The 334,740-nt window shown below is 68.5% G+C and carries 308 protein-coding genes, 2 pseudogenes and 1 riboswitch (1 of these 311 running past the window's edge); of the genes and pseudogenes, 144 read left to right on the forward strand and 166 right to left on the reverse strand.

The annotated features are described in order from the left end of the window. From AC1RVY_RS11695 to AC1RVY_RS11715, 5 genes are all read left to right on the forward strand, one after another. Nucleotides 1–98, forward strand: partial view of an MFS transporter gene (locus AC1RVY_RS11695; protein WP_218339409.1) — the 3' end only. It extends 1,081 nt beyond the left edge of the window; the window shows 98 of its 1,179 coding nt (coding positions 1,082–1,179); its start codon lies off the left edge, out of view; it ends in the stop codon at nt 96–98. A 152-nt stretch (nt 99–250) separates the two neighbouring features. Next, on the forward strand, nt 251–811 hold the full coding sequence (gene ssb / locus AC1RVY_RS11700) for a single-stranded DNA-binding protein (RefSeq protein WP_369643757.1): 561 nt from the start codon (nt 251–253) through the stop codon (nt 809–811). Nucleotides 812–1,099: 288 nt separating this feature from the next. Beyond that, nucleotides 1,100–1,675 (forward strand): hypothetical protein, encoded by a 576-nt coding sequence (locus AC1RVY_RS11705; protein ID WP_218297092.1) that lies wholly within the window; start codon nt 1,100–1,102, stop codon nt 1,673–1,675. A gap of 87 nt (nt 1,676–1,762) precedes the next feature. Then, nucleotides 1,763–2,476 (forward strand): Bax inhibitor-1/YccA family protein, encoded by a 714-nt coding sequence (locus AC1RVY_RS11710; RefSeq protein WP_492806667.1) that lies wholly within the window; start codon nt 1,763–1,765, stop codon nt 2,474–2,476. 435 nt (nt 2,477–2,911) lie between these two features. Next, the gene (locus AC1RVY_RS11715) at nt 2,912–4,552 is read left to right on the forward strand and encodes a hypothetical protein (RefSeq protein WP_255590975.1); all 1,641 of its coding nucleotides are present in this window, start codon (nt 2,912–2,914) and stop codon (nt 4,550–4,552) included. 278 nt (nt 4,553–4,830) lie between these two features. On the opposite strand, the gene AC1RVY_RS11720 is transcribed toward AC1RVY_RS11715, so the two are convergent. From AC1RVY_RS11720 to AC1RVY_RS11770, 11 genes are all read right to left on the reverse strand, one after another. Next, entirely contained in the window at nt 4,831–9,156 is a 4,326-nt protein-coding gene (locus AC1RVY_RS11720; protein WP_492806668.1) for a cellulose biosynthesis protein BcsC, read from the reverse strand. Between the two features lie 90 nt (nt 9,157–9,246). Continuing rightward, complete coding sequence (gene bcsB / locus AC1RVY_RS11725; protein WP_492806669.1) at nt 9,247–11,559, reverse strand: cellulose biosynthesis cyclic di-GMP-binding regulatory protein BcsB; 2,313 nt, start codon at nt 11,557–11,559, stop codon at nt 9,247–9,249. A gap of 49 nt (nt 11,560–11,608) precedes the next feature. After that, nucleotides 11,609–13,795 carry a UDP-forming cellulose synthase catalytic subunit gene (gene bcsA / locus AC1RVY_RS11730; RefSeq protein WP_218297089.1) on the reverse strand — a complete coding sequence of 729 codons (2,187 nt, stop codon included), beginning with the start codon at nt 13,793–13,795 and terminating at the stop codon, nt 11,609–11,611. Continuing rightward, nucleotides 13,792–14,574, reverse strand: coding sequence for a cellulose biosynthesis protein BcsQ (bcsQ, locus tag AC1RVY_RS11735; protein WP_492806670.1), 783 nt, complete (start codon nt 14,572–14,574; stop codon nt 13,792–13,794). The genes bcsA and bcsQ overlap by 4 nt, the downstream gene beginning before the upstream one ends. Next, nucleotides 14,571–15,110 (reverse strand): cellulose biosynthesis protein BcsP, encoded by a 540-nt coding sequence (gene bcsP / locus AC1RVY_RS11740; RefSeq protein WP_492806671.1) that lies wholly within the window; start codon nt 15,108–15,110, stop codon nt 14,571–14,573. Before bcsP ends, bcsQ begins: the two co-directional genes overlap by 4 nt. Nucleotides 15,111–15,156: 46 nt before the next feature. After that, nucleotides 15,157–15,633: a cellulose biosynthesis protein BcsD gene (gene bcsD / locus AC1RVY_RS11745; protein WP_255590973.1), complete on the reverse strand. Its 477-nt coding sequence runs from the start codon at nt 15,631–15,633 to the stop codon at nt 15,157–15,159. A 326-nt stretch (nt 15,634–15,959) separates the two neighbouring features. Continuing rightward, the gene (mnmA, locus tag AC1RVY_RS11750) at nt 15,960–17,081 is read right to left on the reverse strand and encodes a tRNA 2-thiouridine(34) synthase MnmA (RefSeq protein WP_218339404.1); all 1,122 of its coding nucleotides are present in this window, start codon (nt 17,079–17,081) and stop codon (nt 15,960–15,962) included. 102 nt (nt 17,082–17,183) lie between these two features. Then, nucleotides 17,184–18,014, reverse strand: a complete 831-nt coding sequence (locus AC1RVY_RS11755; RefSeq protein WP_218297085.1) for an SDR family NAD(P)-dependent oxidoreductase — start codon at nt 18,012–18,014, stop codon at nt 17,184–17,186. Beyond that, a complete protein-coding gene (locus AC1RVY_RS11760) occupies nt 18,011–18,802 on the reverse strand; it encodes a citryl-CoA lyase (protein WP_218297084.1) in 792 nt (263 codons plus the stop codon). Before AC1RVY_RS11760 ends, AC1RVY_RS11755 begins: the two co-directional genes overlap by 4 nt. A gap of 13 nt (nt 18,803–18,815) precedes the next feature. Then, entirely contained in the window at nt 18,816–20,303 is a 1,488-nt protein-coding gene (locus tag AC1RVY_RS11765; RefSeq protein ID WP_492806672.1) for a class I adenylate-forming enzyme family protein, read from the reverse strand. 34 nt (nt 20,304–20,337) lie between these two features. Then, the gene (locus AC1RVY_RS11770; RefSeq protein ID WP_492806673.1) at nt 20,338–21,360 is read right to left on the reverse strand and encodes a tripartite tricarboxylate transporter substrate binding protein; all 1,023 of its coding nucleotides are present in this window, start codon (nt 21,358–21,360) and stop codon (nt 20,338–20,340) included. Nucleotides 21,361–21,461: 101 nt separating this feature from the next. On the opposite strand from AC1RVY_RS11770, the gene AC1RVY_RS11775 reads away from it, so the two are divergent. The 5 genes from AC1RVY_RS11775 (at nt 21,462) to AC1RVY_RS11795 (ending at nt 27,256) form a co-directional block, all read left to right on the forward strand. Next, nucleotides 21,462–22,277 (forward strand): IclR family transcriptional regulator, encoded by an 816-nt coding sequence (locus AC1RVY_RS11775; RefSeq protein ID WP_369640873.1) that lies wholly within the window; start codon nt 21,462–21,464, stop codon nt 22,275–22,277. A gap of 152 nt (nt 22,278–22,429) precedes the next feature. Next, nucleotides 22,430–23,413: a LysR family transcriptional regulator gene (locus tag AC1RVY_RS11780; RefSeq protein ID WP_218297080.1), complete on the forward strand. Its 984-nt coding sequence runs from the start codon at nt 22,430–22,432 to the stop codon at nt 23,411–23,413. A 192-nt stretch (nt 23,414–23,605) separates the two neighbouring features. Beyond that, the gene (gene tcuA, locus AC1RVY_RS11785; protein ID WP_492806674.1) at nt 23,606–25,072 is read left to right on the forward strand and encodes an FAD-dependent tricarballylate dehydrogenase TcuA; all 1,467 of its coding nucleotides are present in this window, start codon (nt 23,606–23,608) and stop codon (nt 25,070–25,072) included. Beyond that, nucleotides 25,059–26,240, forward strand: coding sequence for a tricarballylate utilization 4Fe-4S protein TcuB (gene tcuB, locus AC1RVY_RS11790; RefSeq protein WP_369640875.1), 1,182 nt, complete (start codon nt 25,059–25,061; stop codon nt 26,238–26,240). The genes tcuA and tcuB overlap by 14 nt, the downstream gene beginning before the upstream one ends. 38 nt (nt 26,241–26,278) lie before the next feature. Further along, complete coding sequence (locus AC1RVY_RS11795; protein WP_218339397.1) at nt 26,279–27,256, forward strand: Bug family tripartite tricarboxylate transporter substrate binding protein; 978 nt, start codon at nt 26,279–26,281, stop codon at nt 27,254–27,256. A 59-nt stretch (nt 27,257–27,315) separates the two neighbouring features. On the opposite strand, the gene AC1RVY_RS11800 is transcribed toward AC1RVY_RS11795, so the two are convergent. Then, the gene (locus AC1RVY_RS11800; RefSeq protein ID WP_218339396.1) at nt 27,316–27,813 is read right to left on the reverse strand and encodes an NUDIX hydrolase; all 498 of its coding nucleotides are present in this window, start codon (nt 27,811–27,813) and stop codon (nt 27,316–27,318) included. A gap of 74 nt (nt 27,814–27,887) precedes the next feature. Next, entirely contained in the window at nt 27,888–28,787 is a 900-nt protein-coding gene (locus AC1RVY_RS11805; RefSeq protein WP_492806675.1) for a DMT family transporter, read from the reverse strand. A gap of 80 nt (nt 28,788–28,867) precedes the next feature. Between AC1RVY_RS11805 and gcvA the strand changes: the two genes are divergently transcribed. Continuing rightward, on the forward strand, nt 28,868–29,770 hold the full coding sequence (gene gcvA, locus AC1RVY_RS11810) for a transcriptional regulator GcvA (protein WP_492806676.1): 903 nt from the start codon (nt 28,868–28,870) through the stop codon (nt 29,768–29,770). Here the strand turns inward: gcvA and AC1RVY_RS11815 are convergent. The 3 genes from AC1RVY_RS11815 to AC1RVY_RS11825 form a co-directional block, all read right to left on the reverse strand. After that, nucleotides 29,743–30,246: a GNAT family N-acetyltransferase gene (locus AC1RVY_RS11815; protein ID WP_218339394.1), complete on the reverse strand. Its 504-nt coding sequence runs from the start codon at nt 30,244–30,246 to the stop codon at nt 29,743–29,745. The two genes, gcvA and AC1RVY_RS11815, sit on opposite strands and share 28 nt — an antisense overlap. Nucleotides 30,247–30,294: 48 nt before the next feature. Then, a complete protein-coding gene (locus AC1RVY_RS11820) occupies nt 30,295–30,999 on the reverse strand; it encodes a riboflavin synthase subunit alpha (protein ID WP_218297073.1) in 705 nt (234 codons plus the stop codon). Between the two features lie 88 nt (nt 31,000–31,087). Then, entirely contained in the window at nt 31,088–32,044 is a 957-nt protein-coding gene (locus AC1RVY_RS11825) for a LysR family transcriptional regulator (protein WP_218297072.1), read from the reverse strand. Nucleotides 32,045–32,147: 103 nt separating this feature from the next. On the opposite strand from AC1RVY_RS11825, the gene AC1RVY_RS11830 reads away from it, so the two are divergent. Continuing rightward, the gene (locus tag AC1RVY_RS11830) at nt 32,148–33,134 is read left to right on the forward strand and encodes a Bug family tripartite tricarboxylate transporter substrate binding protein (protein ID WP_492806677.1); all 987 of its coding nucleotides are present in this window, start codon (nt 32,148–32,150) and stop codon (nt 33,132–33,134) included. Between the two features lie 81 nt (nt 33,135–33,215). After that, nucleotides 33,216–34,847 (forward strand): gamma-glutamyltransferase, encoded by a 1,632-nt coding sequence (gene ggt / locus AC1RVY_RS11835; protein ID WP_492806678.1) that lies wholly within the window; start codon nt 33,216–33,218, stop codon nt 34,845–34,847. Nucleotides 34,848–35,052: 205 nt separating this feature from the next. Here the strand turns inward: ggt (AC1RVY_RS11835) and AC1RVY_RS11840 are convergent, their stop codons facing one another. Beyond that, the gene (locus AC1RVY_RS11840) at nt 35,053–36,408 is read right to left on the reverse strand and encodes an esterase-like activity of phytase family protein (RefSeq protein ID WP_492254215.1); all 1,356 of its coding nucleotides are present in this window, start codon (nt 36,406–36,408) and stop codon (nt 35,053–35,055) included. A 187-nt stretch (nt 36,409–36,595) separates the two neighbouring features. Here AC1RVY_RS11840 and AC1RVY_RS11845 point away from each other — a divergent pair, with 187 nt between their 5' ends. Both AC1RVY_RS11845 and AC1RVY_RS11850 read left to right on the forward strand, forming a co-directional pair. Next, nucleotides 36,596–37,195, forward strand: a complete 600-nt coding sequence (locus AC1RVY_RS11845) for a helix-turn-helix domain-containing protein (RefSeq protein WP_218339391.1) — start codon at nt 36,596–36,598, stop codon at nt 37,193–37,195. Between the two features lie 34 nt (nt 37,196–37,229). Beyond that, nucleotides 37,230–37,787, forward strand: coding sequence for a GNAT family N-acetyltransferase (locus AC1RVY_RS11850; protein WP_492806679.1), 558 nt, complete (start codon nt 37,230–37,232; stop codon nt 37,785–37,787). A gap of 61 nt (nt 37,788–37,848) precedes the next feature. On the opposite strand, the gene AC1RVY_RS11855 is transcribed toward AC1RVY_RS11850, so the two are convergent. The 6 genes from AC1RVY_RS11855 to AC1RVY_RS11880 all read right to left on the reverse strand — a co-directional run bounded on the left by AC1RVY_RS11855 (nt 37,849) and on the right by AC1RVY_RS11880 (nt 44,858). Next, on the reverse strand, nt 37,849–38,346 hold the full coding sequence (locus AC1RVY_RS11855; protein WP_218297067.1) for a L,D-transpeptidase: 498 nt from the start codon (nt 38,344–38,346) through the stop codon (nt 37,849–37,851). A gap of 5 nt (nt 38,347–38,351) precedes the next feature. Further along, entirely contained in the window at nt 38,352–40,058 is a 1,707-nt protein-coding gene (locus AC1RVY_RS11860; RefSeq protein WP_492806680.1) for an NAD(P)-binding protein, read from the reverse strand. A 195-nt stretch (nt 40,059–40,253) separates the two neighbouring features. Then, complete coding sequence (locus AC1RVY_RS11865) at nt 40,254–41,774, reverse strand: polyamine aminopropyltransferase (protein ID WP_218297212.1); 1,521 nt, start codon at nt 41,772–41,774, stop codon at nt 40,254–40,256. A 92-nt stretch (nt 41,775–41,866) separates the two neighbouring features. Further along, complete coding sequence (locus tag AC1RVY_RS11870) at nt 41,867–42,088, reverse strand: DUF350 domain-containing protein (RefSeq protein ID WP_370627755.1); 222 nt, start codon at nt 42,086–42,088, stop codon at nt 41,867–41,869. Between the two features lie 98 nt (nt 42,089–42,186). Beyond that, entirely contained in the window at nt 42,187–43,698 is a 1,512-nt protein-coding gene (locus AC1RVY_RS11875; RefSeq protein ID WP_492806681.1) for a DUF4178 domain-containing protein, read from the reverse strand. A 104-nt stretch (nt 43,699–43,802) separates the two neighbouring features. Continuing rightward, nucleotides 43,803–44,858: an SPFH domain-containing protein gene (locus AC1RVY_RS11880; RefSeq protein ID WP_218297064.1), complete on the reverse strand. Its 1,056-nt coding sequence runs from the start codon at nt 44,856–44,858 to the stop codon at nt 43,803–43,805. Nucleotides 44,859–45,123: 265 nt separating this feature from the next. On the opposite strand from AC1RVY_RS11880, the gene AC1RVY_RS11885 reads away from it, so the two are divergent. Beyond that, entirely contained in the window at nt 45,124–45,393 is a 270-nt protein-coding gene (locus AC1RVY_RS11885; protein WP_492806682.1) for a DUF2061 domain-containing protein, read from the forward strand. Between the two features lie 201 nt (nt 45,394–45,594). Here the strand turns inward: AC1RVY_RS11885 and AC1RVY_RS11890 are convergent, their stop codons facing one another. Continuing rightward, nucleotides 45,595–45,900, reverse strand: coding sequence for a flagellar basal body protein (locus AC1RVY_RS11890; protein WP_492806683.1), 306 nt, complete (start codon nt 45,898–45,900; stop codon nt 45,595–45,597). A 78-nt stretch (nt 45,901–45,978) separates the two neighbouring features. Continuing rightward, nucleotides 45,979–46,881 (reverse strand): LysR family transcriptional regulator, encoded by a 903-nt coding sequence (locus AC1RVY_RS11895; protein ID WP_218297210.1) that lies wholly within the window; start codon nt 46,879–46,881, stop codon nt 45,979–45,981. Nucleotides 46,882–47,090: 209 nt separating this feature from the next. On the opposite strand from AC1RVY_RS11895, the gene aptA reads away from it, so the two are divergent. The 5 genes from aptA to AC1RVY_RS11920 all read left to right on the forward strand — a co-directional run bounded on the left by aptA (nt 47,091) and on the right by AC1RVY_RS11920 (nt 53,771). Beyond that, entirely contained in the window at nt 47,091–48,455 is a 1,365-nt protein-coding gene (aptA, locus tag AC1RVY_RS11900; RefSeq protein ID WP_218339386.1) for an omega-aminotransferase AptA, read from the forward strand. 86 nt (nt 48,456–48,541) lie between these two features. After that, the gene (locus tag AC1RVY_RS11905; protein ID WP_218297060.1) at nt 48,542–50,062 is read left to right on the forward strand and encodes a CoA-acylating methylmalonate-semialdehyde dehydrogenase; all 1,521 of its coding nucleotides are present in this window, start codon (nt 48,542–48,544) and stop codon (nt 50,060–50,062) included. A gap of 235 nt (nt 50,063–50,297) precedes the next feature. Beyond that, nucleotides 50,298–52,643, forward strand: coding sequence for an NADP-dependent malic enzyme (locus tag AC1RVY_RS11910; RefSeq protein WP_218339385.1), 2,346 nt, complete (start codon nt 50,298–50,300; stop codon nt 52,641–52,643). Between the two features lie 154 nt (nt 52,644–52,797). Next, nucleotides 52,798–53,205: a guanyl-specific ribonuclease gene (locus tag AC1RVY_RS11915; protein ID WP_218297058.1), complete on the forward strand. Its 408-nt coding sequence runs from the start codon at nt 52,798–52,800 to the stop codon at nt 53,203–53,205. Nucleotides 53,206–53,345: 140 nt separating this feature from the next. Continuing rightward, the gene (locus AC1RVY_RS11920; RefSeq protein ID WP_010464776.1) at nt 53,346–53,771 is read left to right on the forward strand and encodes a barstar family protein; all 426 of its coding nucleotides are present in this window, start codon (nt 53,346–53,348) and stop codon (nt 53,769–53,771) included. A gap of 374 nt (nt 53,772–54,145) precedes the next feature. Here AC1RVY_RS11920 and rsmA read toward each other — a convergent pair whose 3' ends face one another. From rsmA to AC1RVY_RS11935, 3 genes are all read right to left on the reverse strand, one after another. Beyond that, on the reverse strand, nt 54,146–54,925 hold the full coding sequence (gene rsmA / locus AC1RVY_RS11925) for a 16S rRNA (adenine(1518)-N(6)/adenine(1519)-N(6))-dimethyltransferase RsmA (protein ID WP_492806684.1): 780 nt from the start codon (nt 54,923–54,925) through the stop codon (nt 54,146–54,148). Between the two features lie 187 nt (nt 54,926–55,112). Then, nucleotides 55,113–56,531 carry a peptidylprolyl isomerase gene (locus AC1RVY_RS11930; protein ID WP_492806685.1) on the reverse strand — a complete coding sequence of 473 codons (1,419 nt, stop codon included), beginning with the start codon at nt 56,529–56,531 and terminating at the stop codon, nt 55,113–55,115. 11 nt (nt 56,532–56,542) lie between these two features. Beyond that, complete coding sequence (locus AC1RVY_RS11935) at nt 56,543–58,963, reverse strand: LPS-assembly protein LptD (RefSeq protein ID WP_492806686.1); 2,421 nt, start codon at nt 58,961–58,963, stop codon at nt 56,543–56,545. 106 nt (nt 58,964–59,069) lie between these two features. Between AC1RVY_RS11935 and AC1RVY_RS11940 the strand changes: the two genes are divergently transcribed. The 3 genes from AC1RVY_RS11940 to AC1RVY_RS11950 all read left to right on the forward strand — a co-directional run bounded on the left by AC1RVY_RS11940 (nt 59,070) and on the right by AC1RVY_RS11950 (nt 62,352). Then, complete coding sequence (locus AC1RVY_RS11940) at nt 59,070–60,212, forward strand: aminoglycoside phosphotransferase family protein (protein WP_492806687.1); 1,143 nt, start codon at nt 59,070–59,072, stop codon at nt 60,210–60,212. Between the two features lie 92 nt (nt 60,213–60,304). Beyond that, nucleotides 60,305–61,066, forward strand: coding sequence for a 16S rRNA (uracil(1498)-N(3))-methyltransferase (locus AC1RVY_RS11945; RefSeq protein ID WP_492806688.1), 762 nt, complete (start codon nt 60,305–60,307; stop codon nt 61,064–61,066). A 131-nt stretch (nt 61,067–61,197) separates the two neighbouring features. Next, nucleotides 61,198–62,352 carry a diguanylate cyclase gene (locus AC1RVY_RS11950; RefSeq protein WP_255590965.1) on the forward strand — a complete coding sequence of 385 codons (1,155 nt, stop codon included), beginning with the start codon at nt 61,198–61,200 and terminating at the stop codon, nt 62,350–62,352. 83 nt (nt 62,353–62,435) lie between these two features. Here the strand turns inward: AC1RVY_RS11950 and AC1RVY_RS11955 are convergent, their stop codons facing one another. After that, entirely contained in the window at nt 62,436–63,737 is a 1,302-nt protein-coding gene (locus tag AC1RVY_RS11955; RefSeq protein WP_492806689.1) for an acyl-CoA dehydrogenase family protein, read from the reverse strand. A 196-nt stretch (nt 63,738–63,933) separates the two neighbouring features. On the opposite strand from AC1RVY_RS11955, the pseudogene AC1RVY_RS11960 reads away from it, so the two are divergent. Beyond that, nucleotides 63,934–64,675 (forward strand): annotated as a pseudogene (locus AC1RVY_RS11960) (SOS response-associated peptidase). Between the two features lie 218 nt (nt 64,676–64,893). After that, complete coding sequence (locus tag AC1RVY_RS11965; protein ID WP_492806690.1) at nt 64,894–65,664, forward strand: right-handed parallel beta-helix repeat-containing protein; 771 nt, start codon at nt 64,894–64,896, stop codon at nt 65,662–65,664. 218 nt (nt 65,665–65,882) lie between these two features. On the opposite strand, the gene AC1RVY_RS11970 is transcribed toward AC1RVY_RS11965, so the two are convergent. Genes AC1RVY_RS11970 through AC1RVY_RS12000 form a run of 7 tightly spaced genes read right to left on the reverse strand, consistent with a single transcriptional unit; the run spans nt 65,883 to nt 73,667 of the window. Beyond that, on the reverse strand, nt 65,883–66,494 hold the full coding sequence (locus AC1RVY_RS11970) for an alkylhydroperoxidase domain protein (protein WP_492806691.1): 612 nt from the start codon (nt 66,492–66,494) through the stop codon (nt 65,883–65,885). Further along, the gene (locus tag AC1RVY_RS11975; protein ID WP_492806692.1) at nt 66,491–67,189 is read right to left on the reverse strand and encodes a CMD domain protein; all 699 of its coding nucleotides are present in this window, start codon (nt 67,187–67,189) and stop codon (nt 66,491–66,493) included. The genes AC1RVY_RS11970 and AC1RVY_RS11975 overlap by 4 nt, the downstream gene beginning before the upstream one ends. Next, a complete protein-coding gene (locus AC1RVY_RS11980) occupies nt 67,186–68,319 on the reverse strand; it encodes a putative FMN-dependent luciferase-like monooxygenase (RefSeq protein WP_492806693.1) in 1,134 nt (377 codons plus the stop codon). The genes AC1RVY_RS11975 and AC1RVY_RS11980 overlap by 4 nt, the downstream gene beginning before the upstream one ends. Beyond that, nucleotides 68,261–69,970, reverse strand: a complete 1,710-nt coding sequence (locus tag AC1RVY_RS11985; RefSeq protein ID WP_492806694.1) for a dipeptide ABC transporter ATP-binding protein — start codon at nt 69,968–69,970, stop codon at nt 68,261–68,263. Before AC1RVY_RS11985 ends, AC1RVY_RS11980 begins: the two co-directional genes overlap by 59 nt. Further along, a complete protein-coding gene (locus AC1RVY_RS11990; protein ID WP_492806695.1) occupies nt 69,967–70,947 on the reverse strand; it encodes an ABC transporter permease in 981 nt (326 codons plus the stop codon). The genes AC1RVY_RS11985 and AC1RVY_RS11990 overlap by 4 nt, the downstream gene beginning before the upstream one ends. A gap of 11 nt (nt 70,948–70,958) precedes the next feature. After that, nucleotides 70,959–71,897, reverse strand: coding sequence for an ABC transporter permease (locus AC1RVY_RS11995; RefSeq protein ID WP_492806696.1), 939 nt, complete (start codon nt 71,895–71,897; stop codon nt 70,959–70,961). A gap of 60 nt (nt 71,898–71,957) precedes the next feature. Continuing rightward, a complete protein-coding gene (locus tag AC1RVY_RS12000; protein WP_492806697.1) occupies nt 71,958–73,667 on the reverse strand; it encodes a TIGR04028 family ABC transporter substrate-binding protein in 1,710 nt (569 codons plus the stop codon). A 300-nt stretch (nt 73,668–73,967) separates the two neighbouring features. Between AC1RVY_RS12000 and AC1RVY_RS12005 the strand changes: the two genes are divergently transcribed. After that, on the forward strand, nt 73,968–74,567 hold the full coding sequence (locus AC1RVY_RS12005; protein WP_218297045.1) for an OsmC family protein: 600 nt from the start codon (nt 73,968–73,970) through the stop codon (nt 74,565–74,567). Between the two features lie 34 nt (nt 74,568–74,601). Further along, on the forward strand, nt 74,602–75,408 hold the full coding sequence (locus AC1RVY_RS12010) for a VOC family protein (RefSeq protein WP_492806698.1): 807 nt from the start codon (nt 74,602–74,604) through the stop codon (nt 75,406–75,408). A gap of 33 nt (nt 75,409–75,441) precedes the next feature. Here AC1RVY_RS12010 and ubiD read toward each other — a convergent pair whose 3' ends face one another. The 7 genes from ubiD to ubiU form a co-directional block, all read right to left on the reverse strand. Continuing rightward, a complete protein-coding gene (gene ubiD / locus AC1RVY_RS12015; protein ID WP_492806699.1) occupies nt 75,442–76,929 on the reverse strand; it encodes a 4-hydroxy-3-polyprenylbenzoate decarboxylase in 1,488 nt (495 codons plus the stop codon). A gap of 78 nt (nt 76,930–77,007) precedes the next feature. Next, on the reverse strand, nt 77,008–77,604 hold the full coding sequence (locus AC1RVY_RS12020; protein ID WP_492806700.1) for a UbiX family flavin prenyltransferase: 597 nt from the start codon (nt 77,602–77,604) through the stop codon (nt 77,008–77,010). Next, nucleotides 77,597–78,007, reverse strand: coding sequence for a putative zinc-binding protein (locus AC1RVY_RS12025; protein ID WP_218339368.1), 411 nt, complete (start codon nt 78,005–78,007; stop codon nt 77,597–77,599). The genes AC1RVY_RS12020 and AC1RVY_RS12025 overlap by 8 nt, the downstream gene beginning before the upstream one ends. Nucleotides 78,008–78,010: 3 nt before the next feature. Further along, complete coding sequence (gene ubiT / locus AC1RVY_RS12030; RefSeq protein WP_369640892.1) at nt 78,011–78,538, reverse strand: ubiquinone anaerobic biosynthesis accessory factor UbiT; 528 nt, start codon at nt 78,536–78,538, stop codon at nt 78,011–78,013. A gap of 18 nt (nt 78,539–78,556) precedes the next feature. Then, nucleotides 78,557–79,177 (reverse strand): PAQR family membrane homeostasis protein TrhA, encoded by a 621-nt coding sequence (trhA, locus tag AC1RVY_RS12035; protein WP_369640893.1) that lies wholly within the window; start codon nt 79,175–79,177, stop codon nt 78,557–78,559. An 18-nt stretch (nt 79,178–79,195) separates the two neighbouring features. After that, complete coding sequence (locus tag AC1RVY_RS12040) at nt 79,196–80,125, reverse strand: U32 family peptidase (protein WP_492806701.1); 930 nt, start codon at nt 80,123–80,125, stop codon at nt 79,196–79,198. Nucleotides 80,126–80,318: 193 nt separating this feature from the next. Continuing rightward, nucleotides 80,319–81,353 (reverse strand): ubiquinone anaerobic biosynthesis protein UbiU, encoded by a 1,035-nt coding sequence (gene ubiU / locus AC1RVY_RS12045; protein ID WP_492806702.1) that lies wholly within the window; start codon nt 81,351–81,353, stop codon nt 80,319–80,321. A gap of 196 nt (nt 81,354–81,549) precedes the next feature. Here ubiU and AC1RVY_RS12050 point away from each other — a divergent pair, with 196 nt between their 5' ends. After that, nucleotides 81,550–82,725 carry an MFS transporter gene (locus tag AC1RVY_RS12050; RefSeq protein ID WP_369640895.1) on the forward strand — a complete coding sequence of 392 codons (1,176 nt, stop codon included), beginning with the start codon at nt 81,550–81,552 and terminating at the stop codon, nt 82,723–82,725. Here the strand turns inward: AC1RVY_RS12050 and AC1RVY_RS12055 are convergent. Further along, a complete protein-coding gene (locus AC1RVY_RS12055; RefSeq protein WP_492806703.1) occupies nt 82,722–83,645 on the reverse strand; it encodes a LysR family transcriptional regulator in 924 nt (307 codons plus the stop codon). The genes AC1RVY_RS12050 and AC1RVY_RS12055 overlap by 4 nt on opposite strands. Nucleotides 83,646–83,813: 168 nt before the next feature. Between AC1RVY_RS12055 and AC1RVY_RS12060 the strand changes: the two genes are divergently transcribed. Beyond that, nucleotides 83,814–85,172: a M20/M25/M40 family metallo-hydrolase gene (locus tag AC1RVY_RS12060; protein WP_492806704.1), complete on the forward strand. Its 1,359-nt coding sequence runs from the start codon at nt 83,814–83,816 to the stop codon at nt 85,170–85,172. A 224-nt stretch (nt 85,173–85,396) separates the two neighbouring features. Continuing rightward, the gene (locus tag AC1RVY_RS12065) at nt 85,397–85,882 is read left to right on the forward strand and encodes a YidB family protein (RefSeq protein WP_218297033.1); all 486 of its coding nucleotides are present in this window, start codon (nt 85,397–85,399) and stop codon (nt 85,880–85,882) included. A 65-nt stretch (nt 85,883–85,947) separates the two neighbouring features. On the opposite strand, the gene AC1RVY_RS12070 is transcribed toward AC1RVY_RS12065, so the two are convergent. The 5 genes from AC1RVY_RS12070 to otnI form a co-directional block, all read right to left on the reverse strand. Then, on the reverse strand, nt 85,948–86,829 hold the full coding sequence (locus AC1RVY_RS12070) for an alpha/beta hydrolase (protein WP_492254226.1): 882 nt from the start codon (nt 86,827–86,829) through the stop codon (nt 85,948–85,950). Between the two features lie 153 nt (nt 86,830–86,982). After that, on the reverse strand, nt 86,983–88,470 hold the full coding sequence (locus tag AC1RVY_RS12075; protein ID WP_218339363.1) for a M20 family metallopeptidase: 1,488 nt from the start codon (nt 88,468–88,470) through the stop codon (nt 86,983–86,985). 173 nt (nt 88,471–88,643) lie between these two features. After that, complete coding sequence (locus AC1RVY_RS12080; RefSeq protein ID WP_218297205.1) at nt 88,644–89,888, reverse strand: GGDEF domain-containing protein; 1,245 nt, start codon at nt 89,886–89,888, stop codon at nt 88,644–88,646. Between the two features lie 131 nt (nt 89,889–90,019). Beyond that, nucleotides 90,020–92,020, reverse strand: a complete 2,001-nt coding sequence (locus AC1RVY_RS12085) for a methyl-accepting chemotaxis protein (protein WP_218339362.1) — start codon at nt 92,018–92,020, stop codon at nt 90,020–90,022. Between the two features lie 218 nt (nt 92,021–92,238). Further along, nucleotides 92,239–93,051 (reverse strand): 2-oxo-tetronate isomerase, encoded by an 813-nt coding sequence (gene otnI / locus AC1RVY_RS12090; RefSeq protein ID WP_492246439.1) that lies wholly within the window; start codon nt 93,049–93,051, stop codon nt 92,239–92,241. Between the two features lie 165 nt (nt 93,052–93,216). On the opposite strand from otnI, the gene AC1RVY_RS12095 reads away from it, so the two are divergent. Together AC1RVY_RS12095 and AC1RVY_RS12100 are read left to right on the forward strand one after the other, a co-directional pair. Beyond that, the gene (locus AC1RVY_RS12095) at nt 93,217–93,681 is read left to right on the forward strand and encodes a MerR family transcriptional regulator (RefSeq protein ID WP_218297028.1); all 465 of its coding nucleotides are present in this window, start codon (nt 93,217–93,219) and stop codon (nt 93,679–93,681) included. A gap of 76 nt (nt 93,682–93,757) precedes the next feature. Then, nucleotides 93,758–94,393 (forward strand): NAD(P)H-dependent oxidoreductase, encoded by a 636-nt coding sequence (locus AC1RVY_RS12100; RefSeq protein ID WP_218297027.1) that lies wholly within the window; start codon nt 93,758–93,760, stop codon nt 94,391–94,393. 15 nt (nt 94,394–94,408) lie between these two features. Here the strand turns inward: AC1RVY_RS12100 and AC1RVY_RS12105 are convergent, their stop codons facing one another. Then, nucleotides 94,409–95,014 carry a DJ-1/PfpI family protein gene (locus tag AC1RVY_RS12105; RefSeq protein WP_218297026.1) on the reverse strand — a complete coding sequence of 202 codons (606 nt, stop codon included), beginning with the start codon at nt 95,012–95,014 and terminating at the stop codon, nt 94,409–94,411. 117 nt (nt 95,015–95,131) lie between these two features. Between AC1RVY_RS12105 and AC1RVY_RS12110 the strand changes: the two genes are divergently transcribed. After that, the gene (locus AC1RVY_RS12110) at nt 95,132–96,466 is read left to right on the forward strand and encodes an aminotransferase-like domain-containing protein (protein ID WP_492806705.1); all 1,335 of its coding nucleotides are present in this window, start codon (nt 95,132–95,134) and stop codon (nt 96,464–96,466) included. Nucleotides 96,467–96,518: 52 nt separating this feature from the next. Here AC1RVY_RS12110 and AC1RVY_RS12115 read toward each other — a convergent pair whose 3' ends face one another. The 4 genes from AC1RVY_RS12115 to AC1RVY_RS12130 form a co-directional block, all read right to left on the reverse strand. Beyond that, entirely contained in the window at nt 96,519–97,649 is a 1,131-nt protein-coding gene (locus tag AC1RVY_RS12115; RefSeq protein ID WP_492806706.1) for a glycerophosphodiester phosphodiesterase, read from the reverse strand. An 83-nt stretch (nt 97,650–97,732) separates the two neighbouring features. Then, complete coding sequence (gene metW, locus AC1RVY_RS12120; protein ID WP_492246444.1) at nt 97,733–98,317, reverse strand: methionine biosynthesis protein MetW; 585 nt, start codon at nt 98,315–98,317, stop codon at nt 97,733–97,735. Next, the gene (metX, locus tag AC1RVY_RS12125) at nt 98,314–99,444 is read right to left on the reverse strand and encodes a homoserine O-succinyltransferase MetX (protein WP_492806707.1); all 1,131 of its coding nucleotides are present in this window, start codon (nt 99,442–99,444) and stop codon (nt 98,314–98,316) included. The genes metW and metX overlap by 4 nt, the downstream gene beginning before the upstream one ends. A 251-nt stretch (nt 99,445–99,695) precedes the next feature. Beyond that, nucleotides 99,696–100,262 (reverse strand): TMEM165/GDT1 family protein, encoded by a 567-nt coding sequence (locus tag AC1RVY_RS12130; protein WP_218297022.1) that lies wholly within the window; start codon nt 100,260–100,262, stop codon nt 99,696–99,698. A 23-nt stretch (nt 100,263–100,285) separates the two neighbouring features. After that, a riboswitch (yybP-ykoY riboswitch) is annotated at nt 100,286–100,459 on the reverse strand. A gap of 296 nt (nt 100,460–100,755) precedes the next feature. On the opposite strand from AC1RVY_RS12130, the gene rbp (AC1RVY_RS12135) reads away from it, so the two are divergent. Further along, on the forward strand, nt 100,756–101,148 hold the full coding sequence (rbp, locus tag AC1RVY_RS12135; RefSeq protein WP_218297021.1) for an RNA-binding regulator: 393 nt from the start codon (nt 100,756–100,758) through the stop codon (nt 101,146–101,148). Between the two features lie 271 nt (nt 101,149–101,419). After that, complete coding sequence (gene rbp / locus AC1RVY_RS12140; protein WP_492806708.1) at nt 101,420–101,956, forward strand: RNA-binding regulator; 537 nt, start codon at nt 101,420–101,422, stop codon at nt 101,954–101,956. 121 nt (nt 101,957–102,077) lie between these two features. On the opposite strand, the gene AC1RVY_RS12145 is transcribed toward rbp (AC1RVY_RS12140), so the two are convergent. The 4 genes from AC1RVY_RS12145 to AC1RVY_RS12160 form a co-directional block, all read right to left on the reverse strand. Continuing rightward, nucleotides 102,078–102,860, reverse strand: a complete 783-nt coding sequence (locus AC1RVY_RS12145; RefSeq protein ID WP_218339359.1) for an SDR family oxidoreductase — start codon at nt 102,858–102,860, stop codon at nt 102,078–102,080. A gap of 37 nt (nt 102,861–102,897) precedes the next feature. Then, a complete protein-coding gene (lptC, locus tag AC1RVY_RS12150) occupies nt 102,898–103,524 on the reverse strand; it encodes an LPS export ABC transporter periplasmic protein LptC (RefSeq protein ID WP_218297018.1) in 627 nt (208 codons plus the stop codon). Between the two features lie 64 nt (nt 103,525–103,588). After that, on the reverse strand, nt 103,589–104,176 hold the full coding sequence (locus tag AC1RVY_RS12155) for a KdsC family phosphatase (protein ID WP_255590959.1): 588 nt from the start codon (nt 104,174–104,176) through the stop codon (nt 103,589–103,591). Beyond that, nucleotides 104,176–105,177: a KpsF/GutQ family sugar-phosphate isomerase gene (locus AC1RVY_RS12160; RefSeq protein ID WP_218297017.1), complete on the reverse strand. Its 1,002-nt coding sequence runs from the start codon at nt 105,175–105,177 to the stop codon at nt 104,176–104,178. Before AC1RVY_RS12160 ends, AC1RVY_RS12155 begins: the two co-directional genes overlap by 1 nt. A gap of 124 nt (nt 105,178–105,301) precedes the next feature. Here AC1RVY_RS12160 and AC1RVY_RS12165 point away from each other — a divergent pair, with 124 nt between their 5' ends. Then, nucleotides 105,302–107,287 (forward strand): monovalent cation:proton antiporter family protein, encoded by a 1,986-nt coding sequence (locus AC1RVY_RS12165; protein WP_492806709.1) that lies wholly within the window; start codon nt 105,302–105,304, stop codon nt 107,285–107,287. A 216-nt stretch (nt 107,288–107,503) separates the two neighbouring features. Here the strand turns inward: AC1RVY_RS12165 and AC1RVY_RS12170 are convergent, their stop codons facing one another. After that, complete coding sequence (locus AC1RVY_RS12170) at nt 107,504–110,557, reverse strand: EAL domain-containing protein (protein WP_218297015.1); 3,054 nt, start codon at nt 110,555–110,557, stop codon at nt 107,504–107,506. 176 nt (nt 110,558–110,733) lie between these two features. On the opposite strand from AC1RVY_RS12170, the gene AC1RVY_RS12175 reads away from it, so the two are divergent. Further along, complete coding sequence (locus AC1RVY_RS12175) at nt 110,734–111,288, forward strand: adenine phosphoribosyltransferase (RefSeq protein ID WP_218297014.1); 555 nt, start codon at nt 110,734–110,736, stop codon at nt 111,286–111,288. 107 nt (nt 111,289–111,395) lie between these two features. On the opposite strand, the gene AC1RVY_RS12180 is transcribed toward AC1RVY_RS12175, so the two are convergent. The 7 genes from AC1RVY_RS12180 to rpmH form a co-directional block, all read right to left on the reverse strand. Continuing rightward, nucleotides 111,396–112,331 (reverse strand): hypothetical protein, encoded by a 936-nt coding sequence (locus AC1RVY_RS12180; RefSeq protein ID WP_492806710.1) that lies wholly within the window; start codon nt 112,329–112,331, stop codon nt 111,396–111,398. A 110-nt stretch (nt 112,332–112,441) separates the two neighbouring features. After that, on the reverse strand, nt 112,442–112,933 hold the full coding sequence (locus AC1RVY_RS12185; protein ID WP_492806711.1) for a Crp/Fnr family transcriptional regulator: 492 nt from the start codon (nt 112,931–112,933) through the stop codon (nt 112,442–112,444). A 123-nt stretch (nt 112,934–113,056) separates the two neighbouring features. Beyond that, a complete protein-coding gene (mnmE, locus tag AC1RVY_RS12190; RefSeq protein ID WP_492806712.1) occupies nt 113,057–114,487 on the reverse strand; it encodes a tRNA uridine-5-carboxymethylaminomethyl(34) synthesis GTPase MnmE in 1,431 nt (476 codons plus the stop codon). A gap of 95 nt (nt 114,488–114,582) precedes the next feature. Further along, nucleotides 114,583–116,289 (reverse strand): membrane protein insertase YidC, encoded by a 1,707-nt coding sequence (gene yidC / locus AC1RVY_RS12195; protein WP_218296333.1) that lies wholly within the window; start codon nt 116,287–116,289, stop codon nt 114,583–114,585. Beyond that, on the reverse strand, nt 116,286–116,579 hold the full coding sequence (gene yidD / locus AC1RVY_RS12200) for a membrane protein insertion efficiency factor YidD (protein ID WP_218296334.1): 294 nt from the start codon (nt 116,577–116,579) through the stop codon (nt 116,286–116,288). The genes yidC and yidD overlap by 4 nt, the downstream gene beginning before the upstream one ends. Further along, nucleotides 116,579–117,091 carry a ribonuclease P protein component gene (locus AC1RVY_RS12205; RefSeq protein WP_369640908.1) on the reverse strand — a complete coding sequence of 171 codons (513 nt, stop codon included), beginning with the start codon at nt 117,089–117,091 and terminating at the stop codon, nt 116,579–116,581. Before AC1RVY_RS12205 ends, yidD begins: the two co-directional genes overlap by 1 nt. A gap of 73 nt (nt 117,092–117,164) precedes the next feature. Further along, nucleotides 117,165–117,299, reverse strand: a complete 135-nt coding sequence (gene rpmH / locus AC1RVY_RS12210; protein ID WP_005798102.1) for a 50S ribosomal protein L34 — start codon at nt 117,297–117,299, stop codon at nt 117,165–117,167. Between the two features lie 421 nt (nt 117,300–117,720). Between rpmH and dnaA the strand changes: the two genes are divergently transcribed. From dnaA to AC1RVY_RS12245, 7 genes are all read left to right on the forward strand, one after another. Beyond that, nucleotides 117,721–119,145 carry a chromosomal replication initiator protein DnaA gene (gene dnaA / locus AC1RVY_RS12215; RefSeq protein WP_218296336.1) on the forward strand — a complete coding sequence of 475 codons (1,425 nt, stop codon included), beginning with the start codon at nt 117,721–117,723 and terminating at the stop codon, nt 119,143–119,145. Nucleotides 119,146–119,275: 130 nt separating this feature from the next. Next, nucleotides 119,276–120,394: a DNA polymerase III subunit beta gene (gene dnaN / locus AC1RVY_RS12220; protein ID WP_218296337.1), complete on the forward strand. Its 1,119-nt coding sequence runs from the start codon at nt 119,276–119,278 to the stop codon at nt 120,392–120,394. A gap of 176 nt (nt 120,395–120,570) precedes the next feature. Beyond that, on the forward strand, nt 120,571–123,186 hold the full coding sequence (gyrB, locus tag AC1RVY_RS12225; protein WP_492806713.1) for a DNA topoisomerase (ATP-hydrolyzing) subunit B: 2,616 nt from the start codon (nt 120,571–120,573) through the stop codon (nt 123,184–123,186). Nucleotides 123,187–123,383: 197 nt separating this feature from the next. Next, nucleotides 123,384–124,934 (forward strand): class I SAM-dependent DNA methyltransferase, encoded by a 1,551-nt coding sequence (locus AC1RVY_RS12230; RefSeq protein WP_492806714.1) that lies wholly within the window; start codon nt 123,384–123,386, stop codon nt 124,932–124,934. After that, nucleotides 124,924–126,174 (forward strand): restriction endonuclease subunit S, encoded by a 1,251-nt coding sequence (locus AC1RVY_RS12235; protein WP_492806715.1) that lies wholly within the window; start codon nt 124,924–124,926, stop codon nt 126,172–126,174. Before AC1RVY_RS12230 ends, AC1RVY_RS12235 begins: the two co-directional genes overlap by 11 nt. Before the next feature lie 170 nt (nt 126,175–126,344). Next, entirely contained in the window at nt 126,345–126,989 is a 645-nt protein-coding gene (locus AC1RVY_RS12240) for a hypothetical protein (RefSeq protein ID WP_492806716.1), read from the forward strand. Then, entirely contained in the window at nt 126,986–130,090 is a 3,105-nt protein-coding gene (locus tag AC1RVY_RS12245) for a type I restriction endonuclease subunit R (protein WP_492806717.1), read from the forward strand. Before AC1RVY_RS12240 ends, AC1RVY_RS12245 begins: the two co-directional genes overlap by 4 nt. A 224-nt stretch (nt 130,091–130,314) precedes the next feature. On the opposite strand, the pseudogene AC1RVY_RS12250 reads toward AC1RVY_RS12245, so the two are convergent. After that, a pseudogene (locus tag AC1RVY_RS12250) lies at nt 130,315–130,639 on the reverse strand (hypothetical protein); the annotation flags it as partial. A 217-nt stretch (nt 130,640–130,856) separates the two neighbouring features. On the opposite strand from AC1RVY_RS12250, the gene AC1RVY_RS12255 reads away from it, so the two are divergent. Next, nucleotides 130,857–131,270: a YkgJ family cysteine cluster protein gene (locus AC1RVY_RS12255; RefSeq protein WP_218296343.1), complete on the forward strand. Its 414-nt coding sequence runs from the start codon at nt 130,857–130,859 to the stop codon at nt 131,268–131,270. Between the two features lie 92 nt (nt 131,271–131,362). Here the strand turns inward: AC1RVY_RS12255 and AC1RVY_RS12260 are convergent, their stop codons facing one another. Then, complete coding sequence (locus AC1RVY_RS12260; RefSeq protein ID WP_218339348.1) at nt 131,363–131,689, reverse strand: acylphosphatase; 327 nt, start codon at nt 131,687–131,689, stop codon at nt 131,363–131,365. A 146-nt stretch (nt 131,690–131,835) separates the two neighbouring features. Between AC1RVY_RS12260 and AC1RVY_RS12265 the strand changes: the two genes are divergently transcribed. Together AC1RVY_RS12265 and AC1RVY_RS12270 are read left to right on the forward strand one after the other, a co-directional pair. Continuing rightward, nucleotides 131,836–132,126: an ATP-binding protein gene (locus AC1RVY_RS12265; protein WP_255594799.1), complete on the forward strand. Its 291-nt coding sequence runs from the start codon at nt 131,836–131,838 to the stop codon at nt 132,124–132,126. A 67-nt stretch (nt 132,127–132,193) separates the two neighbouring features. Continuing rightward, nucleotides 132,194–132,631 carry an OsmC family protein gene (locus AC1RVY_RS12270; RefSeq protein ID WP_492806718.1) on the forward strand — a complete coding sequence of 146 codons (438 nt, stop codon included), beginning with the start codon at nt 132,194–132,196 and terminating at the stop codon, nt 132,629–132,631. A gap of 68 nt (nt 132,632–132,699) precedes the next feature. Here AC1RVY_RS12270 and AC1RVY_RS12275 read toward each other — a convergent pair whose 3' ends face one another. The 4 genes from AC1RVY_RS12275 to AC1RVY_RS12290 all read right to left on the reverse strand — a co-directional run bounded on the left by AC1RVY_RS12275 (nt 132,700) and on the right by AC1RVY_RS12290 (nt 135,896). Continuing rightward, the gene (locus AC1RVY_RS12275; protein ID WP_492806719.1) at nt 132,700–134,022 is read right to left on the reverse strand and encodes a serine hydrolase domain-containing protein; all 1,323 of its coding nucleotides are present in this window, start codon (nt 134,020–134,022) and stop codon (nt 132,700–132,702) included. 70 nt (nt 134,023–134,092) lie between these two features. Beyond that, a complete protein-coding gene (locus tag AC1RVY_RS12280; RefSeq protein ID WP_492806720.1) occupies nt 134,093–134,674 on the reverse strand; it encodes a thioredoxin family protein in 582 nt (193 codons plus the stop codon). A gap of 26 nt (nt 134,675–134,700) precedes the next feature. Further along, entirely contained in the window at nt 134,701–135,420 is a 720-nt protein-coding gene (locus AC1RVY_RS12285) for a cytochrome c biogenesis CcdA family protein (RefSeq protein ID WP_492806721.1), read from the reverse strand. Beyond that, nucleotides 135,417–135,896, reverse strand: coding sequence for a DUF2147 domain-containing protein (locus tag AC1RVY_RS12290; protein WP_492806722.1), 480 nt, complete (start codon nt 135,894–135,896; stop codon nt 135,417–135,419). Before AC1RVY_RS12290 ends, AC1RVY_RS12285 begins: the two co-directional genes overlap by 4 nt. 179 nt (nt 135,897–136,075) lie before the next feature. Here AC1RVY_RS12290 and AC1RVY_RS12295 point away from each other — a divergent pair, with 179 nt between their 5' ends. The 5 genes from AC1RVY_RS12295 to AC1RVY_RS12315 all read left to right on the forward strand — a co-directional run bounded on the left by AC1RVY_RS12295 (nt 136,076) and on the right by AC1RVY_RS12315 (nt 140,927). After that, entirely contained in the window at nt 136,076–136,834 is a 759-nt protein-coding gene (locus AC1RVY_RS12295; protein ID WP_492806723.1) for a response regulator, read from the forward strand. Continuing rightward, complete coding sequence (locus AC1RVY_RS12300; RefSeq protein WP_492806724.1) at nt 136,831–138,153, forward strand: ATP-binding protein; 1,323 nt, start codon at nt 136,831–136,833, stop codon at nt 138,151–138,153. The genes AC1RVY_RS12295 and AC1RVY_RS12300 overlap by 4 nt, the downstream gene beginning before the upstream one ends. Nucleotides 138,154–138,261: 108 nt before the next feature. After that, nucleotides 138,262–139,110, forward strand: coding sequence for a DUF72 domain-containing protein (locus AC1RVY_RS12305; RefSeq protein WP_492806725.1), 849 nt, complete (start codon nt 138,262–138,264; stop codon nt 139,108–139,110). Between the two features lie 127 nt (nt 139,111–139,237). Next, nucleotides 139,238–139,366 (forward strand): hypothetical protein, encoded by a 129-nt coding sequence (locus AC1RVY_RS12310; protein WP_255590954.1) that lies wholly within the window; start codon nt 139,238–139,240, stop codon nt 139,364–139,366. Between the two features lie 133 nt (nt 139,367–139,499). Then, the gene (locus AC1RVY_RS12315) at nt 139,500–140,927 is read left to right on the forward strand and encodes a homoserine dehydrogenase (RefSeq protein ID WP_492806726.1); all 1,428 of its coding nucleotides are present in this window, start codon (nt 139,500–139,502) and stop codon (nt 140,925–140,927) included. 225 nt (nt 140,928–141,152) lie between these two features. On the opposite strand, the gene AC1RVY_RS12320 is transcribed toward AC1RVY_RS12315, so the two are convergent. Continuing rightward, nucleotides 141,153–141,791 carry an FMN-binding negative transcriptional regulator gene (locus AC1RVY_RS12320; RefSeq protein ID WP_218339339.1) on the reverse strand — a complete coding sequence of 213 codons (639 nt, stop codon included), beginning with the start codon at nt 141,789–141,791 and terminating at the stop codon, nt 141,153–141,155. Further along, nucleotides 141,788–142,273: an OsmC family protein gene (locus AC1RVY_RS12325; RefSeq protein ID WP_218339338.1), complete on the reverse strand. Its 486-nt coding sequence runs from the start codon at nt 142,271–142,273 to the stop codon at nt 141,788–141,790. Before AC1RVY_RS12325 ends, AC1RVY_RS12320 begins: the two co-directional genes overlap by 4 nt. Before the next feature lie 100 nt (nt 142,274–142,373). On the opposite strand from AC1RVY_RS12325, the gene pdxR reads away from it, so the two are divergent. Beyond that, nucleotides 142,374–143,870 carry a MocR-like pyridoxine biosynthesis transcription factor PdxR gene (pdxR, locus tag AC1RVY_RS12330; protein WP_492806727.1) on the forward strand — a complete coding sequence of 499 codons (1,497 nt, stop codon included), beginning with the start codon at nt 142,374–142,376 and terminating at the stop codon, nt 143,868–143,870. A 33-nt stretch (nt 143,871–143,903) separates the two neighbouring features. Here the strand turns inward: pdxR and AC1RVY_RS12335 are convergent, their stop codons facing one another. Further along, entirely contained in the window at nt 143,904–144,932 is a 1,029-nt protein-coding gene (locus AC1RVY_RS12335; protein ID WP_492255442.1) for an MBL fold metallo-hydrolase, read from the reverse strand. Nucleotides 144,933–145,061: 129 nt separating this feature from the next. Between AC1RVY_RS12335 and AC1RVY_RS12340 the strand changes: the two genes are divergently transcribed. The 5 genes from AC1RVY_RS12340 to AC1RVY_RS12360 all read left to right on the forward strand — a co-directional run bounded on the left by AC1RVY_RS12340 (nt 145,062) and on the right by AC1RVY_RS12360 (nt 150,535). After that, nucleotides 145,062–145,700 carry a TetR/AcrR family transcriptional regulator gene (locus AC1RVY_RS12340; protein ID WP_218296357.1) on the forward strand — a complete coding sequence of 213 codons (639 nt, stop codon included), beginning with the start codon at nt 145,062–145,064 and terminating at the stop codon, nt 145,698–145,700. A 69-nt stretch (nt 145,701–145,769) separates the two neighbouring features. Then, nucleotides 145,770–146,762 carry a glycerophosphodiester phosphodiesterase family protein gene (locus tag AC1RVY_RS12345; RefSeq protein ID WP_492806728.1) on the forward strand — a complete coding sequence of 331 codons (993 nt, stop codon included), beginning with the start codon at nt 145,770–145,772 and terminating at the stop codon, nt 146,760–146,762. Between the two features lie 90 nt (nt 146,763–146,852). Beyond that, a complete protein-coding gene (locus AC1RVY_RS12350; RefSeq protein ID WP_218296359.1) occupies nt 146,853–147,404 on the forward strand; it encodes a gamma carbonic anhydrase family protein in 552 nt (183 codons plus the stop codon). A gap of 76 nt (nt 147,405–147,480) precedes the next feature. Continuing rightward, nucleotides 147,481–148,536, forward strand: a complete 1,056-nt coding sequence (locus AC1RVY_RS12355) for a sensor domain-containing diguanylate cyclase (protein ID WP_218339333.1) — start codon at nt 147,481–147,483, stop codon at nt 148,534–148,536. A gap of 88 nt (nt 148,537–148,624) precedes the next feature. After that, nucleotides 148,625–150,535, forward strand: a complete 1,911-nt coding sequence (locus AC1RVY_RS12360) for a B12-binding domain-containing radical SAM protein (RefSeq protein ID WP_492246107.1) — start codon at nt 148,625–148,627, stop codon at nt 150,533–150,535. Between the two features lie 80 nt (nt 150,536–150,615). On the opposite strand, the gene AC1RVY_RS12365 is transcribed toward AC1RVY_RS12360, so the two are convergent. Beyond that, entirely contained in the window at nt 150,616–150,912 is a 297-nt protein-coding gene (locus AC1RVY_RS12365; protein ID WP_218296367.1) for a hypothetical protein, read from the reverse strand. Between the two features lie 138 nt (nt 150,913–151,050). Between AC1RVY_RS12365 and dinG the strand changes: the two genes are divergently transcribed. From dinG to AC1RVY_RS12415, 10 genes are all read left to right on the forward strand, one after another. Continuing rightward, nucleotides 151,051–153,225 carry an ATP-dependent DNA helicase DinG gene (gene dinG / locus AC1RVY_RS12370; RefSeq protein ID WP_492255443.1) on the forward strand — a complete coding sequence of 725 codons (2,175 nt, stop codon included), beginning with the start codon at nt 151,051–151,053 and terminating at the stop codon, nt 153,223–153,225. Nucleotides 153,226–153,367: 142 nt separating this feature from the next. Beyond that, on the forward strand, nt 153,368–153,724 hold the full coding sequence (locus AC1RVY_RS12375; protein WP_492246108.1) for a zinc ribbon domain-containing protein YjdM: 357 nt from the start codon (nt 153,368–153,370) through the stop codon (nt 153,722–153,724). Nucleotides 153,725–153,894: 170 nt separating this feature from the next. Further along, on the forward strand, nt 153,895–154,398 hold the full coding sequence (locus AC1RVY_RS12380; protein ID WP_218296369.1) for a pyridoxamine 5'-phosphate oxidase family protein: 504 nt from the start codon (nt 153,895–153,897) through the stop codon (nt 154,396–154,398). A gap of 46 nt (nt 154,399–154,444) precedes the next feature. Next, on the forward strand, nt 154,445–154,693 hold the full coding sequence (locus AC1RVY_RS12385) for a hypothetical protein (protein WP_218296370.1): 249 nt from the start codon (nt 154,445–154,447) through the stop codon (nt 154,691–154,693). 161 nt (nt 154,694–154,854) lie between these two features. Next, nucleotides 154,855–155,283, forward strand: coding sequence for a CopG family transcriptional regulator (locus AC1RVY_RS12390; RefSeq protein ID WP_218296371.1), 429 nt, complete (start codon nt 154,855–154,857; stop codon nt 155,281–155,283). A 34-nt stretch (nt 155,284–155,317) separates the two neighbouring features. Next, the gene (locus AC1RVY_RS12395) at nt 155,318–156,565 is read left to right on the forward strand and encodes an extracellular catalytic domain type 1 short-chain-length polyhydroxyalkanoate depolymerase (RefSeq protein WP_492806729.1); all 1,248 of its coding nucleotides are present in this window, start codon (nt 155,318–155,320) and stop codon (nt 156,563–156,565) included. Nucleotides 156,566–156,642: 77 nt separating this feature from the next. After that, nucleotides 156,643–157,410, forward strand: coding sequence for a hypothetical protein (locus AC1RVY_RS12400; protein ID WP_492806730.1), 768 nt, complete (start codon nt 156,643–156,645; stop codon nt 157,408–157,410). 131 nt (nt 157,411–157,541) lie between these two features. Beyond that, nucleotides 157,542–158,153, forward strand: a complete 612-nt coding sequence (locus AC1RVY_RS12405; protein WP_492246111.1) for a 3'-5' exonuclease — start codon at nt 157,542–157,544, stop codon at nt 158,151–158,153. Nucleotides 158,154–158,310: 157 nt separating this feature from the next. Next, on the forward strand, nt 158,311–158,577 hold the full coding sequence (locus AC1RVY_RS12410) for a DUF3297 family protein (protein ID WP_492806731.1): 267 nt from the start codon (nt 158,311–158,313) through the stop codon (nt 158,575–158,577). 48 nt (nt 158,578–158,625) lie between these two features. Next, nucleotides 158,626–159,108 carry a reverse transcriptase-like protein gene (locus AC1RVY_RS12415; RefSeq protein ID WP_370627749.1) on the forward strand — a complete coding sequence of 161 codons (483 nt, stop codon included), beginning with the start codon at nt 158,626–158,628 and terminating at the stop codon, nt 159,106–159,108. Between the two features lie 20 nt (nt 159,109–159,128). Here AC1RVY_RS12415 and AC1RVY_RS12420 read toward each other — a convergent pair whose 3' ends face one another. From AC1RVY_RS12420 to AC1RVY_RS12440, 5 genes are all read right to left on the reverse strand, one after another. Continuing rightward, nucleotides 159,129–159,650 carry a GFA family protein gene (locus AC1RVY_RS12420; protein ID WP_369640934.1) on the reverse strand — a complete coding sequence of 174 codons (522 nt, stop codon included), beginning with the start codon at nt 159,648–159,650 and terminating at the stop codon, nt 159,129–159,131. A gap of 109 nt (nt 159,651–159,759) precedes the next feature. Further along, nucleotides 159,760–161,064, reverse strand: coding sequence for an RNA polymerase sigma factor (locus tag AC1RVY_RS12425; protein ID WP_492806732.1), 1,305 nt, complete (start codon nt 161,062–161,064; stop codon nt 159,760–159,762). A 19-nt stretch (nt 161,065–161,083) separates the two neighbouring features. Next, entirely contained in the window at nt 161,084–161,491 is a 408-nt protein-coding gene (locus AC1RVY_RS12430) for a VOC family protein (RefSeq protein WP_218296378.1), read from the reverse strand. A 62-nt stretch (nt 161,492–161,553) separates the two neighbouring features. Beyond that, on the reverse strand, nt 161,554–162,090 hold the full coding sequence (locus AC1RVY_RS12435) for an SRPBCC family protein (RefSeq protein WP_218296379.1): 537 nt from the start codon (nt 162,088–162,090) through the stop codon (nt 161,554–161,556). A 29-nt stretch (nt 162,091–162,119) separates the two neighbouring features. Further along, a complete protein-coding gene (locus AC1RVY_RS12440) occupies nt 162,120–162,536 on the reverse strand; it encodes a YciI family protein (protein ID WP_218339320.1) in 417 nt (138 codons plus the stop codon). 260 nt (nt 162,537–162,796) lie between these two features. Between AC1RVY_RS12440 and AC1RVY_RS12445 the strand changes: the two genes are divergently transcribed. The 4 genes from AC1RVY_RS12445 (at nt 162,797) to AC1RVY_RS12460 (ending at nt 171,479) form a co-directional block, all read left to right on the forward strand. Next, a complete protein-coding gene (locus AC1RVY_RS12445) occupies nt 162,797–166,765 on the forward strand; it encodes a WG repeat-containing protein (protein WP_492806733.1) in 3,969 nt (1,322 codons plus the stop codon). 197 nt (nt 166,766–166,962) lie between these two features. Beyond that, a complete protein-coding gene (locus AC1RVY_RS12450; protein ID WP_492806734.1) occupies nt 166,963–168,978 on the forward strand; it encodes a TonB-dependent receptor plug domain-containing protein in 2,016 nt (671 codons plus the stop codon). Nucleotides 168,979–168,981: 3 nt separating this feature from the next. Continuing rightward, nucleotides 168,982–169,527 (forward strand): YfiR family protein, encoded by a 546-nt coding sequence (locus tag AC1RVY_RS12455; protein WP_492806735.1) that lies wholly within the window; start codon nt 168,982–168,984, stop codon nt 169,525–169,527. Between the two features lie 8 nt (nt 169,528–169,535). After that, complete coding sequence (locus AC1RVY_RS12460; RefSeq protein WP_255594802.1) at nt 169,536–171,479, forward strand: putative bifunctional diguanylate cyclase/phosphodiesterase; 1,944 nt, start codon at nt 169,536–169,538, stop codon at nt 171,477–171,479. 9 nt (nt 171,480–171,488) lie between these two features. Here AC1RVY_RS12460 and AC1RVY_RS12465 read toward each other — a convergent pair whose 3' ends face one another. Continuing rightward, nucleotides 171,489–171,851 (reverse strand): YciI family protein, encoded by a 363-nt coding sequence (locus AC1RVY_RS12465; RefSeq protein WP_218296384.1) that lies wholly within the window; start codon nt 171,849–171,851, stop codon nt 171,489–171,491. A 435-nt stretch (nt 171,852–172,286) separates the two neighbouring features. Here AC1RVY_RS12465 and leuA point away from each other — a divergent pair, with 435 nt between their 5' ends. From leuA to AC1RVY_RS12480, 3 genes are all read left to right on the forward strand, one after another. Beyond that, complete coding sequence (gene leuA, locus AC1RVY_RS12470; RefSeq protein ID WP_492806736.1) at nt 172,287–173,966, forward strand: 2-isopropylmalate synthase; 1,680 nt, start codon at nt 172,287–172,289, stop codon at nt 173,964–173,966. Between the two features lie 132 nt (nt 173,967–174,098). Next, on the forward strand, nt 174,099–174,602 hold the full coding sequence (locus AC1RVY_RS12475; protein ID WP_218296386.1) for a C40 family peptidase: 504 nt from the start codon (nt 174,099–174,101) through the stop codon (nt 174,600–174,602). 142 nt (nt 174,603–174,744) lie between these two features. Continuing rightward, entirely contained in the window at nt 174,745–175,845 is a 1,101-nt protein-coding gene (locus AC1RVY_RS12480) for a 3-deoxy-7-phosphoheptulonate synthase (RefSeq protein ID WP_218339316.1), read from the forward strand. Between the two features lie 44 nt (nt 175,846–175,889). Here AC1RVY_RS12480 and AC1RVY_RS12485 read toward each other — a convergent pair whose 3' ends face one another. Further along, nucleotides 175,890–176,348 (reverse strand): PaaI family thioesterase, encoded by a 459-nt coding sequence (locus tag AC1RVY_RS12485; protein WP_370627748.1) that lies wholly within the window; start codon nt 176,346–176,348, stop codon nt 175,890–175,892. After that, the gene (locus AC1RVY_RS12490; RefSeq protein ID WP_218296388.1) at nt 176,345–176,812 is read right to left on the reverse strand and encodes a MerR family DNA-binding transcriptional regulator; all 468 of its coding nucleotides are present in this window, start codon (nt 176,810–176,812) and stop codon (nt 176,345–176,347) included. The genes AC1RVY_RS12485 and AC1RVY_RS12490 overlap by 4 nt, the downstream gene beginning before the upstream one ends. 301 nt (nt 176,813–177,113) lie before the next feature. On the opposite strand from AC1RVY_RS12490, the gene AC1RVY_RS12495 reads away from it, so the two are divergent. Then, entirely contained in the window at nt 177,114–181,988 is a 4,875-nt protein-coding gene (locus AC1RVY_RS12495) for an EAL domain-containing protein (RefSeq protein WP_492806737.1), read from the forward strand. A 1,049-nt stretch (nt 181,989–183,037) separates the two neighbouring features. Here the strand turns inward: AC1RVY_RS12495 and AC1RVY_RS12500 are convergent. Then, the gene (locus AC1RVY_RS12500) at nt 183,038–183,586 is read right to left on the reverse strand and encodes a Spy/CpxP family protein refolding chaperone (RefSeq protein ID WP_492806738.1); all 549 of its coding nucleotides are present in this window, start codon (nt 183,584–183,586) and stop codon (nt 183,038–183,040) included. A gap of 324 nt (nt 183,587–183,910) precedes the next feature. Here AC1RVY_RS12500 and AC1RVY_RS12505 point away from each other — a divergent pair, with 324 nt between their 5' ends. After that, on the forward strand, nt 183,911–184,912 hold the full coding sequence (locus AC1RVY_RS12505) for a recombination-associated protein RdgC (protein WP_492806739.1): 1,002 nt from the start codon (nt 183,911–183,913) through the stop codon (nt 184,910–184,912). A gap of 134 nt (nt 184,913–185,046) precedes the next feature. After that, nucleotides 185,047–186,081 (forward strand): acyltransferase family protein, encoded by a 1,035-nt coding sequence (locus AC1RVY_RS12510; RefSeq protein ID WP_492806740.1) that lies wholly within the window; start codon nt 185,047–185,049, stop codon nt 186,079–186,081. Between the two features lie 104 nt (nt 186,082–186,185). On the opposite strand, the gene AC1RVY_RS12515 is transcribed toward AC1RVY_RS12510, so the two are convergent. The 16 genes from AC1RVY_RS12515 to AC1RVY_RS12590 all read right to left on the reverse strand — a co-directional run bounded on the left by AC1RVY_RS12515 (nt 186,186) and on the right by AC1RVY_RS12590 (nt 204,149). Then, nucleotides 186,186–187,736 carry a hypothetical protein gene (locus AC1RVY_RS12515; protein WP_492806741.1) on the reverse strand — a complete coding sequence of 517 codons (1,551 nt, stop codon included), beginning with the start codon at nt 187,734–187,736 and terminating at the stop codon, nt 186,186–186,188. Nucleotides 187,737–187,752: 16 nt separating this feature from the next. Further along, on the reverse strand, nt 187,753–188,565 hold the full coding sequence (locus AC1RVY_RS12520; protein WP_492806742.1) for a glycosyltransferase family 2 protein: 813 nt from the start codon (nt 188,563–188,565) through the stop codon (nt 187,753–187,755). Nucleotides 188,566–188,570: 5 nt separating this feature from the next. After that, nucleotides 188,571–188,927 carry a DMT family transporter gene (locus tag AC1RVY_RS12525; protein ID WP_218339307.1) on the reverse strand — a complete coding sequence of 119 codons (357 nt, stop codon included), beginning with the start codon at nt 188,925–188,927 and terminating at the stop codon, nt 188,571–188,573. After that, nucleotides 188,927–189,757, reverse strand: coding sequence for a sugar phosphate isomerase/epimerase family protein (locus AC1RVY_RS12530; protein WP_492806743.1), 831 nt, complete (start codon nt 189,755–189,757; stop codon nt 188,927–188,929). The genes AC1RVY_RS12525 and AC1RVY_RS12530 overlap by 1 nt, the downstream gene beginning before the upstream one ends. Then, complete coding sequence (locus AC1RVY_RS12535; protein WP_218339305.1) at nt 189,754–190,548, reverse strand: NAD-dependent epimerase/dehydratase family protein; 795 nt, start codon at nt 190,546–190,548, stop codon at nt 189,754–189,756. Before AC1RVY_RS12535 ends, AC1RVY_RS12530 begins: the two co-directional genes overlap by 4 nt. After that, on the reverse strand, nt 190,545–191,687 hold the full coding sequence (locus AC1RVY_RS12540; protein ID WP_218339304.1) for an FAD-dependent oxidoreductase: 1,143 nt from the start codon (nt 191,685–191,687) through the stop codon (nt 190,545–190,547). The genes AC1RVY_RS12535 and AC1RVY_RS12540 overlap by 4 nt, the downstream gene beginning before the upstream one ends. Then, nucleotides 191,687–192,715, reverse strand: a complete 1,029-nt coding sequence (locus tag AC1RVY_RS12545) for a glycosyltransferase (RefSeq protein ID WP_218339303.1) — start codon at nt 192,713–192,715, stop codon at nt 191,687–191,689. The genes AC1RVY_RS12540 and AC1RVY_RS12545 overlap by 1 nt, the downstream gene beginning before the upstream one ends. A gap of 306 nt (nt 192,716–193,021) precedes the next feature. After that, complete coding sequence (locus AC1RVY_RS12550) at nt 193,022–194,881, reverse strand: hypothetical protein (protein WP_218339302.1); 1,860 nt, start codon at nt 194,879–194,881, stop codon at nt 193,022–193,024. Nucleotides 194,882–195,156: 275 nt separating this feature from the next. Next, nucleotides 195,157–196,341, reverse strand: a complete 1,185-nt coding sequence (locus AC1RVY_RS12555; protein WP_492806744.1) for an acetyl-CoA C-acyltransferase family protein — start codon at nt 196,339–196,341, stop codon at nt 195,157–195,159. A 49-nt stretch (nt 196,342–196,390) separates the two neighbouring features. Continuing rightward, nucleotides 196,391–197,200 (reverse strand): enoyl-CoA hydratase/isomerase family protein, encoded by an 810-nt coding sequence (locus tag AC1RVY_RS12560; protein WP_492806745.1) that lies wholly within the window; start codon nt 197,198–197,200, stop codon nt 196,391–196,393. A gap of 125 nt (nt 197,201–197,325) precedes the next feature. Continuing rightward, entirely contained in the window at nt 197,326–199,125 is a 1,800-nt protein-coding gene (locus tag AC1RVY_RS12565) for an AMP-dependent synthetase/ligase (RefSeq protein ID WP_492806746.1), read from the reverse strand. Next, entirely contained in the window at nt 199,122–199,940 is an 819-nt protein-coding gene (locus AC1RVY_RS12570) for an ABC transporter ATP-binding protein (RefSeq protein WP_492806747.1), read from the reverse strand. The genes AC1RVY_RS12565 and AC1RVY_RS12570 overlap by 4 nt, the downstream gene beginning before the upstream one ends. A 178-nt stretch (nt 199,941–200,118) precedes the next feature. Beyond that, on the reverse strand, nt 200,119–201,309 hold the full coding sequence (locus AC1RVY_RS12575; RefSeq protein WP_492806748.1) for an ABC transporter substrate-binding protein: 1,191 nt from the start codon (nt 201,307–201,309) through the stop codon (nt 200,119–200,121). A 43-nt stretch (nt 201,310–201,352) separates the two neighbouring features. Next, nucleotides 201,353–202,390, reverse strand: a complete 1,038-nt coding sequence (locus AC1RVY_RS12580; RefSeq protein WP_492806749.1) for a branched-chain amino acid ABC transporter permease — start codon at nt 202,388–202,390, stop codon at nt 201,353–201,355. Between the two features lie 8 nt (nt 202,391–202,398). Continuing rightward, nucleotides 202,399–203,280, reverse strand: a complete 882-nt coding sequence (locus tag AC1RVY_RS12585) for a branched-chain amino acid ABC transporter permease (protein ID WP_492806750.1) — start codon at nt 203,278–203,280, stop codon at nt 202,399–202,401. Beyond that, nucleotides 203,277–204,149: an ABC transporter ATP-binding protein gene (locus tag AC1RVY_RS12590; protein WP_218296400.1), complete on the reverse strand. Its 873-nt coding sequence runs from the start codon at nt 204,147–204,149 to the stop codon at nt 203,277–203,279. The genes AC1RVY_RS12585 and AC1RVY_RS12590 overlap by 4 nt, the downstream gene beginning before the upstream one ends. 150 nt (nt 204,150–204,299) lie before the next feature. Here AC1RVY_RS12590 and AC1RVY_RS12595 point away from each other — a divergent pair, with 150 nt between their 5' ends. After that, nucleotides 204,300–205,058, forward strand: coding sequence for a TetR/AcrR family transcriptional regulator (locus AC1RVY_RS12595; RefSeq protein ID WP_218339295.1), 759 nt, complete (start codon nt 204,300–204,302; stop codon nt 205,056–205,058). Between the two features lie 28 nt (nt 205,059–205,086). Here AC1RVY_RS12595 and cueR read toward each other — a convergent pair whose 3' ends face one another. The 3 genes from cueR to AC1RVY_RS12610 all read right to left on the reverse strand — a co-directional run bounded on the left by cueR (nt 205,087) and on the right by AC1RVY_RS12610 (nt 207,135). Continuing rightward, nucleotides 205,087–205,578, reverse strand: coding sequence for a Cu(I)-responsive transcriptional regulator (gene cueR / locus AC1RVY_RS12600; protein WP_304505091.1), 492 nt, complete (start codon nt 205,576–205,578; stop codon nt 205,087–205,089). After that, nucleotides 205,575–205,748 carry a heavy-metal-associated domain-containing protein gene (locus AC1RVY_RS12605; RefSeq protein WP_492246188.1) on the reverse strand — a complete coding sequence of 58 codons (174 nt, stop codon included), beginning with the start codon at nt 205,746–205,748 and terminating at the stop codon, nt 205,575–205,577. Before AC1RVY_RS12605 ends, cueR begins: the two co-directional genes overlap by 4 nt. Before the next feature lie 259 nt (nt 205,749–206,007). Beyond that, the gene (locus AC1RVY_RS12610; protein WP_492806751.1) at nt 206,008–207,135 is read right to left on the reverse strand and encodes a flavodoxin family protein; all 1,128 of its coding nucleotides are present in this window, start codon (nt 207,133–207,135) and stop codon (nt 206,008–206,010) included. Nucleotides 207,136–207,329: 194 nt separating this feature from the next. On the opposite strand from AC1RVY_RS12610, the gene AC1RVY_RS12615 reads away from it, so the two are divergent. The 3 genes from AC1RVY_RS12615 to AC1RVY_RS12625 all read left to right on the forward strand — a co-directional run bounded on the left by AC1RVY_RS12615 (nt 207,330) and on the right by AC1RVY_RS12625 (nt 212,171). Beyond that, a complete protein-coding gene (locus tag AC1RVY_RS12615; protein ID WP_218296404.1) occupies nt 207,330–209,606 on the forward strand; it encodes a heavy metal translocating P-type ATPase in 2,277 nt (758 codons plus the stop codon). 112 nt (nt 209,607–209,718) lie between these two features. Further along, nucleotides 209,719–211,374 (forward strand): methyl-accepting chemotaxis protein, encoded by a 1,656-nt coding sequence (locus AC1RVY_RS12620; protein WP_492806752.1) that lies wholly within the window; start codon nt 209,719–209,721, stop codon nt 211,372–211,374. Between the two features lie 218 nt (nt 211,375–211,592). After that, nucleotides 211,593–212,171 (forward strand): hemerythrin domain-containing protein, encoded by a 579-nt coding sequence (locus AC1RVY_RS12625; RefSeq protein WP_218296406.1) that lies wholly within the window; start codon nt 211,593–211,595, stop codon nt 212,169–212,171. A gap of 13 nt (nt 212,172–212,184) precedes the next feature. Here AC1RVY_RS12625 and AC1RVY_RS12630 read toward each other — a convergent pair whose 3' ends face one another. Further along, nucleotides 212,185–213,288, reverse strand: a complete 1,104-nt coding sequence (locus AC1RVY_RS12630) for an alkene reductase (protein ID WP_218296407.1) — start codon at nt 213,286–213,288, stop codon at nt 212,185–212,187. 169 nt (nt 213,289–213,457) lie between these two features. On the opposite strand from AC1RVY_RS12630, the gene AC1RVY_RS12635 reads away from it, so the two are divergent. After that, on the forward strand, nt 213,458–214,669 hold the full coding sequence (locus tag AC1RVY_RS12635) for a YbfB/YjiJ family MFS transporter (protein ID WP_369640962.1): 1,212 nt from the start codon (nt 213,458–213,460) through the stop codon (nt 214,667–214,669). A 165-nt stretch (nt 214,670–214,834) separates the two neighbouring features. Here the strand turns inward: AC1RVY_RS12635 and gstA are convergent, their stop codons facing one another. The 7 genes from gstA to AC1RVY_RS12670 all read right to left on the reverse strand — a co-directional run bounded on the left by gstA (nt 214,835) and on the right by AC1RVY_RS12670 (nt 222,255). Then, entirely contained in the window at nt 214,835–215,443 is a 609-nt protein-coding gene (gene gstA, locus AC1RVY_RS12640; protein ID WP_369640963.1) for a glutathione transferase GstA, read from the reverse strand. A 103-nt stretch (nt 215,444–215,546) separates the two neighbouring features. After that, entirely contained in the window at nt 215,547–216,317 is a 771-nt protein-coding gene (locus tag AC1RVY_RS12645) for a class II aldolase/adducin family protein (protein WP_218296410.1), read from the reverse strand. Between the two features lie 167 nt (nt 216,318–216,484). Then, nucleotides 216,485–217,204 (reverse strand): Ig domain-containing protein, encoded by a 720-nt coding sequence (locus tag AC1RVY_RS12650; RefSeq protein ID WP_492806753.1) that lies wholly within the window; start codon nt 217,202–217,204, stop codon nt 216,485–216,487. Continuing rightward, the gene (locus tag AC1RVY_RS12655; protein WP_492806754.1) at nt 217,201–218,928 is read right to left on the reverse strand and encodes a tail fiber domain-containing protein; all 1,728 of its coding nucleotides are present in this window, start codon (nt 218,926–218,928) and stop codon (nt 217,201–217,203) included. Before AC1RVY_RS12655 ends, AC1RVY_RS12650 begins: the two co-directional genes overlap by 4 nt. A gap of 13 nt (nt 218,929–218,941) precedes the next feature. After that, nucleotides 218,942–220,525, reverse strand: coding sequence for a tail fiber domain-containing protein (locus AC1RVY_RS12660; protein ID WP_492806755.1), 1,584 nt, complete (start codon nt 220,523–220,525; stop codon nt 218,942–218,944). A 201-nt stretch (nt 220,526–220,726) separates the two neighbouring features. Next, complete coding sequence (locus tag AC1RVY_RS12665) at nt 220,727–221,191, reverse strand: carboxymuconolactone decarboxylase family protein (RefSeq protein WP_218296414.1); 465 nt, start codon at nt 221,189–221,191, stop codon at nt 220,727–220,729. A gap of 152 nt (nt 221,192–221,343) precedes the next feature. Further along, nucleotides 221,344–222,255 carry an RNA polymerase sigma-70 factor gene (locus AC1RVY_RS12670; RefSeq protein WP_492806756.1) on the reverse strand — a complete coding sequence of 304 codons (912 nt, stop codon included), beginning with the start codon at nt 222,253–222,255 and terminating at the stop codon, nt 221,344–221,346. A 355-nt stretch (nt 222,256–222,610) separates the two neighbouring features. On the opposite strand from AC1RVY_RS12670, the gene AC1RVY_RS12675 reads away from it, so the two are divergent. Next, nucleotides 222,611–222,979 carry a VOC family protein gene (locus AC1RVY_RS12675; protein ID WP_492806757.1) on the forward strand — a complete coding sequence of 123 codons (369 nt, stop codon included), beginning with the start codon at nt 222,611–222,613 and terminating at the stop codon, nt 222,977–222,979. A gap of 30 nt (nt 222,980–223,009) precedes the next feature. Here AC1RVY_RS12675 and AC1RVY_RS12680 read toward each other — a convergent pair whose 3' ends face one another. From AC1RVY_RS12680 to AC1RVY_RS12695, 4 genes are all read right to left on the reverse strand, one after another. Next, on the reverse strand, nt 223,010–223,288 hold the full coding sequence (locus AC1RVY_RS12680) for a YkgJ family cysteine cluster protein (RefSeq protein WP_218296417.1): 279 nt from the start codon (nt 223,286–223,288) through the stop codon (nt 223,010–223,012). A gap of 79 nt (nt 223,289–223,367) precedes the next feature. After that, complete coding sequence (locus tag AC1RVY_RS12685; RefSeq protein WP_492806758.1) at nt 223,368–223,976, reverse strand: NADPH-dependent FMN reductase; 609 nt, start codon at nt 223,974–223,976, stop codon at nt 223,368–223,370. A gap of 88 nt (nt 223,977–224,064) precedes the next feature. Further along, on the reverse strand, nt 224,065–224,589 hold the full coding sequence (locus AC1RVY_RS12690; RefSeq protein WP_492806759.1) for an anthrone oxygenase family protein: 525 nt from the start codon (nt 224,587–224,589) through the stop codon (nt 224,065–224,067). A 143-nt stretch (nt 224,590–224,732) separates the two neighbouring features. After that, on the reverse strand, nt 224,733–225,359 hold the full coding sequence (locus AC1RVY_RS12695; protein WP_492806760.1) for a Crp/Fnr family transcriptional regulator: 627 nt from the start codon (nt 225,357–225,359) through the stop codon (nt 224,733–224,735). Nucleotides 225,360–225,511: 152 nt separating this feature from the next. Here AC1RVY_RS12695 and mnmG point away from each other — a divergent pair, with 152 nt between their 5' ends. From mnmG to AC1RVY_RS12770, 15 genes are all read left to right on the forward strand, one after another. Further along, complete coding sequence (gene mnmG, locus AC1RVY_RS12700; RefSeq protein WP_492806761.1) at nt 225,512–227,488, forward strand: tRNA uridine-5-carboxymethylaminomethyl(34) synthesis enzyme MnmG; 1,977 nt, start codon at nt 225,512–225,514, stop codon at nt 227,486–227,488. A 2-nt stretch (nt 227,489–227,490) separates the two neighbouring features. Then, on the forward strand, nt 227,491–228,171 hold the full coding sequence (gene rsmG, locus AC1RVY_RS12705; protein ID WP_492806816.1) for a 16S rRNA (guanine(527)-N(7))-methyltransferase RsmG: 681 nt from the start codon (nt 227,491–227,493) through the stop codon (nt 228,169–228,171). 139 nt (nt 228,172–228,310) lie between these two features. Next, nucleotides 228,311–228,925 carry a LysE family transporter gene (locus tag AC1RVY_RS12710; RefSeq protein WP_492806762.1) on the forward strand — a complete coding sequence of 205 codons (615 nt, stop codon included), beginning with the start codon at nt 228,311–228,313 and terminating at the stop codon, nt 228,923–228,925. Between the two features lie 33 nt (nt 228,926–228,958). After that, a complete protein-coding gene (locus AC1RVY_RS12715) occupies nt 228,959–229,771 on the forward strand; it encodes a ParA family protein (RefSeq protein WP_492806763.1) in 813 nt (270 codons plus the stop codon). Between the two features lie 34 nt (nt 229,772–229,805). Continuing rightward, nucleotides 229,806–230,348 (forward strand): RBBP9/YdeN family alpha/beta hydrolase, encoded by a 543-nt coding sequence (locus AC1RVY_RS12720; RefSeq protein WP_492806764.1) that lies wholly within the window; start codon nt 229,806–229,808, stop codon nt 230,346–230,348. A 70-nt stretch (nt 230,349–230,418) separates the two neighbouring features. Further along, the gene (locus AC1RVY_RS12725; protein WP_218296424.1) at nt 230,419–230,715 is read left to right on the forward strand and encodes a cupin domain-containing protein; all 297 of its coding nucleotides are present in this window, start codon (nt 230,419–230,421) and stop codon (nt 230,713–230,715) included. Nucleotides 230,716–230,753: 38 nt separating this feature from the next. Continuing rightward, nucleotides 230,754–231,677 (forward strand): ParB/RepB/Spo0J family partition protein, encoded by a 924-nt coding sequence (locus tag AC1RVY_RS12730; RefSeq protein ID WP_492806765.1) that lies wholly within the window; start codon nt 230,754–230,756, stop codon nt 231,675–231,677. A 212-nt stretch (nt 231,678–231,889) separates the two neighbouring features. Beyond that, a complete protein-coding gene (locus AC1RVY_RS12735) occupies nt 231,890–233,230 on the forward strand; it encodes a hypothetical protein (protein WP_492806766.1) in 1,341 nt (446 codons plus the stop codon). 10 nt (nt 233,231–233,240) lie between these two features. Beyond that, a complete protein-coding gene (locus AC1RVY_RS12740; RefSeq protein WP_218296427.1) occupies nt 233,241–233,984 on the forward strand; it encodes a class I SAM-dependent methyltransferase in 744 nt (247 codons plus the stop codon). A 327-nt stretch (nt 233,985–234,311) separates the two neighbouring features. Continuing rightward, nucleotides 234,312–235,847 carry a COG3014 family protein gene (locus AC1RVY_RS12745; RefSeq protein ID WP_218296428.1) on the forward strand — a complete coding sequence of 512 codons (1,536 nt, stop codon included), beginning with the start codon at nt 234,312–234,314 and terminating at the stop codon, nt 235,845–235,847. A gap of 35 nt (nt 235,848–235,882) precedes the next feature. Continuing rightward, complete coding sequence (locus AC1RVY_RS12750) at nt 235,883–236,296, forward strand: YcfL family putative periplasmic lipoprotein (RefSeq protein WP_218296429.1); 414 nt, start codon at nt 235,883–235,885, stop codon at nt 236,294–236,296. Between the two features lie 29 nt (nt 236,297–236,325). Next, nucleotides 236,326–236,940 (forward strand): penicillin-binding protein activator LpoB, encoded by a 615-nt coding sequence (gene lpoB / locus AC1RVY_RS12755; protein ID WP_218296430.1) that lies wholly within the window; start codon nt 236,326–236,328, stop codon nt 236,938–236,940. 204 nt (nt 236,941–237,144) lie between these two features. Beyond that, the gene (locus AC1RVY_RS12760) at nt 237,145–238,107 is read left to right on the forward strand and encodes a hypothetical protein (RefSeq protein WP_218296431.1); all 963 of its coding nucleotides are present in this window, start codon (nt 237,145–237,147) and stop codon (nt 238,105–238,107) included. Between the two features lie 174 nt (nt 238,108–238,281). After that, complete coding sequence (locus AC1RVY_RS12765) at nt 238,282–239,397, forward strand: alpha/beta fold hydrolase (protein ID WP_492806767.1); 1,116 nt, start codon at nt 238,282–238,284, stop codon at nt 239,395–239,397. A gap of 6 nt (nt 239,398–239,403) precedes the next feature. Further along, entirely contained in the window at nt 239,404–239,940 is a 537-nt protein-coding gene (locus AC1RVY_RS12770; protein ID WP_492806768.1) for a DUF4952 domain-containing protein, read from the forward strand. 15 nt (nt 239,941–239,955) lie between these two features. Here AC1RVY_RS12770 and AC1RVY_RS12775 read toward each other — a convergent pair whose 3' ends face one another. Further along, on the reverse strand, nt 239,956–240,612 hold the full coding sequence (locus AC1RVY_RS12775; RefSeq protein ID WP_370627745.1) for a flavin reductase family protein: 657 nt from the start codon (nt 240,610–240,612) through the stop codon (nt 239,956–239,958). A 12-nt stretch (nt 240,613–240,624) separates the two neighbouring features. Further along, nucleotides 240,625–241,545: a LysR substrate-binding domain-containing protein gene (locus AC1RVY_RS12780; RefSeq protein WP_492246153.1), complete on the reverse strand. Its 921-nt coding sequence runs from the start codon at nt 241,543–241,545 to the stop codon at nt 240,625–240,627. 168 nt (nt 241,546–241,713) lie between these two features. Between AC1RVY_RS12780 and AC1RVY_RS12785 the strand changes: the two genes are divergently transcribed. Further along, on the forward strand, nt 241,714–242,121 hold the full coding sequence (locus tag AC1RVY_RS12785) for a tautomerase family protein (protein WP_492246154.1): 408 nt from the start codon (nt 241,714–241,716) through the stop codon (nt 242,119–242,121). 71 nt (nt 242,122–242,192) lie between these two features. On the opposite strand, the gene AC1RVY_RS12790 is transcribed toward AC1RVY_RS12785, so the two are convergent. Then, complete coding sequence (locus AC1RVY_RS12790) at nt 242,193–243,014, reverse strand: AraC family transcriptional regulator (RefSeq protein ID WP_218339269.1); 822 nt, start codon at nt 243,012–243,014, stop codon at nt 242,193–242,195. A gap of 129 nt (nt 243,015–243,143) precedes the next feature. Here AC1RVY_RS12790 and AC1RVY_RS12795 point away from each other — a divergent pair, with 129 nt between their 5' ends. The 3 genes from AC1RVY_RS12795 (at nt 243,144) to AC1RVY_RS12805 (ending at nt 245,566) form a co-directional block, all read left to right on the forward strand. After that, nucleotides 243,144–244,406: an MFS transporter gene (locus tag AC1RVY_RS12795; protein WP_369640980.1), complete on the forward strand. Its 1,263-nt coding sequence runs from the start codon at nt 243,144–243,146 to the stop codon at nt 244,404–244,406. Nucleotides 244,407–244,522: 116 nt separating this feature from the next. Further along, entirely contained in the window at nt 244,523–244,906 is a 384-nt protein-coding gene (locus tag AC1RVY_RS12800; RefSeq protein ID WP_492806817.1) for a VOC family protein, read from the forward strand. A 147-nt stretch (nt 244,907–245,053) separates the two neighbouring features. Next, nucleotides 245,054–245,566: a DUF1993 domain-containing protein gene (locus AC1RVY_RS12805; protein WP_492806769.1), complete on the forward strand. Its 513-nt coding sequence runs from the start codon at nt 245,054–245,056 to the stop codon at nt 245,564–245,566. Between the two features lie 238 nt (nt 245,567–245,804). Here the strand turns inward: AC1RVY_RS12805 and AC1RVY_RS12810 are convergent, their stop codons facing one another. The 7 genes from AC1RVY_RS12810 to AC1RVY_RS12840 all read right to left on the reverse strand — a co-directional run bounded on the left by AC1RVY_RS12810 (nt 245,805) and on the right by AC1RVY_RS12840 (nt 252,858). Further along, on the reverse strand, nt 245,805–246,143 hold the full coding sequence (locus AC1RVY_RS12810) for a DUF3325 domain-containing protein (protein WP_218296440.1): 339 nt from the start codon (nt 246,141–246,143) through the stop codon (nt 245,805–245,807). Beyond that, the gene (locus AC1RVY_RS12815; RefSeq protein WP_492806770.1) at nt 246,136–247,824 is read right to left on the reverse strand and encodes a PepSY-associated TM helix domain-containing protein; all 1,689 of its coding nucleotides are present in this window, start codon (nt 247,822–247,824) and stop codon (nt 246,136–246,138) included. The genes AC1RVY_RS12810 and AC1RVY_RS12815 overlap by 8 nt, the downstream gene beginning before the upstream one ends. 35 nt (nt 247,825–247,859) lie before the next feature. After that, on the reverse strand, nt 247,860–248,156 hold the full coding sequence (locus AC1RVY_RS12820; RefSeq protein ID WP_492806771.1) for an iron uptake protein: 297 nt from the start codon (nt 248,154–248,156) through the stop codon (nt 247,860–247,862). A 260-nt stretch (nt 248,157–248,416) separates the two neighbouring features. Further along, nucleotides 248,417–249,295, reverse strand: coding sequence for a sugar phosphate isomerase/epimerase family protein (locus AC1RVY_RS12825; protein ID WP_492806772.1), 879 nt, complete (start codon nt 249,293–249,295; stop codon nt 248,417–248,419). A gap of 5 nt (nt 249,296–249,300) precedes the next feature. Next, nucleotides 249,301–250,512 (reverse strand): dihydrodipicolinate synthase family protein, encoded by a 1,212-nt coding sequence (locus tag AC1RVY_RS12830; RefSeq protein ID WP_492806773.1) that lies wholly within the window; start codon nt 250,510–250,512, stop codon nt 249,301–249,303. An 84-nt stretch (nt 250,513–250,596) separates the two neighbouring features. Continuing rightward, nucleotides 250,597–251,760: a Gfo/Idh/MocA family protein gene (locus AC1RVY_RS12835; protein WP_492806774.1), complete on the reverse strand. Its 1,164-nt coding sequence runs from the start codon at nt 251,758–251,760 to the stop codon at nt 250,597–250,599. 105 nt (nt 251,761–251,865) lie between these two features. Continuing rightward, entirely contained in the window at nt 251,866–252,858 is a 993-nt protein-coding gene (locus tag AC1RVY_RS12840) for a tripartite tricarboxylate transporter substrate binding protein (RefSeq protein ID WP_218296445.1), read from the reverse strand. A gap of 232 nt (nt 252,859–253,090) precedes the next feature. Between AC1RVY_RS12840 and AC1RVY_RS12845 the strand changes: the two genes are divergently transcribed. Beyond that, the gene (locus AC1RVY_RS12845; protein ID WP_218339261.1) at nt 253,091–253,519 is read left to right on the forward strand and encodes a GNAT family N-acetyltransferase; all 429 of its coding nucleotides are present in this window, start codon (nt 253,091–253,093) and stop codon (nt 253,517–253,519) included. Nucleotides 253,520–253,547: 28 nt separating this feature from the next. On the opposite strand, the gene AC1RVY_RS12850 is transcribed toward AC1RVY_RS12845, so the two are convergent. Further along, the gene (locus tag AC1RVY_RS12850; protein WP_218339260.1) at nt 253,548–254,198 is read right to left on the reverse strand and encodes a TetR/AcrR family transcriptional regulator; all 651 of its coding nucleotides are present in this window, start codon (nt 254,196–254,198) and stop codon (nt 253,548–253,550) included. A 163-nt stretch (nt 254,199–254,361) separates the two neighbouring features. Then, nucleotides 254,362–254,823 (reverse strand): Lrp/AsnC family transcriptional regulator, encoded by a 462-nt coding sequence (locus AC1RVY_RS12855; protein WP_218296717.1) that lies wholly within the window; start codon nt 254,821–254,823, stop codon nt 254,362–254,364. A 181-nt stretch (nt 254,824–255,004) separates the two neighbouring features. Between AC1RVY_RS12855 and ggt (AC1RVY_RS12860) the strand changes: the two genes are divergently transcribed. Further along, complete coding sequence (ggt, locus tag AC1RVY_RS12860; protein WP_492806775.1) at nt 255,005–256,882, forward strand: gamma-glutamyltransferase; 1,878 nt, start codon at nt 255,005–255,007, stop codon at nt 256,880–256,882. A gap of 177 nt (nt 256,883–257,059) precedes the next feature. Here the strand turns inward: ggt (AC1RVY_RS12860) and AC1RVY_RS12865 are convergent, their stop codons facing one another. Together AC1RVY_RS12865 and AC1RVY_RS12870 are read right to left on the reverse strand one after the other, a co-directional pair. Further along, on the reverse strand, nt 257,060–258,091 hold the full coding sequence (locus AC1RVY_RS12865; RefSeq protein WP_218296449.1) for an SEL1-like repeat protein: 1,032 nt from the start codon (nt 258,089–258,091) through the stop codon (nt 257,060–257,062). 272 nt (nt 258,092–258,363) lie between these two features. Next, nucleotides 258,364–259,284, reverse strand: a complete 921-nt coding sequence (locus AC1RVY_RS12870; protein ID WP_218339257.1) for a LysR family transcriptional regulator — start codon at nt 259,282–259,284, stop codon at nt 258,364–258,366. A 145-nt stretch (nt 259,285–259,429) separates the two neighbouring features. Here AC1RVY_RS12870 and AC1RVY_RS12875 point away from each other — a divergent pair, with 145 nt between their 5' ends. Further along, nucleotides 259,430–260,815 (forward strand): hypothetical protein, encoded by a 1,386-nt coding sequence (locus AC1RVY_RS12875; protein WP_492806776.1) that lies wholly within the window; start codon nt 259,430–259,432, stop codon nt 260,813–260,815. A 158-nt stretch (nt 260,816–260,973) separates the two neighbouring features. On the opposite strand, the gene AC1RVY_RS12880 is transcribed toward AC1RVY_RS12875, so the two are convergent. From AC1RVY_RS12880 to AC1RVY_RS12900, 5 genes are all read right to left on the reverse strand, one after another. Next, nucleotides 260,974–263,211: an NADP-dependent isocitrate dehydrogenase gene (locus tag AC1RVY_RS12880; RefSeq protein WP_218339255.1), complete on the reverse strand. Its 2,238-nt coding sequence runs from the start codon at nt 263,209–263,211 to the stop codon at nt 260,974–260,976. Nucleotides 263,212–263,412: 201 nt separating this feature from the next. Continuing rightward, the gene (gene pdeM, locus AC1RVY_RS12885; protein ID WP_492806777.1) at nt 263,413–264,147 is read right to left on the reverse strand and encodes a ligase-associated DNA damage response endonuclease PdeM; all 735 of its coding nucleotides are present in this window, start codon (nt 264,145–264,147) and stop codon (nt 263,413–263,415) included. An 18-nt stretch (nt 264,148–264,165) separates the two neighbouring features. Beyond that, nucleotides 264,166–266,880 (reverse strand): ligase-associated DNA damage response DEXH box helicase, encoded by a 2,715-nt coding sequence (locus tag AC1RVY_RS12890; RefSeq protein WP_492806778.1) that lies wholly within the window; start codon nt 266,878–266,880, stop codon nt 264,166–264,168. Continuing rightward, nucleotides 266,877–268,586, reverse strand: coding sequence for an ATP-dependent DNA ligase (locus AC1RVY_RS12895; RefSeq protein ID WP_492806779.1), 1,710 nt, complete (start codon nt 268,584–268,586; stop codon nt 266,877–266,879). Before AC1RVY_RS12895 ends, AC1RVY_RS12890 begins: the two co-directional genes overlap by 4 nt. After that, complete coding sequence (locus AC1RVY_RS12900) at nt 268,583–269,683, reverse strand: ligase-associated DNA damage response exonuclease (protein ID WP_492806780.1); 1,101 nt, start codon at nt 269,681–269,683, stop codon at nt 268,583–268,585. Before AC1RVY_RS12900 ends, AC1RVY_RS12895 begins: the two co-directional genes overlap by 4 nt. Before the next feature lie 205 nt (nt 269,684–269,888). Here AC1RVY_RS12900 and AC1RVY_RS12905 point away from each other — a divergent pair, with 205 nt between their 5' ends. Further along, complete coding sequence (locus tag AC1RVY_RS12905; protein WP_492806781.1) at nt 269,889–270,371, forward strand: GNAT family N-acetyltransferase; 483 nt, start codon at nt 269,889–269,891, stop codon at nt 270,369–270,371. Nucleotides 270,372–270,408: 37 nt separating this feature from the next. After that, nucleotides 270,409–270,927: a BON domain-containing protein gene (locus tag AC1RVY_RS12910; RefSeq protein ID WP_218296458.1), complete on the forward strand. Its 519-nt coding sequence runs from the start codon at nt 270,409–270,411 to the stop codon at nt 270,925–270,927. 11 nt (nt 270,928–270,938) lie between these two features. Here the strand turns inward: AC1RVY_RS12910 and AC1RVY_RS12915 are convergent, their stop codons facing one another. After that, complete coding sequence (locus AC1RVY_RS12915; protein ID WP_492806782.1) at nt 270,939–272,396, reverse strand: amidase family protein; 1,458 nt, start codon at nt 272,394–272,396, stop codon at nt 270,939–270,941. 75 nt (nt 272,397–272,471) lie between these two features. Here AC1RVY_RS12915 and AC1RVY_RS12920 point away from each other — a divergent pair, with 75 nt between their 5' ends. Both AC1RVY_RS12920 and AC1RVY_RS12925 read left to right on the forward strand, forming a co-directional pair. Further along, nucleotides 272,472–273,383, forward strand: coding sequence for a helix-turn-helix transcriptional regulator (locus AC1RVY_RS12920; protein ID WP_492806783.1), 912 nt, complete (start codon nt 272,472–272,474; stop codon nt 273,381–273,383). A 216-nt stretch (nt 273,384–273,599) separates the two neighbouring features. Then, nucleotides 273,600–275,153: an ABC transporter substrate-binding protein gene (locus AC1RVY_RS12925; protein ID WP_492806818.1), complete on the forward strand. Its 1,554-nt coding sequence runs from the start codon at nt 273,600–273,602 to the stop codon at nt 275,151–275,153. A 20-nt stretch (nt 275,154–275,173) separates the two neighbouring features. On the opposite strand, the gene AC1RVY_RS12930 is transcribed toward AC1RVY_RS12925, so the two are convergent. The 7 genes from AC1RVY_RS12930 to AC1RVY_RS12960 form a co-directional block, all read right to left on the reverse strand. After that, nucleotides 275,174–276,643 (reverse strand): M81 family metallopeptidase, encoded by a 1,470-nt coding sequence (locus AC1RVY_RS12930; RefSeq protein WP_492806784.1) that lies wholly within the window; start codon nt 276,641–276,643, stop codon nt 275,174–275,176. Further along, nucleotides 276,640–277,899: a Zn-dependent hydrolase gene (locus tag AC1RVY_RS12935; RefSeq protein ID WP_492806785.1), complete on the reverse strand. Its 1,260-nt coding sequence runs from the start codon at nt 277,897–277,899 to the stop codon at nt 276,640–276,642. The genes AC1RVY_RS12930 and AC1RVY_RS12935 overlap by 4 nt, the downstream gene beginning before the upstream one ends. A gap of 25 nt (nt 277,900–277,924) precedes the next feature. Continuing rightward, on the reverse strand, nt 277,925–278,629 hold the full coding sequence (locus AC1RVY_RS12940) for an ABC transporter ATP-binding protein (RefSeq protein WP_218296463.1): 705 nt from the start codon (nt 278,627–278,629) through the stop codon (nt 277,925–277,927). Then, nucleotides 278,626–279,411 (reverse strand): ABC transporter ATP-binding protein, encoded by a 786-nt coding sequence (locus AC1RVY_RS12945; protein WP_218296464.1) that lies wholly within the window; start codon nt 279,409–279,411, stop codon nt 278,626–278,628. The genes AC1RVY_RS12940 and AC1RVY_RS12945 overlap by 4 nt, the downstream gene beginning before the upstream one ends. Further along, nucleotides 279,408–280,406, reverse strand: a complete 999-nt coding sequence (locus tag AC1RVY_RS12950; protein ID WP_492806786.1) for a branched-chain amino acid ABC transporter permease — start codon at nt 280,404–280,406, stop codon at nt 279,408–279,410. Before AC1RVY_RS12950 ends, AC1RVY_RS12945 begins: the two co-directional genes overlap by 4 nt. An 8-nt stretch (nt 280,407–280,414) precedes the next feature. Next, the gene (locus AC1RVY_RS12955; RefSeq protein WP_218296466.1) at nt 280,415–281,275 is read right to left on the reverse strand and encodes a branched-chain amino acid ABC transporter permease; all 861 of its coding nucleotides are present in this window, start codon (nt 281,273–281,275) and stop codon (nt 280,415–280,417) included. A 187-nt stretch (nt 281,276–281,462) separates the two neighbouring features. Further along, the gene (locus AC1RVY_RS12960; RefSeq protein ID WP_218296467.1) at nt 281,463–282,668 is read right to left on the reverse strand and encodes an ABC transporter substrate-binding protein; all 1,206 of its coding nucleotides are present in this window, start codon (nt 282,666–282,668) and stop codon (nt 281,463–281,465) included. 262 nt (nt 282,669–282,930) lie between these two features. On the opposite strand from AC1RVY_RS12960, the gene AC1RVY_RS12965 reads away from it, so the two are divergent. After that, nucleotides 282,931–283,776, forward strand: coding sequence for a FadR/GntR family transcriptional regulator (locus tag AC1RVY_RS12965; RefSeq protein ID WP_492806787.1), 846 nt, complete (start codon nt 282,931–282,933; stop codon nt 283,774–283,776). A 3-nt stretch (nt 283,777–283,779) separates the two neighbouring features. On the opposite strand, the gene AC1RVY_RS12970 is transcribed toward AC1RVY_RS12965, so the two are convergent. Together AC1RVY_RS12970 and AC1RVY_RS12975 are read right to left on the reverse strand one after the other, a co-directional pair. Beyond that, nucleotides 283,780–284,103 (reverse strand): YnfA family protein, encoded by a 324-nt coding sequence (locus AC1RVY_RS12970; RefSeq protein ID WP_492806819.1) that lies wholly within the window; start codon nt 284,101–284,103, stop codon nt 283,780–283,782. Continuing rightward, nucleotides 284,103–284,828 (reverse strand): ArsR/SmtB family transcription factor, encoded by a 726-nt coding sequence (locus AC1RVY_RS12975; RefSeq protein ID WP_492806788.1) that lies wholly within the window; start codon nt 284,826–284,828, stop codon nt 284,103–284,105. The genes AC1RVY_RS12970 and AC1RVY_RS12975 overlap by 1 nt, the downstream gene beginning before the upstream one ends. Nucleotides 284,829–284,905: 77 nt before the next feature. Here AC1RVY_RS12975 and AC1RVY_RS12980 point away from each other — a divergent pair, with 77 nt between their 5' ends. Together AC1RVY_RS12980 and AC1RVY_RS12985 are read left to right on the forward strand one after the other, a co-directional pair. Next, nucleotides 284,906–285,250, forward strand: coding sequence for an NIPSNAP family protein (locus tag AC1RVY_RS12980; RefSeq protein ID WP_492806789.1), 345 nt, complete (start codon nt 284,906–284,908; stop codon nt 285,248–285,250). After that, the gene (locus tag AC1RVY_RS12985; protein ID WP_492806790.1) at nt 285,247–285,591 is read left to right on the forward strand and encodes an antibiotic biosynthesis monooxygenase family protein; all 345 of its coding nucleotides are present in this window, start codon (nt 285,247–285,249) and stop codon (nt 285,589–285,591) included. Before AC1RVY_RS12980 ends, AC1RVY_RS12985 begins: the two co-directional genes overlap by 4 nt. 12 nt (nt 285,592–285,603) lie before the next feature. Here the strand turns inward: AC1RVY_RS12985 and AC1RVY_RS12990 are convergent, their stop codons facing one another. From AC1RVY_RS12990 to AC1RVY_RS13015, 6 genes are all read right to left on the reverse strand, one after another. After that, on the reverse strand, nt 285,604–286,185 hold the full coding sequence (locus AC1RVY_RS12990) for a metallophosphoesterase family protein (RefSeq protein WP_492806791.1): 582 nt from the start codon (nt 286,183–286,185) through the stop codon (nt 285,604–285,606). A 231-nt stretch (nt 286,186–286,416) separates the two neighbouring features. Then, nucleotides 286,417–286,608 (reverse strand): metallophosphoesterase family protein, encoded by a 192-nt coding sequence (locus AC1RVY_RS12995; RefSeq protein ID WP_492806792.1) that lies wholly within the window; start codon nt 286,606–286,608, stop codon nt 286,417–286,419. A gap of 12 nt (nt 286,609–286,620) precedes the next feature. Continuing rightward, nucleotides 286,621–287,370 carry a hypothetical protein gene (locus tag AC1RVY_RS13000; RefSeq protein WP_492806793.1) on the reverse strand — a complete coding sequence of 250 codons (750 nt, stop codon included), beginning with the start codon at nt 287,368–287,370 and terminating at the stop codon, nt 286,621–286,623. Nucleotides 287,371–287,388: 18 nt separating this feature from the next. Beyond that, nucleotides 287,389–287,946 (reverse strand): GNAT family N-acetyltransferase, encoded by a 558-nt coding sequence (locus AC1RVY_RS13005; RefSeq protein ID WP_492806794.1) that lies wholly within the window; start codon nt 287,944–287,946, stop codon nt 287,389–287,391. A 231-nt stretch (nt 287,947–288,177) separates the two neighbouring features. After that, entirely contained in the window at nt 288,178–289,062 is an 885-nt protein-coding gene (locus AC1RVY_RS13010) for a class I SAM-dependent methyltransferase (RefSeq protein ID WP_255594803.1), read from the reverse strand. A 163-nt stretch (nt 289,063–289,225) separates the two neighbouring features. Beyond that, on the reverse strand, nt 289,226–290,650 hold the full coding sequence (locus AC1RVY_RS13015; RefSeq protein ID WP_218339242.1) for an FAD-binding oxidoreductase: 1,425 nt from the start codon (nt 290,648–290,650) through the stop codon (nt 289,226–289,228). Between the two features lie 203 nt (nt 290,651–290,853). Here AC1RVY_RS13015 and AC1RVY_RS13020 point away from each other — a divergent pair, with 203 nt between their 5' ends. From AC1RVY_RS13020 to AC1RVY_RS13055, 8 genes are all read left to right on the forward strand, one after another. Then, complete coding sequence (locus AC1RVY_RS13020; protein WP_218296475.1) at nt 290,854–291,537, forward strand: TetR/AcrR family transcriptional regulator; 684 nt, start codon at nt 290,854–290,856, stop codon at nt 291,535–291,537. A gap of 116 nt (nt 291,538–291,653) precedes the next feature. Next, on the forward strand, nt 291,654–292,646 hold the full coding sequence (locus AC1RVY_RS13025) for a Bug family tripartite tricarboxylate transporter substrate binding protein (RefSeq protein ID WP_369641008.1): 993 nt from the start codon (nt 291,654–291,656) through the stop codon (nt 292,644–292,646). Beyond that, nucleotides 292,643–294,151, forward strand: coding sequence for a carboxylesterase/lipase family protein (locus tag AC1RVY_RS13030; protein WP_492806795.1), 1,509 nt, complete (start codon nt 292,643–292,645; stop codon nt 294,149–294,151). The genes AC1RVY_RS13025 and AC1RVY_RS13030 overlap by 4 nt, the downstream gene beginning before the upstream one ends. A gap of 113 nt (nt 294,152–294,264) precedes the next feature. Next, on the forward strand, nt 294,265–295,074 hold the full coding sequence (locus AC1RVY_RS13035) for a GntR family transcriptional regulator (RefSeq protein ID WP_218339239.1): 810 nt from the start codon (nt 294,265–294,267) through the stop codon (nt 295,072–295,074). Then, the gene (locus AC1RVY_RS13040) at nt 295,071–295,892 is read left to right on the forward strand and encodes a transporter substrate-binding domain-containing protein (protein WP_492806796.1); all 822 of its coding nucleotides are present in this window, start codon (nt 295,071–295,073) and stop codon (nt 295,890–295,892) included. Before AC1RVY_RS13035 ends, AC1RVY_RS13040 begins: the two co-directional genes overlap by 4 nt. 63 nt (nt 295,893–295,955) lie before the next feature. After that, the gene (locus tag AC1RVY_RS13045; RefSeq protein ID WP_218296480.1) at nt 295,956–296,630 is read left to right on the forward strand and encodes an amino acid ABC transporter permease; all 675 of its coding nucleotides are present in this window, start codon (nt 295,956–295,958) and stop codon (nt 296,628–296,630) included. Nucleotides 296,631–296,633: 3 nt separating this feature from the next. Next, a complete protein-coding gene (locus AC1RVY_RS13050; protein ID WP_057227970.1) occupies nt 296,634–297,287 on the forward strand; it encodes an amino acid ABC transporter permease in 654 nt (217 codons plus the stop codon). After that, complete coding sequence (locus AC1RVY_RS13055) at nt 297,271–298,065, forward strand: amino acid ABC transporter ATP-binding protein (RefSeq protein WP_255590935.1); 795 nt, start codon at nt 297,271–297,273, stop codon at nt 298,063–298,065. Before AC1RVY_RS13050 ends, AC1RVY_RS13055 begins: the two co-directional genes overlap by 17 nt. Nucleotides 298,066–298,216: 151 nt before the next feature. On the opposite strand, the gene AC1RVY_RS13060 is transcribed toward AC1RVY_RS13055, so the two are convergent. Then, on the reverse strand, nt 298,217–298,579 hold the full coding sequence (locus AC1RVY_RS13060; RefSeq protein WP_369641013.1) for a PLC family EF-hand domain-containing protein: 363 nt from the start codon (nt 298,577–298,579) through the stop codon (nt 298,217–298,219). Between the two features lie 321 nt (nt 298,580–298,900). Between AC1RVY_RS13060 and AC1RVY_RS13065 the strand changes: the two genes are divergently transcribed. Further along, nucleotides 298,901–299,341, forward strand: a complete 441-nt coding sequence (locus tag AC1RVY_RS13065) for a hypothetical protein (protein WP_492806797.1) — start codon at nt 298,901–298,903, stop codon at nt 299,339–299,341. A gap of 189 nt (nt 299,342–299,530) precedes the next feature. Continuing rightward, a complete protein-coding gene (locus AC1RVY_RS13070; RefSeq protein WP_218296483.1) occupies nt 299,531–300,100 on the forward strand; it encodes a cob(I)yrinic acid a,c-diamide adenosyltransferase in 570 nt (189 codons plus the stop codon). Nucleotides 300,101–300,296: 196 nt separating this feature from the next. On the opposite strand, the gene AC1RVY_RS13075 is transcribed toward AC1RVY_RS13070, so the two are convergent. From AC1RVY_RS13075 to AC1RVY_RS13090, 4 genes are all read right to left on the reverse strand, one after another. Beyond that, nucleotides 300,297–300,719, reverse strand: coding sequence for a hotdog fold thioesterase (locus tag AC1RVY_RS13075; RefSeq protein ID WP_218296484.1), 423 nt, complete (start codon nt 300,717–300,719; stop codon nt 300,297–300,299). A 161-nt stretch (nt 300,720–300,880) separates the two neighbouring features. Beyond that, a complete protein-coding gene (locus tag AC1RVY_RS13080) occupies nt 300,881–302,032 on the reverse strand; it encodes an ABC transporter substrate-binding protein (protein ID WP_492806798.1) in 1,152 nt (383 codons plus the stop codon). A gap of 182 nt (nt 302,033–302,214) precedes the next feature. After that, nucleotides 302,215–303,744 (reverse strand): succinyl-CoA:acetate CoA-transferase ScpC, encoded by a 1,530-nt coding sequence (gene scpC / locus AC1RVY_RS13085; RefSeq protein ID WP_218339235.1) that lies wholly within the window; start codon nt 303,742–303,744, stop codon nt 302,215–302,217. 144 nt (nt 303,745–303,888) lie between these two features. After that, a complete protein-coding gene (locus AC1RVY_RS13090; protein WP_218296487.1) occupies nt 303,889–305,178 on the reverse strand; it encodes a solute carrier family 23 protein in 1,290 nt (429 codons plus the stop codon). Nucleotides 305,179–305,334: 156 nt separating this feature from the next. Here AC1RVY_RS13090 and AC1RVY_RS13095 point away from each other — a divergent pair, with 156 nt between their 5' ends. Further along, nucleotides 305,335–306,099, forward strand: a complete 765-nt coding sequence (locus AC1RVY_RS13095; RefSeq protein WP_218296488.1) for a zf-TFIIB domain-containing protein — start codon at nt 305,335–305,337, stop codon at nt 306,097–306,099. Nucleotides 306,100–306,444: 345 nt separating this feature from the next. Next, a complete protein-coding gene (locus tag AC1RVY_RS13100; protein WP_370627743.1) occupies nt 306,445–307,257 on the forward strand; it encodes a class I SAM-dependent methyltransferase in 813 nt (270 codons plus the stop codon). A 102-nt stretch (nt 307,258–307,359) separates the two neighbouring features. Here the strand turns inward: AC1RVY_RS13100 and ubiM are convergent, their stop codons facing one another. From ubiM to AC1RVY_RS13120, 4 genes are all read right to left on the reverse strand, one after another. Then, on the reverse strand, nt 307,360–308,682 hold the full coding sequence (ubiM, locus tag AC1RVY_RS13105; protein ID WP_492806799.1) for a 5-demethoxyubiquinol-8 5-hydroxylase UbiM: 1,323 nt from the start codon (nt 308,680–308,682) through the stop codon (nt 307,360–307,362). Between the two features lie 196 nt (nt 308,683–308,878). Next, complete coding sequence (locus AC1RVY_RS13110; protein ID WP_218296491.1) at nt 308,879–309,310, reverse strand: hypothetical protein; 432 nt, start codon at nt 309,308–309,310, stop codon at nt 308,879–308,881. A gap of 231 nt (nt 309,311–309,541) precedes the next feature. After that, nucleotides 309,542–310,459: an alpha/beta fold hydrolase gene (locus AC1RVY_RS13115; RefSeq protein ID WP_492806800.1), complete on the reverse strand. Its 918-nt coding sequence runs from the start codon at nt 310,457–310,459 to the stop codon at nt 309,542–309,544. Between the two features lie 250 nt (nt 310,460–310,709). After that, nucleotides 310,710–311,315, reverse strand: a complete 606-nt coding sequence (locus AC1RVY_RS13120; RefSeq protein ID WP_218296493.1) for a TetR/AcrR family transcriptional regulator — start codon at nt 311,313–311,315, stop codon at nt 310,710–310,712. A 106-nt stretch (nt 311,316–311,421) separates the two neighbouring features. Between AC1RVY_RS13120 and AC1RVY_RS13125 the strand changes: the two genes are divergently transcribed. Then, nucleotides 311,422–313,497: an acetoacetate--CoA ligase gene (locus AC1RVY_RS13125; protein ID WP_492806801.1), complete on the forward strand. Its 2,076-nt coding sequence runs from the start codon at nt 311,422–311,424 to the stop codon at nt 313,495–313,497. A gap of 24 nt (nt 313,498–313,521) precedes the next feature. Here the strand turns inward: AC1RVY_RS13125 and AC1RVY_RS13130 are convergent, their stop codons facing one another. Beyond that, nucleotides 313,522–314,451 (reverse strand): LysR family transcriptional regulator, encoded by a 930-nt coding sequence (locus AC1RVY_RS13130; RefSeq protein WP_218339232.1) that lies wholly within the window; start codon nt 314,449–314,451, stop codon nt 313,522–313,524. Nucleotides 314,452–314,579: 128 nt separating this feature from the next. Between AC1RVY_RS13130 and AC1RVY_RS13135 the strand changes: the two genes are divergently transcribed. The 8 genes from AC1RVY_RS13135 to AC1RVY_RS13170 all read left to right on the forward strand — a co-directional run bounded on the left by AC1RVY_RS13135 (nt 314,580) and on the right by AC1RVY_RS13170 (nt 322,755). Further along, nucleotides 314,580–315,551: a Bug family tripartite tricarboxylate transporter substrate binding protein gene (locus tag AC1RVY_RS13135; protein WP_218296496.1), complete on the forward strand. Its 972-nt coding sequence runs from the start codon at nt 314,580–314,582 to the stop codon at nt 315,549–315,551. After that, on the forward strand, nt 315,548–316,795 hold the full coding sequence (locus AC1RVY_RS13140; protein ID WP_492806802.1) for a CaiB/BaiF CoA transferase family protein: 1,248 nt from the start codon (nt 315,548–315,550) through the stop codon (nt 316,793–316,795). Before AC1RVY_RS13135 ends, AC1RVY_RS13140 begins: the two co-directional genes overlap by 4 nt. Then, nucleotides 316,792–317,949, forward strand: a complete 1,158-nt coding sequence (locus AC1RVY_RS13145; RefSeq protein WP_492806803.1) for an acyl-CoA dehydrogenase family protein — start codon at nt 316,792–316,794, stop codon at nt 317,947–317,949. The genes AC1RVY_RS13140 and AC1RVY_RS13145 overlap by 4 nt, the downstream gene beginning before the upstream one ends. Nucleotides 317,950–318,084: 135 nt before the next feature. Then, complete coding sequence (locus tag AC1RVY_RS13150; RefSeq protein WP_492806820.1) at nt 318,085–319,116, forward strand: acyl-CoA dehydrogenase family protein; 1,032 nt, start codon at nt 318,085–318,087, stop codon at nt 319,114–319,116. A 30-nt stretch (nt 319,117–319,146) separates the two neighbouring features. After that, the gene (locus tag AC1RVY_RS13155) at nt 319,147–319,935 is read left to right on the forward strand and encodes a crotonase/enoyl-CoA hydratase family protein (RefSeq protein ID WP_218339229.1); all 789 of its coding nucleotides are present in this window, start codon (nt 319,147–319,149) and stop codon (nt 319,933–319,935) included. Between the two features lie 39 nt (nt 319,936–319,974). Further along, nucleotides 319,975–321,165, forward strand: coding sequence for a CaiB/BaiF CoA transferase family protein (locus AC1RVY_RS13160; RefSeq protein ID WP_218296500.1), 1,191 nt, complete (start codon nt 319,975–319,977; stop codon nt 321,163–321,165). Nucleotides 321,166–321,179: 14 nt separating this feature from the next. Further along, on the forward strand, nt 321,180–321,695 hold the full coding sequence (locus AC1RVY_RS13165; protein WP_255590934.1) for a MaoC family dehydratase: 516 nt from the start codon (nt 321,180–321,182) through the stop codon (nt 321,693–321,695). A gap of 40 nt (nt 321,696–321,735) precedes the next feature. Next, nucleotides 321,736–322,755, forward strand: a complete 1,020-nt coding sequence (locus AC1RVY_RS13170) for a Bug family tripartite tricarboxylate transporter substrate binding protein (RefSeq protein WP_218339228.1) — start codon at nt 321,736–321,738, stop codon at nt 322,753–322,755. Between the two features lie 283 nt (nt 322,756–323,038). On the opposite strand, the gene AC1RVY_RS13175 is transcribed toward AC1RVY_RS13170, so the two are convergent. Together AC1RVY_RS13175 and AC1RVY_RS13180 are read right to left on the reverse strand one after the other, a co-directional pair. Then, nucleotides 323,039–324,043: a Bug family tripartite tricarboxylate transporter substrate binding protein gene (locus AC1RVY_RS13175; protein ID WP_218296502.1), complete on the reverse strand. Its 1,005-nt coding sequence runs from the start codon at nt 324,041–324,043 to the stop codon at nt 323,039–323,041. A gap of 71 nt (nt 324,044–324,114) precedes the next feature. Further along, nucleotides 324,115–326,052 (reverse strand): acyl-CoA synthetase, encoded by a 1,938-nt coding sequence (locus tag AC1RVY_RS13180; protein ID WP_492806804.1) that lies wholly within the window; start codon nt 326,050–326,052, stop codon nt 324,115–324,117. A 113-nt stretch (nt 326,053–326,165) separates the two neighbouring features. Between AC1RVY_RS13180 and AC1RVY_RS13185 the strand changes: the two genes are divergently transcribed. Both AC1RVY_RS13185 and pssA read left to right on the forward strand, forming a co-directional pair. Next, on the forward strand, nt 326,166–327,089 hold the full coding sequence (locus tag AC1RVY_RS13185; protein ID WP_218296504.1) for a LysR family transcriptional regulator: 924 nt from the start codon (nt 326,166–326,168) through the stop codon (nt 327,087–327,089). Between the two features lie 42 nt (nt 327,090–327,131). Continuing rightward, the gene (pssA, locus tag AC1RVY_RS13190) at nt 327,132–327,758 is read left to right on the forward strand and encodes a CDP-diacylglycerol--serine O-phosphatidyltransferase (protein ID WP_492806805.1); all 627 of its coding nucleotides are present in this window, start codon (nt 327,132–327,134) and stop codon (nt 327,756–327,758) included. A 30-nt stretch (nt 327,759–327,788) separates the two neighbouring features. Here the strand turns inward: pssA and AC1RVY_RS13195 are convergent, their stop codons facing one another. Then, nucleotides 327,789–328,712, reverse strand: a complete 924-nt coding sequence (locus AC1RVY_RS13195; RefSeq protein WP_369641026.1) for a DMT family transporter — start codon at nt 328,710–328,712, stop codon at nt 327,789–327,791. A gap of 295 nt (nt 328,713–329,007) precedes the next feature. Between AC1RVY_RS13195 and minC the strand changes: the two genes are divergently transcribed. The 3 genes from minC to minE all read left to right on the forward strand — a co-directional run bounded on the left by minC (nt 329,008) and on the right by minE (nt 331,062). Then, entirely contained in the window at nt 329,008–329,775 is a 768-nt protein-coding gene (gene minC / locus AC1RVY_RS13200) for a septum site-determining protein MinC (protein WP_218296508.1), read from the forward strand. A gap of 198 nt (nt 329,776–329,973) precedes the next feature. Beyond that, on the forward strand, nt 329,974–330,792 hold the full coding sequence (gene minD, locus AC1RVY_RS13205; protein ID WP_218296509.1) for a septum site-determining protein MinD: 819 nt from the start codon (nt 329,974–329,976) through the stop codon (nt 330,790–330,792). 3 nt (nt 330,793–330,795) lie between these two features. Next, entirely contained in the window at nt 330,796–331,062 is a 267-nt protein-coding gene (gene minE / locus AC1RVY_RS13210; RefSeq protein ID WP_015011987.1) for a cell division topological specificity factor MinE, read from the forward strand. Nucleotides 331,063–331,149: 87 nt separating this feature from the next. Here the strand turns inward: minE and AC1RVY_RS13215 are convergent, their stop codons facing one another. Then, complete coding sequence (locus AC1RVY_RS13215; RefSeq protein ID WP_492806806.1) at nt 331,150–331,740, reverse strand: MOSC domain-containing protein; 591 nt, start codon at nt 331,738–331,740, stop codon at nt 331,150–331,152. Beyond that, complete coding sequence (locus tag AC1RVY_RS13220) at nt 331,737–332,258, reverse strand: flavin reductase family protein (RefSeq protein ID WP_029414219.1); 522 nt, start codon at nt 332,256–332,258, stop codon at nt 331,737–331,739. The genes AC1RVY_RS13215 and AC1RVY_RS13220 overlap by 4 nt, the downstream gene beginning before the upstream one ends. Nucleotides 332,259–332,446: 188 nt before the next feature. Here AC1RVY_RS13220 and AC1RVY_RS13225 point away from each other — a divergent pair, with 188 nt between their 5' ends. From AC1RVY_RS13225 to AC1RVY_RS13240, 4 genes are all read left to right on the forward strand, one after another. Further along, complete coding sequence (locus AC1RVY_RS13225; protein ID WP_492806807.1) at nt 332,447–333,235, forward strand: alpha/beta fold hydrolase; 789 nt, start codon at nt 332,447–332,449, stop codon at nt 333,233–333,235. A gap of 129 nt (nt 333,236–333,364) precedes the next feature. Then, complete coding sequence (locus AC1RVY_RS13230; protein WP_492806808.1) at nt 333,365–334,123, forward strand: YdcF family protein; 759 nt, start codon at nt 333,365–333,367, stop codon at nt 334,121–334,123. A 62-nt stretch (nt 334,124–334,185) separates the two neighbouring features. Further along, nucleotides 334,186–334,374, forward strand: a complete 189-nt coding sequence (locus tag AC1RVY_RS13235; RefSeq protein WP_492255469.1) for a hypothetical protein — start codon at nt 334,186–334,188, stop codon at nt 334,372–334,374. Nucleotide 334,375: 1 nt separating this feature from the next. Further along, the gene (locus tag AC1RVY_RS13240) at nt 334,376–334,615 is read left to right on the forward strand and encodes a helix-hairpin-helix domain-containing protein (RefSeq protein WP_369641037.1); all 240 of its coding nucleotides are present in this window, start codon (nt 334,376–334,378) and stop codon (nt 334,613–334,615) included. Nucleotides 334,616–334,740 lie beyond the last annotated feature (125 nt).

Here is a 334,740-nt window from a genome sequence, read left to right on the forward strand (position 1 = left end):
CCGGGGCTCCGGGCCTGTTCGCGGCGACCGCCGCACTCACGGCCCTGTGGCTGGCGCTGACCTGGCCGCTGCGGCCCGTGGGCCGCGGCGGCCATTGAGCACAACAAGCGGCGGCGGGCCTGGGCACGGCCGGGCGCTGCCGGGTGGGGGCTTCCATTGCCCCCCGCTTGCGGCACAATGGCGCGTTTGGCGCCCGGAAACTCTCTCCAAATCCGGCGCTTTGTTACTTCCTTAAGGCAAAGACAGCACCATGGCATCCGTAAACAAAGTCATCATCGTCGGCAACCTGGGCCGCGACCCTGAAATGCGCACTTTCCCCAGTGGCGACCAGGTGGCCAACGTGACGATCGCCACCACCGACAAGTGGAAAGACAAGCAGTCTGGCGAAATGCGGGAAGCCACGGAATGGCACCGCGTGGTCTTCAACGGCCGCCTCGCCGAGATCGCCGGCCAGTACCTGCGCAAGGGCTCGCAGGTGTACGTCGAAGGCTCCCTGCGCACGCGCAAGTGGACCGACCAGAGCGGCGTGGAAAAGTACAGCACCGAAATCCGCGCCGACCAGATGCAGATGCTGGGCAGCCGCCAGGGCATGGGCGGCCAGGGTGGTGGTGGCCAGCAGGGCGGCGGCTATGACGATGGCGGCTACGGCGGCGGCGACCAGGGCGGCGGCTATGACCAGGCCCCCCGCCGCGCCGCGCCCGCGCCGCGCCCCATGGCGGCACCCGCCCAGCGCCCCGCCCCCGCACCCGCGGCCCAGGCACCGCGCGCGGCCTCGGGCTTTGACGACATGGATGACGACATCCCGTTCTGATGGACCCACCCCTCTTGCAATGACCCGGCCAGGGGCCCGCAGCACGGACGCTGCGGGCCCTTTTTTTTGCCCCGGCGGGCGCCGCGCGGCGCTTTTACACCGGCCGCGGCGCCGCCCACCCCGCCACTTTGTCCAGTGCGGCACCGCCGCAACGGGGCCAACACTTTTTTACATCCGGCGCGCCCAACTCGAAGATCATCTCGTCCTTGCCGGCCGCGCATCCAGCAGCGGCGGCAATTTCAGCCTGTATCCACAACATTCAAGCAAGAACGAGAGAGAGGGAACGTCATGCCAGGATTCGTCCGCAAGATTCTGATTTTCATCACCGGCTACGCATGGCTGCTGCTGCTGGCCGGACCGGGCCTGATCGGCCTGTCGCTGTACAGCGGCTGGAAGGCCGAGGGCGACCATGCCTACGCGGCGCGCGAGAGCCTGCAGTCCGTGGCAGGCACCGTGACGCAGGCGTCCGAGGTGACGGTCAAGCGCAAGCGCCGCTCCACCAAGAAGTACTACGAAATCAGCGTGAAGCCCGATGCCGCGGGCGCCGAGGAGCGCAAGCTGCGCATCGACTACAGCACGCCCCAGCAGCTGGTTGGCAACCTCATTGACGAGAAGATCACCGCCCTGGTGGACAAGAGCGACAGCGACCTGGTGTACGAAGTGGCGGTCGATGGCAAGCCCGTGATCAGCTACGAGGCGACCCGGCAGCGCCTGCAGGCCGAGGCGGCCTCCTCCGCACGGTCCTTCAGCGGCGCGGGCACCTGGATCTTCGCGATTGTGCTCACCCTGCTGGGCGCCTTGGGCGTGTGGTGCAACCGCAAGCTGCGCGCTGCCGACCAGGAGCAGCAGCTCAGCGCTGCCTGAGAATTTTTCACAGAGAGGGAGGGAGGGAGGGGCGCTGTGGCCATGCCCTTCCCCTGTTTTCACAACGATCCAATGGAGGAATGCGCCATGAACCCCAATGCACTGACCCCTTCGACGCCCGAGGGCGCGCCGTTTGAACGGCGCGACTTCATCGTCTCCACCTACAAGCACCTGGGCGCCGCCATGCTGGCCTTCGTGGTGCTTTCCGCCGTGCTGATGGCGACCGGCTTTTCCGGCGCAACGGCCAAGATGCTGCTGGGCAGCGGCAACAAGTTCCTGTGGCTGGGCGTCATGGGCGCGTTCATGCTCGTGGGCTGGCTGGCCTCGTACATGGCCGACAACTCTGAAAACCCGCAAACACAGCTGATGGGCCTGGGCCTGTACGTGCTGGCCGAAGGCCTGATCTTCGCGCCGATGTTCGGCATCGCGCAGATCGCGGCCCCCGGCGCCATCGGGGCGGCGGCCTTCATCACGCTGCTGCTGGTGGGCGCGCTCACCTGGACGGCGTTCACCACCAAGACCGACTTCTCGTTCCTGGGCGGCATCCTGAAGGTGGGGGGCCTGGTGGCCCTGGGCACCATCATTGCCGGCGCCATCTTCGGCTTCAAGCTGGGCATCTGGTTCTCCGGGATCATGGTGCTGTTCGCGGGCGCCTGCGTGCTGTACGACACCTCGCGCATCATCCACGACTACCCCGCCGACCGCCCTGCGGGCGCCGCGCTGCACCTGTTCGCCTCGATCGCGCTGATGCTCTGGTACGTGCTGCGCATCCTGATCAGCCTGGCGACCAACGACGACTGAGCCGAGCCGCCCGCGCGGCCCGCAAGGCCGGACTCCCGCCCGGAGTCCGGCCTTTTTTGTTGAGTGGCCACAGATGGAGGCAAGAAAACCGCCTCACCCCTTGCTGGCAAAGCGCCAGAAGCTACAAAAACAATAGCAAACCAGTACACGCCACGCCGTGCGCCCTGCCGGCCGCGGGATGCGCCGGGCCGCCGCGCCCCGCCCAGCAAGCCCGCAGCCCCTTGCGGTGCCCCATTTCCCATCGTCCTTTGGGCCTGCTGCTGGCACAATTGGACACCGCCAGCCAGCCTGCATGCCGCGCATGCGCGCCGGCTGGCGCGCCGAGTGCGCCTTGCGCCATGCCCCGGTGCGGAGGTCTCCAGCACTGCGGCAGGTGCCGTGCTTGCGCACCCGCGCCACCCACCTGCCACCCACTGATCTTTCTTTCTGTCCATCATGCGCAAATCTCTTTGGCTTTCTTTGTCCTGTGCGGCCTTGCTCGCCAGTTGCGGCGGCGGCTCCTCCGATGGAGCGGATGTGGGCCCCGCCCCGGGGGTTCAGCAGTTCCCTGGCGGCGTGTGGGAAGGCACGGTGGGCACGGGCGCGGCGCAGCGCCAGGTCGTGGGCTACATCGATCCGGGTCCGATGGGTACCGGCGGGGAGTTCTACCTGGCGCGCGAAGCTCCTGGCGCGGCGGGCTTCGATGCGCTCTACGGGCGCCTGAATGTCAACGTCACCGCGGTGCTGGCCACCGGCGTGACGTATTTCTCGGTGCAGGACGGCAAATTCGCCACCGGCCTGACGCTGCGCGGAACGGCATCGAACAGCGGCAAGATCGGCCGCACCGACGGCATCAGCGGCAACTACAGCGATCCGGCGCAGACGGCGGCCGCCTCCGGCGCCGTGGTGCCGTTGAAGCTCTCGTACAGCAGCCTCAATTTCCACACCGCGACCGCCACGCTGATCGAGGGCACCTACCGGGGCACGGGCCTGTTTGGCGGCGGATGGGTGCTCACCGTCACTCCCCAGGGCCAGCTCTCGGGCCGCATTGGCGGCTGCCTGGTCACGGGCTCGGCAACGCCCCGCGCCGCGGGCTCGCCCCTGTACTCGCTCACGCTGAACCTCTCCGGCGACACGACCTCCTGCGGGGCCAGCGGCACCCAGCAGTCCGGCATCGCCGTGCTGCGCTTCGACGCGGCGGGCGTACCCAACGGCATCTGGGCGTTCACGCGCAACGCAACGGGCCCCGACAACACCTACACCCTCAACGGCATCGCCGACCCGCGCACCACGACGCCGCCCTCGGCCACGCCGCTGTCCGTGGCGGGCAACTGGCAGGGCGCCTTCACGCTGCCCACAGGCGTGATTGGCGACACGTCCGTCTGGGGCAGCGTGCTCCCGGATGGCGGCCTGTTCTTCTACACCAACAGCAGCCTGGACCACAATGCGCTGTACGGTCGGCTCATCCGCTACGCGAACAACGCGACGAACAACCGCTTCGTGACCGCGAACGACGGGGTGTTCTTCAACCGGCTGCTGGCCAACACGGGCGCCTACAACGAGTCCGTGCTGATCGACGGCACGCTGCAAAGCGCCACGGGCTCCAGCACCGCCAGCCTGTTCACCGGCACCTTCAGCTACCCCACCCAGCCCGGCGGCGCCCCGACCCGCTTCAGCGTCCAGCCCGACCCCCTGTATGCGCTGCCCGCCGGCAAGGTGCCCACCACGGCCCTGATCGTCGGCACCTACAAGATGGCAGGCACCGGCTTTGGCGGTGACACCACGACGCTCACGGTCTTCGCCGATGGCGCGATCACGGGCCTGACCACCAGCGGCTGCGAGGTCGCGGGCAAGCTCCTGGGCGAACTCGGCAGCGGCCTGAACCTGTACCGCGTGGAGGCGTTCGGCTACCTCAACAGCCCGAATGCCCCCATCACCTGCGGCCTGTCGTCCGGCCCGCCGCAGTCCGGTTCAGCGGCTGCGCAGTTCGACGCCAACGGCAACGTGGTCGGCCTGCGCATCCTGACCGCCGGGCTGTCCGTCGCGGGCTCGCGCGCCCACACGGTGTTTGTGGGCGCCAAGCAGGCCACGCCCTGAAGGTAAGGGGGTGGCGCCCTGCCGCAAGGCGGGGTGCCACCCGCCGGCCCCTCGCGGGATGGCCATGCAGCCCGGCCGATGGCCTGGCTCCGGCCTCTCGACGGCTTGTGCATGCGATACCTTGCGTGCGTGCAGGCAGGCTGAGGCACACAGGTAGGTAGGCTGGCAAGCAGGCCACACGCGTGGCCGCCAGCAAAAAGGCCCGCCGCACATGAAGTGCGGCGGGCCTTTTTGTTGCCTGCAGAAAGCTGGTGGGCCCTCTGGGAAGTTCTGTGGCCTCAGTAGCTATAGGGCGACCGCAGCGGGTTGACCGGGAAGGCCTGCAGGCCGCTGTAGGGCTGGAACGCGTACCGCACATACAGGCCCCCCGCGAATTCGCGGTAGTTGCGCGCGTTGTTGAGCGACAGGTGCCCGCCCAGGAACACCTGCGGGTGCATCTGGTACTCCATGGCGGCGCCCAGGTTGTAGCCCAGGCCCGTGCGGGACTGGCCGGGGTAGATGGCCGTGGCGCCGGTTTCGCCGAAGGCCAGCGCGTCGCTGGCCGCCTGGACGGCACTGGCCTGCCGCGACGGGCTGTTGGGGAAGTACGGTGCCGCGTCTTCCTTGAAGTACTGCACGCCCACCGAGCCCTTGAGCTGGTAGGACAGGCGGCCATTGCGCTGCGCCCATTCGACCGGAATGCCGAAGGACACGAATTGCTGCGGGCTGAAGTACCCGCCGTGGCCCACGGTGAAGTAGCGCAGGTTGCGCTGGTACGACAGGCCCGTGAAACTCAGGCCGGCCGTGAGGTCCTCGTTGGAGGTGCGGTGCACATGCCAGTACATGCCGCCGCCCAGTTCGGCCCGCGCATTGCTGCGCACACGGGTGCCGGTCAGGCCGTGCAGCGAGCCGTAGCCGTACACGCCCAGCTCGCCATCGTCCCAGGTGAGGTCCAGGCGCCCGCCCGTGGCCGACACCCCCCCCCAGCGGTCTCCCGTGCGCGCATCGCGGGCACCGGCGAACGACAGCAGGCTGTCGGTCACCGGGCGGCGCGACAGGTCTCCCGCCACGGTGAGGTTGTCGGTGAGGGCCGTGCGGTATCGCACGCCGGCCGTGACGTCCGACTGGCCGAAGCCCAGCGGCGTGCTGCCGATGTCGGCCCGGAAGCCGCCGTTTTCATAGCCCACGCTCAGCCCGATGCCGCTGTCGCTCTGCGACCCCGCCGCGCGCTCGGGCATGTCCAGCGCGGTGACCGGGCCGCCGCCAAAGCGGCTGACGGTGCCGTACGGAGACCCGGGCGATCCCGCGCTGGCGCCCGTGGGGGTCACGCCCAGGAGCAGGTGCCCGTCGCCCACGCTCATCTTCAGCTGGACGGGGGCTTCGATCTCGGAATGCTGGCTCATGCCCGCCTCGCCCTGCCGGGCACGCGCCGTGGCACCGACCGAGAAGCTGGATATCTGGCTTTGCTGGACTTCCCGCAGCTCGTCGCGGGCCGTACGGGGCCGCGCAGGGTCCGGCACGTTGCCCATCCCGGCCGTGGCCCAGGCCGAGGGAGCCGCCGCGGCAGGCGCACCACCGCGCTGCAGCGGCTGGGGTGCCGCCGCATACCCGCCATAGGCCTGCGCGGGCGTGAGGTAGCCCCCGCTGGCGGCGGGCTGCGCAGGCACCTGGGAGGCGGACGGAGCAGCGTACGCGGGCGCCACGGCCGGTGCCACGGGCGCGGCGGCGGACGACCGCTGGACGGGGGCCTGTGGCGCCGCGCCGCGTGTCGCCGTGGCGCGGCGCGCGGTGCCTGCGGATGCAGCCGCATCGGCCACCGCGGCCGGGCTGGCGGCCTCGGGGTAGTAGCTGGCGGGCGTCATGGGGGCGGCCGGGGCGTAGGCCTGTGGCGCCGTGCCAAAGCGGCTGGCCCCCGCCGGATCCGGAATGTACAGGCCTGCGGGCGCATTGCTGCGCGCCACGGGCTGCGGGGCGTACTGCTGGGGGGTGTAGCCCACCGGCGAGCGCACTGCCGTCGTGGCGGCGCCCGGCACCGACAGCCCACCGCCGGCACGCTGGAACTGCTGCCCGGCGCGCTGGGCGAATGGATTCCCGGAGCGCGCCGGACCCGCCGGCACGCCACTGGCGGCCAGCACGGCATCGCGCTGCGCGTTTTCGGCCGCAACGGCCGCCGTGAAGAACTCGGTGGCCTTGGAGTTCTTGCCTTGCGCGCGGTACAGCCGCCCGGTGGCGGTCAGCACCTCGGGATCGCGGGGTGCGCGCGCCAGCGCCACGGACAGCAGCGACTCCGCGTAGCCGTAGTCCTTGGCGCCGGTGGCCATGGCCGCGGTCTGCAGGAGCAGGGACACATCATTGGGCGACTTTTCCAGCAGCCGCGCATACAGCGCCTGCGCCTGGGCATAGTCGTTGTTGGCCGCGTACATGCGGGCCAGCGCCGCCATGGCCAGGGGTTCGTCGGGCTGCTCGGCCAGCAGGGGGGCGAGCGTGTCGTAGGCGGCGACCAGGTCGCCCGCTTCGCGCAGGCCCTCGGCCTGGCGCACGATGTAGGCCCGGCGGATGTCGCTGAAGCTCTTGCGCTCGCGGTCGTTCATGGGGGCGGTCTGCAACTGCCGCAGGATGCCCGCCAGTTCCACGTCCTGCTGGGTCTTGAGCAGGGTCGCCGCGTACTGCAGGCGCAGGCCCACGTCGGGCCGGGCGGTGCGTGCCAGCACCTGGCGCACCATGCCCAGGGCGCGCTGCGGCTCGCCCGCGTCCGCGTAGGCCAGGGCCATGGCCCCCAGCAGCTCGGGATCTTGCGTGGCAAAGGACTCCGCCTGCGCCAGGGCGGCCAGCGCCTCGGACTGCCGGCCTTGCGCCGCCAGCGCCGACGCCGCCGAGGCCTGCACATGCACCCACACGCGCTTTTGCAGCGCGGCGATGTCCCGGGTGCGGTGCTTTTCGGGAATGCGGTCCAGGAGGGCCAGCGCACCCGGCCAGTCACCGGCCTCGGAGGCCAGCAGGGCGCCCGCGTACAGCGCCTCGGGCATGTTGGGGTTGGACAGCAGCAGCCCGTCCATCACGCCGCGGGCCTCGGCCACCGCGCCCATGCGCAGGTACAGGCGCGCGAGGTCCAGCCGCACCCAGGGGCTGGCCGGGTCGTTCAGCAGCGCGTCTTCCAGCGCGGCGCGGGCAGCCGCGACATCGCCGCGCTCCGTGGCGGCGCGCGCCTGGCCCAGGGCCTGCGCGGCGCGCAGGCGCCCCAGGGCGCCCACTTTTTCCTGCTGCGAGGGGGACAGTTTCTCGACGAGCGCCAGCGCTTCGGCGGCCTTGTTGTTCTGCGCCAGCACGCCCACCAGGCCGCGCACCGCGTCGGGGTTGTCGGCCTGGCGCGCCAGCACGCGCCGGTAGGCCGCCTCCGCCGCGTCGTATTGGCCGTCTTCGACCAGCAGGTCCGCCAGATCGCTCTCCGCCGTCACCTCGGCGGGATTGAGCCGCACGGCCTGTTCCAGCGAACGCCGGGCCGCCGCCGTGTCGCCGCGTTCGCGTTCCGTGGTGGCCTGCTCCACCAGGCTCCAGTAGGTGGCGCTGTCCAGGGCCTGCTTCCAGCGGCTGGCCGATCCGGCGCGCGAGGCGCGCTCCAGCAGCCCCCGCGCCTCGGCAAACCGCTCCTGGCGCAGCCGCAGGATGCCCAGGCCGCCCAGGGCGTCGCCATCGCTGGGGCGCGATTCGAGCACGTTCAGGAAGGCGGCCTCCGCCGCGTCCAGTTCGCCGTCGTCCAGGGCCTGGAATCCTGCCGTGGTGCGCTGGCGCAGCGGATCGGCCGTGCGGCCGGGAGCGGCCTGGGACTGCTTTTGCAGGTTCTGCGCCTGCACCAGGCGTGTCTGCACCGCCGTGTCGCCAGGATTGGCGCGCAGGAACTCCTGGTACAGCGGGATGTCGGCCGAGCGATTGCCTGTCCAGGCCAGCGCCTTGCGCCAGCTTTCCGTGGCAGCCTTGCCCACGTCGGGACGCCCCGCCAGCCGCGCCAGCTGGGCGATGCCGTCGCGGCGCGTGGACTCGCGGTAGGTCAGGTGCTGCGCCAGGGCCAGCGCGATCTGCGGATCCTCGGGCGACTCCTGCGCCAGGCGGCCCAGGCCGCGGCGGGCTTCGTCCCAGCCGCCCGCCGTGGCGCCCAGGGTCTGGTAGTACTCCAGGGCCAGCGGCCCGGTGGGGGCGCGGTCTCCCAGCGCCGCCTGGTAGGTGCTCAGCGCCTGGCTGGCCTGGCCGCTGCGGGCCTGCTGGCGCGCGGTTTCGATCTGCGGCGCGCTGCGCCCCGTGCGGATGGACTCCTGCAGCCGGCTCACCAGGGGGCTGCGCGGGTGCGCCGCCTGCAGCTGGTTCAGGTAGCGCTGCGCGCCCTCGGGGCGCTGGGCATTGAGCTCCACCAGCGCCATCCCGTACAGCGCCTGGGCATTCTGCGGGTTGATGCGCAGCAGCTTCTGCCATGCCTCGCCCGCCCGCTCGGTGTCACCGCGCTCCTGCCAGTACTGTCCCTGGTCCAGCAGGGTCTGCTCCGCCCCGGTCTGCGCCCAGGCCGCGGCGGGCGCCATCAGCGAGGCCAGCAGCCCCATGGCCAGTGTGTGGTGACGACGACGTTTGGAGGACATGCCTTCCTTCTCCCTGCGAGGTTCCCGGCCACCGAGGTGCCGGGACTGTGTTGCGTGATTCAGAAAATACCGGGCGTGCTGCGCCTTGCCTCAACCTTTTTGCTTGAGCCGCGCCCGTGCGCGCGCTCTGAGCGACAGGTACATGATGATCGCAATCAGCACCGCCGCCGACACGCCCAGCAGGATCAGCAGCAGCGGGTTGCGCGAAAGAAACCACTGCGCGTACAGCAGGGGGCCCAGCTGGCCCACATGGTAGTTTTTCTCGGCGACCAGGCTGTCCACCTGCTTGCCGCGGATCACCGTGGTGCTGCCCTGCACGTGCTTGAGCAATTCGGCGTCCAGCAGGGCATCCATCACCTGCCCCAGCCCCGCGGGCTGGTTGCTGGCCACGAGCACCACGCTGCGGCCGCTGCGCAGGGGCGATTCAAAACCAGCCACCAGCGCATCGGTGCTGTTGCTGGAGAACGCGACCTGGTTGCGCCGCGCGTGCACGCTGGACTCCTGGCCAAAACCCCACCAGCGCTGCAGGCGGTTGGCGAAGTCCGACATCTGGAAGCTCTTCGCATCGCCCTGCAAGGCCGCGGGGATGGCGCTGGCCCACTGCTTGAGCAAAGGCTGGTTGCCGCCGGAGGCAATGACCAGCAGGTCCTTGTCGGCGAGCCTGTCCACCTGCTGGGCCTGCGCCACGGTCACGCCCAGGGCGGGGTACCCCGTCACGCGCCCCATGACGCCCATCAGCCCCAGGTAGGCCGTGTACTCCTGCACCCCCGGCTTGTCCGGCATGACCACGGCGGACTCCGAGAGATCGGCCATGCGGGTGAACGGGAACCCGGCATTGCCGAAGGCGGCCAGGTCGGGCATCGCGATGAAATGCGGGAAGCCGGAGATGTCGATGGTCGAATCGGCCTCCACCGAGCCGCGCACGTTGTCCAGCGGCACGTCCTTGCACGCGCCCTGCTTGACCACGTCGTAGTAGTAGTGCATCTGCAGCTGCGACTGGGCTGGCAGCTTGAACAGCGGGATGTGGAAGCTCTCGCGCTCCGGCGCCATCTCGCCCTTGGGCATCACCGTCGTCAACAGGCGGTCGAGCGCGCCCGGCTCCTCATGGTTCACCGCATGCAGCGGCAGGGACCGCAGGAACTGCTGGTTCACGTTGATATTGAGCGTGGACTTGTCCGCGTTGGGGCGCGGCGTATAGCGGTAGCGCAGGTCCACCGGGATGCCCTTCTGGCGCCACGCGAACAGGTCGGGCGGCAGGAAGAAGTTCACGCGGATCAGGTCGGGCGAATAACCGGACACGTTGAGCGCCTGGGCTTCGACCAGCTCGCCAAACTTCACCGGACGGTCGTTGGCCAGCCAGTTGGGCGCATCGTAGGGCTTGCGGGGCTTGAGTTCCGTGACCTCGGTGATCCGCGCCAGCGGGCCGGACAGGGCCGAGGAGCCGATGGCCAGCGCCTTGGCGGCCACGGCCAGCTCAGCCTCGTCACGCCCCATGACCAGCAGCAGCTTGCCGTTGCGGTCGGCCGGGTGGCTGACCACCGCCACCGTGGGGCCCTGGATTTCGGGCAGCGCCAGACCCGCCGGGGCCTGGCCCCGGCCGGCCACCATCACGACGGCATTGCCGCGCGGTGGCAGTTCGCCAATGAAGGAGGGGAACTTCGCGCCCCGGAAACCCGCCAGCGCGCCGAACCAGGAAGACATGGTTCCCGCAGCCTGCAGCATGCCCGCGTTGGGCGCCGCGTTGAACACGATGGGCAGGTCCAGCGGCCGCACGTCCCGGCGGTCGAAGAACGGCTGGGGCAGCAGCGCCAGATCGTTCGTCTGCGCCACCGGCGCGACGGTGAGCTCCAGCACGCTGTCGTTGCCGATGTTGGCCCACAGGCTGGAGTGCAGCGGGTCCTCGCACTCCATGGTGTAGTGGCCGATGAGCTGCAGGTTCAGGCGGTTGAACTCGGTGATGAGGCGCGGCGGGATGGTGATCTCGCGCTGCAGGTTCTCGCCCGCCTGCTGCGTGGTCACCGGAATCGTCGCGGCCACCTGCTCGTTCACCAGCACCTTGATGTGGGACAGGTTGGTGAGCAGGGCGGGCGAGTACGAATAGTTCAGCTTCAGCCGGGCGCCGGTGACCACCTCGTCGCCGCGCACGCTGAAGGCCACGCCGCTGGTGCCGTCCACGCCCCGCAGTTGCAGGGGAAAAAGGGCGCCCAGGTCCTTGAAGCTGGTGCGGTGCACGCGCACGCCGCCGTCGGACGGCGGTGCCGCGTCCACGCCGGCCGCCACGGGCGCGGGGGCCGCGGAGAGCTGCGAAACCGGCACGGCCGTCCCTGCCAGTACCAAGGCCAGCATGGCAGGCAGCATGCGCTTGCGCGGCAGCCGCGCTGTCGGATGTCTTTTGGAAATCATGGTGTGGAGTCTTTGGAAACAGGGAAAGGCTTGGAACGTGTCGGTGTTCTCAGCGGGGCTTCAGGGACTTGACGGCCGAGACGGTCAGCTGCCCCATGCCGCGCAGCCCGATCACGATCACGCTTCGGAGCGAGCGCAGTGGCTTGTCGCGCTGGCCGGTGCCCCAGCTGGTGATCCACGCATCGGCCCGCGCGAAGGTCAGCGACGCCAGCTCGGCCTGCTGGTGCAGGCTGAGGTTGTCGAACTTCACGCCCAGGCGGCCCTTGCCGCTGAACGTGACGACCGCGGGAAAGACACCTTCTTCGTCCGACCGGAACAGCGACACCGAAAGGCGGCTGCCCATGGGAATGTCGCTGTCCGGGGGCACGGACAGGCCCAGCCCGTGCTGGGAGAAGTCTTCGGTCTTGCACACCAGCGTGCGCCCGTTGTCGAAGCGGATCACGGCGGGCAGGGAGGCGGCCACGCGCGGCGTGCCCCGGATCTGGCGGGTCTCGCTGGCCACCGCGACGCTGGCGCCCAGCAGGATGACGTTGTAGGTGGTCCAGACCATGTTGATGACCAGCGTCGTGGTTTCATCGCCCGCCGACGAGAACAACTTCCAGATTCCCACCGCGAACCCGACGAGATTGATGAGGAGCAGCACCACGTAGGGCCGTGCGATGGTCCAGTCGAAATAGGCCTTCTCGATCACCCCGCCCTTGGCCGTCACGTTGAACTTGCCCAGCTTGGGGTTGATGAACGCCACCAGCACCGGGCGCATGATGTACCAGGCCAGCACCGACTCGTACACCTCGTTCCAGAACGAATGGCGAAAGCGCCCCTGGATGCGGGAGTTGGTCACGCTGGCGTGGGCCAGGTGGGGCAGCGCGTAGGCGGTGATCATCAGCGCGGTGGCCTGGAACACATGCGCGCCGAAGAACAGGTAGGCCAGCGGCGCCGTCAGGAAAACCAGGCGCGGCAGGCCGTAGAAGAAGTGCAGCATCGCGTTCAGGTAGCACAGGCGCTGCCCGAACTTGAGGCCCTTGCCGAACAGCGGATTGTCGGTGCGCGCGATCTGCGCCATGCCGCGTGCCCAGCGGATGCGCTGGCCCACGTGGCCGGACAGGCTCTCGGTGGCCAGGCCCGCGGCCTGGGGCACCTCGAGGTAGGCCGTGTTGTAGCCCAGGCGGCTGAGCTTGAGCGCGGTGTGCGCGTCCTCGGTCACGGTTTCCACCGCGATGCCACCCACTTCCAGCAGCTCCTTGCGGCGGATGATGGCGCAGGAACCGCAGAAGAACGAGGCATTCCACAGGTCATTGCCGTCCTGCACGATGCCGTAGAACAGTTCGCCCTCGTTGGGCATGCGGTGGAACGTGTCCAGGTTGCGCTCGAACGGGTCCGGCGAGAAGAACACGTGCGGCGTCTGCAGCATCACCAGGTTGGTGTCCTTGAAGAACCAGCCCATGCAGATCTGCAGGAACGAGCGCGTGGGAATGTGGTCGCAGTCGAAGATGGCGATGTATTCGGAGTGCGTGACCTTCAGCGCCGCGTTGATGTTGCCGGCCTTGGCATGGTGGTTGTTGTCGCGGATCAGGTAGCCCACGCCCAGCTCTTCGCAGAATTCGCGGAACTCGGGGCGGCGGCCGTCGTCGAGCACGTACACGTGGAGCCGGTCGGCCGGCCAGTCCAGGCTCATGGCCGAGAACACGGTCTGGCGCACCACTTCGAGCGGCTCGTTGTACGAAGGGATGAACACGTCCACGCTGGGCCAGGTGCTGATGTCCTGGGGCATGGGAACCGGGCGACGTTGCAGCGGCCACGCCGTCTGGAAGTAGCCGATGAGCAGCACCGCGAACGCATACAGCTCCGCCAGCACGAGGCCGTACCCGAAAGCCGCATCCAGCAGGTTGGTGAACCCGATGGTGTCCGTGAAGCGCCAGTAGATGTAGCGCGACGACGCCGAGATCGACAGCACGATCATGGCCAGCGTAGACAGGCGGCCGGGCGTCTTGCTCAGCAGCAGGGCGGCACCGAACGAGCCCACGGAAAAGAGGATCTGGCCCTGGAGGTCGAGCGGCACGCTGATGACCAGCCCCATCAGGAGGGCGCTGAACACCACCGCCGCGACACGCACCACGGGGTGCTGCCACAGGTTCCACCCGGTGATGGCATGCACCACGGTGCGCCAGCGGGCCTGGGGGCTGTGGGAGTCGGCGTCGGCGACTTCGTCGGCCCGGGGACGCTGGTCGACGCTCATCGCGCGGCCCCCGCCAGCGGCAGGCGCAGGCGCTGCGCCAGGACGCGCGCGCAGGTGCGCAGGTCATCGGCCGCCTGGCCCTGTGCGTCGTACTCCAGCACGCTCTGGTCGTAGGCCAGCGATTCGCGCACGGCCTGATCCTCGTGGATCACGCCCACCAGCCGCTCGCCCAGGTTGTCCTGCATGACGCGCGTGATGTCCTTGGACAGCTGGCGCGCGCCGTCGGCCTGGTTGAGCACATAGAGCGTCTCGGAAAAGTCGGGGCGCGGCGTGCAGTACGTGTGCACCAGGCGCTGCATCAGGGCGAGCGAGGCATACGATGCCGCGTCGGGCAGGCTGACCACGACGACCACCTGGGCCGCCGCCAGCGCCTGCTGCATGTAGACGGAGGGGCCGGGCGGCGTGTCGATCAGCACGACCGCGTCCTGCGGCAGTTCCAGGCTCTCCAGCTGCTGTGCCAGCCAGTGCGGATGCGCATCCAGATGCCGCTCGAAGGCCACGCGGTCGGCCTCGTTCACCACCCCATAGGGCAGCACATGCACCCCCGAGGGGCTTTCCACGCAGACGGAGGCCCAGCCTTCGCCCGCCAGGCTGGCCCGGGACACGCCCGCGAGGGAGCGGGGATCGGCCCCGAAGTGCAGGCCCAGCGCATTCTGGGGGTCCATGTCCACCACCAGCAAGGTCGCCACGCCCTGGCGCTCCAGCGCGGTGGCCAGGTTCGCGGTCAGTGTCGTCTTGCCCACGCCGCCCTTGGCAGAAACGATGGCAATCACTTTCATGGGTGGCCCTTGCGAGGCTGCCAGGCCGCTGCGGGCCGGGCCGGGGTGTCGCCCGCGCCCGCCAGGCGCGCAAACACCGACGGCAGATCGGCGGGCAGCGAACCGGGTTGCACCGCCGCCGCATCGGAAGGGGAAGGGGCCGCCGCGGTGCGCAGGCCGGCCAGGCCGGCCAGGGGCGAACGGGCGGCCAGCGCGGCCGAGGGTGGCACGCGGTCCGCCGGCATGGATGTGGGCGCCACCACGGGCGGAGGAACCTCGGCCGCAGGCCGCGCGGCGGGTTGCGCCCAGCCCGCGGGGACGGGCCGTGCCGAAGCCGGCGCGAGCGCGAAGGCCGCCTGGGGCGTCGGGGCGCCGGGGGCGCCGGCGCGGCGGTCTACGGAAGGAACGTCATCGGCGACGGCGTCGCGGACGGCCGACACCAGCGGCCAGCGCTCCCTGGAGAGCTTGTGCTCCTGCTGGCGGGCCAGCTCATGGTAGGGGTCCGCCTTGGCGCCGAACTGCTGAAAGAGGTTCACGATGTCGTCTGAATGCTTCATGGGTCACCGTCAATGCCGAAACGTAGAAATCCGAAATCCGCAGGGCTCAGCGTGCCAGCTGGAGGTGCACGCACCCCCAGGCATCCGCGGGCGCGCGCTGCACCACCTTGAGCTGGCCAGCGCCGGCCAGTTCGAACCAGCCCTGATAGACGCCCTCCAGGAAACCACCCGACCATGGTGCGTGGTCGGGCCCGAACGCAGCGGATACGGGCGACAGGCTGTGGTGGATGTCCAGTTGCGCCACGTCCTGCACCAGGCGGACCCAGCCCCAGTCGATGCGGGTCCACACGGCCGACATGGCCTGCTCCAGCTCCTGCAGGGTGGCGCACGCCGGCAGGGGATGCTCCGCCGCGAACCGTGCCCCCACCCGGAACATCAGCGCGCGCAGGTCTTCCGGCGCGAGTGCGGCGGCAAACTCCGACGCCAGGGCCTGAAAGAACCCCCTCCACTGGACCGTGCACTGCTGCTGGGCCAGGTGTTCGGCGATCTCGGGACTGGAGGGCATGGAAACGATGGAGGACATGGCGCGCACGCGAGCAAGCATCGGGCCGGTGATGGCCCTCGGCGGGGTGGACTAAGGGTTTACCACATGCATCGGTTGATACATGTGGTTTCAAACAGCGTTTGCAGGAATTTTAGGAGCCCTGCCCGCCGAAATGGCACTTGCCGCAGCGAACAGAAGGTCAACTTAGTTCAACTGGCGGTATCTACGTAGAGGGTTGTGGGTGCCACACCACATATCTCGCATCAATTGCTATTGAATCGTTAATTCGATAGTCAGTGACAATTGAAAAGCGCGCATTTCCGACCCGCCGCCACCTGGGCTGCGCTGGAAAAATCCCGAGTGTTTCAGTCTGTAGCCGACCCGATGACCCCGCCACCCAGGCACACCTCCCCGTCGTACAGGACCGCGCTCTGGCCGGGCGTGACCGCCCATTGCGCCTGGGAAAACCGCAGCTGGAAATCCGTGCCCGCCGCGCTGACGACCGAGCAGGCGGCGTCCTGCTGCCGATAGCGGGTCTTGGCGCCGTAGTGGCCGGGAACCGGTGGGTGGCCCGACGTCCAGCTGGCATCCTGGGCCTGCAGGGCGTGGGACAGGAGCCAGGGATGGTCATGCCCTTGCACCACGCGCAGCGTGTTTGTGGCGAGATCCTTGCGGGCGACAAACCAGGGCGCGTGATCGCCGCCGCCGCGCTGCACGCCTTTTTCCTTGATGCCGCCAATGCCCAGCCCCTGGCGCTGGCCCAGCGTGTAGAAGCTCAAGCCCACATGCTTGCCGATGGTGCGCCCCCGGTCGTCCTGGATGGGGCCCGGTGCGTGGCTGATGTAGCGGTTCAGGAACTCGCGGAACGGCCGCTCGCCGATGAAGCAGATGCCGGTGGAGTCCTTCTTCCTGGCGTTGGGCAGCCCGATCTCCTCGGCGATGCGGCGCACCTCGGTCTTGTGCAGCTCGCCCACAGGGAACAGGGTCTTGGACAACTGCGCCTGGTTCAGGCGGTGCAGGAAGTAGCTCTGGTCCTTGGACGGGTCGAGCCCCTTGAGCAGCTCGAACAGGCCCGAGGCCGGGTTCCGGCGCACCCGCGCGTAATGTCCCGTGGCGATCTTCTCGGCGCCCAGGCGCATGGCGTGGTCCAGGAAGGCCTTGAACTTGATCTCGGCGTTGCACAGCACGTCGGGGTTGGGCGTGCGGCCGGCCTGGTACTCGCGCAGGAACTCGGCGAACACGCGGTCCTTGTAGTCGGCCGCGAAGTTGACGTGCTCGATCTCGATGCCGATCACGTCGGCCACGGCGGCCGCGTCCACGAAGTCGATGTTGGACGAGCAGAACTCGCTGTCGTCGTCGTCTTCCCAGTTCTTCATGAAGATGCCGACCACCTCATGGCCCTGCTGTTTGAGCAGGTGGGCGGTCACGGCGGAGTCCACGCCGCCGGAGAGGCCGACGACGACGCGCTGCTTGGGGGATGCTGTCATCGCACCGATTGTATTTTTTGTAGCGGCAGGGCACGCGCGGGCGCCAGGAACGCCCTGTCCCCCGGCAGGCCATCCGGCGGCCGGGGACAGGGCTGGGCGGAACTACACGAACTTGCCCGTGATGCCGCCGTCCACCACCAGTTCGGTGCCGGTCACATAGGCCGCCGCATCGCTGGCCAGGAAGGCGCAGGCGTGCGCCACGTCCCAGGCGGTGCCCATGCGGCCCATGGGCACCTGGCGGGCGCGCGCGGCGCGGGCCTCGTCGAGGCTGGCGTCCGAGAACATCTTCGCCACCGTGGTCGCGATCCGCGGCGTGTCGATGAGCCCCGGCACCACGGTGTTGGCGCGCACGCCCTGGCCCGCGTACTGCTGCGCCACCAGACGCGTGAAGTGGGTGACCGCCGCCTTGGTGACGCCATACGCCAGGTGCGGGTAGCCCAGGTAGCGCATGCCCGCGATGGACGAGATCGTGATGATCGAGCCCCGGCCCCGCTCCACCATGCCGGGCAGCACCTCCTGGCAGGCCAGCAGCAGGCTGTTCACGTTCACGCCGTGGATGCGGTCGAAGTCCTCGGCGCTGGTCTCCAGCGGGCCGCCGGTCTTGCCGATGCCCACGTTGTGGTGCAGCACGTCGATGGCGCCGCCGAAGCGTTCGCGCGCCTCGGCGAACAGGCGCTTCACCTCCGCCGCCTCGGCCACATCGCCCACGAAGGTGGCGGCGGTGCCGCCTTCGGCATGGATCAACGCCGTGGTCTCTTCAGCGGAGGCCGCATCGCGGTCGGCCACGCAGACGCTGGCGCCCAGGCGGGCGTAGGTCACGCAGGCAGCGCGGCCAATGCTCCAGCCCGGTCCGGCAGACCCGCCCCCGGCCACGAAGACCACACGGCCCGACAGGTCCAGCGGCAGGGCGGGGGGATGCGGTACGGCGCTCACGCCGGGCCGCCCTGGCCCGCGCCGCCGACGAAGGGGATCGCATGCTCCACCGTGTCCCAGATGAAGCGGCCCGACGGGCTGTCTTGCTCCTCCACGATGTGCGCCACCAGGCCGGCCGCGCGCGAGATCACGGCAAAGCCGCGCATCACCGCCGTGGGCACGCCGATCTCGCCCAGCAGCGCCGCCACCGCGCCCGTGGCGTTGATGGTGATGGCGCGGCCTGCGACCTCATCGACGGCGCTGGACAGCATCTCCAGCGCGCGGATCTTGTCGCCTTTCAGCTCGGCCTCGGCGCGGCCCATCTCCAGCAGCTTGTAGGCGCGCGGGTCCACGGGCTTGTGCAGGTGGTGGCCAAAGCCGGGCACGGGGGATTTCAGGCCCTTGTAGTGGCGTGCAATGGCCAGCGCTTCGGCTTCGGGGTCCTCAGCCGCCGCGATGCGGTCGAGCAGACTGGAGCAGTTCTCCATGGTGCCCACGAAGGAGCTGCCCACGGCCAGCAGGCCCGCACTCACGGCACCCTGCAGGTTCTCGGGCGCGCTCATGTAGATCAGCCGCGTGGCGATCGCACTGGGCGTGAGGCCGTGCTCCATGAGCACGATGAGCACCACGTCGGTGATGCGCAGGTCCACGCCGCGCGGCGCGCGGCCCAGGATCTGCATGAGCATCACCTCGGTGAAGGTCTTCTTCCCCATCAAGTCCTCGACCAGGTTCGCATCTCGGTAATGCAGGCTGGTGAGGGTGTGGGTGCACAGGCTGGTGACGGGGGTCTTGGAGGCGTTGGTGGTCATATGGATGGTTCCTTCAGGCCGTAGCGGCCAGTGCCGCATCGCGCACGGCGGACTTGAGCACCTTGCCCACGGGCGACCGCGGCAGGCTCTCGTGGAAATGGACGTGCTTGGGCGTCTGCACCGGCCCCAGGCGTTCGCGCACGAAGGCGATCAGCTCGGCCTCGCTGGCCTGCGCGCCGGGGCGCAATTGCACGGCGGCCTGCACGGTCTCGCCCCACTTGTCGTCGGGCAGCCCGAACACGGCGCATTCGTGCACCGCGGGGTGCTGGCCCAGCGCGTTCTCCACATCCACGGGGTAGACGTTGAAGCCGCCCGTGATCACCATGTCCTTGAGCCGGTCCTTGAGGTAGAGATAACCGCGTTCGTCGATGAGCCCGCGGTCGCCCGTGTGCAGCCAGCCGTCGACCAGGGTCTCGGCGGTCTTCTCGGGCAGGCGCCAGTAGCCGGTCATCAGCAGGTCGCCGCGCGCCACCACCTCGCCCACCTCGCCCGTGGGCAGCAGGCGGCCGTCGGGCGCCATGATGGCCACGTCGCTGAACCAGGTGGTGCGGCCCACGGCCGCCCAGTTGGCCGGGTCCTCGAAGTCCCCGGGCTGCATCACGGTGAGGATCTGCGGCGCCTCGGTCTGGCCGTAGGTGGTGCCCAGCACGGGGCCGAAGAAGTCGCGCACCTGGCGGATCTTCTCGGGCGGCATGGGCGCACCGCCGTAGATGAGCCGGCGCAGGCGCGGAAAGTCCGCGCGCGATACGCCGGGCAGCGCCATCAGCATGTAGACCAGCGTGGGCGGCATGAAGCACACCGTGCCGCCGCGCTCGCGGAAGGCCGTGCGCACCGCCTCGGCGCCCGCGCCGGCCAGCACCACGTGGCAGCCGCCCTGCGCCAGGATGGGCAGCAGGTAGGTGGAGGTACCGTGCGTGATGGGCGCGGCGACGATGTAGCGCTCGTGCTCGTCGAAGCCCCAGGCGTGGATCTGGTTGGTGATGTTGGCCATCCACGCGCGGTAGGGCTGCATCACGCCCTTGGGCGCGCCCGTAGTGCCGCCCGTGAACTTGATGGCCTGGGTGGCGTCGTCCGGCAAGTCGATCACCGGGCGCTGCGCGCCCGCATGCACGGCGGCCAGGTCGGCAAGCCCTGCGGTCGGCACGCGGGCACCGGGTGCCCCTTCGACCAGATCGGCACAGGCCGTGTCGAGCACCAGGATGGAGGGCTCGGTCGCGTCGATGATGCGGCGGATTTCGGGCCGGGTGCTCTTGGGGTTGAGCGGCACCCAGACCTTGCCGCAGGCCAGCACCGCCAGCAGCGCGGCGATGTGGTCGGCGCTGTTGCCCGCGCAGATGCCCACGCGGCTTTGGGGTGTGGGGTCGATGGCGGTGAAGCCCGCCGCCAGCGCTGCCACGCGGGCGGCCAGCGCGTCGTAGCGGATGGCGCCCTCGGGCGCGTCGATGGCGATGCGGTCGGGCCAGCGCTGGGCGGCGCGCCAGAAGAAGTCGATGGGGAACATAGGGGCGGCAGGGGAGGTTGCGGGAGGTTGCGTATTACTCGGCCGATGCGCCCGATTCCTTGACGACCTCGCGCCAGCGCTTGATCTCGGCGGCGGCAAAGCTGCGCATCTTGTCGGGCGTGCCCCCATCGGGCGTGGCGGCCAGCTCCTGCAGGCGGTTGCGCACCTCGGGCTGGGCCAGCACCTTGTTCAGGGCCGCATTGACCTGCTCGACCACGGCGCGCGGCGTGCCCGCCGGTGCGGCCAGGCCAAACCACGACTGCACGTCGAAGCCCGCATAGCCCGACTCGGCCAGCGTGGGCACATCCGGCAGCAAGGGCGAGCGCTGGGCGCTGGTGATGGCAATGGCGCGCAGCTTGCCCGCCTGCACATGCGGCAGCGCCGAGGGCGTGTTGTCGAACATCGAATCCACCTGGCCGCCCAGCAAGTCGGTGACGGCGGGCGCGCTGCCCCGGTAAGGCACGTGCAGCATCTTGAGCCTGGACTGCATCTTGAACATCTCGCCCGAGAGATGGATGGACGAGCCGCTGCCCGAAGACGCGAAGGTGATGCCATCCTTGGACTCCTTGGCGTAGCGCACGTAGTCGGCCAGGTTCTTGATGGGCAGCCTGGGGTTGACCACCAGGATGTTCGGAATCCTGGCGATCATGCCGATGGGCTCGAAGTCCTTGACCGGGTCGTAGCCGAGCTTGGGGTACAGCGTGGCGTTGATGGTGTTGGCGATGGTGTAGACGTACAGCGTGTAGCCGTCGGCCGGCGAGCGCGCCACGGCCTCGGCGCCCACGTTGCTGTTGGCGCCCGCGCGGTTGTCCACCAACACGGGCTGGCCCAGCTGGTCGCCGAGCTTGACGGCCACCAGGCGCGCGATCACGTCGGTGGCGCCGCCGGCTGCATAGCCCACGACGAGCTTCACGGGCTTGGCGGGCCAGCCCGTGGCGCTGGCGGTCTGGGCCTGCAGGGGCAGGGCGGCGGTGCAGGCGATGGCGGCGGCCAGGGCCAGCAGGCGCCGGCGCGGAGCCGTGTAGGGCGTGGCAGAGGGGGTGGTGTGCGAGGTCATGTCTTGTCTCCTGGTGTGTCTGAAAATCCGTCTGGGCGCCCCGGCGGCGTGGCTCTGCGGCACACTGCGCGCTGGTTGCATCGACGGACAAATTCTTTCCCATGCCCTCCCGACCTGCGAATCGAAACGTCCGCCTGCCGGACGTTCCATCCCCGCCCGAAGCCCCCGACGACCCCGGCAGCCGCACGCTGCGCCGGGGCCTGCAGGTGCTGGACGCCGTGCTGGCCCAGGGTCGCGACGGCGCGCGCGTGGTCGACCTGTGCCGCGCGGCGGGGCTGGAGCGCGCCACCGTCTACCGCCTGCTGGCCACGCTGCTGGAGAGCGGCTATGTGGCGCAGCGCGGGCGCTTTCGCTACGTGGCGGGCCCGCGCCTTGCGGCCATGGCCGAGCCCGCGGGCCAGCCCAACATGGCCATGCGCCTGGCGCCCGTGCTGGAGCGCGTGAGCCGCGCCTGCGGCGATGCGGCCTTCGCCATCGTGCGCGAGGGGCCCACTTCGCACTGCATCGCCCGCCACGTGGGCACGCACCCGGTGCAGATCCTCGTGATCCAGGTGGGCACGCGCCAGCCGCTGGGCGTGGGCGCGGCGGGCCTGGCGCTGCTGGCCGCATTGCCCGATGCCGAGATGCAGGCCGCCATCGCCGCCAACGCGCAGGCGCTGCCGCGCTACGGCGGCATGACGCCCGAGCGCCTGGCCATCCTGGTGCGCGCCACGCGCGAGCGCGGCTGGTCGGTGGTGGGCAACCACGCCACCCAGGGCGTGCTGGCCGCCGGCATGGCCGTGCGCAACGCGGCCGGCGAGCCCGTGGCCGCGATCAGCGTGGCATCCACCGTGGACCGCATGCCGCGCGAGCGCCAGCAGCTCATCGCGCGCTGGATGCGCGAGGCGCTGGCGGCGCTGCTGCCGGGCGGGGTGTGAGCGGCCGGGCGCCAGATACTATCAAAACAGTAGCTGTCAGCGCTTATGGATAAAGCGCTACAGGCCTATTTCGACCAAAACCCCGGTCGCGGCGGAATGTGCGAACATCCGCCCCATCACGCGCCGTGATGGCCGCGGCCCCGAGGACCCCGATGGAACTGAGACAACTGCGCTACTTCGTGCGCGTGGTGGAGCGCGGCTCCATGAGCCGCGCCGCGCTGGACCTGGACGTGGTGCAGTCCGCGCTGAGCCAGCAGATCACCCGGCTGGAGGGCGAGCTGGCCACGCGCCTGCTGCACCGCACGCCGCGCGGCGTGGCGCCCACCGAGGCGGGGCTGGCCTTCTTCCGCGAGGCGCAGCTCACCCTGCGCCATGCCGACCAGGCCGTGCGCGCCGCGCAGCAGGCGCGGCTGTCGGGCACCGTCACCGTGGGCCTGGCGCCCACCACGTCGAGCGTGCTGGGCCTGCCGCTGATGCAGGCCATGCGCGCGCGCTACCCCGACGTGCGGCTGCACATGGTCGAGAGCATGTCGGGCCACCTCACGGCCATGCTCAACGCGCGCGAGCTGGACCTGGCCGTGCTGTTCGACACCCGCCTGCACCAGGCGCGCCAGGCCAGCGGCGCGCGCCGCTGGGAGATGGCGCCTTTGCTCGAGGAAGACCTGTTCCTCATCTGCGCGCGCAGCGGCCCCGGCAACCCCGGCGGCCGGCAGCTGCCCGAGACCCTGACGGTGGCCGAACTGGTCCATGAACCCCTGATCCTGCCCACCGGCCCGCACGGCCTGCGCAGCACGCTGGACACCGCCTTCGCGCGCGACCGCGTGGCGCCGCACGTGGTGCTGGAGGTGGACTCGCTCGCCATGGTGATGGCCGCCGTGGACGCGGGCCTGGGCTCCACCGTGCAGCCCTGGGCCGCCATGGGCCGCTACCCGGATGCCGCCCTGCGCTTCCAGTGCGCGCGCCTGACCGACGCGCCCGCACGCCGCGTCAACCTGCTGTGCAGCCTGCCGGACGAAGAGCTCTCGCCCGCCGCGCTGGCCACGCGCGTGGTGGTGGCCGACTGCGTGCGCCAACTCGTGGCCACCGGCCAGTGGTTCGGAACGACATGGATCGGTGGCGAGGGCGCGCCCGCTTGAACCTGCCACGCGCTGCCATCTCGATCCGTGATACCCCCATGACCTGAGCCTGCTGCACGGAGGGCCCACGTCTCCCTACAGTCGCCATCACCACGATGAACGACACGGCGACCTCGCCAGGAGACACCCCATGGGCCCCAAAACCCCTTCTTCATTCCCCCACGCACAGCGCATGGCCTGGAGCCACCGGCCATGAGCGGCGACGCTGTGGTTGATGTGCTCGTCATCGGCGGCGGCAATGCCGCCCTGTGCGCCGCCCTGATGGCGCGCGAGGCCGGCGCCAGCGTGCTGTTGCTCGAAGCCGCGCCGCGCGCCTGGCGCGGCGGCAACTCGGCCCACACCCGCAACCTGCGCTGCATGCACGACGCGCCGCAGGACGTGCTGGTCGGCGCCTACCCCGAAGAAGAGTTCTGGCAAGACCTGCTCAAGGTGACGGGCGGCCTCACCAACGAACACCTGGCGCGCCTGGTGATCCGCGAGTCGAGCACCTGCCGGCCCTGGATGCGCCGCCACGGCGTGCACTTTCAGCCCGCGTTGGCCGGCACGCTGCACGTGGCACGCACCAACGCGTTCTTCATGGGCGGGGGCAAGGCGCTGGTCAATGCCTACTACCGCAGCGCCGAGGCGCTGGGCGTGCGGGTGCGCTACGAAGCGCCGGTGGAGCGACTGGACATCGACAACGGCCGCTTCGTCGCGGCGCACCTGGCCGGCGGCGAGCGCATCACGGCCAAGAGCTGCGTGCTCGCGGCGGGCGGGTTCGAGTCCAACCGCGAATGGCTGCGCGAGGCCTGGGGCCAGAACGAACGCGGCGAGTGGCCGTCGGACAACTTCCTCATCCGCGGCACGGCCTACAACCGGGGCGTGCTGCTGCGCCACCTGCTCGACGACCACGGCGCCGACCGCATCGGCGACCCCACGCAGGCGCACATGGTGGCCATCGACGCGCGCGCGCCGCTGTACGACGGCGGCATCTGCACGCGCATCGACTGCGTGTCGCTGGGCGTGGTGGTCAACCGCGATGGCGAGCGTTTCTACGACGAGGGCGAGGACTTCTGGCCCAAGCGCTACGCGATCTGGGGCCGCCTGGTGGCGCAGCAGCCGGGGCAGATCGGCTACTCGGTCATCGACAGCCAGGCCATCGGCCGCTTCATGCCGCCCGTGTTCCCGGGCGTGAAGGCCGACACCCTGCCCGAGCTGGCGCAACAACTCGGCCTGCCCGTGGACCGCTTCATGCGCACGCTGGACAGCTACAACGCCGCCTGCCGCGTGGGCACCTTCGACCACACCACGCTGGACGACTGCCACACCGAGGGCATCGCGCCCGCCAAGACCCACTGGGCGCGGCCCATCGCCACCGGCCCGTTCTACGGCTACGCGCTCAGGCCCGGCGTGACCTTCACCTACCTGGGCCTGCGCACCGACGACACCGCCGCCGTGCGCTTCGGCGACGCGCCCAGCCCCAACCTGTTCGTGGCCGGCGAAATGATGGCCGGCAACGTGCTGGGCAAGGGCTACACGGCCGGGGTGGGCATGAGCATCGGCACGGCCTTCGGGCGCATCGCGGGAACACAGGCTGCCTTGGCATCCAAACAGGCTCCAGCGCTTATCCACAAAGCGCCAGCAGCTATGAAAACAGGAGTTAGTGATGCAAACGCTTGAAGCCCTGACGCGCGACGCCCGGGCGCTGGCGAACGGCAACATCGTGCTGTCGGCCCCCGAAACCGAAGTGGCGCGCCAGCTGCAGATCTGCAACGCCTGCCGCTACTGCGAGGGCTTTTGCGCCGTCTTCCCCGCCATGACGCGGCGGCTGGAGTTTGGCAAGGCCGACATCCACTTCATTGCCAACCTGTGCCACAACTGCGGTGCCTGCCTGCACGCCTGCCAATACGCGCCGCCGCATGAATTTGCGGTGAACGTACCGCAGGCCATGGCCCAGGTGCGGGGGCAGACCTACACCGACTACGCCTGGCCCCCGGCGCTCGGTGCGCTCTACCAGCGCAACGGGCTGACCCTGGCACTGGCCCTGGTGGCAGGCCTCACGCTGTTCATGGTCCTGGCCGTAGCGCTGCATGGCCAGGGCCTGGGTGCGCTGTGGCAGTCGCCCGTGGGTGGCTTCTACGGCATCTTTCCGCACAACCTGCTGGTGGGCCTGTTCGCACCGGTGTTCCTGTTCGCCACGCTGGCGCTGGGCCTGGGCGTGCGCCGCTTCTGGCGCGACGTGACGCCCGCCACCAGCGGCGCGCCGCTGAGCGCGCCCGCCACGGTCGAGGCCGCCGACGCGGTGCTGCGCCTGAAATACCTGGACGGCGGCCATGGCGACGGCTGCCACAACGAGGACGATGCCTACACCCTGTCGCGCCGGCGGTTTCACCACCTCACGTTCTACGGCTTCATGCTGTGCTTTGCCGCCACCAGCGTCGCCACGCTGTACCACTACCTGCTGGGCGCGCCCGCACCGTACGACCTGCCCAGCCTGCCCAAGCTGCTGGGCGGCGTGGGCGGCATCAGCCTTGCCATCGGCACGGCGGGCCTGTGGCGCTTGAACCTGCGCCGTCACCCACAGCATGGCGACGCCGCGCAAAAGCCCATGGACCGCGCCTTCATCGCGCTGCTGTTCCTCACCGCCACCAGCGGCCTGCTGCTCTGGGCCGCGCGCGGCACGCCCGCCCTGCCGCTGCTGCTGTGCCTGCACCTGGGCGCGGTGATGGCGCTGTTCGCCACCCTGCCCTACGGCAAGTTCGCGCACGGCATTTTCCGCACCGCATCGCTGCTGCGCCATGCGGTGGAAAAGCGCCAGCCCAACCCCATCGGGCTGGGCGCTGATTGATTCACTGACACCACACAACCCACGATGAAGGAGACCCCATGACCCCCAAACGAACCCTGCTGCAATGCGCCCTGGCGCTGGCAATCCTGCCCCTGGCCTTCGGCGCCGCCGCGCAAGACTTTCCGCCCAAGAAGCCCGTCACCCTGGTCGTGGGCTTTGCCGCGGGCGGCGCGGCCGATGCGGCCGCCCGCCTGATCGCCAAGAAACTCTCCGAGAACATCGGCCAGTCGGTGGTGGTGGACAACAAGGGCGGGGCGGGCGGCAACATCGCACACCAGTTCGTGGCCAATGCGGCGCCGGACGGCACGGTGCTGCTGCTGGGCTCGGTGGGGCCGCTCACCATCGCGCCGCACCTGATGAAGCTCACCTATGACCCGTTCAAGGACCTGGCGGCGGTGTCGGGGGGTGTGAACTTTCCGAACGTGCTGGTGGTGCACAAGGCTGCGGGCGCGAAGACGCTCGCAGAATTCGTGCAGCTGTCCAGGAAGAAGCCCGGCAGCGTGGACTTCGCCTCCACGGGCGCGGGCTCGGCATCCCACCTGGCGGGCGAATTGTTCAACCAGCGCGCGGGCATCGACATGACCCATGTGCCCTACAAGGGCGGGGCACCCGCCTTGCAGGATTTGCTGGGCGAACGCGTCACCTCGTACTTTGCCGCGCCCCCCACCGCGCTGCCGCATGTCGAAACGGGCAAGCTGATCCCGCTGGCCACCACGGGCCTCACGCGGCCGGCCTATCTGCCCAATATCCCCACCGTGGCGGAATCGGGCTTTCCCGGCTTCGAGGCGCTCAACTGGTACGCCTTCGTGGCGCCGGGCAAAACGCCGGTGCCGCTGCTGGAACGCTGGAACCAGGAGATCGTGAAGGTGCTGAACGACGCGGGCGTGAAAGAGGCGCTCAACAAGCATGGCCTCACGCCCCAGCCCACCACGCGCGCCGAACTCACGGCCTTCATGAAGAAGGAATCGACCCAGTGGGCCACCATCATCAAGGAGCGCAAGCTCACGGCGGAGTAGAGGGGGGAAGAATCACTCCCTTGAGGCACTACACGGCGTCCCGTGAGCACGCCGGTGCCTCAGGGCCGCGCCGTGTCCGGCATCTGCAGCACGCTGGGGTCGGTATGGATCAAGTCCAGCGGAAAGCGCTGCCCGGCCAGGTAGTCCTGGATGCACTGCAGCACCAGTGGCGTGCGGTGGCGGTCGGCGCAGGACCTGATCTCGTCCAGCGTCATCCAGACCGAACGCACGATGCCCGCGTCCAGCGGGCGCCACGCATGGTGCGTGCCCAGGGTGCCGGCGAACGCAAAGCGCATGTAGGTGATGTCGTCGCCCGTGCGCGTCTTGGTGAACCGGTTCATGTACACCCCCACGAGCGCCGTGGGCACGAAATCATGGGCCGTCTCTTCCAGCACCTCGCGCGCGCAGGCCTGGATGGGCGATTCGCCCGGGTCCAGGTGGCCGGCGGGGTTGTTGAGCTTGAGACCGTCGGTCGTCTCTTCCTCGACCAGCAAAAAACGGCCATCGCGCTCGATGAGGGCGGCCACGGTGACGTTGGGTTTCCAGCGGTGGGGCATGGCGCGCATTATGACCACGGGCCATGACGCGCGCTGCCGCGGCCGGCATCGCCCTTCGCAGCGCCGTCCCGCGCTCAGCGCTGCGGGGCCGGTGCGGGCCGCAGCACCAGCCACAGCGCCAGCGCGATCAGCACGCCGCCGGCGGCGTGCGCCAGCGTGGCCACCTCGCCCAGCACCAGCCAGCCCCAGGCCACGCCGAACAGCGGGATCAAGAAGGTCACGGTGAGCGCCTTGACGGGCCCCACGTCGGCGATGAGCCGGAAATACAGCACGTAGGCGGCCGAGGTGCACAGCAGGCCCAGCGCCAGCATCGCGCCCCAGACGGCGGGGCCGGCCGCGAGCCAGGTGGCCACCGGCTGGTGCGCCGCCTCCCACAGGGCGAACGGCGCCAGCGCGAGCACGGCCCCCCACTGGCTGCCCAGCGCCACCAGGCGGCTGTCGAGCCCGCCGCGCTGGGTGATCCAGCGCCGCGTGAGAAAGCCCGCCAGGCCGTAGCAGGCCGTGGCCACCAGGCAGGCGGCGATGCCGCCCAGCACCGGCGCGCTGAGCGCCACCGGCCCCGCCTGCGCGAGCACCGCCACGCCCGCCATGCCCAGCAGCACGCCGCCCACGCGGGCGGGCGTGAGGCGCTCGCCGAATGCCAGCGCACCGATCACCACGCCCATGAGCGGCGTGGTGGCATTGAGGATCGCGCTGTAGCCCGCTGGCAGCACGCGCGCGGCCAGCGCGAACATCAGGAACGGTATGCCCGAATTGATGGCGCCCAGCACCAGCGCTGCGCCCAGCTTGCCCCCGAACGCGGGCCGCAGCCGCACCACCGCCAGCAGCGCGAGCAGCCCCGCCGCGCCCAGCGCCACGCGGCCGAACGCGGTGGGCACCGCCCCCCACACCGGCGCGGCGATGCGCATGAAGAGAAAGCTGCCGCCCCACAGGGCGGCCAGGGCGAAAAGACGGAGCAGGCTGGGGAGGTTCATGCCCGGCATCTTCGGGGCATGGTGCCGTGGCGGCAAACCATTTATCCTGCACACCCGTTTAGCCACGCTATACAAGCACCATGCGCCTGCCGCCCCTGATCGCCGTCCGCTTCTTCGAGGCCACGGCCCGCCACGCCAGCGTGCGGCGCGCGGCCGAGGAGCTGCATGTCACGCCCGGCGCCGTCTCGCAGCAGGTGCGCAAGCTCGAGGAGTTCCTCGGCTGCGCGCTGTTCGAGCGCCAGCCGCGCGGCCTGGCGCTCACGGCGGCCGGGCGCGACTACCAGGTGGCCTGTGCCGAGGGCCTGGCCCTGATCGGGCATGCCACCTCGCGCATCGCGTCGACGAACCGGCGGCACGTGGTGCTGGTGAGCTGCACACCGGGTTTCGCCGTGCAGTGGCTGGTGCCGCGCCTGCATGGCTTCCTGCAGCAGCATCCGGACATGGACGTGCACGTGGGCACGACCAACCGCGCGGTGGACCTCGCGGCCGAAGGCGTGCACTTTGCCGTGCGCCATGGGCAGGGTGCATACACCGGCCTGCGCTCCGAGGTGCTGGTGGCCGACGACCTGGTGCCCGTGTGCAGCCCGCGCCTGCTCGCGCCGCGCCGGTCGGCGCGCGTGGCCGACATCACCAGCGCCCGGCTGCTGCACGACGAGCACCGTGGCGACTGGCGCCTGTGGTGCGAGGCGCACGGCGTGGCGGGCGTGGATTGCGACGGCGGCGTGGTGTTCGCGCATTCCAACGCGGCCATCGAAGCCGCCGTGGCGGGGCGGGGGTTTGCGCTGGCAAGGCGTGCGCTCGTGCAGCAGGAGCTGGCCGCGCGCGAGCTGGTCTGCGTGCACTGCAAGCCCCTTCCGGCGCCGCTGGCCTACCACCTGGTGTACCGGCCCGAAGCCCTGATCGACCCCGCGCTGCGCCGCTTTCGCGACTGGGTCATGGCGCAGGGGAGCGCCGGTCAGGGAGCGAGTGCACGTACCATGTAGACCGCGCCGTCTCCATAGCTCGCCAGCCGTTCGCGCTGCGCCGCATCGGCCAGGGGTTGCACGGCATAGCCTTGCCGCTCCCAGTACGCCTGCGAGCCCTGCACCGACACCAGCGCCGTGTGCCGCAGGCCCTGGCCCCGCGCCCCTTCCCACATCGGCTGCAGCAGCGCACGGGCCAGGCCCTGGCCCGCGCAGCCGGGCAGCACGGCCATGTCGTGCAGGTAGAGCGTATCGGGCTGCGGCACGGCCTCGAAGCCGCCATGCAGTGGCGTCACCTTGCCCATCACCGACCGGTAGGCCGCCAGATAGGCGCACACCACGCCCGCGCGCTCCAGCACCAGCGAGCAGTTGGCCGGGCTGGCCAGGCGGGCCGCGAAGACCTCGCCGCTCTCCACGAAGCCCGCGCCATAGCAGGCCAGCTGCACCGCGAGCAGGCCGGGCAGGTCGGCGACGGCCAGGGGGCGCACCCTCGTCATCGGATCATCGGAAGGGGCCACCACGCCAGGGGCCCGGACGTGTTCCATTCAATGCGGCAACACCGGCGGCTGCACGAAGTCGTCGAGCGACAGGCCCTTTTCCCTGAGCAGGGCTTCCAGCACCGGCTGCAGCCGGCCCAGGCTTTCCTGCACGGCCTCGCGCACAGTGTCCACCACCACCTGGGTGCTGCGCTCGATCTCGATGTTGAGCGGGTCGCCCACCTTCTTGTGTTCAAACACCGTCGCACGGCGCGTTTCGGGAATCATCCAGATCTCGAACCAGCCCTCCTGCCGGTTCACCTCGGCCACCGTGAGGCTCGCGCCGTGGATGGCGATGTAGCCCTTGGCAAAGATGTAGCGGCGAAACGCCTCGGGCACGGCCACGCGCCACACCAGGTTGTTGTCGAACTCGCGGCGCTCGATGAGCGTGCCGGTGAAGTCCACATGGCCCGACAGCGGGTGGCCGCCGATCTCGGCGCCGTCCTTGGCCGCGCGTTCCACGTTCACGCGGTCGCCCTGCTGGTAGCCGCCCAGCGTGGTGATGTTCAGGCTCTGCAGCATCACGTCGAAGCTGGCCTGCGTGGGCGAGAGGATTTCCGTCACCGTGAGGCACACGCCGTCGGTGGACACGCTGGCGCCGATGGCGAGGTCCTGGCAGAAGCCTTCCGGGAAGTCGAGCGTGAAGGTGCGCAGGCCTGCGCGATCGTGGATGGCGGCAATGCCTGCCGTGGCTTGGACGATGCCTGTGAACATGGCGCGGTTTCCGGGTAGGTGGCAGAGGGGAGGGCCTTCAATTTTGCCACCCGGCCCCGCGCGCCGGGGCGGCGCGGTCCCGCCGCGCCTACGGGCTGTGCGCCAGCGGGGGCGCACGCCGCGCGTGGCCCACCAGGCAGCCGACAAAGTCCATGAGCGTGGCCGAGACACGCTCGCGGTGCCAGACCACGGTGATGGGCCCGAAGCGGATGCTGGAGTCGATGGCGATCTTCCTGAACAGCCCCAGCGACGCCATGTAGTCGGCCATGGATTCCGAACACACGCCCACATAGTCGCCCTTGTGCAACAGCGCCTGCATCATGGCCAGCGACGCCGTCTCGGCCTTCGGCACCAGCCATGAGGCCTCCTGCGCGATCAGGTAGGCATCCATCTGGATGCGCGTCAGCGTGCCGCTGGGCGGCATGACCCAGTTTTCGTGCAGCACGTCCGCGAAGCCCAGCCCCGCGCTGCGCGACCAGTACTTGCTGCCGTGCCCGATGACGACGGCCACCTGGTCGTCAAACAGGACCTGGTGGTCCAGCCCCGGCCGGTGGGCCCGCGCATCGAGCACGCCGATCACGGCATCGAGCGCGCCCGTCTCCAGCCCCTTGAGCAGATGGTCGAACGGCCCGTCGTGGATCGACACGGCCACATCGGCATGGTCCTGCTGAAAGGCGCTCACGGCCTCGGGCAGGCCGCCGGCGATACCCGCCCAGACACTGCCCACGTTCAGGCGCGGCACGCGTCCCTCGGCCATGGCGTGCATCTCCCGGCCCGTGCGGGCAATGTCGCCCAGCACGTTGATGGCCAGCCGCTTGAGCAGGTGCCCGGCGGGCGTGAGCTGCACCTTGCGCCCACGCACCACGAGCGCCGAGCCCACCACGCCCTCCATCTCGGCCAGCCAGTGCGACATGGCCGACTGCGTCATGTGCAGCCGCGCCGCCGCCAGCGTGAGCGTGCCCGCCTCGTCCAGCACCAGGAACGACTCCAGGTGCCGGACCTTGATGCGCCGCGCCCAGGACGTGCCTTCCGAACGATCAATCATGAACAAATCCTCATGGCCCCATTCTGCCTTTTCACTAGGCAATCAGCAGTATTCGTCATGACAATGTGCTCATCTTTTCTGTAACTTCCCCGTCGAGGTCACCGTGTTCAACACAATCAACAACGTCTCCAGGCTACTGATAGGCGTCGCTGCCGCAGCCGTCACGGCCACCGCCGCGCATGCGCAAGGCGCCTACCCAAACCGTCCCGTGCGCCTGGTGGTCTCGCAGGCGGCGGGCGGCAGCTCCGACACGATCGCGCGCCTGTGGGCAGAACATGCCGGCAAGGCCCTGGGCGGCACCATCGTGGTGGAAAACAAGCCCGGCGCAGGGGGGCTCATTGCCGCACAGAACGCGCTGAGCGCCCCCACCGACGGCTACACCCTGCTGTACGGCAGCGTGTCGCTCATGGTGCTCAACCAGTTCACCTACAAACCCCTGCCCTACAACCCCGAGAAGGATTTCACGGGCGTGGCCATGCTGACCACCGTGCCGATCGTGCTGTCGGCCAATCCCGCCACGGGCATCAAGACGCTGAAAGACCTGACGGAGAAGGCCAAGGCGGCCCCCGGCAAGCTCAATTTCGCGTCCGCCGGACTGGGCAATTCCACCCACCTCGCCGTGGAACTGGTGAATGAAGCGCTGGGCATTTCGATGACCCACATCCCCTACAAGGGCGAAGCCGACGGCGTCATGGCCACCATGGGCGGGCAGACCGAACTGATGGGCGTGGTGTATGGCACAGCGTTGCCGCACATCAAGGCCAAGAAACTCAATGCGCTGGCCGTGCTGTCCCCCCAGCGCGCACCCGAGCTGCCCGATGTGCCCACCCTGGGCGAGCTGGGCGTGAAGGGTTTTGACTCCCTGGGATGGAGCGCCGTGGTGGCGCGCGCCGGCACGCCGGCCGACATCGTGGACAAGCTCAACAAGGCCACGGAAAGCTTCCACAAGAGCCCCGAAGTGCAGGCCAAGCTCAAGACCATGGGCGTGATCGCCGTGTCCGGGCCTGCGTCGCTGGTCATGGAAACCACGGTGCGCGACGCCAAGGCCTGGGGCCCCACGCTCGAAAAGCTGAACCTCAGCGCCAAGTAAGCCCGCGCCCCGCAAGCCCCTCTCTCTCAATCCACCCCGTGCCGTGTCACTGATGCCGCACGGGGTTCGCCCTTGAATGCTATGAAAAAAGAAGCCATGGTGGTCTGCCCGCAGCCCGAGGCCGCCGAATCCGGTATCGACATCCTGCGCGCCGGCGGCAATGCCGTGGATGCGGCGGTCGCCTGCGCCCTGGCCCAGACGGTGGTCGATCCGCTGATGTGCGGCATTGCGGGCTTTGGCACGGCCGCCGTGTACCTGCCCGGCGCCCAAGTGCATGAGTATTTCGACTTCCACTCGCCCGCGCCGCTGGCGGCCCGGGAGAACATGTGGGAGCACCTGCTCGAAGGCGAGACCAAGGACGGCTTCGGCTTCATCTTGACAGGCCGCGTCAACGACATCGGCCCCCAGTCGATTGGCACACCCGCCACGCTCAAGGGCCTGGAAGCCATGCACCAGGCGCACGGCCGCCTGCCGTGGAAGCAGGTGGTGGAGCCCGCGATCCGCTGGGCCTCGGACGGTTTCTTTGTGCGCCCCGGCATGCACGCCTTCTGGATCGACGAGCCCGCCATGGGCCGCGTCGGCAACCTGGAGCGCCTGCAGTACTGCGAGGACAGCCGACAGCTCTACTGCCGCCCCGATGGCCGCCCCAAGCCCATCGGCACGCCGCTGCGGAACGTTGGCATGGCCAGCGTGCTGCGCCAGATCGCCGAAGAAGGCTCGCAGCCGTTCTACCGGGGCGATCTGGCCCAGAAGATGATCGCGCACCTGCAGTCGCTGGGCGCGCTGATCACGCTCGAGGACCTGGCCCGGTACGAGGTCACGCGCAACCCGCCGCTGGTGGGCAGCTACCGCGACCGCACCGTCACCACCAACCAGCCCCCCGGCGGCGGCGCCATGCTGCTGGAGATGCTCAACATCCTGGAGCACTTCGAGCTGCGCGGCATGGAGCACAACAGCCCCGAATACCTCCGGCTGGTGTGCGAGGCGATGAAGAAGGCGACGGCCGACAAGGACCGCTGCATCGGCGATCCGAAATTCTTCGACGTGCCGCTCGACAAGCTCCTGTCCAAGGACATGGCCCGCGAGGCGGCCGAACAGATCCGCGCGGGCCAGCGCTTCAGCGTGGAGCGCGTGAACCCCGGCGCGCCCGTGCCACGCGACACCACGCACCTGAGCGTGGTCGATGCGGACGGCAACGCCGTGTCGATGACGCACTCGCTGGCCATGCCCTCGGGCATCATCACGCCGGGCATGGGCTTCCTGTACAACGGCTGCATGGGCGTGTTCGACCCGCGCCCGGGCCGTGCGGGCAGCATCCAGCCGGGCAAGAGCCGCTTCACGTCGTCCTGCCCCACCATGACGTTCAAGGACGGCAGGCTGGACATCGTGCTGGGCGCACCGGGTGGAACGCAGATCGCCATGGGCGTGCTGCAGGTGCTGCTCAACGTGATCGACCACGGCATGGAGATGCAGGCCGCCGTGTCGGCGCCGCGGTTTTCGTCCACCAGCAACGCCATCGACGTGTGCAACCGTATCCCGCGCCACACCACGCGCGCGCTCGAAGCCCAGGGCTACGCGGTCGGCCGCAACCCCTACAACTACACCATTGGCTGGGTGCACGGCGTGCAGGTGCAGCCCGACGGCCTGCACGGCGGCGCCGACCCCGGGCGCGATGGCGTGGCGTACAAGCTGCGCATGGACGCGGCGCACTGAGCGCCAGCGGGCGGGCAGGCGGGCCCGCGGCGAAGCCGCGTCACTCGCTCCTCTTTGGATAGCTGGTGGCGATTCATCGATCAGCGCACCCGCCTCGCCGGCCCCTGATCGGCCGCTCAACGTAACGCAGCGCAGGGCGGGGTGCGCGGGCCGGGGCGCCAAGGCATCATCAGCCCGCTCCCGGCATGCGCCGACCGGCTTGCCCCTACCTGGCCCGCAGCAGTTCGCCCACTTCCAGCAGCACCAGCTCGTTGTCATCGGCCTTGTTCGGCTCGCGGCTGCTGCTGAAGGGCAGGTTGTTGTCGTTGCCCACGACGATGTGTGTGCCGTCCACCACGTCCACGTTCTCGATGGTGAAGAACGGGAAGGTGAGCACGCCGTTGTTCAGCGGCTTCCGGGCCAGGCGCTGCGGGTCCTGGATGTTCATCAGGTCGATGTAGCCCACCTTGCGGATCTCGCCGCCCACGTTGGCGTCGCTCATCTCGACCTTGTAGACGCGCTTGAACTTGGCCAGGTCGTGGAAGCAGTCGGTGCGCTTGTGGCCTTCCGGGCAGGCCTTGTCGGCTGTGCCTTCGCCGTTGTCGCGTTCGATGATCAAACCCGTGGTGTTGTCGATCATGTTGAAGTCGCCGATCGCGTGGTGGTTGGCCTCCAGCACGTACTTCCAGTGGCGGCCCGTCCACTGCTCGGACTTCACATCGAACTCCAGCACGCGCAGGTACTGCCTGCCGCCCACGTTCTCATACGCCTTGGCCTCCTCGTTCCACAGCGCGCCTTCCAGCAGCGCATAGAGCTTGCTGCCGTCCCTGGACGCGGCCATGCCTTCGTAGCCCTTGGAACGCTTGACCTCGAACGGCGTGGGCTTGGCGTCCGGCGCGCCGGGCATCAGCACGCCGGGGGCGTCGGGCGAGCGCACCACCTTGCCGTCCACCTTGGTCTCGAACACACCCAGCACCTTGCCGTTCAGGTCGGCCTTGATGAGGGAGGGACCGAACTCGTCGCCGATCCACAGCGCGCCGCCCGCGAACTGGAAGCTCTCGGGGTCGAAGTCGGCACCGGTCAGGTAGCGCTGTTCCGTGCCTTCGTGCGTGATGCGAAACGGCACCTTCTTGTCCGGGTCGTGCAGGAACACGGTCTTGATCCGGTTGAACTGGCCGCTCTTGAAGTCCACGGCGTAGTGGTTGAGGTAGAGCATGAAATCCGGCGAATTGGCCTTGGCGCCCGCGCCGTTGTCGGTGAGGATCCAGAACGAGCCGTCGGCCATGCGCTTGATGCCCGAATGGCCCTGGATGGGCTGGCCCCTGAAGGGCACGGACACGCCGGTGTCGCGCCCGCCCGACTGGCCCATCACGGTGCCCACGGCCTCCACGCGGCGCGGGGTAGTGAACTTGCCGCTGGCCTGCAGGTCCTGCGGGGCGTCCTTGGGCGCGGCGATCAGCGTGAAGGCCGGCAGCACGGCGTGGCCCGCCAGCGTGGCGGGGTAGGCCTGCTGGGCGTGGGAAGGAACCAGGGCAGCGCAGGCCAAGGTGGCGCCAGCAGCAATGCGTGAGAGGTGAAACATGCGTCGACTTTGAAGAAACAAAAGGCGGACGATGCCGGGGCGGTGTGACAGGCAAGTGACGGAGGGCACACGCGCGTTCTTTTCTACGCACCGGAAAACCTGGACACCCCCCTTGCCGTGCGGGCGGGTGGTCCGATGCGGCTAGAAATCCAATATGATGGACAAAATCCCATTTGATGGAAATCCAATGCCCCTCTCCGCCGAGGACATCAGCGCCAGGATTGGCCGCCGCATCCATGGGCTGCGTGCGTCGCGCAACGACAGCCTCGACAGCCTGGCCGCCCGTTCCGGCGTGAGCCGCTCGATGATCTCCGTGATCGAACGGGGCCAGACCAACCCGACGGCGGTGGTGCTCGACCGCCTGGCATCGGCGCTGGGCGTGTCGCTGGGCGAACTGTTCGGCGAGGCGCCGCCCACCCCGGCGCGGGCCGCTCCGCTGGTGCGGCATGGCGACCAGGTGGAGTGGGTGGACCCGCAGTCCGGCTATGTGAGAAAGCAGGTGTCGCCCCCCGCGTGGCCCTCGCCGCTGCAGCTGGCGGAGGTGCGGTTTCCCGCCGGCGCGCGCGTGGCCTACGAGGGCGGCCGGCTGGACGGCTCGCTGCACCAGCAGGTGTGGGTGCTCAAAGGCCGCATGGAGATCTCGCAGGGAGACACGCTCCATGTGCTGCGCAAGGGCGACTGCCTGGCCGTGCGGCTCACGGAGCCCCTGGTCTTTTCCAATCCCGCCGACCAGGAGGCCCACTACCTGGTCGCCCTCTGCGATGTGGCCGCCCACGGCCACCGCTGACCGGATTCCCGCCACTTTGTCCATCTCCGCCACCATGAACTCCACCACCACCACCACGCCCTCTCCCGACGTTCATCTCATCGACTGCACCGAGCCAGCGCATGCCAGCGCCATTCTGGACATCCTCAACGATGCCATCGTGACCTCGACGGCGCTGTATGACTATGTGCCCCGCCCGCCGTCGGCCATGGCCAGCTGGTTCGCCGCCAAGCGGGCCGGCGGATTCCCGGTGCTGGGGGCCGCCGATGCCCAGGGCAGGCTGCTGGGCTTTGCCTCGTGGGGCACATTCCGCGCGTTTCCGGCCTACAAGTACACGGTCGAGCACAGTGTCTATGTCCACAAGGACTGCCGGGGCCGCGGACTGGGCGCCTGGCTGATGCGGGCCTTGATCGAGCGGGCGAAGGCCGCCGACATCCACGCCATCGTGGGGTGCATCGACGCGGCGAACGCAGGCAGCATCCGGCTGCACCAGCAGTTGGGGTTCGTGCACACGGGCACGATGCCCCAGGTGGGTTTCAAGTTTGGGCGGTGGCTGGATGCGGCGTTCTACCAGCTCACGCTGGACACCCCCCGCACCCCCATCGACGGCTGACACCGCGGAGGGCGCCGCCCCTGGCAAGGGTGGGGCCTGGTGTCATGGCGCCCGCACCCTGTCAGGAGGCGGCGCCCTCCTCGATGCGCACCAGCGTGCCGACGGCGACCCGGTCGAACAGGTCCATCACGTCGGCATTGGCCATGCGCACGCAGCCGTGCGAGGCGGGCACCCCGAGGGGCGATCCCTCCGGGCAGCCATGGATGTAGATGAAGCGGCGCAGCGTGTCCACCGCGCCGCCCCGGTTCACGCCGGGTTCGCAGCCGGCCAGCCAGAGGATGCGGCACAGGATCCAGTCGCGCCCCGGGTGCCGTGCCGCCAGCGCGGGCGAATAGATCTCGCCGGTGGCCCGCCGCCCGACGAACACCGTGCCCGGCGCGCAGCCCGCGCCCACCTTGGCGCGCACGCGGTGCTGGCCGCGCGGGGTGCAGCCGCTGCCCTTGCGTTCGCCCACGCCGTTCAGGGCGGTCGATACCGGGTAGCTGCGCTCGATGGCCCCGGCCACCACCAGGTGCAATCGCTGCTGCGCCACGTGGATGTGCAGTTCAGGCCCAGCCATCGGGGTCAGCCCGCCGCCACCAGCCCCGCGCCGTGCCCGCGCGTGAAGGCCTCTTCGAACACCGAGTAGCCCGACCAGTCGCTGTGCGCGAACGCCAGCCGCGCCGTGGCGGGGGTGGGAATCCAGGGCGTTTGCTCACCATTTGATAGCTGCCTGCGCTTTCCTGGTAAGCGCTGGAGGCCAATTTGACTTAAAAAGCCGAGCATCCCGGGCGTGGGGATGGCCATGGCGTGGCCGTAGCGCGTGATGTCCACGCGCGTGGCACGCTGGCGCAGGTCGGGGTGGGGCACCGCCAGTGCGGCCAGGATCGGATCGGCCCAGTGCTGCCAGGGCTGGGTGGCGAGTTGCTGGCGGCCGTCGGGAGCATCGCCCAGCGCCTGGTAGTAGGTCAGCACCGTGGGCCCCGCGAGCACGGCACGCGCGTCCAGGCGCTGGTGTCCGGCGTTCACGTAGCCCAGGCCGCCCGCCGTGGGGTCGGCGTACAGAACGTTGTCCCAGGCGGGGGCGGCGCCGGGCCTGTCGGTCAGGGCACTGTCGATGTGGATGTTGGCCACGAGCCAGGGCGCCCAGCCCAGGCGCCTTGCGGCGCCGGTGAGGAACGCGGGCGGGTTTTGCACCACGCGCGCCGCCATGAACACCGGCAGCGCCACGATGCAGCGCGGCGCCTGCCAGCGCTCCACGCTGTCGGTGGCGTGGTTGAAGGCATCCACCTCCACGCCGTGGCGGTTCTCGGTGATGCGCAATACGCTGGTGGCGGCGCGCAGCTGGCCGCCACCTTGGGCACTGTTCTGCAGCGGGGCCGCCAGGCGCTGGGTGATCCAGCCATTGCCCTGCGGCCAGGTGAGCACGCTTTCGCGTGCCTCGTCCGCGGCCTCGCCCGGGGCGTGAAAACCATGGCGGCTGGCAAAGTAGTGGATGCCCGCCCATGCCGACACACGCGCGGTGCCCGCGCCGTAGTCGTCGCGGCAGCAGTAGTCGAGGTACCAGCGCAGGTGCGGATCGTCCAGCTCCTGCTGCTGCAGCCAGGCGTCGAACGTCACCGCATCCAGCGCCTGGTGCGCGGGTGCCAGGGGCTTTCTGGCGTCCAGCGACTTGAGCACCGGCATGGTGAAGCGCGCGGCCTTGGACTGCTGCGCCACGGCCTGCGCGAAGCGGCGGTACTGGGCCAGGGTTGCATCGTCCACGCCCTGCACCGGCAGCAGGCCTTCCTGCCATGCGCCCTCGAAGAACAGGCGCTCCTGCGGGCTGTGGCACAGGTGGCGCTCGTCGTAGCGCCAGCGGCCGGCCACGCGCTGGCGCAGGCCCAGCTCTTCCAGCAGGTCCTGCACTTCGCGCGCATCGTCGCCGGGCACCGGCAGGTAGTGCGCGCCCAGCGGGCAGGCAATGCCCTGCACGGCCCCGCCCCGGCTGTTGCCGCCCGCGCTGTCCTCCAGCTCCAGCAGCGCGAAGTCCGCGATGCCCGCCAGCCGCAGCGACCGCGCCGCCGCCAGCCCCGCCACGCCGCCGCCCGCGATGATGACCTGCGCGCGCCGCACCACGGCCGGCGCGGGCCAGGAGCCGGTCTTGAGCCAGTCGCGCAGCTGGTGGCCGCGCGCCATGTCGATGCCGGTGAAGCCGCCTTCCAAGACGCGAGGGGCCTTGTCGCAACCCGGCAGGAGCACCGCGGCGGCAGTCGAGGCGGCGGCGGTGGCTAGGAAATGGCGACGTTGCATGGCGTCAGTGTCTCCGGGTGTACGCAACGCCTGCGCGGCTTGCGACCGGCGCGGCCCAGACCAGCGGCCCCCGCGCAAGGGCCGCAAAGCCGCATTGGCGGCGCTTCGCTGGCGTGCGCTGGGGGCGTCCCCCTGCCCGCTGCGCGCAGCGCTGCGAGAGCGGGGGGAAGACGCGAAGCGGCTCAGGGGGGCTTCTCAATGTTTTCCCCACTCGCGCTCGTACGTGTGCACCAGCGCCTGGTTGGACAGCCGATTCACCTCGGCGGGCACCCGCGCCATGTCGCGCGGAAAATCGAACAGCAGGGGCAGCGAGTCGGTGCCCAGAAACCGCAGGCCATCGGGCAAGGCCCCGGGCAGGCGCCAGGGCCTGCGGCTGGCGATGATGAAGCCCCATTCGCCAAAACTGGGCACATGGGCGTGGTACGGCGCGGCCTGCAGGCCCACGGACTCGATGGTCTGCACCACGGTCCAGAAGCTCTGGCGCGCCACCAGCGGCGACGTGGTCTGCACCACCGCGTAGCCGCTGGCCGCCAGGCGCTTGTCCAGCAGCGCATAGAAGCTGTTGGTGTAGAGCTTGCCGATGGAAAAATTGGTGGGGTCGGGAAAGTCCACCACGATGACATCAAACGTGTCCGACCCCTCCTGCAGCCAGCCAAAGGCATCGGTGTTGACGATCTTCACCTTGGGGTTCTGCAAGGCGTTGCCGTTCAGGCGCGCGAGCGTGGGGTTCTCGCTGAAGATTTTTGTCATGGCCGGGTCCAGTTCGACCAGCGTCACGGACTCGACCGACGGGTACTTGAGGATCTCGCGCACCGCCATGCCGTCGCCACCGCCCAGCACCGCCACGCGTTTGGGCGCACCGTGTGCCGACATGGCGGGGTGCACCAGGGCCTCGTGGTAGCGGTACTCGTCGGACTGCGCGAACTGCAGGTTGCCGTTGAGGTACAGCCGGTGCCCCACACGCCCGTGCGTGACCACGATGCGCTGGTAGGGCGATGCGGTGCTGAACACGATGCGGTCCTGGTAGAACTTGTCCTCGGCCACGCTGGTGATGTATTCGGCCCCCGCCAGGGCGGCCAGCAGGATGCCCAGCACCATCACGCAGGCCGCCAGGTGCGCCTTCAGGCGCCGCAATTCATGCCGGAACAGCCACACCGCCCACAGCGCCACGGCCGCGTTCATCAGGCCGAAGAGCAGCCCCGTGCGGATGAGCCCCAGGTGCGGCACCAGCAGCAGCGGGAACGCCAGCGAGACCGCCAGCGCGCCCAGGTAGTCGAACGTGAGCACCTGCGAGACCAGGTCCTTGAGCGCCACGTTGCGCTTGAGGATGCGCATGACCAGCGGGATCTCCAGCCCCACCAGCGTGCCCACCATGAGCACCATGCCGTACAGCAGGAAGCGGAACGCGCCCGGCGTGTAGGCGTTGGCCAGGAACAGGGTGGCCGGCAGCGCGCCGCCAACCAGCGCCACCAGCAGCTCGATGCGCAGGAAGTGCGCGGGCAGCTGCCGCTCGAAGTAGCGCGACAGCCACGAACCCACGCCCATGGCGAACAGGTAGGTGCCGATGATGGTGGAGAACTGCAGCACCGAGTCGCCCAGCACATAGGACGCGAGCGCGCCCGCGGCCAGCTCGTACAGCAGGCCGCAGGCGGCCACGACGAAGACGCTGGTGAGCAGGGCGATCTCGATGGGGCGGGGGCCGGAGCGGGCGCCCATGGCCTCGGGCGGGGAGGCGGGGGAATTCAGGTCGGATTGCAAGGCGGTCACCGGCGCGGCCCCGGGGGGAGCGCCGCTTCAGGCAAGGTGCGTCAGTGGATCGCCGCCGCCACGATGATGCTGATGCCCAGGCACATCGCCGCCACCACCAGGCCCAGCGCCTGGTTCTGCTTCTCGACGATTTCGCGCCACAGGTCATACGGCGTGATCTTGTCGACGATGACGAAGCACAGCCAGAAGATGACCACGCCAATCAGCGCATACAGGATGGACCCGAGGAACGCCGCGGGCCTGAGCCATTCGATTCCCATCATGATGTGATCTCCTTGAACGAAAAGGTTGCCGCCAGACAGGCTGGCGGGAAAGGTTGCAAAACTGCCGGCGCCCCCCGGGGGCTTGCGGCAACCCGGGGCTACTTGTGGCTGCCGCCGGACGAATACCCGCCATACGAGCCGCCCGAGCTGCGGTAGCTGGACGACGAGCAGTTCTCCACCCGCGGGTCGCAGCGGCTGCAGCGGCTGAGCAGCAACAGCAGGATGAGGATGACAATGGCGATGAGGATGACGGTGCCGCAGCCCAGCCCGGACTTGGCCACGAAGGGCCCCGGGTCGTCGCGCTGCAGCACGTCTTTCTTGTCGTCGAGCTTGAAGGCCTTGGCCACCGTGTCGCTGGCGAGCTTGTCGCCGGCCGACCAGGTGATCTCATTGGGGCTTTGCTCCATCGAGAGCAGGCCTTTGGCGCTGGCGAAGTCGCGGTTGGTGGTTTTCTGCCCGCGCGTGACCTGCCAGTAGAACTCGCCCAGCACATAGGTGGTTTCGGCCTCGTAGGTGTACTTGAGGTCGTACTTGGTGCCCATGTAGGTGGCCGAGCGCCCCGTGGCCGCCATCTGCGGCGCGCCCGTGGTGGGGCGCACCATGCTCCAGCCTTCTTCGGAATCGACCAGGAAGGCAAAACCGCGCTTCTGGTTGTAGAGCAGGTATTCGCTCCAGCCGAAGTGCTCGTCGTCGCCGGGCTCCACGCCCATGCGGTGCTGAAAGCCCACCACCTGCCAGTGCACGCCCTGCAGCTGGCCCTTGCTGCCCAGCGGAATGAGGGGCTGCACGGGCTCGTCCTGCTCGGCCGAGCGCAGCTCGCCGCCCACACCGCTGTCCAGGCTGATGATGCTGGCGCACGAGCCGCAGGTGACGCTCTTGGAGGTGGACAGCTGCACCTGCACGGGCGCGCCGCAGTGCGGGCAGTTGAACTGGCGGCCTTTTTCGTCCTTGGCCGATTCGTCCTTGAGGCCGGTGAGCTGCAGGTCTTCCAGCAGCACGGCCTTGCCGCGCTCGACGTTGGGCGGCGTGTGGCCGTAGTCGATGCTGACCACTTCGCCGTCGGCGCTGCGCAGTTCGACCATGCCGAACGGATGGCCCAGCGGCGGCAGCTTGGGCAGCTCGCCCTGGGCCGAGATGAGCGATGCCTGGCCCGTGTAGGCCACGCTGTAGGGCTTGCCGTTGATGGCGGTGGTGCTGCCGATGCGAAAGCGCGCGGCCTCGGGCATCTCGCGGCCTGGGTCGATGGGGCGGGTGAAGACGTAGGCGCCGTTGTCCTCGCCCAGCGTGGCCAGGGTGCCGTCCTGCAAAAAGGCGGTCCATTCGGTCCAGGTGCCCGCGTCGCCCTTGTACTGCAGGCGGCCGATGAGGGTGAAGGGCACATCCTTGCCATCGAGCTGGATGCGCCCGCTGGCCATGAGCTGCAGCGGGCTGTGGTCGTCGAACAGCTCGGCCATCTTGCCCAGGCGCTGCAGCACGTCGCCATTGCGCACCACGGTGCTCTGGCAGTAGCCGCAGACGGCGTGCGTGGACTGCGCGCTGCGGAATTCAACCGGCGCGCCGCAGCCCGGGCAGGGCGCGCGGTAGTAACGCTGTGTGGGGTCGGTGGCCATCGGGGGGCTGCTGCCTGCGCCGCGCTACGCGGTTTTGGGGCCTTTTTGGCCTCTGGCGCTGATCCCTCCAGCGCAAGCAGCTATATTTATGATAGCAACCGGAATCAGACCAGCTTCTTGAGCAGTTCGGCCTTCTTGGCGTCGAACTCTTCCTGGGTCAGGATGCCCTTGGACTTGAGCTCGCCCAGCTTCTCCAGCGTGGCCATCACGTCCTCGGGCTTGACACCCACTGCGGCAGCAGCAGCAGCCGCAGGCGCTGCCTGCGCGGCCGCACCGCCGCCTTGCAGGCCCTGTTGCAGGTTCTGCGCCAGCACCTGGCCCAACGCCACGCCCGCGCCCAGGCCCATGGCGTCGCCCGCGATGCCGCCACCGCCATTGCCCGCGCCTTCGGCGAACTTGGGGATGGCCTGCGCCGTCTGGTACTGCATGAACTTGCCCATGTCGTTGCCGACCATGCCCATGCCGATCTTCTGGTCGAGGATCTTTTGCAGCTCCTCGGGCAGCGAGACGTTCTGCACCGTGAGGTTCTCGATCAGGAGGCCCAGCTTGGCGAAGACGGGCGCGAGCTCCTTGGTCAGCGCATCGGCGAACATGACCTGGTTGGCCGCCAGGTCCAGGAACGGCAGGCCGCTGCCCGCGATGGCGTTGCTGATGTTCTGCAGCACCAGGCCGCGCAGCTGGCCTTCGAGGTCGGCCACGGGGTAGGACTCGCGCGTGCCGGAGATCTCGGTGTGGAACAGCTTGGGGTCGGCGATGCGGAACGCGTAGTTGCCGAACGCGCGCAGGCGCACGGCGCCGAAGTCCTTGTCGCGGATCGTGATGGGCTGGGGCGTGCCCCACTTCTGGTCGATCTGCTGGCGCGTGCTGAAGAAGTAGACGTCGCTCTTGAAGGGGGACTCGAAGAGCTTGTCCCAGTTCTTGAGGTAGGTGAGCACCGGCAGCGTCTGCGTGGTGAGCTTGTAGGTGCCGGGCGCGAACACGTCGGCCACCTGGCCCTCGTTCACGAACACCGCCATCTGCGACTCGCGCACCACCAGCGTGCCGCCGTTCTGGATTTCCATGCCCGCCATCGGGAAACGCCAGGCAAGGGTGCCGTCCCCCTCTTCAGTCCACTGGATGATGTCAATGAACTGTTTCTTGATGAAGTCCATGAGGGCCATGTGTGCTCCCGGCGGTTGTAAGAGGGGGTTGAAAAGAGCGGCCATCATAGCAACGGCACCGGTGCCGGCCGGCGCTTTTTTCAGCCCGCCGGCGTGAAGGGCTTCCCACCCGGGCGCGGCCCCGCCGCACCACCCGTCCGGCGCGGGCGTTTGATAGCGCCTATGTTTGTATTAGCCTGTACCAATTGGCTTTTGCTATTGAGAATGACTACCATTCCTTCATCCCTGCCGCCACGGCGGGGCTTGCAGATACCCGGAGTCCTCCATGTCCCACATCCGCCGCGCCGCCCGCCAGAACAAGACCATGCTGCTGAAGACGGGCAGCTACTACCTGATCCACATTGGCGTGGCCGCCCTGGTGGCCTACGCCGTGACCGGCAACCTGTGGGCCTCGCTCACCCTGAGCCTGCTCGAGCCCACGGTGCAGGCGGTGGCCTTCTTCTTCCATGAGAAGGCCTGGGACCGCGCCGCCCGGCGCCGCGCGCGCGATGCCGCCCTGGCCCACACGCCCAGCAGGGCGCTGCAGGCCGGCTGACCTCCGTCACCCCAAGGAGCCACCATGTACACAATCCCCCTGCGCAGCCGCACCGCCACGGGCCTGGCTTTTCAGCGCTGGCTGGTCCAGCGCCTGGCCGGGCTGGCCCCCGCCGGCCCCGGCTAGGCACCGGAAGGAAACAGGAAAAGAAAAAAGCCCCGGCTGGCGGGGCTTTGTTGGGGGCGTGGACCGCGATGGCCGTCAGGCCTTCACGTCCAGCAGCGAGCCCATCATCTCATCCTGTGTCTTGAGGGTCTGCAGGTTGGCCTTGAACGCATAGGTGGCCGACATCTGCTCGACGGCCTCCTTCTCCAGCGCCACCCCTTGCGCCTCCTGCTCGCGCTGCACCGTGGCGCGCACCCCCGCGCTGTCGGCGGCCTCTTCCTGCGCCACCACCTCGCGGCGGTAGCCCGGGGTGTTCATGTTGGCCACGTTGTTGGCCGACGCGTCCAGCCGCACCTGGGCGGCCTGCAGGCCGGAGCTGCCGATCGAAGAAATGCTTGCCATCACGTACCCCGCGCACAGCGCCCAGTCAAGGAACGGGGATTGTCCGCCCGCGCCGCTGCGCAGGCAAGGAAGGCGCCATCAACCATGCGCCTGCAGCAGGCATTGCGCGAAGGCCTGGGCCGCGCGCGGGGGCTGCGGCGACTTGCGCAGCACGCTCACGAACTGGCAGCGGTAGTGGAACCGCCCGGGCAATACCGCCTGCATGAGCCCCTGGCGCTCGAAGCCCTCGGCATAGTGGTCCGGCAGGAAGCCCAGGTAGCGGCCCGAGAGGATGAGCGTGGCGATCGACTCCTGGTCGAAGCCCGTGGCCTTGCGCGGCAGGCGCGTGCTGTGGCTCAGCTCCATGTTGGGCGAGTGGTAGCCCAGCCCCGCGAACTGGTAGGCGCGCAGCGATTCCCAGGTCAGCGCGGCATGGTCGGTGCCGTGCAGGGGGTGGCGCGCGCCGCAGTACAGCAGCATGGTTTCGGCGAACAGGTCGGCATAGACCAGGCTTTGCGATGTGCGGTGCGCCGGGATGATGCCCACGTGGAAGCTGCCATCGATCAGCCCGCGCTCGATGGCCGGGATCGAGGCCACGTGCATCTGCAGGCTCACTTCGGGCGCCTGGCTGGCGAACAGTGCGATCGCATCCCCAATGTGGGCGGCCGGGTTGCTGGCGGTCTTGTCGAACACCGCCACCTCCAGCCTGCCGCCCATGCGGCGGTGGATGTCATCGATGCTGCTGCGAAACGCGTCCACCGCGGACAGCAGCCGCAGGGTTTCGTCGTATACGCGCTGCCCCTCGGCCGTGAGCGCGAAACCGGCCCGCCCGCGCCGGCACAGGGTGAGGCCCAGGCGGGTCTCCAGGTCCTTCATGTGGCGGCTCACGGTGCTGGTGCCGATGTTCAGTTCCAGCTCGGCGGCCGACATGCCCCCGCACTCCGCCACGCTCTTGAACACCTGCAGCAGGCGCAGGTCCATGTCGCTGAGCTGCCCCAGCACGGCGCGGTGCCGGGCCGCACTGGCGGGCGGGGCAGCTGCTGGGGTGGCGGTGGCGTGCGGGGTGGCGGGCATTACTTGCATAAACCGTCAAGTAAACATTGATATTGGACTATTTTAGAGATTAACCGCCAGCGCAACAATGCCACGCACCCGCCCTGCATGGACGGGCCTGCCCCTGCTTTTGCCGCCGTCTTGCACTGGAGAATCCCATGAGCTTCGTCAACATCGAAAAAACCGCCGCTGGCGCCGAAGGCCCCCGCATGGACGCCGAATGGCTGGAGGCGCACTGGATGCCCTTCACCGGCAACCGCAACTTCAAGGCCAAGCCGCGCATGATCGTGAGCGGCCAGGGCGCCTACTACACCGACGCCGAGGGCCGCAAGATCTTCGACGGCCTGTCGGGCCTGTGGTGCTCGGGCCTGGGCCATGGCCGCAAGGAAGTGGCCGAAGCCATCGGCAAGGCCGCCGCGACGCTGGACTACTCCCCGGCCTTCCAGTTCGGCCACCCGGCTTCCTTCGAGCTGGCCAACCGCCTCAAGGCGCTGACCCCCGCCGGGCTCGACTATGTGTTCTTCACCGGCTCGGGCTCCGAGTCGGCCGACACCTCGCTCAAGATGGCCCGCGCCTACTGGCGCGCCAAGGGGCAGGCCAGCAAGACGCGCCTGATCGGCCGCGAGAAGGGCTACCACGGCGTGAACTACGGCGGCATCTCCGTGGGCGGCATCGTGGGCAACCGCAAGACCTTCGGCCAGGGCATCGAGGCCGACCACCTGCCCCACACCCAGCCGCCCGCCGGCACCTTCCAGAAGGGCATGGCCGAGGACGGCGGCCGTGCGCTGGCCGACAAGCTGCTGGACGTGATCGCGCTGCACGACGCATCGAACATCGCCGCGGTGATCGTGGAGCCGTTCTCGGGTTCGGCTGGCGTGGTGATCCCTCCCAAGGGCTACCTGGAACGCATCCGCGAGATCTGCACGCAGAACAACATCCTGCTGATCTTTGATGAAGTGATCACTGGCTTTGGCCGCTGCGGCGCCTGGACGGGGGCCGAGGCCTTCGGCGTGACGCCCGACATCCTGAACTTTGCAAAGCAGGTCACCAACGGCGCGCAGCCGCTGGGCGGCGTGATCGCCACCAAGGAGATCTACGACACCTTCATCGGCCAGGGCGGGCCCGAGTACATGCTGGAGTTCCCCCATGGCTACACCTACTCGGCCCACCCCGTGGCCTGTGCGGCGGGCAATGCAGTGCTCGACATCCTGCAAAAGGAGGACATGCCCGGCCGCGTCCAGGCGCTGGCACCGTATTTCGAGCAGGCCGTGCATGGCCTCAAGGGCACCAAGCACGTGGCGGACATCCGCAACTACGGCCTGGCCGCGGGCATCACCATCGCCGCGCTGCCGGGCGAGCCCGCCCGCCGGCCCTACGAGATCGCCATGAAGTGCTGGGACAAGGGCTTTTACGTGCGCTACGGCGGCGACACCATCCAGCTGGCCCCGCCCTTCATCAGCACCGAGGCTGAAATCGACCGCATGGTGAACGCCCTGGGCGACGCCCTGGCGGAAACCGCCTGACACGCGGCACGCCTTTTGCTCCTGAATTGATAGCTTCCAGCGCTTGTCACATGGGCGCTGGAAGCATTTTTTAATCATATCCAGACATGAACCACGACAAGAACGTCACCACCACCATCGGCCACCTGATCGACGGCCAGCCCGTTGCCGACACGGCGCGCACCCAGCCGGTGTTCGACCCCGCCACCGGCGAGTCCCACACGAGCGTGGCCCTGGCAAGCAAGGCCACGGTGGAACAGGCCATCGCCTCGGCCCAGGCCGCCTTCCCGGCCTGGCGCAACACCCCACCGCTCAAGCGCGCGCGCGTGATGGGCAAGCTGAAAGTCCTGCTCGAGGACAACGCCGACAAGATCGCCGCGCTGATCACCGCCGAGCACGGCAAGGTGCTGGCCGATGCGCATGGCGAGCTGCAGCGCGGCATCGAGAACGTGGAGTTCGCCAGCTACGCGCCCGAGCTGCTCAAGGGCGAGCACAGCCGCAACGTGGGCCCGTCCATCGACTCCTGGAGCGAATTCCAGGCGCTGGGCGTGTGCGCCGGCATCACCCCGTTCAACTTCCCGGCCATGGTGCCGCTGTGGATGTGGCCCATGGCCGTGGCCTGCGGCAACACCTTCGTGCTCAAGCCGTCGGAGCGCGACCCGTCCTCGACGCTGTTCGTGGCCCAGCTCGCGCTCGAAGCCGGCCTGCCGCCCGGCGTGCTCAACGTGGTCAATGGCGACAAGGAAGCGGTGGACACGCTGCTGGCCGACCCGCGCGTGAAGGCCGTGAGCTTCGTGGGCTCCACGCCCATCGCCGAGTACATCTACGCCGAAGGCTGCAAGCACGGCAAGCGCGTGCAGGCCCTGGGCGGCGCCAAGAACCACGCGGTGCTGATGCCCGATGCCGACGTGGGCAACGCCGTGAGCGCGCTGATGGGCGCGGCCTATGGCTCCTGCGGCGAGCGCTGCATGGCCATCCCCCTGCTCGTCGCCGTGGGTGACGAGGTGGGAGACGCCGTGGTCGCCGGGCTGAAGGCCGAGATCGCCAGGATGAAGGTCGGCCCCGGCACGGACAACGGCAACGACATGGGCCCGCTGGTCACCCGGCAGCACTTCGAGAAAGTGAAGTCCTATGTGGACAGCGGCGTGGCCGAAGGCGCGACCCTGGTGGTGGACGGCCGGGGCGTGCAGGTGGCCGCAGGCCATGAGAACGGCTACTTCCTGGGCGCGTGCCTGTTCGACAACGTCCGGCCCGGCATGAAGATCTACCAGGAAGAGATCTTCGGGCCCGTGCTGGGCGTGGTGCGCGTGAAGACGCTGCAAGAGGCGATGAACCTGATCGACGCCCACGAATACGGCAACGGCACCTGCATCTTCACGCGCGACGGCGAAGCCGCGCGCTACTTCACCGACCACATCCAGGTCGGCATGGTGGGCGTGAACGTGCCCCTGCCCGTGCCCGTGGCCTACCACTCGTTCGGCGGCTGGAAGCGCAGCCTGTTCGGCGACCTGCACGCCTACGGGCCCGATGCCGTGCGCTTTTACACCAAGCGCAAGACCATCACGCAGCGCTGGCCCTCGGCCGGCGTGCGCGAAGGCGCAGTGTTCAGCTTCCCCAGCAGCCGCTGACCGAGCCCCCGCGCCCAGGCCAAGACGCCCCGCAGCCGCCCCGGCTGCGGGGCGTCTTGCCTTGTGGGGGATTGCAGCCGATGGGGTCATGGCTGATCCACCCATATAAGCAGATTCGCTTACTAGGGTTTTCACGACCACCGCCCTACAATCGCAGACCCTTACAAAGCTGACAGCCACTGCAGCGCCTCTGCAGCCCGGTTTTTGCACCCACCCCCTGAGTTGGAGACACTGAATGCCCGAGAACACCACGGCCCAGAACAACAACAACGATTCCGACAAGCGCGCCCAGCTGCGCCGTGCCGCTCTCGAGTACCACGAATTTCCCAAGCCCGGCAAGATCGCCATCGCCGCCACCAAGCAGATGGTGAACCAGCACGACCTGGCCCTGGCCTACTCGCCCGGCGTGGCCGCGCCCTGCGAGGAGATCGTGAAGGACCCCGCCAACGCCTTCCGCTACACCGCGCGTGGCAACCTGGTGGCCGTCATCAGCAACGGCACCGCCGTGCTGGGCCTGGGCGACATCGGCGCGCTGGCCTCCAAGCCGGTGATGGAAGGCAAGGGCGTGCTGTTCAAGAAATTCGCCGGCGTGGACGTGTTCGACATCGAGATCGACGAGAAGGACCCGGCCAAGCTGGTGGAGGTGATCGCCGCGCTGGAGCCGACGTTCGGCGCGATCAACCTCGAAGACATCAAGGCACCCGACTGCTTCTACGTGGAGCGCGAACTGCGCAAGCGCATGAAGATCCCCGTCTTCCACGACGACCAGCACGGCACGGCCATCACCGTGGCGGCGGCCATCGTGAATGCGCTCAAGGTGGCGGGCAAGAAGATCGAGGACGTGAAACTGGTCACCAGCGGCGCGGGCGCGGCGGCGCTGGCCTGCCTGAACCTGCTGCTCAAGGTGGGCGTGCAGCGCAAGAACGTGTTCGTCACCGACCTGGCCGGCGTGGTCTATGAAGGCCGCGAAGAGCTGATGGACGACGACAAGCGCCAGTTCATGCAGAAGACCGAGGCCCGCAAGCTGGCCGAGGTGATGGTGGGCGCGGACGTGTTCCTGGGCCTGTCGGCGGGCAACGTGCTCAAGCCCGAGATGGTGGCCACGATGGCCGAGCGGCCGGTGATCTTCGCGCTGGCCAACCCCAATCCGGAGATCACGCCCGAGCTGGCGCACAGCGTGCGCGGCGACATCATCATGGCCACGGGGCGCTCGGACTACCCCAACCAGGTGAACAACGTCCTGTGCTTCCCCTACATCTTCCGGGGCGCGCTGGACTGCGGCGCGACCACCATCACCGATGAGATGGAGATCGCCGCCGTCCACGCCATCGCCGACCTGGCCCAGGCCGAGCAAAGCGAGGTGGTGGCCGCGGCCTACGTGGGCGAGAAGCTGACGTTCGGCCCCGAATACCTGATCCCCAAGCCGTTCGACCCGCGCCTGATGATGAAGATCGCGCCGGCCGTGGCCCAGGCCGCCGCGGACAGCGGCGTGGCGCAGCGCCCCATCGCCGACATGGACGCCTACCGCGACCGGCTGCAGACCTTCGTCTACGCCTCGGGCACGACGATGAAGCCCATCTTCGACGCCGCGCGCACCGCGGCCCGCAAGCGCGTGGCCTACGCCGAGGGCGAAGAGGAGCGCGTGCTGCGCGCCGCGCAGATCGTGGTGGACGAGAAGGTGGCCCGCCCCACGCTGATCGGCCGCCCGGCCATCATCGCCCAGCGCATCGAGAAATTCGGCCTGCGCCTGAAGGAAGGCGTGGACTACGACGTGGTCAACACCGATTTCGACCACCGCTACCGCGACTTCTGGCAGACCTACCACCGCATGACCGAGCGCAAGGGCATCACCCAGCAGGTCGCCAAGATCGAGATGCGCCGGCGCCTCACGCTCATCGGCTGCATGATGCTGCACAAGGGCGAGGTGGACGGCCTGATCTGCGGCACCTGGGGCACCACGGCCAACCACCTGCTCTACATCGACCAGGTGATCGGCAAGCACGCGGGCGGCGCCGACAGCACGGCGCAGGACGTGCCCGTGTATGCCTGCATGAACGGCCTCATGCTGCCAGGGCGCCAGGTCTTCCTGGTGGACACGCACGTCAACTACGACCCCACGCCCCAGGAGCTGGCCGAAATCACCGCGCTGGCCGCGGAGGAAATGATGCGCTTTGGCATCAAGCCCAAGGCCGCGCTCCTGTCGCACTCCAATTTCGGCACCAGCAACCACCCCAGCGCCGTGAAGATGCGCCAGACGCTGGAACTGCTGCGCCAGCAGGCGCCCTGGCTGGAAGTGGACGGCGAGATGCACGGCGACGTGGCCTTGGACGGCAAGGCCCGTGCGGCCCTCATGCCCAGCAGCGAACTGACGGGCGACGCCAACCTGCTGGTGTTCCCCAACATCGACGCGGCCAACATCGCCTACAACCTGCTCAAGACCGCCGCGGGCGGCGGCATCGCGATCGGCCCGGTGCTGCTGGGAGCGGCCAAACCGGTCCACATCCTGACGCCCAGCGCCACCGTGCGCCGCATCGTGAACATGACAGCCCTGACCGTGGCGGATGCCAACGTGTCGAGATAAGCCCAAAATAGATAGCAAGCACTAACTTAAAAAGCTGCTTGCCCCCTTCAGCGTCTGCCCAATCTTTGTGCAGACGCTTGCTTTTTGGGGGCCGTTGAGCGACACTAGCGGCTCGAAATTTCGGGTTAACCCGTAGTTTCTGAAAGGTTCGTTGATGCTGAAGGCTGTAGCCACCCGGGCGCGCAAAGCAGGGTTTTTGTGTGTTTTGGGTGTTGCGTTCGTGTTGTCCCCGGTGGCGGGGCATGCCCGGAAATCCCCGTCCACCGACGGTTCCCTCACCCCCATCGCACTGGCCGAGTTGCCGCCCCAAGGGCGTGCGACGTATGCGCTGATCCGTGAGGGGGGCCCCTTTCCGTATGACAAGGACGGATCGGTTTTTGGTAATCGCGAGCGGCTATTGCCCGCCCACAAGCGGGGCTATTACCGTGAGTACACCGTCAGAACGCCAGGATCGCGCGACCGGGGAGCCCGGCGCATCGTGTGCGGCGGCAAGCCCCGGGTTCCGGACGCCTGCTACTACACCGGCGACCACTACGCCAGTTTTCGCGAGATCGTCGAATGACCCCCGATGCGGTGCACGCAGACCAGAAGAACCCTGGCAGCGCACACCGCGCCACCTTGAATCCCCCACGCGCAGGCCGCATTCCGCAGCCTTGCGAGAAGCCAGAAGTTTGTGGACTTTATAAAGAAAGAGTAGCGGAGATGCAGACGCCACTTCGTAAAGACCTGGAAACGCCACTGCGTGGCGTGCGCACCAACATCGTGCAGTCCATTCGCGCCTTCCGCGTGCAGGACCTGCAGGATGCCGCCACCTCCATGGGTCATCATTTCTTGTACGCCAACCTGGCCCACGCGCAGTCCAAGCAGGATGTGCTGGACCTGATTGCCGGGCAATTCACCTTCCCGTCGCACTTCGGCAAGAATTTTGATGCGCTGTACGACTGCATGACGGATCCCTTGCACAAATCGGGCCCGCAGCCTGGTTTCATCGTGGTGCTGGAGCAGATCCCCGCCACCGGCAAGTTCGACAAGGAAGCGCGTGAACAGCTGCTCGATATCTTCCGCGACGCCGCCGACTATTGGGGCGACCGAAAAATCCCCTTCCGCTGTTTCTATTCTTTTCTGTAGCCCGTTCTGCATCCACCAGCCAAGCAGAACGGGCGAACGAGGCTACCGGCACCCAGGGTGTCGAGGGCATTGAGATCGCCGCGGAGCCCGCCGAGAAAATGCCGACCGACAAGCTCGTCGACGTGTCCCCGATGGCGCTGCGCATGAGCAGCCCTTTCAACGCCGGCTACTGGCTTTCGGCTGCCTGAGTCTGGCTCATCCCCCTGAGCGGCTGCGCGCCGTTTCCCCCTTCTCCCGGCGTCGCCGGAAAGGGGGGATGCCCTCACTATGGGGCGCCCCTTGCCTGGCATCCTCCGCTCGGGCCGCGCCAGTGGCTGTCATCTTAGTCAAATCAAACCCTAGCGCTTGTCCATCAAGCGCCAGCAGCTATTGATTCAAGAGCACTGCTGTGCCAAGGCCACAAACTCGCTCACCGGAACCTCCTCGGCGCGGCGCTGGGTGTCGAAGGTGCCGGCGAACTGGCGCGCTTCGAGCCAGCGGCCCAGCGTGTGGCGCAGCAGCTTGCGGCGCTGGCTGAAGGCGACCTGCACCAGCTCTTCCAGAAGGGGCATCGACAAGGGCGCGGGCTCTGCGTGCGGCACCATGCGCACCACGGCGCTGTCCACGCGCGGGGGCGGGTCGAAGCTCTCCGGGGGAACGAACAGCACGTTTTCCATCGCGTAGCGCCATTGCAGCATCACCGACAGGCGCCCGTAGTCGCTGGTGGCAGGCTGGGCCACCATGCGGTCGATCACTTCCTTTTGCAGCATGAAGTGCTGGTCTTCGATGACCTGCACATGGTCCAGCAGATGGAACAGGATGGGCGTGGAGATGTTGTAGGGCAGGTTGCCCACCACGCGCAGCCGCAGGCCAGGCTGCGCGGCCTTCTCGCGCATCGCTTGCGCCAGCGCGGTGAAGTCCACCTTGAGCACGTCGGACTCGATCACCTCCAGCTGGCCATGCAGCCGCAGGCGCAAGGCCAGGTCGCGGTCCAGCTCGATGACCGTGAGGCGCCCCAGGCGCTCCACCAGGGGCTGCGTGAGCGCCGCAAGGCCCGGTCCGATCTCGACCATGGGCTGGCCCGGCTGGGGCGCAATGGCCTGCACGATGTCTTCGATGATGCCCTTGTCGGACAGGAAATGCTGCCCGAAGCGCTTGCGGGGGATGTGCTTCATGCCATTTGCCCGCTGGTGCTGTCGATATGCCGGGAGACGGCATGCGAGCTGTGCAAGGGCGGCCAAGCCGCGCAGGCGGCGCTTCGCCGGGGGGCGCTGGCGGGGGCCCCTCCCTTCCCGCATCGCGCAGCGATACGGAAGAAGGAGGAGGAAGGTGCGCAGCGCCTCGGGGGAACGTACTCCATCTTCATTGCGGCGGGTCGCGGTATTCCACATACGCGCGCCCGCGCAGTTCCTGCGCCCAGGTGGCGTAGGCCTCGTCCAGCTTCTTCTCGCGCACCGTATCGCGCGCCATGTCGCGCTGCTCGCGCTGCGTGAGCTTGGCCTCGCGGCGCTCGAGCAGCTGGATCAGGTGCACACCGAAGCGCGACACCAGCGGCTCGCTGACATCGCCGGGCTTGAGGCTGTTCAAGGCCTGCTCGAATTCGGGCACGTAGCGGCCCGGATTGGCCCAGCCCAGGTCGCCGCCCTCCTTGGAGCTGCCGTCCTGGGAATGCTCGCGCGCCAGCGCCGCGAAGTCGGCCTGGCCCGCCAGCACGCGGCGCCGGTAGTCCGCTAGGCGCGCCGCCGCGGCGGACTCCGTCAGCTGCGGCCCGGTGCGCAGCAGGATGTGGCGGGCATGGTTCTGCACCACCGTGGTGGGCACGCCCGCCGTGACGCGCTCCACCACCTTGAGCACGTGAAAGCCCGCAGGCGACCGCACCGGCCCGACGATGCTGCCCACCGGCAGGCCCAGCGTGGAGTTCACGAACAGTTCGGGATACCGGTCCGCCGGGCGCAGGCCCAGCAGGCCTGCGGCGCGCTGCCCTTCGGGCGCGTCGGAGAACTCGCGCGCGACGGCCGCGAAGTCCTCACCCGCGCGCACCTTGTCCGCCGCGCGCTGGGCGCGTGCCTGGCGCTCGGCCACCTGCACGGGGCTGGCATTCTCGGGGACGAGGACGAGCACGTGCCCCAGGTTGATCTCCATCGAGGCCACGTCGGCGCCCCGTTGCTGCTCGCGCAGGTACTGGTCGATGTCCAGGTCAGACACCTTCACGCGCGCCTCCACTTCACGTTCGCGCAGGCGCTGCTGCAGCAGCTGGTTGCGCAGCTCTTCACGGAAGCGCTCCTTGCCCATGCCGTCCCGCGCGAGGCGGCGGTAGAGGTCGTCCACCGTCATGTTGTTCTGCCGGGCCACGCCCTGCTCGGCCTGCGACACGGCGAAGTCATCCACCTTGACGCCGGACTCCTTCGCCTGCTGCAGCTGCACGCGCTCCAGGATGATCCGTTCGAGCACTTCACGGGCGAGCAGGTCCCGCGGCGGCATGGCGCCCCCCTGCTGCGCCAGCTGTGCCTCGGCGCGCGCGAGCCGCGAGCGCACCTCGTTGTTGGTCACGGGTTCGGAATTGACCACGGCCACGATGAAATCCGCCTGACGGGGCGCCGAACTGCTGCCGCTGCCCGCAGCCGTCTCCGCGGGCAGCGTGATCGAAGTTGCGGCCGCCGGGCGCGCCGTCAGCCCCTTGCCTGCAGGCGCGCCGGAAGGGCGCAGGCCCTGGGCCAGGGTGCCCTGGGACATCAGGGAAGCCAGGGTGGCAATGGCCAGTGCGATGACACGGTGATTCATGGCGTTAAGCGTTAGTCATAGTTGCTGAAACGGCTGGGCGTTGTCACCTGCTCGCGCAGGTTCTGGTAGCGCGGCACATTTTGCTTGAAGGTATCCAGGGGGCTGGAGCCCAGGCTCAGGCGGGAGAAGCCCACGAATTCGATCTGGAACAGCAGGCGGGTGTTGGACGTGGTGACACTGCTTTGCAGGCGCTCGAGGACCACGCGGCCGATCCAGCAGCAGCTGTCGTACTCAAGGCCCACCACGGTGTCCACGAGTTTGCGGTCCTGCAGGCTGTAGTTCAGGCGCCCGACGCTGTACCAGCGCCCGCCGCCCTGGCCACGGCCGGCGCCAAGTTCCTTGCCCTTGTCGCCCCACAGATCATTGAGCGGCCATTGCCAGCCAATGTCGATCTGCTCGCTGGTGCCGCGCTGCAGGCGGTAGGCGGCGCTCACGGTGCGGTAGTTGCCCGGGCTGTAGCGCGCACCGATGGTCGAGCGGATGGAACGGCCGGTCTTGGGGTTGTACTGCACGGTGGAGTCAAAGCCCCACTGCGGCGTCCAGGTGATGCCCGCGCCCAGCAGCAGGTCCGACAGGCGCTCGCTCACGGGCGCGCCGCCCGGCAGCGTCACCTGCTGGTCGGAGAAACGAACGCGTTGCGCAACGCCGAAGCGCGCGGCCTCGGCGCCCGTGTTCGGGTCCAGCAGCCGCGTGGTGACGCCCAGGGTGAGCAGGTTGTTGTCGGCCAGCCGGTCGTTGCCCCCGAAGGCGTTCTCGGTGTAGATGGTGGCGAAATTGAAGTCGTTGGCCGCCGTGTCGTACACGGGCAGGCGGCTCTGGTCACGGTACGGCGTGTACGTGTAGAAAGCACGCGGCTCCAGCGTCTGCAGGAAGGCGCGGCCGAAGTACGCGGCGTCGCGCTCGAAGACCAGGCCGCTGTCCAGGCTGAAGGTGGGCAGCGCGCGGCTGGCCGAACGCTCGCCATTGGACAGCGGGGTATCGAACTGGTACTGCGTGGCGTGCAGCTGCAGGCGCGGCGTGACGAAGCCCCCGGGCGACAGGAACGGCCGGCTGATCTGCGCCATGGCATAGCTGCGGTGGGCATTGGGCTGGCCCGTCAGCTCGCGGGCCGCCTGGAAACGCGTGGTGTCCAGTTCCACGCTGGCATCCACCCCGCCACCGAGCTGCGAGGGGGCATAGCGCCATTGCAGCTGGGGCATGCGGTCGTAAGGCGGCACGATGGGAGAAGTCACGTCCTGCAGCGTCTGCCACTTGAGGGTGCGCACGCTCGCGGACATGTCATTGCGCGCCCAGGACAGCGTGGCATCGCCGGGCAGCAGGCGCTGGCGCAGAAGCTCGGAGGCGCGGCCGAAGTCGCGCCAGTAGTTGTCGTCGCTGACGCGGTTGAGGTTGAGGTTGAGCCCCACCCCGCCGATGCCGGTGTTGAAAGCACCCTGGTGCTGTCCCGAAAAGCTCCACCGCATGCGGTCGCGCAGGCGGTCGGTGGGCATGACGTCGGCGCTGATCTGGCCGGAATAGCTCGGCTCCAGGTAGCGGAACTCGCCCCCCAGGTTGGCGCCGCGCTTGGTCATGAGGGCGGCGCGCAGCGTGGCATCGCGGTTGGGCGCGATGTTCCAGTAGTACGGCTGCATGTAGGCCACCCCGTCGCGGCTGTCCAGGCCGATGGTCGGGGGCAGCAGGCCGGACTTGCGCTTGTCCGACAGCGGGAAGGTGATGTACGGAATCGGCAGCAGCGACACGCCCTTGAACTCCAGCACCGCGTCTTCCGCCGTACCCACCTCTTCCTCGTTGTCGATGCGGATGGTGGCGGCGCGCAGCACCCAGTCGGGCCGCCAGCTTTCTTCATTGCCGCGCTCGCACGTGGTGTATGTGGCGTTGTGCACCACGGCCCGGTCGCGGTCGATGAAATCCACGCGCGTGGCATCGCCGTGCGCCTGGGTGGCCAGAAACTTGTACCGCGCGTCGCTGAAGAAGCCCTCGAACGCATCCACCCGCAGCTCCAGCGCCGTGCCTTCGTACACATTGCCCGCGCGGTTGATGCGCACCTGCCCGCTGGCCTTGGCCAGGTCTTCAGGCACGTTGTAGTCCAGGCGGTCGGCGCGGATCACGGTGTCGCCCCGGCGCAATTCGGCATTGCCTTCGATGACGGCGTTCAGGTCGGTCTGGCCGCTGATGTGGTCACCCTTCACGAACACCGGCAGCTGGGGGCGCACGGCGTCCGGAATCTTTTCCTGCAGCAGCGGCGAGGTGCGCAGCGCGGGCGGTGCATCCCAGGCGCTGGGCGGGGGGGCCTCCGCCGCCTGCGCCAGCGCGGAGAGCGGCAGCCCGCACCAGGCCAGCGCCACGCCATAGGCCAGGGCCCGGGGCACGGGCGCGCGCAGCCGCACGGCCTTCGCCGTGGCGGGCCGGGTCCGGGGGGAAGGGGTCTGCACGGTAGGGGGCTTGCGGCGTGGCACGTGGGGCGATGGGCAGGGGCGGATGAAAGAAGGACCCGCTCACCACGGAGGCGGGGAGCGGGTTTGTAAAATCGGATTATCCATGAGCCACCCATCCTCCCCTTCTCCCGCCTGCCCGCCCCCGGGCATGGCCGTGGCAACCCCCGCAACTTGTACCGTGGCCTGGCCCGACGCGGCCCGCCAGACAGCCTTCGAAGCCTGGCTCGCCCCCCTGGTGGGCCCGCACCAGCTGCTGCCCGCCACGCTGCGCCCGGCGTCGGCCGATGCGAGCTTCCGCCGCTACCTGCGCATCGACAGCGCCACGGGCAGCAGCCGCATCGTGATGGATGCCCCGCCCCACCAGGAGAACTGCCGCCCCTTCGTGCAGGTGCAGGGCCTGATGGCGTCCGCGGGCCTGAACGTGCCGCAGATCCTGGCCTGGGACGAGCCCGGCGGATTCATGCTGCTGTCCGACCTGGGGCACCGGACGGTGATCGAGCTGCTGGACCCCGGGCAGCCCCAGGCCGCCTACGCCAGGTACCAGCAGGCCACCGATGTGCTGCTGGACTGGCAGAAGGCCTCCCAGCCCGGCGTGCTGCCAGCCTACGACGAGGCGCTGCTGCGCCGCGAGCTGGCGCTGTACCCCGACTGGTACCTGGGCCGACATCGCGGCGTCACGCTGGACGACCAGCAGCAGGCCACCCTGGGCAGCGCCTTCGATGCCATCGTGGCGCACAACCTCGCCGCGCCCCAGGTCTACGTGCACCGCGACTTCATGACGCGCAACCTGATGGCCCCCGTCGAAGAAGGCGCGCCCCTGGGCGTGCTGGACTTCCAGGACGCCGTCTACGGTCCCATCACCTATGACATCGCCAGCCTGCTGCGCGACGCGTTCATCAGCTGGGAAGAGGAGTTTGTCATCGACATTACCGTGCGTTACTGGGAAAAGGCGCGCAAGGCCGGGCTGCTGGGCGCCCGCAGCGCCAGCGGCTGGGGCGATGACTTCGGCGAGTTCTACCGCGCGGTGGAATGGATGGGCCTGCAGCGCCACCTCAAGGTCGCGGGCATCTTCGCGCGCCTGACCCTGCGCGACGGCAAGCCCAGGTACCTGGCCGACGCGCCGCGCTTCATGGCCTACATCCGCGCCACGGCCAACCGCTACCGCCAGCTGGGGCCCCTGCTCAAGATGCTCGACCAGATCGAGGGCACCGAGCCGGTCACGGGATTTGCCTACGGCCGGATGTAGGGGCGCCACCGGGCGCATGCCAGGAAAAATCGAGTCCAATCAGGCTGTAGCGCTTGTCCTTCAAGCGCAAACAGCTATAAATTAGGTAGCAAATGCCCCGTTTCCACTGCCCGGCCCTTCTGTCCACCGGCGCCGAGCTGGACCTGCCCCCGGGCGCCGCGCGCCATGTGCAGGTGCTGCGCCTGCAGCCGGGCGATGCCATCACGCTGTTCCACGGCGGCCAGGACGGGGGCGACCCGGGCGGCGAGTTCGACGCCACCGTGCTGCGCATGGGCCGCAGCGACGTGCGCGTGCTGGTGGGCGCGCACCATGCCACCGAACGCGAAGCCGCGCGCACGGTGCACCTGCTGGCGGGCATCACCGCCAACGAGCGCATGGACTGGCTCGTCGAGAAAGCCACCGAACTGGGCGTGGCCAGCATCACGCCCCTGGTGGCCGAGCGCAGCGTGCTCAAGCTCAAGGGCGAGCGGGCCGAGAAAAAAATCGCCCACTGGCAGGCCGTGGCCGTGGCCGCCTGCGAGCAGTGCGGCCGCAACCGCGTGCCCGTGGTGCACGGCGCCGTGGACATGGCCAGCTGGGTGCGTGCGCGGCAGGCGGGTGGCGCCGGGGCCGAAGCGGCGGCGCAGCGCCTGCTGCTGTCGCTGCGCGCGGGCACCGCGCCACTGCATGCGGCGGCGGCCCCCGCCGGGCCCGTGGTGTTTCTTTCCGGCCCGGAAGGCGGCCTCTCCGGCGCCGAGGAAGATCTGGCGCTGCTCCACGGCTTCGCCCCGGTCACGCTGGGGCCGCGCGTGCTGCGCGCCGAGACGGCGCCGCTCGCGGCCCTGGCGGCGCTCACGCTTCTCGCGGGCCCGTGAGGGGTTCACCCAGGCTGTACGCAGGGCGGCCCCCGCCCTAGAATGAACCGCAGAGCACCGGCAGCCGCCCGCCCGCGCGCCGCTGGCCCCGCGTTCCGCGCGATCCCACCACACTGGCAGGAGTTTCCATCTTGCGCACATCTTCCCGCCGGCGCCGCCTCAGGGATGTGGTTCTGTCGACCGATCCCCGGCGGCGCACGCTGGTGAGCATGGCGCTGCTCGCGCTGGCGCTCATGTCCAGCAGCGCGGGCGTGATGCTGCTGGTGTCGATGGCGAGCAGCGCGGTGAACGCCGCCGCCGTGCAGTGGTGGGCCGCCATTTCAGTGGGCGGGCTCGTGGTGATGACGGCGTTCATCCGCTCGGGCGAGACCGCCCGGCTCAACGACCCCTCGCTCACCGTGCCCCAGATGGTCTGGACCATCACCAGCGGCGCCGTGGCCTACGTGCTGGCAGGCGATGCGCGCGGCGTGGTGCCCAGCGTGCTGGCCATGATCCTGTTCTTCGGCACCTTCGGGCTGACCGTGGCCGAGGTCATCGGCATCGGCGTATATGCGCTGCTGGCCTTTGCCTGCGCCGTGGCCGCCACCACCCGTTTCAGCGCCAGCCCATTCGGCTACCTGGACACCGCCTATGCGCTCATGGTGCTCATCGTGCTGGGCGGCAGCATCGCGCTGAACCTGCGCATCCAGCGCATCCGCGCGCGGCTGCGCGAGCAGCGCGAGGCCTTGGCCCACGCCCTCGCCGTCAACCGCGAGCTGGCCACGCGCGACGAGCTCACGGGCCTGCCCAACCGCCGCGCGATGCTCGACCTGATGGACCTGGAGCATCGGCGCAGCCTGCGCAGCGGCCGCCCCATGCTGCTGGCGGAACTTGACATCGATCACTTCAAGCGTGTCAACGACAGCCACGGCCATGCCACCGGCGACCGCGCGCTGCAGGCCTTTGCCGGCGTGGTGCGCGCGAGCGTGCGCGACACCGACGTGCTGGCCCGCTGGGGCGGCGAAGAGTTCGTGCTGATGCTGTCGGACACCCATCTGGACGATGCGCGCGACCTGCTCGAGCGCGTGCGCCTGGCCGTGGCCGCGATGGAGATCCCGCACTCCACCGGCGTGCTGCGCCTGTCCGTGTCGGCCGGCCTGGCGCTGCACCTGCCGGGCGACACGGTGGAGCTCACGCTGGAGCGCGCGGACCAGGCGCTCTACACCGCCAAGTCGCTGGGCCGCAACCGCGTCGTGGTGGCGCCGTCCGGCCCACGGGGCGCGGTCTCGCTCGGCGCCCGGGCTTGACATGGGGCGGCATGCCGCGCGTGCCCACGACCGCGACCTGCGCCGCGAAGGACGCGGGCAAAGCCGCCACCCGGCGGGCGCTTTCAGGTCCGCAGGCGGGGCGGGGCGCGCATCTGCTCCGGCGTGGTGAAGTAGGCGGTCGACGCGCCCAGCTGGCCGCGCACCTGGGCCAGCTCGTGGCGCGCCACGCTGCGCAGGTGCACCTCGTCGGGCCCGTCCATCAGGCGCAGCGCGCGGCCCCAGGTCCAGAACGCGGCCAGCGGCGTGTCGGGCGACAGGCCCATGGCGCCAAAGATCTGCATGGCGCGGTCCACCACGCGCTGCTGCAGGCGCGCGGCCACCACCTTGATGGCCGCGACCTGGGCACGCACCTGGCGGACATCGGCGGCATCGCCCTGGTCCAGCAACCAGGCCGCATGCAGCACCAGCAGCCGCGCCTGGTCGATCTCGATGCGCGACTCGGCAATCCACTCCTGCACGTTGGCCTGCTCGGCCAGCGCCTTGCCGAAGGCCGTGCGTTCGAGCGCGCGCTCGGTGGCCAGGCGCAGCGCCAGCTCGCACTGCCCGATGGTGCGCATGCAATGGTGCACACGCCCCGGCCCCAGGCGCGCCTGTGCCATCGCAAACCCCGCGCCCCAGTCGCCCAGGAGGTGGTCGGCCGGCACCCGGACATCCTGCAGCAGGACCTCGCAATGCCCCTCGGGGGCGTGGTGGTGCAGCACGCTGATGTTGCGCACCACCCGCAGGCCCGGCGTGGCGGCGGGCACCAGCACCATGCTGTGGCGCGCGTGGCTCGGAGCCTCGCCGCCGCCACCGTCTGCGCCGGCATTGCGGCACAGCACGATGAACAGCCGGCACTGAGGATGCGCCGCCCCCGTGATGAACCACTTGCGGCCGCTGAGCACCAGCACATCCCCTTCGCGCCGTACCGTGGTCTGCAGGTTGGTGGGGTCGGACGAGGCCACATCCGGCTCGCTCATGGCGAAGGCCGAGCGCATCTGGCCACGCAGCAGCGGCTGCAGCCAGCATGCACGCTGCGCGGGCGTGGCAAAGCGGTGCAGCAGCTCGATGTTGCCGGTGTCCGGCGCCTGGCAGTTGAACACCTCGGCGGCCCAGGGCAGGCGGCCCATCGCCTCGGCCAGCGGCGCGTAGTCGAGGTTGGACAGGCGGGTGCCGGGCTCGTCGGGCCCCAGCGTGGGCAGGAACAGGTTCCACAACCCCTCCTCGCGGGCCAGGGCCTTGAGGTCTTCCACGAAGGGCGGCGGGTAGTCGCCCGCCAGCGCGGCCGCATGCCAGGCGGCGTTGTAGGGCAGCAGATAGCGGTCCATGAACGCCACGAGGCGGTCATGCAGTTCACGGGCCAGGGGCGAAGGTGCGAAGTCCATGCGGCCATTGTGAAAACCGCACGGGCACGCGTCACAACGCAGGCGACACCGGGCTTGACGCAGGTCACGCACACCGCGGCCCCAGCCCGCTGCCTGCTCTGGAACGCTCCTCATTTCATAGCTGCCAGCGCTTGCCAATCCGGCGATAGCGGGCATTTTTTCCATGGATCGCGCAGCAGGCCGGTACCATCGCACGATGAGCACGCACTACGAAACCCTGCACCCCGCCGACGTCTACCGCGAGGCATTCGCGGTGGAACCTCCGCCGGCACCCGACGAGCGCCACCTGTGGCCGCGCAAGCCGGGCGGCTTCATCGTGCATGCAGCCGCCGCGGCGGCCATGGCCACCCCGCGGGGCGAACAGGCCCCAGCACCGGCTGTGGACGACAAGGCAGCCGCCGCCCGCGTGCTGGTGCCCGCGCAGTGGGGGCTGGTGCCGCACTGGGTCAAGTCGGCGTCCGACGCGAAGCTGCGCGCCCCCAAGCTGGTCAACGCCAAGTCCGACCTGGCCTCCACCGGCACGGCATTCCGCGATGCCTGGCTGAACGGCCAGCGCTGCATCGTGCCGATGATGGCGTTCTATGAAGACGACTTCCGCTCCGGCAAGGCCGTGCCCACGCGCATCTCCCGCGTGGACGGCAAGCCCATGGGCGTGGCCGGGCTGTGGGCCCGCTGGCAGGGAGCCGGTGGCGAGGTGATCGTGAGCTACTGCCTGCTCACCGTGAACGCCAACAACCACGCGCTGCTGCACCGCTACCAGCAACCGGGCAGCGAAAAGAGCATGCCCGCCATCCTGAACGAAGGCGCCTACGACGCCTGGCTCACGGCCCGCCCCGACAAGGCCAAGGAATTCATGCGCCAGTACGCGGCCAACTGGCTCCTGGCCAACCCCGTAGAAAAGTAGGGGGGACAGAAGGCCGCCAGGATTCCTGAACTGAAATCTTCAACTCCAATACTGCAAGAGCCTGGTTACGACTTCCATCGACCACCCGTCTGCGCCAGCACCTCGGGTGCAATTCGTTGTACATGGAGGATACAAATCAATACACTCGTTTGTGTGCGGGTTTGCCAGCCCCCGCGCGGGAACGTGGTGCCAGTCAATCAACACGATCTATAGGCGGTTGGTTCATGTTTAGACTAAACGAAAGAGATCAACATGAAAAATTCTTTCTCAAAATGGGGAATGTTGCTGTCGGTCGCGCTCTTGCTGGGATTGAGTTCCTCGGTCTACGCGCAAGCAACACGAACCTGGGTGTCAGGCGTTGGAGATGACGCCAACCCCTGCAGCCGGACAGCCCCCTGCAAAACATTTGCCGGAGCAATTAGTAAAACGGCGCCAGGCGGCGAGATAGACGTCATGGATGATGGGGGCTATGGAGGAGTCACCATTACAAAATCCATCACCATCAATGGAGGTGGTCATGTCGCGGGCGTATTGACCGGGAGTGGCACCACGGGCATCCTGATCAATGCAGGGGCGACCGATGTTGTTGTGTTGCGCGGGCTTACATTCACGGGCACGTCTGGTGCAGTGAGCGCAGTACGGTACCTTGCGGGCAAATATGTTGTAGTAGAAGACAGCACCATCGACGGTTATCTGTACGGCGTTAATATGGCTGTGGGTGCCGTCAATGGGCGTATGGATGTCCGTAACGTTCAAATGACGAATGCGACGACGGCCGGCAGCTACGGTATCCACATTGGCCCCGCCAATTCCATCACTACCGTCAGCAACGTATCTGTAAGAGGTTTCACCTACGGTATCACCACCCGTGGCGGCGTGACTTATCTGCGGGGGTCCACCATAGTGGCCAACGATACGGCCTATAACAACCTAGGCGGAAGCCTCTTGTCTTATGGAGACAATATGGTCGTTGGCAACTTGAGCGACGGTGCGCCTCCCACCGGATCTATACCGCACTACTGAAAATGCGCTGAGTTCCATCCAGGTATTCCCCCCGACCCATTTCGGGTGGGATATGCCTGCACTTTTTTAACCCATGATCAATCACAAGAAGTGGAACAGCGGCAACTCTCCACTATTTGAAACGCCAGCGCATTCCCTACCGTCAGCGCCGGGCGTAAAGATTGCACGCCATACCATCCAGACCTCATCGCCCACAACACCACTCGCGATGGACTGGTCTATCCGCCCAACGGAAGCTGAGGCTCCCCCAGCGACAGCATCAGCCGGTTCGCCCAGTTGAAGAACGCCGCGCCGTGCAGCGCGTCGGAGATTGCGAAGTCATCAAGCCCTGCAGCGCGCAGGCCCTCGATGTGGGTGCCGTCCAGCGCCGTCGGCGTGGCGGTGAGGGCCACCGAGGCCGCGACGATGGCGTTCCAGCGCGGGTCGAGATCGGCCCCAACACCCTCGTCCAGCAGCCGCTGCACATCGGCCTGGCGGTGCGAGAAGTGCGCGGCAAAACGCGCATGCACCGACGCACAGTAGATGCAGCCGTTGGCGCGCGAGGTGGCCGTGGCCGACAGCTCGCGCTCTGCCCGGGGCAGCCCTGCATCGGGGTTGTAGAAGATGTCCTTGTCGGTGCGGGTGCGCGCGCCCAGCGTGTCCGGGTCGCGCGCCAGCAGGCGAAAGTAGGGCGACTTGGCGCGTGCCGCGTCCACCAGGCCGGCGTAGTGGCGCTCGGTCAACTCGTCCTCGGGCAGCGGCGGCAGCCAGGGCAGCCATTCGAGCTGCGCCTGCGTGAAGGCCGTGGGCTCATGGTTGCCGGGGTGGGTGATGACAGCGGTATCGCTCATGGCTGGGCCTCTGCGGTGCGGTGTGTGGATGACGAAGCGGCAGGTGCCGGGTGCGCTGCGAGCAGGCGCAAACCCACGACCACGCGGATCTGGAACGACAGGAACGCCACCAGCTGCGACAGGATCACGATGTCGGTGGCCGGCCAGCCTGCGTCCAGCAGCGCCTGCAAGGCCTCGGGGCTCGCGTCGCGCGGGTGGAAGGTGAGCAGGTGCGCATGCGCCAGGCCCGCCGACAGCCGCAGGCCCAACACGGCGCGCTGCGCATCGCCCACGGTGTAGGCCGGGCCGTCGGTGTTTTCGCGGCTCAGCAGACCGGCGGGGTAGTGGCCGTACGGGCCCTGCGCCGCGCCCCGGCTGACCTCGGCTGCGATGGCGGAGGCCAGCCCCCCAACCGCGTCCTGCGCCACCAGCGCCGCGGCATAGAACACCGCGGCGTCCGGCTGCTGGTGCAGGCCTGCGACGAAAGCCGCAACCGCCAGGCGCTCGGCCAGCGTGACGGTGCCCGGCGCCGGGGCGGTGGGCGCGAACAACGCGCGGTAGCTCTCCTGCGCATGGGTGCGCGCCTCCAGGCGGTGGCGGCGGATGGTGTCCAGGTGGTCGCCGGGCTCGATGCCGGCGAGCAGGTCGATCACGTCGGGCAATGCCGCAGCGAGCGGCGTAGCGCCGGGGGAGGGAATGGGGGCAGGGGTGCTCATGCAATGGCCTCGGTGCGGGTGGAGGATGCTGTTGGTGTGGGTGCCGTGGTGGCTGCGGCTGCAGTGATGGGAGTGGTGGTGGCAGCGCCGGTGTGCTTGCGCACCCAGCCCAGCGCCGGCGCGACGCGCGTGGCCGTGAGTTCGATGGAGCGCAGGATGTGCGCATGCGGCGGGTCCACCGAATGCACCTGGAACACGATGTCGGTGGCGCGCGCCAGCGCCGTGTCGGCCTGCAGCGAGGCGATCACGTCGTCGGGCGTGCCCACATGCACGTCGTACGCGGCGATCAATGCCTCCAGGGACGCGTCGGTCCCGGGGCGCGGCGCCTGGCCGGGTTGCAGCGCGGCCGCGGCAAAACGCGCGGCGGCACGGCGCAGGCCGGTGTCTGCCAGGCGCAAAGCCTCCTTGCGGTCGTCGGCCACGAACAGGCTGCGCGAGCCGACGATGCGCGGCGTGGCGCCGCCGGGCAGTGCGGCCAGGTAGGCATCGATGATGGGGTGCTGCAGGTCGGACAGCGAGGCGCCGGGCGCCTCGACCGTGCGCGGCTGGGTACGCGACAGCATGAGCCCGTCGCCTGCCTGCCCCGCGCGCTCGCCGCCCGCCACCGAGAACGTGGCCTGCCAGATGCGGCCCAGCAGCTGCTCGGCCGCCGGGTACAGCCGGTCGCCACCGGGCAGGGGGCGACCAGCCCAGGCCTCACGCACCAAGGCCAGGTGGCGCGCATACACCGCGCTGCGGTCATCGCTGGTGATGCCGAAGGCCGCGAACGACTCGGGCGTGCCGCCCGTGCCCACGCCCAGCTCCAGGCGTCCGCCCGAAAGCAGGTCGAGCACGATGGCGTCCTCGGCCACGCGCACCGCGTTTTCCATGGGCAGGGTCACGATGCCGGTGCCCAGGCGGATGCGCCGCGTGCGCGCCGCCACGTGGGCCAGGAAGACGAAAGGCGAGGGCAGGCCACCTTCGTGCTCGTGAAAGTGGTGCTGCGCCACCCAGGCGGAGTCGAAGCCGAAGGCCTCGGCATGGGCGATCTGCTCGGTCACCAGCCGGTAGCGTTCGCCGGCCGGGGCATCGTCAAGCAGCCTGCTGAAGAACCCGAGGCGTTTCGTTGGGGAGGTCAGGGAGAGGGTCATGGTGCTGGTTTTTCTTTCCGGGAATGGCTTCGATGAGTTCACGCGTGTAATCGCTGCCGGGGCGCAGGAAAACGTCTTCCACGCGGCCCGCATCCACCTGGCGGCCGCCCTGCAGCACCGAGACGGTGTCCGCGATCTGGCGCACCACGGCAAGGTCGTGCGAGATGAAGAGGTAGGTCAGGCCCAGGTCGCGCTGCAGCGTCTCCAGCAGCGCCAGGATCTGCGCCTGCACCGTCACGTCCAGGGCCGACACCGCCTCGTCGAGCACCAGCACGCGCGGCTGCAGCACCAGCGCGCGCGCAATGGCCACGCGCTGGCGTTGGCCGCCCGACAGGGCGCGCGAGCGGCGCTCCAGCACGGCGGGCGGCAGGCCCACGCGGGCCAAGATGTCGTGCACGCGCTGCGCGCGCTCGGCGGCGGGCAGCGGGTCGAAATTGAGCAGGGGCTCTTCGATGATCTGGAAGATGGTCTGGCGCGGGTCCAGCGAGCTGAACGGGTTTTGGTAGACCAGCTGCACCGTGCGGCGGAACTGCCGCAGCGCCTCCCCGCGCAGGGTGGTGAGGTCCGTGCCCTCGATGACGATGCGGCCCGCCGTTGGCTGGCGAAAGCCCACCACGTCGCGGATGGTGGTGGTCTTGCCCGAACCGGACTCGCCCACAATGGCATGCGTGGTGCCACGTCGCACACGGAACGACACGCCGTCCACCGCGCGGAAAAGCTGCTTGTGCCCAGCCACGTCGAAGTCGTGCACCAGGCCCTCGACCACGATGGCGAAGTCCTCGGGCCGCTCGGGCGCGTCGTTGGCGGCTACCGTCCGGGCCGGGCGAAATGCCCCCTGCGCAAGCGACGGCGCATCGGCCAGCAGCTTGCGCGTGTAGGCGCTGTGCGGGTTGCGCAGCACGCTGGCCGTGTCGCCCTGCTCCTGGATGCGCCCGCCCTGCAGCACCACCAGCCGGTTGGCGCGGTCGGCCGCCACGCCCAGGTCGTGCGTGACCAGCAGCACGGCGGTGCCGAACTCGCTGCGCAGTTCGTCGATGAGGTCGAGGATGCGCCGCTGCACCGTCACGTCGAGCGCGCTGGTGGGCTCGTCGGCAATGATGAGCGCGGGCTGCAGCGCAATGGCAATGGCGATCAGCACGCGCTGCTTCATGCCGCCCGACAGCTCGTGCGGGTACTGCCGCGCACGCAGCTCGGGCTGCGACAGGCCCACCTTAGCCAGCAGCTCGACCACGCGCTGTGCGATGGCCTGGCGGTCGCCGTAGCGGTGGATCTTCAAAATTTCGCCCACCTGCTCGCCCACCGTGCGCACGGGGTTGAGCGAGCTGGTCGGGTCTTGCGGGATGAGGCTCACCACGCGGCCGCGCACGGTGTCGAAGCGGTCGGGCGACCAGCCCGCAATGTCCGTCCCGTTGAGCCGGATCGCCCCTTGTTCCACCCGGCCGTTGTCGGCCAGCAAGCCGATGAGAGCTTGTGCGGTGGTGGTCTTGCCCGAGCCGGACTCGCCCACCAGCGCCACGACCTCGCCGGGCGCGATGGCGAACGACACGCCGTGCACGACACGCTGTTCATGGTCCTTGTCGCGGTAGGCGATGGAGAGGTTCTCCACCTCCAGCACCAGCGGCAGCGCCACGGCCTGGTCGATGGTGGTCATGCGCGCCCCTTCGTCAACGCCGCGCTGATGCGGTTGGCCGCCAGCACCACGGCCACCACCACCAGCCCGGGCACGGTGGTGAGCCACCAGGCCGTGGAAATGTAGTTGCGCCCTTCCGCGATGAGCAGGCCCCATTCGGGGGTGGGCGGCGGTGCGCCGTAGCCCAGGAACCCCAGCGTCGAGATCGACAAGATGGCCGAGCCGAACTGCAGCGCCGCCATGGCGATCACCGAGGTCAACGAGTTGGGCAGCACATGGCGCCACAGCACGGCACCAAAGCGCCCGCCGCTGCCAAAGGCCGCCTCCACGTAGTCGGAGCGGCGCACGCGCACCACCTCGGACCGGGTAAGCCGCGCAAAGCTGGCCACAGACGCCACGCCCACGGCCACCGCCGCATTCAGCGTGCCAAAACCCAGGATGATGATGATCGACAGCGACAGCAGCAGCGACGGCACCGACAGCAGCACATCGACGGTGCGCATGATCACGTCCTCGACCCAGCCGCCAATGGAGCCGGCCAGCACGCCCAGCAGCGTGCCCAGCACCAGCCCCACCGCCACCGCCAGGAACGCGCCTGACAGCGAATGCACCGCACCGAACACCAGCCGCGCATAGCCGTCGCGCCCCAGCGCATCCGTGCCCAGCCAGTGCGCGGCCGACGGCGCCTGCAGTTGCTGGCCGGCCACGCCCACCGTGGCGCTGTAGCTGGTAAAGACACCGGGCGCGACGGCCCACAGCGCCACCAGCGCAAGAACGCCCCAGGCCAGCCACAGGCTGAGGGGTGCGCTGCGCGCGCGCTGCAGCAAGCGGTGGACCCACGTGCCACCGTGCGCGCGCGGCGGCGGGGCGGCCGGAATGGGCACCGTGGGCACCACGACAGCAGCAGGCGCCGCCACGGCACGCTCAAAGCGGTGTGGGGCCGGCTGCGCGGTGCCCGTGAAAGCGCCCAGGTGGGCGGTCGAAGACGTGGTGGTCATGCGGGATCTCCTCAGGTGCCCAGGCGCGAACGCAAGCGGGGGTCGAACACGGGGTAGAGCAGGTCCACCACCAGGTTGATGAAGACAAAGGCCGTGGCCGAGACCACCACCACGGCCTGCAGCACGGCGGTGTCCTGGTTGCCCACGGCCTGCTGCGTGAGGCTGCCCAGGCCGTTGAGGCCGAACACTGCCTCGGTGACCACGGCCCCAGCCAGTAGCTCGCCAAACAGCACGCCCGCAATCGTCAGCGTGGGCAGCACCGCGTTGCGCGCCACGTGCTTCCACAGCACCCACTGGCGCGTCGCGCCCTTGGCCCGCGCCACGGCCACGAAGGGCTGCGTGAGCACCTCGTCGATGTTGCGGATCAAGATCTGCGCCAGCGGCGCGGCAATGGGAATGGCGAGCGTGAGCGTGGGCAGCACCAGGCCCTGCCACTTGCCCGGGTTGATCACCGGAATCCACCCCAGGCGGAACGACACCACCTGGATCAGCACGATCCCCAGCCAGAACACCGGCACCGAGATGAACAGCGAAGGCAGCGACTGCAGCGCCGAACGCAGCCAGCCCCAGCGCGTGAGCTGCGAGGCAAAGGCCAGCACCACCGCCAGCAGCAGCGCCGCCGCAAAACCCAGCCCCGCCAGTCGCAGCGTGGGCGGCAGGTTGGTGGCCAGCCCCTGACTCACCGGCACCCCCGCCTGCACCGAGTACCCGAAGTTGCCGCTGACGAAGCCCAGCAGTGTGTGCTGATACTGCTGCCACACGGACGTGTCCGCACCGTAGGCTGCGCGAATGTCCGCGATCTCCTGCGGCCCCAGGCCCAGCTCGGGGTTCAGGAATTTGATCAGGATGGCATCGCCGGGCAGCAGCTGCAGCAACACGAACGATGCCGTGAACGCCGCCCACAGCACCAGCAGGGCCTGCCCCGCGCGGTTGGCAAGGTACTTGAACATGTCGGACTTTCCTTGTGTGGCAAAGGACATCCAGCCTGCGAGGTGGGTGCCCTCAAGAGCTCAGTGCTTTGCCGCAATCCATGTGCCGTAGAAGCTGGGGCGGCCGACGGCCTCGAACTCCACGCCCTTGACCGAAGGTGCGCCTGCGAAGGCCTGCGGCTCCTCGAACACCGGGATCACATAGGCCTGGTCGATCAGGTAGTTCTGCACATCGGCCGTGAACGCCAGGCGCCTGGCCGGGTCGGTCTCGGCGGCGATGGCTTCGAGCAAACCGTTCAGCTTCGTGTCTTCGAACGACTTGACCTTGCTGCTCACGCCACCCTTTTGCAGCAGCACGTTGCGGTTGGTCGGGTAGTAGTTGCTCTTGATCACGTCGGGGTCGGCGCGGCCCACCATGCCGGGTGCCACGGGGGTCTTCTCGGGGTCGAGGCTGTCCACCGTGCGGCTGCCCGAGTCGCCCGCCAGCACGTTGAGCTTGACGCCCACCTTGGCCCACTGCTGCGCCACGAGCTGCAGGGTTTCCTTGTTCTGCGGCTGCGGCGGCGACTCGTACGCAGCCAGCACCAGCTCCTTGCCATCCTTCTCGCGCAGGCCGTTGGCATTGATCTTCCAGCCGGCGTCGTCGAGCAGCTGTTGGGCCTTGGCCTCGTCGTAGCCCAGCTTGGCCGACAGGTTCACGTAGCCCAAGGCCGTGGACGCGATGACCGAGGTGGCCTGCGGGTAGTTGGCCGAGAACAGGGTCTGCACGATCTCCTTGGTGTTGGTGGCGTGCAGCAGCGCCTGGCGCACCTTCACATCGGCCACCAGCGCGTTGTCGGGGCGAAAGACCACGCTGTTGTTCACGCCGCGCGTGGAGGGCGCGTAGATCTCGAACTTCTGGTCCAACACGCGCTTTTCGTCATAGGCCTGCACCTGGCGGATGAAGCCCGCCTGGCCCGACAGCAGCGCGCCGATGCGCACGCTGTCTTCGGGCGTGACGATGAGCTTGATCTCGTCGAGCCGCGCCCTGCCCTGGTGGGCGTGCTGGGCCGGGCCCCAGGCGTAGTCCTTGCGGGCGGTGAGCGTGAGCTCCTTGCCCAGCGTCTCGGCCGTCACCACGAAGGGGCCCGAGCCGACGATCTTGGTCGCGTCGCCCAGCTCTTCGAAAGGCCGCGCCAGCGTGGCCAGCGACACCAGGCCCGAGCCGATGACGGACGTGCCCTGCAGAAAGCCCGGCGAGGGCTTCTTGAAGTAGAACTTGACGGTGAGCGGGTCCACGACCTCGCTCTTGTCGTAGTTGTTGATCACCTCGGACACCGGCAACTTGAGCTCTTTGTTACCCAGGCCGTAGGTGTCGTAGTTCCTGGCCACGGCGGCGGCATCGAGCGGTGTGCCGTCCGAGAAGGTCACGCCTTTTTTCAGCTTGAAGGTGTACTCGGTGGCCGTGTCGTTCACGGTCCAGGACTCGGCGATCCAGGGCTGGATCTGCAGCGTCTTCGGGTCCTGGTAGGTGAGCTTGTCGGTGATCTGGTTGAGGATGCCGCCGTTCGGGTAGAAGCCCCCCGCCGGCGGGTACAGGTTGGTGTGCGCCTGCTGCTCCAGGTACACCAGCGTGCCGCCCTGCACGGGCTGGTCGGCAACCACGCTGGTGGAGGCGGCTGGCTCGCTGGCCTGTCTGGAGCAGCCCGCCACCAGCACGCCCAGGGCCACGGCCGATACGCCCACTGCCCACCATCCCACCGATTTTTTCTTTGCAAGAAACACGTTTTGACCTCGTCGCCGCGCAGGCATTGAAATGACACATCCGGCCCCCTTCGTCGCAGGCATCGGCACGGTGTGCACACTGCGGCGGAGCCAGTTCATGTGTATTCATGCTATCGGTGCGCAGGCCCGGGCATGCATGTATTAAGTAGCATCGATATGCGGAAAACGATGCAGCAAACCGCCCTCCGCGCTTATCTGGAACCTGCATATGCGAGCACGGTTTTCTTTGTTGGCTTCACGGGTGCGGCTCCCAACAATCTCCCCACGACGCTGCTTGTTCCGTGCCCGATGTCCGAGGCCGCAAGCGGTTGGAAAGAACACCGCCACATGTCCCACTCCCCCGCCCCCCTCAACGACTACCTGGCCGAGAAGCGCGCCGCCGTGCTCGCGCGCGACGCGGCCATCGAGCGCGGCACGGCGCAGCCCGCGGCCCTGAAAGCCCGCGTGAGCGCCGAAGGCCGCAGCGGCGTGCGCCGCATCCGCATCCGCGACCACCAGGTGATCAGCGACAGCCCGCCCGATTTCGCGGGCTACAACCTGGGCCCCAGCTCGCCGGAGCTGCAGCTGGGTGTGCTGGGCAGCTGCGTGACGCACATCTTCCTGATCCAGGCCGCCTCGCGCCAGGTGCCGCTGACCAGCCTGGAGGTGGAAGTGAGCGGCGTGATCGACCCGCGCGGCGGCAAGCCCGGGCACGAACAGACGCCCATCTGGCCGCACGACATCGCCTACACGGTGCACATCGACTCGCCCGCGAGCCGGGCCGACATCGACGCACTGTTCGAGGCGGTGGAACGCACCTGCCCCATCCTGAACCTGCTGCGCAACCCGCAGCAGGTGCGCGCCAGCGTGGCGCTCACCAACTCCGGCGCCGCCGCACCGCTGCCTGCCGCACAGCCCTCCGCAGCCGCCGAAGCCGTGCCCGCCTGACCCGCCGATTGACCACGCAAGGAACCCAGCCACCATGGCATTGACACTCGACCACATCGTGATCGCGGTGAAGGATCTGGACCAGACCATCGCCGACTACCGCGCCCTCGGATTCAACGTGCTGCAGGGCGGGGAGCACCCCGGCCGACCCACCTACAACGCGCTGGTCGTCTTCGCGGACGGCGCTTACTTCGAGCTGATCGCCTGGCGCTCGCCATCGCCCGGCGAGCGCTGGTGGGAGCTCTTGAATGCGCACGGCGACGGCATCGTGGACTTCGCGCTGCTGCCACCCGACACCGCCACCACGGTGGCCGGCGCCAAGGACCGGGGCCTGGCCTACAGCGGCCCCCACGACGGCGGCCGCGTGCGGCCCGATGGCGAGCGCCTGCGGTGGCAGACGGCGCGCCCCCCGTCGCACGACCTGCCCTTCCTGTGCGGCGACAAGACCCCGCGCGCTCTGCGCGTGCCCGAAGGCAACGCCCGCGTGCACCCCAACGGCGCCCGCGGCGTGGCCAGCCTGGCCCTGGCCGTGAAGGACCTGGATGCGAGCCTGGCCCACTACCGCGCCCTGCTGGGCGAGGCCCAGGCCGCCAACGTGAGCGCGCCCTTCCTGCAGCCCGGCACGGGCGCGCGGGTGGGCACGGTCACCCTCGGGCGCAGCACCCTGGTGCTGACGCAGGCAGGGCCCCTACCGGGCACGGCAGACCATGCAGCCAGCACACAACTGGGCACGCGGGGCGAGGGCCCATACGCACTGGTACTGGCCACCGACGGTGCCACGCCGGCGCCTCCCACGGCAGACCGCACCCATGGCGCGGCCATCGAATTCGCGGCGGCGTAAGAGTCCTCCCGAGTGGCTGCGCGGCTGGCGGTCCTAGAGCCCCAGCGCCGTGAACAACTGCTCCGCACGGGCCGTGGCCGCGTCGGCCATGCGCATGGGCCGGCCCCACTCGCGCTGGGTTTCGCCGGGCCATTTGTTCGTGGCGTCCATCCCCATCTTGCTGCCCAGGCCGCTCACGGGGGAGGCGAAGTCCAGATAGTCGATGGGCGTGTGCTCCACCAGCAGCGTGTCGCGCGCCGGGTCCATGCGGGTGGTGATGGCCCAGACGACATCCTTCCATTCGCGCACGTCCACATCGTCGTCCACCACCACGATGAACTTGGTGTACATGAACTGGCGCAGGTGGCTCCACACGCCCATCATCACGCGCCGCGCGTGGCCCGCGTAGGCCTTGCGGATGCTCACCACGGCCATGCGGTAGCTGCAGCCCTCGGGCGGCAGGTAGAAGTCCACGATCTCGGGGAACTGCTTTTGCAGGAGCGGGATGAACAGCTCGTTCATCGCCAGGCCCAGCACGGCGGGCTCGTCGGGCGGCTTGCCGGTGTAGGTGCTGTGGTAGATCGCGTCCTTGCGCATCGTGATGCGGTCCACGGTGAGCACGGGGAACTCGGCGCATTCGTTGTAGTAGCCGGTGTGGTCGCCGTAGGGCCCCTCCAGCGCATGCTGCCAGCCGCTCGCGTGGCTCGCGTCCGGCGCTATGTGGCCTTCGAGCACGATCTCGGCGGTGGCGGGCACCGAGAGGGGCACGCCCAGCGCGGGCGTGACCTCGGTGCGTGCGCCGCGCAGCAGGCCGGCGAACTGGTATTCGCTCAAGGAGTCGGGCACGGGCGTGACCGCGCCGAGCAGCGTGGCCGGGTCCGCACCCAGCGCCACGGCCACGGGGTAGGGCTGGCCGGGGTGCGCGGCGCAGTGGTCGGCGAAGTCGAGCGCGCCGCCCCGATGGACCAGCCAGCGCACGATGACCTGGTTGCGCGAGAGCACCTGCTGGCGGTAGATGCCCAGGTTCTGCCGCGCCTTGCGCGGCCCGCGCGTGATGGTCAGGCCCCAGGTGATGAGCGGGGCCACGTCGCCCGGCCAGCAGTGCTGCACGGGCAGGCGGGCCAGGTCCACGTCCGGCCCTTCCCACACCACCTGCTGGCAGGGCGCGCCCCGGGCCACGGTGTGCGGCGCCATGTGCCACAGCGTCTTGAGGAAGGGGCCCATGGCCAGCATGTCCTTGACGCTGCGGGGTGCCTCGGGCTCCTTGAGGGTGGCCAGCAGTTCGCCCAGGGCGCGCACGCCGTGCAGGTCGGCCACGCCCATGGCGCGGGCCACGCGGCCGGGCGTGCCGAACAGGTTGGTGAGCACGGGCAGCGCGTGGCCCGTGGGCTGCGTGAACAGCAGCGCGGGGCCGCCCGCGCGCAGCACGCGGTCGCTCAGCGCCGTCATCTCCAGGCGCGGCGACACGGGCTCGCGCACGCGGCGCAGGTCGCCCGTGGCTTCGAGCTGGGCCATGAAGTCGCGCAGGTCGCGGTAGGCCATATCAGTACCAGATTTTGATTTTGACTTTGAATGAAATCAGCCTGTAGCGCTTATAAATTCTGCGCCAATAGCTATCAATTAAGGAGCATTCAGTTCCAGCCCCGACCAGCGTGGCGCCAGGTCGTGGGGCACGTCGATGAGGTCGAGCGCGCGCGCCACGCTGTAGTCCACCACCTCGCCCACGGTCTGCGGGCGCAGGTAGAAGGCCGGCAGCGGCGGGCAGACGATGCCGCCCATCTCGGTCACGGCGACCATGTTGCGCAGGTGCGTGAGGTGCAGCGGCGATTCGCGCACCATCAGCACCAGGCGGCGGCGTTCCTTGAGCGCCACGTCGGCCGCGCGCGTGAGCAGGTTGTCGGCCAGCCCATGCGCGATGGCGGCCAGCGTGCGCATGGAACAGGGTGCGACCACCATCGCATGGCACTGGAACGAGCCACTGGCAATGGCCGCGCCCACGTTGTGCACGTCATGCACGCGGTGCGCCAGGGCCTCGACGGCGGGGCGGTCCAGGTCGAGCTCGTGCTGCAGGTTGCGCCAGCCCGCGTCGGAGACGACCAGGTGCGTCTCGATGCCGCCCTGACCCTGCAGCACCTGCAGGAGGCGCGCGCCGTACACGGCGCCGCTGGCGCCCGAGATGGCGACGATGATGCGGCGGGTGGGCACGGGCTCAGCCATGGGGCGCGCCCTCGGCCGCCCGGGCGCGCAGGGGTTGCGCCTGCTGGTCGGCCTCGACCTGCTCCAGCACGAGCGCCGCCTGCACGGGGTCGAAGTCTTCGTGCGCGCGCTTCTTCACGCCGTAGTGCTGCAGCTGGTAGTGCCGGTCGGCGGTGATGCCGTGGCGCGCGAGCGTGCTTTTCACGCAGACCAGCGGGCAGCCGTCGAGCGCGATGATGGGCCGGCCCGAGCGCACGGTTTTCAGCAGGTGCGGCACATCGCCGCCCACGCCGGCGATGCACGACATCTCGGCGACGCCGTGCCGGTCCAGACGCAGCGCCACATGGTTGGCCAGCTGCGCGGCGCTGGAGCAGCCCGAGCAGGAGTAGACGAGGGGGTGGTTCAGGGCCTGGTGGGGGGTCATCGCTCACCCTCCGTGGCGTGGCGCAGGGCCCCGGCGGCGCCGCAGGTGGTCCAGCACCTGGCGCGGTGCCAGCCTCTGCGCCCACTGGCGCGGGTCCAGCACCGGCAGCTCGATGGCGTCGAGCGCGTTCTTCACCACCAGGCCCAGTTCGGTGTCGCCCTCCATCGACAGGCGGCGGCTGAAGAACAGCGTGTCGGGGTCCTGCTGGCGCTGGGCGAGCAGCAGGAAGTCGTGGGCCGTGGCGCTGAGCGTCAGGTCCGCCACGGCGGGCGCCGCGAGCGGGGCATGGGGCGCGAAACGCTGACCGGTCCAGGCAAAGTCGAACGCCAGGCGCGCATCGCGCACCTGCACCCGCATCTTCTTGTCGAACAGCAGGCGTCCCACGTCGGGGGGCAGGTGCCGGGCCAACGCGAGGTTGAGCGCCGTCACCAGCAGCACCGAGCCCGGGTAGGCGGGCAGGCGCGACAGCACGGCCCCCACGGGAGGGGGAACCACCCGCGGGTTCGAAGGCGAAGAGGAGAAAGCAGCCATAGGGTAGGAATCGGGCGCTCAGGCCACGTAGAAGAACACGGTGAAGAAATGGCAGGCACTGCCGCCCAGCACGAACAGGTGCCACAGCCCGTGGCCATGGCGCACGCGGTGGTCCAGCGCGTAAAAGACGATGCCCAGCGTGTAGCAGGCCCCGCCCGCCAGCAGCCAGCCAAAGCCCCCGGGCGTGAGCGCCCGCCACAGCGGCACCACGGCCACCAGCGCCAGCCAGCCCATGAGCACGTAGATGGCCAGCGACAGCGCCCGCGCGCCGCGCGCCCACCAGATCTCCTGCGCGATGCCCAGCAGCGCCAGGCCCCACACCACGCCCAGCAGCGACCAGCCCCAGGGGCCGCGCAGCGACACGAGCGCGAACGGGGTGTAGCTGCCGGCGATCAGCAGGTAGATGCTGCAGTGGTCGAGCTTTTGCAGCACGGCCTTGACGGCGCGCCGGCGCACGCTGTGGTACGCGGTGGACGCGGCGTACAGCGCCACCAGCATGGCGCCGTAGATGCTGAAGGCGACCACCTTCCACGGGTCGCCCAGGCGCGCCGCGAGCGTGATGAGCACGGCCGCGCCCGCCGTGGCGAGCACGGCCCCGGCCAGGTGGCTGATGCTGTTGAAGCGTTCTCCGGCGTACATGCGATGGGGGCCCGCGGGTCAGGACTGCGCCACGGCGCTCCGCACGCGCCCCTGCTCCAGGCCCGGGCGGCCGAACCAGTAGCCGTCGCAGGGGAGGTCGGGCATCAGCGGCTGCATGCGCTCCACCAGGTCGCAGGCCGCCTCGGGGGCGCGCGCGTGGCGGGCTTCGTCAAACGCGGCCACCACCTGCGGCATGTGCTGCGCCTGCGGGCTCAGGCGCAGCACGTCCACGCCGCAGGCGCGCAGGCCCGCCAGTTCGTTGGCCAGGTTGTAGACGCGGGCCGATTGCGTCTGCGTGCCGTTGAGCACGAGAAAGCCCTCGTTCTCGCGCGTGCGCAGCGGCAGCCCGTCGGCATGCTGCAGGCAGCTGAACTGGCAGTCGTCCTTGGGCAGGTTGCGGTGGCGCGCGGTGAAGCAGCGCGCCGAGTACGCCAGCGGCATGCGCCCGTAGGCGAAGACCTCGGTCTCCAGGCCCTGCGGGCGCCGCGCCAGCACGGCCGACAGCGCGTCCCGCGACATCTCCACCGGCATCACCCAGCGGGTGGCGCCGAACTGCGCCATCCACTGCAGCGAGTGCGCGTTGTACAGGTTCAGGTGCGGCCCGGCCACGAAGGCCCGCGGCCCGGTGGGTGGCCGCGAGAGGCAGTGCACGGCGCCCATGTCGTTGGCCTCCACGGTGAACTCGCCGTTGGCCGTGATCTTGTGCAGCAGGCCCACGTCCGCACTGGATTCGATGAGCACCTGGGTGGACAGCACGGCCTCCTTGCCCGCGTCCCGCAGCATGCGCGCCAGCGCCAGCCAGTCGGCCAGGCGCAGCTCATGGCGGCGCGAGCACACTGTCTCGCCCAGGTACACCACGTCGACGGGCGTGGCGGCCATGGCTTCGTAAAACGCGAACACGGTGTCGCGCGGCCAGTAGTACAGCAGGGGGCCGAGAGAGAGTTTCATGGGGCGGGCTTCAGGGGTTTGATCGTGGGATCCAGATGCTGGGAGCGGCGCATGGAGTTCGAATCTGGCGCGGCCCAAGCCAGCGACCGCCGCGCAAGGGCCGCCCCGCCGCGCTGGCGGTGTCCCCCTTCCCGCATCGCGCAAGCGAGGCGAGAGAAGGGGGAAGGCGCGAAGCGCATCAGGGGGTTGTTCTTCATTTCCAGGGGCGGTGGTAGGCGCCCAGCGTGTGCTGCTGCCCTTCGGCCACCTGGTCCAGGCTGGCCATCCAGCGCGTCTTGGGCGCGTAGCGGTGGGGGTGGGCCAGGCACTGGTCGATGGCCTCGCGCCAGACCTGCGTGACCTGGGCCACGTAGGCCGGGCTGCGCTGGCGCCCTTCGATCTTGATGGCGCGCACGCCCATCTTCACGAGCTGGGGCAACAGCTCCAGGGTGTTGAGGCTGGTGGGCTCCTCGATGGCGTAGTAGTTCTCGTCGCCGCCCACGTCGAAGCGGCCCTTGCACAGCGTGGGGTAGCCGGCGCTCTCGCCGGGCGCATAGCGGTCGATCAGCACGCCGTTCAGGCGCGACTCGCGGCCCTGCGGCGTTTCCACCCAGCGCACGGCCTTCGGGGGCGAGCACACGCCGTGCGTGTTGGGCGATTCGCCCGTCGCATACGACGACAGCGCGCAGCGCCCCTCGACCATCACGCACAGGCTGCCAAAGCCGAACACCTCGATCTCCACGGGCGTGCGGTCGATGACCTGGCGCACCTGCTCCATCGACAGCACGCGCGGCAGCACGGCGCGCACGATGCCGAACTGCTCGCGGTAGAAGTTGATGGCCTCGTAGTTGGTGGCCGAGCCCTGCACCGACAGGTGCAGCCGCAGCCGGGGGTGGCGCCGCACCGCGTATTGCATGAGGCCCGGGTCGGCCAGGATGACCGCGTCCACGCCCAGGTCCACCGCCTTGTCCAGGGCGCTGCGCCACGGCCCCGGGTTGGCGGCCTGCGGGTAGGTGTTGAGCGCCATGAAGACCTTGCAGCCACGCGCATGCGCATGGGCGATGCCGCTGGCGATGGCCGCCTCGTCAAAGTTCAGGCCCGCGAAGTTGCGCGCGTTGGTCGCGTCGCGCAGGCCCAGGTAGACGCAGCTGGCACCATGGTCCACCGCCGCCTTGAGCGCGGGCAGGCTGCCGGCGGGGCAGACGAGTTCGAGGGCGGGCGCGGCCTCTGCAGGGTTGTGGGGTTCCATGGCTCTGGTTCAAACGCAGGCCCCCGGTGGGAGCCCAAGCACTGGGTGGCACCATACCGAGGCCGCTGCGCGCGCCGGCTGATCTTCATCAACCGGAGTGCACAATGCCAGAGCAATGCAGTCGGACTTTGACGCGGCCCGGCCGCCCATGCCCGCCTCGACCCGTTCCTTCCCCATTCCAACAACACCCTTCGCCGTGAACAAGAACCTGTGGCTGCTGGCCCTGTGCCAGGGCCTTTTCCTGACCAACAACGTGGTCTTCATCGCCATCAACGGACTGGTGGGCCTGCAGCTCGCCCCCTTTGGCTGGATGGCCACGCTGCCCGTGATGGGCTATGTGGTGGGCGGGGCCCTGTCCACCGCGCTCGTGGCCCGCAGCCAGGCCCGGTGGGGCCGCAAGGTGTCGTTCCAGATCGGGCTGGCCGTGGCGGTCGCGTCGTGCGGCCTGTGCGCGTGGGCGGCCTTCAGCGCCAGTTTCTGGCTGCTGTGCGCCGCCACCGTGGTGGCGGGCTACTACAGCGCCAATGGCCAGCTCTACCGCTTTGCCGCCGCCGAGCTGGCCCCCGCGGCCTACCGCGAAAAGGCCGTGTCGCTGGTGCTGGCGGGCGGCCTGCTGGGCGCCGTGGCCGGGCCGAACCTGGCCAGCGCCACGCGCACGCTGTTTCCGGTGCCTTTCGCGGGCGCCTACGTGGTGCTCATGGGCGTGGCCCTGCTGTCCATGCTGTGCATGGCGGCGATCCGCTTCGAGGCGCAGCCCGCGCGGCGCGACGCCGCGGGGCAGCCCGTCGCGGGCCGCCCCCTGTCCGAGCTGATGCGCCAGCCCGCGTTCGTGGTGGCCATCCTGGGCGCCGCGCTGGGCTATGGCGTGATGAACCTGCTGATGGCCGCCACGCCGCTGGCGATGCAGGTGTGCGGCTTCAACTTCGATGCGGCCGCGCTGGTGCTGGAGTGGCACGTGATCGGCATGTTCGCGCCCGGCTTCGTCACCGGCCACCTCATCAAGCGCTTTGGCGTGCTGTCCATCATGGGCGCCGGCGTGCTGCTGAACCTGGCCTGCGTGGCCGTGGCGCTCATGGGCGTGGAGCTGCACCACTTCGGCATCGCGCTGTTCATGCTCGGCGTGGGCTGGAACTTCCTGTTCACGGGGGCCACCACGCTGTCCATGACCGCCTACCGCCCCGAGGAAAAGGACCGCGCCCAGGCCGCCATCAACTTCTGCGTGTTCGCCACGCTGGCGCTCAGCTCGTTCTCGTCCGGCGTGCTGGTCACCACGCAGGGCTGGACGCTGCTCAATGCCGGGTCCCTGGTGCCCATCGTGGTCACGGGCCTGGCGCTCGCCTGGCTCGCGGCCCGGCGGCGGCGCGCCGTCTAGGCCCGCGTGGCTCCGGCGCCGGCACCGCCCGGCACCGCGACCGCGTGGGCGAGCCACCGGGCAAACGCGGCCACGGCGGGGTCTTCCTGCCGCCCGTGCGCCACGAAGAGACTGTAGCCACGCAGGCCGCTGTCATGGTGCGGATGCGCCAGCGCCAGTTCGCCGGACAGCAGCTCGCGCTCCACGAAGTAGTGCGGCACCAGGCCGATGCCCAGGTCCGCGCGCACCGCCTCGACCAGCATGGAAAACAGGTCGAACCGGTGGCCGCCCAGGCTGTGCGCCGGCACGCGCGTGATGCCCGCGCGGGTGAACCACGCATCCCACGCGCCCAGCCGCGAGCTCAGCTGCAGCAGCGGCACCGCGCGGAAGTCACCGCGCTCCATCGCACGCCGGTGGCGCGAGCCGGGAGCGCACACGGCCACGCACACCTCGCTCATCAGCGGCACGGGCTGCACCCCGGGCCAGGCGGCGTCGTTGTACTGCACGGCCACGTCGAAAGGGATCTCCTGCATGTAGGTGTGCGTGGGGTACACCTGCAGGTGCAGGCTGCAGCCCTTGTGCGTGGCCAGGAAGGCCGGCAGGCGCGGCAGCAGCCAGCGCTCGGCGAACACGGGCACGCAGCCCACCAGCAGCCGCGCGCCGTCGGGCCGCTGGGCCATGGCTTCGAGCGTGTGGTTCTGCAGGCGCAGCAGGTCGCCCACCACCTGCGCGTGGTAGCGGCGGCCCGCCTCGGTGAGCGTGGAGCCGCGCGCGCCGCGCTGCACGAGCTGCAGGCCCAGCTGGCCTTCGAGCAGGCGCAGCTGCTGGCTCACGGCGCTGTGCGTGAGGCACAGCTCTTCGGCGGCCTTGCTCACGCCGTGGTGGCGCGCCACGGCATCGAAAACGAGCAGGGCGCGGGTGCTGGGAATGTGCTGGCGCATGTAAGAAAAACTATCGGCCCGGCAGATTAAAGCAGAACCGCGCCCCTCCAATCGGTCCAACAATTGCAGGGCGCTTGCGTGCCAGGCGCCGCGCGCACCGGATGCCGCGGCCCGCGTCTGGCCGGGCCCCCCTTCCTTCGCAACTCCGCACTCTCCATCATCCCGACCATGAAGAACCCTGCCTCCATCTTCCGCTTCACTCCCGGCGCCGTGGCGCTGGCCGCCGCGCTGCTGGGCCCTGCCGCCCACGCGCAAGGCGCCGTCGCCGCCACGCCCACCACGCTGCGCCCGGCCGTGGACCAGGCCTACACGCAGCTCATGGCGGCGCCCCAGATCCTGAAGCTGCTCGACGCGGTGAAGGCCGACCACGACCGCGCGGCGCAAGACCTCCGCATGCTCACCGAGATCGAGGCGCCACCGTTCAAGGAGCAAAGGCGCGCCGAGGCCTTCCTCGCACGCCTGAAGGCCCTGGGCCTGGCCAGCGCCGCCATCGACGCCGAAGGCAACGTGGTCGGCATCCGCAAGGGCACGGGCAGCGGGCCCAAGCTCGTGATCTCGGCCCACCTGGACACCGTCTTCCCCGCCGGCACCGACGTGAAGGTGAAGGAGCGCGACGGCAAGCTCTACGCGCCCGGCATCTCGGACAACACGCGCGGCCTGGCCGTGCTGCTGTCGTGGCTCAAGGTGCTCAACGACCAGCAGATCGCCACGGTGGGCGACCTGGTGTTCGTGGGCAATGTGGGCGAGGAAGAGCTGGGCAACCTGCGCGGCATGAAGCACCTGTTCAAGGAGCACCTGGACATTGACGGCCTGGTGGCGCTGGAGCCCGCGCCCGACGGCACGGTGCTGGTGCTGGGCACGGGCAGCCACCGCCACGAGGTGACCTTCAAGGGCCCGGGCGGCCACAGCTACGCGGCCTTCGGCCAGGTGCCCAGCGCGATCCACGGCATGGGCCGCGCGATCGCCAGGATCGCCGAGATCCGCACGCCCGCCACCCCCAAGACCACCTTCACCGTGGGCACGGTGGGCGGCGGCACCTCGGTGAACACCATCGCGCCCGATGCGCGCATGGCGGTGGACATCCGCTCCGACGAGATGGCCCCGCTGCTGGCCACCGAAAAGCAGGTGCTCTCGGCCATCGATACCGCCGTGGCCGAGGAGAATGCACGCTGGAATGTGAACACGCTCTCCGCCTCCACCAGGCTCATCGGTGACCGCCCCGGCGGCCGCACGGCGGCGGACTCGCTGATCGTGGAAGCCGCCGTGCGCGCCAACATCGCGTTCGGCCGCAAGACGGTGCTGGGCGGCGCGAGCACCGATGCCAACGTGCCCATGTCGCTGGGCATCCCGGCCATCGTGATCGGGGGCGGGGGCAAGACCGGTGGTTTTCATGCGCTGTCGGAGTGGATCGACCTGACCGATGCCTGGCAGGGGGCGCAGACCTCGCTGGTCACGGTGCTGGGCCTGGTGGGCGTGCAGGGCGTAAGCGAACCCCTGCTGGAGAAACGCCCGGCGCGCAGCCAGTGAACGGCGGGCGGCGGGCCCTCCCGCCACGCCCTGGCCGGCGGCCCGGCACCTGCCAGCCTTGCCGGCCCAGCCCGTCGCCCACGCACGGGCGGTAGGGGAATTCACGATTGTTGACACTGGGGCCAGGGCGCGGATGCGTACCATCGCTGGTACCGGGCCCAGGGCCGTGAGCGGCCCCGGGCCGGCGCTCGGCCGTTTTTTACCCCCTTCTGCAGGAGATCACCATGGGTTTGCTCGATTCCGTATTGGGTGCCGTCATCAATAGCGCATCACAGGGCGGCCCCCAGGGCTCCGCCGGCGGCGGCGGTGCCGCAGGCGGGCTGGGTGGCCTGCTGAGCCTGGCCGCGCAGAACCCCCAGCTGGTGCAGGCCGTGATGTCCCTCATCAGCAACGATGGCCCGGTGGGCGGGCTGCCGGGCCTGATGGCCCGGTTCCAGCAGGCCGGGCTGGGCAACGTGATCGCCTCCTGGCTCAGCGCGGGGCCCAACCAGGCCATCTCGGGCGAGCAGCTTTCGGACGTGCTGGGCAGCGGCCCGCTGTCGCAGATCGCCGCGCAGCTGGGCGTGGGCTCCGGCGCGGCGGCAGGCCAGCTGGCCCAGGTGCTGCCGGGCCTGATCGACCAGCTCAGCCCGCGCGGCGAGGCGCCGCAGGGCGGGTTTGGAACGTCCAGCGACCTGTTTGGAATGCTGGGCGGTTTGCTACAAAAATAGTAGCTTTCAGCGCTTGGGGGACAAGCGCTACCGGCCATTCTGGCCCGAAACCACTGCGGCGGCGCTCACCCCGCCGCCGGGCAGCGCCGCTCCAGCCACTGCCGCAGCATGTCGAACACCGGCGCGGCCAGTTCGGGGCTTTCATTGAACAGCTCGTGGAACAAGGGCTCGAAGCCGTGCGACTGCACCAGCGCCCGGGGCGCGGCGGCCGCGAAGGCACGGCTGCCGGCGGGATTGACCAGCTTGTCGCTACCCGCCCACAGGAGCAGCGTGGGCACGCTCCAGTGCGCGGCGCGGGCCACCGTGGCGGGGCCGCCCGTGGCGATGAAGCGCGCCAGGCGCGCGCTGATGCGGTCGTGGCACAGCGGGTCGGCCAGGTAGGCCGCGGGCACGGCCGGGTCGTGGGAGAGGTACTGCGTATCCAGCCCGTTGCCCACGCGCAGGTTCGGTGCGATGCGCGGCAGCGTGGCCAGCAGCAGTTTTTGCACGGCGCCCAGGCCCGCGTCGAGCGCGGGGGATGAGAGCACCAGCGCATCCACCGGCCGCAGGTTCAGGGACACAAAACGCGAGGCGACCAGCCCGCCCATGCTGTGGCCCAGCAGCACCAGGGGCTGGCCGGCCGGCATGCGGGCACGGGTGGCGTCCACCATGTCGGCCAGGTCGTCCAGCAGCCGCATGTCCGAGGTGAGGCCGCCGCGCGGGCCGCTCGACTCGCCGTGGCCGTACTGGTCGTAGCCGCGCGCGGCGAATCCCCAGGCATTCAGGCGCCGCGCCAGGGCGTCGTAGCGGCCCACGTGTTCACCCAGGCCGTGCACCAGCAGCACGGTGCCCCGTGCCGGCACGCCGCGCCCCACCAGGGGCCAGTCCTGCACCGCCAGGTTTTCCCCATCCCCCGCGGTGAAGGTGGTCAAGGTGCTCAGGGTGGACGCAATGGAGTCAGAGGACATGGTGGAACGGGCTCAAGGCAACGCGGCCGGCCGGGCCAGCGCCCTGGCGGTGCGCGTTGCGGTGCGGGGGAAGGGCGGCGGCTGCATCCACACACCGGGGGAGAAGGCAGCGCCAGGGCACATGCGCGGGGGCGGCGATGCGCGCGGTGGGGTTCAGGCCGCCACGGCGGTGGCCTGCTGCGCCGCCATGGCCGCGATCACCTGCGCCACGGCGGCGGTGAGCTTCTTGGCGTAGGGCACGTGCAGGAACTCGTTGGGGCCGTGCGCGTTGCTCTTGGGGCCCAGCACGCCGCAGACCATCATCTGCGCGGTGGGAAAGCCTTCGCTGAGCATGTTCATGAGCGGGATGGTGCCGCCCTGTCCGATATGGCCGCACGGCGCGCCGAAGTGGGCCTGCGAGGCCTCGTTCAGCGCCTGCTCGAACCAGGGCGTGGCGCTGGGCGCGTTCCAGCCCGTGGCGCCGCTCGTGCCCTGGAAGGTGACCTTGGCCTGGTAGGGCGCGTTGTCTTCGAGCAGGGCCTTGAGCTCCTGCACGGCCTGGCCGGCATCCACCAGGGGCGGCAGGCGCAGGCTGAGCTTGAACGCGGTGTAGGGGCGCAGCACGTTGCCGGCGTCCTGCAGCGCCGGGAAGCCCTCGGCGCCGGTGACGCTGAGCGTGGGCTCCCAGGTGCGCTTGAGCAGGGCCTGCACCGGGTCGGTGGTGGTGGGCAGGGCGAAGGTGGTGGCGCCGCCGCAGTCGTAGTGGGCCCAGGGGAAGCGCTTGTACACCTCTTCGCCCAGGATGGCGGCCGTGGCGCGGGCCTGGGCCAGGCGGTCGGCGGGCACCTCGCAGTGGAAGCTCTGGGGCAGCAGGCGGCCGGTGGCACTGTCTTCCAGCCGGTCGAGCACCTGGCGCATGATGCGGAACGACGAGGGCACCAGGCCCGAGGCGTCGCCCGAGTGGATGCCTTCGGTCAGGATCTCGACCTTGAGCGTGCCGGTGGCCATGCCGCGCAGGCTGGTGGTGAGCCACAGCTGGTCGTAGTTGCCCGCGCCCGAATCCAGGCACACCACCAGCGCCACGTTGCCCATGCGGGGCTTCAGGGCATCGATGTAGGGCAGCAGGTCGCGCGAGCCGCTTTCCTCGCAGGTCTCGATCAGGCCCACGATGCGCGGGTGGGGCACGTTCTGGCGCTTCAATTCCTGCACGGCCGCAATGCTGGCATAGACCGCGTAGCCGTCGTCGGCGCCGCCCCGGCCATAGAGCTTGCCGTCCTCGTACTTGGGCGTCCAGGGGCCCAGGTCGCCGCGCCAGCCCGAGAACTCGGGCTGCTTGTCGAGGTGGCCGTACATGAGCACGGTGTCCGTCGCGCCGGGCTGCGTGGATGCGATCTCGAAGAACAGCACGGGGGTGCGGCCTTCCAGGCGCACGACGTCGAGCGTGAGGCCTTCGACTTTCTGCGATTCGACCCACGCGGCGGCGTTGCGCACCACGGTGTCGAGCAGGCCCTGCTCGGCCCAGTCGGGCGAGAACATGGGCGACTTGGCGGGGATGGCGATGTAGTCGGTCAACTGGCGAACAATGTCGTCGTCCCACGCCTGGCTCACCCGCTCGAGCGCGAGTGCAGGTTGCAGGATCTGGTGGGGGACACGGGCATTCATGGGGCTCTCCTGAAAAAGTCTCTGGGGGACCAAAAACAGCATTCCAACACAACCCCCGCGCGGACGCCACGGTGGGCGCGCAGAGACCTTCACGGCGGGCGCGGACGCCGCACGTGCCCCAGCCCCCGCGCAGCGGGCGCCGCCCCCTGAGGGAGGGCGCGCGGGGAGGCATTTCAATACCTGGAAGCCGGGTGGGTCTCGGGGTTGTCCCGCGCCGCCATCTGGGAGGCGGGGCGCCGCAGGGCCGTGGCCACCTCCACGCGGTTGCGCCCGTTCTCCTTGGCCTGGTAGAGCGCGCGGTCGGCGGCGGCGATCAGCATGTCCCAGCTGTCGCCGGGTTCCAGCCGGCCGCCGAAGACGCCGATGCTCGCGGTGACGGCGATGCCCACGCCCGCATCGGCATCGGCGGCGCCGGCGGGGCGAACGCGGCAGCGCGATTCCTCCACCGCCTTGCACAGCTCGCGCGCCAGCTGCTCGGCCCCCAGCAGGGTGGTGTCGGGCAGCACCACCATGAATTCCTCGCCGCCGTAGCGGCCCACGAGGTCCTGCGCCCGCACGCGCTCCTTCAGCACGCTGACCACGCTGCACAGCACCTGGTCGCCCGCGGGGTGGCCGTGGCGGTCATTCACGCGCTTGAAATGGTCGATGTCCACCATCATCAGCGCGATGGACTCGCGCGTGCGCACGGCGCGCGCCACGTCGCGGTCCAGCGCGGCGATCAGCGCGCGGCGGTTGGCCACGCCCGTGAGCGGATCGAGCGCCGCCATGATGCGGTTGTTTTCGTCCGCGCGGTCGCGCGACATGAACACGAAGCCCATGGAGCTGATGAGCACCACCGACACGGTGCCCATGAAGGTCAGGGTCTGCAGGGCGCTGCCCTGCAGGATGCCGGTGGCCGCCTCGCTGGCGCTGAGGGCCAGCAGCGCGCGGCCGCCCAGGACCAGCGCCTCCAGCCCGAGCCCCGCCACCAGCAGCCATTGGCCGCGCCCCACGGTGGCATGGCGGCGCTCCAGCGCCGCGGCCAGGGCCCACACGGCCTGCAGGCCGATGGCCAGGCCCACGAAGCTCACGCGCGCCGGAAAGTTGTCGATGAATGCGATGACGAACCCCGTGACCAGCGCGGACGGCGTGAGCAAGAGCAGCCACCGCACCGGACGGCCCTGGAACTGGTAGATCGCCGCGATCATCCCCACGAAGACGCAGGACAGCAGCAGGTTGCCCACCACCACGGACAGCGCGTCCGGCACCTGCCCGCGCAGCATGATCAGCAGGTGCCCCATGGCATTGACCAGCAGGGCGGCGGCCCACCGCCCCAGGCCGTCGCGCCGGCGCCCCCAGCCCACCACGGCCATGGAGGCCGCCATCATCAGCGAGCTGACAATGATCATTGCCAGCATGGTGGGAACATGGGCGGCCATGGCGGGCAGGTGGGGTTGTGCGGACAAGGAAGTTCAGCCCAGCATAAACCATGGAATCGGGCGCGAGAACCGATCAATTGCCAAGCCGCCCGCGCCGGGGCCCGCCGCCGGCCCCCGCAGGCCCGCGCCCGTCAGCGCAGCCGGGCGGGGGCGGGGGACGCTGCCAAGGCCGGCCGGTCCGCGGGCGCAGGCTCGCCGCCGGGGCCGCGCGAGAGCTTGAAGACCTGCACCGCCCCGGCCAGCCGCTGCGCCTGGTCGCGCAGGCTCTGGGCGGCGGCGGCGGACTGCTCCACCAGCGCGGCGTTCTGCTGGGTCATCTGGTCGAGCTGGTTCACCGCCGTGTTCACCTGGCCGATGCCATCGGACTGCTCGCCCGAGGCCGCCGTGATCTCGCCAATGATGTCGCCCACGCGTTGGACAGAGCCCACGATCTCGTCCATGGTGCTGCCCGCGTTCTGCACCAGGCGCGCGCCCGACTCCACGCGCTCCACCGAGGCGCCGATGAGCGCCTTGATCTCGCGCGCCGCCTCGGCGCTGCGCCCCGCCAGCGACCGCACCTCGCTGGCCACCACCGCGAAGCCCCGGCCCTGTTCGCCCGCGCGCGCCGCCTCCACCGCCGCGTTGAGCGCGAGGATGTTGGTCTGGAAGGCGATGGAGTCGATCACGCTGATGATGTCGGCGATCTTGCGCGAGCTCTGGTTGATGTCGCCCATGGTGGTGACGACCTCGCCCACCACCTGGCCGCCGCGCGCGGCCACGGCGGCGGCGGTGCTGGCCAGCTGGTTGGCCTGGCGCGCGGCATCGGCCGACTGGCGCACCGTGGACGTGAGCTGCTCCATGCTCTGTGCCGTCTGGGCCAGACTGCTGGCCGTGGCCTCGGTGCGGGCCGACAGGTCCTGGTTGCCGCTGGCGATCTCGGCGCTGGCGGTGGTGATGCTGTCCACCGCCGTGCGCACCTGCTGCAGCATCTGCGTGTAGCGCTGGCGCATGCCTTCGACCTCCTGCACCAGCGCGCCGATCTCGTCGCGCCGCGTGGTGCGGAATTCCTCGGTGAGGTCGCCCTGCGCCACCAGCGTGATGGCCTGCGTGAGGTCCTGCAGCGGGCGGCTCACGCCCCGGCGCAGCATGAGGAACAGGCCGATGGCCAGCAGCACCACGGCCAGGGCCATCAGGCCCCACACCGCCAGCGTGACGCGGCGCTGGCTGGCCATGGCTTCGCCGTCGGCCACCTCGGCCACCACCCACCAGCCCCCGCCCGTCTTGCGCACCAGCGCCCAGGGGTCGGTGGCGCCCGCGCCCAGCACGGGCGCGGCCTCGCGCACGAAGCCGTCGCCGGAGGCGGCCAGCGCCTCGAAGAAGGGACGCGCCTCGGGGTAGGCCTCCAGCACGCGCTTGCCGCGCGCCGTGGGGTGGTACACGAACACGGCCTTGTCGAGCGAGGCGCCGGGGTTGACCACGTAGGTGCCGCCGTGCTCGAAGAATTTTGTCTGCGCCACCTGCTTTTGCAGCATGGCGTGGAACACGCTGATGTCGTTGCCGATAAAGAGCAGCGCGATCACCTTGCCCGAGGCGTCCTTGGACGGCAGGTAGTGGCCCATGTAGGGCTTGCCCCCCACCACGGTGACGCCGGTGTAGGGCTCGCCCCTGGCCACCGTGGCGTAGGCCGGGTCGTCGCGGGACAGGGGCGTGCCCTGCTGGCGCTCGCCCTTGTCATTCTTGACCGACGTGGTCACGCGCATGAAGTCCTCGCCCTTGCGCGCGAACACCGTGGCGATGCCGCCCGTCTCGCTGGCGAACTTGTCGACCGAGCCGTAGTCCTCGTTGACCAGCGCGCCGTAGCTGCGCAGCTCGCCCGTGGCCTCGTCCAGGTGCATCACGCCCTCGAAGTAGCGCTGAAAGCCCCGCATGGTGAGCTGCACCAGTTCGCGGTTGGTGTTGTCGGCCGCGTCCAGCGACTGGGCCACGCTCTGCGCCGTGTCGCCGACGCTGGCCACCACCTGGGCGCGCGTGCTGCGCTCGGTCAGCACGGCGATGGCCAGCCCCACGAACACCAGCACCAGGGCCACCAGCGCAATGGCCGCCAGCGTGACCTGCCGGGCGACGGAACGGTTGTTGGCAAGGGAAGCGGCCATGCGGTATGTCTCCTGGAGATTGAAAGCCCAAAGCCGGCTGGGCCGGTCTCAGAAAGGGTTCTCAAACGCCTGAGAACACGCTGCTTCACTCTAAGTCCGGAGGCTTGTTACATTTATTCACGCATTCCCTTACGCAAAGCTGCGTACCTCGACGCGGCCCCTGCATGGACCATAGCGTGCGAAACGGGGCGCCCCCCGGGGGGACGGCCCAACGCGGATCAGGGGGTCTTCCCCCTCATCCAGCCCAGGCCCTGGGAGGTGCCGGCCGCCGGCCGGTATTCGCAGCCGACCCAGCCGCGGTAGCCCAGGGCATCGATGGTGTCGAAGAGGTAGGGGTAATTCAGCTCGCCGGTGTCGGGCTCGTGGCGGCCGGGCACGCCGGCGATCTGGATGTGCGAGACGCGGCCCGTGGGCAGGTAGCGCCGCAGCTTGGCCGCCAGGTCCCCTTCCACGATCTGGCAGTGGTACAGGTCCATCTGCACCTTGAGGTTGTCGGCCTGCACCGCATCCAGCAGCTCGTGGGCATGGTCCTGCCGGTTCAGGAAGTAGCGCGGCATGTCGCGCAGGTTGATGGGCTCGATGAGGATCTCGCGCCCGGCCCGCGCGGCCTGCGCTGCCGCCCAGCGCAGGTTGCCCGCGCACAGGTCCTTGAGCGATTCGCGCTCGACGCCCGGCGGCACGGTGCCCGAGAGCACATGGATGCGCGGGCAGCCCAGCACCTCGGCATGGCGCAGGGCTTCCTCGACTCCCGCGCGGAACTCTGCCTCGCGCCCCGGCAGCGCGGCCGTGCCGCGTGCGCCGTGTTCCCAGGCGGCGGCCATGCCGGCGCGGTCGGTGCCGCCCGCCGGGGCGTTGAACAGCACCAGCTGCAGGCCGCTGTCCTGCAGCCGCGCGGCCACCTCGGCGGGCGCGAACGCGTACGGAAACTGGAACTCCACGGCGGTGAACCGGTCGCGCGCGGCGGCCTCGAAGCGCTGCAGGAACGGCAGCTCGGTGTACATCAGGCTCAGGTTGGCGGCAAACTGGGGCATGGCAGGCGGTGGAGGGCGTCGGGACCCGGCAGCTTATCGCGCGGCATGGGGGCCTGGGCGCACCGCTGCGAAGCAATAGGCTCAAAACAGCCCCTGGCGCTACATGGACAAGCGCGAACAGCTATATATTCAATAGCAGCCTGACGATACACCAAGGACACACGCATGCGCATTGGAGAACTCGCCCGACGCACCGGCACCACCCCCAAGGCCATCCGCCTGTACGAGGGGCGAGGCCTGCTGGGCACCGTGGCGCGCAACGGCAGCTACCGCCAGTACGGCGAGGCCGATGTGGCCCAGGTGCGGCTGATCCGCCAGGCCCAGGCCCTGGGCTTTCGGCTGTCGGAACTCGATGGCCTGGACCAGATGCACACCGCCGAGGGCGGGGACCGCATGGCGCAGCGGGTGGCGGCCCGGCGGGTGGCGGTGGCGCAGGAGCTGCTGCGGCTGCAGGCGCTCGATGCCGAACTGGCGCAGCTGCAGGCGCAACTGCATGCCTGCGACGGCATGGCCGTGCCCGCCACGGCGCAGGCCTGCGCCGTGGCCGCGCCGGTTCCGCCCGCGGCCCGCGACGCCCGGCAATTCACCGCCCCGGTGGCGCGGGGCGCGCCGCATCGCGCGCCGGCTTGATCCAGCTGCTTGACTCTGCCCCGTGGGGCAAGGTGACCATGGCGCCATCGACAACAACGTGTGTGATGGAGGTTCTGTGGCACAACAACGCATTCTGGTCATCCTGGGCCACCCGGCGCCCGCCAGCCTGTGCGCGGGCATGGCCCGCGCCTATGCCGAAGGGGCGCTGGACGCGGGCGCCGAGGTGCGGTTCCTGGACGTGGGGCAGCTGGCGTTCGATCCGCTGTTCCTGGGCTACGGCGCCGCGCAGCCCCTGGAGCCCGATCTGGCCGCCGCACAGGCCGACATCCGCTGGGCCGGACACCTCGTGTGGGTCTACCCCATCTGGTGGGGCGCGATGCCCGCGCTGCTCAAGGGTTTCATCGACCGCACCTTCCTGCCCGGCTACGCGTTCAAGTACCGCGCCGGCTCGCCGCTGTGGGACAGGCTGCTGGCAGGGCGCTCCGGCGAACTGCTGGTGACCATGGATTCACCGCCCTGGTACTTCCGCTGGGTCACGCGCATGCCGGGGCATCACCAGATGAAGAAGGCCATCCTGGAGTATTGCGGCATCCGGCCCGTGCGGGTGCACAGCTTCGGGCCGGTGCGCACCGCCAGCAAGGAGCGGCTGGCGGGCTGGGTGGCGCACGCGCGGGACCTGGGGCGGCGCAGGGGCGCGAAACCCGGCACCGCGAGCGCCAGCCCCGCGCCGCAGGCCCCCGCATCGCCCTGACGCCGCGGCGCCCGTTCAGGCCAGGGCCAGGTACTTTTCAAGGTGGCCCATGGCGCGGGCCACGTACGCCTCCTTCTCGCCAACCGGGGCCACGTAGTGAAGCGCGCTTTCCGCGGCCTCCACGCCTTCCAGCCGGGCGATCACCCACGCGGCCAGGTACGGCGCGGCCAGGCAGCCACCGGCCGTGGCGATGTTGCCGTGCGCGACCAGGGGCTGGTTCAGCACCGTGACCCCGGCCTCTTGCACCCAGGGCCTCGTGGTCAGGTCGGTGCAGGCGGGCACGCCGCCGAGCAGGCCCAGGCGGGCCAGCACCAGCGTGCCCGAACACTGGGCGCCCAGCAACTGGCGGGCGGGGTCGAAGTCCATCTGCGCCATCAGGGATGCGTCGTTCACCACCTCGCGCGTCTGCATGCCGCTGCCCACCAGCACGGCATCGGCCGTGCGGGCCCAGGACAGCGGCGCCTGCGCCTCCACCACCACGCCGTTCATGGACCGCACCCGGGGCGCGGGGCAGGCCAGGCACACCTGCCAGCCCGGCTTCTTCACCCGGTTGAGAACACCCAGGGCGATGAGCGAGTCCAGCTCGTTGAAACCTTCGAACGTCAGTATGGCAATGCGCATGGCGCTTCTCCTGGCGGGAAAACGGCCCCCGCCGGCGGTGGATGAACAGTGGAACCCATGGTATCGGCGGTGTTCAATACAATCAAAAAATTGTCATGAATACACTGCGGAGGCGCCATGGGCCAGGTCCGGTACAAGCAGGTGGTGGATGCGCTGGCCACCGACATCCGCGCGGGCCGGCTGCGGCCCGGCACCCGCCTGCCCACGCACCGCGCCCTGGCGCAGCGCCACGGCCTGGCGCTGGCCACCGCCAGCCGCGTGTACGCCGAGCTGGAGGCCATTGGCCTGGTGGTGGGCGAAACCGGGCGCGGCACCTTCGTGCGCGATGGCTCCTGCCCGCGCGGCCTGGGCGCCGACCTGGCCACGCCCGCACCCGGCTCGGCGGACTTGTCGTTCAACAGCCCCGGCGTGCCGGGGCAGGCGGACCTGCTGCGCGACGCGCTGCGCAGGCTGGCGGCATCGGGCGACCTGGAATCCCTGCTGCACTACCACCCCTACGGCGGGCGGCCGCACGAGCGCGCCATCGTCGCCCGGCACCTGGCCACCCGCCAGCTGTGGGTGACCGGCGAGCAGGTGCTCATCGTCAACGGCGCGCAGCACGGCATGGCGGTGGCGGCGCTGGGGCTGCTCAGCCCCGGCGACGTGGTGGCGGTGGATGCCCTCACCTACCCCGGTTTTCGCGTGCTGGCCGAGCGCATGCGGCTGGACCTGGCGCCCGTGCCCGTCGGGCCGGGCGGCACGGACCTGGACGCCCTGCAGCGCCTGTGCCAGGCCCGGCCCGTGCGCGCCATCTACACCATGCCCACGCTGCACAACCCGCTGGGCTGCGTGATGGATGCGGGGGCCCGCAAGCGCCTGGTGGCGTTGGCGCGCGCCCACGATCTGCTGGTGCTGGAGGACGCCCCCTACGCCTACCTGGCGGCCGACACGCCGCCGCCCGTGGCCGCGCTGGCGCCCGAGCGCACGGTCTACCTGTCGAGCCTGTCGAAGAACGTGGCCACGGGCCTGCGCTTTGGTTTTGTCGCGGCCGCGCCGGCGCTGATCGCCCCCATCGAGCGCGCCGTGCGTGCCACCGCCTGGAACACGGCGGGCGTGATCACTGCCATCGCCTGCGGCTGGATCGAGGACGGCACCGTAGCGCGCCTGGAGGCCGAAAAGCGCACCGACGCGGCCCGCCGCCAGGCCATCGCCAGCGAGGCCCTGGCCGGGCTGCCGCTGGTGCGGCACCCGCATTCGTACTTTGCCTGGCTGCCGCTGGGCGACGACCAGCGTGCGGACCGCGTGGCCGGGGCGCTCGCGCGGCGCGGCGTTGCGGTGTCCACCGCCGAAGGGTTTGCCACCACGGCGCACGTGCCGCATGCGCTGCGCCTGGCGCTGGGCTCCATCCCCTGCGAGGACCTGCCACGGGCCCTGGCCGCCGTGAAGGCGGTCGTGGAAAGCGACTCTTCCTGAGCGGCATGGCCGCGCCGCGACACGCCGCGCCTTCCGGGGCCGCCGCCCGGCTTCACTGCTTGCCGGCGAACGCCCGCACCGCGGCGCGGCCCACGGCGGGGTCATCGGTAAAGAAGCCGTCGATGCCCGCGCGCAGATACGCCGTGATCTCGGCCGCGCTGTCGCCGCGCGCCGTGCCATCCGCCGCCGGAGCCTTCTTCAGGCCGGCGGGCAGGAAGGCGTTCTCGGGCCGCAGCGTCCAGATGTGCACGGCCAGGCCTTCGGCGCGGGCACGCGCGACCAGCGGCGTGGGTTCGCCGGGCAGGCCGTCCTTCACCGGCACGACCAGGGTCTTGAAAGGGCCGATGGCATTGGCATACGTGGCCACCTGCTTCAGGCCTTCGGGCGTGATCAGGTCGGCATAACCGCGCGCATTGGCCGCGCCCTGGGCCACAAAGTCATACGGCCGGCCCGAGGGAGCCACCAGCTGCACCAGGCGCACGCTGCTGAGCCTGCGGATCGCCTGCAGGTTGGCCACCTCGAACGACTGCACGAACACGGGGGCTTCCTTGTGGTTCCAGCCGTTCTTCTCCAGCACGGCGAGCAGCGGCGCCTCCAGCGGCTGGCCGATGGACTGGAAATAGGTGGGGTGCTTGGTCTCGGGGTAGATGCCGACCACGCGGCCGGTTTTGGCGCTCGCCGCCTTGGCCAGGTCGATCACCTCCTGCAGCGTGGGCACCTCGAACTGGCCGTTGTAGGCCACGTTGGCGGGGCGTTGCGCGGGGATGCGCTCGCGGGCGCGCAGGGTTTTGAGCTCAGCCAGCGTGAAGTCTTCGGTGAACCAGCCGGTGATGGACTGGCCGTCGATGGTCTTGGTGGCCTTGCGGCCCGCGAACTCGGGGCGGTCCACCACGTCGGTGGTGGCTTCCTTCACCGAGCCATCGGCGCCCAGGATGGCAATGGCGTTCTCGTGCCGGGCCACCAGCACGCCGTCCCTGGTGATGACCAGGTCGGGCTCGATGATGTCGGCGCCATCGTCAATGGCCTGCTGGTACGCCGCCAGCGTGTGCTCGGGCCGCAGCGCCGAGGCGCCCCGGTGGGCGATCACAGTGGGAGTGGGCGGCCAGGCCTGGGCCATGGCGCCCAGCGCCCAGGTGGCGAGCAACGCGGCAGCAGTCGTGGCGCGCAGTGCAATGCGTTTCATGCGGGTCTCCTACAAACAGAGCCCGCACCTTAGCCGATGCGCTTGACAGCGGCGTGTCGCCGGGGCGCACACACCCACAAGCGCTACGCGTGTTCGAAGTGGAAGACCGCCGTGCCCGCGCGCGCATTCGGCAGCCAGCGCACCTCCTGCCCATCCTGCAGGCCGAAGGCATCCAGGATGCGCAGGCTGTTCTTGGTGGCCAGCACCTCGAAGTCCTTGTAGGTGCCCACGCGGATGTTGGGCGTGTCGTACCACTGGTAGGGCAGGCGCCGCGTGACGGGCATGCGACCGCGCAGGATGGACAGGCGGTTGGGCCAGTGCGCAAAGTTGGGGAAGGCCACCACGCCCGTGCGGCCCACCCGCGCGGTCTCGCGCAGCATGGTTTCGGCATTGCGCAGGTGCTGCAGCGTGTCGATCTGCAGCACCACGTCGAACGAGTTGTCGCCGAACATGGCCAGGCCCTCGTCGAGGTTGAGCTGGATCACATCCACGCCGCGCTGCACGCAGGCGAGCACGTTGGCATCGTCGATCTCCACGCCGTAGCCGCTGCAGCCGCGCTCGCGCTGCAGGTAGTCGAGCATGGCACCGTTGCCGCAGCCCAGGTCGAGCACGCGCGAGCCGGGGGGCACCAGGCGTGCCAGGGCTTGCATCGCCGCTTTTTCGGTCATGGCTGCAGCTCCTTTGCAATGCTATCGAAGTAAGAGCGCATCACGCCCATGTAGCGGGCGTCATCGAGCAAAAATGCATCATGCCCGTGGGGCGCGTCGATTTCGGCGTAGCTCACGCTGCGGCGGTTGTCGAGCAGCGCCTTGACGATCTCGCGGCTGCGCTTGGGTGAGAAGCGCCAGTCGGTGGTGAAGCTCACCAGCAGGAACCGCGCCGTGGCCCGCGCCAGCGCCCGCGTGAGGTTGCCGCCCTGGGTGCGCGCGGGGTCGAAGTAGTCCAGCGCGCGCGTGATCAGCAGGTAGGTGTTGGCATCGAAGTAGTCGCTGAACTTGTCGCCCTGGTAGCGCAGGTAGCTCTCGATCTGGAATTCGATGTCCTGCGTGCTGTACTTGAGTTCCAGGCCTTCCCGGAGCTGCCGCCCGAACTTCTCGTTCATCACGTCGTCGCTCAGGTACGTGATGTGGCCGATCATGCGGGCGATGCGCAGGCCACGCTTGGGGATCACGCCGTGCCGGTAGAAGTGGCCGCCGTGGAAGTCCGGGTCGGTCACGATGGCGCGGCGGGCGACCTCGTTGAAGGCGATGTTCTCGGCCGTGAGGTTGGGCGCGCTGGCCACCACCACCGCGTGGCGCATGCGCTCGGGGTACTGCAGTGTCCAGGAGAGCGCCTGCATGCCGCCCAGGCTGCCGCCCAGCACGGCGGCGAGCTGCTGGATGCCCAGGCGGTCGAGCAGGCGGGCCTGGGCGTTGACCCAGTCCTCCACCGTGACCACCGGGAAATCCGCGCCGTAGACCTCGCCCGTGTCGGGGTGGTTGTGCATGGGGCCGGTGGAGCCGAAGCATGAGCCCAGGTTGTTCACGCCGATGACGAAGAAGCGGTCGGTGTCCACGGGCTTGCCCGGGCCGATCATGTTGTCCCACCAGCCTTCGCTCTTGTCCTGGCCCGCGTAGACGCCGGCCACGTGGTGCGAGGCGTTGAGCGCGTGGCACACGAGCACGGCATTGGAGCGGTCGGCGTTGAGCGTGCCGTAGGTCTCGTAGGCCAGGTGGTAGTCGCGGATGGACGCACCGCTTTGCAGCGGCAGCACCTCCGGAAAGTGCATGGTCTGAGGTGTTGCGATGAACGACATAGTTGGAACTGGTGAGCCCTCATGTTCCACCGCTTGCGCGCACCGCTGCTCCACAAACAAGGAAGCCGCCCTGGCCTGGAGCGCCGCCCCAGGACAAAAAAAACCCGGCGTCGCTAAAAACGAGGCCGGGTACATAGGTCGGACGGGTCTTTAGCAGGATTTATAAAGCGCCCGCAAGCTGTGGCAAATCGGCGCGTCTGGCAAATATACCAAAAGCGCCTGCGGATGGCTCCTGCTTTTCGCAGCCTCCCTCAGCCGACCGGCGTGAAGATGGCCAGCAGCCCCAGCACCAGGAAGATCACGGCAGACACGATGTGCACCGCGCGGATCGGCACCCGGCGGGTGATGCGCTCGCCCAGCCACACCACGGGCGCGTTGGCGATCATCATGCCCAGCGTGGTGCCTGCCACCACCCACAGGTAGGCGTTGTACTGCGCGGCCAGCATGACGGTGGCGATCTGCGTCTTGTCGCCCATCTCGGCCAGGAAGAACGCGATCAGCGTGGTGCCGAACACCCCCCAGCGCGGCGAGCCGTCGGCCTCGCCTTCGTCAAGCTTGTCGGGGATCAGCATCCAGATGGCCATCGCGATGAACGATGCCCCCAGGATCCAGCGCAGGATCTGCGGCCCCACGAACGTCGTCACCCACGAGCCCACTGCGCCGGCCAGGCCATGGTTGACCAGCGTGGCCACCAGGATACCGAGGACGATGGGCCAGGGTTTGCGAAAGCGTGCGGCGAGCACGAGCGCCAGAAGCTGCGTCTTGTCGCCCATTTCGGCGAGCGCGACGATGGCGGTGGAGATGAAAAACGGTTCCATGTGGGGGTCCTGTCCGGCCGGATGTTGTTCGAAACGCATTGACTGCACCCCGACTCCGGCCATTTGGATCGGCATGCAGTCAATGGTCTCGCCCAGCTAGAAAACCGCATACGCCATAGGTCCACCGGACCCAAGTTTGTTGACGCATGCCCCCGGCGCATTGCGCACCGGGCGGGCTACTCCCCAAAGACCCGCGTATTTTACCCTGCGCCAGCCTGGCGGGGGTGCCCCGGCCGTGACCGCCTGTCTTTTTTCCTCGGGAAAACCCTTCCACGCACGCGTGAAAACCCCTGATTTGTGCACGACGGGCGGCTTTCCCCAGAAATAAAACCCCACGCGCCACATAAAGTGATTAATAATGGGTTCGCTTTTCTGCTTGCAGGAGAGCAGTTAGCTTAGCGGTGAATGGTCAGTTTCGCGTCTTTGAAGTCGTCACAGGTTTGTTGATTGCGTCGGGCTCCATCGCGTTTTCATGTTTTTTCAGGAGTCCTTCATGGGCAACAAACTTTACGTGGGCAACCTGCCCTACTCTTTCCGCGACGAAGATCTGCAGCAGACCTTCAGCCAGTACGGCTCGGTTGGCAGCGCCAAGGTCATGATGGAGCGCGACACCGGCCGCTCCAAGGGCTTCGGCTTTGTCGAAATGGGCAGCGATGCAGAAGCCCAAGCCGCCATCCAAGGCGTGCATGGCCAAAACTTCGGCGGCCGTGACCTCGTGGTCAATGAAGCCCGCCCCATGGAGCCCCGTGCTCCCCGTAGCGGCGGCTTCGGCGGCGGCAACGGTGGTGGTGGCGGCTACGGCGGTGGTGGCGGCGGCGGTTACGGCGGTGGCCGTAGCGGCGGCGGCGGTGGTGGTGGTTACGGCGGTGGCCGTAGCAGCTACTAAAAAGACCTCATCGGCAGACCTCGCGGCCTGCCGAAGGCAAGACAAAGGAGCCCCAGGGCTCCTTTTTTCATGGCCGCGCGGTATCGCCACCACAGTCGGCATCACCGCTTGCTTTTTCGGCAAAAGTGTGGCGCATAATGGGTTGGCGGGTGCAACCCGTTTCCAAGTTTGCGGTGATCCGTCAGTTTCGCGCTGAGAGCGTCATTGAGATTAGCTGGCTGCGTTTTCGGGACTCCATCGCTTTATCCATGTGTTTTTGAGGAGTCCCTCGATGGGCAACAAACTGTACGTCGGCAACCTGCCGTACTCGGTGCGCGACAGCGATCTGGAACAGGCCTTCGGCCAATTCGGCGCAGTGACCAGCGCCAAGGTCATGATGGAGCGCGACACGGGTCGATCCAAGGGCTTTGGCTTCGTGGAAATGGGCAGCGACGCAGAAGCCCAGGCCGCGATCAACGGCATGAATGGCCAGCCCCTGGGCGGCCGCAGCATCGTCGTGAATGAAGCACGCCCCATGGAGCCTCGCCCACCCCGCAGCGGTGGATTTGGCGGCGGTGGCGGCGGCGGCTACGGCGGCGGTGGTGGCCGCAGCGGTGGTGGTGGCGGCTACGGCGGTGGCCGTGAAGGCGGCGGTGGTGGCTATGGCGGCGGCCGCGAGGGTGGCGGCGGTGGTTACGGCGGTGGCGGCCGCAGCGAAGGTGGATTCCGCAGCCCCTACGGCTCCGGTTCCCGCAACGGCGGCGGTGGCGGTGGTGGCCGCAACGGCGGCGGTGGCGGCTATGGCGGTGGCGGCGGCAGCAGCTACTGAAGAAGCACCCTGCCGGGGAGTTTTCCTGGCAAGGCCAAAGCCCCTTCGGGGGCTTTTTTCATGGGCGGCCGCCCCAGCCGGCGGGCGGGCGGCGGCAGCGCCCCGGCGCGGGGCCGGCGCGCTATGTCTGCTCGTCCTGGCGCCGCTTGCGGGGGCGGCCTGACAGCAGCTTGTCGAAAAGCGCGTTCGGCAGGAGCCGCAGCACCTTGGCGACCACCCCCATCTGCCACGGGATGACCCGGTAGCTCACGCCCTGGGTGATGGCCCGGTAGGCATGGTCCGCGAAATCACCGGCCTGCATCAGAAACGGCATGCTGTAGCGGTTCTGGCGCGTGAGCGGCGTGTCGATGTAGCCCGGTGAAATGGTGACCACGCGCACGCCGTGCGGGCGCATTTCCCCGCGCAGGCTTTCGCAATAGCTGATGACGGCGGCCTTGCTGGCGCAGTAGGCGCCGTGGCCGGGCAGGCCCCGGATGCCCGCCACGCTGCCGATGCCCACCAGCGTGCCGCTGCCCCGCTGTGCCATGGCATCGACAAAGGGGTGGAACGTGGCCGCCACGCCGATGTTGTTGGTGGCAAAGGTGCGCGCCATCACTTCGAGGTCATCACGCACGGCCGTGTCCATGCCCACGCTGATGCCGGCATTGGCGATGACCACGTCCGGCACTCCCTGGCGCGCGACACAGTCGCGGCCCGCCGCAACGATGCTGTCGGTGACCGCCACGTCTGCGCTATAAATTTCGTAGCTATCCGCGCTTATCCCTTGTGCGTCAGCCCATGTTTTCACCTCGGATGTCCGGCGCGCCGCCAGCGCCAGGCGGTAGCCCGAGCGATGGAAACGCAGGGCCAGCGCCTGCCCAATGCCGCTGGACGCTCCGGTGATGAAGACAAGGGGAGTGGTCATGGGGGGCTCCGGGCAGGGACAGGGGTGGGCTCGGCGGCTAGGGCTTGGCCGTGCCGGGCTGGAGCACGCCGCGCACGCGCCCGCGCAGTTGCAGCACCTGGTCGAGGTTGTCGTAGTCCATGCCGTCGGCGGTGAAGCGATCGTTGCCGCGCGTGAGGGTGACGGGCTTGTCCGAACGCACACGCTCCGTGCTGGTATAGGCGTGCAGGAATTCGCTGCGGAACTCGAGCCGCGGCTGCGCCGGCGTCCCCGGCCTGGCGGCCAGGGGCTCGCGCGTGACGATGGCGTTGCCGAACAGCTGGACCTCCGAACCATCGGCGTTGGTCAGGGCGCGGTCCGCCGTGGCCACGGTGAGGCGCCCGGCGGGCGTGACCGAGCGCATGCGCGCCTTGTCGATCTCCAGCGTGTCGGTGTCGGGGTAGTGCCGCGCCTCCGCGCCCTGCACTTCGCTCTGCAGCCGCCCCGCGGCATCAAAGCTCTTCACCGAGAAGGATTTCATGAAGTAGTCTGGCTGGTGCCCCTGCTGGCGTTCGGCGGCGGGCAGCAGGGGCATGGGCGCGTTGCGCACCAGCCACCAGGTGCCCAGCGCCAGCAGGCCCATGAGCACGACGGGCAGGTACAGCGAGAACTGGTCCCAGCCCTGGCGGATCACGTTGCGCGTCATGGGGCCGCCTCCGGGCCGGGCGCGCCAGCCTGGCCCGTGGTCCATGGGTGCGGGGCGGGCCGGGTCATGCGGTGTATTCCGCCAGCAGCGCGGCGTAGCGGCCCGTGGCCACCAGCAGCAGGTCGCACAGCTCCCGCGCGGCGCCGTCGCCTCCCCGGGCCTGGGTCACGAAATGGGCCGCCTGGCGCACTTCGGCCTGGGCATTGGCCGGCGCGCACGCAAAGGCGCTGCGGCGCATGACGGGCAGGTCGGGCCAGTCGTCCCCCATCGCGGCGGCGTCGGACCAGCCCAGCCCCAGGGTGGCCAGGATCTGCTCGGCGGCCGGGCGTTTGTCCTCGGTGCCGAAGACGGCGTGCTCCACGCCCAGGGCCTTCAGGCGCACGCGCAGGGGCAGGGAGTCGCGCCCCGTGATCACCACGGGGGTGATGCCCGCCTTTTGCAGCAGCTTGAGCCCGTGCCCATCCAGGGTGTTGAAGCGCTTGAGGGTCTCGCCCGATTCGCTGATGTACAGGCCGCCGTCGGTCAGCACGCCGTCGACATCGAAGAAGGCGACGCGCACGCCCTGGGCCCGCAGCAGCAGCTCGGGATCGATCTGCAGCGCGGGCGCGGCATCGGGCAGGAAGGAGGAGGAGGAAGAGGGGCCCGCCACCATCAGATCACCTTGGCGCGCATGAGGTCGCCGATGTGCACGACCCCGGTGAGCACGCCCGCGGCATCCACCACCAGCACGCTGGTGATGGCATGGGCCTCCATCATTTCCGCGGCATCCACCGCCAGCGCATCCGGCGCGATGCGGCGCGGGCTGGGGTGCATCACCTGCTCGGCCGTGGCGGTGCGCAGATCGGCCCCCGCCTCGATGCGGCGGCGCAGGTCGCCGTCGGTGAAGATGCCCAGCACCTGCCCGGCCGCGTCCACGATGGCCGAGGCGCCCAGCCCCTTGGCGCTCATCTCGCGCATGAGGTCGCTGAAGGCGGCGCCGGGCGCCACTTTCGGGATTTCCGCCCCTGTCCGCATGACGTCGCTCACATGGGTGAGCAGCTTGCGCCCCAGCGCACCGCCAGGGTGCGAACGGGCAAAGTCTTCGGGGCGGAAGCCCCGGGCATCGAGCAGCGCCACGGCCAGGGCATCGCCCATGGCCAGCTGGGCGGTGGTGCTGGCGGTGGGGGCGAGCTGCAACGGGCAGGCTTCTCGTTCCACGCCGCTGTCGAGCACGATGTCCGCATGTTTGGCCAGGGTGGATTGTGGCCGCCCTGTCATCGCAATCAACATGGCTCCCAGGCGTTTGATCACGGGCAGCAGGGTGGTGACTTCATCCACCTCCCCGCTATTGGAGAGCGCCAGCACGATGTCGATGGACTTGATCATGCCAAGGTCGCCGTGACTGGCTTCGGCCGGGTGCACGAACATGGCGGGTGTCCCGGTGGAGGCGAGCGTGGCGGCAATCTTGCGCCCGACATGCCCACTCTTGCCGATGCCCATCACCACCACCCGCCCGCGCACAGTGAGGATCGCCTGCACGGCCTGCGTGAACGACGCGCCAACACGGGTCTTCAGCCCCAGGACGGCCGCAGCCTCGATGTCAAAAGTCTCACGTGCCAGACGCAGGGCCTGATCAGCATCAAAGGGGGGCAGTGCGGCAGGTGCGGGAGTCATCCCGGGATTCTATCGACCGGGCAGGCCCTGGGCGGGCCCTGGATTTATTGTCCCCCTCTGGCACGCCCCGTGCTTCGGACAAGAAGATCGTGAACAGGCTGCTGGCCTCGGATAGCATCGAACCATGTCCTCTCTCGCCCTCACCTTGCTCTACCTGCTGGCCGCGGTGCTGGGCGTGGTGGCCTGCCGCAGCCTCAAGCTGCCCCCCATGCTGGGCTACCTGGCGGCGGGCGTGCTGATCGGGCCGCATGCGCTGGCGCTGGCGCAGAACTCGGAAGGGGTGCGCCACCTGGGCGAATTCGGCGTGGTGTTCCTGATGTTCGCCATCGGGCTGGAGTTCAGCCTGCCCAAGCTGCGCGCCATGCGCCGCCAGGTGTTCGGCCTGGGCCTGATGCAGGTGGTGCTGACGATGGCCGTGGTGTCGGGCGCGGCGCTGCTGCTCGCGCGCGTGGCGGGCGGCGTCTGGGAGATGGGCTGGCAGACCGCGCTGGCGCTCTCGGGCGTGATGGCCATGAGCAGCACGGCCATCGTGGTCAAGCTCATGGCCGAACGGGCGGAGCTGGAAAGCGAGCACGGCCGCAGGGTGATGGGCATCCTGCTCTTCCAGGACCTGGCCGTGGTGCCGCTGCTGGTGCTGATTCCCGCGCTGAGCTCATCCCCGGACCAGCTCCTGACCGCGCTGGCGTGGGCCCTGGTCAAGGCCACGGTGCTGGTGGGCATCCTGCTCACGGGCGGGCAGCGGCTGATGCGCTCGTGGCTGACCCTGGTGGCGCGGCGCAAGAGCGACGAGCTGTTCATGCTCAACCTGCTGCTGATCACCCTGGGCCTGGCCTGGCTCACGGAGCTGGCGGGGCTGAGCCTGGCCCTCGGGGCCTTCATCGCGGGCGTGCTGGTGTCGGAAACCGAGTACCGCCACCAGGTGGGCACGGACATCCGGCCTTTCCACGACGTGCTGCTCGGCCTGTTCTTCATCACCATCGGCATGATGCTGGACTGGCACATCCTGGTGGACCGCTGGGCCCTGGTGCTGGCGCTGCTCACGGTGCCCCTGCTCCTCAAGCTGGTGATCATCCTGGTGCTCGCGCGCGGCATGGGCGCCACGACCGGCGTGGCCCTGCGCACCGGGCTGTACCTGGCCCAGGCGGGCGAATTCGGCTTCGTGCTGCTGTCGCTCACGCAGGCCAACGGGCTGGTGCAGCCGGCGCTGATGAACCCCATCCTCGCGGCCATGGTGCTGTCGATGCTGGCCACGCCGTTCCTCATCATGTACAGCAACCGCATCGTGATGAAGCTGGTGGCCAGCGACTGGCTGCAGCAGTCGCTGCAGATGACGAGCATCGCGCGCAAGTCCATCAACAGCAGCAAGCACGTGATCATCTGCGGCTACGGCCGCTGCGGACAGAACCTGGCGCGCATGCTGGAGCACGAAGGCATCCCCTACATGGCGCTCGACCTGGACCCGGACCGCGTGCGGCAAGCCGCCGCCGCCGGTGATTCGGTGGTGTACGGCGACGCCACCCGCCTGCAGGCGCTGATGGCGGCGGGCCTGGTGCGCGCGAGTGCCGTGGCCATCACCTACATCGACGTGCCCGCCGCGCTGAAGGTGCTGGCCAACGCGCGCTCCCACGCGCCGCAGGTGCCGGTGGTGGTGCGCACGCAGGACGACCTCTACCTGGACAAGCTGCAGGCCGCCGGCGCCACCGAGGTGGTGCCCGAGGCCATCGAGGGCTCGCTGATGCTGGCCAGCCATGCGCTGGCGCTGGTGGGCGTGCCCATGCGCCGCGTGCTGCGCCTGGTGCAGGACCAGCGCGACGCGCGCTACAACCTGCTGCGCGGCTACTTCCACGGCGCGGACGACGACACCGTCAATGAGCGCGACCAGGAACGCCTGTCCACCGTGAACCTGCCCCCCGGCTCCACCGCGCTGGGCAAGAGCCTGGGCCAGCTCGCGCTGTCGGCCATGGGGGTGCGGGTGGTGAACCTGCGCCGCGGCAGCGGCCACATGAGCTCGGCGGTGGACGATGCGCTGCTGGCGGCGGGCGACACGCTGGTGCTCTCGGGTCACCCGGCGGCGCTGATGCTGGCCGAGGACAAGCTGCTGCGCGGGTAGCAGGGTACATCCCCCTGAGGCACTGCGTGCCTTCCCCCTTCTCTCTACGCGCTACGCGCTCCGGGAAGGGGGACGATGCCCTCGCTGCGGGGCGGCCCTTGCTTCGCATCTCTCGCCCGATGCGTGCCAGTGGCTGAGGCTGACGCCAAAATTTGAATTAAATATGGCCCTGGCGCTTATCTATCAAGCGCCAATAGCTATATATTTAATAGCAAACTACAAAAGTTCGGCGGGCCCGGGCCGCCCGAACAGGTAGCCCTGGAAGCGCTTGCAGCCGTTGCGCAGCAGGAAGTCGCGCTGCCCCTCGGTCTCCACCCCTTCGGCCACCACGTCCAGCCCGAGGCTGTGGGCCAGCGCGATGATGGTGCAGGCGATGGTGGCATCGTTGGGGTCGGTGAGCACATCGCGCACAAAGCTCTGGTCGATCTTGAGCTGGTCCAGCGGCAGGCGCTTGAGGTAGGAGAGCGACGAGTAGCCCGTGCCGAAATCGTCCAGCGAGAACCCCACGCCCTGGGTGCGCAGCGCCTGCATCTTGTGGATGCTCTCCTCCACGTCCTGCAGCAGCAGGCTTTCCGTGAGCTCCAGCTTGAGGCGCGCGGGGTCGGCCCCGCAGTCGCGCAGCACGCTGAGGACTTCCTCCGCGAAGTCGGGCTGCCGGAACTCCTGCGCGCTCACATTCACAGCCACGCTCCAGCCCGCGGTCCCGGGCGCCGCGGTCCACCGCGCCAGCTGGCGGCACGCCATGGCCAGCACCTGGCGCCCCAGGGGCAGGATGAGGCCGGTCTGCTCCGCCAGGGGGATGAAGTCCCCGGGCGGCACCATGCCGCGCAACGGATGGTTCCAGCGCACCAGCGCCTCGGCGCCCAGCACCCGGCCCGTCTCGTCCACCACCGGCTGGTAGTGCAGCAGGAACTCGTTGCGCGCGAGCCCCTGCCGCAGATCCCCCTCCAGCGCCGACCGCGCGGAGGCCGCCGCCTGCATGGCCGGATCAAAGAAGCACAGCGTGTTGCGGCCCTGCGCCTTGGCCTGGTACATGGCCAGATCGGCGCGCTTGAGCAGCTCCTGCACGGGCAGCTGCACATCGCGGAACAGGGCAATGCCAATGCTGGGCGTGCTGTGCACTTCGCTGCCGTGCACCACATAGGGCTGGTTCAGCGCGGCCAGCACCTTCTGGGCCACGGCTTCCGCTTCGGCCGCGGCCGCCTGCGTCTCGGCATCCAGGCCCTGGACCACCACCACGAACTCGTCGCCCCCCAGGCGCGCCACGGTGTCCGTGGCCCGCACGCTGGCGCTGACGCGGCCGCCCACCTGCACCAGCAGCCGGTCGCCCCACTCGTGGCCCATGGTGTCGTTGACGCCCTTGAAGTTGTCCAGATCCAGGAACAGCAAGGCCCCATGGCTGCCCTCGCGGGCGCACATGTTCACCGCGCGCTCCAGCCGGTCCATCAGCAGCCGCCGGTTGGGCAGACCCGTGAGCTCGTCGTAGAACGCCAGGCGCTGGATCTCCGCCTCGGCCAGCTTGCGCTCGGTGATGTCGCGGGCCACGCCGCGGTAGCCCGTGAACTGGCCCTCTTCATCGAAGATGGGCTCGCCGCTGATCGATACCCAGACGGGTTTTCCGTCTTCGGTCAGGCGCTGCATCTCGAAGTCGTGAAAGACCTCGTGCGCCTCCAGCTGCCTGCGGTGCTCGCGCCACTGGCCATCGCCCACGAAGGTGTTGGGCAGCTCCCAGCGCGTGAGGCCGTAGTGCATCTCGTTGGGCACGCCGGCCTCGTGGTAAGGGTTGCCGTCCAGCCGCACGAAGCGGAACTGCGCGTCCTGCTCCCAGTACCAGTCGGAGGACAGGTGCGTGAGGCTGCGCCAGCGGGACTCGCTCAGGCGCAGGGCTTCCAGGGTGCTCAGGTAGTCGGTGACGTCCGTGAACGTGCGCACGCGGCCGCCCTGCTCCAGGGCGCGCGTGCGCACCTCGATGTAGCGGCCGCCGCGGGTGCGCCGCACGTAGGCGTCGGGCATGGTGAGCCGGCCACCGTGGGAGGAATACTCGGACGCCACGTAGTTGCGCGCCGCGGGCTCTATGAGCTGGAATTCTGCGCCGAAATCCCCCCGCTCGGTCTGGAAACGCACCACTTCCTCGACCTTGGGCTGCGTGGCCAGCAGTGCTTCCGGCAGATCCAGCAGCTCCAGATAGCGCCGGTTGTAGACGCGGATCCGCCCTTCGGCATCCACGTTGGTGATGCCCTGCGACACGCTGGCGAGCGTGCCTTCCAGGGCTCGTGTCTTGTCGGCCAGGAGGGCGCTGGTGCGTTCGAGCTCCGCCTCGACCGCGCTGCGCGCCAGCTCGGCGCGGCGGGCCATCTCCAGCTGGCCCACCGTGTTCAGCAGGGGCTGGAGGAACTGCACGTCCGACGCCGAATAGCCCTCGGGCCGGTTTGCCAGGCCGACCATGGCCACCAGTTCCCCCGCCGCGTGGATGGGAAGCCCCAGGTAGGTGCGCAGCGGCGGGTGGCCCCGGGGCGTGCCCACGCCGCGCGTGTCGTGGCTGGCGTCGTTGGAGAGCACCGGCTCGCCGGACACCAGCGCCGCCCCGACCAGGGAGTGCAGGTTGTCGAACACCATGCCTTCCTCGGAATGCTGGGCATAGCGTGCCCTGGAGGCCTCGTCCCAGCTGATGTCGGTCATGGCGTGCACGCGCAGGTAGGGGTGCCCATCCTCGGCGCGCTGCACCTGGCCCACGAGGCCGAAGGCGCTCTGCGTGAGCGACATCAGCTCCTTGAGCAGGGCCTCGAAGGCGGCCCGGGGTCCCGAACTGGCGATGAACATCGCCTGGGCGAGGGAGATGGCCTGCAGCAAGCGGTGCTGGCGGGCCAGCATGGCCTCGGCCGCCAGCCGCGCGCGGGCGCTGGAATTGCGCTCGAGCACCGAGTCGATCTGCGCGGGCAGCGTCAGCAGATAGTCCAGCGCGGGGTCCTGCACCGCGAAGTCGTCGAAGCCATGGCGCATGGCCTGGGCCGCATGGGTTTCCGCCCCCATGCGCACGACGATCATGGCCGGCACGCCGTCGAGCAGCCGCAGCAGGTCGAAGGCCGAGCCATCGACCGTGCGCTGCGCCGCCAATACGATGTCCGGCCGGCTGTGCCCCAGATGTTCCCGCGCATCCGCCAGCGACGCGGCCACGTCCACCCGCCAGCCGGACCACGGGTCCGCGAGCGCGTCGACCACCGCCTGTGCATGGTGGTGATCGCTTTCGATCAGCAGGATGGAGATGGGCATGGCCGATCTGCGGTGTGAAGGGGTGTTCCAGCGTGGCGGTACAGCGGATGTAACAGCGCTGAAACATTATGAGGGTTCGCGGCGCAGGGCGCGGTCCCGATCAACCCTGCTGGATACACTTGCCACGCCTTTCGCCTTCGGGCGCCCCGCGCAATCCTTCATTTCCCCCCGCAGCCATGCAGCCACTCAGCGTCAACGAATACCTCCGCCAACACATCCGCACCGTGCCCGACTGGCCGGCGCCCGGTGTGCAGTTCCGGGACATCACCCCGCTGCTGCAGGACCCCAAGGTGTTCCGGGTGCTGATCGATGCCTTCGTGCACCGCTACATGGACAAGGCGCTGCGCCCGGATGTGGTCGCCGGGCTGGATGCGCGCGGATTCATCCTGGGCGCCGTGGTGGCCTATGAACTGAACGTGGGCTTCGTGCCCATCCGCAAGAAGGGCAAGCTGCCCTTCACCACGGTCGAGGAAACCTACGAGCTCGAATACGGCAGCGCCACCGTGGAGCTGCACACCGACGCCGTGAAGGCCGGGGACCGCGTGCTGCTCATCGATGACCTCATCGCCACGGGCGGCACGATGATGGCGGGCAGGAAACTGCTGGAGAAGCTGGGCGCCACGGTGACCGAGGGCGCCGCCATCGTGGACCTGCCGGAACTGGGCGGTTCACGGCGCCTGCGCGAGTCCGGGCTGCCGCTGTACACGCTGGTGGACTTCGAGGGCCATTGAGGCGGAGGCGACAACGCCCGCGCCGCCCTGCGCCACGGCACCACCTTCGGCCCCCCTTTCGACGACCCGGGGGAATGCAGGACCTTCGGGTTCCGCCCCGGGGGTGTTCAGTTCAGCTCGCCGTACTGGGTGCTGCTCAGGTCGGGTGCGGGGCTGTCGGCACCCGGCATTTCCGTGTCTTCAAAGCCCGTGGGCTGGGCAGGGGGCAGCAGTGGCCCCGAGCGCACCGGCACGCCGGGCTTGGCGGCCGCGGCGGGCACGGCCACGGCGGAAGCCCCTGCCGCCGTGGCCAGGGCGCGTTTGAACGCCGCCACTTCGTCCGCCTCGATGGGCTCGTAGCGCGGGGCGGGGCGGGGCGCCGCGGCCGGCGCGGCCGCCGCAACGACCGGTGGCGGCACCTGCGGAGCCGCCGCCGCAGGGCGCAGTGCTGCGGCCGCCGGGGCCGCGGCGGCGCCAGCCGGGGGCACGACAGGCGCCGCCGGGCGCACCGGCGCAGCCCCCACGGGGGCGGGTGCCGCCGCAGCCGGCAACGGCCGCCGGGCCAGGGGGGGCGCCGCCTGCAGGGACGCGCCCTGGGGCGCCACGCCCTTCTGGGGAATCCCCACCGCCACATGGTCGTTGATGCGCCAGTAGACGGCCGTCACCAGGATGTCGTAGCGGGTCTTGGCGGTCTGTGCGATCAGCGCCTCGATCTCGGACAGGCGCACGGTCTCGCCGCCGTATTCGCGGGCCAGATCCATCATCACCAGGAACTGGCGGCCGCGCTGGTCCAGCGAGAGCACCTTGAACTTGTAGCTGGCCGACAGCACGCCGGCACGCACCATCGCATCGCGCACCACGGTGTAGAGCAGCTCGCGGCGCTCCATGCGCTCGTTCTTGCGGTTGGCGGCGTGTTCGGGCGGCAGCGGCTCCACCAGGGGCTTGCCCTGTCGGCCTGGAGAGAGTGGCACCGTGGCATCGGCATTCAGCAAGCCCGACGGTTCGGCCATGGACCGGGGCTTGGGGGGGGCGGGTTTGCGGCTAAACCAACTGAACAGGGACATGGCTTGCTTTCTACGGGACGGCGCCAGAAAAATCCAAATCGAGTGTAACTTGCTGTACACCCGTTCGCGCCCCACGAAAGCCCGCAGGAGCTGACAGTCCGGGGGGTCTGTCAGGTGGCCGCAACGCGGCGGCGGCGGTTGCCCAGCCGCTTGGCCAGCACGGCCCCCGCGGCCATCACCAGGCCGAGCGCGATGGCGGGCTGGCGGATCGACAATTCGGTGAAACGGATCGCCGGCAGGCTCCACAGCTTGCAGGGCGCGCTGGCCTGCACGGTGGCGCTGCGGGCGCGGTGCGAAAAGAACGCGCCTTCGCCGACCACCGAGCCCGCGCCCACGATGGCCAGGCGCAAACGTTCCTTCTCGTCCTGATAGTGCACGCTCAGGCTGCCGCCTTCCACCAGGTACAGGGTGCGGTCCGTGGCGCCCTGGGTGAACAGCACCTGCCCGGCGGGCATGACCACGGGCAGGAGGTACGACGACAGCACATCCCACTGCGCGGGGGTCAGCGGGTTGGTCATGCTGTCGTCTGCACTGGCCTGTGCAATGGCATCGATCAGACCTTGCAGGTCCACCTTGGAAACAACCGGCGTGGGAACATTCATGGTGCGCCGAAAGTACCCTTGTTACAGATGGGACACAAGCGTTGTTAACGTCCGTTTACAACATTCGCGACAAGCGGCGGCGTGGGCTCCTTGGCCGGATGCCGCCGGCCGCCTCGCGCCCCTTCATTTGCCGATGCAGAAGCTGGAAAAGATGACGCCCAGCAGGTCGTCCGAACTGAATTCGCCCGTGATGGCGCTCAGAGCGTTCTGGGCCAGGCGCAGCTCCTCGGCCAGCAGGTCCAGCGCGGGGCCCTGCGCCTGCAGCTGGTCGGCCGCCTCCTGCAGATGGGCCCCCACGGCCTGCAACGCCTGCACGTGCCGGGCCCGGGCGATGTAGATGCCCTCCGGTGCGGACTGCCACCCCGCCACCTCCAGCAGCAGGCGCCGCAGGCTGTCGAGCCCCTCGCCCGTGCGGGCCGACAGGCGCACCCCCGGCCGGACGCCCGCTCCCGCAGGAGCCCCCGGCACGCCCCGGGGAGCCCGGTCCAGCTTGTTCCAGACATCGATGACGGGGATGCTTCCAGGCAGTTTCTGGGCCAGTGCGCTTTCTATACCTGCGTCGGCAGCTATGTAATCAATAGCATCCGCGCGCTCCAGGTCGTGCAGGAACAGCACCGCGTCGGCCCCCGCGATCTCGTCCCAGGCGCGCGCGATGCCGATGCGCTCCACCTCGTCGCTGCTGTCCCGCAGGCCCGCGGTGTCGATGATGTGCAGTGGCACGCCTTCGATCTGGATGGTCTGCTGCACCTTGTCGCGCGTGGTGCCCGCAATGGGCGTGACGATCGCCAGCTCGGCCCCGGCCAGCGCGTTGAGCAGCGAGCTCTTGCCCGCGTTGGGCTGGCCCGCGATGACGACCTTGATGCCCTCGCGCAGCAGCGCGCCCTGGCGCGCGCGCTGCATCACGGAGGCCAACGTTTGCTGCAATTTCGATAGCTGCCCGTGCGCATCCGCCTTGCGCAGGAAATCGATTTCTTCTTCAGGAAAATCGAGCGTGGCCTCCACCAGCATGCGCAGGTGGATGAGCGCATCGCGCAAGGCGTGGATCTCGGCCGAGAACGCGCCCGTGAGCGAGCGGCTGGCGCTGCGCGCGGCGGCCTCGGTGCTGGCGTCGATCAGGTCGGCGATCGCCTCGGCCTGGGCGAGGTCGATCTTGTCGTTCAGGAACGCGCGTTCGGTGAACTCGCCCGGCTGCGCCACGCGCAGGCCGGGCAGGCAGGGCTGGCCCGTGGCCGGGTCGGTGGCCGCCCCCGCCTCCAGGCAGCGCGCCAGCAGCAGCTGCAGCACCACGGGGCCGCCGTGGGCCTGCAGTTCCAGCACGTCTTCGCCGGTGTAGCTGTGCGGGCCAGGGAAATACAGCGCCAGCCCCTGGTCGATGGCCTGCCCCTGCACATCCCGGAAGGGCAGGTAGGTGGCCTCGCGGGCTTTCAGCGCCCGGCCGCACAGCGCCTGCACCAGCGCGCCGATGGCGCGGCCGGACACCCGCACGATGCCGACGGCCCCGCGCCCCGGAGCGGTGGCGATGGCGACGATGGGGTCATGGTGGCGGGCAAGCATGGTGGCGACTGTACAAGGTTGATGGACAAGAAAAAGGCCGCTTGCGCGGCCTTTCGGGGGGTCAGTTCATGGATGTCAGCGTTGCCGCTGTGGCATCACTTGAAACTGGGAAGGTTGAACTGCGGTGGCACGCCCATGCGGGTGTTGATGAGCCACTGCTGCGCAATCGACAAGATGTTGTTGGTCAGCCAGTACAGCACCAGGCCGGCCGGGAAGAAGAAGAACATCACGCTGAAGATCAGCGGCATGAACCACATCATCTTGGCCTGCATCGGGTCGGGTGGCGCGGGGTTCAGGGCCGTCTGCAGCAGCGAGCTGGCCGTCATCAGCAGGGGCAGGATGAAGAACGGGTCGGGCGTGGACAGGTCGCGGATCCAGCCGATCCAGGGCGCGTTGCGCATTTCCACGCTGGACAGCAGCACCCAGTACAGCGCGATGAACACGGGGATCTGGATCATGATGGGGAAGCAGCCGCCCATGGGGTTGACCTTTTCCTCGCGGTAGATGCGCATCATCTCCTGCTGCATCTGCTGCGGCTTGTCCTTCAGGCGCTCGCGCATCTCCATGATCTTGGGGTTGATGGCCTTCATCTTGGCCATGCTGGCGTAGGCCTTGGCGTTGAGCCAGTAGAACGCGATCTTGAGCAGCAGCACCAGGGCCACGATGGACCAGCCCCAGTTGTTCAGGAGCTTGTGCAGCTGGTCGAGCAGCCAGTACAGCGGCTTGGACAGGATGGTGAGCCAGCCGTAGTCCTTGACCAGCTCCAGCCCGGGGTAGAGCTTTTCCATCATGGTCTCCACCTGCGGGCCGGCGAACAGGCGCGCGTCCACGGTCTTGCTCGCACCCGGCTCGATGGCGCCCAGCGAGGTGAGCATGCCCACGGAGTACAGGTTGGTGTCCACCTTGCGGGTGAAGGGCTCGCGCTGCACGCCGTCGGCCAGCAGCCAGGCCGTGGCGAAGTAATGCTGCACCATGGCGACGTAGCCGTTGGGCGCATCCTTGGGGATGTCGACCTTGCCGTTCTCGATGTCCTTGAACTCGATCTTCTGGTACTTCTTGGCCTCGGTGAAGACCGCGGGGCCGGTGAAGGTGGAGTAGAACGAAGACTCTCCGGGCGGCTTGTTGCCGTCGCGCACCAGTTGCAGGTACAGCTGGGGCGACACGGCGGCGCTGCCGGTGTTCACGACCTCGTGCTTGACGGCAATGTCGTAGGCGCCGCGCTTGATGGTCCAGGTCTTGGCCAGCTTCACGCCACCTTGCACGGGCGATTCGAAGCGGATGCTGATTTCGTCTTCGCCGTCCTTGAGCTCGCGGGGGCCGGGCACCACGGTCATCGCGGTCTTGTGGGTGGGGAAGGTGCCGCCGATCAGGCCCGTCTGCGCCACGTAGACACGCTGCGCGCTCTCGTCCAGCAACAGGAAATTGCGGGTCTTGTCCGCCATGTCGGCGTGCTGCAGCAGCTCGGCATGCGTGAGCGATCCGCCCTCGCTGTCAAACGTCAGCCGGTACAGGTCGGTCTTGACCTCCACGCGTTCGCGCGCGGCCGGAGCAGCCGCGGGCGCCAGCTGGCCAGGCACCGCCGAGGCACCCTGCGCCGCAGCCGCCACCGGCGCGCTGGAGGCGGGGACGCTGGCCGCGCCAGTGGCGCTGGACGCGGCGCCCTGGGCGGCAGGCGCCGTCACCGTCGGCGTGGAGGGGAAAAAGGTGGCCTTGTTGCCATTGTGCAGCTGCCACTTGTCCCACAGCAGAACCATGGAAAAGCCAAAAATCACCCACAGGATGGTGCGGCGAATGTCGTTCATGAAGACTTCTTTGGTGAGGATGGTTGGGTGTTGGAATCAGAAAGCCGCGAGAACAGCCGCATGCTGCGCGGCAATTGTTGCGGGACCGGGTCATGGCCCCCGTCACACCAGGGGTGGCAGCGTACCAGCCTGCGCACCGTGAGATAGCTGCCTGCCGCGGCGCCGTGCCGTTCCAGCGCCTGCAGCGAATAGGCCGAACAGGTGGGCTCGAAGCGGCAGGCAGACCCCAGCCAGGGGCTAAGGAACAGCCGATAGCCCTTGACCACGCCCATCAGCAGGCGCTGCATCATCATGGCGCAACCACCTCTGCCACCACGGGCGAAGCGGGGGCCGAGGCCGCCGCAGCACCGCCCGACCGCCGGGCGGCATGGCCAAACAGCTGCAGCAACTCTGCACGCACCGCCTGCTTGAGCTGGTCGGACGTGGCGCTCACGAACTGCTTGCGGTCAAACGCCGTGCGCAGACGCACCACATGGGCCGCCTGCGGAAGCCGCGCCTCGAACGTGGCGCCCACGGTGTAGATCTGTCGCTTGATGGTATTGCGCGTCACGGCGCGGCGCGCCCAGCGCTTGGGCACCATGGCACCCAGCCAGACGCCCTGCACGGCAAACAGGGCCTGCGGCCCTTGCGTTGGCGGCAAGGAACCGGGCCCTGTGGGTGCGGCAGCACTGGCGGCCCCGCTGGCAGGGTTGCTGCCAGCGGCGTCCAGCACCAGGCGGTGCAGCGCAAAATGCGCCGTGCGGGAGACAGTGCCCCCCGCCATCGCGGCCTGGAACTGCGGACGGGTTTTCAGCCTGTGCATGCAAGCGCCCCGTTTGGAACCTGGCGGTACAAGCCGGGAACAGGCGGGGAGCAGGCCGTAGACCGTAGCGGCCTTAGACGGCCAGGCGCTTGCGGCCCTTGGCGCGGCGTGCGTTGATAACGGCACGGCCGCCGCGGGTCTTCATGCGGACGAGGAAACCGTGGGTGCGCGCGCGGCGGGTCTTGGAGGGCTGGTAAGTACGTTTCATGATGCTATTCCTTGAGGTTCAGTTCCGGACTGCTGCTCTTGAACCCCCTGCGGCCTGCAACCCGCGCCATATGAAACAGCACTCTGGAGGCAGACCCACGGGGGCAGAAATAACGGCGCGCCGGGTCAAATCACCCTGAACACATTCAGGGAAACCCAAAATTATCGCAGGCTTGGCCGCTGCTGGCAATGCCTTTTGGCTGGCGGGCCTTTCCAGCAGGCCCCGCAACAGCCCCGCGCGCGGCGGCCGGCCTGTGCCGCGCGGCCGCCATCCGCAGCCAGCGCGCACCACAGCCCGGGCAGAAATTCAACCCCAGGAAACACCCGGATGCGGTGCCCGCCAAATTGTGGATAACTCCTTGACAAGCTACAATCCCCCGCCCAGTACCGTTCCTCCTATCCACAACAAGAATCTCCCTGAAATGACCGAGGAACCCTCCCGCAGCCCCCTTCCATCACCCGGCGCAGACGCCGGCCAGGGCCTGTGGCAAGCCTGCGTAGAGCAACTGGCGCAAGACCTGCCCGAACAACAGTTCAACACCTGGATCAAGCCCCTGGTGGCCCAGGTTGCCGAGGACTTCTCCAAGGTGACCGTGCTGGTGGGCAACCGCTTCAAGCTCGACTGGATCCGTGCCCAGTATGCGGGCCGCATCGCCGCCCTGCTCGAGGGCCTGTACGGCCAGCCCGTCACCCTGGAGTTAGCGCTTGCTCAGCGCGAATCCGTTGCCCGTACCTATGTGCGCCCTGCGGCATCGGAGCCATCGAACACCGCCGCCCCCGCTGAATCGCCGGCCAGCAGCAGCGATGACGCCTCGGCCGGCGCGTTCCGCAACCGGCTCAATGCCGCCCTGACGTTCGAGACCCTGGTGGAGGGCACGGCCAACCGCATGGCACGCTCGGCGGCCATGCACGTGGCCGGCATGCCGGGCCATCTGTACAACCCGCTGTTCATCTATGGCGGCGTCGGCCTGGGCAAGACCCACCTGGTGCACGCTGTGGGTAACCGCCTGCTGCAGGACAGACCCGACGCCAAAGTTCTCTACATCCATGCCGAGCAGTTCGTGTCGGATGTGGTTAAGGCGTACCAGCGCCGCACCTTCGACGAGTTCAAGGAGCGCTACCACTCGCTCGACCTGCTGCTCATCGATGACGTGCAGTTCTTCGCCAACAAGGACCGCACGCAGGAAGAATTCTTCAATGCGTTCGAGGCCCTGCTGGCCAAGAAGTCGCACATCGTGATGACCTCGGACACGTATCCGAAGGGCCTGGCCAACATCCACGAGCGGCTGGTCTCGCGCTTCGACTCGGGCCTCACGGTCGCCATCGAGCCGCCCGAGCTCGAGATGCGCGTGGCCATCTTGATCAACAAGGCCCGCGTCGAAGGCACCGAGATGCCCGAGGAAGTCGCCTTCTTCGTGGCCAAGAACGTGCGCTCCAACGTGCGCGAGCTCGAAGGCGCGCTGCGCAAGATCCTCGCGTACTCGCGCTTCAACCAGAAGGAAATCTCCATCCAGCTGGCCCGCGAGGCGCTGCGCGACCTGCTGTCGATCCAGAACCGGCAGATCAGTGTGGAAAACATCCAGAAGACGGTGGCCGACTACTACAAGATCAAGGTCGCCGACATGTACAGCAAGAAGCGCCCGGCCAGCATTGCCCGGCCGCGCCAGATCGCGATGTACCTGGCCAAGGAACTGACGCAAAAGAGTCTTCCCGAGATCGGAGAATTGTTTGGCGGGCGCGACCACACCACGGTTTTGCACGCCGTGCGCAAGATTTCCGGAGAGCGCCAGCAGCTCACGGAACTGAACCAGCAATTGCACGTGCTGGAGCAGACGCTGAAAGGCTAAAAAGGCGTGATCGAGGCCCCCCAGAGAAACGGCTCCGTTAAGGGGCAAAATGACGGGTTGTGCAGCAGGGGGAGGCACGACCCGTGCCGCTGTCCAAGCTCCGTTCCAAAAACCACAAGAGGTTGATGACATGATCGTCCTGAAGGCAACACAAGACAAGGTTCTCGCGGTACTGCAGTCCGTGGCTGGCATCGTCGAGCGCCGGCACACCCTGCCCATCCTGGCCAACGTGCTGATCCGCAAGACGGGCAACGCCCTGCAGCTGACGACCAGCGACCTCGAAATCCAGATCCGCACCACGGCAGAACTGGGCGGCGACACCGGCGACTTCACCACCACGGTGGGCGCGCGCAAGCTCATCGACATCCTGCGCACCATGCCCGGCGATCAGACGGTGAGCCTGGAGTCGGCCCAGTCCAAGCTCATCCTCAAGGGCGGCAAGAGCCGCTTCACGCTCCAGAGCCTGCCGGCCGAGGACTTCCCGCTGGTGCAGGAATCTGCCGCCTTCGGCCCCGTGTTCGCCGTGCCGCAAAAAACGCTGAAGGACCTGCTGGGCCAGGTGTCGTTTGCCATGGCGGTGCAGGACATCCGCTACTACCTCAACGGCATCCTGTTCGTGGCCGAGGGCAAGCAGCTGTCCCTGGTGGCCACCGACGGCCACCGCCTGGCGTTTGCCAGCGCCACGCTGGATGTGGAGGTGCCCAAGCAGGAAGTCATCCTGCCGCGCAAGACCGTGATCGAGCTGCAGCGCCTGCTGTCCGACGCGGGTGGCGAGAACCAGCCCCACATCGAGATGCAGTTCGCCAACAACCAGGCCAAGTTCACCTTCGGCGGCATGGAGTTCGTCACCAAGCTGGTCGAGGGCAAGTTCCCCGACTACAACCGCGTGATCCCCAAGAACCACAAGAACAGCATCACCCTGGGCCGCGCGCCGCTGCTGGCCAGCCTGCAGCGCACCGCCATCATGACCAGCGACAAGTTCAAGGGCGTGCGCCTGAACCTGGAGCCCGGCACCCTGCGCGTGGCGTCGAACAACGCCGAGCAGGAAGAGGCCGTGGACGAACTCGACATCGACTACGGTGGCGACACCATCGAGATCGGCTTCAACGTGACCTACCTCATCGACGCCCTGGCCAACATGGGCCAGGACATGGTGAAGGTGGAGCTCTCGGACGGCAACAGCTCCGCGCTGATGACCATCCCCGAGAACGACAGCTTCAAGTATGTGGTGATGCCGATGCGCATCTAGCCCTGCGCCCGCCACCGGTGGGCGTGAGGTTGCGATGCCCCGCACCCCGCCCCAGGCAGCCCACCGAAGAAGCTACATTTTTGATAGCTGCTAGCGCTTATTGAATAAGCGCTAGAGCCCAGTTTGACCATTGAACACATTGGAAACCCCGGTTTCCACGGATCCCAAGGCCCACAATGACCGCTGACAACATCCCCTCCGAGCCCGAAGCCACCGGCGTCTCCGGCCATGTTGAGCCCACCCTCGCCAAGATCGACACCAACCAGGCTGGCGCGAGCGAAAGTTACGGCGAAGGCGCCATCACCATCCTGGAAGGCCTGGAGGCCGTGCGCAAGCGCCCCGGCATGTACATCGGCGACACGAGCGACGGCACCGGCCTGCACCACCTGGTGTTCGAGGTGGTGGACAACTCCATCGACGAAGCCCTGGCCGGGCACTGCGACGACATCGTCGTCACCATCCATTCCGACAACTCCATCAGCGTGACCGACAACGGCCGGGGCATTCCGACCGGCGTGAAGATGGACGACAAGCACGAGCCCAAGCGCTCGGCCGCCGAGATCGCGCTGACCGAACTGCACGCGGGCGGCAAGTTCAACCAGAACAGCTACAAGGTCTCCGGGGGCCTGCACGGCGTGGGCGTGAGCTGCGTGAACGCGCTCAGCAAGATGCTGCGCCTGACCGTGCGCCGCGAAGGCAAGGTGCACGCGCTGGAATTCAGCAAGGGCTTCGTGCAGAACCGCATCGTGCAGACGGTGGACGGCGTGGAAGTCTCGCCCATGCAGGTGCTGGACGACACCGACAAGCGCGGCACCGAAGTGCACTTCTTGCCCGACACCGAGATCTTCAAGGAGAACAACGAGTTCCACTACGAGATCCTGGCCAAGCGCCTGCGCGAACTCTCGTTCCTGAACAACGGCGTGCGCATTCGCCTCAAAGACGAGCGCAGCGGCAAGGAAGACGACTTCTCGGGCGCCGGTGGCGTGCGCGGCTTCGTGGAGTTCATCAACAAGGGCAAGACCGTCCTGCACCCCACCTCGTTCTACGCAGCCGGTGAACGCCCGGCCGAGACGTATGGCGGCATCCCCGGCACGCACATTGGCGTTGAAGTGGCCATGCAGTGGAACAGCGCGTACAGCGAGCAAGTGCTGTGCTTCACCAACAACATCCCCCAGCGTGACGGCGGCACCCACCTCACCGGCCTGCGCGCCGCGATGACCCGCGTCATCAACAAGTACATCGAAGAAAACGAGTTCGCCAAGAAGGCCAAGGTCGAAGTCACCGGCGACGACATGCGCGAAGGCCTGTGCTGCGTGCTGAGCGTGAAGGTGCCCGAGCCCAAGTTCAGCAGCCAGACCAAGGACAAGCTGGTATCGAGCGAAGTGCGCGCCCCCGTGGAAGACATCGTGGGCAAGCTGCTCACCGACTACCTGCAGGAGCGCCCGGCCGACGCCAAGATCATCTGCGGCAAGATCGTGGAAGCCGCCCGCGCCCGCGAAGCCGCCCGCAAGGCCCGCGAAATGACCCGCCGCAAGGGCGTGCTCGACGGCATGGGCCTGCCCGGCAAACTGGCCGACTGCCAGGAAAAAGACCCCGCGCTGTGCGAGATCTACATCGTGGAGGGTGACTCCGCCGGCGGCTCTGCCAAGCAAGGCCGCGACCGCAAGTTCCAGGCCATCCTGCCCCTGCGCGGCAAGATCCTGAACGTGGAAAAAGCCCGCTACGAAAAGCTGCTGACCAGCAACGAAATCCTGACGCTGATCACCGCCCTGGGCACCGGCATCGGCAAGGCCGGCGGCACGACGGGTGGCGACGACTTCGACGTGGCCAAGCTGCGCTACCACCGCATCATCATCATGACCGACGCCGACGTGGACGGCGCCCACATCCGCACCCTGCTGCTGACCTTCTTCTACCGCCAGATGCCCGAACTGGTGGAGCGCGGCCACATCTACATCGCCCAGCCGCCGCTGTACAAGGTGAAGGCCGGCAAGGAAGAGCTGTACCTGAAGGACGCGCCCGCGCTCGACGGTTTTTTGCTGCGCATCGCGCTGAACCACGCCAGCGTGACCACCGGCGGCGCCAACCCGCAAACGCTGGCTGGCGACACCCTGGCCGAACTGGCGCGCAAGCACCAGATCGCTGAAAGCGTGATTGCCCGCCTGGGCAACTTCATGGACGCCGAGGCCCTGCGCGCGATTGCCGACGGCGTGAGCCTCAAGCTCGACACCGTGGCCGACGCCGAAGCCAGCGCCGTGGCCCTGCAGGCCAAGCTGCGCGAACTGAACACCACCGGCGCCCCCGCCGAAGTGGCCGGTGAATTCGACGTGCGCACCGACAAGCCCCTGCTGCGCATCAGCCGCCGCCACCACGGCAACATCAAGAGCAGCGTCATTACGCAAGACTTCGTGCACGGCGCCGACTACGCCGCCCTGGCCGAAGCCGCTGAAACCTTCCGTGGCCTGCTGGCCGAAGGCGCCAAGGCCCTGCGCGGCGAGGGAGAGAAGCAGAAGGAAGAAAAAGTGGGCGACTTCCGCCAGGCCATGAAGTGGCTCATCACCGAAGCCGAACGCACCACCAGCCGCCAGCGCTACAAGGGCCTGGGCGAGATGAATCCCGAGCAGCTGTGGGAAACCACGATGGACCCCAACGTGCGCCGCCTGCTGCGCGTGCAGATCGACGATGCGATCGAGGCGGACCGCGTGTTCACGATGCTGATGGGGGATGAGGTGGAGCCACGGCGGGACTTCATTGAGACGAATGCGCTGCGGGCGGGGAATATTGACGTGTGATCCGGCACCCCCTGGCCACCCGCACGCCTCACCCCCACAAAAGGCGCTCCCCAGGGAGTGCCTTTTTTCTTTTCTGCATCGGCCACATCATCCAAAGAAGGCGCCTGCCCAAGCTACCGCTTCCGTACCGCTAAGATTTCGCAAGTAACAAAATTTAACGCTCACTGACCAGCCACGCAGGCACGACTCACTGCCCCATGCTCGACGACATCAAAAAAACCCTCTGGGCCACCGCTGACAAGCTGCGCGCCAACATGGACGCCGCCGAATACAAGCACCTCGTGCTCGGCCTCATCTTCGTCAAATACATCTCTGACACCTTTGCCGCCCGCCGTGCCGAGCTGACGGCCCGCCTCACCAACCCCGACGACGAATACTTCTACGGCGACGCCGACCCCGCCGACATCGAGGTAGAGCTGGAAGACCGCGACTATTACAAAGAGGTCAACGTCTTCTGGGTGCCCGAAGGCGCGCGCTGGGAGGCATTGCGCAACGCCGCCAAGCAGCCCGACATTGGCAAGCGCATTGATGAGGCTTTGACGCTGATCGAGGCCGAGAACCCCAAGCTCAAAGGCATCCTAGACAAACGCTACGCCCGTGCGCAGTTGCCCGATGGCAAGCTGGGCGAGCTGGTGGATCTGGTGTCCACCATCGGCTTTGGTGAAGACGCGGCCATTGCGCGTGACGTGCTGGGCCAGGTGTACGAATACTTTCTGGGCATGTTCGCCAGTGCCGAGGGCAAGCGAGGCGGGCAGTTCTACACGCCCGCCAGCATCGTCAAAACCCTGGTCGCCATCCTCAGCCCCCATGAAGGAAAGGTGTACGACCCGTGCTGCGGCTCGGGCGGCATGTTTGTACAGTCGGAAAAGTTCATTGAAGCCCACGGCGGCAAGCTGGGCGATGTGAGCATCTATGGCCAAGAGGCCAACCCCACCACCTGGCGCCTGGCCGCCATGAACCTGGCCATTCGCGGCATTGACTACAACCTGGGCCGCGAACCTGCCGACACCTTCACCCGCAATCAGCACCCGGACCTGCGGGCCGACTACATCCTGGCCAACCCCCCCTTCAACATCAGCGACTGGTGGCACGGCAGCCTGGAAGGCGACCCGCGCTGGGAATACGGCGACCCACCCCACGGCAACGCCAACTACGCCTGGCTGCAGCACATGCTGCACCACTTGAAGTCCACGGGCCGCGCAGGCATTGTGCTGGCCAACGGCAGCATGAGTTCCAGCCAGAACAACGAAGGTGTGATTCGCGCCGCCATGGTTGATGCCGACGTGGTCGAAGTCATGGTAGCCCTGCCCGGTCAGCTGTTCTTTAACACCCAGATCCCCGCCTGCCTGTGGTTCCTGACCAAGCAGAAAACGCGCAAGGGCGAGGTGCTGTTCATCGACGCTCGCAAGCTGGGCCGCATGATCAGCCGCGTGCAGGCCGAGCTGACCGACGAGACCATCGCCCGCATCGAAGCCGTGGTGGCCGCCTGGCGCGGTGAGCCGGACGCTGGTAGCTATGAAGACGTAAAAGGCTTTTGCCGCAGCGTGCCCCTGGCCGAAATCGCGCAGCACGGCCATGTGCTCACCCCCGGCCGCTACGTGGGCGCGGAAGAGGTGGAAGACGACGACGAAGCCTTTGCCGAGAAGATGCAAAAGCTCACCGAGAAGCTGGGCGAGCAGATGGCCAAGGGCGCGGAGCTGGATACGGTGATTCGGGCGAAGCTGGGGGGGCTGGGGTATGAGTTTTGATTTGCCAGCTCTGCCTGGGGGGTGGAGTTATGCGCCGCTGGAAACTTGCAGCCAGAAGAATTCGATAACTTATGGAGTTGTGCAACCAGGTGCAGCACTCGATGCAGGCAAGCCGCTGATCCGCGTAAACAACTTCAAAGACGGTCGTTTGGATCTGTCGGATGTGATGTACATCGCGCCCGAAATTGAGTCGAAGTACAGCCGTACACGCCTTGTTGGTGGCGAGGTTCTGTTGACGGTGGTTGGTTCCGTGGGCCAAGTCGCAACCGTTCCGAGCAAGTTGGCGGGCTTCAACGTCGCAAGGGCCGTTGCTGTCATCCACCCGCTGCCGCACATCGAACCGCGATGGATTGCCATATGTCTTCGATCGCCACTGTCCCAACATCTGCTTGGCAGTCGAGCGAATACGACCGTCCAGACGACGATCAATCTGAAGGACTTGCGAGCTCTGCCAATACCTCTCCCGCCCATCGACGAGCGTCAAGCTATTGTCGAGTTCATTAGCGCGCTCGACGACCGCATCACCCTCCTGCGCGAAACCAACGCCACCCTTGAAGCCATCGCCCAGGCCCTGTTCAAGTCCTGGTTCGTCGATTTCGACCCCGTGCGCGCCAAGATGGAAGGCCGCACGCCCGAAGGCATGGATGAGGCCACCGCAGCGCTGTTTCCCGATGGGTTTGAAACGTCGGAGTTGGGGGACGTGCCGAGGGGGTGGCGATCCATTCGCTTGGACTCTTTCTTGGAGCTTGCTTACGGAAAAGCCCTCAAGGCAGAAAACCGCAAGCCCGGTCAGGTGCCCGTCTATGGATCTGGCGGAGTCACGGGATGGCACGACACACCACTGATTGATAGCCCTTCGATCATCGTTGGGCGTAAGGGCACAGTTGGCAGCCTGTATTGGGAAAGCCGCCCGTTCTATCCAATCGATACGGTCTTTTATGTAAAGGCCAAGCGTCCACTCACGTACTGCCACCACCTATTGAAGACTTTGGGCTTGGATGACATGAATACCGATGCGGCGGTACCTGGGCTGAACAGAGAGAACGTGTATCGCTTGCTCGTTCCTGATGTACCAGCAGAAATACTTGCTGCGTTCGATACCTCAGCCAGTGCATTGCGCGACAGCATCGACCATAACGAAGCACAAACCCAAACCCTCGCCACCCTCCGCGACACCCTGCTCCCCCGCCTGATCTCCGGCCAGATTAGTTTGCCTGAGGCGCAAAGGGCAATCGGATGACTCACATTAGTTGCGATGACAAGGCTGATGCAGTTCGGTCTCTGGCGAGAATTTATCGGGTAGACGTTGGGGGGGTCGCAAGGATTGCCGAGGGGAATTGGCCAACGTTCATTTCGGAATCAACTGATTCGTGCAATGACCTATTTCAATCTCCGTACATCCCGTCACTGATGGCGCAACATCTGAGTGCGAGACCTGACTGGGAATTCGGTGAGGTGGCGTACTACCATCGCACAGCGTATGACGGCTCCGCAGACTGGTTTGAAGATGGGTTACTGGCTTCGCATGAAGGAGCTAAAGCCTTTTTACACAAGATTTCCGGGATAGTTTCGCTTGATAGCGATGATCGCGCCATCGCGTTGGCAAACATCAGGGATAGAGAGCGCTGCGAAGGGCCTGGTGCCGGTGGCCCTTATGCTTTTGATGTGTTTGACAACGCGAGGGATGCCGAACAAGCGGGCATGGACTATTCGTTGCCAGAGTTTTTTGTGGGGAATGCTTGGGCCGGCAAGTATGGCGTGCGCAAGGCGGCTCCCATCTTGGAGCTATTGCGTAGAAAACTGAAGCCCGTGGTGGTGAAATTTGCCGGGAAGCCGTCCGATCCAGATGTCTACATCACCAACCTCTGGCATTACATCTTTAGGGCCTGGAAAGGCTATCCCATGAGCACAACGTCCCACTACCCGCCGACATTTTTCGGTGAAGGAAAGCCCGTCTCTGCCGATCGAATCATTCAAATAATTGATCTGGGTGGTTTTGCTGTGGACTCAATGAGTGAGTCTTCGCAGCAAACAAGCAAGAGCTTGAAGCCATGACCGAAGACCAGCTCGAACAAGATACCCTGGCCTGGCTGCAAGACGTGGGCTACACCCACCGCTACGGCCCTGACATCGCTTTCGACGGATCTTCCCCCGAGCGTGCTGACTACCGCCAAGTCGTCCTGCCATTCCGGCTGCGCGAGGCCGTCAACCGTCTCAACCCCAGCATTCCAGTTGCTGCTCGTGAAGATGCCATCAAGCAAGTCACGGACTTGGGCATCCCATCCCTCCTGTCGGCCAACCGCGCGTTCCACAAGATGCTGGTTGGCGGCGTGCCCGTGCAGTACCAGAAGGATGGGGAGACACGCGGCGACTTCGTTCGCTTGATCGACTGGGCACACCCCGAGAAGAACGAATGGTGGGCCATTAATCAGTTCACCATCAAAGGCCCGCACAAAACCCGCCGCCCGGACATCATCCTGTTCGTCAATGGCCTGCCGTTGGTTCTGCTGGAACTCAAGAACCCCGCCGACGAGAACGCCAACATTTGGAAAGCCTTCGACCAGATCGAGACGTACAAGGAGCAGATCCCAGATGTGTTCCAGTACAACGAGGTGCTGGTGATCTCGGATGGCACCGATGCACTGATGGGGTCTCTGTCTGCCAATGCCGAGCGCTTCATGGCATGGCGCACGATTGATGGGGTGAACATCGACCCGCTGGGGCAGTTTCAGGAGTTGCAAACCCTGGTGCGTGGCGTGCTGGCCCCCCAGTATCTGCTGGACTACATCCGTTACTTTGTTCTGTTCGAGGACGACGGCCAACTGGTCAAAAAGATTGCGGGCTACCACCAGTTCCATGCCGTGCGGGCGGCCATCGAAGAAGTAGTGGCAGCATCTCGCCCCGGTGCTTCGCGCAAGGGCGGTGTGGTGTGGCACACCCAGGGCAGTGGCAAGAGCATCACCATGACCTGCTTTGCCGCCCGTGTGATGCAAGAAGCCGCGATGGAAAACCCCACCATCGTGGTGATTACCGACCGCAACGACCTCGATGGTCAGTTGTTTGGCGTGTTCAGCCTGGCACAAGACTTGTTGCGCGAGCAGCCTACCCAGGCGCTGACCCGCCCAGACCTGCGCGCCAAGCTGGGCAATCGCCCCTCGGGCGGCATCATCTTCGCCACCATTCAGAAGTTCATGCCCGGGGAGGATGAAGACACCTTCCCGGTGCTGTCCGAGCGCAGCAACATCGTGGTGATCGCGGACGAAGCCCACCGTACCCAATATGGCTTCAAAGCCACGCTCAAAGGGAAGCCCGGCGAAGAGAAGTACCAGGCGGGCTACGCCCAGCACCTGCGCGATGCCTTGCCCAATGCCACGTTTGTGGGCTTTACCGGCACCCCGGTCAGCAGCTCCGACCATGACACCCGCGCGGTGTTTGGAGAGTACATCCACGTCTACGACATGCAGCAGGCCAAGGAAGATGGCGCCACTGTGGCCATCTACTACGAGTCTCGCCTGGCCAAGCTGCGCCTCAAGGACGAAGACCTGCCCGCCATTGACGACGAAGTGGACGAGCTGGCCGAGGACGAAGAAGAAAGCCAGCAGGCCAAACTCAAAAGCCGCTGGGCCGCCCTGGAAAAGATCGTCGGGGCCGAACCCCGTGTCGCCAGCGTGGCCGCCGACCTGGTGGCGCACTTTGAAGAGCGCAACAAGGCCCAGACCGGCAAAGCCATGGTGGTGGCCATGAGCCGTGACATCTGCGTGCATCTGTACGACGAGATCGTCAAGCTGCGCCCCGACTGGCACGACCCCGACCCTGAAAAAGGCGCCATCAAGATCGTGATGACCGGATCGGCCAGCGACAAGGCCCTGCTGCGCCCGCACATCTACGACGGCAAGGTGAAAAAGCGCCTGGAAAAGCGCTTCAAAGACCCGGTGGACCCGCTGCGCCTGGTGATCGTGCGCGACATGTGGCTCACGGGCTTTGATGCCCCCTGCGTTCACACCCTGTATGTGGACAAGCCTATGAAGGGCCACAATCTGATGCAGGCCATTGCGCGTGTGAACCGCGTCTTCAAGGGTAAGCAAGGTGGCCTGGTGGTGGACTACATCGGCATTGGTAACGAACTCAAAGCCGCCATGAAGGAGTACACCGCCAGCAAAGGCCGGGGCACTCCCACTGTGGATGCCCGCGAGGCGTACAGCGTGCTAATGGAGAAGCTCGATGTTCTGCAATCCATGCTGCATGGCTGCGATTACAGCGACTTCCTCAACGGAGGGCACCAAACCCTGGCCCGAGCTGCAAACCACATCCTGGGCCTGCGCGAAGAAGGCGGCCAGGACGGCAAACGCCGGTTCGCCGATACCACCCTGGCACTGACCCAAGCTTTCTCCCTGTGCTGCACCCTGGACGAAGCCAAGGCCGTGCGCGAAGAGGTCGCCTTCATGCAGGCGGTGAAGGTCATCCTCACCAAACGGGACATCACCGCCAAGAAGCGCACCGACGAACAGCGTGACGAAGCCATCCGGCAGATCATCAGCAATGCCGTGGTGTCTGACCAGGTGGTGGACATCTTTGACGCCGTGGGCTTGGACAAACCCAATATCGGCCTGCTGGACGATGAATTCCTGGCCCAGGTGAAGAACCTGCCCGAGAAGAACCTGGCCGTCGAACTGCTCGAACGCCTGCTCGAAGGCGAAATCAAGAGTCGCTTTGGCAGCAACGTTGTGCAGGAAAAGAAGTTCTCCGACCTGCTGGGCAACGTGATCAAGCGCTACCAGAACCGCTCAATTGAAACCGCCCAGGTGATGGAGGAACTGGTCGAGATGGCCAAGAAGTTCCGCGAGGCCGCCAGCCGTGGCGAGATGCTCGGTCTGAGCGAAGACGAGGTGCGCTTTTACGACGCGCTGGTCACCAACGAATCAGCGGTGCGGGAGCTGAGCGACGAAACCCTCAAGAAGATTGCCCACGAACTAACCGAGAACCTGCGCCATAGTTTGACGGTGGATTGGTCAGAGCGTGAAAGCGTGCGGGCCAAGCTGCGCTTGATGGTCAAACGGGTCTTGCGCAAGTACAAGTATCCGCCGGACTTGCAGGAAGAGGCGGTGGACTTGGTGCTTCGGCAGGCCCAGGCCCTAGGACAGGAGTGGGCTGGGTAGCTGCGTCTTGTTCTAACGGAGCTTCACAGTCGCGGGATCCTTACTTCGCCCTCACTCCTGCTTCGTTTGCTTCCAAATCCGATCCGCCCTTTCCCAAGCCGCCTTGGCCGCAGGTTCCGCATCCTTCCAGTTCAAACGGCTGCTCTCGCGTTCGGTATCCCAGCGCGTTTGCAAATGGTCGCGGGCGTCGTTCCAGTCGCGGTGGCGTCCGTCGATCACGCTTCGATAGCCGTGGCGGTACGCAGGCGCATAGTCGTCGTAGGTATAGGCATCCGAGTAGTACGGCTCCCGGCCATACGCGTCGCGCCAGTAGGCGTCTTCATCCGTGGGGTTGACCGCTTCGGCCGCGCCCTTGCCGGCCAGGCCGCCGACGACGGCGCCGACCACTGCGCCCACGGCGGAGCCGATGGGGCCGCCGATGGAGCCAGCGGCTGCGCCCGTGACGGCGCCGCCTGCGGCACCGATGCCCGTGCCGATGGGGTGGGCGCCCGGCTCCTTGGTGATGGGGTCCAGGTTCATGTCGCGGGTGGGGTCTTGGGGATGGGTCATGGTGGTCTCCTGTAGGTAGAGGTAGGGGTGGATACGTCCAGAACCCCATGGTCTTCGCCGCCGCGCCACACAGGCGTAGGCCAAGCGCCACATGCGGCGACAGCTTTTGGGGACCATGGCCATGGGCGTCATTGCGCCCAGCGCCAGCGGGTGGCCGCGATGACTGCGTGGGCAGCGCCACATGGGCGGCCGGCCACCCAGGCACAATCGCAACCCCATGCGCTCCCCCATTTCCATCGTCGACGTTGACCGCCTCGACACCTGGACCCGCTATCGCCCAGGCCTGTGCGACACCTGCGCGGCCAACTGCTGCACGATGCCGCTCGAAGTGCAGCTGGCAGACCTGGTGCGGCTGGAGCTGGTGGACCCGTTCGAGGCCGAGCATGAAGAGCTGCGGCACATTGCCAGGCGGCTGCTCAAGGCACGGCTGATCGACCACTTCAACCACAAGAACGCGATCTTCACGATGGCGCGGCGGGCCAGTGGGGACTGTAACTTTCTCGACCCCAAAACACGCCTGTGCACGGTGTACGACAAGCGGCCCGAGACGTGCCGGCTGCATCCGCAGAAGAAGAGCCCCAAGCCGGGGTACTGCGCCTACGGGGCGCGGGATCTGCAGCGCAGGGGTTGAGCGGCGGGCACCCGGGGCTGCCTGCCGCCAGGCCACGCTATTTGCCGGAGGGCGCACGGCGGGCCGCCGCAGCGCCAGCCCGCGCGCTACCGCTACACCGTCTCCCTTTGGACAAAGCCCGCCACGGGCTCGGCGGGCTCGGCCACGGTGCCCACGTCCACCGCGTCCACCCGCGCCTGCGGTGGGCCGTGGCGGGCCCAGTCGATGAGGGACTGCACGGCATCGGCGGGGCCGGTGGCCAGGGCTTCCACGCTGCCGTCGCGGCGGTTGCGCACCCAGCCCTGCACACCGCGCTGCAGGGCGGCCTGCACCAGGGACCAGCGGTAGCCCACGCCCTGCACATGCCCCCGGATCAGAAGGTGCCGGGTGACGGTGGTGGTGTTGCCGCTGTTGTTGTAGGTACCGCCGTTGTGGTGCATGGGCGCACTGTATCGCCAGCGCGGGGCGTTGACCACATGCGCGCCATGGCGGTGCTCGACCGGCCGGATGCGGCGCGCTAAGCTGTGCCATGGTAGCCGCGGGCTTCGTCCAGCCTGCCATCCCCTCGCACTGTCCAGGCCACCGCATGAACGCCCCCCGCAAGGCCTTGCCCGCCATCGACACTGCCCGCTGCACGGGCTGCGGCTGGTGTGTGGCCGTGTGCGCGCCGCATGTGCTGTCGCTGCAGGTGCAGGGCCCGCAAGCCTGGGGCCCCAAGCGGTCCCGGCTGCATGATGCGGCGGCCTGCACCGGGTGTGCCTTGTGCGCGGTGCGGTGCCCGTTCGATGCGATCCGCATGGTGCGTGCGGGCTCCTTGCATGCGGTGCGGGACGATGCGGCGTTGTCCCACACCAGCGGCGGCGCGGCTGTGGTGTGATTCCAGGCCCGGGTTTCACCCGGGTGTTCACCACCCCACCATTGCATGCCAGAAAAGGAGCCACGCCATGCCTGAAAAGAAAGCCAGCGTTCACTGGGAAGGGGCCGGCAAGGCCGGCCAGGGCCAGATCAGCACCGAGACCGGCGCGCTGGACAAGTACCCCTATGGCTTTGCCAGCCGCTTTGGCGACGACCGCAAGGGCACCAACCCCGAGGAGATCCTGGGGGCGGCGCATGCGGCCTGCTTCACCATGGCGTTTTCGTTCGCCGCCGACAAGGCGGGCATCGCCACCGAAGCGGTGGACACCACCGCCAGCGTGCGCCTGTCCAAGGAGGGCGAAGGTTTTGTGATCGACCGCATCGCGCTCACGCTCACCGCCAAGGTGCCCGGGCTGCACGATGCGGCCTTCCAGCAACTGGCGGCCGATGCCAAGGCCCATTGCCCGCTGTCGAAGGCACTGGCCGCGGTGCCCGAGATCACGCTGACCGCCACGCTGGTGAAGTAGCCAACGGGACGGGCCGGGGCGCCGGGGCACCGCGCCCCGGCACGGTCTTCTTTTTGTCCGCCGGCCCCTCAGCGCCCCCGCGCCGCCGCGGCCAGCGCGGCAAACGCCTGCCGGTCCGCCGCATGCGTGAAGGCGGTGTTGGGCACCGGGTGTGTCGACAGTTTCACCACCACCAGCTCCGCCGCCGGGTTGATGTGGATGTGCTGGCCCATCAGGCCCTTGGCCTCCAGCGTGCCGTCCGCATCGTGCGGCACCCACCACTGGTTGTGGTACGAGTAGCCCGCGCGCATGGCGGTGCCGGGGGCCTTGCTGAATTTCGCGGGGTCGGCGCCCTTGCGCAGCTCGGCGATGGTGGCGGGCGAGATGATCTGCTGGCCGTTGTAGCGGCCGTTGGCGCGCAGCATTTCGCCCAGGCGGCCCAGGTCGCGCAGCGTGGCGTTCACGCCCACGCTGGTGGACTGGCCGCCGTTGGCGTCGGCAAACACATAGGCATCCTCCTGCGCGCCCAGGCGCGACCAGATGCGCTCGGACAGCAGCGTGGCGTAGCTCTTGCCCGTCACGCGCTGCAGCAGCCAGCCCAGCACTTCCGTGTCCACCGACTTGTACGCGAACGCGGCGCCGTGCTCGCCCTCCTTCTTCAGCGTGGGCAGGAACTCGGCCATGCTTTTGGCGGCGCTGCTGCCGGGCGGCGCGGGCTGCAGGCCTGCGGCGGCCAGGTACTGGAAGACGCCGGACGCAGGGTCGGCAAAGTTCTCGGCGTATTGCACGCCGGTGGTCATGTCCAGCGTCTGCTGCACGGTGGCATCGGCCCAGGCGCTGGTGGCCAGCTCGGGCAGGTAGCGGGGGATCAGCGCTTTCGGGTCGATCACGCCTTCCTGGATGAGCTCGGTCACCAGCAGGCCGGTGAGCGATTTGCTCATGGACCACAGCACATGCGGCTGGTGCGGCTGCATGCCGGTGTGGTGGCGCTCGTACACCACCTGGCCCCGGTGCAGCACCAGCAGGCCGTCGGTGTAGGTGGCCTTTTGCCAGTCGGCCAGCGTGGTGGTGCCGCCCTTGCCGTCGGGCACGGGCAGCGCGTCGTCCAGCGCGCGGGCTGCGGCGGGCACCGCGCTGGACGCCCCGGCGCCGCGCCACACGGCCGCCGTGGGCCCCAGCTCGCGCAGGTGGTGCGCGGCCCAGCGCACGTTGGGGTACTTGAGGATGTTGGCCAGGCGCACGATCTTGTCGGGCGGCGGCGGAAAGCCCTGCATCAGTTGTTGCGTGGCGGGGTGGGTCGCGTCGGGTGGCGGCAGCTGGGGTGCCTGCGCATGGGTGGCGGAGGCCATGCACAGGGCTGCTGCGGCAGCGGCGAGCGTGACCAGGGCAAATTGGAGGCGGGGGAACGGCATGGTGCGAAAGTCCTGCAAAAGGTGGGTGGGATCGGGCAGAGAAACGACGGAACAGGAAGGGGCGGGCGGGCTATCCCCGCGCCGCCAGCAGCGCGCGGATCACGGCCTCGGTGCGGTCGTACTCACCTTCGCCAAAGTGCTTGTAGCGAATGTGTCCCTGCGCATCGATGAGGTAGGCCGCGGGCCAGTACTGGTTGCTGTAGGCCTTCCAGGTGCCGTAGCGGTTGTCTTGCGCCACGGGGTGCTTCACGCCGTGGCGGCGCATGGCCACCTCGACGTTGCTGGTGGTGCGCTCGAACGGAAACTCCGGCGTGTGCACGCCCACCACCGTGAGGCCCTGGGGCGTGTACAGCTCGGCCCAGCGGTTCACGTGGGGGAGGGTGCGGATGCAGTTGATGCAGGCATACGTCCAGAAGTCCACCAGCACCACGCGGCCGCGCAGCTGGGCCAGGGTGAGCGGCTCGGAGTTGAGCCAGCGCTCGATGCCGGTGAACTCGGGTGCCGCGCCAAAGTCGGGCAGCGCGGCGGCCTGGATGGCGGGCCCCGCTGCGTGGGTGAGAGCGGGTGCCGCCACCGCTGCGGCTACAGAAGCTGCGGACGCCAGGAATGTGCGGCGCTGAAAAGAGAATGGTGAAGAAAGGCGCGATGTCATGGTGAAAACTCCTTGCTGCGGGCCGCTTACAGCCCGCCAGAACCCGAGGGATAGAACTGCGACAGCCAGGCGGTGACCTGCCCATCCACCTCCAGCAGCATGGCCAGCGCCACGGCGATGACCACCACGCCAAAGGCCTGCTGAACGCGGTGCGCATGGCGCGAGATGCGGCGCACATGGCTGGCCGCTGCCTGGCCACCGTAGGCAATGGCCAGCATGGGCACTGCGGCGCCGGTGGAATAAGCGAGCAGCAGCACCGCCGTGCTGACCCCGGGCGGCTCGGTGGCGATGAGGGTGAGGATGGAGGCCAGCACCGGCCCGGCGCAGGGCGTCCACACCGCGCCCAGGCTCAGGCCCAGCAGCAGCCCGCCCCAGTTGCCGGCCGATGAGCCCAGCCCCAGGCTGGCCACGCGGCCGAGCACGCCACCCGCCTGTTGGCTGAGCCACTGGAAGGGCCGGGGCCACACCGTGAGCACGCCAAACACCAGCAGCATCACGGCGGCGAACCGGCGCAAGCCCCCGGGCGACACGCCCAGCACCTGCGCGAAGCTGCTGAACAGCAGCGCCACGGCCGCGAACGAGAGCGCAAAGCCCAGCGCGATGAACAGCGGACGCGTGCGCCGCGCCGTGCCACCCGCGACCGACGCGCCCAGCACCACCGGCAGCATGGGCAGCACGCAGGGCGCGCCCACGGTGAGCATGCCGGCGGCCACGGCCAGCCAGGGCGAGGTGGCGGCCATGGTCATTGCACGCCCCCGTGCTCTGCGCCCGGGCGGCGCCACACCTGCGTCTTGCCAAAGAGCGGGATGCCCACGTAGGCGCGCACCAGCAGCTGGTCCGGCTCGGCGGGGGTGAGGATGGCGCGGTAGGTCTTGGCGTTCTCGCGGTTGTAGATCTCGCCCTGGTATTCGGTGTTGCCGCCATCGCTGGGGCGCAGGCCCGACAGCAGGGTCATGCCCAGCGCGGGCCGCGCGTCGGCCGCCGCCATCTCGGTGCCCGGCGCGCTCATGGAGCGGTTGCCCAGCACGCGCACCACCTTGCCGCACAGGGTCTCGCCGGCGCAGGGCGCAATGTCCACCTCCAGGTTGCCGCTTTCGGTGATCCAGCGGCCCAGCGGGGCCTTGGCAGGCGCGGCGGCCAGGGATTGCTGGGCGCCAGCGGATTGGGCCAGGCACAGGGCCAGCAGCCCGGCCGTGGTGGTTGTCCAGGGGTTCATCTTCATGGCACGGTCCTCGTGAAGTTCAGGAAGACTGCATTGAAGCCAGCGGACGTATCGGTGATATTTCCTGGCAAGGCCTTTTGGTATGCGTGCGTGTCCGCAGCGCCGCCCGACAAGTTCAGATACATACGGCCCGCCGCGCCGCCGCCACACCCAGTGCAAACCCCGGAGAATCACGGCCCATGAGCACGCCCACCGAAGACCACGTCCTGATCGTCGATGACGACGCCGGCATCCGCGAGCTGGCGGCCGAATACCTGCAACGCCAGGGCCTGCAGGTGAGCGTGGCGGCCGATGGGCGGCAGATGCGCGAGGTGCTGGCCACGCAGCGCATCGACCTCTTGGTGCTGGACCTGATGCTGCCCGGCACCGACGGCATCACGCTGTGCCGCGAGCTGCGCAGCCCCGGCGCGCCGCCGCTGCCCATCATCATGCTCACCGCGCGCAGCGACGAGGCGGACCGCATCCTGGGCCTGGAGCTGGGCGCGGACGACTACCTGACCAAGCCCTTCGCCGCGCGCGAGCTGCTGGCGCGCATCCACGCCGTGCTGCGGCGCACGCGCATGCTGCCGCCCAACCTGGCGGCGGCCGAGCCCGCGCGGCAGCTGGCGTTCGGCGACTGGCGGCTGGACACCACGGCGCGCCACCTGCTCGATGCCACGGGCGCGGTGGTGGCGCTGTCGGGCGCCGAATACCGGCTGCTGCGCGTGCTGCTGGACCACCCGCAGCGCATCCTCACGCGCGACCAGCTGCTGCAGCTCACGCAGGGGCGCGACGCCGATGTGTTCGACCGCTCCATCGACCTGCTGGTCAGCCGCGTGCGCCAGCGGCTGGGCGATGGCGCGCGCGGCTCGCGCTACATCAAGACAGTGCGCAACGAGGGCTATGTGTTCTGCGCCGACGTGTTGCCCACGGCAACCTCCAACGAGGCCGCCGCATGACGCTGCGCGGGTGGCCCCGCTCGCTGTTCGGGCGCATCCTGCTGGTGCTGGCGCTGGGCCTGGCGCTGGCGCATGCGCTGACCTTCGTGCTCGCGCTCACCGAGCGCGGCATGACCATGCGCCGCGCCATGGTGTCGTACCTGGCGAGCGACGTGGCCAGCTCCGTGGCCATGCTGGAGCGCCTGCCCGCCGCAGAGCGCGCGCAGTGGGTGGACCGGCTGGCGCGCCGCAATTACCGGTTTGCGCTGACCGCGCCGCTGGATGCGCCCGAGGACCCGTCCGACCTGGCCCGCCTGATCGCGGGCGCCGTGGGCGCCACGCTGCCCCCCGGCCAGACAGTGCGGGTGATCGACCCCCGCGTGCCCGGCACCGAGCTGCGCCTGCAGCTCCAGTTGAGCGACGGCACGCCGCTGGCCGTGGACATGGACGAGCCCCGGCTGCAGGTCTCGCCCTGGGTGCTGGGCGCGCTGGCGCTGCAGCTGGCGCTGCTGGCGGGCCTGTGCGCCTGGGCCGTGCGCGCGGCCACGCGGCCCCTGCGCACGCTGGCCGACGCGGCCGACGCGCTGGGTGCCGACCGCCCCGCCGTGCCCCTGGCCGAGGACGGCCCGCGCGAAGTGCAGCGCGCCGCCCAGGCCTTCAACCGCATGCAGCAGCGCATCCAGGCGCACCTGGAGGAGCGTATGCGCATCCTGGCCGCCGTCTCGCACGACCTGCAGACGCCCATCACCCGCCTGCGCCTGCGCGCCGACCTGCTGGACGATACCGCGCTGCAGGGCAAGCTGCACGCGGACCTGGCCGAGATGCAGTCGCTGGTGGAAGAAGGCATTGCCTACGCGCGCTCGTCCCAGGCCGCCCGGGAGCCCCTGCAGCGCGTGGACCTGCGCGCGCTGCTGCAGAGCATTGCATTCGACTACGCCGATGCGGGCCTGCCCGTGACGCTGCTGCACGCCGCAGAGGGCACCTGCGACACGCGCCCGCAGGCCCTGCGCCGGCTGGTATGCAACCTGGTGGACAACGCGCTCAAGTTCGCCGGCGCGGCCGAGCTGAGCCTGGAGGCCGGGCACCAGGGCCCATGGCTGGTGCGGGTGCTGGACCGGGGGCCGGGCATCCCGGCCGCCGAACTGGCCGCCGTGCTGCAGCCCTACGTGCGGCTGGAAGACTCGCGCAACCGCGGCACCGGCGGCACGGGGCTGGGCCTGGCCATTGCGAACGAACTGGCCCAGGCGCTGGGCGGCCGGCTGGTGCTGGGGCCGCGCGAGGATGGTGCGGGGCTGGAGGCGCGCGTGGAAGTGCCGGGGTCGCGGGAAACCTCCGCATAAGTCAGGCGCACCGTATGCCCCTGCGGCGTCGGGCGGTCCGGGGCGTTGCCGCAGCCTCGGTCGCGCTGCTAAAGTGGCCACCCCGTGGACTGTCAGACAGGGAACGCCGTGGAAACCACCGCAAACAGCAGTAGCACCCGCAGCCAGCACATCCGCATCGGCATCGGCGGCTGGACCTTCGAGCCCTGGTGCGACAACTTCTACCCCGCGGGCCTCGCGCACAGCAAGGAGCTGCAGTACGCCAGCCGCCAGCTCAGCGCCATCGAGGTCAACGGCACCTACTACAGCACCTTCAAGCCGCCCACGTTTGCCAAGTGGCACGGCGAGACGCCCGAGGGCTTCATGTTCTCGCTCAAGGCCAACCGCTTCGCGACGAACCGCCGCGTGCTGGCGCAGGCGGGCGACTCGGTCATGCGGTTTGTGGAAAGCGGCATCTCGGAACTGAAGGACAAGCTCGGCCCCATCGTCTGGCAGTTCATGCCCACCAAGGTGTTCGAGCCGGGGGACTTCGAGGCCTTCCTCGCGCTGCTGCCCCAACAGGTCGATGGCCGCCGCCTGCGCCATGTGCTCGACGTGCGGCACGAGAGCTTTGCCACCCCGGCCTTCATCGCGCTGGCCCGCCGGTACGGCTGCGTGCCGGTGCACACCGATTCCGAGAAATTCCCGGCCATCGCCGATGCCGAGGCGGACTTCGCCTACCTGCGGCTGATGCGCAGCCAGGCCGACGTGCCCACCGGCTACACGCCCGAGGCGATTGCGCAATGGGCCGAGGGCGTGCGCGCCTGGACCCGCGGCGAACGGCCGCGCGATGTGTTCGTGTATTTCATCAACGGCGCGAAGGAGCGGGCCCCGGCCGGCGCGATGGAGCTGATGGCGCAGCTGGGACTGCGGGCGCAGGCCGCAGGTGCTGGCGAGATGGCGATGAGAAAGAAATCGGCGCCTGGCGCTTATCCATGAAGCGCCAAAAGCTATTGATTCAATAGCAAAATCACCCTGTCGCGGGCTGCCCGGACGCCTGCCCGCGGCACCAGGCGCGGCATGGGCTTGACGGCGGCCCAAGGGCCTCGGGTACACTGCATCCTTCATGTCGTACACCGCCATCCCCTTCACCGCACGCGCCACGGCCTTCCAGGGCATGTGCATGATGCTGTCCGCATTCACGCGGGCGATGGGTGCACGAATGATTACCACCATTACCACCGCGGCCACCTGAGCACGCGCAGGTGGCCGTTTCGGCAGCCACCTGGTGATCGCTCTCTCTTCTCCCCCAAGACGAATTGACTGAAACCCAGCTCTGGCAGCTGGGTTTTTTTGTTTGTTTGTTTTGCAGTCGTTTGGAGAAGCCCATGTTCCGCGATCCCGTCCAGTCCCTAGAAGCCCCGTCGTTCGAGCCTTCCGCCGCGGCCATGCGCCCCCTGCGCGTGGGCATGATCGGCATTGGCACCGTGGGCGCGGGCACCTTCCGCGTGCTGGCGCGCAACCAGGCGCTCATCGCGGGCCGCGCGGGGCGGGGCATCAAGATGGTGGTGGTCTGCGCCCGCAGCCTGGCCCGCGCCATGAGCGTGGTGGGCAAGGACGTGGCCCTGACCAACGACCCCATGCAGGTCGCCACGCACCCCGATGTGGACGTGCTGGTGGAGGCCGCCGGCGGCACCGGCCCGGCGCGTGAATGGGTGCTGGCCGCCATCCGCGCGGGCAAGCATGTGGTCACGGCCAACAAGGCGCTGCTGGCCGAGCATGGCAACGAGATCTTCGCCGCCGCGCGCCAGCACGGCGTGGCCGTGGCGTACGAAGGCGCGGTGGCCGTGAGCATCCCCATCGTGAAAGCGCTGCGCGAGGGCCTCACGGCCAACCGTATCGAATGGGTGGCCGGCATCATCAACGGCACCACCAACTTCATCCTGAGCAAGATGCGCGACGAGGGCGTGGGCTTTGCCGAGGCGCTCGCCCAGGCGCAGGCGCTGGGCTACGCCGAAGCGGACCCGACCTTCGACATCGAGGGCATCGACGCCGCGCACAAGATCACGCTGCTGGCCGCCAATGCGTTCGGCATGCCGCTGCGGTTCGCCGACGCGCAGGTGGAGGGCATCACCGCGCTGCAGGGCCTGGACGTGGCCTGCGCGGAGCAGCTGGGCTTTCGCATCAAGCTGCTGGGGGTGGCGCGGCGCCGCGAGCACGGCAATGGAGTCAACGGCGATGGTGCCGACGGCGTGGAGCTGCGCGTGCAGCCCGCGCTGGTGCCCGCCACGCACCTGCTGGCGCATGTCAATGGCTCGATGAACGGCATCATGGTCAAGGGCGATGCGTCGGGCGTGACGATGTACTACGGCGCGGGCGCGGGCTCCGAGCAGACCGCGTCGGCCGTGATCGCCGACCTGGTGGACGTGGCGCGGCTTCATGGCACCCACGCGGCGCAGCGGGTGCCGCACCTGGGCTTTCATGCCAGCGCCATCAGCAACGACCAGGCCGTGCTGCCGCGCGCCGCCGTGCGCACGCGCCACTACCTGCGGGTGCCCGTGCACACGGCCCAGCAGATCGAGGCCGTGGGCGCCTGGCTGGCGGCGCAGCACGTGCCGGTGCTGCGCGTGGAGCTGGCGGCCGAAAAAACACTGCAGGCCGACAAGGCGGCATCCAGCGCCGGCCATCCCCAGGTGCTGGTGCTCACCGACGTGGCGGCCCAGTCCACGGTGGACCTGGCCATGCACGCGCTGGCCGCGCACCCCGCCGTGGCCGGGCCGGTGGTGTCGCTGCGCGTGGAGATGCTGGAGGGCTGATGCTGAAGGGTTGCCATGGGCGGTGTCTGGCCGCACGCCACGTCGTGCCACCACCACTCGGCACTCACCAGCACCGTTCACGCTGAGCCTGTCGAAACGCGGCGCATGGCTGCGACAGGCGCAGCCCGACCGGTACGGGTTGATGCTGCGGTTTTAAAGGTCCAAACAGGCTCTGTCGTCCTACTATCAAGCGCTTCAAGCTATGAATATCGCAGCAATCACTGGCTAGATGCCCGGCCCTCGTTCCACCAGCGCCGCCATGGCCAGCGCTTGCGGCGTGCCTTGCGCCGTCAGCCCCTCGACGACGCCGGCGCGGTCCGTGTCCGTGCGGTTCTGGCTCACCTTCCAGACGCCTTCCCAGCGTTCCACCGCCAGCTCCACGCCCACGATGGCGCCCAGCAGCTTGTGCAGGTAGTCGGCGGGCGCATCGTCCACGTGCCAGGGGTGCGGGCGGTGCGCCTCGTGGGCCTCGGTCAGCGTGTGCAGGATCGCGCGCAGGCGCTCGGGGTCGCCGTCCACCGCGCTGAGCGTGCCGTGGGCGTGCACCGTGGCGTAGTTCCAGGTGGGCACCTGTTTGCCATCGACGGCCTTGGACGGGTACCACGACGGCGACACGTAGGCCTGCGGGCCATGGAACACGGCCACCGCCTGCTGCGGCAGCAGCGGCCACACGCCGTTGCCGCGGCCCACGTGGCCCACCAGCGTGCCGTGTGGGCCGCGCGTGGGGTCCAGGTACAGCGGCACGTGGTTGACGTGCAGGGCGCCCTCGTGCGAGACGACCAGGGTGGCCAGGGGCTGGTCCCGCACCAGGCCGTGCAGAACGGCTCGGTCGGTCACCTGGAACTGGCGGTTGGCAATGGTCATGTCAGTGGTCCTTCCACGTCCAGCACGGGCGCGCAGTCGATCTGCGTCTTGACCGAGTTGGCCAAAAAGCACGCCGCGTGCGCCTGGTGGTGCAGGTCGGCCAGCACCGCGCTGCTGGGCGCGTGCGCCGCGTCGAAGCGCGTCACGGGCCGCAGCTGCACGTGCGCAACCACCAGGCGGCCTTCGGCATCCTTGGCCATGGTGCCCACGGCGGCATCGGTGTAGCTGTCCACGCGCCATCCGGCGCGGCAGGCGAAGTCCAGGAACCACAGCATGTGGCAGCTCGACAGCGCGGCCACGTAGGCTTCTTCGGGGTCCACGGCCGAAGCGTCGGAGTAGGGCAGCGGCACCACATGCGGCGACGACGACCCGGCCACCACGGCGCCGCCATCGAATTGCCAGGTGTGCGCGCGGTGGTAGCGCTTGTCCAGAAAGTCGTCGCTGCCACGGGACCAGGCGATGGTGGCGGTGTGCTCGGCCATAGGATCTTTCTTGGGGGACCGGGCCTCGCAGGCGACCCGGATGGTTTCTAAAATGGTTCTTCAGTTTATGGCTGCATTGCCACAACGAAGGGGCCAATTCATGCCGGTTGCCAGAGCCAATTCGAAGACCGTCGCCGCCGCCACGGGTGCTCCGGGCCCGCGCCAGGGCCTGCTGCGCCAGCAGGTCTATGAGCAGTTGCGCGGCGCCATCGAGCACGGCCGCCTGCCCGCGGGCACGCGCCTGCCGCCGTCGCGCGAGCACGCGGCGGGCCTGGGCGTGTCGCGCAACACGGTGCTCTGGGCCGTGCAGCGCCTGCAGGCCGAAGGGTATGTGGAGGCGCGCGTGGGCGACGGCACCTACGTGTCGCAGGCCGCGGGCGTGGCGCCCGCGCAGGGCCTGGTGGCGCCGCCGCGCGGGCTGTCGAAGCGCGGGCAGCTCATTGCCGAGACGGCGGCGCGCTGGCGGCCGCCGCATGTGGCGGCGCGGGCATTTCGCATCGGCGCGCCCGAGGTGGACACCTTTCCGTTCGCGCTGTGGGACCGCCTGGCGCGCCAGGCCAGCCCCGGCCAGCGCAGCGCCCGCGCGCAGTACCTGGACCCTGCGGGCGACCCCCAGCTGCGCCAGGCCATCGCGCTGTGGCTGTGGGCGTCGCGCGGCATCCGCTGCGATGCGGCGCAGGTGGTGGTGTGCTCGGGCTCGCAGCAGGGCATCGATCTGATCGCGCGGCTGCTGCTGGACGCGGGCGACGAGGTGCTGGTGGAAGACCCGGGCTACCCCGGCATCCGCGCCAGCCTGCTGGGCCACGGCGTGCTGGCGCGGCCCGTGGCGCTGGATGCGCAGGGCCTGCGCATCGCCGAAGGCGCCGCGCAGTGGCCCGGTGCGCGCATGGCCGTGGTCACGCCCACGCACCAGTTCCCCACCGGCGTGTGCATGCCACTGGCGCGGCGCCAGGCCCTGCTGCAGTGGGCGCGCACGCACGACGCCTGGGTGGTGGAGGACGACTACGACGGCGAATTCCAGTACGGCAAGCACGACGGCAAGGCCCAGCGCGTGCCCGCCCTGTGCAGCCTGCCGGGCTCTGAGCGCGTGCTGTACGTGGGCACGTTCTCCAAGACCCTGCACCCCGGCCTGCGCCTGGGCTTCGTGGTCGTGCCACCCGCGCTGGTGGAACCCTTTGCCATGGCCCGCGCCATCACCGACCGGCATGCGCCCGGCGACGCACAGGCGGTGCTGGCGCGCTTCATCGCCGAAGGCCACCTGCTGCGCCACCTGCGGCAGATGCGCGAGCTGTACCAGGAGCGCCAGCAGGTGCTGATCGACGCGCTGGCCCAGGCCAGCGGCGGCGCGCTGCAGCTGGCGCCCAGCGACCGGGGCATGCACCTGCTGCTGGAATGCGCGCCCGGCAGCAACGACGAGGCCTTGAGCCGCAGCGCACTCGCCGCCGGGGTGATGCTGGCACCCTTGTCGCGCTATGCGATGGAATCGAACCGTAGAGGCTGGCTGTTTGGCTACGCGGGCTACGGCGAGCCCGAGATCGTGGCCGCCGCGCGGGTAGTGGCGCGGTTAGCTTCCAGAAGTCACCGCAAGGGGCTCTGACCGGCGAGCGACCGCCGCGCTGGCGGTATCCCCCTACCTTTTCCACCATTGCTGCGAGAGCGCGGGCTGCCGGATGTCCAGCCGCTCGCCCATCACCGGCGCCACCAGCGGCACGCCGGCTTTCCCGGCCAGGGCGGTGATGCGGTCGAACGGGTCCGTCCACGCGTGCAGCGCCAGGTCGAACGTACCGTTGTGGATGGGCATCAGGTGGCGGCCCTTCACGTCCAGGTGGGCCTGCAGGCTTTCCTCGGGCTGCATGTGCACGTCGGGCCACTGGGCGTCGTAGGCGCCGGTTTCCACCATCGTCAGGTCGAACGGGCCGAAGCGCTCGCCGATGGCCTTGAAGCCGTCGAAGTAGCCCGTGTCGCCGCTGAAGAAGATGCGCGTGTCCCCCGCCACCAGCACCCACGACGCCCACAGCGTGCGGTTGCCGTCCGACAGGCTGCGGCCCGAGAAGTGCTGCGCGGGCGTGGCCACCAGTTTCACGCCGGCGATGGTGGTGCCCTGCCACCAGTCGAACTGCTGCACCTTGGCGGCGGGCACGCCCCAGGCGACAAGGCGGTCGCCCACGCCCAGCGGCGTGACGAAATGCGCCACCTTGGGGGCGAGCTGCCGGATGGCATCGAAGTCCAGGTGGTCGTAGTGGTCGTGCGAGAGCACCACGCCGGTGATGGGCGGCAGCTCGTCGATGGCGATGGGCGGCGCATGGAAGCGCTTGGGGCCCATGAAGGAAAACGGCGAGGCGCGTTCGGAGAACACCGGATCGGTCAGCCAGAACTGGCCCTGCAGCTTGAGCAGCATGGTCGAGTGGCCCAGGCGCCACAGGCTCAGGTCGGGGGCGCCCAGCAGGTCGGCCTGCGTGAGCGGCAGCACCTGGGGCGGCCGGGCCGGCACCGCGTCGGCGGGCTTGTCCGTCATGAAGCGCCACATGATGCCCAGGGTCTTGGCAAAACCCGGGGCCTGGCGCGGCGCCGCATTGCGGAACTTGCCATCGACGTACTGGGGCGACTGCTCATGGGAGCTTGCCGGCAAGGAGGTGCAGGAAAGGATGCTGTAGGCCATGGCGGTGACAACGGTGAGGATGAGAAGGATTCGGGGCGTGCGGCGGAGCATGGATGCTTTTCCGAAAAGTGCACTGCACAGTGTAGTTCACTTTTCCAAAAAGTAAACTACCCGGTGTAAAATAGGGGAATGACCGAGCCCGCCACCGTGATCGCCCCCACCCGCCTGACCGACCGCAAGCGCGAGGCCATCGTGCAGGCCGCCATCGGCGAATTCCGCGAACATGGCTTCAACGGCACCAGCATGGACCGCGTGGCCGCGGCGGCCGAGGTGTCCAAGCGCACGGTGTACAACCACTTTCCCAGCAAGGACGAGCTGTTCGGCGCCATCCTGGACCACCTGTGGGAGCGCAGCCATTCATTGCCCGACGTGGCCTACGACGCGGGGCGACCGCTGCGCGCGCAGCTGCTCGCGGTGCTGGAGCAGAAGATGGAGCTGCTGAACGACGCGAGCTTCATCGACCTCTCGCGCGTGGCGATGGCCGAGATGATGCACACGCCCGAGCGCGCCCAGGCCATGGTGGCGCGCCTGTCCGAAAAGGAAGAAGGCCTGCCGCGCTGGATCCGCGCGGCCCAGCAGGACGGCGCCCTGCGCGCGGGGGTGGACCCGCAGTACGCGGCCCACCAGCTGCACGGCATGGTCAAGTCCTTTGCCTTCTGGCCCCAGCTGGCCATGGGCCAGCCGCCGCTGGCGCCTGCCGTGCAGCAGCAGGTGCTGGCCGATGCGGTGGAGATGTTCCTCGGGTTCTACGCGGTCGGCGCGCCGTAGGCCGGGGAACCCCGGCCCGGGCAAAATGCTCGCCGCACGACCGCCAGCCCCTCCCCGGGCACGCCTCCCATGCGCAAACGCCACTCCCTCCTCATCGGCCTGGGCATCGCCACCGCGGCGGTCTGGGTTTTCAACGCCTCCTGGCGCGCAGCGCCGCCCGAAGGCGCCAAAGCGCGCCTGATCGCGCACCGGGGCGTGCACCAGACCTACCACCGCGAGGGGCTGGAGCGGGACACCTGCACCGCCCGGCGCATCGAGCCGCCCACGCACGACTACATCGAGAACACGGTGCGCTCCATGCAGGCGGCATTCGCCCATGGCGCGGACATCGTGGAGCTGGACGTGCACCCCACCACCGACGGCCGCCTGGCCGTGCTGCACGACTGGACGCTGGACTGCCGCACCGAAGGCCGGGGCACCACGCGCAGCCACGCGATGTCCTACCTGCGCACGCTGGATGTGGGCTACGGCTACACCGCCGACGGGGGCCGGACCTACCCCCTGCGCGGCAAGGGCGTGGGGCTGATGCCCGAGCTCTCCGAGGTCTTCACGGCCATGCCCGGCCAGCGCTTTCTCGTCAATTTCAAGAGCCGGGAGGCGCGCGAGGGCGACATGCTCGCCGCGCTGGTGGCCGGACAGCCCGCCTGGCGGCAGGCCATCTGGGGCGCGTACGGGGGCGACGAGCCCACCCTGCGCGCCGCCGGGGCGCTCGCGGCCCAGGGCGGGGCACCCGTCAGGACCTGGTCGCGCCAGGGGCTGGCGCAGTGCCTGGGCCGCTACATCGCCCTGGGCTGGGCCGGCATCGTGCCCGAGGCCTGCCGCCAGACCACCGTGATGGTGCCCCTGAACGTCGCGCCCTGGCTCTGGGGCTGGCCGAACCTGCTGCAGCGGCGGCTTCAGCAGGCGGGCAGCGAGATCATCCTGCTGGGCCCCTACGGCGCGGGCGACGCCGGCACCTCGGGCATCGACACGCCCGCGCAGCTGGCCCAGGTGCCCCGGGGCTTCGCGGGCTATGTCTGGACCAACAAGATCGAGGTCATCGGGCCGGCCTTCCGGCGCTGAGCCCGGCTTGGCGCTACGCTTGGCGGCTGCGTGCACCCCGGCACATTCCGGCTTCTTTCTCTTCACCACCACCTCATCCCTTCCCACCCCATGCCCCTTGCCCCCTACCTCGATACCGCCCCGTGCCTGGGCAGCGGCGTCTTCATCCACGACTCCGCCCAGGTGATCGGCGACGTGACCCTGGGCCGCGACGCCTCGGTGTGGTGCAACGCCGTGCTGCGCGGCGACGTGAACCGCATCGTGGTGGGGGAGTGCAGCAACGTGCAGGACCTGGCCATGGGCCATGTCTCGCACCGCAACGCCAGCAAGCCCGAGGGCTCGCCGCTCCTCATCGGCAGCCATGTGACCATCGGCCACTCGGTGATCCTGCACGGCTGCCGCATCGGCGACGAATGCCTGATCGGCATGGGCTCGATCGTGATGGACGACGCCGTGGTGGGCGACCGCGTGATGCTGGGCGCGGGCAGCCTGGTCTCGCCCGGCAAGGTGCTGGAAAGCGGCTACCTCTACATGGGCCGCCCGGCGGTGCGCCAGCGCGCGTTGACGGACGCGGAGATGGCGTACCTGCGCTACTCGGCCGAACACTACGTGCGGGTGAAGAACAACTACCAGGCCCCGCCGCTGACGGAGCCTGCAGCCTGATCCGGTCCGGAAGTCCGGCACGCCCCAGGGCGCGCGGGCGGCGCGTATCGCATCACTATTCGAGCCATGTTTGTCTATGAGTGAACTTCTTGAGCAACTGTCCCAGTCGGTCTCCACGGCCCACTCCGTCGAAGAGCTGACGCGGCCGCTTCTGGAAATGCTGGAGGCGGTGACGGGGCTGGAGTCCACCTACCTCACCGCCATCGACGAGGCACAGGGCGTGCAGCACGTGCTGTACGCGCGCAACTCCAGCGCCATGCAGATCCCCGAGGGCCTGGTCGTGCCCTGGAACGACACGCTGTGCAAGCGCGCGCTGGAAGAGGGCCGCACCTTCACCGACAACGTGCCCGCCTGCTGGGGCGATTCGCAGGCCGCGCGCGGCCTGGGCATCCGCACCTACGCGAGCCAGCCCGTGCGCGTCGGCAACGGCGCGCTGTACGGCACGCTGTGCGCGGCCAGCACCCACGCCCGCCCGCGCACGCCCGAGGCCGAACGCATCCTCACGCTGTTCGCCTACCTCATCGGCCAGCAGGTGGAACGCGAGCAGCTCATCCACAAACTGCTGGCCGCCAACGAACAGCTGGCCGCCGTGGCCGCCACCGACCAGCTCACGGGGCTGCCCAACCGCCGCGCGCTCATGGAGGCGCTGGAACGGATGCTGGCGCAGGGCCGGCGCCGGCAGATGGGCGTGCAGATCGCGTTCATCGACCTCGACGGCTTCAAGGCGATCAACGACACCCACGGCCACGAGGTGGGCGACCAGTTCCTCGTGGCCGTCGCGCAGCGCCTGCGGGGCGTGCTGCGCGCCGAGGACCTGGCCGCGCGCCTGGGCGGCGACGAGTTCGTGGTGATCAGCCTGAGCGCACACGCCGGCGACGCCCTGCACACCGCGCAGGATGCGCTGAGCCTGCGCATCGCCCAGGCCACGCAGGGCCGCTTCGACCTGCCGGGCGCATCGCTGGACTACGCCGGCGCCAGCGTGGGCGCGGTCACCATGGCGCCGGACCAGACCTGCAGGGCCGAGGACGCCCTGCGCGTGGCCGACCAGATGATGTACCAGGTCAAGCGCGCGCGCCGGCAGGCCCAGGACGCGCTGGCACAGGCGCGCGGCGGGCTGCCCACCCGCCGCTGAGCCGGCCCGCGCCGCCGCCGCAGTAGCCACACCGCCAGGGACACCATCGCGGTGCCGGGATAATCGGCGGTCACCACCCCCACGCTCCATGGCCTCTTCCCCGTGCCGCGTGCTCGCCGTCATCCCCCCGATGACGCAGCTGAACACGCCCTATCCGTCCACCGCCTACCTCACGGGCTTCCTGCGCTCGCGCGGCGTCCTCGCGTTCCAGGAGGACCTGGCGCTGGCGCTCGTGCTGCGGCTGCTCTCGCCCGAGGGCCTGAGGGCCGTGGCCGCCAAGGTGGACGCGCTGCCCGCCAAGAAACAAAGCCCCGCCGTGCAGTCCTTTGCCGCGCAGCAGGACCGCTACCTGGCCACCATCGGCCCGGCCATTGCCTTCCTGCAGGGGCGCGACAGCACGCTGGCCCACCGCATCGCGGGCCGCAACTACCTGCCCGAGGGCCCACGCTTCGCCACGCTGGATGTGTATGTGGACGACGAAGGCGGCGACCCGCTGGGCTGGGCGTTCGGCGCCCTGGGCCTGCACGACAAGGCCAAGCACCTGGCCACGCTGTACCTGAACGACCTGGCCGATGTGCTGCGCGACGCGGTGGACGAGCGCTTCGAATTCGTGCGCTATGCCGAATCGCTGGCGGGCAGCCAGCCCACGTTCGACCCGCTGGCCACGGCGCTTGCCGCACCGCCCACGCTGGTGGACGACCTGCTGGCGCAGCTCACGCACGAGGCCATCGAACGCCACCAGCCCACGGTGGTGCTGCTGTCGGTGCCTTTCCCGGGCTCCGTGTACGCGGCGTTCCGCATCGCGCAGGCCATCAAGGCGCGCCATCCGCAGGTGGTGACGGTGCTGGGCGGCGGCTTCGTGAACACCGAACTGCGCGAGCTGGCCGACCCGCGCGTGTTCGACCATGTCGACTACGTGACGCTGGACGCCGGCGAGCGCCCGCTGCTGGCGCTGCTCGAACATGTGCGCGGCGAACGCGGCCGCCAGCGGCTGGTGCGCACCTTCGTGCGCAACGACGAGGGCACCGTCCAGTACATCAACATGATGGAAGCCGACGTGGCCTTCGCCGAGGTGGGCACGCCCACCTGGGACGGCCTGCCGCTGGACCGCTACCTGTCGCTGCTGGACATGCTCAACCCCATGCACCGGCTGTGGAGCGACGGGCGCTGGAACAAGCTCACGGTGGCGCACGGCTGCTACTGGAAGAAGTGCAGCTTCTGCGACGTGAGCCTGGACTACATCAGCCGCTACGAGGGCGCGAGCGCCGAGGTGCTGGCCGACCGCATCGAGGCCATCGTGCGCGAGACGGGGCAGACGGGCTTTCACTTCGTGGACGAAGCCGCGCCCCCCAAGGCGCTGAAAGCACTGGCCACCGAGCTGATCGCGCGCAACGCGGGCATCAGCTGGTGGGGCAATGTGCGGTTCGAGAAAACCTTCACGCCCGACCTGGCCGGGCTGATGGCCGACAGCGGCTGCATCGCCATCTCGGGCGGGCTCGAAGTCGCGTCCGACCGGCTGCTCACCCTCATGAAAAAAGGCGTGTCGGTGGACCAGGTGGCGCGCGTGACGCGGGCCTTCACCGACGCGGGCATCCTGGTGCATGCGTACCTGATGTACGGCTTTCCCACCCAGACCGTGCAGGACACGGTGGACGCGCTCGAATACGTGCGCCAGCTGTTCGCCAACGGCTGCATCCAGAGCGGGTTCTTCCACCGCTTTGCCTGCACCGTGCACTCGCCCGTGGGCAAGAACCCCGAGGAGTACGGCGTGACCCTCGCGCCGCTGCCGCCGGGCGACTTCGCCAAGAACGACGTGGCCTTCATCGACCCCACGGGCGTGGACCACGATGCGCTGGGCGGCGCGCTCAAGAAGGCCATCTACAACTACATGCACGGCATCGGCCTGGAAGAGGACGTGCGCACGTGGTTCCCGTTCAAGGTGCCCAAGACCACGGTGCGGCGCGACCGCATCGAGCGGGCGCTGCGCGAGCGAGGATGAGGGCCGGGGACTGGAATTTGAATGAAAATGCCGCTCAGCGCTTATTCAACAAGCGCTGGCAGCTATCAATAGCAGAGCGCCTACTGCTTTTGCTTCTGATAGGCCTTGTCCGCTGGCGGGCCCCGGTCCGTGTCCTGCAGGCCCCGCTGCACGTCCCGGTAGGCCTGCTCCACCTGGGCATCGGGCTGGCCGTGGGTCATGTCCACCGATTCATCGCGCTCGTGCGGCAGCTTGGGCTTGTCGGCGCTTTCGGGCGGCGGCGCGGCCTGTGGGGTACGCCGGCCGGCGGTGGCGGGCGACTGGGGCGTGGTGGTGTTGACGCTGGGCTGGCCGGTGGGGGCGGCGCTGGGGTGGTCCGGGGTGCTGGCGGTGGGCATGTGATCTCTCCTGCGGTACAGGGCTTCATCGTAGGAAAGCCCCTGGAGCCGCCGTGTAGTCCCCGGCGCCATCTGTCCGCCGGGTGAAGCGGCCGCTGGCCGCGAAGGCGCAGGCGCCAACCCATGCGACACTACTGTATGTCTCAACAGGTGTGGGCCGCGCAGGCCCTTGAATCTTTCGATGCGGTGGTGCAGGCCACGCCCGGGTTTCGCAGCCGCGACGGCCAGCGGCGCATGGCCGAGCAGGTGGCGCACACGTTCAGCAGCGCCACGCTGGGCAAGGTGGACGAGGAGGGCGGCGAGGCGGCGCCCACGCGCTCCATCGCCGTCATCCAGGCCGGCACGGGCGTGGGCAAGTCGCTGGCCTACTGCGCGCCCGCCATCGCGCTGGCGCTGTCGCGCGGCACGCGGGTGCTGATCTCCACCGCCACCGTGGCGCTGCAGGAGCAGCTGGTCAACAAGGACCTGCCGGCGCTGGCCGCGCTGATGCCCCAGCCCTTCAAGTTCGCGCTGGCCAAGGGGCGCGGGCGCTATGTGTGCAAGCTCAAGCTCGACCGGCTGGCGGGCACGGGCGAGGCCGAGGCGTCCGATGAAGACGACCTGTTCGCCGAGGAGGAGGCCGCCGCCCGCGCCAAGCGCCCCCGGCAGGAAACCGAGGCGCGCATCCAGTTCTACGGCGCCATGGCGCAGACGCTGGCCAAGGGCGCCTGGGACGGCGACCGCGACAGCCTGGAGACCCCGCCCGAGCCCGAGGTGTGGAGCCCCGTGGCGGCCGAGGGCGCGTCGTGCACGGGCAAACACTGCCCCGCCTTCAGCCAATGCACCTACTACGACAAGCGCAAGGAGCTGGTGGGCGCGCAGGTGATCGTGGCCAACCATGACCTGCTGCTGTCGTCGCTGGGCGCGCGCGTGCTGCCCGAGCTGGACAACTGCCTCCTGGTGCTGGACGAGGCCCACCACCTGCCCGCCACGGCGCTCGACCAGTTCGCCTGCAGCATGGACCTGTCGCGCCTGGCGTGGATCGACCGGCTCTCCAGCCGGGGCCTGCGCATCGGCGCACTGCTGGAGGTGGAGGAGATCGCCGACATCCCGCGCCACGCGGCCCAGCTGCGGCAGACACTGCAGGACCTCGCGCGCATCGTGATGGACGTGTACGGCCCCGCGCTCAAGAGCCAGAAGGACACCTGGGGCCCGGCCCGGGTGCGGGTGCCGCGCGGCGAGCTGCCCGAGCCGCTCACCGCGCCGCTGGGGCTGCTGGCCGCCAGCGCCGATGGCTTCCTCGAAGCCCTGCGCGCCATCAGCAAGGCCCTGCGCGCCGAGATGCGCGACAAGCCCGAGGAGGCCAAGCGCCTGTCCACCCTGTATGCGCAGATCGGCATGCTGGCGCCGCGCCTGGAAGAGCTGCACGCCACCGCGCAGCTGCTGCTGCAGGAGGCCCCCCAGGGCGCAGACCGCAGCTTCGTGCCTGCGGCCAAGTGGTTCACGCTGGAGGTCGATGGCGATTTCATCGTGGTCAAGGCACACGCCAGCCCCATCCTGCCGGGCACCACGCTGCGCAACCACCTGTGGAACGCGGTGCGCGGCGCGGTGCTCACGTCGGCCACGCTCAACAGCTGCGGCAATTTCGATTTCTTCCTGCGCGAGGCCGGGCTGCACGGCGACGAGGCCGCGACCACGCTGGAGGTGCCCAGCCCCTTCAACTACGCCGCCCAGGGCACGCTGATCGCCGCCGAGACGCGCGCCGACCCCAAGAACGCCGCGCAGTTCACGGCCGAGATGGTGGATGCGCTGCTGCACGACATCGCGCGCGTGGAGTACGGCGCGCTGGTGCTGTTCACCTCGCGCGAGCAGATGCGCCAGGCCGTGGACGCCTTGCCCACCGCCATGCGCGGCGTGGTGCTGGTGCAGAACGCGCTGCCGCGCACGCAGCTGCTCAAGCGCCACCGCGAACGGGTGGAGAACGGCGAGCCCTCGGTCATCTTCGGCATGCAGTCGTTCGGCGAAGGGCTGGATCTGCCCGGGCGGCTGTGCGAGTCGGTGTTCATCACCAAGCTGCCCTTTGCCCCGCCCGACGACCCCGTGGGCGAGGCCCGCGCCGAATGGCTGCGCGCCGTGGGCCGCGACCCGTTCAGCGAACTGGTGGTGCCCGCCACCGCCATCCGCCTGGCGCAGTGGGTGGGCCGCGCCATCCGCACCGAGGACGACCAGGCGCATGTCTACTGCTACGACAAGCGCCTCATGCGCACGAGCTACGGCCAGCGCCTGCTCAAGGGCCTGCCGCCCTTTGCGCTGGAGCAACGCGCGCCCCTGTAGGATGCCCCCCGAGTCGCCTGCGGCGCCGTCCCCACCAGCGGGCGCCACGGCGGCACGGGCCGGGGGCTGCACCCGTCCCACGCGCCGTGCTGCCCCTCCTTCCCTCCCTTCCTCCCCATTTGCCATCCCCAGCGAGAACCCCATGACGAACGCCATCCCCGCCTGCCCCCAATGCGGCCTGGAGAACACCTACCCCGACGGCAACCACTACATCTGCCCTGACTGCGCCTTCGAATGGCCCCAGGCAGCCGAATCCGCCGAGGTCGACGCGCCCGAGGGCGGCGGCGCCGTGCTGGACGCCCACGGCAACCCGCTGGCCGATGGCGACGCGGTGATCCTGGTGAAGGACCTCAAGGTCAAGGGGTCCTCATCCACGCTCAAGAAGGGCACCAAGATCAAGGGCATCCGCCTCGTCGATGGCGCCGACGGCCACAACGTGGACTGCAAGACGGAGCTGGGCAGCATGCTGCTCAAGTCAGAGTTCCTGAAAAAGGCCTGATCGGGCCCGGCCCCGGGCCCCCGCCCGCGATACAGGGCACGGGGCGCGGCGGTGTCAGATAAACACCCACGCCCCGGCGGGCGGCGGGCCGACACGGTGCGCGCGCCACCCTGCCTAGAGTGAATGGAAGCACCGACCCCTTCCCCCATTCACCACCGCACGGAGAGCCCATGCCCCACGACACCCCCGCCCACGACACCTTGTGGAAGCTCATCAAGGACATCCGCTTCGGGATGCTGACCCACCGCACCGCCAGCGGCATGCTGCATGCCCACCCGCTGACCACGCAGAACCGCCGCATGGACGAACAGGCGGAGCTTTATTTCTTCATCCCCAAGTCCGGCGAACTGTACGAGCGCCTCCTCACCGATGGCGAGGTGAACGTCTCGTACGCCGACCCCGGCGCGGACAGCTATGTCTCGCTCTCGGGCCAGGCGCGTTTCGTGGACGATCTGGCGCAAAAGGAAGCCTTGTGGTCGACCGCGGCCCAGGCATGGTTTCCGGGCGGCCACACCGATCCGGAGCTGGCCCTGCTGGCCGTGCGCATCCGCCATGCCGAGTACTGGGACGTGGACGAAAGCAAGATGGTGCAGCTGTTCAAGATGGCCAAGGCGGCCGTCACCGGCCAGCCCCCGCGCCAGCTGGGCGAGCACAAGGAACTGACGCTGCCGTGAACGGCACCGCCACGCCTTTTCTTCACCATCCATTCCAGGAGGTTCCATGAGCAGCAAGGAAAACCGCCGCGAGGAAGACCCATCGGGCGGCAATGACAACACCGAGGGCTCGGGCAAAGTCGCCCAGGCCCACAACAGCACGGGCGACAAGCCCACCACCCAGATCAACCAGGGCCGCCGCACCCCCGAAAGCCGGGGCGACCGCGACACGCACCTGGGCAGCAGCAACCAGGCGCAATCGCGCCGGGGCGCCGCCGGCAGCAGCGGCCCGGCGGGCAGCCGCGGGGCGGGCTGAGCGCCGCCGGGCACCGGCACCGCTCGCACCCATGCGCAAAGAGCCTTCGGGCTCTTTTCTTTTGCGCGTGGCCCTTGAAGCAAAGGATTTTCCATTCATATACCATCCACAAACCATCCATATGGATGGAAATCATCCATACCACCGGCCACGGAGGGCCCATGACCCCAGCTCCCGCTTCGTCCCTGGCCGTGCGCGGCAAGATTCCCGATTCCGAAAAGATCACGATCAACCTGGGCTTTGTCGACCTGGGCCACATCGACCTGCTGGTGTCGGAAGGGTTTTATGCCAACCGCACCGACTTCATCCGCACGGCCATCCGCCAGCAGCTGGCCGCCCAGGGCGACGCCGTGCGGCAGGTGGTGGCCCGCAAGATGCTTGTGCTGGGCCTGCAGCGGTTTGGCCGCGCCGAGCTGCAAGCCGTGCAGGCAGCGGGCCAGGTGCTCGAGATCCGCGTGCTCGGCCTGGTCAGCATCGACGACGACGTGCCGCCCACCCTGGCGCAGGCCACGATTGCCTCCATCACGGTGCTGGGCGCGTTTCACGCCAGCGCCCCGGTCAAGGCCGCCCTGGCAGGGCGCATTGGCTGAGCGCGGCGCACCACCACCACCACGAAAGAACCCCATGGACTGGAACCTCAAACTCAAGCAGCTGATGGGTCAGGCCACCCACCTGGTGCGCCGCGGCCAGCTGGCGGATGCCACGCGGGCCATCCAGCAGGCGCTGGGCAGCGCTTCGGCCACGGCGCCGGGGCCCGCCGCGCCGCCGCCGGAACGCGCGGGCCCCGCCCCGGTGCAGGCACCGGCAGCCCCCTTCGCCTTTCGCACGGGAACCCCGTGGCGCAGCAGCGCGGCGCAGGACGTGGAGGATGCGGTGGTGGTCGAGCGCGGCACCGTGCAAGCCCCCCCGGGCGCGGCCCGGACCGCCCCACCGTCCGGGCCGGGTGCCCGCCCGGCGGCGGCCGCGCCGCACGCCGCCGAGCCCCCGGACAGCTTCACCGCGGTCGCCTTCAGCCACCCTGGCGCCCCGCACAACCCGCACCACTACCACCTGTACGTGCCGCCCGGCGCGGGGGCCGGCACGCCCATGCCCCTGGTGCTGATGCTGCACGGCTGCACGCAGAACCCCGTGGACTTCGCCACCGGCACCGGGATGAACGCCGCCGCCGCCCCGGCCAACGCGCTGGTGCTGTACCCCGCACAGCCCCACAGCGCCAACCCCAACGGCTGCTGGAACTGGTTCCGCCCCGAAGACCAGCGCCGGGGCGGCGGCGAACCCGCTCTGCTGGTGGCGATGGTGCAGGACGTGATGGCGCGCCACCCCGTGGATGCGCGGCGCGTCTACGTGGCGGGCCTGTCGGCCGGCGGCGCCATGGCCGCGCTGCTGGGCCGCGAGTACCCCGACGTGTTTGCGGCCGTGGGCGTGCACTCGGGCCTGCAGGCCGGCGCGGCACACAACGTGATGGGGGCGCTGTCGGCCATGAAGCATGGCGCCAGGCCGGCGGCGGGCACCCCGGCTCCGGGGGCTGTTGCGGCGGCACCCCTGATCGTCTTCCACGGCGATGCCGACACCACCGTGCACGCCCGCAACGGCGAGCAGCTGGTGCAGGCGGCGCGGGCCAGCGCCCCGGGCACCGTGGAGCTGGGCACGCACCAGGGCCAGTCGGCCGGTGGCCAGGGCTACACGCGCACGGTGTATGGCCTCGCAGGCGCGCCGGTGGCGGAGCACTGGGTGCTGCATGGCGGCGGCCATGCCTGGGCGGGCGGGCATGCGCAGGGCAGCCACACCGACCCCCGGGGGGTATCGGCCACGCGGGAGATGCTGCGGTTCTTCCTGGAGCATCCCCGGGGACTGGCCGGCACCCCGCCATAATTTGCCCGGGAGCGCAGCGCCACCTTCATCCCGCACAACAACACGGTGCGAAAGCCATCCAGGGAGAGGAATCCGTCATGGAGAACGTCTACATCACCGTCGCGGGGCTGGTGGCCATCGGGCTGGTCTTCTACGCCCTGCGGCGTTCGGGGCGCCAGGACAACACCCGCACCGACCTGCGCATCACCGCGGTCTCCATCGCGCCCCCCTCGGGCAGCGTGCTGCAGGCCAACACGCCGATCACCGTGACCCTGGACTACCGCTACGGCGCGCCGCGCGAGCCGCTGTATGCGTGGGTGAAGATCCTGGACACCACCTACGACTCCCTCTACGAAGGCTCGCACGACATGCTGAACCCGGGCTCCGGGCGTGTGAGCCGTTCGGTGCACCTCACGCAGGCGGGGACCGTGCGCGAGTTGTTCATCGTGGTCAAGAACCGGGACTTCGTGGAGGTGTTCAACCAGGCCATCGCCGTGGACTTCACCTACGAGGAAGCGGTGCTGGACGAGGCGCAAAGGAACGATGGCAAGGGATCGCGGATCACCGACATCCGTCTGTCCATTGCGTCCCCCGCCACGGTCAAGGCCGGCACCCGCATCGATGTCGAGGTCGAATACGACATCCAGGCGGAGGAAGGCCTGGACATCTGGGTCATTCCCGACACGCAGGCCAACATGACCTACGAGGGCACCACGGGCCGGCTGGACGGCGCGGGGACCGTGCACAGGCACTTCACCCTCATCGACCCCTGCGCGCTCACGGGCCTGCGGCTGCTGATGAAGAATGCGTCGAGCCAGACGGTCTACGAACACCGCGTGCCGGTGGACTACACCTTCACGGCGTAGCCGTTCCCAGCCGACCACCCCCAGGGCCCCGCCCGGCACGGGGTTCGGTTTATCCTGCAGGCCCGCCGGCACAACCCGCTGCGGCCCGCAATGGGGGCCGCTGACGCACGGCCTTGCCCCTCGGAACACCCATGCCCCCCATCGCCGTCATCGACTTTGAAACCACCGGCGTCTCGCCCGGCCAGGGCGCGCGCGCGACCGAGATCGCCATCGTGCTGCTGGAAAAAGGCCAGGTGGTGGACCGCTTCCAGAGCCTCCTGAAAACCGGCGCGTGGATTCCGCCGTTCATCACCCAGCTCACCGGCATCACCAACGCCATGGTGAACGCGGCCCCAGAGGCCGCAGGCGTCATGGCCGATGCCGCGCGCTTCGTGGGCGATGCGCCCATGGTGGCGCACAACGCGTCGTTCGACAGCAAGTTCTGGCAGGCCGAACTGGCACGGGCCGGCGTGGCCGCGCCGCACCCCTTCGCCTGCACCGTGCTGCTGTCGCGCCGCCTGTACCCGCAGGCCCCCAGCCACAAGCTCGGTACGCTGGTGGACTACCACGGCCTGCCGCGCACGGGCCAGGCCCACCGGGCGCTGGCCGATGCCGAAATGGCCGCCGCGCTGCTCGCGCGCATCCAGCACGACCTGCGCACGCGCTGGCGGGTGGCCGAACCCAGCCACGCACTGCTGCAGCTGGTGCAGCGCTGCGCCAAACCCGCGGTGGGCGCGCTGCTCGCGCGGCACGCCACGCCCTGAATGCGTTTGCTACATATTTGATAGCTTGCTGCGCTTATCCACAGTGCGCCAGAAGGCATTTTCATTCATGTTCCAGCCGTGCCCCAGGGGCACCTGATCCGGGCCCCCGGCCAAATCCCGGAAAATCCGCGCTTTCGCTTTTCAACCAGACCACCGCATGACCGACAACACTCCAGCCGCCAACGCCACCGACCGCCCCGCACTCCCCGACCACCTGAGCGTGGACCCGCGCAGCCCGCACCATGTGGCCGCGGTGTTCCAGCACGACATCGGCATCCGCTTCAACGGCAAGGACCGCACGGATGTCGAGGAATACTGCGTCAGCGAAGGCTGGGTGAAGGTGCCCGCGGGCAAGACGGTGGACCGCAAGGGCCACCCGCTGATGATCAAGCTCAAGGGCAAGGTCGAGGCTTTCTACAAGTGACATCGCCCCGCGCGGCCGCGCCGCGCCGGTATCTGCCGCGCGTTTTCCGTGCCTGACGACAACGCCGCCCCCTGGGTGATCCATTGCGACGGCAGCGCCGTGCCCAACCCGGGGCGCATGGGGCTGGGCGCGGTGGTGCACGCGCCCGATGGCACGGTGGCGCAGCAGCTGTCCGAGGCCACCACCTTCACCGGCTGCAACAACGAGGCCGAGCTGAGGGCGCTGGCCCTGGCGCTGCGCTGGCTGCAGGCCCAGGGCACCGCTGCAACCGCTGGCGTGCGGGTGTACAGCGACAACAGCGTGCTGGTGGAGCAGCTCGCCCCCGGTGGTGCGCGCGCCGCGCCCATCGCGCGGCTGGCCTTGCTGTTCGACGAGGTGCGCGGGCTGATGCAGGCCGTGGGCGATGTGGCGGTGCGCTGGATTCCACGCCACCGCAATGGCCAGGCCGACACCCTCGCGCGCGGCGCGCTGGGCCTGGCGCCCAAGCCGTCCACGAAGCACCACACCCGCACAAGGAAAAAGCGGCGCTGACCGGCCGGCGCGCTGCGCGCTCAGTCCAGGCCCAGGGCCTCGCGGTAGGCGTTGATGCGGGGCAGCAGGGTCTGGCGGCGGGCCAGGCTGCCGGGGGGCCAGTGGGCGTCCCGGTCGTAATACTGCGCCACGGCGGGCGTGCCGGGCGCAAGCACCACCCAGGGCTGCTTCGACGCGGTGTAGATGTGGATGTCGGGCGGCAGGTGGTCCGGCGCGTCCAGCGTGCCCACGCGCACGAAGGCGACGAGCGGGCCCGCGCCGGAGTAGTGGCTCCACACCGCCACGCGGCAGTGCGGGCAGCGCGCGATCTTCTGGCCAAAGCCGCTTTCGGACGGGGTGTCCACCAGGTCGACCTCGCCCACCCGCAGTGCCAGCCTGTCGGCCTCGATCATGGCGTTCAAGGCGAACGACGCCCCGCTTTCCCGCTGGCACCAGCGGCAATGGCAGCAGTGCACGAAAAGCGGCGCGGTGAGCATGCGGTAGCGGACATGGCGGCAGGTACAGCCGCCGTCCAGCGGGAACACGGGGTCTGGGTGCGTCATGGCAGGGCGGTGGGCGGCAAAACGGAACGAGGCACCATTTTGGCGAAAGCGCGGGACAAAATCACGCGGCCGCCGCGCGCGGTGCCCGGCCCCGGGGTGCAAGCGCCGTTCAGCCGCCCGCGCGCGCCAGCAGCAGCGCCTTTTCCTGCGCGTTGCGCGTGAGGCCCGCCGCGCGCTCGAACTCGGCGCGCGCCTCGGCCACGCGGCCCAGCTTGGCCAGCAGGTCGCCGCGCACGCTGGGCAGCCAGTGGTACTGGGCCAGCACGGGGTCCGCCGCGATCTCGTCCACCAGCCGCAGCGCCGCCGCCGGGCCTTCGGCCATGCCCACCGCCACGGCGCGGTTCAGCGCCACGACGGGCGAGGGCGCCACCTGCGCAAGCGCGTCGTACAGCGCCACGATGTGGGCCCAGTCGGTGTCCTGGGCGCGCCGCGCGCGGGCATGGCAGGCGGCGATCGCGCCCTGCAGCGCGTAGGGGCCCCAGGCATGGCCCGCGCGCGCCAGCTCCTCGGCCTTGTCGAGCGCGGCCAGGCCCCGGCGCACCAGCAGCCGGTCCCACCGCGCGCGGTCCTGGTCCATGAGCAGCACGGGTTTGCCCTCGCCATCGGTGCGCGCGGGCAGGCGCGAGGCCTGGATTTCCAGCAGCGCCACCAGCCCCTGCACCTCGGGCTCGTCGGGCACCAGGCTGGCCAGCACGCGCACCAGGCGCTGGGCTTCGCCGCACAGGGCAGGGCGCATCCAGTCGTCGCCTGCCGTGGCCGCGTAGCCTTCGTTGAAGACGAGGTAGATGACTTCGAGCACCGACGCCAGGCGCGGCGCGCGCTCGGCCGCGCCCGGCACCTCGAAGGGCACGTGGGCGGCCGACAGGCTGCGCTTGGCCCGCACGATGCGCTGCGCGACGGTGGGCTCGGGCACCAGGAACGCCCGTGCGATCTCGGCCGTGGTGAGGCCGCCCAGCAGCCGCAGCGTGAGCGCCACGCGCGCCTCGGTGGGCAGCACGGGGTGGCAGGCGGTGAAGATCAGGCGCAGCAGGTCGTCGCCGATGTCGTCCTGCTGCGCAGCGACCAGGGCATCCACCACGTCGGGGGCGTACTGGGCTTCGAGCGCCTCCAGGTCCTTGCCCAGCGCCTCGTGCTCGCGCGCATGCACCGCCTGCTGGCGCAGGTGGTCGATGGCGCGGCGCTTGGCCGTGGTCATGAGCCATGCCCCCGGGTTCGCGGGCAGGCCGGTGGCGGGCCAGTGCTCCAGCGCGGCCACCAGCGCGTCCTGCGCCAGCTCCTCGGCCCGGCCCACGTCGCGCGTCATGCGCGCCACGCTGGCGATGATGCGCGCGGCCTCGATGCGCCACACCGAATCGATGGTGCGGTGCAGGGCATCGGCGCTGGCATCGGCATCGGGACTGCGGGGGTTGTGCATCGGTGGCCTCGGTGAAAGCTCAGCCCAGCGCCTTGCTGGCATCCACCATGTGCACGAACTCCCAGCTGTGGCCGTCCAGGTCGTCGAAGCTGCGCGAATACATGAAGCCCAGGTCCTGCACCGGGCGCGGCGAGGTGCCGCCGGCCGCCACGGCCTTGGCGACGAGGGCATCGACCTCCTCGCGGCTGTCGCACGAGAAGCACACCAGCACCTCCGAGGTGGTGCGTGCGTCGGCGATCGCCTTGCTGGTGAAGGTCTGGTAGAAGTCCCTGACCAGCAGCATCACGAACAGGTTCTCGCCCACCACCAGGCAGGCGCCCTGTTCGTTGGTGAACTCGGGGTTGAACTCGTAGCCCAGCGCGCGGAAGAACGCCTGCGAGCGGGCCATGTTCTCGATGGGCAGGTTCACGAAGATTTGCTTGTGCATGAAAGGCTCCTGAAGGGGTGGGAAGGTAAAGGGAAACAGAAGGTTTGGCAAAGGTGCGCGGTTCAGGTCGCTGGTTTTTGCGCCACGGCCTGCAGGTTGGCCAGGCCGTCCTCGAAGTCCTGGCCGACCATGCGGTCCATGTTGAAGAACAGGTGGGCGATCTTGGCGACGTACGGCACGGGGCCCTGCATGGCCCAGGTGACGCGGGTGGCGCCGGAGCCCTCGGGCTGGAGCGTGAATTCCACCTGGTTGTGGGCCTCGAACGGGGCCACAAAGTCGAGCTTCATCGCAACCCGCGCGGGGGCCGTGGCGTCGACGATCTCCATGCTGCCGGTGCCCACCTTGTCGCCCTGCCACGCATAGCGCGCGCCGGGGCCTGCGGTGGTGGCGCTGTACTGGCCCTTGGCGGCGGGGTCCTTGCGTTCATACGGGTTCCAGGTGTTGAACTGGCGCAGGTCGTGGATGAGCCCGTACACACGTTCTGGCGGCGCGGGGATCACGCGGCTGCGCTCCACGCGGAAGCTGTCGGGGCGGGTGGCGGCAAACGCCAGCAGCAGCGCCAGGGCGGCGAGCAGCACGAGGGCGATGGTCTTGATCATGGCGATGGTCTCCAGGCAGGGGCAGCGGTTCAGCGGCGGGCTTCCAGGTCGCGGAAGTGCTCGACGCCCTCCACGGCGGCGAAGTCCTCCATCTCGTAGAGCGGGCGCACCTCGATCTCGGCCTCCAGGCCCTCGCCGCGCGGGTTGGGGAAGCGGCGCGTCCATTCCAGCGCCTCGTCGCGGTCGCGCACCTGGATCAGCGTGTAGCCGGCGATGAGCTCCTTGGTCTCGGTGAAGGGACCGTCGGTGATGGTGGTGCGCGCCCCGGCCGCGCCGTAGCGCACGCGCCAGCCCTGCGCGCTGGGCTTGAGGCCGCTGCCGTCCAGCAGCACGCCCGCCCGGGCCAGCTCTTCGTGGTAGCGGGCCATGGCGGCCATCAGGGGTTCGGTGGGCATGTCGCCGCGCTCGGATTCTGCGGTGGCTTTCACGATGATCATGAATCGCATGGGGTTCTCCTCGGGGTGTCAGGGGGGCGGGCCATGGCGCGATCCGTGGCCTTCACCAGCACGACGGACGAACCCGTGGCAGATCGACAGCTTGGTGGCTGGTTCAGGGTTTTTACTTAGAAAAAGAGGGTGGGGCGCGGCGCGGCCTGCGCCACACGCCCGCAGCGCCGCCCGCTGTGGCGTATCCGCCAAGCCGTGCAAATGGTTACCGGCCATAGCGATCTGCCTCGGTAGGATGCCGCGCGAGGGACCCGACCGCAATGACCAGCCACAACGACACCGAACCAACACCCCCCTGGCTGGCCAGCATCCCGCTCATGCCCGGCCACCAGGCCCTCGCGCTGGTCATCGTCCACCCGGGCCGGGCCGTGGTCCCCGCCGAAGGCCTGGGCGAGGTGCTGCGCTTCTGGGCCGACGGGCGCGGCGGCTGGATCGGCGCAGCCCGCGCGGCCCACGGCCCGTGGGGCTACATCGACGGCGAGGGCCGGTGGCGCGTGCCGCCCACGCTGCAGAACGCGCGCAGTTTTTCCGAGGACGGGCTGGCCCGCTTCTGCGACGGCGGGCGCTGGGGGTTCATGGACCTGGCGGGGACGGTGGCCATCCCTCCCGCATTCGACAACGCCCAGCCGTTTCGCAACGGTTTGTGCGCGGTGCAGGTGGGCCAGGATGCCTGGCGCATCATCGACCGCACCGGCCACACCACCTGCGACGAGGTGTTCCATGAGCTGAGCCCCTTCGGCGCCAATGGCCTGGCGCGCGCCACGCTGTGGAAGAAGGCCAGCAACCAGCGCACCCAGGGCTTCGTGGACCGCACGGGGCGCTGGGTGATCGAGCCCCGCTTTCGCGACGCGCGGCCGTTTGGCGAATCCACCGCCACGGCCGCCTCGCTGGACGGCGACACCTACGGCCTCATCGACGCACAGGGCCGCTGGGTGCTGGAGCCCCGCTACCCGCGCATCGATGCCTTCAATGCCGAGGGCCTGGCCTTCTTCGACGAACCCCATGCCTGGGACAACGGCCATGGCTACCTCAACGCGCGCGGCAAGGTGGTCGTGAAAGGCGGGCGCCACCTCTCGCGGCGCATGGGCTGCGGCGTGGCCGCCAACAGCTATGACGGCACGGGCTTTCTCACGGCCGACGGCAAACCCCTTGCGGCCCCGCCGCTGAGCTACGGCACGGATTTCTCGGCGGAAAGCGGCTTTGCCGTCGTGCGCACCGCCGCCGCCGTGCGCAAGGGCGCGGCCGATGCCACCACAGCGGCCCCGGCGCACTGGGGCCTGCTGCACCCGGACGGCCGCTTCGTGCCCGCGCCCGACCACCTGCTGGAGCCGCTGACCGATGGCGATGGCTGGCTGGTGGGGCACCCGCCGGACACGCCGCTGGTGCCGTTTCTGACCCGCGACGGACAACTGGCCTTTATCGACGGCGAGGGCGCCGTCGCCTGGCGCGCGCACTACGACGGCCAGCAGGTGGCCTTGCTCGACGCCGGGGGCACGCCCCTGTGGCGCAGCGGCGTGCGCGAGAACTGCTGGCCCCCCGGGCCGTTCTTCCACGCGCCGCTCACCGACCACCTGGAAAACCTCAAGACGCTCGACGGCATCGTGCCGCTGGCCGTGGACCTGCTGGCCGACGCCGAGGCCCGGCTCCACCGCCTGGCGGCGGGCGATGAACTCGCGCCCGACAAACCCGTGGACGGCGACGATGAAGATGAAGATGACGACGGGGAGCAGGACCCCGGCCAGGTGCAGGCCGGCCGCACCGTGGTCGTGCGGCGGGTGATGCGCGCCTACCTGAGCGAATCGCACAACGGCCCCTACGAATTCCTGTGCACCGACCTCAACCGCGCGGTGGACGAAGCCCGCGTGGCGATGGTGCAGCAGCTGAGCGCGCGCTTTGGCGCCGCCGACCCGAACCCGGAGCACGCCGTCCCCTGGCGCCGCCAGGGCGACTACACGCAGGCCTGGCCCGTGGCAATGGCCAAGCCCCTGCCGGGCGACGGCGGCGCGCTGCACGAGGCGCGCGAACAGTGGCTCACGCTGTACAAGCATTCGGACTCGGGCGACGGCGATGTGTGGTGGGAACTGTGGCTCATGGCCGCGCCCAGCATCGACGCGCTGCAGCTGGCGCAGCGCGCGCGCGGCGCCGGCCCCGCCACGGAACCGCCCGGCCACGGCGGCGAGCCCGAAGGCCCGGACAGCGACGGCCCGGCGCTGGACAGCCGGCCCCCCGAGGGCGCGCCGGCCACGCAGCCGCCCCGGACACGTGATGAATGGCTGCACGCCGTGTGCAACGACCGCCATGCGATCGCCCATGTGCCCGCGCAGTGGCTGGACGATGCGGTGGTGGATGCCGCCCTGGATGCGAACGTGGCGGCGCTGGAATACGTGCCTGCGGCCTGGCGGACAACCGCACGGCTCGAATCGCTGGTGCGCCGGGGCCTGCGCGAGGCGGCCGGCATCCCGCCCGAATGCATGACCGCCGAAGCCCTGGCCCTGGCACGCAGCCTGTATGCCGGCCAGCCCGAATGGGACTGGCGCGACGAGCGCAACAGCCGCATCCCCGCCACCTGGGACCACAACAGCCTGTGCGACGTGTGGGGCTGCCTGCTCACGCCCGAGCTCGCGCTCAAGGCGGTGCGCGCCCAGGCGCCGCTCAAGGACCTGGCGCACTGGCTGCGCACCGATGCGGTGGAGCAGGCCGCCCTGCAGGCCGACATCTACAACATCAGCTACATCGACCCGCGCAAGATCACGCCCGCGCTGGCCGAGCGCGCCGTGCGGCACGACTACGGCTGCCTGATCGAGCACATTCCCGCCGACATGCTCACGCCCGCGCTGTGCCTGGCCTCGGCGCGCGCCAACGGCCTGTCGCTGGACAAGATTCCTGCGGCGCTGCGCACCACCGACGTGTGCATGGCCGCGCTGCAGGACCGCTGGGACATGTTCCTCGCCGTACCGCCCGCGCTGCGCGAGGACGTCACCACCCGGCTCATCGCGGACGACCTGGACCAGGCCCGCCGGGACGGCGAACCCCGCGAGGCCAGCCACTGGCACGTGCAGCGCGCCTGGGCTCGGCTGTGGGCGGGCGACCCTGAAGGCGCGATGGCCGACGCCCGCCTGGGCCTCGGCCGCGTGCGCCACGAAGAGCATGCGCGCTACATCCTGGCCAGCGCCTTGCGCGCCCTGGGCCGCACGCAGGAAGCGGCGCTCGAGGCCTCCACGGTGCTGTCGCTGCAGTCGCCCTACGCCGCGCAGTGGGATGCCGCCGAGGACACGCGCTGGCTGCAAGGCCTGGCGCAGGGCCAGGCCCAGGCGGCCGACGACGCCACGCTGATCGCACGGCTGCAGTCGCACCCGCGCACCCTGGCCGATGTGCCGCGCGAACGCATCACCCACGCCATGGTCGATGCCGCCCTGGCGGCCGACGAGGACACGGTGCGCTTCGTGCCCAAGCGCCTCATGACCCCCGCGCGCTATGCGGCGGCGCTGCGCCAGGGCGTGAAGGATTTCGGCCAGATCCCTCCCGACATGCTCAGCGAGGAAGCCTGCATCGCGCATGTGCAGGAGGGCGGCTGGCGGCTGGAGCAGATCCCGCCCGCGCTGCGCACCGTGGCGGTCTGCGCCCACGCGGTGCGCCGCAGCGCCAGCGCCATGGAACATGTGCCCCAGGCCCTGCACGACCAGGCCCGGGAAGCCGCCGCGCGCCTGCCCCGCGATGACGGGGATGCCGCAGACGGCACCCCCCGCGCCGGCGGCGTGGGCGGCTGGCTGGCACGCCACGTGGTCGATTCCGCGCTGAAGGGGCAGGGCACCGCCGCCCGCCGTCTGCAGCACCAGGGCGTGCTGGCCGCGTTCCTGGTGCAGGCCGCCGTGACCGCCCGGTCCGGCACGCCGCCCACCCTCACCGGACTGGCGGGCTGGTTCGAGCAGCGGCCGGTGCTGGCCTGGGCCACCCACCTGCTGCTGGGCCTGGCGGCCTGGGTGGGCCACGCGTTCGTCTCGGTGGCCGCCTGGCGGGCGGAAGGCGCGTGGATCGGGCTGGGGACGTTCGCGCTCATGGGCTTTTCCGAACTGTACTGGGCGTGGCGGTTTGTATTCGCCCCCCCCCAGAGCCCCTGGCTCGCGGTCGCGGCGGCCCTGGTGGTGGTCTACCTGTTCGGCTGGCGCCGCCTGTACCGCCGCGTGGGCCTGGCCTTCGCCCACCGCGGGGATTCGGCGGCGGGGGACTGAGCCCCAGCCGGCCCACCGGCTGCTGCGGCTGCTGCGGCCACCTTTTACATTTTTCCTAGGGTCATCACCGATCCCCCCGGGGGCCTGCCGGGCCTGCTGGTGGATACAATTTGTAAACACTCGCCCCACCGACCCACGGACCTCCGGAACGCTTGGTCTCGCACACAGGAGCCACCGCCACAGCGGGTGCAACGCCCATGACAAGAGGATCGGACCATCGCCCGGCACAGTGGCCACAGCGCATGGCGCTGGCCCTCCTTTGCAGCGGACTCTCCCAAGCCATCGCGCAGGCGGACATCGCCCATCTGCCGCTGGAACAGCTCGTGCAGATGGAAGTCCGGACCGCCAGCCGGTACACGCAGACCACCCTGGAAGCACCCGCCCTGGTGAGCGTGGTGACCGCCGACGACATCCGGCTCTTCGGCTACCGCACGCTGGCCGAGGTGCTGGGCAGCATGCGCGGGCTGTATGTGTCGTACGACCGCTCCTACCACTACCTGGGCACGCGCGGCTTCGCCACGCCGGGCGACTACAACACCCGCGTGCTGCTGCTGGTCAATGGCGTGCGCTTCAATGACAACCTCTACGACCAGGCCACCATCGGCACCGACTTCCCGCTGGACCTGGACCTGGTGGACCGCGTGGAGTTCGTGCCGGGGCCGGGCTCCGCCGTCTATGGACCCAATGCGTTCTTCGGCGTGGTCAACGTCATCACGCGCGACGGCCGCCAGCTGGCCGGCCCGCAGCTGAGCGTGGCGGCCGGCAGCCACGGCAGCGCCAAGGCCCGCTTCTCGGTGGGAACCGTGGACGCACAGGGCGGGGACTGGCTGATCGCGCTGACGCGCGCGAGCAGCCGGGGCGCGGACCAGTACTTCGCCGCGTTCGACACGCCGGCCAGCAACCAGGGCGTCGCGCAGCGCCTGGATTTCGACCGCAGCACCCAGCTGTTCGCGCGGATGCAGCGCGACGGCCTGAGCCTCACCCTGGCGCACGGCGAGCGCAGCAAGGGCACGCCCACCGCGGCGTTCTCGCAGACCTTCAATGACCCGCGCTCGCGGTCCATCGACACCACCACCCGCGTCGCGGCCGAGTATGCGAGCCAGCTGCAGCCCTCCCTCGCGTTCACCGGGCGCGTCCACGCCGGGCACTACCGCTTCGTGGGCGACTACGCGTACGACTATCCGCCGCCCACGCTCAACCGCGACGTGGGCACCGGCCAATGGTGGGGCACGGAATGGCAGTGGGTGAGCACGGCCCTTGCACGCCACAAGCTCGCGTGGGGCGTCGACTACCGGCGCGACACCCGCATCCGGCAGCTCAATGCCGACGTGGATCCGCCCGTGCAATACCTGGATACCCGCCGCGCGGGGAACGCGCTGGGCATCTATGTCCAGGACGAGTTCGCGCTGGCGCCCACGCTCACCCTGCACGCGGGCCTGCGGTGGGGCAAGCAGTCGGGCAGCGACGGCAGCTTCCACCCCCGGCTGGGCCTGGTGTACTGGTGGAACCCGGCCACGGCCGTCAAGCTGCTGCATGGCACGGCCTACCGGCCGCCCAACGCCTACGAGCGCGACTACCGGGTGGACCTGCCCGGCGGCATCGTCGATCTGGCGGGCCTGCGGCTCGAAAAGGTGCGCACCACGGAGCTGGCGCTGGAACACGCCCCCACTGGCACCACGCGCATGCTGCTGACGGCGTTCAGGTCCGAGGTGACCGACCTGATCTCGCTGGGGGACGCGGGCATCCCGGACAGGCTCAGGTTCGGCAACGCGCGGGGCGTGCGCGTGCATGGCATGGAGACCGAGGTGGAGCAGCGCTGGCAAGGAGGGTCGCGCCTGCGCGTGGCCTACGGGTGGCAGAAGGCGCGCGACGCGGGCGCACCCGAGACGCTGACCAACTCCCCCCGGCACCTGCTCAAGCTGCAGTGGTCGGACACGCTGGCGCTCGCGGCGCCGGGGCAGGGCAGGCCGGGGCAGTATGCCGTCGAGGCCATTGGCGTGGGCGCGCGCAGGACGCTCGCGAACGCGCGCCTGCCTGCGCACGTCCTGGCCAACCTCGTCTACACGAAGCGCCTGGGGGACGTGGATGTGTCGGTGGGCGTGTACAACGTCTTCAACCGCCGCCACGCGGACCCCGCCTCCTACGAAATCCGCGAAGACTCGATCCGGCAGGATGGACGGACCTACCGCGTCAAGCTCACCTACGGGTTCTGAGCCATGTCCCACGCCCTGCGCCTGCGCAACCTGCTGTGGGCCGGGCTGTGCGTGCTGTGCTGGGCGGGGGGCCTGGCGCATGCCACCAACCCCGTGGAGGAACCCGATCTCAAGGCCGCCTACATCTTCAACTTCATCCAGTTCATCGAATGGCCCGACAGCGACCTGGCCACCGACGGCGACTGGCCCCTGTGCATCTCTCCCTTCAGTCCGCTCAAGCGCGCCCTGACGGCCCTGGAGGGCAAGCCCGCCCGCAAGGGGCGGCCCATCCGTGTGAGGCTGCTGGAACTGGCCGAGCTGCGCCATTGCCGCGTGCTCATCCTGCACGGCGCCGACATCGAGCCGGTGCTGCGCGCGCTGCGGGCCCTGCCGCCCGCCCACGGCATCCTGACGGTGGCCGATGAGGACGCCGCAGGCAGCCCCGACATCATGATCACGCTCAGCCAGCAGAAGAACCGCATCGTGTTCGCCGTCAACACCGATGCCACCGCGCGCGCGGGCCTGTCCGTGAGCTCCCGACTGCTGCGGCTGGCCAGGGCGGCCAGATGATGACGATGATGACGAAGAAGAATCAGGAAAAAACGAAGGCGCCCGCCATGCCGCAGGCCCCCGCGCAGGAGCCGGGGGCCGCGCAGCCCCTGCCATCGTCGCGGCTCGTGGCCACCGGCCTCCTGGCCGCGGGCCTGGCGCTGCTGACGGTGGTGCTGGCACTCACGGGCGTGGACTACTGGAGCACGCGGCAGTCCATGCTGCAGGACAGCCGGGTGGAGGCGGCGATCGTGGCCGACAACATCTCGGCCGCGGTGATGTTCCAGGATGCGCACACGGCCAGCGAGATGCTGGGGGCGCTGAAGGCATCGCCGATGGTGCTGGGCGCGGACGTCTACGACCGGCAGGGCCTGCTGCTGGCCCACTACGCACGCGACGCGGACCAGGCTTTTCCCGCCACGCTGCCGGCCGCGGGCATGGCCGGTGTGGCCGAGCGCGCGGGGCTGCGCGTGCTGGAGATCGCACGGCCCGTGGAGATGGGCGGCGTGGTGTCGGGCACGCTGTACTTTCGCAAGTCCATGAGCGCGGTGTACGCCCGCCTGGCCATCCGCTTCGTCAGCGCGCTGCTGATCGCGGGGTGCGTGATGGCCCTGGCGGCCGCGATGGTGCTGCGCAGCCAGGCGGCCGTGCGCAACGCCGAAAACCGCCTGCACACGCTCGCCCACACCGACGCGGTCACCGGCACCGGAAACCGGCACGCGTTCAACGAACGCCTGGCCGCCGAGATCGAGCGCGCGCGTGGCCTGGGCTCCCGCGTCGCCCTGGTCTACATCGACCTGGACAACTTCAAGACCCTCAACGACACCTTCGGGCACGCGGCCGGGGACGGCCTCCTGCGCCAGGTGGCCCGGCGCCTGCAGTCCGTGGTGCGCGCCGCCGACGCGATCTCGCGCCTGGGCGGCGACGAGTTCGCCGTGATCCTGCGGCTGGACATGGACGACGCGGCGCTCAACACCTACGGCCAGCGCATCGTGGGCGTCTTTCGCCCCACCTTCACCGAAGTGGGCCAGCAGGTGACCATGACCTGCAGCGCCGGGATCGCCATCTTTCCAGACGATGCGGCGGACATGGACAGCCTCGTGAGCAACGCCGACACGGCCATGTACCGGGCCAAGGACATGGGCAAGAACCGGTGCGTGCGGTTTGACGCGTCGATGAACCTGGCGGTGGTCCGCCGCCAGGCCATCGAGCATGCGCTGCGCGCCGCGCTCGACCAGGGCGAGGGCATCGCGCTGCACTACCAGCCCCTGTTCGCCGCCGCCGGCAAGGCGCTGGTGGGCGCGGAGGCGCTGCTGCGCTGGTCGCACCCGGAGCTAGGCCATGTCCCGCCGCTGGAGGCCGTGATGGTGGCGGAGGACTGCGGCCTCATCGTCCCGCTGGGCTACTGGGTGATGCGCACCGCCTGCCGCGATGCCGCCCGGTGGCAGGCCGGCGGGCCCCTGCGGGTATCGGTCAACATCTCGGCGCGGCAGCTGGGCGATGCGCAGTTCCTCGAACGCGTGATGGACATCCTGCGCGAGGAAGGCCTGCCCGCCCACCTGCTGGAGATCGAGCTCACGGAAACCGTGCTCATGGACAACATGGAAGCGGGCGCGCACACCCTGCACCGCCTGAGCCAGCTGGGCATCCACCTGGCCATCGACGACTTCGGCACCGGCTATTCGTCGCTGGCCTACCTGCGGCAGCTGCCGATGCGCCGCCTCAAGATCGACCGCAGCTTCGTCAAGGACCTGCCCGGCCACGAACACAGCCGCACCATCGTCAACGCCATCGTGGCCCTGGCCCATGGCCTGGGGCTGCAGATCACGGCCGAAGGGGTGGAAACGCCAGAACAGGCCGACTACCTGGTGCACCAGGGCTGCGACGTGCTGCAGGGCTACCTGTTTGCGCGGCCGATGCCGGTGGAGCAGTTTCAGGCACTGCTGCAGGAAGGCACCACGCGCCGCGCCTAGCCGCCCCGGTCACGATGCCCCGTGGTAGCACGGCGCCACCTCGCGCACCTCGATGGTGGCCCATTCGGCGGCCGGGCATTCGCGGGCGATGGCCACGGCCTCGTCGCGCGTGGCGCAGTCGAGCAGGAAGAAGCCGCCCACCATTTCCTTCGTCTCGGCGAACGGCCCATCCACCAGCCGGGACTGCCCTTCGCGCACCTGCAGGCGCACGGCCTGGTCGGTGGACGCCAGCGACTCGGTGGCGCGCAGCAGGCCCCGGGCCTTCAGACCCTCGCCAAAGCGCAGCATGCGGGCATACGCCTCCTGGCCTCCCGCCAGCCCGCGCTCGGCCCGCTGGCCGTGGGGTTCCATGATGAGCAGCATGTAGGGCATGAGAGGGTCTCCTGGCGAAGCGAGAGGGGAGGGGGGCAAAGCGAAAGGCGCCATCCTACCAGCAGCCTTTACTACTGTTTTTATAGCTATCAGCGCTTATCCATCAAGCGCTGGCGGCACTTTTCATCAAAACCTTGCGCAGCGCAGCAAGCCTGTGCTATCTTCAAGCCTCTATGCAACGCAGCATGCTCCTACCCACCCTATCGCTAGGCCTACTAGTGCCTGGCCGGGGTCTGCCTGCGTTCGCCACCGTTGCCTGATCCGCTCAGCGCAACACCTGATCTCCCCCTGACCCCGGCCCGCGAACCAGCCTTTGCACACGCAAAGGGCTGCAGGGGATGTCACACGTTTTGTTTTCTTCATTCATTTCGTCTGACCCGTGCACCGCGCATTCTTCTTTTCAGCGCACCGCACACACCGTTCGTGGAGCCTCTCATGATTGCCAAGCCCGCCACCAAATACCAGCCCATCGCCCCGGTCGCGTTGACCGACCGCCAGTGGCCCACCCGCAGCATCACCCGCGCGCCCGTGTGGCTCTCCACCGACCTGCGCGACGGCAACCAGGCGCTGTTCGAGCCGATGAACGGCGAGCGCAAGATGAAGCTCTTTGAGGAGCTGGTGCGCATCGGCTTCAAGGAGATCGAGGTCGGCTTTCCGGCCGCGTCGCAGACCGACTTCGACTTCGTGCGCCGCCTCATCGACGAAAACCTCATCCCCGCTGACGTGACCATCATGGTCATGACCCAGTCGCGCGAGGACCTGATCGCGCGCACGGTGGAGGCCGTGAAGGGCGCACCCCGCGCCATCGTGCACCTGTACAACGCCACGGCGCCTGCCTGGCGGCGCATCGTGTTCGGCATGAACGTGACGCAGGTGATGCAGCTCATCGCGCACCACGTGGGCTACCTCAAGCAGCTCACCGACGCGCAGCCCGCCACAGCGTGGACGCTGCAGTACTCGCCCGAGACCTTCAGCGCCACCGAGCTCGACGTGTCGCTCAAGGCCTGCCAGACGGCCATCGCGGCCTGGAACGCGGGCCCCGGCCGCCCCATCATCATCAACCTGCCCACCACGGTGGAGAACGCCACGCCCAACGTGTTCGCCGACCAGATCGAGTGGATGGACCGGCGCCTCGCCCCCCGCGAGCACATCACGCTCTCGGTGCACCCGCACAACGACCGCGGCACCGGCGTGGCCGCGGCGGAACTCGCGATGATGGCCGGCGCCGACCGCGTGGAAGGCTGCCTCTTCGGCAACGGCGAGCGCTGCGGCAACGTGGACATCGTGACCTTGGCGCTCAACATGTACACGCAGGGCGTGCACCCGAACCTCGACTTCTCGGACATCACCTCGGTGGCGCGCATCGCCGAGGAATGCACCTCGCTGCCGGTGCACCCGCGCCACCCCTACGCGGGCGACCTGGTGTTCACCGCGTTCTCGGGCTCGCACCAGGATGCGATCAAGAAGGGCTTTGCGGCGCAGGACCCGAACGCGCTGTGGGAAGTGCCGTACTTGCCCATCGACCCCGCGGACCTGGGCCGCACGTACGACAGTGTGATCCGCGTGAACAGCCAGTCGGGCAAGGGCGGCATCGCGTTCTTGCTGGAGCGCGAACACGGCGTGGTGATGCCGCGCCGCATGCAGGTCGAATTCAGCGCCGTGGTGCAGCGCCAGACGGACGCGAGCGAAGGCGAGATGAGCGGCGAGGCACTGTGGGACCTGTTCCAGGCCACCTACCTGCGCGCCCCGGCCCAGGCGGCCATCATCTGCCACAGCCACCGGCTCGATGAAGACGGGCAGGGCATCGAGCTGGACGTGACCATCGACGGCATGCGCCAGCATTTGCGCGGCCAGGGCAACGGGCCGATCGCCGCCACGGTGGATGCGCTGGGCCTGCCGCTGCGCGTGGACCACTACGAAGAGCGCGCCACCGGCACGGGAGCCCACGCCCAGGCGCTGGCCATCGTGGAGGCCGCGATGGAGGGCGTGGCAGGCTCCACCTTCGGCGCGGGCATGAGCCACAACATCGTGACGGCGTCGGTGTTGGCCATCGTGAGCGTGGCCAACCGGCTGGCCGAGCGGCGCCAGGGCGTGGCCGCCACGGCGGCGGTGTGACCCCGCCGCTGTTGTAAAAAAGATAGCTGTCAGCGCTTTACCACCAAGCGCTGGCGGCATTTTTGGCCAATAGCCCCAGGCCATGGACGGAGTCCGCGCAGGCGCCAGGGCCTATCCGTTACCCTTCGGGCCATGCGCGTTGTTTTTCACAGACTGGCCTTGGCCGCCTGCACCGCCGCCCTGCTGGCGCTGGGCGGCTGCGGCACCTCGCGGCCCCCGTCGCCTTCTTCGTCAGCCCCGGTACGCACCACCCCACCCCTGACCGCGGAGCAGGCGCACGACATCGCCATCCACGCGCTCGGCCTGGTGGGCACGCCGTACCGCTACGGCGGCAACACGCCCGATGCGGGCTTTGATTGCAGCGGGCTGATCGGCTATGTGTACCGCAACCAGGTGGGCACCCCGCCGCCCCGCACGGTGGCGCAGCTCAACAGCTGGGGCTACCCCATCGACGGCAGCGAGCTGCGCGCCGGAGACCTCGTGGTGTTCGGCACGGGCCGCCAGCCCAACCATGCGGGCATCTACGTGGGGGAAGGGCGCTTCGTGCACGCGCCGTCCACCGGCGGCACGGTGCGGCTCGACCAGCTGCAGTCGCGGCACTGGTCGCGGCAGAATGCGGCGTTCCGGCGGCCGTAGCGGCTCCCCCTGAGGGGGACGACGCCCTTGCTGCGGGGCGGCCCTTGCTCGGCGTCCCTCGCCTGGGACGCGCCAGTTGCAGGCAGTGTGACCACATCGTCGGCCAGCCGATGGCCCCGCCCGCGCGACAATCAGGGCCACCATGACCCACGCACACCGCTCCGCCACCCCGATCTCCACCCACGACACGACGCGCATCGACGACACGCGCATCAAGGCCGTGCGCCCGCTCATCACGCCTGCGCTGCTGCAGGAGTGGCTGCCCACGCCCGACGCCGCGCAGACCCTGGTGGAAACCAGCCGTGCCGCCATCTCGCGCGTGCTGCACGGCCAGGACGACCGGCTCATCGTGGTGGTGGGCCCCTGCTCCATCCACGACCACGACCAGGCGATGGACTACGCGCGCCAGCTGAAGATCCAGGCCGACGCGCTGCAGGCCGACCTGCTGGTCGTGATGCGCGTCTACTTTGAAAAACCCCGCACCACCGTGGGCTGGAAGGGCTACATCAACGACCCCCGCCTGGATGGCAGCTTCGCCATCAACGAGGGGCTGGAGCTGGCGCGCCAGCTGCTGCTGGACGTGCTGGCCACGGGCCTGCCGGTGGGCACCGAGTTCCTGGACCTGCTCTCGCCGCAGTTCATCAGCGACCTGGTGAGCTGGGGCGCCATCGGCGCGCGCACCACCGAGAGCCAGAGCCACCGCCAGCTGGCCAGCGGCCTGTCGTGCCCCGTGGGCTTCAAGAACGGCACCGACGGCGGCGTGAAGGTGGCCAGCGACGCCATCCAGGCCGCGCAGGCGTCGCACGCCTTCATGGGCATGACCAAGATGGGCCAGGCCGCGATCTTCGAGACGCGCGGCAACCAGGACTGCCACGTGATCCTGCGCGGCGGCAAGCAGCCCAACTACAGCGCGGCCGATGTGGATGCCGCCTGCGCCATGCTCCAGGCGGCGGGCCTGCGCGAGCAGGTGATGATCGACGTGAGCCACGCCAACAGCAGCAAGCAGCACCAGCGCCAGATCACCGTGGCGGACGACGTCGCCCGGCAGATCGCCGCGGGCGACCGGCGCATCACCGGCCTCATGATCGAGAGCCACCTGCAGGAAGGCCGCCAGGACATCGTGCCCGGCCAGCCGCTCGCGCCCGGCGTGTCGGTGACCGATGCCTGCATCAGCTTCGCGCAGACGGTGCCGGTGCTGGAAGGCCTGGCCGCCGCCGTGCGCGCGCGGCGCGCACGCGCCTGACCGACCCGCCGGCCCGGCGCTCTCTCTGCAGCGGGCCACGGCAGCTACCGTGGCGCCACGGTGGCGTCGATGTTGCGGGCCGTGGCCAGCAGCGTGGCGCACAGCGTTTCCTTGCCATCCGCATCCACAGCGAACACATCGGACGCGCACACCGTGAGCAGCCGCGCCGCGTCGATGACGCGCCCGCGCGCCCGCAGGCACACGCCCCGTGCGGGGGCCACGAGTTTCACGGTGGCGTCCACCGTGGCATTCACCCAGCCCGGCGGCAGCACGCTGCCGGCCGCGCCCACGGCGGCGAAGTCGGCCACGGCAAACACGGCGGTGGCCTGCAGCTGGCCGGGGCGAAAGCAGAAGGCGTCGCTCACCGGAATCTCCACCTCCACCGCGCCCGGCTCGGCGCGCACGAAGCGCAGGCCCAGCGTGCGCGCCATGGGCATGGCCAGCACCAGGGACCGAAGATGGTCCATGGGCGCGGCGGCGGAATGTGCGGACAAAGAGGTCATGGTGCTTTCCTTGCGGAGGTGGTGGATGGACGGGTGCGGGCCGATGGGGGTGGCGTGGCGGGGGGCCGCACGCGCGGCCAGGGCGCCGGTGGCGCCGACACGGCGGTACGCGGCCTTGCCTGCTGCGCCTGCAGCCAGGCCTGGTGCTCCAGCACGCGCTGCTTCTGGGCCCGCAGCGCATCGATCTGCTCGTCCAGCGCCTGCGCGCGCTCCTGCAGGGCCTGCACCATGGTCTCGGTGCGCAGGGTGCCTGCCCGGTAGGCGCCCAGGCGCAGGGCGATCTGCGGCAGGGTGAAGCCAAGCTGGCGCGACATGGCGATGAACACGACCTCGCGCTGCATGCGCGGTGGATAGTCGCGGTAGCCATTGGCCCGCCGGCGCGGCTGCAGGAGCCCCAGCCGCTCATAGTGGCGCAGGGCGTGGACGGAAACCGAGGTGCGTTGCGCGAGTTCGGATATCTGCATGGCACGCAGCCTAGCAAGCATGGCGCTGCGCGAAGGTTGCCGGGGTGACTGGCGGCGTTCTGGGGCAAACCCGCATGGTGGTGACCGCTCGGTCCGGCGCTCTGCGGTGTAGGATTCACGTTTCAGGGGGCAGCGCGAGCGCGTGCTTCTTCTGCCCGCACCCCGTCCGGTTCTTTTCTTGCCGCCCGACCCCTTTGACGACGACGCTGTTCCAGTTCTTGCGCAACAAGCTCCAGGCCCCCCGGGCGCTGGAACTGGGGTGCGCGCCAGCGGGCACAGCCAACGCCACAGCGGCCTGACCATGCCGCCAGCCCACGCACCCGAAGAGGCAGCGCGGCTCACGGCACTGCAGTCCTACGCGATCCTCGACACCCCCGCGGAAGAAGGCTTCGACCAGCTGGCCACGCTGGCCGCACGGGTGTGCGGCTGCCCCATCGCCGTGGTCAATTTTCTCGACAGCGAGCGCCAGTGGTTCAAGGCGGCGGTCGGCATTCCCTTCCAGCAGACCGAGCGCGCCATCGCGTTCTGTGCCCAGGCACTGGACGGCGGCCGCGAACCGGTGGTGGTGCCCGACGTCACGCTCCACCCCGTGTTCGCCAGCAATCCCCTGGTGCTGGGCGAACCCCATGTCCGCTTCTACGCCTGCGTGCCGCTGGTGACGCCCGAGGGGTTCACCCTGGGCACCCTCGCGGTGGTGGACACCGTGCCCCGCACGCTGGAGGAAGGGCAGATCGAGGGCCTCACGATCCTCGCGGGCCAAGCCATGGTGCAGCTGGAGCTGCGCCGCCAGAAAAAGCTGCTGGCCCAGCTCGTGCGGGAGCGCGACCAGATGCATGCCGAGATGGTCGCGCAGGGCGAGGCACAGCGCGTGGCGGGGCGGATCGCCCGCGTAGGCGGCTGGACGGTAGAACTGCCCGGGATGCAGCTCGTGTGGTCGCAGGAGATCGCGGCCGCCTATGGGCTCCACCACCGCGTGGGCGAGCTGGCGCAGGTCCTGCAGCTGTACACGCCGCCCTACCGGCCGCAGATGCAAAAGGCGTTCGATGACTGCCGGCACCACGGCACGCCCTTTGACGTGGAAGCCGAGGTGGACATGCCGGGCGGCAGGCGCTTCTGGGTGCGCACCGCCGGGCAGGCGGCGCGCGATGCCGGGGGACGCATCGTCCGCATCCAAGGGGCCTTCCAGGACATCACGGCCCAGCACCTGGCCCAGGAGGCGCGCCGTGAAAGCGAGGAGCGCTTTCACCTCGTCTCGCGCGCCACGGCCGATGCCGTCTGGGACTGGAACCTGGACACCGACCTCATGTGGTGGAACGAAGGCATGCAGAACCTGTTCGGCGTGCCGCTCGACCAGCTGCCGCCCGACAGCACCTCGTGGACGCTGCGGCTGCATCCCGAAGACAGCGAGGAAATTCTCCGGGGCCTCCACGCGGCCATTGGCGGCACGGACAACCACTGGTCCGCCGAATACCGCTTCCGGCGCCAGGACGGCAGCTATGCCTGGGTGCTGGACCGGGGCTTCCTGATCCGCGACGCCGAAGGCAAGGCCGTGCGCATGGTGGGCGGCATGACCGACATCAGCGCGCAGAAGCTGACCGAACTCGATGCCCAGCGCGATGCGCAGAACCATGCGGAGCTGCTGCAGGTGCAGCAGCGCATCTCGTCGCTGGACATGCCCCTGCCCGAGGTGCTCCAGCTCGTGGCCGACACCGTGCTGCGCCAGACGCTGGCGCGCGGGGCGCTGGTGGAGCTGCTGCAGGGCCGCCAGCTGGTGGCGCAGGCATCGGCGGGCGACCACGTGCGGCCCGTGGGCCACATGCTGGCGGCCGACCAGAGCCTGCTGTGGCCCGCCCTGCGCGAAGGGCGCACCGTGGTGTGCAATGACACCGAGGCCGAGGGCTGGGACATGGTTTCGCTGCCCCACCGGCACGGCGTGCGCTCCGTGATGGCGGTGCCGCTGCGCACCGCCGAGGGCGTGGTGGGCTCGCTCAAGGTCGTTTCGGACAAGGCCCACGCATTTTCGCGGCGCGACGTCGCGCACCTGGAGATCCTCACCGAATCCCTGGGCGCGATGGTGCAGCTGCGGCATGTGGCGGGGCAGCTGCGGGCATCGGAGCAGCAGTACCGCATGCTGTTCGACGAGCACCCCCATCCGATGTGGGTGTACGACAGGGAAACGCTGCGCCTGCAGGCCGTGAACCAGTCGATGGAGACGCACTACGGCTATGCCGAAGCCGAGCTGCTGGGGATGGACATGACGGACCTGTGGCCGGCGGAGCGCCGCGCCAGCATCCGGGCCACCATCAACGCGATTGCGATGGACCAGCGCAACAAGCCGGTCATCAGCCGCCACGTCAAGAAGGACGGCACGTTCATGGACGTGGAAATCACGGCGGGCAGCATCAGCTTCAACGGCCGCCCCGCGCGCCAGGTGCTGGCCACCGACGTGACCGAGCGCCTGCGCACCGAACGCGAGCTGGCCCGCATGGGCCGCGCGCAGCGCCTCTTGAGCGCCTGCAACGAAACCCTCGTGCGCGCCACGTCCGAGACCGCGCTGCTGCAGGCGATCTGCCACATCGCCGTGGACATCGGCGGCTACCGCATGGGATGGGTGGGCTTCGCGCTGGACGACGAACGCAAGTCCATCCAGCCCGTGGCCCACGCGGGCCACAACCAGAACTACCTGGAGAACCTGCACCTGTCCTGGTCGGCCGACGACCGCTACGGCCGGGGTCCCGCGGGCATGGCCGTGCGCTCGGGCAAGCCGGTGATCGTGCAGGACATCCGCGCCGAGGGCGATTTTGCCGACTGGACCGAGCGCATGCTGGACAACGGCTTTCACGGCGTGATCTGCCTGCCGCTGCGCGACCGCGACCGCACCTTCGGCCTGCTGTACCTGTATGCGCCGGACATCCTGCAGATCAGCCCCGAAGAGGCGGCCCTGCTGCAGGAGCTCTCCAACGACCTGGCCTTTGGCATCACCAGCCTGCGCGCGCAGAAGGCGCAGCAGCGGCTGCAGGCCTCGGTGCTCAAGGTGGCGGCCGCCGTGTCGGCGAGCACGGGCACGGAGTTTTTCGTGCAGCTGGTGCGCAACATGGCCGATGCGCTGGGGGCCCAGGGCGGCTGCGTGGTGCGGCTGCTGCCACCGGTGGAGGGGCAGGCCCCGCGGGTGGTCACGCTCGCGGCGGTGCTCGATGGCCAGATGCTGCCCAACGACGAATACACCCTGGAAGGCACGCCCAGCCTCATGCTGCTGTCGCAGCGCGCGTATGTGGTGACCGAGAAGGTGCAGCAGCTGCACCCCGAGGCGCCCATGCTGCGCCATGTGGGCGCGCAGGGCTATGCGGGCCAGCAGCTGTGCAATGCCGATGGCGAGGTGGTGGGCATCGTGTTCGTGCTGTTCCGCCAGCCCATCGCCGAGACGGACTTCATCACCTCCACGCTGCAGATCTTTGCCGCGCGCGCCTCGTCCGAGATCGACCGGCAGCTGGCGGATGCCCGCATCCGCCACCAGGCCTCGCTGCTGGACAAGGCGCAGGACGCGATCCTGGTGCGCGACCTGGAGCACCGCATCATCTTCTGGAACAAAAGCGCCGAGCGCCTGTATGGCTGGTCGCAGCTGCAGGCGCTGGGCCAGTCCATCGAAACGCTGCTCTACGACGACCCCACCCATTTCCGCCACGCCACGCGCACGGTGCTGGAGCAGGGCGAGTGGACGGGCGAGATCGTGCAGCGCCACCGCGACGGCAGCACCATCGAGGTCGAGGGCCGCTGGACCCTGGTGCGCGGCGACAACGGCCAGCCGCAGTCCATCCTGGCCATCAACACCGACATCCGCCAGCGCAAGGCCAACGAGCGCGAGATCCAGCGCCTGGCGTTCTACGACGCGCTCACCGGCCTGCCCAACCGCATGCTGCTGATGGACCGCATGGGCCATGCGCTGGCCAACGCCCACCGGCGCCTGCAGGGCGGGGCGCTGCTGTTCATCGACCTGGACAACTTCAAGACCCTGAACGACACCCTGGGCCACGACCAGGGCGACCTGCTGCTGCAACAGGTGGCGCAGCGCCTGAACACCTGCGTGCGCAGCGTGGACACGGTGGCCCGGCTGGGCGGCGACGAGTTCGTGGTGATGCTCGAGGAGCTCAGCCCCAGGCCACACGAACTGGCCCTGCACGCGCGCAGCGTGGGCGAGAAGATCCTCACCATGCTGGCCGTGCCCTACGCGCTGGCAGGGTACCAGTACCGCAGCACGCCCAGCATCGGCATCGCGCCGTTCACGGGCGAGCAGACCAGCGTGGGCGAGCTGCTCAAGCAGGCGGACCTGGCCATGTACCAGGCCAAGACGGCGGGGCGCAACACGCTGCGCTTCTTCGACCCTGACATGCAGGCCGTGGTGACCGCCCGCGCCGGGCTGGAGACCGACCTGCGCGCCGCACTCGCGCAGGAGGAATTCCTGCTGCACTTCCAGCCGCAGATGCACCTGTCTGGCCGCTGCGTGGGGGTGGAGGCGCTCGTGCGCTGGGCCCACCCGCAGCGCGGCATGGTGCCGCCCGCGCAGTTCATCCCGCTGGCCGAGGAGACGGGCCTCATCCTGCCCCTGGGCCGCTGGGTGCTGCACACGGCCTGCAAGCTGCTGGCCAGCTGGCAGGACGACCCGGCCCTGGCCCACCTGACCATGGCGGTGAACGTGAGCTCGCGCCAGTTCCGCCACGCCAGCTTCGTGGACGACGTGGCCCGCGTGCTGGCCATCACCGGCGCGCCGGCGCATCTGCTCAAGCTGGAGCTGACCGAAAGCCTGCTGGTGGAAGACATGGAAACCACCATCGCCACGATGGCCGCGCTGCGCTCCTATGGCGTGGGCTTCTCGCTGGACGACTTCGGCACCGGCTATTCCAGCCTGAGCTACCTGAAGCGCATGCCGCTGGACCAGCTCAAGATCGACCAGAGCTTTGTGCGCGACCTGCTGACCGACCCCAACGACGCGGCCATCGTGGACACCATCATCGGCCTGTCGCGCAGCCTGGGCCTGGAAGTCATCGCCGAAGGGGTGGAAACCCCCGAGCAACGCGAGCTGCTGGCCCGCGCGGGCTGCCAGCACTACCAGGGCTACCTCTTTAGCCGACCCCTCTCCGCGGACGTTCTGGGGGCCTTCCTGCGGTCCTGCGCCGCGTAGCGAGCTTCCGCCGGCCCGTCTTCGGGGTTCAGTCCCCACCCGCGGCGGATCGCCGCGCCCGTGCCTTCGCCCTCCTTTGCGTGCACCGGTCCGTCCGCAAGGCCCCACAAGGTGTTGCCGCGGCACCGCGTGCCCGGCGCGGGAAGTTCTCCCCTGTCTTCTTCTTATGTTTTCTATAAATACATAGTCGTAGTAGTAGAAGGCGGCCCAGGATGTGGACAACCGCCTTTTCCCTCGCCGTGGCGCGCACTTGCACGCCGCCCAACCCTGTGCACCGATCCCTCTTTCCGCTGTCGCACGAAAGGGGACAAAACACGGCCAAGGCCTTTTTCTGTGGATAACCAGGCGGTTGTGCCAAAACTATCCCCAGTTTTACGCACTGGACATTCCCACAGAGAGGTTTGGCATTGAAATGGCACGAAGCGCTGATGGAGGAAGCGCCAACAGCTACTCTATTGATAGCAAATGGGAAATGTGAAGGCCCGTCAGGCGGTGGCGGTAAGGAACCTGCGGGCTGGCGCGGAGCCCTGTCCGCTCCGCATTGGCCTCTTCGGCGCCGGCCGCTTCATCGCGAGCCGCCGTGTGGAGCGGTGCCGGGGGCTCGGCCCCACGGACGTTGGGGGGCACGAAAAAGAGGTTCTGGTTATTCTTTTATGGTTCTATATATAAATAGCAGTAGTAGTAGAGCACCTCATTTTTTGTGGACAAGGGGTTTTTTTCCAATGCTGGCGCGGGGTTGCGTGGCCGCAAACTCTGTGCGGCGGGCGGCGCAAAGTCCGGGGCTCACAGACAACAACTTCGGCGCAGCGCCTTCTTCTGTGGATAACCAGCAAGTTGTGCCACAACTGCCCCCAGGGTTATCCACAAACGCCGTCCAAGGCGACCGCCTGCGTGGCCGCAAAGCACAAAGCCCGGGGTCCAGTCAGGACCCCGGGCTTGGGGAGCACGGGAAGAAAAAGTAAAAGGCAGCGCCGGCTGCACGCCGGAGACCCGTCCCCAGGCCGCCGCCCCGCAGGGCGTGCGGGGGGCGGCGGGGGTTGGATAGGGCGTTACTTCGCCGGTGCGGCGGGAGATGGATGGCCCTCGCCGCCGCGCATGCCGCCGCCGTGGTGGTGGTCGCGCATGCGCTGGTGGCCGCGGTGCGCCTGCGCATCGAAGGTCTTCTGCTGGTCTGGCGTCAGGGCGGCGTAGAAGGTCTTGGTGGCCTCGCCCCGGCGGTCGGCCTCGGCGGCGTGCTGGGCGCGCAGGGCCCGCATGCGGTCGATGCGTTCGGGCGTGGTGAGCTTGTCCATGTCCTTGCGGTCCAGGCGGGCGGTGCGTTCCCCGGGCTGCATCGCGGTGCTGAAGGCCGTCCAGGCGGGTTCCTGGGCGGCGCTCAGCTTGAGCTGGTCCTTCAGGGTGGCCATGCGCTTGGCCATGTGGGCCTGGTGGCGCGCATGGTGCTCGTGGCGGTCACCCCCTGCCTTGTGGCGGCCTTCGGTGGTTGCGGTGGCACCCGCTGCAGGCGGGGCGGCTGGAGGTTGCTGGGCCAGGACCGGCAGGGCCAGTGCAGCGAGAACAGCGGTGGCGGCCAGGCGGTGTTGGAATCTGAAAACCATGGTGTGAGTCCTTTCACAGGGTTGGGAACTCGCCAGGACGACCGTTCCGGCGATTGAGGGCCAGTGTCCGCCCCGCATGTATCGCCGCCATACCGGTTGGGTGAGGCTGTGTAAAGTTTCCAAAAGAAACACCCCGCGCATGTCTCGTGAAGGGGGACGGCGCCAGTGGCACGGCAAGGCCCCGTTCCACGGCGTCTGCCGGCTGTGATCGTGCCTGTTCATCCGCTCGCGGGTGCGCGGACCGCCAGGGATGGACGGCAGGAAAACTCTCCCGCAGAACCACCGACAATGGCGCATTCCGTCCCAGAAAAGAAAAGGTTTTCCGTGTTCAAGAACATGATCGTGTACCGCATTGCGCCGCAATGGCAGGTCGAATTGACACAAGTGGAAGAGGCCCTGGCCAAGGCGCCCTTCATCGAATGCGGCGCCACGCAGGAAAAGTCCCTGGGCTGGGTGCCGCCGCGTGGCGAACAGCACGGCCCGCTGGCCGAGTCGGTCGGGGGCCAATGGATCCTGCGCTTCATGGTCGAGTCCAAGGTGCTGCCCGGCAGCGTGCTGGCACGCCGCGTGAAGGAAAAGGCAGAACGCATCGAGCAGGAAACCGGCCGCAAGCCTGGCAAGAAGGAAAGCAAGGAACTCAAGGACGAGGCCAAGCTGGACCTGCTGCCCATGGCGTTCACCAAGCAGGGTTCCATGTGGGTGTGGATCGATACGGCATCGCGCCTGCTGGTGCTGGACACCTCCAGCCAGGGCCGTGCGGACGAAGTCGTCACGCTGCTGGTCGAATCGCTGCCCGGCCTGTCGGTGTCGCTCATCAACACCCAGACCAGCCCGCAAGCGGCCATGTCCCACTGGCTCAAGGAACAAGAGCCGCCCGTGGGCTTCACCGTGGACCGCGAATGCGAGCTCAAGAGCGCCACCGAGGAAAAGGCCGTGGTGCGCTATGCCCGCCACCCGCTGGACATCGAAGAGGTGCAGGCCCACATCGACGCCGGCAAGCTGCCCACCAAGCTCGCACTCACCTGGGACGACCGCGTGAGCTTCATGCTCACCGAGGGGCTGCAGATCAAGAAGGTCTCGTTCCTGGACACGGTGTTCGAAGGCACCAAGGCCGATGACGGTGGCTTTGACACCGACGTGGCGATCGCCACGGGCGAGCTGGTCAAGCTGATTCCGGACCTGATCGAGGCGCTGGGGGGCGAGGCGGAGAGTGGGGTGGCGGCAGCTAACGTGGCAACGCCCTCGCCCGCCGCCCGCACCGGTGCAGTTGTGACAGGGCCTGCGCAGGTGCCAGTGGACACGGATCCCGACTCTGCACCGTTTTGATGGCTGGGGCAGGCTGCAGGCGCCCACGGCCGGGGGAGTCCATGCTGGCCGGATTGCACCAAGTGCTGAATGGCAGGCAAGAGGCTCCTACCATTCTGGAGTTAATATTCAATTTTATCGATATAAAATAATAAATGAATAACAACATCCAAACCTCGAAAAATCATTCTGTAGAGACTTTAAGAGCAGCTGCGGTGATTCTGGTATTCATGAATCACCTCCATTCCTTGAATATTCTTACCATTCCCTACTTTGGGATAGTGGGGGGATGGATTGGGGTGCAGATTTTTTTTGTGATCAGTGGATACCTGATCATCCAGAGTGCGCTACGATATTCCGCTGTCGACTATATAAAGCACCGGGTGCTTAGAATATATCCTGCCTATCTGTTTTGGTTTTTTGTATTCTCCTTGGTTTTTAAGCAATTCCAAATTGATGCAATTGATTTCAAAAGTCTCTTGATCCATCTGCTTTTCCTGCAGCATTTTTTCCCGGCAGCTTATTTAAAATACAATGCCTTGAGCGTCAGCTGGACACTGACCATCGAGATGGTGTGGTATGTAGTTGCATTTTTCATCGCGACAAGGTTTTTCAAAAGCCCGTCGAAAATCACTGCGGTGTTTGTGTTGATTGCCTGTTTCTGGGTATATGGTGGCGCAAACTGGCATCCACTGGTGAAAAGTCTGGAGGGGATATATATATATTTCTTCGTGCACAACAATGCAATAGCACAAATGCCATTTTTCCTCTTTGGTGCATGGATTGCAGTCAAGCAACCAAAGTATGACAAAGCAGCATTGGCAGCTATTTTTATATCCACCATAGTTCTTTATAAATCGTGGGAGCCGGTATTCTCAACACCTATTTTCATCACGGGTCTGGGTATCTCCGCGCTCTTTTTGATTTTGAAGGACATTGAATATGAAAATTCTAAGCCAGTAAAAATCCTGTCGGATATATCCTATTCATTTTATCTTATTCATTATCCGATACTGGTTCTGTCATCGTATGTTGTTCAGAACAAATATCATCGGACGTTCTTGGCATTCTTGGCCACGGTGATCATTTCTTATATCAGCTACAAACTGATTGAACAGCCATTCATGAACATGGCGAAGAGGAAGAAAGAAAGATTGCCAAGAGCGCTATCGCCGGAAACTGGCCGTTGAGTCACTTCAAGGGCGTTCGCGGGTAGAAGGGGGGCTTTGTTGGGCGTTTGTGGAGCCGGGCAGCGCCAAGCCGGGAACCATGCACCACGACTCCGACTGCAATATCAACGCGCCCTGGAGTCAGGTCGCCCATCCAGAGGATCACTTCGGCTATTCCATACAGAAGGTATTTCTTCTGCTGAAATATCCTTTCTGATGTAATAGGGGCGACCGGGGACTTTGTTATATAAGTTGTCCATGAGATTCTGAATGCAGCCCGCATAGCTGCTCCATGGATACAGACCCCATACTGTCCACTGATCGATCAACATGACTTTAGGTCGGTAATCTGATATCTCTTGACAAGCATCGATTTTGATTCCTAGTATCGGATCTTCATTGTATTTTTCCTGCCAAGGGAGGTAGAAAAAATGTCCTGAGGCGGGAAGCCTTTCAGAGGCTAAGTATTGAAAGTTCTGAAACGAATAGACAATTATTTTTTCGTCTTTGTTAGTATATTTCTTGACGAGCCGGGAGAATTCGGTTTCAGTTGGTATTTTATTTTCATTGAGTTCTTGCCGGACTCCCGGAAGAAGCAACGACGATTTGGTTATGAAGAATAGGGATATGGCAAGAGTTGCGTATTTCAGGAGGAGTGCGTATCCCTGAATTTTTCCTAGAATTGGCAGGATTGAAAGGGCCACGAATACGTAGTAGTAAGCGAGCCCATGAAAATCAACGCCCCTGATGAGCAGGCTGCCTATACCCGCTGCCAGAAGCCCTGATCGCCATGGTATTTTCTTCTCGTACGCGGCGAGACTGAAAATTCCCACCGAAGCAATAACCAGGCTTAGGATGGTGAGGGGGTTCTTCGCCAGATTGTCCCACGCAGACTGAATAATCGATAGAAGTGAAGGGGTTCCTATATAAATCGGAAGTACTTCTGAATTTAAATAAAAATGAAATGCTATATACCCCTTCGCCGAACCGTAGACAGCAAGAAAAAGCAAATTTAGTGCGATGCCTATTAATAGTCCGACTGTTGATGCTTTGATGAATGGCCTTGCCAGAGAAGCAAAAAATAGGATGGCGGCAATGGGGATGTAGGTAACAGCCAGGAACGGAAGGCAAGAAAGAAGCAAAGACCCGACGAAGACCCTGTTCGTGGTCAACAGATTCCGATCAATGATTGAAGGAAATGTGTATAAGAACAGTATTATTAGAATGAGCGGTCCGACAATTGCTTGATACGTATACATGTGCCCCAGGAATAGGGGCATGAGAAAAATTATGAATGAAAACGCATAAATAACGGAAAATATGCGTGTCGTATTATTTTTTAATATGGGTGAATAGTATATTGCGCAGAGACTGATGAGTTGTAAAAGGGCGATGGGAACCCGATGGCCGCGCACTCCAAAATCCCCCATGGATTCCATGGCCACGCCGGATAGAAATGTAAGGGGGCCATGATGGTTAAATATCTCTGAATACAGATATTTTCCGGCTGCCATCATCTTGGCTGTTACAATGGTTTCTGATTCATCTCCCCATTCCTTCTGCCTGAGAAGAAAATACTGATACCTTGTCCCTAGTATCGTGCACAGCAGGAACAAGAAGCCGAGAATATAGTTAAATCCATTATTTCCGGACTCGGAATAAACTAATTTTTTCATCTATGCTCAATGCGCCTTATGCGTCATACTTTCCCAGGCAGGCGCGAAAAAGTGTTGAAAGTACCGAGATATTTCCTCTGAAGCTGCTTATTTTCGTGGGCACTTCACCTGCAGGGTATCTTCTTGTTGTGGGAATTTCCAAGCACTTGTAGCCTTCTTTTGGCGCTTTGTACGAGAGATAGGCCAAAAGCTCGTAAGCAGAAAAAATTTCTCTGAAGGGAGATATTTTTCTGTCCAGGAGCATTTGTCTGCTGTAGGCCCGGAAGCCCTGGGTTGTATCTGTCCAGTGAAAGCCAGAAGCAATGCTTAAAACAGGGGCATGGATAAATCGAATGGCAAAATATCGAGACGCCGGCGTGTTTTCCGCGATTCCGCCTGAAATGAAACGGGAAGCCTGGACAAAATCGACTCCCTTTTGAAGGGCTTGGATGAAGCGCGGAATGGCCTCTGGATCATCTTTGTCATTGCCGTCGATGGTGACGATTCCCTGATATCCGTGGTCGAGGGCAAAGGCATAGGCACAGCGTAGTTGCGCACTGAGCTTTCCAGGCCCTTTCTTGACAAGCAAACCACTGACATCAAGGTTCTTCAAGGTGGCGGGATTGGTGGATCCGTCGCTGCTTCCACCATCCACGATGATGATGTCAGCCAGCTTCGAAATGCCGCACGCCTGCATGCGCTGCAACAGCTTCTGAATGCGTTCCCCTTCATTGATGACGGGAACCACAACGCACCAAGGGTGCTCACGACCCAACCAGAGAGGCGCATCAAAGTCGGGAATTTGCCAAGAGGCTCTTGCTTCAGGAGCAATGTCGGACATGGTTGGCATGGTTGTCATGTAATGCGTGAGGAGATAAGGAATACGCCAGCAATCACCAAAAATATTCCCGCCACGGTCATCCAATGAAAAGGTTCCTTGAAAACTATGGCTGAGAGCACTGCCACGGTGGCGACGGCCCCGCTGGTTAATATGGGATGGGCAACATTCAGAGGAAATCTTGCAAGCGCCGCGGCATATAGTAGAAATGCTCCACCGTATAGACCAAGACCAAGCCAGAATGGCCAGTTGGTAAATGCTGCCATCGGGTCGGAAAGCGAAGGGAATTTTCGGGGAGGCAGCATTGCAAGTTTAATCAATACGCTCGCTGAGGCATTGGCCGCAATACCCATCAAAAGAATGACCCATTTCATCAAATAGAGCCTTGTTGAACTTGGTAAGTGCTTTTTGCAAAGGCCAATGCACGCTGGATAGCCGCTAGATGCGGCTCATTGCTGGTCGCAAGCATTTCTATCGTCAGGATGTGTTTGGGCAAGTAGTTCATCAGCGCTTCCCTGATGCCACGATGATCTGTTCCCTGGTCGCCCAAGGGTGACAATTGTGGTTCGCTTGCGTGAATGTGGCCAATCAAATGGGCGTTTTGCGCGATCACCTCGGGAGCGCATTCGCCGTTGATGAACATAGCCCCGGTATCCAGCTGCATGCGGATGGCAGGATGCGAAACAATATTGACGACGTGCGCTGTTTCAGTGCTGTCTATCATGAAGTTGGCCCCATAGGATGGAGGGTTCGGTTCGAGACAAATTTCAACGCCATGGGTCTGCGCAATATCTCCCAATGTGCGGAAGAAGGAAACGGCACGATCTGTTGCTTCATTGACTTCCAATCCTGATCGGTCTCTGTTCCGGGGAGAGCCGAAGACCAGTTTGGTGGCACCCAAGCAGCTTCCTATCCTGCATATGGAAGCGAGGTGGCTGAGCATCGCGCTCCGGGACTCATCGGCGCCAAACATGTTCAGCCCCGTAGTGCCAAACATGAGCGCCTGCATCCCTACGATGGTGATGCCGCGCGCACCCCACCAATCCCTGACGGTGGCGATCTCCTTGTCAGTCACTGTGTCATTGTGGGGAAAATATTTCGCTGGAGCTATGTCGATGGCATCCACGCCTTGCTCATGGAGGACCTGGGCCACCGCTTCGTCTTCGGCGGTGTCCCACGCAATATTGGAAAAAGATATTCTCATGAAGCCACGCGTGGATTGGAGATCGATGAAGAAGGCTCGGATTGTGCGTAGGAGCGAATCGCCTGAAGGGTCTCGCGGCAGCTGTATTGATAGCTACCATGGCTTCCGAAAAGGGACGCGTGGCAAGTCCTCATGTCATATTTAACGGGAATGCCCTCCAAATGATTCTGGAAGGGCATGCCGAAGCCTTGGCGTGCCACCTCTTCAACACGTACCGGTTCTGCCGTGAGATGAACCAATTTCAATTCAGCCGCCAGGGCGATTTCTATGTCGCTCCATAGGTTGACCATCGGATAAAACTGAAAAATATTCCGGCTATCAATGGATTTGAGGTTGTTACTGTTGTGAAAATCGTAAACGATGTTCTTTCGCAGTCCAGGGCCTACCAATCCCGGTAGTCTAACTATGAGATGCTCGGGAAACCGGGACTGGACGAATTTCTCGAGATAACGCCTATGCAATCCGTAGGCATGTAAACCTTCTTCATCGACCGTGGTCTCTTCGGTCACCTCCACAGGTTTTTTGAAAACATCCACGGTGCTGATCAAAATAAACTTCCCGCACTCAATTGCATTGAGATGATGGATGAGGGCATCTACTATTTTCTTGTCGGCTTCAGGCTCGCGATTGGCTATCCATTTTTGTGCAGGAGCCGCGGAACAAACGACCACGTCGAATCTTTTTCCTGGAATATCCTGAATATTTTTTGATCTATAGAGCTCATCAAATGAAAATTGCTTGAGCAATGTGCTGCCCACAAATCCAGAGAAGCCAATCAGTGCTGTTTTCATGAAATGCCTTGGGGTATCGAGAGATTTTCAGAGTCTAGTTTTTCCAGTGCGTCATAGATATTGTCTATTTTTCCGCCTAGTATGGAATAACATCCCGGCAATTCGGCGTATTTTTCAAAGAGAATGGGCCTGCCGTCATCATTTTCATTCTTCTTTAGTACGGTTTTAACTTCGAAGAATGATCTAACGTGCTTGGATTTCTGGACTATCGGAATATACCTGGCTACGTCTCGGATCATGCGGTCGAATCGCGTAGCACCATCATAGTTGGCAAGCTGTTGATAGGGATCTGAATCCTGCTTGTCTTCCCAGCTGAAATGCGGCGTGTATCGAACATGCGAGAGGGTGTGCAATCCTTGCGATGGAAAAGGCATCACCGAAAAGAAGGGGCCATCCATGACGGTAATCCCTATTTTTTTAATTTCTGAAGGCATTTCTATGAGCGCCAGTTCAGTTATTTCATGCTTCAGTTTGGTGTGGCTGCCGGGGTAATCACCTTTCAGTTGATTGAGGCCGCTGTAAGTGCAATTGAAAAGATACTTGCTGTAGATGGTCTGTTTTTTCTCATGAGTGCTCTCCAGAGATATTTTCATCCCACCGGTGGTTGATCTGTTTACGAGAGTGGCACTTGTTTCCAGGAGCACGTGGACGCCACATTCGCTCAGCTCGCGTTGAGCCCACCGAGCCAACTGCATGGCATCGAAAGCATATTCCTCGACCAGGAAAACATCCTCGATAAGTTTGGGATTGAAAAGATGTCTCAGCGGCCCGTCCACACGGGTTGTGGTCGCGCCAATCTCCTGGCAGAAGCGTTCAAATTGTTTTGAATTGACTTTGGAATTACTGCGAGCTATGGCGTATAACTTCGTGAAATCCCGCGTGATGGCCTGAGGCCAATCTTGCACGAAACGTGGAAAATTAACCCGGCTACGGAAGGCGGTCGTAAAACTTCGTGGATAGTGATAACCATTGTGAACCCGTGCCTGGTTGTGATAGGACGCACGTGTCAGGAGTTCAGTCTCCTTTTCAATCAGGACAATTCGCTTGAAGCCCCGCTGACGGGCCAGGTAGATGGCTATCGCCGAGCCGTAGAAACCGCCTCCGATGATCGCAGCATCGCAATTCTGGGTGAAATCCATCACCGCACCAGTTGTTTTTCAGTTGTGCGAGGGGATGGGGCTTGCGGGGAAGCGGCTTCCTCGATGTTTAGTTTTTCGCGGCGTGTCATGTGAGCGCTGGTGAATTCCTGTCCTACATGGTAGAGCGGACCTTCATTGGAAAGGCTTGCCATGTGCAATATGTACTCCCCCAGGACCAACAATACCAGTGAAATAAGGAAAAACATTCCCGATTGTTGTAAGGAAAGGCTCACCCAGCCGGGTGCAACATTGGTTTTGAAGATGCCGATCGCGACGACATATATCGAATAGATCAGATTCGCGATGGCACCAAATAGCGAGAGGAAAGTAACAAGCCGCATGGGCGCGCGCGTTGTGGAAACGAGCAGCCTGATTCCCCGATTAATGCTTTCACCTACTCTCTTTACTTGCGGGGTGTGTGGCTCGCTGCTGTATTCCATATTTGCGCGAGTAAATCCGCCCGTGGCAGGCAAATGTCGGTAGGTGATGGCCGGTTGTGGGTGCTGGTGAATGAAATTCACCACACGTCTGCTCAGCAGGCGATATTGGGGAGCTTCTTTTTCTAGGTGAATTCCATTGAAAATCTTGTAAAATCTATTGAAGGCCGCATAAGCTAGTTCATATAAAATCCCCTGCTTCGCCTTTTTTGCGTTGCTGGCAAAAACTACATCAGCGCCATTTACGGCCTTGTCCAGCATTTCTGGAAGAAAGGAAATATCATCCTTCAAGGGGTCAATAATAGCGATGAAATCTCCAAGGGCATTTTCCAAGCCGACCCAGGCAGCCGTATCGTTGTCAACCTCCTTGATGAGTGCATAAACCTGTAGATTAGGGAGACCGGACTGGCTTGTTAATTTTTTGAGTACCACAAGGCTCTGGTCATCAGATGCTTTGTCAATGACTATGATTTCGTAGTCGCTGACGAGGGATGACAATTGTGCTGTTGTGGACAGCAAAATTCCTTCAAGATGCTGTTCGTGGTTTCGTACTACGTACACAACTGAAAGGAAAATTGGAAAATGATTCATTGAATATTTCATACTTTTCAGTGCATGTGTATCGAGCCTGTGTGGATGTGCTCACCAGATACCACTGCCAGAAAAGATGTCTGAATAAGTTGATCTCAACCCATGAGAATACCCATGGGGGCGAACTGACCTTGATTCGAACCCTGTGCCTGAAACCTTTTACATGGCGCATGCAGATGCGCGGCACAGACTGATCGATGGAGGGACCTCGGGCTGTTCAGCTGCCTGCGCGGCAAGCCATCCGGCCTACTCTTAGTAAACGCGCCCTCTGTGCTTTTGGAAGACAAGGATCTTCCCCCGTCCCGCTCATTGCCGTTCGGCGGCTGCAGTCTTGCGAGACGGCAGTGTGTTCATGATCTCTTTCACGAACAACTTTCTCCACGCATCGCGAGTGTGGTCTTCGACAAGCTGGGGAAGAAAGCCGAACGCCAGGGTGCGTTCACCGCGGACCATGATGCCCTTGTCATTTCGCAGCAGCTCTGTAGCCAGTACCTTGAAGCCATTCTTGGGGGTAATGGCGGCATAGCTCGCATAGAGACGGCGCGAGGGCTTGAGGCGGTAGATGGCCCCATCAATCAAAAAAATGCCCCCGTTTTTCTTCCACTCTATATCGGCAATCCCAAACACCTCATGCATCCAGTCAAAGGTGGGCTTGCCGTTTTCGTCGAATTCACCCAGGCGCATGTCCTGGATGAGCGACCCGCCGTTTTTCCAGTAGGTGGTCAGCTTGGATTTGATGCTCTGTGGCAGGGCAGCCTGGTGCGGGACGAGGATGGCATCCAGGCGCTGGATGAGGGGATCGTCCTGCAGAAGGTTCTTTTCGCCGATGACATGCACATCCATCCCGGGCTCGCTGCTCAGGATCTTGTAGGACGCGAACAGCGCATCACGGTGGGTGTTTCTGCCTGCGCTTCTTTCCCCGTGCCAGACGTGAAAGTTGGTCGTGGAGCCCAGGATGCCAATCTTGATCCGGGGGGCCGTGCTGGTTGCCGCTATGTGGCCAGATGGGGCATTGAGCTTGTCCATGTCAAGGGCGGAGAGGGAGCCGCCGCCTGCCTGGTGCGCGAACCCTCCGATCTCGTAGCCCATCACATTGGCCTGCGTCAGCGATTGGGTGACGGAGCGTTGGATGACAGGCATCAGTTCCCGCGATCTTTTTTCGGCCTCCCATCGCTCACCGTAGGCACCCACCATGATTTTCCTGTAGCCCAGCGAGCCCATGTAGTTGGCAAGCGTGGGCAGGACGTCTGCATCCGGCACCAGGCTGTAGCCATCGTAGAAGTTGAAATCGATGACGGCTATGTCGATGCACCCAGCCAGTTTTTCAACGATGCCGGTGGCATAGATGGCGTCATGCGACGTGAATGTCTCGGCGAAATATCCGATCGCCTGCGCCCCCTTGTCCCGGATCACCTTGGTGTATGCGCAGGTGGCTTCCTGGAGCCGGTTTTCCCGAAACTCCTTGTGGGCATGCAAAAGAGGTTCCGCTTTGGGCACCCCTGCGGCAATGTTGTTGTTGTAGTTGATGACAGGCTGACGAGCGTTGTTGTGCTTCCTGGCGAAGTCATTCTGTGTGGACTCCTTGTAGTCCCGCCACTGGTAGCCCATCTGCCCATACTTTATTTCGTGTTCCTCCTGGAGGCCGAGGGCATAGCCGAGCACCTTTGCGGGGTAGCGCCTGGAAAAATGATCGACCGTTTGCGCGATGAAAGCGTGCGCGGGCTTTCTGATCCTGTCGTCCGTGAAATCCGGTTGCCAGCTCGGGTCGCCCGAGAAATTCCGCATGACGGCATCGGGATGTGCGGCAGTGATCCACTGCGGGACCGTGGACATGTTGGGCACCAGCTTGCCGCTCTCGTCCTTGTAGGGCCGTCCCCCCATGTCGATGACCAGCAGGAGCGACAGCCCGCCGTTGACAAGGGCATCCATGTGGCCATGGTAGTGGCTGAACTCGTACAGGCCTTTGCTGCGCTCGATGTCGGACCAGTTCAGGTACACCGTGGCGTGGCTGAATCCCTTGGACTTGAGTTCGCCGGGAAGATTCTTGTTCTGGCTGAGGTCCCAAGGCATCACGATGATGCTGGACACCGGGCGGGCCGCGACGGCGCTGCTGGCAAAAGGAATCAGGGAGAAAAGCAGTGCCGCAATGCGAAAGAGTTTTTTCATGGGGATCGCTGGAGAGTAACGCGGGGCGCTCCGGCTGGAGAGCGCTGTCCAGCGCGATCATACTGACGCGATCGGCACAGGCCTCGGAAGCCGAAGTGGCCCCCGGGACTGCGCCGGGCTCGCTCCTTGCCCAGGCGCCGCGCCACGCAAGGGCGAAGCGTATTCACAGGATCCACGGGACTCAGTTGCTATTTATTTGGTAGCAATCGATGTTGGATGGGAAAGCGCTGGAGGCAAAACTCCTGAATGGCGGCAGCGCGGGGACGGCGCCGCCCTCACACCCGCTCGAACACCGCCGCGATGCCCTGGCCGCCGCCGATGCACATGGTCACCAGCGCATAGCGTCCGCCGGTGCGGTGCAGCTCGGCGATGGCCTTGGTGGTGATGATGGCGCCCGTGGCGCCCACCGGGTGGCCCAGCGAAATGCCCGAGCCGTTGGGATTGACCTTGGACGGGTCCAGGCCCAGCTCCTGGATCACCGCACAGGCCTGGGCGGCGAAGGCCTCGTTGGCCTCGATCACGTCCATGTCCTGCACGGTGAGGCCGGTGCGCTGCAGGACCTTGCGCGTAGCCGGCACGGGGCCGATGCCCATGTAGGCCGGCTCCACGCCCGCATGGGCGTAGCCCACCAGGCGGGCCAGGGGTGTGAGGCCCAGGGCCGACACGCGTGCGCCCGAGGCCAGCACCACGGCGGCGGCGCCGTCGTTGATGCCCGAGGCATTGCCGGCGGTGACCAAACCGTCCTTCCTGAACGCGGGCTTCATGCCGGCCAGCACCTCCAGCGTGGTGTTGGCGCGCACATGCTCGTCGGTGTCGAAGACCACCGTGCCCTTGCGCGTGGCGATCTCCACCGGCACGATCTGCTCGCGGAAGTAGCCCGCCGCGATGGCATGCGCCGCGCGCTGCTGGCTCTGCACGGCGAGTTGGTCCTGCATCTCGCGGCCGATGCGGTAGCGCTCGGCCACGTTCTCGGCGGTGATGCCCATGTGCATCTTCTGCCACGGGTCGTGCAGGATGCCGAGCATGTAGTCGATGCTCTTGGCGTCGCCCATGCGCGCGCCGTAGCGCGCGGCGGTGTCGAAGTAGGGGCCGCGGCTCATGGATTCGCTGCCGCCGCCGATGGCGATGTCGCAATCCCCGTAACCGATGGCCTGGGCCGCCGAGATGATGGCCTGCAGCCCCGAGCCGCACAGGCGGTTGACGTTGAAGGCCGGCGTCTCGATGGGGCAGCCGGCGTCGATGGCGGCCACGCGGGCCAGGTAGGCGTCCTTGGTGTCGGTGGGGATCACGTTGCCCATCACCACATGGCCGATGGCATCGGCGGGCAGGCCACTGCGCGCGATGGCGGCCCTCACGGCAGTGGTGGCGAGATCGGTGTTGGGCACGTCCTTGAGGCTGCCGCCAAAGGTGCCGATGGCGGTGCGGGCGGTGGAGAGGACGTAGACGTCTTGAAGGCTCATGGGAAGTTTCGGCGAAGGGGAGGTGGAAGGCGGGATGGAAAAAGGAAGGTCAGCGGCCCGTGAACTGCGGTGCCTGGCGCGCGTGGAAGGCGTCCACCCCGGCCTGGAAGTCCTGCGTGCCCGCGCAGTGCACGAAGGCCCGCGCCTCGGCGGCCAGTTGCTCGGGCAGGGTACGGTCCATCGACTCGCGCATCAGGCGCTTCATGGCGCCGTAGGCCAGGGTGGGGCCTGCGGCCAGGCGCTCGGCGATGGCGGTGGTGGCGGCGTCGAGCTCTGCAGCCGGCACCACGCGGTTGACCAGGCCGAGGCGCAGCGCATCCTCGGCGGTGAAGGCCTCGCCCAGCAGCGCGATCTCCAGCGCCTGGCGCATGCCCACCAGGCGCGGCAGCGCCCAGGAGGCACCCACGTCGCAGCTGGTGCCCAGGTTGATGTAGGCCAGGTTGAAGCGCGTGCCCTCTGCCACGAGCACATAGTCGGCCATCAGCAGCAGGCTCAGGCCCGCGCCTGCGGCCACGCCGTGCACCTGGGCGATGACGGGGGCGTTCATCTGCGCCAGCAGCGGCAGGGCCTGGTTCAGCGGCGTGAGGATGTCGATGGCGCCCTGCACGGGCGTGGCCCGCAGCGTGGCCAGATCACCCCCGGCCATGAAGCCCTTGCCGTTGCCGCGCAGCACCACGGCGCGCACCGTGGGGTCGGCGGCAATGGCTTGCACGCTGGCGAGAAAGGCCTGCGCCATGGGCACATCGATGGCGTTGAGTGCCTCGGGGCGGTTGAAGCGCAGGGTGGCGATGGGGCCGTCCCGTTCGAGCAGCAGGGGGGGTTGTGCGGGCGGTGCTTGCACGGTGGTAGACGATTTCATGGTCAAAATACCTTCCAGCGCTTGCTGAATAAGCGCAAGACGCTTCTATATTGATAGCATTGCTGAGAGCAGGATGGCAAACGAAACCCACAACGGCCCTGCGCGACCTGCCTTTTTTCTTCTCTCTACCGGTACAGCGCCTCGATCTCGGCAGCGTAGGTCTTGTAGATGCTCGAGCGGCGCACCTTCATGGTGGCGGTGACCTCGCCGTCGTCGTGGTCCAGTTCCTTGGTGAGCAGGTGGAACTGGCGGATCTGCGAGACCTGGGCCAGGCGCTCGTTGCCCCGGCGGATCTCGGCGTCGATGAGCTCGCGCACCTCGGGCATTTCCACCAGCGAGCGGAAATGCGTGAACGCCAGGCGCCGGGCCTCGGCCCACTTGCCCACGGTCTCGTAGTCGATCATCACCAGCGCACCCACGAACTTGCGGCCCTCGGCGACGATGATGCATTCCTTGATGAAGGGGCTGCCCTTCATGGTGTTCTCGATCTCCGAGGGCGTGAGGTTCTTGCCGCCGGCGGTGATCATGATGTCCTTGAGCCGGTCCACGATCTTGATCTGGCCCTGCTCCTCGCGCACCACGTCGCCGGTGTGCAGCCAGCCATCGATGATGCTCGCGGCCGTGGCCTCGGGGTTCTTGTAGTAGCCCGCGAACACCATGTCGCCGCGCAGCTGCAGCTCGCCGTTGTCGGCCATGCGGTGCTCCACGCCCAGGATGGGCACGCCCACGGTGCCGACCACCACGTTGTCCAGCCGGTGGCCCGTGACCATGCCGGTGGATTCGGTCAGGCCGTAGACCTCCACCAGCGGCAGGCCGAGCACGCGAAAGAAGCGCACCACGTCGGGCGGTATGGGCGCGGCCCCGGTGAGGGCCACGCGCGCCTGGCGCAGGCCGACGAAGTTCTGCAGCGCGCGGAACACCAGCCAGTAGCTGGCGGCGAAGGCCAGGCGCTCGCCCAGGCTCCAGGCGCTGCGCGGCTTCTCGGCCAGCGGCTGGCAGGCGGCGACCGCACGGTGGAACAGCCGGCGGCGCAGGCCCCCGGTCTCTTGCAGCTTGATGTGGATGGCGGCGTGCATCTTCTCCCAGATGCGCGGCACGCCCAGGAACATGGTGGGCGCCACCTCGCGCAGGTCTTCCTGCACGGTGCGGATGGATTCACCGAAGTTCACCTGCGAGCCGATGTACACCGGAACGAAGCTGGTGAGCATCTGCTCGGCCACGTGGCACAGCGGCAGGTAGGACAGGTGCGTGGTGGCCGCGTCGAGCTGCAGCCGGTCGACGATGCCGGGCACCACGCCGCGGATGTTGCGGTAGCTGATCATCGCGCCCTTGGGCTTGCCGGTGGAGCCCGAGGTGTAGATCATGAGGCCCACGTCGTCGAGCGTCTGGCGCGCGAGCGCATCGTCCACCAGCGCTTGCGATCCCGCTGCGGCGCCCTGCGCCTCCACCTCGGCGAAGGTGGCGATGAGCGCGCGCACCTCGGGTGCGAAGCTGCGCAGGCCCTTGGTCTCCATGACGATGATCTTTTTCAGGCGCGGCAGCTCGGGCAGGGCGGCGAGCAGCTTGTCGGTCTGCTCCTGGTCTTCGCAGACCATGACCTCGATGTCGGCATGGCCGACCACGTAGGCCACCTCGTTGCTGGGGCTGGTGGGGTAGACGCCCACCGTGACCGCACCGACCAGGCCCGCGCCCATCTGCGCGAGCACCCATTCCGTGCGGTTCTCGGAGATCACGCCCACATGGCCGCCGGCCGGCAGGCCGAGCGCGCGCAGGCCCAGGCCGAAGTGGCAGGCGCGCTCGTGGTAGCGGGCCCAGGTGAAGGGCTTCCAGATGCCGAAGTCCTTTTGCCGCATGGCCACGCGCGCTGGCTCGGTGCGTGCGCGTTCGCGCAGCATCTGGGGCAGGGTGAGGTCGGGAAGGGTCATGAAAGCCATCTCTTGCGGCGCTTGTAGTGCTTGATGTCCTTGAAGCTTTTTGCTTCGCCACCGCCACCCATGCCCAGGTAGAACTCGCGCACATCGGGGTCGTTGGCCAGGCGCTCGGCCGTGCCGTCGATCACGATCTTGCCGTTCTCCATGATGTAGCCCTGGTGGGCGACCGCGAGCGCCACGGTGGCGTTCTGCTCCACCAGCAGCATGGAGGTGCCGCGCTCGGCGTTGATGCGCGCGATGATGGTGAAGATGTCTTCCACCAGCTTGGGCGACAGGCCCAGCGAGGGCTCGTCGAGCAGGATCAGCTGGGGCTGGGCGATGAGGGCGCGGCCGATGGCCAGCATCTGCTGCTCGCCGCCCGAGAGATACCCGGCCAGGCCCTTGCGGCGCTCGTGCAGGCGCGGGAAGTAGCTGTAGACGCTGTCGAAGTCGGGCTTCGCATCGGCGCGGCCCGTGAGCGCATAGGTCGCGGCCACCAGGTTCTCTTCGACCGTGAGGTCCTCGAACACGCGGCGCCCCTCCATCACGTGCGAGAGGCCGCTGCGCACCAGCTGCTGCGGTGCCAGGCCCGCGGTGGGCTGGCCGTTGAAGCGGATGCTGCCCGACTCCACCGTGCCGTCTTCGAGCGCGAGCAGGCCCGAGATGGCCTTGAGCGTGGTGGACTTGCCCGCGCCGTTGCTGCCCAGCAATGCCACGATCTGGCCGCGCGGCACGGCCAGCGACAGGCCGCGCAGGGCCTGCACGACCTTGTTGTAGATGACCTCGATGTTGTTGACTTCGAGGACGTTGGTTGGACCGGTGTCTGTCATGGGCATTGCCAAAACGTCGTTGCACGTGTTTGGCCGGCGGTGTGGGCGATCGCATGACCTGCGCGCGGGGCACCGAGCAAGGGCCGCCCCGCAGCGAGGGTGCCGTCCCCCTTCCCGCAACGCGCAGCGGTGCGAGAGAAGGGGGAAGCGGCGCAGCCGCTCAGGGGGATGTACCGCATCAGAGCTTGATCCAGTCGGAGGCCGCGACCATCTTCTGTGCCTTCATGTCCGCGCGGTACACGCGCCCCACGGGGATGGAGTTGCCGCTGATGGTGATCGGCACGCCGATCAGGCCACCAGTGTCGAAGTCCTTGATGGAATTGAGCGCGGCCTTGAGGTTCTTGCCGTCGAGGGGCTTGCCCGCGTCCAGGCAGCGCTTGGCCGATTCGGTGAACAGCATGGCGGCGAGAAAGCCCTGGATGTAGGCCGTGCTCTGGTACTCGGGGCGCAGCGCGCGGATCTTCTCCAGCATGGGCGCCTTCTCGGTGTCGTAGTAGTAGCGGTAGGGCATCACACCCATGAAGCCGTCGGCGGCCTCGCCCATCTTCATCACGGTGGAGCTGTCCATGGTCCAGAAGGTGCCCATCCACTTGCTGGTCATGCCTTGCTGCTTGCCCTGGGTGATGAACTCGGGGATGGGCGCGAGGATGTAGCCGTGGAAGATGGTGTAGTCGGGCGCTGCGCGGCGCAGCTTGATGACCTCGCCCGAGACGTCCACGCTGCCCGCGGGCGTCATGATCTTGACGGGCACCGACAGGCCGAGCGCCTTGGCGCTGGCCTCGCTCTTGTCGATCGGGTCGCGGCCGAATTCGGAGTCCGAGTACACGAAGGCCACCTTGGCACCGGGCTTTTCCTTGGCGATGTGCTTGAGCAGGATGCCGAACATCTCGGTGTAGTCCGGGCCCACGAGGAACTGGTTCGGGTACTTCTTCGGATCGTTGAGTTCGCTGGCGAACGAGGCACCGGCCATCAGCGTGGTGCCCGCGCGGTCGAGCTCGGGGTTGATGGTCTTGGCGAAGCCCGTGGAGTCGCCGTAGTAGAGGTTCACCTTGTTCTGGCTGGTGATCTTCTTGTAGGCGGCGACCGAGACGTCGACCTTGTAGCCCGTGTCCTCGGGCACGTACTTGAGCTTGCGGCCCTTGATGCCACCCGCGTCGTTGACCATCTTCACGTAGTCGCCGATGCCGGCGTTGATGCCCACGCCGGCGAAGGCGAACACTCCGGTGAGCGGGATGGATCCGCCGATCACGATGTCTTCCCCGCTGGCCTGCGCGGTGGCGGTGAGCGGTGCGGCCAGCGTGGCGCCCGCAGCGAGCAGCAGGGTGCGGCGGCGCTGTGACATGGGGGATGCGTTGGTGGTGGTGGGCATGGTGCTTGTCTCCTTCATGGTTTTATGGGCTGTGGCGGCTCTCTCAATTGCGGAACGGCCACAGATGGAAAAAGCGGCGAATGCGCCGCCACACTTCTGCGAGCCCCTGTGGCTCGAACACCAGAAATCCGATGATCAGCAGGCCAAAGATCACGGTGCGTACGGGCGAGAGGAACACCGTGAGCTCGTTGCCGCCGGGCAGCAGGGCGACCACCAGCTTGAGCAGCTCGGGCACCATGGTCATGAACACCGCGCCCAGGATGCCGCCCAGGATGGAGCCCATGCCGCCGACGATGATGGCCGCCAGGAAGAAGATGGACATGAGCAGCGGAAAGCTCTCGGGTGTGACCACGCGAAAGAAGTAGGCCCACAGGCCGCCTGCCACGCCCGCGTAGAACGAGGACAGCCCGAACGACAGCAGCTTGTAGCGCAGCAGCGGTATGCCCAGCACCTCGGCCGAGATGTCGCGGTCGCGGATGGCGATGAAGGCGCGGCCCACGCGCGTGCGAAACAGGTTGGCCGCGCCCAGCAGCATGAGCACGGTGACTGGCACGATCACCCAGTACAGGCGGAACGAGGTATCGAGCGGCAGGCCGAACAGCTTGGCCGGCGGCACGCTCAGGCCGCCGGTGCCGCCCGTGAACTTCCAGTTGGCGAAGATGAAGTGCGCGATGAACGACGCCGCGATGGTGGCGATGGCCAGGTACAGGCCCTTGACACGCAGCGAGGGGATGCCCACGACGATGCCGCCCAGCATGGCCACGCACCCGCCGGCCAGCAGGTTGAGCACGAAGGGCGTGCCCGCGCGCGTCTCCAGCACGGCCACGGTGTAGGCCCCCAGGCCCATGAAGGCGGCCTGCCCCAGGCTCACCAGTCCGGTGTAGCCGGTGAGGATGTTCAGCCCCGTGGCGCTGGCCACGTTGATGCTGACCAGGCAGGCCAGGTACAGCCAGTAGTCGCTGGCCATGAAGGGGAAGAGCAGCAGCAGTGCGGCGACCACGGCGAGCCACACCTTCTGCGTGCGCGAGTCGAACAGCGCCGCGTCGGCGATGTAGCTTTCCTTGAGGGTTCCGATGCGCATGGCGTGCCTTACAGACGTTCTATTTCGTGCGTGCCGAACAGGCCATAGGGTCGCACCAGCAGCACGGCCACGAGCACGATGAAGGTGGCCAGCAGCTTGTACTCGCCGCCCAGGTAGGCGCCAGCCAGCGCTTCGATGAGGCCGATGAGCAGGCCGCCGACGAGGGCGCCGAGCACGCTGTCGAGCCCGCCCACGATGACCACCACCAGCACCGACAGGCCGAACACGCCCATGCTCGACGAGATGCCGCCGATGGAGCCGACGATGATCCCGGAGACCGCGGCGATCATGGCCGAGGCCACCCAGGCCAGCGAGAACACGCGCGGCACGTTGATGCCCACCGAGTAGGCGGCGGCCTGGTCGCTGGCCGTGGCGCGCAGGGCCACGCCGCCGCGCCAGAAGCGGAACACCAGCAGCACCGCGGCGATGAAGGCCACGGCGATCATGGCGCCCCAGAACACCTTGGGTGCGAGGAAGGCCTCGCCGATCATGATCGGCTTGGTCGGCATGAACTCGGGCAGGCGGCGCTGATCGGCCGTCCAGATCATCTCCACCAGGCCCACGAGCACCGAGGCCAAACCCACGGTGACCATGAAGACGGAGATCGGCGGCTCGCCCAGCAGCGGGCGGATCATGGTGCGCTCGATCACCGCGCCCAAGAGGCCCGAGCCGAGCACCGCCGCCGGAATGGCCAGCCACAGCGGCAGCGCGAAGGTGGCGGCGAAGGTGAAGAACAGGTAGGCGCCGACCATGAGCATCTCGCCGATGGCGATGTTCACCACGCGCGTGGCCTTGTAGACCATCACGAAGGCCAGCGCCGCCAGCGCATAGAGGCCACCGCCGGAGATGCCGGTGAGGCTGATTTCGAAGAGGTAGGCCCAGTCCATCATGCCGGGGCCCCCTGCATTGGCGCGGCGGTGGCAGCGGCCTGGAACCGGGCACGCAGGTCGCCCACGTCGCCCGAGCCCAGGTAGGCGCGGATCACCTCGGGGTTGGCCTGCACCTCCCCCGGCGTGCCCTGGGCGATGACCTGGCCGAAGTTGAGCACCACCACGTGGTCCGACAGGTCCATCACCATGCCCATGTCGTGCTCGACCATGAGCACGGTGACACCCCACTCGGCGCGCACGTCGAGGATGAAGCGCGCCATGTCCTCGGTCTCCTCGCGGTTCATGCCGGCCACGGGCTCGTCGAGCATCAGTACCTCGGGCTGCATGGCCAGGGCACGGGCCATCTCCACGCGCTTTTGCAGGCCGTAGGGCAGGGCCGAGACGGGCGCATGGCGGATGTGGTCGATCTCCAGGAAGTCGATGATGCGCTCCTCGATGTCGGCACGCAGGGCGGCCTCTTCGCGGCGTGCGCGGCCCACGTAGAGCAGCGCGTCGAGCACATTGGTCTTGAGGTGCGCATGCCGCCCGAGCTTGATGTTGTCGAGCACCGTCATGCCGCGAAACAGCGCGATGTTCTGGAAGCTGCGCCCCAGGCCCAGCCGGGCGCGCTGCGGTGCCGGCACCCGCGTGATGTCCTGGCCCTTGAAACGGATGGCGCCGCTGCCCGGGCGGTAGAAGCCCGAGATGGTGTTGAACAGCGAGGTCTTGCCCGCACCGTTGGGCCCGATCACGGCGGTGATGGAGCCGGCCTGCACGCCAAAGCCCACGCCGGTGAGCGCCTTGACCCCGCCGAAGGCCAGCGTGACACCATCGACCTGCAGCAGGGGCGGCGCGCTGGCGGGGGGAATGCCGGGTGGGTGTGTCTCCATTGGCTTTCTAATGCGGGTTTGTGCTGACCAGAAAATTCCTGCGGGCCTGCAGAAATTTCCTACTTGTGCGTAAACTGTTTACTCGTGAGTAGATTCTGGAAGGCCCCGCGCCAAACCAGCATCCGTACTTTCCCGAGGAACCAGCCCGCCATGCCCAGCCCCACCGTGTCGCCCCCCCGCAGTGCCGACCGCCCGCCTGCGTCTCCCTGGGCGCCCGCGTCCCACCGCGAACAGCAGCGCGAGGCCAAGCGCAATGCCGTGCTGCAGGCGGCCGCGCAGCTGTTCAACGAACGCGGGTTTCATGCCACCTCGCTCGACGACATCGCCGCGCGGCTGAACGTGACCAAGCCCACGCTGTACTACTACGTGAAGAACAAGGACGAGATCCTGCTGCAGTGCGTGAGCAAGGGCCTCGAAATGATGCTCGAGGGCATCGATGCCTCGCGCGCGGCCGGGGGCAAGGCCATCGACCAGCTCATGACCTGCATGCAGGTGTATGCGCGCATCGTCACCATGGACTTCGGCAAGTGCCTGATCCGCGTGGGCGACGAGCAGCTGCCGCCGGAGAGCCGCAAGGAGCTGCGCCGCCTGAAGTCCGCCATCGACCAGGAATTCCGCCGCCTCGTGGCCGAGGGGGTGGAGGAAGGATCGCTGCAGCCTTGCGACCCGAAGATGACGGCCTTCGTGATCGCGGGCGCGCTCAGCTGGATCGGGCGCTGGTACCAGCCCGGCGGCGAGTACACGGCCGAGCAGGTGGCGGGGCAGTGCATCGAAACGCTGTGCCAGGGGGTGCTGCGCCGCGCGGACGTACCCCCGCCGCCGGCTGCGAAGCGTGCGGCGCGCAAGGCCGGCACCCCTGCCGTGGCCAAGGGCAGGGCTGCGCCCGCCGCCCGGGCGTCCAAGGCCTGAACGAGCGCCTCGCCGCGAGGGCTGTGCCTCAATCCGGGCGCGCGGGCCTGGGGGCGGGCGGTGTGCCGGGCGCTGCCGCCAGGTCGTCGAGGATCGGGCAGTCCGGCCGGTCATTGCCCTGGCAGCACGACACCAGCGTTTTCAGCGTGCGCTGCATGGCCTGCATGGCGGCAATGCGCTCGCTCAGGTCGTCGATGTGCGCCTGGGCGATGCGCTTGACCTGGCTGCTGGCGCGGCTGCGGTCGTGCCACAGGGCGAGCAGCTCGGCGATCTCCTCCATCGAGAAGCCCAGGTCGCGGCTGCGGCGGATGAAGTGCAGCGTGTGCACGTCCGCCTCGGTGTACTGGCGGTAGCCGCTGTCGGTGCGGGCCACGGCGGACAGCAGGCCCAGCGACTCGTAGTGGCGCACCATGCGGGCGGAGATGCCCGCGCTGCGCGCCGCTTCTCCGATGGACAGCGGCCGGCCCGGCAGCGCGGGCTCTGCGCGGTGGCGGGCCGGTGCGCCGGGGGTGGCCGTCATGGCGCGACCGCGTAGCCTTCTTCGGCGATGGCGCTGGCCAGGGCCGCGCGGTCCGCGTCGGTGTTGCCCACTTCCACGCGCCCCGTGCCGCGGTCGATGCGCACGGTGGCATCCGGGTCCACCCCTCGCACGGCCTGCGTGACGGCACGCTCGCAGTGGCCGCAGGTCATGCCCTGCACGGTGAAGAGCTGCGTGGAAGAAGAAGAAGGAGAAGGCGACGGGGAAGAGATCGGGGAAGTGGATGTCATGGCGGGCTCCTGTGCCGATAAAGTGCTTGAACACCTGCAGCGTAAACCTTCACATCATGGCAAGGTCAAGCCCCCCGGGGCATGGGCTTGGTGGGTGCGGGGAATTTTCCTCTGTTTGCTATTAAAAATATAGCTGCTTGCGCAATATGGACAAGCGCCACGGCGGAATTTTGACCGAATCCTATTTGGGCCGTGGCCTGCGCACGCCTGCGTCGGGCTGCACCAGGCGGCCGGCGCGCAGCGCGGTGATGGCCACGGCCAGCGCCTGGGCGGCGCCGCGCACCTCGTCCTGCACGGCGGTGTCCCGGTCCAGCGCGGCATGGCTGTCGGCGTAGCTTTCGTAGTAGCCGATGTAGCGGTCCAGCCGCGCGGCGGGGCCGGCGTCGATGAGGCCCATCCAGTCCAGCCAGTCCGACAGGCCCCGGCGCGTGCTCTCAATGCCGGCCACGTCGCCGTGCACCGCCAGCGCATAGGCGCGCCCGGCCAGGTGCTTGGGGTAGTCCCAGCCCGCCAGTTCCAGCGCCTTGGCTTCGGCGGCCTTCTTGCCGTGGGTGCTGGTGGGGTCGGGGTTGCCGCCGTCGGCGCACACCAGGCGGTCGATCATGAGCTTGAGGGGGCTCGGTGCCTGGTACCAGTACACGGGGGTGAGGATCATCACGCCGTGCGCGGCGGTCCAGCGCTCGTAGATCTCGTTCATCCAGTCGCCGGTCTGGCGCATGGCGTGGTTGGGGTAGCAGCTGCACGGAAAGTGGCACAGCGGCATGGCGGTGGAGACACAGCCCTTGCAGGGGTGGATGTGGCGCCCGTAGTCCGAGGTGACGCGGCTCAGGTCCAGCGTGTCCACCTCGACCCCGGCGTCCGCCAGGGCCTCGCGCGCCGCGTGCAGCAGGCGCCAGCTCTTGGAGATTTCGCCGGGGCAGGTGCCATCGTTGCGGGCCGAGCCGCACACGAGCAGGGCGCGCGGCGGCGAGGCCGGGTCGGCCCAGCGGGTGCGCGCGGCGTCGATGCGCTCCTTGGCCTCGATCCAGTCCACCGACAGGTCGTAGTCCGGGTCGGCATGGCCCGGGCCGGCCTTGCGGGTGCGCGGCGTCTTGCGGCCCTCGTCGTAGTTGCGCCAGGCGATGGCCTCGATGCGGTCGATGGCGTCGGCCGCCTCGCTGGCGAAGCGCGGGTCCTGGAAGTCCTGCAGGAACCGCTCGCGGAAGGCCGCGCGGTCCAGGGGCGCGGGGGCCTGGCCAGTGCGCGGCTGCGGCGCCGCAGCCGCGGCAGCGGCGGGGGGAGGAGCGTGGGGCGTGGAGCGTGTCGTCATGCGACCATTCGATCACCAGCCCGTGGGGCTGCGTATCGGACAAGGCGCCGTGTGGGCTGTCGGCGGCGGGTGATCGGCAGTGTGCCGGGCCGGGGCCTGCCGAGGTGCTTGACCTTGCCATCATGTCAAGGTGTACCGTGCTCCCCATGGCCATACAACACCTTCCCTCTCCCGCCGGTCCTTCCGCCACGCCCATGGCTTTCCCGCCCCTGGATCTGGGCATCGGCGGCATGACCTGTGCCAGCTGCGTGGCGCGCGTGGAGCGGGCGCTGCGCAAGGTGCCCGGCGTGCAGGATGCCACCGTGAACCTCGCCACCGAGTCGGCCCGCGTGGCCTGGGCACCGGGCGCGGCCACCGCAGACGCCGAGGCCATGGAGGCGCTGCTGCGCCGCGCCGTGCGCAATGCGGGCTATGAGCCGCGCGCCGCGGGGCCGGCCGAGGCGCCCGAGGATCTGTCGCCCTGGGCGGGCTTTCTGCCGGTGGGCATCGGCCTGCTGCTGTCGGCCCCGCTGGTGCTGCCCATGCTGGGGGAGCTGTTCGGCCTGCACTGGATGCTCCCGGCCTGGGTGCAGTTCGCGCTGGCCACGCCGGTGCAGTTCGTCCTGGGTGCGCGCTTCTATAAGGCGGGCTGGCATGCGGTGAAGGCCCTGGCGGGCAACATGGACCTGCTGGTGGCCCTGGGCACCAGCGCGGGCTGGGGCCTGTCGGTGTGGCTGTGGCTCACGGCCCATGAAGGCCATGCGCCGCACCTGTACTTCGAAGCCTCTGCCGTGGTGGTCACGCTGGTGCTGCTGGGCAAGTGGCTGGAGGCGCGCGCCAAGCGCCAGACCACGGCCGCCATCCGCGCGCTGCATGCCCTGCGGCCGGACCTGGTGCACCTCCTGGGCAGGGAGGGCGAGGTGGACGTGCCCGTGGCCGAGGTGCTGGTGGGCGACCAGCTGGTGGTGCGGCCGGGTGAGCGCATCCCGGTGGACGGCACTGTGCACGAGGGCCACACGCAGGTGGACGAATCCATGCTGACCGGCGAGCCCCTGCCGGTGGCCCGCGATGTGGGGGCGGCGCTGACGGGCGGCTCGATCAACGGCGACGGCCGCATCGTGATGGCCGTGACCGCGGTGGGGGCCGAGACGGTGCTGTCCCAGATCATCCGGCTGGTGGAAGACGCCCAGGCGGCCAAGGCGCCCATCCAGCGGCTGGTGGACCAGGTGTCGGCCGTGTTCGTGCCCGTGGTGCTGGTGGTGGCCCTGGCCACGCTGCTGGGCTGGCTGTGGATGGGCGTGGGCATCGAGGCCGCGCTGATCCACGCCGTGGCCGTGATGGTGATCGCCTGCCCCTGTGCGCTGGGCCTGGCCACGCCGGCGGCCATCATGGCGGGCACGGGGGTGGCGGCCAGGAACGGCATTTTGATCAAGGACGCGCAGGCGCTGGAGCTGGCCCACAAGGTGGACACGGTGGCCTTCGACAAGACGGGCACGCTGACCGTGGGCCAGCCCCGGCTGACGGCGTTCGAGGTGGTGCCCGGCCTGGACGACGCGGCCGTGATGGCCGCGGTGGTGGCGGTGCAAAGCGGCAGCGAACACCCGCTTGCACGCGCCGTGGTGGCGGCCGCGGGCGAGCGGCAGGTCCGCGTGGCGGCGGTGCAGGATGTGCGCGCCGTGCCCGGTCGCGGCACCGAGGGCGATGTGGCCGGGCAGCGCTACCTGGTGGGCAGCCTGCGCTGGATGCAGGAACTGGGCGTGGAGATGGGCCCCCTGGCGGCGCGCGCCCGGGCGCTGCAGGACGAGGGCGCCACCGTGTCGGCCGTGGCCCAGCGTGCGACCGAAGGGGCGAGCGGCGCACGCTATGTCTTGCGTGCCTTGATGGCCTTTGGCGACGAGCCCAAGCCCGGCGCGCGCGCGGCGCTGGCGGCGCTGAAGGCGCGTGGCATCCGCACCGTGATGATCTCGGGCGACAACCGGGGAGCGGCCGAGGCCATGGCCCGGCGCCTGGGGCTGGACCCCGACGCGGGTGAGGTGATGGCCGAGGTATTGCCGGGTGACAAGGCCGCCAGGGTGGCTGCGTTGCAACGGGGTAGCGAAGAAGTCCCTCCCGGAGGGCAGCGACCCGGCGCAGCGGCGCGGCGCGGGGGCCGTATTGTCGCGATGGTGGGCGACGGCGTGAACGACGCCCCGGCGCTGGCGGCGGCCGATGTGGGCATGGCCATGGGCAACGGCACGGACGTGGCCATGCATGCGGCGGGCATCACGCTGATGCGGGGCGACCCGATGCTGGTGGCCGCGGCGCTCGACATCTCCCACCGCACGGTGATGAAGATCCGCCAGAACCTGTTCTGGGCGTTCGCGTACAACGTGGCCGGGATTCCTCTGGCGGCGATGGGCTACCTGAGCCCCGTGGTGGCAGGGGCGGCCATGGCCTTGAGCTCGGTCAGCGTGATGGCGAATGCCCTCTTACTGAAGCGCTGGCGCATGTGATAAATACGTACAGTGCGGTCATCGATGTCTGGCAAACTGCAACGCTTTGTTGCAGGCCGGCGGCTTCGAATGCAGGCGCGGCCCCTCCATACCCATAAAAGGACGACACATCATGAATCTCTTCTCGTTCATGCGGCAGTTCACCATCCGAATGCGCATGCTGGGGGCCATCGCGGTGGTGCTGGGCCTGCTGGGCCTGCTGGGCGGCGCGGGCATGCTGGGCATGTTCCGCATCCATGACATGAGCCAGAACTTCATGGACAACTCCTTCGCCAAGGTGGGCTACATGGCGGAGCTGCGCGGCGAGATGGGCTCCGTCCGCCAGTACGAGAAGGACATGATCATTGGCTACGAGAAGCCGGAAGCCGTGAAGGCCGCGCACGACAAGTGGCTGGCCAGCCAGGACAAGGCCAAGAAGATCGCCGCGAAGTTCCTGGAGGGCGAGGACGACGCGGACAACGTGGTGGTGCGCAACATCATCGCCAGGCTGGACAGCTACCGCGAGCTGTTTGCCCATGTGGCCCGGCAGCTGGAAGCCAGCGGCTACGACACCGCCACGATTGCCAACCGCATGAGCGGCAAGGCCGTGGCCGAGTTCGACCAGGCCGACAAGCTGGTGGGAGAGCTCGACACCGTGCTGCGGGCCGAAGTGGCCAAGTCGGTCGAACAGCAGGGCCGGGTGTCCAGCGAGACCAAGTGGCTCTTCGTCCTGGCCGTGGTGATCACCGTGGTGGTGGTGGTGCCCACCACGCTGATGAACATGAACTCGATCTGCCACCCGCTTGAAGAGGCGCGCCGCATGGCGCAGGCCATTGCCGGGGGTGACCTGTCCCAGAACATTGCCGCCGAAGGCAAGGACGAAGTGGCCGACCTGCAGCGCGCGCTGCGCGACATGCAGCAGGGCCTGGGCGCGCTCGTGGCGCAGGTGCGGGACGCCAGCGGCAACATCGCCACGGCCAGCCAGGAGATCGCCATGGGCAACCAGGACCTCTCGCAACGCACGGAGCAGACGGCGAGCAATGCCCAGGAAGCGGTGGCTTCGCTCTCGCAGCTCACCTCGACGGTGCAGCAGACCGCGTCGTCGTCGCAGATGGCCAACCAGCTGGCGGCATCGGCCTCCAGCACCGCGACGCGCGGCGGCTCGGTGGTGCAGCAGGCCGTCTCCAGCATGCAGGAGATTTCGGCCTCCAGCCGCAAGATCGGCGACATCATCGGCCTGATCGATTCCATCGCCTTCCAGACCAACATCCTCGCGCTGAACGCCGCCGTGGAAGCCGCGCGCGCCGGTGAGCAGGGGCGGGGCTTTGCCGTGGTGGCCAGCGAGGTCCGCAGCCTGGCCCAGCGCTCGGCGGCGGCGGCCAGCGACATCAAGGGCCTGATCCACAGCAGCGTGACGGCCGTGGACGGGGGCGTGCGCCACGTGGAGGATGCGGGCACGGCCATGAAGGAAATCGTGGCCAGCGTGCAGCGCGTGGGCGACATCATCGGCGAGATCACGGCGGCGGCGTCGGAGCAGTCGGCCGGCATCGGCCAGGTGAACCAGTCGGTGGGCGAGATCGACCGCATGACGCAGCAGAACGCGGCGCTGGTGGAGGAGTCCGCGGCGGCGGCCGAGTCCATGCGCGAACAGGCCGCGCGCCTGTCGCAGGTGGTGCAGCAGTTCCGCCTGGCCGACGCCATGCTCCACGCCGCCCACCACGCACCCGTGGAGGCGCCGCAGCACCAGGCGCTCGCCGGGGAGTCTTCCAGGGCACTGCTCGCGCGCTGATGATGGATTGAACCGGTGGCGCCCGCGCGCCATCACACCCGGAATGGGCCCTGCGGGCGGGTGCGCATGCAGGGCTTTTTCATGCCCGGCGTGCGGCGGCCGCAGGCGCACCGGCCGCGCGATGCGCACCCGGTCCCCGACGGTTTGTTGACCTGCGTCATGCGCGGGCGGGCGCCTGCATGGCAATCTGGAGGCCTTGTGACCTGGGGAGCACTGCCATGCCGTCGATCAGCCTGCGGACCATCCACGAAGAGCATGCGTCGCTTGCGGCCGTGCTGCATTCCTTGCGCCTGATGCTGGACCAGGGGCCGGGCGACGAGCCCGCCGCGTTCTTCGACGTGATGCGGGCCATGCTGTTCTACATCGACGAATTCCCCGAACGCCAGCACCACCCGAAGGAATCGCAATGGCTGTTCCCGAAGGTGGCCGAGCGTTCGCCGGAGGCGGCCGGCGCCATCGCGCAACTGGAGCGCGAACACGCGGGCGGCGAGGCCGCCGTGCGCGAGCTGCAGCATCTGCTGCTGGGCTGGGAGCTGATGGGCGAGGCGCGCCGCGACACCTTTTCCGAGGCCCTGCGGCGCTATGTCGCTTTCTACCTGGAGCACATGCGCCTGGAGGAAACCGTGGTCTTGCCAGCGGCCCAGGCATGCCTGCAGCCTGGCGACTGGGCCGCAATCGATGCGGCGTTTGCCGGCAATACCAACCCGCTGGCGCCCGGCCAGGCGCGGGACCCCGCCTACGATCGCCTGTTCACGCGCATCGTGATGCGGGCGCCCAGCCCGATCGGGCTGGGCTGACGGCGCGCCCCCCTCAGGCCGACAGGGCGGGGTAGTCGGTGTAGCCCTCCGCGCCGCCGCCGTACAGCGTGGCGCGGTTGACCTCGTTCAGGGGCGCGCCGCGCTCCAGGCGCTGCACGAGGTCGGGGTTGGCGATGAACGGCCGGCCAAAGGCCACGATGTCCGCGCCGTTCGCGAGCGCGGTTTCCGCCAGCGCCTTGTCGTAGGCGTTGTTCACCATCCACGCGCCCTGGCCGCCGGCCGCGCGGTAGGCCGCCTTCAGGGCCGCGTAGTCGAAGGGGCGGTCGGGCAGTTCGCGCGGGCCGCCGGTCGCACCCTCGATCACGTGGATGTAGGAAAGGCCCAGCGGGCCGAGCTGGCGCACCACGTAGTCAAACAGGGGCTGCGGGTCCGCGTCCACCACGTCGTTGGCGGGCGTCACGGGCGACAGGCGGATGCCCGTGCGGCCGGCACCGATTTCCTGCGTGATGGCGGTGACCACTTCGACCAGCAGCCGGGCGCGGTTCTCGATGCTGCCGCCATAGGCGTCGGTGCGGTGGTTGGCGCTGGTCTTGAGGAACTGGTCGATCAGGTAGCCGTTGGCGGCGTGCACCTCCACGCCATCGAAGCCGGCCTCGATGGCAGCGCGGGCGGCACGGCGGTAGTCGGCCACGATGCCGGGGATCTCGGCGATCTCGAGCGCGCGGGGCTCCGAGGTCTGGGTGAACGTGGGCACGCCGTCCTTGATGAGCACGGTCTTGGTCTTGGCCTGGATCGCCGACGGGGCCACGGGCGCGGCATGGCCCGGCTGCAGGTCGGTGTGCGAGACACGGCCCACATGCCACAGCTGCACCACGATCTTGCCGCCCGCCGCGTGCACGGACGAAGTGACCTTCTTCCAGCCGGCGATCTGCTCGGGCGCATACAGGCCGGGCACGTCGGCGTAGCCCTGTCCCTGGTGGCTGATGGCGGTGGCCTCGGAAATCAGCAGGCCGGCGCTGGCGCGCTGCGTGTAGTAGGTGGCCACGAGGTCGGTGGGCACGGCGTTGGGCGAGCGGTTGCGCGTGAGCGGTGCCATGGCGATGCGGTTGGCCAGCTGCAGGTCACCGGCTTGGACGGGGTCGGACAGAAAAGGCATGCGGGGCTTTCAAAAACGGGTTGCACACAATCGATCAATCCCGGAAGGTTAATGCTGCAGCGCAAAACGTGCAGCGCACATGCGTCAACAAGGGCTCTGGTTTTGTGCTATCCGGGGCTGGCCGGCGGTGTGCGGGGCGCTGGCGCGGCCTGGGGCAGAATCAAACGCCATGCCGCCCCGCCATCCTTCCCCCCGCCCCGTGCCCGCGCTGTGGCTGGCCGTGGCGCTGTCGATGGGGGCGGCGGTGTCGCTCGGCATCACGCGCTTTGCGTACGCGCTGCTGCTGCCGCCCATGCGGGAGGACCTGGGCTGGTCCTACACCCTCGCGGGCGCGATGAACACCGTGAATGCGCTGGGCTATCTGGTCGGCGCGCTGGCCACGCCCTGGCTGCTGCGGCGTGCCGCACCGGGGGCCGTGCTGCTGGCCGGCGCGGTGCTGGCCACCGTGTTCATGGGGCTCAGCGGTTTTTTCACCGAGGCGGTGCCGCTCCTGCTGCAGCGCCTGCTGGCCGGCGGGGCGAGCGCGCTCGTGTTCATTGCCGGCGGCCTGCTCGCCGCGCGCCTGGGGGCGCAGGAGCCGGGGCGCAGCGGCCTGCTGCTGGGGCTGTACTACGGGGGCACGGGCTGGGGCATCAGCCTGTCGGCCGTGCTCGTGCCCGCCGTGCTGGCGGCGGCGCCGTCCCCGCATGCCTGGACGTGGGCCTGGTGGGCGCTGGCGCTGGCCTGCATGGCCGCGACGGCGGCCCTGTGGTGGCCCGCGCGTGTGCTGCGCGGGCTGGCGGTGCCCGCGGATGCCCCCCGGGCCTTCAATGTGGTGCCGCCGCCCGCCCGGGTGCGCTGGCGTGCGCTGGCGCCCGCGCTGCTGGGCTACGGCCTGTTCGGCGTGGGCTACATCGGCTACATGACCTTCGTCGTGGCGCTGCTGCGCGAGCAAGGCGCCAGCGGCACGGCGGTGACCTGGTTCTATGCGCTGCTGGGGCTGGCGGTGGTGCTGTCGTCGCGCATCTGGGCGGGGCTGCTGGACCGCAGCCGTGGCGGCCAGGCGCTGGGCCTGCTCAACGGGTTGCTGGGCGTGGCCACCGTGCTGCCCGCGCTGACGTCGGCCTGGCCGGTGGTGCTGGCCTCGGGCCTGCTGTTTGGCGGCGTGTTCCTGTCGGTGGTGGCATCGACCACCGCCCTGGTGCGGCACAACCTGCCACAGGTGCTGTGGGCCAGCGGCATCAGCGCCTTCACCATTGTGTTCGCCGCCGGGCAGATCGTGGGGCCCACGGTGGTGGGCTGGATCGCCGATGGCCCGGGAGGCCTCGCGCGCGGGCTGGTGTTCTCGGCCTGCGCGCTGTGGTTGGGGGCGCTGGTGGCGTGGCGGCAGAAGCCGCTCTAGCGCATCTGGAGTTTTGGCCGTGCGCCGCGCTAGGCGCTCCCAATCGATACTGGCGCGGCCTAGGCCAGGAACGCCGAGCAAGGGCCGCCCCGCAGCGAGGGCGTTGTCCCCCTGCCCGCGTAGCGAGAGCGGGGGGAAGGCGCGCAGCGCCTCAGGGGGGTGTCCCTATTTCAGCAGGCCTTCCACCTTCATGGCGGCCTGCACGGCGGGGCGGGCCGCCACGCGGGCGGCGTAGGCCTGCAGGTTGGCCAGGCTGGAGATATCGATGCCGGTGGGCTTGTGCCAGCCTTGCACGGTGAACAGGTAGCCGTCGGCCACGGTGAAGTGGTCGCCCATGACGTACTGCTTGCCGGCGAGCTGGCCGTCCACCCACTGCAGACGCTGCAGCAGCCTGTCGCGCGCCATCACCTTGTATTCCTCGGGCGTGGCGGGATTGAAGAGCGGGGTGAAGCCGCGGTGCAGTTCCATGCCGATGAAGGTGAGCCATTCCTGCAGGCGGTAGCGCTGCAGCGTGCCGTTCTGGGGGGCCAGCATCTTGAGGGGCACCTGGTCGGCGATGTATTGCACGATGGCGGGGCCTTCGCGCAGCCGCGTGCCGTCGTCCAGTTCCAGCATCGGCACATAGCCCAGCGGGTTGATGCCGTAGTAGTCGGAGCCGTCCTGCAGCTTGTGCGTCTTGGTGCTGGCCAGCACGGGCGTGTAGGCCAGGCCGGCCTCGTGCAGTGCGATGTGCGGGGAGAGCGAGCAGGCGCCGGGGGAGTAGTAGAGCTTCATGGACGGATCCTCGTGAAAAGTGGGAACCCTCCGATGCTATGCGCTGCACCGTCTTTCTGCTGGCACGGGGGCACGGCCCCGCGCCCCCTCGCGCCACGGCGCCTCAGACGTCGTGGCCGGGCATGTCGCGCTGCACCTTGCGCAGCAGCGCGGGCCATGCAAACGCACCGCCCAGCCCGCCTGTCTGCACCCGCATGGCCTGGGCCACGCCGCTCACGATCTGCGGGTTCACCGAGGTCAGCGCGCCGCCGGCCTGCGCGTCGATCTGGATGCGGCAGGTGTTCTCGAAGGTGTACATCGACAGGAAGGCATCGGCGATCGTCCTGCCCACGGTGAGCAGGCCGTGGTTGCGCAGCATGAGGAAGTTGGCCTCGCCCAGGTCGGCCTGCAGGCGCGGCTTTTCCTCGTCGCGAAAGGCCACGCCCTCGTACTCGTGGTACGCCAGCGAGCCCAGCACGAAGGTGCTCTGCTGGCTGATGGGCAGCACGCCGCCCTGTTGCGCGCTCACGGCCACGCCGGCGCGCGTGTGGGTGTGCAGCACGCACCCCGCCTCGGGCCGGGCCTCGTGCACGGCGCTGTGGATCACGAAGCCCGCCGGGTTCACGGGAAAGGGCGAGTCGTGCAGCTTGTTGCACTGCATGTCCACCTTGATGAGGCTCGACGCGGTGATCTCGTCGAACATGAGGCCGTAGGGGTTGATGAGGAAGTGGTGCTCCGGGCCGGACACCGACTCGGGCAGCTTGGCGCTGATGTGGGTAAAAACCAGGTCGCTCCAGCCGTACAGCGCCACGAGCCGGTAGCAGGCAGCCAGGTCGCAGCGCAGCTGCCATTCTTCGGGGCTGACGCTGTCTTGCAGGGAAGGGATGTTGAGCATGGGCTTGTCTCCGCGTTGGGGATGGTGGGAGACCCCAATGTAGAACGATGCGGGGCGCGGGACTGTCAGGCAGGCTACACACGGCCCCCATGGATCGCTTTGCGTGCGCGTTTTCCCTTCAGGAAGGCAAAGGCCCCGCATGCGGAGCCTTTTTCCGTGCAGCATCGTCAGCGCAGGTGTCGCTGCCGCCGGATCTGGCGCCGCCCCAGCCAACCGAGTCCCAGTGCCGCGATGGCCAGCGCCCAGGGGGCATCCACGGGAATCTGGGCCGCTCCGGCCACGGTGATGTTCAACGTGAGCGTCGACGACAGGCCGTTGGAATCCGTGACCACGACCACCAGCGAATAGCTGCCGGGGGTGGTGGGGGTTCCGCTCAGCACGCCGCTGGCGCTCAGGGACATGCCGGGCGGCAGGCTGCCGGAACTCACCGCGAACGTGTAGGGGCCGGTTCCACCCGCCACCGTGATCTGCCCGCTGTACGGCGTGCCAGGCACCAGCACGGGTGGCGGGGTGATGACCAGCGCACTGGCCACGGCGCCGGTGCCTGTCAGGTCCAGCTCGCGGCCCAGGAAGTCGGACACCGTGATGGTGAAGCTGTAGGCCGCCGCGGTGGTGGGGGTGCCCGTGAGGGCGCCCCCGGCCGACAGGCTCAGGCCGGCGGGCAGCATGCCGGTGCTGACCAGGAACTGGTACGGCGCCACACCATTGCTGCCCACGAAGGTCACGCTGTAGGGCACGCCCTGCACCGGCACGGGAATGGTGGAAGGTGTGACGTTGATGCTCTGGGCGCCTGCTGCTGCACCCCACAGCAGCAGGCCGGCGGCGCCCGCTCCCGCGAGGAGGTGCCGGCACCAGGTGGCTGCAGCCCGCGCTGCACGGGCCATCATCGCGCGCCTCCGCGCTTGCGCGCAAGCTGCTGCTCCAGGGCCGAAAGGCGTTCCGCCAGGGCCAGGAGTTCCTCATCCTTGGCGGCCAGCTTCTGGTGCAGGGCCTGGACCGTGGCGGCCGCGAGGCCGGCGACATCGCTGGGCGCGAGCGTACGGGGGCTTTCGCCCACCTTGAAGCGGTGGTGCACGTCTTCGGCCATGGGGCCCAGGTGCAGGCTGGCGTTGAGGTCGCTCAGGTAGCGCCACGCATACAGCGGCAGTTGCGCCACCTCGCCCAGGATCGCGTGGACCGGTGCAGCGGTGATGTCGTGCTTGAGCGTGCGGCTGGAGCCCTGGCTGAGCGTGCCGGCCACCATCAGGCCGCCATTCGACTGCACCGACAGCGCGTTGCTGCCGCTGCCGCTGGGGGCCAGGCCCACGGCGGTGGCGGTGGCATGCTGGGTCCAGTACGCCGTGCCGGTGCCGTGCGCAAGGCGCGCGGCGATGGCGCCGTTGTTCTGCAGTTCCATCTGCACGCGCGGGGCCAAGGCAGCGCCCGCCGTGTTGTCGACCAGCAGGCTGCCGGAGCCGTCGGCGCGCCGCAGGGTCAGGGATGCCATGGGACGCGGAGTCCCCATGCCGACGTTGCCATTGCCGGCGATGTCGAGGCTGGAGTGTGGAGCCCCGGGGCGGATGCGCAGAGGCAGGCGCGAGCCGCCCGTGACGTCGCGCACGAAGAAATTGGCCTCGTTGCCGGCAATGTCCCAGGTCTGGGCCGTGAAGCCGCTGACGTTGCTCTGCTCCTGCCGCAACCCCGGCGTGTCGGTGGACACCACATGCAGGTCCAGCACGGGCACGGCCGTGCGTATCCCCACGCGACCCTGCGGGCTCACGTACAGGCTGTTGGCCGGCGCTCCGGCCAGCCAGCGCACGGGGAACTTGGCACCCGTGACATCCTCGATGCCCATGAAGCTGGCCCCACCGCTGGCACTGTCATTGGCGACCAGCGTCCAGTCATTGCTGGGAAACGGTGCAACGCGGGTGTCCTGAAACCCGATACGCAGGTTGTTTTCCTTCAGCCGCAGGGTGTCGTCGCCAAAGCCCTCGTTGATGGCGCAGTCAAATCCCGCGCAGACGCTGCCCTGGATGATGTGGTCGTCGCTGACCAGCTGGTCCTTGGCCACCATGCGCGTGCTTGCGCTGGCCAGGGTGGAGCGGGTGGAGGGCGTAGTGGCGCTGTCGCTGCCGCTGTCTGCCGCGCCGACCTCGCCCCGGGGCGGCACCTGCGGTGGCAGCACGAAAGCGCCGCCCGCCACGGACACGCTGCCGCTGAGCATGGCACCGCCGGCGCCCGAGGGTGCGGACGGGACCAGGGCCGCCGTGGCGTCGTCGTGCCGCACGGCGCTGGTGGTGGGGGCGAGCGTCAGCTCGTAGGTGTAGTGCCCGTCGGGCAGGGGGGTGTCCTGCAGCGAGAACACCAGCGGGCTGCGCAGCGCGAAGTCCTGGGGCATGCCGCCGTCGCGCGCGATGCGCAGCACGGCGCGGCCATGGGGCGCGGCGGGGGTCCATTCCAGCCGCTGGGCCTGCAGGCGGGACGTGATCGCGGCGGCACCGGCGGCGTCGCCTGGTTGTTGTGCCTGCACGCTCTGGCACAGCAGCAACGCTGCGAGCGCGGTGGCCATCATCAGCAAGGCCGTGGCGCGCGGCTGCGGCCTGTCCAGGAAGGCGTTGGGGTGGTGTGGCATGGCTGGCACCCTCTTAGCGCGCGGGCTTGGCGGGGGCCGCCATCTGCGCTTCGAGCAGGGAGATGCGGGCCCTGATCGCGGCGATGTCGGCTTCGCGTTCGGTCACCTTGCGGGCCAGCGCCTGCACGGCGCCCAGGGTCACGCCCGCGAGGTCGCCGGGGGCTAGGCTCCTGTCGTCCTGCCCGAGCTGGAAGATCTTGCGGAAGTCCTCGGCCATGGGGCCGACGTGGCGCTCCTGCGCGGGGCTGGACTTGTAGCGCCAGTGGTAGAGCGGCAGGCTCAGCACTTTTTCCAGCAGGGTGGTGCCGTTGACGGGTTCGATGCCCGTCTTGAGCGTGCGGCTGGAGCCGGTGCTCAGCGTGCCGGTGATGGCCAGGTTGCCGTTGGCGGCCAGCGTGAACTGCGGTGTGCCCGCGCCCTGCGTGGCCAGGGTGAGGGCCGTGCCGGAGGTCATGTCCCAGCCGGTGGCCGGTGCCGTGGTGAAGCGCAGCGTGGCGGGGCCGTTGTTGGCCAGGTTCAGCAGGGTGCGCGGGGCGGCTGTGCTGTTGGTCTCCTGCACCAGGACCTGGGCGGTGCCGTCGTTGCGCAGCACATGCAGCGCGGCGGACGGCGATGCGGTGCCCAGGCCGACGTTGCCCGATGCGGCAATGTCCAGGCTGCTGGTGGGCGCTCCAGGGCGGATGCGCAGCGGCAGGCGCGAGCCGCCTGTGAGGTCGCGCACGAAGAAGTTGGCCTCGTTGGAAGCGATGTCCCAGGTCTGCGCCGTGAAGCCGCCCGCCGAGGTCTGTTCCAGGCGGACCCCGGGCGTGTCGCCCGTCAGGGCGTGCACGTCCAGCACCGGCGTGGCGGTGCGCAGGCCCAGGTCGCCGCCGGAGCTGACGTAGAGGCTGTTGGTGGGGGCCCCGGCACTGACGGTGAAGACCTGGTTGCCGGAGGTCGCATCCTCGATGGCGAGGTAGGAGGCGCCGCCCGAGGCGGTGTCGTTGGCCTTGATCCGCCAGTCGTTGGTGGGAAACGGGCTATTGCTCGTGTCCTGGAAATGGATGATGGGATTGGCTCCCTTGAGCCGCACCGTGTCAAAACCGAAGTTCTCGTTGTTGACGCAGTCGAGGCCCGCGCACACGCTGCCCTGCACGATCAGGTCGTCCGCAAGCAACTGGTCCTTGGTGGAGAACGTGGTGGCCGCCGACTTGGGGCGCGGTACGGGCGCGCTGGACTCGGCGCCGCCGACCACCAGCTGGCCCTGGGCCACGACAAAGGAGCCGGAAACGATGCGCTGGTGCAGGGTGGCCTGGGCCAGCGCGGGGTCCATGACGAGCGGGGGATCCAGGCTCAGCTCATAGAAATAGCGTCCGTCGGCCAGGCCCGCCCGCTGGGGCTCGAGCACGATCGGGGCGCGTGGGAACGCCATGTCGCTGACGGTGCCGTCGGGGCGTGCCAGCCGCAACTTGCCCGCGCCGTGGGGTTCGTTGGCGGTCCAGGTGATGCGCTCGCTCTGGCGTGTCGTGGTGATGGACGCAGCGGGAGCCTGCGCGGCGCAGGTGGCGCCGACGAGGCTCGCCATCAGGGCCATCGCGGTTCGGTGCAGGAAGTTCATGGCGGTGGTCTCAAAAGCGGGTGGAAGCGCACGGGAAGGCCGGTAAGGCATCTTTGCGACACCAGTTACCCATGGAAACACTTGAGTTTGAGCGACCGGGACTGCGGCGTCAATCCGCAGTTGCGCACGGGAGAGGGGTTGTGGGGGCCGAAACCCTCTCCCGCGCGCCAGGCCCGCCCCTGCGGCGCGTGGGAGGACGCTTCAGCCCGCTTCCGGGATCGGGGCGCGCATCCCGGCGTTCACCAGGTTCCAGGCGTTGATCACGGCAATCGCAAAGCCCAGTTCGGAGATTTCGGTCTCGTTGAACACCGCCTGCAGCTTCGCGAATTCCTCGTCGCTCGCATCGCTGTGGGGCGTGGCGGTGATGATCTCGGCCCAGCGCAGGGCGGCGCGTTCACGCTCGCCGAAGAACGGCGCCTCGCGCCAGCCGGCCACGGCGTTCAGGTGGCGCGGCTCCATGCCGTCCTTGACCAGGTAGGTCCAGTGCATGTCCATGCAGTACGCGCAGCCGTTGATCTGTGAGACGCGCAGGAAGACGAGTTCGGCCAGGCGCGCGCCCAGTGGTCCCTTCTTGAGGGTTTCCGACAGGCTCACCAGGCCCATGAAGGCCTTGGAAGACAGCTTGTGATAGGGCAGGCGGGCGGTGTGTTGGGTGGTCGATGGCATGGCGGGTCCTTGGATGTGAATGGCAATGGTCCGGGGTAAAAACGTCGGGCATGAAGGCTGCGGTGGTGTTGCTGCTGCTGCTGCCTTTCATACTGGTTAGACGTGGCCGGGTCTGCCGCTGTGACACGGTGCCCCGAAAAAACCTCAGCACGTCACCCCAGCGTGTCCGGGATGCCCGCCAACTTGTCCGGGTTGCGCACGGCATAGATGGCCACAATGCGCTCGCCGTCCGTCACGAACGCCTGCGCCGATTCGATGCGGCCGTCCACGTAGCGCAGCAGGCCGGGTTCGCCGTTGAGGAGCGCCATGCGGTAGACCACCAACGCGCCCAGGCGGCGGAACTGCGCCCAGTACAGGTTGGCGATGCGGAACGGCCCCACCAGCGGCTTGGGAAAGGATGGCACCTTGCCGCCGCCGTCGCCAATCAGCTGCGCGTCTTCGCTGAGCAGCGCCTCGATGGCGTTGCGGTCGCCGCTTTGGGCGGCCCGCATGAAGCGCTGCAGCAGCTGGTGGTGCACGGCCTGCGGCACCTCGAACCGGGTGCGCGCCTGCTGCACGCGCTCGCTGGCACGGTGCACCATCTGGCGGCAGCTGGCCTCGCTCTTGCCCAGCTGCGCGGCGATCTCGGGGTAGTCGTAGTCGAACACCTGGCGCAGCAAAAAGGCCGCGCGCTCCTCCGGCCCCAGGCGCTCCAGCACGTACATGAATGCCACCGACAGCTCGCCCGCCAGCTCGGCGGCCGCCTCGGGGGTGTCGTGGTGGTGCGGTGCGTCGCCGTGGTGCAGCTCCACCAGCGGCTCGGGGAGCCACCAGCCCACGTAGGCCTCGCGCTCGGCCTTCAGCGCGCGCAGCCGGTCGATGGCCAGCCGCGTGACCACCGTCACCAGCCAGGCCTCGGCCGATTGCAGCACGGCCACATCCTGGCGGCTCCAGCGCAGCCAGGCGTCCTGCAGTACGTCCTCGGCATCGGCGCGCACGCCCAGCATGCGGTAGGCAATGCCGAACAGGCGGGGGCGCAGGGTGGTGAAGGGGTCGGTGGCGGTGGGTGCGGGGTTCGTGGTCATGGCGGTGTCGGGTGGCGTGCGGCAGGCAGGAGCGTGTGGGAAGACTGTTCCGTGGTCCTGCACAGACGTTGGAGGCAGCGGTGGTGTGACAGGGCGGCCCTGGTTGCTTTTATTTTGATAGCTATTGGCGCTTGTCGGTAAAGCGCTGGAGGCATTTTTGAGCAGAGCCGAAGGCTGGGAGGAATGACCGTGTTGTACGCAACCGGGCGTGCGCAGGCAACCCCCGTGCGGGGCCCGTGACAGGGAAGGGACGGCCCGCGGAAAGGCCTGCGGCGGCCTGGCCGGGCCGTCATTGCGCCGGGCTGCGCGATGGTTCACAGTGCGGGTTTCCATCCCGCAACCCAAGGAGCGCAGCATGGCCCATGCATTGAACTGGTTCGAGATCCCCGTGACCGACTTCACCCGCGCCAAGACTTTCTACGAGACGGTGCTGGGCATCACCATTGCGCCCATGGAAATGGGCCCGACCAAAATGGGGATGTTGTCCTCCGACCCCGCCGCCGTGGGCGGTGCCCTCGTGCAGGCGGAGGGCAGCGTACCCTCGCAGAACGGGACGATGGTGTACCTCAATGGCGGCGAGGACCTGGCCCCCCTGCTGGCGCGCGTGGAGCCGGCGGGCGGGGCGGTGGTGGTGCCGAAGACGGAGATTGGCAACGACTTCGGCTTCTTTGCCCACTTCATGGACACCGAGGGCAACAAGGTCGGGCTGCACTCGATGAAGTAGCGGGCGCGGACCCATCGGGAGGACCGCCGGTCACCCCGCCGGTTCGCCCACGCTCCCGGGCTCCGTCAGCCGCTCCAGCCGCGCCAGGAAACCCATGGCCTGCTCCGTGCTGGTGCCACACATCTCGGCCGACGGCATCAGCCCCCCGCACACCGCCGGCCGCTCGGGTTGCCCAAAAATGAGGCAGCGCGCACCGTCCCCCAGCTGAATGCACCGCACCCCCGCCGGTTTGCCCTGGGGCATGCCCGGGATGGGCGAGCTGATGGAGGGGGCGGTGCAGCAGGCGCCGCAGCCGGGGCGGCAGTTCATGGGTGGATGCTATTATTTATATAGCTGCTAGCGCTTATGAATAAAGCGCTAGAGGCCAATTTGATTCAAATTTTGGCGTTCACTGGCCAGCGGCAGCATCGCCGTGCAGGCAGCTGGATGCCCACAGCACCTGGTCGACCACGGCGCGCACGCGGTCGCGGTGGGCTTGCTGGATGAGGGCGCCGCTGTCGTCGAATGCGCTGCCGGCCGAGCCCAGCGCAAACGCCTTGGGTGCCAGCCAGCATTCGGCGTTGATGAGCAGGGGCGCCAGGTGGCTTTGCGAGCGCAGGCCGCCCAGGGCGCCGGGCGAGGCGCTGAGCATGCCCACGACCTTGCCGCGAAAACTCTTGCCGCCGTCTTGCCAGTCCGGGTGGCCCTTGACGGGGCTGGAGGCCCAGTCGATGGTGTTCTTGAGCAGGGCGGTGTAGCTGCCGTTGTACTCGGGCGAGCAGATGACCCAGGCGGGGTGCTGCCACAGGATCTCCTTGAGCCGGATCACGTCCGCCGGTGTGCCCTGGGCTTCGAGGTCGGCGTTGTACAGCGGGATGTCGAAGTCCGACAGCTCCAGCAGCGTGACCGTGGCGCCCGCGTCGCGTGCGATGGTGGCGGTGGCGTGGGCCAGTTTGCGGTTGAAGGACTGCTGGCGCGTGCTGCCGGCGAAGATCAGGAGGGAAGGTGTGTGGGGCATGGTGCCTGCGATTGGAGCACAGGCGCGTGGCAGGATTCCTGCAAGCCGGGAAGCCGGGAAGCCGGTGCGTGGCGCTGCGCCAGTGCGGCTACGTGCGGCGACCCGCAATCCGCCCCACCAGCGACCCCAGCGCCGCCATGAAACAACCCAGGCTGAGCAGCGCGCGCCACAGGTTGGCGGCGTTCCACCGGTCGCGCACCTGGGCCCAGCCGGCGGGCAGGGCCTGGGGGTTCCAGGCTTCGGTGGTGTGGTTGAGCGGCAGGTTGACCTGCTGGGTGAAGAACACGATGCCCAGCAGGTAGGCCACGCCCACCCCGGCCAGCAGGCGCCACCATGGCGCGCGGTGGTCACGCCAGGCCGTGGCCAGGGCCAGCCCGCACCACAGCGGCGGGCCAAAGAACAGCACAAAGAACAGCGCGTGCCGCACGTTGCGATTGAAGGCCGATTGCACGGTGGCGTAGATGGCGCCGTCCATCTGCAGCAGGGCCAGGTTGATGTTGGCGCTGTAGGTGCCGAAGAACCCGGCCATGAGGCCGAGCCACAGCACGGCGAGGGCGTGGGGGATCAGGGAGAGCGGGGGCGGCGCGTTGCTGGGGTGTTGGGCGGTGGTCATGGGCGGGCTGGTGGGGGTGATGCCCGCACTCTGCCGGTAAGCCGCCCCCAGTGCCTTATCCTTTGATAAGAGCGGCTCACAAAACTCCCCTGGCGTCGTTGTTCCGTCTTGTCGTACCGCTTGTACTGCCTGCGACGGAACGCCTAGCCAGGGCCGCTACGCTGAGTTTTGTTAGCCGCTCTAAGCCCCATCTCGCTGCGCAGGCGCGACAGCGAGACATCGGTCACGCCCAGGTACGACGCCAGGTGCTTGAGGGCGATGCGCTCGGCCCATTGCGGATGCTGCTCCAGCAAACGGGCGTAGCGCTGGCGGGCGCTGAGCTGGAGAAATTCCTGCTCGCGCTGCATCTTGCCGTCGAGCAGGGCGCAGAGCACCCGGTGCTCCAGCGCGGCCCACGGTGCCCAGCCCGCGCCGGGCAGGGGGCGGCTGGAATCGGTGGGCAAGGGCAGCGCCCACACCACGCTGTCTTCCAATGGTTCCACGTGAAACATCACCGGCTGCTGGCGCAGTGTGGGGGTGATGGGCCAGCACAGGGCGCCGTCCAGAAAGAAGTTCTTGTTGGACTCTGCTCCGTCGCGGTCCAGGTAAAACAGCCGCAGGGCGCCGCGCTCCACCCACCACAGGTGCCGCCAGTATTCGCCTGCCCGCAGCAATGGCTGGCCACGCTCCAGCACGCGCCGTTCGGCGCGTGCCCACCAGGCTTCCACGGCCGGGGGCGGGGCGCCAAGCAACTCGGTCAGGAAGAGGGTGAGGGGGTTGGAAACAGACACGGCCTGCGCAAAGTGGGAAAATCGCGGGTTGCCTGCTGGGGCGCCGGGCGCGCCCACCACCAGCAGGGCCGGTGTGCGGCGCCTTGGGTAGGGTGCCCCTGTGCTACCGGGTGTTTTGATTATCGGGCCCGCCAGGCCCCGGAGTGTCCCCCATGTTGTATCCCCAGGAATTTGATGTGATCGTTGTCGGCGGTGGCCATGCGGGCACCGAGGCCGCGCTGGCCGCCGCGCGCATGGGCAGCAAGACGCTGCTGCTCACGCACAACATCGAGACGCTGGGGCAGATGAGCTGCAACCCCAGCATCGGCGGCATCGGCAAGGGCCACCTGGTGAAGGAGGTGGACGCGCTGGGCGGCGCCATGGCGCTGGCCACGGACGAGGGCGGCATCCAGTTCCGCATTCTCAACAGCAGCAAGGGCCCCGCCGTGCGGGCCACGCGCGCCCAGGCCGACCGCATCCTCTACAAGGCCGCCATCCGCCGCATGCTGGAGAACCAGCCCAATCTGTGGCTGTTCCAGCAGGCGGTGGACGATCTGATGGTGGAGGGCGACCGGGTGGTGGGCGCCGTCACGCAGGTGGGCATCCGCTTTCGCAGCCGGACGGTGGTGCTCACGGCCGGGACGTTCCTGGACGGCAAGATCCATGTGGGGCTGAACAACTACGCGGCCGGCCGGGCCGGGGACCCGCCCGCCGTGTCGCTGTCGGCGCGCCTCAAGGAGCTGAAGCTGCCCCAGGGGCGCCTGAAGACCGGCACGCCACCGCGCATCGACGGGCGCAGCATCGATTTTTCGAAGTGCACCGAGCAGCCCGGCGACGGCATGCCCGGTGGCGTGAACGAGGGCACCGTGCCCGTGTTCAGCTTCATGGGCAACGCGCAGATGCACCCCCAGCAGGTGCCCTGCTGGATCACCCACACCAACGAGCGCACGCACGAGATCATCCGCAGCGGCTTTGACCGCAGCCCCATGTTCACCGGCAAGATCGAGGGCGTGGGCCCGCGCTACTGCCCGAGCGTGGAGGACAAGATCAACCGCTTTGCCGACAAGGACAGCCACCAGATCTTCCTGGAACCCGAAGGCCTGACCACACACGAGTACTACCCCAACGGCATCAGCACCAGCCTGCCGTTCGACATCCAGTACGACCTGGTGCGCAGCATGCCCGGCCTGGAGAACGCGCACATCCTGCGCCCTGGCTATGCCATCGAATACGACTACTTCGACCCGCGCTCGCTCAAGAGCAGCTTCGAGACGCGGCAGATCCAGGGCCTGTTCTTCGCCGGGCAGATCAACGGCACCACGGGCTACGAAGAGGCGGCGGCGCAGGGCCTGTTCGCCGGCATCAACGCCGCGCTGCAGTGCCGGGGCGAAGCCGCCTGGCTGCCCGGCCGCGACGAGGCCTACCTGGGCGTGCTGGTGGACGACCTGATCACCAAGGGGGTGACCGAGCCCTACCGCATGTTCACCAGCCGGGCCGAGTTCCGTCTGCAGCTGCGCGAGGACAACGCCGACATGCGCCTGACCGAAGCAGGGCGCCGCATGGGCCTGGTGGACGATGCGCGCTGGGATGCGTTCAGCCGCAAGCGCGATGCGGTTTCACGTGAAACAGAGCGTCTGAAAGCCACCTGGGTGAACCCGCGCAACCTGCCCGCGGCCGAGTCGGAGCGCGTGCTGGGCAAGAGCATCGAGCACGAATACAACCTGTTCGAGCTGTTGCGCCGCCCGGATGTGAACTACGCCAGCCTGGTGTCCATGGACGGCGGCAAGTACGTTTCCAGCGAGGTTTCACGTGAAACGCTGGGGCCCTTGAGCGAGCCCGTGGTGGAGCAGGTGGAGATTGCGGCCAAGTATTCGGGCTACATCGACCGCCAGAAGGGCGAGGTGGAACGCGCCGCGCACTTCGAGAAACTGCGCCTGCCGCCCGACCTGGACTACATGCAGGTCACGGCCCTGAGCATCGAGGCGCGCCAGGTGCTCAGCCGCCACCGGCCCGAGACCCTGGGCCACGCATCGCGCATCACGGGCATCACGCCGGCGGCGATCTCGCTGTTGATGGTGCATCTGAAGAAGGGTGGCTTCAAGGAATTTGCCGTCGCCCCGTCCAAGGCTGAAGGCGAAGTGGCGGCATGACGATGACCGTACCCCACAACGACGCATTGCGCAGCCAGTTGCAGGCGGGTGCAGATGCCCTGGGCCTGGGCCTGGGCGATGACCAGGTCAGCCAGCTGATGGAATTTCTGGCCCTGCTGCAGAAGTGGAACAAGGTCTACAACCTGACCTCGGTGCGCGACCCGCACGAGATGATGACGCACCATTTGCTCGACAGCCTGGCGGCGGTGGCACCGCTGCGCCGGCACGTCGCCACCCTGGAGCAACAGGCCCTGGCAGCGGGCTCGGTGCGCCTGCTGGATGTCGGCTCGGGCGGCGGGCTGCCCGGTGTGGTGTTCGCCATCTGCTGCCCGGCGGTGGATGTGAGCTGCGTGGACACGGTGGGCAAGAAGGCGGCGTTCATCCAGCAAGCGGCGGTGTCCTTGAAGCTGCGCAACCTGCATGGGGTGCATGCGCGCGTGGAGACACTGACGACGCCGTTCGACATCATCAGCTGCCGTGCGTTTGCTTCGCTGCCCGACTTCGTGACCTGGTCGCAGGGTGCGCTGGCCGCGCCCCACGGCGTGTGGCTGGCCATGAAGGGCAAGCACCCAGAGGACGAGATCGCAGCCCTGCCCGCCGGTGCGTCGGTGTTTCACGTGGAACCACTGACCGTCCCGGGCCTGGAGGCCGAGCGCTGCATCATCTGGTTGAAGCCCGCCTGAGGTTTTTTGGGACGGGTTTGCCGGCTGCTGACATGCGGATGAGGGAGCAGGGAGGGGTGGTCGCTTAAACTCGGCTGCTCATCGTGGGTGCGCCGCATGTCGCGGCACCCCCTCCAGATCCAGCACACCGGGAGAGATCATGTTCGGCATCGCAGACTACGGCGCCTTTGTCGCCGCCATCGTGTTGTTCCTGCTCATTCCGGGCCCCGGGAATCTGGCGCTCATCACCTCCACCAGCAAGGGCGGCGTGCGCGGCGGCATGGCCGCCACCCTGGGCGTGATCGCGGGCGACCAGGTGCTGATGTGGGCGGCGGTGGCCGGGGTGGCGGCCTTGCTGGCCACGTACCCGACGGCGTTCCATGCGGTGCAGTGGCTGGGGGCCGCCTACCTGGCCTGGCTGGGCTTCAAGATGCTCACGGCCAAGCCGGGGGCACAACCCATCCTCAACATCCAGCCGCGCCACTATTTCAAGCAGGCGGGGCTGATCACCTTGCTCAACCCCAAGGCCATCGTGTTCTACATGGCGTTCTTCCCGCTGTTCGTGGATCCGGCGCGCCACCAGGGTTTTCTGACCTTCGGCGTGATGGCGGCCACCGTGGCGGTGCTGACGTTCCTCTACGGGCTGGTCGCCGTGCTGCTCACGCACCACCTGGCCGCGCGCATGCGCGCCAACCCGCGCATCGGCCGCGTGCTGGAAAAAGTGGCGGGTGTCTTTCTGATCGGCTTTGGCATCAAGCTGGCCATCTCCAAGTAAAACAACGACAACAACACGGACTGCAACACCCACATGGCCAAAATTTTCTGCGTTGCCAATCAGAAGGGTGGTGTTGGCAAGACCACCACCACCGTGAACCTTGCTGCCGGGCTGGCCAAGATCGGCCAGCGCGTGCTGATGGTGGACCTGGACCCGCAGGGCAATGCCACCATGGGCTCGGGCGTGGACAAGCGCAGCCTGGACCTCACGGTGTACGACGTGCTGCTCGAATCCGCCTCGGTCAAAGAGGCCGCCGTGCTGTCGGAAAAATGTGGCTACTGGGTGCTGGGCGCCAACCGCGAGCTGGCGGGCGCCGAGGTGGAACTGGTGGCGCTGGAGCACCGCGAAAAGCGCCTGAAGGCCGCGTTGGCAGAGGCCGATGGCGACTACGACTTCGTGCTCATCGACTGCCCGCCGTCGCTGTCCATGCTCACGCTCAACGGCCTGTGCAGCGCCCACGGCGTGATCGTGCCCATGCAGTGCGAATACTTCGCGCTCGAAGGCCTGACCGACCTGGTCAACACCATCAAGCAGGTGCACGCCAACCTCAATGCCGACCTGCAGATCATCGGCCTGCTGCGGGTGATGTTCGACCCGCGCATCACCCTGCAGCAGCAGGTGAGCGACCAGCTCAAGGGCCATTTCGGCGACAAGGTGTTCAACAGCGTGATCCCGCGCAACGTGCGCCTGGCCGAGGCGCCCAGCTACGGACTGCCCGGTGTGGTGTTCGACCCGGCCGCCAAGGGCAGCCAGGCCTTTGTGGAGTTTGCGCAGGAGATGGTCGAGCGCGTGCACACCATGCCGGCGGGAGCATCTTCCATGGCAAAAATGGCCCCTAGCGCTTGATGGACAAGCGCTGATAGCTATTGAATTGATAGTAATGAAGGCTTCCAACATCCTGCTGCTGCCCGGCTGGCAGAACTCGGGCCCCGGCCACTGGCAAAGCCTGTGGGAGGCCCGCCACGGCTACCACCGCGTGGAGCAGCACGACTGGATGCGCCCGCTGCGCGGCGACTGGTCGGCGCGGCTGGAGGAAACCGTGGTCGATGCCGATGGCCCCGTGGTGCTGGCGGCGCACAGCCTGGGCTGCATCCTTACCGCCTGGTGGGCTGCGCATTCGGCCAACGCGCACCGCGTGGTGGGCGCGCTGCTGGTGGCGCCGGGCGATGTGGAACGCCCCGACCTGGCCGCGCAGATCCACGGCTGGGCGCCCATTGCACGCAAACCCCTGCCGTTCCCGGCCGTGCTGGTGGGCAGCCGCAACGATCCGTATTGCAGCCTGGAGCGCGCCGAAGGTTTGGCGCAGGCCTGGGGCGCGCGCTTCATCGACTACGGCGAGCGCGGCCACATCAATGCCGAATCGGGCCTGGGCGATTGGGATGAGGGGCATGGCTGGCTGCTGCAGCTGGCCAACCCGGCATGAGCCGCTGGGCCTTGTGGCGCGTGGTGCGCCGTGTAGCTGTCAGCTACCGAATTTCTCAGTGATCCGATCCATGACCAAAATCAACCTGCCCGCCATCGCCGACCAACTTCCCCGCGCCTGGAGCTCCACGGTCGTGGGCCAGGCCGCAGGCGCCAACGTCAAGGTGCTGCGCATGGACGACGCCGCCTACTCCGACGAGTCGCACGACTTTGATGAGGCGCTGCTGGTGCTCGACGGCTGCATGCGCCTCGCCCTGCAGGGGCAGGTCACCGAGGTGAACGCGGGCGAGGTGTTCATCGTGCCAGCAGGTGTGCCCCACGCCGTCGCGCCCGGCAGCCATGGCACGCTGGTCATCATCGACCGCTGAAGAATCTTTCCCCCATTCCTTTTCGCGAGAAGCATTTCATGGTCACCAAAAAACCCAAGGGCCTCGGCCGAGGCCTCGAAGCCCTGCTGGGCCCCAAGGTCGAAGAAAAAGTGGAACAGGCCCAGGCGGCTGAAGCCGGGCTGCCCAGCAGCCTGCCGCTGTTTGAACTGGTGCCCGGCGTGTACCAGCCCCGCACGCGCATGGACGAAGGGGCGCTGTATGAGCTGGCCGAATCCATCAAGGCCCAGGGCATCATGCAACCCATCCTGGTGCGGCGTCTTGCGAGCGGAGACAACGCGGGCAAGTACGAAATCATCGCGGGCGAGCGGCGCTTTCGGGCCTCGCGCCTGGCGGGCCTGGCCGAGGTGCCGGTGCTGGTGCGCGACGTGCCCGACGAGTCGGCGGCCGCCATGGCGCTCATCGAGAACATCCAGCGCGAGGACCTCAACCCGCTGGAAGAAGCCCATGGCCTGCAGCGCCTGGTCAAGGAATTCGGCCTCACGCACGAGCTGGCCGCGCAGGCCGTGGGCCGCTCGCGCAGCGCCGCCAGCAACCTGCTGCGCCTGTTGAACCTGGCCGAGCCGGTGCAGACCATGCTGATGGCCGGCGACATCGACATGGGCCATGCGCGCGCGCTGCTGTCGCTGGACCGCGCCGCGCAGATCACGGCGGGCAACCAGATCGCGGCCAAGAAACTGTCGGTGCGCGAGGCCGAGGCGCTGGTCAAGAAGATCGGCGCCGAGTTCAGCCTGGTGCCGCAAAAGCCCCAGAAGGAAAAGTCGCGCGACTTGAAGCGCGTGGAGGAAGAACTCTCGGACCTGCTCATGGCCGAGGTCGAGGTGCGCGTGAAAAAACGCGTCAAGCGCCACGGCCGGGTGGAGGACATGGGCGAGCTGGCGATCCAGTTCGGCTCGCTGGAGGCCTTGAACGGGCTGATCGACCGCCTGCGGGGTCAGGCCTAGCCTTCTTGTGCCGGGGATGTGTGAAATAGCGCACACAAGCGGTTTCCACACGTAACTTGCGCAGGCAAAATGCGTCTGTGCGGGGCCTACACTGCGCTGCGTTCAACACACCCGGGTTGACCGCAAGGCCTCTTCACAGGGCGGCGATACAGCCGCCCTGCGGCCCACGATGGTTTGCCGGGTGATCCATGCATCTCCTGGAGCAGACCCCCATGACCCCTTTGCGCTTCGTCCTGACCCCCGCCTGCCTGGCCGTTGGCCTGTGCATCGCCAGCCTGGGCGCCCAGGCCCAAAACACCAAACCCCCCAAGGTCCAGCTGTGGATGGACGTGTCCACCGGCACCATGGCTGGCATGCCCGAGATGGACAGCCTGCCCGGCGGGGGCGGCATGCTCGGCGGCCTCATGGGCGGGGGCGCGCAGGGCAGGGCGGGCGGTGGCAACACGGCCTACGGCAACGCCCGCGCCATGTCCATCATGCCGCCGCGTGTCATCGACATCGCCTTGCACAACACCCTGCGCCCCGGCGTCGAGGCCAGCCAGGCCATTCCGGCGGGCATGCGCATGGGCGAATCCCTGCCGCTGGTCCCCCCGCGCGCACAGCCCACCCAGACCGAGCCGGGCGAGGTGCCTCAGGAATACCAGCAGCACCAGCCCAAGGGCCGCATCCTGCTGTACTGGGGCTGCGGGAGCGCGGTGCGCGCGGGCCAGCCGCGCGTGATCGACCTGGCGCGCGCCAAGCCGACCGACTATGCCCAGGCCTTCGCCGGCCGCGCCGTGCCCGACCGGGGGCCGCGCGTGGGCCCGGCCTATGCGCTATACCCCAACGAACGCAACCAGGTGAGCCTGTCGGCGGGCAGCTCCCTGGTGGGCGAACACCAGGTGCGCGGCGATGGCGTGCCTGCATCCATGAAGTTCACGCTCGGTGCCGCGCAGGACCTGATGCCCGCCATCGACCTGCGCACCACCGGCAAGCCGCAGGACAGCATGGGCACCAGCTGGCAGCCCGTGCGCAATGCGCGCGCCTACTACCTGCACGCCATGTCGCAGAACGGGGACGACCTCGTGATGTGGTCCAGCGCCGAAACGCCCGACACGGGCATGGGCCTGTTCGACTACCTGTCGCCCGCCACCATCGACCGCTGGCTCAAGGAGCGTGTGCTGCTCTCGCCCGAAACCACGCAGTGCGCCATCCCGCAGGGCATCTTCGCGGGCGGCGGGCGCGATGCCACGCCCATGCTGCGCATGATGGCCTACGGCGGCGAAAGCCACATCGTGCACCCCCCGCGCCCGGCCGACCCCAAGGCAGCCTGGGAGCCCGAGTGGGCCGTGCGCGTGCGCGTCAAGTCGCACACCATGGCCATGCTGGGCGAAGAGATGCAGGGGCGGCGCGGCGGCAGCATGGGCACGGCACCCGGCGCACCCTCGGGCGGCGCCTATTCCAGCGGCATGGGCGGCGCGCCGGCAGGCCAGCAGCCAGCGGGCGAGGGTGGCACGGATGCGGGCAACGTGGTCAACCCCGTCAACCTGCTGCGCGGCATTTTTGGCCGCTGAGCACGAACCCATGCTGGCCCTGCGCATGCCCTGGCCCCTGCCCGCGTTGCTGGCGTGGGCGTGCGCGTGGCTCATTTTTGTGGCCCTGCAGCGCGCGGTCCCACCGGTGGCGGCCTTGCTGGCCGCCTGCCTGATCGGGACGGCGGCCAGCGTGCTGGGCGGCAGCTGGTGGCGGCGCGGGCTGATCGCGGCGGGCTTTCCGCTGTCGCTGGCGCTGCTGGGCGCGGCCAGCCTGCCCACCTGGGCGTGGCTGGTGCCGCTGGCGTTGCTGCTGCTGGTCTACCCGCTCAACGCCTGGCGCGATGCGCCGCTGTTTCCCACGCCCCACCATGCGCTGCAGTCCCTGGCCTCGCAGGCCCCGCTGCCGCTGGGGGCGCGGGTGCTGGACGCGGGCAGCGGCGTGGGCGATGGCCTGAAGGCACTGCGCCACGCCTACCCGGCCGCGCAGCTGGAGGGCATCGAATGGAGCTGGCCCCTGCGCCTGCTGTGCGCCCTGCGGTGCCCCTGGGCCCGCGTGCGGCGCGCCGACATGTGGGCCGAGGACTGGAGCCCCTACCGCATGGTGTACCTGTTCCAGCGGCCCGAGAGCATGGCCCGCGCCGCCGCCAAGGCCCAGGCCGAGCTGGCGCCCGGCGCGTGGCTGGTGAGCCTGGAATTCGCGATCCCCGGCGTGCTGCCCAGCGTGCAGCTGCGCGCACCGGGGGGCCGCGTGGTGTGGCTCTACCGCATGCCGCTCAACCGCGTGGAGGCATGAGATGCCACTGTTCCATGGCGATTTGAGCCGTTCGGCGCGGTTACAGAAAAGATACAAGCTTTTGCTACATTGCGTCCCTGGCTACAACCCCATACAAAACTACCAAGAAACTCACAGCCAGAGGGGGCTGCCAGCAGCACGTGAAAGCGCCGGGAGGGGGCGCACGCGCAGCGAGCACCTTCCTTGTCCGGATCTCCCATCCTGCAGGCGCTTTCCGCCGTCGCGGCGCACCTCCCTGACCGGTGCGCGCCTGGCGTGGCGCGGCCTTGCGCGTGGGCAGTGCCGGGGTTTTCTGGTGCGCAACCGACCGATCTGCAAGGAGCATCCATGACCGCCCACCCATCCCGTTTCCGCCCGCGCCTTCTGTGGGTGCTGGCCCTGAGCGCCGCCCTCACGGGCTGCGCCACCATGCAGAGCCATGACAAGCTGGCGACCGACATGCAGAACGCCGGGCGCAGCGGCGGCATTCCCGCGGCCATCGCCCAGCTCGAGAGCACCGCCAAGACCGAGGAAGAAAAGACCGCGCTCCTGTTCAACATGGAACGCGGCGAGCTGCTGCGCATGGACCGCCGCTACCCCGACAGCACCAACGCCTTCCTGCTGGCCGACATCAAGGTCAAGGAATGGGAAGAAACCGCCAAGACCAACCCCAGCAAGCTCATGGGCACCGTGGGCGCCGCGCTGATCAGCGAACGCCTGAAGGTCTATGAAGGCCAGGACTATGAAAAGGTGTGGGTGACCACGCGCCTGGCGCTCAACCGCATGGCCGTGGGCGACTTCGAGAACGCCCGCGTGGACATCAAGCGCACCCACGAGCGCGAGGCCATCATTGCCGAGTTCCGTGCCAAGGAAACCCTGGCGGCGGAAGAAGAAGCCAAGTCCAAGGGCGCCACCTCGGGGGGCAAGGAACTCAACGGCTACCCCGTCGAGACGCTCAACGACCCCGAGGTGCTGGCCCTCAAGAACGGCTACCAGAACGCCCTTTCGCACTACCTCGCCGGCTTCCTGTACGAAATGCTCAACGAGCCCGGCCTGGCCGCGCCCGGCTACCGCAAGGCCATCGAGCTCAAGCCCGAAACCGGCGTGCTCGAAGAAGGCCTGCGCGGCCTGGACACCCGCACCGGCTTCACCTGGAAGCGCCGCCAGCGCATGACCGACGTGCTCTTCATCGTGGAAGCCGGTGACGCCCCCGCGCGCAAGCCCAAGGCCTTCACGCTTCCGGTGCCCACGGGCCGGGGCATGGTCACGGCCAGTATTTCCTACCCCGTGATCGAGCCGTCCAAGGACGCGCTGCTGACCACCATCTCCGCCGCGGGCACCGACCTCAAGCTCGAAAAGGTGGTGGATGTGAACGTGATGGCGCGCCGCGCGCTCAAGGACGAAATGCCCGGCATGGTGCTGCGCGGCTTCACCCGCGCCGTGGCCAAGGGCGTGCTGCAGAACGAGCTGCAAAAGCGCGGCGGCCTGATCGGCGGCATCATCGGCGCGGCGGCCTCGGTGGCCACCGAGCAGGCGGACGACCGCATGTGGCGCATGCTGCCCGGCCGCGTGTACGTGGCCCGTGGCTACCTGCCACCGGGCGAGCATGTGGTGAGCGTGAACGGCCGCCAGCTGCCCCAGCCCATCAAGATCGACGGCCAGTACGCCCTGGTGCCCCTGCGCATGTACGACAACAGCGTGCTGACCGGCGATGTGGCCATGCTGGGCCAGCTGCCCACCGTGGCCGCCGCGCCGCAGCCCGCCGCGGCAGAGCCTGCCACCACCGTGCGCACGACCACCACCACCACCAGCCGGACGCGCTCGGTGCCCAAGTCGGTGGTCAAGTCCACCTCGGCCACGCCCGCGCCCGCCGCCAAGAACTGAAACCGCACATGTCCCATTTCCAAGGAGCCTCTGGCATGAGAACCCGTTTTGCCCTTGCCGCCGCCGCACCCGCCATCGCGTGCGCGGCCCTCACCCTGACCCTGGCCACCGCGGCCCGCGCCCAGCTGCACGACCCGGCCACGCCGCTGGCCGTGGCCTCCAAGGTGGCGCTGCGCGGCGAGGCCAACAGCATCGCCGTGCGCGAGATGCGCATCGTGCGCAAGAACGACATCCTCGTCGTGCAGGCCGACATGGCCAACATGGGCCGCACCGACCGCACCGTGTTCTATCGCTTCAAGTGGCTGGACAACGTGGGCAACCAGGTGGGCGACGGCGAATCGTGGAAGCAGATGAGCGTGCTCGGCCTGGGCCAGCAGACCGTCAAGAGCGTGGCGCCGACCAGCGCCGCCGTCGACCTGCGCCTGGAAATGAACGTAGAACCGCGCTGAACACCACAGTGCCGACCGGAGAAAACAAGATGCAACGCAACACCATTCAGCGCACCACGCTCATCCTGGCCTTCGCGGCCAGCACCCTGGCCCTCTCGGCCTGCCAGAACCTGTCCTCGCCCACCGTGCGTTTTGACCGCCAGGTCAACTACGGCGACGCCAAGGCCGTCGAGCTGGTGACCAACGAGTTCGGCTCCACCGACCTGCAGATGATCGCCGAGAAGATGACCGGCGGCCTGCTGGAAACCGGCATCTTCCAGGGCCGCCCCACGGTGACGATCTCCACCGTGAAGAACAAGACCAGCGAGTACATCGACACCACCAACGTGATGAACTCGATCCAGACGGCGCTGGTCAAGTCGGGCAAGGTGCGCTTCGTGCGCTCCATCAACGAGATGCAGGCCGGTGTGGACGAGCTGCAGCGCCAGAACCAGAGCGGCCTGTACAAGCAGGGCACCACCGCCAAGGTCGGCCAGATGACGGCCGCCAAGTACAGCATGGAAGGCGAGCTCACCAGCATCGTCAAGCAGAACAACGCGACCAAGGACGTGTACTACAAGTTCACGCTCAAGCTGTTCGATGTGCAGGAAGGCACGATCGAGTGGCAGGATGAAAAAGAGATCCGCAAGACAAGCAAGCGATAAGAAGTAGGCAACCCCCTGAGCGGCTGCGCCGCTTCCCCTTTTCTCTCGCGCTGCGCGCGGGAAGGGGGACGCCGCCAGTGCGGCGGGGCGGCCCTTGCACGGCGGCTGCTGGCCTGGGCCGCGCCAGTTTCGAAGGATGAAGGTGCTCCGGCCCGCATCGCTCGACCCATTCATGAATTTCCGTCAGCTCACAAGGAGCACACCATGCAACGCAGAATCACCCTCCACACGGCCCTGGCCGTGATCGCCGCCACCACCATGGCGTGGGGCACCGCCGCCCAGGCGCAGCAGCCGGGCGCCGCGCCCAAGATCGCCGTGACGGACCTGGCCTACGCCCAGCGCGTGTCTGAATATTTCCTGGCCGGCACCTACCAGCGCAGCAGCCAGATGAGCGCGGGCGGCAGCCACAGCGGCGGCTACAGCGCCGGGCCCTACGGCGGGGGCGGCTCGCACTCGGGCAGCCACCACATGCAGGCGTCCGAGCAGGCCAGCGGCACCTACGTGGCCGGCCGCTACAGCTACATCGAGCAGCGCGAGCTCGGCGGCTACACCAACGACATCAAGGGTGCCATCCTGCAGGGCACCTACTTCCGCCTGATCCAGGGCAAGGGCTTCGACGCGGGCAAGCCCCAGCCCTCCAAGGCCGAGCAGGTGCTCAACCAGGTGCAGGGTGGCAAGATGGCCACGCCCCAGGTGCAGCCCCAGGTCAACGACGTGATCAGCCGGATCAAGAAGGGCGAGTTCAACGGCGCTGACTACGTGCTGTTCGGCGTGGTCTCCAGCATCGACTTCACCGATGCGCTCTCGCCCCTGCAGGGCACCACCAGCGCCACGCGCCAGTACGGCCTGCAGCTTCTGGCCGACTTCTCGCTCATCAACACCAAGACCTACGAGATCAAGGCCGCGTTCTCCGCCCAGGGCGAAGGCAACGACACCAAGATCCTGTCGATCCGTGGCGACATCGCCCCGCCCAACCGCGCCAAGGTGATCCGCGAGACCTCGCTGTCGCTCGCGCAGGACGTGTACCAGCAGATGGCCATGCAGCTGGGCTACACCGACGCCCACCTGGCGCGCGGCGTGCGCCCGCCGCCGGTGTACCAGCAGGGCGGCCAGCCCATGCCCGTGCCGCAGCCCCAGCAGCCCGAGCAGGTCCTCATCCTGAAATAAGGGCATCCCTGGGCTGGGGCGTGCCGGTTTTGACTGGATTGCCCCGTTCCGGTTGATGGATAAGCGCGATGTGCTATTGATTTGCTAGCGTTTTTTTGCGACCTCAGGCGCCTGGCGGCGCGCCAGTGGCAGGCGCAGCGTTCCGGGTCGCCGCAGTCGTGCCAGACTTCGGCTGTGCTCAACGTCCAACGCTTTTTTTCTTGTGCCGCACCTGGGCGGTCCCTGGCCAGCCCTGCGCTGGCCTTTTTCGTGGCCACGGCCGGGGCCGTGGTGCTCGGCGGCTGCGCCGCGTCGCCACCGCCGTTCTATGCGGCGGCCGTGTCCGGATCGCTGGTGAATGTGTACGGGCCCGAAGCGTCCGCGGGCGCGCCCCAGGCGCCCCCGCAGGCCCCGGCGGCGCCGACCCAGGCCCCGCCGCCGTCGGAGCCGTTTGCACCGCGGCCCCTGCCGGGCGCCGATGGCGCGACGCTCCAGGCCCTCGCGCGCAGCGAGCGCACGGCACCGCTGCGCTACCGCGTGATCGTCATCCCCGGCTCCGGCTGCGCGGGCATGGGCCCGATTGCCGACCGCTATTTCGCCGGCCTGCTGCACGCGCAGGTGCTGGTGCTGCACAAGCCCGGCGTGGACCCGCAGGCGCGCACGGCCCCCGGCGACTGCGCGCGCGAATTCGTGCAGCAGGACCGCCTCTCCACCTGGCTGGCCCACGCGCGTGCGGCCCTGGTCGCGGATGCGCGGCAGCGCGCGCGCGACGGCGCGCCCGCGCTGCCGCAGCTGCTGGTGGGCATCTCCGAAGGGGCCGAACTCTTGCCCGCCCTCGCCCCCGAGGTGCCGCAGCTGGCGGGCCTGGTGCTGCTGTCGGCCAGCGGGCTGGACCCGCAGGAGGCCGGCAGGCTGCAGGCGCAGCGCCTGGGTGCGCAGGAAGACTGGGAGGAACTGGCCCGCGTGGTGGCCGGGAGCCGGCCCGACACCGCCGTGGCGCAGGGCCGCAGCCTGGGTTACTGGCGCGACCTGTGGAGCTGGCCGCTGACCCTGCCGCTGGTGCAAAGCCCCTGGCCCGTGGTGCAGGTGTGGGGCGGCGAGGATGCCCTGGTGCCCCCCGCCGCATACGAACGGTTTGCCGAACTCGCCGCCTTGCGCACCGAGCCCTATTGCGCGCGCAGCCTGCCCGACGCGGACCATGGCCTGCAGCGCCGCGCCGCCGGGGCGGATGGCGTGCAGCAGGTGTGGGCCTGGGCAGAGCAATGGGCGCGGGACCCGGCCGCAGGCCTGTGCGCGCCCTTGTCGCGGTAACAGGCCATGGCGCAGCGCCACCTGCCGCCGCCTGCATGCCAGCCAGGGGCGCGGCGCATGGAGTGGTGGTGGTGGCGCCGGGGCTGCGCGCCCGTCGCGGTGCCGTGTCTGAGCCTTCTCTTCCTCTTCCTCCTCCTCCTCCTCGCGCCCGCCGCGTTCGGCCAGACGGCCTCGTGCGCTGACTTCCTGGCCGCGCAGCGGCGCAAGCCGCCGGGGCTTGAATGGACCGGCTGTGCCGAGGGCCACCTGCACCAGCTGCGCGCGCTGACCGCGACCTATCGGGTACCGGGCGCGCAGGCGGCGGCCGTGGAGCGCTACCTGGCACGCCACACCGGCATGGCGCGGCTGCACTTCGTGTGCTGTGGCTGGGAGCCCCGCAGCCGCCACCGGGGGCGCGAGGGCGCGGGCAGCCTGCCGGGGCCGCAGGGCTTGGCCTACCGCGTGTCCATGCACTCGGGCGAAACGCTGGTCACGCGCCGCGGCGGCTGGGGCGCCATCCCGTGGTTCGAGGTGAGCGTGGTCCTGCCGCTGGAGCCGCCATAGCGCAGGGGGCGCGGCCTACCGTGGCCGGTACATCTTGAACAACTGCTCCGGCCCCACCGTGAAGTAGTCGGCCGGGCCCCCCGCGCGCAGGATGTGGCCGGCGTTGGCGGTGTCGTACACGCCGTCCTTGAGCAGCCGCTGGTCGATGTGCACGGCCACCACCTCGCCCAGCACCAGCCAGGTGGGCACCTGCACGCCGTCTGCGCCCTGCAGCTGCAGGATCTGCGTGCTGCGGCATTCGAAGGTGACGGGGCTTTCGGCCACGCGGGGTGGGCGCACCTGCGTGGACGGTCGGGGCGTGAGGCCGGCGAGCGTGAACTCGCTGACCTCGGGCGGCGCGTTGGCGCAGCTCTGGTTCATGGCCTCGGCCAGGTCGCGCGTGGCCAGGTTCCACACGAACTCGCCGGTCTCCTGCACGTTGCGCACCGTGTCCTTGAAGCCGATGCTCGCGAAGCCCACGATGGGGGGCACGTAGTTGAACGCGTTGAAGAAGCTGTAGGGCGCGAGGTTGGTGGCTCCGGCCGCGCTCTGCGTGGAGATCCAGCCGATGGGGCGGGGGCCGACGATGGCATTGAACGGGTCGTGCGGCAGGCCGTGGCCCTGGCGGGGTTGGTAGCTGTGGATGGCGGAGTCGGGCATGGCGGCGGGGCGGCGAAGGCAAGGAATGCCCATCGTAGGGCGATCTCAGGGCGCCTGCGGGCCCGGGGGCATTGCGGTGGCCTCGGCCTGCGCCTGCAGCCAGGCGCAGAACACATCGATCCGGGGGTGGGCGCCGGCGCGGCGGCGCAGAACGTAGTCGTAGCCCGAGGCCGCGAAGCCCAGCGGCGCCACCAGCCGGCCGGCCCGCACGTCGTCCAGCACGAGGTGCCAGGGGGCCACCGCCACGCCCAGGCCGCGCACGGCGGCCTCCAGGGTGAAGTAATAGTGTTCGAACTCGGGGCCCGCGGGTGGGGCGGCAGGCACCGGCGCTCCCGTGGCGGCCGCCCACATGGCCCAGGCGTTGCGCCGCGTGCGCGTGTGGAGCATCAGGGGCTGCAGGGCGGGAGCGGCCATGTCGGCGGGCTGGCGCAGGGCCACGCGCCCGGCGAGCGCGGGGCTCAGCACCGGGCCCAGGTGTTCGGGGAACAGCCGCGTACAGGCCGGGGTGTCCCGCGCCGCGCCGGGCTCCTCGGCGGTGATGGACACGTCGCAGCGCGCGGCGCCTGCGTCGGCGGTGATGGTGGTGCGCAGGCGCACCTCGATGCCCGGGTGCCGCGCCTGGAAGTCGAACAGCCGGGGAATCAGCCATTTCACGGTGAAGGTGCTGAAGCAGGCCACGTCCAGCGGGCCTCGGCTGCCGTCGCCGATCTCGCGCACGGCTTCGGCGATGTGCGCGAACGCGGTGGTCAGCACGGGCTGCAGCACGCGCGCCGCCGGGGTGAGCGTGGGGCGGGCCTTGCTGCCGTCGAACAGGGGCACGCCCAGGTGCTGCTCGAGCTGGCGCACCTGCCGGCTGATGGCGCCGGGCGTGACCGACAGTTCGTCGGCCGCCGCGGTCATGCGGCCCAGGCGGGCGGCGGCCTCGAAGGCGCGCAGGGCGCCCAGTGGGGGCAGGCGGGGGCTCATCTTTGTGAGTTTAGTGCACAAGGCTGCGGAGAAATCATCGCTTTGCAGGCGGTAGAACGATAGCAACAATGGCCCATGCCATCAGCGGCAATGCGTGGATCGCCTGAGGGCTGCGCTGCCCGCTTCTGCCTATTTAATTGACTTCAGGGAACATACGAGAACACCACCATGCCTTTCATCCGCACCCATGTTCCGCAAGACACCCCCGCCGCCACGCGCACGGCCATCGTGCAAGGCGTCCACCAGGCGCTGGTGGACAGTATCGGCATGCCGCCGGACGAGCTGTTCAACCTGGTGGCCGGCTACGCGCCCGGGGAGTTCGCCTGCAGCCGCACCTTCAACGGCGTGGCCCGCTCCGACCGCGTGGTGGTGCTCGAGATCACGCTGCGGCGCGGGCGCAGCGATGCGATGAAGCGCGCCCTGTACGCCGCCATCGCGCACAACCTGCACACCCTGGCGGGCGTGGCGCCGGCCGATGTGTTCATCTTCCTGCACGAGAACGACTATTCCGACTGGTCCGTGGGCCACGGCCGCTTTGCGATGGACCTGGTGCAGCAGCGGGGCGCGCCGGGCTGAGGGGCGTGGTCCCATCCGGCGACGTCCGTTTGCTGCAAATTTGATAGCTTTTGGCGCTTTCCGGCCGTGCGCTAGGCCATGTTTTTGCCAATGAACCCGCTGGGCGGCTGCCCCATCGCCGCCTTGAACATCGCGGAGAACGCGCTTTCGCTCGCGTAGCCGCTGGCCGCCGCCACCTGGCCCACGGGCTCGCCGCGCGCCAGGCGGGGCAGGGCATGGGCCAGCACGGCCTGGCGGCGCCACTGTGCGAAGCCCATGCCGAACTGCGCGCGGAACAGGCGGGCCAGCGTGCGCTCGCTGGCGCCGCTGTCGGCCGCCCAGTGCCGCAGCGTGGCGTAGCGCCCGGGCTCGTGCAGCACGGCCTGGCACAGCGCGCGCAGGCGCTTGTCGCTGTGGGGGCCGGGCAGCGGCACGCCCAGGGCCAGGCTTTCGGCCTGGCCGATCTCATCGAGCACCAGCGCGGTCAGCGCGGCCTCGCGCGCGGGGCCGGGGTGCGGGCCGCCCACCGGGTCCAGCGCCGACACCAGCTCGCGCAGCAGGGGCGTCACGGCCATCACGCGGCAGTTCGCGCCGCCAGCCGGCACCACGCCGGGGTCGATGTAGAGCGTGCGGAAGGCGGCCGCCTCCAGCACCGCCACGGCGTGCAGCGCGCCGGGGGCGATCCACACCGCGCGCGAGGGTGGCACGATGTACGCGGTGGCGGTGCCCGGTGCGTGCACGCTCACCTGGACCACCCCGCTGGCGCAGTAGGCCAGCTGGCCCCAGGCGTGGCGGTGCGGCTCGAAATGCGTATCGGCCGGCATGTCGCGCGCCCGCACCCGCACGGGGCTGGCGGGCGTGGGGGTGAACGGGTCGGTGTCGCCCAGGGGAGCGGCTTGGCTGGTACGGGCCATGGCGGGTCGAAAAAAAGCAGAAAAGGGGGCGTGGCCGGCGTGCCCCGGATCAACGGTTTGGCGCAAATTCGCCGAAAGCTGTCGTTCCGTCGCATTCCAGAAACCCGGGGCCAATACTACGATGCCGCCATGACCACCGCAAATGTCCACGGCCTTCCGCCTGCCTCCACCCCGCTGCGCGCCGATGCCAGCGTCATCGGGCTGGTCGGCATCGCCCACCTCATCAGCCACTACAGCCAGCTCCTGCTGGCGCCGCTGTTCCCGTGGCTCAAGGACGCGTTCCAAGTCGGCTACACCGAGCTGGGTTTCCTGATGACCATCTTCTTCGTGGTCTCGTGCGCGGTGCAGGCGGGCTCGGGCTTCGTGGTGGACCGCTTCGGGCCCCGGCCCATCCTGTTCGGCGGCCTGGCGCTGCTGGGCCTGGCGGCCTTCGGCTTCGCGGCCAGCACCAGCTACGCCATGCTCGCGGCGTTCTCGGTGCTCGCGGGCATCGGCAACGGCGTGTTCCACCCGGTGGACTACACGCTGCTCAACCGCCGCGTGAGCGCGCCGCGCCTGGGCCACGCCTACAGCGTGCACGGCATCACCGGCAGCCTGGGCTGGGCGCTCGCCCCCGCCATGCTGGTGCCCATCGCCATCGCGACATCGTGGCGCGTGGCGCTGGTGTGCGCGGGCGTGCTGGCGTTCTCGGTGCTGCTGGTGCTGCTGGCCAGCCGCCGCCACCTGGCGCTGCCGCCCATGCCGGCGCCCACCGCTGCGGCCAGGTCCGCCGCCACCGGCGCGGCCGGGCAGGGCGGCAACTTCGCGTTCCTGCGCATCCCCGCTGTGTGGATGTGCTTTGCGTTTTTCTTCTTCTACGCCGTGGCGCTGAACGTGGTGCAGGCCTTTGCCCCCGAGGCCGCGCGCCAGCTGCATGCCGTGCCCGTGGCGCTGGCCGCGATGTGCCTCACGGTCTACATGGTGGCCAGCGCGGGCGGCATGGTGCTGGGCGGCTTCCTGGCGGCCGACCCCAGCCGCTGCGAGCGCATCGTGGGCATCGGTTTCGGCCTGGCGGCCTGCGTGGCCGTGGCGCTGGCCCTGGCGCACCCGCCCGGCGCCCTGGTGCCCGTGCTGTTCGGGGTGATGGGTTTTTGCGCCGGCATCGCCGGCCCCTCGCGCGACCTGCTGGTCAAGCGCTCCACGCCCGAGGGCTCCACGGGCCGCGTCTACGGCATCGTGTATTCGGGCCTCGATATCGGCCAGGCGCTGTCGCCGCTGCTGTTCGGCGTGCTGCTCGACCAGGGCCGCTTCACCGCCGTGCTGCTGGGGCTGGCCGTGGTGCAGGGCGTGCTGATCGCCAGCGCCTTCAACGTGCGCCGGGTGCGCAGGACGGTGGCGCCGGTGGCGGCCTGAACGCGGGCCGGGCGGCCTGCTGCCGGACCCCGTGGCCGCGTGAATCTCGGTGAGAATGGCGGCGGCTGCCCCTCATCGATCCATCCGTCCATTGCGGGAGATTCACCGTGTCCACCATGCCTTCGTCCGGCGCCGTCGTCTTCGCCAAGGACATGCAGCGGCTCGCCGCGTTCTATGAAGGGCTCTGCGGCCTGAACGTGGTCGACGCCGAAAGCGACCATATCGTGCTGGAGTCTGGCGCGGTGCAGATCGTGGTCCACGCCATCCCGCAGCGGATCGCCCGGGCCATCGCCATCACGCAGCCGCCCGTGGTGCGCGAGGAGACCCCCATCAAGCTCTTTTTCGCGGTGCCGGACCTGGCCCAGGCCCGGCTGCGGGCCGTGGCCCTGGGCGGGCAGCTCGCGCCCGCGGCCAGGGAATGGGAGGCCCGGGGCTTTCGGGCCTGCGATGGCTACGACCCCGAGGGCAATGTGATCCAGCTGCGCCAGCACCTGGCCTGACACTGCCGGGCACGAGCCCAAAAGGCGGGGCGCCAGCACGGAGTGCGCCGATGTGCTGCAATGCGCTCCGGTCCCGGCGGGCAAAAAAAGGCCGCCGGGCGCCGACCCTTCCTTCCCTGTGCTTCATCCCAAGACAAGAATTCCGCCATGACATCTCCCCTCTACAACGCCAGCGTTCCCGTTCTCCGCCAGATGCTGGGCTCGCTCAAAGACATCCTGGCCAAGACCGAGGCGCACGCCACGGCGCGAAAGCTCGACCCCGACGCGCTGCTGCAGGCCCGGCTGTTCCCCGACATGTTTCCCATGGCGCGCCAGGTGCTGATCGCCTGTGACTTCGCCAAGGGCGTGGCGGCGCGGCTGGCGGGGGCGGAGGTGCCTTCGTATCCGGATGCGGACCACCCCGGCTTTGCCGACCTGAACGAGCGCATCGACACCGTGCTGGCGTTCGTGGAAGGCCTGCCCGTGGAGGCGTTTGCCGATGCCGCCACGCGCACCATCACCATCCAGCCCGGCACCGCGCGCGAGCGGCAGTTTCCGGGCGAGCAGTACCTGCTGCACTACGGCCTGCCGCAGTTCTTCTTCCACGTGACCACGGCCTACGCGCTGGCCCGCCACAACGGCGTGGAGCTGGGCAAGCGGGACTACATGGGCAAGATTTGATGCCCCCCTGAGCCGCTGCGCGGCTTCCCCCGAGGGGGAAGCACCCGGTGGCCCGGCGAAGCCGGTTCCACGGGTGCACTGGCGTGGGGGCGCGCCAGTGGTTGAGGGTGTGGCGGAATCGGGTTCGGGGAGCGTCGCCTCCCGGTATTTCACAAGCCGTTCGGGCTGAGCCTGTCGAAGCCGGGGCGCAAACATCGCACCACCCAGCCTGGGCCCGCATGAACTGCGTGCGGCGGTTTTATCGGGCCACGCCAGCGCCGCTGCGCCGCACCCAGGCGATCAGCACGCCCAGCACGCGGGGCCGCCACGACAGTGTGAACGCGATGGTGAGCGCGGCACCCGCGAGCGCCATGAACCACACCAGCGACGCCATCGATGCGTGGTCCACGGCCAGGCACAGGGCCAGGGCCACGAGCAGGCCGGCGGCGCCCATCCAGCGCAGTGTGCGCACGGTGCTGCGCCGCAGGGGCTCGGTGCCGCGCACCTGCTCCCAGTGCGCATCCATCGACAGGGCCAGCCAGCCGAGGCCGACCACGTTGGCGGCCAGGGCCGCCACCAGCAGCAAGGCGTCAGGCACGGGCGGTCTCCAGCGAGGAGGCCGCGCCGCCGTCCACGGCAGGGGCGCCCAGCTGGCCCTGGGCGCGGTGCTTGAGCTTGCGCGCGGCCAGCACGGCGATGGCGCTGCTCGCCAGGATGGCCAGGTCCACGCCCGCCACGGGCCAGTAGCCGTTGCCAAGGGTGCGCAGCAGGTGGTCGCCCGTGGTCACCCAGTTGAGCAGCACGGCCGCCACGCCCAGCACGGCGATGGCCCAGCACTGCTCGGCCCAGGCGGGGGCCATGCGCGCGCTGGCCACGGGCTCGGTGCGCCAGATGCCGTGCACGAAGGCCAGTGCCCAGGCGCCCCAGAAGACATATTGCTCCCAGTCCCCGCGCGCGGGCAGGTCGGTGGGCAGCAGGCGGTTTCCGATCAGCATGGACAGCGCGGCGATCAGCATGCCCGTCACGGTGGAGACCGCGAACGCGTCCACCCAGCGCGCTCCGGTCACGCCCTGCCTGGCGTGCTGGCGCTTGCGTTTTTCCACGAAGAAGATGAAGCCCGTGGCGATGCACACGCAGCCCGAGAGGCCGCCCAGCACATACAGCCAGCGCAGCAGCCAGTGCCGGAAATGCTGCAGGTGCAGCCCGGTGAGGAAGGTGTTGACGCTGGCCACGGGGGTCAGCGGCGGGTCTTCGCGCAGCACCTCGCCGGTGCTGGCCTTGAAGTGGATGCCGTTGCCCACGAGCGCGATGCGGTCGGTGCCCGCGCGGTACACGCTCACGTACGCATTGGCATCGCCCACGTGCTGCACGGTCAGAAAGCCCACGTCGCCCGCCATGCCCTGCGCGGCCCAGCGGCGCTGGGCCTGCGCCACCATCGCGTCCACCGACGCCAGGGTGCCGGCGGTGCCCGCGCGCTCGTGCGGCAGGCCGGTTTCTGCGGCCTCGTGTTTTTCGTGCAGCTCGTGCAGCGGGTGCAGCTGCGTGTGGGTGATGGGGAAGTAGATGCCGCCAAAGATCACCAGCCCCGAGAACGCGAAGATGAAGTGGAACGGCAGGGCCACCACGCCCGTGAGGTTGTGCAGGTCGAGCGCGCTGCGCTGCGTGTGCTTTCGGGGGCGGAAGGTGAACAGCTCGCGGAAGATCTTGCGGTGCATCACCACGCCGCTGACCAGCGCCACCAGCATCATCAGCGCGGCGAAGCCCACGATCCAGGTGCCCAGGTCCTTCCATTTGAAGTTCAGGCTGTAGTGCAGCGGGTAGAAGAACTGGCTGCCGATCTTGAGGTGGTCGTCGGGCAGCGAGGCGCCCGAGCGCGGATCGATCGTGCGGTTGCCCCAGATGGTGTTGTCGTCGGGGTCCTTGGCATTGGGCAGCTCATAGCCCGCGAACAGGCCCAGCACCGGGTCGCGGTGGGTGGTGTACGCGCCCCAGGTCTTGATGACGGGGAAGCTTTGCGGCACAGGCCCGTTCACGCGGTCCCTGGCGGCCTCGATGTTTTCCGCGCTGGGCCTCATGTCCTGGAAGGCCGGCTGCAGGATCTTGTCGAACGAGGGCATGGGCTGCGGCTCGAAGCGGGTCTGGGGAATGGCCCACCGGTCGATCTCGCGGTCGAACACCGACAGCGAGCCGAAGAAGAAAACGACCATCAGCACGAAGCCCAGCACCAGGCCGAACCAGGTGTGCAGCCAGGCCATGGTGAGCCGGAAGTTCTGGAACATGATGGGTATCTACCTCTTGGGTCCGTGCGCGCGGTTTACAGGATGGCGCGCTGCACCAGCCAGGCGGCGCCGGTCATCAGCGCCCCGCCGCCGGCCAGCACCAGCCACACGCGCTTCACGCTTGCCGCCGAAAACGCCCACAGAAAGGCCACCAGAAAAACGATGAAGCCGACGATGTAGCCCAGGGCCTCCGCATCGTGGAACTCCATCTGCGCCGCGAACAGAAGGCCGATGCCCAGCGCGATGAAGCCCCACGTGAAGGCATAGCCGCCCAGGACGCCCGCGGCGATGCGCGAAACGATGTGCAAGCGGGAAACTGCGCTGGAGGCCATGGCGAAACGGATGCGAACGGGATTGGTGATGAGATTGATTCGTAATTATGCAGCCCTTTGCACCATTTCCCCATTGCGGCCAGGGTGATGGGGCAACGGCCGGCCCGCCCCGCGCGTCGCAGGCTGCGCCCTCGCACGGCCCGTGGCAGGCGAGGGCCCCGGGTGACGGCCCGCCGTGGCGCGGGCCCGGACGATGCTGTCCACGGCGCCACGCGCACCGGTGGCGCCGGGGTCCGCAGGGCGCGGAGCCGCCCCGGGGCTCAGACCACGCTGCGGTGCCGCGCGATGCAGGTGTCCAGCGTGTCCTCGCCCGTGCGCTGCCACCAGTCCAGGGCCGAGAAGATCTCCACCTCGGCATAGCCCGCAAAGCCTGCCGCCTCGACCCACTGGCGGATCTTCTTGAGCTCGATCACGCCATCGCCCATCATCCCCCGGTCGCTGAGCAGGTCGCGCGTGGGCAGGCGCCAGTCGCAGACATGGTAGGCCAGCAGGCGTTCCTTGCCGGCGCGCGCGATCTGCTGCTGCAGCTTGGGGTCCCACCACACGTGGTACACATCCAGGGCCACACCCAGTGCCCCCGTCCTTTGCGGATCCAGCACATCGCAGATGTCCAGCGCGTGCTCCAGCGTGTTGATGCAGGCGCGGTCGGCCGCCTGCATGGGGTGCAGCGGCTCAATGGCCAGGGGCATGCCCACCTGGCGCGCGTATTCCAGCGACGCGGCGATGCCGTCGAACACCTCGCTGCGCGCGCGCGATAGGTCGGTGTAGTGCGGCGTGCCTTCCAGCGCGCCGGGCAGGGCGCCTACCACCAGCACCAGGCAGGCAGCGTCGAGCGTCTTGGCCTCGTCGATGGCACGGCGGTTGTCGTCGAACGCGGCGCGCAGGCCGGCCGCATCCGCCGCCGGGAAGAAACCGCCGCGGCAGTAGCCCGACAGTTCCATGCCATGGGCGCGCAGCTGGCGCGCGGTAGCGTCCAGCCCCGCCGCGGCCACTTGGTCGCGCCAGGGGCTGATGGCGCGGATGCCGCGTGCGGCGCACTGGTCGATGATGCGCGCCAGCGGCACCTCGGCCCCCTGCTGCTTGCGCACGGTGGCCGTATTGATGGAGAGCCAGCGGTGGTCTTGGGTGAAATCACGCATGGCGGTCAGGCACTCACGCCGTGCAATGCCAGCAGGTGGCCCATGCGCTGCACGGCCAGTTCGGGCTGCTCCAGCAGGTCGGCCTGGTCGGCCAGTCGGAACAGTTCGGCGAAGTGCACCAGCGAGCGGGTGCTCTGTTGCCCGCCCACCATGGTGAAGTGGCTCTGGTGCCCGTTGAGCCAGGCCATGAAGACCACGCCGGTTTTGTAGAACCGCGTGGGCGCCGCGAAGATGTGGCGCGACAGCGGCACCGTGGGGCCCAGGATGGCGTGAAAGCGCGCCGTGTCGCCCGCCGCCAATGCAGCGAGCGCCGCGCTGGCAGCCGGCGCGATGGCGTCGAAGATGCCCAGCAGCGCATCGCTCTGGCCCTGGCGCTGCGTACTCCCCGCGCCGTCGCCCGCAATGAGCTCGGCGTAGTTGAAATCGTCGCCGGTGTACATGCGCACGCCCTGGCCGTCGGTGCCGCCGGTGGTGGGCAGGCGGCGGCGCATGGCGACTTCCTTGTCTTTGTCGAGCAGCGATATCTTGATGCCGTCCACCTTGTCCGGGTGGGCAGCGATCACCGCCAGCGCCGTGTCCATGGCCGCATCCACGTCGCGCGAGCCCCAGTAGCCTGCGAGCGCCGGGTCGAACATGTCGCCCAGCCAATGCAGCACCACGGGCTGCTTCGCCTGCGAGAGGATGCGGTCGTACACGCGTTCGTAGTCGGCGGGGCTTTGCGCCACGCGGGCCAGCGCCCGGCTGGCCATCACGATGAGCTTGCCGCCGAGCTTCTCGATGGCCTCCATCTGCTCCTCGTAGCCGCGAATCACGTCGTCCACCGACTTCACGTCCTCCAGCACCAGGTGGTCCGTGCCGCAGCCCGAGGCCAGGAGCGCGCCGGGGCCGAAGTCGCGCGCCGCGTCGAGCGAGCGGCGGATCAGCTCCAGCGAGGTGGGCCAGTCCAGCCCCATGCCGCGCTGCGCGGTGTCCATGGCCTCGGCCACGCCCAGGCCCAGCGACCACAGGCGCTGGCGGTAGGCGATGGTCGCGTCCCAGTCCACCGCGCACTGCAGCCAGGGGTCGATGGCCGCCAGCGGGTTGGCCACCACGTGGGCCGCCGAGTAGGCGATGCGGTTGAACGCCACGCCCCGCTGTGGCACGACCGGCGGGCGGCCTTGCAGGGTGTAGGGGCTGATGCGGCCATCGGCCGTGGGCAGGGGGAGGCTGAAGGCCATGGTGTACTCGCAGAAATTTGAATGAAATTGGCCTTTAGCGCTTATCCAGCAAGCGCTAGCAGCTATCAAAACAGTAATCGGTGGTTAAGCTTGCAGGGGGGCCACATCGACCCAGCGGCGTTCCTTCCAGCTTTCCAGCGCGGCTTCGACCAGCTGCACGCCCTTGGCGCCTTCAGGCAGGGTCCAGCGGTACGGCGCGTCTTCCACCACGTGGCGGATGAAGTGCTCCCACTGGATCTTGAAGCCGTTGTCGTAGACCTGCGAGTCCGGGATCTCCTGCCACTGGTCGAAGAAGTTCATGGTCTGCTTCTCGTCGGGGTTCCACACCGGGCGGGGCGTGGCCACGCGGCTTTGCGCGCGGCAGCTGGAGAGGCCCGCGACGGCCGAGCCGTCGGTGCCGTCCACATGGAAGGTCACCAGGTCGTCGCGCCGCACGCGCGTGGCCCAGCTCATGTTGAGTTGCGCGATCACGTCTTCGCCGTTGTGGCCCTTGAGCTCGCAGGTGGCGTAGGCCGCGTCGTCGGCCGTGGCCTTGTACGGTTGGCCGGCTTCGTCCCAGCGGGTGGGGATGTGCGTGGCGCCGATGCAAGACACCGACTTCACCTCGCCGAACAGGTTGTCCAGCACGTAGCGCCAGTGGCACATCATGTCCAGGATCATGCCGCCGCCGTCTTCGCTGCGATAGTTCCAGCTCGGGCGCTGGATGGGCTGCAGGTCGCCTTCGAAGACCCAGTAGCCGAACTCCAGGCGCACGCTCAGCATGCGGCCGAAGAAGCCCGCGCGGCGCAGCATGTCGAGCTTGCGCAGGCCGGGCAGGAAGAGCTTGTCCTGCACGGCACCGTGCTTGAGGCCCGAGCCCGAGGCCAGGCGAGCGATCTCCACCGCTTCGTTCAGGTTGGTGGCGATGGGCTTTTCGCAGTACACGTGCTTGCCCGCGCGGATCGCCTTGGCCAGCAGGGTGGGGCGCATCTGCGTGGTGCCGGCGTCGAAGAACACGGTGTCCTCGGGGTTGGCCAGGGCGGCATCCAGGTCCGTGCCCCAGCGTGCAATGCCGTGGGCCTTGGCTAGGGCCTCCATCTTCTCGGCATTGCGGCCGATGAGGATGGGGTCGGGCATCACGCGGTTGCCATTGGAGAGCACCACACCGCCCTGCGCGCGGATGGCGCAGATGGAGCGGATCAAGTGCTGGTTCATGCCCATGCGGCCGGTGACGCCGTGCATGATGAGTCCGAGTCGTTGGGTTGCCATGGCGGTGGTGCTTTCGTTCAGTTCAAGGTTGAAAAAAATTGGGCAAAGGCGCGGCCTGGCCACCCCCACGGCAGGGGCTGGCGGTGCGGTGCGGCGCGAAGGGAATTACTGTGTGGGCGAGAGTCCGGCGGCCTTGACCAGCGTGGCGTTGCTCTTGATCTCGTCCTTGATGTAGGCGTCGAACTGCTCGGGCTTGAGCGTCCAGGCATCGGCGCCGAGCTTCAGGAAGCGCTCCTTCACCTCGGGCGTGGCCAGCGCCTTCACCACCTCGTCGTGCAGGCGGTTGACGATGTCGCGCGGCGTCTTGGCCGGCACCATCATCCCGATCCAGAAGTTGAATTCCGAGCCCGGCACGCCGGCTTCGGCGGTGGTGGGCACGTCGGGCAGGGCGGCGGCGCGCTTGGGCGAGCCTACGGCCAGTGCGAGCAGCTGGCCATCCTTGATCTGGCCGATGACGGGGGCGATGGGCGAGAAGTAATAGTCCACACGCCCCGACAGCACCTCGGTCACGGCCTCGGCCGAGCCCTTGAAGGGGATGTTCTGCGCGTCGATCTTCGCAGCCAGCTTGAACTTCTCGGCGTTCAGGTGCGTGGCGCTGCCCTGGCCGGCCGAGGCGAAGTTCACCGTGCCGGGTTTGGCCTTGGCCGTGGCGACCAGGTCCTGCAGCGTCTTGATGCCCTTGGCGGGCGAGATCACAAGCGCGTTGGGCAGCGAGGAGATCGGCGTCACGCCCGCGAAGTCGCCCACGGTGTCGAACGGCAGCTTGGCAAACGTCGAGGGGCTCACCGTGTGCGACGACGAATGGATCATCACCGTGTAGCCGTCCGGCGCGGCCGTGGCCACGGCCTGCTGGCCGATGGTGCCGCTGGCACCGCCCCGGTTGTCCACCACCAGCGTCTGTCCCATGCTCTGGCCCATCTTGTCGGCAATGGCGCGCGCAATGATGTCGGTGGTGCTGCCCGCCGCAAACGGCACGATCACGCGGATCGGCTTGGTCGGGTAGCCGCCTTGCGCCAGGGCGCCGAAGGACAGGGTGGTGAGCGCGGCCGCCGCCAGGGCGGTGGCCGCAGCGCGGCGGGTGGTGCGGGTGATGGGCATGGATTTGTCTCCGTGGGCAGGCTTGGACTTGCTCTTTAATTCACTGAATGGTGAATAGAGTGCATTTTTCAGGAACGCGCCCTGCACGTCAACGCGGTTCCGCACGTTGAAATTAGGGGTTTACCCGCATCCGTGGGATGCGCGCGGCCCGGGGCCTGTCGCCGTGGAGGAGCCAACCGCCGCGCGGCCAGGCGTGCCGCGAGGTGCCCGGCTGGTCCCGTAGAGTCAGGCCATGGGCTATCAAATTTCGACCGACAAGACCGTGACGTGGCGGGAGTTTTCTGCGCTGATGGCGGCGGTGGGCTGGGGCGAGCACGACGAAGCCTTGTTCCTTCGCTCCTGCCGCGCGTACCCCCTGGTGGCCCATGCACGGATGGACGACGGCGCGGTGGTCGGCTACGTCTCCGCCTTCAGCGACGGGGCGTTCTCTACCATGCTGGGTGAACTGGTGGTCCACCCCGCCGTACAGGGCAGGGGCATCGGACGGGCGCTCATGCAGCGGATCGAGCTGGAGTTCCCTGGCGTGCCCATCTACGTGAAGGCGATGGGCGGGGCAAGGCACTTCTTTTCAGCGTGTGGCTACCGGGAGCCCCAGGCGCAGGTCACCGTGATGTTCAAGCGGCCGCCGCCCCCGGGTCATGACCGCGAAGGCGGGCTGTAGACGAAGCTTGGGGACCGGGCCGTCGGGCTCAGCCGAGCAGCACGTACCCGAGGATCACATCGCACATGTGCGAAAGCCGCTCGCTGCGCGCCTTCGGGGCCATGAGGTCGCGCCCGAAGATCGCCGACAGCGTGTGGTTGTTCGACAGGTAGAAGTACGACAGCCCGGCGATGGACACGTACAGCTGCAGCGGATCCACCCCGCCGCGGAAGCTGCCCTCGCGCCGCCCACGCTCCAGCACCTCGCCCAGCGTGGCGATCAACGGCGAGTTCATCTCGCGCGCGCGCTGCGACTCCTGCAGATGGCGCGCCCTGTGCAGGTTGGCGCTGTTGAGCAGCGTGAGGAACTGGGGGTTCTCCAGGTAGTAGGTCCAGGTGAACTCCACCAGCCGCCGGATGGCGGTCGCGGGCGGGAGGTCCAGCAGGTTGAGCTTGCGCTCTTCCTCGCGGATGTGCAGGTAGGCCTGCTCCAGCACGGCCTGGAAGAGCTTTTCCTTGTCCTCGAAGTAGTAGTAGATCAGCCGCTTGTTCAGGCCCGCCCGCTCGGCGATGCGGTCCATGCGCGCGCCGCCCAGGCCGTGTTCGGCGAACTCGTCGCGCGCGGCGCTGAAGATCACGCCCTGGGAGCGGTCGGCATCCCGCTGGCGCTCCTTGGCGGGGGTCTCGGTGTCTTTGGTCATGCCCGAATAGTTCACTATTTGGTTAACAAAATCCAGTGCATGCTGGATTCAGGGGGCCAGGGGCGGCGATGCGGGTGTGGCGGCATCAGGTGGCGCGGACTGGATTGTGCCGCGCAGCCGGCCTGCCGGCCGGACGCCGTGCTGCCCCTTGCCCGGCAGTGCGTCATTGCGCGTAGTCCAGCGGCAGCGCGGTGGTGAACTTGATTTCTTCCATCGCGAAGCTCGAGCTCACGTCCGACAGCGCCACGGCCTGCGTCAGCCGCCTGTAGACCGCATCGTAGGCGCGGATGTCGGGCACCACCACGCGCAGCAGGTAGTCCACGTCGCCGCTCATGCGGTAGAACTCCACGATCTCGGGAATGCCCATCACCACGTCGCGCAGGGTCTCGAACCACTGCTGGTGGTGCTGGTTGGTCTTGATGGCCACGAACACGGTCACGCCCACATTGACCTTGCGCGGGTCCACCAGCGCCACGTGGCGTGTGATGAACCCCTTCTCGCGCAGCCACTGGATGCGCCGCCAGCAGGGCGTGTTGGACAGGTGCACGGCATCGGCCAGCTCGGCCAGCGGCGTCTCGGCGTCGTGCTGCAGCAGGGCAAGCAATTGGCGGTCGATGGAATCCAGATTCTGTTTCACGGCAAATAAGGAAATCTGTTTCTCGCATTTGGCGTGAAATGGGGCATAAAAGCAAAATGATTTTCATCAAGTCGTCACATACTTGATGGGCGTTCCCGGCGCTCGGGCCGTCCGCCGTGCCCCACAGGGCGGCGGTTTCACCACCCTCCCTTTCCAAGGACCTTTCACCATGACGGCTTCTGTCTTTCGACGCCAACCCACCCGCTGGGGCCTGGGCATCGCCGCGCTGGCCCTGCTGGCCGCCTGCGGCGGCAATGACGGCCCCGGCACGCCGGTGGCCAACCCCGAGCCCGTCGAGCAGTACGTGCCGCCGGAGCCGCCCTCGGGCTACACGCCCAAGGCCATCAGCTACGCCAACAAGGACATGGTGTCCACCGCTAACCCGCTGGCCACCAAGGCCGGGGTCGACATCCTGGCCAAGGGCGGCACGGCGCTGGACGCGGCGATCGCCGTGCAGATGGTGCTGAACCTGGTGGAGCCGCAGTCGTCGGGCATCGGCGGGGGCGCGTTCATGCTGCACTTCGACAAGGGTGCCAACAAGCTGCTCGCCTATGACGGCCGCGAAACCGCGCCCAAGGCGGCCACGCCCAATCTCTTCATCGGCGCGGACGGCAAGCCGCTGGCGTTTCTGGCGGCGGTGGATGGCGGCCTCTCGGTGGGCACGCCCGGTGTGCTGCGCATGCTCGAAGCCGCGCACAAGGTGCACGGCAAGCTGCCCTGGAAGGACCTGTTCGAGCCCGCGATCCAGCTCAGTGAAAACGGCTTTGCGATCTCGCAGCGCATGAGCGTGTCCATCGCCGGCTCGGCCGCGCGCATCAAGGCGCAGGGCGAGCCCGGCGCCAGCTACTTCCTCAATGCCGACGGCACGGCCAAGGCGGCCGGCACGCTGCTCAAGAACCCCGACCTGGCCGCCACGCTCAGGGCCATTGCCGCGGGCGGCGCCAACGCGTTCTACCAGGGCGACATCGCCAAGGACATCGTGGCCAAGGTGGCGGGCCACCCCACCAACCCCGGCAAGCTGTCGCTGGACGATCTGAGCAGCTACACCCACAAGGTGCGCGAGCCCGTCTGCGGCGTCTACCGCACCCAGTACCGCGTGTGCGGCATGCCCGCGCCCAGCTCGGGCGGCATCGCCGTGCTGCAGACGCTGGGCCTGCTGCAGGGCTTCGACCTGGCGGCCATGAAGCCCAACACGCTGGATGCGGTGCACGTGGTGTCCGAGGCCTACCGCCTGGCCTATGCCGACCGCGCGCTGTATGTGGCCGACCCTGACTTCGTGAACGTGCCGCAGGCCGGCCTGGTCAACGCCGACTACCTGCGCGAGCGCGCCAAGCTCATCAGCCTGAGCAAGAGCATCGGCACCCCCGTGGCGGGCACACCGCCGGGCGTGAGCGGCGCCAAGGGGCAGGACAACTCGCTGGCCCTGCCATCGACCACCCACCTGTCCATCATCGACAACGCGGGCAACGCGGTGTCCATGACGACCACCATCGAGAACGGCTTCGGCAGCCTGCAGATGGTGCGCGGCTTCCTGCTGAACAACCAGCTCACCGACTTCTCGTTCACCGCCACCGACGCTGCAGGCTTGCCCATCGCCAACAGCGTTCAGCCCGGCAAGCGCCCGCGCAGCTCGATGGCGCCCACGATCATCTTCAACGCGGCCACCGGAGACCTGGAAGGCGCCATCGGCTCGCCCGGCGGCAGCGCCATCATCCAGTACACCGCCAAGAGCATCCTGGGCATGACGGACTGGGGGCTGAACGTGCAGCAGGCGATCAACCTGCCCAACTTCGGCGCGCAGACCAACGCGACCACGTCCATCGAAAAGGGTTCGGTCATCGACACGGCCGCCATCCGCGACGGCCTCAAGGCGCGGGGCCACACCGTGGCGCAGACCGACACCTTCACCAGCGGCCTGCACGGCGCGGTGTTCAACGGCCTGCGGTCCAATGGCAATGCCGGCCTGCTGGCGCGCAACCCCGGCGCGGGCACGTATGCGGGCGGCGCGGACCCGCGCCGTGAGGGCACGGCCCAGGGCAACAACTGAGGACACCGTGGCGGCCTGAGCCGCCACGGTGGCACCGCAGTGCGGTGTCCCTTGGGAAAATGCCCCTGGCGCAGGATGGATGGTGGGTTTTCGCTATTCAAAATATAGCAACTGCCGCCGCCATACCCTGGGGCTGCTCCGGTGAGGCTGCTCCAGGCGGCACCGCGTGCCAGGGCATCAATCCGGTGTGCCGTCGCGCGGCTCGGCCGCCTTGCGCGCCCATTCGCGCGCCAGGGCCGCGTTGCGCGGCACGCCTTCTCCGCGGGCGTACATCAGCGACAGGTTTCGCTGGGCCTTGGCATGTCCCTGCCCGGCCGCCTGCTGGTACCAGTGCACGGCCTGCTTCTTGTCCCGTGCCACGCCGTCGCCTTCGTCATAGGACACGGCCAGATTGAACTGGGCCTTGGCATGGTCCTGCCCGGCCGCCTGGCGGTACCAGTGCACGGCCTCCTTCTTGTCCTGGGCGATGCCCTCGCCCGCGTCGTAGGCGAGCCCCAGGTGGTACTGCGCGGATGCAAGGTCGTTCTCCGCCGCGCGCCGGTACCAGTGCACGGCCTGCGCCAGGTCCTTGGCCACCCCGTCACCGTGGTAGAACGCCATGCCGAGCTGGAACTGCGATTCGGGATGGTCCTTCTCGGCGGCCTTGCGGTACCACTGCACGGCCTGCCGGGGGTCTTTGTCGACCCCCTCGCCCTTGTCGTACGAAATGCCCAGGTTGTACTGCGCATCGAGGTGGCCCTGGGCCGCCGCCTTGCGGTACCACTCCACCGCCTTGCGGAAGTCCTGCGGCACCCCCTCGGCCTTGTCATAGGACACCGCCAGGTTGTATTGCGCCTGGGCGTGGCCGAGGTCCGCCGCCTTGCGGTACCACTGGGCGGCCTGCACCCGGTCCTGCGGCACGCCCAGCCCCTCGTCGTAGGACACGCCCAGCTCGTACATCGCATCCGTGTGGCCCTGCTGGGCGGCCTTGAGGTACCAGCCCACCGCCGTGGCTTCGTTCAGCGCCACGCCGCGGCCTGCGTCGTACATGCGGCCGAGGTGGTACTGGGCGTCTGCATGGCCGGCCTGCGCGGCGGGACGCAATTCCTTCAGGGCTGTGGCGTATTCCCCGCGCTCATAGGCGCGGACTCCCTCTTTCGGGCCCGCCGCGGCGGGCCCTGCGGCGCACAGCAGCGCACCCAGGCAGGCGGCGGACACGAGGGAGGACAAGGAGGGGGTCAGACGTGGCATAAAAAGTAAATGGGGCGATGGGCCTGGGGGCGGCCAGAAAAACGCGGATGCGGACAAGCAGGGGCCCGCCGTTCGGCGCCGCCCACTTGCCACGGGGGTGCGCGGCAGGGCACGGCGGGGACGGCGCGCGGCACCGGCGGCGGCGGCGGCGCCAGTGTGCCCGCACGCATCGGCCGTGTGGGGTTTGTTGCCGCCAGTTACACGTGGGCGCCGCAGCGCGAGATCGCCATGGCCTACCGGTCCCCCCGGCGTCAGGGCGTGCCCTGCCGCGCCAGCGTGTTGAGCAGCGCGGTGAAGGTGGCCGTGGGCCCCATGTTGTCCGCCGAGCGGTACACCAGGGTGAGCGGCACGTCCAGCCGCCCGCCGTCCACCAGCGGGCGGTACGCGATCGCGTGGCGGTGCACGCCCACCATCGACGACGGCACCACCGAGATGCCGGTGCCCGCCGCCACGAGGTTCAGGTTGGTCAGCATGCGCGCAACTTCCGCCACCACCCGGGGGCGCACGCCTTCCTCGTCGCACAGGGCCAGCAGGTTGGCGTACAGGCCCGGGGCACCAGGACGGCGCACCAGGATCATGGGCTCGCCCTCCAGGTCCGCGATGCGGATGGCCAGCGGCTTGCCGCGCCGCTGGCGCAGCGCCAGCGGGTGGTCGATGGGCAGGGCCACCATGGCGGGCTCGTGCTGCAGGGTGTCGAACGCCAGGCCCTCGGGGCGGGCCACCGGCACGCGCAGCAGGCCGCAATGCAGGCGGCCCCCGGCCACGGCCTCGGTGATCTCGGCGGCGTTGTTCTCGCCGATCTCCAGCACCAGACCGGGGTGCCGCGCGCGGCACTCGCGCAGGGCGAATGGCGTGAACTCGTGCGCGGCCGCCGAGCTGGTGAAGGCGATGGCCAAGCGCCCGGTCTTGCCCTCGGCCAGCAACTGCATGCGGCCTTGCAGCGCATCGAAGTCGTGCACCAGGCGCGTGGCGTCGGCCTGCAGCGCGCGGCCCGCTTCGGTCAGTGCCACGCCCTTGGCATGGCGTTTGAACAGGGCCATGCCCACGGTGCTTTCGAGCGCCTTGATCTGCTGGCTCAGCGGTGGCTGGGCCATGCCCAGCTGCTCGGCGGCGCGGGTCATGTGCCCGGCTTCTGCCACGGCGAGAAAGTAGCGGAGCTGGCGGATGTCCATGTCAGCAGTGCAATGGCTCAGGGAGCGGGTTCATATGCAAATCGTATCGGAGATTGGAGATTTGCCTATTTGACGTATCGGAGCCCCGTTTCTACGATGCGCAGCAGCTGCCCACCGCCACCATCATTTCAACGGAGACCTTCCCATGACTGCTTTGCCGCCGCTTCGCGCCTGGCCACGCCGGACCGTGGCCGTACCGGCCGCCCTGGCAGCCGCCGTCTTTTTGGCTGGCTGCGCGCCGGTTGTCACCCAACCCCAGGCGGTGGCGGAGGCCGCACCCGTCGCCACGCCCTGCCCCAAGGACCTGGCGCCCATTGCCCACTGCCTGTCGGGCCAGGATTCCGCAGGGGCTTACTACCTCATCGCCATGCCGCAGCAGTGGAACGGCCACCTGGTGCTGCACGCCCACGGCGGCCCGGCGCTGGGTGCGCCCAGGATGGAGCGCGCGGTGGAGGACCTGGAGCGCTGGTCCATCATGGTCCGTGCGGGCTACGCCTGGGCGGGCAGCACCTTCCGCCAGGGCGGCGTGGAGGTGCGCGCGGCGGCGGAAGATACCGAGCGCCTGCGCAAGATCTTCGTGCAGCAGGTGGCCCGGCCGCAGCGCACCATCCTGCACGGCCAGTCGTGGGGCGCCAGCGTGGCGGCCAAGGGGGCCGAGATGTTCCAGGCCACGGCCGGCGGCCAGCGCCCCTACGATGCCGTGCTGCTGACCAGCGGCGTGCTCGCGGGCGGCACCCGCTCGTACGACTTCCGCACCGATCTGCGCGTGGTCTACCAGTACCTGTGCAACAACCACCCCCGCCCCACCGAGGCGGCGTACCCGCTCAACATCGGCCTGCCGCGCGATGCGGCCATGACGCAGGCGGATCTGGCGGCGCGCGTGAACGAATGCCTGGCGCTGAACCGGCCCGCTGCAGAGCGCACGCCCGAGCAGCAGCGCAAGGTCAAGACCATCGTGGATGTGATCCGCATCCCCGCCAGCTCCATCCAGGGCCACATGAACTGGGCCACGTTCCACTACCGCGACGTGGTGCAGCACCGCACCGGTGGCGCGAGCCCGTTTGGCAACCGGGGCGTGCAGTACAAGGGCTCTCCCGACGATGCGGCCCTGAACGCCGCCGTGCTGCGCTACCGCGCGGACCCGGCCGCCGTGGCGCGGTTTGCGCAGGACACGGACCTCGGTGGCCGCATTCCCGTGCCCGTGCTCACCGTGAAAGGCGTGGAGGACCCCACGGCCTTTGTCGAGCTGGATGCGGCTTTCAAGGCCACCATGGAGCAGGGCGGCAGCGCGGCGCGCCTGGTGCAGACCTTCACCCAGCACAATACCCACAGCTACCTGAGCGATCCCACCTACCCGGCGCTGATGACCGCCCTGCTGCGCTGGGTGGACGAGGGCGTGAAGCCCACGCCCGAGGGCATCGCTGCGCAGTGCCCGGCCTTCGAGGCGCAGTTCGGCAAGGGCTGTGCGTTCCTGCCTGCTTACCTGCCCGCGGCGCTGAACACCCGCGTGGCCGACCGCGACCGGCCCTGATCCTGGGGCGGTAGCCACGCCACTTACTTGTCTCCACCGCCTGCGACATGAACGGTGGCTCCGCTGCGGGCCGTCTTGTCATCCTGGTGCGGCCGGGCAATGAAAAAAGGCCCCGACGGGCGGGGCCTTTTTAGGGGGCGGGCGGCTTGGCTGGTTGTTTACGCAGCCACGGTCTTCAGCGCCGCGTTCAGCGTCTTGCTGGGGCGCATCACGGCGTCCAGCTTGGCGGTGTCGGGCAGGTAGTAGCCGCCGATGTCGGCGGGCGCACCCTGCACCGCGGCCAGCTCGGCCACGATGGTCTGTTCGTCGGCGGCCAGTTGCTTGGCCAGCGGCGCGAACAGCTTGGCCAGGTCGGCATCGTCGGTCTGCGCGGCCAGTTCCTGCGCCCAGTACAGGGCCAGGTAGAACTGGCTGCCACGGTTGTCGAGCTGGCCGGTCTTGGGCGAAGGGTTCTTGTTGTTGTCCAGGAGCTTGCCGGTAGCGGCATCCAGCGTCCTGGCCAGCACCTTGGCCTTGGCGTTGCCGGTCTTCAGGCCCAGGTCTTCCAGCGACACGGCCAGCGCCAGGAATTCGCCCAGCGAATCCCAGCGCAGGTGGTTTTCTTCCACCAGCTGCTGCACGTGCTTGGGGGCCGAGCCGCCCGCGCCGGTTTCATACATGCCGCCACCGGCCATCAGGGGCACGATGGACAGCATCTTGGCCGAGGTGCCCAGTTCCATGATGGGGAACAGATCGGTCAGGTAGTCGCGCAGGATGTTGCCGGTGGCGCTGATGGTGTCCTGGCCGCGGATCACGCGCTCCAGCGTGTAGCGCATCGCACGCACCTGGCTCATGATCTGGATGTCCAGGCCCGCCGTGTTGTGCTCGTGCAGGTACATCTTGACCTTGGTGATCAGCTGCGCTTCGTGCGGGCGGTACGAGTCGAGCCAGAACACCACGGGCATGCCGGAGTTGCGGGCGCGGTTCACGGCCAGCTTGACCCAGTCGCGGATCGCGGCGTCCTTGACCTGGCACATGCGCCAGATGTCGCCGGCTTCCACGTTCTGGGAGAGCAGCACTTCGCCGGTGGCCAGATCGGTGATGTTGGCCACGCCGTCTTCGGTGATCTCAAATGTCTTGTCGTGCGAGCCGTACTCTTCGGCCTGCTGGGCCATCAGGCCCACGTTGGGCACCGTGCCCATGGTCTTGGGGTCGAACGCGCCGTGCCACTTGCAGAAGTTGATGATCTCCTGGTAGATGCGGGCAAAGGTCGATTCGGGCATCACGGCCTTCACGTCCTTCAGGCGGCCGTCGGCGCCCCACATCTTGCCGCCGTTGCGAATCATCGCGGGCATGGAGGCGTCCACGATGATGTCGTTGGGCGAGTGGAAATTGGTGATGCCCTTGGCCGAATCGACCATGGCCAGCTCGGGGCGGCCTTCGTGGCAGGCGTGAAGGTCTTTCAGGACTTCTTCTCGCTGGGCCGTGGGCAGCGTGGCGACCTTTTCGTACAGGTTGGCCATGCCGTTGTTCACGTTCACGCCCAGCTCTTCGAACAGCTTGCCGTGCTTGGCGAACGCGTCCTTGTAGAAGATCTTCACGCAGTGGCCGAACACGATGGGGTGGGACACCTTCATCATCGTGGCCTTCACGTGCAGCGAGAACATCACGCCGGTCTTGCGCGCGTCTTCGATTTCCTTTTCGTAGAACTCGACCAGCGCCTTCTTGCTCATGAACATGCTGTCGATGATTTCGCGGTCCAGCAGCGAGACCTTGGGTTTGAGCACCACGGTCTTGCCGCTCTTGGTGATCAGCTCCATCTTCACGTCGCGGGCGCGGTCCAGCGTCATGGACTTTTCGCCATGGTAGAAGTCGCCGGCGTGCATGTGCGACACATGCGAACGCGAGGCCTGGCTCCAGTCGGCCATGCTGTGCGGGTTCTTGCGCGCGTATTCCTTCACGGCCTTGGGGGCGCGGCGGTCGGAGTTGCCTTCGCGCAGCACGGGGTTCACGGCCGAGCCGATGCAGCGGGCATACCGCGCGCGGATCGCCTTTTCTTCTTCGGTCTTGGGATCTTCCGGGTAGTCAGGGATCGCATAGCCCTTGCCCTGCAGCTCCTTGATGCAGGCCTGCAACTGGCCCACCGAGGCGCTGATGTTGGGCAGCTTGATGATGTTGGCATCGGCCTGCAGGGTCTTCTTGCCCAGCTCTGCCAGGGTGTTGGGCACCTTCTGTTCGGCGGTCAGCGATTCGGGGAACTCGCCCAGCACGCGCGCGGCCACGGAGATGTCGCTCTCGGTCACGTTGATGCCCGCAGGCGCCGCAAAGGTGCGGATGATGGGCAGGAAGGAAGCCGTGGCCAGACGGGGTGCTTCGTCGGTCAGGGTGTAGATGATGGTCGGTTGCTGGGTCGTCATGGCTTGTCTCACGAAACAGAGTATGTAAATGTCCCCGGCCGGGTCGCAGCGGGGCCAAACGCGGATGCTCTCTGATTCTCCTTCCTTGCGGCGTTCCGTGCCCCCTGTTTTTGCAATCGAATCCCATAATGCAAAATTTACCGACGGGTAAAGCCTTTTTTTTCATGGCGGGCCCGGCCGAGGCGCCCCTGAAACGCGGGCTCAGGCGCTGGCCGGCCGGCGCGGCACTTCGCGGACCCGGTCTCCAGCCACCGCGAACCGCCGCGCGGACGGGGGCACCGGCTGGCTGGACATGCCCGTGAAAGCCCCGAACGCGGGCAGCACCAGAAGCCCCGGCTGCCACGCGAAGCACGGCAGGCGGACCGTGTCCCGCGCAGGACCCTGCAAGGTGGCCACCGGGTGCCAATGCCCTGCCAGCACCGTATCGCCCGGCCCCGCCTGCGGATGGTGGCAAGCCAGCAGCCCGGCCCCCTCCACGGGCCGCCAGGGCTCATCGGCCACATCGACGCCCAGCGGCGCGGGTGGGTCGCCCGCATGCAGGTCGTGGTTGCCGCGCACCAGGGTCATGCGGATGCAGGCGTGGCGCTCGCGCCAGGGCAGCAACTGGTTCCACAGCGGCGCGCCGGCGCCGCTGCGCGCGTGCAGAAAATCGCCCAGGAAGACCAGGTGTCCGGCGCCCGTGGCCGCCAGCACCGCGTCGAGCCGGGCCAGGTTGTCGGCCGTGGTGCCATGCGGCACGGGCTGGCCCGCGCGGCGGAAGGTGGCGGCCTTGCCGAAGTGCACGTCGGCCACGAAGGCCGTGCGCGCGGCGGGCCACCACACGGCGCGCTGGGGCAGCAGCCACAGGGCAGTGCCGCAGGGCAGGGTGATGGCCTGGGCGCCTGGGGGAGGTGCGGTGGGTGAAGGGGCGAAAGAAGGGTCTGCGTTCACGGGCAAGGTCGGTCGTCGAGGTGCTCAGAATCCATGGCGCCTTCTCGGTCGGCGGGGCGTGTCGCCGGCATCGCCTCGGCGCGCGCGCCGGGGCGACGCGGTGGCCCCGTCGGGCACGTCCCAGGCCATGTCGGCCGGGGCCACGGGATGGTCGGCGTGGTGGGTGCCGGTGGTGTCGTCGGCGGCCTTCTCCAGCGCCTGCACCATGCGCGCCAGGCGGTCGGCCAGCGTTTCGGTGCTCAGGCGCTCGCGAAAGCGCTCCACCATCAGCGGCAGAGCGAATGGGGTGGGGCGCGTGAGGGCATGGATGGACAGGGTCTGCGCCTGCATGCCGCGCAGGGTGCGGGCCAGGCGCTCCATGTCCAGCTCGTTGGCCAGCAGCTCGGCGCGGGCCTGGGCCAGCAGCAAGTTGTCCGGGTCGTACTGGGCGAACACGTCGTAGTACAGCGAGGACGATGCCTGCAGCTGGCGGCTGCTGCGCTGCTCGCCCGGGTGGCTCTGGAAGATGAGGCCGGCGATGCGCGCGATCTCGCGAAAGCGCCGGCGTGCCATCTCGGTCGCGTTCAGGCTGGCCAGCACTTCGTCCTCCAGCCCGCTGCCGATGGTGGTGTGCGTGCCCTCGCCGATCAGGCGCGGCAGCAGCGCGGCCCAGTCCACGGGCTTGGCGGACAGCAGCTCCAGCCCATAGTCGTTGACCGCGATGGAGAAGGTGTTGGGCACCTGCTGCGACGCGCGCCAGGCCAGCAGCCCCGCCAGGCCCAGGTGCACCAGGCGGCCGGCCAGCGGGTACAGGTACAGGTGCCAGCCCTCGCGGGTGTGCAGGGTTTCGGCCACCAGGCGGCCGGGCGTGGGCAGGGCCGACCAGGCGTGCTGCAGCGCGAGCAGCGGCTGGGCGCACAACATCTCGGGCGAGGCGTACACACCGCGCTCGGCCTGCTCCAGCATCTCCAGCATGGCGTCGGCCAGCGTGTTCGACAGCGGCATGCGCCCGCCGTTCCAGCGCGGCAACGCGGCGCTGCCCTTGGGCGCCACGCGCACGTAGGCGGTCATCTGCTGGGTGCGCACCAGCTCCAGCAGGCGGCCCGCGAACATGAACACGTCGCCCTTGCGCAACCGGGCGATGAAGCTCTCTTCCACCGAACCCAGGCGCCCGCCGCTCACGAACTGCACCTGCATGCTGGCGTCGCTGACGATGGTGCCGATGTTGCTGCGGTGGCGGCGCGCGAGCCGCGCATCGGGCACGCGCCAGATGCCCTCCTCGTCGGGCGCAGCGCGCTGGAAGTCGGGGTAGATGGCCAGCGAGGCGCCGCCCTGGCGCACGAACTGCAAGGCCCATTGCCAGTCGTTGTCGGCCAGTGCCGCATAGGCCGGCGCGCGGCGCACTTCGGCCAGCAGCTCGGCAGGCACGAAGCCGCCGCCCAGGGCAATGGTGACCAGGTGCTGCACCAGCGCGTCGAGTGGCGCGCGCGGCGTGTGCCGGTCTTCGATGCGGCCCAGCGCCAGCGCGTGGCGCGCGGCGGCGGCCTCCACCAGCTCCAGGCTGTGCGTGGGCACCAGCGTGATGCTCGACGTGCGCCCCGGCGCGTGGCCCGAGCGGCCCGCGCGCTGCACCAGTCGCCCCACGCCCTTGGCCGAGCCGATCTGCAGCACCTGCTCTACGGGCAGAAAGTCCACGCCCAGGTCCAGGCTCGACGTGCAGACCACGGCCTTGAGCAGGCCGGCCTTGAGCCCGTTCTCCACCCAGGCGCGCACCTCCTGGCCCAGCGATCCGTGGTGCAGCGCGATGGTGCCCGCCCAGTCGGGCCGCGCCTCCAGCAGCGCCTGGTACCAGCGCTCGGCCTGCGAACGGGAGTTGGTGAAGACCAGGGTGGACGTACAGGCCTCGATGGACTGCACCACCTGCGGCAGCAGCGCCAGGCCCATGTGGCCGGCCCAGGCAAAGCGGTCCACCTTGGCCGGCAGCATCACGTCGACCTGCAGCGCCTTGTCGATGCGGCCCTGTACCAGCACGGCGGGCGGCACTGCGGGGGCATCGTGGACCGGGCGGGGCAGCAGCGTATCCAGCGCCTCCTGCAGGTTGCCCAGCGTGGCCGACATGCCCCACACCTGCAGCGCAGGGTTCCAGCCCGACAGGCGCGCCAGCGCCAGCTGCGCCTGCACGCCGCGCTTGTTGCCCACCAGCTCGTGCCACTCGTCCACCACCACCAGCCGCACGTGGCGCAGGCGCTCGTGGGCATCTGCCCGCGCCAGCAGCAGCGAGACGCTCTCGGGCGTGGTCACCAGCAGCGTGGGCAGGCGGCGGTCCTGCGCGGCGCGCTCGCCACTGGCGGTGTCGCCGGTGCGCAGGCCGCTGGACCAGTCCGGCGCCAGGTCGGGCAGGGGCTCTACCAGCGCACGCAGCGTGTCGGCGGCCAGGGCGCGCATGGGGGTGATCCACAGCACCGTGAGCGGCGGCGCCGCCGCGCGGCGTGTGCGCAGGGCCGTGCGCGCACTGGCGTCCGCCGTGGGTGCCACGGGCGCGCCTGCCAGCGCCAGGTGCTGCAGCGCACCCAGCCACACGGCATAGGTCTTGCCCGCGCCGGTGGTGGCGTGCAGCAGGCCCGAGCGGCCCTCGCCCATGGCGCGCCACACCTCCTGCTGGAAGCCGAAGGGCTGCCAGCCGCGCGTGGCCATCCAGCCTGCGGCCGCGCTCGCGGCCACGGTGGGCAGCGGCTTGCGCGGACGGCGCGCCGTGCTCATGCGGCAGCGTCCTGCCCCGGCAGCAGGGCCATCAGGGTCTGCAGGGTATCGGCCTCGGCCACCGTCTTGTCCTGGCGCCAGCGCAGCATCCGTGGAAAGCGCACGGCGATGCCGCTCTTGTGCCGCGGGCTCCTGCCGATGCCCTCGAAGCCGAGCTCGAAGACCATGGTCGCATCCACGCTGCGCACGGGCCCGAAGCTCTCGCGCGTGGTCTTGCGGACGATGGCGTCCACCTGCGCGATCTCCGCATCCGTCAGGCCCGAATAGGCCTTGGCGAAGGGCACGAGCTGCCGGTCGGGGTCGTCCTGCGGCCCGGTCCACACGGCAAAGGTGTAGTCGGTGTACAGGCTGGCACGCCGGCCGTGGCCGCGCTGGGCGTAGATGAGCACGGCGTCCACGCTCATGGGGTCGATCTTCCACTTCCACCACACGCCCACGTCCTTGGTGCGGCCCACGCCGTAGTGCGCCTGGCGGTGTTTGAGCATGAAGCCCTCGGTGCCCATGCCGCGCGCGGCCTCGCGCTGGCGCGCGAGGTCCGGCCAGTCGGCGCCGTGCAGCAGGGCGCTCAGGCGCAGTGCGGGTGGGGCTGCGGGCTCTGCGATGGCGTCGGGTGGCTGCGGCACTGTCTCCAGCAGTGCGCGGCGGGCCTGCTGGGGCTGCTGGCGCAGGTCCTGGCCCGCATGTTCGAGCAGGTCGTAGGTCACCAGCACCACGGGCAGCTCGCGCAGCAGCTTGGGCGTCAGTGTCTTGCGGCCGAGGCGCTTTTGCAGGTCGGCAAAGGGGCGCGGCTGGGGCTCACGGGGCAGCCATACGAGGATTTCTCCATCGACCACCGTGCCGTCGGGCAGGGCCGCCATCGCGGCCTCGGCCAGTTCGGGAAAGCGGTCGGTCACCAGCTCCTCGCCGCGCGACCAGACCCACACCGCGCCGCCGCGGCGCACGATCTGCGCGCGGATGCCGTCCCACTTCCACTCCACCAGCCAGTCTTCGGGCGCGCCCAGCAGCGCGGGCATCTCGGCCAGGGGCTGGCTGAACGGGTGGGCCAGGAAGAAGGGGTAGGGCTGGCCTGCCATGGCCGTGTCGCTGCCCGTGCTGGCGGCGCCGTCTTTACCCTCGTCCACGGGGGCCACCAGCGCGCTGTAGTCGCCCGCCTGCGGCTGCCGGCCGATCTGTGTGTAGCCCATGAGCCGGTGCGCGATGCGCTTGGGGTCCAGCGCGCTCACCGTGGCGAGTGCCTGCGTGACCTGCAGGCGCGACACCCCCACGCGGAAGTTGCCGGTGATGAGCTTGAAGTACACGAAGCGCTGCTCCGGCGCCAGCATGTCCCACTGCGCGCGCAGCCGGGCATCGGCCTCCTCGGGGGGCAGGGCGCGCAGGGGCAGCAGCCGGGCCATCCACTCGGCCAGCGGCAGGTCCACCGGCTGCACGGGCGGTGGCAGCAGCAGGGCCAGGGTTTCGGCCAGGTCGCCCACGGCCTGGTAGCTTTCCTCGAACAGCCATTCGGGCAGGCCGGCGGCCTCCTGCGCCAGGGCCTTCAGGCGCTTGGTGGGCACCATCTGGCGCGGCTTGCCGCCCGCGAGGAAGTAGGTGGCCCAGGCCGCATCGGCCGCTGGTGCCGCGCGCAGGTAGGCCACCAGCGCGGCCAGCTTGGCCGACTGCCCGGTGGTGGAGTCCAGAGCATGGAACAGTGTGGCAAAGGCCTTCATGGTGCCGCGGCCTCCGGCGCCGGTGCATCGGCCTGCGGTGGCGGCGCTGCAGCCCCTGCGTCGTCCTCGTTGTCGTCGGCGCCGTACTCGGTGGCGAACACCTGCGCATTCAGCCCCTGCTCGCACAGCCAGCGCACCATGACCTCGGTGCTGCCATGGGTCACGATGATGCGCTCGGCCCCCGTGGCGGCTATGGCCTTCTGCAGGCTGGGCCAGTCCGCGTGGTCGCTCATCACGAAGCCCCGGTCCACGCCACGGCGCCGGCGCGCGCCGCGCACCAGCATCCAGCCGCTGGCAAAGGCATCGGAATGCTCGCCAAAGCGCTTGAGCCAGGGCGTGCCCGCCGCCGAGGGCGGTGCCAGCACCAGCGCGCGGCGCAGCTCGGCCTTGGTGGCGCCCGGGTCCGTCACGCGCAGGGTGGGCGGCAGCGCCACGCCCGCCGCGCGGTACACGGCGTTGAGCGGCTCCACCGCGCCGTGCACGATGATGGGGCCGATGCCCGCATCCACCCCGTGCAGCAGCCGCTGCGCCTTGCCGAAGGCATACGCATACAGCACGCTGGCCTTGCCCGCCGCCGCATTCGCGGCCCACCATGCGTTGATGTCCGCGAACAGCGCCGGCTGCGCCGGCCAGCGGTAGATGGGCAGGCCGAAGGTCGATTCGGTGATGAAAGTATGGCAGCGCACCGGCTCGAACGGCGGGCAGGTGCCATCGTCTTCGAGCTTGTAGTCGCCCGAGGCCACCCACACCTGGCCGCCATGTTCCACCCGCACCTGGGCCGATCCCAGCACATGCCCCGCCGGGTGCAGCGACAGGCGCACGCCGTGGTGGTCGATGGTGTCGCCATAGGCCAGCGTCTGCAGATCGATATCGGCTCCGAGTCGGTTGCGCAGCGTGCCTTCGCTGTCCTGGTGCGCCAGGTAGTGGGCCGAGCCCATGCGCGCATGGTCCGAATGCGCATGCGTGATCACGGCCCGGCTGACCGGCCGCCAGGGGTCGATGTAGAAATCCCCGGCCGGGCAGTACAGGCCTTCGGGGCGGTGGACGATGAGGTCGCTGGGGGGCACGGTCAGGGCATCGTAGGGGGCACGCCCCATCCGGGGGGCGGGCTGGGGATTGCAGAAAGAGGTTTTGTCCCTAAAATTTAGATAAAAATGACTTCCAGCGCTTATCCATCAAGCGCCAATAGCTATCAAAAAATGAGTAAACCGCAATCTGCCTGCTGTGCAGGCGGATAGTTCGTTGCGCCATCCCATCATCCTGCGTGCACCTCCCCTGTCTGCAGGCCAATACCGCTTTCGTATGCACACAGAAATCGCCCGCCCGTCAGACGCCGCCGCCATCGCGGCGGTGCTGCGCGAGGCCGCGCAGTGGCTGGTAGACCGCCAGATGCCGCTGTGGGCCGTGTCCGATTTCAGCGAGGAACGTGTGCAGCAGGATGTGGATACCGGCCACTTCCTGGTGGCCAGGGTGGGCGATGACGTGGCGGGCGTGGTGCGCTGGCAGCGCGAAGACCCCACTTTCTGGCCGGATGCGGAACCAGGCACCTCCGCGTTCCTGCACAAGCTGGCCGTGCGGCGGGCATGGGCGGGGCAGGGGGTGTCTGCCGCGCTGCTGGCGTTCGGGCGCGAGCACGCCCGCAGCCTGGGTGTGCGGTACCTGCGGCTGGACTGCGTGGCCGATCGGCAGCCGCTGCGCGCACTCTATGAGGACTTTGGTTTTACCCTGTACGACTGTGTGCTGAAAGGCCGCAGGGAATTTGCGCGATACCAGATCGCGTTGTAGGCAGCGTGGGTGCCTGCCGTCCACCAAGGAGCAATGCATGCGCCGTGTTTGTGTGTTCTTCCAGTTCTTCCTGCTGTGGTTGGGGGTGGCTGCCCTGGCCGTTGCCCAGGACGGCAGCCCAGCCCCCCGCACCAATGCCTTCAACGACCCCTTCGTCCAGGTCACCAGCGCCATCCCGCAATGCCCCGTGCCCGAGGGCCCGCTCTACACCGACGCCGAGGTGCGCGAGCTGGCGCACACGCGCTCGCAGCATGGCGGCAGCTGCCACCGCGTGGGGCGCTGCCGGCTGCCCAACTCCTACCTGTACGACGCGGAGCTCATCCCGCGCGTGCAGCGCTATATCCGCGAGGAGGGGCGCTTCGACGACACCAGCGTCTGGGTGCTGGGCGAGCGGCGGCTGGTCACGCTGATGGGCTGCGTGCAGTCCGAGGCGCAGTCGCAGGCGCTGGAGAAAGCCGTGGGGCTGGTGGATGACGTGATGGGTGTCATCAACCTGCTGCAGGTGGGCACGGCGCGCGCGGGCGCGCGCTACCCGCTCGCGCCCGCGCGCCCCTGACGGGGCTTCATTCACAGCGGTGGGACCCGGTGCGACCAGGGGTCGGCCTGTTCCAGTTCATAGGCCAGTGCGAACAGCGTCTGCTCGTCGCCGACCCGCGCCGCGAAATGGCTGCCGATGGGCAGGCCGCGCGCGCTCAGCCCCAGCGGGACCGACATCGCCGGCGTGCCCGCCACGTTGTGCAGCGGCGTGTACGACGCATAGCGCATCAGCCGGGCCCACAGCGTGGCGCCGGGCACGGTGGGGGCAAGCCACCCCAGCCGTGGCGGCTCGCTGGCGGCCACCGGGCTGAGCACGACATCCACGGCGTCGAACCAGGCATTCACCTGCGCGCCCACGGCGGCAAAGTGCGCGCCGGCGCGTGCCGCCGCGCCGGCGGGGAGCGCGCGCGCGTGCCGTGCCAGGTGCAGGGTCCAGGGCTCCAGCAGCGTGTCGGGCGGGCGGCCCGTGCCCTCGGCCTGCTGCAGCGCCCGCTCGGCGCCGCCGCTCCAGGCCACCATGAAGGCATCGAAGAACCGCTCGCCGTCGATGCCGTGCGCAAAGGGCTGCACCTGGTGCCCAAGCCGTTCGCACAGCCGCGCGACGCGGGTGACTTCCTGCAGCACCGCGGGGTCCGGCATCTCGCCAAAGAGGTTCTGCGGCGCGAAGCCAATGCGCAGGCGCCGGGCCGAGGGCCTGTGCACCGCGGGCATGGGCGGCAGCGGCGCGGCGCCATCGCCGCGCTGGTTCCACCAGAACAGCGTGGCGCTGTCGCGCACCGTGCGGCTCACCGCGTGGTCGACACCGGCATCGCGCGGGCCGGAGCCTTGCATGCGCGAGCGGCTGGGCTTGAGCCCGAACAGCCCGCAGCACGAGGCGGGGATGCGGATCGAGCCACCGCCATCCGTCGCGTGCGCCATGGGCAGCATGCCCGCGGCCACGGCCGCCGCGGCGCCGCCCGAGGAACCACCCGGGGAGTGCAGCGGGTTCCAGGGATTGCGGACCGGGCCGCCAAGCAGGGGTTCGGTGGTGGCGCTGAGCTGGAACTCGGGCGTTGCCGTCTTGCCGATGGCGATCAGCCCGCTGGCTTCGCAGCGCGCCACCAGCGGCGACGAGGCGCTGGAAAGTGCCGCGTCCGCCTGCAGGCGCGAGCCGCTGCGCCGGTGCGTGCCTTGCAGGTCGACCGCGTCCTTGTAGGCAAACGGCACGCCCCAGAAGGGCCCGGGGGAGGGCGGCCCCTGCCACTGGCCGCGGGCCCGGTCGGGGCAGAGTTCCACCAGCGCCTGCAGCCTGGGGTTGACGTTCGCCACGCGCGCCAGGCTGGCCTGCACCAGCTGCGCGGGTTGCAGATGGCCCGCCCGCACCAGCGCTGCCTGGGCCGTGGCATCGAGCGCCAGCAGGCCGTGGGTGGCGCCGCGGGCGAAAGCGGGGCGCAGGGGGGCGCCCAGTGCGGTCAGGCCCATCAGGCCCAGAAGATCTCGTCGTTGCATGGTGTGTTTGCACAGGGAATGAAGGAGAGGGCCATCGTCCCTGGGCCGGGCCGCGCCAGCTTGTATAAAAGCGCCATGGCCGCGCTTTTTTGCTACCACCTGCTGCCCGCCTGCCTGGGCGATATCGACGAACGCCCCCACGCGCTGCTGGCGCGGGCCGTGCGCACGCAGGTGCAGGGCTTCGTCACCCACCAGGCATATGTGGCGCAGGTGCTGCGCGGCGGCCCGCAGGCGCGCGGGCAAGAGGCCCGGCGGGAGGCGCGCCTTGCGCTGCTGTGTGCGCTGGACCTGAACCCGGTGCATGCGCTCCTGGCGCCCTCGGCCGCCGTGGGCCGTGGGCCCTCTGCGTTCGTGGACCGCTGGAACGCCTACAACCGGATGGCGCCCCTGGGCGTCAACACGCAGCTCGATGGCCAGGGCGCGCTGCGGCGGGAATCCCCCATGCTGCCGGACCGCGCCCTGCGTGCCGCGGCGCAGCGAAGTGCGGACATCCGCGCGAGCATTGCCGCCTCGTGCGTGAGCGTGCTGGCGCGCGGCGGCACCAGCGGCAGCCCGGCGGATGCGCCGCGCACGCTGCAGTCCCTGGCGCGGCGGCTGGGGTGCGCGAACGAGGTGCTGGACCTGCTGGCCTGGTGGCGCGAGGAGCCTGCCCTGGCCCTGCCCGACGCCGCCCGCCGCCTGGGTCGCAGCGCGCGCCAGCTGCAACGCGATCTGGCCCGGCACGGCCTGGGCTTTGCCACGCTGCGCCAGGCCGCCCGCATCGAGCACGCGCAGCAGGCCCTGCTTGGCGGCACGGCCAGCCTGACGGGCATCGCGCATGCCGCGGGGTTCTCCGACTCCGCGCACTTCGTGCATGGCTGGCAGCGTGCCTGTGGCGTCAGCCCCAGCCAGTACCGGCAACTGGCCGGTCGCCTGGACGCCCGGGGCTCCCTCTGCGCCCCGGGGACCGTGCGCAGAGGGGTGGATGTCGTGGAAAACGCGCAATAGGTTTGGCGGTCCGCTGCGGCATATTGCGGCTTCCATCCCTGCAAAGGAAAACATATGCCCCGTAGGTTCCAGAGCTTCCTTCCTCACCTGTCTCCGCGCACTGTTGTGTCCCGCGTTGCCGCAGTGGCGCGGCACCCTGCGCACCCGCAGCCCGCCGCGCCCCGCGGGGCCGGCACCGCAAGGCCAGGCCGCCGCTGGCTCGTGCCCGCGCTGGCCATGGCGGCGTGGGTGGCCGCGATGCCGGGCGCGCACGCCAAGACGTTCCGCTGGGCCGGGTCCACCGACATCCAGTCCATGGACATCCACTCGCAGAACAGTGCCCTGGGCAATGGCATCCATGCGGCGGTGTACGAGTCGCTGGTGATGTTCAACAGCCGCACGCTCAAGGTCGAGCCGCTCCTGGCGACCTCGTGGCAGCAGGTCAGCCCCACGCAGTTGCGCGTGAAGCTGCGCCAGGGCGTGAAGTTCAGCGACGGATCGCCCATGACGGCCGACGACGTGGTGTATTCGCTGCAGCGCGCGATGAGCAAGACCTCCACCTACGCCATCTACACCCAGGGCATGGAGCGCATCGCCAAGGTCGACGGCGAGACCATCGACATCTTCCTGAAGAACCCCAACCCGGTGCTGCTCAACCAGCTGACCGAGCTGCGCGTGATGAGCAAGGCCTGGGCCGAGAAGAACAATGCCGTGGAGCCCAAGGACATCAAGTCCAAGGACGAGACCTTCTCGCACCGCAATGCCATGGGCACCGGGCCCTTCGTGCTCAAGGAATGGGTGCCCGACCAGAAGCTGGTGTTTGCCGCCAACCCGCAGTGGTGGAACGCGGGCAAGACCGAGGGCAACGTCACCGAGATCGTCTACACGCCCATCAAGTCCGAGGCCACGCGCGTCGCGGCCCTGCTCTCGGGCGAGGTCGACATGGTGCGCGACACCAGCCTGCAGGACCTGGAGCGCCTCAAGGCCAACCCGAGCATCAAGGTGATGGAGATGGTCGAGAACCGCACCATCTACCTGGCCCTGGACCAGTTCCGCGACGAGCTGCCGGGCAGCAGCGTCAAGGGCAAGAACCCGCTCAAGGACCTGCGCGTGCGCAAGGCGCTGTACCAGGCCATCGACGTGGCCACGCTGCAGCGCGTGACCATGCGCGGCATGTCCAAGCCCACGGGCGCCATGGTCTCGCCCCTGGTCAACGGCTGGACCGAGGCGGTGGACAAGCGCCTGCCCTACGACGTCAATGCCGCCCGGGCGTTGCTGGCCGAGGCGGGCTACAAGGACGGTTTCGAGGTCGACTTTGCCTGCAGCAACAACTCCATCATCCAGGACGAGAACCTGTGCCAGGCCATCACCTCGATGTGGGCGCGCGTGGGCGTCAAGGCCAAGCTGCGCACCCTGCCGTCGGTGACCTACTACCCCATGGCCCAGCGGCACGAGGCCAGCATCACCCTGCTCAGCTGGGGCGTGCCGACCTTCGATGCGCTGTACACCCTGCAGTCGCTCACGCGCACCAAGACCACGGGCGGCGACGGCAACTACAACCTGGGCCGCTACAGCAACGAGCGCATGGACTACGTCGTGGACCGCGTGAAGACCGAGATCGACCAGCCCGTGCGCAACCGCCTGCTGACCGAAGGCCTGCAGCTGCAGAACGACACGGTGGCCAACATCCCCCTGCACAACCAGATGCTGGCCTGGGCGATGAAGAAGAACGTCGAACTCGTGCAGCGCCCCGACAACCGCATCGACTGGCGTTTAATCAAGGTGAACTGACCTTTGCCCCCGGTGTTCCATCAAACCGCGTCGAGCGGGAACACCGGCCGGCGCACGTTCTTGAAAGGGAACAGTGCGTAGTTGGAGCTGGTCACGCCCGTGGGGCTGTCGCATTCGACCAGCGCGTGCGACAGCGGCACGAACACCGGGCGGCAGTACATGCGCGACTTGAGCAGCATGAAGCGGTGCGCCGTGGGGTCCACGCCCACGCACGAGAACACGCCCAGGTCCCAGGGCTCGTGGGTCTTCTCGGTCACCACGATGAGGGCGCTGCCGGTGTCGAACAGCACGGTGCGCCCCATCGCGCAGCGCTGCCCGGTGTAGATGGGCCCGGTCACGGTGTACTCGCCGTCGCTGATGGCGAGCACCGTGCCGCTGAGCGCCACGGGCTCCTTGGACACCCCCAGTTGGGTGAGCGGCACCTTGTTGCCCAGGCGCACGGTGCACTGCGCGCCCACGCCGGCCGCCACGAGCTCGGCCACCGCCGCGGGGTCGCACAGCGGGCCCACGGCGATGTCCGACAAGCCGCCATCCAGGGCGGCTTGCAAGACGTCCATGGAGTCGCAGGTGCCGCCGGACATGCAGTTGTCGCTGTGGTCCAGCAGCAGCACCGGGCGCTCGGCGCCTTGCGCCAGGGTCTGCGCGCGCTGCAGGGAGTCGGCCAGGGGCTCGCTGTCGTAGACGAACTCGGCGCGCTCCTGCCAGATGGTGGCCGCGATGCGGTCGGCCACGGCCTGGGCTGCTTCGGGCGCATCGGCAAGGCCGGTGACCACCACGCTCATGAACGGCGCCTCGATGTCGGCCAGCGAGAACCCCGCGAACACCGAGACGGCGGGCACGCCATCGGCCTCGGCAGCGCGGGCGGCGTCCACCGCACGCAGCATGGCGCCCTCCAGCGTGGTGCTGCGCAGGGTGTGGCCCATCATGGGCAACTGGTGCCAGCGCACGCCGTAGCGCGCCTGGCCCTGCAGCATGGCCAGCAGCAGGCGCCCGGCATGCTCGCCGGTCTCGTACATGTCGATGTGCGGGTAGGTCTTGAAGCCCACCATGACGTCGGCGTTGGCGACCATCTTCGGTGTGATGTTGCCGTGCAGGTCCAGCGCCACGCCGATGGGCACGCCGGGCGCCGCGGCGCGCACGCGCGCGAGCAGGTCGCCCTCGCCATCGGGGCTGTTCTCGGCCACCATGGCGCCATGCAGGTCGAGCAGGATGGCATCGCAGCCGGGGGCGGCCTCCACGATGCGGCGGGTCAGCTCGTCGTAGGCCGCGGCATGCACCGGGCCGCTGGGGTTGGAGGTGGCCGACACCGGCGTCACCAGCGTGGCGCCCAGGCCCCGGGCCAGGTCGATGAAGGCCGCCATGGCCGTGCGCATGCCCAGGTTGTCGCGCAAGGCATCCTCGCCGTAGGTGGGCGCAAACGCCTCCAGGGGCGTGGGCACGGGCGAGAAGGTGTTGGTCTCGTGGTTCAGGCGGGCGATGAGGATCTTCATGCGGCGACCACCCGGGCGCTGCGCAGCATGGCCTGCAGCAAGACGTTGCACCCGGCCTCCAGGTGCTCGGGCTCGGCGTCCTCGATCTCGTTGTGGCTGATGCCGTCGGCGCAGGGCACGAAGACCATGGCCGTGGGCGCCAGGCGCGCCAGGTACACGGCGTCGTGCCCGGCACCGCTGACCACGTCCATGGCGCTGTAGCCCAGTGCCTGGGCATCGGCGCGCACGCCTTCGACCAGCGCGGGCGCAAACGGCTGTGGCGGGAAGTACACCACCTGCTCCACCGCGATGGGCGTGCGGCCGGCCGTGCCGATGCGCTCGCAGGCGGCGCGCAACGCGGCATCCATCTGCAGCAGCACGGCGTCGTCGGCGGCGCGCAGGTCCACCGTCATGCGCACGCTGCCCGGGATCACGTTGCGCGAACTCGGGAACACCCCCAGCACGCCCACCGTGCCGCGGGCATGCGGCGCATGGGCCAGGGCGATGCGGTTGACCTCGACCACCAGCGTGCTGGCGGCCAGCAGCGCATCGCGGCGCAGCTCCATGGGTGTGGGGCCGGCATGGGCCTCCATGCCCTGCACGCTCACGTCGTACCAGCGCTGGCCCAGGGCACCCTGCACCACGCCGATCACGCAGCCGTTGGCCTCCAGCACCGGGCCCTGCTCGATGTGCGCCTCGAAGTACGCGCCCACGGCCGGCGTGGGGCCGTCAGCGCCTGCATAGCCGATGGCAGTCAGTGCCTCGGCCACGCTGGTGCCCTGTGCATCGCGCTGGGCCAGGGCATGCTCCAGCGTGAAGGCGCCGGCGAAGACGCCCGAGCCCATCATCACCGGCACGAAGCGCGAACCTTCCTCATTGGTCCACACCGCCACCTCGATCGGGGCTTCGGTCACGATGCCGTGGTCGTTCAGCGTGCGCACCACCTCGATGCCGGCCAGCACGCCGTAGTTGCCGTCGAACTTGCCGCCCGTGGGCTGGGTGTCGATGTGGCTGCCGGTCATCACCGGGGGCAGGGCGTCGTTGCGCCCCGCGCGGCGCGCGAAGATGTTGCCGATGGCGTCGGTGCGCACGCTGCAGCCGGCCTCGCGCGCCCAGCGCACGAACAGGTCGCGGCCTTCGCCGTCCAGCGCGGTGAGGGCCAGGCGGCACACGCCGCCCTTGGGCGTGGCGCCTATCTGCGCCAGGTCCATCAGCGATTGCCACAGGCGCGCGCCGTTCACGCGCGGTTGCAGGGCAGGGGAGGGGGTCGTCGTCATGTCCACAGTCGAATTCCTGAAAAATCTATGCCAGGCCCACGCCCAGATAGCGGTCCTTGATGGCGTCGTCGGCGAGAAAGGCGGTGTTGTCCGCCTCGTGCACGATGGCGCCCTGCTCGATCACGTAATGCCGGTCGGCCAGCTGGGTGCAGACCTCCAGGTTCTGCTCCACCAGCAGGATGGCCACGCCCGCGGCCTTGATGGTCTTGAGCTGCGCCACGATCTCTTCCACGATCACCGGGGCAAGCCCTTCCACGGGCTCGTCCAGCATCAACAGGCGCGGCGCATTCATCAGCGCGCGGCCGATGGCCAGCATCTGCTGCTCGCCGCCCGAGAGCTGGCCGCCGCCATTGCCGCGCCGCTCCTTGAGGCGCGGAAAGATGCGGTAGATGTCCGGCAACTGCCAGGGCGAGCGCTTGCGCTGGCCCAGCAGCAGGTTCTCCTCCACCGTGAGCAGCTTGAAGATGCCGCGGTGCTCGGGCACCAGGCACACGCCGCGCTGGGCGATGGCATGCGTGGCCAGGCCCTGCACCTCGTCGCCCGCAAAGCGCACACGGCCCTGGGTGGGCGGAACCACGCCGCAGATGCTCTTGAGCGTGGTGGTCTTGCCCGCGCCGTTGCGCCCGAGCAGGGTGACCAGCTCGCCGTCGCCCACGCGCAGGTCCACGCCCTGCAGCACATGGCTCTTGCCGTAATGGGCGTGAAGCCCCTGGATGTCGAGGATCGTCATGCCGCCTTGCCCCCCGTGATCATGTTGCCCAGGTAGGCGCTGCGCACCCGGTCGTCGCTGCGGATCGCGTGCGGGTGCCCTTCGGCCAGCACGCGGCCCTGCTGCATCACCGTCACGGTGTCGGAGATGTCCATCACGATGTTCATGTTGTGCTCGATGAGTACCACGGTGTGCTCGTCCTTGAGTCCCTGGATCAGCCGCTTCATGTCATCCAGGTCGTCGATGCCCATGCCCGAGGTGGGCTCGTCCAGGAAGATCGCCTTGGGCCGCGCGGCCAGCGCCATGCCCACCTCCAGCCGGCGCTGCTGGCCGTGCGAGAGGTTGCCCACCGGCGTGTCGGCATGGCGCTCCAGCCCCAGGCGCGCCAGCACGCTGGCCACCACCTCGGCCTGCGAGCGCGCGCCCTGCGGCGCATGCCAGCAGTTGAGTGCATGGCGCGGCGCGGTGCCCTGGGCGGCCAGGCGCAGGTTCTCGCGCACGGGCAGCGTCAGGAACAGGCTCGTCACCTGGAAGGAGCGCGCCATGCCGCGCTGCACGCGGCGGTGGTCGGGCTCGTGCGTCACGTCGTGCCCGTCGAACACGATGCGCCCGCCGCTCACGTTCTTGGTGCCCGTGAGCATGTGGAACAGCGTGGTCTTGCCGGCGCCGTTGGGGCCGATGACCGAATGGACCGTGTTGGCGCGCACCTTGAGGTCCACGCCCGCCAGTGCGGCGAACTTGTCGTAGCGTTTTTCCACGCCCACGGCTTCGAGCAGGATGGGGGAGGGGGTGGCGGTGCTCATGCGTGGCCTCCTTGCGTGGCAGATGCGTCGGCCTTGCCGCCACGGCCCTTGCCGCGCAGCAGGTTCCAGGCCGACTCGCCCAGGCCCCACAGGCCGCGCTGCATGCCGAGGCTCACCACCATCAGCACCACACCCAGAATCAGCAGCCAGCGCGGCCACAGCGTGGACAGCCAGTCGCCCACCAGCAGGTAGAAGGCCGAGCCGAGCAGCGAGGCCAGCAGGTTACCCGTGCCGCCGATCACCGTCATGACGAGGATCATCTCGCTGGTGTGGTACTCGGCGCTCGCCAGCGGGGCGATGCCCGTCATCATGGCGTGCAGCGCGCCGGCCAGGCCCGTCACCGCGCCCGAGATCACGAAGGCCTGCAGCTTGAGCAGCTTGAGGTTGTAGCCGATGGCGCCCGCGCGCTCCTCGTTGTCGCGCACCGCCAGCAGCGTGCGCCCGAAGACCGAGGCCGACACCTTCTGCAGCAGCCAGAAGGCCACCAGGAACACCGTGGCCACGAAGCCGTAGTACTGCCAGGGCGAGGCCAGCGGCCACAGCGTGAAGCCGCCCACGGCCAGCGAGGGGCGCGGGATGTCCATCAGCCCGTTGTCGCCGCCCGTGATGCCAGGCATGGAGTAGGCGAGAAAGTAGAACATCTGCGCGAAGGCCAGGGTCAGCATCACGAAGTAGGTGCCGCGCTGGCGGATGGCCACCCAGCCCACGATGGCCGCGCCCAGCGCGCCCATCACCACGGCGAGCGCCAGGGCCAGCGGCATGGGCAGGGGCCAGCGCGTGAGCGTGAGGGCGATGGTGTAGCTGCCCAGGCCGAAGAAGATGCCCTGCCCGAAGGACAGCAGCCCGGTGTGGCCCAGCAGCAGGTTGCAGCCCATGGCGGCCAGGCCATAGATCAGCACCTCGCTGGCCAGCGAGCCCGATTGCATGGTCAACGGCATCACCAGCACCACGGCCAGGGCCAGCAGCAGGTGGGAATTCTTGTGAAAAATCGTCATGGCGGTGTTCATCCTTTGCGGCCCAGCAGGCCATGCGGGCGCAGCAGCAGCACGGCGGCCATGGCGATGTAGATCATCAGGCGCGCCCCCTCGGGCCACACGGTGCTCATCACGCTCTGCACGATGCCGATCAGCAGGCCGCCGATCAGCGCGCCGGCAAAGCTGCCCATGCCCCCGACCACCACCACGATGAAGGCCACGCCCAGCGCCTCGATGCCCATGAAGGGCTCGGCCCCGCGCATGGGGGCGGCCAGCACGCCGGCAATCGCCGCAGTGGCCGCACCCAGCGCGAACACCAGGCTGAAGATGCGGAACACGTTGATGCCGAGCAGCGAGACCATCTCCGTCGACTCGCTGCCCGCGCGCACCGCGCTGCCCAGGCGCGTGCCTTCGAGCACGTACCACAGGCCCACGGCCAGCACGGCGGTGAAACCGATCACGAACAGCCGGTACTTGGGGTAGACGATGCCGCCCCACATGACCACGCCCTGCAGCAGGTCGGGCACCGGCACGCTGTCGCCGAGCGGCCCCCATTGCAGGATCACCAGCTCCTGGATCGCCAGGGCCAGGCCCACGGTGACGAGGATGTGGAACTCGTGCGGCTTGGAATACACGTGGCGCAGCACCAGCTTTTCGGTGAGCCAGCCCAGGGCGCCCACGACCAGTGGCACCACGGCCAGCGCCAGCCAAAAGCTCAGGCCCCAGCGCGTCATCTGGAAGCAGAAGTAGGCGCCCAGCAGGTAGAACGCCCCGTGCGCGAAGTTCACGAAGCGCAGCAGGCCGAACACGATGGACAGGCCGACCGCCAGCAGGAAGTACAGCATGCCGATGCCGATCCCGTTGATGGCCTGTAGCAGGTAGATGTTCATGGGCGAGAGATGGAAGGAAAAATCCCAAGACGCGCGGCTGCGGGCCGTGGAGGAGGGCGATGCGGCAGAGCTTGCGAGCGTCACCGCGGGTTTGCATTCAGCCGGATGGCCAGGCGGGAAGCCGCAGACAGTGCGTTAGCACGGCAAGGCTTCCCAGCGACGCCAGCCGGTTGAAGGCCGATACGTGTCAGGTGAGCTTGCAGCCGGTCTGGTCCAGGGGCAGGAAGGACTTGCCCGAGCTGACCACGTCCACGTAGTCGTCCTTGTTGGCCATCTTCGCCTTGGCCTTGCCCTTGAGCAGGTAGTAGTTCTTGAGCACCTGGTGGTCGCCCTTGCGGATCTCTTCGTCGCCCGTCAGGCCCTGGTACTTCATGCCTTCCATGGCGGCGATCACGGCCTTGGGCTCCACCGTGCCGGCCTTGATGATGCCGTCGATCATGAGCTTGGTACAGATGTACGAGCCCGCCAGGCTGTAGTTGGGGTTGGACTTGAACTTGTCGTTGCTGCGCTTGACCAGGTCGAGGTTGAGCGGCGCATTGGCCGTGTGCCAGTACTGCGCGCCGAAGTAGATGCCTTCGCACAGGTCGGCACCCAGCGACTCGAACTGCTCCAGCCCCGAGGCCCAGGCCACCAGGATGGTCATGTTCTTGTGCATGCCGAAGCTCACGGCCTGGCGCAGCGCGTCGGACGACTGCGAGCCGAAGTTCAGCAGCAGCAGCACGTCGGGCTTGGCGGCCATGGCGTTGGTCAGGTAGCCGCTGAACTCCTTTTCGGTCAGCGAGTGGTAGCTGTTGCCCACATGCTCCAGGCCCTTTTCCTTGAAGATGTTCTTGGCGGCCGACAGCAGGCCGTCGCCGAACACGTACTGCGGCGTGATGGTGTACCAGCGCTTGGCCTTGGGCAGGGCCTCGGCCAGGGGGCGCACCGTCTGCTCGATGGCGCCGAAGGTGGGCACCGACCAGCGGAAGGTGGCGGCGTTGCAGTCCTTGCCCGTGATCTCGTCGGCGCCGGCGGTGGTGATGAAGATGCCGCCGGCCTTCTCGGCCTCCTTGCCCATGGCCAGCGATTCGGACGACAGGATGCCGCCCGCGAAGAAGCGCGTGCCCTGCTGCTGCGAGGACTCCTGCACCTTGCGCACGGCCGTGGCCGGCTTGCCTTCCGTGTCCAGCACCGTGTAGGCCAGGGGGCGCTTGAGGACCGTGCCGTACTGCTCGATGGCCAGCTTCATGCCCAGGTCGGCGAACTTGCCGTTGGCCGCGAACGCGCCCGACATGGGCACCGGGCAGCCGAACTGGATGGCACCGCTGGACTGCGCCCAGGCGCTCTGGGCCAGGCCCAGCGATGCGGGCAGTGCGCCCAGGGCGGAGAGTTGCAAGAGGTGGCGACGGTGCATGGGGGGCTCCTGTGGAGGGGTTGAGGCCGGCTGGCCGATAGCGGGGCACGGCTTGTGCAAAGCACACTGCGTGCCACCGCCGCAGAGCGTCGTTGGCGCTCATTTCTGCTATTTATAGTGATAAATAGAATAAACACCGTGCGTGGAAACCCTGCATCCCTTCCGCTGCCCCCTTGCGGTGCATACACTGCACCATGGGCGGTACTTCGCCGCGCGGAGGCACCGCCGTGGCTGCCGGCCGACCAACGACAATTCCCTGAACATGGCAACCAAAACGTCCACACAGAAGCCGCTCAAAGCCCTCAAGCGCCCCGACCTGGTGGCGCAGGAGATCAAGCGCCTCATCACCGAGAAGAACCTGAGCCCGGGCGACCGCCTGCCGCGCGAGAGCGAGCTGCAGGCGCAGTTCGAGGTGAGCAAGGGCACCATCCGCGAGGCGCTCAAGTCGCTGGAGGTGCAGGGGCTGGTGACCATCTCCACCGGCCCCTCGGGCGGGGGCACCATCGCCGAGGTGCCGCTGGACCGCACCTTGCAGTTCATGCAGAACTACCTGTTCTTCCAGGAAGTGACCATCGACAACATCTACGCCGTGCGCCAGTTCCTGGAGCCCGAGCTGGCCGCCGGCGCCGTGCCGCACCTGACCGAGGCCGATTTCGAGGCGCTGGAGCACTCCATCGCCTGCTGCGACCCGGCGTCGAGCAGTGAGGACATGCTCAGCCAGCGGCGCGAGGACGTGAACTTCCACGACATCCTGGCCGCGGCCAACCCGAATCCGTTCCTGCGCTTCAATTGCGAGCTGATCAACGAGATGCTGCGCCAGCTCATCGTCTACGGCAACCGCACGCCCAAGGCCGAGCACCGGCGCTTTGGCGAAGTGAATGCCAATTTTCACCGCGAGATCGTGCGGGCCGCACGCGCGCGCGACGTGGAGACCGTGCGCACGCTGATGGCGCGCCACATGCAGGACGCGGCCAGCAGCGTCAAGCGCATGAAGGGGCGCATCCAGGGCCGGCTGATCCTCGATGCCGACACCCTGCGCAGTCCGCGCTCGGCCCATGTGCGGCCCAAGGCCACCAAGGGCGTGAAGTTGCCGAAGGCCGGGGAATAGGTGTCAGCGCGCGGGTTGCAGCACGATAAGCGCCATGCCCGCCAGCGCGACCAGCACGCCCGCCACGTCCCACGGCGTGGGCCGGATGCCGTCCACCAACCACAGCCACGCCAGGGCCACGCCGATGTAGACCCCGCCATAGGCCGCGTAAACGCGCCCCGCGCCTGCCGTGTCGTGCAAGGTGAGCAACCATGCGAACAGACCAAGGCTCAGTGCCGCGGGCAGCAGCAGCCACATGGGCTTGCCCTGCTTGAGCCACAGCCAAGGCAGGTAGCAGCCCACGATTTCAGCCAGGGCGGTGGCGATGAAAAGCAGCAGGGTCTTCATCATGTCCCGGGGCCGAGGAGGGGGATGGATGGGGATGCGTTGGAGGTGGTGGCCAGCCACTGGCGCAACGCCAGCTCACCCTTGGGCGTGAAATGCACCACGCGCGAGCCCTGTGCGCGGTGTGCCCAGCCGCCCTCGAAGAGCCGCTGCAGCAGCGCAGCCCCCAGCGCGCCGCCCAGGTGGTGGCGGCGTTCGCTCCAGTCCAGGCAAGGGCGGCACAGCATGCGCCGCTGCTGGGCCAGGGCGGGGGTGTCGATCCCGACCTGGGCAAACCATTGCGCGCCGGCGGGCGTTACCGCCGCACCCTGGGGCGTGGTCTGCAGCAGCCCCTGGCGCACCAGGGCTTCATAAAACTGCACGCCCACTTCGCCGGCCAGGTGGTCGTAGCACATGCGTGCGCGGCGCAAGGCAGGCTCGCGCGGGCTGGAGCGCAGGCGCACCGCGCCCGCGCGGAAGGCCACGTTCATCAGCGATTCCAGCAGGTGTGCCACATCGCGGTCGGCCAGCCGGAAGTAGCGGTGGCGGCCCTGGTGCTCGACAGTCAGCAGGCCTGCATCGAGCAGCTTGGCCAGGTGGGCACTGATGGTCTGCTTGGTGACGCCGGCAACTTCGGCCAGCTCGGTGGCCGTGAGCGCGCGGTCGGACATCAGCGCGGTGAGGACTTCGGCGCGACCGGCGTCGCCGATGAGCGCGGCGATGCGCGCAATGTGGGGACCATCTTTCATGGTTCGATGTTGAGCGAACCATCACGGGCCGTCAAGCGCCTATCGTGAGGTCCTCACAACGCACTGGGCCACGTACCATGATCACCTGCTTCATCCGTTACGACATCGACCCCTTCCAGCGCGAGCTGTTCGCCGAATACGCACGCCGCTGGGGCCAGATCATCCCGCGCTGCGGCGGCCACCTGATCGGCTACTTCCTGCCGCACGAGGGCAGCAACTACGAGGCCTGGGGGCTCATCGGTTTCGAGTCGCTGGCCGCCTACGAGGCCTACCGCGCCCGCTTGCGCACCGACCCGGACGGCCGCGCCAACTTCGCCATGGCGCAGGAAAAGCGCTTCATCCTGCGCGAGGAGCGCAGTTTCACGCAGGGCGTGGAAGGCACGCTGGGCCTGCCCGCACGCCCGTTGGAGCTCAGGGCATGATCGCTGTCATTTTCGAGGTACAGCCCGCTCCGGGCCAGCAGGACGCTTATCTGGGCGCTGCCGCTGCGTTGCGGCCTTTGCTCGAGCAGATCGATGGGTTTGTCTCCATCGAACGGTTCGAGAGCCTCAGTGCTCCCGGCAAGCTGCTGTCGCTTTCGTTCTGGCGTGACGAGGAGGCAGTGGCGCAATGGCGCCAGATGGAAGCCCACCGCGCCACGCAGAAAGCCGGCCGCGAGCGGATCTTCGACAACTACCGCCTGCGCGTTGCCGCCGTGGTGCGCGACTACGGCATGCATGACCGTGACCAGACTCCCGCAGATTCGCGGTCAGTGCACGGCTGATGGGCGCGCGGGCTAAGCGGCGTAGCCAGTGAGCAGCGCGTGCTCCCAGTCCGGGCGGCCGCGTTGCCGGGCCAGCGCCGCCATGGCCGCGTAGTCATAGGGCACGCAAATGTGTTCGCGATGCCAGCCGTCTGCGCGCTGTTCGATGAAGGCATAGCGTGCGTCGGGTGTCCCGGTCTGCACCGCATGGGGCACGGGGTGGTCATCGCTGTAGGCCTGCAGTCCCACGCTGCCGGGGTTGACCAGCAGGCTTGCACACTGCCGCACGGCGCGGGGCACGTGGGTGTGGCCGCATGCGATGACGGGTGAATGCTCGCCGCCCAGCCGGTCGGATATCTCTGCTGGGGTGGCCAGGCGCAGTGTGCTGCCGTCCAATGTTTCCAGCAGATATTCGTGGTCGCTGCGCGGCGAGCCGTGGCACAGGTAAATGTCGTCGCTGAAGCGATGCCAGGCCTTGAGCGTGCGCAGCCAGGTGAACTCCGCCTCGGTGAGCTGTGCGTGCGCGTACTGGTCCGAAGGGCCGCCGCGCCCGGGGCGCAGTTCCAGAACCTGGCGCTCGTGGTTGCCCGCCAGTGATAGCCAGCCCGACGCCATCAGCCACTGCGCCGTCTCGCGCGGCAGCAGCGGGCCGAGAACCTGTTCAAGGTGTTTTCGGGAATCGCATTGAAGTGCAATCGGGATGAGTGGATGCCTCGGATGCGCTGCATGGGCTCGTGCCCATGCAAGCAGCCGGGGCATTCAATCGCCCGATTTCACTCCAACCCTTCGGGCAAGTGCCTTGCCGGGCGGTCTGCGGCGTTGCGGCGCTTGTTGATAGCCAAGCTATCAACTGCGCACTGCGTCTAGCATCCCATCCCGGCAAGGTACTTGTGCGACCCCGAAAACACCTTGAACAGGTTCTTGGAGGTTGTCGCCCAGGTTCACCACCTGGTCAGCGCCCCGGCGGCGGATGTCTGCGGCCACCGCTTCCAGTGCGGCGAGGTTGCCATGAATGTCGGAGACGAGGGCCATGCGCATGGGTGGTGGCTTTCAGCAGGGGGTCGCAGCGCCGCTCAGGCTGCCCTGGCACAGGTGCAGGCTGACGCGCGCCCGGTTGAACAAGAGATCGCACAGCCACGCGTACACCAGCGCGATGTAGGCCAGTTGCGCCCAGCCCACATAGCTGCCGAACACGATGGTCTGCAGCCAGTTCTGGCCCCAGAGGTAGACAGCGCTGCTCGCCAGCGTTGCCACGAGGAGCGTGGCGGTGGCCGGCACCAGCGATGCCCCAGTCGCGCCGTGGGGCCGCCGCCATGCGGCCAGGCCCAGCAGGGCGAACGCCAGGGCATTGGCACCGCTGAAGATGCGCAATTCGCGCAGCAGCTTCTCGGCCGTATCCATGTAGGCGCTGCGGATCAGCGCATCGAGCTGGGCCTGCATCTGCTGCGCGGTGCCGATCTGCAGCTCCAGCCGCTGCTGCCGCCGTTTGCGGCATTCGCAGGCCGGGATCCCCATCTCGGCCGCAATGGCGGCGACCCGGGCGGGTAGGCCGGCCGACAGCGCCTTGCGCGCGGCGTCGATCTCCTGTTCCTTGCCGCGCAAGAAGACCTGTGCTTGTGCGTTCAGGAAGCGTTCGTCCAGGGCCTGGAGCTTCTCGCCCGTCTTGTGCTCGATGTGCTGGCGGATGAGCTCGCGCGCGCCGCGTTCAATCCAGGTGGGTTGCAGCAGCGACACCAGCAGCAACCCGCCGAAGGCCGCGCCGCCCAGCAGGGCGAGCAGAAGGACGAAAGATCGAAACAAGGCGCAGGTCTCCGGTTTTCAGTTCAGTGCGGGCCCTGCGCCGGCACATCCACGGTCCTGGGCCAGCCGGCCCAGTGCGGGCGCAGTCAGCCGGTAGCTGAGCCGTTCGGCCACACGCTGGGCACCGAGGCTTTCGTAGAACAGGATTCCCCTGGCGTTCGACGCCTTCACAGGCCAGTCGATGCGGCGGCAGCCGTGGTCCAAGGCATATCGGGCGAGCCCGGACATGAGCGCCCGGCCAGTCCCCTGGCTTCTCTCGGCCGAACTCACGTACAGCTCTTTGAGCTGGCAATGCCTGCGCTGCTCCTCTGCAAATTCGACCAGCGAATACACCAGCGAGAACGCCGCCAGGCCCACCACAACGCCGTCGCTGCGCGAAGCCACCAGCAAACGCTGGGCGGAGCCGGGCGCCAGGAGGTTCTGGCGGAGGTGCTCCATCACCACCTGCCGAGAGGGCGTGGCGCCTTCGTTGTAGAAGGCGTGCAGCTCACACAGCAGGTTGGCCAGCGAGGCATGCTGGTGTTCGGCGACCAGGGCGACCTGAAGTGCGCGTTCTGCGGGGCTGGCGTTCTGCATGGGCTCTTTCGTCTTGGAGATTTCGGCGGGACAACGTGCGCTTTCTGACACGGCGCCGTGCGGCCTTTTGCCATGACACTGCCGCAAAGATGGGGGGCGGAGCGCGAGCCCCGCACGGAGGGCCGCCACCGGCCATCCCATCCGCGGCGTGTCAAGCGGCCACTGGACCAGAGCCGGCGCCCTCCCTCCAGCGGGCCGCAAGCCAAGGCCCCTCATCGGGATTTCCGTGGGTCATGGCAGTTGTGGCGGTGTGTGGTGTGCGCTGTCCGCCCCGACCTTCACGGCAATCACTTCCATGCACACGCGGTAGCGTTGGCTGATGCCATAGCGCACGGGCCGGAAGCCACATTCGGCCAGCAGCGCGTACAGCCGGTCGCGGTCAAAGTTGTGATAGTGCTCGATTTCACCCCAGTAGGGGTTCGCGTTGTTCGCATCCAGCGCCTTCCAGACCAAGGAGCCCAGGTTGGGCAGGGAGATCAGCAGCACCCCCCCGGGTTGCAGCAGCCGGTGGGCGGCATGCAGACCCACCTTGGGAAACGGCATGTGCTCCAGCACATCCGCCATGCTGACCACACTGGCCGGCCGCGGCAGCTCGAACCCTGTGACGTCCTGGCAATGGGCCGCCACCCCCCATCTGCGCAGCTCTTCCACCGATTGCGGACGCAGGTCCAGGCCCACGGGATCGAAGCCGTACTCCTGTGCGGTGAACAGAAGCGATGCATTCCCAAACCCCACGTCCAGCCACGTGCCTCCCGTCTGGTATGACAGCACCTTCTCGATCATCTGCGCAGACACATAGCGCTGCCGTTCCAGGTCATAGCCCACCACCTGGGATTCGTTGGTGCCACGGAAAACGACATTCAGCGCCGCTTCGGAGTAGTAGCCGCTGCGAAAAACATGCTGGCACGCCGTGCATTGGCTCCAATGCATGGTGCGGGAGAGTTCTTGGCTGTAGCGAGGGTGGTGGGAACAGTCCGCGCTGCGCAGCGGCCGAAAGGCCTTGCTCTCGCACAACGGGCACGCCTGGTAGTCGATCAACTCGCCGGCCATGGTGGCGGGGGGGCTGGCGGCGGGCCGGTACGTCACCGGCGCGGCTGGGAAGGAGTATTTGATCATTCCTTCATTCTAGAAGGCACCCGACGTCTTCCCGGGGGCATCAAGACCGCCGCCGCGGCGCTAGCGCGGGCCATGGGACTCGCCCGCGGCCCGTCTTGCGGATGCGCACAGCTTTCGAAGGGCAGCATGGGCCGCCCGGGACGGGGGCTGTGCCACGCGGCGGCTACAGCGCGAAGATTTTTCCCGGATTCAGGATGTTCTTCGGGTCCAGCGCCCGCTTGATGGCGCGCATCATGTCCACCGCGCCAGCCCCGGTTTCATCGAGCAGGAAGCCCATCTTGTGCAGGCCCACGCCGTGCTCGCCCGTGCAGGTGCCGCCCATGCTCAGCGCGCGGGCCACCAGCTTGTGGTTCAGGTCTTCCGCGGTCACGCGCTCTTCGGGGATGTTGGGGTCGAGCAGGTAGCCAAAGTGGAAGTTGCCGTCGCCCACATGGCCCACCAGGAAGTAAGGGATGCCGCTGTCCTCGGCTTCCTGCACCGAGTCGAGCAGGCAGTCGGCCAGGCGGCTGATGGGCACGCAGGTGTCGGTGCTGATGGCGCGGCAGCCGGGGCGGCTTTGCACGGCGGCGAAGTAGGCGTTGTGCCGCGCGGTCCACAGGCGCGTGCGTTCCTCGGGCGTGCTGGCCCATTCAAAGGCATTGCCGCCAAACTCGCTGGCGATGTCCTGCACCGTCTCGGCCTGCTCCTTCACGCTCGATGGCGAACCGTGGAACTCCATCAGTAGCATGGGTTCTTCGCGCAGGGTGAGCTTGCTGTGCGCGTTGACCATGCGCACCGTGTGGTGGTCGATGAGTTCCACGCGCGCGATCGGCACGCCGAGCTGGATGGTCTGGATCACGGTGTGCACGGCGGCCTCGATGCTCGGGAACGAGCAGATCGCGGCGCTCACGGCCTCGGGCAGCGGGTACAGGCGCACGGTGATCTCGGTCATGATGCCCAGCGTGCCCTCGCTGCCCACCATCAGGCGCGTGAGGTCGTAGCCCGCGCTGCTCTTCTTGGCGCGCGTGCCGGTGTGGATGACTTCGCCGCTGGCCGTGACCACCTGCAGCGCCAGCACGTTCTCGCGCATGGTGCCGTAGCGCACGGCGTTGGTGCCGCTGGCGCGCGTGGCGCTCATGCCGCCAATGCTGGCATCGGCGCCGGGGTCGATGGGGAAGAACAGGCCCGTGTCCTTGATCGCATCGTTGAGCTGCTTGCGCGTGATGCCGGGCTGCACGGTCACGGTGAGGTCTTCGGCATTGATGCTCAACACCTGGTTCATGCGGCTCACGTCAATGCTGATGCCGCCCTGCACGGCCAGCAGGTGGCCTTCGAGCGAGGAGCCGGCGCCGTAGGGAATCACCGGCACCTCGTACTGGCTGGCCAGCTTCACGGCGTCGGCCACGTCCTGCGTGCTCTCGGCGAACACGACAGCGGAAGGTGGCGGCGCCTGGAAGGAACCTTCGTCCCGGCCATGCTGCTCGCGCACGGCCTGGGCCAGCGAGCACCGCGCACCAAAGCGGGTCTGCAGCGCTTCGATGAGGGCCTGGGGCACTTCGCGCAGGTTGATTTCGGGGAGAAGGTGGGCGGCGGCGGTGGGGGCGTTCATGGGTTGTCTCCAGGGTGGTCGAAAAGAATACCACCGGCCTTTGCGTGGCGCCATGGCAGTGGTCAGGCAGGTGCAAGCTGGCCCGGACCCCGCGGGTGCACAAGGCGCGCGGGCACTGCGCGGCGTGGTGCGGGTATTCACGGGCTTGTTCGCGGGTGTTCGCTTAAATACATTACGTTTGAAATGTATATTGTGAAAGCGCCATGAACCACCGTGTTTCCCCCAAGGCGGGGGTGCGCCGCACGCATGCCGAGCGCAGCGCCGCCACCCGCCAGCACCTGATCGCCACGGCCATCGATGTGATCCAGAACCGCAGCCTGGAGGAGATGTCCATCCATGAGCTGGCCAAGTCGGCGGGCATGACGTCGGGGGCGGTGCAGCACCACTTCACGTCCAAGGCGGTGCTGATGATGAACGTGCTCAGCGAGCTGATCGAGTCCAGCGTGCTGTCGGGCGCACTCTGGCCCGACAGCACGCTGGCGCCCCGCGAGAGGGCGACCCTTTTCGTGCAGGCCGTCTGGGGCCTGGTCTATGCGCAGCCGCGCTTCATCGTGGCCTGGAACATCTATCTGGGCTGCCGCAACCAGCCGGAAGTGCTGGGCCACATTGCCGAGCTGCGCCAGAGCGTGCAGGCGCGCATGCGCGACGGGTTCTTCAAGGCATTTCCCGAACTGGCCCACGAGGCCGACCGCGATGGCCTGCTGGGCCTGGTGCTGTCCTCGCTGCGCGGGCTGGGGATGCTGCAGCTTTTTGCACCTGCGCGGCAGGACACGCCGGATGCTGCGCAACAAGCCCAGCTGGCCTGCCTGGCCGACCTGATCGCCACCCGCTGTGAAGCCGCAGCCGCCAGTGCCGCGCCCGCCAAGGCGCGAGCGCCTCGCCGCTAGGCCCTGGGTGCCGCCGCACCGGCGCGCACCTGCGCACGTTTGCGGGAGCCCCGCCAGGCGCCTGTGCAACGCCATTCCACTGCCACCCCCCCAAAAAACCCAGGAGACAACACACCATGGCCCTTTCCTTCCCCCGAGCGCCCCGCATTCCGCTGCTGGGCGCCCTCGTGCTGCTGGCAGGCACCGCAGTGGCACAGCCAGGCGCGTACCCGGCCAAGCCCATCCAGCTCATTGCGCAGCAGCCGCCCGGCAGCGGCTCGGACGCGATGACCCGCGTGTGGGCCGACTGCGCCGCGCGTGAACTGGGCCAGGCGGTGGTGGTGCAGAACAAGCCGGGGGCCAACGGCGTGCTGGCAATCAACTACCTCAAGGGCCAGCCCGCCGACGGCTACAGCCTGCTGAGCATCGGCATGTCGCAGATGACGATCACGCCGTATGTGTACAAGCAGCCGCCGTACGACCCGCTACGCGATTTCGATGGCGTGGCCGTGCTGGGCACGTCGCCGCTGGTGCTGGCCGTGCCTGCGGGGCAGGGCATCGCGAGCCTGGCCGATCTGCAAAAACTCGCGCGCGCCACGCCGGGTGGCGTCAACTTTGGGTCGCCGGGCAAGGGCAGCCCGGCGCACCTGCTGACTTCGGCGCTCATCGAGCGCCTGGGCGTGGCTGGCACCCATGTGCCCTTTGTGGGCGAAGGCGCGGGCCTCACCGCGCTGATGGGGCAGCAGATCCATGCGATGACCCTGGTCATCGGCACGGCCGCAGCCCAGGTCAAGGCGGGCAAGCTGGTGCCGCTGGCGCTGTTTGGCGCGCAGCGCTCGCCCCTGCTGCCGGAGGTGCCCACCATTGCCGAAGCGTTGCCCCCTGCTGCCGACCTGGCGCGGCCCGCGTGGATTGCGGTGGTGGCCAAGGCGGGCACGCCGCCCGAACTGCTGAGCAAGCTCAACGCCGTCACCGAAAAGTGCCGGGGCGATGCGCAGTACAAATCGCGGCTGGAGGCCATGAACGTCACGCTCACTTCCTCGGTGCCGGGCGACGTGCGCGCCTGGGCCTCGCGCGATGCGGCCGTGTGGCGGCCCTTGATCGACAAGCTGGGCCTGGCCACGGAATGACAGTGGGCACAGCGGCACCCCAGGTCACGCTGCCCCACGGCGGCCAGCTGCGGGGTCTGTGGGACCACGGCGTGCGTGTGTTCCGTGGCGTGCCGTACGCCCAGGCACCACGTGGCGCGCTGCGCTTTGCGGCACCGGCGCCTGCGTTGCCGTGGTCCGGCCTGCGCGACGCCACCACCTTCGCGCCCATGGCGCCGCAACTGGCCCGCACGGCAAAAGCCGATGCACCCATGCTGGGTGGCCAGGACTGCCTGGCCGTGAATGTGTGGGCACCGCCCGTAGCGCCGGGTGCGGGCCTGCCGGTGTTGGTGTGGGTGCATGGTGGCGGCTTCTTTCGCGGCTCGGCGAGCGAACCGCTGTACGACGGCGCTTCGTTCGCCCGGCAGGGGCTGGTTTTTGTGTCGCTGCAGTACCGGCTGGGCATGGACGGGTTCATGCACTTCGAGGGTGAGGACGACGGTGCACCCGCCAACCGGGGTTTGCTGGACCAGATCGCTGCGCTGCAGTGGGTGCAGGACCATGTCCAGGCCTGGGGTGGCGACCCGACGCAGGTCACGGTGTTTGGCCAGTCGGCGGGCGCGGGTGCGCTGGCGTGCCTGCTGGGCATGCCAGCGTCGCGCGGCTTGTTCCAGAGGGTCATCCTGCAAAGCCCGAGCGTGGCCTGCCAAACGCTGGACGAAGCCGCCGCCGTGCGCCGCGCAGTGGGTGCGTTGGTGGGCGTGGCGCCGAGCCGCACCACGCTGGCCTCGGCGCCCATCGGTTCGGTGCTTCATGCCGTCCACAGGCTGGCAGCAGATCCGTCGCTTCGGGTTCGGCATGGCATCGGGGGCCGCAACTTCTTTCCGCTGCGGCCTGTGGTGGATGGGCGGGTGCTGGCTGCGCCGCCGCTGCAGGCGATGCGCCAGCAATGGAGGGCCCGGCCACCGGACCTGCAGGTGCTGGTGGGCAGCAATGTGGACGAGATGCGCCTTTACCACGTGCCGGGTGGCGCCATCGACCGCGTGAGCGAGGCGCAGGTGCTGGCGTTTGCGCAGGATGTGGGTTTGCCCACGGAGGCGGTTCGCGCCTGCCGGGCGCTGTTGCCGGCTGCCCAGCAGACACCGGGCGAGCTGCTGTCAGCCTTGCAGTCCGATTTCTACTACCGCGTGCCCGCACAGCGCATCGCGGCGCTGGCCAGCGAATGGGCCCAAAGCGCCCACCGCTATGAGTTTGCCTGGGCATCCCCCCAGTGGCGGGGGCGGCTGGGCGCGGCGCACGCGGTGGAGCTGCCGTTTGTCTTTGGCAACCTTCACACTGCCCAGGGGCAAGAGTTCACGGGGGCCGCGCCGCCTGCCGCTCTGGCGCAGGCCATGCACCAAAGCTGGGCGAGTTTTGCGCGCCGGGGCGACCCCGGCTGGGCGCGCCATGAGGGCACCATGCCCTGGCTGCAGCATTTCAACAGCGCATCGCGCTGCGAAATCCATAGCGAACCCACCAGATTCAATCTGTGGCGAGGCATTCTTTGAGCAAGGAGGGCGAAGTCCGCTGAGCCCCCGTAGGGCGCCATAGGCTGGCGCGCCACACTGGTGCATCCATCTTGTATACCAGTTGGCACGGAACCTGCAATCAGCAGGCGGCAATGACCACCGCCACCGAGATCAGCAACCGCATCATCGAAGCCGTGATGGCGCAAAAGCTCGCCCCCGGCTCGCGCCTGGGCGAGCAGCAGCTGGCCATGCTGTTCGACTGCAGCCGCACCATCGTGCGCGAGGCGCTCACGCGGTTGTCCACGCGCGGCATCGTCACCGTGAGCGCGCGGCGTGGCTGGTATGTGATCGAACCCTCGGAAGACGAGGCGCGCGAGGCCTTCGAGGCGCGCCGCGTGATCGAACTGGGCCTGCTGCACCAGCTCAAGGCGGTGGACAAGGCGGCCGTGCGCCAGCTCAGGAGCCACCTGCAGCGCGAGAAGGCGGCGCTGGCGGGCAGCGACGTGGGCGCGCGCAGCTTCCTGCTGGGCGACTTCCATGTGTGCCTGGCCGAATGCCTGGGCAATTCACTGCTGGCCGACACGCTGCGCGACTTCACGGCGCGCACCACGCTGATCGCCATGCTCTACCAGTCGTCGCACGATGCCGCGCAGTCGTGCGCCGACCACGTGCGCATCGTCGAGGCGCTGGAGGCGGGCGACATCGCCCAGGCCGAGGCGCTCATGTCCGAGCACATCGGCTCGGTGCAATCCGCGCTGCGCCTGCAGGCCAGCACCGACCCGCTGGCCGGGCTGCGCGATGCGCTGGCCCCGGTGCGCAAGACCACCGCCGCCGCAGCGGACACCACCGCGCAGCCCCGGCAACGCAAGCCCCGCGCTGCGCCCAAGAGTTCCACCCCGAAAGCGTCCGACACGGACGCAGCACCCGCCGACGCATCCACCTACCTAGGAGCCCTGCTATGACCGCCCCACGTGCCTTTGTTTCCTCGACCCGCCGCCTGACACTGGGCGTGCTTGCCGCCACGGGCCTGTCGGCCGCGCTGATGGCCCCTGCCGCCCACGCGCAGAACGCGCTGGACAACATCCTCAAGGCCAAGGAAATCAAGATCGCCATCCCCACCGACTATCCGCCCTACGGCTTTGTCGGCACGGATCTCAAGCCCCAGGGCCTGGATGTGGAAATGGCCAACTACATCGCCACCAAGCTGGGCGTGAAGGTCGAACTGATCCCCGTGACCAGCGCCAACCGCATCCCCTACCTGCAGACGCAGAAGGCCGACCTCGTCATCTCCACGCTGGGCAAGAACCCCGAGCGCGAGAAGGTGATCGACTTCACCGCCGCCTATGCGCCGTTCTTCCAGGCCGTGTTCGCGGGCAAGAGCCTGTCGATCAAGAGTTTTGCGGACCTGGCCGGCAAGTCGGTGGCCGTGACGCGCGGCGCCATGGAGGACCAGGAACTGGCCAAGGTCGCGCCCGCCGGCGTGGACGTGAAGCGTTTTGAAGACCACGCGGCCAGCATCTCGGCCTTCGTGTCGGGCCAGACGCAGGCCATCGCCACCAGCGCGTCCACGGCCGGCACCATCATGATGAAGAACCCCAGCCTGCAGACCGAGTACAAGCTGCTGCTCAAGGACAGCCCCAACTTCATCGGCGTGGCCAAGGGCGAGGACAAGCTGCGCCTGCGCGTGAACGAGATCATCGCCGAGGCGAAGAAGTCGGGCGACATCGACAAGCTCTCCAGCAAGTGGCTGGGCCGTCCCGCCGGCGAACTGCCCCTGTGAACGCACACCACTGACCATTTGCTGAACAGGCCTGGGGCGTGACAAGCGCCGCAGGGCAACCGCATGCTGATCGCGCTGGATTTCTCTGCCGTGCTGTCCTCCTGGCCGCTGCTGGTGCGCGGTGTGGTCTGGACCATCGGGCTCACGGTGGTGGGCACCGTGCTGGGCCTGTTGCTGGGCACGGCCTGTGCCTGGGCGCGCGCCCGCAACCTGGGGCCGCGTGCGCTGCCGCTGCGCTGGGCCGTGGCCGCCTATGTGGAGCTGGTGCGCAACACGCCCTTCATCGTGCAGCTGTTCTTCCTGTTCTTCGGCCTGCCGGCGCTCGGGCTCAAGCTCTCGCCCGAGGTGGCCTCCGTGCTGGCCATGGTGATCAACCTGGGCGCGTATTCGGCCGAGATCATCCGCGCCGGCATCGAGGCCACGCCGCGCGGGCAGATCGAAGCCGCGCAGAGCCTGGCCCTGACGCCCGGCCAGACCTTCCGCCGTGTGGTGCTGCCGCCGGCGCTGCTCAAGGTGTGGCCGGCCATGGTGAGCCAGATCATCATCGTGATGCTGGGCTCGGCCGTGTGCGGGCAGATCTCCACGCCGGAACTGAGCTACGCGGCCAACCTGATCTCCAGCAACACCTTCCGCGCGTTCGAGGCGTTCATCCTGGCGACGGCCGTGTACCTGGCGCTGTCGATGCTGACCCGCCGCCTGCTCATCTGGGTGGGTGCCCGATTCTTGGTGGGGAGATAAGCCATGGTGGAATTTTCTCTGTGGGACATCCTGCGCAACCTGCTGATGGCCGCGCGCTGGACCGTCAGTCTCTCGCTCATTGCCTTCATCGGCGGCGGGCTGGTGGGCCTGTTGCTGCTGGTGTTGCGCCTGTCCAAGGTGCGGGGTACCGAGCGCCTGATCGGTGCCTACGTGCAGGTGTTCCAGGGCACGCCGCTGCTCATGCAGCTGTTCCTGGCGTACTTCGGCATTGCGCTCTTTGGCATCAAGACCTCGCCGTGGACGGCCGCCGCCGTGGCACTCACGCTCTACACCAGCGCCTATCTCACGGAGATCTGGCGCGGCTGCGTGGCCTCCATCCCCAAGGGCCAGTGGGAGGCGGCGCAGAGCCTGGCCCTGAACTTTGGCGAGCAGCTGCGCCATGTGGTGCTGCCGCAGGCACTGCGCATTGCGGTGCCGCCCACCGTGGGTTTTCTGGTGCAGGTGATCAAGGGCACGGCGCTGGCATCGGTGATCGGCTTTGTCGAGCTGACCAAGGCCGGCAGCATGATCTCCAACGCCACCTACCAGCCCTTCCTGGTCTACGCCTGCGTGGCCCTGCTGTACTTTGTTTTGTGCTTCCCGGTGAGCCTGGTGGCGCAGTCCCTTGAAAGGAAACTCCATGGCAACCGCAGTTGATACAACCCCGGCTCCCGCCCACGACGGCATCGTGGTGGGCGCGCCGCCCATCGTGGACATCACGGCCCTGCGCAAGTCCTACGGCACGAACGAGGTGCTCAAGGGCATCGACCTCAAGGTGCAAAAGGGCGAGGTGATCGCCATCATCGGCAAGAGCGGCTCGGGCAAGAGCACGCTGCTGCGCTGCGTGAACGGGCTGGAGGTCTTTCAGGAGGGTGCCCTCAGCGTCAACGGCAAGAAGCTCATGCACGACAGCCCCACGGCCATGCGTGAGCTGCGCCAGCAGGTGGGCATGATTTTTCAGAACTTCAACCTGTTCCCGCACCTTTCGGTGGGCCGCAACATCATGCTGGCCCCCACGCTGGTGAAGTCGCGCGACGCCGCCACGGCGGCCGCGCAGGCGCGCAAGCTCCTCGAGCGCGTGGGCCTGGCAGAAAAATTCGACGCCATGCCCGACCAGCTCTCGGGCGGGCAGCAGCAGCGCGTGGCCATTGCACGCGCCCTGGCCATGGAGCCGCAGGTGCTGCTGTGCGACGAGATCACCTCGGCGCTCGACCCTGAATTGGTGGGTGAGGTGCTGCGCGTGGTGGAGTCGCTCGCGCTGGAAGGCATGACACTGATGATGGTCACGCACGAGATGGCATTCGCGCGCAAGGTCAGCGACCGCGTGATCTTCATGCACCAGGGCCGTGTGCACGAGACGGGCACGCCCGCCGAGCTGTTCGGCCACCCGCGCACGCCTGAACTGCAGCAATTCCTGTCCTCGCTGCACGACTGACGGCGGCCCTCGGCGCGCAGGCGCAAAAGCCCGCCCACGGTCTGGAACGCTCCAGGGCGGGCGGGCTCGCGGACGCCAATGGTCCGCTACACGCGGTGGTCACCCCGGGTTTGGCTCCGTGGCCAAGAGCCAGGGCATCCGGGATGGAGGATCAGGAAAGAAGGCCCTTCTCGAATTCGGCTGGAGACAGGGAGCCGCTCTGGTCGGCATCCAGCTCCTTGAAGCGCTGGCTGATGGCCGGCAGCTTGGTGGCTTCCTTCTCGCTCAGCTTGCCGTCCTTGTCGGTGTCGGCGCGATTGAAAGCGTTGGTGGCGGCCATGGAGGGGTTTCCGGTGCCAGGGCCGTAGGAGTATTTGGGGTCTCCCGGGGCTGCGGCCTTGCTGGCCGGCGCAGGCTGGGGCGAAGTGGAAGTGGACTGTGCCTGCAATGCGCCCACGCCACCCAGGGAGAGGGCGGCGAAGAGCATCACGCTGCGCGTATCGAACGAATAGGTGCGTCGTTGCAGTGCTTTCATGGAAGCTAGGCTCCTTCGAAGTTGAACAGGGTTTCATTGCACCGCAGCAGGCCGGCCAAGGCCAGCACTCTTGCCTGCTGTTGCCCGGGCCAACATTTCCCAGCGCGGTGTAACCGGCAGCGGCTGCTTTGTAGGGCAATGCGGAGGGGATGTACCCAAACGTAGGGCGCCACAGGCGCCCGCCCGACGCCGCGGGCCGGTTGCCGGATGACTGGCAGGCCGGGGCATGTCCTACATCGGCGTTCCCGCCTGCCCAAAACAATGCACTTCAGCATCCCGCTGGATGGATGTTTTTTGTTGTTTTATCCCAAGGAGCCTCTCATGCAAAAGCAAACCGTTGTGGCCGCCCTCGCCGCCCTGGCCTGCACCGCCGCCCTCGCGCAGGCGCCCGCCGCCAACACCGCCCGCCCCCCTTCCGAGGTGAATCCCGCCGCTTCGGGCGGCCCCGCCGCCGCGAATGCGCAGAACAAGGCCGACAACCGTGCCAGCCAGAGCACGGCGGCGCCCGCCAACCCTGCCAAGGGCGATGGCCGTGGCGCCCCGGTGGCAGAAATCAACCCCAGCGCCTCCGGGGGCAAGGCCGCCGCCAAGGCGGAAACGCGGGTGAACGCCCGCCTCATGGACTCCAACGGCGACGGCATGGTGTCGCGCCAGGAGTGGGACACGTACCACGCCAATGCGTGGAACAACCTCAAGCCCTCGAACACGGGTGTTTCCACGGCGGACATCGACAAGCTCAACCGCTCGACGGCGACCCAGTGACCCTGGTGGCCGGCGGCAGCCGGTGGGCGGCAGCGCGATAGGGGCTGCCCGCCCCGCCCCTTGCACCGGGTGCGTGTGCAAGGGGTTTTTTTTGAATGCCAGCCCGGCGGGCGCGGTGGCGGAAAATCGCGGGTGCAGATTCCCCGCGCGGCCCTGCGCCGCATCCCCCACCGACCAAGCAAGGCACCCATGGGCAACCGACTCACACAGATCGCCACGCGCACCGGCGACGCCGGCACCACCGGCCTGGGCAACAACGAACGCGTCTCCAAGGACAGCCTGCGCATCCATGCGCTCGGTGACGTGGATGAGCTCAACTCCCACATCGGCCTGCTGCTGTGCGAGCGCGTGCCGGAGGACGTGCGCGGCCTGCTCGTCGAGGTGCAGCACCAGCTGTTCAACCTGGGGGGCGAGCTGTCGATCCCGGGCTTCGAACTGCTCAAGCCGCAAGCGGTGCTGGCACTGGATGACGCCCTGGCCCACCACAACGCGGCGCTGCCGCGCCTGCAGGAATTCATCCTGCCCGCCGGCACCCGCGCCGCCGCGCAAGCCCATGTCTGCCGCACCGTGGCGCGCCGCGCCGAACGCGCCGTGGTCGCCCTGGGCAACGAAGAGGCGCTGAACGACGCGCCGCGCCAGTACCTCAACCGCCTCTCCGACCTGATGTTCGTCCTGGCCCGCGTGCTCAACCGCATGGATGGCGGGGATGACGTGTACTGGAAAAGCGAGCGCCTGGCGCAGCAGAATGCTACTGAATAGATAGCTTTTGGCGCTTACCCAGTAAGCGCTGGAGAGTAATTTTCTATAAATTCAACCCTGCCCGCTGCGGGTGGCGCTGCCCACCAGGGCAGCCAAGCAAGGGCCGCCCCGCAGCGAGGGCTGCGTCCCCCTTCCCGAGTCGCGTTAGCGATTCGAGAGAAGGGGGAAGGCACGAAGTGCCTCAGGGGGATGCACCTTATCTCGGCGCCAGGATCGCCATGGTCAGCCGCGACACGCAGGTGAGCTCGCCCGCGTCGTTGACCATGTCGATGTGCCACACGTGCGTGGTGCGGCCCAGGTGGATGGGCCGGGCGGTGGCCGTCACCCAGCCGCTGGTGGCGGAGCGCAGGTGGTTGGCGTTGATGTCCAGGCCCACGGCGTTGTGGCCCTCGGGGCTGGCGTAGTAGGCGCCCACCGAGCCCAGCGACTCGGCCAGCACCACGCTCACGCCGCCGTGCAGCAGCCCGAAGGGCTGTTTGGTGCGCTGGTCCACCGGCACGCGGCCGCGCAGGAAGTCGTCACCCAGTTCGATGATCTCGATGCCCAGGTGCGAGGCAGCGGTGTTGTGGTGGTCGGCGTTGAGTCGAGCCAGGTCGACGGGCTTTTTCCAGATGGGCATGGTGGCTTCGGTCGGACAGAGGGATGAATCTTTTCGGACCGGCCATTGTGCCCATCTTGCTCTCATGGGCGCAGACCCGACCCGGCGCCACCGTGGATCCGGCCCTGCCGGTCCACCGGAGGCGTCCCCCCTTGAGGAATGGCGCGCAGCGCCTCAGGGGGTTACCCGATGAATTTGCCGTTGGCGCCCATCACGCCCAGGTCCAGGAAACGCGAGCCCACATAGGGGGCGCTGCCGGCGTAGTCGATCGTGAGGCCGCCCAGGTCGTTGCTGCGGATGCCGGCCAGCGCGTTGCGCAGCCTGGCGCGGGTCAGCTCGCGGCCGGCGCGCTCCAGGCCTTCGGCGAGCACGCGGGCGTTCACATAGCCCTCGAAGCTGCGGCTCGAGAATTCCTGAAAGCCCACCGCCTTCATGGCGCGCTGGTAGTCGCGCACCAGGGCAACGCTGGTGCGGCCCGCGTCGGGCAGCACCATCGACAGTGCGATGCCCGCCGCCTTGCCGCCGAGCTGGCGCAGATTGTCGCCGGACAGGGCCACGCTGGTCGCTGCCAGCGGGGTGCTGGGCGACACCTTCTTGAATTCGCTGACCAGCGCGGCCGACACGTCGCCCGCCGTCCCCAGCAGCACCGTCGTGGGCTTGGCCGCCACGGCCTGCCTGACCACGTCGGCCACCTGCGTGCCCTGTGCGTCGAGCTTGAACGCCTTGGGCGCGGGCTGCTGGGCCGCCTTCATGGCGTTGTTCACATCGGCCAGGAATTCGCGGCCGAAGGCGGTGTCCTGGTAGACGATGGCCAGGTCGGTGATGCCCATGGCCACCAGCTTCTGCGTGAGGCGCTGGGCCTCGTCGGAGTAGCTGGCGCGCACGTGGAACACCGAGCGGTACTCGGCCTTGCGCAGCGACGTGGCGCCGCTTTGCGGGGCCACGTAGGGGATCTGCGCTTCGTCCACCAGCGGCAGGATGCGCTGGTTGTTGGCCGTGCCCATGCACGACAGCAGCGCCACCACGCCGCCGTCGGCGATCAGCTTGCGCGCGTTCTCCTCCGAGCGGGCGGCGTCATAGCCGTCGTCCAGCGCCAGCAGCTTCAGCTCCCGGCCATGGATGCCGCGCACGTTCGCCTGGGCGATGCCCGCGTCCAGGCCCTGCTTGAGTTCCTTGCCCAGGCTGGCCAGGGCGCCGGTCAGGCCGACGGAGCAGCCAATGGCCACGCTCCTGGCGTCCATCGGGTCCTGCACGCCCACGGCGCGCGACGGGTTGGCAAAAAGCAGGCCGGCGCTGGCAGCGGCAAGGGACTGGGTGAACTGGCGACGTTGCATGGCAGGAAAACTCACGGACAAGAAGGCCACCAGCCCCGCGAAGGGCTGGTGGCCGGTGAAGAAAAAGGAAAACGGGGGGAGGCCTGGTGGTCCGACGACCAAGGGTTAACCCTGATTCTACCCAGGGCCTGTGACAAGACCATGTTCTCCCTGCCGGGCCGGGGGATTCGGCCGGGGCCTGGTCAGGCGGGCGCGCTCTGCCGCATGCTGCCCGTCTCCACGTAGCGCTGGTGCCAGGACAGTGCCTCGCCCAGCAGGTGCGGCGTGTGCTGGCCCACGGCGCCGCGCTTGGCGCGGGCCACATAGTCGTGCAGGGCCGGGCGGAAGTCGGGGTGCGCGCAGCGGTCGATGATGAGCTCGGCCCGCTGCGTGGGCGAGTGGCCGCGCAGGTCGGCCAGGCCCTGTTCGGTGACGAGGATCTGCACGTCGTGCTCGGTGTGGTCCACGTGCGAGGCCATGGGCACGATGCACGAGATCGAGCCGTTCTTGGCCAGCGAGGGGGTCATGAAGATCGACAGGTACGCATTGCGCGCGAAGTCGCCCGAGCCGCCGATGCCGTTCATGATGGCCGAGCCCATGATGTGGGTGGAGTTCACGTTGCCGTAGATGTCGGCCTCGATCATGCCGTTCATCGCGATCAGGCCCATGCGGCGGATCAGCTCCGGGTGGTTGCTGATCTCCTGCGGGCGCAGCACGATGCGCTGCTTGTAGTACTCGATGCGCTCGTTGAAGTCCTGCATCGCCGCCGGGCTGAGCGACAGGGCGGTGGCCGAGGCGCTGGCGAGCTTGCCCGAGCGCAGCATGTCCAGCATGCCGTCCTGCAGCACCTCGGTGTAGGCCGTGAGGTTTTCGAACGGGCCGTTGTTCAGCCCCGCCAGCACCGCGTTGGCGATGTTGCCCACGCCCGACTGCAGCGGCAGCAGGTCCCGGGGCAGCCGGCCCTTCTTCACCTCGTGCTGCAGGAACTCGATGATGTGGCCCGCGATGCGGTTCGAGGTGTCGTCGGGCGCGGCGTAGACGCTGTTGCGGTCGGGCTGGTCCGTCACCACCACCGCGATCACCTTGGACGGGTCGCAGCGCAGGTAGGGCTCGCCGATGCGCTCGTCGGGCCGCGTCATCGGGATGGGCCTGCGGTGTGGCGGCACGTCGGTGCCGTAGTAGATGTCGTGCATCCCTTCCAGGCCCGGGTTGTGCCAGGCATTCACTTCCAGGATGACCTTGTCGGCCTGGTCCAGCCAGGTCTTGTTGTTGCCCACCGAGGACGAGGGAATCAGCCGGCCGTCGGGCAGCACGCCCGCCACCTCGACCACGGCCACGTCGAGCTTGCCCAGGAAGCCGAACCACACGAACTGCGCCACGTGCGACAGGTGGATGTCCACGTACTGCATGTGGCCCGCATTGATCTGGCGGCGCACCGTGGGGTCGGACTGGTAGGGCAGTCGCATCTCGATGCCGTCCACCTGGGCCAGCGCGCCGTCCAGCTCAGGCGCGGTGCTGGCTCCCGTCCACAGCCCGATCTTGAAACCATGGCCTTGCGCGTTCAGGCTTTCGATGCGCCGCGCCAGCGCGCCGGGCACGGCCTTGGGGTAGCCCGCGCCGGTGAAGCCGCTCATGCCCACATGGGCACCGGCAGGGATCAGGGCGGCCGCCTCGTCGGCGGACATGGTGCGGGAGAGAAAGTCGGGGTACAGCACCCGATCGGCCAGGGACATGAACAAACTCCGCAAAAAAAGAAAAGAGGCCACCCGCCCGGTGAGCGGATGGCCCCGTGGACAAAACCCAGGATGCTAGCCGTCGTTCCTTACAAATTAAGGGTTAACCCTTACAAATGCGGTACGTCCGCTCACGTCCGCAGATTACGCCGCTTTGCGGTTGAGCAAGGCATACAGCAGGATGGCGCCGAACGTGGCCGTGCCGATGCCGCCCAGCGCGAACTGGCCGAACTTGAGCGTGAAGTCGCCCGTGCCCAGGATGAGCGTGATGGCCGCGACGATCAGGTTCTTGTTCTGCGAGAAGTCCACCTTGTTGTCCACCCAGATCTTGGCCCCGGCCACGGCGATCAGGCCGAACACCACGATGGAGACGCCCCCCATCACCGGCAGCGGAATGGTCTGGATCAGCGCGCCGAACTTGGGGGAAAAGCCCAGCACCAGCGCGAACACGCCCGCCAGCAGGAACACGGCGGTGGAATAGATCTTGGTCGCGGCCATCACGCCGATGTTCTCGGCATAGGTCGTCACGCCCGTGCCGCCCACGCCGCCGCTCACCATGGTGGCCACGCCGTCGCCGATGAACGCACGGCCCATGTAGCGGTCCAGGTCGCGGCCGGTCATGGCCGTCACGGCCTTGATGTGGCCCAGGTTCTCCGCCACCAGGATGATGGCCACCGGGGCGATCAGCAGCATCGCGTTGCCGTCGAACACCGGCGCGGCGAAGTTGGGCATGCCCACCCATGCCGCGTTCGCCAGGATCGACAGGTCGATGGGCTTGCCCAGGCCCAGGCCGTTGGTGAGCACCGCGTAGATGATGCTCGCCACGATCAGCCCCACCAGGATCAGGAGGCGCTGCACCATGCCGCGCGTGAGCACGGCCACCAGGCCCACGCTCACGAAGGTCACCACCTGCATCCAGCTGTCGAAATTGCTCGCCGCCATGTTCTTGATCGGAATGCCCGCCAGGTTCAGCCCGATCACCGCGACGACCGAGCCCGTGACCACGGGCGGCATGAAGCGCTCGATCCAGCCCGTGCCGATGGCCTGCACCAGCGCGCCGATCAGCGTGTAGAGCAGGCCGCAGGCGATGATGCCGCCCAGGGCGACGGCGATGTTGCCGTTGGCCCCCTTGCCCGCATAGCCCGTGGCCGCGATCACCACCCCGATGAAGGCAAAGCTCGAACCCAGGTAGCTGGGCACCCTGCCGCCCGTCACCAGGAAGAAGATCAGCGTGCCCACGCCGCTCATCAGGATGGCCACGTTGGGGTCGAACCCCATCAGGATGGGCGCCAGCACCGTGGCGCCGAACATCGCGATCACATGCTGCACGCCCATCGCCGCCGTCTGCGGCCAGGGCAGCCGTTCGTCGGGCGCGATCACTCCGCCCTGCTGCAGCACGGCCGCGCTTTTTTCTTGCCAGTTCATGAATCCCATGTGTGTTGTTCCTTGTAGTTCGAGGCGCGAATGCTAGTGGATGAATGCGCACGTGGACGATGAACTTCGCCAGGCGAAGGTGCGAGGCGGCGGGAACGGTAGGATGGCTGCCTCACAGCGGCGGGCAAGAGGGCCGGCCCTCACCCGACGTCCACCATGCCGCCATCCGCCCCATCCTGCCCGTCGTGCCGCCAGCCCATGGAGGCCCATTCGTTCACCAGCAACACCGGGCACACGCTGGAGCTGGACATCTGCTACGCCTGCCAGGGCCTCTGGCTGGACCGGCACGAGAACCTCAAGCTCTCGCCCCAGGCGGTGGTGGACCTGTTCCGCCTGCTGCACGAACACCGCACCCATGAACACCGCCCGCTGCAGGCGCGCATGGCCTGCCCGCGCTGCAGCTGCGCGCTGGACCAGGGCTTCGACGTTGTGCGCAGCGGCCGCTACATGACCTACCGCTGCGCGCGCCAGCACGGGCGGTTCAGCACCTTTTCCTCCTTCATGGTGGAAAAGGGCTTCGTGCGCCACATGACGCGCCCCGAGATCGACGACCTGGCCCGGCGCGTGGGCGCCATCTACTGCACCAGCTGCGGCGCGCCCGTGGACATCCGCAAGGACCACGCCTGCCCCTACTGCCGCGCGGCGTTCTCGCTCATCGACCCCGATGCCGTGGTGCGCGCGATGGAGGGCTACGCCCGGGCTGGCGCCCGCCCGGCCCAGGCCGCGCACGGCACGCCGGCGGCGACCGTGGACATTGGCGATGCCCTGGTGGCGCTGGAGCGCGACCGCAGCCGGGCCGAGCGCGAGCGGCAAAAGAGTGCCTTCAGCGGCGCGCGGGATGGCGATGGCGACTCCTTCACCGGCGACCTGCTGGCCGCGGGCGTCTCGCTGGTCTGGGAGGTGTTGACCAAGCGGGTGTAGCCGCGCCGGCCATTTCCCGCGTTTGCATATACCCTTGCGCGGCCCTGCGAAATGGGCACACCGGACCGGGTTCGGACCACAATGGCGTTCGCAGACTTCCCGGCGGCCCCAGTCCGTCGCCGCAGTCTCCCGTGGCGGCCAGCAGCCTGTGCGCGTGGCCGCCGTACTGCCTGCTCCCGTCCATCCATTCCGCCAAACGGGGCGTCCCTGCGACCACAGGAGGAGACGATCTTGCCGCTGCAGCCGCACCGAAGCCGACGCCGTCCCCGGGCATCCGCCGGGCGGGCGCCCGCGCCACGCAGCGCCGCGGCACCGGCCCCGCTGCGGCACGCGCCCTTGCCCGCCGTGCCCAGCACCCTGCTCATCCCGCTGGCGGCGCGGGCGCGGGGCAACCATTACTTTCCCTGGCTGGCCTGCGGCGATGCGGTGGCCGCCGGGCTGCTGGAGCGGCTGGGCACCGATGTGGAGCCCTACCTCAACGACCTGCCCACCGTGCTGAACGTGCTGTGGCGCACCCGGATCATCCGGGACACCGCGCAGGGCTTCTTCCTCAGGCACCCCGGGGGCCAGGGCGTGAACCTGGGCTGCGGCCTGTCGCACCATTTCCAGTGGCTGGACACCGGCGCTAACCACTGGCTCGACGCCGACCTGCCCGAGGTGATGGCGCTGCGACGGCAACTGCTGCCCGCGCGGTGCCCGCGCACGCGGCTGGCCGAGGCGGACATCACCCAGCCCGGCTGGTGGCACCGGCTGGGCCTGCCGCCGCGCGCGGCGGGGAGCGGGGCGGCAGCGGCGCCCGTGCTGGTGGTGTGCGAGGGCGTGCTCATGTACCTGGAGCCAGGCCAGGTGCAGGCCGTGCTGCACGAGTTCGCGCAGTGCGCGCCCCCGGGCTCGCGCCTGGTGCTGGACGTGCTCACCCACCGGGCCGTGGGCACGGCCGGCCGGCACGCGAGCGTGGGGCCCACGGGGGCCGAGTTCCGCTGGGGCCTGGCACGCCTGGCCGACCTGTCCGCCGCGCACCCGCGCCTGGCGCTGCGGCACGCGCACAGCGTGGCGGAATGCTATGGCTGGGCGGGCCTGGCGCTGGAGACCCTGTGGTGGCCCTGGCTGGGCGCGCCGCTGTACGGCATGGTGGAGCTGGAAGTCACCACCCCCTGAGCGCCCGTGGCGTGGGCGCGGGCGCTGCCACTTCTTCCCTTCCGCGCGTGGAAAGGGGGCGGCACCCGGTGGCGGCCGGCGGGCTGGCCGGGGGCGGACGTGTCACTGCCGTGCCAGGCGCCCCAGCAGCTCGGTCCACGCGGGCGGCTTGCCGGTGAGCTGCCCCACGATGGCCGCCTGCAGCGGTGGCAGGCGCCGGGCGCCCTGCAGCACCAGCTGGCGCAGCAGGCGGGGCAGGGGGCGGGCATCGGTGTACAGCCGCACGATGGCGTTCGTGCCTTCGTAGATCGGCCATGCGTGGTGGTGGTGCGCGCGTCCATAGCCGGACAGGATTGCGCTGTCTCCGATATCGCGGCCCTGGCCGCGCGCGGCCAGCAGGGCGGCGGTCAGGCGCTCCACGCCGGCCAGGCCCAGGTTGTAGCCGTGGGCCGTCACCGGGTGCATGCCCACGGCCGCGTCGCCCAGCAGCGCGCAGCGGTGGGCGGCAAAGCGTTCCGCGTACACGGCCACCAGCGGGTAGGCGTGGCGTTCTCCGTCGAGCTGCATGGGCCCCAGGCGGTTGTCGAACTGCGCTCGCACCTGGGCGGCAAAGGCGTCGGCGGGCAACGCCATCAGCGTGGCGGCATCCGCAGCGCCTGCGGTGACCACGACCGAGCACAGGTGCGGGCTGCCGGCCGTGCCGGCTGCATCTGCGGCATCCACCGCATCCGGCAGGGGCAGGATGGCCAGCGTGCGTTCGTAGCCGAAACACTCGTGCGCCACGCCGCCATGGGGCCGGGCATGGCGCATGCGGCAGACGATCACGGTGCGGCCGAAGTCCGCCATGCGCGCGCCAATGCCCAGCTGGCGCCGCGTGACCGAGAAGCGGCTGTCCGCCGCGACCAGCAAGGGCGCCTGCAGGCGCTGGGGTGAAGGGGCCTCCGCGTCCGGGGCCGTGTCTGTGGGGGCGAGCAGGCGGTACTCCAGCTCGGCATGCGTGGCCAGGGTGGCCACGCGCGTCACCTGGGCGCCGGTGACGATGCGCACGCCGGGCGTTTGCGCGGCCACCGCATAGGCGGTGCGGCGCAGCGCGTGGTTGGGGACGATGAAGCCCAGCGCCCCGTGGCCCGAGCGCTGGGCGTCGAGCTGCAGCGCGCTGCGCTGGCCGAGCGGCCCGTCATGCACCTGGGCCTCGCGGATGGCGCCGGTCTCGTGCGGCGCCAGTTGCGCCCAGGTGCCCAGCCGCTGGAGCGTGGCGCGGCTGGGGTGGGTCAGCGCGATCTCGCGGCCGTCGGGCGCGGGGGCGGCCAGCGCGGCCTGGGGCTGCTGCTCGACCACCGTGGCCGTGAAACCGGCGTGGGCCAGGGAAATGGCCAGCGACAGGCCCGCGGGCCCCGCGCCGACGATGAGGACATCGCTGTGGGAGGAGGAGAAGGAGGAAGTCATGGCAGGAAAAGGCAGGAGGTGGACAGCCTGGTACGCACCCCCGCGACCGGAGGGGATCGCCTGCCATTGTGGATGCGCTCCGCGCGCCGGGGGTTGCCCTGCGTCAAGTGTGCGCGCAGGATATGCTATTAAATATATAGCTGTCGGCGCTGATGTATCCAGCGCTAGGGGCCCCAAAGACCCCAAGGCCCGTGGATCAGGCCCGGGCCGGCTTGCGCGGCGGGCGCTTGGCCGCTTTCTTCTTTCCGGCGCCGCCGGCAGGCTTGCCGCGCAGGTGCAGGCCCCAGGTGACCAGCAGCCACAGGTACGACGCCAGCACGCTGTAGGCCGCCACGGCCGCCAGCGACAGGGGCGGGGCGGTGATGGAGCGCGGATTGGCCATGGTTTCCAGCAGCTGGCGGGTGCCGGCGCCCAGCACGGCCTCGCGGCTGCCCGAACGGGCCATGCGCGCCGCCATGAAGATGAAGAACTCCATCAGCAGCGCGCCGATCAGGAAACACGCCAGCAGGGCCAGCAGGTGCGAGAACGCGCGGCGGTCGCCCTTGGCCAGGAAATAGAAGGCCGACACCAGCACCAGCGCGGGCAACAGCAGGGCCAGGGCGGGCCAGGCGGACAGGAGAGCGTGCATCGGAGACAACAGGTAGCGGCGTGGGGCCACCGGTGGCAGGCAGCACACCGGTGAATCATCGGCAAGAGCGGCCCTGGGGGCACGCACGACTGCGGATGATAGGCGCTGGCCGCGTCCTGTTCGCCTTGCGGCTGTAACTGTTGGCGACACCGCGCGGCGGAGCGCCGAGCCACCCCGCACCGCCCGCTGCGCCGCGCGGCCCCCCGCCGGGCCCCCTGGCTCCCGGGCCCGTCAGCGTGGATGGCCCGGGCCCGCCACGAAATCGGCCACGGCCGCCAGCACGCCATCCTGCTGCAGGATCTTGCGGTGGCCCAGCCCTTCGGTGGCCAGCAGCGTGGCGCCCGGAATGTGGTCGCGGTAGGCCTCGCCATCGGCAAAGCGGTTGATGCGGTCGCCCCGGTCGTGCACCACCAGGGTGGGCAGCGCGATGCGCGGACCCACGGCCGGGGGCTCGAACTGGCGCATCAGGATGCCCTCGCGCGCCTCGATGCGCCGCTGCATGGAAGCGCGCGTGCGCTCCGACAGGCCGAACACCTGCGCGAACAGGCGCGTGTATTCGTGGGGCGACGCGGGCGGCGCCAGCAGCACCAGCCGCCCGGTGGCCAGGCCCCGGCTGGCCGCATGGGCCGCCGCGTTGGCCGCGAGCGAATGGGCCACCACGGCGCTGGGCGCCGAATCCTGCGCATGCAGGCGGGCGGTGGCGTATTCGATGGCGCGCGCGAACTGCGGCAGGTTGCTCACGCGGCCCCGGCTGCCGCCGTGCGCGGGCAGGTCCACCAGCACCGGGCGCAGGCCCCGCGCGGCCAGGGCGCCGGCCAGCGGCAGCATCTGGCGCGCGTGGCCGCCCCAGCCGTGCAGCAGCAGCACCGTGGGGCCGTGCGGCTGGGCCTGGGGCAGGTAAAGCGTGATCTCGGCGTCTTCGAACGGCCAGCGTTCCGGGCGCCAGTGGCCGGGCGGCACGGCGCTGCGGCCCGGTTTGCGCAGGGGCAGGGGCGTGCCGAAAAGGCGGTAGGCCGCGCGCACGGCCAGCGCGGGCCACAGGCGCTCGGTGGTGCCCAGCGCCACGCGCAGCAGGCGCATGCCGGGGTGTTCGCCGTAGAAGCTGGACGTGGCCTGCAGGGCGGTGGAGGAGGAAGGGGAGGCGTTCATGGGGGGCTCCGGAAAGGGAGGGAATGGGGGGCGGACGCGGTGGACGGTCAGTAGAAGATCCAGTCCCGGTTGCTGCGCGGAAGGCGGGCGAGTGTCTGGCGCAGCGCCCGGACGGCGCCCGCCGCGGCCACGATGGCGGCGATACCCAAGATGATCAGCATGGTGGTTCCTTTCTTCGCACGGTTGTGCGAAATTGGGGCAAAGAAAAACAAGAGGCATCCATCGCGCAAGAACAAGCGGAGGGGGAGGATCAGGCGGTCTGATAACTCTTGACGAGGCGCGCCCAGGACGCCTCGGTGCGCTGCACTGCCTGCGGATCGCGCAGGAAGCGAACGTCGTGCAACAGGCCCATGGCCATCGCATAGATCTCGCCCACCAGCTGGTCGGGCGGGGTGTCGGGGGGCAGGTGCCCGGCCTCGATGGACTGGATCACCGTGCGGCGCAGGGCCGCGCGCCAGCGGGTGATCTCGGCGTGCAGCAGGTCGCGCAGCTCGCCGTCGCGGTCGTCCAGCTCGAAGGCGCCCGCCGTATAGATGCAGCCGGTGAAGGCCTCCACGTCGCGCGTGCGGGCAATCCAGCGGCGCACGATCTCGTTGAGGCGTGGCAGGCCCTTGGGGTGCTGCATGGCGGGCACGAACACATCGGCCAGGAAGCGGCGGCCAAACTCCTCGATCACCGCCTTCTGCAGCGCCTCGCGCGAGCCGGCGCGCGAGAACACGCCGCTCTTGGACAGGCCCACGCGGTCGGCCACCGCCTGCAGGGTGATCGACTCCAGCCCCTCGGCCGCGGCCAGGTCCAGCGCCGCGCCCACGATGGCCGCGCGGGTGAGTTCCGATTTCTGGGTCTTTGCATCCATGGCGCTAATTTAGCACGATTGTGCGAAATTCGGAATTCCCCCTGCTGTCAAGCGGGTGACGGGGATGGCTGGCCTGCGCCCCGTGCCGCTGGTACGCTGCGTCGCCATGGAGACAACACACAACACCCCGCCTTTCATTCCCCAGATCCGCCTGTACCAGGACTGGCTGCGCGACCAGCGCGGGCTGCAGTTCGACAGCTACGACGCCCTGTGGCGCTGGTCCACCACCGAGCTCGATGCCTTCTGGCAAAGCGTGTGGGACTACTTCAAGCTGGAGTCGCCCACGCCGCACACCGCCGTGCTGGGCCAGAACACCATGCCCGGCGCGTTGTGGTTCCCGGGCGCCCAGGTCAACTACGCGCGGCAGGCGCTGCGCCATGTGGACGCCGCGCACGCGGCCGGTCTGCCGGCCATCATCAGCCGCAACGAAAAGGGCCACCACCGCGAAATGAGCTGGCCCGAGCTGCGCCGCCAGGTCGCGTCGCTGGCGTTGCACCTGAAGGCCCAGGGCGTGGAGCCGGGCGACCGCGTGGCCGCCTACCTGCCCAACGTGCCCGAGGCGATGGTGGCCTTCCTCGCCACGGTGAGCATCGGCGGCGTGTGGAGCATCTGCGCGCCCGACATGGGCACGCATGCGGTGCTCGACCGCTTCCGCCAGATCGAGCCCAAGGTGCTGATCGGCGTGGACGGCGTGACCTACGGCGGGCGCGACCACGACCGCACCGGCGTGCTGGCCGAGCTGCGCGCGGCGCTGCCCAGCGTGCGGCACGCGGTGTTGCTGGGCAATCTGGATGCTTCTGTTTCGATAGCTGGTTACGCAAGCTGGACAAGCGCTACAGCCCGAAATGATGCAGACACTGCAGCCTTCGAGCCGATGTGGCTGCCGTTCGACCACCCGCTGTGGATCGTGTATTCCAGCGGCACCACCGGCTTGCCCAAGCCCATCGTGCACGGCCACGGCGGCACGGTGCTGGTGGCGCTGCAGCTCAAGGTCCTGCACAACGACATCGGCTGCAGCTACGAGCCCAACAGCTTCGGCGAGCGCTACCACTGGTACAGCTCCACGGGCTGGGTGATGTGGAACGCACAGCTCTCGGGCCTGCTGTCGGGCACCACCTGCGTGATCTACGACGGCAACCCCGGCGGCAGCAAGGACCACCCCGACTGGGGCGTGCTGTGGCGCTTCGCGGCCGAGACGGGCGTGACCTTCTTCGGCGCGGGCGCGGCGTTTTTTGCCAACTGCATGAAGGCGGGCATCGCGCTGGCCGAATACGGCGACCTCACGCGCATCCGCGCGCTGGGCACCACGGGCTCGCCGCTGTCGCCCGAGGTGCAGGAATGGGGCACGGCGCAGTTCGAGGCCCTGGGCACGCACGACATCTGGTGGAACAACATCTCGGGCGGCACCGACTTTTGCGGCGCCTTCATCGGCGGCAACCGCGAGATGCCCCAGGTGCCCGGCGAGATGCAATGCCGCATGCTGGGCGCGGCCGTGGAGTCCTGGAATGCCGAGGGCGTGCCGGTGATGGACGAGGTGGGCGAGCTGGTGTGCGCGCAGCCCATCCCGTCGATGCCGCTGTACCTGTGGGGGGACAAGGACGGTTCACGCTACCTGTCGAGCTACTTCGACATGTACCCGCCTGGCCACGGCCGCCAGCCCGGCGGCGGCGATGGCCCCGCGCGCATGGGCGCGGTGTGGCGCCACGGCGACTGGCTCAGGATCGGCGCCAACGGCGGCTGTGTCATCTACGGCCGCAGCGACGCCACGATCAACCGCCACGGCCTGCGCATGGGCACGAGCGAGATCTACAGCGCGGTCGAATCCCTGCCCGAGGTGCTCGACAGCCTGGTGGTGGACCTGGAATACCTGGGCCGCGAAAGCTACATGCCCCTGTTCGTGGTGCTGCGCCCCGGCCACACGCTGGACGAGGCCCTGCGCGCCCGCATCAACGGCGCGGTGCGCACGGCGCTGAGCCCGCGTTTCGTGCCCGACGACATCTTCGCGGTGGCCGAGGTGCCGCGCACCTTGAGCGGCAAGAAACAGGAGCTGCCCATCAAGAAACTGCTGCTGGGCCAGCCCATCGAAAAGGTGGTGAACAAGGACGCCATGGCCAACCCGGGCTGTCTGGACTGGTATGTGGCGTTTGCCGCCGAGCGCGCGGCAGAAGTGCAAAATACATAGCTGCCCGCGCTTGCGGGCTGTACGCTACAGCCCGGTTTGATCCATATCCGGGCCGGGTCGGGGCACGCTGGAAAAGCCCATCGCATGCTCGATGAAGCGCTCCACGAGCCGGCTGGCCTCCCCCGCGCGCCGCGCGAGCGCGATGCCCACCTTGAAGCCCGGCGGGTTGTCGGTGAGCGCCAGGCACTTCACGCCGGGCGGCACCACCAGCCGCGCGACGCCCGCCACCAGTCCCACGCCCAGGCCCGCGGCCACCAGGCTCATGATGGTCTGCACCTGCATGGCCTCCTGTGCCACGCGGGGTGAAAAGCCCGACAGCTGGCAGCGCAGAAGCGCCAGGGCGGACAGCCCGGGCACTTTGTCCTGCGGGTACATGATGAAGGGCTCGCCCGCCGCTTCCGAGAGCGCGATCGCGTCGCGCTTCGCCAGCGGGCCGTGCGCGGACACGGCGAGCACGAAATCGTCGCGGTCCATGGGCAGGAGCTCGAACGGCTCGGGGTGCAGAACCGGGTAGCGCACGAATCCCACGTCGAAGCGGCGCGCCAGCAGCCCGTCGAGGATTTCGGTCGATGTGGCCTCCGACAGCTCCAGCTCGATCTGCGGGTAGCGCGCCCGCACGGACGGGATCAGCTCCGGCAGCAGGGCATAGGTGGCCGATCCGATGATGCCCAGGCGCAGCAGGCCGCCCAGCCCCTCGCGCGCGTCCGCCACGGCCTGGCGGCAGCGCTCCGCATGAAACAGCGCCAGGTGCGCCTCGGGCAGCATGGCCTGGCCCTCGGCCGTCAGGCGCACGCCAGTGCTGTGGCGCTCGAACAGGCGGCTGCCCAGTTCCTCCTCCAGTTTGCGCACGGACACCGACAGCGGCGGCTGGGCCATGTGCAGCAGCTCGGCGGTGCGGTGGAAGTTGCCGGTTTCCGCCAGGGTGACGAATTGGCGCAGCTGGCGCAGGTTCATGGGATACCAAACAAATATCGGTTTGTGAATTTTTAATATTAGACAGCATCGGTGCCCGCTGCCTACATTCGCCTGCAGGCCTGGGCAGGGCCTGACGATCAAAAAAATTCCATGAAGGAGACACCGTGATGCAATCCCGTAGAACCGTGGCCGGCGCGCTGCTGGCGCTTGCCGCCACGGCCCTGGCCCCCGCCGTGCAAGCCCAGGCATTCCCTGCCAAAACCATCAAGTTCGTCGTGCCCTTCGGCCCCGGCAGCGGCACCGACACCTCGGCGCGCTACTTCGCGCGCAAGCTGCAGGACCTCACGGGCCAGGCCGTGGTGGTGGAAAACAAGCCCGGCGCCAACGGCTTCATCGCCGTCAAGCAAGTGCTGTCGGCGCCGGCCGACGGCTACACCGTCTTCATCGGCAGCAACTCCACGCTGGCGGTGAACGCCGCGTTGTTCAAGGAGCTGCCGTACGACCCGGTGAAGGACTTCTCGCCGCTGACCATGATGATGCGTTCGCCCGCCATGATCGCGGCCATGCCCAAGGCGGCGTACAGCGACCTCAAGGGCCTGATCGCCTACGCCAAGGCCAGCCCGGGCAAGGTGAACTTCGGCGCGGGCTCGGCCGGCTACCAGCTCATGGGCGAGTTGCTCAACGACACGGCGGGCATCCACACCGTGCACGTGCCCTTCAAGGGCGCCGGCGAGACCATGACGGCCGTGGCCTCGGGCACCGTCGACTACACCTTCGCCGAGGTGACCGCCGTGCAGGAGCTAGCCAAGGGCGGCCGCGTGAAGGTGCTGGCCGTGGCGTCCGACAAGCGCGTGGCCGCGGCGCCGGACGTGCCCACCGCCACGGAAGCGGGCCTGCCGGGCTTCGAGGCCTACACGTGGGTGGGCGCCATGGTCAGCGCCCAGACCCCCGCCGCCGAAACCGCCCGGCTGGCCGAGCTGTTCACCGCCATCTCCAGGATGGACGAGACCCGTGCCTTCTACGAGCGCATCGGAGCCACCGCCATGACCGGTGGGCCCGCGCAGATGCACGAGTTCCAGAAAAACGAGATCGTGCTGTGGAAGCGCATCGTCACCCAGGCCAAGGTGCCGCTGCAATGAGCGGTGCTCCCGCCGCGCAGCCGGGTGCGCTGCAGCATGTGAAGGTGCTCGACCTGTCCCGCGTGCTGGCCGGCCCCTGGGCCGCGCAGACCCTGGGCGACCTGGGGGCCGAAGTGATCAAGGTCGAGCGCCCGGGCACCGGCGACGACACCCGCGCCTGGGGCCCTCCCCATGTGACGGACGCGGCGGGCCGGCCCACCGGCGAGTCGGCCTATTACATGTGCACCAACCGCAACAAGCAGTCGGTGACGGTGGACTTCACCCGGCCCGAGGGTCAGCGGATCGTGCGCGAGCTCGCGGCGCGGTGCGACGTGCTCATCGAGAATTTCAAGACCGGCGGCCTGGCGCAGTACGGGCTCGACCATGCGAGCCTGAGCGCGCTGAACCCGCGCCTGGTGTACTGCTCCGTGACCGGCTTTGGCCAGGACGGCCCCTACGCGCACCGCGCGGGCTACGACTTCCTGATCCAGGGCATGGGTGGGCTCATGAGCATCAGCGGCCACCCCGACGGGGCACCCGGCGGCGGTCCCATGAAGGTGGGCGTGGCGCTCACCGACATCCTCACCGGGCTGTATGCGAGCACGGCCATCCTCGCTGCGCTGCAGGCGCGCGAGCACACGGGCCGGGGTCAGCACATCGACCTGGCGCTGCTCGACGTGGGCGTGGCCTGCCTGGCCAACCAGGGCATGAATTACCTGTACGGCGACAAGGTGCCGCAGCGCATGGGCAATGCGCACCCGAACACCGTGCCCTACCAGGACTTCCCCACGCAGGACGGCCACATGATCCTGGCCATTGGCAACGACGGACAGTTTGCACGCTTTTGCCATGCCATCGGCGAACCGGACTGGGCGCAGGACGAACGCTTCGTGTGCAACGCCGGCCGCCTGGCCCACCGGGAGGAACTGGTCGGCCGCATCCGCGCCGCCACGGTGGCGCGCACCACGCGCGACTGGATCGCTCTGCTGGAGCGGCACGCCGTGCCCTGCGGCCCCATCAACACCGTGCGCGACGTGTTCGAGGACCCACAGGTCCAGGCCCGGGGCCTGCGGATCGCGATGCCGCACCCGCAGGCGGGCGAGGTGCCTCTGGTGGCCAGCCCCATCCGCCTGTCGGACACGCCCGTCACTTACCGCCACACGCCCCCGCAGCTGGGCCAGCACACCGACGAGGTGCTGGCCCGCTACCTGGGTTTTTCGCCCGCGCAATTGCAGGCCTACAAGGACGACGGAGTTTTGGGATGAGCACCCTGGATTCACTGGCGCTCACGCGCATTCCCGCTGAAGACGAGGCACTGCGCGCCGAGGTGCGCGCCTTCCTGCAGGAGGCCATTGCCGACCTGCCCGCGCACATCCGCGCGCGCTCCTGGGGCGGCTACAGCAGCGCTCTGAGCCGCCGGCTGGGAGACAAGGGCTGGATCGGCATCACGCTGCCCAGGGCGTACGGCGGGGGCGGGCGCAGCGCGTTCACGCGCTACGTGCTGGTGGAGGAATACCTGGCCTGCGGCGCCCCCGTGGGTTCGCACTGGATCGCCGACCGCCAGAGCGCGCCCCTGATCCTGAAGTACGGCACCGAGGCGCAAAAGCAGTTCTACATTCCGCGCGTGTGCAAGGGCGAGGCGTTCTTCTGCATCGGCATGAGCGAACCCAACGCGGGTTCGGACCTGGCCAGCGTGAAGACGCGCGCCGTGCCCAATGCGCAAGGCTTTGTGCTCAACGGCCAGAAGATCTGGACCACCAACGCCCACCACTGCCAGTACATGATCGCGCTGGTACGCACCTCGGGCACCTCCGAGGACCGCCACCAGGGCCTGTCGCAGGTCATCGTGGACCTGTCGCTGCCGGGGGTCACGGTGCGCCCCATCGAAGACCTCTCTGGCGACAGCCATTTTTGCGAGGTGTTCTTCGACAACGTGCGGCTGGGGCTGGATGCGCTCATTGGCGCCGAGGGCCAGGGCTGGGAGCAGGTCACCGCGGAGCTGGCGTTCGAGCGCAGCGGGCCCGAGCGCCTGTTCTCCTCCATCGTGCTGTTCGACCAGTGGCTCGGCTACGTGCGCACGCCCCAGGGACGCACCGACTCGGCCGTGCGGCTGGCGGGCAAGGTGCTCACGCAGCTGGCGCCGCTGCGCGCCATGTCCGTGTCGGTGCAGGAAAAACTCACGCAGGGCGCGAGCCCCATCGTCGAGGCGGCGCTGGTGAAGGAGCTTGGAACCACCCTCGAGCAGATGATTCCAGCGGCCATTGCCGAGGACCTGTTCGCGCGCGAGGCCGAGGACGTGCCCGTGGAGCTGCTGATGACGCTCAAGTACGTGACCGAGGCCTCGCCCTCCTTCTCGCTGCGCGGCGGCACGCGCGACATCCTGCGCGGAATGATCGCCCGCGGCCTGGGCTTGAGATGAGACAGCCCTGGGCTGCTGCGCGGCATCTCTCTCGCGCGCGCTGCGTGGGGACCGTGCCTGGCGCCTCCGACCGGGCCGCGCTTCGGCCAGGGGCCGGGGGCAGTGTGTGCAACGCAATGGATGACCGACATGAGCATGAATGACAACGACCTGTTCGCCGATGCCGCGCACGACGTGCTGGCGGACCGGTGCACCCCCGCCGTGGTGCGCGCCATCGAGTGCGGCGGGCGCGCGGCGGATGCCGCGCGGGGCCTGTGGGAGCAGCTGGAATCCACCGGCCTGGCCGACGCCCTGCTGGGCGAAGACGAGGGGGGGGCGGGCCTGGAACTGGACCAGGCCTTTGGCGTGCTGGAGCAATGCGGTGCCCACGCGCTGCCGCTGCCCCTGGCCGAGACCATGGTGGCGCGGGCCTTGCTGGCCCAGGCAGGGCTGGTGCGCCCGCAGGGCAGCATCGCCCTGGCCCGCGGCCAGCGTGGCGCCGGCGGCGGTCTGCACTGCGCGCTGGTGCGCGGCGGCCAGGTGGCCGATACGGTGCTGGTGCAGGCCGGCGGCGCCTGGCACCTGCTTCCCGTCGACGGCGCCCACGCCCGTGCGCATGCACTGGCGCTGGACGCGGCGCTGACCTGGTCGGCCGCGCAGTGCGATGCCGCCCCCACGGTGGCCGTGGATGCCGCGCTGGATGTGCGCACCCTGCAGGCCGCGGTGGTGGCCGCGCAGATGGCCGGCGCCCTCAGCAGCGTGTTCCAGCGCACCCTGCGGTACGCCAACGAACGCCAGCAATTCGGCCGCCCCATCGGCAAGTTCCAGGCCGTCCAGCACCAGCTGGCCGTGATGAGCGAACACGTGTTTGCCGCGCGCATGGCCGCGCAGCTCGGCTGCAGCGGCGGCGTGGGCATCCAGCCCCACCGCCTGCGCGTGGCGACCGCCAAGGCGCGCTGCAGCGAGGCCGCGCTGGCCGTGTCGGAAGCCGCCCACGCCATCCACGGCGCCATCGGCTTCACCGAGGAGCATGACCTGCAGCTCTTCACCCGGCGCCTGCATGCCTGGCGCCAGACGGCCGGCAGCGAGGGGTACTGGCACACCGTGGCCGGCGAGGCGCTGCTGCAGCACAGCGGCATCACGCTCGATCTGGTGCGCCGCATCACCGACGTCGAATTCCCGGCCTGAGTGCCACTTCGCTGACTGGAGACATTTGCCATGGCCTTTCTGACCATTGAACGCGACGGCGGCATCCTCACCGCCACCATGAACCAGCCCGAAACGCGCAACGCGCTCACCGGCAACACCGCGGTGGACGAGTTCGTGCAGCTGTGCGAGGACGTGCGCCGGGATGCCGGCGTCAAGGTGCTGATCCTCACGGGCGCGGGCCCCATCTTCAGCTCGGGCGGCAACGTCAAGGACATGAAGCGCTTCTTTGATGACGCGTTCACGCCCGACCTGATCCGCGAGGAGTACCGCCAGGGCATCCAGCGCATCCCCCAGGCGCTGTACCAGCTCGATGTTCCCGTGATCTGCGCCGTCAACGGCCCGGCCATCGGCGCGGGGCTGGACCTGGCCTGCATGTGCGACATCCGCATCGCCAGCGAGGCGGCCACCTTCGCCGAGAGTTTTGTGCGCGTGGGCATCGTGCCCGGCGACGGTGGTGCCTGGCTGCTGCCGCGCGCGGTCGGCAGGGCCAAGGCGTCCGAGATGGCGTTCACCGGCGAGGCCATCGGCGCGCAGGAGGCGTTGGCCTGCGGCCTGGTGAGTCGCGTGGTGGCGGCGGACCAGTTGCTGCCCGCCGCGCGGGCGCTGGCCGCCAGGATCGCGGCCAACCCCGGCGCCGTGATGCGGATGACAAAACGCCTGCTGCGCGAGGGCGAACACGCCTCGCTGGCCTCGCTGCTGGAGACTTCGGCGGGCTACCAGGCCATCGCGCACAAGACGGCAGACCACCGGGAAGCGGTGACCGCCTTCATTGAAAAACGCGCGCCGAAGTTCCAGTGAGGCACCGTGCCCGCCCACCCGCCTTCGGAAGGATGTGAGATGACGCCTTTGCAAGGCCTTCGCGTGCTGGATCTGTCCAGCGTGATTTTCGGCCCCCTGGCCAGCCAGGTCCTGGCCGACTACGGCGCCGAGGTGATCAAGATCGAACCGCCCGAGGGCGACTCGACGCGCCATACCGGCCCCGCCCGGGAGGCGGGCATGGCGGCGATGTTCCTGGGCGCCAACCGCAGCAAGAAGAGCGTGGCGCTGGACCTCAAGCAGGCCGGTGCGCAGGAGGCGCTGGGCGCACTGATCGCCACGGCCGATGTGCTGATGCACAGCATGCGGCCGCAGAAGCTGGCGGCCCTGGGCCTCGCGCCCGAGGCGCTGCGCGAGCGTTTTCCGCGCCTGGTGTACGCCAGCCTGGTGGGCTTCTTGCCTGGCCCCTATGCCGGCAAACCCGCGTATGACGACGTGATCCAGGGCATGTCGGGGCTTGCCGACCTGATGGAACGGCAGGGCGGGGAAATGCGCTACCTGCCCACCATCGCCGCCGACAAGACCTGCGCCCATGTGGCCGCGCATGCCATCCTGGCCGCGCTGTGGCAGCGCGAGCGCACGGGCCGGGGGGCCTTCGTGGAAATCCCCATGTTCGAGTCCATGGTGGGTTTCAACCTGGTCGAGCACTACTACGGCCAGCACTTCGAGCCGCCGCTGTCCCCACCGGGCTACCCGCGTGTGCTGGCCCCCTGGCGCCGGCCCTACCGAACGGCCGACGGGGCGGTGGCCATGATGCCGTACACCAACCTGCACTGGCAGCGCTTCTTCACCGAGGTGGGTGCCCCGGACCTGGCGCGCGATGCGCGCTTCGCCGACATCGCCAGCCGCACGCGGCACATCGCCGAACTGCTGGAGCTTGCGTCGGGCTTCACCGGGCGCCACACCACGGCCCACTGGATCGCGGTGTGCGAGCGGCTGGAAATCCCCGCCGCGCCCGTGGCCAGGCTGCAGGACCTGCCCCTGGATCCACACCTCGTGGCCACGGATTTCTTCGAAACCCTCTCCGACCCCGCCCTGGGCGAGGTGCGCTTTCCGGGCGTGCCGGTGCGCTTTGACGGGCAGCGCCCCGCCATCGCCATGCCCCCCCGGCTGGGCGAACACACCGAGACGCTGCTGGCCCAGGCCGGGCTCGGCGGCGCACGGATCCAGGCACTGCTGGGCACCCGCGCCGCCGTGGGCCCCTCTTCTTGACAAGGACGCCTTCCATGATCCCCCAGACGCCTTCTGCGGACACCCTCCGCCCTGCCGCCCCCGCTGGCGTGGACCGCCATTTGCCGCGCCTCGGACAGGGGTTCGTGTGGCAGGACCTGAGCGTGGGACAACGCTTTCGCACCTTCCGGCGCACGGTCACCGAGACGGACCTGGTCAGCTTCATCGGCGTGACCGGCATGCTGGAGGCGATCTTCATCGAAGACGGCTACGAGGGCGGCGCCATGGCGGGGCGGCCCGTGCCGGGGGCGCTGACCTATGCGCTCATCGAGGGCTTCATCCTGCAGACCATGATCCAGGGCACGGGCCTTGCGATGCTGGAGCTGCACCAGAAGATCCTCGCGCCCGTGCGGGTGGGCGACACCATCGAGGCGGTGGTGGAGGTGACGGAGATCCGGCCCACCTCCAGGAGTGGCCGCGCGGTCGTGACCTCGCGCATCGACGTCTTCAACCAGCAGGGGGTACCGGTCATGACCTACACGGCCACCCGCTTGCTCGCCGGGCGTTCGTGAACAGATTTCCCCAACTACAACCACCCAGGAGACAAGCACCATGAAAAAAAGCACTTCCCGCACGTCTTCGCGACCCAGCGGCGTCCGGCGTGTATGCCTGGCCATGCTCGGCTGCGCGGCCGGCGTGGCGGCCATCGCCCCCATGGGCTTGGCGCATGCGCAGGCCTACCCTTCCAAACCGATCACCCTGGTGGTGCCCTTTCCGCCAGGCGGGCCCACCGACCAGGTGGCGCGCGTGCTGGCGCAGAAGCTGACGGAGCAGATGGGGCAGTCCGTGATCGTGGACAACAAGCCCGGCGCCAACGGCAACATCGGCGGCACCCAGGTCAGCAAGGCGGCGGGTGACGGGTACACGCTGCTCTACAACACCTCGTCCATCACCCTGAGCCCGGCGCTCTACAAGAACCTGAGCTATGACGTGCAGAAAGACCTGGCGCCCGTGGCCCTCACCGCCGTGGTGCCGCTGGCCCTGGTCGTGCACCCGAGCCTTCCCGTCAACAATGTGCGCGAGTTCGTCGACTACGCCAAGGCCAACCCAGGCAAGCTCTCCTATGGCTCGGCCGGCAATGGCAATGTGACCCACCTGGCGGCTTTCCAGTTCACCAGGAGCCTGGGCATCGAGGCCACGCACGTGTCCTACCGGGGCAGCGCCCCCGCGGATGTCGACCTCGTGGCGGGGCAGATCCAGTTCATGACGGACACCATCAATTCCGTGATGCCTTTCGTGAAGGACAAGCGCCTGAAGCTGCTGGCGGTCACCACCGCCAGGCGCATGTCCCTGTACCCCGACGTGCCCACGCTGGGGGAAACCGTGATGCCCGGTTTTGAGGCGGGCGCCTGGCAGGGCGTGATGGTGCCCGCCAGGACGCCGGCGGCGCTGGTGCAGCGCCTCAACGCCGAGATCAACAAGGCGCTGCAAAGCGATGAGGTGCGTGCCAGGCTGGCGGTGCAGGGCGCCGAGCCGCTGGGCTCCACGCCCGAAGAGTACCGCGCCTATGTCGGCAAGGAACTCCAGCGCTGGGCCGGGGTGGTGAAATCGACCGGCGTGACCCTCGATTGAACGCGGCGGGGCCCCTGCACCGTGGTGCGGCGCCACATTGCTTCAAAAATGATAGCTGCTTGCGCTTGATGGACAGGCGCTGGGGCCCATTTTGGCCTCAAAGGCCCTCGCGGGCCTTTTTTTGCTTCCTGCCACCTGTTGTGACCGGCGCGGCGCCATGCCAGGGCCGCTCCGCCGCGCTGGCGACGGCCCCCTTCAGGGGCTGAGGGCTGCGGCTCCAAGCCTGCTTGCGCGGGCCTGGACATGACCGAAGAGCAGCTGCTTCTGGCAGCCGCTCAGGGGGTCAGTCAAGCTTCGCGCCCGAGGCCTTGATCAATCGCTCCCACACCGGCCGCTCCTTGGCGATCGCGGCCGTGAACAGCGCGGGTGAGCTGTTCTGCACATCGAACCCCATGGCCGCGATGCGCTGTGCCACGTCGGGCAACTGCGTGGCCTTGCGCACCTCGGCGGCAATGCGCTCCAGGATGGGAGCGGGCGTGCCGGCCGGTGCGCCAAAGGCCAGCCAGCCCGCCACGCGGTAGGCCTCGTCGTTCAGGCCCTGTTCGGCCAGCGTGGGCACGCCCGGCAGCGCGCCCATGCGGCGCTCGCCGCTCACGCCGATGGCCTTGAGCTTGCCCGCGTCGATGTGCGGCTTGGCCTGCAGCGCGCTGGCGAACGCGATCTGGATCTGGCCGCCCAGCAGGTCCTGCACCATGGGCGCCTCGCCGCGGTAGGCCACGTGGCTCATGTCGGCGTTCTGCGTGAGGCTCATGTAGGCGCCGGCCAGATGCGGGTAGGCGCCCGTGCCGTAGGAGCCGTAGGCCACCTTGCCCTTGTTCGCCACCACGTACTTGAGCAGTTCGGGGCCCGTGGCCACGGGTACGCCGGGGTGGGCCACCAGCACCAGCGGCGCGATGGCGATCTGGTAGATGGGCGCGATGTCGCGCTCGGGGCTGTAGGGCAGCTTGGTGTACAGGAACTGGTTGGTGAGCATGGAGTTGCTCAAGGCCAGCAGCAGCGTGTAGCCGTCGGGCGCGGCCTTGGCCACCGCGTCGGTGCCGATGATGCCGGCCGCGCCGGGCTTGTTGTCGATGACCATGGGCTGGCCCAGGCCCGCGGCCATCTTCTCGGCCAGCACGCGCGCGAGCACGTCGGTGGCGCCGCCTGCGGCAAAGGGCACGACCACCTTGATGGGCTTGCTGGGGTAGGCCTGCGCCAGGGCGGCGGGGCCGGTGCACGCGGCGGCGGCGGCCAGGGCGGCGGCGCCCAGCCAGTGGCGGCGGGTCATCGACGGGGGGTGGTGGGGCATGTGTCGTCTCCTGTCATGGGTATTGCAAATCAGGCTGGCCCGGCCCTGCGCGGTGGCGGGCGGGGGCTCGTTCAGGCGGGCTGGGGGCTTCCTGGCGCCGGGGCGATGGTGACGGCAAGCGGCAGGGGCGCGAGCACCTCGCGCAGCCGGGCCTGCAGCGCGGCCGCGCCCGGGCCGGGCTCCAGGGTCACGCGCACGGCGCTCTCGCCTTCGGGCTGCACCTGGGGGCGGGGGAGGCCGGGGGTCTCGGCCCACACGCCGTCGGCCAGCGCCTGCACCGTGTGGCAGGCGGCCTGCAGGCGCAGCGCGGGCTTGTAGATCTTGCCCACGTTGGTCACGGGCATGGTGCCCAGGACCCGCACCCAGCGCGGGCGGGCCACGGCCTCGTCCACGCGCTCTGCGGTGAAGGCGAGCAGCTCGGCCTCGGTCGCCTGCGCGCCCGGCACCAGCGTGGCAAAGGCCACGGGCAGCTCGCCCGCATAGGCGTCGGGCGCGCCCACGGCGGCGGCGAGCTGCACGGCGGGGTGGGCGCCCAGCGCGTCCTCGATCACCTTGGGATCGATGTTGTGGCCGCTGCGGATGATGAGGTCCTTGGAGCGGCCGCTCAGGTGCAGGCGCCCTTCGGCGTCCACGAAACCCAGGTCTCCGGTGGCCAGCCAGCCGTCGGCCGTGAAGGCCTTGGCCGTGTCCGCCGCATCCAGAAACCCTGAGAACAGGTTGGGCGACTGGAACAGCACCATGCCCGGCTGCCCAGGCGGCATGTCCTGGCCGGACGCGTTGCCGTGCGCGTCCAGCGCCACGATGCGCAGCCGCGCGTACGGCAGGCGCCAGCCCACGCAGCCGGCGGGCGCGTGCACGCCCGGTGGCGTGATGGTGGAGATGCCCGCCATCTCCGTCATGCCCAGGCTTTCGTGCACATGCAGGCCGAACAGGCGCTCAAAGCGCGCCGCCAGCTCCGGCGCGAGGATGGCCGCGCCCGTGCGGCAGTAGCGCAGCGACGAGATGTCCGCGCCATCGAGCGGCACGTTGGCCAGCGCGGCCAGCACCGTGGGCACGGCCGACAGGTAGGTGCAGCGGTGGCGCTCGACCAGCCGCCAGTAGCTGGCGATGACCTCGCGGTTGCGGAACAGGCCCGCCGTCGGGATGATGGTCTCCACCCCCGCCGAGAGCGCCGCGAGCGAACCGGGCAGCACGCCCGCCACATGGAACAGCGGGTAGCCGTTGATGCCCACGTCCTGGGGCGTGATGCCCTGCATCTGCACGCTGGCCCAGGCGGTGAACACCTGCGCGCCATGGCTGTGGCGCGCGATCTTGGGTGCGCCCGTGGTGCCGCCGGTGTGAAAGTACGCTGCGATGTCGCCGGGCGCGATGCGCCGGCCGCTCACCAGCTGGCCGGCGGGCTGGCGCAGGCGCGCCGCGAAGTCCACCACGCCCTCGGGCAGCGCGCCGGCGGCGCCGGGCGCCTCATCGTGTGGGGCCACGCGCAGCACGGTGGCGAGCGTGGGCACCTGGCTGCGCAGGCGCAGGGCCTTGCTCCAGTAGCCCACGTCGCCTTCCGCACCGTAGGCGATCAGCACCTTGGCGCCCGCCAGCGCCATCATGGCCGCGAGCTTCTCGTCAGTGAGCATGGGGTTCAGGGGCTGCACGATGCCCGCCGCCTCGCCGCCCCACAGGGCCAGGTGGTATTCCAGGCAGCCGGGCAGCAGCACGGCCACGGCGTCCCGGGGGCCCACGCCCAGTGTGTGCAGCAGGTTGGCCGTCTGGTGGATGCCGGCCAGCAGCTGCGCGTACGACCAGCGGATGGGCGCGTCCGCCGGATCGGCCGTGGGCAGGAAGGTCAGCGCGGTCTTGCCGCCGAACGCATGGGCGGCGTTGCGCAGGATTTCATAGGTGCTCCGCACCGGCAGCGCCTGGGCCAGGGGCGTGGCTTCCAGCTGTTCGACGTCCCGCAGGCCGCGGAGGGTGGTGGCGGTGCGGGCAAAGGGCGGATGGAGTGCGGGAGCGGTCATGGACGGAAGTGCGGGCAGATCCGGGATTGTTGTGCCGACAGGATTTCTTGACAATCACATGAAGGATTGACACTCTGTATGAATATTTTTGACAAACAAGCGGAGCGCGCCACGTGGACCTCTCGGCACTGACCCTGCTGGTGGAGATCCTGGACGCCGGCAACCTCAGCCTGGCCGCGCGCAAGCTCAAGATGAGCCGCGCCAACGTGAGCTACCACCTGCACCAGCTGGAGAAGTCGGTGGGCGTGCAGCTGGTGCGCCGCACCACGCGGCGCGTGGAGCCCACCGAGGTCGGGCTGCGCCTGTACGAGCACGGCCGCAGCATCATGAACGAGATGCTGGCGGCGCGCGAAACCATCGCCACGCTGGGCCAGAGCCTGCAGGGGCGCGTGGGGCTGAGCATGCCCCTGGGCTACGGCCAGATGGTCATGGCCGGCTGGCTCATCGAATTCAAGCGCCTGTACCCGGGGATCGTGCTCGAAGTGATGTTCGAGAACCGCGTGAGCGACCTCGTGCGCGAGGACGTGGACATCGCCATCCGCATCATGACCGAGCCGCCGCCGGCCCTGGTGTCGCGGGCCCTGGGGCCCGTGCGCTACGTGGTGTGCGCCGCCCGCGCGTACGCGCAGGAGCACGGCCTGCCCACGCGCCTGGAGCACCTGGCCACGGTGCCGCTCTTCACCTCGGGCTTTATCGGGCGCGAGCTGCGCGTGGCCGCCTACCGGCCCGACGGCCAGCGCGAGGAAGTGCTGCCCCGGCCCACCCTGCTGTCCGAGCATTTTCCCTTCCTGCGCGATGCGGTCCTGGCGGGCCTGGGCGTGGGCCTGCTGCCCGACTACGTGGTGGCGGACCCGGTGCGCGAGGGGCGCATCGTCACCGCGCTCGACGACTACCGCCTGAGCGTCTTTGGCACGCAGATGTTCCTCCTGTACATGCCCAACCGCTACCAGACCAGTTCGGTGCGCACGCTCATCGATTTCATCCTCGAGCGGGCGGGCGGTGTGCCTACAAGAAGCCCGGCACCTGGCCGCCCATAATGGGGCGTTCTCATCCACCATGGCGCGACCGGAGCTCCTGACATGAACACTCCCCGACATCCCAAGCGTTTCTCGATGATCCGCGAATTCCACCTGGCCGACTGGTTCACGCTGGGCAACGCGGTCTGCGGCGTGGGCGCATTGTTCTCGTCGATGACCTACCTGGAAACCGGCGCCGTGGTGCACGTCTATTTCGCCGCCGCCCTCGTGCTGGCCGCGCTCATCTTCGACGTGCTGGACGGCCGCATTGCGCGCTGGCGCCAGAAGAGTTCGGCCATGGGCCGGGAGCTCGATTCGCTGGCCGACGTGATCTCGTTCGGCGTGGCTCCGGCCATCATCGCCTATGGCTGTGGCATGCAGGGCCTGTACGACCGCATCGTGCTGGCCTACTTCGTGGCCTGCGGCGTCTCGCGCCTGGCGCGCTACAACGTCACGGCCGAAACCCTCTCGGGCGACGACGGCAAGGTGAAGTACTTCGAGGGCACGCCCATCCCCACCTCCATCGTGCTCGTGGGCCTGCTGGCCCTGGCGGCCTACCTGGGCGCGGTGCGCGAGAGCCTGTGGTTCGGCAAGGCGCTCATCGGCGGCTTCACGCTGCACCCGCTGGTGCTGCTGTTCGCGCTGTCGGGTTCGCTGATGATCAGCCGGATCCGGATCCCGAAGCTGTAGCCCCCCGGCGCGGGCCTATTGCCACCGCGCCTACTGCGCCGCAGGCCGGCGGTTCACCAGCACGATCCCCGCCGCCACCAGCACCAGCGCGGCCACGAGCCCGGCGGTGACGGGCTCGCCCAGCCACCAGGCGCCAAACAGCAGCGCGAACACGGGCGTGAGGAACACGAACACCGAGATCTTCGTGGCCGGGTAGTGCGCCAGCATCCACATCCAGGCCAGATAGCTCACGAATGCACCCACGAGCGCCTGCACCAGCAGCGAACCCCAGGCGAAGGTGCTGAACTGCAAGGTCCAGCTTTCGCCCAGGGCCAGCGACAGCCAGGGCAGTGCGGCGGCGCTCACGCCCACCTGGTAGAGCAGCTGCTTGGCGGGCGCCACGCGCGCGAGCGGCGTGGTGCGGATCACCACCGTGGTCAGCGCCCACATCAGGCCCGCGGCCAGGCCCAGCAGGTCGCCCAGCCAGGCACGGGGCAGGGCGGCGTTGGCGGGGCCCAGCAGACCGTCGCCCAGCGCCAGCCCCACGCCCACAAAGGCAGCGGCCAGTCCCAGCCACTGCCAGCCCTGCAGGCGCTCACCGGGGATGAAGCGCGGCAGCAGCAGGGCCACCCAGAACGGGGCGGCATAGAGGAACACCGTGAGGCGCGACGCCGTGGTGTACTGCAGCCCCAGGTAGATGCAGGCAAACTCTCCTGCGAACAGCGCCCCGGCGAGCAGGCCCGCGCGCGGTGCCCCGGCCGGCTCGGCCGCGCCCGACAGCGGCACGCCGCGCCACGCGCACCAGGCGGCGACCGCCACGGTGGCCAGCACGAAGCGCAGAAAGGCCTGGTACACGGGAGCCACCTCGCCCACGGTGGCTTTCACCAGCACCTGCTGGAAGCCCCAGAACATGCAGCAGGCCAGCAGCAGGGCGATGGCCAGGGAATCGATGTGGGTTTTGCGGGGAGAAGACATCGGTCGATTATCAAAGACCCTTGCCCGGCGGCCCGTCGCCCATGCATCCAGGCGCCCCGGAGCGCGGGCGGAAGGCTTCACGGCCCCTCGCGACCCTGGCGGCCATTGGCCCGGTTTCCGATGAAGGCACGGGCTCCCCAGGGAGGGGCACGGCGCCACGCGCGAGGCGCCGCGCGTTTCCCCTTGTGTTCCCGCGCAGGGCGCCCGGGGAGCGCGAACAGGTTCTTACACGGGCCCACGGTACACTTTGCGCCTTCTGAAACCCGTTCCCGAGCGTCTTTTCCACCCCTCATTCATGGCCCTTACGACGGCGGCGCAGTCCCGCACCAGCTTTGACCTCAAGAGCGCCTCTTTGCCCGTGGTGGCCGTGGTGCTCAAGACCACCGACGCCGCGCTGTTTGCCGCCGACCTGGCCGAGCGCGTGGCCGACGCCCCGGGCTTCTTCGACAATGACCCGGTGCTGATCGATCTGGCCCCTGTGCGCGAAGCGCAGGAACCCATCGATTTCGCGGCCATCACGGCCTTGCTGCGCAGCCACAGCACCCTGCCCGTGGCGGTCCGCGGCGGCAGCCCTGCCCAGATGGATGCCGCGCGCGCGGCCGGGCTGGCCGCGGCGCCCGATGCACCGCCCGTTCGCGCCGAGGCCCCTGCCACCCCGGTGCAGGAAGTGGTGCGCGAGGTGATCCGCGAGGTCGAGGTCGAAGTGGTGCGTGAGGTGCCCATGCCCGGCCCCGGCACCGTGGTGGTGGACAAGCCCCTGCGCTCGGGCCAGCAGGTCTATGCCCGCGGCGCCGACCTGGTGGTGATGGCTGTGGTGAGCTTTGGTGCCGAGGTGATTGCCGACGGCAACATCCACGTCTATGCCCCGTTGCGCGGTCGCGCGATTGCCGGTGCGCGCGGCAACACCGAAGCGCGCATCTTTTCGACCTGCCTGGAGCCCCAGCTGGTGTCCATCGCGGGCATCTACCGCACCACCGAGACCGAGTTGCCCGCCGATGTGCGCGGCAAGCCGGCCCAGGTCCGGCTCGATGGCGAGAAGCTCATCATCGAAGCTCTCAAGTGAAACACCCCCCTATGTCGCTTCGCTCCTTCCCCCCCACTCTCGCAGCGCTGCGCGCAGCGGGACGCTCCCAGCGCGGCGGGGCGGCCCTTGCGCGGGAGCCCTGGTGTGGGCCACGCCCGTGTCAAGCGTCGCCCCGGTGCATGCGCCACGAAAATTGATACTTCATTCATCATCCAACCCCTCAAGAGACCCCAACACATGGCCAAAATCGTCGTCGTGACCTCCGGCAAGGGTGGCGTGGGCAAGACCACCACCAGTGCCAGCTTTGCCACCGGCCTCGCCCTGCGCGGCCACAAGACCGCCGTGATCGACTTTGACGTCGGCCTGCGCAACCTCGATCTCATCATGGGCTGCGAACGCCGCGTGGTGTACGACCTCATCAACGTGATCCAGGGCGAGGCCAACCTGAACCAGGCCCTCATCAAGGACAAGCAGTGCGACAACCTGTTCGTGCTGGCCGCCAGCCAGACGCGCGACAAGGACGCGCTCACGCAGGACGGCGTCGAGAAAGTGCTCAAGGACCTGGCCGCGATGGACTTCGAGTACATCGTCTGCGACTCGCCCGCCGGCATTGAAAGCGGCGCGCTGATGGCCATGCACTTCGCCGACGAGGCGCTGCTGGTGACGAACCCCGAGGTGTCGTCGGTGCGCGACTCGGACCGCATCCTGGGCATGCTGGGCAGCAAGACCAAGCGCGCGATCGAAGGCGGCGAGCCGATCAAGGAGCACCTGCTCATCACGCGCTACAACCCCAGCCGCGTGCAGGACGGCCAGATGCTGAGCCTGGAAGACATCCAGGACATCCTGCGCATCAAGCTGATCGGCGTGATCCCCGAGTCGGAAGTGGTGCTGCAGTCGTCCAACCAGGGCACGCCCGCGATCCACGCCAAGGACTCGGATGTGTCCGAGGCCTACAAGGACGTGATCGACCGCTTCCTGGGCGCCACCGACAAGCCGCTGCGTTTCATCGACGCGGAAAAGCCAGGCTTCTTCAAACGCCTGTTCGGGAGCAAATAAGCCATGGCTTCTTTCCTGTCCTTCCTGCTCGGCGAGAAGAAGAAAACCGCCAGCGTCGCCAAGGAGCGGCTGCAGATCATCCTGGCGCACGAGCGCAACGGCCGCAACGCCTCGGAGCCCGACTACCTGCCCGCGCTGCAGCGCGAACTGGTGGCGGTGATCTCCAAGTACGTGAAGATCAACCCCGACGACCTCAAGGTGCACCTGGAGCGCCAGGACAACCTGGAGGTTCTGGAAGTCAAGATCGAGCTGCCCGACACGGTGCGTTGAAGGTTCGGTTTCGAGCCAAATTGGGTTCTGGCGCTTATCTGGTAAGCGCCAGTAGCTATCAAAATTGATGAATCCAGTGGGGCCTGGCTAGCGCGAGTGCTTTGCCCACTTGCCCGCCAGCGCCTGCGCAATGCTCAGCCCGCGCTGCCCGGGCACCAGCGTGGCGGTCTCTCCGGCAGCGATGGTGCCGGGCTGGTCCACCGCCAGGTAGTAGCCGCAGCACCCGGCCAGGGCCATGGTGCGGCCCGCCTGCGAAAAACCCATGACGGCGTTGAACTTGAAGCATGGCTCGCGCGGTGCACTCACCCGCAGCACGCAGTGGGGGAAATGCCATTCATCGCCCACAAACACATCCGCTTCCAGCGGCCCGTCGATGGTGAGGTTCTCCCCCATGAAACCCGGCGGCAAGGTTTCATCGAACAGGCTCACGCCGCGTTCGCGGCGCTGTGCCTGCCAGAACGCGTAGTGGGCGGCGGGGTAGGCGTATATGGCCTTGCCCAGGCCACCGTGCACGCTCGGGTCGGCCTGCTCGTCCCCCGCCAGGCCCAGCGGGCCCACGGCCACCGGGCCGGTGATGGGCGCCTTGCCGATGGCGGTGAGCACCGAGCGTTCGCCCACCTTCAGGCGCCGGGCCAGGCCGATGTTCACGTGGCGCACGGCCACGGTGGGGGTCGTCACAGCGGGTGCTCGGTGTAGAACTTGCCCCCGTGGTACAGCAGGGGCGAGATGCCTTCGCGGTGCTCGCAGCGCTCGACCTCGCCCACAAAGATGGTGTGGTCGCCCTCCTTGTACTGGCTGCGGTTGAAGCACTCGAACGTGGCGGCTGCCCCGGCCAGCAACGGGGCACCGCTGATGCCGGGCCGGTGTTCCAGGCCTGCCCAGCGGTCGATGCCGCGCGTGGCAAAACGCTCGGCCAGCGCCTTCTGGTCTGCGGCCAGCACGTGGATGGCGTAGTGCGAGCCATCGGCAAAGGTGGGCAGGGTGCTGGCGCCGTGCGAAAGGCTCCACAGCACCAGCGGGGGCGCCAGCGACACCGAATTGAACGAACTGGCCGTGAGGCCCACCAGGTCACCCGCTGCCGTGCGGGCCGTGACGATGGTCACGCCCGTGGCAAACATGCCCAGTGCATCGCGAAACTCGCGTGTGGAGAAGCTCGGTGGCAGGGCGAGGGCGGGGCGGGGGGGCGAAGGGTTCACAAAAGCGGTGCCAGCGGTGGCAGCAGGGGGGAACAACTATTATCAGGCGCCACCCACCACCGCGCTGTTGCGGGGTTTACTTCCGTAAGACTTGCGCAAATCGGGATGCAACCACCACCTGGCGTGGGGGGGAGCTATCTGCCTGAACCCTGTTTTGCGTAAGTCATTTCTGTTCCGTTTTCCACCGCATGGCCGTTCTTCCTACCTTCACCGCCCTGGGCTCCGGCCCCACCGTGCTCATGCTGCACGACGCCGATGGCGACCACCTCACCTTTGCCCCCCAGGTGGAAACGCTGGCCACGGTTGGCTACCGCGCCGTGGCCTGGAACATGCCGGGCTATGGCCGCAGCGCGCCCGTGGAGCCCTACACCTTCAAGGCGCTGGCGCAGAGCTGCCTGGCCCTGATCGACGCCCTGCGGGGTGGCCCGGTCACGCTGGTGGGGCACGGTATGGGCGCCATGGTGGCGCTGGAGGCCGCAGTGCGCGGCCCATCGCAGGTGCGGCGCCTCGTGCTGTGCGCGGGCGGGCCGGCGCTCGATGCGCAGGCGGTGGAAGACTGGGTGGCGCCCCGGCTGCGCGCCCTGAAAGCGCTGGATGGCGGTGGCGGCATGGAGGCGCTGGCGCAGACGCTGGTGCCCCAGTTCATCGGTACCGGCGCCCTGCCCGAAGGGGTGCGGCTGGCCAGCCATGCGCTGGCCCAGGTGTACCCGGGGGCCTACCGGCGCGCGCTGGAGGCCTTGCCCACGTTTGATCGCGGGGCTGCCGCGCTGGCCCACCTGGCCATGCCCACGCTGCTGGTGGGGGGCGCGCTGGACCGCTGCACACCCCCCGCGGCCCTGGAGGCGCTGGCCCAGGTGCTGCCCGATGCGCAGACCCTGATGCTGCCCCATGTCGGGCACTGGCCCCAGCTGGAGGACCCCGAGGGTTTCGATGCCGCGCTGCTGGACTTTCTGGCGCAGCGGCGGGTGCTGCACTGAGCTTGCCCCACCCCGCAGGGCCGATGGTTCGGCCGTCCAAGCGGTCCATTTTTTCCCCCGCCATGCCCTGGCGCCGCCGGGCGGGCTCATGCAGGCCTGATTGCTCCTTCCCTTTCTCCTTCTGTTGCCATGTGGTTTGCCCTGAAGAAAATACTGTCTGCGCTGCTGTTGCCCCCGGTGTCCAGCATCCTGCTGGCGCTGGTGGGGCTGTGGATCGCGCGCTACCACCGCCGCACGGGCATCACGGTGGTGGTGGTGTCGCTGCTGTCGGTGCTGGTGCTGTCCTGGCCACCGGTGTCGGATGTGCTGGTGCGCAGCCTGGAGCACCATCCCGTGGTGACCGCCCGGCAGTTGTCCCAAGCGCGCACCCAGGCCATCGTGGTGCTGGGGGGCGGGGCCGACACCGTGGCCCCCGAGTACGGTGTGGATGTGCTCAGCCGGGGCGCCCGCGAGCGGGTGCGCTACGCCGTGCACCTGCAGCAGCAGGCGGGCTTGCCCATCCTGGCGACGGGCGGCTCCACCGGCGGCATGCGGGCCGAGGCGCTGGTCATGAAGGACGTGGTGGAGCGCGAGTTCAAAGGGCGGGTGCGCTGGACGGAGGTGGAGTCGCTCGACACCCGCAGCAATGCCGAAAAATCCGCCATCCTGCTCAAGGCCGCCGGCATCGAGCGCATTGCCCTGGTCACCCACGGCTGGCACATGGTGCGCGCGGCCGGGGCCTTCGAGCGCGCGGGGCTGCAGGTGCTGCCCGCGCCCATGGGCTTCAAGGGCGGGCAGGCCCGCAAGCTGTACCGGGTGCTGCCGCGCGCCTCCGCGCTGGCCGACAGCAGCCTGGCGCTGCACGAATGGCTGGGGATTCTGGTGCAGAGGATGGGGCTGGGCTCCTGACACGACGTTGTCAGCAGCCCGGCAATAGCCTCGTGTGCATCATTCTTGAGAGGGAGCTACCCATGATGCAGGCCAATGCCGCCGGCACAGCGAAGTGGAAAGGCGCGCCGGGCGCCGGCGCCCCAGCCATGGGAGACGCCGCGCACGCCCCGGTGCCGGATGGATCTGCGGGCCGCCAGAGCCTGGCGAACCTGATGGCGCTCGGGCAGGCGGATACAGTCTCCCTCGTTGCAATGCCCACAGTGGAGTGACATGGGTTTTTCTGCCGCTGAAAAAGAGCAAATGCTGGCCCTGCACGGCGTGGGGGCCACCGTGATTGCGCGCCTGGAGCAGGTCGGGTTTTCGTCGCTGGCCGAACTGGTCGACGCGGATGTGGCCGCGGTGACCAGAACCATCTCGGAGATGATGAGGTCCACCTGCTGGCACAACAGCCCCCAGGCGCGCGGTGCCATTGGCGCCATCGTGGCGCTGGCCCGGAGCCGGCAGCCCTAGCTGTGATGTCTCAATAGGTTGTTCATCCGTCTCGGATTTGGGAAGCTGTGGTTACCAGGCCAAGCAACTCAAGTCAGGAGAGACGGATGAACAGTCATAAGCATGCCCGCTTGACGGCTGCGGGT

The organism is Acidovorax sp. GW821-FHT11A03 (assembly GCF_058809075.1).

What these genes read in the sequence shown, in the direction of transcription:
- ssb (WP_369643757.1), top strand. Translation starts at nt 251, where the DNA reads ATGGCATCCGTAAACAAAGTCATCATCGTCGGCAACCTGGGCCGCGAC.
- AC1RVY_RS11705 (WP_218297092.1), top strand. Translation starts at nt 1,100, where the DNA reads ATGCCAGGATTCGTCCGCAAGATTCTGATTTTCATCACCGGCTACGCA.
- AC1RVY_RS11710 (WP_492806667.1), top strand. Translation starts at nt 1,763, where the DNA reads ATGAACCCCAATGCACTGACCCCTTCGACGCCCGAGGGCGCGCCGTTT.
- AC1RVY_RS11715 (WP_255590975.1), top strand. Translation starts at nt 2,912, where the DNA reads ATGCGCAAATCTCTTTGGCTTTCTTTGTCCTGTGCGGCCTTGCTCGCC.
- AC1RVY_RS11720 (WP_492806668.1), bottom strand. Translation starts at nt 9,156, where the DNA reads ATGTCCTCCAAACGTCGTCGTCACCACACACTGGCCATGGGGCTGCTG.
- bcsB (WP_492806669.1), bottom strand. Translation starts at nt 11,559, where the DNA reads ATGATTTCCAAAAGACATCCGACAGCGCGGCTGCCGCGCAAGCGCATG.
- bcsA (WP_218297089.1), bottom strand. Translation starts at nt 13,795, where the DNA reads ATGAGCGTCGACCAGCGTCCCCGGGCCGACGAAGTCGCCGACGCCGAC.
- bcsQ (WP_492806670.1), bottom strand. Translation starts at nt 14,574, where the DNA reads ATGAAAGTGATTGCCATCGTTTCTGCCAAGGGCGGCGTGGGCAAGACG.
- bcsP (WP_492806671.1), bottom strand. Translation starts at nt 15,110, where the DNA reads ATGAAGCATTCAGACGACATCGTGAACCTCTTTCAGCAGTTCGGCGCC.
- bcsD (WP_255590973.1), bottom strand. Translation starts at nt 15,633, where the DNA reads ATGTCCTCCATCGTTTCCATGCCCTCCAGTCCCGAGATCGCCGAACAC.
- mnmA (WP_218339404.1), bottom strand. Translation starts at nt 17,081, where the DNA reads ATGACAGCATCCCCCAAGCAGCGCGTCGTCGTCGGCCTCTCCGGCGGC.
- AC1RVY_RS11760 (WP_218297084.1), bottom strand. Translation starts at nt 18,802, where the DNA reads ATGACCACCAACGCCTCCAAGACCCCCGTCACCAGCCTGTGCACCCAC.
- AC1RVY_RS11765 (WP_492806672.1), bottom strand. Translation starts at nt 20,303, where the DNA reads ATGTTCCCCATCGACTTCTTCTGGCGCGCCGCCCAGCGCTGGCCCGAC.
- AC1RVY_RS11770 (WP_492806673.1), bottom strand. Translation starts at nt 21,360, where the DNA reads ATGACCTCGCACACCACCCCCTCTGCCACGCCCTACACGGCTCCGCGC.
- AC1RVY_RS11775 (WP_369640873.1), top strand. Translation starts at nt 21,462, where the DNA reads ATGCCCTCCCGACCTGCGAATCGAAACGTCCGCCTGCCGGACGTTCCA.
- AC1RVY_RS11780 (WP_218297080.1), top strand. Translation starts at nt 22,430, where the DNA reads ATGGAACTGAGACAACTGCGCTACTTCGTGCGCGTGGTGGAGCGCGGC.
- tcuA (WP_492806674.1), top strand. Translation starts at nt 23,606, where the DNA reads ATGAGCGGCGACGCTGTGGTTGATGTGCTCGTCATCGGCGGCGGCAAT.
- tcuB (WP_369640875.1), top strand. Translation starts at nt 25,059, where the DNA reads ATGCAAACGCTTGAAGCCCTGACGCGCGACGCCCGGGCGCTGGCGAAC.
- AC1RVY_RS11795 (WP_218339397.1), top strand. Translation starts at nt 26,279, where the DNA reads ATGACCCCCAAACGAACCCTGCTGCAATGCGCCCTGGCGCTGGCAATC.
- AC1RVY_RS11800 (WP_218339396.1), bottom strand. Translation starts at nt 27,813, where the DNA reads ATGCCCCACCGCTGGAAACCCAACGTCACCGTGGCCGCCCTCATCGAG.
- AC1RVY_RS11805 (WP_492806675.1), bottom strand. Translation starts at nt 28,787, where the DNA reads ATGAACCTCCCCAGCCTGCTCCGTCTTTTCGCCCTGGCCGCCCTGTGG.
- gcvA (WP_492806676.1), top strand. Translation starts at nt 28,868, where the DNA reads ATGCGCCTGCCGCCCCTGATCGCCGTCCGCTTCTTCGAGGCCACGGCC.
- AC1RVY_RS11815 (WP_218339394.1), bottom strand. Translation starts at nt 30,246, where the DNA reads ATGACGAGGGTGCGCCCCCTGGCCGTCGCCGACCTGCCCGGCCTGCTC.
- AC1RVY_RS11820 (WP_218297073.1), bottom strand. Translation starts at nt 30,999, where the DNA reads ATGTTCACAGGCATCGTCCAAGCCACGGCAGGCATTGCCGCCATCCAC.
- AC1RVY_RS11825 (WP_218297072.1), bottom strand. Translation starts at nt 32,044, where the DNA reads ATGATTGATCGTTCGGAAGGCACGTCCTGGGCGCGGCGCATCAAGGTC.
- ggt (WP_492806678.1), top strand. Translation starts at nt 33,216, where the DNA reads ATGAAAAAAGAAGCCATGGTGGTCTGCCCGCAGCCCGAGGCCGCCGAA.
- AC1RVY_RS11840 (WP_492254215.1), bottom strand. Translation starts at nt 36,408, where the DNA reads ATGTTTCACCTCTCACGCATTGCTGCTGGCGCCACCTTGGCCTGCGCT.
- AC1RVY_RS11845 (WP_218339391.1), top strand. Translation starts at nt 36,596, where the DNA reads ATGCCCCTCTCCGCCGAGGACATCAGCGCCAGGATTGGCCGCCGCATC.
- AC1RVY_RS11850 (WP_492806679.1), top strand. Translation starts at nt 37,230, where the DNA reads ATGAACTCCACCACCACCACCACGCCCTCTCCCGACGTTCATCTCATC.
- AC1RVY_RS11855 (WP_218297067.1), bottom strand. Translation starts at nt 38,346, where the DNA reads ATGGCTGGGCCTGAACTGCACATCCACGTGGCGCAGCAGCGATTGCAC.
- AC1RVY_RS11860 (WP_492806680.1), bottom strand. Translation starts at nt 40,058, where the DNA reads ATGCAACGTCGCCATTTCCTAGCCACCGCCGCCGCCTCGACTGCCGCC.
- AC1RVY_RS11865 (WP_218297212.1), bottom strand. Translation starts at nt 41,774, where the DNA reads ATGGGCGCCCGCTCCGGCCCCCGCCCCATCGAGATCGCCCTGCTCACC.
- AC1RVY_RS11870 (WP_370627755.1), bottom strand. Translation starts at nt 42,088, where the DNA reads ATGATGGGAATCGAATGGCTCAGGCCCGCGGCGTTCCTCGGGTCCATC.
- AC1RVY_RS11875 (WP_492806681.1), bottom strand. Translation starts at nt 43,698, where the DNA reads ATGGCCACCGACCCCACACAGCGTTACTACCGCGCGCCCTGCCCGGGC.
- AC1RVY_RS11880 (WP_218297064.1), bottom strand. Translation starts at nt 44,858, where the DNA reads ATGGCCCTCATGGACTTCATCAAGAAACAGTTCATTGACATCATCCAG.
- AC1RVY_RS11885 (WP_492806682.1), top strand. Translation starts at nt 45,124, where the DNA reads ATGTCCCACATCCGCCGCGCCGCCCGCCAGAACAAGACCATGCTGCTG.
- AC1RVY_RS11890 (WP_492806683.1), bottom strand. Translation starts at nt 45,900, where the DNA reads ATGGCAAGCATTTCTTCGATCGGCAGCTCCGGCCTGCAGGCCGCCCAG.
- aptA (WP_218339386.1), top strand. Translation starts at nt 47,091, where the DNA reads ATGAGCTTCGTCAACATCGAAAAAACCGCCGCTGGCGCCGAAGGCCCC.
- AC1RVY_RS11905 (WP_218297060.1), top strand. Translation starts at nt 48,542, where the DNA reads ATGAACCACGACAAGAACGTCACCACCACCATCGGCCACCTGATCGAC.
- AC1RVY_RS11910 (WP_218339385.1), top strand. Translation starts at nt 50,298, where the DNA reads ATGCCCGAGAACACCACGGCCCAGAACAACAACAACGATTCCGACAAG.
- AC1RVY_RS11915 (WP_218297058.1), top strand. Translation starts at nt 52,798, where the DNA reads ATGCTGAAGGCTGTAGCCACCCGGGCGCGCAAAGCAGGGTTTTTGTGT.
- AC1RVY_RS11920 (WP_010464776.1), top strand. Translation starts at nt 53,346, where the DNA reads ATGCAGACGCCACTTCGTAAAGACCTGGAAACGCCACTGCGTGGCGTG.
- rsmA (WP_492806684.1), bottom strand. Translation starts at nt 54,925, where the DNA reads ATGAAGCACATCCCCCGCAAGCGCTTCGGGCAGCATTTCCTGTCCGAC.
- AC1RVY_RS11930 (WP_492806685.1), bottom strand. Translation starts at nt 56,531, where the DNA reads ATGAATCACCGTGTCATCGCACTGGCCATTGCCACCCTGGCTTCCCTG.
- AC1RVY_RS11940 (WP_492806687.1), top strand. Translation starts at nt 59,070, where the DNA reads ATGAGCCACCCATCCTCCCCTTCTCCCGCCTGCCCGCCCCCGGGCATG.
- AC1RVY_RS11945 (WP_492806688.1), top strand. Translation starts at nt 60,305, where the DNA reads ATGCCCCGTTTCCACTGCCCGGCCCTTCTGTCCACCGGCGCCGAGCTG.
- AC1RVY_RS11955 (WP_492806689.1), bottom strand. Translation starts at nt 63,737, where the DNA reads ATGGACTTCGCACCTTCGCCCCTGGCCCGTGAACTGCATGACCGCCTC.
- AC1RVY_RS11965 (WP_492806690.1), top strand. Translation starts at nt 64,894, where the DNA reads ATGAAAAATTCTTTCTCAAAATGGGGAATGTTGCTGTCGGTCGCGCTC.
- AC1RVY_RS11970 (WP_492806691.1), bottom strand. Translation starts at nt 66,494, where the DNA reads ATGAGCGATACCGCTGTCATCACCCACCCCGGCAACCATGAGCCCACG.
- AC1RVY_RS11975 (WP_492806692.1), bottom strand. Translation starts at nt 67,189, where the DNA reads ATGAGCACCCCTGCCCCCATTCCCTCCCCCGGCGCTACGCCGCTCGCT.
- AC1RVY_RS11980 (WP_492806693.1), bottom strand. Translation starts at nt 68,319, where the DNA reads ATGACCCTCTCCCTGACCTCCCCAACGAAACGCCTCGGGTTCTTCAGC.
- AC1RVY_RS11985 (WP_492806694.1), bottom strand. Translation starts at nt 69,970, where the DNA reads ATGACCACCATCGACCAGGCCGTGGCGCTGCCGCTGGTGCTGGAGGTG.
- AC1RVY_RS11990 (WP_492806695.1), bottom strand. Translation starts at nt 70,947, where the DNA reads ATGACCACCACGTCTTCGACCGCCCACCTGGGCGCTTTCACGGGCACC.
- AC1RVY_RS11995 (WP_492806696.1), bottom strand. Translation starts at nt 71,897, where the DNA reads ATGTTCAAGTACCTTGCCAACCGCGCGGGGCAGGCCCTGCTGGTGCTG.
- AC1RVY_RS12000 (WP_492806697.1), bottom strand. Translation starts at nt 73,667, where the DNA reads ATGCCTGCGCGGCGACGAGGTCAAAACGTGTTTCTTGCAAAGAAAAAA.
- AC1RVY_RS12005 (WP_218297045.1), top strand. Translation starts at nt 73,968, where the DNA reads ATGTCCCACTCCCCCGCCCCCCTCAACGACTACCTGGCCGAGAAGCGC.
- AC1RVY_RS12010 (WP_492806698.1), top strand. Translation starts at nt 74,602, where the DNA reads ATGGCATTGACACTCGACCACATCGTGATCGCGGTGAAGGATCTGGAC.
- ubiD (WP_492806699.1), bottom strand. Translation starts at nt 76,929, where the DNA reads ATGGCCTACCGCGACCTGCGCGACTTCATGGCCCAGCTCGAAGCCACG.
- AC1RVY_RS12020 (WP_492806700.1), bottom strand. Translation starts at nt 77,604, where the DNA reads ATGGCTGAGCCCGTGCCCACCCGCCGCATCATCGTCGCCATCTCGGGC.
- AC1RVY_RS12025 (WP_218339368.1), bottom strand. Translation starts at nt 78,007, where the DNA reads ATGACCCCCCACCAGGCCCTGAACCACCCCCTCGTCTACTCCTGCTCG.
- ubiT (WP_369640892.1), bottom strand. Translation starts at nt 78,538, where the DNA reads ATGGCTGCTTTCTCCTCTTCGCCTTCGAACCCGCGGGTGGTTCCCCCT.
- trhA (WP_369640893.1), bottom strand. Translation starts at nt 79,177, where the DNA reads ATGTACGCCGGAGAACGCTTCAACAGCATCAGCCACCTGGCCGGGGCC.
- AC1RVY_RS12040 (WP_492806701.1), bottom strand. Translation starts at nt 80,125, where the DNA reads ATGAAACTCTCTCTCGGCCCCCTGCTGTACTACTGGCCGCGCGACACC.
- ubiU (WP_492806702.1), bottom strand. Translation starts at nt 81,353, where the DNA reads ATGGAACCCCACAACCCTGCAGAGGCCGCGCCCGCCCTCGAACTCGTC.
- AC1RVY_RS12055 (WP_492806703.1), bottom strand. Translation starts at nt 83,645, where the DNA reads ATGCGCCAGCACATTCCCAGCACCCGCGCCCTGCTCGTTTTCGATGCC.
- AC1RVY_RS12060 (WP_492806704.1), top strand. Translation starts at nt 83,814, where the DNA reads ATGAAGAACCCTGCCTCCATCTTCCGCTTCACTCCCGGCGCCGTGGCG.
- AC1RVY_RS12065 (WP_218297033.1), top strand. Translation starts at nt 85,397, where the DNA reads ATGGGTTTGCTCGATTCCGTATTGGGTGCCGTCATCAATAGCGCATCA.
- AC1RVY_RS12070 (WP_492254226.1), bottom strand. Translation starts at nt 86,829, where the DNA reads ATGTCCTCTGACTCCATTGCGTCCACCCTGAGCACCTTGACCACCTTC.
- AC1RVY_RS12075 (WP_218339363.1), bottom strand. Translation starts at nt 88,470, where the DNA reads ATGAATGCCCGTGTCCCCCACCAGATCCTGCAACCTGCACTCGCGCTC.
- AC1RVY_RS12080 (WP_218297205.1), bottom strand. Translation starts at nt 89,888, where the DNA reads ATGGCCGCCCATGTTCCCACCATGCTGGCAATGATCATTGTCAGCTCG.
- AC1RVY_RS12085 (WP_218339362.1), bottom strand. Translation starts at nt 92,020, where the DNA reads ATGGCCGCTTCCCTTGCCAACAACCGTTCCGTCGCCCGGCAGGTCACG.
- otnI (WP_492246439.1), bottom strand. Translation starts at nt 93,051, where the DNA reads ATGCCCCAGTTTGCCGCCAACCTGAGCCTGATGTACACCGAGCTGCCG.
- AC1RVY_RS12095 (WP_218297028.1), top strand. Translation starts at nt 93,217, where the DNA reads ATGCGCATTGGAGAACTCGCCCGACGCACCGGCACCACCCCCAAGGCC.
- AC1RVY_RS12105 (WP_218297026.1), bottom strand. Translation starts at nt 95,014, where the DNA reads ATGCGCATTGCCATACTGACGTTCGAAGGTTTCAACGAGCTGGACTCG.
- AC1RVY_RS12110 (WP_492806705.1), top strand. Translation starts at nt 95,132, where the DNA reads ATGGGCCAGGTCCGGTACAAGCAGGTGGTGGATGCGCTGGCCACCGAC.
- AC1RVY_RS12115 (WP_492806706.1), bottom strand. Translation starts at nt 97,649, where the DNA reads ATGAAACGCATTGCACTGCGCGCCACGACTGCTGCCGCGTTGCTCGCC.
- metW (WP_492246444.1), bottom strand. Translation starts at nt 98,317, where the DNA reads ATGACCGAAAAAGCGGCGATGCAAGCCCTGGCACGCCTGGTGCCCCCC.
- metX (WP_492806707.1), bottom strand. Translation starts at nt 99,444, where the DNA reads ATGTCGTTCATCGCAACACCTCAGACCATGCACTTTCCGGAGGTGCTG.
- AC1RVY_RS12130 (WP_218297022.1), bottom strand. Translation starts at nt 100,262, where the DNA reads ATGGAACCGTTTTTCATCTCCACCGCCATCGTCGCGCTCGCCGAAATG.
- rbp (WP_218297021.1), top strand. Translation starts at nt 100,756, where the DNA reads ATGGGCAACAAACTTTACGTGGGCAACCTGCCCTACTCTTTCCGCGAC.
- rbp (WP_492806708.1), top strand. Translation starts at nt 101,420, where the DNA reads ATGGGCAACAAACTGTACGTCGGCAACCTGCCGTACTCGGTGCGCGAC.
- AC1RVY_RS12145 (WP_218339359.1), bottom strand. Translation starts at nt 102,860, where the DNA reads ATGACCACTCCCCTTGTCTTCATCACCGGAGCGTCCAGCGGCATTGGG.
- lptC (WP_218297018.1), bottom strand. Translation starts at nt 103,524, where the DNA reads ATGACGCGCAACGTGATCCGCCAGGGCTGGGACCAGTTCTCGCTGTAC.
- AC1RVY_RS12155 (WP_255590959.1), bottom strand. Translation starts at nt 104,176, where the DNA reads ATGGTGGCGGGCCCCTCTTCCTCCTCCTCCTTCCTGCCCGATGCCGCG.
- AC1RVY_RS12160 (WP_218297017.1), bottom strand. Translation starts at nt 105,177, where the DNA reads ATGACTCCCGCACCTGCCGCACTGCCCCCCTTTGATGCTGATCAGGCC.
- AC1RVY_RS12165 (WP_492806709.1), top strand. Translation starts at nt 105,302, where the DNA reads ATGTCCTCTCTCGCCCTCACCTTGCTCTACCTGCTGGCCGCGGTGCTG.
- AC1RVY_RS12170 (WP_218297015.1), bottom strand. Translation starts at nt 110,557, where the DNA reads ATGCCCATCTCCATCCTGCTGATCGAAAGCGATCACCACCATGCACAG.
- AC1RVY_RS12175 (WP_218297014.1), top strand. Translation starts at nt 110,734, where the DNA reads ATGCAGCCACTCAGCGTCAACGAATACCTCCGCCAACACATCCGCACC.
- AC1RVY_RS12180 (WP_492806710.1), bottom strand. Translation starts at nt 112,331, where the DNA reads ATGTCCCTGTTCAGTTGGTTTAGCCGCAAACCCGCCCCCCCCAAGCCC.
- AC1RVY_RS12185 (WP_492806711.1), bottom strand. Translation starts at nt 112,933, where the DNA reads ATGAATGTTCCCACGCCGGTTGTTTCCAAGGTGGACCTGCAAGGTCTG.
- mnmE (WP_492806712.1), bottom strand. Translation starts at nt 114,487, where the DNA reads ATGCTTGCCCGCCACCATGACCCCATCGTCGCCATCGCCACCGCTCCG.
- yidC (WP_218296333.1), bottom strand. Translation starts at nt 116,289, where the DNA reads ATGAACGACATTCGCCGCACCATCCTGTGGGTGATTTTTGGCTTTTCC.
- yidD (WP_218296334.1), bottom strand. Translation starts at nt 116,579, where the DNA reads ATGATGCAGCGCCTGCTGATGGGCGTGGTCAAGGGCTATCGGCTGTTC.
- AC1RVY_RS12205 (WP_369640908.1), bottom strand. Translation starts at nt 117,091, where the DNA reads ATGCACAGGCTGAAAACCCGTCCGCAGTTCCAGGCCGCGATGGCGGGG.
- rpmH (WP_005798102.1), bottom strand. Translation starts at nt 117,299, where the DNA reads ATGAAACGTACTTACCAGCCCTCCAAGACCCGCCGCGCGCGCACCCAC.
- dnaA (WP_218296336.1), top strand. Translation starts at nt 117,721, where the DNA reads ATGACCGAGGAACCCTCCCGCAGCCCCCTTCCATCACCCGGCGCAGAC.
- dnaN (WP_218296337.1), top strand. Translation starts at nt 119,276, where the DNA reads ATGATCGTCCTGAAGGCAACACAAGACAAGGTTCTCGCGGTACTGCAG.
- gyrB (WP_492806713.1), top strand. Translation starts at nt 120,571, where the DNA reads ATGACCGCTGACAACATCCCCTCCGAGCCCGAAGCCACCGGCGTCTCC.
- AC1RVY_RS12230 (WP_492806714.1), top strand. Translation starts at nt 123,384, where the DNA reads ATGCTCGACGACATCAAAAAAACCCTCTGGGCCACCGCTGACAAGCTG.
- AC1RVY_RS12235 (WP_492806715.1), top strand. Translation starts at nt 124,924, where the DNA reads ATGAGTTTTGATTTGCCAGCTCTGCCTGGGGGGTGGAGTTATGCGCCG.
- AC1RVY_RS12240 (WP_492806716.1), top strand. Translation starts at nt 126,345, where the DNA reads ATGGCGCAACATCTGAGTGCGAGACCTGACTGGGAATTCGGTGAGGTG.
- AC1RVY_RS12245 (WP_492806717.1), top strand. Translation starts at nt 126,986, where the DNA reads ATGACCGAAGACCAGCTCGAACAAGATACCCTGGCCTGGCTGCAAGAC.
- AC1RVY_RS12255 (WP_218296343.1), top strand. Translation starts at nt 130,857, where the DNA reads ATGCGCTCCCCCATTTCCATCGTCGACGTTGACCGCCTCGACACCTGG.
- AC1RVY_RS12260 (WP_218339348.1), bottom strand. Translation starts at nt 131,689, where the DNA reads ATGCACCACAACGGCGGTACCTACAACAACAGCGGCAACACCACCACC.
- AC1RVY_RS12265 (WP_255594799.1), top strand. Translation starts at nt 131,836, where the DNA reads ATGAACGCCCCCCGCAAGGCCTTGCCCGCCATCGACACTGCCCGCTGC.
- AC1RVY_RS12270 (WP_492806718.1), top strand. Translation starts at nt 132,194, where the DNA reads ATGCCTGAAAAGAAAGCCAGCGTTCACTGGGAAGGGGCCGGCAAGGCC.
- AC1RVY_RS12275 (WP_492806719.1), bottom strand. Translation starts at nt 134,022, where the DNA reads ATGCCGTTCCCCCGCCTCCAATTTGCCCTGGTCACGCTCGCCGCTGCC.
- AC1RVY_RS12280 (WP_492806720.1), bottom strand. Translation starts at nt 134,674, where the DNA reads ATGACATCGCGCCTTTCTTCACCATTCTCTTTTCAGCGCCGCACATTC.
- AC1RVY_RS12285 (WP_492806721.1), bottom strand. Translation starts at nt 135,420, where the DNA reads ATGACCATGGCCGCCACCTCGCCCTGGCTGGCCGTGGCCGCCGGCATG.
- AC1RVY_RS12290 (WP_492806722.1), bottom strand. Translation starts at nt 135,896, where the DNA reads ATGAAGATGAACCCCTGGACAACCACCACGGCCGGGCTGCTGGCCCTG.
- AC1RVY_RS12295 (WP_492806723.1), top strand. Translation starts at nt 136,076, where the DNA reads ATGAGCACGCCCACCGAAGACCACGTCCTGATCGTCGATGACGACGCC.
- AC1RVY_RS12300 (WP_492806724.1), top strand. Translation starts at nt 136,831, where the DNA reads ATGACGCTGCGCGGGTGGCCCCGCTCGCTGTTCGGGCGCATCCTGCTG.
- AC1RVY_RS12310 (WP_255590954.1), top strand. Translation starts at nt 139,238, where the DNA reads ATGTCGTACACCGCCATCCCCTTCACCGCACGCGCCACGGCCTTCCAG.
- AC1RVY_RS12315 (WP_492806726.1), top strand. Translation starts at nt 139,500, where the DNA reads ATGTTCCGCGATCCCGTCCAGTCCCTAGAAGCCCCGTCGTTCGAGCCT.
- AC1RVY_RS12320 (WP_218339339.1), bottom strand. Translation starts at nt 141,791, where the DNA reads ATGACCATTGCCAACCGCCAGTTCCAGGTGACCGACCGAGCCGTTCTG.
- AC1RVY_RS12325 (WP_218339338.1), bottom strand. Translation starts at nt 142,273, where the DNA reads ATGGCCGAGCACACCGCCACCATCGCCTGGTCCCGTGGCAGCGACGAC.
- pdxR (WP_492806727.1), top strand. Translation starts at nt 142,374, where the DNA reads ATGCCGGTTGCCAGAGCCAATTCGAAGACCGTCGCCGCCGCCACGGGT.
- AC1RVY_RS12335 (WP_492255442.1), bottom strand. Translation starts at nt 144,932, where the DNA reads ATGGCCTACAGCATCCTTTCCTGCACCTCCTTGCCGGCAAGCTCCCAT.
- AC1RVY_RS12340 (WP_218296357.1), top strand. Translation starts at nt 145,062, where the DNA reads ATGACCGAGCCCGCCACCGTGATCGCCCCCACCCGCCTGACCGACCGC.
- AC1RVY_RS12345 (WP_492806728.1), top strand. Translation starts at nt 145,770, where the DNA reads ATGCGCAAACGCCACTCCCTCCTCATCGGCCTGGGCATCGCCACCGCG.
- AC1RVY_RS12350 (WP_218296359.1), top strand. Translation starts at nt 146,853, where the DNA reads ATGCCCCTTGCCCCCTACCTCGATACCGCCCCGTGCCTGGGCAGCGGC.
- AC1RVY_RS12355 (WP_218339333.1), top strand. Translation starts at nt 147,481, where the DNA reads ATGAGTGAACTTCTTGAGCAACTGTCCCAGTCGGTCTCCACGGCCCAC.
- AC1RVY_RS12360 (WP_492246107.1), top strand. Translation starts at nt 148,625, where the DNA reads ATGGCCTCTTCCCCGTGCCGCGTGCTCGCCGTCATCCCCCCGATGACG.
- AC1RVY_RS12365 (WP_218296367.1), bottom strand. Translation starts at nt 150,912, where the DNA reads ATGCCCACCGCCAGCACCCCGGACCACCCCAGCGCCGCCCCCACCGGC.
- dinG (WP_492255443.1), top strand. Translation starts at nt 151,051, where the DNA reads ATGTCTCAACAGGTGTGGGCCGCGCAGGCCCTTGAATCTTTCGATGCG.
- AC1RVY_RS12375 (WP_492246108.1), top strand. Translation starts at nt 153,368, where the DNA reads ATGACGAACGCCATCCCCGCCTGCCCCCAATGCGGCCTGGAGAACACC.
- AC1RVY_RS12380 (WP_218296369.1), top strand. Translation starts at nt 153,895, where the DNA reads ATGCCCCACGACACCCCCGCCCACGACACCTTGTGGAAGCTCATCAAG.
- AC1RVY_RS12385 (WP_218296370.1), top strand. Translation starts at nt 154,445, where the DNA reads ATGAGCAGCAAGGAAAACCGCCGCGAGGAAGACCCATCGGGCGGCAAT.
- AC1RVY_RS12390 (WP_218296371.1), top strand. Translation starts at nt 154,855, where the DNA reads ATGACCCCAGCTCCCGCTTCGTCCCTGGCCGTGCGCGGCAAGATTCCC.
- AC1RVY_RS12395 (WP_492806729.1), top strand. Translation starts at nt 155,318, where the DNA reads ATGGACTGGAACCTCAAACTCAAGCAGCTGATGGGTCAGGCCACCCAC.
- AC1RVY_RS12400 (WP_492806730.1), top strand. Translation starts at nt 156,643, where the DNA reads ATGGAGAACGTCTACATCACCGTCGCGGGGCTGGTGGCCATCGGGCTG.
- AC1RVY_RS12405 (WP_492246111.1), top strand. Translation starts at nt 157,542, where the DNA reads ATGCCCCCCATCGCCGTCATCGACTTTGAAACCACCGGCGTCTCGCCC.
- AC1RVY_RS12410 (WP_492806731.1), top strand. Translation starts at nt 158,311, where the DNA reads ATGACCGACAACACTCCAGCCGCCAACGCCACCGACCGCCCCGCACTC.
- AC1RVY_RS12420 (WP_369640934.1), bottom strand. Translation starts at nt 159,650, where the DNA reads ATGACGCACCCAGACCCCGTGTTCCCGCTGGACGGCGGCTGTACCTGC.
- AC1RVY_RS12425 (WP_492806732.1), bottom strand. Translation starts at nt 161,064, where the DNA reads ATGCACAACCCCCGCAGTCCCGATGCCGATGCCAGCGCCGATGCCCTG.
- AC1RVY_RS12430 (WP_218296378.1), bottom strand. Translation starts at nt 161,491, where the DNA reads ATGCACAAGCAAATCTTCGTGAACCTGCCCATCGAGAACATGGCCCGC.
- AC1RVY_RS12435 (WP_218296379.1), bottom strand. Translation starts at nt 162,090, where the DNA reads ATGATCAAGACCATCGCCCTCGTGCTGCTCGCCGCCCTGGCGCTGCTG.
- AC1RVY_RS12440 (WP_218339320.1), bottom strand. Translation starts at nt 162,536, where the DNA reads ATGCGATTCATGATCATCGTGAAAGCCACCGCAGAATCCGAGCGCGGC.
- AC1RVY_RS12445 (WP_492806733.1), top strand. Translation starts at nt 162,797, where the DNA reads ATGACCAGCCACAACGACACCGAACCAACACCCCCCTGGCTGGCCAGC.
- AC1RVY_RS12450 (WP_492806734.1), top strand. Translation starts at nt 166,963, where the DNA reads ATGACAAGAGGATCGGACCATCGCCCGGCACAGTGGCCACAGCGCATG.
- AC1RVY_RS12455 (WP_492806735.1), top strand. Translation starts at nt 168,982, where the DNA reads ATGTCCCACGCCCTGCGCCTGCGCAACCTGCTGTGGGCCGGGCTGTGC.
- AC1RVY_RS12460 (WP_255594802.1), top strand. Translation starts at nt 169,536, where the DNA reads ATGACGAAGAAGAATCAGGAAAAAACGAAGGCGCCCGCCATGCCGCAG.
- AC1RVY_RS12465 (WP_218296384.1), bottom strand. Translation starts at nt 171,851, where the DNA reads ATGCCCTACATGCTGCTCATCATGGAACCCCACGGCCAGCGGGCCGAG.
- leuA (WP_492806736.1), top strand. Translation starts at nt 172,287, where the DNA reads ATGATTGCCAAGCCCGCCACCAAATACCAGCCCATCGCCCCGGTCGCG.
- AC1RVY_RS12475 (WP_218296386.1), top strand. Translation starts at nt 174,099, where the DNA reads ATGCGCGTTGTTTTTCACAGACTGGCCTTGGCCGCCTGCACCGCCGCC.
- AC1RVY_RS12480 (WP_218339316.1), top strand. Translation starts at nt 174,745, where the DNA reads ATGACCCACGCACACCGCTCCGCCACCCCGATCTCCACCCACGACACG.
- AC1RVY_RS12485 (WP_370627748.1), bottom strand. Translation starts at nt 176,348, where the DNA reads ATGACCTCTTTGTCCGCACATTCCGCCGCCGCGCCCATGGACCATCTT.
- AC1RVY_RS12490 (WP_218296388.1), bottom strand. Translation starts at nt 176,812, where the DNA reads ATGCAGATATCCGAACTCGCGCAACGCACCTCGGTTTCCGTCCACGCC.
- AC1RVY_RS12495 (WP_492806737.1), top strand. Translation starts at nt 177,114, where the DNA reads ATGCCGCCAGCCCACGCACCCGAAGAGGCAGCGCGGCTCACGGCACTG.
- AC1RVY_RS12500 (WP_492806738.1), bottom strand. Translation starts at nt 183,586, where the DNA reads ATGGTTTTCAGATTCCAACACCGCCTGGCCGCCACCGCTGTTCTCGCT.
- AC1RVY_RS12510 (WP_492806740.1), top strand. Translation starts at nt 185,047, where the DNA reads ATGAATAACAACATCCAAACCTCGAAAAATCATTCTGTAGAGACTTTA.
- AC1RVY_RS12515 (WP_492806741.1), bottom strand. Translation starts at nt 187,736, where the DNA reads ATGAAAAAATTAGTTTATTCCGAGTCCGGAAATAATGGATTTAACTAT.
- AC1RVY_RS12520 (WP_492806742.1), bottom strand. Translation starts at nt 188,565, where the DNA reads ATGCCAACCATGTCCGACATTGCTCCTGAAGCAAGAGCCTCTTGGCAA.
- AC1RVY_RS12525 (WP_218339307.1), bottom strand. Translation starts at nt 188,927, where the DNA reads ATGAAATGGGTCATTCTTTTGATGGGTATTGCGGCCAATGCCTCAGCG.
- AC1RVY_RS12530 (WP_492806743.1), bottom strand. Translation starts at nt 189,757, where the DNA reads ATGAGAATATCTTTTTCCAATATTGCGTGGGACACCGCCGAAGACGAA.
- AC1RVY_RS12535 (WP_218339305.1), bottom strand. Translation starts at nt 190,548, where the DNA reads ATGAAAACAGCACTGATTGGCTTCTCTGGATTTGTGGGCAGCACATTG.
- AC1RVY_RS12540 (WP_218339304.1), bottom strand. Translation starts at nt 191,687, where the DNA reads ATGGATTTCACCCAGAATTGCGATGCTGCGATCATCGGAGGCGGTTTC.
- AC1RVY_RS12545 (WP_218339303.1), bottom strand. Translation starts at nt 192,715, where the DNA reads ATGAATCATTTTCCAATTTTCCTTTCAGTTGTGTACGTAGTACGAAAC.
- AC1RVY_RS12550 (WP_218339302.1), bottom strand. Translation starts at nt 194,881, where the DNA reads ATGAAAAAACTCTTTCGCATTGCGGCACTGCTTTTCTCCCTGATTCCT.
- AC1RVY_RS12555 (WP_492806744.1), bottom strand. Translation starts at nt 196,341, where the DNA reads ATGAGCCTTCAAGACGTCTACGTCCTCTCCACCGCCCGCACCGCCATC.
- AC1RVY_RS12560 (WP_492806745.1), bottom strand. Translation starts at nt 197,200, where the DNA reads ATGAAATCGTCTACCACCGTGCAAGCACCGCCCGCACAACCCCCCCTG.
- AC1RVY_RS12565 (WP_492806746.1), bottom strand. Translation starts at nt 199,125, where the DNA reads ATGACCCTTCCCGACCTCACCCTGCCCCAGATGCTGCGCGAACGCGCA.
- AC1RVY_RS12570 (WP_492806747.1), bottom strand. Translation starts at nt 199,940, where the DNA reads ATGACAGACACCGGTCCAACCAACGTCCTCGAAGTCAACAACATCGAG.
- AC1RVY_RS12575 (WP_492806748.1), bottom strand. Translation starts at nt 201,309, where the DNA reads ATGCCCACCACCACCAACGCATCCCCCATGTCACAGCGCCGCCGCACC.
- AC1RVY_RS12580 (WP_492806749.1), bottom strand. Translation starts at nt 202,390, where the DNA reads ATGCGCATCGGAACCCTCAAGGAAAGCTACATCGCCGACGCGGCGCTG.
- AC1RVY_RS12585 (WP_492806750.1), bottom strand. Translation starts at nt 203,280, where the DNA reads ATGATGGACTGGGCCTACCTCTTCGAAATCAGCCTCACCGGCATCTCC.
- AC1RVY_RS12590 (WP_218296400.1), bottom strand. Translation starts at nt 204,149, where the DNA reads ATGGAGACACACCCACCCGGCATTCCCCCCGCCAGCGCGCCGCCCCTG.
- AC1RVY_RS12595 (WP_218339295.1), top strand. Translation starts at nt 204,300, where the DNA reads ATGCCCAGCCCCACCGTGTCGCCCCCCCGCAGTGCCGACCGCCCGCCT.
- cueR (WP_304505091.1), bottom strand. Translation starts at nt 205,578, where the DNA reads ATGACGGCCACCCCCGGCGCACCGGCCCGCCACCGCGCAGAGCCCGCG.
- AC1RVY_RS12605 (WP_492246188.1), bottom strand. Translation starts at nt 205,748, where the DNA reads ATGACCTGCGGCCACTGCGAGCGTGCCGTCACGCAGGCCGTGCGAGGG.
- AC1RVY_RS12610 (WP_492806751.1), bottom strand. Translation starts at nt 207,135, where the DNA reads ATGACGACACGCTCCACGCCCCACGCTCCTCCCCCCGCCGCTGCCGCG.
- AC1RVY_RS12615 (WP_218296404.1), top strand. Translation starts at nt 207,330, where the DNA reads ATGGCTTTCCCGCCCCTGGATCTGGGCATCGGCGGCATGACCTGTGCC.
- AC1RVY_RS12620 (WP_492806752.1), top strand. Translation starts at nt 209,719, where the DNA reads ATGAATCTCTTCTCGTTCATGCGGCAGTTCACCATCCGAATGCGCATG.
- AC1RVY_RS12625 (WP_218296406.1), top strand. Translation starts at nt 211,593, where the DNA reads ATGCCGTCGATCAGCCTGCGGACCATCCACGAAGAGCATGCGTCGCTT.
- AC1RVY_RS12630 (WP_218296407.1), bottom strand. Translation starts at nt 213,288, where the DNA reads ATGCCTTTTCTGTCCGACCCCGTCCAAGCCGGTGACCTGCAGCTGGCC.
- AC1RVY_RS12635 (WP_369640962.1), top strand. Translation starts at nt 213,458, where the DNA reads ATGCCGCCCCGCCATCCTTCCCCCCGCCCCGTGCCCGCGCTGTGGCTG.
- gstA (WP_369640963.1), bottom strand. Translation starts at nt 215,443, where the DNA reads ATGAAGCTCTACTACTCCCCCGGCGCCTGCTCGCTCTCCCCGCACATC.
- AC1RVY_RS12645 (WP_218296410.1), bottom strand. Translation starts at nt 216,317, where the DNA reads ATGCTCAACATCCCTTCCCTGCAAGACAGCGTCAGCCCCGAAGAATGG.
- AC1RVY_RS12650 (WP_492806753.1), bottom strand. Translation starts at nt 217,204, where the DNA reads ATGATGGCCCGTGCAGCGCGGGCTGCAGCCACCTGGTGCCGGCACCTC.
- AC1RVY_RS12655 (WP_492806754.1), bottom strand. Translation starts at nt 218,928, where the DNA reads ATGCCACACCACCCCAACGCCTTCCTGGACAGGCCGCAGCCGCGCGCC.
- AC1RVY_RS12660 (WP_492806755.1), bottom strand. Translation starts at nt 220,525, where the DNA reads ATGAACTTCCTGCACCGAACCGCGATGGCCCTGATGGCGAGCCTCGTC.
- AC1RVY_RS12665 (WP_218296414.1), bottom strand. Translation starts at nt 221,191, where the DNA reads ATGCCATCGACCACCCAACACACCGCCCGCCTGCCCTATCACAAGCTG.
- AC1RVY_RS12670 (WP_492806756.1), bottom strand. Translation starts at nt 222,255, where the DNA reads ATGACCACGAACCCCGCACCCACCGCCACCGACCCCTTCACCACCCTG.
- AC1RVY_RS12675 (WP_492806757.1), top strand. Translation starts at nt 222,611, where the DNA reads ATGGCCCATGCATTGAACTGGTTCGAGATCCCCGTGACCGACTTCACC.
- AC1RVY_RS12680 (WP_218296417.1), bottom strand. Translation starts at nt 223,288, where the DNA reads ATGAACTGCCGCCCCGGCTGCGGCGCCTGCTGCACCGCCCCCTCCATC.
- AC1RVY_RS12685 (WP_492806758.1), bottom strand. Translation starts at nt 223,976, where the DNA reads ATGCCCCACACACCTTCCCTCCTGATCTTCGCCGGCAGCACGCGCCAG.
- AC1RVY_RS12690 (WP_492806759.1), bottom strand. Translation starts at nt 224,589, where the DNA reads ATGACCACCGCCCAACACCCCAGCAACGCGCCGCCCCCGCTCTCCCTG.
- mnmG (WP_492806761.1), top strand. Translation starts at nt 225,512, where the DNA reads ATGTTGTATCCCCAGGAATTTGATGTGATCGTTGTCGGCGGTGGCCAT.
- rsmG (WP_492806816.1), top strand. Translation starts at nt 227,491, where the DNA reads ATGACCGTACCCCACAACGACGCATTGCGCAGCCAGTTGCAGGCGGGT.
- AC1RVY_RS12710 (WP_492806762.1), top strand. Translation starts at nt 228,311, where the DNA reads ATGTTCGGCATCGCAGACTACGGCGCCTTTGTCGCCGCCATCGTGTTG.
- AC1RVY_RS12715 (WP_492806763.1), top strand. Translation starts at nt 228,959, where the DNA reads ATGGCCAAAATTTTCTGCGTTGCCAATCAGAAGGGTGGTGTTGGCAAG.
- AC1RVY_RS12720 (WP_492806764.1), top strand. Translation starts at nt 229,806, where the DNA reads ATGAAGGCTTCCAACATCCTGCTGCTGCCCGGCTGGCAGAACTCGGGC.
- AC1RVY_RS12725 (WP_218296424.1), top strand. Translation starts at nt 230,419, where the DNA reads ATGACCAAAATCAACCTGCCCGCCATCGCCGACCAACTTCCCCGCGCC.
- AC1RVY_RS12730 (WP_492806765.1), top strand. Translation starts at nt 230,754, where the DNA reads ATGGTCACCAAAAAACCCAAGGGCCTCGGCCGAGGCCTCGAAGCCCTG.
- AC1RVY_RS12735 (WP_492806766.1), top strand. Translation starts at nt 231,890, where the DNA reads ATGACCCCTTTGCGCTTCGTCCTGACCCCCGCCTGCCTGGCCGTTGGC.
- AC1RVY_RS12740 (WP_218296427.1), top strand. Translation starts at nt 233,241, where the DNA reads ATGCTGGCCCTGCGCATGCCCTGGCCCCTGCCCGCGTTGCTGGCGTGG.
- AC1RVY_RS12745 (WP_218296428.1), top strand. Translation starts at nt 234,312, where the DNA reads ATGACCGCCCACCCATCCCGTTTCCGCCCGCGCCTTCTGTGGGTGCTG.
- AC1RVY_RS12750 (WP_218296429.1), top strand. Translation starts at nt 235,883, where the DNA reads ATGAGAACCCGTTTTGCCCTTGCCGCCGCCGCACCCGCCATCGCGTGC.
- lpoB (WP_218296430.1), top strand. Translation starts at nt 236,326, where the DNA reads ATGCAACGCAACACCATTCAGCGCACCACGCTCATCCTGGCCTTCGCG.
- AC1RVY_RS12760 (WP_218296431.1), top strand. Translation starts at nt 237,145, where the DNA reads ATGCAACGCAGAATCACCCTCCACACGGCCCTGGCCGTGATCGCCGCC.
- AC1RVY_RS12770 (WP_492806768.1), top strand. Translation starts at nt 239,404, where the DNA reads ATGGCGCAGCGCCACCTGCCGCCGCCTGCATGCCAGCCAGGGGCGCGG.
- AC1RVY_RS12775 (WP_370627745.1), bottom strand. Translation starts at nt 240,612, where the DNA reads ATGGGCATTCCTTGCCTTCGCCGCCCCGCCGCCATGCCCGACTCCGCC.
- AC1RVY_RS12780 (WP_492246153.1), bottom strand. Translation starts at nt 241,545, where the DNA reads ATGAGCCCCCGCCTGCCCCCACTGGGCGCCCTGCGCGCCTTCGAGGCC.
- AC1RVY_RS12785 (WP_492246154.1), top strand. Translation starts at nt 241,714, where the DNA reads ATGCCTTTCATCCGCACCCATGTTCCGCAAGACACCCCCGCCGCCACG.
- AC1RVY_RS12790 (WP_218339269.1), bottom strand. Translation starts at nt 243,014, where the DNA reads ATGGCCCGTACCAGCCAAGCCGCTCCCCTGGGCGACACCGACCCGTTC.
- AC1RVY_RS12795 (WP_369640980.1), top strand. Translation starts at nt 243,144, where the DNA reads ATGACCACCGCAAATGTCCACGGCCTTCCGCCTGCCTCCACCCCGCTG.
- AC1RVY_RS12800 (WP_492806817.1), top strand. Translation starts at nt 244,523, where the DNA reads ATGCCTTCGTCCGGCGCCGTCGTCTTCGCCAAGGACATGCAGCGGCTC.
- AC1RVY_RS12805 (WP_492806769.1), top strand. Translation starts at nt 245,054, where the DNA reads ATGACATCTCCCCTCTACAACGCCAGCGTTCCCGTTCTCCGCCAGATG.
- AC1RVY_RS12815 (WP_492806770.1), bottom strand. Translation starts at nt 247,824, where the DNA reads ATGTTCCAGAACTTCCGGCTCACCATGGCCTGGCTGCACACCTGGTTC.
- AC1RVY_RS12820 (WP_492806771.1), bottom strand. Translation starts at nt 248,156, where the DNA reads ATGGCCTCCAGCGCAGTTTCCCGCTTGCACATCGTTTCGCGCATCGCC.
- AC1RVY_RS12825 (WP_492806772.1), bottom strand. Translation starts at nt 249,295, where the DNA reads ATGCGTGATTTCACCCAAGACCACCGCTGGCTCTCCATCAATACGGCC.
- AC1RVY_RS12830 (WP_492806773.1), bottom strand. Translation starts at nt 250,512, where the DNA reads ATGGCCTTCAGCCTCCCCCTGCCCACGGCCGATGGCCGCATCAGCCCC.
- AC1RVY_RS12835 (WP_492806774.1), bottom strand. Translation starts at nt 251,760, where the DNA reads ATGGCAACCCAACGACTCGGACTCATCATGCACGGCGTCACCGGCCGC.
- AC1RVY_RS12840 (WP_218296445.1), bottom strand. Translation starts at nt 252,858, where the DNA reads ATGCCCATCACCCGCACCACCCGCCGCGCTGCGGCCACCGCCCTGGCG.
- AC1RVY_RS12845 (WP_218339261.1), top strand. Translation starts at nt 253,091, where the DNA reads ATGGGCTATCAAATTTCGACCGACAAGACCGTGACGTGGCGGGAGTTT.
- AC1RVY_RS12850 (WP_218339260.1), bottom strand. Translation starts at nt 254,198, where the DNA reads ATGACCAAAGACACCGAGACCCCCGCCAAGGAGCGCCAGCGGGATGCC.
- ggt (WP_492806775.1), top strand. Translation starts at nt 255,005, where the DNA reads ATGACGGCTTCTGTCTTTCGACGCCAACCCACCCGCTGGGGCCTGGGC.
- AC1RVY_RS12870 (WP_218339257.1), bottom strand. Translation starts at nt 259,284, where the DNA reads ATGGACATCCGCCAGCTCCGCTACTTTCTCGCCGTGGCAGAAGCCGGG.
- AC1RVY_RS12875 (WP_492806776.1), top strand. Translation starts at nt 259,430, where the DNA reads ATGACTGCTTTGCCGCCGCTTCGCGCCTGGCCACGCCGGACCGTGGCC.
- AC1RVY_RS12880 (WP_218339255.1), bottom strand. Translation starts at nt 263,211, where the DNA reads ATGACGACCCAGCAACCGACCATCATCTACACCCTGACCGACGAAGCA.
- AC1RVY_RS12890 (WP_492806778.1), bottom strand. Translation starts at nt 266,880, where the DNA reads ATGAGCACGGCGCGCCGTCCGCGCAAGCCGCTGCCCACCGTGGCCGCG.
- AC1RVY_RS12895 (WP_492806779.1), bottom strand. Translation starts at nt 268,586, where the DNA reads ATGAAGGCCTTTGCCACACTGTTCCATGCTCTGGACTCCACCACCGGG.
- AC1RVY_RS12900 (WP_492806780.1), bottom strand. Translation starts at nt 269,683, where the DNA reads ATGGGGCGTGCCCCCTACGATGCCCTGACCGTGCCCCCCAGCGACCTC.
- AC1RVY_RS12905 (WP_492806781.1), top strand. Translation starts at nt 269,889, where the DNA reads ATGCACACAGAAATCGCCCGCCCGTCAGACGCCGCCGCCATCGCGGCG.
- AC1RVY_RS12910 (WP_218296458.1), top strand. Translation starts at nt 270,409, where the DNA reads ATGCGCCGTGTTTGTGTGTTCTTCCAGTTCTTCCTGCTGTGGTTGGGG.
- AC1RVY_RS12915 (WP_492806782.1), bottom strand. Translation starts at nt 272,396, where the DNA reads ATGCAACGACGAGATCTTCTGGGCCTGATGGGCCTGACCGCACTGGGC.
- AC1RVY_RS12920 (WP_492806783.1), top strand. Translation starts at nt 272,472, where the DNA reads ATGGCCGCGCTTTTTTGCTACCACCTGCTGCCCGCCTGCCTGGGCGAT.
- AC1RVY_RS12925 (WP_492806818.1), top strand. Translation starts at nt 273,600, where the DNA reads ATGGCGGCGTGGGTGGCCGCGATGCCGGGCGCGCACGCCAAGACGTTC.
- AC1RVY_RS12930 (WP_492806784.1), bottom strand. Translation starts at nt 276,643, where the DNA reads ATGAAGATCCTCATCGCCCGCCTGAACCACGAGACCAACACCTTCTCG.
- AC1RVY_RS12935 (WP_492806785.1), bottom strand. Translation starts at nt 277,899, where the DNA reads ATGACGACGACCCCCTCCCCTGCCCTGCAACCGCGCGTGAACGGCGCG.
- AC1RVY_RS12940 (WP_218296463.1), bottom strand. Translation starts at nt 278,629, where the DNA reads ATGACGATCCTCGACATCCAGGGGCTTCACGCCCATTACGGCAAGAGC.
- AC1RVY_RS12945 (WP_218296464.1), bottom strand. Translation starts at nt 279,411, where the DNA reads ATGAGCACCGCCACCCCCTCCCCCATCCTGCTCGAAGCCGTGGGCGTG.
- AC1RVY_RS12950 (WP_492806786.1), bottom strand. Translation starts at nt 280,406, where the DNA reads ATGACGATTTTTCACAAGAATTCCCACCTGCTGCTGGCCCTGGCCGTG.
- AC1RVY_RS12955 (WP_218296466.1), bottom strand. Translation starts at nt 281,275, where the DNA reads ATGAACATCTACCTGCTACAGGCCATCAACGGGATCGGCATCGGCATG.
- AC1RVY_RS12960 (WP_218296467.1), bottom strand. Translation starts at nt 282,668, where the DNA reads ATGCACCGTCGCCACCTCTTGCAACTCTCCGCCCTGGGCGCACTGCCC.
- AC1RVY_RS12965 (WP_492806787.1), top strand. Translation starts at nt 282,931, where the DNA reads ATGGCAACCAAAACGTCCACACAGAAGCCGCTCAAAGCCCTCAAGCGC.
- AC1RVY_RS12970 (WP_492806819.1), bottom strand. Translation starts at nt 284,103, where the DNA reads ATGAAGACCCTGCTGCTTTTCATCGCCACCGCCCTGGCTGAAATCGTG.
- AC1RVY_RS12975 (WP_492806788.1), bottom strand. Translation starts at nt 284,828, where the DNA reads ATGAAAGATGGTCCCCACATTGCGCGCATCGCCGCGCTCATCGGCGAC.
- AC1RVY_RS12980 (WP_492806789.1), top strand. Translation starts at nt 284,906, where the DNA reads ATGATCACCTGCTTCATCCGTTACGACATCGACCCCTTCCAGCGCGAG.
- AC1RVY_RS12985 (WP_492806790.1), top strand. Translation starts at nt 285,247, where the DNA reads ATGATCGCTGTCATTTTCGAGGTACAGCCCGCTCCGGGCCAGCAGGAC.
- AC1RVY_RS12990 (WP_492806791.1), bottom strand. Translation starts at nt 286,185, where the DNA reads ATGGCGTCGGGCTGGCTATCACTGGCGGGCAACCACGAGCGCCAGGTT.
- AC1RVY_RS12995 (WP_492806792.1), bottom strand. Translation starts at nt 286,608, where the DNA reads ATGCGCATGGCCCTCGTCTCCGACATTCATGGCAACCTCGCCGCACTG.
- AC1RVY_RS13005 (WP_492806794.1), bottom strand. Translation starts at nt 287,946, where the DNA reads ATGCAGAACGCCAGCCCCGCAGAACGCGCACTTCAGGTCGCCCTGGTC.
- AC1RVY_RS13010 (WP_255594803.1), bottom strand. Translation starts at nt 289,062, where the DNA reads ATGATCAAATACTCCTTCCCAGCCGCGCCGGTGACGTACCGGCCCGCC.
- AC1RVY_RS13015 (WP_218339242.1), bottom strand. Translation starts at nt 290,650, where the DNA reads ATGAACGCCCCCACCGCCGCCGCCCACCTTCTCCCCGAAATCAACCTG.
- AC1RVY_RS13020 (WP_218296475.1), top strand. Translation starts at nt 290,854, where the DNA reads ATGAACCACCGTGTTTCCCCCAAGGCGGGGGTGCGCCGCACGCATGCC.
- AC1RVY_RS13025 (WP_369641008.1), top strand. Translation starts at nt 291,654, where the DNA reads ATGGCCCTTTCCTTCCCCCGAGCGCCCCGCATTCCGCTGCTGGGCGCC.
- AC1RVY_RS13030 (WP_492806795.1), top strand. Translation starts at nt 292,643, where the DNA reads ATGACAGTGGGCACAGCGGCACCCCAGGTCACGCTGCCCCACGGCGGC.
- AC1RVY_RS13035 (WP_218339239.1), top strand. Translation starts at nt 294,265, where the DNA reads ATGACCACCGCCACCGAGATCAGCAACCGCATCATCGAAGCCGTGATG.
- AC1RVY_RS13040 (WP_492806796.1), top strand. Translation starts at nt 295,071, where the DNA reads ATGACCGCCCCACGTGCCTTTGTTTCCTCGACCCGCCGCCTGACACTG.
- AC1RVY_RS13045 (WP_218296480.1), top strand. Translation starts at nt 295,956, where the DNA reads ATGCTGATCGCGCTGGATTTCTCTGCCGTGCTGTCCTCCTGGCCGCTG.
- AC1RVY_RS13050 (WP_057227970.1), top strand. Translation starts at nt 296,634, where the DNA reads ATGGTGGAATTTTCTCTGTGGGACATCCTGCGCAACCTGCTGATGGCC.
- AC1RVY_RS13055 (WP_255590935.1), top strand. Translation starts at nt 297,271, where the DNA reads ATGGCAACCGCAGTTGATACAACCCCGGCTCCCGCCCACGACGGCATC.
- AC1RVY_RS13060 (WP_369641013.1), bottom strand. Translation starts at nt 298,579, where the DNA reads ATGAAAGCACTGCAACGACGCACCTATTCGTTCGATACGCGCAGCGTG.
- AC1RVY_RS13065 (WP_492806797.1), top strand. Translation starts at nt 298,901, where the DNA reads ATGCAAAAGCAAACCGTTGTGGCCGCCCTCGCCGCCCTGGCCTGCACC.
- AC1RVY_RS13070 (WP_218296483.1), top strand. Translation starts at nt 299,531, where the DNA reads ATGGGCAACCGACTCACACAGATCGCCACGCGCACCGGCGACGCCGGC.
- AC1RVY_RS13075 (WP_218296484.1), bottom strand. Translation starts at nt 300,719, where the DNA reads ATGCCCATCTGGAAAAAGCCCGTCGACCTGGCTCGACTCAACGCCGAC.
- AC1RVY_RS13080 (WP_492806798.1), bottom strand. Translation starts at nt 302,032, where the DNA reads ATGCAACGTCGCCAGTTCACCCAGTCCCTTGCCGCTGCCAGCGCCGGC.
- scpC (WP_218339235.1), bottom strand. Translation starts at nt 303,744, where the DNA reads ATGTCCCTGGCCGATCGGGTGCTGTACCCCGACTTTCTCTCCCGCACC.
- AC1RVY_RS13090 (WP_218296487.1), bottom strand. Translation starts at nt 305,178, where the DNA reads ATGGGATTCATGAACTGGCAAGAAAAAAGCGCGGCCGTGCTGCAGCAG.
- AC1RVY_RS13095 (WP_218296488.1), top strand. Translation starts at nt 305,335, where the DNA reads ATGCCGCCATCCGCCCCATCCTGCCCGTCGTGCCGCCAGCCCATGGAG.
- ubiM (WP_492806799.1), bottom strand. Translation starts at nt 308,682, where the DNA reads ATGACTTCCTCCTTCTCCTCCTCCCACAGCGATGTCCTCATCGTCGGC.
- AC1RVY_RS13110 (WP_218296491.1), bottom strand. Translation starts at nt 309,310, where the DNA reads ATGCACGCTCTCCTGTCCGCCTGGCCCGCCCTGGCCCTGCTGTTGCCC.
- AC1RVY_RS13115 (WP_492806800.1), bottom strand. Translation starts at nt 310,459, where the DNA reads ATGAACGCCTCCCCTTCCTCCTCCACCGCCCTGCAGGCCACGTCCAGC.
- AC1RVY_RS13120 (WP_218296493.1), bottom strand. Translation starts at nt 311,315, where the DNA reads ATGGATGCAAAGACCCAGAAATCGGAACTCACCCGCGCGGCCATCGTG.
- AC1RVY_RS13125 (WP_492806801.1), top strand. Translation starts at nt 311,422, where the DNA reads ATGGAGACAACACACAACACCCCGCCTTTCATTCCCCAGATCCGCCTG.
- AC1RVY_RS13130 (WP_218339232.1), bottom strand. Translation starts at nt 314,451, where the DNA reads ATGAACCTGCGCCAGCTGCGCCAATTCGTCACCCTGGCGGAAACCGGC.
- AC1RVY_RS13135 (WP_218296496.1), top strand. Translation starts at nt 314,580, where the DNA reads ATGCAATCCCGTAGAACCGTGGCCGGCGCGCTGCTGGCGCTTGCCGCC.
- AC1RVY_RS13140 (WP_492806802.1), top strand. Translation starts at nt 315,548, where the DNA reads ATGAGCGGTGCTCCCGCCGCGCAGCCGGGTGCGCTGCAGCATGTGAAG.
- AC1RVY_RS13145 (WP_492806803.1), top strand. Translation starts at nt 316,792, where the DNA reads ATGAGCACCCTGGATTCACTGGCGCTCACGCGCATTCCCGCTGAAGAC.
- AC1RVY_RS13150 (WP_492806820.1), top strand. Translation starts at nt 318,085, where the DNA reads ATGAATGACAACGACCTGTTCGCCGATGCCGCGCACGACGTGCTGGCG.
- AC1RVY_RS13155 (WP_218339229.1), top strand. Translation starts at nt 319,147, where the DNA reads ATGGCCTTTCTGACCATTGAACGCGACGGCGGCATCCTCACCGCCACC.
- AC1RVY_RS13160 (WP_218296500.1), top strand. Translation starts at nt 319,975, where the DNA reads ATGACGCCTTTGCAAGGCCTTCGCGTGCTGGATCTGTCCAGCGTGATT.
- AC1RVY_RS13165 (WP_255590934.1), top strand. Translation starts at nt 321,180, where the DNA reads ATGATCCCCCAGACGCCTTCTGCGGACACCCTCCGCCCTGCCGCCCCC.
- AC1RVY_RS13170 (WP_218339228.1), top strand. Translation starts at nt 321,736, where the DNA reads ATGAAAAAAAGCACTTCCCGCACGTCTTCGCGACCCAGCGGCGTCCGG.
- AC1RVY_RS13175 (WP_218296502.1), bottom strand. Translation starts at nt 324,043, where the DNA reads ATGCCCCACCACCCCCCGTCGATGACCCGCCGCCACTGGCTGGGCGCC.
- AC1RVY_RS13180 (WP_492806804.1), bottom strand. Translation starts at nt 326,052, where the DNA reads ATGACCGCTCCCGCACTCCATCCGCCCTTTGCCCGCACCGCCACCACC.
- pssA (WP_492806805.1), top strand. Translation starts at nt 327,132, where the DNA reads ATGAACACTCCCCGACATCCCAAGCGTTTCTCGATGATCCGCGAATTC.
- AC1RVY_RS13195 (WP_369641026.1), bottom strand. Translation starts at nt 328,712, where the DNA reads ATGTCTTCTCCCCGCAAAACCCACATCGATTCCCTGGCCATCGCCCTG.
- minC (WP_218296508.1), top strand. Translation starts at nt 329,008, where the DNA reads ATGGCCCTTACGACGGCGGCGCAGTCCCGCACCAGCTTTGACCTCAAG.
- minD (WP_218296509.1), top strand. Translation starts at nt 329,974, where the DNA reads ATGGCCAAAATCGTCGTCGTGACCTCCGGCAAGGGTGGCGTGGGCAAG.
- minE (WP_015011987.1), top strand. Translation starts at nt 330,796, where the DNA reads ATGGCTTCTTTCCTGTCCTTCCTGCTCGGCGAGAAGAAGAAAACCGCC.
- AC1RVY_RS13225 (WP_492806807.1), top strand. Translation starts at nt 332,447, where the DNA reads ATGGCCGTTCTTCCTACCTTCACCGCCCTGGGCTCCGGCCCCACCGTG.
- AC1RVY_RS13230 (WP_492806808.1), top strand. Translation starts at nt 333,365, where the DNA reads ATGTGGTTTGCCCTGAAGAAAATACTGTCTGCGCTGCTGTTGCCCCCG.
- AC1RVY_RS13235 (WP_492255469.1), top strand. Translation starts at nt 334,186, where the DNA reads ATGATGCAGGCCAATGCCGCCGGCACAGCGAAGTGGAAAGGCGCGCCG.
- AC1RVY_RS13240 (WP_369641037.1), top strand. Translation starts at nt 334,376, where the DNA reads ATGGGTTTTTCTGCCGCTGAAAAAGAGCAAATGCTGGCCCTGCACGGC.